The sequence below is a fragment of the Micromonospora xinjiangensis genome (genome assembly GCF_056150165.1).
Map to the genome: position 1 here is coordinate 1 of NZ_JAXCFO010000002.1, position 453,987 is coordinate 453,987.

420 protein-coding genes, 4 tRNA genes, 1 other RNA gene, 5 pseudogenes and 2 riboswitches (1 of these 432 only partly in view) are annotated in these 453,987 nt (G+C 73.6%); of the genes and pseudogenes, 258 read left to right on the plus strand and 172 right to left on the minus strand.

The annotated features are described in order from the left end of the window. The first annotated feature begins 199 nt into the window (after positions 1–199). Entirely contained in the window at positions 200–823 is a 624-nt protein-coding gene (locus SM573_RS06775) for an NADPH-dependent F420 reductase (protein WP_474611481.1), read from the plus strand. A gap of 50 nt (positions 824–873) precedes the next feature. Here the strand turns inward: SM573_RS06775 and SM573_RS06780 are convergent, their stop codons facing one another. Next, on the minus strand, positions 874–2,676 hold the full coding sequence (locus tag SM573_RS06780; RefSeq protein ID WP_474616038.1) for a VanW family protein: 1,803 nt from the start codon (positions 2,674–2,676) through the stop codon (positions 874–876). A 221-nt stretch (positions 2,677–2,897) separates the two neighbouring features. On the opposite strand from SM573_RS06780, the gene nudC reads away from it, so the two are divergent. Both nudC and SM573_RS06790 read left to right on the plus strand, forming a co-directional pair. Continuing rightward, positions 2,898–3,821 carry an NAD(+) diphosphatase gene (nudC, locus tag SM573_RS06785; RefSeq protein WP_474611480.1) on the plus strand — a complete coding sequence of 308 codons (924 nt, stop codon included), beginning with the start codon at positions 2,898–2,900 and terminating at the stop codon, positions 3,819–3,821. 63 nt (positions 3,822–3,884) lie between these two features. Continuing rightward, positions 3,885–4,643 carry an FkbM family methyltransferase gene (locus tag SM573_RS06790; RefSeq protein ID WP_474611479.1) on the plus strand — a complete coding sequence of 253 codons (759 nt, stop codon included), beginning with the start codon at positions 3,885–3,887 and terminating at the stop codon, positions 4,641–4,643. Here the strand turns inward: SM573_RS06790 and SM573_RS06795 are convergent. Continuing rightward, on the minus strand, positions 4,607–5,848 hold the full coding sequence (locus SM573_RS06795) for a lipopolysaccharide biosynthesis protein (protein ID WP_474611478.1): 1,242 nt from the start codon (positions 5,846–5,848) through the stop codon (positions 4,607–4,609). The two genes, SM573_RS06790 and SM573_RS06795, sit on opposite strands and share 37 nt — an antisense overlap. A gap of 245 nt (positions 5,849–6,093) precedes the next feature. Between SM573_RS06795 and SM573_RS06800 the strand changes: the two genes are divergently transcribed. The 3 genes from SM573_RS06800 to SM573_RS06810 are packed head-to-tail and all read left to right on the plus strand — an operon-like array spanning position 6,094 to position 8,747. Continuing rightward, entirely contained in the window at positions 6,094–6,834 is a 741-nt protein-coding gene (locus SM573_RS06800; protein ID WP_474611477.1) for a class I SAM-dependent methyltransferase, read from the plus strand. Beyond that, positions 6,815–8,551, plus strand: a complete 1,737-nt coding sequence (locus SM573_RS06805; RefSeq protein ID WP_474615747.1) for an MmpA family trehalose lipid delivery protein — start codon at positions 6,815–6,817, stop codon at positions 8,549–8,551. Before SM573_RS06800 ends, SM573_RS06805 begins: the two co-directional genes overlap by 20 nt. Before the next feature lie 37 nt (positions 8,552–8,588). Beyond that, complete coding sequence (locus SM573_RS06810; RefSeq protein WP_474615748.1) at positions 8,589–8,747, plus strand: hypothetical protein; 159 nt, start codon at positions 8,589–8,591, stop codon at positions 8,745–8,747. On the opposite strand, the gene SM573_RS06815 is transcribed toward SM573_RS06810, so the two are convergent. Next, positions 8,732–9,958 carry a glycosyltransferase family 4 protein gene (locus SM573_RS06815; RefSeq protein WP_474615749.1) on the minus strand — a complete coding sequence of 409 codons (1,227 nt, stop codon included), beginning with the start codon at positions 9,956–9,958 and terminating at the stop codon, positions 8,732–8,734. The genes SM573_RS06810 and SM573_RS06815 overlap by 16 nt on opposite strands. A 131-nt stretch (positions 9,959–10,089) precedes the next feature. Here SM573_RS06815 and SM573_RS06820 point away from each other — a divergent pair, with 131 nt between their 5' ends. Next, positions 10,090–14,298 carry an alpha-(1->3)-arabinofuranosyltransferase domain-containing protein gene (locus tag SM573_RS06820; protein WP_474615750.1) on the plus strand — a complete coding sequence of 1,403 codons (4,209 nt, stop codon included), beginning with the start codon at positions 10,090–10,092 and terminating at the stop codon, positions 14,296–14,298. Here SM573_RS06820 and SM573_RS06825 read toward each other — a convergent pair. Beyond that, complete coding sequence (locus SM573_RS06825; RefSeq protein WP_474616039.1) at positions 14,190–15,383, minus strand: acyltransferase family protein; 1,194 nt, start codon at positions 15,381–15,383, stop codon at positions 14,190–14,192. The genes SM573_RS06820 and SM573_RS06825 overlap by 109 nt on opposite strands. Positions 15,384–15,522: 139 nt before the next feature. Between SM573_RS06825 and pgfA the strand changes: the two genes are divergently transcribed. After that, positions 15,523–16,617 (plus strand): cell envelope lipid trafficking protein PgfA, encoded by a 1,095-nt coding sequence (gene pgfA / locus SM573_RS06830; RefSeq protein ID WP_474615751.1) that lies wholly within the window; start codon positions 15,523–15,525, stop codon positions 16,615–16,617. Between the two features lie 90 nt (positions 16,618–16,707). Here pgfA and SM573_RS06835 read toward each other — a convergent pair whose 3' ends face one another. After that, positions 16,708–17,451 carry a class I SAM-dependent methyltransferase gene (locus tag SM573_RS06835; protein ID WP_474611471.1) on the minus strand — a complete coding sequence of 248 codons (744 nt, stop codon included), beginning with the start codon at positions 17,449–17,451 and terminating at the stop codon, positions 16,708–16,710. 410 nt (positions 17,452–17,861) lie between these two features. Here SM573_RS06835 and SM573_RS06840 point away from each other — a divergent pair, with 410 nt between their 5' ends. Both SM573_RS06840 and SM573_RS06845 read left to right on the plus strand, forming a co-directional pair. Continuing rightward, positions 17,862–18,476 (plus strand): DUF6230 family protein, encoded by a 615-nt coding sequence (locus tag SM573_RS06840; protein ID WP_474615752.1) that lies wholly within the window; start codon positions 17,862–17,864, stop codon positions 18,474–18,476. Between the two features lie 114 nt (positions 18,477–18,590). Beyond that, positions 18,591–20,123, plus strand: coding sequence for a DUF6114 domain-containing protein (locus SM573_RS06845; protein WP_474615753.1), 1,533 nt, complete (start codon positions 18,591–18,593; stop codon positions 20,121–20,123). 142 nt (positions 20,124–20,265) lie between these two features. Here the strand turns inward: SM573_RS06845 and SM573_RS06850 are convergent, their stop codons facing one another. After that, positions 20,266–21,936 (minus strand): DUF885 domain-containing protein, encoded by a 1,671-nt coding sequence (locus SM573_RS06850; protein ID WP_474611468.1) that lies wholly within the window; start codon positions 21,934–21,936, stop codon positions 20,266–20,268. 160 nt (positions 21,937–22,096) lie between these two features. Here SM573_RS06850 and SM573_RS06855 point away from each other — a divergent pair. Beyond that, positions 22,097–23,212, plus strand: a pseudogene (locus SM573_RS06855) (DMT family transporter); the annotation flags it as partial. On the opposite strand, the gene SM573_RS06860 reads toward SM573_RS06855, so the two are convergent. Together SM573_RS06860 and SM573_RS06865 are read right to left on the minus strand one after the other, a co-directional pair. Then, positions 23,095–24,165: a PHP domain-containing protein gene (locus SM573_RS06860; RefSeq protein WP_474611467.1), complete on the minus strand. Its 1,071-nt coding sequence runs from the start codon at positions 24,163–24,165 to the stop codon at positions 23,095–23,097. The pseudogene SM573_RS06855 and the gene SM573_RS06860 sit on opposite strands and share 118 nt — an antisense overlap. Positions 24,166–24,194: 29 nt before the next feature. Beyond that, entirely contained in the window at positions 24,195–24,944 is a 750-nt protein-coding gene (locus SM573_RS06865) for a M23 family metallopeptidase (RefSeq protein ID WP_474611466.1), read from the minus strand. 82 nt (positions 24,945–25,026) lie between these two features. Here SM573_RS06865 and SM573_RS06870 point away from each other — a divergent pair, with 82 nt between their 5' ends. From SM573_RS06870 to SM573_RS06885, 4 genes are all read left to right on the plus strand, one after another. Beyond that, positions 25,027–25,398 carry a hypothetical protein gene (locus SM573_RS06870; protein WP_474611514.1) on the plus strand — a complete coding sequence of 124 codons (372 nt, stop codon included), beginning with the start codon at positions 25,027–25,029 and terminating at the stop codon, positions 25,396–25,398. 76 nt (positions 25,399–25,474) lie between these two features. Continuing rightward, positions 25,475–25,642: a hypothetical protein gene (locus SM573_RS06875; protein WP_474611465.1), complete on the plus strand. Its 168-nt coding sequence runs from the start codon at positions 25,475–25,477 to the stop codon at positions 25,640–25,642. Positions 25,643–25,764: 122 nt separating this feature from the next. Continuing rightward, positions 25,765–26,289, plus strand: a complete 525-nt coding sequence (locus tag SM573_RS06880) for a tRNA adenosine deaminase-associated protein (RefSeq protein ID WP_474611464.1) — start codon at positions 25,765–25,767, stop codon at positions 26,287–26,289. Positions 26,290–26,473: 184 nt separating this feature from the next. Beyond that, a complete protein-coding gene (locus SM573_RS06885; RefSeq protein WP_474611513.1) occupies positions 26,474–26,932 on the plus strand; it encodes a nucleoside deaminase in 459 nt (152 codons plus the stop codon). 255 nt (positions 26,933–27,187) lie between these two features. Here the strand turns inward: SM573_RS06885 and SM573_RS06890 are convergent, their stop codons facing one another. Next, positions 27,188–28,420, minus strand: a complete 1,233-nt coding sequence (locus SM573_RS06890) for a sensor histidine kinase (protein WP_474611463.1) — start codon at positions 28,418–28,420, stop codon at positions 27,188–27,190. Continuing rightward, complete coding sequence (locus tag SM573_RS06895) at positions 28,417–29,073, minus strand: response regulator transcription factor (RefSeq protein WP_474611462.1); 657 nt, start codon at positions 29,071–29,073, stop codon at positions 28,417–28,419. Before SM573_RS06895 ends, SM573_RS06890 begins: the two co-directional genes overlap by 4 nt. A gap of 128 nt (positions 29,074–29,201) precedes the next feature. Between SM573_RS06895 and SM573_RS06900 the strand changes: the two genes are divergently transcribed. From SM573_RS06900 to SM573_RS06915, 4 genes are read left to right on the plus strand one after another with little or no spacing between them, the layout of a single operon-like run. Continuing rightward, a complete protein-coding gene (locus SM573_RS06900; protein ID WP_474611461.1) occupies positions 29,202–29,726 on the plus strand; it encodes a hypothetical protein in 525 nt (174 codons plus the stop codon). Beyond that, positions 29,723–30,793 carry a peptidoglycan-binding protein gene (locus SM573_RS06905; protein WP_474611460.1) on the plus strand — a complete coding sequence of 357 codons (1,071 nt, stop codon included), beginning with the start codon at positions 29,723–29,725 and terminating at the stop codon, positions 30,791–30,793. The genes SM573_RS06900 and SM573_RS06905 overlap by 4 nt, the downstream gene beginning before the upstream one ends. After that, positions 30,790–31,488: an ABC transporter ATP-binding protein gene (locus tag SM573_RS06910; protein WP_474611459.1), complete on the plus strand. Its 699-nt coding sequence runs from the start codon at positions 30,790–30,792 to the stop codon at positions 31,486–31,488. The genes SM573_RS06905 and SM573_RS06910 overlap by 4 nt, the downstream gene beginning before the upstream one ends. After that, on the plus strand, positions 31,488–32,723 hold the full coding sequence (locus tag SM573_RS06915) for an ABC transporter permease (RefSeq protein ID WP_474611458.1): 1,236 nt from the start codon (positions 31,488–31,490) through the stop codon (positions 32,721–32,723). The genes SM573_RS06910 and SM573_RS06915 overlap by 1 nt, the downstream gene beginning before the upstream one ends. 45 nt (positions 32,724–32,768) lie before the next feature. On the opposite strand, the gene SM573_RS06920 is transcribed toward SM573_RS06915, so the two are convergent. The 3 genes from SM573_RS06920 to deoD form a co-directional block, all read right to left on the minus strand. Beyond that, positions 32,769–33,233, minus strand: coding sequence for an acyl-CoA thioesterase (locus SM573_RS06920; RefSeq protein ID WP_474611457.1), 465 nt, complete (start codon positions 33,231–33,233; stop codon positions 32,769–32,771). Continuing rightward, on the minus strand, positions 33,230–33,868 hold the full coding sequence (locus tag SM573_RS06925) for a TetR/AcrR family transcriptional regulator (protein ID WP_474611456.1): 639 nt from the start codon (positions 33,866–33,868) through the stop codon (positions 33,230–33,232). Before SM573_RS06925 ends, SM573_RS06920 begins: the two co-directional genes overlap by 4 nt. A gap of 136 nt (positions 33,869–34,004) precedes the next feature. After that, positions 34,005–34,712, minus strand: coding sequence for a purine-nucleoside phosphorylase (gene deoD / locus SM573_RS06930; RefSeq protein WP_474611455.1), 708 nt, complete (start codon positions 34,710–34,712; stop codon positions 34,005–34,007). Between the two features lie 75 nt (positions 34,713–34,787). On the opposite strand from deoD, the gene SM573_RS06935 reads away from it, so the two are divergent. Next, a tRNA-Ser gene (locus SM573_RS06935) sits at positions 34,788–34,874 on the plus strand. 86 nt (positions 34,875–34,960) lie between these two features. On the opposite strand, the gene SM573_RS06940 is transcribed toward SM573_RS06935, so the two are convergent. Continuing rightward, entirely contained in the window at positions 34,961–36,169 is a 1,209-nt protein-coding gene (locus SM573_RS06940; RefSeq protein ID WP_474611512.1) for a tyrosine-type recombinase/integrase, read from the minus strand. A gap of 5 nt (positions 36,170–36,174) precedes the next feature. On the opposite strand from SM573_RS06940, the gene SM573_RS06945 reads away from it, so the two are divergent. The 4 genes from SM573_RS06945 (at position 36,175) to SM573_RS06960 (ending at position 39,471) form a co-directional block, all read left to right on the plus strand. Next, positions 36,175–37,026, plus strand: a complete 852-nt coding sequence (locus SM573_RS06945; RefSeq protein ID WP_474611454.1) for a winged helix-turn-helix domain-containing protein — start codon at positions 36,175–36,177, stop codon at positions 37,024–37,026. Beyond that, positions 37,023–37,721 carry an HAD family hydrolase gene (locus tag SM573_RS06950; RefSeq protein ID WP_474611453.1) on the plus strand — a complete coding sequence of 233 codons (699 nt, stop codon included), beginning with the start codon at positions 37,023–37,025 and terminating at the stop codon, positions 37,719–37,721. The genes SM573_RS06945 and SM573_RS06950 overlap by 4 nt, the downstream gene beginning before the upstream one ends. A 334-nt stretch (positions 37,722–38,055) precedes the next feature. Further along, on the plus strand, positions 38,056–38,376 hold the full coding sequence (locus tag SM573_RS06955) for a hypothetical protein (RefSeq protein ID WP_474611452.1): 321 nt from the start codon (positions 38,056–38,058) through the stop codon (positions 38,374–38,376). Positions 38,377–38,379: 3 nt separating this feature from the next. Beyond that, a complete protein-coding gene (locus tag SM573_RS06960) occupies positions 38,380–39,471 on the plus strand; it encodes a serine/threonine-protein kinase (RefSeq protein ID WP_474611451.1) in 1,092 nt (363 codons plus the stop codon). A gap of 518 nt (positions 39,472–39,989) precedes the next feature. Here the strand turns inward: SM573_RS06960 and SM573_RS06965 are convergent. Beyond that, complete coding sequence (locus SM573_RS06965) at positions 39,990–41,543, minus strand: hypothetical protein (RefSeq protein ID WP_474611450.1); 1,554 nt, start codon at positions 41,541–41,543, stop codon at positions 39,990–39,992. 698 nt (positions 41,544–42,241) lie between these two features. On the opposite strand from SM573_RS06965, the gene SM573_RS06970 reads away from it, so the two are divergent. After that, positions 42,242–43,063: a Crp/Fnr family transcriptional regulator gene (locus tag SM573_RS06970; RefSeq protein WP_474615754.1), complete on the plus strand. Its 822-nt coding sequence runs from the start codon at positions 42,242–42,244 to the stop codon at positions 43,061–43,063. A gap of 392 nt (positions 43,064–43,455) precedes the next feature. Next, a complete protein-coding gene (locus SM573_RS06975) occupies positions 43,456–43,713 on the plus strand; it encodes a hypothetical protein (protein ID WP_474615755.1) in 258 nt (85 codons plus the stop codon). A gap of 110 nt (positions 43,714–43,823) precedes the next feature. Here SM573_RS06975 and SM573_RS06980 read toward each other — a convergent pair whose 3' ends face one another. From SM573_RS06980 to SM573_RS06995, 4 genes are all read right to left on the minus strand, one after another. After that, positions 43,824–44,321, minus strand: a complete 498-nt coding sequence (locus tag SM573_RS06980; protein ID WP_474616040.1) for a hypothetical protein — start codon at positions 44,319–44,321, stop codon at positions 43,824–43,826. A 61-nt stretch (positions 44,322–44,382) separates the two neighbouring features. Then, positions 44,383–44,967 (minus strand): hypothetical protein, encoded by a 585-nt coding sequence (locus SM573_RS06985; protein ID WP_474615756.1) that lies wholly within the window; start codon positions 44,965–44,967, stop codon positions 44,383–44,385. 70 nt (positions 44,968–45,037) lie between these two features. After that, positions 45,038–45,229 carry a DUF397 domain-containing protein gene (locus SM573_RS06990; protein ID WP_474615757.1) on the minus strand — a complete coding sequence of 64 codons (192 nt, stop codon included), beginning with the start codon at positions 45,227–45,229 and terminating at the stop codon, positions 45,038–45,040. Next, entirely contained in the window at positions 45,220–45,987 is a 768-nt protein-coding gene (locus SM573_RS06995; RefSeq protein WP_474615758.1) for a helix-turn-helix domain-containing protein, read from the minus strand. The genes SM573_RS06990 and SM573_RS06995 overlap by 10 nt, the downstream gene beginning before the upstream one ends. Positions 45,988–46,101: 114 nt before the next feature. Here SM573_RS06995 and SM573_RS07000 point away from each other — a divergent pair, with 114 nt between their 5' ends. Further along, on the plus strand, positions 46,102–46,428 hold the full coding sequence (locus SM573_RS07000; protein WP_474611444.1) for a hypothetical protein: 327 nt from the start codon (positions 46,102–46,104) through the stop codon (positions 46,426–46,428). After that, positions 46,425–46,721 carry a flavin reductase gene (locus tag SM573_RS07005; RefSeq protein ID WP_474611443.1) on the plus strand — a complete coding sequence of 99 codons (297 nt, stop codon included), beginning with the start codon at positions 46,425–46,427 and terminating at the stop codon, positions 46,719–46,721. Before SM573_RS07000 ends, SM573_RS07005 begins: the two co-directional genes overlap by 4 nt. A gap of 130 nt (positions 46,722–46,851) precedes the next feature. Here SM573_RS07005 and SM573_RS07010 read toward each other — a convergent pair. Further along, a tRNA-Ser gene (locus tag SM573_RS07010) sits at positions 46,852–46,937 on the minus strand. A gap of 79 nt (positions 46,938–47,016) precedes the next feature. Between SM573_RS07010 and ffs the strand changes: the two genes are divergently transcribed. From ffs to SM573_RS07055, 9 genes are all read left to right on the plus strand, one after another. Next, positions 47,017–47,111, plus strand: an RNA gene (ffs, locus tag SM573_RS07015) — signal recognition particle sRNA small type. Positions 47,112–47,364: 253 nt separating this feature from the next. Then, positions 47,365–50,052, plus strand: coding sequence for a DNA polymerase III subunit gamma and tau (locus SM573_RS07020; protein ID WP_474615759.1), 2,688 nt, complete (start codon positions 47,365–47,367; stop codon positions 50,050–50,052). A gap of 242 nt (positions 50,053–50,294) precedes the next feature. Next, positions 50,295–50,603 carry a YbaB/EbfC family nucleoid-associated protein gene (locus SM573_RS07025; RefSeq protein WP_474611510.1) on the plus strand — a complete coding sequence of 103 codons (309 nt, stop codon included), beginning with the start codon at positions 50,295–50,297 and terminating at the stop codon, positions 50,601–50,603. A gap of 7 nt (positions 50,604–50,610) precedes the next feature. After that, entirely contained in the window at positions 50,611–51,204 is a 594-nt protein-coding gene (gene recR, locus SM573_RS07030) for a recombination mediator RecR (protein ID WP_474611441.1), read from the plus strand. A gap of 230 nt (positions 51,205–51,434) precedes the next feature. After that, positions 51,435–53,108, plus strand: coding sequence for an ABC transporter substrate-binding protein (locus SM573_RS07035; RefSeq protein WP_474615760.1), 1,674 nt, complete (start codon positions 51,435–51,437; stop codon positions 53,106–53,108). Positions 53,109–53,205: 97 nt separating this feature from the next. Continuing rightward, complete coding sequence (locus tag SM573_RS07040; RefSeq protein ID WP_474611439.1) at positions 53,206–54,213, plus strand: ABC transporter permease; 1,008 nt, start codon at positions 53,206–53,208, stop codon at positions 54,211–54,213. Further along, entirely contained in the window at positions 54,210–55,223 is a 1,014-nt protein-coding gene (locus SM573_RS07045; RefSeq protein ID WP_474615761.1) for an ABC transporter permease, read from the plus strand. The genes SM573_RS07040 and SM573_RS07045 overlap by 4 nt, the downstream gene beginning before the upstream one ends. A gap of 43 nt (positions 55,224–55,266) precedes the next feature. Further along, on the plus strand, positions 55,267–56,253 hold the full coding sequence (locus SM573_RS07050; protein WP_474611437.1) for an ABC transporter ATP-binding protein: 987 nt from the start codon (positions 55,267–55,269) through the stop codon (positions 56,251–56,253). Beyond that, the gene (locus tag SM573_RS07055) at positions 56,250–57,347 is read left to right on the plus strand and encodes an ABC transporter ATP-binding protein (protein ID WP_474615762.1); all 1,098 of its coding nucleotides are present in this window, start codon (positions 56,250–56,252) and stop codon (positions 57,345–57,347) included. Before SM573_RS07050 ends, SM573_RS07055 begins: the two co-directional genes overlap by 4 nt. 64 nt (positions 57,348–57,411) lie before the next feature. Here the strand turns inward: SM573_RS07055 and SM573_RS07060 are convergent, their stop codons facing one another. Further along, on the minus strand, positions 57,412–57,870 hold the full coding sequence (locus SM573_RS07060) for a hypothetical protein (RefSeq protein WP_474615763.1): 459 nt from the start codon (positions 57,868–57,870) through the stop codon (positions 57,412–57,414). After that, positions 57,852–58,511, minus strand: coding sequence for an HNH endonuclease family protein (locus tag SM573_RS07065; protein ID WP_474611434.1), 660 nt, complete (start codon positions 58,509–58,511; stop codon positions 57,852–57,854). The genes SM573_RS07060 and SM573_RS07065 overlap by 19 nt, the downstream gene beginning before the upstream one ends. Before the next feature lie 135 nt (positions 58,512–58,646). Here SM573_RS07065 and SM573_RS07070 point away from each other — a divergent pair, with 135 nt between their 5' ends. Next, complete coding sequence (locus SM573_RS07070) at positions 58,647–60,059, plus strand: MFS transporter (protein ID WP_474616041.1); 1,413 nt, start codon at positions 58,647–58,649, stop codon at positions 60,057–60,059. Positions 60,060–60,101: 42 nt separating this feature from the next. Here SM573_RS07070 and leuA read toward each other — a convergent pair whose 3' ends face one another. The 3 genes from leuA to SM573_RS07085 all read right to left on the minus strand — a co-directional run bounded on the left by leuA (position 60,102) and on the right by SM573_RS07085 (position 63,744). After that, positions 60,102–61,853, minus strand: coding sequence for a 2-isopropylmalate synthase (leuA, locus tag SM573_RS07075; RefSeq protein ID WP_474611433.1), 1,752 nt, complete (start codon positions 61,851–61,853; stop codon positions 60,102–60,104). A gap of 316 nt (positions 61,854–62,169) precedes the next feature. Next, the gene (locus SM573_RS07080) at positions 62,170–62,832 is read right to left on the minus strand and encodes a nitroreductase family protein (RefSeq protein WP_474615764.1); all 663 of its coding nucleotides are present in this window, start codon (positions 62,830–62,832) and stop codon (positions 62,170–62,172) included. An 84-nt stretch (positions 62,833–62,916) separates the two neighbouring features. Next, positions 62,917–63,744 carry a hypothetical protein gene (locus tag SM573_RS07085; protein ID WP_474615765.1) on the minus strand — a complete coding sequence of 276 codons (828 nt, stop codon included), beginning with the start codon at positions 63,742–63,744 and terminating at the stop codon, positions 62,917–62,919. A 392-nt stretch (positions 63,745–64,136) separates the two neighbouring features. Between SM573_RS07085 and SM573_RS07090 the strand changes: the two genes are divergently transcribed. Further along, positions 64,137–65,402, plus strand: a complete 1,266-nt coding sequence (locus SM573_RS07090; RefSeq protein ID WP_474611430.1) for an aspartate kinase — start codon at positions 64,137–64,139, stop codon at positions 65,400–65,402. 5 nt (positions 65,403–65,407) lie between these two features. Further along, positions 65,408–66,466 carry an aspartate-semialdehyde dehydrogenase gene (locus SM573_RS07095; protein ID WP_474615766.1) on the plus strand — a complete coding sequence of 353 codons (1,059 nt, stop codon included), beginning with the start codon at positions 65,408–65,410 and terminating at the stop codon, positions 66,464–66,466. A 298-nt stretch (positions 66,467–66,764) separates the two neighbouring features. Here SM573_RS07095 and SM573_RS07100 read toward each other — a convergent pair whose 3' ends face one another. After that, entirely contained in the window at positions 66,765–68,189 is a 1,425-nt protein-coding gene (locus SM573_RS07100) for a diguanylate cyclase (protein WP_474615767.1), read from the minus strand. Between the two features lie 215 nt (positions 68,190–68,404). On the opposite strand from SM573_RS07100, the gene SM573_RS07105 reads away from it, so the two are divergent. Next, positions 68,405–69,184 carry a phosphodiesterase gene (locus SM573_RS07105; protein ID WP_474615768.1) on the plus strand — a complete coding sequence of 260 codons (780 nt, stop codon included), beginning with the start codon at positions 68,405–68,407 and terminating at the stop codon, positions 69,182–69,184. A gap of 301 nt (positions 69,185–69,485) precedes the next feature. Then, positions 69,486–71,186 (plus strand): bifunctional metallophosphatase/5'-nucleotidase, encoded by a 1,701-nt coding sequence (locus SM573_RS07110; protein ID WP_474615769.1) that lies wholly within the window; start codon positions 69,486–69,488, stop codon positions 71,184–71,186. 208 nt (positions 71,187–71,394) lie between these two features. On the opposite strand, the gene SM573_RS07115 is transcribed toward SM573_RS07110, so the two are convergent. Beyond that, a complete protein-coding gene (locus SM573_RS07115; protein WP_474611425.1) occupies positions 71,395–72,684 on the minus strand; it encodes an MFS transporter in 1,290 nt (429 codons plus the stop codon). A gap of 129 nt (positions 72,685–72,813) precedes the next feature. Between SM573_RS07115 and SM573_RS07120 the strand changes: the two genes are divergently transcribed. Both SM573_RS07120 and SM573_RS07125 read left to right on the plus strand, forming a co-directional pair. Further along, positions 72,814–73,287 carry a hypothetical protein gene (locus SM573_RS07120; RefSeq protein ID WP_474615770.1) on the plus strand — a complete coding sequence of 158 codons (474 nt, stop codon included), beginning with the start codon at positions 72,814–72,816 and terminating at the stop codon, positions 73,285–73,287. A gap of 76 nt (positions 73,288–73,363) precedes the next feature. Next, a complete protein-coding gene (locus SM573_RS07125) occupies positions 73,364–74,569 on the plus strand; it encodes a low temperature requirement protein A (protein WP_474615771.1) in 1,206 nt (401 codons plus the stop codon). A 48-nt stretch (positions 74,570–74,617) separates the two neighbouring features. On the opposite strand, the gene SM573_RS07130 is transcribed toward SM573_RS07125, so the two are convergent. From SM573_RS07130 to SM573_RS07140, 3 genes are all read right to left on the minus strand, one after another. After that, on the minus strand, positions 74,618–75,040 hold the full coding sequence (locus tag SM573_RS07130; protein WP_474611422.1) for a glutaredoxin family protein: 423 nt from the start codon (positions 75,038–75,040) through the stop codon (positions 74,618–74,620). A gap of 189 nt (positions 75,041–75,229) precedes the next feature. Then, a tRNA-Pro gene (locus SM573_RS07135) sits at positions 75,230–75,306 on the minus strand. A 266-nt stretch (positions 75,307–75,572) separates the two neighbouring features. Further along, positions 75,573–76,466, minus strand: coding sequence for a metallophosphoesterase (locus tag SM573_RS07140; protein ID WP_474615772.1), 894 nt, complete (start codon positions 76,464–76,466; stop codon positions 75,573–75,575). A gap of 25 nt (positions 76,467–76,491) precedes the next feature. Between SM573_RS07140 and SM573_RS07145 the strand changes: the two genes are divergently transcribed. Continuing rightward, the gene (locus SM573_RS07145; RefSeq protein WP_474611420.1) at positions 76,492–76,947 is read left to right on the plus strand and encodes a GatB/YqeY domain-containing protein; all 456 of its coding nucleotides are present in this window, start codon (positions 76,492–76,494) and stop codon (positions 76,945–76,947) included. A gap of 175 nt (positions 76,948–77,122) precedes the next feature. On the opposite strand, the gene SM573_RS07150 is transcribed toward SM573_RS07145, so the two are convergent. Continuing rightward, positions 77,123–79,570, minus strand: a complete 2,448-nt coding sequence (locus tag SM573_RS07150; protein ID WP_474611419.1) for a penicillin-binding protein — start codon at positions 79,568–79,570, stop codon at positions 77,123–77,125. A gap of 405 nt (positions 79,571–79,975) precedes the next feature. Here SM573_RS07150 and SM573_RS07155 point away from each other — a divergent pair, with 405 nt between their 5' ends. Further along, a complete protein-coding gene (locus SM573_RS07155) occupies positions 79,976–80,293 on the plus strand; it encodes a WhiB family transcriptional regulator (RefSeq protein ID WP_474611418.1) in 318 nt (105 codons plus the stop codon). Here the strand turns inward: SM573_RS07155 and bagB are convergent. From bagB to SM573_RS07170, 3 genes are read right to left on the minus strand one after another with little or no spacing between them, the layout of a single operon-like run. Further along, complete coding sequence (bagB, locus tag SM573_RS07160) at positions 80,280–81,431, minus strand: ATPase BagB (RefSeq protein ID WP_474611417.1); 1,152 nt, start codon at positions 81,429–81,431, stop codon at positions 80,280–80,282. The genes SM573_RS07155 and bagB overlap by 14 nt on opposite strands. A 54-nt stretch (positions 81,432–81,485) precedes the next feature. Then, positions 81,486–82,463, minus strand: coding sequence for an ATPase BagA (gene bagA, locus SM573_RS07165; RefSeq protein WP_474611416.1), 978 nt, complete (start codon positions 82,461–82,463; stop codon positions 81,486–81,488). 26 nt (positions 82,464–82,489) lie between these two features. Next, positions 82,490–83,116 carry an Rv0361 family membrane protein gene (locus SM573_RS07170; protein WP_474611508.1) on the minus strand — a complete coding sequence of 209 codons (627 nt, stop codon included), beginning with the start codon at positions 83,114–83,116 and terminating at the stop codon, positions 82,490–82,492. Positions 83,117–83,639: 523 nt separating this feature from the next. Here SM573_RS07170 and SM573_RS07175 point away from each other — a divergent pair. The 7 genes from SM573_RS07175 (at position 83,640) to SM573_RS07205 (ending at position 91,641) form a co-directional block, all read left to right on the plus strand. Next, entirely contained in the window at positions 83,640–84,122 is a 483-nt protein-coding gene (locus SM573_RS07175; protein WP_474611415.1) for a hypothetical protein, read from the plus strand. Between the two features lie 43 nt (positions 84,123–84,165). Continuing rightward, positions 84,166–84,321, plus strand: a complete 156-nt coding sequence (locus tag SM573_RS07180; protein ID WP_174242689.1) for a DUF4177 domain-containing protein — start codon at positions 84,166–84,168, stop codon at positions 84,319–84,321. After that, entirely contained in the window at positions 84,318–84,779 is a 462-nt protein-coding gene (locus tag SM573_RS07185) for a RidA family protein (RefSeq protein WP_474611414.1), read from the plus strand. Before SM573_RS07180 ends, SM573_RS07185 begins: the two co-directional genes overlap by 4 nt. A gap of 127 nt (positions 84,780–84,906) precedes the next feature. Further along, entirely contained in the window at positions 84,907–85,740 is an 834-nt protein-coding gene (locus tag SM573_RS07190; protein ID WP_474611413.1) for an MBL fold metallo-hydrolase, read from the plus strand. After that, entirely contained in the window at positions 85,737–89,327 is a 3,591-nt protein-coding gene (locus SM573_RS07195; RefSeq protein ID WP_474611412.1) for an adenylate/guanylate cyclase domain-containing protein, read from the plus strand. Before SM573_RS07190 ends, SM573_RS07195 begins: the two co-directional genes overlap by 4 nt. Positions 89,328–89,565: 238 nt before the next feature. Then, entirely contained in the window at positions 89,566–90,069 is a 504-nt protein-coding gene (locus tag SM573_RS07200; protein WP_474615773.1) for a hypothetical protein, read from the plus strand. 30 nt (positions 90,070–90,099) lie between these two features. Beyond that, on the plus strand, positions 90,100–91,641 hold the full coding sequence (locus SM573_RS07205; protein ID WP_474615774.1) for a serine/threonine-protein kinase: 1,542 nt from the start codon (positions 90,100–90,102) through the stop codon (positions 91,639–91,641). A 75-nt stretch (positions 91,642–91,716) separates the two neighbouring features. Here SM573_RS07205 and SM573_RS07210 read toward each other — a convergent pair whose 3' ends face one another. After that, positions 91,717–92,049, minus strand: a complete 333-nt coding sequence (locus tag SM573_RS07210; protein ID WP_474611409.1) for a hypothetical protein — start codon at positions 92,047–92,049, stop codon at positions 91,717–91,719. Between the two features lie 206 nt (positions 92,050–92,255). Between SM573_RS07210 and SM573_RS07215 the strand changes: the two genes are divergently transcribed. From SM573_RS07215 to SM573_RS07225, 3 genes are all read left to right on the plus strand, one after another. Continuing rightward, positions 92,256–94,058: an alpha/beta hydrolase gene (locus SM573_RS07215; protein ID WP_474615775.1), complete on the plus strand. Its 1,803-nt coding sequence runs from the start codon at positions 92,256–92,258 to the stop codon at positions 94,056–94,058. Positions 94,059–94,179: 121 nt separating this feature from the next. Next, the gene (locus tag SM573_RS07220; protein ID WP_474611407.1) at positions 94,180–95,118 is read left to right on the plus strand and encodes a transporter substrate-binding domain-containing protein; all 939 of its coding nucleotides are present in this window, start codon (positions 94,180–94,182) and stop codon (positions 95,116–95,118) included. Beyond that, a complete protein-coding gene (locus tag SM573_RS07225; RefSeq protein ID WP_474611406.1) occupies positions 95,115–96,305 on the plus strand; it encodes a hypothetical protein in 1,191 nt (396 codons plus the stop codon). Before SM573_RS07220 ends, SM573_RS07225 begins: the two co-directional genes overlap by 4 nt. A gap of 4 nt (positions 96,306–96,309) precedes the next feature. On the opposite strand, the gene SM573_RS07230 is transcribed toward SM573_RS07225, so the two are convergent. The 9 genes from SM573_RS07230 to SM573_RS07270 form a co-directional block, all read right to left on the minus strand. After that, entirely contained in the window at positions 96,310–97,473 is a 1,164-nt protein-coding gene (locus SM573_RS07230; RefSeq protein ID WP_474615776.1) for an acyl-CoA dehydrogenase family protein, read from the minus strand. Then, positions 97,470–99,479 (minus strand): acetyl/propionyl/methylcrotonyl-CoA carboxylase subunit alpha, encoded by a 2,010-nt coding sequence (locus tag SM573_RS07235; RefSeq protein WP_474615777.1) that lies wholly within the window; start codon positions 99,477–99,479, stop codon positions 97,470–97,472. The genes SM573_RS07230 and SM573_RS07235 overlap by 4 nt, the downstream gene beginning before the upstream one ends. 16 nt (positions 99,480–99,495) lie before the next feature. Beyond that, positions 99,496–101,097 (minus strand): acyl-CoA carboxylase subunit beta, encoded by a 1,602-nt coding sequence (locus tag SM573_RS07240; RefSeq protein ID WP_474611403.1) that lies wholly within the window; start codon positions 101,095–101,097, stop codon positions 99,496–99,498. Beyond that, positions 101,094–102,290: an acyl-CoA dehydrogenase family protein gene (locus SM573_RS07245; protein ID WP_474615778.1), complete on the minus strand. Its 1,197-nt coding sequence runs from the start codon at positions 102,288–102,290 to the stop codon at positions 101,094–101,096. The genes SM573_RS07240 and SM573_RS07245 overlap by 4 nt, the downstream gene beginning before the upstream one ends. Continuing rightward, positions 102,287–103,897 (minus strand): acyclic terpene utilization AtuA family protein, encoded by a 1,611-nt coding sequence (locus SM573_RS07250; RefSeq protein WP_474616042.1) that lies wholly within the window; start codon positions 103,895–103,897, stop codon positions 102,287–102,289. Before SM573_RS07250 ends, SM573_RS07245 begins: the two co-directional genes overlap by 4 nt. Positions 103,898–103,953: 56 nt before the next feature. Beyond that, entirely contained in the window at positions 103,954–104,754 is an 801-nt protein-coding gene (locus SM573_RS07255; protein ID WP_474615779.1) for a TIGR03084 family metal-binding protein, read from the minus strand. A 35-nt stretch (positions 104,755–104,789) separates the two neighbouring features. After that, positions 104,790–105,395, minus strand: a complete 606-nt coding sequence (locus SM573_RS07260; RefSeq protein ID WP_474615780.1) for a TetR/AcrR family transcriptional regulator — start codon at positions 105,393–105,395, stop codon at positions 104,790–104,792. Positions 105,396–106,079: 684 nt separating this feature from the next. Then, positions 106,080–106,823: a metallophosphoesterase family protein gene (locus SM573_RS07265; protein ID WP_474615781.1), complete on the minus strand. Its 744-nt coding sequence runs from the start codon at positions 106,821–106,823 to the stop codon at positions 106,080–106,082. Between the two features lie 173 nt (positions 106,824–106,996). Further along, positions 106,997–107,674: a Crp/Fnr family transcriptional regulator gene (locus SM573_RS07270; RefSeq protein WP_007073398.1), complete on the minus strand. Its 678-nt coding sequence runs from the start codon at positions 107,672–107,674 to the stop codon at positions 106,997–106,999. Positions 107,675–107,892: 218 nt separating this feature from the next. Here SM573_RS07270 and SM573_RS07275 point away from each other — a divergent pair, with 218 nt between their 5' ends. The 6 genes from SM573_RS07275 (at position 107,893) to SM573_RS07300 (ending at position 113,241) form a co-directional block, all read left to right on the plus strand. Then, positions 107,893–108,555 (plus strand): adenosylcobinamide amidohydrolase, encoded by a 663-nt coding sequence (locus SM573_RS07275; RefSeq protein WP_474611398.1) that lies wholly within the window; start codon positions 107,893–107,895, stop codon positions 108,553–108,555. A gap of 56 nt (positions 108,556–108,611) precedes the next feature. Next, on the plus strand, positions 108,612–109,769 hold the full coding sequence (locus SM573_RS07280) for a CapA family protein (RefSeq protein ID WP_474615782.1): 1,158 nt from the start codon (positions 108,612–108,614) through the stop codon (positions 109,767–109,769). 111 nt (positions 109,770–109,880) lie between these two features. After that, positions 109,881–110,669, plus strand: a complete 789-nt coding sequence (gene nth, locus SM573_RS07285) for an endonuclease III (RefSeq protein ID WP_474615783.1) — start codon at positions 109,881–109,883, stop codon at positions 110,667–110,669. After that, positions 110,666–111,310: a TlpA family protein disulfide reductase gene (locus tag SM573_RS07290; protein ID WP_474611395.1), complete on the plus strand. Its 645-nt coding sequence runs from the start codon at positions 110,666–110,668 to the stop codon at positions 111,308–111,310. The genes nth and SM573_RS07290 overlap by 4 nt, the downstream gene beginning before the upstream one ends. Beyond that, a complete protein-coding gene (locus SM573_RS07295) occupies positions 111,307–111,999 on the plus strand; it encodes an NUDIX hydrolase (protein ID WP_474615784.1) in 693 nt (230 codons plus the stop codon). Before SM573_RS07290 ends, SM573_RS07295 begins: the two co-directional genes overlap by 4 nt. Before the next feature lie 63 nt (positions 112,000–112,062). Then, the gene (locus SM573_RS07300) at positions 112,063–113,241 is read left to right on the plus strand and encodes a MarP family serine protease (RefSeq protein WP_474615785.1); all 1,179 of its coding nucleotides are present in this window, start codon (positions 112,063–112,065) and stop codon (positions 113,239–113,241) included. 26 nt (positions 113,242–113,267) lie between these two features. Here SM573_RS07300 and SM573_RS07305 read toward each other — a convergent pair whose 3' ends face one another. From SM573_RS07305 to eccCa, 3 genes are all read right to left on the minus strand, one after another. Beyond that, positions 113,268–114,032 carry a phosphatase PAP2 family protein gene (locus tag SM573_RS07305; protein WP_474611392.1) on the minus strand — a complete coding sequence of 255 codons (765 nt, stop codon included), beginning with the start codon at positions 114,030–114,032 and terminating at the stop codon, positions 113,268–113,270. Between the two features lie 39 nt (positions 114,033–114,071). Next, positions 114,072–115,391 (minus strand): type VII secretion-associated serine protease mycosin, encoded by a 1,320-nt coding sequence (gene mycP, locus SM573_RS07310; protein WP_474611391.1) that lies wholly within the window; start codon positions 115,389–115,391, stop codon positions 114,072–114,074. A gap of 74 nt (positions 115,392–115,465) precedes the next feature. Continuing rightward, positions 115,466–119,455, minus strand: coding sequence for a type VII secretion protein EccCa (gene eccCa, locus SM573_RS07315; RefSeq protein ID WP_474615786.1), 3,990 nt, complete (start codon positions 119,453–119,455; stop codon positions 115,466–115,468). Positions 119,456–119,556: 101 nt separating this feature from the next. Between eccCa and eccD the strand changes: the two genes are divergently transcribed. Continuing rightward, a complete protein-coding gene (gene eccD, locus SM573_RS07320) occupies positions 119,557–120,954 on the plus strand; it encodes a type VII secretion integral membrane protein EccD (protein ID WP_474615787.1) in 1,398 nt (465 codons plus the stop codon). A 34-nt stretch (positions 120,955–120,988) separates the two neighbouring features. Here eccD and SM573_RS07325 read toward each other — a convergent pair whose 3' ends face one another. Next, a complete protein-coding gene (locus tag SM573_RS07325) occupies positions 120,989–121,495 on the minus strand; it encodes an inorganic diphosphatase (protein ID WP_474611388.1) in 507 nt (168 codons plus the stop codon). Between the two features lie 647 nt (positions 121,496–122,142). Here SM573_RS07325 and dacB point away from each other — a divergent pair. The 3 genes from dacB (at position 122,143) to tilS (ending at position 125,718) form a co-directional block, all read left to right on the plus strand. Further along, the gene (gene dacB, locus SM573_RS07330; RefSeq protein ID WP_474611387.1) at positions 122,143–123,555 is read left to right on the plus strand and encodes a D-alanyl-D-alanine carboxypeptidase/D-alanyl-D-alanine endopeptidase; all 1,413 of its coding nucleotides are present in this window, start codon (positions 122,143–122,145) and stop codon (positions 123,553–123,555) included. Positions 123,556–123,653: 98 nt separating this feature from the next. Next, a complete protein-coding gene (locus tag SM573_RS07335) occupies positions 123,654–124,724 on the plus strand; it encodes a zinc-dependent metalloprotease (protein ID WP_474611386.1) in 1,071 nt (356 codons plus the stop codon). A 10-nt stretch (positions 124,725–124,734) separates the two neighbouring features. Further along, a complete protein-coding gene (tilS, locus tag SM573_RS07340) occupies positions 124,735–125,718 on the plus strand; it encodes a tRNA lysidine(34) synthetase TilS (RefSeq protein ID WP_474615788.1) in 984 nt (327 codons plus the stop codon). An 80-nt stretch (positions 125,719–125,798) separates the two neighbouring features. On the opposite strand, the gene SM573_RS07345 is transcribed toward tilS, so the two are convergent. Then, complete coding sequence (locus tag SM573_RS07345; RefSeq protein WP_474615789.1) at positions 125,799–126,761, minus strand: GlxA family transcriptional regulator; 963 nt, start codon at positions 126,759–126,761, stop codon at positions 125,799–125,801. A 138-nt stretch (positions 126,762–126,899) separates the two neighbouring features. Between SM573_RS07345 and SM573_RS07350 the strand changes: the two genes are divergently transcribed. The 4 genes from SM573_RS07350 (at position 126,900) to folE (ending at position 130,889) form a co-directional block, all read left to right on the plus strand. Next, positions 126,900–127,049 (plus strand): hypothetical protein, encoded by a 150-nt coding sequence (locus tag SM573_RS07350; RefSeq protein WP_474616067.1) that lies wholly within the window; start codon positions 126,900–126,902, stop codon positions 127,047–127,049. 102 nt (positions 127,050–127,151) lie between these two features. Then, a complete protein-coding gene (gene hpt / locus SM573_RS07355) occupies positions 127,152–127,727 on the plus strand; it encodes a hypoxanthine phosphoribosyltransferase (protein WP_474611383.1) in 576 nt (191 codons plus the stop codon). A 439-nt stretch (positions 127,728–128,166) separates the two neighbouring features. Then, a complete protein-coding gene (ftsH, locus tag SM573_RS07360) occupies positions 128,167–130,182 on the plus strand; it encodes an ATP-dependent zinc metalloprotease FtsH (RefSeq protein WP_474611382.1) in 2,016 nt (671 codons plus the stop codon). Positions 130,183–130,217: 35 nt separating this feature from the next. Further along, positions 130,218–130,889, plus strand: a complete 672-nt coding sequence (folE, locus tag SM573_RS07365; RefSeq protein WP_474616043.1) for a GTP cyclohydrolase I FolE — start codon at positions 130,218–130,220, stop codon at positions 130,887–130,889. A 15-nt stretch (positions 130,890–130,904) separates the two neighbouring features. Here the strand turns inward: folE and SM573_RS07370 are convergent, their stop codons facing one another. Continuing rightward, on the minus strand, positions 130,905–131,708 hold the full coding sequence (locus SM573_RS07370) for a hypothetical protein (RefSeq protein WP_474615790.1): 804 nt from the start codon (positions 131,706–131,708) through the stop codon (positions 130,905–130,907). Then, positions 131,705–134,317: an FtsK/SpoIIIE domain-containing protein gene (locus tag SM573_RS07375; protein WP_474615791.1), complete on the minus strand. Its 2,613-nt coding sequence runs from the start codon at positions 134,315–134,317 to the stop codon at positions 131,705–131,707. Before SM573_RS07375 ends, SM573_RS07370 begins: the two co-directional genes overlap by 4 nt. A gap of 195 nt (positions 134,318–134,512) precedes the next feature. On the opposite strand from SM573_RS07375, the gene SM573_RS07380 reads away from it, so the two are divergent. After that, the gene (locus SM573_RS07380; RefSeq protein ID WP_474616044.1) at positions 134,513–135,070 is read left to right on the plus strand and encodes a hypothetical protein; all 558 of its coding nucleotides are present in this window, start codon (positions 134,513–134,515) and stop codon (positions 135,068–135,070) included. 1 nt (position 135,071) lies between these two features. Here the strand turns inward: SM573_RS07380 and SM573_RS07385 are convergent, their stop codons facing one another. From SM573_RS07385 to SM573_RS07415, 7 genes are read right to left on the minus strand one after another with little or no spacing between them, the layout of a single operon-like run. Beyond that, positions 135,072–135,671 (minus strand): hypothetical protein, encoded by a 600-nt coding sequence (locus SM573_RS07385; RefSeq protein ID WP_474615792.1) that lies wholly within the window; start codon positions 135,669–135,671, stop codon positions 135,072–135,074. A 12-nt stretch (positions 135,672–135,683) separates the two neighbouring features. After that, the gene (locus SM573_RS07390; RefSeq protein ID WP_474615793.1) at positions 135,684–136,853 is read right to left on the minus strand and encodes a M23 family metallopeptidase; all 1,170 of its coding nucleotides are present in this window, start codon (positions 136,851–136,853) and stop codon (positions 135,684–135,686) included. Further along, on the minus strand, positions 136,850–137,407 hold the full coding sequence (locus tag SM573_RS07395; protein ID WP_474611377.1) for a hypothetical protein: 558 nt from the start codon (positions 137,405–137,407) through the stop codon (positions 136,850–136,852). Before SM573_RS07395 ends, SM573_RS07390 begins: the two co-directional genes overlap by 4 nt. Further along, the gene (locus tag SM573_RS07400; RefSeq protein ID WP_474615794.1) at positions 137,404–139,338 is read right to left on the minus strand and encodes an MFS transporter; all 1,935 of its coding nucleotides are present in this window, start codon (positions 139,336–139,338) and stop codon (positions 137,404–137,406) included. Before SM573_RS07400 ends, SM573_RS07395 begins: the two co-directional genes overlap by 4 nt. A gap of 1 nt (position 139,339) precedes the next feature. Continuing rightward, on the minus strand, positions 139,340–142,732 hold the full coding sequence (locus SM573_RS07405) for an ATP-binding protein (RefSeq protein WP_474615795.1): 3,393 nt from the start codon (positions 142,730–142,732) through the stop codon (positions 139,340–139,342). Between the two features lie 49 nt (positions 142,733–142,781). After that, a complete protein-coding gene (locus SM573_RS07410; RefSeq protein WP_474611374.1) occupies positions 142,782–143,144 on the minus strand; it encodes a hypothetical protein in 363 nt (120 codons plus the stop codon). A 12-nt stretch (positions 143,145–143,156) separates the two neighbouring features. Next, on the minus strand, positions 143,157–143,471 hold the full coding sequence (locus SM573_RS07415) for a hypothetical protein (protein WP_474611373.1): 315 nt from the start codon (positions 143,469–143,471) through the stop codon (positions 143,157–143,159). 355 nt (positions 143,472–143,826) lie between these two features. Between SM573_RS07415 and folP the strand changes: the two genes are divergently transcribed. From folP to SM573_RS07450, 7 genes are all read left to right on the plus strand, one after another. Continuing rightward, positions 143,827–144,732 (plus strand): dihydropteroate synthase, encoded by a 906-nt coding sequence (gene folP, locus SM573_RS07420; protein ID WP_474615796.1) that lies wholly within the window; start codon positions 143,827–143,829, stop codon positions 144,730–144,732. Then, a complete protein-coding gene (folB, locus tag SM573_RS07425) occupies positions 144,729–145,094 on the plus strand; it encodes a dihydroneopterin aldolase (RefSeq protein WP_474611371.1) in 366 nt (121 codons plus the stop codon). The genes folP and folB overlap by 4 nt, the downstream gene beginning before the upstream one ends. Further along, positions 145,091–145,618, plus strand: a complete 528-nt coding sequence (folK, locus tag SM573_RS07430; RefSeq protein WP_474611370.1) for a 2-amino-4-hydroxy-6-hydroxymethyldihydropteridine diphosphokinase — start codon at positions 145,091–145,093, stop codon at positions 145,616–145,618. The genes folB and folK overlap by 4 nt, the downstream gene beginning before the upstream one ends. 19 nt (positions 145,619–145,637) lie before the next feature. Beyond that, positions 145,638–146,177, plus strand: coding sequence for a DUF3180 domain-containing protein (locus SM573_RS07435; RefSeq protein ID WP_474615797.1), 540 nt, complete (start codon positions 145,638–145,640; stop codon positions 146,175–146,177). A gap of 138 nt (positions 146,178–146,315) precedes the next feature. Continuing rightward, positions 146,316–147,524 carry an ABC transporter permease gene (locus SM573_RS07440; RefSeq protein ID WP_474611368.1) on the plus strand — a complete coding sequence of 403 codons (1,209 nt, stop codon included), beginning with the start codon at positions 146,316–146,318 and terminating at the stop codon, positions 147,522–147,524. A 54-nt stretch (positions 147,525–147,578) separates the two neighbouring features. Next, positions 147,579–147,893, plus strand: a complete 315-nt coding sequence (locus tag SM573_RS07445; RefSeq protein ID WP_474611367.1) for a hypothetical protein — start codon at positions 147,579–147,581, stop codon at positions 147,891–147,893. 58 nt (positions 147,894–147,951) lie between these two features. Then, the gene (locus SM573_RS07450) at positions 147,952–148,446 is read left to right on the plus strand and encodes a hypothetical protein (RefSeq protein ID WP_474611366.1); all 495 of its coding nucleotides are present in this window, start codon (positions 147,952–147,954) and stop codon (positions 148,444–148,446) included. 45 nt (positions 148,447–148,491) lie between these two features. Here SM573_RS07450 and SM573_RS07455 read toward each other — a convergent pair whose 3' ends face one another. After that, positions 148,492–149,511, minus strand: a complete 1,020-nt coding sequence (locus tag SM573_RS07455) for an ABC transporter ATP-binding protein (protein ID WP_474611365.1) — start codon at positions 149,509–149,511, stop codon at positions 148,492–148,494. A gap of 2 nt (positions 149,512–149,513) precedes the next feature. On the opposite strand from SM573_RS07455, the gene SM573_RS07460 reads away from it, so the two are divergent. The 4 genes from SM573_RS07460 (at position 149,514) to SM573_RS07475 (ending at position 153,872) form a co-directional block, all read left to right on the plus strand. Then, positions 149,514–150,200 carry an ABC transporter permease gene (locus tag SM573_RS07460; protein WP_474611364.1) on the plus strand — a complete coding sequence of 229 codons (687 nt, stop codon included), beginning with the start codon at positions 149,514–149,516 and terminating at the stop codon, positions 150,198–150,200. After that, entirely contained in the window at positions 150,197–150,919 is a 723-nt protein-coding gene (locus tag SM573_RS07465) for an ABC transporter permease (protein WP_474611363.1), read from the plus strand. Before SM573_RS07460 ends, SM573_RS07465 begins: the two co-directional genes overlap by 4 nt. A 162-nt stretch (positions 150,920–151,081) precedes the next feature. Continuing rightward, the gene (locus SM573_RS07470; RefSeq protein ID WP_474611362.1) at positions 151,082–152,083 is read left to right on the plus strand and encodes a glycine betaine ABC transporter substrate-binding protein; all 1,002 of its coding nucleotides are present in this window, start codon (positions 151,082–151,084) and stop codon (positions 152,081–152,083) included. A 178-nt stretch (positions 152,084–152,261) separates the two neighbouring features. Then, positions 152,262–153,872: a DNA polymerase III subunit gamma/tau domain-containing protein gene (locus SM573_RS07475; protein ID WP_474611361.1), complete on the plus strand. Its 1,611-nt coding sequence runs from the start codon at positions 152,262–152,264 to the stop codon at positions 153,870–153,872. 14 nt (positions 153,873–153,886) lie between these two features. On the opposite strand, the gene SM573_RS07480 is transcribed toward SM573_RS07475, so the two are convergent. After that, positions 153,887–155,074: an NADH-quinone oxidoreductase subunit D gene (locus SM573_RS07480; RefSeq protein ID WP_474615798.1), complete on the minus strand. Its 1,188-nt coding sequence runs from the start codon at positions 155,072–155,074 to the stop codon at positions 153,887–153,889. After that, the gene (locus SM573_RS07485; RefSeq protein WP_474616045.1) at positions 155,071–156,174 is read right to left on the minus strand and encodes an SAM-dependent methyltransferase; all 1,104 of its coding nucleotides are present in this window, start codon (positions 156,172–156,174) and stop codon (positions 155,071–155,073) included. Before SM573_RS07485 ends, SM573_RS07480 begins: the two co-directional genes overlap by 4 nt. A gap of 299 nt (positions 156,175–156,473) precedes the next feature. Between SM573_RS07485 and SM573_RS07490 the strand changes: the two genes are divergently transcribed. From SM573_RS07490 to nadC, 6 genes are all read left to right on the plus strand, one after another. Then, positions 156,474–157,442 carry a Rossmann-like and DUF2520 domain-containing protein gene (locus tag SM573_RS07490; protein ID WP_474615799.1) on the plus strand — a complete coding sequence of 323 codons (969 nt, stop codon included), beginning with the start codon at positions 156,474–156,476 and terminating at the stop codon, positions 157,440–157,442. Positions 157,443–157,503: 61 nt separating this feature from the next. Further along, complete coding sequence (panC, locus tag SM573_RS07495; RefSeq protein WP_474615800.1) at positions 157,504–158,349, plus strand: pantoate--beta-alanine ligase; 846 nt, start codon at positions 157,504–157,506, stop codon at positions 158,347–158,349. A 32-nt stretch (positions 158,350–158,381) separates the two neighbouring features. Continuing rightward, on the plus strand, positions 158,382–158,807 hold the full coding sequence (gene panD, locus SM573_RS07500) for an aspartate 1-decarboxylase (protein WP_474615801.1): 426 nt from the start codon (positions 158,382–158,384) through the stop codon (positions 158,805–158,807). 144 nt (positions 158,808–158,951) lie between these two features. Further along, positions 158,952–159,845 (plus strand): septum formation family protein, encoded by an 894-nt coding sequence (locus SM573_RS07505; protein WP_474611356.1) that lies wholly within the window; start codon positions 158,952–158,954, stop codon positions 159,843–159,845. Between the two features lie 201 nt (positions 159,846–160,046). Next, on the plus strand, positions 160,047–161,735 hold the full coding sequence (locus tag SM573_RS07510; RefSeq protein WP_474615802.1) for an L-aspartate oxidase: 1,689 nt from the start codon (positions 160,047–160,049) through the stop codon (positions 161,733–161,735). Further along, positions 161,732–162,628 carry a carboxylating nicotinate-nucleotide diphosphorylase gene (gene nadC, locus SM573_RS07515; RefSeq protein WP_474615803.1) on the plus strand — a complete coding sequence of 299 codons (897 nt, stop codon included), beginning with the start codon at positions 161,732–161,734 and terminating at the stop codon, positions 162,626–162,628. The genes SM573_RS07510 and nadC overlap by 4 nt, the downstream gene beginning before the upstream one ends. A gap of 17 nt (positions 162,629–162,645) precedes the next feature. On the opposite strand, the gene SM573_RS07520 is transcribed toward nadC, so the two are convergent. Then, positions 162,646–163,737: a hypothetical protein gene (locus SM573_RS07520; RefSeq protein ID WP_474615804.1), complete on the minus strand. Its 1,092-nt coding sequence runs from the start codon at positions 163,735–163,737 to the stop codon at positions 162,646–162,648. Positions 163,738–163,887: 150 nt separating this feature from the next. Here SM573_RS07520 and SM573_RS07525 point away from each other — a divergent pair, with 150 nt between their 5' ends. Continuing rightward, on the plus strand, positions 163,888–164,646 hold the full coding sequence (locus tag SM573_RS07525) for a type III pantothenate kinase (protein WP_474611352.1): 759 nt from the start codon (positions 163,888–163,890) through the stop codon (positions 164,644–164,646). A gap of 21 nt (positions 164,647–164,667) precedes the next feature. Here SM573_RS07525 and SM573_RS07530 read toward each other — a convergent pair whose 3' ends face one another. Further along, positions 164,668–165,408 carry a class I SAM-dependent methyltransferase gene (locus SM573_RS07530; RefSeq protein ID WP_474615805.1) on the minus strand — a complete coding sequence of 247 codons (741 nt, stop codon included), beginning with the start codon at positions 165,406–165,408 and terminating at the stop codon, positions 164,668–164,670. 87 nt (positions 165,409–165,495) lie between these two features. Between SM573_RS07530 and lysS the strand changes: the two genes are divergently transcribed. The 3 genes from lysS to SM573_RS07545 all read left to right on the plus strand — a co-directional run bounded on the left by lysS (position 165,496) and on the right by SM573_RS07545 (position 170,543). Next, the gene (gene lysS / locus SM573_RS07535; protein WP_474611350.1) at positions 165,496–167,004 is read left to right on the plus strand and encodes a lysine--tRNA ligase; all 1,509 of its coding nucleotides are present in this window, start codon (positions 165,496–165,498) and stop codon (positions 167,002–167,004) included. 116 nt (positions 167,005–167,120) lie between these two features. Next, positions 167,121–167,465 (plus strand): histone-like nucleoid-structuring protein Lsr2, encoded by a 345-nt coding sequence (locus SM573_RS07540; protein WP_474611349.1) that lies wholly within the window; start codon positions 167,121–167,123, stop codon positions 167,463–167,465. Positions 167,466–168,005: 540 nt separating this feature from the next. After that, positions 168,006–170,543 carry an ATP-dependent Clp protease ATP-binding subunit gene (locus tag SM573_RS07545; protein WP_474611348.1) on the plus strand — a complete coding sequence of 846 codons (2,538 nt, stop codon included), beginning with the start codon at positions 168,006–168,008 and terminating at the stop codon, positions 170,541–170,543. A gap of 601 nt (positions 170,544–171,144) precedes the next feature. On the opposite strand, the gene SM573_RS07550 is transcribed toward SM573_RS07545, so the two are convergent. Then, positions 171,145–172,056, minus strand: a complete 912-nt coding sequence (locus SM573_RS07550) for an HhH-GPD family protein (protein ID WP_474611347.1) — start codon at positions 172,054–172,056, stop codon at positions 171,145–171,147. A 96-nt stretch (positions 172,057–172,152) separates the two neighbouring features. On the opposite strand from SM573_RS07550, the gene SM573_RS07555 reads away from it, so the two are divergent. The 3 genes from SM573_RS07555 to SM573_RS07565 all read left to right on the plus strand — a co-directional run bounded on the left by SM573_RS07555 (position 172,153) and on the right by SM573_RS07565 (position 174,084). Then, positions 172,153–172,665 (plus strand): glycine cleavage system transcriptional repressor, encoded by a 513-nt coding sequence (locus SM573_RS07555; RefSeq protein WP_474615806.1) that lies wholly within the window; start codon positions 172,153–172,155, stop codon positions 172,663–172,665. Beyond that, a complete protein-coding gene (locus SM573_RS07560) occupies positions 172,662–173,258 on the plus strand; it encodes a peptide deformylase (protein WP_474611345.1) in 597 nt (198 codons plus the stop codon). The genes SM573_RS07555 and SM573_RS07560 overlap by 4 nt, the downstream gene beginning before the upstream one ends. A 106-nt stretch (positions 173,259–173,364) precedes the next feature. Beyond that, entirely contained in the window at positions 173,365–174,084 is a 720-nt protein-coding gene (locus SM573_RS07565; protein WP_474611344.1) for a hypothetical protein, read from the plus strand. Between the two features lie 83 nt (positions 174,085–174,167). Here the strand turns inward: SM573_RS07565 and disA are convergent, their stop codons facing one another. The 4 genes from disA to SM573_RS07585 form a co-directional block, all read right to left on the minus strand. Then, positions 174,168–175,343 (minus strand): DNA integrity scanning diadenylate cyclase DisA, encoded by a 1,176-nt coding sequence (gene disA, locus SM573_RS07570; RefSeq protein WP_076467388.1) that lies wholly within the window; start codon positions 175,341–175,343, stop codon positions 174,168–174,170. 120 nt (positions 175,344–175,463) lie between these two features. After that, positions 175,464–176,921, minus strand: a complete 1,458-nt coding sequence (gene radA / locus SM573_RS07575) for a DNA repair protein RadA (protein ID WP_474615807.1) — start codon at positions 176,919–176,921, stop codon at positions 175,464–175,466. Positions 176,922–177,033: 112 nt separating this feature from the next. Continuing rightward, the gene (locus SM573_RS07580) at positions 177,034–177,786 is read right to left on the minus strand and encodes a hypothetical protein (protein ID WP_474611342.1); all 753 of its coding nucleotides are present in this window, start codon (positions 177,784–177,786) and stop codon (positions 177,034–177,036) included. 139 nt (positions 177,787–177,925) lie between these two features. After that, positions 177,926–178,813: a UbiA family prenyltransferase gene (locus SM573_RS07585; protein WP_474611341.1), complete on the minus strand. Its 888-nt coding sequence runs from the start codon at positions 178,811–178,813 to the stop codon at positions 177,926–177,928. Between SM573_RS07585 and SM573_RS07590 the strand changes: the two genes are divergently transcribed. From SM573_RS07590 to SM573_RS07605, 4 genes are all read left to right on the plus strand, one after another. After that, entirely contained in the window at positions 178,812–179,570 is a 759-nt protein-coding gene (locus SM573_RS07590) for a methyltransferase domain-containing protein (RefSeq protein ID WP_474611340.1), read from the plus strand. The two genes, SM573_RS07585 and SM573_RS07590, sit on opposite strands and share 2 nt — an antisense overlap. A gap of 43 nt (positions 179,571–179,613) precedes the next feature. After that, positions 179,614–180,783, plus strand: a complete 1,170-nt coding sequence (locus SM573_RS07595; protein WP_474611339.1) for an acyl-CoA dehydrogenase family protein — start codon at positions 179,614–179,616, stop codon at positions 180,781–180,783. Positions 180,784–180,848: 65 nt separating this feature from the next. After that, complete coding sequence (locus SM573_RS07600) at positions 180,849–181,907, plus strand: type III polyketide synthase (RefSeq protein WP_474611338.1); 1,059 nt, start codon at positions 180,849–180,851, stop codon at positions 181,905–181,907. A gap of 23 nt (positions 181,908–181,930) precedes the next feature. Then, positions 181,931–182,644 carry a hypothetical protein gene (locus SM573_RS07605; protein ID WP_474611337.1) on the plus strand — a complete coding sequence of 238 codons (714 nt, stop codon included), beginning with the start codon at positions 181,931–181,933 and terminating at the stop codon, positions 182,642–182,644. Positions 182,645–182,671: 27 nt separating this feature from the next. Here the strand turns inward: SM573_RS07605 and SM573_RS07610 are convergent, their stop codons facing one another. After that, the gene (locus tag SM573_RS07610) at positions 182,672–183,373 is read right to left on the minus strand and encodes a hypothetical protein (protein WP_474611336.1); all 702 of its coding nucleotides are present in this window, start codon (positions 183,371–183,373) and stop codon (positions 182,672–182,674) included. A 329-nt stretch (positions 183,374–183,702) separates the two neighbouring features. Between SM573_RS07610 and SM573_RS07615 the strand changes: the two genes are divergently transcribed. From SM573_RS07615 to ispF, 3 genes are read left to right on the plus strand one after another with little or no spacing between them, the layout of a single operon-like run. Beyond that, on the plus strand, positions 183,703–184,188 hold the full coding sequence (locus SM573_RS07615; protein WP_474611335.1) for a CarD family transcriptional regulator: 486 nt from the start codon (positions 183,703–183,705) through the stop codon (positions 184,186–184,188). Between the two features lie 56 nt (positions 184,189–184,244). Then, positions 184,245–184,940, plus strand: coding sequence for a 2-C-methyl-D-erythritol 4-phosphate cytidylyltransferase (gene ispD / locus SM573_RS07620; RefSeq protein ID WP_474615808.1), 696 nt, complete (start codon positions 184,245–184,247; stop codon positions 184,938–184,940). Between the two features lie 15 nt (positions 184,941–184,955). After that, positions 184,956–185,441, plus strand: a complete 486-nt coding sequence (ispF, locus tag SM573_RS07625; protein ID WP_474611333.1) for a 2-C-methyl-D-erythritol 2,4-cyclodiphosphate synthase — start codon at positions 184,956–184,958, stop codon at positions 185,439–185,441. Here the strand turns inward: ispF and SM573_RS07630 are convergent. Beyond that, on the minus strand, positions 185,438–185,962 hold the full coding sequence (locus SM573_RS07630) for a hypothetical protein (RefSeq protein ID WP_474615809.1): 525 nt from the start codon (positions 185,960–185,962) through the stop codon (positions 185,438–185,440). The genes ispF and SM573_RS07630 overlap by 4 nt on opposite strands. A gap of 221 nt (positions 185,963–186,183) precedes the next feature. Here SM573_RS07630 and SM573_RS07635 point away from each other — a divergent pair, with 221 nt between their 5' ends. After that, entirely contained in the window at positions 186,184–187,533 is a 1,350-nt protein-coding gene (locus SM573_RS07635; RefSeq protein WP_474611331.1) for an AfsR/SARP family transcriptional regulator, read from the plus strand. Positions 187,534–187,542: 9 nt separating this feature from the next. Further along, entirely contained in the window at positions 187,543–188,571 is a 1,029-nt protein-coding gene (locus tag SM573_RS07640) for a tetratricopeptide repeat protein (RefSeq protein WP_474611330.1), read from the plus strand. Positions 188,572–188,590: 19 nt separating this feature from the next. Here the strand turns inward: SM573_RS07640 and SM573_RS07645 are convergent, their stop codons facing one another. Continuing rightward, entirely contained in the window at positions 188,591–189,757 is a 1,167-nt protein-coding gene (locus SM573_RS07645) for a cupin domain-containing protein (RefSeq protein WP_474611329.1), read from the minus strand. 94 nt (positions 189,758–189,851) lie between these two features. Here SM573_RS07645 and SM573_RS07650 point away from each other — a divergent pair, with 94 nt between their 5' ends. From SM573_RS07650 to SM573_RS07685, 8 genes are all read left to right on the plus strand, one after another. Further along, complete coding sequence (locus SM573_RS07650) at positions 189,852–190,712, plus strand: hypothetical protein (protein WP_474611328.1); 861 nt, start codon at positions 189,852–189,854, stop codon at positions 190,710–190,712. Then, positions 190,709–191,908, plus strand: coding sequence for a fumarylacetoacetase (gene fahA, locus SM573_RS07655; RefSeq protein ID WP_474615810.1), 1,200 nt, complete (start codon positions 190,709–190,711; stop codon positions 191,906–191,908). The genes SM573_RS07650 and fahA overlap by 4 nt, the downstream gene beginning before the upstream one ends. Before the next feature lie 197 nt (positions 191,909–192,105). Beyond that, on the plus strand, positions 192,106–192,315 hold the full coding sequence (locus tag SM573_RS07660) for a DUF397 domain-containing protein (protein WP_474611326.1): 210 nt from the start codon (positions 192,106–192,108) through the stop codon (positions 192,313–192,315). Positions 192,316–192,497: 182 nt separating this feature from the next. Then, complete coding sequence (locus SM573_RS07665) at positions 192,498–192,977, plus strand: SRPBCC family protein (RefSeq protein WP_474611325.1); 480 nt, start codon at positions 192,498–192,500, stop codon at positions 192,975–192,977. A gap of 100 nt (positions 192,978–193,077) precedes the next feature. Further along, on the plus strand, positions 193,078–194,343 hold the full coding sequence (locus SM573_RS07670) for an outer membrane protein assembly factor BamB family protein (protein WP_474615811.1): 1,266 nt from the start codon (positions 193,078–193,080) through the stop codon (positions 194,341–194,343). Positions 194,344–194,400: 57 nt separating this feature from the next. Continuing rightward, positions 194,401–194,934 carry a hypothetical protein gene (locus SM573_RS07675; RefSeq protein WP_474611323.1) on the plus strand — a complete coding sequence of 178 codons (534 nt, stop codon included), beginning with the start codon at positions 194,401–194,403 and terminating at the stop codon, positions 194,932–194,934. A gap of 59 nt (positions 194,935–194,993) precedes the next feature. Continuing rightward, positions 194,994–195,536, plus strand: a complete 543-nt coding sequence (locus SM573_RS07680) for a hypothetical protein (RefSeq protein ID WP_474611322.1) — start codon at positions 194,994–194,996, stop codon at positions 195,534–195,536. 25 nt (positions 195,537–195,561) lie between these two features. Continuing rightward, positions 195,562–196,632, plus strand: coding sequence for a hypothetical protein (locus tag SM573_RS07685; RefSeq protein ID WP_474615812.1), 1,071 nt, complete (start codon positions 195,562–195,564; stop codon positions 196,630–196,632). Positions 196,633–196,683: 51 nt separating this feature from the next. Here SM573_RS07685 and hisC read toward each other — a convergent pair whose 3' ends face one another. The 3 genes from hisC to hppD all read right to left on the minus strand — a co-directional run bounded on the left by hisC (position 196,684) and on the right by hppD (position 200,166). After that, positions 196,684–197,787 (minus strand): histidinol-phosphate transaminase, encoded by a 1,104-nt coding sequence (gene hisC / locus SM573_RS07690; RefSeq protein ID WP_474611320.1) that lies wholly within the window; start codon positions 197,785–197,787, stop codon positions 196,684–196,686. Beyond that, complete coding sequence (locus tag SM573_RS07695; RefSeq protein WP_474615813.1) at positions 197,784–198,755, minus strand: RDD family protein; 972 nt, start codon at positions 198,753–198,755, stop codon at positions 197,784–197,786. The genes hisC and SM573_RS07695 overlap by 4 nt, the downstream gene beginning before the upstream one ends. A 205-nt stretch (positions 198,756–198,960) precedes the next feature. After that, positions 198,961–200,166 carry a 4-hydroxyphenylpyruvate dioxygenase gene (gene hppD, locus SM573_RS07700; RefSeq protein ID WP_474611318.1) on the minus strand — a complete coding sequence of 402 codons (1,206 nt, stop codon included), beginning with the start codon at positions 200,164–200,166 and terminating at the stop codon, positions 198,961–198,963. A 135-nt stretch (positions 200,167–200,301) separates the two neighbouring features. On the opposite strand from hppD, the gene SM573_RS07705 reads away from it, so the two are divergent. The 5 genes from SM573_RS07705 (at position 200,302) to SM573_RS07725 (ending at position 208,801) form a co-directional block, all read left to right on the plus strand. Further along, entirely contained in the window at positions 200,302–200,790 is a 489-nt protein-coding gene (locus SM573_RS07705; protein WP_474611317.1) for an Lrp/AsnC family transcriptional regulator, read from the plus strand. A 110-nt stretch (positions 200,791–200,900) separates the two neighbouring features. After that, the gene (locus SM573_RS07710; RefSeq protein ID WP_474615814.1) at positions 200,901–202,346 is read left to right on the plus strand and encodes an outer membrane protein assembly factor BamB family protein; all 1,446 of its coding nucleotides are present in this window, start codon (positions 200,901–200,903) and stop codon (positions 202,344–202,346) included. A 91-nt stretch (positions 202,347–202,437) separates the two neighbouring features. Next, positions 202,438–204,105, plus strand: a complete 1,668-nt coding sequence (locus tag SM573_RS07715) for a fumarate hydratase (protein WP_474615815.1) — start codon at positions 202,438–202,440, stop codon at positions 204,103–204,105. Positions 204,106–204,367: 262 nt separating this feature from the next. Further along, positions 204,368–207,346, plus strand: coding sequence for an AfsR/SARP family transcriptional regulator (locus tag SM573_RS07720; protein ID WP_474615816.1), 2,979 nt, complete (start codon positions 204,368–204,370; stop codon positions 207,344–207,346). Between the two features lie 45 nt (positions 207,347–207,391). After that, a complete protein-coding gene (locus SM573_RS07725; RefSeq protein WP_474611313.1) occupies positions 207,392–208,801 on the plus strand; it encodes a class II fumarate hydratase in 1,410 nt (469 codons plus the stop codon). Between the two features lie 123 nt (positions 208,802–208,924). Here the strand turns inward: SM573_RS07725 and SM573_RS07730 are convergent, their stop codons facing one another. After that, positions 208,925–209,470 (minus strand): CGNR zinc finger domain-containing protein, encoded by a 546-nt coding sequence (locus SM573_RS07730; RefSeq protein ID WP_474611312.1) that lies wholly within the window; start codon positions 209,468–209,470, stop codon positions 208,925–208,927. Positions 209,471–209,556: 86 nt separating this feature from the next. Between SM573_RS07730 and SM573_RS07735 the strand changes: the two genes are divergently transcribed. The 3 genes from SM573_RS07735 (at position 209,557) to SM573_RS07745 (ending at position 213,060) form a co-directional block, all read left to right on the plus strand. After that, positions 209,557–210,522 carry an EamA family transporter gene (locus SM573_RS07735; protein WP_474615817.1) on the plus strand — a complete coding sequence of 322 codons (966 nt, stop codon included), beginning with the start codon at positions 209,557–209,559 and terminating at the stop codon, positions 210,520–210,522. Positions 210,523–210,534: 12 nt separating this feature from the next. Then, a complete protein-coding gene (locus SM573_RS07740; protein WP_474615818.1) occupies positions 210,535–211,215 on the plus strand; it encodes an HAD family hydrolase in 681 nt (226 codons plus the stop codon). A 159-nt stretch (positions 211,216–211,374) separates the two neighbouring features. Further along, complete coding sequence (locus SM573_RS07745; RefSeq protein WP_474611308.1) at positions 211,375–213,060, plus strand: S8 family serine peptidase; 1,686 nt, start codon at positions 211,375–211,377, stop codon at positions 213,058–213,060. 116 nt (positions 213,061–213,176) lie between these two features. Here SM573_RS07745 and SM573_RS07750 read toward each other — a convergent pair whose 3' ends face one another. Beyond that, on the minus strand, positions 213,177–213,962 hold the full coding sequence (locus SM573_RS07750; RefSeq protein ID WP_474615819.1) for an IclR family transcriptional regulator: 786 nt from the start codon (positions 213,960–213,962) through the stop codon (positions 213,177–213,179). A 63-nt stretch (positions 213,963–214,025) separates the two neighbouring features. Between SM573_RS07750 and cysS the strand changes: the two genes are divergently transcribed. Together cysS and rlmB are read left to right on the plus strand one after the other, a co-directional pair. Then, the gene (gene cysS / locus SM573_RS07755; protein ID WP_474611307.1) at positions 214,026–215,441 is read left to right on the plus strand and encodes a cysteine--tRNA ligase; all 1,416 of its coding nucleotides are present in this window, start codon (positions 214,026–214,028) and stop codon (positions 215,439–215,441) included. Beyond that, positions 215,441–216,553, plus strand: coding sequence for a 23S rRNA (guanosine(2251)-2'-O)-methyltransferase RlmB (rlmB, locus tag SM573_RS07760; RefSeq protein WP_474611306.1), 1,113 nt, complete (start codon positions 215,441–215,443; stop codon positions 216,551–216,553). Before cysS ends, rlmB begins: the two co-directional genes overlap by 1 nt. 68 nt (positions 216,554–216,621) lie before the next feature. On the opposite strand, the gene SM573_RS07765 is transcribed toward rlmB, so the two are convergent. Beyond that, positions 216,622–217,713, minus strand: a complete 1,092-nt coding sequence (locus tag SM573_RS07765; protein WP_474611305.1) for an ABC transporter ATP-binding protein — start codon at positions 217,711–217,713, stop codon at positions 216,622–216,624. A gap of 352 nt (positions 217,714–218,065) precedes the next feature. On the opposite strand from SM573_RS07765, the gene SM573_RS07770 reads away from it, so the two are divergent. After that, positions 218,066–218,142: transfer RNA gene (locus SM573_RS07770), tRNA-Thr, on the plus strand. A 238-nt stretch (positions 218,143–218,380) separates the two neighbouring features. Here SM573_RS07770 and mgrA read toward each other — a convergent pair. Together mgrA and SM573_RS07780 are read right to left on the minus strand one after the other, a co-directional pair. Beyond that, the gene (gene mgrA / locus SM573_RS07775; protein WP_474611304.1) at positions 218,381–219,409 is read right to left on the minus strand and encodes an L-glyceraldehyde 3-phosphate reductase; all 1,029 of its coding nucleotides are present in this window, start codon (positions 219,407–219,409) and stop codon (positions 218,381–218,383) included. A 109-nt stretch (positions 219,410–219,518) separates the two neighbouring features. Next, on the minus strand, positions 219,519–220,373 hold the full coding sequence (locus SM573_RS07780; RefSeq protein WP_474615820.1) for an aldo/keto reductase: 855 nt from the start codon (positions 220,371–220,373) through the stop codon (positions 219,519–219,521). 118 nt (positions 220,374–220,491) lie between these two features. On the opposite strand from SM573_RS07780, the gene SM573_RS07785 reads away from it, so the two are divergent. From SM573_RS07785 to SM573_RS07800, 4 genes are all read left to right on the plus strand, one after another. Beyond that, positions 220,492–221,373, plus strand: coding sequence for a LysR family transcriptional regulator (locus SM573_RS07785; protein WP_474611302.1), 882 nt, complete (start codon positions 220,492–220,494; stop codon positions 221,371–221,373). 113 nt (positions 221,374–221,486) lie between these two features. Further along, entirely contained in the window at positions 221,487–221,885 is a 399-nt protein-coding gene (locus SM573_RS07790) for a helix-turn-helix domain-containing protein (RefSeq protein WP_474611301.1), read from the plus strand. A gap of 35 nt (positions 221,886–221,920) precedes the next feature. Beyond that, entirely contained in the window at positions 221,921–222,340 is a 420-nt protein-coding gene (locus tag SM573_RS07795) for a VOC family protein (protein WP_474611300.1), read from the plus strand. A 117-nt stretch (positions 222,341–222,457) separates the two neighbouring features. After that, positions 222,458–223,231, plus strand: coding sequence for an enoyl-CoA hydratase/isomerase family protein (locus SM573_RS07800; protein ID WP_474615821.1), 774 nt, complete (start codon positions 222,458–222,460; stop codon positions 223,229–223,231). A gap of 114 nt (positions 223,232–223,345) precedes the next feature. Here the strand turns inward: SM573_RS07800 and SM573_RS07805 are convergent, their stop codons facing one another. From SM573_RS07805 to SM573_RS07815, 3 genes are all read right to left on the minus strand, one after another. Further along, positions 223,346–223,789: an HNH endonuclease gene (locus tag SM573_RS07805; protein WP_474611298.1), complete on the minus strand. Its 444-nt coding sequence runs from the start codon at positions 223,787–223,789 to the stop codon at positions 223,346–223,348. A 283-nt stretch (positions 223,790–224,072) separates the two neighbouring features. Then, the gene (locus SM573_RS07810; RefSeq protein ID WP_474615822.1) at positions 224,073–225,602 is read right to left on the minus strand and encodes a hydroxysqualene dehydroxylase; all 1,530 of its coding nucleotides are present in this window, start codon (positions 225,600–225,602) and stop codon (positions 224,073–224,075) included. A gap of 46 nt (positions 225,603–225,648) precedes the next feature. Continuing rightward, on the minus strand, positions 225,649–226,158 hold the full coding sequence (locus tag SM573_RS07815) for an MSMEG_6728 family protein (RefSeq protein WP_474611296.1): 510 nt from the start codon (positions 226,156–226,158) through the stop codon (positions 225,649–225,651). Between the two features lie 94 nt (positions 226,159–226,252). Between SM573_RS07815 and SM573_RS07820 the strand changes: the two genes are divergently transcribed. Continuing rightward, positions 226,253–228,187, plus strand: coding sequence for a potassium channel family protein (locus SM573_RS07820; protein ID WP_474611295.1), 1,935 nt, complete (start codon positions 226,253–226,255; stop codon positions 228,185–228,187). Between the two features lie 37 nt (positions 228,188–228,224). Here SM573_RS07820 and SM573_RS07825 read toward each other — a convergent pair whose 3' ends face one another. Further along, a complete protein-coding gene (locus SM573_RS07825) occupies positions 228,225–229,460 on the minus strand; it encodes an APC family permease (protein ID WP_474611294.1) in 1,236 nt (411 codons plus the stop codon). Positions 229,461–229,471: 11 nt separating this feature from the next. Continuing rightward, the gene (locus SM573_RS07830; protein ID WP_474611293.1) at positions 229,472–230,245 is read right to left on the minus strand and encodes a phosphatase PAP2 family protein; all 774 of its coding nucleotides are present in this window, start codon (positions 230,243–230,245) and stop codon (positions 229,472–229,474) included. Between the two features lie 68 nt (positions 230,246–230,313). Here SM573_RS07830 and SM573_RS07835 point away from each other — a divergent pair, with 68 nt between their 5' ends. Further along, the gene (locus SM573_RS07835; protein ID WP_474611292.1) at positions 230,314–231,537 is read left to right on the plus strand and encodes a DUF4032 domain-containing protein; all 1,224 of its coding nucleotides are present in this window, start codon (positions 230,314–230,316) and stop codon (positions 231,535–231,537) included. Positions 231,538–231,561: 24 nt separating this feature from the next. Here SM573_RS07835 and nagA read toward each other — a convergent pair whose 3' ends face one another. From nagA to SM573_RS07850, 3 genes are read right to left on the minus strand one after another with little or no spacing between them, the layout of a single operon-like run. Next, a complete protein-coding gene (nagA, locus tag SM573_RS07840; RefSeq protein ID WP_474611291.1) occupies positions 231,562–232,671 on the minus strand; it encodes an N-acetylglucosamine-6-phosphate deacetylase in 1,110 nt (369 codons plus the stop codon). Next, on the minus strand, positions 232,668–233,606 hold the full coding sequence (locus SM573_RS07845; protein WP_474615823.1) for an ROK family protein: 939 nt from the start codon (positions 233,604–233,606) through the stop codon (positions 232,668–232,670). The genes nagA and SM573_RS07845 overlap by 4 nt, the downstream gene beginning before the upstream one ends. Next, on the minus strand, positions 233,603–234,532 hold the full coding sequence (locus SM573_RS07850) for an SIS domain-containing protein (RefSeq protein ID WP_474611289.1): 930 nt from the start codon (positions 234,530–234,532) through the stop codon (positions 233,603–233,605). Before SM573_RS07850 ends, SM573_RS07845 begins: the two co-directional genes overlap by 4 nt. 200 nt (positions 234,533–234,732) lie before the next feature. Here SM573_RS07850 and SM573_RS07855 point away from each other — a divergent pair, with 200 nt between their 5' ends. The 19 genes from SM573_RS07855 to SM573_RS07945 all read left to right on the plus strand — a co-directional run bounded on the left by SM573_RS07855 (position 234,733) and on the right by SM573_RS07945 (position 247,804). Next, a complete protein-coding gene (locus SM573_RS07855; RefSeq protein WP_474615824.1) occupies positions 234,733–235,518 on the plus strand; it encodes a DeoR/GlpR family DNA-binding transcription regulator in 786 nt (261 codons plus the stop codon). A gap of 137 nt (positions 235,519–235,655) precedes the next feature. Beyond that, positions 235,656–236,666, plus strand: coding sequence for an ATP-binding cassette domain-containing protein (locus SM573_RS07860; RefSeq protein ID WP_474611287.1), 1,011 nt, complete (start codon positions 235,656–235,658; stop codon positions 236,664–236,666). Then, a complete protein-coding gene (locus SM573_RS07865; protein ID WP_474611286.1) occupies positions 236,663–237,679 on the plus strand; it encodes an ABC transporter permease subunit in 1,017 nt (338 codons plus the stop codon). The genes SM573_RS07860 and SM573_RS07865 overlap by 4 nt, the downstream gene beginning before the upstream one ends. 236 nt (positions 237,680–237,915) lie before the next feature. Then, positions 237,916–238,374 carry a DUF3263 domain-containing protein gene (locus tag SM573_RS07870; protein ID WP_474611285.1) on the plus strand — a complete coding sequence of 153 codons (459 nt, stop codon included), beginning with the start codon at positions 237,916–237,918 and terminating at the stop codon, positions 238,372–238,374. A 362-nt stretch (positions 238,375–238,736) separates the two neighbouring features. After that, the gene (locus SM573_RS07875; protein WP_474611284.1) at positions 238,737–239,399 is read left to right on the plus strand and encodes a hypothetical protein; all 663 of its coding nucleotides are present in this window, start codon (positions 238,737–238,739) and stop codon (positions 239,397–239,399) included. Between the two features lie 8 nt (positions 239,400–239,407). Then, entirely contained in the window at positions 239,408–239,788 is a 381-nt protein-coding gene (locus SM573_RS07880; protein ID WP_474611283.1) for a phage holin family protein, read from the plus strand. 22 nt (positions 239,789–239,810) lie between these two features. After that, complete coding sequence (locus SM573_RS07885; protein ID WP_474611282.1) at positions 239,811–240,524, plus strand: DUF3618 domain-containing protein; 714 nt, start codon at positions 239,811–239,813, stop codon at positions 240,522–240,524. Then, positions 240,508–241,401 (plus strand): hypothetical protein, encoded by an 894-nt coding sequence (locus tag SM573_RS07890; RefSeq protein WP_474611281.1) that lies wholly within the window; start codon positions 240,508–240,510, stop codon positions 241,399–241,401. Before SM573_RS07885 ends, SM573_RS07890 begins: the two co-directional genes overlap by 17 nt. Positions 241,402–241,504: 103 nt before the next feature. After that, positions 241,505–242,014, plus strand: coding sequence for a GNAT family N-acetyltransferase (locus SM573_RS07895; RefSeq protein WP_474611280.1), 510 nt, complete (start codon positions 241,505–241,507; stop codon positions 242,012–242,014). A 288-nt stretch (positions 242,015–242,302) separates the two neighbouring features. Further along, on the plus strand, positions 242,303–242,725 hold the full coding sequence (locus tag SM573_RS07900) for a hypothetical protein (RefSeq protein WP_474611279.1): 423 nt from the start codon (positions 242,303–242,305) through the stop codon (positions 242,723–242,725). 2 nt (positions 242,726–242,727) lie between these two features. Further along, positions 242,728–243,924, plus strand: coding sequence for an SRPBCC family protein (locus SM573_RS07905; protein WP_474615825.1), 1,197 nt, complete (start codon positions 242,728–242,730; stop codon positions 243,922–243,924). After that, positions 243,921–244,358 carry a gas vesicle protein GvpJ gene (gene gvpJ / locus SM573_RS07910; protein WP_474611277.1) on the plus strand — a complete coding sequence of 146 codons (438 nt, stop codon included), beginning with the start codon at positions 243,921–243,923 and terminating at the stop codon, positions 244,356–244,358. The genes SM573_RS07905 and gvpJ overlap by 4 nt, the downstream gene beginning before the upstream one ends. Then, entirely contained in the window at positions 244,358–245,113 is a 756-nt protein-coding gene (locus SM573_RS07915) for a GvpL/GvpF family gas vesicle protein (RefSeq protein ID WP_474615826.1), read from the plus strand. Before gvpJ ends, SM573_RS07915 begins: the two co-directional genes overlap by 1 nt. A gap of 3 nt (positions 245,114–245,116) precedes the next feature. Then, positions 245,117–245,629, plus strand: coding sequence for a gas vesicle protein GvpG (locus SM573_RS07920; RefSeq protein WP_474615827.1), 513 nt, complete (start codon positions 245,117–245,119; stop codon positions 245,627–245,629). After that, on the plus strand, positions 245,583–245,933 hold the full coding sequence (locus SM573_RS07925) for a gas vesicle protein GvpO (RefSeq protein WP_474611274.1): 351 nt from the start codon (positions 245,583–245,585) through the stop codon (positions 245,931–245,933). The genes SM573_RS07920 and SM573_RS07925 overlap by 47 nt, the downstream gene beginning before the upstream one ends. Position 245,934: 1 nt before the next feature. Continuing rightward, positions 245,935–246,312: a gas vesicle protein gene (locus tag SM573_RS07930; protein ID WP_474611273.1), complete on the plus strand. Its 378-nt coding sequence runs from the start codon at positions 245,935–245,937 to the stop codon at positions 246,310–246,312. Beyond that, on the plus strand, positions 246,296–247,120 hold the full coding sequence (locus SM573_RS07935) for a GvpL/GvpF family gas vesicle protein (RefSeq protein WP_474611272.1): 825 nt from the start codon (positions 246,296–246,298) through the stop codon (positions 247,118–247,120). Before SM573_RS07930 ends, SM573_RS07935 begins: the two co-directional genes overlap by 17 nt. 40 nt (positions 247,121–247,160) lie before the next feature. After that, positions 247,161–247,454: a gas vesicle protein gene (locus SM573_RS07940; RefSeq protein ID WP_474615828.1), complete on the plus strand. Its 294-nt coding sequence runs from the start codon at positions 247,161–247,163 to the stop codon at positions 247,452–247,454. Further along, the gene (locus SM573_RS07945; protein WP_474611271.1) at positions 247,451–247,804 is read left to right on the plus strand and encodes a gas vesicle protein K; all 354 of its coding nucleotides are present in this window, start codon (positions 247,451–247,453) and stop codon (positions 247,802–247,804) included. The genes SM573_RS07940 and SM573_RS07945 overlap by 4 nt, the downstream gene beginning before the upstream one ends. Before the next feature lie 29 nt (positions 247,805–247,833). Here SM573_RS07945 and SM573_RS07950 read toward each other — a convergent pair. Next, positions 247,834–249,393 (minus strand): annotated as a pseudogene (locus SM573_RS07950) (AAA family ATPase); the annotation flags it as partial. 200 nt (positions 249,394–249,593) lie between these two features. After that, a pseudogene (locus SM573_RS07955) lies at positions 249,594–250,185 on the minus strand (AAA family ATPase); the annotation flags it as partial. Between the two features lie 122 nt (positions 250,186–250,307). Here SM573_RS07955 and SM573_RS07960 point away from each other — a divergent pair. Both SM573_RS07960 and SM573_RS07965 read left to right on the plus strand, forming a co-directional pair. After that, positions 250,308–253,175, plus strand: a complete 2,868-nt coding sequence (locus tag SM573_RS07960; protein WP_474615829.1) for an alpha/beta fold hydrolase — start codon at positions 250,308–250,310, stop codon at positions 253,173–253,175. After that, positions 253,175–254,038: an ABC transporter permease gene (locus tag SM573_RS07965; RefSeq protein WP_474611269.1), complete on the plus strand. Its 864-nt coding sequence runs from the start codon at positions 253,175–253,177 to the stop codon at positions 254,036–254,038. The genes SM573_RS07960 and SM573_RS07965 overlap by 1 nt, the downstream gene beginning before the upstream one ends. A 105-nt stretch (positions 254,039–254,143) precedes the next feature. Here SM573_RS07965 and SM573_RS07970 read toward each other — a convergent pair whose 3' ends face one another. Both SM573_RS07970 and SM573_RS07975 read right to left on the minus strand, forming a co-directional pair. Continuing rightward, positions 254,144–254,806: a DUF4232 domain-containing protein gene (locus SM573_RS07970; protein WP_474611268.1), complete on the minus strand. Its 663-nt coding sequence runs from the start codon at positions 254,804–254,806 to the stop codon at positions 254,144–254,146. 648 nt (positions 254,807–255,454) lie between these two features. Beyond that, positions 255,455–255,772, minus strand: a complete 318-nt coding sequence (locus tag SM573_RS07975) for an ArsR/SmtB family transcription factor (protein ID WP_474611267.1) — start codon at positions 255,770–255,772, stop codon at positions 255,455–255,457. A gap of 92 nt (positions 255,773–255,864) precedes the next feature. Between SM573_RS07975 and SM573_RS07980 the strand changes: the two genes are divergently transcribed. The 4 genes from SM573_RS07980 (at position 255,865) to paaN (ending at position 261,390) form a co-directional block, all read left to right on the plus strand. Beyond that, positions 255,865–256,836 (plus strand): DMT family transporter, encoded by a 972-nt coding sequence (locus tag SM573_RS07980; RefSeq protein WP_474615830.1) that lies wholly within the window; start codon positions 255,865–255,867, stop codon positions 256,834–256,836. A gap of 70 nt (positions 256,837–256,906) precedes the next feature. Continuing rightward, a riboswitch (SAM riboswitch) is annotated at positions 256,907–257,041 on the plus strand. An 11-nt stretch (positions 257,042–257,052) separates the two neighbouring features. After that, complete coding sequence (thrC, locus tag SM573_RS07985; RefSeq protein ID WP_474611265.1) at positions 257,053–258,339, plus strand: threonine synthase; 1,287 nt, start codon at positions 257,053–257,055, stop codon at positions 258,337–258,339. A gap of 305 nt (positions 258,340–258,644) precedes the next feature. Further along, on the plus strand, positions 258,645–259,664 hold the full coding sequence (locus tag SM573_RS07990) for a GNAT family N-acetyltransferase (RefSeq protein WP_474615831.1): 1,020 nt from the start codon (positions 258,645–258,647) through the stop codon (positions 259,662–259,664). A 52-nt stretch (positions 259,665–259,716) separates the two neighbouring features. Further along, the gene (gene paaN / locus SM573_RS07995) at positions 259,717–261,390 is read left to right on the plus strand and encodes a phenylacetic acid degradation protein PaaN (RefSeq protein WP_474615832.1); all 1,674 of its coding nucleotides are present in this window, start codon (positions 259,717–259,719) and stop codon (positions 261,388–261,390) included. Between the two features lie 106 nt (positions 261,391–261,496). Here paaN and SM573_RS08000 read toward each other — a convergent pair whose 3' ends face one another. After that, the gene (locus tag SM573_RS08000; RefSeq protein WP_474611262.1) at positions 261,497–262,027 is read right to left on the minus strand and encodes an N-acetyltransferase family protein; all 531 of its coding nucleotides are present in this window, start codon (positions 262,025–262,027) and stop codon (positions 261,497–261,499) included. Positions 262,028–262,250: 223 nt separating this feature from the next. Here SM573_RS08000 and SM573_RS08005 point away from each other — a divergent pair, with 223 nt between their 5' ends. From SM573_RS08005 to groL, 3 genes are all read left to right on the plus strand, one after another. Beyond that, complete coding sequence (locus SM573_RS08005; RefSeq protein ID WP_013288855.1) at positions 262,251–262,454, plus strand: cold-shock protein; 204 nt, start codon at positions 262,251–262,253, stop codon at positions 262,452–262,454. A gap of 214 nt (positions 262,455–262,668) precedes the next feature. Next, a complete protein-coding gene (locus SM573_RS08010) occupies positions 262,669–263,838 on the plus strand; it encodes a hypothetical protein (RefSeq protein ID WP_474615833.1) in 1,170 nt (389 codons plus the stop codon). Between the two features lie 275 nt (positions 263,839–264,113). Then, positions 264,114–265,736, plus strand: coding sequence for a chaperonin GroEL (gene groL, locus SM573_RS08015; protein ID WP_474611260.1), 1,623 nt, complete (start codon positions 264,114–264,116; stop codon positions 265,734–265,736). 61 nt (positions 265,737–265,797) lie between these two features. On the opposite strand, the gene SM573_RS08020 is transcribed toward groL, so the two are convergent. From SM573_RS08020 to SM573_RS08030, 3 genes are all read right to left on the minus strand, one after another. Then, on the minus strand, positions 265,798–266,040 hold the full coding sequence (locus tag SM573_RS08020) for a hypothetical protein (protein WP_474611259.1): 243 nt from the start codon (positions 266,038–266,040) through the stop codon (positions 265,798–265,800). A gap of 87 nt (positions 266,041–266,127) precedes the next feature. Further along, positions 266,128–267,063 (minus strand): GNAT family N-acetyltransferase, encoded by a 936-nt coding sequence (locus SM573_RS08025; RefSeq protein WP_474615834.1) that lies wholly within the window; start codon positions 267,061–267,063, stop codon positions 266,128–266,130. 48 nt (positions 267,064–267,111) lie between these two features. Further along, positions 267,112–269,547, minus strand: a complete 2,436-nt coding sequence (locus SM573_RS08030; RefSeq protein WP_474615835.1) for a S8 family serine peptidase — start codon at positions 269,545–269,547, stop codon at positions 267,112–267,114. Between the two features lie 306 nt (positions 269,548–269,853). On the opposite strand from SM573_RS08030, the gene SM573_RS08035 reads away from it, so the two are divergent. After that, a complete protein-coding gene (locus tag SM573_RS08035) occupies positions 269,854–271,665 on the plus strand; it encodes a glycerol-3-phosphate dehydrogenase/oxidase (RefSeq protein ID WP_474616046.1) in 1,812 nt (603 codons plus the stop codon). A gap of 133 nt (positions 271,666–271,798) precedes the next feature. Then, the gene (locus SM573_RS08040) at positions 271,799–272,329 is read left to right on the plus strand and encodes a hypothetical protein (RefSeq protein WP_474611256.1); all 531 of its coding nucleotides are present in this window, start codon (positions 271,799–271,801) and stop codon (positions 272,327–272,329) included. Positions 272,330–272,336: 7 nt separating this feature from the next. Here SM573_RS08040 and SM573_RS08045 read toward each other — a convergent pair whose 3' ends face one another. Beyond that, positions 272,337–273,737: an FAD-binding oxidoreductase gene (locus tag SM573_RS08045; protein WP_474615836.1), complete on the minus strand. Its 1,401-nt coding sequence runs from the start codon at positions 273,735–273,737 to the stop codon at positions 272,337–272,339. A 69-nt stretch (positions 273,738–273,806) separates the two neighbouring features. On the opposite strand from SM573_RS08045, the gene SM573_RS08050 reads away from it, so the two are divergent. Continuing rightward, on the plus strand, positions 273,807–274,112 hold the full coding sequence (locus SM573_RS08050; protein WP_474611254.1) for a DUF4031 domain-containing protein: 306 nt from the start codon (positions 273,807–273,809) through the stop codon (positions 274,110–274,112). A gap of 90 nt (positions 274,113–274,202) precedes the next feature. Here SM573_RS08050 and SM573_RS08055 read toward each other — a convergent pair whose 3' ends face one another. Then, positions 274,203–274,847 (minus strand): HD domain-containing protein, encoded by a 645-nt coding sequence (locus tag SM573_RS08055; RefSeq protein ID WP_474615837.1) that lies wholly within the window; start codon positions 274,845–274,847, stop codon positions 274,203–274,205. Positions 274,848–275,020: 173 nt separating this feature from the next. On the opposite strand from SM573_RS08055, the gene SM573_RS08060 reads away from it, so the two are divergent. Beyond that, complete coding sequence (locus SM573_RS08060; RefSeq protein WP_474611500.1) at positions 275,021–276,193, plus strand: FUSC family protein; 1,173 nt, start codon at positions 275,021–275,023, stop codon at positions 276,191–276,193. A 43-nt stretch (positions 276,194–276,236) separates the two neighbouring features. Here the strand turns inward: SM573_RS08060 and SM573_RS08065 are convergent, their stop codons facing one another. Next, positions 276,237–277,502: an aminotransferase class V-fold PLP-dependent enzyme gene (locus tag SM573_RS08065; protein WP_474615838.1), complete on the minus strand. Its 1,266-nt coding sequence runs from the start codon at positions 277,500–277,502 to the stop codon at positions 276,237–276,239. 45 nt (positions 277,503–277,547) lie between these two features. Continuing rightward, positions 277,548–277,668: riboswitch (SAM riboswitch) on the minus strand. Between the two features lie 23 nt (positions 277,669–277,691). Between SM573_RS08065 and SM573_RS08070 the strand changes: the two genes are divergently transcribed. Then, on the plus strand, positions 277,692–279,152 hold the full coding sequence (locus SM573_RS08070; protein WP_474615839.1) for a PrsW family intramembrane metalloprotease: 1,461 nt from the start codon (positions 277,692–277,694) through the stop codon (positions 279,150–279,152). Between the two features lie 336 nt (positions 279,153–279,488). Here SM573_RS08070 and SM573_RS08075 read toward each other — a convergent pair whose 3' ends face one another. Beyond that, a complete protein-coding gene (locus tag SM573_RS08075; RefSeq protein ID WP_165947321.1) occupies positions 279,489–279,656 on the minus strand; it encodes a hypothetical protein in 168 nt (55 codons plus the stop codon). A 107-nt stretch (positions 279,657–279,763) separates the two neighbouring features. Then, complete coding sequence (locus SM573_RS08080; RefSeq protein ID WP_474611250.1) at positions 279,764–280,102, minus strand: GroES family chaperonin; 339 nt, start codon at positions 280,100–280,102, stop codon at positions 279,764–279,766. A 268-nt stretch (positions 280,103–280,370) separates the two neighbouring features. Here SM573_RS08080 and SM573_RS08085 point away from each other — a divergent pair, with 268 nt between their 5' ends. Continuing rightward, complete coding sequence (locus tag SM573_RS08085; protein ID WP_474611249.1) at positions 280,371–281,558, plus strand: AI-2E family transporter; 1,188 nt, start codon at positions 280,371–280,373, stop codon at positions 281,556–281,558. A gap of 294 nt (positions 281,559–281,852) precedes the next feature. On the opposite strand, the gene SM573_RS08090 is transcribed toward SM573_RS08085, so the two are convergent. Next, positions 281,853–284,168, minus strand: a complete 2,316-nt coding sequence (locus SM573_RS08090; protein ID WP_474616047.1) for an ATP-dependent DNA helicase — start codon at positions 284,166–284,168, stop codon at positions 281,853–281,855. Between the two features lie 63 nt (positions 284,169–284,231). Here SM573_RS08090 and SM573_RS08095 point away from each other — a divergent pair, with 63 nt between their 5' ends. Then, the gene (locus SM573_RS08095) at positions 284,232–284,738 is read left to right on the plus strand and encodes a DUF402 domain-containing protein (RefSeq protein WP_474611248.1); all 507 of its coding nucleotides are present in this window, start codon (positions 284,232–284,234) and stop codon (positions 284,736–284,738) included. A 25-nt stretch (positions 284,739–284,763) separates the two neighbouring features. On the opposite strand, the gene sigJ is transcribed toward SM573_RS08095, so the two are convergent. Then, positions 284,764–285,723, minus strand: coding sequence for an RNA polymerase sigma factor SigJ (gene sigJ / locus SM573_RS08100; protein ID WP_474615840.1), 960 nt, complete (start codon positions 285,721–285,723; stop codon positions 284,764–284,766). A 147-nt stretch (positions 285,724–285,870) separates the two neighbouring features. On the opposite strand from sigJ, the gene SM573_RS08105 reads away from it, so the two are divergent. The 3 genes from SM573_RS08105 (at position 285,871) to SM573_RS08115 (ending at position 288,605) form a co-directional block, all read left to right on the plus strand. Further along, a complete protein-coding gene (locus tag SM573_RS08105) occupies positions 285,871–286,836 on the plus strand; it encodes a PPK2 family polyphosphate kinase (protein WP_474616048.1) in 966 nt (321 codons plus the stop codon). A gap of 130 nt (positions 286,837–286,966) precedes the next feature. Then, a complete protein-coding gene (locus SM573_RS08110; protein WP_076466922.1) occupies positions 286,967–287,593 on the plus strand; it encodes a DUF47 domain-containing protein in 627 nt (208 codons plus the stop codon). A 4-nt stretch (positions 287,594–287,597) separates the two neighbouring features. Beyond that, on the plus strand, positions 287,598–288,605 hold the full coding sequence (locus SM573_RS08115; protein WP_474611246.1) for an inorganic phosphate transporter: 1,008 nt from the start codon (positions 287,598–287,600) through the stop codon (positions 288,603–288,605). Between the two features lie 61 nt (positions 288,606–288,666). Here the strand turns inward: SM573_RS08115 and SM573_RS08120 are convergent, their stop codons facing one another. Next, a complete protein-coding gene (locus SM573_RS08120) occupies positions 288,667–289,635 on the minus strand; it encodes a Gfo/Idh/MocA family protein (RefSeq protein ID WP_474615841.1) in 969 nt (322 codons plus the stop codon). Positions 289,636–289,705: 70 nt separating this feature from the next. Here SM573_RS08120 and SM573_RS08125 point away from each other — a divergent pair, with 70 nt between their 5' ends. Continuing rightward, positions 289,706–290,539 carry an NUDIX hydrolase gene (locus SM573_RS08125; protein WP_474611244.1) on the plus strand — a complete coding sequence of 278 codons (834 nt, stop codon included), beginning with the start codon at positions 289,706–289,708 and terminating at the stop codon, positions 290,537–290,539. 145 nt (positions 290,540–290,684) lie between these two features. Here SM573_RS08125 and pstB read toward each other — a convergent pair whose 3' ends face one another. The 7 genes from pstB to SM573_RS08160 form a co-directional block, all read right to left on the minus strand. Then, the gene (gene pstB / locus SM573_RS08130) at positions 290,685–291,461 is read right to left on the minus strand and encodes a phosphate ABC transporter ATP-binding protein PstB (protein ID WP_355143073.1); all 777 of its coding nucleotides are present in this window, start codon (positions 291,459–291,461) and stop codon (positions 290,685–290,687) included. A 20-nt stretch (positions 291,462–291,481) separates the two neighbouring features. Beyond that, positions 291,482–292,570: a phosphate ABC transporter permease PstA gene (gene pstA, locus SM573_RS08135; RefSeq protein WP_474611243.1), complete on the minus strand. Its 1,089-nt coding sequence runs from the start codon at positions 292,568–292,570 to the stop codon at positions 291,482–291,484. Further along, positions 292,567–293,658 carry a phosphate ABC transporter permease subunit PstC gene (pstC, locus tag SM573_RS08140; protein WP_474611242.1) on the minus strand — a complete coding sequence of 364 codons (1,092 nt, stop codon included), beginning with the start codon at positions 293,656–293,658 and terminating at the stop codon, positions 292,567–292,569. Before pstC ends, pstA begins: the two co-directional genes overlap by 4 nt. A gap of 38 nt (positions 293,659–293,696) precedes the next feature. After that, entirely contained in the window at positions 293,697–294,803 is a 1,107-nt protein-coding gene (pstS, locus tag SM573_RS08145) for a phosphate ABC transporter substrate-binding protein PstS (protein ID WP_474611241.1), read from the minus strand. 315 nt (positions 294,804–295,118) lie between these two features. Continuing rightward, the gene (mshD, locus tag SM573_RS08150) at positions 295,119–296,045 is read right to left on the minus strand and encodes a mycothiol synthase (RefSeq protein ID WP_474615842.1); all 927 of its coding nucleotides are present in this window, start codon (positions 296,043–296,045) and stop codon (positions 295,119–295,121) included. Positions 296,046–296,129: 84 nt separating this feature from the next. Next, positions 296,130–297,017 (minus strand): polysaccharide deacetylase family protein, encoded by an 888-nt coding sequence (locus tag SM573_RS08155; RefSeq protein WP_474616049.1) that lies wholly within the window; start codon positions 297,015–297,017, stop codon positions 296,130–296,132. Between the two features lie 126 nt (positions 297,018–297,143). After that, complete coding sequence (locus SM573_RS08160) at positions 297,144–297,863, minus strand: winged helix-turn-helix transcriptional regulator (RefSeq protein WP_474611239.1); 720 nt, start codon at positions 297,861–297,863, stop codon at positions 297,144–297,146. 264 nt (positions 297,864–298,127) lie between these two features. Here SM573_RS08160 and SM573_RS08165 point away from each other — a divergent pair, with 264 nt between their 5' ends. The 6 genes from SM573_RS08165 to SM573_RS08190 all read left to right on the plus strand — a co-directional run bounded on the left by SM573_RS08165 (position 298,128) and on the right by SM573_RS08190 (position 302,642). Beyond that, positions 298,128–299,180 carry a hypothetical protein gene (locus SM573_RS08165; protein ID WP_474611238.1) on the plus strand — a complete coding sequence of 351 codons (1,053 nt, stop codon included), beginning with the start codon at positions 298,128–298,130 and terminating at the stop codon, positions 299,178–299,180. Positions 299,181–299,309: 129 nt separating this feature from the next. Continuing rightward, positions 299,310–300,098, plus strand: coding sequence for an LmeA family phospholipid-binding protein (locus SM573_RS08170; RefSeq protein ID WP_474615843.1), 789 nt, complete (start codon positions 299,310–299,312; stop codon positions 300,096–300,098). Between the two features lie 93 nt (positions 300,099–300,191). Further along, positions 300,192–300,269 (plus strand): Ms5788A family Cys-rich leader peptide, encoded by a 78-nt coding sequence (locus SM573_RS08175; RefSeq protein ID WP_311202345.1) that lies wholly within the window; start codon positions 300,192–300,194, stop codon positions 300,267–300,269. A gap of 206 nt (positions 300,270–300,475) precedes the next feature. Beyond that, positions 300,476–301,324 carry a sulfurtransferase gene (locus tag SM573_RS08180; protein WP_474611236.1) on the plus strand — a complete coding sequence of 283 codons (849 nt, stop codon included), beginning with the start codon at positions 300,476–300,478 and terminating at the stop codon, positions 301,322–301,324. A gap of 3 nt (positions 301,325–301,327) precedes the next feature. Further along, positions 301,328–301,651 carry a DUF1416 domain-containing protein gene (locus SM573_RS08185; protein WP_474611235.1) on the plus strand — a complete coding sequence of 108 codons (324 nt, stop codon included), beginning with the start codon at positions 301,328–301,330 and terminating at the stop codon, positions 301,649–301,651. 151 nt (positions 301,652–301,802) lie between these two features. Further along, positions 301,803–302,642, plus strand: a complete 840-nt coding sequence (locus SM573_RS08190; RefSeq protein WP_474611234.1) for a hypothetical protein — start codon at positions 301,803–301,805, stop codon at positions 302,640–302,642. A 14-nt stretch (positions 302,643–302,656) separates the two neighbouring features. Here SM573_RS08190 and SM573_RS08195 read toward each other — a convergent pair whose 3' ends face one another. The 3 genes from SM573_RS08195 to SM573_RS08205 form a co-directional block, all read right to left on the minus strand. Continuing rightward, the gene (locus SM573_RS08195) at positions 302,657–304,699 is read right to left on the minus strand and encodes an amylo-alpha-1,6-glucosidase (protein WP_474611233.1); all 2,043 of its coding nucleotides are present in this window, start codon (positions 304,697–304,699) and stop codon (positions 302,657–302,659) included. Beyond that, on the minus strand, positions 304,696–305,076 hold the full coding sequence (locus SM573_RS08200; protein ID WP_474611232.1) for an SCP2 sterol-binding domain-containing protein: 381 nt from the start codon (positions 305,074–305,076) through the stop codon (positions 304,696–304,698). The genes SM573_RS08195 and SM573_RS08200 overlap by 4 nt, the downstream gene beginning before the upstream one ends. Before the next feature lie 90 nt (positions 305,077–305,166). Further along, on the minus strand, positions 305,167–305,541 hold the full coding sequence (locus SM573_RS08205) for a DsrE family protein (protein ID WP_474611231.1): 375 nt from the start codon (positions 305,539–305,541) through the stop codon (positions 305,167–305,169). A 12-nt stretch (positions 305,542–305,553) separates the two neighbouring features. On the opposite strand from SM573_RS08205, the gene mtfM reads away from it, so the two are divergent. The 6 genes from mtfM to SM573_RS08235 all read left to right on the plus strand — a co-directional run bounded on the left by mtfM (position 305,554) and on the right by SM573_RS08235 (position 309,937). Next, positions 305,554–305,658, plus strand: coding sequence for a small membrane protein MtfM (mtfM, locus tag SM573_RS08210; protein WP_474611230.1), 105 nt, complete (start codon positions 305,554–305,556; stop codon positions 305,656–305,658). Positions 305,659–305,713: 55 nt separating this feature from the next. After that, positions 305,714–306,319: a heme-binding beta-barrel domain-containing protein gene (locus SM573_RS08215; RefSeq protein WP_474611229.1), complete on the plus strand. Its 606-nt coding sequence runs from the start codon at positions 305,714–305,716 to the stop codon at positions 306,317–306,319. A gap of 166 nt (positions 306,320–306,485) precedes the next feature. Then, on the plus strand, positions 306,486–306,890 hold the full coding sequence (locus tag SM573_RS08220; protein ID WP_474611497.1) for a Fur family transcriptional regulator: 405 nt from the start codon (positions 306,486–306,488) through the stop codon (positions 306,888–306,890). Next, a complete protein-coding gene (ygfZ, locus tag SM573_RS08225; protein WP_474611228.1) occupies positions 306,887–307,999 on the plus strand; it encodes a CAF17-like 4Fe-4S cluster assembly/insertion protein YgfZ in 1,113 nt (370 codons plus the stop codon). The genes SM573_RS08220 and ygfZ overlap by 4 nt, the downstream gene beginning before the upstream one ends. 57 nt (positions 308,000–308,056) lie before the next feature. Beyond that, positions 308,057–308,884: a beta-keto acid cleavage family enzyme gene (locus tag SM573_RS08230; protein ID WP_474611227.1), complete on the plus strand. Its 828-nt coding sequence runs from the start codon at positions 308,057–308,059 to the stop codon at positions 308,882–308,884. A 93-nt stretch (positions 308,885–308,977) separates the two neighbouring features. Further along, the gene (locus SM573_RS08235) at positions 308,978–309,937 is read left to right on the plus strand and encodes an asparaginase (protein WP_474611226.1); all 960 of its coding nucleotides are present in this window, start codon (positions 308,978–308,980) and stop codon (positions 309,935–309,937) included. A 99-nt stretch (positions 309,938–310,036) separates the two neighbouring features. On the opposite strand, the gene SM573_RS08240 is transcribed toward SM573_RS08235, so the two are convergent. Beyond that, entirely contained in the window at positions 310,037–310,834 is a 798-nt protein-coding gene (locus SM573_RS08240; RefSeq protein WP_474615844.1) for an alpha/beta fold hydrolase, read from the minus strand. 113 nt (positions 310,835–310,947) lie between these two features. Between SM573_RS08240 and SM573_RS08245 the strand changes: the two genes are divergently transcribed. From SM573_RS08245 to SM573_RS08265, 5 genes are all read left to right on the plus strand, one after another. Then, positions 310,948–311,574, plus strand: coding sequence for a helix-turn-helix domain-containing protein (locus SM573_RS08245; RefSeq protein WP_474615845.1), 627 nt, complete (start codon positions 310,948–310,950; stop codon positions 311,572–311,574). Then, on the plus strand, positions 311,571–312,290 hold the full coding sequence (locus SM573_RS08250) for a hypothetical protein (RefSeq protein WP_474615846.1): 720 nt from the start codon (positions 311,571–311,573) through the stop codon (positions 312,288–312,290). The genes SM573_RS08245 and SM573_RS08250 overlap by 4 nt, the downstream gene beginning before the upstream one ends. Positions 312,291–312,362: 72 nt before the next feature. Beyond that, positions 312,363–312,677 carry a DUF2516 family protein gene (locus SM573_RS08255; RefSeq protein ID WP_474611222.1) on the plus strand — a complete coding sequence of 105 codons (315 nt, stop codon included), beginning with the start codon at positions 312,363–312,365 and terminating at the stop codon, positions 312,675–312,677. Further along, complete coding sequence (locus SM573_RS08260) at positions 312,674–313,561, plus strand: alpha/beta fold hydrolase (protein WP_474611221.1); 888 nt, start codon at positions 312,674–312,676, stop codon at positions 313,559–313,561. Before SM573_RS08255 ends, SM573_RS08260 begins: the two co-directional genes overlap by 4 nt. Positions 313,562–313,572: 11 nt before the next feature. Next, positions 313,573–314,310, plus strand: coding sequence for an alanyl-tRNA editing protein (locus SM573_RS08265; protein ID WP_474615847.1), 738 nt, complete (start codon positions 313,573–313,575; stop codon positions 314,308–314,310). Positions 314,311–314,344: 34 nt separating this feature from the next. Here SM573_RS08265 and SM573_RS08270 read toward each other — a convergent pair whose 3' ends face one another. Genes SM573_RS08270 through SM573_RS08290 form a run of 5 tightly spaced genes read right to left on the minus strand, consistent with a single transcriptional unit; the run spans position 314,345 to position 318,919 of the window. Beyond that, the gene (locus SM573_RS08270; protein WP_474611219.1) at positions 314,345–315,325 is read right to left on the minus strand and encodes a helix-turn-helix transcriptional regulator; all 981 of its coding nucleotides are present in this window, start codon (positions 315,323–315,325) and stop codon (positions 314,345–314,347) included. Between the two features lie 24 nt (positions 315,326–315,349). Then, positions 315,350–315,991, minus strand: a complete 642-nt coding sequence (locus SM573_RS08275) for a response regulator (RefSeq protein ID WP_474615848.1) — start codon at positions 315,989–315,991, stop codon at positions 315,350–315,352. Continuing rightward, a complete protein-coding gene (locus SM573_RS08280; protein WP_474615849.1) occupies positions 315,988–317,253 on the minus strand; it encodes a sensor histidine kinase in 1,266 nt (421 codons plus the stop codon). Before SM573_RS08280 ends, SM573_RS08275 begins: the two co-directional genes overlap by 4 nt. A gap of 11 nt (positions 317,254–317,264) precedes the next feature. Beyond that, on the minus strand, positions 317,265–317,999 hold the full coding sequence (locus tag SM573_RS08285; RefSeq protein WP_474611216.1) for an ABC transporter permease: 735 nt from the start codon (positions 317,997–317,999) through the stop codon (positions 317,265–317,267). Between the two features lie 11 nt (positions 318,000–318,010). Further along, positions 318,011–318,919: an ABC transporter ATP-binding protein gene (locus tag SM573_RS08290; RefSeq protein WP_474615850.1), complete on the minus strand. Its 909-nt coding sequence runs from the start codon at positions 318,917–318,919 to the stop codon at positions 318,011–318,013. A gap of 154 nt (positions 318,920–319,073) precedes the next feature. On the opposite strand from SM573_RS08290, the gene SM573_RS08295 reads away from it, so the two are divergent. Beyond that, positions 319,074–319,865, plus strand: coding sequence for an EI24 domain-containing protein (locus tag SM573_RS08295; protein ID WP_474615851.1), 792 nt, complete (start codon positions 319,074–319,076; stop codon positions 319,863–319,865). Position 319,866: 1 nt separating this feature from the next. Next, positions 319,867–320,382: an O-acetyl-ADP-ribose deacetylase gene (locus SM573_RS08300; protein ID WP_474615852.1), complete on the plus strand. Its 516-nt coding sequence runs from the start codon at positions 319,867–319,869 to the stop codon at positions 320,380–320,382. Positions 320,383–320,389: 7 nt separating this feature from the next. Here SM573_RS08300 and SM573_RS08305 read toward each other — a convergent pair whose 3' ends face one another. The 8 genes from SM573_RS08305 to SM573_RS08340 form a co-directional block, all read right to left on the minus strand. Next, complete coding sequence (locus tag SM573_RS08305) at positions 320,390–321,295, minus strand: GNAT family N-acetyltransferase (protein WP_474615853.1); 906 nt, start codon at positions 321,293–321,295, stop codon at positions 320,390–320,392. Next, positions 321,288–321,689, minus strand: a complete 402-nt coding sequence (locus SM573_RS08310) for a RidA family protein (RefSeq protein WP_474611496.1) — start codon at positions 321,687–321,689, stop codon at positions 321,288–321,290. The genes SM573_RS08305 and SM573_RS08310 overlap by 8 nt, the downstream gene beginning before the upstream one ends. A gap of 100 nt (positions 321,690–321,789) precedes the next feature. Then, positions 321,790–322,797: a LacI family DNA-binding transcriptional regulator gene (locus SM573_RS08315; protein ID WP_474611211.1), complete on the minus strand. Its 1,008-nt coding sequence runs from the start codon at positions 322,795–322,797 to the stop codon at positions 321,790–321,792. 23 nt (positions 322,798–322,820) lie between these two features. Further along, positions 322,821–324,203, minus strand: a complete 1,383-nt coding sequence (locus SM573_RS08320; RefSeq protein ID WP_474615854.1) for a GH1 family beta-glucosidase — start codon at positions 324,201–324,203, stop codon at positions 322,821–322,823. Then, on the minus strand, positions 324,200–325,033 hold the full coding sequence (locus SM573_RS08325) for a carbohydrate ABC transporter permease (protein WP_474611209.1): 834 nt from the start codon (positions 325,031–325,033) through the stop codon (positions 324,200–324,202). Before SM573_RS08325 ends, SM573_RS08320 begins: the two co-directional genes overlap by 4 nt. Then, a complete protein-coding gene (locus SM573_RS08330) occupies positions 325,030–326,034 on the minus strand; it encodes a carbohydrate ABC transporter permease (protein WP_474611208.1) in 1,005 nt (334 codons plus the stop codon). Before SM573_RS08330 ends, SM573_RS08325 begins: the two co-directional genes overlap by 4 nt. 100 nt (positions 326,035–326,134) lie before the next feature. Further along, entirely contained in the window at positions 326,135–327,439 is a 1,305-nt protein-coding gene (locus SM573_RS08335; RefSeq protein ID WP_474615855.1) for an ABC transporter substrate-binding protein, read from the minus strand. Between the two features lie 196 nt (positions 327,440–327,635). Beyond that, positions 327,636–328,397: a maleylpyruvate isomerase family mycothiol-dependent enzyme gene (locus SM573_RS08340; protein ID WP_474611206.1), complete on the minus strand. Its 762-nt coding sequence runs from the start codon at positions 328,395–328,397 to the stop codon at positions 327,636–327,638. Positions 328,398–328,467: 70 nt separating this feature from the next. Between SM573_RS08340 and SM573_RS08345 the strand changes: the two genes are divergently transcribed. Beyond that, positions 328,468–329,559, plus strand: a complete 1,092-nt coding sequence (locus SM573_RS08345; RefSeq protein ID WP_474615856.1) for a UDP-N-acetylmuramate dehydrogenase — start codon at positions 328,468–328,470, stop codon at positions 329,557–329,559. 19 nt (positions 329,560–329,578) lie between these two features. On the opposite strand, the gene SM573_RS08350 is transcribed toward SM573_RS08345, so the two are convergent. Further along, on the minus strand, positions 329,579–330,376 hold the full coding sequence (locus SM573_RS08350; protein ID WP_474611204.1) for a class I SAM-dependent methyltransferase: 798 nt from the start codon (positions 330,374–330,376) through the stop codon (positions 329,579–329,581). A gap of 73 nt (positions 330,377–330,449) precedes the next feature. Next, positions 330,450–331,217, minus strand: a complete 768-nt coding sequence (locus SM573_RS08355; protein WP_474611203.1) for an SDR family NAD(P)-dependent oxidoreductase — start codon at positions 331,215–331,217, stop codon at positions 330,450–330,452. Positions 331,218–331,406: 189 nt separating this feature from the next. Between SM573_RS08355 and mshA the strand changes: the two genes are divergently transcribed. After that, complete coding sequence (mshA, locus tag SM573_RS08360) at positions 331,407–332,771, plus strand: D-inositol-3-phosphate glycosyltransferase (protein WP_474611202.1); 1,365 nt, start codon at positions 331,407–331,409, stop codon at positions 332,769–332,771. Positions 332,772–332,832: 61 nt separating this feature from the next. Beyond that, on the plus strand, positions 332,833–333,345 hold the full coding sequence (locus tag SM573_RS08365) for a type III secretion system chaperone family protein (protein WP_474611201.1): 513 nt from the start codon (positions 332,833–332,835) through the stop codon (positions 333,343–333,345). Between the two features lie 86 nt (positions 333,346–333,431). Here SM573_RS08365 and SM573_RS08370 read toward each other — a convergent pair whose 3' ends face one another. Beyond that, positions 333,432–333,554, minus strand: coding sequence for a hypothetical protein (locus SM573_RS08370; RefSeq protein ID WP_474611200.1), 123 nt, complete (start codon positions 333,552–333,554; stop codon positions 333,432–333,434). A 520-nt stretch (positions 333,555–334,074) separates the two neighbouring features. Between SM573_RS08370 and SM573_RS08375 the strand changes: the two genes are divergently transcribed. Next, complete coding sequence (locus tag SM573_RS08375; RefSeq protein WP_474616050.1) at positions 334,075–334,692, plus strand: hypothetical protein; 618 nt, start codon at positions 334,075–334,077, stop codon at positions 334,690–334,692. A 479-nt stretch (positions 334,693–335,171) separates the two neighbouring features. Here the strand turns inward: SM573_RS08375 and SM573_RS08380 are convergent, their stop codons facing one another. Then, positions 335,172–336,446, minus strand: coding sequence for an MFS transporter (locus SM573_RS08380; RefSeq protein ID WP_474615857.1), 1,275 nt, complete (start codon positions 336,444–336,446; stop codon positions 335,172–335,174). A gap of 84 nt (positions 336,447–336,530) precedes the next feature. Further along, entirely contained in the window at positions 336,531–337,847 is a 1,317-nt protein-coding gene (locus tag SM573_RS08385) for an MDR family MFS transporter (RefSeq protein WP_474611198.1), read from the minus strand. A gap of 151 nt (positions 337,848–337,998) precedes the next feature. On the opposite strand from SM573_RS08385, the gene SM573_RS08390 reads away from it, so the two are divergent. Then, positions 337,999–338,766, plus strand: a complete 768-nt coding sequence (locus SM573_RS08390) for a phosphoglyceromutase (RefSeq protein WP_474611197.1) — start codon at positions 337,999–338,001, stop codon at positions 338,764–338,766. 78 nt (positions 338,767–338,844) lie between these two features. Here SM573_RS08390 and phoU read toward each other — a convergent pair whose 3' ends face one another. Beyond that, complete coding sequence (phoU, locus tag SM573_RS08395) at positions 338,845–339,498, minus strand: phosphate signaling complex protein PhoU (RefSeq protein WP_474611196.1); 654 nt, start codon at positions 339,496–339,498, stop codon at positions 338,845–338,847. Positions 339,499–339,704: 206 nt separating this feature from the next. On the opposite strand from phoU, the gene SM573_RS08400 reads away from it, so the two are divergent. Next, the gene (locus SM573_RS08400) at positions 339,705–340,988 is read left to right on the plus strand and encodes a sensor histidine kinase (protein ID WP_474611195.1); all 1,284 of its coding nucleotides are present in this window, start codon (positions 339,705–339,707) and stop codon (positions 340,986–340,988) included. A gap of 22 nt (positions 340,989–341,010) precedes the next feature. Next, complete coding sequence (locus SM573_RS08405) at positions 341,011–341,694, plus strand: response regulator transcription factor (protein ID WP_474611194.1); 684 nt, start codon at positions 341,011–341,013, stop codon at positions 341,692–341,694. Positions 341,695–341,734: 40 nt separating this feature from the next. Here SM573_RS08405 and SM573_RS08410 read toward each other — a convergent pair whose 3' ends face one another. Continuing rightward, positions 341,735–342,532 carry a DUF3109 family protein gene (locus SM573_RS08410; protein WP_474611494.1) on the minus strand — a complete coding sequence of 266 codons (798 nt, stop codon included), beginning with the start codon at positions 342,530–342,532 and terminating at the stop codon, positions 341,735–341,737. A gap of 78 nt (positions 342,533–342,610) precedes the next feature. Here SM573_RS08410 and SM573_RS08415 point away from each other — a divergent pair, with 78 nt between their 5' ends. After that, positions 342,611–343,555 carry a Ppx/GppA phosphatase family protein gene (locus SM573_RS08415; protein WP_474615858.1) on the plus strand — a complete coding sequence of 315 codons (945 nt, stop codon included), beginning with the start codon at positions 342,611–342,613 and terminating at the stop codon, positions 343,553–343,555. A 110-nt stretch (positions 343,556–343,665) separates the two neighbouring features. Further along, entirely contained in the window at positions 343,666–344,472 is an 807-nt protein-coding gene (locus tag SM573_RS08420) for a sugar phosphate isomerase/epimerase family protein (protein ID WP_474611192.1), read from the plus strand. Between the two features lie 46 nt (positions 344,473–344,518). Here the strand turns inward: SM573_RS08420 and SM573_RS08425 are convergent, their stop codons facing one another. From SM573_RS08425 to SM573_RS08435, 3 genes are read right to left on the minus strand one after another with little or no spacing between them, the layout of a single operon-like run. Continuing rightward, positions 344,519–345,103 carry a CGNR zinc finger domain-containing protein gene (locus SM573_RS08425; protein WP_474611191.1) on the minus strand — a complete coding sequence of 195 codons (585 nt, stop codon included), beginning with the start codon at positions 345,101–345,103 and terminating at the stop codon, positions 344,519–344,521. An 18-nt stretch (positions 345,104–345,121) separates the two neighbouring features. Next, on the minus strand, positions 345,122–346,288 hold the full coding sequence (locus tag SM573_RS08430) for a glutathionylspermidine synthase family protein (RefSeq protein ID WP_474615859.1): 1,167 nt from the start codon (positions 346,286–346,288) through the stop codon (positions 345,122–345,124). A 1-nt stretch (position 346,289) separates the two neighbouring features. Then, positions 346,290–346,559: a hypothetical protein gene (locus tag SM573_RS08435; protein WP_474611189.1), complete on the minus strand. Its 270-nt coding sequence runs from the start codon at positions 346,557–346,559 to the stop codon at positions 346,290–346,292. 97 nt (positions 346,560–346,656) lie between these two features. On the opposite strand from SM573_RS08435, the gene SM573_RS08440 reads away from it, so the two are divergent. From SM573_RS08440 to SM573_RS08480, 9 genes are all read left to right on the plus strand, one after another. Continuing rightward, a complete protein-coding gene (locus SM573_RS08440) occupies positions 346,657–347,577 on the plus strand; it encodes a proline dehydrogenase family protein (RefSeq protein ID WP_474611188.1) in 921 nt (306 codons plus the stop codon). Positions 347,578–347,698: 121 nt separating this feature from the next. Beyond that, entirely contained in the window at positions 347,699–348,496 is a 798-nt protein-coding gene (locus SM573_RS08445; RefSeq protein ID WP_474611187.1) for an alpha/beta fold hydrolase, read from the plus strand. Beyond that, complete coding sequence (locus SM573_RS08450; RefSeq protein WP_474611186.1) at positions 348,489–349,067, plus strand: TetR-like C-terminal domain-containing protein; 579 nt, start codon at positions 348,489–348,491, stop codon at positions 349,065–349,067. Before SM573_RS08445 ends, SM573_RS08450 begins: the two co-directional genes overlap by 8 nt. Continuing rightward, on the plus strand, positions 349,064–349,402 hold the full coding sequence (locus SM573_RS08455; protein ID WP_474615860.1) for a YrdB family protein: 339 nt from the start codon (positions 349,064–349,066) through the stop codon (positions 349,400–349,402). The genes SM573_RS08450 and SM573_RS08455 overlap by 4 nt, the downstream gene beginning before the upstream one ends. 53 nt (positions 349,403–349,455) lie before the next feature. Next, positions 349,456–350,745, plus strand: a complete 1,290-nt coding sequence (locus tag SM573_RS08460; RefSeq protein WP_474615861.1) for a hypothetical protein — start codon at positions 349,456–349,458, stop codon at positions 350,743–350,745. Between the two features lie 456 nt (positions 350,746–351,201). Continuing rightward, complete coding sequence (locus SM573_RS08465; protein WP_007465625.1) at positions 351,202–351,411, plus strand: helix-turn-helix domain-containing protein; 210 nt, start codon at positions 351,202–351,204, stop codon at positions 351,409–351,411. A gap of 336 nt (positions 351,412–351,747) precedes the next feature. After that, positions 351,748–351,849, plus strand: coding sequence for a 30S ribosomal protein bS22 (locus SM573_RS08470; protein ID WP_007465623.1), 102 nt, complete (start codon positions 351,748–351,750; stop codon positions 351,847–351,849). Between the two features lie 120 nt (positions 351,850–351,969). Beyond that, positions 351,970–353,043 (plus strand): NAD-dependent epimerase/dehydratase family protein, encoded by a 1,074-nt coding sequence (locus tag SM573_RS08475; protein ID WP_474611183.1) that lies wholly within the window; start codon positions 351,970–351,972, stop codon positions 353,041–353,043. A gap of 140 nt (positions 353,044–353,183) precedes the next feature. Continuing rightward, entirely contained in the window at positions 353,184–354,041 is an 858-nt protein-coding gene (locus SM573_RS08480) for a lysophospholipid acyltransferase family protein (RefSeq protein WP_474611493.1), read from the plus strand. Positions 354,042–354,079: 38 nt separating this feature from the next. Here the strand turns inward: SM573_RS08480 and SM573_RS08485 are convergent, their stop codons facing one another. The 3 genes from SM573_RS08485 to SM573_RS08495 all read right to left on the minus strand — a co-directional run bounded on the left by SM573_RS08485 (position 354,080) and on the right by SM573_RS08495 (position 357,194). After that, positions 354,080–354,970: an HAD family hydrolase gene (locus SM573_RS08485; protein ID WP_474611182.1), complete on the minus strand. Its 891-nt coding sequence runs from the start codon at positions 354,968–354,970 to the stop codon at positions 354,080–354,082. 79 nt (positions 354,971–355,049) lie between these two features. Then, on the minus strand, positions 355,050–355,934 hold the full coding sequence (locus SM573_RS08490; RefSeq protein WP_474615862.1) for a DUF5667 domain-containing protein: 885 nt from the start codon (positions 355,932–355,934) through the stop codon (positions 355,050–355,052). A 288-nt stretch (positions 355,935–356,222) separates the two neighbouring features. After that, positions 356,223–357,194, minus strand: a complete 972-nt coding sequence (locus SM573_RS08495) for an ECF subfamily RNA polymerase sigma factor, BldN family (protein ID WP_474615863.1) — start codon at positions 357,192–357,194, stop codon at positions 356,223–356,225. Between the two features lie 649 nt (positions 357,195–357,843). On the opposite strand from SM573_RS08495, the gene SM573_RS08500 reads away from it, so the two are divergent. The 3 genes from SM573_RS08500 to SM573_RS08510 are packed head-to-tail and all read left to right on the plus strand — an operon-like array spanning position 357,844 to position 360,482. Continuing rightward, positions 357,844–359,562 carry an AMP-binding protein gene (locus tag SM573_RS08500; RefSeq protein WP_474615864.1) on the plus strand — a complete coding sequence of 573 codons (1,719 nt, stop codon included), beginning with the start codon at positions 357,844–357,846 and terminating at the stop codon, positions 359,560–359,562. After that, positions 359,552–359,806: a glutaredoxin family protein gene (locus SM573_RS08505; protein WP_474611178.1), complete on the plus strand. Its 255-nt coding sequence runs from the start codon at positions 359,552–359,554 to the stop codon at positions 359,804–359,806. The genes SM573_RS08500 and SM573_RS08505 overlap by 11 nt, the downstream gene beginning before the upstream one ends. A 25-nt stretch (positions 359,807–359,831) precedes the next feature. Continuing rightward, positions 359,832–360,482: an HAD family hydrolase gene (locus SM573_RS08510; protein ID WP_474611177.1), complete on the plus strand. Its 651-nt coding sequence runs from the start codon at positions 359,832–359,834 to the stop codon at positions 360,480–360,482. A gap of 15 nt (positions 360,483–360,497) precedes the next feature. On the opposite strand, the gene SM573_RS08515 is transcribed toward SM573_RS08510, so the two are convergent. Beyond that, positions 360,498–361,154 carry a response regulator transcription factor gene (locus tag SM573_RS08515; RefSeq protein ID WP_474611176.1) on the minus strand — a complete coding sequence of 219 codons (657 nt, stop codon included), beginning with the start codon at positions 361,152–361,154 and terminating at the stop codon, positions 360,498–360,500. Between the two features lie 25 nt (positions 361,155–361,179). After that, positions 361,180–362,478 (minus strand): sensor histidine kinase, encoded by a 1,299-nt coding sequence (locus SM573_RS08520; RefSeq protein ID WP_474611175.1) that lies wholly within the window; start codon positions 362,476–362,478, stop codon positions 361,180–361,182. A gap of 445 nt (positions 362,479–362,923) precedes the next feature. Here SM573_RS08520 and SM573_RS08525 point away from each other — a divergent pair, with 445 nt between their 5' ends. From SM573_RS08525 to hemB, 5 genes are read left to right on the plus strand one after another with little or no spacing between them, the layout of a single operon-like run. Beyond that, positions 362,924–363,694: a redox-sensing transcriptional repressor Rex gene (locus SM573_RS08525; protein ID WP_474611174.1), complete on the plus strand. Its 771-nt coding sequence runs from the start codon at positions 362,924–362,926 to the stop codon at positions 363,692–363,694. Next, entirely contained in the window at positions 363,691–365,034 is a 1,344-nt protein-coding gene (locus SM573_RS08530) for a glutamyl-tRNA reductase (RefSeq protein WP_474611173.1), read from the plus strand. The genes SM573_RS08525 and SM573_RS08530 overlap by 4 nt, the downstream gene beginning before the upstream one ends. Continuing rightward, positions 365,031–365,999 carry a hydroxymethylbilane synthase gene (hemC, locus tag SM573_RS08535; protein ID WP_474615865.1) on the plus strand — a complete coding sequence of 323 codons (969 nt, stop codon included), beginning with the start codon at positions 365,031–365,033 and terminating at the stop codon, positions 365,997–365,999. The genes SM573_RS08530 and hemC overlap by 4 nt, the downstream gene beginning before the upstream one ends. Further along, on the plus strand, positions 365,996–367,576 hold the full coding sequence (locus tag SM573_RS08540; RefSeq protein WP_474611171.1) for a bifunctional uroporphyrinogen-III C-methyltransferase/uroporphyrinogen-III synthase: 1,581 nt from the start codon (positions 365,996–365,998) through the stop codon (positions 367,574–367,576). The genes hemC and SM573_RS08540 overlap by 4 nt, the downstream gene beginning before the upstream one ends. Positions 367,577–367,594: 18 nt before the next feature. After that, on the plus strand, positions 367,595–368,578 hold the full coding sequence (hemB, locus tag SM573_RS08545; RefSeq protein ID WP_474611170.1) for a porphobilinogen synthase: 984 nt from the start codon (positions 367,595–367,597) through the stop codon (positions 368,576–368,578). A gap of 178 nt (positions 368,579–368,756) precedes the next feature. Here hemB and SM573_RS08550 read toward each other — a convergent pair whose 3' ends face one another. Both SM573_RS08550 and SM573_RS08555 read right to left on the minus strand, forming a co-directional pair. Further along, positions 368,757–369,776, minus strand: coding sequence for a GNAT family N-acetyltransferase (locus SM573_RS08550; protein WP_474611169.1), 1,020 nt, complete (start codon positions 369,774–369,776; stop codon positions 368,757–368,759). A gap of 70 nt (positions 369,777–369,846) precedes the next feature. Next, positions 369,847–371,439 (minus strand): lytic transglycosylase domain-containing protein, encoded by a 1,593-nt coding sequence (locus SM573_RS08555; protein WP_474615866.1) that lies wholly within the window; start codon positions 371,437–371,439, stop codon positions 369,847–369,849. A 38-nt stretch (positions 371,440–371,477) separates the two neighbouring features. Here SM573_RS08555 and SM573_RS08560 point away from each other — a divergent pair, with 38 nt between their 5' ends. Together SM573_RS08560 and SM573_RS08565 are read left to right on the plus strand one after the other, a co-directional pair. Further along, on the plus strand, positions 371,478–371,693 hold the full coding sequence (locus SM573_RS08560; RefSeq protein ID WP_474611167.1) for an FmdB family zinc ribbon protein: 216 nt from the start codon (positions 371,478–371,480) through the stop codon (positions 371,691–371,693). A 222-nt stretch (positions 371,694–371,915) separates the two neighbouring features. Continuing rightward, entirely contained in the window at positions 371,916–374,762 is a 2,847-nt protein-coding gene (locus SM573_RS08565) for an ATP-binding protein (protein WP_474611166.1), read from the plus strand. A gap of 128 nt (positions 374,763–374,890) precedes the next feature. Here the strand turns inward: SM573_RS08565 and SM573_RS08570 are convergent, their stop codons facing one another. Both SM573_RS08570 and SM573_RS08575 read right to left on the minus strand, forming a co-directional pair. After that, complete coding sequence (locus SM573_RS08570) at positions 374,891–375,433, minus strand: phospholipase (protein ID WP_474611165.1); 543 nt, start codon at positions 375,431–375,433, stop codon at positions 374,891–374,893. Between the two features lie 176 nt (positions 375,434–375,609). Further along, a complete protein-coding gene (locus tag SM573_RS08575) occupies positions 375,610–377,274 on the minus strand; it encodes a glycoside hydrolase family 10-like protein (protein ID WP_474615867.1) in 1,665 nt (554 codons plus the stop codon). Positions 377,275–377,582: 308 nt separating this feature from the next. Between SM573_RS08575 and SM573_RS08580 the strand changes: the two genes are divergently transcribed. Then, positions 377,583–379,070: an amino acid permease gene (locus tag SM573_RS08580; protein ID WP_474615868.1), complete on the plus strand. Its 1,488-nt coding sequence runs from the start codon at positions 377,583–377,585 to the stop codon at positions 379,068–379,070. A gap of 94 nt (positions 379,071–379,164) precedes the next feature. Here SM573_RS08580 and SM573_RS08585 read toward each other — a convergent pair whose 3' ends face one another. From SM573_RS08585 to arfA, 5 genes are read right to left on the minus strand one after another with little or no spacing between them, the layout of a single operon-like run. Further along, a complete protein-coding gene (locus tag SM573_RS08585) occupies positions 379,165–380,187 on the minus strand; it encodes a glycoside hydrolase family 43 protein (protein ID WP_474615869.1) in 1,023 nt (340 codons plus the stop codon). Continuing rightward, positions 380,184–381,035 carry a carbohydrate ABC transporter permease gene (locus SM573_RS08590; protein WP_474615870.1) on the minus strand — a complete coding sequence of 284 codons (852 nt, stop codon included), beginning with the start codon at positions 381,033–381,035 and terminating at the stop codon, positions 380,184–380,186. Before SM573_RS08590 ends, SM573_RS08585 begins: the two co-directional genes overlap by 4 nt. A gap of 10 nt (positions 381,036–381,045) precedes the next feature. Further along, complete coding sequence (locus SM573_RS08595; protein ID WP_474611160.1) at positions 381,046–382,011, minus strand: carbohydrate ABC transporter permease; 966 nt, start codon at positions 382,009–382,011, stop codon at positions 381,046–381,048. 6 nt (positions 382,012–382,017) lie between these two features. Beyond that, the gene (locus SM573_RS08600) at positions 382,018–383,349 is read right to left on the minus strand and encodes an ABC transporter substrate-binding protein (protein WP_474611159.1); all 1,332 of its coding nucleotides are present in this window, start codon (positions 383,347–383,349) and stop codon (positions 382,018–382,020) included. A 40-nt stretch (positions 383,350–383,389) separates the two neighbouring features. Beyond that, on the minus strand, positions 383,390–384,901 hold the full coding sequence (gene arfA, locus SM573_RS08605; protein WP_474611158.1) for an arabinosylfuranosidase ArfA: 1,512 nt from the start codon (positions 384,899–384,901) through the stop codon (positions 383,390–383,392). Between the two features lie 144 nt (positions 384,902–385,045). Between arfA and SM573_RS08610 the strand changes: the two genes are divergently transcribed. Continuing rightward, complete coding sequence (locus SM573_RS08610; RefSeq protein ID WP_474611157.1) at positions 385,046–386,053, plus strand: LacI family DNA-binding transcriptional regulator; 1,008 nt, start codon at positions 385,046–385,048, stop codon at positions 386,051–386,053. A gap of 104 nt (positions 386,054–386,157) precedes the next feature. On the opposite strand, the gene SM573_RS08615 is transcribed toward SM573_RS08610, so the two are convergent. The 3 genes from SM573_RS08615 to SM573_RS08625 all read right to left on the minus strand — a co-directional run bounded on the left by SM573_RS08615 (position 386,158) and on the right by SM573_RS08625 (position 388,960). Further along, entirely contained in the window at positions 386,158–386,883 is a 726-nt protein-coding gene (locus SM573_RS08615; protein WP_474611156.1) for a methyltransferase domain-containing protein, read from the minus strand. 80 nt (positions 386,884–386,963) lie between these two features. Beyond that, positions 386,964–387,284, minus strand: coding sequence for a hypothetical protein (locus tag SM573_RS08620; protein ID WP_474611155.1), 321 nt, complete (start codon positions 387,282–387,284; stop codon positions 386,964–386,966). 38 nt (positions 387,285–387,322) lie between these two features. Further along, positions 387,323–388,960: an ABC-F family ATP-binding cassette domain-containing protein gene (locus SM573_RS08625; RefSeq protein WP_474615871.1), complete on the minus strand. Its 1,638-nt coding sequence runs from the start codon at positions 388,958–388,960 to the stop codon at positions 387,323–387,325. A gap of 61 nt (positions 388,961–389,021) precedes the next feature. On the opposite strand from SM573_RS08625, the gene SM573_RS08630 reads away from it, so the two are divergent. The 3 genes from SM573_RS08630 (at position 389,022) to SM573_RS08640 (ending at position 390,648) form a co-directional block, all read left to right on the plus strand. Further along, a complete protein-coding gene (locus SM573_RS08630; RefSeq protein WP_474615872.1) occupies positions 389,022–389,783 on the plus strand; it encodes an ROK family protein in 762 nt (253 codons plus the stop codon). A gap of 150 nt (positions 389,784–389,933) precedes the next feature. Continuing rightward, complete coding sequence (locus SM573_RS08635) at positions 389,934–390,302, plus strand: tetratricopeptide repeat protein (RefSeq protein ID WP_474615873.1); 369 nt, start codon at positions 389,934–389,936, stop codon at positions 390,300–390,302. Positions 390,303–390,393: 91 nt separating this feature from the next. Further along, positions 390,394–390,648, plus strand: a complete 255-nt coding sequence (locus tag SM573_RS08640) for a Smr/MutS family protein (protein WP_013736060.1) — start codon at positions 390,394–390,396, stop codon at positions 390,646–390,648. A gap of 79 nt (positions 390,649–390,727) precedes the next feature. Here SM573_RS08640 and SM573_RS08645 read toward each other — a convergent pair whose 3' ends face one another. Continuing rightward, complete coding sequence (locus SM573_RS08645) at positions 390,728–390,880, minus strand: hypothetical protein (RefSeq protein WP_474615874.1); 153 nt, start codon at positions 390,878–390,880, stop codon at positions 390,728–390,730. 4 nt (positions 390,881–390,884) lie between these two features. Further along, complete coding sequence (locus SM573_RS08650; RefSeq protein WP_474615875.1) at positions 390,885–393,302, minus strand: M28 family peptidase; 2,418 nt, start codon at positions 393,300–393,302, stop codon at positions 390,885–390,887. Between the two features lie 415 nt (positions 393,303–393,717). Here SM573_RS08650 and SM573_RS08655 point away from each other — a divergent pair, with 415 nt between their 5' ends. The 7 genes from SM573_RS08655 (at position 393,718) to SM573_RS08685 (ending at position 402,396) form a co-directional block, all read left to right on the plus strand. Continuing rightward, positions 393,718–394,917, plus strand: a complete 1,200-nt coding sequence (locus tag SM573_RS08655) for a PP2C family protein-serine/threonine phosphatase (RefSeq protein ID WP_474616051.1) — start codon at positions 393,718–393,720, stop codon at positions 394,915–394,917. Beyond that, positions 394,914–396,638, plus strand: coding sequence for a sensor histidine kinase (locus tag SM573_RS08660; protein WP_474611149.1), 1,725 nt, complete (start codon positions 394,914–394,916; stop codon positions 396,636–396,638). Before SM573_RS08655 ends, SM573_RS08660 begins: the two co-directional genes overlap by 4 nt. After that, positions 396,635–397,087, plus strand: a complete 453-nt coding sequence (locus SM573_RS08665) for a response regulator (RefSeq protein ID WP_474611148.1) — start codon at positions 396,635–396,637, stop codon at positions 397,085–397,087. The genes SM573_RS08660 and SM573_RS08665 overlap by 4 nt, the downstream gene beginning before the upstream one ends. Next, complete coding sequence (locus tag SM573_RS08670) at positions 397,080–397,889, plus strand: inositol monophosphatase family protein (RefSeq protein WP_474615876.1); 810 nt, start codon at positions 397,080–397,082, stop codon at positions 397,887–397,889. The genes SM573_RS08665 and SM573_RS08670 overlap by 8 nt, the downstream gene beginning before the upstream one ends. Positions 397,890–398,093: 204 nt before the next feature. Beyond that, positions 398,094–399,098, plus strand: coding sequence for a coiled-coil domain-containing protein (locus SM573_RS08675; protein ID WP_474616052.1), 1,005 nt, complete (start codon positions 398,094–398,096; stop codon positions 399,096–399,098). Between the two features lie 36 nt (positions 399,099–399,134). Then, complete coding sequence (locus tag SM573_RS08680; RefSeq protein WP_474611146.1) at positions 399,135–400,688, plus strand: fused MFS/spermidine synthase; 1,554 nt, start codon at positions 399,135–399,137, stop codon at positions 400,686–400,688. A gap of 70 nt (positions 400,689–400,758) precedes the next feature. Continuing rightward, positions 400,759–402,396: a protein kinase domain-containing protein gene (locus SM573_RS08685; protein ID WP_474611145.1), complete on the plus strand. Its 1,638-nt coding sequence runs from the start codon at positions 400,759–400,761 to the stop codon at positions 402,394–402,396. A gap of 55 nt (positions 402,397–402,451) precedes the next feature. On the opposite strand, the gene SM573_RS08690 is transcribed toward SM573_RS08685, so the two are convergent. Next, complete coding sequence (locus SM573_RS08690; protein WP_474611144.1) at positions 402,452–403,120, minus strand: potassium channel family protein; 669 nt, start codon at positions 403,118–403,120, stop codon at positions 402,452–402,454. Beyond that, on the minus strand, positions 403,110–404,444 hold the full coding sequence (locus SM573_RS08695; protein ID WP_474615877.1) for a TrkH family potassium uptake protein: 1,335 nt from the start codon (positions 404,442–404,444) through the stop codon (positions 403,110–403,112). The genes SM573_RS08690 and SM573_RS08695 overlap by 11 nt, the downstream gene beginning before the upstream one ends. A 140-nt stretch (positions 404,445–404,584) precedes the next feature. On the opposite strand from SM573_RS08695, the gene SM573_RS08700 reads away from it, so the two are divergent. The 7 genes and pseudogenes from SM573_RS08700 to SM573_RS08730 all read left to right on the plus strand — a co-directional run bounded on the left by SM573_RS08700 (position 404,585) and on the right by SM573_RS08730 (position 411,959). After that, positions 404,585–405,727 (plus strand): glycerophosphodiester phosphodiesterase, encoded by a 1,143-nt coding sequence (locus SM573_RS08700; protein WP_474611142.1) that lies wholly within the window; start codon positions 404,585–404,587, stop codon positions 405,725–405,727. Between the two features lie 667 nt (positions 405,728–406,394). Next, positions 406,395–407,594, plus strand: coding sequence for a substrate-binding domain-containing protein (locus tag SM573_RS08705; RefSeq protein ID WP_474611141.1), 1,200 nt, complete (start codon positions 406,395–406,397; stop codon positions 407,592–407,594). Between the two features lie 3 nt (positions 407,595–407,597). Continuing rightward, on the plus strand, positions 407,598–408,341 hold the full coding sequence (locus SM573_RS08710; RefSeq protein WP_474611140.1) for an ABC transporter ATP-binding protein: 744 nt from the start codon (positions 407,598–407,600) through the stop codon (positions 408,339–408,341). Beyond that, on the plus strand, positions 408,341–409,093 hold the full coding sequence (locus tag SM573_RS08715; protein ID WP_474611139.1) for an ABC transporter ATP-binding protein: 753 nt from the start codon (positions 408,341–408,343) through the stop codon (positions 409,091–409,093). Before SM573_RS08710 ends, SM573_RS08715 begins: the two co-directional genes overlap by 1 nt. Next, positions 409,093–409,983, plus strand: coding sequence for a branched-chain amino acid ABC transporter permease (locus tag SM573_RS08720; protein ID WP_474611138.1), 891 nt, complete (start codon positions 409,093–409,095; stop codon positions 409,981–409,983). Before SM573_RS08715 ends, SM573_RS08720 begins: the two co-directional genes overlap by 1 nt. Beyond that, positions 409,980–411,098 carry a branched-chain amino acid ABC transporter permease gene (locus SM573_RS08725; RefSeq protein WP_474615878.1) on the plus strand — a complete coding sequence of 373 codons (1,119 nt, stop codon included), beginning with the start codon at positions 409,980–409,982 and terminating at the stop codon, positions 411,096–411,098. The genes SM573_RS08720 and SM573_RS08725 overlap by 4 nt, the downstream gene beginning before the upstream one ends. 112 nt (positions 411,099–411,210) lie before the next feature. Then, positions 411,211–411,959 (plus strand): annotated as a pseudogene (locus SM573_RS08730) (SDR family NAD(P)-dependent oxidoreductase). Positions 411,960–412,031: 72 nt separating this feature from the next. On the opposite strand, the gene SM573_RS08735 reads toward SM573_RS08730, so the two are convergent. After that, a complete protein-coding gene (locus tag SM573_RS08735) occupies positions 412,032–412,850 on the minus strand; it encodes a hypothetical protein (RefSeq protein WP_474615879.1) in 819 nt (272 codons plus the stop codon). A 164-nt stretch (positions 412,851–413,014) separates the two neighbouring features. Here SM573_RS08735 and SM573_RS08740 point away from each other — a divergent pair, with 164 nt between their 5' ends. The 4 genes from SM573_RS08740 (at position 413,015) to SM573_RS08755 (ending at position 418,571) form a co-directional block, all read left to right on the plus strand. Then, complete coding sequence (locus SM573_RS08740) at positions 413,015–414,946, plus strand: BTAD domain-containing putative transcriptional regulator (RefSeq protein WP_474615880.1); 1,932 nt, start codon at positions 413,015–413,017, stop codon at positions 414,944–414,946. 57 nt (positions 414,947–415,003) lie between these two features. Continuing rightward, positions 415,004–417,253, plus strand: a complete 2,250-nt coding sequence (locus SM573_RS08745) for a RecQ family ATP-dependent DNA helicase (protein WP_474611133.1) — start codon at positions 415,004–415,006, stop codon at positions 417,251–417,253. 177 nt (positions 417,254–417,430) lie between these two features. Then, positions 417,431–417,658: a heavy-metal-associated domain-containing protein gene (locus tag SM573_RS08750; RefSeq protein ID WP_474611132.1), complete on the plus strand. Its 228-nt coding sequence runs from the start codon at positions 417,431–417,433 to the stop codon at positions 417,656–417,658. Continuing rightward, complete coding sequence (locus tag SM573_RS08755) at positions 417,651–418,571, plus strand: hypothetical protein (protein ID WP_474611131.1); 921 nt, start codon at positions 417,651–417,653, stop codon at positions 418,569–418,571. The genes SM573_RS08750 and SM573_RS08755 overlap by 8 nt, the downstream gene beginning before the upstream one ends. Before the next feature lie 84 nt (positions 418,572–418,655). On the opposite strand, the gene SM573_RS08760 is transcribed toward SM573_RS08755, so the two are convergent. The 3 genes from SM573_RS08760 to SM573_RS08770 form a co-directional block, all read right to left on the minus strand. Beyond that, positions 418,656–419,072, minus strand: a complete 417-nt coding sequence (locus SM573_RS08760) for a helix-turn-helix domain-containing protein (protein ID WP_474611130.1) — start codon at positions 419,070–419,072, stop codon at positions 418,656–418,658. A gap of 188 nt (positions 419,073–419,260) precedes the next feature. After that, complete coding sequence (locus SM573_RS08765) at positions 419,261–420,454, minus strand: class I SAM-dependent methyltransferase (protein WP_474611129.1); 1,194 nt, start codon at positions 420,452–420,454, stop codon at positions 419,261–419,263. Between the two features lie 407 nt (positions 420,455–420,861). Continuing rightward, positions 420,862–422,517, minus strand: a complete 1,656-nt coding sequence (locus SM573_RS08770) for a DEAD/DEAH box helicase (RefSeq protein WP_474611128.1) — start codon at positions 422,515–422,517, stop codon at positions 420,862–420,864. A 359-nt stretch (positions 422,518–422,876) separates the two neighbouring features. Between SM573_RS08770 and SM573_RS08775 the strand changes: the two genes are divergently transcribed. Then, a complete protein-coding gene (locus SM573_RS08775) occupies positions 422,877–423,530 on the plus strand; it encodes a ferritin-like fold-containing protein (protein ID WP_474611127.1) in 654 nt (217 codons plus the stop codon). A 72-nt stretch (positions 423,531–423,602) separates the two neighbouring features. Here SM573_RS08775 and SM573_RS08780 read toward each other — a convergent pair whose 3' ends face one another. Both SM573_RS08780 and SM573_RS08785 read right to left on the minus strand, forming a co-directional pair. Continuing rightward, positions 423,603–423,830, minus strand: coding sequence for a DUF3107 domain-containing protein (locus SM573_RS08780; RefSeq protein WP_474611126.1), 228 nt, complete (start codon positions 423,828–423,830; stop codon positions 423,603–423,605). Between the two features lie 65 nt (positions 423,831–423,895). Beyond that, positions 423,896–424,534 carry a TetR/AcrR family transcriptional regulator gene (locus SM573_RS08785; RefSeq protein WP_474611125.1) on the minus strand — a complete coding sequence of 213 codons (639 nt, stop codon included), beginning with the start codon at positions 424,532–424,534 and terminating at the stop codon, positions 423,896–423,898. A gap of 1,302 nt (positions 424,535–425,836) precedes the next feature. Here SM573_RS08785 and SM573_RS08790 point away from each other — a divergent pair. The 6 genes and pseudogenes from SM573_RS08790 to SM573_RS08815 all read left to right on the plus strand — a co-directional run. Next, positions 425,837–427,852 (plus strand): hypothetical protein, encoded by a 2,016-nt coding sequence (locus SM573_RS08790; protein WP_474611491.1) that lies wholly within the window; start codon positions 425,837–425,839, stop codon positions 427,850–427,852. 69 nt (positions 427,853–427,921) lie between these two features. After that, the gene (locus SM573_RS08795) at positions 427,922–428,896 is read left to right on the plus strand and encodes an alpha/beta fold hydrolase (protein WP_474611124.1); all 975 of its coding nucleotides are present in this window, start codon (positions 427,922–427,924) and stop codon (positions 428,894–428,896) included. A 62-nt stretch (positions 428,897–428,958) separates the two neighbouring features. Then, positions 428,959–429,921: a DUF3152 domain-containing protein gene (locus tag SM573_RS08800; protein ID WP_474615881.1), complete on the plus strand. Its 963-nt coding sequence runs from the start codon at positions 428,959–428,961 to the stop codon at positions 429,919–429,921. 209 nt (positions 429,922–430,130) lie between these two features. Continuing rightward, on the plus strand, positions 430,131–430,880 hold the full coding sequence (locus SM573_RS08805; RefSeq protein WP_474611122.1) for a DUF3152 domain-containing protein: 750 nt from the start codon (positions 430,131–430,133) through the stop codon (positions 430,878–430,880). Positions 430,881–430,993: 113 nt separating this feature from the next. Next, positions 430,994–432,235: an adenylyltransferase/sulfurtransferase MoeZ gene (gene moeZ / locus SM573_RS08810; RefSeq protein ID WP_474611490.1), complete on the plus strand. Its 1,242-nt coding sequence runs from the start codon at positions 430,994–430,996 to the stop codon at positions 432,233–432,235. 8 nt (positions 432,236–432,243) lie between these two features. Beyond that, positions 432,244–433,143: pseudogene (locus SM573_RS08815) on the plus strand (prenyltransferase/squalene oxidase repeat-containing protein); the annotation flags it as partial. A 300-nt stretch (positions 433,144–433,443) separates the two neighbouring features. On the opposite strand, the gene SM573_RS08820 reads toward SM573_RS08815, so the two are convergent. After that, the gene (locus tag SM573_RS08820; protein WP_474615882.1) at positions 433,444–434,688 is read right to left on the minus strand and encodes a glutamate-5-semialdehyde dehydrogenase; all 1,245 of its coding nucleotides are present in this window, start codon (positions 434,686–434,688) and stop codon (positions 433,444–433,446) included. A gap of 49 nt (positions 434,689–434,737) precedes the next feature. Beyond that, positions 434,738–435,847: a glutamate 5-kinase gene (proB, locus tag SM573_RS08825; RefSeq protein WP_474611120.1), complete on the minus strand. Its 1,110-nt coding sequence runs from the start codon at positions 435,845–435,847 to the stop codon at positions 434,738–434,740. A 61-nt stretch (positions 435,848–435,908) separates the two neighbouring features. Here proB and SM573_RS08830 point away from each other — a divergent pair, with 61 nt between their 5' ends. Genes SM573_RS08830 through SM573_RS08840 form a run of 3 tightly spaced genes read left to right on the plus strand, consistent with a single transcriptional unit; the run spans position 435,909 to position 439,168 of the window. Further along, positions 435,909–436,223: an MGMT family protein gene (locus SM573_RS08830; RefSeq protein WP_474611119.1), complete on the plus strand. Its 315-nt coding sequence runs from the start codon at positions 435,909–435,911 to the stop codon at positions 436,221–436,223. Positions 436,224–436,255: 32 nt separating this feature from the next. Further along, the gene (locus tag SM573_RS08835; protein WP_474611118.1) at positions 436,256–437,653 is read left to right on the plus strand and encodes an MFS transporter; all 1,398 of its coding nucleotides are present in this window, start codon (positions 436,256–436,258) and stop codon (positions 437,651–437,653) included. A gap of 27 nt (positions 437,654–437,680) precedes the next feature. Then, positions 437,681–439,168 carry a pyridoxal phosphate-dependent decarboxylase family protein gene (locus SM573_RS08840; protein ID WP_474615883.1) on the plus strand — a complete coding sequence of 496 codons (1,488 nt, stop codon included), beginning with the start codon at positions 437,681–437,683 and terminating at the stop codon, positions 439,166–439,168. A 64-nt stretch (positions 439,169–439,232) separates the two neighbouring features. On the opposite strand, the gene SM573_RS08845 is transcribed toward SM573_RS08840, so the two are convergent. The 4 genes from SM573_RS08845 to SM573_RS08860 all read right to left on the minus strand — a co-directional run bounded on the left by SM573_RS08845 (position 439,233) and on the right by SM573_RS08860 (position 443,166). After that, complete coding sequence (locus tag SM573_RS08845) at positions 439,233–440,174, minus strand: hypothetical protein (RefSeq protein ID WP_474611116.1); 942 nt, start codon at positions 440,172–440,174, stop codon at positions 439,233–439,235. A gap of 117 nt (positions 440,175–440,291) precedes the next feature. Beyond that, positions 440,292–441,230, minus strand: coding sequence for a hypothetical protein (locus SM573_RS08850; protein WP_474615884.1), 939 nt, complete (start codon positions 441,228–441,230; stop codon positions 440,292–440,294). A 162-nt stretch (positions 441,231–441,392) separates the two neighbouring features. Then, positions 441,393–442,607: a hypothetical protein gene (locus SM573_RS08855; RefSeq protein ID WP_474615885.1), complete on the minus strand. Its 1,215-nt coding sequence runs from the start codon at positions 442,605–442,607 to the stop codon at positions 441,393–441,395. After that, a complete protein-coding gene (locus SM573_RS08860) occupies positions 442,600–443,166 on the minus strand; it encodes a SigE family RNA polymerase sigma factor (protein WP_474615886.1) in 567 nt (188 codons plus the stop codon). The genes SM573_RS08855 and SM573_RS08860 overlap by 8 nt, the downstream gene beginning before the upstream one ends. Positions 443,167–443,303: 137 nt before the next feature. On the opposite strand from SM573_RS08860, the gene SM573_RS08865 reads away from it, so the two are divergent. Both SM573_RS08865 and SM573_RS08870 read left to right on the plus strand, forming a co-directional pair. Continuing rightward, entirely contained in the window at positions 443,304–443,882 is a 579-nt protein-coding gene (locus SM573_RS08865) for an NADH-quinone oxidoreductase subunit B (RefSeq protein ID WP_474611112.1), read from the plus strand. Between the two features lie 121 nt (positions 443,883–444,003). Beyond that, entirely contained in the window at positions 444,004–445,320 is a 1,317-nt protein-coding gene (locus tag SM573_RS08870; RefSeq protein WP_474611111.1) for a DUF2252 domain-containing protein, read from the plus strand. 13 nt (positions 445,321–445,333) lie between these two features. On the opposite strand, the gene SM573_RS08875 is transcribed toward SM573_RS08870, so the two are convergent. After that, on the minus strand, positions 445,334–446,380 hold the full coding sequence (locus SM573_RS08875; RefSeq protein WP_474615887.1) for a glucose 1-dehydrogenase: 1,047 nt from the start codon (positions 446,378–446,380) through the stop codon (positions 445,334–445,336). Between the two features lie 233 nt (positions 446,381–446,613). On the opposite strand from SM573_RS08875, the gene SM573_RS08880 reads away from it, so the two are divergent. Next, positions 446,614–447,459, plus strand: coding sequence for an NADH-quinone oxidoreductase subunit C (locus SM573_RS08880; protein WP_474615888.1), 846 nt, complete (start codon positions 446,614–446,616; stop codon positions 447,457–447,459). Then, entirely contained in the window at positions 447,459–448,421 is a 963-nt protein-coding gene (nuoH, locus tag SM573_RS08885; RefSeq protein WP_474615889.1) for an NADH-quinone oxidoreductase subunit NuoH, read from the plus strand. Before SM573_RS08880 ends, nuoH begins: the two co-directional genes overlap by 1 nt. Positions 448,422–448,495: 74 nt before the next feature. Here nuoH and SM573_RS08890 read toward each other — a convergent pair whose 3' ends face one another. Further along, on the minus strand, positions 448,496–449,521 hold the full coding sequence (locus SM573_RS08890) for a glutathione S-transferase family protein (protein ID WP_474616053.1): 1,026 nt from the start codon (positions 449,519–449,521) through the stop codon (positions 448,496–448,498). Between the two features lie 173 nt (positions 449,522–449,694). Between SM573_RS08890 and SM573_RS08895 the strand changes: the two genes are divergently transcribed. The 6 genes from SM573_RS08895 to SM573_RS08920 all read left to right on the plus strand — a co-directional run. Continuing rightward, the gene (locus SM573_RS08895; protein WP_474611108.1) at positions 449,695–450,123 is read left to right on the plus strand and encodes an ester cyclase; all 429 of its coding nucleotides are present in this window, start codon (positions 449,695–449,697) and stop codon (positions 450,121–450,123) included. 135 nt (positions 450,124–450,258) lie between these two features. After that, positions 450,259–450,888, plus strand: coding sequence for a NuoI/complex I 23 kDa subunit family protein (locus SM573_RS08900; RefSeq protein ID WP_474611107.1), 630 nt, complete (start codon positions 450,259–450,261; stop codon positions 450,886–450,888). Beyond that, on the plus strand, positions 450,885–451,448 hold the full coding sequence (locus tag SM573_RS08905; protein ID WP_474611106.1) for an NADH-quinone oxidoreductase subunit J family protein: 564 nt from the start codon (positions 450,885–450,887) through the stop codon (positions 451,446–451,448). Before SM573_RS08900 ends, SM573_RS08905 begins: the two co-directional genes overlap by 4 nt. Continuing rightward, entirely contained in the window at positions 451,445–451,846 is a 402-nt protein-coding gene (gene nuoK / locus SM573_RS08910; protein WP_474611105.1) for an NADH-quinone oxidoreductase subunit NuoK, read from the plus strand. Before SM573_RS08905 ends, nuoK begins: the two co-directional genes overlap by 4 nt. Further along, positions 451,843–453,798 carry an NADH-quinone oxidoreductase subunit 5 family protein gene (locus tag SM573_RS08915; protein ID WP_474611104.1) on the plus strand — a complete coding sequence of 652 codons (1,956 nt, stop codon included), beginning with the start codon at positions 451,843–451,845 and terminating at the stop codon, positions 453,796–453,798. The genes nuoK and SM573_RS08915 overlap by 4 nt, the downstream gene beginning before the upstream one ends. 139 nt (positions 453,799–453,937) lie before the next feature. After that, positions 453,938–453,987: the start of a complex I subunit 4 family protein gene (locus tag SM573_RS08920; protein ID WP_474611103.1), read on the plus strand. It continues 1,456 nt past the right edge of the window; only the first 50 of its 1,506 coding nucleotides appear in the window; the start codon lies at positions 453,938–453,940; the stop codon falls past the right edge of the window.

Below are 453,987 nucleotides of genomic sequence, written 5' to 3' on the forward strand. Positions count from 1 at the left end.
CGCCGATGGTACTGCACTCGTGAGGGTGTGGGAGAGTAGGACACCGCCGGACATCTTCCTTGTCAGGGCCATCCCGGTATCGGGATGGCCCTGACACGTTTCCCGGCCGATTCAGGGACGGCCCACCGTTTCCCCGGTCCCGCGGCCGCGCCCTCGGTAGCGTCGACCTGAACGTCGGCTCGACGACCTGGGGAGCGTCATGCGGATCGGCATCATCGGCTCAGGCCACATCGGCGGCAACCTCACCCGCCGGCTCACCGCGCTGGGACACGACGTCACGGTCGCGAACTCGCGGGGCCCGCAGACACTGCGGGCGCTCGGCGGTGAGACCGGTGCGGAGACCGGCACCGTGCAGGAGGCGGTCCGGAACGCGGACCTCGTCATCGTCGCGGTGCCGCTGATGGCGGTGCCCGACCTGCCCGGCCCGCTCTTCGCCGGGAAGATCGTGGTCGACGCCGACAACTACTACCCCGACCGGGACGGCGACATCCCGGAGCTGATGGACGGTCAGGCGTCCAGCCGGTGGACCGCCGAGCACTTCCCCGGCGCCCGGCTCGTGAAGGCGTTCAACACGATTGCCGCTCAGCACCTGCTCGACAACGGCCGCCCGCCCGGCAGCGCCGACCGGATCGCGCTGCCCGTGGCCGGCGACGACGCCGACGCCAAGCAGGTCGTCATGGACCTGGTCGACGCGCTCGGCTTCGACCCGGTCGACGCCGGCAGCCTCGACGACAGCTGGCGGCAGGAGCCCGGCACCCCCATCTACCTCGCCGACCGGGACGCGGACGGCGTACGGAAGGGGCTCGTCGAGGCGCGACGCTGACCGCGTACCACCGGAGGGAGGCCGCCGGCCACGGAGCCGGCGGCGGCCCGTCAGGGCTCGCGACCGCAGATGTAGCGGGGCTCCGCGTCGTAGCGCCAGGTGAACTTCTCCCGCTTCACCACTTTGCCGCCCTTCGTGATGACGCGGAAAGCGTCCTGGGTAAAGCCGTTGATGCCGTTGGCCGGGATGCAGGACGGGCCCGGCTCCAGGTAGATGACCTTCGGCGTGGTGATGTTGCGGCGTGGGCCGTACTCCGTCTTCACGCTGTCGTAGATCTTGGTGCTCCAGATCGACACGGTGATCGTGCTCGACGTGTACGAGGTGTCGATCAGGACGCCGTACGGGGTGTTGTTGCGGAACTTGAAGTCCAGGTCCGGCCAGAAGATGGTCGACTCGATGACCGGCGGGTAGCGGTCGAACCAGTACGAGTGCGGCTTGTGCTCGACGTCCTCCAGCCCCGCGTAGTAGGTGGCGTTGAAGAGGGTCGTGGTGAACTGCGACGTGCCCCCACCGACACCGGGCACGAGCTTGCCGTCGAGGATGACGGGGGCGTCCCGGTAGCCCTGGGCGTAGCCCCGCTCGCCGGTGTGCCCGTTCAGGGAGAACGTCTCGCCGGGCAGCACCACCGTGCCGTCGACGTCCTTCGCGATGGTCACGATGTTCTGGCTGCGCGGAGAGGACAGGCCGCCGGTGAACCGCGTCGTGAACGAGGACACCTTCTCCTTGATGCCCAGCCCGGCCACCTTCTCGGCGGTCAGCTCCGGCTGCGCCGGGGTGAGCTGGCCGGTGACCTCACGCCCGTCGGCCTTGGGCAGGACGGCGAGCAGGTCCCGGCCGAGCGCCGCGCTGTCCAGCTGCTGCCCGGGACGGCCCGGCTCGACCACCTTCGGCCGGCCACCCGAGATGGCCATCCGGGCGTTCTTCGGCTCCACCTCGACCTTCGCCAGGTCGTCGCCGAGCGCGGCACGCAGCCGCTTCACGTCCACCTGCGGGCTGAGGGTGCCCGCCCGGTCGGCGGTGAACCGCAGACTCTTGGCGATCGCCTTCGGCGGGATGCTCACCGACCCCTTGTCGGTGGTGAGCTTCACGGGCGCGGCGACCGCCGGTCGCGCCAGCTCGCCGACGAGGCGGTCCACCTCCTCCGCCGTGGTGGCCGGGTGCGACTCGACCAGCGGCACCGTCACCGGCTGGCCACTGAGCCACCCGCGGCGGACCACCTCGGCGGCGCGCTGCGGGTCGAGCGCCAGCCCGGGCTTCGGGTGCACCGCCTTCGGCTTGGTGCCGGAGAAGCTGATCGCCGGCATGGTCATCTTCCGGACCTGGTCGCCGGCGACCTTCTCGAGCGCGTCCTGCAGCCGGTCGACGTCGACCGACACGACCGGCTCCACCGACCGGGAGCCGACGAGCCGACTCACCGGGTGCGCCTCCGCCTCCGCCGCGGCCGCCACCGTCGCCGCCACGTCGACCGTCAGGCCGACCTCGGCCGGGACGATCTCGGCCGTGCGCTCCCCCACCCGGATCGACAGCGGCGCGGCCAGCTCGGCGGCCCGGCGGTCCAGCGCGGCCCGCAGCTCCCGCGCGGCCTCCGCGCGACTACGACCGCCCAGTTCGGTGCCGAGCACCGTGGTGCCGCGCGGCACGTCACCGGCGTACGCGTAGGCGCCGGCGCCCGCCACGCCGCCGAGGACCACCGTGGTGAGCCCGGCCGCGACCAGCAGCCGGAGCCGGCGCGGGCGGCCCCGCTCCGCCGCGGGAGGTGTGGGCTCGGGCTCGTCGCCGGGCCAGGTGACCGCGGTGACCTGCACGGTGGGTCGGTCGTCGGCGGGGGGACGGTTCTCGCCGTACAGCGTCACAGCAACCTCGATCGCCACGTGCCACCCGGGGGCCCTCCCCGCGCGGACACCTACGGTAACCAACGCCCGGCCGCGCCGGCAGCCGCCGTGCGGCCGTCCCGACGCGGCGTGTCGCCCGGCGTGTCGCCGGAGGCGCCGCCCGGAGGGCCGAGCCGGCGCGGGGCGGGCGAGGCGGCCGGGCCGCCCGCCACCGGTCGGGACCGACGTGGGACCGTGGCGGCATGCGGACCGGCGAGCGGGTGTTTGCGTACGGCGGCGGATGGCTGGACCGGGCGGGCGCACTGCGCGCCGACGGCGAGCGGCTGGACGCGTTGCGCGCCGACGCGCGGACGCGGGTGCTGCCGCTGTGGCGCGACCGCTGCCTCGTGACCGCCGGGGAGGTGCCGGTCCGGTTGACCGGTGACGCGGCGAGCCGGGTGCTCGCCGCCGCCGACGAGACGGTCTTCCTCGGTCTGGACGCCGGCGCGGCGGTCTTCGCGGTCGACCTCACGCCGCGGGTGGAGGCGGACGCGCTCGCGCTCACCGGCGCCGCTGCCGCCGTCGACGTCCGGAGGCTCGCCGGCCGGCTGCCGGCCCCGGAGGCGGCCACCCAGGCGTACGCGCGCGGGCTGTGCTACTGGCACCGGCAGCAGCGGTGGTGCGGCAGCTGCGGCGCGCCCACCACCGCCCGCGACGGCGGGCACGTGCGCGTCTGCTCGGGCGCGGAGTGCGGGCGGCTGCTCTTCCCCCGCATCGAGCCGGCGATCATCGTGCTGGTCCAGGCGCCCGGCGCACCGGACCGCTGCCTGCTGGCCCGGCACGCGGGCGCGCCGGAGGGGGCGTACTCGACGCTGGCCGGGTTCGTGGAGGTCGGTGAGAGCCTGGAGGACGCCGTACGCCGGGAGATGGCCGAGGAGGTCGGCGTCGAGGTGACCGACCTGGCGTACCAGGGGTCGCAGGCGTGGCCCTTCCCGGCCGGTCTCATGGTCGCGTTCCGCGCCACGGCCGCGTCGGAGGAGGTCGCGGTGGACGGCGTGGAGCTGCTGGAGGCGCGCTGGTTCACCCGGGACGAACTGCGTGCCCGGCTGGCGGAGGGCCGGCCGCTCGGACGGGTGGACTCGATCGACCACCATCTCCTGCACGGCTGGCTCGCGGCGGCGGGCTGAGCGAACCGACCGGTCCTCTCCGGCGCTGGTGCGGGGCGTTCTCCACCGTTAGCCTTTGCGCTCATGCCGTCCTCGACCGGTCCACTCACCGCGGTGAGCTCGCACGTGGCGTCGCTGCTGCCCGACCGGCTCGTCGCGGCGGCCATCCGTGCCGTCTACCCGAGGGTCGAGCCGGAGCTCGCGCGCATCGCGGGCTTCATGCCGCGGGGCGGCACCGCCGTGGACGTCGGCGCCTGGTTCGGACCGTGGACCCGGCGGATGCGCGGGCGGGCCGACCGGGTCGTCGCCGTCGAACCGAACGAGGAACTCGCGCGCTGCGTCGAGCGCGCCTTCCCCGAGGTCCGGGTCGTCCGGGCGGTGGCGTCGGACCACGAGGGCAACGCCGAGCTCTTCCTGCCGGAGAACGGCCCGGCCGTCGGCACCTCGTCGGTGGAGTACGGGGACGGCCGCTCGGTGACCGTCCCCCGGGTGACCATCGACGGCCTCGGCCTCACCGACGTCCGCTTCATCAAACTGGACGTGGAGGGCCACGAGCTGCCGGCGCTACGGGGCGCGGCCGAGACGATCCGCCGTGACGGTCCCGTGCTCCTGGTCGAGGTGGAGGAGCGGATCCAGCCGATCGAGCCGATCATCGACCTGCTGGCCGGCTGGGGCTACCGCGGCTACGTGCTGCCCGACCGGGAGTGGATGCCGCTCGCGGACTTCGACATCCAGGCCCACCAGCGGCAGGCGATCGCGCGGGTGCGGCAGGGCCTCGCCCGGCGGGTCGTGCTGCCGCGACCCCGCTACGTCAACTCGGTGCTGTTCAGGCGGGAAGGCTGACGCTGCCCGGGCGCGGCGTGCACGAGGACCGCCAGGGCGACGGTAGTGCACCCGGCGACGGCGACGGCACTCCACAGGACGCCGGAGAACGTGTGCGGCGCGACGAGGACGGCCACGACGACGAGCCCGAGCGCTCCCGTCCAGAGCGGGACGGACGGCCACCGGGCACCGGCCGCGATCTGGGCGTTGACCAGCAGGAAGGCGAGCGCGTACAGCGCCCCCGTGGCGGCGAACCAGGGGGCGTACCCGCCGAGCGACGCGTAGTCCGGCCCTCCGGCGAGGCGGAAGGCGAGCCCTCCGGCCAGGCTGGACGCGGCGACGAGCACGACGCCGCACGCGGCGACCACCGCCAGCGCCGCGGCCCGTGTGCTGTGGTCGCGGCGGGCCATGCGAGGCAGTGCCAACACGGTCACCACCTGGGGCGCCCACAGCGCGCCCTTGGTGAGCACGGTCCCCACCGAGTACGCCCCCGACTCGACCGGCGGCAGCAGCTGCCGGGCCAGGATGAGGTCGGCGTACGACAGCACCAGCATCGCCAGGGTGGCACCTCCGGCCGCCCTGACCTGCCGGAGCCCGAGGCCCGGCCCGGTTCCGGCCGTCGCGGGGGTCGGCGCCGGCCCCGACCGGGCCGTCAGCCGCAGGACCGGCAGGGCGAGGCAACCGCACACCACGCCGGCCGCCAACGATCCGACCAGGCCGGCGCCGAGGGCGAGGCCGCCGATGACGCCGCCGTACCGCCCGAGGGCCAGCACACCCATGCCGGCCGCGAGCCGCAGGAAGCGTTGGTCTCCCTGCAACTCGCCGAGCCATCCGGCGGGCAGGACGACGGTCAGCGCCGCCGCCACCAGCAGGGCGACCACCTCGACGGACAGGTGCAGGGCCGCGACGAACAGCGGCGCGAGGACGATCAGGAGCCCGGCGGTGACGGCGGTTGTGGCGAGGGTGACCCGCGCGGTCGGCGCGGTCGGATGCCGGGCGCGGTGCACGGCGACGGCGGTCTGCAGCGCGAGGCCGGCCACCCCGGCGATCGTGACGAGCGCCTGCGCCGTCGCCAGCGCGCCCACCTCCTCGGCGGGGAGGTGGCGGGCGCCGAGCATCGGCACCAGGTAGGCGAGCCCGTTGGTCAGGGTCGCCGCGACCATCACGGCGCTACCGGTGACCGCCACGCGGCGGGCGCCCGGGACCTGCGCGGTCGTCCCTGTCATACCGGCCGTCCGACTCCGCTTCTCCCCGCGGCACGACGAGGGGTGGGGCGGCCGGCGGGAGCCCACAGGGTACGAGATGCGGGTGGACGGGTGGGGGCGGCGCCCACCTGCCGGCCCGGTCGACCGGTACGCCCCCGAGGGGCTAACGTCTCCCGACACGGCGCGTCCTCGACGTGGTCCCGCCGTGGCCGAAGCCCGACGCCGTCGCAGACCGCTGCCGTCATGGACGACAGGTAGGAGCCGCCGTGAAGCCTCCCGCTGTCCACCGCGCCGACCTGGCCCGATCGGTGCGCCTGTTCCGCGCGTTCCGCAGGGAGCAGGACGATCCCGACTTCTTCTACGGGATGCTCGCCGAGGACACCGTCGGTCAGCTCCGGGCGTACACCGACCTGGCCGGGGCGACCGTTCTGGACGTCGGTGGGGGCGCGGGCTACTTCGCCGACGCGTTGAGCCGGGCCGGGGCCCGGATCGTCTGCGTGGACTGCGACGCGGGCGAGATGTCGGCACGCGGTGGGGTCATGCCGGCCGGCGGCGTGCTGGGCAGCGCGCTCGAACTGCCCGTCCGCACCGGCGGGGTCGACGTCTGCTTCTCCTCCAACGTGCTGGAGCACGTGCCGCGGCCGTTCACGATGGCGGACGAGATGCTGCGGGTGACGCGTCCCGGCGGCACGGTCTTCCTCTCCTTCACCAACTGGCTGTCGCCGTGGGGCGGGCACGAGACGTCGCCCTGGCACTACCTCGGTGGCGACCGCGCCGCGCGGCGGTACGAGCGGCGGCACGGCCGGCGTCCGAAGAACGTCTTCGGCGAGAGCATGTTCGCGGTCTCGATCGGCGACACGCTGCGCTGGGCGCGGCGGCAGCCGACGGCGGAGGTCATCGACGTCCTGCCGCGCTACCTGCCGCGCTGGGCCCGGGGCGTCGTGCGGGTGCCCGGTGTCCGCGAGGTCCTCACCTGGAACCTGGTCGTTGTCCTCCGCAAGCGCTGAGCGGCGCGGGACGCGCGCGGACGACGCGGAGGAGCCGGCGCGGGCCGGGACCCCGCGTGAGCGACTGCGCCTGCACGTCACCGCCGCGCTGACGGCGTTCGTCGTGCTGGCGCCCCTGGTCCGGCCCGGCTACGTGCTGCGGTACGACATGGTCTTCGTGCCCCGGCAGCCGTTGCGGTGGGACCTCATCGCCTCCGACGACGCGCTGCCGCGCGCGGTGCCCCAGGACGCGGTGGTGTCCCTGCTCAGCCTGGCGGTGCCGGGTTGGCTGCTGCAACGGGTCGCGCTCGTCGCGATCGTCTGGTTCGCCGTCGTGGGGGCCGCTCGCCTGGTGCCGGCCCGGCGGGAGCTGACGCGGCTGGTCGCGGCCGTCGGCTACGCCTGGACGCCGTTCCTCGCCGAGCGGATGCTGCTCGGCCAGTGGGGCCTGCTGCTGGCGTACGCCGCGCTGCCCTGGTTGGTGCGCGCGGTGATCGGGCTGCGGGAGGGGCGTCGCGGGTCGCTGGCCCGGTTGACGCTCGCGGCCGCCGCCTCGGCGATCACGCCGACCGGCGGTCTGCTGGCCCTGGTGGTCGTCCTCGTCCTCGTGGCGACACGGGCACGTGCCGGACGGCGGGCCGCCGGCGGGGCGCTCGGCGCCGTCTCCACGCTCAACCTTCCGTGGCTGGTCGCGGCCCTGGTGACCGACGCCGGTGGCCGCTCCGACCCCGAGGGGGTGGCGGCGTTCGCCGCCCGGAGCGAGAACTGGGGCGGCCCGCTCGTGGCGCTCGCCGGCACGGGCGGGATCTGGAACGCCCACGCCGTGCCCGCGAGTCGCGGCGCGCTGCTGGTGCCCGTCGTCACCGCGGGGCTCGTCGTCCTCGCGGTGATCGGGTTCGGTGTGCTGCGTACCCGCTGGCCGGTCGGTGTGGCGCACCGCCTCGGCCTGCTCGCCGTGGGCTCGTTCCTCTGCGCCGCGGTCGCCGTGCTGCCGGCGGGCGCGCCCGCGCTGCGCTGGTTCGTGGCGGAGGTGCCCGGCGCCGGGCTGCTGCGCGACGGGCAGAAGCTGCTCATCCCGTACGCCCTCTGCCTGGTGCTCTGCGCCGCGCTGGGCGGTGAACGCGTCGCCGCCCGGCTCGCGCGCCCGCGGGACCGGCTCGTCCTGGCCGGGCTGATCCTGCTGCCGGTGGCCGTCCTGCCCGACCTGGCGTACGGCGTCGCCGGCCGGCTGGAGCCGGTGCGGTATCCGCGCGAGTGGGCCGAGGTGGCGAGGACGGTCGAGGCCGACCCGGGGCCGGCCCTCTCGCTGCCGATGAGCATGTACCGGTCGTACGGCTGGAACGGGAACACGGTGGTGATCGACCCGATGGCGCGCCACCTCCCGGTCGAGGTGATCACCGACGACACGCTCATCGTCGGTGACCTGCTCGTGGCCGGCGAGAGTCCCCGTCTCGCCCGCCTGCGGGAGGTGCTCGCCGAGCGGCGCCCGTTGGCCGGCACCGAGCTGCGGTGGGTGGTGGTGCAGCACGACTCGGGCGGGTCGGTGCCATCCGAGTCTCTGGCCGGTCTGGAGGCCGTCCACACCGGACCGGAGCTCACGCTCTACCGCAATCCGCACGCGCCGTCGGCTCGGCCGCCGCGCGGGGACGGGTGGTGGGTGGTGGGCGCTCTGGGTGCCGCGTCGGCCGTGCTCCTCATGGCGATCTGGAGCCTGTCGCGGCGACCTACCGCGTGGTAACGTGCGCGCCACGTACATCGATGGAGGAGGGTGCACGATGCCGAAGCCGCTCACCTTGATGCTGGCGGCGGTGATCGGCGCGGCGCTGGCCGTGCTGGCGCTGGGTGCCGTCACCCAGCAGCTCGTCGTCTCGTCGGGCACCGCCGCGAGCAGCGCCGAGGACAACGCGAATCCCGAGCACTACGGCGACAGGTAGCCCTCGGTCGCCGGCGGATCGACGTGCCGGGGCCGGCGGAATTCCCGCCGCGCCGGCATGCCCTCGGTGACCGCCAGGACAAGGCTCCCGAATCGTTCCCCCGATTCCCGCCAGGTGAAGCCGGCGGCGTGCGCTCGCGCCGCCATTCCCATTTCCTGACGGAACGCGTCGTCCGTGAGCAGGTGGCGTACCCGCGCGACGAAATCGTCGGCGTCGTCGGCGAGCATTCCGGTCTTTCCGTCCACGATCGCCTCGGCCACTCCTCCCGCGTCACGGAACGCCACTGTGGGTGTGCCGACCGCGCCCGCCTCGACAATTGTCAGCCCCCATCCCTCTTTCAGTGAGGGTGTCAGGGCGACCCAGGCCGAGCAGAGCAGACGACGCTTCTCCGCTTCCGTCACGAAGCCGGTGAAATGGACCCGGTCGCCAATGTCCAGGGCGTCCACGAGTTCCCTTAGCCGCGTTTCCCACCAGCCCTGTCCCGCCACGACCAGGTGCAGGGTCGGAAAGTCGGGGGCGAGCCGGGCAACCGTTTCCAGAGCGATCTCCACCCGCTTGTGCGGTACGAGTCGGCACAGCACCAGGAGCGAGGGGTGCGGGGTGCGGGGAGCGCCGCCCGGCGCGATCTCCGGGGTGCCGTTGTGGACGACCGTGACGCGGGCCGGGTCAACGCCGAGCACGGCCAACTCGCTGCGGGTGGCGGCCGAGACCGTGACGTAGCGGCACCTCCGGTAGACGTGTCTGGCCAGGCGCGACTCGATCCACCAGCCGAAACGGGCGCCCCAGGCGCCGAGGACGACGCTCCACTGCTCGCGGTGCACGTGGTGGACGAGGATGATGACCGCGCACCGCGCGTACAGCGGCGAGAGGAACGGCAGCCCGTTGCACACGTCGACGATCAGATCGGGCCGGCCGAGGGCGCGGGAGGCGAGCGGACCCAGCCCGGCCAGCCCGGCGAGATAGAGGAGCGCGGCGCGCAGGTAAACGGTGTGTCGACCGCCGCGCCGCACGATTCGTATCCCCGATGGCGTCGTTTCCTCGCGGGGTGCGCCGGGATGGGCGGCGCACAATAGCGTCGCGCGGTGCCCGAGCGCAATCAACTCTTCGGCGATGCGCTCGACATAAACCTCCGAGCCACCACCCTCCGGATTGCGCGTGTCGCGCCAGTTGAGGAACAGTACGTGCCGTCCAGGGCCGTCGAGGGTCTGCACCACTGCTCCTACTGCCGAGTAGTGTTCGTGATTCGCGCCACCCTAAGGCGCTCGCGTCCGAACCCGCAACGGGTTGACGCACGTCAGTCCGATGTGCCCGGGCGGCCGGCAGCAGACGGGAGAGAGGCGAGATGCGCAAGGCACCGCAGCGGGGGGCGGAGTCGGTCTCGGGCGGAACCGCTTCCGCGGTATGGCGATTGCGCGCGGCATCGGTCTGCGTGGCGCTCACGGCGCTGGCGTTTCTTCAGCAACCCGGACTGATCGTGATGGACACCAAGGTCGATCTCGCGATCAATCCCGTCGGATGGCTCGAACGCTCGCTGCACGTGTGGAATCCGGGCGGGTCGTTCGGCCAGCTCCAGAACCAGACGTACGGCTATCTGTGGCCCATGGGGCCGTTCTTCACGGCCGGTGAGGCGCTGGGGATGCCCGCCTGGGTGGTGCAGCGCCTGTGGTGGGCGCTGCTGATGTGCGTCGCCTGTCTCGGGGTCATCGCGCTCGCGGAGCGGCTGGCCATCGGGACGCCGGCCGCCCGGATCATCGCCGGTGTCGCGTTCGCGCTCTCCCCGCGGATCATCACCGAGCTCGGCCCGATCTCCGTCGAGGCCTGGCCCAGCGCCGTCGCGCCCTGGGTGCTCGTGCCCCTGGTCGGCCTGGCCCACGGTGCCCCGATGCGCCGGGCCGTCGCCCGCTCCGCGCTGGTCGTGGCCTGCGCCGGCGGCGTCAACGCCACAGCCGTGCTCGCGGTGGTGCCGTTGGCGCTGCTCTGGCTGGGGATGCTCCAGCCACTGCGCCGTCGTCTCGTCGCGATCTGCGCCTGGTGCGCGGCGGTGGCCGCCGCGACGGCCTGGTGGCTGGTGCCGCTGCTCGTGCTCGGCAGGTACAGCCCACCGTTCCTCGACTACATCGAGACCGCCGGTGTGACGACCCGGGTCACGGACCTGGTGTCGACCGTGCGCGGGGCGTCCCACTGGCTCGCCTACGGCCGCTCCTGGGAGGCCGGCGCCCGACTGGCCACCGACGGCACCCTGATCGTCGCGACCGTCGTCGTCGCCGGGCTCGGCATCGCCGGCCTCGCCCGACGCGGAATGCCCCATCGCCGGTTCCTCATCGCCGGCCTGCTCGTCGGCGTCGCCCTCGTCGGTCTCGGGCACGTGGCGACCGTCGACGGGCTCTTCGCCGAGGGGCAACGGTCCTTCCTGGACCGGGCGGGCGCACCGCTGCGCAACGTGCACAAGTTCGACGTCGTGCTGCGCCTGCCACTGGTGCTCGGCCTCGCCCACCTGCTCGGGGTGTTGGCCCGCGCGGCCGGCGCCGTCCGCCGCCGCTGGCACCCGACGCGCCGGCGGGCGTTCGCGGTGCGGGTCGTCGCGCTGACCGCCATCGCCGCCGTCGCGAGCCCCGCCCTCGCCGGCCAGCTACCGATCAAGGGGAGCTTCGACAGCGTTCCGGGCTACTGGCGGGCGGCCGGTGCCTGGCTGGACGCCAACCTCGGGCACGACCGGGTGCTGGTGGCGCCGGCGGCCCGCTTTCCGACCTACCAGTGGGGCGCGCCGGCGGACGAGATCACGCAACCGTTGTTGAAGAGTTCCTGGGTGGTGCGCAACTCCGTCCCGCTCGCACCCCCGACGACGATCCGGCTCCTCGACGCCATCGAGACGGCGATGTCCAGCGGTGACGGCTCCGCCGGCCTGGCCGACCTCCTCGCCCGGTCCGGCGTACGGTACGTCCTGCTCCGCTCCGACCTCGACTACGGCGCCTCCCGCGCGGCCCGCCCGGTGCAGGTCCGGCAGGCCCTCGCCCGCTCGCCCGGCCTGCGGCCGGTCGTCGGGTTCGGCCCGATGGTCGGCGGGAGCCGGCCCGGCGCCTACCGGGACCAGGGCCTCGACGTCCCGACGAGGGCGCTGGAGGTGTACGAGGTCCAGCGGGCGGTGCAGCAGGTCGTCGCGTACGACGCGAACGCGGTCTCCACGGTCGTCGGCGGGCCGGAGTCACTGCTCGACGCGGCCGCCGCCGGAAGGCTCGACGGGGCGCCCACGGTCCTCGCCGGTGACCTGCCGGACGGGAGCGCACGGGGCCCGGTGGTGCTGACCGACGGCATGCGGCGCCGGGAGCTGACCTTCGGCCTCCTGCACGACAACGCCTCGGCCACCACCGAGGCGGACCAGCGGGCGCTGCTCGGCGGGGTCGCCCGCGACTACCTGCCCCCGTGGGGGGACGCGTACGCCACGGTGGCGAGCTACGTGGGGATCCGGGACGTCACCGCCTCCAGCTCCTGGGCTCAGACGCACCCGCTCACCGGCTCGCGCCCGGCTCACCTCCCGTACGCCGCCGTCGACGGTGACCCGTCGACCTCCTGGCGCACCGCGCCCAGCGCGGCGGCCCGGCAGTGGCTGGAGGTCGAACTCGACGCGCCCCGGACGATCTCGGAGGTGCGGCTGCGGTTCGACACCGGCGCCGACACGCTGCCCACCAGGGTCACCGTCCGGGCCGGCGTGGAGCGGGTCACCGTCGACTCCTTCGACTCGACGCTGACCGTCCGGCTGCCCGGGGTGCACGCGAGCAAGCGGATCCGGGTCACCATCGAGTCGTCCCTGCCCGTGCGCCTCGGTCAGGGTCGGGTCGGCATCGCCGAGCTGGAGATCCCGGGGGTGCGGGCGAGTCGCACGCTGGTCGTGCCGCGCGCGCCGGCCACCGATCGCCCGGCGACCGTCGTGCTCACCGCGGCGCCCACCGTGAACTCCTGCTTCTTCCTCGACGACGTGCCCCGCTGCGGAGCCGGGGTGGCGCGGGCGTCGGAGGACGGCGCGCGGCTCGACCGCACCGTGACGCTGCCGGTGGCCGGCTCGTACGCGCCGACGGTGTGGGTGCGCCCGAAGGCGGGCCCGCGGCTCAGCGCGCTGCTCGACCAGGAGGTCGCGAAGGCGTGGCCGTTGACACTGGCCCCTCGGGTCGCCGCCTCGTCGAGCGGTCTGCCCGACCCGGTGGCCCGGCCCGGCGCGGTCCTCGACGGCGACCCCGCCACCGCCTGGGTGCCCGCCGCCGAGGACGGGAGCCCGTGGTTGAAACTCAACTGGCTCACCACCCGCACCCTCACCGGGCTGCGGTTCACCACGGCGGAGTCGGTCGTCCGGGCCCGCCCCTGGCGCGTCACCGTCATCGGTGACGGGGGCGTACGCGCGGGCGAGGTCGGCAGGGACGGCGTGCTCCGGTTCGACCGGCCGCTGCGCACCGACGAGGTCACCATCATGTTCCGCGCCTCCGAGTCGATGAGGAGCTACGACCCGTACCGCGGGCGGTACGAGCAGCTGCCCATCGGCATCGGCGAGGTGGCGACGATCCCCGCCAGCCCCCAGGTGCACGTGGATCTCGACGCGCTCGTCACGCTGCCGTGCGGCAGCGGGCCCACGCTGCGGGTCGGCGACGACGAGGTGGCCACGGCGGTGACCGCCAGCCGTCGGGACCTGCTGCAGCTGCGCGAGGTGCGCGCGACGGTCTGCGGCGTACGCGGCTCGGACCGTCTCGAACTGCCCGCGGGCGAGCTGCGGGTCGTCGCCGCCGCGAGCGACGTGACCACGCCGACCCGGGTCGTCCTGGATCCGGCCCGCGTCGCCGGTCCGATCGCGACCCCCAGCCCGGTCCGGGTCGTCGACTGGTCGGCGACCGAGCGGCGGCTGCACGTCACGGCGAATCCGGGCGGCACGGTGCTCGCCGTGCGGGAGAACACCAACCCGGGCTGGGAGGCGACCGTCGCCGGGCAGAGGCTCACGCCCATCGTGGTCGACGGTTGGCAGCAGGGCTGGCTCCTGCCTCCGGGCGTCGGCGGGGACGTGCTGCTCCGGTTCACGCCGGACGGCACCTACCGCGCCGGTTTCGTGGCGGGTGCGCTGCTGCTCGGGGTCGTCGTGCTGGTCGCCGTGCTGCCGTCCCGCCGGCCGCCGCGGGCCGTACCGGCGGGACCGGCGCGGCGTCGGCGCGACTGGTTCCTGCCGGTCGCCGCGGGCGCCGTGGCGCTGCTGACCGTGGGCGGACTGTGGGCGGTGGCGCTGGCCGTCGCGGGTGCGGCGGTGATCGTCGCCGTCCGGGTGGTCACCCCGCGCCTGCACAGCAGCGAGCGGCGTGTCCTGCGGCGGGTCAACCTGTGGGGGGCGTGGCTCCTCCCGGTCCTCTGCTTCGGTGCCGCGGGCTGGGTCTCGCTCGTGGATCCGCTCCGACACACCTCGGCGAGCCCTCAGCTGCTGGCGCTGGCCGCCGCCATCGCCCTCTGGTGCTCGATCCTGCCGGCGCGGCGCCGCGCGACCCCGGAGCCCCAGCGCAGCACGGGGCGTTCGACGACGTAGTAGCTGACCGCGGCGACCGCGATCGCACCGGTCACCGTGAGGGCGTACACGCGGAGAGGGTCGCCGGTGAAGTAGGGGCGGCCCTCCACCCGGTAGATCAGGTCCAGGACGAGCGGGTGCCAGAGGAACATCCCGTATGAGAGGGTGCCGAGCCACCGGACCGGAGCGCTGCCGAGGGCCAGTGAGACGAGCGTCGTGGGGCCGAACACGAGAGGAATCATGATCATCACGGCGACGCCCAAATAGAGGCCCAGTTGCGTGGCGAACTGCCCGGCGGTCGGCGCGGCGAGGCCCCGCGGGCCGGTCACCGGGGTGCTGGCCACGGCGAGCAGCCCGAGCGCGATGCCCCAACACGCCAGCGGCGCCGAGCCCAACTGGTCGAAGACCTGCCACGAGCGAGGTGCCGTGGACGTGCGGAGGGCCACGTGGATGGTGGCCAGGACGATGCCGGCGGCGAACCAGGCCGCGTACGAGGGGAACCACATGATGTGCAGGCCGGTGTCGAGGTGTCCGGTCGCCATCGCGGCGATCCAGCCCGCCGTGACGAGCAGGCCGGCGCCCGCGATCGTCACGGTCCGGGCGGGTCGCCACCGCCGGCCGACCAGCGCCACGGCCGCGAGCGGCAGCACCAGGTAGAAGAGCACCTCCGTGGCGAGGCTCCAGGTCTGGCCGAGGCCACGCCTGATCTGTCCGTGTTCGTAGATCTGGGTCAACGTGAGGTGCCGCAGCCAGTCCCCGGTCGGGGCGACGCCGTGCTCCGGCAGGACCGTGAGGCAGACGATGACGGCCAGCCAGTACGCCGGCAGGATGCGGATCGCCCGCTTCCAGTAGAAGCGCCTGGCGCCCGGCGTGCGTGCCCCGGTGGCCGCCGCCCGTGCCCACGGCCGGAATAGCAGGAAGCCGGAGAGCACGAAGAACAGCGCCACGGCGAAGTCCATCATGGCGACCCAACCGCCCCAGCTTTCGCGGGTCGTAACGCCGGTGATGAATCCGACGTGTTGGGCAATCACCGCAACCGCGCCGATCACCCGCACCCCGTCGAGGGCCGGCAGACGCGGAAGCGCGGGGGCGGAAACGGCAGTCAACATCAGACTTCCTGGGGGTCGCGGAGAGAGGTGACTGGAGAGTAACGTGCCGCCAAGCCAGGGACGCGTATCTCGAGACGTCGAAGTCTCGGGCACATGCTGGCTGGCGCCTTTTCGCCCGTTCATTCGAGGAGGAGCAGTGAAGAGGATTGTCGGCGCCGCGCTCTTTGGCCTAGGCGTCCTGTTGGTCGTGAGCGCCGTGGGGCTGCCGCTCTACGTGGCGCCCGCGGTGAGCCAGTTGCCGTACGACCTCGAGCGGTCGACGTCCGTGGCCGAGTCCCCCACCTCGGAGTTCCTGCAGATCAAGGCGGGTGAGGCCACCGTCGACCGGGGCGCGCTGCGGTCCATCGTGGAGGTGCTGCCGCAGGCGAGGACCACCGAGGAAAAGATGACCGGTGACCTCAAGGGCAAGGCGATGGTCTGGGAGGTCTACCAGACGGTCCAGCGCGTCGACAACAACGAAGAGATCAGCAAGTACAGCACCGAACTCGCCATTGACCGGCGTAGCGGTGCCGCCGCCGACTGGAACGACGCCTGGCTCGACGACGGAACCGGGCAACCGGCGAACTACGCGGGCCAGGTATACAAGTTCCCGTTCGGCACCGAAAAGAAGGACTACCCGGTGTACGACCGCGATTTGCGCAGGGCGGTGCCGGTGCAGTTCAAAGAGGTCACCGAGGTGAAGGGCGTCGAGGTGTACCGCTTCGAGCAGGTCGTTCCCGAGGAGCAGTTGCCGCTCGCGGAGGCGAACCTCAAGGTGCTGCTGGCGAAGTTCGCACCCGGCGCCACGACCGCCCGACTCATGTACACCAACACCCGCAGCTTCTGGGTCGAGCCGGTCACCGGTTCGTACGTGGACGTGCGCGACCAGCCCCGGAAGGTGCTCGTGCCGGACGTGGGCCCCACGACCGTCCTGCTCAACGCCGACTTCCGCTACAACGAGGAGACGGTGGACGCCAGTGCGGACCGTGCGGCGAGCAACGCCCGGTCGATCCAGCTCCTGCGCCTGTGGGGCCCGATCGTCCTCGGTCTGCTCGGCCTGCTCGCGATCGCCGCGGGTGTGCTGCTGGCGATCCGGGGTGCCCGGCGGCCCGCGCCCGTCGATCCGGCCGACGAGGAGCGGGTCGGCAGCCACCGGGCCGACGACGGCGAGTCGTCCGCGGGGGCGGCCGGCTCGGTCGAGGCCACGGTGCCGGATCAGCGGACGTCGACGGAGCGCCCCGCGGCACTCTGAGCCACGCCGACACGTGCCGCACGCGAGGCCGGTGGGACCGGTACGCCGGGCCCACCGGCCTTCGTCGTCCTCGCCACTCGGCGGGGCCGGTCAGCGCTTGGCGGCCAGCACGACGAGGATCGAGGCGAGGGAGGGCCGGCGGCGCATGACGGTGTCCAGCCAGGCCATGGCCCGCGGGACACCGTGGAAGGTCGCGCCCCGCAGGGTGAGCGGCTCGAACCCCTCGCGGCGCAGGAGGTCGAGCAGCGCGGTGCGGTTGAACAGGCGGAGGTGACCGACGGGTCGGTTGTCGGTCTTGAGACGACCGAGCGCGCCGGCGCCGACCTCCGTCGAGCGGGTGGAGGTCTCGTAGAAGATCGGCTGGATGCCGGCCAGGAAGAGCGCCCGGTTGTACCAGGCCTGCAGGTTGGGCGTGGTGAGCACCAGGTGTCCGCCCGGGCGGAGCACGCGGGCGCACTCCTCCAGCATGCGGTCCGGGTCGTAGAGGTGCTCGATCACCTCGCCGGCGTGCACCAGGTCGACCGAGGCGTCCGGCAGCGGGATGCCCTCGCCGAGGTCGCAGCGATGGAACTCGTAGGGCAGCTCGGCCGCCCGGGCCAGCTGGTGCGCCGAGTAGTCGACGCCGATCCAGCGGATGCCCTGGGGCGCCACGGTGGCGGCGAGGTGCGCGAGGAAGCTCCCGTCGCCGCACCCGACGTCGAGGACGGCCGCTCCGGGCTCGGCGCGCCCGGCCAGCGCCGTGCGGACCAGGTCGGTCGCGATGTGCTGGCGCTGCCGTAGCGGAGGTGACTGACTGCCCCAGCCCTCGGGGCCGTAGTGATCGATCAGCGCCACGCCGCAGAGCATAGTGCCGGGACCGGGCCGGATGGGTGCCCGAGAAGGCGTACGTCCCCGGCGGGGCCGGCGTGGTGAGTCACCACCCGATGGACGGCCGCATGGGCGTTACGGGATTGTGACCTGTCAATGCGTGTGACACTCTCCGTGGTGGACGTCGGCCCTAACTGTCGAATTTGTCCTCAACTGGACCTCGAAGATATCCACGGACGTTGACGTCGCGTCACAGCGGGGTGCGGGGGTCGGAGCGCAGAGTTACCGGCTGGTAATTGGGGGCTTGTGAGCTGGGCCGCACCGGGTGCAGGATCGACCTCGGCTCGTTACCAGTCGGTAACAGAGGACGCGCCCCGCGACGGGGCTGCCACGTGGAGGGGCTGACCACCCGCGCGTATCCACCCGAGGAGGAACCCGTGCAGGAACGGTACGAGAAGCCGGGGCGTACCCGGTGGCGGCGGTTCGCCGCGATGATGGTGCCCGCCACGGCGGCCGCCGGCGCGATCCTGTTCGGCATGTCGAGCGGCGCGATCGCGTCCGACATCACCGTGTCCGGGCAGACGTTCAAGATCGGCGCGGAGCGGCTGGAGGGTGACGGCTTCAAGCAGTACGGCGGGATCGTCCGCGAGAAGGGCAAGGACGGCAAGGTCCACCCGGTCGCCATCTCCGAGATCGGCAGCGCCGAGCTGTACAAGCTCTGCCAGTCCGTCCGCGCCGACCTGCCGGGCCTGCCGGTGGTGCTCACCATCAACGCCGGCCACGGCCAGGAGCCGGCCCGCGCCAAGGACCTGTTCATCGCGATGGACGACCTGGAGGGCAACGCCACCTTCCGCAACATCAGGATCGGCCGGGACGCGAGCGACCTGAACCCGACCGCCCAGGCCGGCTCGTTCGGCCAGAACTCCGACCACGTCACCATCACCGGCCTCCGGCAGACGTCGCGCTACACCACGGCCGCCACCTTCAACCTGACCGGTCTCCGGCTCAAGGTGAACGTGGGTGACGACGCGAAGGGCAAGGAGTGCTTCTGAGCTGAGTGATGGCCCGCGGTGGGCATGCCGCGGGCCATCCTCGCCCCGAGAACCCGTTCCCGACCCTCGCCCCGAAGGGTCGTGCCCCGATCCTCGCCCGCCCAGGAGGATTACGTGTCAACCGCCAACCCCTCGCCCGTCCGGCCCGGTGGACCGGCTCAGGCGTGGCGGAGCTTCCGCCGCTGGCGGCAGAGCCGGCCGTTCTGGGGCGGGCTCCTCGTCGCCCTGGCCGGGGTGGAGATGCTCGCCTCGACCCGGCTGACCATCAACGGCCTCAGCTTCTCCAGCGGAGCGACCGGCCTGCACGCCCTGCTGATCCCGGTCATCCTGGCCACGTGCGGGCTGCTGCTGTGGCTCACGCCGGCGCAGCGGCCGTTCTACTCGGTCGTCGCGGCGGTCACCTCGGTCTACTCGCTGATCGGCCTCAACCTCGGCGGCTTCTTCGTCGGTCTGCTGCTCGGCATCGTCGGCAGCGCCCTGGCCTTCGCCTGGACGCCGGCCGCCCGACCCGCCGCCGCCGCGCCCGGCGACGAGGCTCGGCCGGGCGGGACCCCGGCGGTGACCGACCCGCCGCCGCCCTACCCGGGACCGGCGCCCCGCCCCCGCCCCGAGGCGTCCCCCGCCTCGTCGAGCGCAGACGCCACCGGCCGGACCGCGCCGGCCGAGACCGGCCCGGCCGGCGACGGCACGGCACGCGGACCGGGCTCCGGCGGCGGGGCGGTGAACCCCCGCTTCTTCGCCGTGGCGCTGCTGGTGCTCGGTCTCTGCGCCACCGCGCTCGTCGCCGCCCGGCCACGCGCGGTGCAGGCCGCGCCCGCGCAGGCCCCGCGAGCCGCCACCTGCCCGACGAGGTCGACACCGGCGACGCCGTCCCCCTCGGCCAGCCGCAGCGCACCGGCGACGACACCCACGGCGAGCCCGAGCGCGAGCGCCGAGCCCGAGCGGACCTCGGACGGCAACATCATCACCGACATCCTCGAAGGCATCGGCGACCTGCTCACCGGCGGCCGGCGTGGGCGCGACGCGACGCCGTCGCCCACGGCGACGCCCAGCCCGACGTCGAGCGCCACACCGAGCGCCTCGCCCAGGACGTCCGCGCCGACGAGGGCGCCGACGAGCGCGCCGGGCGGCGCGGACGGGTGCGCGGACCCCACCCCGGCGCCGAGCCGGCCCGGCAAGGTCGAGGCCGGCAGGCTCCTGCCGCGGATCGCCCCCGACCCGGACCAGCCGAGGGTGGCGCGTACGCCGTCGAAGCTCACCGGCTCCTCGGTCACCATGACCGGGCTGCGGTTCGAGGGGATCACCGACCTGCCGACCGAGGGCGGCAGCCTCAAGGTGTTGAAGTTCAGCATGCGCAAGGCGGTCACCGACGACTTCCTGCTCCGCGCCGACGGTCCGCAGGGGCGCAACCAGCTGTACGCGACCGACCGGCTGACCGTGCAGGGGGATGTGGCCTTCTACACCACCCGGTTCGTCGGCCGGCTGCTCGGCATCAAGGTCACGTTGACGCCCGACCTGCCCTTCCCGGACGGCATCCCGATCACCTCGCCGATCCCGATCACGTTCACCGACCCGGTGATCGACCTCGCGTTCATCACCACGGACACGCTGACCGCGCGACCCACGCTGCGGCTCTCCCTCGGCTGACACCGAGCGGTAGCGGCGGACCCCCGCCAGCCCGCACACCGAGCACCGCCCGCTGAAGACACGGGAGCCGGCGGCACGTCGTACCGCCGGCTCCCCGGAATCGTCGCCCCGCCGGCCGCCGCCGGACGGCGACCGAGGCCGGTCAGAGCCGGGCGAGCGCCCGGCGCAGCGGGTCCAGCCCGAGAGCGCCCAGGTCGAGCGCCTGGCGGTGGAACTCCTTGAGGTCGAAGTCGGCGCCCTTGCGGGCCTTCGCCTCGTCGCGGGCCTGGAGCCAGATCCGCTCGCCCACCTTGTAGGACGGCGCCTGCCCCGGCCAGCCCAGGTAGCGGTTCAGCTCGAAGCGCAGGTTCTCGTCCGGGATCCGGCAGTGCGCCCGCATGAACTCCCAGCCCAGCTCCGGCGTCCAGCGCTCGCCCGGGTGGAAGCCGAACGGGTTGTCCCGGGGAATCTCCAGCTCCAGGTGCATGCCGATGTCGACGATGACCCGGGCCGCGCGGAACGCCTGCGCGTCGAGCATGCCGAGCTTGTCGCCCGGGTCCTCCAGGTAGCCCAGGTCGTCCATCAGCCGCTCGGAGTAGAGTGCCCAGCCCTCGCCGTGCCCGGAGACCCAGCAGAGCAGCCGCTGCCAGCGGTTGAGCTTGTCGGCCCGCACAGCGGTCTGCGCGACCTGGAGGTGGTGGCCCGGCACGCCCTCGTGGTAGACGGTCGTGACCTCTCGCCAGGTGGAGAACTCGCTGATGCCCTGCGGCACGGCCCACCACATCCGGCCGGGGCGGGAGAAGTCCTCGCTCGGGCCGGTGTAGTAGATGACGCCGTCGCTGGTCGGCGCGATGCAGCACTCGATGCGGCGCACCTGCTCCGGGATGTCGAAGTGGGTGCCGTGCAGCTCGCTGATCGCCTTGTCGGCGAGCGCCTGCATCCAGTCCCGGAACGCCTCCTTGCCCTGGATGGTGCGGGCCGGGTCGGCGTCCAGCGCCGCCACCGCCTCGTCGACGGTGGCGCCCGCGCCGGAGATGCGCGCGGCCACCTGCCGCATCTCGCTCTCCAGGCGGGCCAGCTCCGCGAAGCCCCAGGCGTACGTCTCGTCGAGGTCGACCTTGGCGCCCAGGAAGTACTGCGAGGCCAGCTCGTAGCGCTCCCGGCCGGCGGCCTGCTTCTCCCGGCCGAGCGGGGCGAGCTCGTTGCGGAGGAACTGGCCGAACTCGGCCGTCGCCGCGGTGGCGGCGGCCGCGCCCCGGCGCAGCTCGGCACCGACGCTGCCCTCCGCGCCGAGCCGCTCCACCAGGCCGTGGAAGACGTTGTCGGCGTTCGGGTCGACCCAGATGTCGCACTGCTTGGCCGTCTCGATCAGCTGCACCTTCGAGCTGACGTGCCCGGCGGCCGCCGCCTCGCGCAGCGTCCTCTTGTAGCCGTCGACGGCGGCGGCGAAGGCGTTCAGCCGGGCCGCGATGTTGGCCCGGGCGTCCTCACCCTCCGTCGGCATCAGGTCGAAGACCATCCGGAGGTCGTGCACCGCGCTGGCGATCACGTTGACCTCACTGGTCGTCTCGCCCGCCTCGTAGCGGGCGAGGTCGAGGCCGAGTCGCTCCTGCATGGCCTCCTTGGCGGTGCGCTCCGCCTCGGTCTCCGGCTCGGTCACGTCGAGGTCGGCCAGCGTGCGGCGGGTCAGATCGGCCCGGGCCGCGTACCCCTCCGGCGACAGGTCGTCGAGCTGGTCGTCGTAGCCGGTGATGCCGACGTAGGTGGCCCCGGTCGGGCTCAACGCCGCCCAGTCGGCGACGTAGCGGTTCGCGAGTTCGTCGATTCGTCCCACACGGCGACCCTACGTGACCTGCCCCGGCCCGTGTCGACCGTGTTGCGCGCCGACGCGTCCCGTCGGCCGACACCACCGGTCCCGGTGGTTCCTGTGGCGTCCGACACCGCGTGGCGAAAGGTGCGCGACAATGTCGTACGGCTTCGGCAGAGTGTCAGGGGTGACCGACCACTCCACTCCTGACCGGCCGGCTCTCCGCAGCTGGTTGCCGGGATTCGTCGCCCTGGCCGCGATCTGGGGCGCCAGCTTCCTGTTCATCAAGGTCGGGGTCGAGGAGCTGCACCCCCTCCAGCTCACCCTCTACCGGGTCGTCGCCGGTGCGCTGACCCTGCTCGTCGTGCTCGCCGTGCTCCGCGACCGGCTGCCCCGCGATCCGCGGGTCTGGGGCCACCTCACCGTGGTGGCCGCGTTCGGCGTCGCCATCCCGTTCACCCTCTTCGGCTACGGCGAGCAGCGGGTCGAGTCCATGCTCGCCGGCATCTGGAACGCGACCACGCCGCTGATCGTCCTGCCGCTCGCCGTGCTGGTCTTCCGCACCGAGCGGCTCACCGCGCGCCGTGCCGTCGGGCTCGCGCTCGGCTTCGTGGGCGTGCTGGTGGTGCTCGGTGTCTGGGAGGGCGTCGGCGGGTCCCACTTCCTCGGCCAGCTGATGTGCTTCGGCGCGGCCGCCTGCTACGGCCTCGCGATCCCCTACCAGAAGCGGTTCGTGGCGAGCAGCAGCCACTCCGGCCTCTCGCTCTCCGCCGCGCAGCTGCTGCTCGCCACGGCGCAGTTGGCGATCGTCACGCCGCTGGTGGCCGGGGCGCCGCCGCTGCCGACCGAGCTGTCGCCGCGCGTGGTGGCCAGCGTGCTGACCCTCGGTGCGCTCGGCACCGGCCTCGCCTTCGTCATCAACATGCGCAACATCCGGGTCGCCGGAGCGAGCACCGCCTCCACCGTGACCTACCTGATCCCGGTCTTCGCGGTGCTGATCGGCGCCGTGGTCCTCGACGAGCGGATGAACTGGCACCAGCCTGTCGGCGCGCTCGTCGTGCTGGTCGGCGTCGCGGTCTCGCAGGGCCTGCTCGGCCGCCGTCGTCCGGCGCCCGTCGAGGTCGGGGCGCCCGCGGCGCCCGCCGCCGAGCCGGCCCGCCGCTGACGGACCGCCACCCCGCCGGGTCAGGAGTGCTGCCGGGCCCAGTCGACGAGTTCCTCCGCCGACCAGGTGTTGACCACCCGGTCGGCGGGCACGCCGCAGCGGGCCGCGCGCTCGCAGCCGAACCGCTGCCAGTCCAGCTGCCCGGGCGCGTGCGCGTCCGTGCTGATGGCGAAGCGGCAGCCGGCCTCCAGCGCGAGGCGGATGAGCCGCTTCGGCGGATCCTGCCGCTCGGGCCGTGAGTTGATTTCCACGGCCACGTCGTGCTCGGCGCAGGCGGCGAAGACGGCGTCCGCGTCGAAGTCGCTCTCCTTGCGGGTACGCGCGCGGTGCCCGCGATCACCCGGCCCGGTCACCCCCGCCGGCCGCGAGGAGACCATCCGGCCGGTGCAGTGGCCCAGGATGTCCAGGTGGGGGTTCGCGATGGCGGTGAGCATCCGCCGGGTCATCTTCGAGCGCTCGTCGTTCAGCCCGCTGTGCACCGAGCCGACCACCACGTCGAGCCGGGCCAGCAGCTTCTCGTCCTGGTCGAGCGAGCCGTCGGCGAGGATGTCCACCTCGATGCCGGTGAGGATGCGGAAGCCCTCGGGCAGCGCGGCGTTCACCTTCTCCACGTGGTCGAGCTGGCGCCGCAGCCGGTCGGCCGTCAGCCCCCGCGCCACCGTCAACCGGGGCGAGTGGTCGGTCAGCACCACGTACTCGTGCCCCAACTCGACCGCGGCCAGCGCCATCTCCTCGATGGGCGAGCCGCCGTCCGACCAGTCCGAGTGGGTGTGGCAGTCGCCGCGCAGGGCGGTGCGCAGCGCCGTCGCCTCCGCGTCCAGGTCGCTGCCCTCGGTGGCGAGCAGCCGGCGCAGGTAGACCGGCTCCTCGCCGGCGAGCGACTCGGCCACGCAACGGGCCGTCACGTCGCCCACGCCGGAGAGCTCGGTGAGGGTGCCGGCGGCCGCCCGCTCGCTCACCTCCGCCGCCGGCAGGGCGGCGAGCGTCTTGGCGGCGGACCGGAACGCCCGTACGCGGTAGGTCGCCTCGTTCGCCCGCTCCAGCAGGAACGCGATCCGCCGCAGGTCGGCGATGGGGTCCCGGGCCTTCATCCCACCGAACCTAGTCGCCTGGGCGCCGCTCAGGGAGCCTTGGGGCAGCCGTGCCGCCGCTGCCACGCGCCGACCTCGTCGGCCGGGCCCCGGTTGCCGCCCTTGCGCCAGGAGTCCAGGTACCGCGCCGGCCAGATCACCCCGCGCCGGATCCACCAACCGTCCTGACCGGAGCAACTCGGCGAGATGCCGAAGTGCAGGTGGCAGACGTTGTTGGCGTTGCCCGTGCGACCCACCTCGCCCAGCTTCTGCCCGGCTCGCACCCGGACGCCGGCGTCCACACCGCCGGCCACCACGCTCAGGTGGGAGCCGTAGTAGCGCACGCCGTCGTCGCCGAGCAGCGAGACCGACAGGCCGCCGTTGTTCGGTCCGCGCGGGCCCCGCTCGTCGAACCGGTCCACCCGGCTCACCTCGAGGATCGTGCCGTCCGTCACCGCCACGACGTCCTCGCCGCAGTCGGCGAAGATGTCCGTCGCCGGGTAGCCGGAGTGGGTCTTGTGATAGGCCACCTTGCTGGCGCGAACGGGGAAGACGTGCCGCACGTCGGTGGCGGTCCTCGGCGGCACCGTGGGACCGGGCGACCCCCTGGCACCGGTGGGACCGGTCGGGCCGGCGGACGTCGGCGCCGGCTGGTCCGCCGTGGCCGGGGTGGGTGGCGGCGTCACCGCCACGCCGCCCGGAGGAACCCCCGGCCGGGTGTCCGCGCACCCACCGGCCAGCGCCGTGGCGAGCACCAGCAGGACCGGGTACGCGCGGCGTCTTCTCGTCGGCGACGGCATCCGGTCATCCTGGCAGAGTCGGTACGGTGGGGACGAGTGCTCCGGCGGAGGGGAGGCGACGGTGACGACCGGGCAGCAGCCCTTGCCGTACGACCCGGGTGCCGGGCAGCGCCAGTGGCCGCGTACCCCCTCGGGGCTCTTCCCGTCCGGGCCACCGACCCGGCCCACCTACCGCGAACCGCACCCCGTCACCGGGCTCGGTGTGGCGGCGGGCGCCGGCGCCGCGTTCGCCTGGCTGCTGCTGTTCGGGCTGCTCGGCGCGAGCGTGGCGAGCTACGTCTGGTGGACGGTCGTGGCCGGGCTGGTGGCCTGGCTCGTCGCCCTGGTGCTGATCCGCTACGGCGACCGCGGGGTGGCCACCGGGGTGGCGATCGTCACCGCGGGTGGCTGGAGCATCGCGGCCGCGATCGTCGCGACGCGGTGGGCGACGACGGGGGACTGGCCGCTCTGGTGACTGCGTCGCGTGGCGGGTCGGCTGCGCTCCGAGACCCGGCTTGACGTGGGACGGCGGACTCGGCACGCTCGGCATCATGGCCTGGACCACTCCGCGGCTCGATCCCGAACGCAGCCGCCGCCGCCTGCAACTCCTCGCCGAGTTGGCCGGGGCCCGGGCGGTACGACAGCGGGAGCGGCCGCAACGGCTGCGCACCGAGCGGCTGCGGCAGCTGATCGCCACCCGGCGCCGCATCGCCGGCTGACGTGACGACTTTGTCAGGAATGGCTCGCCCTTCGGGGCGTTGACCGGTCGCCCGCCGATCCGACCGGCTAACGTGCACGCGTAACGGGTCGGCGTGCTGTGCCGAGGGCATTTGGGGGGACCGTGTCGTACTTCGCTGCGGCCGTGGTGCGCGATGACGGCGGCTGGACGGCCGCCGAGGTGAACCTGCGTGGGGTCGCGGACGTCGACGAGGTCGCCGACCGGCTGCGGGACGTCGACCAGGACGCCGACCTGTCGCTGCTCTTCGTCGAGGCCGACGACACCTACCTGGTCATCCTGCGGCTCGACGAGAGCGAGGACCTGCGCATCTTCGGCTCGGACTCGGCGTACGCGGAGGAGTCCCGGCTCGGCGCGCTGCTGGTCGGTGACCTGAAGACGTCGGTCACCGGGTTGGACGACACCGAGGAGCCCCGGCCCAGCGGCGGCGACGAGGAGACCGAGCAGCCCGCCGTCGACCCGGAGGCCGACCCGGTCGGTGACGCTGACCTCCTGGCCGACCTGGGCATCTCGGCGCAGAAGCTGCTCTCCCTCTGCGCCGAGGAGGGCATGCTGCCGGCGGACGTGACCGCGGAGATCTGTCAGGTGCTGGGCTGCGCCGACGAGGTCGAGGAGCTGCGTGAGGTCTGAGCCGGCCGGTGGCGAGCCGCTCCTGCCTCGGGGCGGCGAGCCGGCGGACGCCACGGATCCGGCCTTCGAGACCGTACGCGCCGGGCAGCCGACGCCGGGCCGCGTGGGCCGGGTGGGGCCGGGCGCCGACGAGGGGCTGGCCGACCCGGGCGAGACGGGCCGCCGGCAACGGCACGAGCTGTGGATGCGCCGGGCGCTGGAGGTCGCGGTGACCGGGCCGGCGGGTGCCGGGACGGCCGACGAGGCCGGCGGCACGACGGCTGAGGACGTCCCGGTCGGCGCCGTGGTCTACGGGCCGGACGGGGCCGAGCTGGCGATCGGCCGTAACGAGCGCGAGCTGACCGGCGATCCGACCGCGCACGCCGAGGTGCTGGCCCTGCGCCGCGCGGCCGAGCGGCTGGGCCGGTGGCGGCTCGACGGCTGCACGCTGGTGGTCACCCTGGAGCCGTGCACGATGTGCGCCGGCGCGCTGGCGCTGGCCCGGATCTCGACAGTCGTGTTCGGCGCCTGGGAGCCGAAGACCGGCGCGGTCGGGTCGCTCTGGGACGTGCTCCGCGACCGGCGGGTCACCCACCGTCCGGAGGTCTACTCCGGGGTGCTGGAGAATGAGAGCGCCGCCCTGCTGCGCGCCTTCTTCCGCTGATCCGTGCCGCCGGGCGGTGTCGCCGTCGACAGCTCCGTTCGCCACGGCGTGGTCCGTGCGCGGTCCCTGTGCGGATCCTGTCGAGCTGCCCCATATCCGTCTCGGCCCGGGCAGCTCCACCGCGTGGTGGGGTTCGCGTGCGGAGGGCGGCCGCGGTGGCGGCGGCAGTGCGCAGATCTGGGGCAGCTCGACAGCGTGCGAAACGTGATGGCGTCACTCGCGGCGACGGGGACGCCGGGGCTGCGTGACGAGCCGCTAGCGCGGACTCCGACCCGGCTCGGCCCTCCGGGCGTCGGGGATGCCGACGCGGGGCTGCGCGGGCGACGCCTCGGGCAGCCGTACGGTGACCACCAGCCCGCCGCCGTCGCGGGGGCGGGCCGTCACGGTGCCGCCGTGCGCCCGGGTGACCGCCCGGACGATGGACAGGCCCAGGCCGAACCCGCGGCCCCCACCGACCCGTTCGCCGGAGAGCCGGCGGAACGGTTCGAAGATGGTCTCGACGTCGTACGCGGGCACGACCGGGCCGGTGTTGGTGACGGTCAGCGTGGCGTCGCCGTCGCGTACCGCCGTGGTGACCTGGACCCAGCCGCCGGCCGGGACGTTGTGCCGCAGCGCGTTCTCCACCAGGTTGGTGGTGAGCCGTTCCAGCAGCACCGGGTCGCCGACGACCAGCGCCGGAGCCAGCGCCCGTGTCACGCTCGGCCCGCCGTCGACCCCGACGGCCTGGTCCAGCACGTGGTCGGCCACGTCGGCCAGGTCGACCCGGGACCGGGCGGTCAGCTCGTTCTCCGAGTCGGCGAGGGTGAGCAGCCCGTCGATGAGCCGCTCGTGCCGCTCGTTCACCGCGAGCAGCGACTCGCCCAGCCGGCGTACGTCCTCGGAGGCGCCCCGCCGGCTGACCGCCAGCTCGATCAACGACCGGTTGAGGGCCAGCGGTGTCCGCAGCTCGTGGGAGGCGTTGGCCACGAAACGGCGCTGCCCGTCGAACGACCGGTCCAGCCGCTCCAGCATCTCGTCGAAGGTGTCGGCCAGCTCGCGTACCTCGTCCGCCGGCCCGGACAGCGAGATCCGTTCGTGCAGGCCGCGCCCGGCCACGTCGGCACCGGCGATCCGCCGCGCCGTGCCGGTGATCTGGTGCAGCGGTTGCAGCGCCCGGCCGGCGACCAGCCAGCCGAACGCCACGGCCACCACGGAGACCAGGCCCAGCGCGATCCCGCCCTGGGTGAGCAGCGACTCCAGCGTCTTGGCCCGCGCGTCGTCCTGGGCCTTGTTGACGATGAGGCGCAGCTGCTCCGCCTGGTCACCGGTGAGCCTCCCGTCCGCGCCCTCCTGGACGATCGGCTTCACGTCCCGCAGCGCCACCCCGAACGGCTGGGCCGTGCGCTGGTCGACGAGCACGTACGTCACGGCCAGCAGCACGAGCCCGGCGACGAGGAAGAGCCCGCCGTAGATGAGCGTGAGCCGTGCCCGGAGGGTGATCCGCTTCACGGGATCCGGTACCCCACGCCGGCGACCGTCTCGACCACCTGCGGTTCACCCAGCTTGCGGCGCAGCTTCATGACGGTCACCCGCACCGCGTTGGTGAACGGGTCGATGTGCTCGTCCCAGGCGCGTTCCAGCAGCTCCTCCGCGGAGACGACGGCCCCGTCGGCGCGCATCAGCTCGACCAGCACGGCGAACTCCTTGCGGGACAGCGGCACGTACCGGCCGTCCCGGTGCACCTCGCGGCGGGCCGGGTCGAGCACGATCCCGGCGCGGGCGAGGGTGGGTGGCGCCGCCCGGCGGGTCCGCCGGCTCAGCGCGTGCACCCGCGCCGAGAGCTCGACCAGCGCGAACGGCTTGGTCAGGTAGTCGTCGGCGCCGAGCGCCAGCCCGGCCACCCGCTCCCGTACGGCCGCCGCGGCGGTGAGCATCAGCACCCGGGTCTCCCCGCCGCCGTCCACGATCGCCCGGCACACGTCGTCGCCGTGCACCACCGGTAGATCACGGTCGAGGACGACCACGTCGTAGTCGTTGACGCCGAGCCGTTCCAGCGCGGCGTCGCCGTCGTACGCGACGTCCACCGCGAACGCCTCGCGGCGCAGCCACTCGGCGATGCTCTCCGCGAGGAGGCTCTCGTCCTCCACCACCAGGACCCTCACCCGTCCATGGTGCCCCGGGCCCGGATAACGGCGGCGTAACCGTCGACGGTTACGCCCGGTATACGCCCCTCGTCGTCGAATGACCGGCAGGACCGGCGGCCCTGCCGGGCCAGGAGAGGAAGCGTGTGATGCGACGAGGACTGTTCGCGCTGCCGCTGCTGTTCGCGCTCTCCCTTCCCGCGTGCGGAGGGGCGAGCGAGGAGCCGGCGGTGGCGACGGCCGGTGGCGGCGGGGCGCAGACGGCGTCCGCCAGCCCGGCCGCCCAGCTCAGCGACGACGAACGACAGCTGAAGTTCACCGGGTGCATGCGGGAGCACGGCGTCGAGCTGCCGGACCCGGAGCCGGGCGGGCAGCGGCTGTTCCGGTTCGACGGCGACACCGACCCGGAGAAGGTGCAGGCGGCGATGGAGCAGTGCCGCCAGTACCTGCCGAACGGCGGGGAGAAGCGCAAGCTCGACCCGGAGCAGGTGGAGCGGCTGCGCAAGCTCGCCACCTGCATGCGGGAGAACGGAGTGCCCGACTTCCCCGACCCGTCGGCGGACGGTGGCATCCAGCTGCGGCTCGACGTGGTGAACATCAAGGACCCGAAGGTGAAGGCCGCCATGGAGAAGTGCCGGCAGTACGCGCCGAAGCTCGCGGAGGCCACCCGGTGAGCAGGGTCCGTACGGTCGCGGCGATCGGGGCCGTGGCGGTCGCCGCGGCGGCCGGCGTCGTGGCGGCGGTGGGCTTCGGCGGCACCGACCGGGGCACCGCCGCCGCCGACACCGCCCCGCCGGCCACCGCCACCGTCACCCGCCAGACGTTGACCGACGCCCAGGCCGTGGACGGGGAACTCGGTTACGGCACCCCGCGTACCGCCGCGGCGCGGCTCACCGGGACGATCACCGCGCTGCCGGAGACCGGCGCCGTGGTGAAGCGGGGCGGCCGGCTGTACGCGGTGGACAACGACCCGGTGGTGCTGCTGTACGGGTCGCTGCCGGCGTACCGGGTGCTCGAACCGGGTGTGGAGGGCGCGGACGTCACGCAGTTCGAGCGGAACCTGAAGGCGCTCGGCTACACCGGGTTCACCGCCGACGACGAGTACACCGGCAGCACCGCCGACGCGGTGCGCGAGTGGCAGGAGGATCTCGGCCTGCCCGAGACCGGCCGGGTCGAGCCGGGCCGGCTCGTCTACGCCGACGACGCCGTCCGGGTCGAGAGCCACCAGGCCACGACCGGCGACGCGGCGCAGCCGGGCCAGGCGGTGCTCACGTACACCGGGACGAGCCGGCTGGTCACCGTGGAGCTGGATGTGGACGACCAGCGGCTGGCCAAGGAGGGCGCCGAGGTGAGCGTCGGGCTGCCCGACGGCGGGCCCGTCGCCGGCAAGATCGAGTCGGTGCAGACCGTGATCGAGTCCGGCTCGGGTGGCGCGGCCGGCCAGTCGACCGAGGCGGAGACGAAGATCGAGGTCACCGTCTCCGTGACGGACCCGGCGAAGCTCGCCGCGTACGACCAGGCGAGCGTGGAGGTCACCTTCACCGCCGCCGAGCGTCCCGACGTGCTCACCGTGCCGGTGGCGGCGCTGCTGGCGCTCGCCGAGGGCGGCTACGGCGTGGAGGTGGTCGACGGGGGCCGCAGCCGCGTCGTCGCGGTGACCACGGGCCTCTTCGCCGCCGGGCGGGTCGAGGTGAGCGGCCCGGACATCGCCGAGGGCACGACGGTGGGGATGCCGGCATGACCGGTGCGGCCGTGACGCTGGAGCGGGTGAGCCGGACGTACCCGGGCGGGGTCACCGCGCTGCGCGAGGTCTCCCTGCGGATCGGGTACGGCGAGCTGGTGGCCATCGTCGGCCCGTCCGGGTCGGGCAAGTCGACGATGCTGCACCTCATCGGCACGCTGGACCGTCCGTCGGCCGGGCGGGTGCGGATCGACGGGTACGACGTGGCGACCCTGCCCGACCGGCAGCTCTCCGCGCTGCGGGCCCGCCGGATCGGCTTCGTCTTCCAGCAGTTCCACCTGGCGCCCGGCACTCCGGTGCTGGACAACGTGGCGGACGGGTTGCTCTACGCCGGCGTACCCCGCAGGGAGCGGCGGCGGCGCGCGGAGGCCGCGCTGGACCGGGTCGGCCTGGGCCACCGGCTGTCGCACCGGCCGCACGAACTCTCCGGCGGGGAGCGGCAGCGGGTGGCGGTGGCCCGGGCGGTGGTCGGCGAGCCGGCCGTGCTCCTCGCCGACGAGCCGACCGGAAACCTCGACTCGGTCGCCGGCGCGGGGGTGCTCGCGCTGCTGCGCGACCTGCACGCGACGGGGACCACCGTCGTGGTGATCACCCATGACCGGGAGATCGCCGACGGTCTGCCCCGCCAGGTGCGGATGCGCGACGGCCGCGTGGTGGCCGATCCGGCGGCGCCGCTTCCCGAGGGGGTGCGCTGATGGTGGCGGAGACCCGGCTCCGGCTCGTGCCGACGGACGACCGCCCGCGCCTGGCGCCGGCCCGGCTCGGGCCCGGTGACGTGCTCCGCGTCGGCGGGGTCGGCCTGCGGACCCGGCCGCTGCGCGCGTTCCTGTCCGCGCTGGGCATCGCGATCGGCATCGCGGCGATGGTCGCGGTCGTCGGCATCTCGTCGTCGTCCCGGGCCGAACTGGACCGCACGCTGGACCGGCTCGGCACCAACCTGCTCACCGTCGCGCCGGGGAACACGCTCTTCGGCGACCAGGCGAAGCTGCCGGTGGAGTCGGTGGCGATGATCGGCCGGGTCGGGCCGGTGACGGGGGTCGCCGCCACCGGGCAGGTGCCGGACTCCCCGGTCTACCGCAGCGACCGCATCCCGTCGGGCGAGACGGGCGGCATCGCCACCCGCGCCGCCCAGCTCGGGCTGCTCGACACGGTGGGCGCGACGGTGCGCAGCGGCACCTGGCTCAACGGGGCCACCGAGCGGTACCCGGCCGTGGTGCTCGGCGACGCCGCCGCGCGCCGCCTCGGGCTCGGCGCGGCCGGACCGGACGTGCAGGTGTACCTGGGCGGGCGCTGGTTCACCGTGGTCGGCATCCTGGCCCCGGCTCCGCTCGCCCCCGAGCTGGACAGCTCCGCGCTGGTCGGTTGGCCGGCCGCGGAGGCGTACCTCGGCTTCGACGGCCACCCGACGACCGTCTACACGCGGGCGCGGGAGGCCTCGGTGGAGGCGGTCCGCGCGGTGCTCGGCGCGACGGCCAACCCGGAGGCGCCGAACGAGGTGCAGGTCTCCCGGCCGTCGGACGCGCTGGCCGCCGCGGCCGCCAGCGACGAGGCGTTCACCGGGCTGCTGCTGGGGCTCGGCGCCGTGGCGCTGCTGGTCGGCGGGGTGGGGGTGGCCAACACCATGGTCATCTCGGTGCTGGAGCGGCGGGCCGAGATCGGCCTGCGGCGCTCGTTGGGCGCCACCCGGGGGCAGGTCCGCGTCCAGTTCCTGGCCGAGTCGCTGCTGCTCTCCGCGCTCGGCGGGGCCGGCGGGGTGCTGCTCGGCATCCTGGTGACCACCGGGTACGCGTTCTGGCGGGAGTGGCCGACGGTGGTGCCGGTGTGGGCGATGGCCGGTGGCGTCGGCGCGACCGTCGTGATCGGCGCGTTCGCGGGTCTCTACCCGGCTGTCCGGGCGGCCCGGCTCGCCCCCACCGAGGCGCTCGCCTGACGTCCCGGGTGCGCCTGCCGGCGGCGGGCGCACCCGGGTCGGGCGTCACGCCGGGGTGGCCGCCGGGCGCAGCAGCGTGGCGGCCACCGCGCGGGCCGCGTCGGTCCACGGCGTCGGGCGCAGCGTCGCCGGGTCGAGCCGGACGATCGACCGGGTGCCCTCGGCGTACACGGTGTCGCCGTCGGGCGAGCGGAACCGGAAGCCGTAGCGGGCGCTGGTGGTGCCGAACTGGTCGAGCCAGAAGTGCACGGCCACCGGGCCGGTGCGGCTGATCGGGGTCCGGTAGGTGATGGTGAACTCGCGGACCGCGTGGAACAGGTCGGGCGGAGTGGCGCTGCCCCGGTAGGCGAGCCCCCGGTCGGTCCAGTAGGGCGTCAACGCGCGTTCCAGCAGCACCGCGTAGCGGGCGTTGTGCAGGATGCCCATCGCGTCGAGGTCGTCGAAGTGCACCGTCACGTGCTCGACGTGCCCGTACGCGACGGCGGGCTGGTCGGCGAGGGCGTGGCTCATGGTCGGCCTTCCGTTAGCAGGGTCGGGTCGGGGCAGAGCGCCCGGAGCCGGTCCAGCAGCGCCCGGCGGGCGTGCCGGTAGGTCGCGTCGGGGTCGAGCAACCGGGAGTGCATGGCGGCGCTCATGCCGAGAGCGTCGATCTCGTACGCCAACTGCGCGGCGTCCAGGTCGGCGGGGAGTTCACCGGCGTCGACGGCCTGCCGGACGAGGTCCTCCAGGAACCCGGTCCAGCGGTCGAACACCTCGGCCAGGCGGTCGCGCACCGGCCCGGGGCGGGCGTTGTACTCGAACTGCGTGTTGGCGAAGAAGCACCCGCCGGGGAGCACCCGGGCCGCGTAGAAGTCGATCCGGGCCTCGTGCAGCGCGCGCAGCCGGCGTACGCCCCGGGGGGCGCGCAGCGCCGGGGCGATGACGTGCTCCTGCCACTGCTCCACCGCCCGGTCGATCGCCGCGAGCTGGAGCGCCTCCTTCGACCGCCAGTGCGCGAAGAGCCCGGACTTGCTGACGCCGAGCGCGTCGGCGAGCTGGGCGAGGCTGAGCCCGTGCAGGCCGGCCTCGGTGGCGAGCACCACGGCCCGGTCCAGGGCGGCGGCGCGGGTGCGCTCGCCACGGGCGAGGCGTCCGTCGACGGTCATGCCGGTCACGGTACTAAAAAAGCACGACCGGTCGTATTGTTTTGGACGGTGACCGCCGTCACCCACGCCGGCCGGCGGAAACGACATCGCCCCGCCGTCCCTCACGGGCGGCGGGGCGACGACGGTACGACGAAACTCAGCTGATGATCGTGTCCAGCGCGACCTCCACCATCTGGCTGAAGGTCTGCTCGCGCTCCGCGGCGGTGGTCTTCTCGCCGGTCTTGATGTGGTCGCTCACCGTCAGCACGGTCAACGCCCGCGCCTTGAACCGGGCCGCGATCGTGTAGAGCGCCGCCGACTCCATCTCCACGGCCAGCACGCCGTAGTCGGCGAGGGTGTCGTAGAGGTCCGGCCGGTCGGTGTAGAAGGCGTCGGCCGCCAGGATCGGGCCCACGTGCATCGTGATGCCCTGCCGCTCGGCGACCTCGACGGCCGTGCGCAGCAACCCGAAATCGGCGACCGGGGCGTAGTCGATCAGGCCGTCGAAGCGCATCCGGTTCATGTTCGAGTCGGTGGACGAGCCGATCGCCGCGATCACGTCCCGCAGCTTCAGGTCCTCCCGCAGCGCGCCGCAGGAGCCGACCCGGATCAGCGTCTTCACGCCGTACTCGTTGATCAGCTCGTGCGCGTAGATCGAGGCGGACGGCATGCCCATGCCGGAGCCCTGGACGGAGACGTCGACCCCCTTCCAGCGCCCGGTGAAGCCCAGCATGCCGCGGACCGTCGAGTAGCACTCGGCGCCCTCGAGGTAGGTCTCCGCGATCCACTTGGCCCGCAGCGGGTCGCCCGGCATCAGGACCCGCTCGGCGATCTCTCCCGGCTTCGCGCCGATGTGCGTACTCATGGCAACGATCCTGCCAGGCGCCCTCGGGCCGTACCGGTTCGGCATCGGAACCAGCGGTCCTGTACCCTACTCGGCGGTGGTGTGTCCGAGTGGCCTAAGGAGCACGCCTCGAAAGCGTGTGAGGGTTTACGCCCTCCGCGGGTTCAAATCCCGCCGCCACCGCTCGTGAAACGCAGAAACGCCCGGTCGATCCGCAAGGATCGACCGGGCGTTCCGCTTCTGGTCTCAGTTTCGGTCTCAGTTGGCGATCAGGAGGCCGGTTTCGGCCCGTCTGCGCCGTTGGGCGGATTATCCCAGAGCAGCCCACCGACGCGTTTGGCGATGTCCCGGCGGACCTGTGCGGTCAGGTGCTGGTACCGGGCTGCCATGGCGGAGTTCGACCAGCCCATGATGCCCATCACGGCCCTCTCGGCGACTCCGAGGATCAGCAGCACGGTGGCGGCCGTGTGACGGGCGTCATGCAGCCGCCCGTCCCGCAGGCCAGCGAGCTTGAGCAGCCGCTTCCACTCGTCATAGTCCGTCCGCGGATTGACCGGACCGCCGGTCGGTGTGGCGAACAGCCAGTCACCGCTTTCCCAGAGTTGGGCGGCGATGATTCGTTCACGCTCCTGTTCGTCGCGGTGCTTGCGAAGCAGCGCCACCAACTCATCAGGTAGCCCGATGCTGCGTCGGCCCGCTCGTGACTTGGTTTCGGCGGTGTCGGCCCACACCTGGCGGCGGTCGGGGCAGTGCCCGCCGTGCTTCCGGCCGCACGGTGAGTTGCACCCGTGCTCCCACCTCGGGCGCTGCCGACCGCGTCGCACGGTCAGCGTCCCGGCGTCCAGGTCGACATCCGACCAGCGCAGGCCGAGCGCTTCCCCTTGACGTAGACCAAGCGAAAGCGCGATGGCCCATCGCGCGCTGTTTCGCCGGCCGCGCGTCGCAGCCAACAGACGCTGCACCTCTTCGACCGAGTACGGCTCGATTTCGGTTTCAGGAAGTCGTGGTGCCTTGGCAAGCGCGGCAGGGTTCCGCGTCAGGTGCCCGCGGCGCACGGCCTCGTTGAGCGCGGTCCGTACGGTGCGGTGCGCTTGATGAGCGGTCGCTGGGGCGGCGCCCTTCTCCTGCATCCGCCTGTAGAAGCGCTCTAGATGCTCCGGCTCCAAGCGGTCGAGACGATGCGCGCCGAGGCCCGGAATCAGGTGACGATAGACCGCGACCCGGTAGCCAGCGATGGTGTTCTCACGGACCGCAGGCGCGGCGATGTTCTCAACCCAATGCGTCAGCCATGTTTTTACAGTCCAGCGCTGGCCAGCTTTGCGAACGGCTCCGCTATCCCGTTCCCTCTCAAGGAGACGGACCTTCTTGATGACCGCGGCTTCCGTCTTCCCTCGCACATGCCTGCGGTCAGGTGAGCCGTCATCCCGCACACCGACCGTTACTCGGCCGTGCCAGGAACCATCGGCTCCGAGGTAGATGCTGAATGCTCCTCGGGCAGCTAGACCCGGATGACCCGAAACAGGCGTCGCACCAGATCGCCAACAAGCTGCGAGCGGCCATCCTTACGCGCCGCCTCGTCCCTGGCGACAAGCTTCCGTCGCAACCCGATCTCGCTGCCCGTTATGGCGTAGCGCGAGAGACCGTCAAACGAGCCTTGGACCTGCTCCGGGCAGAGCGGTTGATCGTGACGCGGCAGGGCAGCGGCGCGTTCGTCCGTGCGCAGACTCAGCGGCCTGTCGAGCTGCGTCCGCACATCGAGGCCGCGTTTGAGCGGCCACACGTCACGATCGATTTCGCGGGGTTCTCAGGCGAGACACTGCGAGACGCGCTCGCCGAGGCGTTGGACAAGGTGCGGGTCGGGCGGCTCGCACCGGAGACGATTGCCGTGCGGGTCCTGATCTCTGACATGACCGTGCCGATGGCACTGCCCTCACGAGCAGAGACCCAGGCCGACGATCCCGCTGTGCGTGAGCGTGCCAATCGGATCACCCGTCGGGCGGCGGACGGCATCATCGACCAGGTGACGGAGCTGGGAGACCTGGGCCTCGTCCGGTCGACCACTGTCGAGGTGCGGATGCACCGGGCATCTCCGCTGTTCAAGCTCTACATCCTGAACGGTGAAGAGGTCTTCTATGGCTTCTATCCGGTCGTTGAGCGCACCGTCGCGATCAAGGGCGAACCCATGGCGATCTACGACCTGATGGGCAAGGATGTGCCGCTGTTCCACTACGTAGTGACCGACGATGATGCCTCGCATGGCACGCAGTTTGTGGAGGCCTCGCGCCAGTGGTTCGACTCCGTGTGGTCGACCATCGCCTACCGGTACGACGGATGAGCGCCAAGCTTGGCCGCTTGCTCGGCGAGGTCGGCGCCGTACTGCTCGACTTCGACGGCCCCGTGTGCAGCATCTTCGCCGGCTATCCAGCACCGCAGATTGCCGCCGAGCTGATCGACGTGCTGCGGCGGCACGGTGCCGACGTTCCGCCGGATCTCGCCAGAGAACCCGACCCCCTAGAGGTGCTACGCCGTACCGGCGCAGCCGGAGACTATGGCATCACGCGGGCGGTGGAGGATGCGCTTTGTGTGGCCGAGCGTCGCGCTGTCGAGACTGCGGAGCCCACACCATTCGGCCGGGAGGTCATCGTGGCGGCGCGGCAGGCAGGGATTCCGGTGGCGGTAGTAAGCAACAACTCTGCCGGTGCTGTGACCGCGTACATGGCAGCGCACCGGCTCGAGAAGTACGTGTCGCCGGTGGTAGGTCGCGCTTATGCCGAACCAACCCGAATGAAGCCCAACCCCGATCCGATCCTGCAGGCCGTGCATGCGCTCGGTCAGTCTCCGAGGCGCTGCGTTCTCATAGGCGACTCGCTATCAGACATCGAGGGAGCACATGCTGCGGGAGTGTGTGTGATCGGTTATGCGAACAAGCCTTGCAAGGTCGAAAAATTCACCACTGCACGTGCGAATGCGGTAGCAGGCAGCATGGCTGAGATCGCCCAAGCACTTATCGACTTGGCCGCCTCTGTTTAGATCCATGTGGTCGTGGGCAGGATGGAGTAGTCCTTGGGGTGAAGGTTGAGGGCGGCCTCGCGATGTGAGGATCCGGCTTATGCGGGTTCGCACCCTTTGCGCGTCGACTTTATGACTGACACCCGTGTCTCGGCTTTACCGGCACCTGCTGATCCGACATGCTGTCCTGATGCGTGTCGGGGGTGTCAGTGTGAACTCGGGCGATCTCTACTTCGCGGTTGTGGAGCCCTCATGGTCAGGGCTGATAGCGCAGCAAGTCGCTGTGGGCGCTCCGCGTGTTCGTCCAACCGCCGCCCTACCCGTAAACCAGCGAGCCGCGGATCTCCTCGGAAGGGTGAAGCAGGAACTGCGGGCGGTCGGCGTCAACAAGCTGGGTATCCTCGACGTTCGCCGATTCAACAACTGGCAGTATGCGTCGGCATATTCGCGAATCTCGGCACTTACCGTCCTGCAACTCGCCTGCCATGATCTCGGGATCTCATACCAGGAATTGAAGACCGACCCCGTCGGGCGCGTCGTCGGCTCGGCACCGGACAAGCTTCATTTGTTGGATCCCCAGCGGTTTGGCTTCAGCGAAAGTCCCTTGTATTGGCGCGTAGGCCGATCCGAGGCGTTTGCCGTGGCTGCTGCCGTTCTGGCCGAGGAATCCGAGTAGCAGGTGGAAGGCGAGACCTTGGCTGCCCGAGAGAACGTCCGCAAGCTAGAGCTTGAATTCGAATGTCTCAAAAGTATCCCAGGCGGAATGAGTGAGGTTCATCTCTACTGGGACCCCTATCTCCGTGTGGAGCGAGTTGGAAAAGCATTCGATATCTCGGGACTTGAAGCGGACGACTCCCTTCCCGAGCCGGCTACGTTGCAGTCTATTAATCACCCCAATGTAGTCCGAGTGGTTACCGCGGCGCGGATTAAGGACTATCCACCGCCGATGGAAGTCGTTGAACTCATCACACCCTATTATCCGCGAGGTAGCATCACCGATGCGCTCCTCAGAGGTGACCGCTTCACGCTTACGCAGGCAATAGGGATCGCGAAGGCGTCGCTACTTGGACTCGCGGAGCTTCACGACGTATACAGGATCCTGCATCGAGACGTGAAGGGTGGGAACATCCTCCTGGCCGACGATCATTGTGTCGCGGTTGTTGCCGATCTCGGCCTCGCCGCCAAGCTTGATGAGAATGGCTTGGCCATCACGGCCAACAACCCAACTCCTTACTCTCCACCCGAATTCTTTTCCGGCGCGCTATCCGTCGCTAGTGACATCTACTCGATGGGAGTCGTGCTGCGAGAGCTTGTCGCCGGACACTATCCGTACGAAGACTATTCGCGGGATCTAATTATTGGACGGCTCGAAAAGGGGCTGACTGCTATCCCGTTGAATGACGTGCCCTATCCTCCATATGTTCCCACGGCGCTCAGGCGAATAATCGCGAAGGCATGTGATGGCGATCCCGGTCGGCGTTATAGCTCGGCTAGGGCCATGATTGAGGCGCTCGCGAAGGTTGTGGTCCTCGATTGGGAACAGGTGGCAGAAAGCCGCTGGGAAGCGCCGTACCTTCATCACCCACGCTCGCGAATCAGCGTTGAGTGCAAGAGAAAGCGTGACAAGAGCTACGGGGTAACCGTCCGCAGGCGGAAGCGCGACTGGGCGGGCTGGCGCCGGCTGCGTCCTGAATCCGTCATCCCCGATTTGTCCAGCCCTGCTTTGGTTGGGATCTTCGACAAGGCAACAGCAGCGGCATCGACCCGTTGACCGGCCTTCATTAGGGCCTGTCGCTCGTCGTCGTCAAGACGTGTCCACTCAGCCGAGACGCGCTCCTGCCATTCAGAGGAAACTGAAAGGCGGGCATTGCGGCCTACGCCGCTCGCCTCCAGGACTCCAGCTGCCGCAAGCCTTAGCAGTAGCGAGAAGGTCGTACTCTGCTGAAAGCCGGTGGCCTTGCGACGCAGTTGCTCCAGTTCTGACCTAAGTTGACTGGAGCACTTCGAGGAATCGAAGATCTCTTCGGCAAGCATTGTGGCCGCCCAAGGGTGCCTGGGCAGCCCGCCGGGCATTGCCCAGACGCCTAGGGTTAGAGTGCGTAAGGCTGGCGGGTGGCGACGCTCGCTCGTGCCCATACCACACCGTAACCCCTTCGAGTCAGCTGCGCACGACCTCACAGCTATCGGGTGTGTTACACCTGCTCGGCCTCGCCGCCGGTGTTAGGACGGACGGGAGGCAAAGCTCAAACCTGTGTGCCTGGAAGCCTCGCCGGGCATCCTAGACGCACACTAGACGGTCCTTTCGTACCAAAACGAACGGATTCGGGCACGTGCGGAAGCGGGTGCCTCCAAGCGGGTAAAGGTGTCGCCGCCTTCCCAGTAGAGACAGTCAACGCCGTAGGTGTGAAGGAGTCCGATGTCCCTGCGTGCTGGCGCCGCGGGGAAGAGAGCGGTCAGGCGGTTCACCGGTTGAGCGGTGTGGGCGGCGTAATCCAGGAGCTGACCGAGAGCGTCACGAACGTAGGAGTGACTGGCAGAACGCTTTGCCTCGATAAGGTCACCGTTCTCGACGCAGTACAGGTCGGTCCATCCGACTGCGAGCCGCAGACGCATTAGCCCTGGCAGTGTCGCGCGGTACTTGGCGACCAAGCGGGCTTCGGCCCGTTGAACGATCACCGTCCCAGCGATGCGCTCGTACGTCGTAGCGTCGGTGTGACTCTCCTCGGCGCCGAACAGTTCTTGGGTGCTGCCGAGAGCCCCGATGAGGAGTTCACCCGCTTGCTCGTGGTTCTCGCTGACCTCGGTGGCCGTCAAGCCGAGGCCGGCTATGAGCGCGGCCGCTTGATCTGGGCGTGGTACTCGTGTCTCTTGAAAGACATCGCGCGGGCTGTACCCTGCGAGGACTTGAAGATCGCTGTAGCGCACGTCATGGACGCGGCGGAAGTCGACCAACGAGTACACGTTGCTCCAGCTCCCGGTTTCTTGATCCGGTTGCCATAGCGCATCCGCGAACGCGGCGTTGCGCAACTTGCAACCGATGTAGGCGATGGCCTGGACACGGTTCTGCCCGGTGAAGAGAACCGGATCGCCTGGAGCGAGGCGGTCCATCTTGCCGTCATGGCGTGAGAGGGCACCCCAGAACCGAGCACGTCCGGACGGGTGGGCCGCGAGTAGCTGTTGGGCCTCGTCGCTACTCAACGCTCTTACTGCCGACTGCTCGGTGAAGGCAACCTCCTGCTCCAGCGTGTCCCGGAATCGGGCGCGGGATGCGGGATTGCCGTAACAAGGGGCAATCAGCACCAGCGGTTGCCGGAGGGTCGCCGCGACCAAGCCTTGGTCGGTCGGCGTGACCTGGTGGGGCATGCGAGGCGATGGGATTTGTCTTGGTCCTGACGGGCTTGCCAACTCCCGCTCCAGTGCCGCGGGATCCGTCGCACTATGACCGGGCACCGCCACCCGCAATCGTAGCCGTTTGCTGTTGTTGCCAGCCTTAGTTGCCTCGGGGGCTTGGCCGATACGGCCTTGACCGTTGGTGAGCCGCCGGCGGAGACGGTCAAGGTCCGCCTGTTCCGTAAGGGCTACCGGTCCCTCAAGCACCATCCGGTGCGTCTCCGGCAGGCTTGCCAGCGTCCTAGAGTCGACCACGACCCTCGTCAAGACCGCCTCTCGGTCCCTGAGGCGTTCGAGCAGTAACCGGAGCCCCTCGCGGTAGTCGGCATTGCGGCTTCCCCCATTTGCAGTCCGTCCGCCGGCGCTGTCCAGGATCACGGACAGGCCATGGGAATCCGCCTCGACCTTGTAATGGGCGTTGAGGACGCGTCCTTCACCATCGGTCAGATGCACGGTCTCAGAGTTCCACACGGGTGCGACGTCTGAGTTGCCTTGCAGGGGCGGGCCAGGTAGCCGGTGTCCACGGTGCAGAGCAAGCCGGGCGGATCGCCCTGCGTGCCGCGGTTGATCGCGGCGGCGCCGAATGTGTTGAGATGTCCAGGTTTGTGTGACGACGGCCGTAGTGGGCTACCACCCCCACCACGGCACGTCGTCCACCGGCGCCAACATCTCTTCGCACGAGGCCAGCAGCCCGGTACCTTTTTCTACTCCGTCAGCCCGCAAATAGGCAACACGAACTACCCAGTTTTGGGCGCTCGCTCGTCAGGGATCTTTATAGGGTATGTGAAGGCGCAGCCTCCTGACCTGCACAGATGTGGCTGCCGGTCGCCTACGTGCGGAGCCCCGCGGCTGGCCGACGGCTTTGAAGAACTGTCGTCGCTTCGTAGACTGACGGTCAACCTCGGGCTCCTACCAAGCCATTCAAACGAGGCGATCGCACGAGGCCAGTTAGCCGAAGAAGGTAAGAGTTTGAACGACGTCCTCTCACTCCTGCTGTCTGCGGGCCTTGCTGTGTCCGCAATGCTCCTCACTGCCTATGTCGTGAGTAAGCTGGCAAAGGCTCGAAACGCAGGGCGGGCCATTGCAACAGTGCTACTGGCGGTGGCTGCGTTGCTCGGCGCTCTGCCAGCACTCATCGAATCGGTGCAACGATGATCGATGACCGGTTCGCTGACTCTATGCTAGTGGGCGCCCAAGAGATCTGGCCAAAGAACTCCAGCGGTCGAGAGCGGATTCCCTATCACCCGCCAACGTCGCGTGCATATTTTCTCGACGGCCTCAGCGCGTCTCGCTCAGAGGTCAGCCACTACGCCCTAGAGTGGGGACACTTGTGGCGGCGGGCAACAGCCGATTTCATCCGCTTTTATGGCCCTTCACAGGTGCTCTTTAAGGAGGATGACAATGCGCAGGCGGTGTGGCTCGTCATGTCCGGAGTTGTGCGACTGGTCGGTCGTACCGGGCAACTCCTTGGCGTTCTTCGCCGAGGTGAGGCTTTGACGGATGCTCTGAGTGGCTCAGATTATCCATGCATAGCCATCGCGACAACACCAACCCAGGTTGTCGCCTTTCCGGTTGAGGATTTTCGCCGCTTGCTCCGTCTTAATCCTGCATGGTCGCGGAGAGTTGTTGCGGAGCAGGCGCAGCGAAGCCGGCTGGAGAGGATCGAACAGGGCCGCTTCCAAGGCGGCTCTAAGGAGCGGCTCATACGCACCCTCGTTACACTGCTGCCGGCCGAGCCCATGGAATCACCCTCGCTTTCACTAACTAATCTCGATCTGGCTAAGTTGATTTCTGCATCGAGTTCCAGTGTCGACGCCGTTCTTGCCGGACTGCGGGCGCGCAAGATGATGCGATCAATATATGCCGGCGTTGTCATCACCGACCCTCCCGCACTGATTCTGTCTGATGCCGTTGCCACTCAGATGTATATGGCGAGGAGTCCTGACCAGCAGCCGTATCGTCTAGGAACCTAATCAAGCCAGTGCTCAGGCGCGCACCCTAGGTCCAGGCGAGTTGGGTGGTGGTTGGAGCGGTGCCGCCAGTTGTGAGGAGGGCGGTCTCAGTTGTGGTCTCGTTCGTGTAGATGCAAGGACGTTCTGTGGAGGCCGGTTCATGCACCATCCCTGTTCGCGAGCGCCTGTGATGGCCGGTGAACAGTAGGTCGCAGACCTCGAAAGCGTGTGAGGGTTTACGCCCTCCGCGGGTTCAAATCCCGCCGCCACCGCTCTCTTGGTGCGAAAACGCCCGGCGGTCCGTGAGGACCGACCGGGCGTTTCGTTCATGGCCGGTCGGCCCGCGCGGGTTCGCTCCCCCGGCGGGTCGCACGCCCCCTACCGGGTCTCCGGCTGTGGCAGCATCCCTGGCCGTGCGCCTACCCCGGGTCCTGCTGCTGGTGTACGTCGTGTCGGGCGCCCTCGCCGTGCTGGCCGGCGCGGTCGGCGAGACGCCGATGGCCCTCCGGTCCGGCCTGGTCGCGATGGCGGCGCTCCTCGGCTACGTGTTGGCGGCCGGTCGGGCGGCTCCGCGCGTACGGCTGGCGTCGGCCGCCGGTCTCGGGCTGCTGGCGCTCGCCGGCGTCCTGGAGCTGTGGATCTCTGGGGGCGCCTCGACGACGCTCCGCTGACCGGGGCGCTCGCCGCCGCCTGGCCGGGCGCTGCCGGCCGCCCTCGTCGCGGTGTCGTGCTCGTTCGGGGTCGCGAGGTGCCCGGCAGCAGCCCGGTCGCTGCGGCGGCGTCAGCAGGGGCCGATCCCCTCCTCGAAGAGCTGCCGCGCCCAGTCGGCGTAGCCGGCGATGACCTTCCGCACCTGCTGTCCATCGTGGAGGAACAGGTAGCCCCGGTCGCCGTGGCGGGCGAGCAGCCCGTCGAGGCGGTACGTCCCGGCCGGCGCGTCCAACTCGCTCACGGACGGGTAGCGGGACCAGACCTCGGTCACCGGGGTGCCGGCGGCGATGCCCTCGGGCGTACGCATCGGTTCGCCCGCCCAGAGCAGCACCAGCCGGTCGTCGATGAAGACCGGTGTGGCCATCTCGTGCCCGGCCAGCGTCGGGCCGCAGCCCGCCAGATCCGTCCGGAGTATGCCGCGCCGGGTCAGTTCGTCCTCTGTCTCGCCGAACTCGATGTTGCGCAGGCCGTTCAGGTCGACCACCTCGACGGCGCCGACGGGCACCGTCGCCTGTGGAACGTCCGCGAAGTCGGTCGGGGCGCTGCCGGAGACGACGGCAGCCGTCAGCAAGCCCGCGATAAAGGCAAATTGTCGCAATTTCATGGATTCCCCCCGGCCTCCTAACGGCTCAGGCGGATCCAGGTTGCTGCCAACCGCCGGATTGCTCTTCCCACTCCTCGGCCAGGTCGTCCCAGTAGTCGGGGCTCAGCCGCCGCCGCCCGTGCGCGAGCCAGCCGGTCGTGTCCCGCTCCAGGTGCAACCCCAGCTCGGCGAACGGGTCGATCCACGCACCCGGCTCGACACCCAGCTCGACGAGGGCCGCGTTGATCGGCCACTGCTGCCGGGGCCGGTCGAAGACGCTGTCGACGTGCGGGCCCCAGGTGAGCCGGCCGCCGAACCAGACCGCCGCCGACTGGTACCCGAGGCCGCCGCTGAACTCCGCCTCCAGGTACGCCATCGGCATCCGCCGCGACCAGTCGGCGAACGTCGCCGACAGGGCCGGGGAGAGCACCAGGCGGAAGGGGTGGACCGGGTCGCGCTCCTCGGTCGAGAAGTCCGGCAGCGCGCCGGTCAACTCCTCGACGAGCTGCGGGGTGACCGGCAACAGCGCGAAGTCCTGCCGCAGCTCGCCGAGGACGGCGTGATCCAGGTCGGCGGTGTGCTCGCGGAGCAGATCGGCGTCCGCCACGAGCGCGCTGAGCTGGTAACTCACCCGTCCACCTCGGGATCCACAGCCTGTGGATAGAACATGTGTACGACGGCCGGGCGCGCTGCTTCGCCGGTCAGTGACGCGCGGGGAGGCCCGCGACGAACGCGCGCCAGGCCGCCGCGGGGAAGACCAGCGCCGGCCCGTCGGGGTCCTTCGAGTCCCGCACGCCGACGACGCCGGGCAGATTGTCGGCGACCTCGACGCAGTCGCCGCCGTTGCCGCTGCTCCGGCTGCTCTTGCGCCACCGCGCGCCGTTCAGCTCCATGTCTCCGCCACTTCCCTGATGAGGTCGAGGGACTGCCAGTGGGAGAGCGCCTCGCCGCGCACGTTCTCCCACGCCGTCAGTATTGCCGCGATGTCCTGGCGGTCGCTAACCACTTGACCCTGGAGTTGGTTGTCGAGGTAGCCGGCCAACCGGTGATCGGGGCTGGTGGCCAGCACGAACGGCCCGTTCAGACCGGCATAGGCGCCGACCGAGGACGGCACCACGTGCACCCGGACGTGCGGCTCGGCGCAGGCGGCCACGAGGGCGTATAGCTGCTCGCGCATGGTGGCCCGCCCGCCGACCGGGCGGCGCAGCACACCCTCGTCCACCACGGCGGTGAACTGCGGCGGGTCGTCCCGCCGGAGGATGCCCTGCCGGTTGAGCCGCGCGGTGAGCAGCCGCTCCACGTCACCGCGCGGGATCAGCCCCGCGCCGCTGAGCACCGCCCGGGCGTACGCCTCGGTCTGCAACAGCCCCGGCAGCACAACGGATTGGTAGGACCGCAGTGACACCGCCTCGCGCTCGATCTCCTGCCACGGCCGGAACCAGATTGGGTCACGACGTCTCGACGTGTCCGGCCATATGTCCGCGACGTCCCGGCCCAGTGCCTCGGCCGCCGCCAGCCGATGCCGGGGATGCGGGATGCGTCCCTCGGTCAGCCAGCGGCCGACCGTCTTCGGGTCCACGCCGACGGATTCGGCGAGCGATTCGATCGTGTGCCCGGTGTCGCTCAGCGCCACCCGGAGCGCATCGTTCACGGCCTCTCCCCATCGGACGTATCGAATATCCGGGCACCATATCGCTACGCCCTGTATCTGTCTGACCACCCACGGGAAGGTGGCGTCATCGACCATCCAGAAGGGAGGCACGACGTGCGACAGGAAGATCTCGGGGCGGCGGCGTCGCCGTCGACGGCGCGTACCGGTGGCGAACCGCCCCCGGGTGGTGCGGACGGGCGGCCACTGGACCGCCTGACCGTCGGCATGGCTATCCGGGTGCCCGCGGAGACGTACCGCACCGGTGAGGCACCGCTGACCCTGCTCATCACCGAGGTGGGCGGCGTCGGCACGTACCGGGGCGTCGAGTGGACCGAGGTGCGCGGCCACGAGGTGTACGCGGACGGCACCCTGCGCGTCCGGCGGTGCCACGCCCTCGTCCGGGTCGACCAGGCCCGGCCCGTCGAGCTGCGGCCGCTGTGACCGGGCGGGGGACGGAACCGGCGTCGCCCGGTCGGCCCCCCGGCGCCCGCCGGTGCCGGGAGCACCTGCCGACCCGCCCCACCTGGCGCTGCGCCGCCTGCGGCATCGCCTGGCCCTGCTCGGCGGCGAAGCTGCGCCTGCTCGGCGAGTACCGGCACGACCGCGTCGCGCTGACCGTCTACCTGGCGATGCTCCAGGCCGAGGCCGCCGAGCAGCTCGCCGCCCTCGATCCGGGCGTGCCTCCGGCGGACCTGACCGACCGCTTCGTCGCCTGGGCCCGGCCGCGCGGCTGACCGCCGCCCGGCACCCGGTCGTCCGGGTCGGAAGAGGTGGGCGGGACGCGAGTGACGGCGGAGCCGGTGCGAAACGACTCAGGGCCGGCCCGATCGGACCGACCCTGAGTCGTTCACTGCTCGCGGAGAGCGGAGGATACGAGATTCGAACTCGTGAGGGGGGTTACCCCAACACGCTTTCCAAGCGTGCGCCCTAGGCCTCTAGGCGAATCCTCCGCGGAACAGGATACAGGTCCCCGCCGGATCGCCCACCCCACCACCCCCGGAAGATCGACAGGGGGTCGGGTACGCTTGACACGCCCCCCGTGCGGCGTGCATCTCGTGAACCTCCCCAGGGCCGGAAGGCAGCAAGGATAAGCGGGCTCTGACGGGTGCACGGGGGGCCCTTCTGTCTGGACCCGGGCACCAGATCGCCGCCGTGGCGGTGTACCGGGCGCCGCGACCCCGCCGGACCCCGGCGTGGAGTCGATCGAGCGCCCCGCGTCGCCGCTCGCCGGGCGGACGGGGTCGACCGAGCGCCCCGCGCCGCCCGCGGGCCGCAGCGGGGGTCGACCGAGCGCCTCGCGCGCCCCCCGGCGGCGGGGTGGGTGGTCACCCGGGGCGGACCGGCGCAGAATGGCTCGGTCGAGAGGAGGCGGGACGAGTGGCACTGGCGCTCTACCGCAAGTACCGGCCCCGTACGTTCGCCGAGGTCATCGGGCAGGAACACGTCACCGAGCCGCTGTCGCAGGCGCTGCGCAGCGGGCGGCTCAACCATGCCTACCTCTTCTCCGGCCCCCGCGGCTGCGGCAAGACCTCCAGCGCCCGGATCCTGGCCCGGTCGCTCAACTGTGAGCAGGGCCCCACCCCGGAGCCGTGCGGGCAGTGCGAGTCCTGCCGCTCGCTCGCCACCGACGGCGCCGGCTCGATCGACGTCATCGAGATCGACGCGGCCAGCCACGGCGGTGTCGACGACGCCCGCGAGCTGCGGGAGAAGGCGGTCTTCGCGCCGGCCCGCAGCCGCTTCAAGATCTACGTCATCGACGAGGCGCACATGGTCTCGTCGGCCGGCTTCAACGCCCTGCTGAAGCTGGTCGAGGAGCCGCCGGACTACGTCAAGTTCATCTTCGCCACGACCGAGCCGGAGAAGGTCCTCGGCACGATCAAGTCGCGGACGCACCACTACCCGTTCCGGCTGATCCCGCCGAAGGTGCTCCGGCCGTACCTGGAGCAGCTCTGCGAGGCCGAGGGCGTCGCCGTGGAGCCGGCGGTCTTCCCGCTGGTGGTGCGGGCGGGCGGCGGCAGCGCCCGGGACACGCTCTCCGTGCTCGACCAGCTCATCGCGGGCGCCGGCCCGGAGGGCGTCACCTACGCCCGCGCCGCCGCGCTGCTCGGCGTCACCGACTCCGCGCTGATCGACGAGATGTGCGACGCGCTCGCCGCCGGGGACGGCGCGGCCGCGTACGCCACCGTCGACCGGGTGGCCGAGGCCGGGCACGACCCGCGCCGGTTCGCCTCCGACCTGCTGGAACGGCTGCGCGACCTGATCGTGCTCCAGCAGGTGCCGGACGCCGCCGCGAAGGGGCTCATCGACGGCCCGGCCGACCAGATCGAGCGGATGACCGCGCAGGCACAGCGCCTCGGCCCGGGCACCCTCTCCCGCTGCGCCGACATCGTGCACGACGGGCTGGTGGAGATGCGCGGCACCACGGCGCCGCGCCTGCTGCTGGAGCTGATCTGCGCCCGGATGCTGCTCCCCGGCGCCGACGACAGCACCGGCGGCCTGCTCCAGCGCCTGGAGCGCATGGAGCGCCGGCTCACCCTGGCCGGCGCCGACGCGCCGTCGGCCGCCGCCGGCTCCGCGCCGGTCGCCCCGGCTCCGGCCGTACGCCCGACGCCCACCGCCCCGCCCGCGGCTGGCGCCGCGGCACCGGCCGGGACCGCCACGGCGGCTGCCGCCACCCCGGCCCCGGCGCCCGCGGCGGCACCCGCTCCCGCCGGCGGCGTGACTCCTCCGCAGTCTCCGGCGTCGTCCGGTTCCGCCTCCTCCGACGGCGCGACTCCTCCGCAGTCCCCGACGACGTCCGGCCCCACCGAGCCCGCTCTCTCCGGTGAGGCGGCGCCCGCCCGGCGGGCCGTGCCGCCCTCGGCCGTGATGCCCGACCCTGCGACGCCCGAGCCGCCCCGGCCCGGCGCCGAGGCGCCCGGTGCCCTGGACGCGGTCGCGGTACGCCGCGTCTGGCCGGACGTGGTCGGCAAGGTCAACCGGACCAACAAGCGGATCGCCGCGCTGATGCGCGACGCCGTGGTGCGGGAACTCGACGGCGACACGCTGGTGCTCACCGTGAAGTCCGGTGTGCTGGCCCGGATGATGTCCGACCACGCCGCGGTGCTCACCGACGCGCTCTACGAGGAACTGGGCGGCCGCTGGCAGATCCGCTGCGAGGTGGCGGGCGAGCGGGGCGGCGTCTCGCTCTCCGGGCCGCCCCGGTCCGCCGGCCCCAACCGGCCCGCGGCGGCGCCCGCCGCCTCGGCGTCGACGGGTGCGCGCGGCCCGGCCGGCCGGGCGGGTGGAGCCGAGGGCAGCGGTGCGGGCGCCCCGCCCGCCAACGACGAGGAGGACTGGCCAGAGCCGGCCCGCCCCGGCGGCGCCGCCACCGGCGGGAACGGCGGCGGCGCGGGCTCCGGCGGGAACGGCGGCGGCGGGGGCGACGACTGGCCCGAGCCGGCCCGCCCGGGCGGTGACTCGGCGGGTTCCGGCGCTCCGTACGCCGGCCCCGTCTCCACGTCCGCCGGCCCGGGTGCCGTCCCGACGTCCGGTGTCGCGGCGACAGGGTCCGGTGCCGCCCTCCCGACGTCCGACGCCGGCCCGACATCCGGTGCCGCGCCGACGGCCTCCGGCGGGGCGTCCACTCTGGCGGGCCGGGCCGCACGCCCGGGTGCCCCGGCAGGCGGCCCCGCCGGGCGTCCGGGTGCTTCGGCGGGCGGTTCGGCGACGCCTCGGCAGCCGGCCGGCGCGAGTGGCAATGGCACGGCGGTGAGCAGCGCGATCGCGGCGGCTCGGGCGGCCGCGGCGGGACGCGGTCCGCGTACCGCCCAGCCGGCCCGCCCGACCGCGGACAGCGACTGGGCGGGTGAACCGCCCTACGACCCGGAGTACGACGGGCCGGTCCGGCCCGGCGGCGGGCGACCGGCGGCGACCCCGGTCTACGAGGGGTTCGACCCGGGCGACGAGCCCCTGGACGACGTGATCGACGAGAAGACCGCGCGCGAGTCGAGCGAGGAGCAGGCGGTACGGCTGCTCCGCGAGGCCCTGGGCGCCGAGAAGATCGACGAAGTGGACGCCCGCTAACCCCGCCCCGTCGCCGTCGATCATGCAGTTGTGGTGCCAGAGTACGTCCGGTTATGCGCCCTTGTGCACCGCCACAGCTGCGTGATCGGCGCGGGGTTGCGGCGCGGGGCGGGGTGTGGGGTGGGTTTCGGGGTGGCGGAAGTGCCGGGCGGGGTGAGGTCGGTCGGAGCGGATAGGCTTTGCGGCGGCCGATCGGACGAGTGCGAGAAGGAGCCATCGTGCGCCCAGGTGGACAGCCGAACATGCAGCAGATGCTGAAGCAGGCGCAGAAGATGCAGCAGCAGCTCGCCAAGGCGCAGGCCGAGTTGGCCGAGGCGGAGCTGACCGGCACCGCCGGCGGTGGCCTGGTCACCGCGACCGTCTCCGGCGCCGGGGAGCTCAAGTCCATCAAGATCGACCCGAAGGCGGTCGACCCGGAGGACGTGGAGACCCTGGAGGACCTGGTCGTCGCGGCCGTGCACAACGCCGCGGAGGCCGCGCGGGAGCTGACCGAGCAGAAGATGGGCCCGCTCGCGGGCGGCATGGGCGGCCTCGGCCTGCCCGGTTTCTGAGACCCAGATGTACGAAGGCGCAATCCAGGACCTGATCGACGAGCTGGGCCGGCTGCCGGGCGTCGGCCCGAAGAGCGCCCAGCGGATCGCCTTCCACGTCCTGTCCGCGGACCCGGCCGACGTCAACCGGTTGGCCGGCGCGCTGCGCAAGGTCAAGGAGCTGGTGCGGTTCTGCACCAGCTGCTACAACGTCGCCGAGTCCGAGCAGTGCCGGATCTGCCGCGACCCGCGCCGCACCGACGAGGTGATCTGCGTGGTCGAGGAGCCGAAGGACGTGGTGGCGATCGAGCGGACGGGCGAGTTCCGCGGCCGCTATCACGTGCTCGGCGGGGCGATCAATCCGCTGGAGGGCATCGGGCCCGACAATCTGCGCATCCGCGAGCTGATGAGCCGGCTCGGCGGCGGTGCGGTGCGGGAGCTGATCCTCGCCACCGACCCGAACACCGAGGGCGAGGCGACGGCGACGTACCTGGCGCTGATGGTCAAGCCGATGGGGATCGCGGTGACCCGGCTCGCCAGCGGTCTGCCGGTCGGCGGCGACCTGGAGTACGCCGACGAGATCACCCTGGGTCGCGCCTTCGAGGGGCGCAGGGCCGTCTGACCCGTCGGTCAGTGTGGGGGGCGGAAAGCCCGCCACCGGTTACCAACCCGCCCATCGGCGGATTCCTCTATGTGTCGCCTTCGGTGCGCGGCGAGCCATCCGGTGTCAGAAGGTGTCGGCTTGATAGCGATTGCCTAACAGCAGTTCCTCTTCTCTGTGACCTGACATAGCCTCCCGCTCACGGACCGAGCCACGACTCCGCGTGGTCAGTCGCATGACAGAGGTGAGAGATGCAGGCGAGAAGGCTCAGAACGGCCGTCGCGATCGCGGCCGTCACCGCCTTGGCGGTAGGCGCCGCCGGGTGTGCGGAGAGCGAGCGTGACGGCGACAGCGGCGAGGCCAAGACCGGCGGCACCTTCATCTTCGCGGGTGCCGGTGACCCGAAGAACTTCGACCCGATCTTCAACGACGACGGTGAGTCGTTCCGGCCGATCCGGCAGATGTTCGACACCCTGGTCACCCACAAGCCCGGCACCGCCGACCTGACCGGCGGCCTCGCCGAGAGCTGGGAGCACGACCCCTCCGGCAAGGTGTGGACGTTCAAGCTCCGCCAGGGCGTGAAGTTCCACGACGGCACGCCGATGAACGCGGCCGCGGTCTGCTACAACTTCGACCGCTGGTACAACATGAAGGGTGCCGCGGCCCAGGCGAACATGATCTACTACATGGACACCTTCGGCGGGTTCGCGAAGAACGAGGCCGAGGGCGCCGGCGAGTCGATCTACGACAAGTGCGAGGCGAAGGACGACAACACCGCGGTCCTCTCGCTGAAGAAGTACAAGGGCGCCTTCCCCGGCGCCTTCGCGCTCACCTCGCTCTCGATCGCGAGCCCCGAGGCGCTCAAGAAGTACGACGCCGACACGGTCACGCAGAACGGCGACTCGTTCGCGTACAGCGCGTTCGCCAACGAGCACCCGGTGGGCACCGGTCCGTTCATCTTCGGCGGCTGGGACAAGGCCAAGGGTGAGATCACCCTGAACCGGAACCCCGACTACTGGGGCGACAAGGCCAAGGTCGACAAGCTGATCATCAAGATCATCAAGGACGAGAACACCCGCAAGCAGGAGCTGCGGGCGGGCACCGTCCACGGCATCGACTTCCCGGCCCCGGCCGACCGCAAGGCCCTCGCCGACGAGGGCTTCCAGGTCCTCGACCGCCCGGCCTTCAACATCCTCTACCTGGGCATCAACCAGAAGAACCCGAAGCTGAAGGACCTGCGGGTGCGCCAGGCGATCGCCTACGCGCTGAACCGCCAGCAGCTCGTGCAGACCAAGGGCCCGGGCGGCGCGAAGGTCGCCGACGAGTTCCTGCCGGACACCGTGCTCGGCTACGCCCCGGACGTGCAGAAGTACGAGTACAACCCGGACAAGGCCAAGCAGCTGCTCAAGGACGCCGGCGCCGAGAACCTGACGCTGAACTTCTACTACCCGCCGGACGTCACCCGGCCGTACATGCCGAACCCGCAGGAGATCTTCACGATCCTGGCCAACGACCTCCAGGCCGTGGGCATCAAGGTCAACGGCGTGCCGCGTCCGTGGAACGGTGGCTTCAAGGACGACGTGCAGACGTTCGGCAAGCACGACCTGCACATCCTCGGCTGGACCGGCGACTACAACGACCCGGGCAACTTCGTCGGGACGTTCTTCGGCCGGGGCAAGGCCGAGTTCGGCGACCAGGCGATGACCGAGATGTTCGACGCCATCACCAAGGCCGACGCCACCGTCGACGAGGCGGGCAAGAAGGCGGCGTGGGAGCAGGTCAACCGTGACATCGCCAGCAAGTGGCTGCCGGCGGTGCCGGTGTGGCACGCCCCGCCGGCCATCGTCGTCACGAAGGACGTCGAGGGGCTGCAGGCCAGCCCGCTGACCGACGAGCGGTTCAACACCGTCAGCGTCAAGCAGTGACGCCGATCGGCTGACGCCGTAGGCGGAATCGGCCCGGGTTGGGGATTCTCCCCGCCCGGGCCGATTCCGCGACCATCGAGAGTCTGGTGTGTGAGAGATGTTGCGAGTCATAGTCCGCCGCCTGCTACAGCTGGTGGTGACGCTGATAGCGCTGTCGGCGCTGATCTTCATCTGGTTGCGGAACCTGCCCGGCGGCCCGGTCGACGCGCTGCTCGGTGAGCGGGCGACCCCTGAAACCCGCGCCCTGCTGACCAAGGCGCTCGGCTACGACCAGCCGATCTACGTGCAGTACGGCAAGTTCATGCAGCGGATCCTGACCGGCGACTTCGGCAACTCGATCCGCACCGGCGACCCCGTCATCGAGGTGATCGGCCGGGCCTTTCCGGCCACTGTGGAGCTGGCCCTCGCCGCGATGATCATCGCGGTCGGCCTCGGCGTCCCGCTCGGCTACCTCGCCGCGCGCTGGCGCGGGCGGGCTCTCGACCACGTGACCGTGGTCGGCACGCTGCTCGGCATCTCGATCCCGATCTTCTTCCTGGGCTACCTGCTCAAGGACGTCTTCACCCAGAACATCCACTGGTTCCCGCCGTCCGGTCGGGTCGGCATCGGCCTGGACAACACCAACGTGACCGGCTTCTTCGTCCTCGACGGCCTGCTCACCCGGGAGTTCGACGCCGCCGCGGACGCGCTCTGGCACCTGATCCTGCCGGCGTTCACGCTCGCCACGATCCCGCTGGCGGTCATCGTCCGGATGACCCGGGCCAGCGTGCTCGACGTGCTCAACGAGGACTACGTACGCACCGCCGAGGCCAAGGGCCTGCGGCAGCGCACCGTCCGGAAGCGGCACATCCTGCGCAACGCGCTCCTGCCGGTGGTCACCACCATCGGTCTGCAGACCGGCGCGTTGCTCTCCGGCGCCGTCCTCACCGAGAAGGTCTACAACTGGGGCGGCCTCGGCACCCTGATCACGGACTCGATCACCGGCAGCCGTGACTACCCCGTGCTCCAGGCGCTGATCCTGCTGGCCGCGTTGGTCTTCGTGGTGGTCAACCTGCTGGTCGACCTCTCCTACGCGTTCATCGACCCGAGGGTGCGTGTGCGATGACCGAACCGACCACGCAGGCCGGCCCCCCGGCCCCCCGGCGCGACGACGAGCGTGCGGACCACGGGACCGTCAACCGGCTCGGGGACCGCAAGAAGGCCCGCCTGGAGGAGCTGGCCCAGGCCAGCGCCGGCAAGGGCGGCGTCAGCCTCCTCCGGGACGCGTTCCGCCGGCTGCGGCGCAACCCGGCCGCCATCGTCGGCGGTGCCATCATCGCGCTCTTCGTACTCGTGGCGATCTTCGCACCGCTGATCGCACCGCACGACCCGGTGCAGCGCTTCGACGAGCTGACCAGCCGGCTCGCGGCCGACAACATCCCGGGGCCCACCGACGGGTTCCCGCTCGGCTCCGACGAGCTGGGCCGCGACCTGCTGTCCCGCCTGATCTACGGCAGCCGGCAGACGCTCTTCGTCGGCGTCTTCGCCACCCTCATCGGGCTCGCCATCGGCGTGCTGCTCGGCTCGATCGCCGGGGCCCTCGGCGGCTGGGTGGACAACATCCTCATGCGGGTCACCGACGTGATGCTGGCCCTGCCGGCCCTGCTGCTGGCGATCACCCTGGTCGCCCTGGCCAGCAAGTCGAGCCAGTGGACGGTCATCATGGCGGTGGCCATCGTCAACGTGCCGGTCTTCGCCCGGCTGCTGCGCGGCTCCATGCTCGCCCAGCGGGAGAGCGACCACGTGCTCGCCGCCCGGGCGCTCGGCGTCAAGCAGCGCAGCATCGTCCTGCGCCACATGCTCCCGAACGCCATGACGGCGGTGATCGTGCAGGCCACCCTGACGCTCTCCGTCGCGATCATCGAGGCCGCGTCCCTCTCCTTCCTCGGCCTCGGCGACCCCGACCGGGACCGGGCCGAGTGGGGCGCGATGCTGGGCGACGCCGGCGTGCGCTACTTCGAGGTGCGTCCCGAGCTGGCCTACTACCCGGCGCTGGCGATCATCGTCGTCGCGCTCGGCTTCACCCTGCTCGGTGAGGCGATGCGTGAGGCCCTCGACCCGAAGAACCGGCGGTGACGACGGTGGGACGGACAACCCAGCACGGTGAGGAAGTGACCCGATGAGCCTGCTCGACGTACGGGATCTGAGCGTCGTGTTCCAGCGACGCGGCGAGCGGCCGTTCACGGCGGTCGACAAGGTCAGCTTCACGGTCGAGCCGGGGCAGACCGTCGGCCTGGTCGGCGAGTCGGGCTGCGGCAAGAGCGTGACCAGCCTCGCGATCATGGGACTGCTCCCCAGGCGCGGCAACAAGGTCAGCGGTGAGGTGCTCTTCGAGGGCACCGACCTGCTGAAGCTGCGGCCGGACGACATGCGGGACCGGCGCGGCCGGGACATCGGCATGATCTTCCAGGACCCGCTGTCCTCGCTGAACCCGGTCATCCCGATCGGCGTCCAGGTCGCCGAGGTGCTGGAGCGGCACCAGGGCCGGGACCGCCGGCAGGCGCTGCGGGAGGCGCGAGACCTGCTGGACGCGGTGGGCATCCCCGACCCGGACCGGCGGCTCAAGGAGTACCCGCACCAGATCTCCGGCGGCATGCGGCAGCGGGCGCTGATCGCGATCGCCCTGGCCTGCAAGCCCCGCCTGCTGATCGCCGACGAGCCCACCACGGCGCTGGACGTGACCATCCAGGCGCAGATCCTGACGCTGCTCAAGCAGCTGGTGGACGACACCGGGACCGCGCTCATCATGATCACTCACGACCTGGGCGTGGTGGCCGGCCTCTGCGACACGGTCAACGTGCTCTACGGCGGCAAGGTGGTGGAGCGGGCCCGGCGGCACGAGCTGTTCGCGCAGCCCCGCCACCCGTACACACACGGGCTGCTGAACTCCGTGCCCCGGCTCGACTCGGTCCGCGGCGAGCGGCTGCACGCCATCCGCGGGTCGGTGGCCGACAACATCCCGTGGGCGGAGGGCTGCGCCTTCGCTCCCCGCTGCGACAACGTTGTCGACGCGTGCCTGGAGGGGCCGCCCCCGCTCGAGCCCACCGCCACCGGCGGCGACCTGCGCTGCAACAACCCCGTTTCCGAGGAGGTGGCGGTCCCGTGACCGAACGGACCGGACCACTGGTCGAACTGCGCGACGTCAAGGTCCACTTCCCGATCAAGAGCGGCCTGCTCGTCGACCGCACCGTGGGGTACGTCTACGCGGTGGACGGCGTCTCGCTGTCCATCAACGCCGGTGAGACGTACGGGCTGGTCGGTGAGTCCGGCTGCGGCAAGTCGACGCTGGGTCGCGGCCTGCTGCGGCTGGTCGAGCCGACCGACGGCGAGATCATCTTCGACGGCACGGACGTCCGGGCACTCAAGGGCGAGACGATGCGCCAGGCCCGCCGGCGGATGCAGATGATCTTCCAGGACCCGCTGTCCAGCCTGGACCCCCGCCAGTCGGTGGAGTCGCTGCTGGTCGAAGGGCTCAAGGCGCACGGGCTGGCCAAGGACAAGGCGGAGACCAACCGGCGGCTGCGCGAGACGCTGGAGGCGGTCGGCCTGCCCGCCTCGGCGCTCACCAAGTACCCGCACGAGTTCTCCGGCGGCCAGCGCCAGCGGATCGGCATCGCCCGGGCGCTGGTGCTCAACCCGGACCTGATCGTCGCCGACGAGCCGGTCTCCGCGCTGGACGTGTCGATCCAGGCGCAGGTGCTCAACCTGCTGAAGGACCTCCAGACCGAGCGCGGCCTCACCTACCTGATCATCGCGCACGACCTGGCGGTGGTCCGGCACATCTCGGACACCGTCGGCGTGATGTACCTGGGCGGACTGGTCGAGGAGGCGTCCAGCGAGGAGCTGTACCGCGAGCCGCTGCACCCGTACACCCGGGCGCTGATGTCGGCGGTGCCGGTGCCGGACCCCCAGGTGGAGGACCGGCGTGAGCGAATCCTGCTCGCCGGCGACCTGCCCTCGCCGTCGAACCCGCCGGCCGGCTGCCGGTTCCACACCCGTTGCCCGTGGGCGCAGCCGACCCGCTGCGGCGACGAACGGCCGGCGCTGCGCGAGGTGACCGGCGGCCACCGGGTGGCCTGTCACTACGCGGAGGACATCGCCGCCGGGCGGATCCGGCCGCACGAGGTCGAGCCGGAGCTGGTCCGGCCGGTCGACGGCGACCTCCCCGGCGACCCGGGCGAGCTGATCCCGACGCCCTGACGGCCCGACGGCACCGGGCCGGCCGCGCGGCCGGCCCGGGTCGGGCCACCCGGGGTCTCTCCGCTCAGCCCTCCGGGCGGTTCAGCAGGCCCACGGCGATGCCGTGCACCGCGTCCAGGCCGGCCGGGTCGGCCAGGGCGGCCCGCCCGCCGGTGACGACATACCACTCGTCGGCGTCCTTGTACTGCACCCGCACGGTGACCTGGCCGTCCACCCACTCCGTGCGCAGGGTCAGGTCGCCGGTGACCACGCCGACCTCGTCGGTCATGACACCGCCCGGGCCGGGCACGATGTCGGTGGTCCGGCTCTGCGGCGCGCCCGCCACGTCGGTGGCGCCGCCGGCCCCGGCGGCGCCGCTCTCCGCGTCCGCCCGCATGCCGGCACCGGGCACGGCGGTGGTGGCGGCCGGCGGGCCGTCGGCACTCATCCCGGCGCCCGGCACCGTGCCCGGCGTCTCGGCGTCGCCGTCCGCGCTCATCCCGGCCGTGGCCGGCCCCGGCTCGCTCACGGCTCGCTCCCCCATGTGCAGCCCTCCAGCATGTCGGTCAGGGCGGCCTTCTCGGCGCTGGTCACCGTCAACCGCCAGTGGTGCTTGACCGTCACCCAGTTTTCGGCGTACTGGCACCAGTACGACTGGTTCGCCGGTTTCCACTGGGACGGGTCCTGGTCACCCTTTGCCCGGTTGGAGGAGGCGGAAACCGCGATGAGCTGGGGGCGGGTGGTGTCGTTGGCGAACTCCTCGCGCTTCGAGTCGTCCCACTCGTCGGCGCCGGAGCGCCACGCGTTCGCCAGCGGCACCACGTGGTCGATGTCCACGTCGGAAGGATCCGTGAAGATACGCCCGTCGTAGACGCTCTCCCACCGGCCGCCGACGACGTTGCAGCCGGAGAGCTTGATGTTCTTCCCGTCCCGGCGCAGCACCGTGTCGCGTACGTCGCAGTTGGTGCCCGTGTCCCGCCAGTGCGGGAAGCGCGAACGGCTGTAACCCTTCATCGAGGCGGCCTTGGCCACGGTGAGCTGACCGAGCATCTCCGACGCGTTGCCGCCGGTGCTGCTCGGCGCGGGCTCCGGCTCGTCCACCGCCACGCAGCCGGCCGCGCCGAGCGTCAGCGCCGCGGCGAGCACCGCCGCCGACGCCGCACGCGGTCCTGATCTGGTACGCACAGCCGACACCTCTCCAGCTTGCGGGCTCCTGGCGATCCCGCACAGTACCCAAGCACGGTTTCGGCGTTTCGTGGCGTCTCCCACATGGTGCGGGAAAGATGGGTAGCCGTGACTCAGCCCGCCCCCGCGCTCCGGATGGGCAGCGCCGCGGGTCGCGGCACCCTGCTCGCCGCGGTCCTCGCCTCCGGCATGGTCTTCCTGGACACCACGGTGGTCAACGTCGCGCTGCCCCACCTCGGTACGGACCTGCACGCCTCGGTCGCCGATCTCCAGTGGACCGTGAACGGCTACCTGCTGATGCTCGCCGCCTTCGTGCTGCTCGGCGGGGCGCTCGGCGACCGGTTCGGCCGCCGTCGCGTCTTCCTGCTCGGGGTGGTGTGGTTCACCGCCGCGTCGGTCCTCTGCGGGCTGGCCCAGAGCACCGGCTGGCTGATCGGGGCGCGGTTCCTTCAGGGCGCCGGCGGCGCGCTGCTCACCCCGGGCTCGCTGTCGGTGCTCCAGTCCAGCTTCCACCCGGACGACCGGGGCCGGGCGATCGGCGCCTGGTCGGGGCTCTCCGGGGTGTCCACCGCGCTCGGCCCGTTCGTCGGCGGCTGGCTCATCGACATGCTCTCCTGGCGGTGGATCTTCTTCCTGAACGTGCCGTTCGCCGTCCTGGTGCTGCTCGCCGCGCTCCGCTGGGTGCCGGAGAGCCGGGACGAGGACGCGTCGCGCACCCGGATCGCGGGGCACCGGCACCGCCGGTTCGACGTGGCGGGGGCGCTGCTGGGCGCGCTCGCCCTCGGCGGGGTCACCTACGCGCTGATCGACGCGCCCGGTCGCGGTGTCGGGTCGCCTCCGGTGTGGGGCGGCGTGCTCCTCGGGCTGGTGGCGGGGGTCGCGTTCGTGGTGTTGGAGCGGCGCCGGGGCGAGGCCGCCATGCTGCCGACCGTGCTGTTCGGCAGTCGGCTCTTCTCGTTGCTGAACCTCTTCACCGTGGTGGTCTACGCCGCGCTCGGCGGCTTCACCTTCTTCTTCGCCGTCTATCTCCAGAACGTGCTCGGCTGGTCGGCGTTCCTCACCGGGATCGCGCTGCTGCCGATGACCGTGCTGCTGCTGGTCGGTTCGGCGCGGGCCGGTGCCCTGTCCGCCCGGATCGGGCCGCGGCTGCCGCTGAGCGTGGGACCGGTGGTGGCCGCCGTCGGGCTGCTGCTGCTGCGGCAGGTCAGCCCGGGAGCGTCGTACTGGCGGGACGTGCTGCCGGGGGTGCTGCTCTTCGGTGCCGGCCTCACCCTGGTCGTGGCGCCGCTGACCGCGTGCGTGCTGGCCGCCGTGGCGGACCGGTTCGCCGGGGTGGCCAGCGGTTTCAACAACGCCGCAGCCCGGGCCGGCGGCCTGCTCGCGGTCGCCGCGCTACCGCTGCTCGTGGGCCTCTCCGGCGCCGGGTACGCGCAGCACGGCGAGCTGACCCACGCCTTCCGCGGGGCGCTGGCGTGGTGCGCCGGCCTGCTGCTGGCGGGCGCCGCGATGGCCGCCCTGCTGATCCGCCGCCCGCCGAGCCGGGAGTGACCGGAAGGGCCCCGCGCTCGGCGCGAGGCCCTTCCGGCGACGTCAGCCGCGCGCGCGGTTCACGGCGCTCGTGACCGCCTTCACCGAGGCGGTGACGATGTTCGCGTCCACTCCCACGCCCCACACGGTGCTGCCGTCCACCTCGCACTCCACGTACGCGGCGGCCTGCGCGTCCCCACCGGAGGAGAGCGCGTGCTCGTGGTAGTCGAGCACCCGTACGCCCACGCCCACCGACTGGAGCGCGTTGACGTACGCGTCGATCGGGCCGTTGCCGACCGCGCTGAGCGACCGGTGCTCGCCGTCGACGCCCACCCGGGCCTCGATCTCGACCTTGCCGTCGGCCGTGCCGATCGTGTAGCCGGCCAACGTGACGGCCGGGTCGGGCTGGTGGTCGACCAGGTAGTTGCGGGCGAAGATCTCCCACATGGCGGCCGGCTCGACCTCGCCGCCGTCGTGGTCGGTGACGTGCTGGACCACCCCGGAGAACTCGATCTGGAGCCGGCGCGGAAGGTCGAGCTGGTGCTCGCTCTTCATGATGTACGCGACGCCGCCCTTGCCGGACTGCGAGTTGACCCGGATGACCGCCTCGTAGGTGCGGCCCAGGTCCTTCGGGTCGATCGGCAGGTAGGGCACCGCCCACGCGTGCTCGTCGACCGGCACCCCGGCCGTCGCGGCGTCCGCCGTGAGCGCGTCGAAGCCCTTCTTGATGGCGTCCTGGTGCGAGCCGGAGAAGGCGGTGTAGACGAGGTCGCCCGCGTACGGGTGCCGCTCGTGCACCGGCAACTGGTTGCAGTACTCGACGGTCCGCTTGACCTCGTCGATGTTCGTGAAGTCGATCATCGGGTCGATGCCCTGGGAGAAGAGGTTCAGGCCCAGGGTGACCAGGTCGACGTTGCCGGTGCGCTCGCCGTTGCCGAAGAGGCAGCCCTCGATCCGGTCCGCGCCGGCCAGCAGGCCCAGCTCGGCGGCGGCCACGCCGGTGCCCCGGTCGTTGTGGGGGTGCAGGCTCAGCACCAGGCTGTCCCGGCGCGGCAGGTGCCGGTGCATCCACTCGATCGAGTCCGCGTACACGTTCGGCATCGCCATCTCGACGGTGGCCGGCAGGTTGATGATCAGCTTCCGGTCGGGCGTCGGGTCGATGACCTCGATGACCTTGCTGCACACCTCCAGCGCGTACTCCAGCTCCGTGCCCGTGTACGACTCCGGCGAGTACTCGTAGTGGATGTCCGTGTCCGGGGTGTGGATTTCCGCGTACTTCTGGCAGAGCCGGGCACCGGTGGTCGCGATGTCCGTGATGCCGTCCCGGTCCAGGCCGAAGACCACCCGGCGCTGGAGCGTCGAGGTGGAGTTGTAGAAGTGCACGATCGCGCGCTTCGCGCCGCGCAGCGACTCGAACGTCCGGTCGATCAGGTGCTCACGGCACTGGGTGAGGACCTGGATCGTCACATCGTCCGGGATCAGGTCCTGCTCGATGAGCTGCCGGACGAAGTCGTAGTCGGTCTGGCTCGCCGACGGGAAGCCGACCTCGATCTCCTTGTAGCCCATCTGCACGAGCAGCTGGAACATCCGGCGCTTGCGCTCGGGCGACATCGGGTCGATGAGCGCCTGGTTGCCGTCCCGCAGGTCGACGGCGCACCAGCGGGGCGCGGTCCCGACGTGCCGGGTGGGCCAGGTGCGGTCCGGCAGATCGATGCGGAACTGCTGCTGGTAGGGCTGGTAACGGCGGTACGGCATCCGGCTGGGGCGCTGCCGGGCGATCGGATCGGTCTCGACGTCTGCGGCGGGTTGAGCCATGGCGGAGTGCTCCCGTGGTCACGTGGCGTCAGCAATCGGAGGAAGTCGGCGGGTGCCGCGGGCGCCGGGAGACCGGCGACGGTGCCGGTGGCGCGATTCGGCGGCGGTGCCGAGCCCGGGTGAACGGGCGGAAGTCGGATCTGCTGGGCGGCGCGCTTCAACTCCGCGACGAGGTGCCGGCCGTCAGGCCTCGTCGCGGCGACCAAGGAGAAGGGCCTGCCACATGACAGAGTCACCCTACGTCCTGCCCGACGAATCTGGGAAGGTCGTCCGGAGTTTGAGACGAGAGTCGCAGGTCGGGCAGCGTTTTCGCAGCTCAGAGCAGCAGGAGGTCACTGAGCGGGCGCCGACGGCGCAGGGCCGTTTCGGCGGGCAGCAGATCCGGCGGGAGGCTGCGGGGATCGCCGAGCTGGCCGACGGCCAGCACCACGGCGGGCCGGACGTGCCCGGGCAGGTCGAGGTCCGCGGCCAGGCCGGGGCGGTCCAGGTCGTGCACCTGGCGTACGTGCAGCCCGAGCGCCGTCGCCTGCACGGTGAGGTGGGCGACCGCCTGGCCCAGGTCGTACGCCGCCTGCGGCGCGACCGGCGGGTGGTCAGGTGCCGGTCCCGCCGACGGCTGGCTGCCGGGCCGGCCCGGCGGGGTGCCGCCGTCGCCGGGCATGCCGGCGTCGGGTGACGTGCGGGCGTCGGGTGACCTGTCGCCGTCGGGGGGTGCCGTCGTCACGTGCGCGGCGAGCAGCAGCGCGGCGGCGCGCCGGGCCCACCGCTGGTCCGCCTCCGGGAGGTTGACCAGAATCCGCTTCCAGGTCTCGTCGTCCCGGTGGCCGAGCGCGAATCGCCAGGGCTGGCGGTTGTCCACCGAGGGCGCCCAGCGGGCCGCCTCCAGCAGCGAGGCGGCCTCGTCCGGGCGCAACACCGTGTCCGGGTCGAACGCGCGGGGGCTCCAGCGGAAGGCGAGCAGCGGGGTGAGGTCGGCCATGGGACGAAGCGTCCCGTATGGCCGATTCGCCCGCCCGATCGGGCTGGCGAAATGTGGGCAAGGGCACCCGTAACGGTCTGAAGATCACTGCGTTCCGGCGGTGGCGCTGCCCGACGGCTCAGGCGGCGGTGGGGAGGCCGTGCCGAGCGGCTCACCGTCGACCACGGGCCCGGCCAACTGGACGGTGGCCGGAGCCGGGCCGGGCGGACCGGCGAGCGTGAGCGTGCCGTGCGCCGTCCGGATCGCGGTCGGGGTGCCGTCCTTCTCGTAGCAGTAGATGCCCACGTCGAGCGGGGCGTTCAGCGAGGCCGAGGTGGTGTCGACCGAGTAGCAGGTGCCGGCGACGCCGGACGGCGTCTGCGCCGGGGACACCGACAGCGGCGCACGCCGGTCGGTGAGCACGTCCAGCCAGTCGGTGAAGGGATGCTGCACCCGGGGATCCAGCCGGCGCGGAAGGGTGTCGTCGGGGTCGCCGAGACGTACGCAGCTCGGCGGATCGGGCCGGGCGGCCGACGGCAACGCGCACTGGAAGAGGCCCTCCGCGGTGGCCGTCAGCGAGACGTCGGCCGTCCCGCCGAGCGCGCCACCCGGCACGTCGACCCGCCACGTGCCGTCGTCGGCGCTGGTGACGACGATGCTGCGGTCCGCCTCGCCGTCGCGGCTGAACGTGTAGCGGGCGGTCAGGTGCCGGTCCTGCGCCGCGGCGGCCAGGGCGGCCAGCTCGTCCCGGGCGGCGTCCACCGGGACCGGTTCGGCGTCGACCGGCGGGGGCGACGGCGGCGGATCCGCGGTGCAGGCGGCGACCAGCAGGGGCAGGGCCAGGGTGGCGAGCGCGAGCGGGCCGGTCAGCCGGCGGCGGAGGGCAGTGGTCGGGCCGGTCGTGCGTCGGCTCGGTCGGAAGAGGGCGGACACGGGGTCATTCTCCGGCGCACCGGCCCTCGGCGGTGGCCGCCCCGGCCGGCCCCGTCCGGCGTGTCGCGCCGGCCCGGGTCGGATCGGTCCCGCGGTTCGTGCGCGCCCGGAGTGGGGCCGGTCTGGCGTGTCGTGCGCGCCCCGGGTGGGGCCGGTCTGGCGTGCCGTGCGGGCCTGAGGTGGGGCTGGTCTGGCGTGCCGTGCGGGCCCGGCATCGACCCTGGTGCCGGCGCCGGGTGGCGTGCGGGCGGGTCCGGCGGGGCCGGATGGTGGGATCACCTGACCCGGCGGACGGGCCGGCCCGATACCCTGAGGAGGTCTGACACGCGCCGCCGGCCCCGTGCCGGCGGCGTCGGCACGCTCAGGGTCACACGGGAGGGGAGTGCGCCGTCGTGGCACTCGTGGTGCAGAAGTACGGCGGGTCCTCCGTCGCCAACGCCGAGCGGATCAAGCGGGTCGCCGAGCGGATTGTCGCCGCCCGCAAGGCCGGTGACGACGTCGTGGTGGTGGTCTCCGCGATGGGGGACACCACCGACGAACTGCTCGACCTCGCCAACCAGGTCAGTCCGCTGCCGCCGGGCCGCGAGCTCGACATGCTGCTCACCGCCGGGGAGCGGATCTCCATGGCGCTGCTCGCCATGGCCATCCACAACCTGGGCTACGAGGCCCGCTCCTTCACCGGTTCCCAGGCCGGGGTGATCACCACCTCGGTGCACGGCAGGGCGCGGATCATCGACGTCACCCCCGGGCGCCTCAAGGGCGCCCTCGACGAGGGCGCGGTCGTGATCGTCGCGGGGTTCCAGGGCGTCTCGCAGGACACGAAGGACGTCACCACGCTCGGGCGGGGTGGCTCGGACACGACGGCCGTCGCGCTGGCCGCGGCGCTGCACGCCGACGTCTGCGAGATCTACACCGACGTGGACGGCGTGTTCAGCGCCGACCCTCGGATCGTGCCGAACGCCCGGCACATCAGGCAGATCACCTACGAGGAGATGCTGGAGCTGGCCGCCTGCGGCGCCAAGGTGCTCCACCTGCGCAGCGTGGAGTACGCGCGGCGGGCGGGGTTGCCGATCCACGTCCGTTCGTCATACTCGACCAACACCGGCACGATGGTCACCGGATCGATGGAGGACCTTCCCGTGGAGCAAGCACTGATCACCGGGGTCGCTCACGACCGCAGCGAAGCCAAGATCACGATCGTCGGCGTGCCCGACGAGCCGGGCGCGGCCGCGCGGATCTTCGACACCGTGGCCGGCGCCGAGATCAACATCGACATGATCGTGCAGAACGTCTCCACCGAGGGCACCGGGCGTACAGACATCTCCTTCACCCTGCCCAAGACCGACGGCCCGACCGCGATGGCCGCCCTCAGCAAGATCCAGGAGTCGGTCAAGTTCAAGGGCCTGCTCTACGACGACCACGTGGGCAAGGTCTCGCTCATCGGCGCCGGGATGCGGTCGCACCCCGGCGTGGCGGCCGGCTTCTTCGCCGCTCTCGGCGCCGCCGGCGTCAACATCGAGATGATCTCGACCTCGGAGATCCGGGTCTCCGTGGTCTGCCGGGACACCGACCTCGACGCCGCGGTCCGCGCGATCCACGACGCCTTCGAGCTCGGCGGCGACACCGAGGCCGTCGTCTACGCGGGCACCGGGCGGTAACGCCGATGGGCGGCATGCCCACCCTCGCCGTGGTCGGCGCGACCGGTGCCGTCGGCACCGTCATGTGCGAGCTGCTCACCGGGCGGCGCAACGTCTGGGGCGAGATCCGGCTGCTCGCCTCCGAGCGCTCCGTGGGGCGCCGGATCCGCTGCCGGGGCGAGGAGCTGACCGTCCAGGCGGTCACCCCGGACGCGTTCGACGGGGTCGACGTCGCGATGTTCGACGTACCCGACGAGGTCTCCGCCCGGTGGGCACCCGTCGCCGTCAGCCGCGGCGCCGTCGTCGTGGACAACTCCGGCGCCTTCCGGATGGACCGCGACGTGCCGCTGGTGGTGCCCGAGATCAACCCCGAGCAGGTGCGCAACCGGCCGAAGGGCATCATCGCCAACGCCAACTGCACCACCCTCGCGATGATCGTCGCGGTTGCCCCGCTGCACCGCGAGTACGGCCTCCGCGAGCTGGTGCTCGCCTCCTACCAGGCCGTCTCCGGCGCTGGTCAGGCCGGTGTCGACGCCCTGCACGCCCAGCTCGGCAAGATCGCCGGGGATCGGGTGCTCGGCTCCCGGCCGGGCGACGTACGCCAGGCGGTGGGCGACGAACTCGGCCCGTTCCCCGCCCCGCTGGCCCTGAACGTGGTGCCCTGGGCGGGCTCGGCGGCCGACGGCGGGTGGTCGTCCGAGGAGATGAAGGTCCGCAACGAGTCGCGGAAGATCCTCGGCCTGCCCGACCTGAAGGTCTCCGCCACCTGCGTACGGGTGCCCGTCGTGACCGGCCACTCGGTGGCGGTGCACGCGGTGTTCGCCACGGAGGTGGACGCCGAGGGTGCCCGCGAGGTGCTGCGCAACGCGCCCGGGGTGATCCTGGTCGACGACCCCGCCGCCGGTGAGTTCCCGATGCCCATCGACGCGGTCGGCACCGACCCGTCCTGGGTCGGCCGGATCCGCCGTGCCCTCGACGACCCCCGCGCCCTGGACCTGTTCATCACGGGCGACAACCTCCGCAAGGGCGCCGCCCTGAACACCGCCCAGATAGCCGAACTCCTAGCCACCGAGCTAACCCCCTAACCCCGCACCCCCTCGCTCCGCACCCCCGCGTGCCGCGCCCCCGCGCCCGCGCGCCCCCGCGCCCCCGCGCACACTCACCCGCGCACCCTCGCCCACTGCTGTCGATCATGCAGTTGTGGTTCCTGTTTGCTTGCGGACCGTCCCTTTTGTGAGGTGCCACAACTGCATGATCGCCGGAGAGGGGCCGGGGACGCGGGCGGGCAGGAAGGGGCGGGGGCGGGCGCTGGGAGGGTGGGCGTGGAAGGGCACGGGTGGAGAGGGTGGGCGTGGAAGGGCGGGGTGTGGGGGACGGGCGGGGCTAGGGGGCGGGGGCCAGGCGGACTCCGTCGCGGCCCTGGCGCTTCACCGCGTACAGGGCCTGGTCGGCGCGGCGGAGGGTCACTTCGGAGGACTCGCCGGGGCCGGCGACCGCGACGCCCACGCTGATGGTGCGGCCGGTGTGCCGCGCCGCCTCGGTCAGTCGTTCAGCGATCTTGACGGCCTCCTCCGGGCGGTTCACCTCGATCACCGCCACGAACTCGTCGCCGCCGATCCGGTACAGCTCGTCGCCCTGCCGCAGCGCCCCCTCCAGTGCCCGGGCGAGACCGATCAGCAGCCGGTCGCCGGCCTGGTGGCCGTACGTGTCGTTGACGGTCTTGAAGCCGTCCACGTCGATCGCCAGCAGCGCCGTACGACCCGGCGTGGCGGCTGCGATCCGCTTGCCGAACGGGCCGGTGTGCCGCAGCCCGGTGAGCGGATCGGAGCTGGCCTGCTCGCGCAGCCGGTGCAGCGTACGCAGCCGGTCCAGGCCGTTCCACGCCTGCCCGGCGAGCAGCTCCATGAGGCTGACGGTGGTCGGATCGGGGCGGAGCAGCCGTTCGTCGGCGACGAGCAGCACGCCGCCGCCGTCGGGCGGGCCGAACGGCACCGCCACCAGGGTGCGTACGCCCGCACGGGCCAGGGGCGCGTACTCCTCCGTCGGCGGCTGGCCGACCTCACCCAGGGTGTAGCCGGCGCCGTACCGGTGGACCCGAGCCACGATGCGACCGAGTGCCGCCGGCCCCGCCTCGGTCAGCTCGGCCCGGATCCGGCGCTCCAGCTCACCGGGGGAGCGGGGCGGTGTGCCGAGCCGGGGCCCGTCCCGACCGGTGAGCACCAGCACCGCCGCGGAGAGGGCGGAGACGTCACGGGCCGCGCAGATCGCCGTGGCGAGGAGATCGCTCTCGCCCGGTGCCGTGGAGAGCGCGGCGGCGTGCCGGAGCAGCTTCTCGCTGCGGCTCTCGGCCGGCGGACCGCCGAGCGCCACGATCCGGGCGCCGAGGCGGGTCGCCAGTCGCTCGGCGGTGGCCCGCCAGGGGGCGAGATCGACCGGCGCGCTCCACTGCAGGTCGAGTACGCCGATCGTCCGCCCGGCCGGGTCCATCACGGGTACGCAGACCTCGGCGGTCACGTCCGGTCGCACCGGCAGGTAGTCGGGGTCGGCGCCGACGTCCGGCACGAGAGCGGCCTCGCCGGAGGCGTACACCCGGCCGACGATGCCGGTCTTCGGTGGCACGGTCGCGAAGACCTGCCACGCGCCGGTGGCCGCGACGCAGCGCAGCCGGTCGTGGACCTGGAGCAGCACGGAGATGGTGGCCGGCGTGTGCGCGGCGAGCGCGACGACGGTCCGCTGGCAGGCTTCGAGGGCGGTCGAGGCCGCGGGGAGGGCGGCCGTGACGTCACGGATGATCCGCTGGTGATCCACTCGCTCGTCGTTCCAGGTAGGGGTGGGGCCGGCCGGTGCCGAACCTGCGATCAAGCGTACTCATGGAGTGAGCGGCGCCGTCGCGATCAAGATCGCGCAGCGGTTTCGTACACATGTGCTATCCACGGCCTGTGGATGCGGCGGTGGATTTCGGTGGGGCCACGGGCGGGCGGCGGCGACGATAGCGTGAAGTCCCCGCCTGCGAGGAGGCGTGCATGCTCATCGCCCAGCTCAGCGATCCGCATCTGACCACCGGCCTGCTGGCCGCCGAACCCGCCGTGGGGCTGCACCAGGCGCTCGGCCGGGTGCTCGCGTTGCGGCCCCGCCCCGACTGCGTGGTGATCAGCGGAGACCTGGTGGATCACGGTCGCCCCGACGAGTACCTCGCGCTGCGCGAGGTGATCGGCCGCTTCCCGCTGCCGGTGCACCTCGCCACCGGCAACCACGACGACCGCGAGTCCCTCCTCGACACCTTCGGCGGTACGCCGTGGCTGGGTGGAGGCTTCTCGGCGTACTACCACGTCGACCACGCGGCGGCGACCGTCGTCATCCTCGACTCCCTCGTGCCCGGCAGCAGTGGCGGGCGGCTCGGCGAGGAGCAGCTGAGCTGGCTGGACGGCGTCCTGACCGGGCGGCCCGACGCGCCCGCACTGGTCTTCCTGCACCACCCGCCGCTGGCCGTGGGGCTTCCGGCCGCCGACCCGATCGGGCTCGCGGACGCCGACGGGCTCGCCGAGGTGATCGGCCGGCACCGGCACGTGGTCCGGGTCGGGGCCGGCCACCTGCACCGGCCCGTCACCGCGGCGTTCGCCGGGACCGTCCTCACCACCGCCCCCAGCACGTGGCGACAGGCGTCCCTCACCATGAGCGCCGACGAGCAGACGGGCTGGGTCACCGAGCCGACGGCGTTCCTGCTGCACCTCGTCCAGGACGGCGGTTGCGTCACGCACACCGTGCAGGTCAGCCACGCCGCGGGGCAGACCTGCGGGTACTGAGACGCGCCGGAGGGGCCGGGCCTCGCTGGTACGGCCGGGCTCCGGCGGCCCGGCCACGCCCGTTCGTAACCGGACCGCCACGTCCGGCCGGTCCGGTCGTCGGCTGCCGGTTCATCAACGTATTCGCAGGTGTGATGTGCTGCCCCGGTCGACCGACCGACCCGTTGATGAGAGGCTGTCCCCGACGGGGCAGCCACCCCGACCGCTGCCAACCGGGCACCGATCCATCCGACGGTGCCGGTCGGCGCCCGGCGGACACACGCTCCGGGCGCCGCATCCGCCGAGTCTCATGAGGAGTCCCATGCCCATCCCCGGGATGCGTCGGGCCGCCGTCGGCCTGACCGCGCTCGCGGTGGCCGCGTTCGGCGCGGTCACCAGCACCCCCGACCAGGCGGAGGCGGGCCCGAAGCCCGTCGACGTCACCCTGCTCGCGCTCAACGACTTCCACGGCAACCTCGAACCGCCGAGCGGCTCCAGCGGCATCATCGCGGGGCAGGCCGCGGGCGGCGTCGAGTACCTGGCCACACACCTCGCGGAGCTGCGCGCGGCGGCCAAGAGGAAGAACACCATCACGGTCGCCGCCGGTGACCTCATCGGCGCCTCCCCGCTGCTCTCCGCCGCGTTCCACGACGAGCCGACGATCGAGGCGTTGTCGATGGCCGGGCTCGACTACGCCAGCGTCGGCAACCACGAGTTCGACGAGGGCGCCGCCGAGCTGCTGCGGATTCAGAACGGCGGCTGCCACCCGGTCGACGGCTGCGCCGACGGCACCCCCTACCAGGGCGCAGGCTTCCAGTACCTGTCGGCCAACGCGTTCAAGACCGCGACCGGCCGGCCGCTGCTGCCCCCGTACGCCATCCACAAGGTCCAGGGCGTCAAGGTCGGCTTCATCGGGATGACCCTGGAGGGCACCCCGCAGATCGTCAGCCAGCAGGGCGTCGCCGGCCTGAGCTTCGCCGACGAGGCGGAGACCGCCAACCGGTACGCCCGCGAGCTGCGCCGCAAGGGCGTCGAGACGATCGTCGTCCTGCTGCACGAGGGTGGCACCCAGGCCGCGAGCGGCGGCATCAACGACTGTGTCGGCATGACCGGCCCGATCGTGGACATCGCCGACCGGATGGACCCGTCGATCGACGTCGTGGTCAGCGGGCACACCCACCAGGCGTACAACTGCGAGATCAACGGCAAGCTGGTCACCAGCGCCAGCTCGTTCGGCCGCCTCGTGACCGACATCGACCTGAAGATCGACCGGCGCAGCGGAGACGTGCTCAGCGCGCAGGCCGAGAACGTCGTGGTCACCCGTGACGTCGCCAAGGATCCGGCGCAGACGGCCCTGATCGACCGCTACAACACCGTGCTCGGCCCGGTGGCCGACCGGCAGGTCGGCGAGACCGCCGAGGCGATCACCCGCGGCCAGGAGACCCTCTTCGGTACTACCACGGGCGAGTCGGCCCTCGGCAACCTGATCGCGGACGCGCAGCTCGCCGCCACCGACGACGAGCAGAACGCCGTCGCCGCGTTCATGAACCCGGGCGGTGTCCGGGCCGACCTGGATGCCGGCCCGGTCACCTACGAGGAGGCGTTCACGGTCCAGCCGTTCGCCAACAACCTGGTGACGCTCGACCTCACCGGCGCGCAGCTCTACTGCGTGCTGGAGCAGCAGTTCATCGTCAACCGTGTCCTCTACCCGTCGTCGACCGTGCGGTACGTCGTCGACCCGAACGGCACCACGGGCACGGCCGCCGACCCGTGCGCCGGCACCCGGGTGGTCCGGGGCAGCCTGACCCTGGGCGGCGCGGCGGTCGACCCGGCCGCCACCTACCGGGTGACGGTGAACAACTTCCTCGCCGGCGGCGGTGACGGCTTCAGCACCCTCACCGCGGGCACCAACCTGGTCACCGGGCAGATCGACCTGGACGCCTTCGTGGCGTACCTGACCGCCGAGTCGCCGGTCTCCGCCCCGGCGCTCGACCGGATCCGCACCACGGCCGAGGCCGCCTGACGGCAGCCGCTGACGCTGGCTCGCCCGTAGCTGCGAGACGATCGGGCCCCGGAGCAACCGCTCCGGGGCCCGATCCCTGTCCGGCCGGGTCGGGGGTCGGTCGGAGACGGGAAGATCGCGCTCGACCGGGGAAGTAGTGGCATCGGGAGCGCGACGAGGCCACTACTTCCCCGAACGCGCGCGATCTCCGCGATGCCGACGCGCGCGGTCAGGCGGGCGCGGGAGCGGGGGCGGGCTCGGGGGTGACCGCGGTGGCCCGTACGCGTCCGTCCTGGAGCGGGGTGAGCAGGCGGCGCAGCGAGAGCGCCACCAGCGAGGCGACGAGGCAGCCGCCGACGACGGTCGCCACCCAGATCTTCCCGTCGGCCGCCGCCATCAGCGGACCGGCGGTCACCGGGCCGATCACCCCACTGACCCCGAAGATCATGGAGCTCATCGCGTTGTAGCGGCCCCGCAGCTCGTCGGTGGCGAGCGCGTTGGTCAGGGCCGGCATCATCGGGGAGAGCATCGTCTCGCCGAAGCCGAAGATCGCGGAGCACGCCACCACACCGAGCGCGGCGACGATCGCGTTGGACGGGCCGACCAGGCCGGCGGCGCCGAGGACCAGCCAGGCGGCGGCGAAGACCGCGCCCACGGCGGCGAGCGCGGCGGTGCGGCTGCGACCCTCCAGTCGCCGGATCACCACCAACTGGGCGAGCACGATCATCACGGTGTTGGCGGTGAGCGCCCAGGCCACCACCCGGGGGCTCACCTCGGCGACGCGGACCGCGAACGCGGCGAAGCCCACCTCGATCTGCGCGTAGCCGCAGGTGGTGAGGACCAGGCCGAAGATCACCAGCCGCCGGAACGGGCGGTCGCGCAGCACCGTGAAGTAGCCGCCGCCGGACGGCCGCTCGCCGGTCGTGCCCGTGACGACCCGGCGGCCGACGCCGGGCAGGGACAGCAGGATCAGGGCCGGCATCAGGTAGCTCACCGCGTCCAGCACGTAGATCATCTGGAAGGTCACCGGCCGGTCGACGTCGATGATCGCGCCCGAGGTCAGGCCGCCGATGCCGATGCCGAGGTTGAGCAGCGCGAAGTTGAGCCCGAAGACGCGCTGACGCTCGCCGTCCTCGGTGAGCGAGGCGAGGATCGTGTTCTGCCCGGACCAGATGGCCGAGCTGCCGATGGCGACGAGCGTCATCACCAGGAACGCCGAGCCGGTCGAGTGGACCAGGCCGAGCGAACCGGTGCCCACCGCCTCGATCACCAGGCAGGGGAGCACCACCCGGCGGGCACCGAACCGGTCGATCAGGGTGCCGCCCAGCGGGGACAGCGCGAGGGTGACCGCCCCGTACCAACCGATCACCAGGCCGGCGCGGGTGTCGGTGAGCCCCCGCACGTCGGTCAGGTAGATGAAGAGGAACGGCAGGGTGAGACCGCGCCCGATCGCCGAGAGCAGGGTGCCGACGAGGATCCGGCGGGCTTCCGGCCGGCGGGGGAGGGCGCGACGTAACATGCCGGCATTCTCTTCGGCGGGTGTGACGCTCGGCGACCTGATTAGCGGCCGCCACGCGGGGCCGGACGGCTGACCGTGACGCACGCCACCCCGGCCGGGTGTGTTGGCCCGTTCTGCCATGCTGGCCCGGTGACCACCACCTGGCATCGACTGCCCGCACCCGCCCGGGAGATCGCGACGAGCGCCGTCGAGGCGGTGGGCGCCGCCGGGCGACGGGACGCGCAGGCGTACGACGAATCGGTGGTCCGGCTCGCGGCGGCCGACCGGTCCGGCCTGGTCCTCGGCGCGGTGGTCCGCCTGCTGCTGGAGCAGAGCCACCCGGACGGCCTGGACAGCGACGACGTGCGTCAGGTGCTGGAGCGTTGCGTTCGCGACGCCGCGCAGTGGCGTCCGGACGCCGACCCGCACGTGCTGCTGGTGCTGCTCGCCGGCGCGCTCGGCGTGTACGACCCGGACGGCGACGAGTCGCCACCGGACCCGGCGGCGGTCGCGCGGCACGCCCCGCTGCTCGTCACCGACCTGCTCGCGACCACCGGGCGGCCGCTCGACGGCTACCTGGCCGCCGCGTTCGCCGAGATCGAGCGCGCCGAGCGGCAGGACTGAGCGCGGGCGCACCGGGCCGTCGGAGTGGTTCGCCGAACCGGCCCCGGCGCGCGGAGGCGGCCACGAGGATGACGGGGTGCGCATCTCCCGCAGCCGGTACGAGAGGACCACGGAGACGCATCGGACGACGACGTTCGAGATCTTCTTCGACCTCGTCTTCGTCTTCGCGCTCACCCGGATCGTCGAGTTCATGTCGCACTCGCCGTCGGCCGTCACGATGGCCCGGGGGCTGCTGCTGTTCCTGCTCCTGTGGTTCTCCTGGTCGTCGTACGCCTGGCTGGGCAACGAGGTACGCGCCGACGTCGGGCTGATCCGCATCGGCACCCTGGCCGCCATGGCGGCGATCTTCGTGGCGGCGCTGGCGATCCCGGGTGCGTGGAGCGCGCACAGCCCGGTGCCGGCCCCGCTGGTCCTCGCCGTCTGCTACCTGGCGGTGCGCGCACTGCACATCGCGCTCCACCTCTACGTGTCGCGCAGCCGGCAGCTCACCCGGACGCTCCGGCTCAACGCCGTCACGCTGCTGCTGGGCTGGGTCCCGTTCGTCGTCGGCGCGCTGGCCGGCGGCACCGTCCAGACGGTGCTCTGGGCGGTGGCCTTCCTGGTCGACGCGGGCGGTGGCCGGGTGGCCGCCGCCTACAGTCCGTGGCAGCTGCGCAGCGTCAGCCACTTCACCGAGCGGCACCGCCTCGTGGTGATCATCGCGATCGGCGAGTCCCTGATCTCGATCGGCCTCGGCGCCGGAGCCGCGCTGACCAGCTGGTGGGTGCTGTTGGCGGCCCTGCTCGGCTTCGTGGCCGCGGTCCTCCTGTGGCGGCTCTACTTCGCGGCACTCGCGCCCGTGATCGAGCAGGTCCTGGCGGCGGCTCCGGCCGCCCGTCGCGGGACCATCGCGAGCGACGTCTACACCCTCGCCCACTTCCCGGTGATCGCCGGGATCATGTACGTCGCGCTGGGCATCGAGCAGGTGCTCGGCACGCTCATGCACCACGAGGTCGGCGCTCACGAACGGGAGTTGGGCGGCGCCGCCGTCGTCGCGCTCTACGCCGGGGCGGCGCTGTTCCTCGTCGGCCGGGCGCTGTGCCTGCGCCTCGCGGTGCGTCGGGAGACGGTGGCGCCGCTGCTCGGAGCCGGCGTGCTCCTGCTGCTCGTCGTGCCGGCGCGGCTGCTGCCCGCCCTCGCCGCCCTGGCGCTACTGGTGATCGTGCTGCTGGTGCAGTCCGCGGTGGAGCGACGCCGGACGCGGGCGCTGCGGCGCCGCCTCGCCGGGAACCCGGCGGGCTAGGCCAGCGCGGCCGGTGCGGCCTCCGGGGGACGGTCGTCCCGCGGGCGGCTAGCGTCGCAGGCGGCGCAGGAGCCAGTCCGGGCTCGGGTTCACGACCTGCTCGTCGTTCGCCACCACCGTCGGTACGGTCTCGTCGCCGCCGGTGACGGCGCGGACCGCCGCCGCTCCGGCCGGGTCGGCCCAGATGTTGACCCAGTACGCGCGGCGGGCGGCGGGGCCGAGCCGGAGGCGCAGCCGCAGGCAGTAGGGGCAGCCGGGCCGCCAGTAGACGATCGGGCGCCCGTCGGCGGCGCTACCCTCCTGGGCCCGTGCCGCCGGAACGGATCGGGGGAAGACCAGCGGCGAGAGCAGGAGCGCCAACACCGTGAGCGCCACGAACCAGACGACGCCGGCCCAGGACGGCCGCTCCCTCACGGCGACGAGCACCCCGCACACCAGCAGCAGCACCGACGGACCCCAATTGCGCAGCATGCCGCCGGATGCTAGTCCCGACCCGGCGGTCCCGTACGCCCGACCGGTGCGGCGCACCCCCGCTTCTGCGGGGCGGGCAGGGACCGGGCGACGCACCCGCGACGCGGACGGCGGGGCGCTCGCGTCCCGCTGGGGCCCGGAAACGAATCAAGGCCCCTCTGCGGAGGGGCCTTGACCTGCTGTTACCTCTGGTCGGGGTGGCCGGATTTGAACCGACGACCTCTTCGTCCCGAACGAAGCGCGCTACCAAACTGCGCCACACCCCGAGGCGTGCCGACAAATAGTAGCCCACCCGCCCCGGCGGTCAAACTCGGTACCCCCGGGGGCGCGGGACCGCCGAGAACCGTCGCCGGCCACCCTCTCTGGGCGGGGCCCCGGCGGGGAGGGCACCACTTTTCGGAAGTTGTCGCCTCGAAGCGCTGCGGAGGCCCCTACATCCGGGAAGTTGCGCCGACGCCCGACGCCCGACGCCCGACGCCCGACGCCCGCCGGCCGACGCCCGCCGGCCGGCGGACGGCGGCGGACGCGGTGGTCAGCGGGAGATGAGGGTGAGGACGCTCGCCTCCGGCGGGCAGGCGAACCGTACCGGCGCCGTGGGGTGGGTGCCGAGGCCGGCGGAGACGTGCAGCCAGGAGTCGGAGCCGGGCCACCGGTGCAGCCCGCGCGCCATCGACCGGGGCAGTCCGCAGTTGGTGACGAGCGCCCCGAATCCCGGCACGCAGACCTGACCACCGTGGGTGTGCCCGGCGAGCAGCAGGCTGAAGCCGTCCGCGGCCATCTGGTCGAGCACGCGCGGCTCGGGGGAGTGGGCCAGCGCGATCGACAGGTCGGCCGACGCGGCGACCGGGCCGGCGACGGAGGTGTAGTCGTCCCGCTCCACGTGCGGGTCGTCCACGCCGACCAGGTCGATCACCCGCCCGCCGGCCTTGAGCGTGGTGCGGCTGTTGTTCAGGTCGACCCACCCGGCGCCGGTGAAGACGTCGCGCAGCTCCTCGTACGGCAGCTCGACGCCCTCGACGTACTCCCGGTCGGGCAGGAAGTAGGTGAACGGGTTCTTCCAGACCGGGCCGGTGTAGTCGTTGGAGCCGAAGACGAAGGCGCCCGGCAGGTCGAGCAGCGGCTGGAGGGCGCGCAGCACGCCCGGGACAGCGTCCGGGTGCGCCATGTTGTCCCCGGTCACCACGACCAGGTCGGGGTCGAGTGCCGCCAGCGACGCCACCCAGCGTTGCTTGCGTGCCTGGTCGGGCATCATGTGCAGGTCCGACAGGTGCAGCACGCGCAGCGGCTCCGCGTCGGTCGGCAGCACCGGCACGTCGTACCGGCGAAGGGTGAACAGGTTGCGCTCGATGAGCGACGCGTACGCCAGAGTGGCCGCGCCTACCGTCGCGGTGGTGGCCGCGAGCCGGAATACTGTGCGCTTTCGCATGCGGATCAGGGTAGTTTGACCGTCCATGAGCACGCTGAAGGACCGCCTGACCACCGACATGCGCAACGCCCTGAAGGCGCGTGACGAGCTGACCACGTCCACCCTGCGGATGGCCCTGGCCGCCGTGGGCAACGCGGAGGTCGCCGGCAAGGCCAAGCGCGAGCTCACCGACGACGAGGTGCTCGCGGTGCTGACCAAGGAGGCGAAGAAGCGCCGTGAGGCGGCGACCGCGTTCGCCGACGCCGGCCGCGCCGAGCAGGCCGCCAAGGAGACCGCGGAGGGGGAGGTGCTGGAGCGCTACCTGCCCAGCCAGCTCTCCGACGCCGAGCTCGCGGAGCTGGTCTCGGAGGCGCTCGCCGCGGGTGGCTTCACCGGCAGGGCGCAGATGGGCCCGGCCATGAAGGCGGCCCAGGCCGCGGTGGCCGGCCGGGCCGAGGGGGGCCGGGTGGCCGCGGAGGTACGCCGGCAGCTCGGCCTCTGACCCCGCCGCGACGGCGAGCCACGGCTCGGGTCCGCACCGCTGCGCGAACCCTGCGCGCGACCTCTTTTCCGCCGGCACACGAAACGGGCGGGCACCCCTCCTCGGGGTGCCCGCCCGTCGCGTTCACGCTGGCGGTCCGGGGCCCGGCCGGCGGTGCGGCCGGGCCTCCCGGGGGCTAGCCGCCGGGACGGTTGCCGGGGCGGTTGCCGGGGCGGTCGGGTTGGTTGCCGGTCGTGCCCGGGGTGGGGCCGCCGTCCGGCTGGCCACCGCCACCGCTGCTGACCTGGATGGTCACCACGCCGCCCTTGATGGTCCGGCCGCTGGGGCTGGTGCCGGCGACCGTGCCCGCCGGGCAGCTGGAGGCGACCTTGTCGTCGGAGACGACCACGTCGAAGCCGGCGCCCTTGATGCGGGACCGCGCGGTGTCGACCGACTGGCACTTGACGTCCGGGATGCTGCGCTGGTCACCGTCGGAGATCTTCTTGCCGGGCGGCTCGAAGTTGATCCGGGGCTTGCCCTTCATGGCGTCGCGCAGGGTGTCCCACACCGGCTGGTTGATACCGCCGGCCTCGTTGTGCTTCATCTTGACGTTGGTCTGCGGCCAGTCCGGGTCGGCCATGATGCCGGCGACCGCGTACTGCTTGGTCATCGCGACCAGCGAGGCCGTCTTCTCCGAGTCGGTGGTGCCGGACTTGCCGGCGACGGGCGCGTTGACCTCCTGCTTCACCCGCGGAGCCGTGCGGCTGCTGCCGCACTTGCTGGTGGGGGAGTTGTCGCCGACCGGGCAGCGCGCCGCGTCCACGGCGGCCCGGGCGACCTCGGTGCTGACCCGCTTCTCGCAGCGGGGGTTGGCGATGTCGAGCTTCTTGCCTTCCGGGTCACGGATCTCCTGCACCGGGATCGGCTCGCAGTACTTGCCGTCGGCGGCCAGGGTGGCGTACGCGTTGGCCAGGTCCAGCGGCGTGGTCGCCGAGACACCGAGGGTGAAGGAGCCCCAGTCGTGGGCGTAGTCCTTGTTGTTGGCCCACTCGGCTTCCTTGCTGACCCGGAACTGGATGCCGAGGCGCTTGGCCGCGTCGACGACCTTCTCCGCGCCGACCTGCTGCTGCAGCGGCACGAAGTAGGTGTTGATCGAGGCGCTGAAGGCGCTCCACATGTTCTGCACGCCGCCGGCCTTCTTGCCGGAGTTGGTCGGGCAGTACTTGTTGGTGCCCGGGCAGGCGGCGGGGCTGCCGTACTCGACGATGTACTCCGACTTGAACTGCTGCGGCGCGTTCATCGTGTAGCTGAGGGGGATGCCCTTCTCCAGGGCCGCCACGATCGTGAAGATCTTGAAGGTCGAGCCGGCCTGGTAGCCCACGATGCCGTCACCGCCGGTGAGCAGCGGGATCACCGTGTTCGGGTAGTTGCCGCGCTTGCCCTTCTGGCGCTGCTTCGGCTCGCTGTGCGGCTTGTTGGTCGGGTGGTCCTTGTCGTCGAGCTTGAAGTTCCGGTTGACCGAGAGGGCCCGCACCCGGCCGGTGCCCGGCTCGACCACGGCCACCATCGCGGCTTCCTTGTCGGTGACCTTCTTCGCCTTGCGGACGGCCTTGTCGGCGCCGTTCTGCACCTGCGGCTCGAGGGTCGTGATGATGGTGTAGCCGCCGCTCTTGAGCTGCCGCTCCCGGTCGTACGTGGTGGAGCCGAACGTCTCCTGCTGCAGCCACCAGCGGTAGAAGTAGTCGCAGAAGAAGCCCCACTCCTTCTTCGCGGAGACGCAGCCGTTCGGCGCGCGCTTGCCCTTGACCTCCAGCTTGGTGGCCTTGGCCGCGTCCGCCTCCTGCTGCGTGATCGCGCCGATCTCGACCATGTTCTGGATGACGTAGTTGCGCCGTTCCAGGGCGAGCGGGAAGCCGCTCTTGGTGGTCGGGTCGTTCGTGGTGGGCGCCTTCACCATGCCGGCGAGCAGCGCCGCCTCCGCGACGGTGAGGTCCTTCGGCTTCTTGTTGAAGTAGACCTGGCTGGCGGCGTAGACGCCGTACGCCCCGTTGCCGAAGGAGGCGATGTTGAGGTAGCGCTCCAGGATCTCGTCCTTGGAGAGCTCCTTGTCGATCTGGAGGGCGTAGCGCATCTCGCGCAGCTTGCGGGCGCTGGTGTCCTCGGTCGCGGCGACCACGTCGGCCGGGTGGGTGGCCGAGTACGCGATGGCCAGCCGCACGTACTGCATGGTCAGTGTGGACGCGCCCTGCTGGGAGTTCGCGCCGGACTGGTTGTTGACGAACGCCCGGGCCACACCGTTGAGGTCGACGCCGTTGTGCTTGTAGAAGTCGTGGTCCTCCGCCGCGATGATGGCCTTCTGCATGTGCGGCGAGACGTCGGCGAGCTTGACGTCCTTACGGTTCTCGTCGTACATGGTGGCGAGCGGGGTCTTGCCGTCGCTGGCCATCAGATAGGTGATCTGCGGTGCGCGGGACACCGTCAGCTCACTGGGCAGTGCGCCGAAGGTCTCGGCTCCGGCCTTGGCGGCCAGTCCGGACATCGCCACCGCGGGGAAGGCCGCCGCTGCGACCACCACGCCGGCCAAGAGGCCACATATGAGCAGCGATGCGGCGTTGGTCAGCACATTGTGGTCACGTTTCCGCATCCAGGTCACCTCGACAGGGTACGCGAGTAGGGAACGAGGGGCGCTGGGGCGTTCTTTACCCATTTCCTGCGCGCGCCGACCTCGTTGTGCTAAACGCACGACCCCTGGTGCGTGGTTGCGTGGGACCTGGCGAAGAGTTTCCTCCCTGTGGAAGGGGCTCCGCAGCGTTTTCACGTACTGGGGCGGGGTAAGCGGCGGTCAACTGCCCGGTGAGCCGGGAGTGTCCGGAATGATGGATTTGGCCGACAACGTTGCGTAATCGGGTGACTACAGAGCATGATGGTGGACGGCGACAGCGCCACATGTCGTCCGTGCCGCCTTGGGGAAGGCCGGGCGGGCGATCGGGGGGATTGCCGGCTGACGCGTAACGAGGTCGGTAGGTACTGCAAGGGGGGACGTGTACGCATGGGCATGATTGCTGACTGGCCGTCGCTGGCGGCGTGTCAGAACGGGGACCCGGACGCGCTGTTCGTACAGGGCGCCGAACAGAACGTGGCGAAGCGGATCTGCCGGAGCTGCCCAGTTCGGTACGAGTGCCTGGCTGACGCGCTCGACAACCGGATCGAGTTCGGTGTGTGGGGTGGCATGACCGAACGCGAGCGGCGGGCGCTGCTGCGCCGTCATCCGCAGGTGACGAGCTGGCGCAAGATGTTCGAGGCGGCCATGAAGAAGAGTGCCAAGGAGAAGGCCGGCAAGGACAAGACCCTGGTCACGACCGGCTGATCGCCGCGCCGATCGTCCGCAGCCCGTCGACGTCGTGGACGTCGGCGGGCTGCGCCGTCACCGACACCGTCGGTACCTCGGGGAACGCCTCGGTGAACCGCGCGGCCACCTGCTGCTCGCGCGCCGCCTGACGGGCCAACGCGGCGTGCGCGCGCAGCACGTCGACGGTGGCCTCGTGCCCACCCAGCTCGGCCAGCCGGTCCGCGGCGGCCCGGCTCGTCGCCGCGTCCAGATCCGGGACCGCCGGCCGGTGCACCCGGTTGAGGACCAGGCCGGCCAGCGGCATCCGCTCCTCGCGCAGCCGGCCCGCGAAGTAGGCGGCCTCCCGGACCGCGTCCGACTCCGGCGCCGCGACCAGCAGGAACGCCGTCTCCCGAGCCTGGAGGATGCGGTACGTCTGCTCGGCCCGCTGGCGGAAGCCGCCGAACATCGAGTCGAGCGCGGCGACGAAGCCGGAGAGGTCGGTCAGCAGCTGGGCGCCGAGCACCTTCTGCACGACCTTCGAGAACATCCCGAACGACGCGGTGACCAGGCTGAACATGCTGCGACCGCCGCTGCGCGCCGGGGCGAGCAGCATGCGCAGCATCCGCCCGTCGAGGAACCGGGAGAGCCGGGCCGGCGCGTCGAGGAAGTCCAGCGCCGAGCGGGACGGCGGCGTGTCGACCACGATCAGGTCCCACTCGCCCCGGGCGTGCAGCTGGCCCAGCTTCTCCATCGCCATGTACTCCTGCGTGCCGGCGAAGGTCGAGCTCATCGCCTGGTAGAAGGGGTTGGCGAAGATCTCCGCCGCCTTCGTCGGATCGGTGTGCTGGAGCACCACGTCGTCGAAGGTCCGCTTCATGTCGAGCATCATGGCGTGCAGCTCACCGCCGCTGCCCTCGACGTCGATCCCCTTCACCTGGCGCGGGGTGTTGTCCAGCTCGGTGAGGCCGAGCGACTGGGCCAACCGGCGGGCCGGGTCGATGGTCAGCACCACCGTGCGCCGGCCGTGCCGCTCGGCGGCGCGCAGTGCCAGCGCGGCGGCCGTGGTCGTCTTGCCCACCCCGCCGGCGCCGCAGCACACCACGATCCGGACGCCGGGATCAGCGAGGATCTGGTCGACGTCCAGCTGGGGCGCCACGTCTTCGGAAGGCACCAATCGAGCGTATCGGGCCGGCAGGGTCCGCGCGCCCGTGCCGACCGCAGGTGTGAGTCAATCGGCCCGCAGCAGGGCCGCGGCCAGGGTCTCCAGGCCGGCCCGGTCCACCCCGTCGGGCAGCAGCGGCAACTCGGTCAACGGCAGCCCCAGCTCGATCAGGTCGGTGCGGAGGGAATCCTCCAGCTCGCGGCGGACGACCTGGTCGTTCGCCTCGCCCTGGAGACCGCCGACCGTGTCCCGGTCGGCCGGCAACCCCGCGGCGAGCAGCCCGCGCCGCAGTTCGGCGGGGGTGACCGTACGCCCGGCGGGCAGCGCGGGCCGGGTGCCGTTGACGATGATCCGGCCCACCGGGAAGCCGAAGGAGGTCAGCTCGCCGATCGCGTCCACCGTCTCCTGGACCGGCATCTCCTCGAGCAGCGTGACCACGTGCACCGCGGTCATCGGTGAACGAAGCAGCGCGGAGACGCCCTCGCTCTGCGTCTTGATCGGGCCGACCTTGGCGAGGCGGGCGGTCTCCGCCGTCACGTTCAGGAAACGGCCGATCCGTCCTGTCGGTGGCGCGTCCAGCACCACCGCGTCGTACACCCGCCGCTGGTCGACCGTGCGGGTGGTGGCCTCCTTCACCTTCCCGGTGAGCAGCACGTCGCGCAGCCCCGGGGCGATGGTGGTGGCGAAGTCGATCGCGCCGAACTTGCGCAGCGCCCGGCCCGCCGCCCCGAGCCGGTAGAACATGTCCAGGTACTCGAGCAGCGCCGCCTCGGCGTCCACCGCGAGGGCCCGCACCTCGCCGCCGCCGGGCGCGTCGGTGAGGTGCCGCTCCTCGTACGGGAACGGGTCGGCGCCGAAGAGCTGGGCGATGCCCTGCCGCCCCTCGACCTCCACCAGCAGGGTGCGCCGGCCGCCGCTGGCCAGCGCGAGGGCCAGCGCGGCCGCCACGCTCGTCTTGCCGGTGCCGCCCTTGCCGGTCACCACGTGCAGGCGGGCCGGCCACCCGGTACTGGCCGGGTCGGCCGGCCGTTCAGCTGCTCGCACCCGTCGAGCCTATCCAGCCGAGCCCGTCAGGCGACCTCGCAGACCCACCAACCCGTCTTCTGCACCACGGTGAAGCGCAGCTCCTGGTCGGCGACCTTCTCGTCGGCGGTGGTCATGGTCACCTTGGTCGAGACGGTGGCCCGGTCGCCGGTCTGGTTGTCCACCTTCGGGGTGGTCCACCGGAACCGAGGGTTCTGGTAGGCGGAGGCGTACTTCTCCACCTCCGCCACCTTTGCGGCGATCTTCTCCTCGTCGCGGGCCGAGGCGCAGACGAGGGTCGCCGCCTTCGTGGCGTCCCGCTCCTTGTAGACGGCGGTGAGGAACTGGTCGACCGCCACCGCCGGCTCCTTCGCCCCCTCGCCGGTCTCCACGTTGCGCAGGGTCAGGAACGCGGTGACGCCGCCACCGACGCAGAGCACCAGGACCACCACGAGCGCGAGCGCGGCGATCAGCGCGCCGCGCTTCTTCCTGGGCTGCGCTGCCGCCGGACCCGCCGGACCGGCGGGCGGGTACGGCGGGTGGCCCGGGGCCGAGGTGGCCGGACCGGTGGACGCCGGGGGGTACGGCGGGTGGCCCGGGGCCGAGGGCGCCGGCCCGGTGGGTGCCGGGGGGTACGGCGGCGGACCCGCGGGAGCGGCCGGCTGCCCGGGCAGCGGCGCCGGCCCGGGCGGCACCTGCCCGGTCGGCGGCGGCGGAGCCGGCGTGCCGGGGGCGAAGTGGCCGGCTCCCCCGGGGGCCGCCGGGTGCCCGGGGGCGGCCGGCGCGGGTGGCACCCCGGTGCCGGGCTGGGCCGGCGGCACGTCCGGAGAGCCGGTCGGGTCACCGTTGGGTGGCTGGGTCATCTCTTCCCCCGGGGGTGCGGCGCTCGCCGCCACCCGGCGTCGAGCGTGAAGTCGAGCGGGCGGCCGCAGCGCGTGCCGTCCGACGGGAAGGGTAGCGGTCGATCCCGTCCCTGGTGTCGCCGCTGGCGGGGGCGGGACTGGGAGCGCGACCAGGCGCCGAGGCGTACGCGGCATCTGTCGCATATGTGACTAGGAGTGCGGAGGGCGCGCGCGTCCTGTTGGCGGGACTCCGGTGGCCGACCTACGGTCGTGCCGGCGCGGGGGAACCCGGTCGGGCGCGCGTCCGGACCGGCACAGCAGCGACTTGACCAGGTACGACGCCCGGAGGCAGTGCATGCGCGACGCGGACAACACCCCTCGAGCCCAGTTCCCGGCGAACGATCGGTCGCGCCGCGCCGACTCCGCCGGTGCGGCCGAGGGGCCGGTCGGCGGCCTGCCGCTCAACGAGCGGCCGTACCGGCGGACCCCCGACGCGGTCGAGTCGGTGCGGACGCTGGGCCGCCGCACCGAGCAGCGCCGGGAGGACGAGGAGCCCGGATTCGTCATCCACCTGCCGATCCGGGTGCCGGACCTGGCCGCGGCCACCGCCCTCGCCAGCCGGATCGCGGTCTCCCTGGGCTTCCTGCCGGAGCTGGACGCGGGCGAGACCACCGTCTCCAACGCCGACGACCAGAACAACCGGCACCGGGTCTTCTGCGACCTCCTGCTTCCCGACCGGTCCCGCTGCCCCCAGCGGTACGAGCACAGCGGACCCTGCGGGGAGCTGCCCGCCGCGCCCGAGCAGCGTCCCGCACCCCGGCCTTCCGCCGGCCCGTAGGCTGTCCCTCGAACGATCCGCGTCTTGAGGGAGCCCTGCACCGATGCAGAAGTGGGAGTACGCCACGGTCCCGCTGCTGGTCCACGCGACCAAGCAGATCCTCGACAACTGGGGCGAGGACGGGTGGGAACTCGTCGCCGTGGTGCCCGGTCCGAATCCGGACCAGCTCGTCGCCTACCTGAAGCGGCCGAAGGCATGAGCAACGGTCCGCACGCGAAGCTCGCCGAGCTCGGCCACGCGCTGCCCGAGGTGGTGCCGCCGGTGGCCAGCTACGTGCCGGCGGTGCAGTCCGGAAAGCACGTCTACGTCTCCGGCCAGCTGCCGATGGCGGAGGGGAAACTGCTCGCCACCGGGAAGGTGGGTGCCGGCGTCTCCGCCGATCAGGCCAAGGATCTCGCCCAGCGCTGCGCGCTCAACGCGCTGGCCGCGATCGACTCGCTGGTCGGCCTGGAGAACGTGGTGAAGGTCGTCAAGCTGACCGGCTTCGTCGCGTCCGCCCCCGGCTTCACGGGCCAGCCGGCCGTGATCAACGGGGCCTCCGACCTGTTCGGCGCCGTCTTCGGCGAGGCCGGCCGGCACGCGCGCAGCGCCGTCGGGGTAGCCGAGCTGCCGCTGGACGCCCCCGTCGAGGTCGAGGTCATCGTCGAGGTCAGCTGACCCGACCGGCCCCGCTCGCCCCCCGGGTCCCGCTCGCTCGGCGACGAAAAGTCGTGAACGGGCACAAACCCGGGAGGGTCCCCGCAAGATCGCGGGGTGGGGCGGGCGGGGCCGTACGATCGCAGCCATGACCGGGCACGTGACCGCGCCGGCGGCGGCGCTCGCCGACCAGCTGCCGAGCTGGGTGACGCTGCTGCGCGCCCCGAACCCGGGGCCGATGACCCTCGACGGCACCAACACCTGGCTGTTGCGCGCCCCCGGTGCCGAGCGGGGCGTCGTGGTCGACCCGGGGCCGGCCGACGAGGCGCACCTCGCCGCGATCACGGCACACGGGCCGGTCGGGCATGTGCTCATCACGCACGGCCACCCGGACCACACCGAGGGCGCCCGGCGGTTGGCCGAGCTGCTCGGCGGGGTGCCCGTGCTCGCCGCGGACGCGGCGCACACCGTCGATGGCGCGCCGCTGACCGCCGGTTCCGCGCCGGAGGTCCCCGGGCTGACCCTGCGGGTCGTCCCCACGCCGGGGCACACCGCCGACTCCGTCTGCTTCGTGGCCGCGCACGGGGACGAGCGGGTGGTGCTCACCGGCGACACCATCCTCGGGCGGGGCACCACCGTGGTCGCGCACCCGGACGGGCACCTCGGGGACTACCTGGCCAGCCTCGAACTGCTCTCCACCTACCGCGACCTGCCGGCGCTGCCCGGGCACGGCCCGGCGCTCGCCGACTGCGGCGCGGCGGCCGACTTCTACCTGGCCCACCGGCGGGCCCGGCTCGACCAGGTCCGGGCGGCGGTCGCCGCCGGCGCCGGCACACCCGCCGAGGTGGTCGCGACGGTGTACGCCGACGTGGACCGGTCGCTCTGGTGGGCCGCCGAGTGGTCGGTACGCGCCCAGCTGGAGTACCTCGGGGTCGAGATCCGGGAATCCGGGACGGGGGACCCGGAGTTGGAGCAGCCGTGACCTGCCCCGTGTGTGGAACCGTCGCCGTACCCGGCGCGCGGTTCTGCCACAACTGCGGCGCGGCGTTGCCCGCCGCCGCGACACTGCCGGCCGCCGAGCGGCGCGTGGTGACCGTGCTCTTCGGCGACCTCTCCGACTTCACCTCCTGGTCCGAGGACCTCGACCCGGAACGGGTCGGCGCCGTCACCGACCGGGTGCTCGCCGCGCTCGCGGGCGCGGTCAAGACCTTCGGCGGGCACGTGGACAAGCTGACCGGCGACGGGATCATGGCGGTGTTCGGCGCGCCGGTGGCGCACGAGGACGACGCCGAGCGGGCGGTCCGCGCGGCGCTCTCCATGCAGCGCGCGGTGCGCCGGGTGCTCGACGACGAGCGCGGCGGTGGCGCGCCGCTCGGCCTGCGGGTCGGTCTGAACACCGGCGACGTGATCGCCGGCATCCAGGCCGCGATCGAGTACACGGTCATCGGTGACACCGTGAACACCGCCGCGCGGCTGGCCGACGCCGCCGCCGTCGGCGCGGTCTACGCCGGCGCCCGCACCGCCGCGGCCACCCGGCACGTCGCCTCCTGGCGGGCGCTGCGACCGCTGCGGCTCAAGGGCAAGCGCGAGCCGGTCGAGGCGTACGAGCTGCTCGGGCTCCTGGACGCGCCCGGCACCCGCTCCGGTCTCGGCGACGAGGCGCCGTTCGTGGGCCGGGAGACGGAGATCGGCCGGGTCGCCGGCCGGCTGGCCGAGGTGATCGACCGGAGCGAGCCGCGGGTGCTGCTGATGACCGCCGAGGCGGGGATCGGCAAGTCCCGGTTCGCCGCCGAGGTGGAACGGCTGGCGGCCGGGTACGACGTCGGCGCGGGCCGGTACGCCGCGCACACCGGGGCGCGCGTGCTCTCGGTGCGCTGTGCCGCCTTCGGGGAGCGGCGCCGACTCGCCCCCCTCGCCGACCTGGTCCGGGCCGCGGTGGGCCTGCCCAACGATCCGGCCACGGCGCTGACCCGGCCGGCGGTCGAGGAGCGGCTGCGCCGGCTCGGCCAGCGGGTGGCCCGCGGTGGCGAGCCGGCGCCGATCGCCAGCGACCAGCTCCTCGCCCTGCTCGGCTACGCGGAGCTGCCACCGGGCGCCACCGACCAGAGCGAGTGGAGCGCCGCCCAGCCCCCCGCCGACGCGGAGGCGGTGCCGAACGCGGTCGCCGACCTGCTCAGCGCGCTCGCCGGCGAGGCGCCGCTCGTGGTGATCGTGGACGACCTGCACGACGCCACCGCCGAGACCACCCGCGCGCTGGGCACGACGCTGTCCCGGCTCACCGGCCCGGTGCTGGTGCTGCTGCTCGGTCGTCCCGAGCTGGTGCGTACCGCCGGTGCGATGACCCGGGTGGCCGACGCCGAGGTGCACGTGCTGCCGCCGCTGCGCGGCGCCGACGCCGCCCGGCTGCTGACCAGCTACCTCGGCGGCGGCAGGCTGCCGCAGGCCGACGCCGACCGCCTGCTCGCCACCGCGCAGGGCAACCCGTTCTACCTGGCCGAGTTGGTCACCCTGCTGATGGAGCGGGGCGCGCTCACCCAGGTGGGGGACCGGAGCGGGTCCTCCGGCGCCACCTGGCGGCTGGTGCCCGGATCGTTGGGCAGCCGGCTGCTCTCCCGTGACCTCGCGGCCGTGCTGGCGGCCCGCATCGACGCGCTCCCGCCGGACGCCCGGTCGGTGCTGCGGGACGCCGCGGTCGTCGGGGACACCGTGCCGACGGGCGCCCTGGAGGCGCTGCGCGAACAGCGGGCCGGGCGGGACGGGCGACCTGCCGCAGTGGTCACCGTCGAGTTCGAACGGGCCGTCGACGAACTCCTGCAACGGCGCATGCTGCACCGGACCCGCACCGGATACGCGTTCGCCACCCCGCTGATGCGCGAAGCCGCGTACTCCGGGGTGAGCAAGGCCGAACTGGCCGAGCGGCACGCCGCGCTGGCCCGCTGGGCGGCGCCCGGGGCGGCCGGGGACGACCCCGTCGCCGCGCCGGGCGGCACCTTCACCGACGTCGACCGGGACGAGTTCGTCGCGAGCCACGCCGAACGGGCCGCCGCGCTCGCCGACGCCGTGAACCTGCGTCCGGACGCGCCCGCCCGAGCGGTGGTCCCGCTCGCGGTCGCGGCGCTCGGCCGGGCCGCCCGTCGCGCGCTCGCCGCCGGCGAGCCGGCCCTGGCCGTCGAGCACGCCGAGCGCGCCGCCGACCTGGCCCGGGACGGTGTACCGGCCGCCGACCAGGTGGTGCACGCCCGCGCCCTGCTCCAGATCGGGCGGGTCGCCGACGCGCTCGCCTCGGCGGAGAAGATCGCCGCCAACGCGGGGGACGAGGCCACCCGGGGCAGCGCCCTGCTGCTGGCCGGGCAGGCCCACCAGACCCTCGGCGACCAGGCCCGGGCGGTCGCCGCCTGGCAGGAGGCCCTCCAGGTGGCCACCGCGGGCGACCTGCCCACGCTGCGGGCCTCGGCGATGCGCCGGCTCGGCATGGCCGACTTCGTGTCCGGCCGGCTGAGCCAGGCGAGTAGCCGGCTGGCGGCCGCGTACCAGGTGAGCCTCGCCGCGAAGGACCGGCGCGGGCAGGCCTGGTCGTTGCAGAACCTGGCCTGGGTGACCACCACGCGGGGCGACTTCGCGGGCACCGACGCGGTGCTGGGCCGCGCCGCCCGGCTCTTCGCCGAGCTGAAGGACCCGTACGGGCGGGCCTGGCTGCGCGGCACCACGGCGTTCGCCCGGCTGTTGGCCGGCCGGCTGCGCGAGGCGTGCCGGCTGGCACGGGTGTTCCTGCCCTTCGGGGAGCGGGTCGGCGAGGCGTGGGCGGTCGGCACGCTGCGCGCCGTCGAGGCGTTCGCGACCGCCGAGCTGGGCGAGCTGGCCGAGGCGGACCGGGGTGCCCGGCGCGCGTACCGGGAGTTCGCCGCCGCCTCCGACGAGTGGGGCTGCGGGTTCGCGCTGGTGGTGCGGGGTGTGGTGGCACGCGGGCTGGGCGAGCCGGAGCACGCCGCGGACCTGCTCACCGACGCGCTGTCGTACGCGGACCGCACGGCCCACCCCCTGCTGACCGGGATGGCCGGCACGCTGCGCGGCTTCGTGGCACTGGACATGGGGGACATCGCCGCGGCCGAGCGCGACGCGCGGGCCGTGCTGACCACCGTGGAGCCGCACAACCCGCAGGCGCCCGCGCAGGTCGCGCCCCGGGTGCTGCTGGCCACCGCACGACTGGCCGCCGGCGATTCGGCGACCGCCGTGGGGTTGCTCGCTCCGGTGGCCACCGCCGCCGGTCACACGCCCTCGCTGCTCTTCTCCCGCCGGCAGACGATGGCCCGGTACGCCTCGGCGCTGCTCGCCCACGGGCAGCGGGAGCAGGCGCTGGACTGGGCCCGGCGGGCCGTCGCGGCACCGGCCGAGGACGTCCGCAGCCAGGTGATCGGGGCCAGCGTGCTCGCCGAGGCGCTGGCCGCCTGCGGCCGCCACGCCGACGCGCTCGCCGCCGCCGAGGAGGCGGTCCGCCTGGCGTACGCCACCGAGCAGCGCAGCGAGCGACACGGCGCCGAGGCGCTGCGGGCCCGCCTCGCCGGCGCCTGAGCGCCCGGCACACTGTCGGCGCGGTGCCCTGCCGACGCGTGGGTGTCACCGGCGTCCCGCCGTCGTGTCGGTGCCCTTCCTCCCGGGCGTCGGCGCCTTGCCGCCTCGCTCGGGGAGGACGGTGCGGGCGGGGTGTTCCGCCGGTTTCGGTGATGTGCCCGAAGCGGGTCAGCGGCTAGCGTGTCAGGTCCACGCGGCGGTCCACTGTGGCGGCCGTACCGGCTTGGGGAGGGCCGTCATGAGGCTGCCGCGTTCGGTTGCCGGCTGGACGATCGCGGTGTTCGGCGTGCTGGCGTTGGTCATGGGCGCGGTCGGGCTGCTCTGGCCGGAGGCGATGCTGCGGTCGCTCGGCTTCGAGCTGCCGCAGACCCGGGCGCCCGGTGACCACACCGGCACCTTCCTGATGGCGTCCTCGATGGCCTCGTTCAACATGGGCGTCTACTACCTGCTCGCCACGGCGACCGAATGGCGTGCCTTCTACCGGTTCACCGTGCTGTTCCGGCTTGTCACGTTCACCGTGTTCAGCATCGCCGTGCTGGCGGACATCGCCCCGGGGCGGTTCTTCGGGGTGGCCGCCTGGGAGGGCGTCGGCGCCCTGGCGACCGCCGCCGGGCTCTGGTGGGACGCCCGCCGGGCGGCCGGCGCCGAGGTGGCCGGGGGCGTCGGCGGCGCGGCGGATCCGAGTGGCGGCGGCCGGCCCGACCCGGCCGGCGATGTGCCCGCGGTCGATGCGGCCCGCTGAGCTGTCCGTCGGGTTGGGTATTTTCGAGCTGTGACCGACACCCCGTCCGGCAGCCTGCCGGTACCCATCGTGCCCGGTCTGACTGATTTGCGGGTGTTTGCCCGGGGCGGATACGCCACCGTCTACCGGGCCACCCAGATCTCGGTGGGCCGTGAGGTCGCCGTCAAGGTGGAGAACCGCACCCTCGACAGCGAACGTGACCAGGCCCGGTTCCTGCGCGAGGCGCGGGCGGCCGGCCGGATGTCGTCCCACCCCCACGTGGTCGACCTCTTCGACGTCGGGGTCACCGTCGACCAGCACCCCTACCTGATCATGGAGCTCTGCGACGGGTCGTACGCGGAGCGGATGCGCACCTCCCCGCTGGGCGCGGCCGAGGCGCGCGATCTCGGCATCAAGATCGCCGACGCGCTCGCCCACTCACACGCGGCCGGCGTGCTGCACCGCGACGTGAAGCCGGCGAACATCCTCTTCTCGCACTTCAACCCGGCGGTCCTGGCCGACTTCGGGCTCGCCGTGCTGGCCGAGGTCCGCGACCCGACCGTCACGCTCGAGGTGCTGACCCCGGCCTACGCGCCGCCGGAGATGTTCAACCACAGCCCGCCGTCCCCGGCGGTGGACGTCTACGCGCTCTGCGCGACCCTCTACGCGGTGATGCACGGCCGCCCGCCGCGCTGGCAGTCCGAGCGCAACCCGAGTCTGGTCACCGTGCTGGAGATGTTCAACCAGCCGATCCCCGGGCTGCCCGGGATCCCGGACGAGCTGATCGACGTGCTGCGGGCCGGGATGGCGAACGACCCCGGTGAGCGACCCTCCGCCGCCGAACTGCTCGGGATGCTCGCCGCGCTGCCCATCGAACCGGCCGCCGCGCCGATCAGCGGAGCGCCGGTGCTGGGGATGGGCATCCCGGCCAGTGGTGGTCCCACCACCTCCGGCCCGTACGCCGCCGGCCGCTCGGCGCAGCCGCTGCCCCGGCCGCCGGCCGAGGAGGCCCATCCCACGCTCCCCGCACCCGCCCCCGGCGGGGGCCGGCGCTGGCGCCGCCGCTGGTTCCTCGGAGGCGCCGGGGTGCTCGCCCTGGCCGGTTCGGCGGCCGCCGGAGCCTGGGTGGCCCAGGGGCCCCCGACGCCCGGCCCGTCGTCGTCGGTGAGCCAGGTCGCCGGGGCCGCCCGGGGCAAACTGCCCGGGTGCGCCGACCCGGCCGCGGAGGCGGCGCTGCCCGACGGCGCCCGCTGCGCCCCCGAGCTGGAGTGCTTCGGGCCGGTGCGGGTGCGCGGGACGCGGGCCGAGGCGACCCGGGTGTCCTGCGAGGGCCCACACACCTGGGAGACGTACGCGGAGGGCGTGCTGCCGGTCGCCCTCGTCGGCGCCGACTACCCCGCGGTGAGCGCCGACGCGACGGTGCGGCGGGTGTGCAGCCCGACCACGTTCCGGCTGACCAGCCGGATCGACCCGGCCGACGGCTGGCGCCTGGAGGTGCTGCCCCCGGTGGAGGGCAGCGTCGACCGGACGTTCCGGTGCCTGGCCGGTCGCGGAGTCGACGCGCTGCGGAGCCCGACGCTCGTCGGCCACTGACGCCGACGTTCAGACCTGCCGGCCTCGACGCTCAGGCCCTCTCGCGCCGACGCTCGGACTCGCTGGCGCCGACGCTCAGGATCCGCCGAGCCCGCGGCGCCGCTCGCGGACCGCGCGCAGCGTGTCCCGGCTGTCCAGTGCCTCCAGGGTGTCCGCGTCGATGCCGAGCGGCTGGGGCAGCGGCGGCACGGGCGTGGGCGACATCTCCGCCTCCGCCCGCCCGTCCGGCTGTCGCGCGGCGGTCACCGACACCCCGGCGACGATGGCGAGCAGGACGCAGAGCAGGGCCAGCACCACGCCGAGGAAGTCCTGCCGGCGCCAGACGACGAGCGTCACCAGCAGGGAGAGCGCGGCGACCGCCGCGACGACCGCCACCGTTCGCGCGTCGGACCTGGTCAACCGGTTCACCCGTCCAGCATGTCGGTGGTGTGGCCGCTGTCAACCGCCGGCCCGTCCGGGTGCAGCGTCAGCATCGGCGAAAACATTACATGCGGACGTCGAATGCCGCCTTTGTGGGCGTTTCGTGGGCCGCATCCATCGCCTACGATCCCTAGAGTGACTGGGGCCGAGCGCCGTCTCGGCAGTGTCCCTGTCGTCCACCGGAAGGCGTCCACATGCCACGACGAACCCGGTCCCTGGCCGCAGCAGGAATCATCGGCACCCTCCTGGCCGGGGCGGCGGTCCAACCCGCCGCCGCCGCACCGACCACGACCGGCTGGGGGCGACCCGTCGTCACCGACCGCACCAGCCCCGCCGAGGCGCGCCGGGTCGACCGCGTCCCCACGCCGGAGCTCGACTGGTACGCCTGCTACGACTACGCCGAGTGCGCCACTGTCCGCCTACCGCTCGACTACGACAAGCCCCGCGGCGCCACCACCGAGGTGGCCCTGCTGCGGGTGAAGGCCCGCGACCAGCAGCGCCGGATCGGCAGCCTCTTCGTCAATCCGGGCGGGCCCGGCGGCTCCGGCACCAGCATGGCGCTCGCCGCCCCCTACTTCCTCAGCGACGAGGTGCTCGACCGGTTCGACGTCGTCGGTGTGGACCCGCGCGGCGTGTCGAGCAGCGAGCAGGTGCGCTGCTTCGCCTCGGTGAAGGACCAGACCCGTGCCTACGCGGGGCTGAACGTCGCCTTCCCCTGGACGAAGGCCGAGGAGAAGGCGTACGTGGCCTCGTCGAAGGCCGTCGGTCGGGGCTGCTCGACGACGGGGCGCCCGCTCAGCGGCGCGATGTCGACCGCCGAGGTCGCCCGCGACATGGACGTGCTGCGCCGGGCCGTCGGCGACCGGAAGCTCACCTACCTGGGCTTCAGCTACGGCAGCGCGCTCGGGCAGTACTACGCCAACATGTTCCCCGACCGGTTCCGCGCGCTGGTGATCGACGGCGTGCTCGACCCGCACGCGTGGGTGGGCAAGGGCAAGGCCCGCGACCTGCTCCAGGAGGACCGGCTGCGCAGCGCACAGGGGGCGTACCGGGCCCTGCGGGAGATGCTCGGGCGGTGCGACGACGCGGGGCCGGCGGCCTGCCCGATCGCCGGTGCGGCGGCCGGGACGTTCGAGCTGGTGGCGAAGCGGCTGCGGGCCGCGCCGCTGGTGATCGAGGATCCGGACCTGGGCTCGTTGCGGGTCACCTACGCGGACTTCGTCTCCGCCACCCTCGGCGGGCTCTACGACCCGTACGGCTATCAGCAGGTCGTCGGCCTGACCGCCGAGCTGCTGGTGCTCACCGACCCGGCGGCGGCCGTCCCGGCGCGGGAACGGGCGCGAGCGGCGGTCGTCCGGCTCGCCGGTGAGGCGCGTCAACAGGCCCGCCGGTTCGACTTCCCGTACGACAACAGCCTGGAGACCTTCCTGGGGGTGGACTGCACCGACGGCAACCACCCGAAGGACGCCGCCTCCTGGCCGGCTCGGGCCGCCCGCGCGGACGAGCGTGACCCGTACTTCGGCCGGGCCTGGGCGTGGGCGACCTCGCCGTGCGCACGGAGCACCTGGACCGTGCGGGACGAGGACGCGTACACCGGTCCCTTCGACCGGCGCACGGCCGCGCCGGTGCTCGTGGTGGGCAACTACTGGGACCCGGCTACCAACTACCGGGGCGCGGTGAGCGCGGCCGGGCTGCTGCCGAACAGCCGGCTGCTCAGCAGCGACAACTGGGGGCACACCGCCTACGGCACGTCGGCCTGTGCGACCGGCGCGATCGACGCCTACCTGCTGCGCGGCACGCTGCCGGCGAAGGGCACGGTCTGCACGGGCGACGTCCAGCCCTTCGCCCCCGAGGCGGCGGGCGCGCGGGCGGCCGACCGGGCGGAGGCCGCGAAGCGCACCCTCGCGGACCAGGGCGCACCGCGCCGCGGCGAGCCCAAGCGGCTGCCCCCGGTGGTGGCGCCGCTGCCCGCGGTGGGCGCGCTGACCGTCCGCTGAGGACCCCGGGGTACGGCGGGCGATCGGGCGCCTGCCGTACCCCGGCTCGGCGGCCACCGGAAATGGACGCCTGTCGCTACGCTCGGTGTCCCGCAGGCTGTACGTGTCAGCGAGGTCGCCGATGAACGAACCGTCCACCCGGTCCCGGGTTCGTGCGGTAGCCACCACCCTCGCCGTGGCGATGACCCTCACCCTCGCCGCGGCCGCCGGCTGTGACAGTCGGCAGGAGCCGGAGCTCCCGTCGGTGCAGGAGAAGCTCCGCGAGTCGCACATCTACGGGCAGTCGAAGCTGCGGATCGGCGTGGCGACCAACGAGCCCCTGATGGGCGAGCTGCGCGACGGGGTGCACAGCGGCTTCGACGTGGAGATCGCCCGCTACATCGCCGCCTCCCTCGGCTACGAGGGGGAGCAGCGGCTCGAGTTCGTCCCGGTCTCGACGGAGGACCGCATTCCCGCGCTCCAGGGCGGCACGGTCGACCTGGTCGTCTCCAGCTTCTCCATCACCGAGGAGCGCAAGAAGTTGGTGAGCTTCGCCGGGCCCTACTTCGTCACCACCCAGGAGGTGATGGTGCCGATCCGGCTCAAGGACAAGGTCCGCACCATCGAGGACCTGCGCGATCCGGCCTACAAGGTCTGCACCAGCGGAGGCTCGACCACCGAGGCGGAGCTGGAGAAGCACCAGGTCCGGACGTTCGTGGTGAAGGACGTCGGCGACTGCGTGGCGGGTATCCGCGCCGGCCGCTACGACGCCGTCAGCTCCGACGAGACGATGCTCGCCGGCTTCCGGTCCCAGTACCCCACCGAGTTCGAGATCGTCGACATGCCGTTCGGCACGAGTGAACTGATCGGCGTGGGCGTGCCGATCGGCGATCCGGCCCTGCGCGACCTGGTCGCGTTCTTCCTCGACAAGAGCTACCAGCTGGAGCGGGCGGGGCGGGCCAGCCCGTGGCAGACCGCCTACAACCGGACGCTCGGCCCGTGGCTGCGGGCGGAGAAACGGCAACCGCAGCCGCTGGAGGTGCCGAAGCTTGTCGACTTCGACGACAAGGCACCCCGGTGACCAGCGCGGCGGCGGCCACCACTCCCGGCGGTGCCCCCGGCGCGGACGGATCCGGGCCCCCGTCGGGCGGCGTCCCGCCGACGAGCCTCGGCGCCGAGGCGGGCGGTGGACCGCAGCAGGCCGCGTCAGCTACCGAGCAATCCGACTCGGTGCCCGTCAGCGAGCCGGCGGCCTGGTACGACCGCACCTGGCCGCGCGTCGACCGGCCGGACAAGGCGGAGCGCCAGGCGCGGGCCAGCCAGTCGTTCTGGACCGCGGTGGTCGGTGTGCCGGCCGTCTTCTCGGTGCTGCGGCTCGGCGTCGAGGCCGGCGGGGAGCTCCAGACCACGTTGCTGCTGGTGGCGAACGTCGGCCCGGTCAACCTGCTCGCCGGCTTCCTCACCACCGCGGCCCGACTGCTCTCCACCGCGCTGGTCGCCGTCTTCGCGTTGGGTGCGGTGCTGGGGGCCAGCGTGGACCGGCTGCCGCCGGGCACCCGACGCCGTCCGCTCTTCGCCCGCTGGGCGGAGATCACGCCCACCTGGTTGGTGCTGGCGAGCTTCCTGCTCGCCCTGGTCACCTGGCCGCTGCTCTACCTGCCGCTGCTCGTCCCGGCGTTCGTGGCCGCCTTCCAGCTCACCCCCGAGCAGCTGCACGAGCGGGTCGGTGCGCGGCTGCTGCTGATCGGGGTGCTGCTCGCCGCGTACGCCTGGCTGTTGCTGCCGACCCTGCTCGACGCCGCACGACAGCGCGAGCTGCTGGCACTGGCGCTGTTCGCCGTGCCGCCGCTGCTCGCGTTGGGCATCTCCGGGCCGCTGCCGGGCGCGGTGATCCGCCCCCTCGCCTCGGTGACGGAGGTGGCCGTGCTGGTCATGCTGATCTGGGCCTCCGTGCCGGTGATCAGCACTCCGGTGCTCCCGCTGACCGTCACCACCGTGGGGCCGCAGGACGGGCCGACCGTTGACGTACGGGGGCACGTGGTGACCACCGACGACGCGAACATGGTGATCCTCCAGGAGCGGGGCGGCGTGCGCTACGTGCCGGTCGACCAGGTACGCGCGCAGGTGCTCTGCCCGAGCGAGGAGGAGCTGCCCCGGCACCGGCTGCGGATCCACGACTTCCACGTGGAGGACTCCCTGATGGAAGGCCTGGGCCGGCGCGTACGCCCCGTGCACCGCATCGACGCCGCCTGCCGGGCGGTCGGCTGACCGCTCAGTACGACTTCTCCTGACCGAGGACGTGCTGGGCCACGAAGTTCAGAATCATCTCCCGGCTGACCGGGGCGATCCGCCCGGCCCGGACGGCGCCGAGCAGGGTCGCCACCCCGTACTCCGTGGTCATCCCGGCCCCGCCGTGCACCTGCACCGCCGTGTCCACGGCCAGCGCGGCGGCCTCACCGGCGGCGTACTTCGCCATGTTGGCGGCCATCCCGGCCTCCAGGTCGCGCCCCGCGTCGTAGAGGGTGGCCGCCTTGTAGATCATCAGTCGGGCCAGCTCGACCTGCACCGAGGCGTGGGCCAGCGGGTGCGACACACCCTGGTGCGCGCCGATGCTCCGGCCGCCCCACACCTTCCGGGTCGCGGTGTACTCCGACGCCCGCTCGATCGCGTACCGGCCGCTGCCCGCGCCCATCGCGGCCACCGTGATCCGCTCCGGGTTCAGCCCCGCGAACAGGGCCGGCAGGCCGGCGTCCACCGACTCGCCCACGAGCGCGTCGGCGGGCAGCCGGACGTCGTCGAGGTAGAGCAGGAACTGGTTCTCCGGGGAGACGATCTCCATGTCCAGCTTGGACCACGTCAACCCGGGGGCGTCGGTCGGTACGACGAAGAGCGCCGGCTTCAGCTTGCCGGTCGTGGCGTCCTCCGTCCGGGCGACCACGAGCACGTACCGGGCCTCGTCGACGCCCGAGATGAAGCACTTGCGGCCGGAGAGCAGCCAGTCGTCGCCGTCGCGGCGGGCCACCGTGCCGAGCCGGTGGAAGTTGGAGCCCGCCTCGGGCTCGGTGATGGCGAAGACCACCTGCAGGGAGCCGTCGGCGAAGCCGGGCAGGAACCGCTTGCGCTGCGCCTCGGTGCCGTGCCGGTTGATCACGGTGGCCGCGATGGCGGGGGAGACCACGAGCAGCAGGAGCGGGCAGCCCGCCGCGGCCAGCTCCTCGCAGACGATCGCCAGCTCGGTGATGCCGCCGCCCCCGCCGCCGTACTCGGTGGGGATGTTGACCCCGAGGTAGCCGAGCCGACCCGCCTCCGCCCACAGCTCGGTGGTGTGCTCGCCGGCCTTCGCCTTCGTCACGAAGTACTGGTGCCCGTACCGCCGGCCCAACGCCCGTACGGCATCCCGGAGCTGCTGCTGCTCGTCGGTGAGGTCGAAGTTCATGACGCGTCCTCCAGGGGGTTGACCACGGCCAGGACGGCGCCGGTGTCCACCTGGGCGCCGGCCGGCACCGGCAGCTCGGCGACCACGCCGTCGATCGGGGCGAGCACCGGATGTTCCAGCTTCATCGCCTCCAGGGTGAGCAGCACGTCCCCCGCGGCGACCCGCTGACCGGTCCCGACGTGCAGGCGGCTCACCGTGCCGGGCAGCGGCGCGACCAGCGAACCGGCGGCCAGGTCGGCGGCCGGTTCCGGGAAGCGCGGCAGCTCCGTGAAGGAGACGGCGCCGTCGGGCCCGTCCACGTGCACCGCCGAGCCCACCCGGTGGACCCGGTAGGTCTCCCGGACGCCCGCGACGTCCAGCACCACCCGCTCGGCGGCCACCGACACGAGGGTCACGTCGCCGGCCGCCGTCGCGTCGCCGGCTGACGCGGCCTCGCCGGCCGGTCGTACCGACCAGTGCGCGAGCCCGCCCGCCCGGTCCAGGCGGTAGCGCACCTCGACCTCCCCGTCGGCGCCGGAGAACCGGGTGACCTGCGGGAACGCGGGCACGTTCCGCCACCCCGACGGCAGCCCGCCGAGCACCGGGGCGTCCGCCCGCCGCGCGGCGGCCGAGGCCAGTGCCGCCGCCAGGGCGTACGACGGCGTCCGCCCGGCCGGCACCAGCGGGACGAAGACCTCGGGATGGCGGTCGAGGAAGCCGGTGTCGATCTCGACGGCGCCGAACTCGGGACTGCGCAGCACCCGGACCAGCAGGTCCCGGGTCGTCGGCACCCCGTGCAGCGCGGCCCGGGACAGCGCTCCGGCCAGCGCGCGGGCCGCCTCCGCACGGGTCGGCGCCCAGGCGATCAGCTTGGCGAGCATCGAGTCGTAGTGGACGCTGACCGTCGAGCCGTCCACCACGCCGGAGTCGAGCCGCAGCCCGGCCCGGGCGAGGCCGTCGAACTCGCGGTCCACACCGGGGACGGCGAAGCGGTGCAGGACCCCGGTCGCGGGGCGGAAGCCCTCGGTCGGGTCCTCGGCGCAGAGCCGCACCTCGATCGCGTGGCCCCGCGTCCTCGGCGTCACCGCCTCCTCCGGCAGCGGCTCGCCCTCGGCGACGAGCAGCTGCAGCCGGACCAGGTCCAGCCCCGTGCACAGCTCGGTGACCGGGTGCTCCACCTGGAGCCGGGTGTTCATCTCCAGGAAGTAGATCTCCCCGTCGGGCGCGAGCAGGAACTCGACGGTGCCGGCGCCCACGTAGTCGACGGCCCGGCCGGCCGCGACCGCGGCCTCGTGCAGCCGCTCCCGCACCTCCGGCGGGACCACCGCCGGCGCCTCCTCGACGATCTTCTGGTGCCGCCGCTGGATCGAGCAATCCCGCACCCCGAGCGCGGCCACCGTGCCGTGGCGGTCGCCGAGGATCTGCACCTCGACGTGCCGGCCGCGCTCGACGTACCGCTCGACGAAGACCGTGCCGTCACCGAACGCCGCGGCCGCCTCGCGCCGTGCGGACGCGACCGCCTCGGCGAGCCCCGCCGCGTCGCGGACGACGCGCATGCCCCGGCCACCGCCCCCCACGGCCGCCTTGACCAGCACCGGGAAATCGGTGATCGGGTCGCCGTCGGTCCAGGTGGGCAGCATCGGCACGCCCGCGTCGGCGAGCAGGGCCTTCGCGGCCACCTTGTCGCCCATCGCGGCGATCGCCTTGGCCGACGGCCCGATCCAGGTGAGCCCCGCGTCGACCACCCGCGCCGCGAACTCGGCGTTCTCGGCGAGGAAGCCGTAGCCCGGGTGCACGGCGTCCGCACCCGTGCGGCGGGCCGCGTCCAGGATGCGGTCGATGCGCAGGTACGTCTCGGCGGGACTGTTGCCGGGCAGCCGTACCGCGTGGTCGGCCTCGTCGACGTGCGGCGCGTCGGCGTCCGCGTCGGAGTGCACGGCCACCGTCTCGACGCCCAGCCGGCGGCAGGTGGCGATGACGCGGCGGGCGATCTCGCCCCGGTTGGCGACCAGCAGTCGAGTGATCATGAGTGCGCTCCGCTACCTACATCCGGAAGACGCCGAAGCCGTCGGCGCCCTTCACCGGTGCGTTGTGGATGGCCGACAGGCAGAGGCCGAGGACGGTACGGGTGTCGCGGGGGTCGATGACCCCGTCGTCGTAGAGGCGGCCCGAGAGGAAGAGCGCCCCGGACTGGGACTCGATCTGCTGCTCGACCATCGCCCGCATCGCGGCGTCGGACTCCTCGTCGTACTCGCGGCCCCGGGCGGCGGCGGCCTGCCGGGCCACGATCGAGAGCACCCCGGCCAGCTGGGCCGGGCCCATCACCGCCGACTTCGCGTTCGGCCAGGTGAAGAGGAACCTCGGCTCGTACGCCCGCCCGCACATGCCGTAGTTGCCCGCACCGTAGGAGGCACCGAGGTTCACCGTCACGTGCGGCACCGTCGAGTTCGACACCGCGTTGATCATGAGGGCGCCGTGCTTGATGATGCCGCGCTGCTCGTACTCCGTGCCGACCATGTAGCCGGTGGTGTTCTGTAGGAAGACCAACGGTGTGTCCGTGACGTTGGCGAGCTGGATGAACTGCGCCGCCTTCTGCGCCTCCTCGCTGAACAGCACGCCCCGGGCGTTGGCCAGCACCCCGACCGGATATCCGTGCAGCTCACCCCAGCCGGTGACCAGCGCACCGCCGTAGCCCGGCTTGAACTCGTCGAACTCGCTGCCGTCCAGCACCCGGGCCAGCACCTCGCGCGGGTCGAACGGCACCTTCAGGTCCGCGCTGGCGATGCCGAGCAGCTCCTCCTGGTCGTACCTGGGCGGCCGTGGGGCCGGGTTCCGCGGCGGCGGGCCCTGCTTGCGCCAGTTCAACCGGCGTACGCAGCGGCGGGCCAGCCGGATGCCGTCCCGCTCGTCCTCGGCGAGGAAGTCGGCGAGGCCGGACCGCGTGGCGTGCATCGTCGCCCCGCCGAGGGACTCGTCGTCGGTGACCTCACCGGTCGCCATCTTCACCAGCGGCGGCCCGGCCAGGTAGACCTGGGACCGGTCGCGGATCATGATCACCTGGTCGGACATCCCCGGCACGTACGCCCCGCCGGCGGTGGCGTTGCCGAACACCACGCTGACCGTGGGGATCCGCGCCGCGGAGAGCCGGGTCAGGTCGCGGAACACCCGCCCGCCCGGGATGAAGATCTCCGCCTGGGTGGGCAGGTCGGCACCGGCCGACTCGACCAGGTTGACCATCGGCAGCCGGTTGGCCAGCGCGATCTCGCCGGCCCGCTGCGTCTTCCGCAACGACCACGGGTTCACGGCTCCGCCGCGCACCGTCGGGTCGTTCGCGACGACCAGGCACTCCACGCCCTCCACCACGCCGATGCCGGTCACCACGCTCGCCCCGACCGGGAAGTCCGTGCCGTAGGCCGCGACCGGCGACAGCTCCAGGAACGGGCTGTCCGGGTCGAGGAGCAGCTCGATCCGCTCGCGGGGGAGCAGCTTGCCCCGGGCGTGGTGGCGGGCCACGTACTTCTCGCCGCCTCCGGCCCGCGCCTGGTCCAGCGCCGTGTCCAGCTCGGCCAGCCGCTCCAGCAGGGCCGCGCGGTTCTCCTCGAAGGCCGGCGAGGACGGGTCGATCGCGCTGCTCAGTACGGTCACAGCCCCATGCCCTTCGCGATGATCTCGTTCATGATCTCGGTGGTGCCGCCACCGATGCCGAGGATCCGGGCGTCCCGGTAGTGCCGCTCCACCTCGGCGTCGCGCAGGTACCCGAAGCCGCCGTGCAGCTGGAGTGCCCGGTCCACCACCTCGGCGCACGCCGCGACCGCCACGTTCTTGGCCATCGCGACCTCGGTGACCACCGGCTCTCCGGCGGCCACCCGCGCCGCCACCTCGTGCACGTACGCGCGGGCGGCCTCGGCGCGCGTGTGCATCTCGGCCAGCCGGTGCCGGACGAGTTGCCGGCTGACCAGCGGGCGGCCGAAGGTCGATCGGTCCCGGCACCAGTGCACCGCCAGGTCGACGCAGCGCTGCGCGATGGCGTACGCCTGCGTGGCGAGCGAGAGCCGTTCGGCGGCGAAGTGCTGCATGATCGCAAGGAAGGCGGTGTTCTCCTCGCCGATCCGGTTCGCCACCGGCACCCGCACGTCCACGAAGGACAGCTCGGCGGTGTCCGAGCAGTGCCAACCGAGCTTCTCCAGGCGGCGGCCGACGGTGAAGCCGGGCGTCCCCTTGTCGATCACCAGCAGGCTCAGCGAGCCGGAGCCGGGGAAGTCGGTGCAGACCGCGGTGGTCACGAAGTCCGCCCGGATCCCGCTGGTGATGTACGTCTTCGATCCGTTGACCACGTAGTGGTCCCCCTCGCGGCGGGCCCACGTGCGGATGGCGGCGACGTCGGAGCCGCCGTCCGGCTCGCTGATCGCCAACGCGCCGATCATCGTCCCGGCGAGGGTCGGGCGGACGTAGCGCTCGACCAGCGGGTCGGTGGCGGCGCCCGGGTCGGCGGGGAGGCGACCGCCCAGGGTCCCGCCGCTGCGCGCCCCGGCGGCCGAGACCATGTGCGGCAGCGCTATGCCGTGGGTGAAGAGCGCGGCCACCAGCCCCGACGAGCCACCGGCCCGGATGATCTCCTCGGTCACGATGACCGAGTCGAGCAGGTCCCCACCGCTGCCGCCGACGGACTCGGGGAATCCGATGCCGAGCAGGCCGAGCTTCGCGGCGGTGGCGTGCAGCTCCCGCGGGACCTCGCCGGCCCGCTCCCAGTCGTCCAGGTGCGGCAGCACCTCCCGCGTGACGAACGCCCGCGTCAGCTCCCGCAGCTGGCGCCGCTCCGGTGTCTCCACGATGGTCACCGCGCCACCTCCGCGGGCAGGTCGACGATCCGGGCGCGGAGCAGCTCACCGAGCGCCTTGGCCTGCGGGTCGAACCGGGTCGACCCGGCCACCCCGGGGCCGAGCAGCCCCTCGACGACGAAGTTGACGGCGCGCAGGTTCGGCAGTTCGTACCGCCGTACGGTCAGCGGCGCCGTCTCCGGCAGCAGCTCGGCGAGGCGTGCCACGGTCAGCCAGCCGCGCAGCCAGTCGTAGCCGGCGTCGCTGCGGGCCCAGACGCCCAGGTTGGCGTCGCCGCCCTTGTCGCCGGAGCGGGCGCCGACCAGCTCGCCGAGCGGCCCGCGGCGGGTCGGCCCGCTGCTGCCCGGACCGGGCGGTGACAGGTCGACCGGCTGGTCCGGCACCACCGGCACGGTCCGCGACGGCGGGGCGATCGGCACCCGTTCGCCCGACGGCAGCACGGCGACGTGCGCCACCGCGTCCTGCGGCACGGCGTCCGCCCTGAACTCCCCGTACGGCGTCGCGTCGCCGGGCGGTGTGGTCAGCGTGCAGCCGGGATAGGAGGCGAGGGCCAGCTCCACGGCGGCCGACGAGAAGGCCCGTCCGGCCCGTCCCTTGTCGCCGTCGCGCAGGTGTACGTGCAGCAGCGCGCTCGCCGTCTCGGTGTCGCCCGAGTCGGGGTGGTCGGTGCGGGCCAGCGTGAACTCCAGCCCGGCCGGGCCCACCGCGTCCGCCAACTGGGCGCGGACGAGGGCCGCCTTCGCCGGGATGTCCAGCCCACAGAGGACGAACGTCATCGAGTTGCGGAAGCCACCCAGGTTGTTCACGCCGACCTTCAGGGTGCCGGGCGGCGGGGTTCCCCGCGCGCCGCTGACCCGTACCCGGTCCGGCCCGTCGGGGTGCAGGGCCACCGTGTCCAGCCGGGTCACCACGTCCGGCCCGAGGTACGCCGGCCCACCCACCTCGTACAGCAGTTGCGCCGTGACGGTCTCGACGGTCACCGCGCCGCCGGTCCCCAAATGCTTGGTGATGACGCTCGATCCGTCCGGGTGCACCTCGGCGATCGGGAAGCCGGGGCGGCGGCCGCCGTCGGGCAGTTCGGTGAAGAAGCTGTAGTTGCCGCCGGTGACCTGCGCGCCGCACTCGATGAGGTGCCCGGCCACGGTGGCGCCGGCGAGCGCGTCGAGGTCGTCGCGCGTCCAGCCGTACCGCGCGATCGCCGGCCCCACCACCAGCGAGGCGTCGGTGACCCGGCCGGTGACGACCACGTCCGCCCCGCCGTCGAGGCAGGCGGCGATCCCGAACGCGCCCAGGTACGCGTTCGCGGTGAGCGCGTCCGGCCGGTGCAGCGCGTCGCCCTCGACGTACCCCACCCGGACCGGAAGTCCGAGCCGGTCGGCGAGCGCGTCGATCGCGGTGGCCAGCCCGGCCGGGTTGAGCCCGCCGGCGTTGGCCACCAGCGTGACCCCCCGGTCGAGCGCGGTGCCGAGGCAACCTTCGAGCTGCCGCAGGAAGGTCTTCGCGTAGCCGGTCGCCGGGTCGCGCATCCGGTCCCGGCCGAGGATGAGCATGGTCAGCTCGGCCAGGTAGTCCCCGGTCAGCACGTCCAGCTCACCGCCGTCGAGCATCTCCCGCCAGGCGGTGAAGCGGTCGCCGTAGAAGCCGGAGGCGTTGCCGATGCGGATCACGCCGGCACCTCGCTCGTGCCCGTCCGTGGCGAGCGGCCGGCGCCGGGTGGTCCGGCGAACGCCTGTGCGACGTCCAACCACTCGTCGGCCACCGGTCCGGTGACGGTCAGGGTGAGGTCGGCGCGGTGCCGGCGCTGGGTGACCAGCAGGCAGAAGTCGCGGGCGGGCCCGCTGACCCGGTCGGCGGCGTCCGCCGGACCCCAGCTCCAGGTGTCGCCGTCCGGCGCGGTCAGGTCGACCCGCACGGGCGCCGTCGGGACGGGCCGGCCGTGGGCGGCGAAGCTGTGGCCGAGGGTACGCACACCGAGGTGGGCCACGTGCCGGAGCCGGGCCGTGTCCGGCCGGCGTACGTTGAGCGCGTCGGCCACGTCCTCCCCGTGGGCCCAGGTCTCCATGATCCGCGCGGTGGCCATCGAGGCGGCCGACATCCGGGTGCCGTACCAGGGCAGCTTCTCGCCGGCCGGGAACGCGGCGAGGGCGGCGGAGAGCGACACCCGGCCGGTGCGCCACCGGTCGAGCAGCACGGCCGGCGGGGCGAGGAAATCCTCGGCGCCGTGGTCGACCAGCCGGGCCGGGTCGGGCGCGGAGCTGACCGAGGCGAAGAAGGCGCCGGCGTCGCTCGCGGCGAGCAGCGCCACGTGGTCGGTCCAGGCGAGGTGGGCGATCTGGTGGGCGATGGTCCAGCCCGGTGCCGGGGTGCCCCGGGCCCAGTCGGCGGGAGCCAGCGGGCGTACCAGGGCTTCCAGCGCCTCGGACTCCTCGGCCAGGTCGGCGAGCAGGTCCGTCAGGTCGACCATGGTGCCTCCGGTCTGGTCGTGCCCGCGAGGGCCGGTCAGGGAGTGAGGAGCGTGGTGAGCTGGCGCTTCCAGGTGTTCAGCAGGGCGGTGCGGCGGGCCGAGTCGTCGGTGAGCAGGTTGGCGACGCCGAGGCCGCGGAGCAGGTCCAGGGTGGCCTGGACCGCCTCCCGGACGCCGGGACGCCGCTCGTCGACGCCGAGCAGCGCCACGGTGAGGCGGTGCATCTCCCGGCCGACCCGGGCCTCCAGCGGCACCAGGGCCTTGCGCAACTCCGGGTCGGTGCGGGCGGCGACCCAGAGCTCGAGTGCGGCGCTGAAGAGCGGGCCGGTGAACGCCGCGGCGAGCAGGTCGACCACCCGGTCGAGCCGCTGCGGCCCGGCCGGCAGCCCCTCCGCCTCGGTGCGCAACTCGGCGGCGCGACGCTCGGCAAGGTGGTCGACGGCAGCGGTGACGAGCGCGGCCTTCGTCGGGTAGTGGTGCAGCTGCGCGCCGCGCGACACCCCGGCCCGCGCCGCCACGAGCGTGGTCGTGGTCCCGGCCCACCCGTGCTCGACCAGGCAGTCGACGGTCGCCTCCAAGAGGCGGGCCTGGGTGGCGCGACTGCGTTCCTGTTGAGGGACGCGGGTCGATGCGGCGGACACGGGGACAGCGTGCCGCCCACAAAACAAACAGTCAAGCCTGACTTTTTTCCTGCCCTGGAGGTCGCCCTGGACCCGCAGGTCACCGGGACCGGCCGCTCGACCGGGACCCGCGGGACCCGCGGAGCCCGCGGGACCCGCGGAGCCCGCGGAACCGCGGGGCGCGCGGGGCGCGTCGGGCGTGTCAGGACGCGTCGGGCGCGTCGGCCGCCGCGGCCGCAGACCGCTACCGGCTGGTCTCAACCGGGAACCGCCGGGCGAGTGACAACTCACCCGGCCGGGCTTCCGAGCGGGGATGCGCCACGGCAACCTGTCGAGCTGCCCCATTTCTGGTCCACCTCAGGTCATCCCGCCTGCTCGACCTCTCGTGCCGCCTGCCTGATCCTCTTGCGCCGCCTGCCTGATCCTCTTGCGCCGCCTGCCTGATCCCCTTGGGCCGCCTGCCTGATGGCTTCGTGCCACCTGCCCGGGCACCTTGCGCCGTCCGCCCTGATCCCTTCGTGCCGCCTGCCCGACCTCTCCGCTCCTCGGCGACGGTGGTGGACCTGTTGCGGGGCAGTCAGGGGCGCTCGTGTCGTCCTGCCCCGTTTCTGGGGCAGCTCGACAGCACTGCGACCAGACCCCCGTCCCCGCTCATCCTGAACGTCTGGCCGCCTCCGCCGCCGACGGCGACGAGACCGGAGCCGCTCAGCGTCCGTCGCGTGGGGCGAAGACGGCCAGCGCGTCCGCGTCGCTGTGCCGCGAGCGGAGGTACTCGTCGGCGAACTCGGCGGCCTCCGGGTAGGCCGACTCCGCGGCCACCCGGGCGCAGGCGGCGTCCACGTCGAAATCGGTGCGCCTCAGCTGCACCCCCGGCCCGAGCAGCGCCCAGTACGCGCCGGGACCGCCGTACGGCATGCCGACGCTGCCGGCGTTCACCACCAGGCGCCGGTCGACCAGCCGGGTGAACGGCATGTGGGTGTGCCCGCAGACCACCGTGCGGACCTCCGCCGGGACGTCCGCGAAGACCTCCGCCCAGCGTTGCATCCTCGTGTCGACCAGGACGACCTCCTCGTCGTCCCGAGGGGTGGCGTGGCAGAAGAGCACCGGGCCGAGGCCGTCGATCTCCAGCGTCACCGTGAGGGGCAGCGCCGCCAGCCGGTCCGCCTGGTCGTCGCGGAGCTGGGCGGCGGCCCAGTTCGACACCTCGATCGGGCCGGGGCGACCGGCCCGTGCCTCGACCAGCTCCCGGTCGGCGTTGCCCCGCACCCAGCACGCCCGCTCGCCGAGGTCGGCGAGCAGATCGAGCACCTCGACCGGCTGCGGGCCGGCGGCGATGTCGCCGGTGAGCACGATGAGGTCGGCGGCGGCCACGTCCGGCTCGGCCAGCACGGCCTCCAGTGCGGGCAGTACCCCGTGGATGTCGGACAGGACGGCGACGCGACTCAGCATGGGTCGAGCGTGCCGCTCCCGGTGCGCCGGAAGCCAGGAATTCTGCGCCGGGCAGACAGGCGGCGCCGGGCAGACACGCCCCGATCCGCCGGACCGCGCCGGTCAGGACACGCCGAACGGCCCGGACCGGGATCGGTACGGGCCGTGGTCGACCGACCGGCGACCGGCGCGGGTCAGACGCGGGCGCGGCGGGCCAGACGCTCCGGGTCGAGGATGATGATGCTCTTGCCGTCCAGACGCAGCCACCCGCGCGAGGCGAAGTCCGCCAGCGCCTTGTTGACCGTCTCCCGGGAGGCGCCGACGAGCTGGGCGATCTCCTCCTGGGTCAGGTCGTGGGTCACCCGCAGCACGCCACCGTCGCGGGTGCCGAAGCGGCCGGCCATCTGGAGCAGGTTCTTCGCCACGCGCCCCGGCACGTCCGTGAAGATCAGGTCGGCCAGGGAGTCGTTGGTCCGACGCAGGCGGCGGGCCAGCACCCGCAGCAGCTGCTCGGCGATCTCCGGCCGGTTGTTCAGCCACGGCCGCAGCGCCTGCTTGCGCAGCCGGACGAGGCGGGTGTCGGTCACCGCGGTGGCCGTCGCCGTCCGGGGACCGGGGTCGAAGAGCGACAGCTCGCCGACCATGTCCGACGGGCCCATCACCGCGATCAGGTTCTGCCGGCCGTCCGCCGCCCGGCGCCCGACCTTGATCTTGCCGGACAGCAGGATGTAAAGACTGTCGCCGGGCTCGCCCTCGTTGAAGACGACCTCGCCCTTGCGGACCTCGATCGTCTCCATCTCCTTGGCGAGCGCCTCGGCAGCCTCCGGGTCGACACCCTGGAAGATCCCGCTGCGGGCCAGTACCTCGTCCATCGCGCACCTCCGGTTGCGCGTTGCCGTCCCTCGGCCGGGTCCGCCGTCCGCTGGTCCCTCGCGCGCCGACAAGTCTAGGCGCACGTGAGCGGTAATCAGAGGTGCACCCCTGGAAACTTGATCGTTGGGCGTAACCCGCCCGTGCCACCCGACCAGTAAGATCGCCCGCCACCGGCCCCTGGTGCCATGCGGGGTGACCGGGCCGTAGGGTCACCGACGTGCTGAGTGAGCCGCTGCTGACCACCCGTCGGGAGGACGGGCTCGACGTCCCGATGCTGCTCTGGCGCTCCCCGGCCCCGCTGCGGGCGGTCAGCTCCGCGCCGCTGGGCGGCGGGCTCGGCGTACGCCACTGGATCCTGAACGCCACAGTGCCCATGTCGTACGACCGGGACGACCCCGCCGACCACCTGGCCGCGCTCGCCGACGGCCTCGGGCTCGACGGGCCCGGGGTGGGGCTGCTGACCGGGGTCGACGTCGCCGAGGTGGTCAGCCGCACCGAGGAGGGCGTGCGCGTCTGGGCGACCGTCGGGCTCGGCATGCCGGTCCGGGCCGCCGAACCCGCGCCCGCCGCGCTCGGCGAGCCGGTCGGCACGGTCAACATCGTGGTGTACGTGCCGGCACGACTCGGGGACGCCGCGCTGGTCAACGCGGTGGCCACCGCCACCGAGGCGAAGACGCAGGCGATCACGGACCTGGGCCTGGCGGCCACCGGCACCCCCACGGACGCGGTGACCGTGGCCTGCCCGGTCGACGGGCCCGAGTTCGCCTACGGAGGCCCCCGCTCGGCCTGGGGGGCGCCGCTGGCCCGGGCCGTGCACGCGGCCGTGCTCGCGGGCGGCGCCGGCACCGTCGTGCCCTGGTCACACCGGCTGAACGGCTGAACTTCCGTCCGATCGGCCCTGCTGCCGGGCAAACCGACCCGGTACCGTCGCGGACGATGTACTCTGCCACGCCCACCTCGCCCCGCCGCCGGATCACCCTCGTGCTCGGCGCGCTGCTCGCCGTCCTCGTCGCCGGCTGCGCGGATTCCGGCCCGGCCCCCGTCTGGCAGGCCGGCGCGGGCGGCGGCGCCACCGGGGCACCCGTGACGGACGCCCCGTCGGCCAGTGGCTCCCCGGCGGCCGGCGGCGAGAGCATCTCGCTCTCCGCGACCGGCGACATCATCATGGGCAACGCCCCGAGCCGGCTGCCCGCGAACGGGGGCAAGGGCTTCTTCGACTCGGTGAGCCGGGCCCTCGAGGCCGACCTCGTGATGGGCAACCTCGAGGAGCCGCTGACGGTCGACACCGGCACCGGCAAGTGCGGGGCGAACTCCACCCGCTGCTTCCAGTTCCGCGCCCCGCCCGAGTACGCGGCACACCTGCGCGACGCCGGCTTCGACCTGCTCAACCAGGCCAACAACCACGGCTACGACTACGGGCCGAAGGGGTACGAGAACACCCAGAAGGCCCTGGAGAAGTACGACCTGGCACACACCGGCGCCCCCGACCAGATCACCGTGGTGGAGGTGGAGGGCGTCAAGGTCGCCGTGGCGGGCTTCTCGTCGTACGTCTGGTCCAACAGCCTCGTGGACATCGCGGCGGCGAAGAGGGTGGTCGCGAAGGCGGCCGGCATGGCCGACCTGGTCGTGGTGCAGGTGCACATGGGCGCCGAGGGTGCGGACAAGACCCGGGTGCGGCCGGGCACCGAGATGTTCCTGGGCGAGAACCGGGGCGATCCGGTCAAGTTCTCCAAGGCGATGATCGACGCCGGGGCCGACCTGATCGTGGGCCACGGCCCGCACGTGCTGCGGGGGATGGAGTTCTACAAGGGCCGGCTGATCGCCTACAGCCTGGGGAACTTCGCCGGCGGCGGCAACTCGTTGAGCAACGCGGGGCGGCTCGGCTGGGGCGGGGTGCTCAAGGTGTCGCTGCGCCCCGACGGCAGCTGGGCCGGAGGCTCGTTCACCTCGACGTACATGAACGGCGCAGGCAAGCCGACGATGGACCCGGACGATCGGGGCCTGGGGCTGGTCAAGCAGCTCAGCGGCAGCGACTTCCCGAAGACCGGGGCGCGCTTCGACGCCGACGGGAAGATCAGCCCGCCCGCCGCCTGACCCCGCGCCCGACGGATCGGGATCGACGGGTGGCCGGGCGGTGGCCGGCGGCGCGGACCGGGCGGGGCGTGGCCGCCGGGAGAGTCGGTCCGGCGACGTAGGCTGGCCGGCGTGACCAGTAGCTCCCCCGGCGCCAGCGAGACCGACCTCGGGCGCAAGCGCCGCGCCCGGCGGATCGGCCGGGTGCTGGCCGAGACCCACCCCGACGCGCACTGTGAGCTGGACCACTCCAACGCCCTGGAGCTGGCCGTCGCCACGATCCTCTCGGCGCAGACCACCGACAAGCGGGTCAACGAGGTCACCCCGAAGCTCTTCGCGCGCTACCGGACGCCGGCCGACTACGCGGGCGCCGACCGGGCCGAGCTGGAGGAGCTGCTCCGGCCGACCGGCTTCTTCCGGAACAAGACGGACTCGCTGATGAAGCTCGGGCAGGCCCTCGTCGAGCGGTACGACGGGCGGGTCCCCGGCCGGATGGCCGATCTGGTGACCCTTCCCGGGATCGGGCGCAAGACGGCCAACGTCATTCTCGGCAACGCCTTCGACGTGCCCGGCATCACTGTCGACACCCACTTCCAGCGGCTCGTGCACCGCTGGCGGCTCACCTCGGAGACCGACCCGGTCAAGATCGAGCACGCGGTCGGTGCGCTCTACGAGAAGCGCGACTGGACCATGCTCTCCCACCGGGTGATCTTCCACGGCCGTCGCGTCTGCCACGCCCGCAAGCCCGCCTGCGGCGCCTGCACGCTCGCGAAGCTCTGCCCCTCGTACGGCACCGGGCCGACCGACCCGGCGATGGCGGCCAAGCTGCTCAAGGGGCCCCGCGCCCGGGATCTGGCCGCCGCCGCCGGAGTCGATCCGGAGCTGGTGCCGGCCCAGGCGGTCGCCGCGGAGGTGCCGTGAACCGCCGCATCGTCGCACTGCTCCTGCCGCTGCTGCTCCTCGCCGCCGCGGCGGGCTGCACGACCACGGGCGCCGAGGAGCCCGCGCCGAGCCGGCCGCGGGCCGAACGCCCGTCGCCGTTCGCCGACTGCGCGACGCTCGCCACCCCGCCGTCGGCGGCCGCCGTCCCGGACGGCACCGTCCCGAGCACCGCCGCGCCCGCCCCCGGCGGTTCCGTCGATCCGCTGCCCGAGCTGACCCTCTCCTGCTTCACCGGCGGCGCGCCGGTCGCCCTCCGCGACGTTCGCGGACCCGCAGTGATCAACATTTGGGCCTCCTGGTGCCCGCCCTGCCGCAAGGAGTTGCCCGCCTTCCAGCGCCTCAGCGAGCGGGCGGCGGGCCAGCTGCAGGTGATCGGGGTGAACAGCCGGGACAGCCGCAGCGCGGCGCAGTCGATCGGCGAGGACTTCGGCGTCCGCTTCCCGATGCTGGTCGACCAGGGTGAGGCGCTGCAACGGGCCCTGAACCGCAACGCCTTCCCGTTGACGCTCCTGGTCGACGCGCAGGGCCGGATCCGGCACACGGACTCCTCCGGCGCGCTGGACGACGCCCGCCTCGCCGCGCTCGTCCGCGCGCACCTCGGGGTGGCGGTGCCGGCGTGACCCGCACCCCGCCCGACTGGATGGCGCCGCTGCTGGCCCGGCTCGGTACGGCGCGGGCCGAGGACTTCACCCGACTGGCGACGCCGGAGAGCGGTGGCCGGGAGAGCGCCGTGCTGGTGCTCCTCGGCGAGCAGCCCGGCACCGGCCCGGACGTGCTGATCCTGCAACGGGCGGCCACCCTGCGCACCCACGCCGGTCAGCCGGCCTTCCCCGGCGGCGCGGCCGACCCGGAGGACGCGGACGCCCGGGCCACGGCGCTGCGCGAGGCGAACGAGGAGGTCGCCCTCGACCCCGCCAGCGTCACCGTGCTGGCCGAGCTGCCGAAGCTCTGGATCCCGGTCAGCGACTTCGTGGTCACCCCCGTGCTCGCCTGGTGGCACGCGCCGCACCCGGTGCACCCCTGCGAGCCCGCCGAGGTGGCGCACGTGGCCCGGCTGCCGATCGCCGAGCTGGTGGACCCGGCGAACCGGGTGCGCGTACGCCATCCGAGCGGCTGGATCGGGCCGGCGTTCTCGGTACGCGGGATGCTGGTGTGGGGCTTCACCGCCGGCGTGCTCAGCACCCTGCTGGACATGGGCGGCTGGGCGCGTCCCTGGTCACCGGGGCGGCTGGTCGACCTGCCGCCGACCGGGGCGACCCCGGCCCCCTCCGCCGGCACCGACGAGGTGGACGAGACCCCCGTGCGTTGACCGCATGGTCACCTTCCGCAAGCGGTGGTCATCCGATGAGCCCACGGCCCGTACGCTTGACCCGTGTCCGCCGTGGATCTCGTCCTGCTGCTGCTCATGCTCGTGTTCGCGATCAGCGGATACCGCCAGGGCTTCGTCATCGGCATCCTGTCGTTCACCGGGTTCTTCCTCGGCGCGTTGATCGGCCTCCAGGTCGGCCCGATGCTGGCGCGTCAGTTCGTCGACAGCGGTACCCGGGTGCTGATCTCCCTGTTGGCGGTCTTCGGTCTCGCGGTGGCCGGTCAGGCGCTGGCCGGCTGGCTCGGTTCGAACCTGCGGGCCGCGATCACCGGTCAGACATTCCGCAAGATCGACGACGTGGGCGGGGCCTTCGTGTCGCTCTTCGCGGTGCTGCTGGTCGCCTGGCTCGTCGCGGTGCCGCTCGGCTCGTCCTCGCTGCCCTGGCTGGCCGCGTCGGTGCGCAACAGCGCCCTGCTGACCGTGGTGGACCGGGTCCTGCCCGACCAGGCGCAGCGGCTCTCCACCGCGCTGCGCGACACCGTCGACACGAACGGCTTCCCGGACGTCTTCGGTGACCTCGCGCCGACCCGGGCCCGGCAGGTGTCCCCGCCCGACCCGGCGCTCGCGGGCTCCCAGGTGGTGGTCAACGGGCAGCGGTCGGTGGTCAAGGTGCTCGGCTCCGCGCCGAGCTGCTCGCGCAGGATCGAGGGTTCCGGCTTCGTGTACGCCGACGACCGGGTGATGACCAACGCCCACGTGGTCGCCGGCACCCGCTCGGTGGCGGTGGAGCTGGGCGGTGACCGGTACGACGGCGACGTGGTCGTCTACGACCCGGACCGGGACCTCGCGGTGCTCCACGTGCCGGGCCTGCCCGGGCCGTCCATGCGGTTCGCCGCCGGCAACGCGGGCAGCGGCGCGGACGCGATCGTGCTCGGTTTCCCCCTCGACGGCCCGTACGACGCCCAGTCGGCCCGGATCCGTGACGTGGACCGGATCACGGGGCCGGACATCTACTCCTCGGGGGACGTGACCCGGGAGATCTACACCATCCGGGCGCTGGTGCGCAGCGGCAACTCCGGCGGTCCGCTGGTCTCCGCCAACGGGCTCGTGCTCGGGGTGATCTTCGCGGCGGCGGCCGACGACCCGAACACCGGGTTCGCCGTGACCGCGGCGGAGGCCCGCCCGGTGGCCCTGGCGGGCGCCGAGCGCACCCGCGCCGTCGGCACCGGCGAGTGCACCTGACCCTCTCCCGGGCGATGCGCCGCTGATCAGCCGCCCTGCGGTGCCCGGGGGTTCATGGTCGACGGGGCCCGGGGGTCGGCGTGGCGCCAGATGGTGAAGGCGGCGGCGGTGGCGGCCACGACCGCCGTACCGAGGAGCCAACCCCCGGCCACGTCACTCGTCCAGTGCACGCCCAGGGCCACCCGGCTCACCCCGGTCAGCACCGCGAGCAGCAGGGCCGCCGCCCAGAGCATCGCGCGTCGCGCCGGGCGTCGGGCGTACGGCAGGAAGACCACGAGCAGCACGCCGGCGGCGAGGGTGGCGTTGAGCGCGTGACCGGACGGGAACGCGTACCCGGTGGCCCGGGCCACCGGGTCGAGCAGCTCCGGCCGGTCGCGGCTGACGAGCAGCTTGAGCAGCGGACCGAGCAGCCCACCCACCAGCATGGTCACCGCGACCCACAGGGCGAGCCGCCGGGCGTTTTGGCGGACCAGCCAGATCACGAGAAACAGCGCGGCCACCCGCAGCGGCATGGGCGCGAATACGTCGGTCCAGACGCTCATGAGCCGGACCCAGCCCGGGCTAGCCAGCGCGTGCTCGTGCAACGCGTCGGTCACCGCGGTGTCCAGCCGGTGCAGCGGCGGCCACGTCCCGAGCACCAGCAGGGCGAGCGACGTGAACGGCACCAGCACGAGGAACCCCGCCGCCACCGCCAGGGTCAGGCGCAGGCCGCGCGCTCCCTCGGGATCGAGTCGGCGGCGGTGCCAGGGCGCACCGGCGGGGGCGAGGGTGCGCGGACCGGTCGTACTCATGGCGTCCGTTCTACCCCGCCCGGCTGAGGATCAGCCGTGTCAGCGGCGTGGCCGGCGCAACCGGCGGAGCATCAACGCCGCCCCGGTGAGCAGCGCCACGAAGAGCACGGCACCGGTCCAGAGGCGTTCCGGCGCCGAGTCGTCCTGGGCGCCGGCCGCCCGGGCGGTCCACCGGGTCTGCTGCTGGGGCGCGCTGAACCCGAGCGGATCGCCCACGCCGGTCACCTGGTCGCCCTGGTCCAGACCCGGTGCCGGCCCGAAGCCGACGACGCCGGGCGAGGTGTTGTCGTCGAGGGGGTTGCCGGTCACCGCGGGCACATCGGCGTCGAGCGCGGCCACCGGATCCACCAGCCCGAAACCGAACCGGTCGTCCCGGCCGGTCGGGCCGATGTCGCGGGCCGTGGACACCAGCCGGTTGACCACCTCGCCGGCGGACATCTGCGGGTAGCGCGACCGGACGAGGGCGGCGGTGGCGGCCACCAGCGGCGAGGCGAAGCTGGTGCCCTGCACCCGCCAGTACCCCCCGGGGCGGGCCCCGACGAGCCCGGTGGCCGGTGCGGACAGCACGGTCGCCCGGCCGGTGATCGACCCGGACCAGAGGTTCTCGCTGCTGCGTTCCAGGCCGGCGACCGCGACCACGCCCGGCTCGCGCGCCGGGTACCAGACCGTCGTGGTGGTCGAACTCGCGACGTTGCCGGTGCAGGCGATGACCACCACGTCCCGGGCGAAGGCGTAGTCCAGGGCGGCGGCCAGGGCCGGGCTGTCGCCGCTGCCACCCAGCGACAGGTTGATCACCCGGGCGCCGTGGTCGACCGCCCAGCGCACCCCGCGGGCCACGATGAGCGCGTCGTCGTAGCGGTTCTCGTCGTCGAGGACGCGGACCGGCAGGATCCGCGCGTCCGGTGCGAGGCCGACCACGCCACGCTTGTCGTCGTCGCGACCGGCGATGAGCCCGGCCACCGTGGTGCCGTGGCCTACGGGGTCGGCGTGCGCGTCCCCGCCCGGGTCGACCAGGTCCACACCGGGCAGCACCTGCCCGACCAGGTCGGGATGGCTGGCGTCCACTCCGGAGTCGATGACGGCGACGGTGACCCCGCGCCCGGTCGAGCTGCGCCAGGCGGCCGAGGCGTTCAGCTCGTCGAGCTGCCACTGCTCGTCGCGAACCTGGTCCGGGCGGTCGGCGGCGTCGGTCGGCGCGTACGCCAGCGGCGCGTGGGCGACCGGATGGGCGGCGACGGCCGGCACGGCGGGACCGGCGGTCGCCACCGCGGCCGCCGCGACGCCGAACAGCACCCGGCCGGCGATCCGCCGGACCGCTGCCGGGCAGCCGTGCCGAACCCCAGTCACATCCTCAGCCATTCATCCCATCGGAAACACGACGATCGGAGATTACCGGTTTCCGCCCCGATCCTGGGGCGATCCGTCGACACCGGTCACGGCGCGGGCAGGTGGGCCAGCTGGACGAGGCGTACGCCCTCCCGCCGCGTGACGAGACGACCACGGCCGGGCGGCAGCGGCCCGGGGCGGACCGGGCCGACCAGTGCCCCCTCGTCCGGGCTGCCGGCCATCACGAGACCGGCCGTGGAGAGCTCCCGCAGCCGCTGCACGATCGGCTCGTACTGGGCACGACCGGCGCCACCGGAGCGCCGGGCGAGCACCAGGTGCAGACCGACGTCGCGTGCCTGGGGCAGGTACTCCTCCAGCGCGCGCAGCGGGTTGGCCGGCCCGCTCGCCACCAGGTCGTAGTCGTCGACGAGCACGAACAGCTCCGGCCCGGACCACCAGGAGCGCTCGCGCAGCTGCTGTGGGGTGACGTCGGGGCCGGCGATCCGGCGGGCGAGGTAGCCGGCGGCCGACTCGACCAGGTCGGTCGCGTGCGCGGCCGCGGTGCCGTAGCCGATCAGGTGCGCCGTTTCGATGGCGCCGAGCAGGCTGCGCCGGTAGTCGACCAGGATCACGCGGGCCTGTTCCGGGGTGAAGCGCGTGGTGACGGTGGTGGCGAGCGCCCGCAGGAACGAGGACTTGCCGCACTCGGCATCGCCGAAGACGACGAGATGCGGCTCGGCGGCGAAGTCGAGCACCACCGGCCGCAGGTCGGCCTCGGCGATCCCGACGGGCAGCCGCAGCCCGGTCGTCGCCGTGAGGTCCAGGTCGGCGTACGGGAGCACCGGCGGCAGCAGCCGTACGCGGGGCGCGGGCGCGCCCGTCCACGCGTCGGCGACCTGCTTCACGAGGTCGGCGGTGTCCGCCCCGGCGAGCCGGGGCAGGGCGGTGAGGAAGTGCAGACTCTCCGCCGTGACGCCCCGGCCGGGTGTCTTCTCCGGCACGTTCGCCGCGGCGCGACGGGCCACGAGGGAGTCGTTCGGGTCGCCCAGGCGCAGCTCCAGTCGGGAGCCGAAGAGGTCCCGGATCGCCGGTCGGAAGTCCAGCCAGCGCAGCGCGGTGGTGACCACGTGCACCCCGTACGAGAGCCCCCGGGTCGCCAGGTCGGTGACCAGGGGCTCCAGGTCGTCGTACTCGCCGCGCAGGGTGGTCCAGCCGTCCACCACGAGGAACACGTCACCGAACGGGTCGACGTCCGGTCGGCCGGTCGCGGCCTGCGCCGCCCGCCGCCGCCGGTACGCCGCCATCGACTCGACGCCCAGTTCGGCGAAGCGGCGCTCGCGCTCGGCGAGCAGCGTGGCGACCTCGCCGACCGTGCGCCGTACCGCGGTCGGGTCGGCCCGACCGGTCACCCCGCCGACGTGCGGCAGCCCGCGCAGCGCGGCCAGCCCGCCGCCGCCGAAGTCGAGGCAGTAGATCTGCACCTCGATCGGGGTGTGGGTGAGGGCCAGGGCGCAGATCAGCGTGCGCAGCACCGTCGACTTGCCGCTCTGCGGTGCGCCGACCACCGCCACGTGCCCGGCCGCGCCGTCCAGCGGGAGCCAGAGCAGGTCGCGGCGCTGCTCAAAGGGTTTGTCCACGATCGCCACCGGCACGCCGAGCGCGCCGTGCAGCTCCGGGTTGCCGGTCGTGAGGCCGCGTGCGGGATGCACCGCCACGGGCCCGCACAGGTCGTCCAGCGCGGGCGGCTGGTCGAGCGGGGGCAACCAGACCTGGTGGGCCGGCGGGCCCTGCCCGGCCAGCCGCTCCACGAGCAGGTCCAGCAGGCTCTCCCGGCCGTCCTCGCCGGTCGTGGCCATGGTGGGCGCTGCCGGCTCGGGCGCCGGCACGAAGTGCGTGGTGAAGGTGAGCAGGCGGGGCGGGCCGGTCGTGCCGTCGCCGGCCGCCGGGCCGCCGCGGGGCAGTGGGCCGGAGACGTACGCGGCCTTGAACCGGACCAGCGGCTCCGTGCCGAAGCGCAGGTAACCGTGGCCGGGAGTGCGGGGCAGTTCGTGTGCGTCCGGCACCCCGAGCACGGTCCGGGACTCCAGCGCCGAGAACGTGCGCAACCCGATGCGGTACGACAGGTGCGTGTCCAGTCCGCGCAGCCGCCCCTCCTCCAGCCGCTGCGAGGCGAGCAGCAGGTGCACGCCGAGCGACCGGCCCAGCCGGCCGATCTGCACGAAGAGGTCGATGAAGTCGGGCTTGGCGGAGAGCAGCTCGGAGAACTCGTCGCAGATCAGTAGCAGCGACGGCAGCGGGGCGAGCGGGCTGCCGGCGGCGCGGGCCTGTTCGTAGTCCCGCACGCTGGCGAAGTTGCCGGCCCGGCGCAGCAGCTCCTGCCGGCGTACCAGCTCACCGTTGATCGCGTCGACCATCCGGTCGACCAGGGGCAGCGCGTCCGCCAGGTTGGTGATCACGGCGGCGGTGTGCGGCAGCCGGTCGAACGACGCGAACGTCGCCCCACCCTTGAAGTCGATCAGGACGAGGTTGAGCTGCTCCGAGCTGTGCGTGGCGGCGAGCCCCAGCACGAGGGTGCGGAGCAGTTCGGACTTGCCGGAACCGGTCGCGCCGATGAGCAGGCCGTGCGGGCCCATCCCGTCCTGGGCGGACTCCTTGAGGTCCAGCTCCACGGCGCCGCCGTCGGCGCCCACCCCGATCGGCACCCGCAGCCGTTCCCGGGCCGCGCGTGGTGCCCAACCCTGCTCGACGCCGAAGCTCCGTGGGTCGCCGAGGCCGAGCAGGTCCGGCAGGCCCGGCTCGGCGTACGCCGGGGCGTCCGTGCCGTGGGCCGTGCCGGCGAGGCGCAGCGGGGCCAGCCGCCGGGCGACCGCCTCGGCGTCTTGCGGGTCGAGGCGGTCCGGGGTGCCGACCTCGGCGTGCCCGTCGGCCGAGTACGAGTGCAGCCGCCCGTCCCGCAGGTCGAGCAGGAGGGCGTACCGGTCGAGCAGGCGCGGCGGTGGGGTGTCCAGGTCGAGCACGGTGACGGCGTCGATGCCGCCGTCGCCGGTCAGCTCGGCGGCTCCGGTGAGGTCGCCGCCGTCGAGCACCACCACGACGTGCGGCCCGTCGGTGGCCGGGCCGGCCGGACTGAACCGGGACCGGCTGGCGAGCAGCTCGTCGAGGAGCCGTTCCAGCTCCACGGCGGAGCTGGTCACCAGCCGCACCGGGCCGAGCGCGTCGGTGCGGGTCGGGTGACGGGCGTGCGGCAGCCACTTCACCCACTCCCACGCGGCCCGCCGCTCCGGCCCGGCGCAGACCGCCACCAGCAGTTCCTCGGGAGCGTGGAAGACCGCCAGCTGGGTGAGGACGGCGCGGACCATGGCCCGCGCCGACGCCCCCCGCGCGGGGCCGCCGTCGTCGGCCGGGACCGTGGCGGGCTCGTCCGCGGCGGCACCGCCTCCGTCGTGTACGAAGACGCGGGCGAAGCTGCGCAGCGAGAGCGCCACGGGGAGGTCGGGCACCACGGAGCAGGCGTCCAGGAACCGGCGCAGCGCGCCGGCCGTCATGGGCTCCAACTCCTCCAGCGGCGGGGTGACCGGCGGGACGAGCGGGGTGGCCAGGGTCTGCGGCCCGACGGCGACGCGCACCACCGCGAAGTCGGGGTCGGTCGGCCGGCGCTCCCAGACACGGTGGCTCGCCACGGTGGACCAGAGCCGCCCCGGATCGGGGTGCCGGTAGTGCAGGCCCGCCCGCTGCCGCGCGGCGGTCTGCCGGACGCGGCGGCGCAGTGCGGTCAGGTGCCGCAGGTACTCCCGGCGCGCGGCCATCATCTCCGACTTGCGTGGGGTGCCCGCCGCGCTGCCCCACGTGGTGACCAGCATCGCGAGCGACGAGAGGCCGAACATGCCGCCCACCACGTACGCGTAGGCGCCGCCGCCCCGGCCGAACATCATCGCCATCGCCACCGTGCCGCCGAGCATGGGCAGCAGCATGAGCAGCTGCTGCCAGCGACCGCCGGTCACCGCGGGGATCTCCGGCGGCGCCTCGACGGGCAGCTCACCGGTCGGGATCTCCGGCGCCGGCCGCCGGGGCGGGCGCTTGACGACGACGGTGGACACGGACCCTCCCCAGAACTCTCGGTAACCCGAGGCTGGCTCATCGTAGGTAAAGTCCTGTCGTCCGCGCAGCCACCCACCCGCATCGATATGGAGAGACGCCGATGTCCACCGGCCTGGCACGCGTCACCATCAGCGCCCCGCAGCGGCGGCTGGACGTCGCCCTGCCGGAGCAGGTCCCCCTGGCCGAGCTGTTGCCCGACATGCTGCGCCACGCCGGCGAGGGCCTGGCCGACGACGGCGAGCGGCACGGCGGCTGGGTGCTGCGGCGCACCGACGGCGCGGTGCTGTCGACCGCGCAGGCGCTGCTGCCCCAGGGGGTACGCGACGGCGAGGTGCTCCACCTGGTGCCGGCCCGCGCCCACTGGCCGGAGCTCGACTACGACGACGTGGTGGAGGCGATCGCCGACGGCGCCCGGCGTCGGGGCGGCGGGTGGTCGGCCACCGCCACCCGGACGGCCGCCCTCGCGGGCGCCGCCGTTCCGCTCGCCGTGGGTCTGGTCGCCCTGCTGGCCGGCGGGCCGCAGCAACGGGCCGGCTGGCTCGCCGCGGCGGTCGTGGCGCTGCTGCTCGTCCTCGCCGGCGCCGTCGCCTCCCGGGCGCACGGCGACGGCCCGACCGCCGCGACCCTCGGCGGCTACGCGCTGCCGTACGCGGCCGCCGCCGGAGCGCTGGCGGTCGGTTCGGGGGACCCGGTCGGCCCGCTCGGGCCGCTGCGCTGGGTGGGCGCGCCCGAGGTGCTGGCGGGGGCGGTCGCCCTGCTGCTGGCCTCGGTGCTCGGGCTGCTGGGCGTCGCCACCCGGCTACGGGTCTTCGTCGCCGGCACGGCGGTCGGGCTGGTGGGCGTGCCGACCGCGCTCGGCGGGCTGGCGCTCGGCCCGGCGGGCGCCACGGCGGTGCTGCTCTGCGTCCTGGTCTTCGCCCTCGGGGTGGTGCCGCTGCTGGCGATCCGGCTCGGCAAGCTGCCCCTGCCGCCGATCACCCTCCCGGCGCCGGCCGAGGAGGGGACAGCCGCCCGCGACCTGCCCGACCGGGGTCGGGTGTACGCGGCGGTGGCCCGCACCGAGGAGATCCTCACCGGCATGCTGCTCGGGCACGCCGTGCTGGCCGTCGCCGCCGCGACGGTGCTCGCCGTCGCCGGTGGGACCGCCGGTGCGCTGCTGGTCGCGGTCACCGCGTCCGTGCTGCTGCTGCGCTCCCGGGTCTTCGTGGCGGTGCGGCACCGGGTGCCACCGGTGATCGCCGGCCTGGCCGCGCACGGGGTGCTCGGCGCCGTGCTCGCCCAGCGGGTGGGCAGCGAGGGCCGGCTCGGGCTGGCGGTCGCCGGAGCCGCGCTGGCCCTGCTCGCCGTGACCGCCGGCACCACGTACGCCCGCCGGCCCGTCTCCCCGTACCTCGGTCGGGTGGCGGACCTGGCCGACACGGCGCTGGTGGTGGCGGTGGTGCCGGTCGCCTGCGCGGTGCTGGACCTGTACGAACGGGCCCGGGGACTGCTCGCGTGAGCGGTCCCCGGGCCCGGTCCGGGTCTCGGTGCGGTCAGTGCAGGCCTTCGCCGCGCTCCTCGGCCTCGCGGGCCCGCCGGAACGAGGCGTGGATCTCGGCCTCGGCTTCCGTGCGGCCGACCCAGGTGGCGCCCTCGACCGACTTGCCCGGCTCGAGGTCCTTGTAGACCTCGAAGAAGTGCTGGATCTCCAGCCGGTCGAACTCGCCGAGGTGGTGGATGTCGCGCAGGTGCTCCTGGCGCGGGTCCTCGTAGGGCACGCAGAGGACCTTGTCGTCCCCGCCCTTCTCGTCCGTCATCCGGAACATCCCGATGGTGCGGCACCGGATGAGGCAGCCCGGGAAGGTCGGCTCGGGCACCAGCACGAGCGCGTCCAGCGGGTCGCCGTCCTCACCCAGGGTGCCCTCGATGAAGCCGTAGTCGGCCGGGTACTGGGTGGAGGTGAAGAGGGTGCGGTCCAGCCGGATGCGGCCGGTCTTGTGGTCCACCTCGTACTTGTTGCGGTGACCCTTGGGGATCTCAACCGTGACGTCGAAATCCATGTGCACGCTCCCTCGTTTGCCCACGCTGGCCAACGGAACCACCGGCGCCACCCGGACAGGCGAAAGTCACCCGCCGGCCTCGGACGCCGCATAGTGTTCGGACCGAAGTAGTGTCACCCAAGCCAATTTCCGCAGGGGAGGAGGGGGTCGTGGGGAGGGAAGATTCACACTACCGCCCGGAGTCAGGGTCTGGACGTGGTACCGGGCAATCTGGTGCGGGCGGTGCCACCGGTCGCGTACCGGTCCCCGGCGCGCACCCGCCCCACCCCTCCGCAGCCACGTACGACCCGCGCTGGCACCCAGGTGGGGAAGGCCCGGTCTCCGACGCCGCTCCGCCGGCCTGGCAGCCGCCGGCCGACCCCCGTACCACCCAGCGGGACCGATTCCCGGCGATGGGCCCCGACCGGCCGATGATCCCGCCCACCTTCCCGAGCGGGCCCGCGCCGACCTCCGGAATCCCGACCAGCCCCGCGCCCGCGGGCCCACGCCGCGACCACCAGCCGGCCGCCCGGGGCTACGCCCACGCCGGCGCGCCGCCCGTCGCCGGTTCCGCCGGTCCGGTGCCGCCGGGGACCGCGGGCGGTCCGGTGAGCGCCCCGCCCGCGGCTCCGGCGGCCCCGCCGCGGCGTCGCCGCCGACTTCCCGTCGTGCTCGCCGTGGTGCTGCTGCTCGTGGTGGCCGGCGTGGGTCTGGTGGTCGTACGCCCCGGGCCGGTCGACGGCTGGCTCGGCGCCGCCGCCGACGAGCGGGGGAGCAGCGCGCCGGCGCCCGAGCCCGCACCGTCGGCCGTGCTCGCCGGACCCGACGCGAACGCCCCCGAGCCCACGCCGGACGGGGTGCGCGCCGCCCTCGAACCGCTGGTCGGGGCGGCCGCGCTCGGCGAGCGGGTCAACGTCTCGGTGGCGGACGCGGTCACCGGCCGGTCCCTCTTCGCGAAGGGCGCGGACGACGGCACGGTGCCCGCCTCGGTGACGAAGCTGGTCACCGGCGTCACCGTGCTGGCCGCGCGGGGGCCCGGGTACCGGATCCCCACCCGGGCGGTCGCCGGGGCGAACCCGGGCGAGGTGGTCATCGTCGCCGGCGGCGACCCGACGCTGGCCGTCGACAAGAACGGCTTCTACCCGGGCGCCGCCCGCCTGGACGACCTCGCCGACCAGGTCAAGGCCGCGCTCGGCGGCACGAAGCCGACCAAGGTGATCATCGACGGCTCGCTCTACTCCGGGCCGGTGCTGGAGCCGGGCTGGGACGAGGACATCCCGGTCGGCGGGTACGGGTCGAAGATCACCGCGCTGATGACCGACGGTGCCCGCAGCGACGTCCCGAAGGCGAAGAAGGACCACGACGACGGCAACCACGCCGCCGAGCGGGTGGCGGAGCCCGACCTCACGGCCGGCCGCGCGTTCGCCCGCTTGCTCGGCGTGCCGAGCAGCGCGGTGAGCCGCGGCAAGGCGCCCGCCGGTGACGGCGCCGCGGCCGGCGCCCCCGGCAGCGAGCTGGGCAAGGTCGAGTCCATGCCGCTGGTCCGGCTGGTCGACATCATGATCACCGACAGCGACAACATCGTCGCGGAGGCCCTGGCCCGCCAGGTCGCGCTGGCCCGGGACAAGCCCGCCTCGTTCGTGGGCGCCGCCGAGGCGATGGACGAGGTGGCCGGCGAGCTGGGCCTCGCCGCTGACGAGTTGTCCCTCGCCGACGGCAGCGGGCTGTCGCGCACCAACCGGATCAGCCCGTCCCTGCTCACCGACCTGATCACGCTGGCCGGCAACGGCAGCCGTCCCGAGTTGGCCGCGATCTTCGGCGGCCTGCCGGTCGGCGGCTGGTCCGGAACCCTGGGCGACCGGTACGAGGCGTCGGGCACGAAGACCGGCGCCGGAGTGGTCCGGGCCAAGACCGGGACGCTCACCGGTGTGAACGCGATCGCGGGTCTGGTCACCACGAAGGACGGGCGGCTGCTCACGTTCGCCGTGCTCACCGACCGGGTGCCGGAGGGCGGTACCGACCCCGCGCGGGTGGCGCTGGACCGGATCACCGCCACGCTCGCCGGCTGCGGCTGCCGCTGAGCCGGAACCCGCCCACCGGGGCGTACGCCGCCGGGTGCGGGCGTCGGCGGCCGGTGCGAGCCCGGGTCGGGGTGTTCCGGCGCGGGTACGGTGGGTGCATGGCGCAGTTCGTGGACTGGGATCTGGCCGCCGCCACCGCGGGGGCGCTGGGCAAGTCGGGCCCCCGGGTGTCGTACGCCGAGGCCACCGACGTGGTCGGCGACCTGCGACGGCTGACCGACGAGGCAGCCGGGCACGTGGCCGACTACACCGGTCTGCGAGCCCAGGTGAGCCACCCGCCGGTGCGGGTGGTCGACCGGCGGGACTGGGCCGCCGCGAACATCGCCGGCCTGCGTGAGGTGATCGCCCCGCTGGTCGGCCGGCTCGCGGGCGACAAGCAGCCCGGCGCCCTCACCGAGGCGATCGGCTCGCGACTGACCGGCGTGCAGGCGGGCACCGTCCTCGCCTACCTCTCCGGCCGGGTGCTGGGGCAGTACGAGGTCTTCTCCGGTGATCCCGGGCAGCTGCTGCTCGTGGCGCCGAACATCGTCGAGGTCGAGCGGAAGCTGAACGCCGACCCGCGTGACTTCCGGCTCTGGGTGTGCCTGCACGAGGTGACCCACCGCACCCAGTTCACCGCCGTGCCGTGGATGCGGGCGTACTTCCTCGGCGAGGTGCAGGCGTTCGTGGACGCCTCGTCCGGCGGCAGCGAGCACCTGCTCGACCGGCTGCGGCGCGGCGTGGCGACCCTCGCCGACGCGATCCGCGACCCGGAGAGCCGCACCAGCGTGCTCGACCTCGTCCAGACACCCGCGCAGCGGGCCGTGCTGGACCGGCTCACCGCGCTCATGACCCTGCTGGAGGGGCACGCCGAGTTCGTGATGGATGGGGTTGGCCCGCAGGTCATCCCCAGCGTCGAGCGGATCCGGGCGGCGTTCAACCGGCGCCGCGAGGCGGGCAACCCGCTGGAGAAGGCGATCCGCCGGCTGCTCGGCGTGGACGTCAAGATGCGCCAGTACGCCGAGGGCCGCAAGTTCGTGCACGGCGTGGTCGACCGCGTCGGCATGGAGGGCTTCAACAAGGTCTTCGGCTCGCCGCTGACGCTGCCCCGGCTCGACGAGCTCGGCGACCCGGACGCCTGGGTGGCCCGGGTCCACGGGCCGGCCGGCCCGATCCCCTCGGCCGGCTGACCCCACCACGGTGGCCGTCCTCGCCCCGCCGGTGGCCGCGATCCGCGTGGCCGTCCGCCGTGCGCTGACCCCGCTGTCGGGTGACGGGCCGGTGCTGGTGGCCTGCTCCGGCGGGGCCGACTCGCTCGCCCTCGCCGCCGCCACCGCCTTCGTCGCGCCCCGGCTGGGCCGACCCGCCGGGCTGGTCACCGTCGACCACGGGCTCCAGGCCGGCTCCGCCCAACGGGCCGCCGAGGTGGCGGGCTGGGCCGAGGAGCTGGGACTGGCGCCGGTGGAGGCGGTCCGCGTGGACGTGGCGGGGCGTGCGGGCGGCCCGGAGGCGGCGGCGCGGGAGGCCCGCTACGAGGCGCTGGTGCGCGCCGCCGAGCGGCATCGGGCCGCCGCGCTGCTCACCGGGCACACCCGCGACGACCAGGCCGAGACCGTGCTGCTCGCGCTCGCCCGGGGCGCCGGCCCGCGTGGCCTGGCCGGGATGCCCGCCCGGCGGGACCTGGGCCGGGTGCCGCTGCTGCGCCCCCTGCTCGGGATCAGCCGGGAGCAGACCCGGGCGGCGTGCGCCGCGCTCGATCTCAAGCCCTGGGCGGACCCGCACAACAGCGACCCCGCGTACGCGCGGGCCCGCGTGCGCGCCGACGCGCTGCCCGCACTGGTCCGCGCACTCGGGCCGGGCGTGCTCGACGGGCTGGCCCGCACCGCCCGACTCGTCGCCGAGGACACCGCCGCCCTCGACGACCTCGCCGAGGCCGCGCTGGAGGCGGCCCGGCACCCGGCCGGCGGGCTCGACGTCGGGAGGCTGGCCGCCCTCGCGCCCGCCGTACGCACGCGGGTCCTGCACGCCTGGGCGCGCGAGCTGGGCGCCGCGCCGAGCGCGCTCTCCCACCGGCACGTGGCCGCGCTGGACGCGCTGGTCACCGCCTGGCGCGGCCAGGGCGCGGCACACCTGCCCGGCGGCCTCCGGGTGCTGCGCCGTGCGGACCGCCTCCAGCCCCACTGAGGGCTTGACGCGACGGTGGGCCCACGGCCTGCCCGGCGCGGCCGCGCCACACGGCCTGCGCCGGTCGTGGGAGCCGCTGCTCAGCCGGCGTGGGCGCGGTCGCGGAAGGTGGTGCGGTAGCTGTGCGGGGTGGCCCCCACCCGCCGGGTGAAGTGGTGGCGCAGCGCCGCCGCGTCCCCGAAGCCGGCCCGGTCGGCGACCGCCTCGACGCTGAGCCGGGTCTCCTCCAGCAGTCGCCGGGCCAGCAGCACCCGCTGGTTGGTCATCCAGTCGTGCGGGGTGGTGCCGGTCTCCGCCCGGAACCGGCGGGCGAAGGTACGCGGCGCCATCCCGGCGCGGGCGGCCAGGTCGTCCACCGTGACCGGGCGGTCGAGGTGCCCCATCAGCCACTCCAGCACCGGCTCCAGGGTCGGGGCCTCGGGCGCCTTCGGGATCGGCGCCTCGACGTACTGCGACTGCCCGCCGTCGCGGTGCGGTGGCACCACCATCCGCCGGGCCAACCGGGTGGCGGTGGCCGAGCCGTGCTCCTGCCGGACCAGGTGCAGGCAGGCGTCGATGCCGGCGGCCGTCCCGGCGCTGGTGAGCAGCCGCCCGTCGGCGACGTAGAGCGAGTTGCACTGGACGCGCGCGGACCGGTGCAGTCGCTGGAGTTCGTCCACGTACCGCCAGTGGGTGGTGCAGTCGCGCCCGTCGAGCAGGCCCGCCGCGCCGAGCAGGAAGGCGCCGGAGCAGACGCTCAGCACGTACGCCCCGCGGGCGTCGGCCCGGCGCAGGGCGTCGAGCACCGCCTCGGGCGGTGTGGCGCGTTCACTGTGGGCGGGCACCGCGACCAGGTCGGCGTCCTCCAGCGGCGTGAGGTCGGCGTGCGGGACCAGCTGGAAGCCGGAGGAGGTGCGCACCGGGCCGCCGTCCGGGCTGCACACGTGGAAGCGGTAGCCGGGGAAGCCGTCCGCCGTCCGGTCGGTGCCGAACACCTCGGCGAGCACCCCGAGTTCGAACGTCGCGACGTGATCCAGGGCGAGTACGGCCACCGAGCGCAGCATGTGACGAGGGTAACCCGGCAGGTGGCAGGAAATCGATGGGCAGTGGCATTTCTGCCACTGTCTGTCCCGGGTGCGGCGTCGCAGACTGGGTTCAGTCCGGTGCGCACCGGCGGCGAAACCGACAGCAATCGTGTGAAAGTGAGCGCCGCCATGGAGTTCCTGCTTCTCCTCCTGTTCCTCGTCCTTCTCGCCGTCGCCTCGGCGACCGGGTTGACCACCGACAGCCGCGACTCCGCCGACTGGAAGCCGACCGACGCCGGCCGGCGGTGGCGCGGCCGTACCTGCTGATGCCTCTTCGTGGGGTTCGGCCGGAAAAATCCCGGGCGGGACCGCGCCAAAAGGGGCGGCCCCGCCGACGGCGGCCCGCCGGCGTACGGCAGGCTAGGAGCCATGGCAGACGGCTCCTGGTACGACGCCGACATCGACCACGTGATCATCTCGGAAGCGCAGATCCGCGAGAAGACGGCGGAACTCGCCAAGCAGGTCGCCGCGGACTACGCCCACGTCGAGGACGGGCTCCTGCTGGTGTGCGTGCTCAAGGGCGCGGTGATGTTCATGGCCGACTTCGCCCGGGCGCTCGGCCGGCACGGCCCCCCGGCCGAGCTGGAGTTCATGGCCGTCTCGTCGTACGGCCAGGGCACCACCTCCTCCGGGGTGGTCCGCATCCTCAAGGACCTGGACCGGGACATCGCCGGCCGACACGTGGTGGTGGTCGAGGACATCGTCGACTCCGGCCTCACCCTCTCCTGGCTGCTGCGCTACCTGGAGTCCCGCTCGGCCGCGAGCGTCGAGGTGGTCGCCCTGTTCCGCAAGCCGGACGCGGTCAAGGTGCCGGTCCCGGTCCGGTACGTGGGCTTCGACATCCCGACCGAGTTCGTCGTCGGTTACGGGCTGGACTTCGGGGAGCGCTACCGGGAACTGCCCTACGTCGGGGTGCTCAAGCCGGAGGTCTACGCCCGTTCCTGAGCCGTGCTCGCATCGGCGTTCGTCAAGCCGACGTTCAGCGGACTCTCAGTTGTTCGGACTACCGTGGACGTCGGTGGCGCGGAGGTACCTCCGCGCCCGGCCCCTCGATCGCGTGACCGGGTGTTCGCGGGTGGCCGGGTTCGGACTTCTCGCCACGTCGGTCTCCGCCCGGTCCCGCCGTACGTGACGGCACGGGCTGGCGGGCCCGGTGCGCGAAACGTGCCGTCGATGTCCGACGTGCGTCGAGTGCGGGGCTCGCAAGCTCACTCCGCGCGCACACGGTGTACCGTCGAATGACCGCGGCGCGGCAGTTTGTCGCACCTCGGGGGTCGAGGCCGGCCCGCACGGCGGCTCCGGCCGCCGCCACAGGCGGCGACACCATTCAGACGGTCAGGACGTCGATCAGGAGGATGCGGGCGTCTCGGCGCTCGACAACAGCATGGAACGTACGCGTTTCTTCCGCCGACCGGTGGTCTGGATCATCCTGGTCATCCTCGGCGCCGTTGTGCTCAGTCAGTTGTTCACCTCGGGTCCCAGCTACCACCGGGTGGACACTTCCGTCGCGCTCGATCAACTTCACACTGCCAAGATCGATAAAGCGATCTTCCAGGACAAGGAGCAGACGCTCCAGCTGGAACTCGCCGAGAAGGCCAAGTTCGGTGACACGACCACCGACCGGATCGAGGCCCAGTTCCCCTACGAGGTGGGCGGCCAGGTCTGGAACGAGGTCCTCGACGCCAAGGCGGCCAACCGGATCACCGGCCCCGCCGACACGAAGGTGTCCTCCGACAGCATCTGGGTGAGCCTGCTGGTCAACCTGCTCCCCATCGTGCTGCTCGTGCTTCTGCTGCTGTTCTTCATGTCGCAGATGCAGGGCGGCGGCTCGCGGGTGCTCAACTTCGGCAAGTCCAAGGCCAAGATGATCACCAAGGACACGCCGAAGACCACCTTCGCGGACGTCGCGGGCGCCGACGAGGCGGTGGAGGAGCTCCACGAGATCAAGGACTTCCTCCAGAACCCGGCCAAGTACCAGGCCCTGGGCGCCAAGATCCCGAAGGGCGTGCTGCTCTTCGGCCCGCCCGGTACCGGTAAGACGCTGCTGGCCCGCGCGGTCGCCGGCGAGGCCGGGGTGCCCTTCTACTCCATCTCCGGCTCGGACTTCGTCGAGATGTTCGTGGGTGTCGGCGCCAGCCGCGTCCGCGACCTCTTCGAGCAGGCCAAGGCGAACGCCCCGGCGATCGTCTTCGTCGACGAGATCGACGCCGTCGGCCGGCACCGTGGCGCCGGCATGGGCGGCGGCCACGACGAGCGGGAGCAGACCCTCAACCAGCTGCTGGTCGAGATGGACGGCTTCGACACCAAGGGCGGGGTCATCCTGATCGCCGCCACCAACCGGCCGGACATCCTCGACCCGGCGCTGCTGCGTCCGGGCCGCTTCGACCGGCAGATCCCGGTGGACGCGCCGGACATGGAGGGCCGCAAGGCCATCCTGCGGGTGCACGCCAAGGGCAAGCCGTTCACCCCCGACGTCGACCTCGACTCGGTGGCACGGCGGACCCCGGGCTTCAGCGGCGCCGACCTGGCCAACGTGATCAACGAGGCCGCGCTGCTGACCGCGCGCAAGGACCAGCGGGCGATCTCCAACGACTCCCTGGAGGAGTCGATCGACCGGGTGATCGCCGGTCCGCAGCGCCGGACCCGCGTGATGAGCGACCAGGAGAAGAAGATCACCGCGTACCACGAGGGCGGGCACGCGCTGGTCGCCTGGGCGCTGCCGCACGCGGCGCCGGTGCACAAGGTGACGATCCTGTCCCGCGGTCGCTCGCTGGGCCACACCCTGGTGCTGCCCACCGAGGACAAGTACACCCAGACCCGCGCGGAGATGGTCGACACCCTGGCGTACGCGCTGGGCGGTCGGGCCGCGGAGGAGCTCGTCTTCCACGAGCCGACCACCGGTGCCGGCAACGACATCGAGAAGGCCACCCAGCTGGCCCGGGCGATGATCACCCAGTACGGCATGAGCTCCAAGCTCGGCGCGATCAAGTACGGCACCAGCGGGGACGAGCCGTTCCTCGGCCGCAACATGGGCCACGAACGGGACTACTCCGACGCGGTCGCCGCCGAGATCGACGGCGAGATGCGGGCGCTCATCGAGCTGGCCCACGACGAGGCCTGGGAGATCCTGGTGGAGTACCGGGACGTCCTGGACAACATCGTGCTCGAGCTGATGGAGAAGGAGACTCTCTCCACGGCCGACATGGCCCGGATCTGCGCCCGGGTGGTCAAGCGCCCGCCGATGGCGCCGTACAACGGCTTCGGCAAGCGCCAGCCCTCCACCGAGCCGCCGGTGCTCACCCCGGCGGAGAAGGAGGCGCTGAAGGCGCAGGCCCAGGCCGACGGCGCCCAGGCGGGGGTCGGTGGCGGCTCGTCGAACAACTCGGACGGTACGCACTGAGCACGAACGACCCGGCGGCCAGCCCCGACAGGGGGCTGGCCGCCTCCGGCTCCGCGACCGAGCCCGACGGCGACGACGGGCTGGACTACATCGCCGCCCGACTGATCAACGGCAAGCTCACCGGCGGCCCCGTCGAGGACACCGTCGACCTGGCCCGGATCGAGAAGGCCGTCCGCGAGATCCTCATCGCGGTCGGGGAGGACCCGGACCGCGACGGTCTCCAGCAGACCCCGGCCCGGGTGGCCCGGGCGTACGCCGAGCTCTTCGCCGGCCTGCGGGTCGACCCGGCCCAGGTGCTCAGCACCACCTTCGAGGCGAACCACCATGAGCTGGTGCTCGTCCGGGACATCGACGTGATGAGCCTCTGCGAGCACCACCTGCTGCCCTTCCGGGGCAGCGCGCACATCGGCTACATCCCCGGGCCGGACGGCCGGATCACCGGCCTGTCCAAGCTGGCCCGGCTGGTCGAGGTCTACGCCCGCCGGCCGCAGGTGCAGGAGCGGCTCACCTCGCAGATCGCCGACCTGCTCATGAGCAAGCTCGCGCCGCGTGGCGTGATCGTCGTGCTGGAGTGCGAGCACATGTGCATGGCCATGCGCGGCATCCAGAAGTCGGGCGCCCAGACCATCACCTCGGCGGTCCGCGGCACCCTGCAGAACGACGCGAAGTCGCGGGCCGAGGCGATGGCCCTCATTCTGCCCCGCTGACCCGGCCGGGTGTCGTCAGCCGGCGAGCATGGCGAGCAGCAGGCCGGCGGTCACCAGCACCGCGGGCACCAGGGAGACCAGCGCGCCGAACCGCGATGTCCGGTCCGGTCGACCCGCCGGCGGCCGGAAGAGGCGCCCGACGCCGAACCAGCCGGCCACGAACGCCACCGCCGGCATCGGCAGGCCGCAGATCAGCGCGGCGACGGTCGCCGGTCCGGCGCCGGTCGCCACGTACACCACGATCTGGATCAGGGGAACGAGCAGCGCGAGCGGCCCGTACACCAGCAGGTTGCGGGGGCGGGCGGACCAGCTGGCCGGGCGGAGCGGATGGCGGGCGACCAGCGCCGCGTCGGCGGCGTCCACCCGCTCCCGGGCGGTCCGGAGCCCGGCCAGGACGCTGGCCGGCCCACCGGCCAGCGAGCGGGCCTCCTCGGTCAGCTCCGGCGGCGACGGCACCAGCGAGATCGGCGGTACACCCCGTTCCCGCAGCCGGGCCTGCTGCGCGGCGAGCCGGGTGCGGATCTCGGCCAGCTCCTCCCGTGCCGCCCGCACCGAGCGTGCCTGTTCACCGGCGGCGGCCGCCGCGGCCCGGCGCACGCCGTCGAGCTGGCGCGCGGCCGCCAGGTAGTCGTGCCAGGCGGCCATCACCGACTCGGCCGTCTCCGCCGCCGGCGGCCGGGTCTCGTGCTGCCCGCCGCGCTGCCGACCCGGGCCGGCCGGCCCGGGCCGCTGTTCCGGCGCGACCGACGCCGTCCGGCGTTCGTCGCGGCTCCTTCCGGCCACCCGGTCGTCGCTCCGGGGATCCACGCTCCGGCTCATCGCGGCGGCTCCTCCTCGGCGAACGGGATCAGGACCAGGCCCTGTTCGTCCGGCCCGTCCCAGAGCACCGCCCGGCCCGGTCGCGGCCGCCACTCGACCGGACGGTGGAAGACCGCGGCGAGCTGCGCGCCCGGCACGTCCACCGCGGCGACGGCGGCGAGCTTATCCACGGCGTCCTCCGGCTCCAGCAGGGCGGCGAACGGCGGCACCACCCGCCACCAGCCGAGCAGGTGCCGGCCGGCCGGCGGCCCTTCCCGCAGCAGGGTCCGCATCGGCTCGACCGGAAGCTCCTGTGTGCCCGCCCGGTCCAGGCCGAACGCGACCAGGTAGGTCGGCCCGGTCGCGGGCGTCGGCCCACCCTCGTCGCACCCGGCCGCCCGGTGCGCGCCGGTGTCGACCCGCAACAGGTCCGCGGTCTCGACGATGGTGGCCGGGTGCCGGGTGGCCAGTTCGGCCGCCAACGCCTCGGCCAACGGCTGGAAGTCCGCGTCGGGCGCGGCGACGAGGAACCGGGCGGTGCCCGGGGGATGGTGGGCGGAGGTGCTCCGCGCGGCCGTCACGAGCAGCCGGGGCGCCTGCGGCCCCGGGCCCAGGACGGCGAGGTTTCGTCCCGCCGCCGGGCCGAGCGACACGGCCACCGTCGACCGGGCCACGTCCACCGCCCGTCCGAGCAGCGCCGCCGGGGCGTGCGCCCGACCGGCGATCGCCGCGCGGTAACGGGGGTCGTTGGCCAGCAGCGGCCGGGCGTACCCGGCGAACACCACCGGCGGCGCGGCCCCCTCCGGTCGTGCCCCCCACAGCTCGTGCCGCAACCGCTCCACCGTCTCCGGCTCGTCCCGCGGGTCCGGGTAGCGGATCAGCCGCTCATGCCCGCGTACCGCGCCCCGAGGGCCGCCCAGCCCGCCGGCCGTGTTCACCACGGCGCTGCCGACCGGCAGTCCGGCGGCGGAGTCGTTCGTCGGTTCGAGCACGGCGCCGCCGCCGGGCAGCGCCACCCGGACCGGGAACTGGCCGAGTACCGAATCCCGGTGGCCGGCGTCCGACCGGCCGGCCAGGCCGAGGTCACCGGCGCCCGCCAGCACCAGGTGTACGCCGTACGTCCGGCCGGCCCGGGCCAGCGCGTCGAGGCGGGCCGCCACGTCGGCCGCGAGCCGGTCACGCTCGGCGAGGAGCAGCGGCAGGTTGTCGACCACGCAGACGATGCGGGGCAGGACGGTGTGCTGCCGCAGCTCGGCGAAGCGCTGCCCACCGGCCCGCCGGCCGGTCTCCTCGCGGCGGCGAACCTCCGTCGCCAACTGCTCGAACAGATCCCGCACGTACTCCCGGTCGGCGGTCATCGCGGCCGCCCGGACCTGCGGGATCCACGACCGGTCCCGTTCGGTCTGGAGGAACTCCACGAAGGACTCGCCGTCACCCAGGTCCACCAGGTACAGCGCCAGCTCCTCCGGGCCGTACCGGGCGCACAGGCCCAGCAGCGCGTTCGTGAGGAAGGCCCCGCGGCCGCCGTCGGAGCGACCGCTGACCAGCCAGTGCGGGGTCAGCTCGGTGAACCCGAGGGGCACGGGCCGCCCGCCGGCGTCACCCACCGTGGTCGTGAGCCCGTCGACCGAGTGCGCGGACCAGAGGCCGTCGCCGGTCGAGGGCAGCAGGTCCGCCAGCGCCAGCCGGGAGCCGGCCTCGATCTGCGCCGCGAGACGGCGGCAGACCGTCTCCACCAGCACCGCCGGTGGGTCCGCCTCCACGAAGACGGGCGAGTTCAGCCCACCCGGCGCGTCCGGACCCGGGCTGGTGAACGAGGTGCCGGGCGGGTCGCCGAGCAGCGCGTACGCGTTGCGCAGGGCGATCGTGGTCGCCCGCGGCAACGGCCCCCGGTTCGCGTACGGGCCGGGACCCGCCCACCCCGCGACCACCAGGTGCAGACCGGCCGACGGACCCTGCTCGGCCAGCGCCTCGATGCGGGCCAGGTCGGTCGGACCGGTGAGCTCGGGAAGGGCGGCGACCACCACCAGGAGCGTGCGGTCGTGCCGACGCCGGCCGCTGGCACCCGGCGTCACCCACTGCTCCGCCTCCGTCAGCACCGCCCGCAGGCCGGACACGTCCACGGCCGGCGGCGGAAGCAGGCCCGCGTCGGCCAGCGGGGCGAACGGGGCCAGCGTCGTGCCCGCGGCGTCAACCGCCCGTACCAGCAGCGATCCGGCCGGCGCCGCACCGAGCGCACGGAGCAGCACGGCCCGGAGCAGGCCCGCCACCCGGGCGTCGCGGGCGTCGGTGTCGATACTGAGGTGACCGGTGCCGACCAGCGGCACCAGCGCGGGGAACCGGGCGTCGTCCAGCGGTGCGGCGGTGCCGACCCGGACGAAGGCCGGTGGAGCCTCACCCGGCGGCGCGTCCGCGGTGAGAGTCTCCAGTGGAGCACCCGACCATCCGGGCGCCACCAGCGCGGCAACGGTGCGGAGCCGGTCGGCGAGCTCGTACTGCCGGCGCTGGTCGGCGGGGGCCGGGCGGATCTCGTCGAGGATGCCGGCCGCGGCGGCGGTGGTGGTGGCGGCCCGACGGTGCAGGGCGGCGGCGCGGTTCGTGCGTGTCTTCGGTCCGGCCACCGCGTCCACCCCCTCTGTCCGAGGCTGGCAACCTCCCCGAGCAGAGACGGTATCCCAGGTCGGGCACTCTCCCCGGGAGGTGGGGCGGCCGAGCGCGGGTGTCGTCGGTCATCTCTCACCGGCCGAGAGCGAGCCGTCACGATCCGCCGAAATTGAGGCATTGGGTACGCGGGCTTCGACCGATAGCCTCAGGAGGTGGAATCAGTGCAGCCCCCCGCCGGTTCCCAGGTCTCCCGCGTACCGGCGCAGCGGTCCCCCTCCGAGCAGCTGCCACCCGCCCCGGCCGCGCCGGCGCCGGAGCGTCCGCGCCACCGGCTGCGCACCGTCCTCACGGTGGTCGCTGGGGTACTCGCGTTGCTCTGCCTCGGCGGCGCCGTCGCCGGCTACGTGCTGTACGACCGCGCCACCACCCCTGACCGGAGCGCCCCGGACGTGGTGGTGGACAACTACCTCCGGGCGTTCCTCGTCGACCGGAACGACTTGCGCGCCGACCAGTTCACCTGCCGTGACGGGCATGAGCTAGAGCAGCTCAAAGCCTTGCGCGACGACCTCGTTGCCCGGCAGGAACGGTTTGGGGTTCCCATAACTGTGAGCTGGGGACGCCTCGACGTGCAGCGGCAGGACAATCACGCTCAAGTCCAGGTCACCTTGATCATCTCTGCGATCGTCGAGGGAACTGCTCAGAGTGACCGCCAACCCTGGCAGTTCAGCACAGAGCTGAGCGACGACTGGCGGGTGTGCGCCGCAAGCATGGCGAGCTGACTCACTCGACCCACAGGAGGTGGACCGGCACCTCCAATGTGTTGGGTGTTTGCCCTCGCCAGGCCCATCGGTACCACTCGACCTCGGGGGTGACCCGCACGCAGATGTCCCCGTCCGCGCCCGAGTAGCTCTCGGTCACCGCGCGCAGGTCGCGGTGCTCGGCTTCGTCCACGACGTGGACCACCCGGCGGCCCACCACGGAGTCCGCGTCGATGACCGGCGTGGGCGGCCGGTGCGTCGGGCCGTCGAGGGAGACGAGCCGGAGCCCGGAATCCCGGCGCGCCGCCCCGGCGGCTCGCGCCCCGACCGTCTCGACCCAGACCCGCTCCACGGGGATCAGCGGAGCGAAGACCTCGACCTGCTCGGTCTCGGCCCGGTACCACTCGTGTTCCGGGATGACCGGCACGTAGGTCCGGCTGCCCTGGACCACCCGCTCGTCCGCCCGGAGATCACCACGCCAGCCGAGCCCCGGCAGTCCGACCTGCACCCGTCGCCCTCGCAGGTCGACCCGACCGGTGGCGGGCACCATCTCGACGGGTCGTGGTGGTCGCGGGGCCCAGTCCGGGCGCCCCGCGAACGGATCTGGCAGCGGTTCGTTCATGGGGTGTGCGTCTCACTCCGCCGACTTCAGCGGTGCGCCGCGCGACCGCATGAACGGCACCGGGTCGATGGCGCTCCGGCTGCTGCGGTCGTTGTCCTCGTGCACCTCGAAGTGCAGGTGCGGGCCGGAGGAGTTGCCGCTGCTGCCGACGTCGCCGATGACCTCGCCGGCCGCCACGCGCTGCCCCGGGTAGACCCTCGGTTTGGTCACCATGTGGCAGTAGCGGGTGATGATCCCGCCGGAGTGCAGGATGTCCACGAACCAGCCGCAGCCGCCCTTACCGGGCCAGCCGTCCTCGTTGCAGGTGCGCCGGCCCCCGGCGTCGGGATCGCACCGCGCCACGAGTACCCGGCCGGCCGCCGCGGCGTGGATCGGAGTTCCCTTCTTCGCGCCGATGTCGACGCCGTCGTGGCCCGGCCGCTCGGTGGTCCGGAAGCCGGACCCGACCGCGCCGGCGATCGGGGCGGTCCAACCCGAGGCCGCGATCTCCTTGCCGGAGGCCGCGTCGCAGATCTGGCGGCCCGAGACGAGCGCGGTGCGGGCCGCCCCGCCGGCGAGCGCGTCGACGATCTGGGAGGCCACCGCCTCGTGCTTGGCGTACGCGTCGGGAAAGGCGCTGACCTGCACCTCCTGCGCGGCGACGGTGAGCGGCAACTCCTCCCAGCCCGGGACCTTCAGCAACTTCTCGTAGAACTTCCGGGCCGCGTACTCGGGGGTCATCCGCTGGCGCACCGTGCCCCAGGACGCCCGTTGCTGGAACAGGCCGACCGAGTCGTGGTCGGCTCCCACACCCTCGTTGGGCAGGTCCTGTGACTGCCGGACGGTCCGGTTCGCCAGATTCCGCAGGCGGGACTCCTGCATCGCGGTCGCCACCGCGATGACCCACCCCCGCGGCGGCACCTTCATCTCCTGACCGACTCGGATGATCTTGGCTGCGTTGCGGAGCTGGTTGTCACCGTAGTCGGTGATGCGTGGCATCTCACCGCTCACGTCGACCTCGAAGTCACCGGTGCACTGGACGCTCATCGGGGTCATCTGTTCGGCGGAGTCCCCGCCGAGTTCGGTGAGGAAGAAGGCGGCGGTGCCGCCCGTGCAGCAGAGCAGGGCGAACACCACGCTGAGCGCGCCGGCCAGCGCGCGGACCGGGAGCCGGCGTCGACGGGGCGGGTTCTCGTCGCTCATCCCTGCTCCCAGTCCACCGCGTCGACGAGCCAGTCGCCGTCGGGCGCCACGAGCTCCAGCCGGAGGCGCCCGGTGTCCATCGGCACCAGCACCTCGACGAACGTCTCGGTCCGTGGCCGGAGGGTGAGCTCGTCGGTCACCTGCCGCGCCGGCACCTCGCTCGGCACGCTGTCCGCCAGCTTCTCGGCCAACGCCGGGGTGGAGAACGGACGCATGCCCGCGTGCCACTGCTCCTTGCTCGTCCCGGGCTCGCCCAGCCATGCGGCGACGAACCGCTCGGCGGTCTGCTCGGGAGTGCGGGCGCCGGGGCGGATGCTCGGTGAGACGGCCGCCGGCGGGGAGACCAGGCCGTCGTGGCCCGCGGATGGGTCGACCGTGGTGACGGGCTCACTCGGCCTGTTGCTGAGCCCCAGTGTCGGATCGATAGGCCCAGCGACGAGCCGGGCGGCCCCGATGATGCCGAACACCACCACCGCGAGGGCGATCGCGATCCCGAGCCGGGACCGCAGCACCCGGGTGAACAGGAACTCCAGCGCCCGCCGCACCGCGATCACCGCGCCTCGGAGCGGATCCGGGGCCGGTCCGGCGTCGCGGTCTCCGTCGAGCCGGGGCGGTAGACGACGAAGGACGGGCTCTCCTCCGGCACGTCCGACTCGGTCCAGGTGGCCGGCTGGCGGCGGGGCCGGGGCGCGGCTGGTCTCGCGGGCGGCCGCTCCTCGACAATCGGTGCGCCCTCGGCCCGTTCGCGACCGTCGGGCCGCTCCCGGTCGCCACCCCCGCCCGAGGCGTGGACCGGGTCCTCGTGCCGGGCCTCCGGGCGCAGCCTCGTCGGCTCCGCCATGACGGCCTTCCGACGCCCCATGGTGGGCTCGGTCGTGCCACCGGGCTCGGCCACGTCGAGGCGCGCGGCGGTGCGCATGTCGCGGAAGAAGCGGCGATGCCACGATCCGGCCGAGCTGACCGCCTCACTGCTGTCCTTGCCGCCGAGCTGCGTGATCCGGCGGTAGGGGCGGAGCAGCAGCCAGCCGACCACACCGCAGAGCCAGACCAGCACCACCTGGAGCCAGCCCGGCAGGGTCGGCGTGCTCATGATCAGGTCCACCGCGAAGAGGTACACGGCGGCCCCGGTGCCGAAGATGGCGATGTTGAAGATCGCGGCCACCACGGCGTTCGCCAACCGGCGCAGCCCCGCGCTTGCCGGTCGCATCAGCCCGACCGTCCCGAGGATCGGCGCGGCGACCACCGCCCACCGGAAGATCAGGAAGCCGAGCAGCACCAGGAGCGAGGCGGTCAGGTCGAACATCGCGAAGAGCAGCGCCGCCAGGACCGCGATGAAGCCCGCGCCCACCCGGTCCATGTCCCGGACGCCCTGGAGGTACTCGTAGGCCTCCGGGTCCTCGCGCTCGATCTGCGCCGCGACGGTCATCCACTGCTGCTGCTTGGCCCGGATGGTGGCGTCGCGGGTCTGGGGGTTTGCCCTGAGCTTTTCGGCCTCCTCCCAGGAGAAAGACTTGGCGTCGTAGAGCGCACGGCCGTACTTCTTGGCCGTCTCGCTGTCGGCCGAGCCCAGCGCGCCGCGTAGCCAGTTCCGGTATAGCATCGCCTCGGTTGCCGTGTCGCTGGCTCGGACGGCAGGGGGACGTTTGTCGACGCACGCGTCCGGGTTCGGCAACGCACACTTCTCGGGCGGCGTGTCCCTGGACGCTGGGCCCACGGCGTCATGGACCACGCCGAGAGTCGTGATCAACGTGCTGTCCGCGACATTGGCCGACTTGACGGGCCACGCGGCGAGCGCGGTCACGGCAACCATCACCAACAGCGCCCAGCCGGCGGTGGTCATCGCGTTGCTCATGTCCGACTGGCGCGATCGCCAGAGCAGGTAGAGCCCCACCACGCAGAGCGTGACGATCCCGAAGACGCTGAACACCTTCTGGTAGATCGCCTTGGTGGCCTGCTCCACCAGCGGGTCGGCCCAGCTCCACATCGAGCGCGGGTCCCACGCCCTCTCGCGCAGCGCGTTCGACGCGCCGACGATCGCGGTCGCGACCATGAACTCGCCGTTGGCGACGGTGTTGCTGAACTTGTAATCCGGGTGCAGGACCGACGACGCGCAACCACCATCGACCCGGTACGTCGTGTATCCGTAGCCGGCGTAGCCGTAGTCGCTGTAGTAACCCTTCGGGCCGGGTTGCTTCGAGGATTCGGGTCGAGAGGCGAACCATCCGGCCAGTCCCGAATCGGGCGCGGTCGGCGTCGGTGGCTTCCAGCAGTTGGCCTCCGACTCGGCCACCTGTTGGAGCCTCTTCACGCAGGAGCGGAAGTCGGCCTGCCACTCGGCGGTCGTGCAGAGCTCGGCGGCCGCCGTCGCGGACGTCGGTGCCGCGTACGCGGCGGGTGTCCCGAGCAGCGGCCAGGAGATCGTGGCTCCGGCGAGTACGCCGAGCGCGAGCAGGAACGCCGTGATCCGTGCCCGGGCCCTCGCCATGTCACGCCTCCAGATCCGGCAGGGGGACGCTCGGCAGCACCCCGGCCGCTGCGGCGACCGCCGCGGGCGTGGTGTCGAGGTGGTCCAGCAGACCGTCGACGTACGACACGTCCACCCGGACCTTCTGCACCCGCCCGTCGACGTCGCGCATGACGAACTCGCGGAAGCCGAGCCGTGTCGACGATGTCGCGTCGGCGGTGGAGAGCGAGGCCAGGGTGGCCTCGTAGCCGTCGTTGACCGGCACGCGCAGCAGCCGGAGCGCCTCGGAGGCGATCTCGTTGTCCTCGGCGATCCGGCCGACGAAGACGGTCGAGACGAGGTTCTGCACGTCGAGGCCGAGGATGTCGCGCGGGTTCTGCGAGGCGACCAGCGCCGCGAGGTTCCACTTGCGGGAGTCGCGGGCGAGCCGTACGAGGAAGGACCGGCCCGAGCGCCAGCCCTCCATGAAGTGCGCCTCGTCCAGGCCGACGAGCTTCCGGGACGACATCGACCCGCCGTAGCAGCGCCGGACGGCGAGTCGGTGCGCGGTGTGCAGCATCGGCAGGGCGAGCGCCTCCTCGGCCGACCAGTACTCGCGCTCGATCTTCAGGTCGGGCAGGCGCAGGCCGGCCATCGTGATGACGGTGAGCGCGGCGTCGGGGCCGAGCATCCCCTCGGGAGGCCGGCCGAAGAAGAGCATCGCCAGCGGCATCTCCGCGGTGTCCAGCAGGAGGTTCGCCAGCTCCTTGCCGGCGTCGTCGTCGAGCTGCCCCAGCGTGGTGACCACGTCGTCCAGCGTGGACGTCTCCTCGGCGGGCACCTGGCGTACGGCGTGCCGGAACATGGTGGCGGTGGACGCCTCCCGGGCCACCTGCGGCGGCACCAGCATCATGCAGATGTCCTGGACGAGCATGCGCCGCTCGGCCCGTGCGTTGGAGACCGCGATCTCGAACTCCCGGTCGCCCGCGGCGCCGACACCGAACTCGCTGCGCAGCGGGGTCGGGATCAACGCGTACGGGGCGAGGGTGCCGTGCTCGGAACCGGTCAGGTTGAGCACGCGGGAGTAGGGGGCCAGCTCCGGCATGGCGCAGAGCCGGGCCAGCGGGCCGGACGGATCGAGCAGCGTCACCTGGACGCCGCGCCGGGCGGCGAGGTAGCCCAGCGCGCCGAGCAGCGTCGACTTGCCACCGCCCGGCTCGGCCACGAAGACGGCGAGGCCGGAGCGCTCGCGGACCTCCATGGGGTAGTGCAGGTCCAGGAAGACAGGGCGGCGGCAGGTGCCGGCGGTGCGGCCGATCAGGTCGCCGCGCCGGTCGCCGACGGTGGACGCGGCCTGCGGGAGCGCGGCGGCGAGCAGGGACACCGGCATCCGGCGCACGTAGCCGGTGTTGGCGATGGGCTCGCCGGGGATGAACTCCCGCGCCAGCCAGTCCTGGTTCTTCGGGTGCTGCAGCGAGATGCGCAGCTCCCGGGAGTAGAGCTGGATCAGCCGCCGCGCCCGCTCGAGGCACTCCTCTCGGGTGCGCCCCCCGACCGCGATGCGGTGCCAGCCGTGCGCGCGGGCCGAGTCGACCGGCAGGCCGGTGGTCATCTCGTCGCCGATCACGAGCGCGCGCTTGGCCAGCCGCTCCAGCTCCGGCGGGGCGTCGATGCCGTGCTCCGCATAGTCGAGCTGCTGGGAGCGGATCATGCGGAGGCGGTGCTCGAGGTTCCGGAAGGAGTCGCCGGACCCGAGGATGTCGACGCGGGTGGAGAGCTCCATCGGCCAGGGCAGCCGCTCGTGGAAGTGCAGCCAGGGCTCGTGGCGCTCGGGGATCTCCAGGGGCTCCATCCGGCCCACGGCCAGCACGGCGACGTGCCGCTCCTCGCCGGTCATCCGGTTGACCAGCTTGACTGTCGAGCCGTACGGGGTGCGGTAGCGCTCGATCTGCTCGGTGAGCGCGAGCAGGTCGCCGCGCTCCCACTGGCCGTCGGTGACCGGAGAGAGCGCCCCGGGCGGCGACATGCAGAGCGCCACCGACCGGTAGAGGAGCCACTCCAGTTCCTGGGCGGTCACCCGCCGCCCGCGCATGCCGAACGCGCCCAGCACCTCGTCGAACTGCTCGACCGTCCGGCCCATCCGGCGGCGCTCACCCTCGGCGACCCCGCGGCCGAAGGCCCGCAGCAGCCGCTCGCTGAGCGTGTCGCCGAGGGACCGTCGGGCGAAGGTGACCCCCAGGTACGTCTGCCCCTCGGCGTGGTTGACGGAGAGCAGGTGCCGCTGCGCCGCCACGAGGTGGTCCGCCCAGCTCGCCGTGCCGGGCACGTCGGGCAGCGGTGCGGCGGTGTGGGCGTCGATGGTCCGGGCCCACTCGTCCGCCGGGAACGGCCGGGTGGTGCGGCGCAGGTGCAGCCGGAAGCCGGCGAGGCCCGCGTACTGCTCGGCGATCGCCGAGAGCAGTGCCTCACGCTCGGCGTCCGGCCGGAACGCCCACCGCACCTCCGGAAGCCAGTACCAGGCCGTGACGGTGTTCGGAGTGAAGGTGAGGTGACCGGCGATCTCGGTGATCGCCAGCTCGACGGACGGGTCCCGGTCACCAAACTTGATCTTCGGTGGCTTGACCCGGACCGGCTTGACCGGCTTCTCCCGTCGCTCGGGCGAGCGCTGCCGTGGCGGTGCGACCTCGCGCCCGCTCGACGACCGGGTGGACCGGCCGGCGCGCTCCGGCCGGGTCTGCGGGGACCGCCGGGCCTCCGGCGTCGGCTCGGGATGCGTCGGCTCGGGATGCGGCGGGGCGGGCTCGGGCGGCGTCGGCGCCACCCGCTCCGCCGGGGCCACCCGCTCCGCCAGCGGCTCGGGGTCGGCGACCGGCCGCCGGGCCGGCAGCCGGTCACCGGCCTGTGCCGGCACGCGTGAGCGCGTCGGCGGCTCGGCCTGGTCGCCGGTCGGCGCCTCCCCCGGGCCGTGCGTCGGCGGGACCGCGGGGATCCGCTGCCGGCCGGCGCCGCGCAGCCGGGGCGGGGGTGGGAGGGCGGGGGCCGTGGGTGCCGCCTCGACCGCGGCCGGCTGCTGCGGTATCGCGGCCGGGCTCCGGTCGACGCCGTGGCGCGCGGGCGGGGTCAGCGGCCGGCCCGCGCCCGGACGCGGAGCGCCGAACAGGTCGAGGAAGGGGGAGTCGATGTCGTGGCTCTCCGCGCCCCCCGCCGCGGGCTGGGCCGGGCGCGGCGCCGGCTCCCCCGTCGGGGTCCGTCGCGACACGGGTCGGGGCGCCTGGAAGACCCCCACGCCGCCGTGCCCGGGGGAGGTGGCGAGAGCGGGGTCGAGGGCGGCCTCGTCCCGCTCCTCGGCCTCCGAGTAGTCGAACGAACGCGCACGGTGACCACCCGGCACGGCCGGACGGCCGGCCGGGGAACCCGGCGTGGAAGAGCGACTCATGCGACCGCCTCACCCGCGTCGTGTGACCGCCCCGTCGGCGTACGCCCGGTCATGCCAGTTCCTCCCGGATCCTGATCCCGCTGCCGACCAGGCGTGGGTCGCGCTGCTCGGCGGCGGGCTCCCGGGTGCGTCGCCAGTCGGTCAGCGCGGTGCGGATCACCACTCGCGCCGGCCGGTCCGGATCGACGTACCGGAAGACGAACGACGTGCTCACGATGGCGAGCGCGATCTCCCAGGCGGGGAAGAGCTCGACCTTCAGCGTGAACAGCCAGTGGATGAACATGTAGAGGGGGACGAGCAGCATGAAGAGCCCGTACTGGGCGTATGGCAGGTGGACGGGAAGGGTGTAGCCGGGCGGCCCGAGGTAGACCAGGCGTGCCCGGTAGATGTCGTCGTCGGTGCGCAGCCGCATGAGTGCCCGCGCCTATTCGAAGATCAGGTCGATCAGGTAGTCGCCGACGAAGAAGAGTGTGGCGGCGCCGGCGATGAAGGCCAGCCCGACGATCGCGATGGCGGAGCTGGTCAGCACCTTGGAGATCTCGCCCCGGCTGGCCCGGCCGATGAAGATGACGCCGAGGACGGCCAGCAGGATCGGCGCGACCTTGCTGGCGAAGAAGGTCACGACGGCGTTGGTGTCGATGCCCTTCGGCGCCGGCTCGGCGAGTGGAGTCGACGCCAGGGTCGAGAGCGCGTGGGCGACGCCGGACGACGCCTGCTCCATGAGCTCGATGGCGATCACTGAAACCTCCCCAAAACGCGGCCGGCGGCGCCGCGGCGGTGCAGTGGACAAGCCTGGCGGGAAATGTGCGGATCGGGCGCAGCGAAGTTGACCCTGTGTTCGTTACTCACCACGGAGGGTGGCGAGTTTTGGGCGATTTGCTCCCGCTTCGGCCCTCCCTCCACGCCTCGCCATCTCGATGCTGGGCAATTCCACAGCGTACGGGCCGCCCCGGAAAGCGACAAGCCGCGAAGAGGCTGCCCGATACGACCCGGACGACCGATCGTACACCTGTTCCAATGTGCATGTCAGGGCCGGTTTCCGCGGCCGCCCCCGGGACGCGGAGGGCCGTCGCCACGACCGGTACCGTCTAGTCGTGACCGATCTGGTGCGGGCCTCGGCCCCGGTGGTGATGGGCGTCCTCAACGTCACGCCCGACTCCTTCTCCGACGGCGGACGGTACGCCGACCTCGACGCCGCCGTCGGACACGGCGTCCGACTGCGCGACGACGGGGCGCACCTGGTCGACGTGGGTGGCGAGTCCACCCGACCGGGCGCCGACCGGGTCGACGCCGGGACCGAGACGGCCCGCGTCGTCCCCGTCGTCCGGGAGCTGGCCGCGGCCGGGGTGGCGGTCAGCATCGACACCAGCCGGGCGCGGGTCGCCGAGGCGGCCCTGGCGGCCGGTGCGGTGGTGGTCAACGACGTCTCCGGCGGCCTCGCCGACCCGGACATGGCCCGGGTGGTCCGCGACGCGGGCTGCCCCTGGGTGCTGATGCACTGGCGCGGGCACTCCCGGGGCATGCGCGAGCTGGCCGTCTACGGCGACGTGGTGCGCGACGTCCGCACCGAGCTGGCCCAGCGGGTCGACGAGGCGCTGCACGCCGGGGTGGCCGCCGACCGGATCGTCGTCGACCCGGGTCTCGGCTTCGCCAAGACCGCCGAGCACAACTGGCAGCTCAGCGCCCGCCTGCCCGAGCTGCTCGACCTCGGCTTGCCGCTGCTCTTCGGCGCCAGCCGCAAGTCCTATCTGGGCCGGCTGCTGGCGGCCGCGGACGGGACGCCGCGCCCGACCGGTGAGCGGGAGGCGGCCACGGTGGCCACCAGCGTCCTCGCCGTGGCGTCCGGCGCCTGGGGCGTACGGGTGCACGACGTACGGGCCACCGTGGACGCGCTCGCCGTCTGGCGAGCCACCGGCAGTCCGCGCCTCGCCGCGACCGCACCCGCGGGCGGCCCGGCGTCCACCCGACCCGCCGGAGGAGCCCGGGAGGGTGGCCGGTGAACGACCGCATCACGCTGACCGGCCTGCGGGCGCGCGGCCGGCACGGGGTGTACGACTTCGAACGTGTCCAGGGACAGGACTTCGTCGTCGACGTGGTGCTGGAACTCGACCTCGGCCCGGCGGCCCGCTCCGACGACGTGGCCGACACCGTCCACTACGGCGAGCTGGCCGAGCGGCTGGTGTCGGTGGTGGCCGGCGAGCCGGTCAACCTCATCGAGACGCTCGCCGCCCGGTTGCTCGACATCTGCCTGGCCGATGCGCGCGTCGCCGCCGCGACGGTCACGGTGCACAAGCCGGAGGCGCCCGTGCCGCACACCTTCACCGACGTCGCGGTCACCATGACCCGGAGGCGCGCCGGATGAGCCGCGCCGTCCTCTCCCTCGGCAGCAACCTCGGCGACCGCCTGGCCCACCTGCGCGCCGCGGTCGCCGCGCTGGGCGACGCCGTGCTGCGGGTCTCCGGTGTCTACGAGACTCCACCGTGGGGGGATCCGGACCAGCCCCGGTACCTCAACGCGGTGCTGCTCGCCGAGGACCCGGCGGCCACCCCGTACGACTGGCTGGAGCGGGCGCGGGCGGCGGAGCGCGCGGCCGGACGGACGCGCGACCCACGGCGGCGCTTCGGGCCCCGCACGCTCGACGTGGACGTCATCGCGGTCTGGGCCGACGACGACCAGCCGGTGCTCAGCGACGATCCCGAGCTGACCCTGCCGCATCCCCGCGCCCACCTGCGGGCGTTCGTGCTGCGGCCGTGGGCCGACGTCCAGCCGGACGGTCGGCTACCCGGTCACGGCCCGCTGGCCGGCCTGCTCGACTCCGGTCCGGTGGTCGCCGACGCCCGGGAACTGCGCCCCCGCCCGGATCTGGAGATAGAGTCGACGGCATGACCCAGCGGAGCCGGCCGGCATGACGCAGGCGCAGTCCCCGCCGCCGGGCGGGACGGGGCCGGACCGCTCGCGGATGGGCCCGACCCGGATCTCCACCCTGGTGGTGGCCGGTTTGGCCGCGGCCGCGGCGGCCTGGTTGCTGATCAGCACCTTCTACTACAACGGCATCCCGCGGCTGCCCTGGCTGCCGGTGGTCACGCTGGCCACCCTCGCCGTGCTCGAGGGATACGCCGCGATCAACACGCGGGGCCGCATCGAGCGCCGGCCGGGCCGGGCCCCGGTCAACGCGCTGATGGTCGCCCGGTTCGTGGTGCTCGCCAAGGCGTCGTCGCTGGCCGGCGCGCTCTTCGCCGGCTTCTACGCCGGGCTGACCGGCTGGCTCTTCGTCGAGTCGACCCGCGCGGCCATGGAGGACCGGGCGCCCGCGGCCGCCGGTCTGCTCGCCTCGCTCGCCCTGGTGGCCGCCGCGCTGTGGCTGGAGCGTTCGTGCCGGGTACCGGAGCGTCCGGAGGACGAGCGCGAGCCCGACGACCGGGAGAGCCGACCGGGTCAGCGCTGACGTCGCCGCCGAGCCGCGCAGGCCGGGGGGGTTACGCGGGGCTCGCCGCGCGGGTACGGTGCCTCCGACCGGAGAGCATCGGCCGCCACCGGTCCGCCCGCGCGTCGGACCTGGACGACGGCCGGGGGAGGCGGCTTCATGGGGTACGACGAAACAGGCCGGAACGTGCCCGTCGAGCCCTCGTCCGGGGTGCCCGCCGCCGTCCTGGAGAACGTCTTCGACGACCCGTACCACGGTGAGCCGGGTCGTGACCGCATCGGCGTGCACGTCGCGTGGGAGATCGTGCTGCTGCTCGGCCTGGCCGCCGCGGCCTGGCTGCTCTGGCGGGACGCGCCGGACGTGCTGCGCGGCGACGGGCTGCGCGCCCTGCTGGTCGACGTGGCCGCGCTCGGTCTGCTCACCCTCGCCGCCGGGCTGAGCCTGCGCACCGCCGCGGTCAACCTCGCGATCGGGCCGGTGGCGGTCGCCGCCGCCCTGCACTTCGCCGAGCAGAGCGACCGGGGCGTCGTGGCGGCCGTGGGGCCCGCCGTCGCGGTCGCGGCGGGCGCCGGGCTGCTCCTGGCCCTGGCCGTGGTGGTGCTGCACGTGCCGGCCTGGGCCGCGAGTCTCGCGGGCGCGGCGGGTGTCGTCGTGTACATCGAACAACGTTCGGCCCCGGTGCTGGTGCAGGGCGAGTACGACCCGCGCCGGCACGCGTACTACCTCGCCGGCGGCTTCGCCGCGCTCGCCGTCCTCGGTGGCCTCTTCGGCGCCATCCGGGCGGTCCGCCGGCTGGTCGGCCGGTTCCGGCCGGTGGCCGACCCGGCGCGTCGCCGTGGAGCGGTCGCCGCGGTGGTCTCGGCGGGCGCCCTGATCGGCTCGACCGTGCTCGCCGCGCTGGCCGGCGTCCTGATCGCGGCGAGGGACGTCGCGCCGGTGGCACCGACCGCCGGGCTGGACTGGACGGTGCTCGCCGTCGGCGTCGCGCTGCTCGCCGGGACCAGCGCGTACGGGCGCCGCGGTGGGATCTTCGGCACGGTGTTCGCGGTGGGGCTGGTCTCGGCGCTCCTCGCGTACGCCGAGGCGCGCGACTGGTCCGTGAGCCGGTGGGCGCTCGGCGGGACGGCCCTCGGCGTGGGGCTGGTGGTGACCCGGCTGGTCGAGCGGTTCGGCCGCCCCGGACCGGCCACCGTGGAGCCGGAGCCCGTGGGTGACGCCACCCTCGGCTCCGGCTGGGCGGTGCCCGCGCCACGACCCACCGAGACCTGGCCGCCGGTGCTGCCCACCCCGGCCGCGGACTCCCCGGTGGACCCGTGGCGCTCGTCCCGGTGGGAGACCGAACCCCGCCGGTGGGACGACGAGCGCTGAGCCGGTGCCATGTCCGACGGGCCGGTGGTGATCTCGCCGGTTAGGCTCGGCGGCATGACCGAGACACCTGCCGACCGCGGCGGCCGCCCGTCGTTCGAGGAGCTGGACGCCCTCCCCACGGAGGAGCTGCGGGAGCGGGCCTTCACGCTCGCCCGGGAGCGGCTCGACGTGGGCTTCTTCTGGTCGGTGCTCCGCCACCTGCCGAACGCCGACGAGGCCACCGTGCTCGACGGCGCGCCGAACACCGTGGGACCGACGATCGACGAGGCCGCCGCGCTCCTGCGCGAGCTGACCGGTCACGGATACCAGGACGAGGAGTCCACGCCGCTGCTGCGGGCCGCCTTCATCGATTACCTGATGAAGCACTGACGCGACCGGCACACCGCACGATCCGCCCGCGACCCGCGGGCCGGGAACGGACAGGATCATGGCGCTCACCAACCGGAGCGGCGCACTCAGCCGGTACGGCACGGCCGCCGGCACCGGTGCGCTGGCCGCGCTCGTGCTCGTCGCCGTCTGCGGCAGCCCGGCGTACGTCGGTTGGGCCGGGAACACCGACCCGACCTCGGCCGGCGGCTGGTACCTGCGGCTGCTCGCCTGGCCGGCCTGGCGCGTCGACGCCGGCGACCAGGGCGGGGTCCTCGCCGCCGACCTGCGGGCCATCCTGCTGGTGGTCCTCGCGGCGGGCCTGCTCTACCTGCTGCCCGCCGCGCAGGTGGCCCGGGTGCCCGGCGGGCTCAGCCAGTTCTTCTCCGGCTGGGCGGCGTACGTGCTGGCCGGCGGTATCGCGGGGCTGCTCGCGGTCTTCCTCGGGCCGGAGCCCTCGATGATCGGCGCGTTGCAGGCGGCCGGCGAGGGGGCCAGCTACGGGTTCCTCACCGGTTGGATCATCGGTACGGCCAGCCTGGGCGGTCGGGCCTGACCGTCCGGCGGAGCCGCGCACACCGTCCGGTCCCGCCGGACCAGGTCACTGCGCCCGGCTCGCCAGGTCGAGCAGGAGCCGGCGGTCCAGCGTGCCGACCGGCCGCCCCCCGTCGGTCACCACCACCCGCTCGGTGGCGGAGGTGAGCAGCGCCGCGAGCGCGTCGTACGCCGAGCCGTCCAGTGGCACGGTCGGGGCCTCCGGGGCGCCGTCGGCGGGCACCGGCTCCAGCTCCGCCCGCCGCAGCGGGGTGACCACCAGCCGGCGGATGCCGCGGTCGGCGCCCACGAACTCGCGGACGAACGGGGTGGCGGGCGTGCCGAGGAGCGCGGCCGGGGTGTCGTACTGCTCCAGGTGACCGCCCTGGGAGAGCACGGCGATCCGGTCGCCGAGCCGGACCGCCTCGTCGAGGTCGTGGGTGACGAGCACGATCGTCTTGCGGACCTCGGCCTGCAACCGGAGGAACTCCTCCTGCAACCGGGTGCGGACGATCGGGTCGACGGCGGAGAACGGCTCGTCCATGAGCAGTACCACCGGGTCGGCGGCGAGCGCCCGTGCCACCCCCACCCGCTGGCGTTGCCCGCCGGAGAGCTCGTGCGGATAGCGGCCGCCGAACGTGCCCGGGTCGAGGCCCACCAGCTCCAGCAGCTCGTTCACCCGGTCCCGTACGCGGTTCCGGGGCCAGCCGAGCAGCCGGGGCACGGTCGCCACGTTGGCCAGCACCGTCTGGTGCGGAAAGAGGCCGACGTTCTGGATGACGTACCCGATCCGCCGCCGCAGCCGCACCGGGTCGGCGCGGGTGACGTCCTCGTCGCCGAGCAGGATCCGGCCGTCGGTGGGCTCGATCATCCGGTTGATCATTCGGAGCACCGTCGACTTGCCGCAGCCCGACGGCCCGATGAGCACCGCCAGCTCGCCGGCCTTCACCTCGAGGCTGAGCCCGCGTACGGCCTCCGTCCCGTCGGGGTAGCGCTTACGGACGCCCTCCAGCGTGATCGACGCCGCGCGCTGCTCACCGGCGGTCGCGCGCCCGCCGGCGCCGGAGGTCTCCGGGGTAACGTCCACGTATGTCCTTCCGCCTGAGCTACCGGGCCGACCCGGGTAATCCGTGGTTCTCCTGGCAGTACCTGCGGGACAACTCTGACACGATCCTCACCGCGCTGCGTGAGCACGCCTCCCTGACCGGTCGCGCGGTGCTGATCGCGGCCCTCATCGCCGTGCCGCTCGCGGTGGTGGCGTACTGGTACCGGCCCCTCGCCGGCCCGATCGTCGCCGTCACCGGGGTGTTCTACACCATCCCGTCCCTGGCCCTCTTCGCGTTCGTGGCACCCTACCTGGGCATCGGCGTGGTCACCGTGCTCAGCGTCGTGGTGCTCTACGCCCTGCTCGTGATCGTGCGCAACGCCATCGCCGGGCTCAGCCAGGTGCCCCCCGAGGTGCGGGAGGCGGCCGAGGGCATGGGCTACGGCCGGTGGGGGCGCCTGTTCCGGATCGACCTGCCGCTCGCCCTGCCCGGCATCCTCACCGGGCTGCGGCTGGCCACCGTGTCGACGGTGGCGCTCGTCACCGTGGGTGTCGTGGTGGGCCGGGGCGGGCTGGGCCAGTTGATCTTCGCGGGGTTCCAGAACAACTTCTACAAGGCGCAGATCATGACGGGGACCGTGCTCTGCGTGCTGCTCGCGCTGGTGCTGGACCTGATCCTCGCCGGGGTCGGGCGGCTGCTCACCCCGTGGCTCACCCGGAGGGCGTCGTGAGCGTCATCGAGCAGGCGATCGTCTGGCTCAACGACCCGCTGAACTGGACCAACCCCGGCGGCGTGCTGGACCGGCTCGGCGAGCACCTGGTGCTCTCCGCCGCCGCGGTGGCGCTCGGCTGCCTGGTGGCCTGGCCCATCGGCCTCTGGCTCGGCCACACCGGCCGGGGTGGGGGGCTGGTGGTGCTGGTGGCCAACGTCACCCTCGCCATCCCGACGCTCGCCCTGCTGACCATCCTGCCGCTGACCTTCCTCGGCTTCGGTCGACCCTCGGTGATCGTCGCGCTGGCCGTCTTCGCGGTGCCGCCGCTGCTCGCGAACGCGTACACGGGGGTGCGGCAGGCCGATCCGGAGGCCCGCGACGCCGCGCGCGGCATGGGGCTCTCGGGCTGGCAGGTGCTGCGGCGGGTGGAGCTGCCGCTCGCCGTGCCGTACCTGGCCGCCGGTTTCCGGACGGCGGCCGTGCAGGTGGTGGCGACCGCGGCGCTCGCCTCGTTCGTCAACGGCGGCGGGCTGGGCCAGATCATCCGCGCCGGCTTCGGGCTGGACATCGCCGCCGGTGGTGGTCAGATCCTCGCCGGCGGCCTGCTGGTGGCGGGGCTCGCCGTCCTGGTGGAGGTGGTGCTCGCGGTGGTCGAGAGGGTGGTCACACCGCGTCCGCTGCGGGCCACCCGCCGGAGCGCGAGCCGCCGGGCCGCGGACGCGGTGACCGGCGGCTGACCCGCCCCGGCGTGAGGGTCGTGACGATCCAGTGACGAAGCTCGCCCACGGTTGTCGTACCCGCCTGGAGGATGTTGGGTGGGAAATCGCGGGCGACAGGATCGCCCGTCGGACACGCGGCCGGCCCGGACGGGTCGCGCCGGGACACGGAAGGCGGGCAACATGCGCGCACGTACACGGCTGTTCGTCGGCGCCGCGGCGGCCCTCACCGCCGCCGGGCTGCTCACCGGCTGCGGTGACGCCGGCTCATCGGGCACCGACGCCCCCCAGACGACGGCGAGCGGCGCCGGATGCGCCCCCGTCGCCGGCGACCAGTTGGTGGTCCTGGACGACGACAAGAAGCTCCAGAACAGCGACAACATCATCCCGGCGGTCAACGCGGACGCGGCGAGCCCGCAGCTGATCGCCGCGCTCGACAAGGTCTCCGCCGCGCTGGACACGCCGAAGCTCATCCAGCTCAACAAGGCGGTCGACGTCGACCGCAAGACTCCGAAGGTGGCGGCCGAGGAGTTCGCGTCGGCCAACAACCTGACGGCCGGGATCGCCAAGGGGCCGGGCGGCCAGATCGTGGTCGGCGCCGGCAACTTCAGCGAGAGCGAGACCCTCGGCGAGCTCTACCGGATCGCGCTCACCGCGGCCGGCTACCAGGTCCGGGTGCAGCAGATCGGCAGCCGGGAGCTCTACGAGCCGGCCCTGGAGAAGGGCGAGATCCAGGTGGTGCCGGAGTACGCGGCCACCATGGCGGAGTTCCTCAACACGAAGGCCAACGGCCAGGGCGCCGCACCGGTCTCGTCGCCGGACCTCGACAAGACGGTCACCGCTCTGCGCGCCAACGGCGACAAGGTGGGCATCACCTTCGGCACCCCGTCCGCCGCGCAGGACCAGAACGCCTTCGCGGTGACCAAGGCGTTCGCGGACAAGTACGGCGTCCGTACGCTCTCGGAGCTGGCCGCCAAGTGCTCCGGTCAGGCGACCGTGCTGGCCGGCCCGCCGGAGTGCCCGCAGCGCCCGAAGTGCCAGGCCGGGCTCGTGCAGGTCTACCACTTCAACGCCGGGTCGTTCAGCTCGCTCGACGCGGGCGGGCCGCAGACCAAGAACGCGCTGAAGACCGGCAGCGCCAGCGTCGGCCTGGTCCTGTCCTCCGACGGGGCGCTGGCCGGCTGACCCGGCCGTTCGACCGGGCGTCATGCCTGGTCAACGACGCGTTCGACGCCGGTTCACGAGGGTCGGCCCCGTTCGGGGTCGGCCCTCATGGCGGTGCTGGGCCACGGCGCGCGGGCAGTGCCCGCGGCGGTGCTGGGCCCGTTCCCACGCGGAGCAACTCTCGGTAGGCTGCACAGCCATGCCCGCCCCCGAAGCCCACCGCAGTCGGACCCTGCTGACCGCCCTGTTCTGGTCCGGCGTCGGGCTGGCACCGGTGGCGGCGTTGATCCTGCTGGTCGCGGACGGCAACGGTCCGCTGCGCTTCGCCGCGGTGCTCGCGATCCTGGCCGTGGTGATGATCGGCTTGTCGATCGCGCTGCGCGCCGACGGTGACGGCGGCCAGGCCCGCGCCGAGGAGCTGCTGGACGAGATGGAGCAGCTCCGCCGGGAACTACGGGGCGAGATCGTGGCCGCCGCGCAGCGCGGCAACCAGGCGCTCGACCAGGCGCAGCGGGCGCAGGAGGCGGTGGCCGCCGTGCACCGGCGTCTCGACGCCACCGGCGCCGCCCTGTCGGGGGTCGCGGGCGCCGCGGAGGAGCCGGCCGGGTCGGGCCGCGCCCGGGTGCCGGTCGCCGAGCCGCCCGAGGACGCGCCGTCCGGACGGGCCCGGGTGCGCGACGACGGTGGATCCCGGTGGGGCCGGTCCGAGTGGGAGGACGACGAGGAGCCCGGTCGCCGGTCGGCGGCGGGCCGCTACGGCGGGGACCGCCCCGCCGCCGGGCAGTACGGCGCCGAACGCCCGCCGGCCGGCGCGTACGGCGAACGGGCGGGCTCCGGTGCCGAACGTGCGGGCGGGGCCCAACCCGGGGTCTACGGCGCCGCGCCCCGCCCCGCGGAGCACGAGAGCCGGGCCGAGGCGGGGCCTCGACCGCTGGGGGTGGTCCGGCACACCGAGACGGTGCACGTCACCACCCGGCACACGATCGTGGACGGCGGCCCGGCCGAACCGGTGGGTGGGCGTTACGGCGGTGGATACGCGGGCGGGTGGTCGGCGCCGGCCGACGAGCGGCCCTGGGGTGGCGCCGACGACCGGTGGGCGGAGGCCGGCGGCGCCCCGGAGGAGCGGTCCTGGTCCGGTTACGGCGGCCCGGACGAGCGTTCCCGGCCGGGCGACGAGCGGCCCTGGGCGGGGGCGGGCGGCCCCCGCGACGAGCCGGGCCGGGGCGAGCCGCGGGACGACCGGGGCCGTGCCGGCCGGCGGGACGAGCGGGCCTGGTCCGCGCCGGAGGACCCGCGGGGGTGGCCGGACCCGCAGGGCGAGGCGGACGACCCGGGGTGGGAAGACCCGGCGGCGCCGGTGGGACGGGACCGGCCGGCGCAGCTGGACGACACCGGGCAGTACTGGGCCCAGATGCGCGCGGGCGACCGCTGGGCGGCGGTCCGGGACGATGACCGGGGCCGGGAGGTGCGGATGGGCGAGCGCCGGGCCGAGGTGCACGCCGACGCCACCGGCGCCGAGTACCGGGTCGCCGACCGCTGGGCGTCGGTGCGTCGGGACGAGCCGGGCCGGGAGTACGGTCGCGGCGACGAGCGGCGGCGTGGCGGTTGGGACGCCGAACCGGAGGACCGTCCGGCCCTGCCCGTCGGCGGGGTGCCGGTGCCCGACGAGTGGCGTCCGCCGCGGCAGCGGGGCTACCAGTCGGCGCCCGACGCGGAGCCGGAGCGGGTGGGCCGGCGCGCGCGGGCCGACGACGACCGGTACGGCTACGGGACGCCGGACGACGCTCCCCGCGGCGGGCGCTGGCGCTGAACCCCGCCGGCGGGCTACTTGTCGATGTCGCCGACGACGAAGAACATCGAACCGAGGATCGCGATCAGGTCCGGCACGAGGCAGCCCGGCAGCAGCGTGGCCAGCGCCTGCACGTTGGCGTACGACGCGGTGCGCAGCTTGAGCCGCCACGGCGTCTTCTCGCCGCGGGACACGAGGTAGTAGCCGTTGATGCCCAGCGGGTTCTCGGTCCACGCGTACGTGTGCCCCTCGGGCGCTTTCACGACCTTCGGCAGCCGGGTGTTCACCGGCCCGGTGAGCCGGTCGACCCGCTCCAGGCACTGCTCGGCGAGGTCGAGTGACACGTACACCTGGTCGAGCAGCACCTCGAACCGCGCGTGGCAGTCCCCGGTGGTGCGGGTGACCACCGGCACGTCGAGCTCGTCGTACGCCAGGTAGGGCTCGTCGCGGCGCAGGTCCAGGTCGAGCCCGGAGGCGCGGCCCACCGGCCCGGACGCCCCGAACGCGGCGGCGTCCGCCGCGGACAGCACCCCGACGCCCACCGTGCGGGCCAGGAAGATCTCGTTGCGCCGGATCAGGTTGTCCAGGTCGGGCATCCGCCGGCGGACCTCGCCGATGGCCGCCCGGGCCCGGCCGGTCCAGCCGGACGGCACCTCCTCTTTCAGACCGCCCACCCGGTTGAACATGTAGTGGATCCGGCCGCCGGAGACCTCCTCCATGACGGCCTGGAGGGTCTCCCGCTCGCGGAACGCGTAGAACATCGGGGTGATCGCGCCGATCTCCAGCGGGTACGAGCCCAGGAACATCAGGTGGTTGAGCACCCGGTTCAGCTCGGCGAGGGCCATCCGCAGCCAGGTGGCCCGCTCCGGCACCTCCAGGCCCATCAGCCGCTCGACGGCGAGCACCACGCCCAGCTCGTTCGAGAACGCCGACAACCAGTCGTGCCGGTTGGCGAGCACGATGATCTGCCGGTAGTCGCGTACCTCGAAGAGCTTCTCCGCGCCGCGGTGCATGTAGCCGACGATCGGCTCGGCCGACATCACCCGCTCACCGTCGAGCACGAGCTTCAGCCGCAGCACACCGTGGGTGGACGGGTGCTGCGGCCCGATGTTGAGCACCATGTCGGTGCCGAGCTGCTCCCCGCCGGTGCCCGCCACCAGGCCGGCCCCGGTGCCGACGGTCATCTCGCGCAGGTCCCGGGCGTCGGTGGTCATGCCCGTCATCGTGCCACGGTCGCATCGAGCGTGACGCCGACCGGTTGCCGCAGCCACCAGTGCCCGCCCAGGCCGGTCGGGTCGGTCAGTTCGGCCGCCGTGGACGCCGCGGCGAGCGCCCGCACGTACCCGGCCGGGTCGGTGGCGGCCAGGGCCAGCGGTGGCCGGCCGCCGTCGGCCCCGAGCGCGCGCAGCGCCTCCCGCTGCGACCCCAGGGTGTACGCGCACCGGGCGACCCGCTCACCGGCGGAGGCGACCGAGTCCATGGCGACGTGCGCGGTGACGTCGCACGACCCGTCCGGCACCGGCGGCACCTGCCGTCCGCTCCGGTACCCGGTCAGCGTCCCGTCCGCCGGCCGTTCGGCCCTCAGGTGTCCGTAGTCCACGGCCAGGGCGAGCCCCCGGTCGAGGTGGCCCACCGCGCCGGCCCACGCCTCGTCACGGCTGCGCCCGATCTCGGCCCGCACGCCGACCGTCCGGGGGCTCACCGGGCCCCCGTCCAGATGTCCGTCGGGTACGGGCCACCAGGTGGCGAGCCAGTCGGCGTCCTCCCGGGCGACCGGATCACCCACCGATTCCGTGCCGGTCGCCGGGTCGACCAGCAGGTACCGCCACCCGTCGGCTGTCCGCGCCGCGACGTCCAGCGGCACGTTGTCCAGCCATTCCGTGGCGAGGAGCAGGCCGACGATCCCGGTCGGGATCTCGCCGACCCACTCGACGCCCTCCGGCAGGTCGTCGGGTCGGGGCGCCAGTTCGACGGCCGTGAGCCGGACCCGCGAGGCCAGCGCGGGCACCCCGGCGGTAGTCCGGTCCGCGGCCCTCGATCCGGACGCGGGCGGCAGGCCGGCGGTCGTCGGCTGGGCGGCGAGGAGTGACGCGAGCGTGCGCAGGAGTTCCCCGCGTCCGGCGCCGACGTCGACCACGTCCAGCCGCTCCGGGTGACCGAGGGCGACGTCCACCTGGGCGAGCAGCCGCAGCAGCGCCCCGGCGAACGAGGGGGAGGCGTGGACGCTGGTGCGGAAGTGCCCGGCCGGGCCCGGCCCGGCCACGAAGAACCCGCCCGGGCCGTAGAGCGCCCGGTCCATCGCGTCCCGCCAGCGGATCGGCAGCAGTCCTCGTTCACGGCGCGTCACCGTGCCGACCCTACGGTCCGGGGCGCTGGCGTGGTCGGCGACGCCGCCGTCCGGCCCCCTGACGGCGCGCGAGGGCGCCGGGAAGAAGCAGCTGTCGCCGCCGGCCTCCCCGCACCACGACGCCCAGCGGTGACGAGGACTCCCGTCGATGCCGGCGGGCCTCGCGCGGCGGCCGTCCCGGGTGGTGAAGGTTTTCACATCCGGGTTTCCATCCCATTACCCGGGCGCATACTTGCCATCGACCGGTACCCCTTCTCGAGGACTGGATCGTCGACATGAGCGCACCGTCGCGCCCACGCCCGGCCGCCCCCCGGCGGGCCGCCGTCACCGTGGGCTCCGCCCCGTCGAGGGCCGTTCCCCGCACCCTGACCGTCGGCGTCGTCGGCGCCGGTCGCGTCGGCGCCGTCCTGGGCGCCGCGCTCACCGCCGCCGGGCACCGGGTGGTCGCCGCCACCGGCGCGTCCGGCGCGAGCCGGGCCCGGCTGGCCCTGCTGCTCCCCGACGTCCCGTCCGACTCGGCCACGGCGGTGGCCCGGGCCGCTGGCGACCTGCTGCTGATCGCGGTGCCGGACGACGCGCTCCGCGGAGTGGTCGCCACCCTGGCCGACTCCGGTGCGCTCCGCCCCGGGCAGGTGGTGGCGCACACCTCCGGGGCGCACGGGCTGGCCGTGCTCGACCCGGCCGCCGCGGTCGGCGCTCGCCCGCTCGCCCTGCACCCCGCGATGACCTTCACGGGCACGCCCGACGACCTCGGTCGGCTTCCCGGCATCTCGTACGGAGTGACCGCCCCCACCGACCTGCGGCCGCTGGCCGCCCGACTGGTCGCCGACCTCGGCGGCGTGCCGGAGTGGATCGGGGAGGCGGACCGTCCGCTCTACCACGCGGCGCTGGCGCACGGCGCCAACCACCTGGTGACTCTGGTCAACGAGGCGGCCGACCGGCTGCGTGACGCCGGGGTGGCCCAGCCGGAGAAGGTGCTCGCCCCGCTGCTGCGGGCCGCGCTGGAGAACGCGCTGCGGCTCGGCGACGACGCGCTCACCGGCCCGGTCTCGCGGGGCGACGCGGGCACCGTCGCGCGCCACCTCGCCCGGCTCGCCGCGACGGCCCCCGAGTCGGTCGCCCCCTACCTCGCGATGGCCCGGCGCACCGCGGACCGCGCCATCGCCGCCGGCCGGCTCGCCCCGGCGGACGCCGCGTCGCTGCTCGGTGTGCTCGCCGACAACCAGCGGGAGGTGGCCGCGTGACCGCTGCGGGAATGGGCGCGGGCGCGGGCACGCTGACGAGGATCCGGGAGGTGACCACGGTATGGAGCTGGTGACGACCCGTGCGGAGCTGGCCAAGGCGCGGGCCTCGCTGACCGGGACGGTCGGCGTGGTGATGACCATGGGCGCCCTGCACGACGGCCACGAGACGCTGCTGCGGGCGGCGCGGGAGCGGGCCGACCACGTGCTGGTGACGATCTTCGTGAACCCGTTGCAGTTCGGCCCGAACGAGGACTTCGACCGCTATCCGCGCACGCTCGACGCCGACCTGGAGGTCTGCCGGCGGGCCGGCGCGGACGTGGTGTTCGCGCCCAGCCGGGAGGAGATGTACCCGGGTGGCGAGCCGCGGGTCCGCGTCAACCCCGGGCAGCTCGGCGAGGAGCTGGAGGGGCAGAGCCGCCCCGGCTTCTTCCACGGGGTGCTCACCGTCGTGCTGAAGCTGTTCCAGCTCACCCGCGCCGACCTGGCCTTCTTCGGCGAGAAGGACTACCAGCAGCTGACCCTGGTCCGCCGGATGGCCCGGGACCTGGACGTGCCGGTGGAGGTGGTCGGCGTGCCGACCGTGCGGGAGCCGGACGGGCTGGCGCTCTCCAGCCGCAACCGGTACCTCTCCGAGTCCGAGCGCGCCGCGGCGCTGAGCCTCTCGGCCGCGCTGCGCGCCGGCGCCGACGCCGCCGCGCAGGGCCGGGACGCCGGCGCCGTGCTGACCGCCGCGCACCAGGCGTTCGGCGCCGGTGCGCCCGGCGCGCAGCTCGACTACCTGGTGCTGACCGATCCGGACCTCGAACCGGGGCCGGTCAGCGGGCCCGCCCGGCTCCTCGTCGCCGCCTGGGTCGGCAACACCCGCCTGATCGACAACATGGCGATCCACCTCGCGCCCCGCTCCTGAGACCCCCGCAGCTTCACCCCGAAAGGCACCCGATGCTCCGGACCATGCTCAAGTCGAAGATCCACCGTGCCACGGTGACCCAGGCCGACCTGCACTACGTCGGCTCGGTCACGGTGGACGAGGATCTGCTCGACGCCGCCGACCTGCTCCCCGGCGAGCAGGTGGCGATCGTCGACATCACCAACGGGGCCCGGCTGGAGACGTACGTGATCCCGGGCGAGCGGGGCAGTGGCGTGATCGGCATCAACGGCGCCGCGGCCCACCTCGTCCACCCCGGTGACCTGGTCATCCTCATCTCGTACGGGCAGATGGACGACGCCGAGGCGCGCACCTACCACCCCCGGATCGTGCACGTGGACGCCGACAACGCGATCGTCGACCTGACCGCGGACCCGGCCACGGCGGCGCCCGGCACCGCCGGCGACCCGGTCCCCAACCCCCTGGCCGCGCGAGTCTGACCCCTCCCCGCGATCGTGCGCTCTCGGCCTCGGGCGCACGATCGCCGGGGGACGGGCGTGTGGTGCGGTCTGTCACCGGCTCGTCATTCCTGGTTACCCTTGTCACACCTGCCGGGAGGCGGGCGGTGGCTGGGGGAGGCCGCGATGCGCCGTTCGATGACCGTCCTGCTCGCGCTCGCCACCACGGCGGCCCTGCTCGCCGGCTGCGGAGCCGGTGACGGCGACGGTGACCTCACCGACGACTGGCCGGCGCTGCCGGCCGCCGCGTCGTTCACCCCGGCCGCCGGGGTGTGCCAGGAGGCCGACTTCGCCGACGTGGTGACCCTCGAGGCCTATCAGCCGATCGACTGCGCCGCGCCGCACCGGGTGGAGACCGTGCACGTCGGCGCGTTCCCCGTGGCGTCGCCCGCCCCGCCGGCCGGCGGCGCCGCCGAGCTGCGCGGCGCGTTCGCCGAGTGCGACGCCAAGGCCACCGGCTACGTGGGCGACGACTGGCGGGCCGGCCGGCTGCGGCTCTCCGTGGCGCTGCCCTCGCCCGTGGGCTGGACGGCCGGCTCCCGCTGGTACCGCTGCGACCTCTCCGAGGTGACCACCGTCGAGGCGTCCGCCACCGTTGTCGCCCGTACGGGCAGTCTCCGCGACGCGCTGAAGGGCCCGTCCGCCCTGCGGCTGGGCTGCCAGCAGACCCGCGGCGGCCGGAGCGGTGGGGTGGAGGCGCTCGTGCCGGTGGACTGCGCGACCCGGCACGACGCCGAGTTCGTCGGGGTGTGGCGGGCACCGGAGGGCGCGTACCCGACCCAGCAGACCGACTGGCTGCCCCTCTACGCCGGTTGCCGCTCGGTGCTCGGCCGCTACGTCGGTGTGCCGGACGACGACGACCTGCGCTTCCGCAGCGGGGTGGTGGCCCGTCCGCCGGGTGCGGGGCGCTGGCGCGCCGGTGACCGGGGGGTGCGCTGCTACCTCTGGCTCAGCCACCGGACGGTGACCGGCTCGCTCAAGGGGGCCGGCCCCGCCGGGCTGCCCGTCCGCACCAGGTGACCGGGGCAGCGGGGTCTCCACGCCGGGAGCGCACGTGACGCCGCGGCTCCTCGTACGTCCGCCCGTTCCTCGGGCCGACGCCCTCGCCGCCACCCCGCGCGTCCGGTCCCGGCGGCGCGAGCAGGGCCGGACGAGGTAGCCGAAACCACTCGTCCCGCCCCCGCCGCCCCCTACGAGCACCGTTCGCGGTTGACTGTGCTCATGGAGCTTCCGACCGTCGACCTGCCGGCCCTGCCGAGCCTGCTGGCCGCTCCCGCGCCCGGCTGGGTGGAGACCACCGACGTGCTCGTGGTCGGCTCGGGCGTGGCCGGACTCACCGCGGCCCTGCACCTGCGTGAGGCGGGCCTGCACGTCACCGTCGTCACCAAGGTGAACATCGACGACGGCTCGACCCGTTGGGCGCAGGGCGGTATCGCCGCCGTGCTCGATCCGGCGGACACCCCGGCGTCGCACGCCTCGGACACCGAGATCGCCGGGGTGGGGCTCTGCGACCCGGCGGCGGTCCGCGTCCTGGTCGAGGAGGGGCCGACCCGGCTGCGCGAGCTGATGCGGATCGGCGCCGAGTTCGACCGGAACCCGGACGGCTCGCTGATGCTGACCCGGGAGGGCGGGCACCGGGCGAACCGGATCGTGCACGCGGGCGGCGACGCCACCGGCGCCGAGGTGCAGCGGGCGCTGCACGACGCCGTACGCCGTGATCCGTGGATCCGCCTGGTCGAGCACGCCCTCGTGCTGGACCTGCTGCGGGCCCCCGGGGACGGCCCGGGTGGGCTCGGCCGGGCCTGCGGCATCACGCTGCACGTCCTCGGCGAGGGGAGCGAGGACGGGGTCGGCGCGATCCTGGCCCGGGCCGTGGTGCTGGCCACCGGCGGCATGGGGCAGGTCTTCGCGGCGACCACCAACCCGGCCGTCTCCACGGGCGACGGGGTGGCGCTGGCGATGCGGGCCGGGGCGGCCGTGACCGACGTGGAGTTCGTCCAGTTCCACCCCACCGCGCTGATCGTGCCGGAGCAGCCGGGGGCACCGGCCCGCGCCCAGCAGCCGCTGGTCTCCGAGGCGCTGCGCGGCGAGGGCGCGCACCTGGTGGACGGTGACGGCAAGCGGTTCATGGTCGGGCAGCACGAACTCGCCGAACTCGCCCCGCGGGACGTGGTGGCGAAGGGCATCCACCGGGTGCTGCTCGCCACCGGCGCGGACCACGTGTACCTCGACGCCCGGCACCTGGGCGGCGACTTCCTGGCCCGCCGCTTCCCGACGATCGTGGCGTCCTGCCTGGCCATCGGGGTCGACCCGGCCACCGACCTGATTCCGGTCGCGCCGGCCGCCCACTACGCGTCCGGCGGCGTCCGCACCGACCTGCGCGGCCATACGTCCATTCCGGGTCTGTACGCCTGCGGCGAGGTGGCCTGCACCGGGGTGCACGGCGCGAACCGGCTGGCCAGCAACTCGCTGCTGGAGGGGCTGGTGTTCTCCCGCCGGATCGCCGAGGACATCGCCGCCGGCCTGCCCGAGCAGGCGCGGCCGGCGGAGACCGGCGCCTGGGTCGGCGGCGCCGGTTGGGTCGTGCCGGCGGAGGGCACGCCCGCGCTGCAACGGGCCATGACCCGAGGCGCGGGGGTGCTCCGCTCGGCGGAGACGCTCGCCGCGACGGCCGGCGTGCTCACCGACCTGGGCGGCGGGCGCGGCCGGCCGCGGACGGCCGACTGGGAGGCGACGAACCTGATCACGGTGGCGGCGACGCTGGTGGCCGCCGCGTACGCCCGCCAGGAGACCCGTGGGTGTCACTGGCGGGAGGACTTCCCGACGGCCGACGACGGGTGGCTGGGTCACCTGGTGGAGGCGGTCGGCGCGCAGGGCCGGTTGACGCAGCGGTGGGAGGGGACGCGATGAGGGAGTCGACGGAGCAGGTGCTGCGGGCGGGTGGTCTGGACCCGGACGACGTACGCCGGGTGATCACCAACGCCCTGACCGAGGACCTGGGGCCGGAGTTCCTCGACGTGACCAGCGTGGCGACGATCCCGGCCGAGCAGACCGACACGGCCGACCTGGTGGCCCGCGCCGACGGGGTCGTCGCCGGCCTCGCGGTGGCCGCCGCCGTCTTCGAGACGGTCGGGGAGGTGACCGGCGCCGGCCGTACGGTCGAGGTGTCCCTCGTGGCCCACGACGGTGACCGGGTGGCGCGCGGCGACGTGCTGGCGACGGTGACCGGGCCGACCCGGCTGCTGCTCACCGCCGAGCGGACGGCCCTCAACCTGCTCAGCCGGATGTCCGGTGTGGCGACCCACACCCGGGCCTGGGCCGACGCCCTGACCGGCACCAAGGCGACGGTGCTGGACACCCGGAAGACGACCCCGGGCCTGCGGGCCCTGGAGAAGTACGCGGTCCGGGCGGGCGGCGGCACCAACAAGCGGCTCGGGCTCTACGACGTCGCCATGATCAAGGACAACCACAAGTTCGCGGCGGGCGGGATCACGGCCGCCTACCGCCGGGTCCGGGAGGCGTTCCCGGACGTGCCGGTGCAGGTCGAGGTGGACACCCTGGCCGAGGCGGTGGAGGCGGTCGAGGCGGGGGCGGACTTCCTGCTGCTGGACAACATGACCCCCGCGCAGCTCCGCGAGGTGGTCGCGGCGGTGGGTGACCGAGCCGAGCTGGAGGCCACGGGCGGGCTGACCCTGCCGGTGGCGGCCGAGTACGGGGCGACCGGGGTCAACTACCTCTCGGTGGGGGCGCTGACCCACTCCTCGCCGATCCTCGACATCGCGCTGGACCTGCGTACCGCCTGACGGTGCGGGCCCGGTGGTCACACCGTGGTGAGCGAGGTGCTCCGCAGGTTGAAGATCACCCGGTTCTCGGTGTCCTGCCGGCCGTCGATGCCGTACTTCGCCCGGAACAGTTCGAGCACCCGGTTGTAGACCTCCGGGGCCAGCTCGTCCGCCTCGCCGATCGCGAAGACCTCGCCGGCGGTCTCGGGCCGGTCCAGCACCACGGTGAGACCGCCGAGCCCGTGCCGGGCCACGTTGCGCACCAGGTCGGCGCCGGCGATGTACCAGTCGCCGTCGGAGCGGACGTAGAGCGCCTGGCAGGTCTCCAGGTCCCGGCCACCCTGGCGCAGGCAGAGCCGGAGGCTGAGACACGCCTCCAGGTCCCGCAGCGGCGCCGTCTCCCACAGCTCGTCGAAGCGGTCGTCGACGAACTCGCCCAGCGGAGTGGAGACGAACGCCTCGATCTGTTGGGTGTCGAAGGTGCTGCCCCGCACCGGGAAGAACGAGATGAAGGCCTTGCTGTCCCACCGGTACATCTGCACGGAGGGCGCGGCGGCGTAGACCCGGACCTTTAGCCGGGTGCGGGCGGACTCGGGCAGCTGCTCGTGCAGCCGGGCCAGGTGCCACAGGTTGTTGAGGATCGCCACCGAGGCGTCCCGCCGGCGCAGCTCCTCGCCGCGCAGCCGGACGGCGGGGGAGTCGGGGTCGAGCAGCAGCACCTTGACCGTCGCGCCGTTGGTCAGCGCGGAGCGCAGGGCGGCGACGAAGCGTCGGGCGTACGGGCCCTCCAGCATGCTGGTCCAGGTCTCCAGGATCGCCACCAGCTCCCGCGAGCGGGCCACCCGCTCGATCAACGCGTCCCGGTCGAGCCGCGGGTGCTCGATGATGCTCGCCGTCTGGAGTTCGCGGAAGAGCGGGTTGAGCACGACGTACGTCAGCAGGGTCATGATCAGGGCGGCGCCGATGTTGAGGTAGAGCTCGCCGGAGAAGCTGTCGGGCGTGCGCCGCGACTCCTGCCACGACTGCACCGTCATCCAGATCGCGCCGCCGGCGAGGACGGCGAGCACGAGCACGTGCCGGCGGCGTCGGCGCAGGGTGTTGCGCCCGCGCGCCCACCACATCCCCGACATGTGCGCTCCCCGTCCGGTGCCGGCGCGGCGGTCGCCACGACCGCCGCCGCGAGGCCGCGTATCGACCAATTCTCATGCCGCTATGCGACCAGGATACGGGCGCTCGGCCGGTCGGCACCGGCCCCGACCGTCGTTGTCTAGGCTGCGTGCGTGCTGCTCTGCATCGACATCGGAAACACCAACACCGTGCTGGCGACCTTCGACGGCGACAAGCTGGTGCATTCCTGGCGGATCAAGACCGACGCGCGGTCGACCGCGGACGAGTTGGGGCTGAAGTTCCGCGGCCTGCTCGCCGGCGACGCCGTCGAGATCACCGGAGTGGCCGCCTGTTCCACCGTGCCGGCGGCGCTGCGCTCGCTGCGCACCATGCTCGCCCGCTACTACGCCGACCTGCCCAGCGTGATCGTCGAGCCGGGGGTGCGTACCGGCGTCCAGCTGGCGATCGACAACCCGAAGGAGGTGGGCGCCGACCGGGTGGTGAACACCCTGGCCGCGTTCACCCTCTACGGCGGTCCGTCGATCGTGGTCGACTTCGGCACCACCACCAACTTCGACGTCATCAGCGGCCGGGGTGAGTTCCTCGGCGGCGCCTTCGCGCCCGGTATCGAGATCTCCTTCGACGCGCTCGCGGCCCGCGCGGCCCAGCTGCGCAAGGTCGAGGCCACCCGGCCGCGCTCGGTGATCGGCAAGAACACCGTCGAGTGCCTCCAGTCCGGCCTCTACTTCGGCTTCGCCGGGCAGGTGGACCGGATCGTCGAGCGGATGATCGAGGAGCTGGGCGAGGTGAAGGCGGTGATCGCCACCGGCGGCCTCGCCTCACTGGTGATCAACGAGTGCCGGACGATCACCCACCACGAGCCGATGATCACCCTGATCGGCCTGCGGATGGTGTACGAGCGCAACGTCTGAGCCCGGCCGCCGCCGTCGGGCTCAGCGCCGTCGGGCGCGGAGCACGATCGTCCGGTACGGCAGTGACACGGTCTCCCGGCCGGCCAGGTCGGGGTGGGTGGCGAGCAGGTGGCGCAGGGCCAGCTCGACGCGCCGCTGGTCCTCCGGCGACGCGGTGAGCCAGTACGAGCGGGTCCGCACCAGCCCGACCACCTCTTCCGGGGTGAGCGTGGTGTGCTGGGTGAACTCGCCGACCTCGACGGCCTCGAACGCCGCGCCGAAGTCCACGTACCTCTCCACCACGTTCCCGGCGTTGTCGCCCATGTGCGCGATCCGGCCCAGCTCGGCCACCCACCCGACCCGTTCGTCCCGGGTGTTCCAGATGGGTGCGAACGTCCCACCGGGGCGGAGCACCCGGGCGACCTCGGCGTGCGCGCGGTCCCGGTCGAACCAGTGGTACGCCTGCCCGACGAGCACCGCGTCCGCCGCGCCGTCCGGCAGCGGCATCGCCTCGGCGCTGCCCTCGCGGGCCCCGACGCCGGGCGTGGCCGCGGCGAGCTGCGCCCGCATGCCCGGATCCGGCTCCACGGGCACCACCTCGTGCCCGAGCGCCAGCACGCCCCGGGTGAGGATGCCGGTGCCGGCGCCCAGGTCGACGACCCGGGCCGGCGCGTCCTGGCCCGCGAGCGCCCAGCGCAGCGCCTCTTCGGGATAGGTCGGGCGGAACCGGTCGTACTCGGCTGCGGCGGCGCCGAACGAGAGGGCCTGGGTGTGATCAACCATGGTGCGGAGGTTATCCGGTAACGCCCCCCTGGGCGCTTGAGTACGCTCGGGCGTGACCCCCCGTATCTCGTGACGAGGAAGCATGCCGTGACCGAGCAGAACGCCCTGCCAGTGGACCCCGCCGACGACCTTCCGGAGCAGATGAAGGTCCGCCGGGAGAAGCGGGACCGGATGCTCGCCGAGGGCGTGGAGCCCTATCCGGTCGGGTACCCCCGGACGGCCACCCTCGCCGAGGTGCGCGCCCGCTACGGCGACCTGCCGACCGACACGGCCACCGGCGACCGGGTGTCGGTCACCGGCCGGGTGATCTTCGTACGGAACACGGGGAAGCTCTGCTTCGCCACCCTGCGGGACGGGGACGGCACCGAACTGCAGGCGATGCTCTCCCTGGACCGGGTCGGGCCGGAGCGGCTGGAGGACTGGAAGCGCCTGATCGACCTCGGCGACCACGTCGGTGTGACCGGTGAGGTGATCACCAGCCGGCGGGGTGAGCTCTCCGTGCTGGTCGAGGAGTGGGCCGTCACCGCCAAGTCGCTGCGTCCGCTGCCGGTGGCACACAAGCCCCTCTCCGAGGAGGCCCGCGTCCGGCAGCGCTACGTCGACCTGATCGTCCGCCCGCAGGCACGGCAGATGGTCCGTACCCGGGCGGCCGCCGTACGCAGCCTGCGCGATTCCCTGCACGAGCGGGGCTTCATCGAGGTCGAGACGCCGATGCTCCAACTGCTGCACGGCGGCGCGGCGGCCCGCCCATTCGTGACCCACAGCAATGCGTTGAACACCGATCTGTATCTGCGAATCGCGCCGGAACTGTTTCTGAAGCGCGCCGTGGTCGGCGGTGTCGACCGGGTCTTCGAGATCAACCGCAACTTCCGGAATGAGGGCGTCGACTCTTCGCACTCACCCGAGTTCGCGATGCTGGAGACCTACCAGGCGTACGGCGACTACAACACCATGGCGGAGCTGACCCGAAATCTCGTGCAGCAGGCGGCGATCGCCGTCGGCGGCTCGACCGTGGTCACCCACGCCGATGGTCGGGAGTTCGACCTGGGTGGCGAGTGGCGGTCGGTGACCCTGTTCGGGGTGCTTTCCGAGGCACTCGGCGAGGAAGTGACCGTCCGCACCGAGCATGCCCGTCTCGTCGAGTACGCCGACAAGGTGGGATTGGCCGTCGACCCGAAGTGGGGCCCGGGCAAGCTGGCCGAGGAGCTGTTCGAGGAGCTGGTCGTCCCGGGCCTGCAGGAGCCGACGTTCGTCCGCGACTACCCGGTGGAGACCAGCCCGCTCACCCGCGCCCACCGCGCCGAGCCGGGGCTGGCCGAGAAGTGGGACCTCTACGTGCTCGGCTTCGAGCTGGGCACCGCGTACTCGGAGCTGGTCGACCCGGTCGTGCAGCGGGAGCGTCTGGTGGCCCAGGCGCAGCTCGCGGCCCGCGGCGACGACGAGGCGATGCGCCTCGACGAGGACTTTCTTCGTGCGATGGAGTATGGAATGCCGCCGGCCGGCGGTATGGGAATGGGAATCGACCGGCTCTTGATGGCGCTGACCGGGCTCGGAATTCGGGAAACCATCCTGTTCCCGTTGGTGCGCCCGGAGTAGTCGACCACCGCCGCCGGGTCGTCATACCGCATCCTATTGACGCGATGTGCGCCGTACGGGTTATTGTGCTCTGAGTTAGCAGGAGCAGAGCACCCTGCTCGAAAGGAATGTGGGACGTGGCCAAGCAGATCATTCACAAGCTGGTCGATGACCTGGACGGCGGGGACGCGGACGAGACGGTCAAGTTCGCGCTGGACGGCGTTCAGTACGAGATCGACCTGTCGAGTGCCAACGCCGAGAAATTGCGTGACGTATTCGCGCCGTACGTGGCGGCGGGCACCAAGGTTGGTCGGGGCGGCGTGGTGGTCGGTGGCCGGGCGGCGCGGGGCCGGGGCGGCGCGACGGCCGACCGGGAGCAGAACCGGGCGATCCGCGAGTGGGCCAAGAAGGCCGGCAAGGACATCTCCGACCGGGGCCGTATTCCCCAGGAGATCGTGGACGAGTACCACGCCCGGCGCTGACCGAGGCGATCAGTGGCGACCCGACGCCGGACCGGAGCTTCCTCCGGGCCGGCGTCGCCGCTTTTTCGGGGTACGGGCGGTCCCGGAAGTAGCCGGGAGCGCCCGGGCGGCCGGACGCGCCCGGAGGGCGCGGGCCCCTCGAACGGCCCGGACGTCCGTGATCCGGCGCCGGGCGCGGGAAGAAACACCCGGCGGGCGGCGTTGTCCACAACCGGTGGAGATTCCGTCCACAGCCTGTGGATGACTCCGGGCGGCCCGTCAAGGGGCCGCGCCGACGCGGATCCGGCCGGCGGAGCGCCTTCCGGCCGGCGGGGAGAATTTCGCTCTGCGCGTAGCGCTGGAGCTACCGGAACACCTCCTGAGCGCGCACGGTTGTGCAAAACGACGCGTACGCGGCTCCTGCCGGAGACACACGACCTGAGCTGAGTCGGTCCGCGGCGATAGAGTAATGAGGCACGGACGCCCGTCCCGGACGTCCAGGCACCGGCCCCGCCAAGATCTTGACCATCAAGGCGCACGGCACGTGAGGAGCACGAGGGCATGTTCGAGCGGTTCACCGACCGAGCGCGACGGGTTGTCGTCCTGGCCCAGGAAGAGGCCCGGATGCTCAACCACAACTACATCGGTACGGAGCACATCCTGCTGGGCCTGATCCACGAGGGCGAGGGCGTCGCCGCCAAGGCTCTGGAGAGCCTCGGCATCTCGCTGGAGGGCGTCCGGCAGCAGGTCGAGGAGATCATCGGCCAGGGCCAGCAGGCGCCGAGCGGGCACATCCCGTTCACGCCGCGGGCCAAGAAGGTGCTGGAGCTGTCGCTGCGTGAGGCGCTGCAGCTCGGCCACAACTACATCGGCACGGAGCACATCCTGCTCGGTCTGATCCGCGAGGGTGAGGGTGTCGCCGCCCAGGTGCTGGTCAAGCTCGGTGCGGACCTCAACCGGGTCCGCCAGCAGGTGATCCAGCTGCTCTCCGGCTACCAGGGCAAGGAGCCGGCCGCGGCGGGTGCCGCGTCGGGTGAGGCCGCGCCGTCCACCAGCCTCGTGCTGGACCAGTTCGGCCGTAACCTGACCCAGGCCGCCCGCGAGGGCAAGCTCGACCCGGTCATCGGGCGCGAGAAGGAAATCGAGCGGGTCATGCAGGTGCTCTCCCGCCGCACCAAGAACAACCCGGTCCTGATCGGTGAGCCCGGCGTCGGCAAGACCGCCGTGGTGGAGGGGCTGTCCCAGAAGATCATCAAGGGCGAGGTGCCCGAGACGCTGAAGGACAAGCAGCTCTACACGCTCGACCTCGGCGCCCTGGTCGCCGGTTCCCGCTACCGCGGTGACTTCGAGGAGCGCCTCAAGAAGGTGCTCAAGGAGATCCGCACGCGCGGCGACATCATCCTCTTCATCGACGAGATCCACACCCTGGTGGGTGCGGGTGCCGCCGAGGGCGCGATCGACGCGGCGAGCATCCTCAAGCCGATGCTGGCCCGTGGTGAGCTGCAGACCATCGGCGCCACCACCCTCGACGAGTACCGCAAGCACCTGGAGAAGGACGCCGCTCTCGAGCGCCGCTTCCAGCCGATCCAGGTGGGTGAGCCGTCGCTGGCCCACACCATCGAGATCCTCAAGGGCCTGCGCGACCGCTACGAGGCACACCACCGGGTGAGCATCACCGACGCCGCCCTGGTGGCCGCCGCCACCCTGGCCGACCGCTACATCTCCGACCGCTTCCTGCCGGACAAGGCGATCGACCTGATCGACGAGGCCGGCGCCCGGATGCGGATCCGCCGGATGACCGCGCCGCCAGACCTGCGCGACTTCGACGAGCGGATCGCCCAGGTCCGCCGCGACAAGGAGTCCGCGATCGACGCGCAGGACTTCGAGCGGGCCGCCCAGCTGCGCGACAAGGAGAAGCAGCTCCTCGGCCAGAAGGCGCAGCGGGAGAAGGAGTGGAAGGCCGGTGACCTGGACGTCGTCAGCGAGGTCGACGACGAGCAGATCGCCGAGGTGCTCGGCAACTGGACCGGCATCCCGGTCTACAAGCTGACCGAGGAGGAGACCTCGCGCCTGCTGCGCATGGAGGACGAGCTGCACAAGCGCGTCATCGGCCAGGAGGACGCGGTCAAGGCGGTGTCCAAGGCGATCCGGCGTACCCGCGCCGGCCTGAAGGACCCGAAGCGCCCGTCGGGCTCGTTCATCTTCGCCGGTCCGTCCGGCGTCGGTAAGACCGAGCTGTCCAAGGCGCTCGCCGAGTTCCTGTTCGGCAGCGAGGACGCCCTCATCCAGCTGGACATGTCCGAGTTCCACGACCGCTACACGGTCTCCCGGCTGGTGGGTGCCCCTCCCGGCTACGTCGGCTACGACGAGGGCGGGCAGCTGACCGAGAAGGTGCGGCGTCGGCCGTTCTCGGTGGTCCTCTTCGACGAGATCGAGAAGGCCCACCCGGACGTGTTCAACACGCTGCTCCAGATCCTGGAGGACGGTCGGCTCACCGACGGTCAGGGTCGGATCGTGGACTTCAAGAACACGGTCATCATCCTGACCACCAACCTGGGCACGCGCGACGTGGCCAAGGCGGTGTCGCTCGGCTTCCAGGCGTCGGAGGACTCCGAGTCCAACTACGACCGGATGAAGCAGAAGGTCAACGACGAGCTCAAGCAGCACTTCCGTCCTGAGTTCCTCAACCGGATCGACGACACGATCGTCTTCCACCAGCTGCGTCAGCAGGAGATCCTGTCGATCGTCGACATCATGGTCGCCCGCATCGAGACCCAGCTGAAGAACAAGGACATGGGCCTGGAGCTGACCGACAACGCCAAGAAGTACCTGGCGACCAAGGGCTTCGACCCGGTGCTCGGTGCGCGTCCGCTGCGTCGCACGATCCAGCGCGACATCGAGGACAACCTGTCCGAGCGGATCCTCTTCAACGAGCTGACCCCGGGTCAGATCGTGGTGGTGGACTGCGAGGGCGATCCGAACAACATCGACAAGTCCAAGCTCGTCTTCCGGGGCGCGGACAAGCCGGTCACCGTGCCGGACGCCGTCCCGGCCGACCTCGGCGGCACCGCCGCCGCGGGCGCGGACGACGCGGCGTAACGGACAGAGGCACGAAGGGCGGGGCCCCGGTGGCGCGAGCCACCGGGGCCCCGCCTTTTGCCGTCCCGGGCATCCCTCGCCGGGGTGTGCCCATGGGCGAGGGCGGCGTTCAACGGACCGCCCCTCCGGCACCACGCCGCCCTGCGTGTTCGGGTTGCCCGTGCCGCCCTGCACGCTCGGCCCCCCGCGCCGCCCCTTAGCGAGGCGTCCGCGGCACCAGGGCGCGTCCGGGCGCTCCGCGCCGTCAGGTGCGCGCCCGGGGCTTCCTCGCCACTCCGGCGCGCGGGCGGTCGTCCCGCCGGCCGGCCGCGGCCGGCACAACGCGGGCGGAGGCCACCATTTCCTGGAAGTAGTCCCCTCAGCGACGCAGGAGACGACAACTTCCCAGAAGTAGTGCGCGCGGCCGTTCCCCGAAGTAGTGCGCGCGGCCGGGGAGGTTCCCCTCCCCATCCGGCCGGAAGGCCGTGTGTCGAGGGCTGGGAGGGACAACGTCCTGGGAGTTGGGCCCTCAGGTGGTGCGGGAGGCCACGACTTCCGGGAAGTTGGGCCCTCAGCGGCTCCGCCCGGTGTGGGGCCGGGGGTTGGGGCCGGGGGGGTGTCGTCAGTGCGGGAGGGCGGGAGCGGGCAGCGACGGGCCGTCACCGACGAGGCGGTACGAGTCGGCGCCGACGGGCTCCACGAGGCCGTCCTGGACGAGGCCGGCGAGCGCTCGTGCGCGCTGGGCTTCGTCGGTCCACACCTGGTCGAGCCGCTGCCGGGGCACCGGGCCGGTCGCCTCGCGCAGGACGCCGAGGAGCAGGCCGCGTACCTGGCGGTCGGTGCCCGCGTACCGCTGCGGTCGCCGGGTGGGGCCGGTCGGTGCTTCCTGCCCGGACGCCCGCCAGGCGCAGATCGCCGCCACGGGGCAGCGGTCGCAGCGCGGGGAGCGGGCGGTGCAGATGACCGCTCCCAGTTCCATGAAGGCGGCGCTGGCCAGCGCCGCGGCGGCCGGTTCGTCGGGTAGCAGCGCCTCGGTGGCGACGAGGTCCGTCGGGCGGGTGGCCGGCCCGGCGTCGGGCTCGCCGACGACGGCTCGGCACACCACGCGGCGCACGTTGGTGTCGACGACCGGATGCCGCTGCCCGTACGCGAACGCGGCGACCGCCCGGGCCGTGTACGTCCCCACCCCCGGCAGCGCCAACAGCTGGTCCAACCGGTCCGGCACCTCCCCGCCGTGCCGCTCGACGATCGCCACGGCGCACTCCCGCAGCCGCAACGCCCTTCGCGGATAGCCGAGCCGGCCCCACATCCGGATCGCCTCGGCCGGGCTGTCGGCGGCCAGCGCGGCGGGGACGGGCCAGCGGGCCAGCCACGCCTCGTACGCGGGCAGCACCCGCACGACCGGCGTCTGCTGGAGCATCACCTCGCTGACCAGGATGGCCCACGCGCCCGCGTCCGGTTTGCGCCACGGCAGGTCGCGGGCGTTCTCGGAGTACCAGCGGCTGACCAGGGTGGCGAACGTCGGCTCAGTCATCGTGCCGCCGATGATGTCACGGGTGGTGTTCCCGCAGCGTGGGCGGTCCGGGCGGGGCGGCTCGGGAGCCGCCGACGGATCGGGCAGAATGCCCGGATGAACGAGCTCGCCATCACCGTCATCGGCCGGGACCGGCCGGGCATCGTCGCCGACGTGGCCGAGGCGCTCGCCCGGTTGGGTGCGAACCTCACCGACAGCACGATGACCCGCTTACGGGGGCACTTCGCGATGACCCTGATCTGTGTGGGCCCGTCCGCCGCCGAGGTCGAGGCGGCGTTGGCGCCCGTCGCCGCGGGCGGGCAACTGCTGGCGACCGTGCGAGCGGTGACGCCGGACGGCGGCGCGACGTCGGGTGGTGAGCCTTACGTGATGGCCGTGCACGGTGCCGACCGGCTGGGCATCGTCGCCGCGATGACCCGGGTCATCGCGGACGCCGGGGGTAACGTGACGGATCTCAGCACGCGGCTGGCCGGCACGCTCTACGTGGTGGTCGCGGAGGTCGACCTGCCACCGGGGAGCGCCGGCGAGCTGGCCGGTCGACTGGACCGGGCCGCCGCCGAGCTGGGCGTCGAGGTCACCCTGCGGCCGGCGGATTCGGATCTGCTGTGAGCGGCGCGCAGGGCGAACCGGACGCGGTCCGGGAGGCCGAGGAGTACGCGGGTCTCGGCGGCTGGTCACCGGAGGCGTTGGGGGTGCCGGGCGAGGTGCGGCCGGTGGTCGCGGCGCCGCACGCGGTCCTCAGCCGGGCCGGCGGCGCCGTCGACCCGACCTCGGCGGAGACCGTACGGCTCGCCGCGGACCTGATCGCCACCATGCGCGTCTCGCCCGGCTGCGTCGGCCTGGCGGCGCCGCAGGTGGGTGTCGGCGCCCAGGTCTTCGCGGTGGACGTGACGGGGCACCCGAAGGCGGTCACGGTGCACGGCACCTTCGCGCTGTGCAACGCCCGCGTGGTGGAGGCGACGCGGTGGAAGGCGGGGCGTGAGGGCTGCATGTCGGTGCCGGACCTGACGGGGGACGTGAAGCGGGCCAGCCGGCTCGTGGTCGAGGGTGAGCTGCCGGGCACCGGCGCGAAGGTCCGGCTGGTCACCGACGGCTTCGAGGCGCGCGCTCTCCAGCACGAGATCGACCACTGTGCCGGCCTGCTCTTCCTCGACCGGGTGGCCGGGGCCCACGCCATCTATCAGCGCAAGGTGTATCTCTGACCGCACCCGACCGGTCGACAGTGGACGGTGCGGTGCGGCCGCCGGTGAAGCTTCCGGCGCGTCGCGCCGCGCGACCGGGCCCGTGCGCCGCTACGGTGGGGGCATCATGCGTCTGACGGTCGGCCCCCTGCCACCCGCCGTTTACTGGCGGCGTCGCGCCGTCGTACTCGGAGCGGGGCTTCTCTTCCTGGTTGTCCTGCTCTACTCGTGCACCGGGTCGGGTAACGGCGACGAAAAACCTCGGGCGAATTCCAGCCCGACGTCGTCGGTGAGCCCGAGCCCGACACAGTCGTTGCTCACCCCACAGACCGGCTCGCCGCCGCCCGAGGCGTCGGAGGCGCCGGGCGGTGGGGAGGAGGAGCCCGACGAAGCTCCCGCCTCGCAGAGCCAGGCCCCACCGGTGGCACCCGTCGGCGGCGTGGCCGGTGACGGAAGCTGCACCGACGCCGAGATCAGCGTCATCGCGGTGGCCCTGCCCGCCACGGTGCGCAGCGGCAGCCCGGTCGATCTCCAGCTGAAGATCAAGAACAAGTCCGACCGGACGTGCAGCCGCGACGTCGGCGCCGACCTCCAGGAGCTGTTCATCAAGTCCGGCGCGGAGAAGATCTGGTCCTCCGACACCTGCGGCACCGCCAAGGGCTCGAACATGCAGTCGTTCCGCCCTAACGACGAGCAGCAGTTCCAGGTGACCTGGAACGGTCAGGACGCCAGCCGGTGCGCCAACGGGGTGGCGAGCGGTCCGGCCGTGCCGCCCGGCACCTACCAGGTGTTCGCCCGGGTCCACACGAAGCTCAGCGAGCCGACGAAGCTGACCATCACCGGCTGACCCGACCGGCCGTTCCCCGCCGACGGCGAGGCGGATGCGACGGCCGACCTGGCCTGGCCGCCCGGGGAGGGTGGGGCGACCGCTCAGACGTACCGTTCGAGGATCGACGCCTCGGCGAGCCGGGAGAGGCCTTCCCGCACGCCGCGCGCCCGGGCGTCGCCGACACCCTCGACCGCCTGCAGATCCTCCACAGTCGCGCCGAGCAGCCGCTGGAGGCTGCCGAAGTGCAGCACCAGCCGGTCCACGACCGCGGCCGGCAGCCGCGGCACCTTGGCCAGCAGCCGGAAGCCCCGTGGGCTGACAGCGGCGTCCAGCGCGTCGGAGGCGGCCGGGTAGCCGATCGCCTTGGCGACCGAGACCAGGTCGATGAGCTCGGTGGCGCCGAGCAGGTCCAGCTCGACCAGCGCCTCGTCGAGGGTGCGCGACTTGCGACCGGCGGGGAGGTAGTCCCGGATGACCAGGGTGCGGTCGGCGTCGACGCCCGCCATCAGCTCGTCGAGCTGGAGTGCCAGCAGCCGGCCGTCGGTGCCCAGCTCGACCACGTAGCCGGCGATCTCGTCGGCGATCCGGCGGACCATCTCCAGCCGCTGCACCACGGCCACCGCGTCCCGTACGGTGACCAGGTCCTCGATCTCCAGCGCGGAGAGGGTGCCGGAGACCTCGTCGAGCCGGAGCTTGTAGCGCTCGAGGGTGGCCAGCGCCTGGTTGGCCCGGGAGAGGATGGCCGCCGAGTCGTCCAGCACGTGCCGCTGGCCGTTGACGTAGAGGCTGATGATCCGCATGGACTGGCTGACGGAGATGACCGGGTAGCCGGTCTGCCGCGCCACCCGCTCCGCCGTGCGGTGCCGGGTGCCGGACTCCTCCGTCGGGATGGACGGGTCGGGCATCAGGTGCACCGCCGCTCGGACGATGCGGGTGCCGTCGCTGGAGAGCACCACCGCCCCGTCCATCTTGCACAGCTCGCGGATGCGGGTGGCGGAGAACTCGACGTCGAGCGGGAACCCGCCGGTGCAGAGCCCTTCGACGACCTTGTCGTAGCCGAGAACGATCAGGGCGCCCGTACGGCCCCGCAGGATGCGTTCGAGCCCGTCGCGCAGGGCGGTGCCGGGCGCCATCAGTGCCAGGTTGGCGCGCAACGGGTCGCCCGCGGCACCGCCGGTCACGTTCACGCTGATCGGACGGGCCGGCGAGCCCACGGCGCCGGTGCGGGCGTGGGGCGTCGCGCCGGCAGGCTTGGTGGTATCGCGGTCGATCGGCACGGGCACAGTCTACGGACTGCCGTGCGGTGGGTGCTCTCGTGGTTACTGTGATGTGTCACGATGCCGTGCCCGGCCCGTGGCTCCGTGTCCGGTATCGCCCGCGCACGCCACCACCGTCGGTCACTCCGCCGACGCGCGCGCCGCACACTGGAGAGCCGACCGGACATCGGTGACCTCCATCACCCGCATCTGCTCCGCGACCACACCTGTCGATTCGGGCCCGCAACCGGGCGGCACGAGCGCGACCCGGAAACCGAGCCGCGCGGCCTCCGCGAGCCGGCGCGGCACCGCCCCGACCCGCCGCACCTCGCCGGTCAGGCCGACCTCGCCGATCGCCACCAGGTGCGGTGCGATGGCCAGGTTGAGCCCGCCGGAGGCGACCGCGAGAGCGACCGCCAGGTCGGCCGCCGGCTCGACCACGCGGATGCCGCCCACGGTGGCCGCGAACACCTCCCGATCGTGCAGGGTGAGCCGTTCGGCGCGCCGTTGCAGCACGGCCAACACCATCGCGAGGCGGGCCGAGTCGAGCCCGGAGATTGTGCGGCGGGGCGAGCCGGCCACCGTCGCGCCGATCAGCGCCTGCACCTCGGTGACGAGCGCCCGCCGCCCCTCCATCGCCACCGTGACGCAGGTGCCCGGCACCGGCTCCGAGTAGCGGGTCAGGAAGAGACCGGAGGGGTCGGCGAGGCTGCTGATGCCCCCCTCGTGCATCTCGAAGCAGCCGACCTCGTCGGCCGCGCCGAACCGGTTCTTGACGCCGCGCACCATCCGCAGCGAGGAGTGCTTGTCGCCCTCGAAGTGGAGCACCACGTCGACCAGGTGCTCCAGCACCCGGGGGCCGGCCACCTGGCCGTCCTTGGTGACGTGCCCGACCAGCACGGTGGCGATGCCGCGCTCCTTGGCGACGGAGACCAGGGCGGCGGTGACCGCGCGCACCTGGGTGACGCCGCCCGGCACCCCCTCGGTGCCCGGCATCGAGATCGTCTGCACCGAGTCGAGGACCAGCAGCCCGGGCTTGACCGCGTCGAGGTGGCCGAGCACCGCGCTCAGGTCGCTCTCGGCGGCCAGGTAGAGCTGGTCGTGGAGGGTGCCCATCCGCTCGGCCCGCAGCCGCACCTGGCTGACCGACTCCTCGCCGCTGACCACCAGCGAGGGGCTGCCGGCCCCCGCGGCCCACTGCTGGGCCACGTCGAGCAGCAGGGTGGACTTGCCCACCCCCGGCTCGCCGGCCAGCAGCACGACCGCGCCGGGCACCAGACCGCCGCCGAGCACCCGGTCGAGTTCGCTGACCCCGGTGGGACGCGCCCGGGCGGGCGCCGCGCTGATCGTGGCGATCGGGCGGGCCGGCTCCGCCGGCATCCGCGAGCTGACCACGCGGCCGGAGACCGTCGGCCCGGTGACCGTGCTCTCGACCACGGAACCCCACTCGCCGCACTCGGGGCAGCGCCCCACCCACTTCGGCGGCTGGTGGCCGCAGGCGTCGCACTCGTAGGCGGGGCGAGGGTCCCGGCCGGTGGCACGACCGCGCGTGCCGGTCGCCGCGCCGCCCCGGGCGGAGGTGGATCGGGAGGTCGTCACACCAGGACGCTAGCCCGGCCGTACGACCGAATGCCGTCGCCCCGCCCGTTGATGACGAAACACCCCGGCGTGGTCCTCACCACGCCGGGGTGTTCCGGAAGGTCGTTCGGGGTCAGCCGGCGTGCCCGGCGCCGCCCTCTTCGCCGTAGCCGCCCTCGCGCTCCACGATCGGCGACGGCGGGGCCGGCGGGGTGAACGGCACCGCGACGGGGGCCGGACCGGTGACGACCGTGCCGTTGCCGAAGTCGAACCGGACGATCACGTTCTGGCCGGAGAGCAGTGCCTCGTTGAGGCCCACCAGCTCGAGCAGGCGGCCGGACTCCTTGTTCAGCTGGACGTAGCTGAGCGGGGCGATCTCGATCCGCGCGGGCTCGCCGGCCGGAGTGGCCGACGGCGTCGGGCTGGCCGAGCCGGACGGCGTGGCGCTCGCGGAGCCCGACGGCGTGGCGGAGGCCGAGCCGCTGGGCGAGGTCGAGCCGGACGGGGTCGCCGACGGCGACTCGGAGGGGGACTCCGACGGGCTCGGGCTGGCCGAGCCGCCACCGCCGGTGATCCGCACCTCGCGGGCGTTCTCGCTGGTGACGGTGACCGTGACCGGCTCCTTGGAGTCGTTGTAGATCACCGCGTTGAGCAGGGCGTTCTCGCCGGCCCGGTAACCCTCGACGCCCGGGAACTCGATCAGCAGGCCACGCACCGCGAGCTGGCCGTTCTCGTTCTCGATGTTGACGCCCTGGACCGACGGCACCTTGTTGGCGGTCTCCGAGATCTGGCCGGCGCCGCACCCGGACAGCAGCAGGCTCGTGGCCGCGGCCACCCCGGACAGCAGCAGGGCTGCCCGCCGGGAACCCCTGATCGAGCGCGTCACGTCGGTCCTCCTCGTCACGATCACACCCGGTACTCACGCCGGGCACGGTGGCCATGCCCGCGCAGACCGGGCTCCAGGGTAATTGGGGCTGATCGAGGGCCGCACTCCGACCCGGGGATGCCACCTGCCGGGGGGACCGTCAGACCACCCGACCGCTCGTGACCAGCAGCACCACGTCGATCAGCGCCACCAGCATCACCGCCCGGAAGGCGGCCACCGGGCGCCGCCCGGCGCGTGCGGCGCCGCGCCCGCCGTACCAGCTGAGCGGCGGCACCACCACGGCGGCGACCACCGCGGCGAGCCCGACCCCGGACGGCGGCCCGGGCGGGCCGAGGACCAGGGCGCCGGTCGCGGCGAGCAGCAGGACGGCGGCGGCCACCCGGCTGCCGGCGGCGCCGAGCCGGTGCGGCAGCCCGCGCACGCCGGTGCGGGCGTCGTCGGCCAGGTCCGGCAGGACGTTGGCGAAGTGCGCGCCGGCGCCGAGGCAGGCCGCGGCCGCGATCAGCCAGGCCGGCGGTGCCGGCGCCCCGGGCAGCGCCAGCACCACGAAGGCGGGCAACGTGCCGAAGGAGACCGCGTAGGGCAGCACCGACGCCGGGCTGGACTTGAGCGGCCAGTCGTAGAACAGGGCCGAGACCAGGCCGAGGGTCACCCAGAACGCGGCGGCGGGAGTGGTGGTGAGCGCCAACACCGGAGTGGCGAGCGCCGCCGCCGCGGCGGCCAGGGCCACCGTGCGCCGCCGGGCCGCGCCACCCGGGATGGGCTTGTCGGTACGCCCCACCGTGGCGTCCCGGTCCGCGTCGATCGCGTCGTTGGCCCAGCCCACGGCGAGCTGACTGGCCAGGATGGTGAGTACGACGGCGACCACGCCGCCGGGCCGGTGTCCCACGCCGACGGCCAGCAGGCCGGCCACCGTGGTCACCGCCGCGGCCGGTTCCGGATGGCTCGCTCTGAGCAGCCCTAACACCGAAGTCGACATAAGGGAAGTCTGGTTGTTACCCGGTAGTCGTGTCACGCTCGTTGCCATGCGTGACGTGGCTTCGGCGCCCCACTCCCCTCGGGTGCTGCCACGCAACGATCCCCGCCAGTACGACGACCTCGCCGGCGAGTGGTGGCGGCCGGACGGCGTCTTCGCGATGCTGCACTGGCTGGCCGAGGCGCGCGCCGCACTGGTTCCGCCGGCCGCCCGCCCCGGCGCGGTGCTCGTCGACCTCGGCTGTGGAGCCGGGCTGCTCGCGCCGCACCTCGTCGGCAAGGGCTACGCCCACATCGGCGTCGACCTGACCCGATCGGCGCTGGCGCAGGCCGCGGCGCACGGGGTCACGGCCGTCCGCGGGGACGTCACCGCCGTGCCGCTCGCCGACGGCTGCGCGGACGTGGTGGCCGCCGGCGAGATCCTCGAGCACGTGCCGGACTGGCGGCGGGCGGTGGCCGAGGCGTGCCGCCTGCTCCGGCCGGGTGGCCTGCTCGTGCTGGACACGCTGAACGACACCGCGCTGAGCCGGCTCGTCGCGGTCCACATCGGAGAACGACTGCCGACCGTGCCCCGGGGCATCCACGATCCACGCCTGTTCGTGGACTCGCGGGCGCTGGTCGCCGAGTGCGCCCGGCACGGCGTCACGCTGCGGGTGCGCGGCGTACGGCCGGCGGTGCCCGGCCTGCTGGGCTGGCTGCTGCGGCAGGTGCGCGGCGCGGGCGACGCGCCGGGCACGCGTGCGCCGCGGATCGTGCCGACGCGCTCGACCGCGGTGCTGTACCAGGGCTGGGGGGTCCGGAAAGGATAGTTCGGGCCCGGCGTGGGGTAAGGACGCCGAGGAGGGGGCGAGGATGACGGTGCACGCGTTGGAGACGGCCCGGAGGTTGGCGCCGCGATTCGCCGCCCGTGCGGCCGAGCACGATCGGGACGGATCCTTTCCGGCCGAGGACTTCGAGGACCTGCGCGAGGCCGGCCTCTTCGGCCTCATGGTCCCCCGCGAGCTGGGTGGGCTCGGCGCGACGTTCGCGGAGTACGCCGCGGTGGCCACGGAGCTGGCCCGGGGCAACGGCGCGACAGCACTGGTGTTCAACATGCACGCCTCGGTCACCGGCGCCCTCGGCGCGGTCACCGAGGAGCTGGCCGAGGCGCTCGGCGTGCCGGACGAGGCGCTCGCGGCCCGGGACCGGCTGCTGACCGCGGCCGCCCAGGGCTCCTGGTACGCGGTGGCGATGAGCGAGCGCGGCGCGGGCGCCCGGCTCTCCCAGCTGAGCACCGTCTACGAGCCGGTCGACGGTGGCTGGCATCTCAAGGGCAGCAAGACGTTCTGCTCGGGGGCGGGGCACGCGGACGGTTACCTGGTCGCCGCGCGCAGCGCCGCCGACCCGTCGGTGGTGTCCCAGTTCCTCGTCCCGGCGGGCCCGGACGGGCTCTCCGTCGAGCCCACCTGGGACTCGCTCGGCATGCGCGCCACCGCCTCGCACGACCTGCACCTGGAGATGACCGTGCCGTCCGACCGCCTGCTCGGCGGGGTGGAGGGGCTGGCGCTGGTGGTCGCCCAGCTCATGCCGCACTGGCTGGTGGCCAGTTACGCGGCGGTCTACGTCGGTGTGGCGCGGGCGGCGATCGAGGCCGCCGCCGAGCACCTGAACGCCCGCAACCTCTCCGGGCTGCCGGCGGTCCGCGCCCGCCTCGGTCGCGCCGACGCGGCGGTGGCGGCGGCGGAGCTGGTGGTCGCCGAGGCGGCGCGTCGGGTGGACGAGGCCCCGGGCGACGCGGAGACCAACCGCTGGGTGTGGCGGGCCAAGCTGCTCGCCGGCACGACCGCCGCCGACGTGGCCGCGTCGATGCTGGAGGCCGCCGGCACCTCGGCCACCCGGCGCGGCCACCCGCTGGAGCGGCTCTACCGGGACGCCCGCTGCGGCTCGCTGCACCCGGCCACCTCGGACGTCTGCGCGGACTGGCTGGGCATCGCCGCGTTGGGGGGTGACCCGGACCGCGACGGCTCGTCGCCTCGTTGGTGAGCGTGGGGCCGTCCGGGACCGTCCCGGAGGGGGACGGTCCGGGGGAGGGCGGCGGCGGAGAAGAGGTGGGGATCGTGTCGGTACCAGTGATCGCGGGCCTCGGAACGGCGCAGCCGCCGTCGGCCCGGCAGGACGAGTTGTGGGAGGGCTTCTTCTCCCGGCACTTCACCGGGGCCACCCGGTCGCTGGCGGAGCGGATCTTCGCCAACTCCGGGGTGACGACGCGGCAGGCGGCGGTCAACCCCCTGTTGGAGGACGTCTCCGACTGGCCGACCGAGCGCCGGATGCGGCGCTACCTGGTCGAGGCCCTGCCGCTGGGCAAGGAGGCGGTCGGCCGGGCGCTGACCGCCGCCGGCCTGGACGCCGGTGACATCGGCATGTTCATCGTCTGCTCGTGCACGGGGTACGCCACCCCGGGGCTCGACATCCTGCTCGCCCGTGACCTCGGCATGGCCCCCGGGACGCAGCGGATGTTCGTCGGTCACATGGGCTGCTACGCGGCGCTGCCGGGGCTCGGCGCGGCGAGCGATTTCGTGACCGCGCGGGGCCGGCCGGCGTTGCTGCTCTGCGCCGAGCTGACCAGCCTGCACATCCAACCCTCCACGGCCCGGGTGGACACCCAGCAGATCGTGTCGCACGCGCTCTTCTCGGACGCGGCGGTCGCGGCCGTGGTGGTGCCCGGCGGGCCGGGGTACGCGCTGCGTGAGGTCACCTCGGTGACGGACACGTCCACCGCCGATCACATGACCTGGGACGTGACCGACGCGGGCTTCCGGATGGGGCTCTCGCCGAAGGTGCCCCAGGTGCTCTCCACGCACGTCCGTGGCCTGGTCGACGACCTGCTGGCCCGCCACGGCAGCACGGTCGACGAGCTGGACGGCTGGGCGGTGCATCCGGGCGGCCCCCGCATCCTCAACGTGGTGGAGCGCGAACTGGGGCTGCCGCCGCAGGCGCTGGCGCCCTCCCGGGCCACCCTCAACGAGCACGGCAACTGCTCCTCGCCGACGGTCCTGCTGATCCTGGACCGGCTCCGCCGTGCCGCCACCCCGCCGGACCGGATCATGATGCTGGCGTTCGGTCCCGGCCTCACCCTGTACGCCGTACTGCTCGATCGACAGGCCTGAGCGCGGGGGCTTACCCTCGAACGGTGGACGTCGAGGCGGCAGACCGGCTGCGCGGCGGGATGCTCGCCGGCATGGCCGTGCTCGCCCTGGCCCTCGGCGGCTGGTGGTGGCAGGCCAACGCGCCGCAGGCCGCCCGGGCGGAGGCCCTGCCTCCCCGGCTGACCGGGCCGCTGCCGGGCGGCCTGGCCGCACCCCCGCCCGCCGGCCCGCCGTTCGTGCCGTCGGGTCCCGGCAGGCCGGTGGAGTTGCTCGTCGACCCGGCCACCGGCGTCGCCGTCCGCGTCGACCCGGCCACCGGCGCCGCCCTCGGCGAAGAGCGGCGGGCGGACGTCGTCCGTGTCGACCCGGAGACCGGGGCGACCCATCCGCGCGGCTCGGCCGGGTACGGCGGTGGCCCCCGGACGACGGGCGCGGGGTCGTTCGTCCTCCCGTGGGACCGGGACGCCCTCTGGCGGGAGTACGCCACGCTCACCCCGCGCCGGAGCCTGGGCCGGGAGTACGGCGACGAGGAGACCGAGCGCGCCGCCTACCTGCTCCAGTACGGCTGCTCTGGCCCGGGCGAGCTGCGGGCCGAGGTCGTGACGGGCGGTCGTGTGATCAACCGGGCCCCGCCGGTCTGCGACGGCCGCCTGCGCACCCTGACGGTGCTCGGCACGGGCGGCCCTCTGCGGATGCTGCTCTCCGTGACCGGCGACGGCTGGGTCCGGACCGGGGCGCAGCTCGTGCCGCTGCACTGACCACGGGTCCCCTGCTGGGCGTCGCAATCAGGCGGCGAGCTGTGCGAGGTCGGCGCGGTACGTCTCGACCGGGCCGAGGTCGGGCAGCACCCGGACCACCACGCCGGCCCGGTCGACGAGCACCGCCGCGGCGGCGTCCGGGTGGGCCGGCAGGTGCAGGAAGGAGCGCAGGCCGCCGGCGGGGTCGGCGAGGGCCCGGACGCCGGTCGTGCCCGGCGGGCCGGCGGTCGGGGCGACCTTGCCGCCGGAGACGGTCACCACGTTCACCGGCGGTGGTGCGGCCGTGGCGGCCTCTGCCACCAGCTCGGGGCAGGGGCAGGCGTCAACGAGGATGATCATCGCGGGGCGCAGGCCGCGCAGCGGCACGGGGGACTGGCCGGCGTCGACCAGGTCGAGGGCGGGCAGGGGTCGGCCGGTCGGCACGGCGGGCGGCGCCTCCGGGGCCGGGGTGGAGTGCTCGTCGGTGCGGGCCGACCGGGGCCAGGTGACGACGGCCAGGCCGGCGATGGTGGTGAGGACCGCCACGAGCAGCACCAGCAGCGGCAGCCGGAGCGCGGAGAGTCGCCGCCGGGCCATGATCCGGGCGGATTCGCGCAGCTCACGGCGGACCTGGGCGGCTTCCTGGGCGAGCGCCGACGGATCGTCGGGAACGACCACCCGACCCCACTCCGGTGGCAGGCCGGGCAGCCCTTCGGAGCGCCCGTTCCCGTCCGCGTCCGGCATGCTCATCGGACCCCCTGATACGCATCCCGCAGAGCCGACGACGGCTCACCTCCAGCCTCCCGCAAGGCGGGCGGCTCGCGCTACACCTGGGCGCGGTAGCTGCCGGCGGGATACCATGGGAGTTGCGCGTAGCCCGTGATCTCGGCGTTCCGTTCACCCGTCCCGGGTTGTCATCCGGCGGTAACGGAGCGTGTTCAAACCATCGGTTTGACTGCCTGTCAAGTCGAAGAAATACCTCTCACAGGGCCCCTGAGCTGCGCCAACGGTCAGGACAGCGGTGAGACATCGGTGCCTGAGCGTGTTACCCTAGACACAGCGAAAGGGGTTTCGAACCTATGGTTTTCAGTGTCGGCGAGACCGTTGTTTACCCCCACCACGGGGCCGCACTCATCGAGGCAATCGAGACTCGGGTCATCAAGGGCGAGCCTAAGCAGTACCTCGTCCTGAGGGTCGCGCAGGGTGACCTGACGGTCCGGGTACCAGCCGAGAACGCCGAGATCGTGGGTGTGCGCGAGGTGGTAGGCGAAGAGGGCCTGGGCAAGGTCTTCGACGTTCTCCGGGCTCCGCACACCGAGGAGCCGACCAACTGGTCGCGGCGTTACAAGGCCAACCTGGAGAAGCTGGCCTCCGGCAACCCGCTGAAGGTGGCCGAGGTCGTGCGCGACCTGTGGCGCCGTGAGCGGGAGCGGGGTCTCTCCGCTGGCGAGAAGCGCATGCTCGCCAAGGCTCGTGACATTCTCGTCGGCGAGGTCGCGCTGGCCGAGAAGAGCACCAAGGACGAGGCGGAGACGCTGCTCGACAAGGTGCTGGCCGAGGCCTAGTCCGCACATCGTCCACGTACCCAGTTCATAGCGAAGAAACCACCGAGGACCGCGACGTGACCGCGCAGCTCAATCCGCGCGGTGACGTCGCGGTCCTCGTGCCTGCGGCGGGTGCGGGCGTCCGACTCGGCCCCGGTCGACCCAAGGCGCTGCGCCTGCTCGCGGGGGAACCCCTGCTGGTGCACGCGGTGCGCCGGCTCGCCGCCGCCCCTTCCGTGCACACCATCGTGGTGGCGGCGCCCGCCGCGGAGCTCGACGGGGTTCGCGAGCTGCTCGCTCCGGTGGCCCACGTGACCGTGGTGCCCGGCGGCGCGGAGCGGCAGGCCTCGGTGGCCGCCGCGCTCGCGGCGGTGCCCCCGGGGCCCGAGATCGTCCTGGTGCACGACGCCGCCCGCGCGCTGACCCCGCCGGAGTTGGTGGAGGCCGTGGCCGAGGCGGTCCGTTCGGGCCGCCCGGCCGTCATCCCGGTGCTCCCCGTCGTCGACACGATCAAGGAGGTCGGTGCCGAGGAGGTCGTGCTCGGCACGGTCGACCGCTCCGCACTGCGCGCCGTGCAGACCCCGCAGGGGTTCCGCCGGTCGGTGCTCACCGCCGCGCACGCCGCGGCCGGCGACGCGCTCACCGACGACGCCGGCCTCGTGGAGAAGCAGGGCGTCCCGGTCTCCTGCGTGCCCGGCTCCGAGTACGCTCTCAAGATCACCCGGCCGTTCGACCTGGCGCTGGCCGAGCACCTGCTGGCGCACGCGGGCTGACGCTACCCTCTGGTCATGATCGTTCCCCGGGTCGCCATCGGCACCGACGTGCACGCGTTCTCCGCCGGCCGACCGTGCTGGGTGGCCGGCCTGCACTGGCCCGACCAGGACGGCCTCGCCGGGCACTCCGACGCCGACGTGGCCGCGCACGCGGCCTGCAACGCCCTGCTCTCCGCGGCCGGCCTCGGTGACCTCGGGGCGAACTTCGGCGTCGACCAGCCGGAGTGGGCCGGCGCGTCCGGGGTGGCCCTGCTCACCGAGAGCGCCCGGCGGGTGCGCGCCGAGGGCTTCGCCATCGGCAACGTCTCCGTGCAGGTCGTCGGCAACCGGCCCAAGATCGGGCCGCGCCGGAGGGAGGCCGAGCGGGTGCTCTCCGCGGCCGTCGGCGCGCCGGTGACCGTCTCCGCCGCCACCACGGACGGGCTCGGCTTCACCGGGCGTGGGGAGGGGCTCGCCGGCATCGCGGTCGCCCTGGTCTACGACGCTCCGGCCGCCGGCTAGTCCACGTCGGTGCAGACGTTGTGCGTCGTACCGTGCAACATGGTGATGGTCTTGTCGAACGTCGGACTGAACCGGACGACGAACTGACCGTCGACGATCCACAGCCCCCGGGGCAGCGACCCGGCGTCCTCGCGGAAGCCGAGCAGCACCGGACCGGTGACGTACCAGGTCATCGAGCCGTCGGTGGCGTACTCGACCAGCGAGGTGCCGCTGGCGTCCGCCGTGCTGGTCGCCCCGGTCTCGAGGTTCGTCACCCGGTTGATCAGCGCCCCGGTGTACAGCTCCCGACGGGGCGAACCGTCCGGATACTCCGCCAGCACCAGCTTGCGTACCTCGTCGACGATCGGTTCGACCCGCGCGGCGAAGTCGCAGCGCGTGCCGGCGGCCACCTCGAACGGGGGCTGCGGCGCCGGCACCCACCCGCCGTGTCCGCCCGCACCGTCCGTGGCGGCCGCGGGGGTGGGCATGGTCGCCACGAGCACGCCCGCCAGGGCACTTCCGACCTTCAGTCGCCAACGCATGAGCACTCCATCTCCTCGACGATCCGAGATCCGCGCCGTTTCCGGCCGGATCAGGATCGCCGTCGTCGCTCACCACGTCCTGACCGTGCGCCAGCAGCAGCGCGCCCCGGGCCGGGCCGGTCGGCTCCTTCCGGTGCCGCACCTCACCGTCCGGTCACCACGTCGCCGTGACCGTGCGGCCGACCCGAGCCGGCGAACTCTCCCGTGGTCAGACTGTCGGCATGGACTTCCGACTGCTCGGGACCTTCGAAGCGTGGCACGACGGCCGGCCCGTCGAGATCGACAGTCGCCGACAGGAGCGGTGCATCCTCGCCGTCCTCCTGCTCGACGCGGGTCGCCTGGTCAGCACCGACCGGCTCATCGACCTGCTGTGGAATGGACGCCCGCCCGGCTCCGCCCGGAGCGTCGTGCACACCTACATCGGCCGGCTGCGCTCCACACTGGCCCCGTATGGGGTCCGGATCACCACCCGGGGTGACGGATACCTGGTGGAGCCCGACGACCACGATGTCGACGTGCGGGAGTTCAGCCGCCTCACGGGGGAGGCGGGCACGACCACGGATCCCGCGGAGCGGGTCCGGCTGCTCGACCGTGCGCTCTCCCTGTGGCGCGGGCCGCTGCTCGCCGACACGGCCGACGACCAGCTGCGGGAACGGCTGCACGGGCCGATCGAGGAACTGCGGCTCATCGGTCTCGAACTGCGGGCGCAGGCCCAGCTGGCGCTGGGGCGGTACGCCCTTGTGATCAGCGAACTCACCCCGCTGGTGGACCGGTACCCGACCCGGGAACAGCTCGTCGCCATCCTGATGACGGCCCTGTACCGGGCCGGCCGGCAGGCGGACGCGCTGCTGCTGTACCGGACGACCCGGCAGCTGCTCGTCGCCGAGCTCGGCATCGAGCCGGGGCCGAAGCTGCGCGAGGTGCACCGGGGGATCCTCCGGAATGATCATGGACTGGACCGGCCCGGCCGGCCGGTGTACGAGGTGCGCCTCCACGGCGAGGAGCTCCCATGGAACGTGGGCGGCCATCCTGCGCTGGATTTCTGCAACACCTTCGCCGGCTGGGGTCACCAGCCGCCGCTGCCCGGCTCCGAGTGGCTGCGCGGTTACCGCACCCTGGCGGTGTGGACCGGGTACGTCGGGCTGACCGACGACGCGGCGGTGCGCCGATTGGTCGACCTCGCCCTGGGCGACCCCAGGGAGGCCGAGGCCACCCTCGACACCGTCCGCGAACTGCGTACCCGGCTCTACGCCTGCCTGACTGACCCGGACGACCGGCAGGCGTTCGACGCGGTCGCCCGGTTCGCGCAGGATGCCGCGAAGGTGCACGTGCTGCGCCGGGAGCCGGACGGGCGGGGACGGTGGTGGCCGGACCTCGCGGCCGGCCTGCGGCTGCCGTTGCACGCCGTGGCGTGGAGCGCGGCCGAGCTGCTGGTCGACCCGCGTCGGCTGACCATCCGGGTCTGCCGCGACGAGCGGTGCGGCTGGCTCTTCCTCGACGAGAGCGGCCTGCGTCGGTGGTGCAGCCTCGCGACGTGTGGTCGATCGGCCGTCGCGTGTGGAACCGGCTAGGCTCGCCGCGTGTCCAGCGACGCCGCCTCCGACCGGTCCGCCGCCGACGGCTACCTCCAGCGGGCTCTGCTCCTGGCCGAGCTCGGGCGCTACGACGAGGCTGTCGCGGAGGCGGCGCAGAGCGTCGCGCTGGAGCCCGCCAATCCCGTCGCGTTGACCCTGCTCGCGCGCCTCCACCTGGCCGCCGGCCGCCCGGAGGAGGCGCTCACCCTCGCCGACGCGGCGGTGGCCGCCGCACCGGGCACCGTGCCGCCGCTCGCGGCACGCGGGATGGCGCTCGGCGACCTGGAACGCTGGGCCGAGTCGGCGCGGGCCGCCGACGAGATCCTGGCCCTCGGGCCGAACGACGCGGACGCGCAGCGCAGCGCTGCCGCGATCCTGGCGAGCGCCCGCAACGGCCAGACGGCGCTCAACGCGGCCTGGCGCGCGGTCGAGCTGGCTCCGGAGGCACCGCAGTCGCACCTGGTGCTCGGCCTGGTGGCGGCCAACATGCGGTTGTTCGACCTCGCGGAGCGGGCCTACCGGGAGGCGCTGCGCCTCGACCCGCAGCTCGCCGGGGCGCGGCACGACATCGGCGTGCTGCGGCTGGAGCAGCGGCGCTGGAGCGAGGCGCTGGAGCACCTGGCCGAGGCGGCGACGATGAGCCCGGGGCGGGTGGACTCCCGTCGTACGATCTCGGTCGGCCTGCGGCAGCTGGTGCTCTACGCGGCGGGCTGGTCGATGGTCACGGCGGTGCTGCTCGCCTGCCTCTCGTCCGGCAGCGATGGCCTGTCCCGCGTCGCCGCGATGTTCGCCGCGCTGGGTGGGGCCGCGGTGGTGTGGCGTTTCGCCGCGAAGCTGCCCGGGTTGACGCGCACCATCCTGCCCGGCCTGCTGCGCTCCGACCGGTCGCTGGCGCTGGCGGTGTACGCGGCGGCCGCCTCGCCGGTGCTGATCCTCCTCTACGCGCTGGTCGGCACCCCGTGGCCGCTGGTGCTCGCGATCGCCGTGGCCGCGGTCGCCGAGGTCGTCGCGGTCACCCGCACCACCACCACCTGACCCGCTACGCCCCGGGCGATCAGCCCCGGCGAGCCCAGGTCCAGGCGTACCCGTCGTCCTCGCACGCCTGGCCCGCGTCGCAGAGGTCGAGTGGCCGGAAGGTGTCGACCATGACGGCGAGCTCGTCGAAGTAGTCGACGCCGATCGAGCGTTCGGCGGCGCCGGGCTGCGGGCCGTGCGTGAAGCCGGACGGGTGCAGCGAGATCGAGCCCTGCTCGATGCCGGAGCCGCGCCGGGCCTCGTAGTTGCCGCCCGTGTAGAAGAGCATCTCGTCGGAGTCGACGTTGTGGTGGTTGTACGGCACCGGGATGGCGTCCGGGTGGTAGTCCACCTTGCGCGGCACGAACGAGCAGATCACGAAGTTCGGGCCCTGGAACGTCTGGTGGACGGGCGGCGGCTGGTGGATGCGGCCGGTGATCGGCTCGAAGTCGTGGATGGAGAAGGCCCAGGGGTACATGTGCCCGTCCCAGCCGACCACGTCGAACGGGTGGTGGGCGTAGACGTGCCGCGTCCATCCGCGTCGGTGGCGGACCAGGACCTCCACGTTCTCGCCGTCGACCAGCAGCGGTGCGTCGGGGCCGCGCACGTCGCGCTCGCAGTACGGCGAGTGCTCCAGGAACTGGCCGCGCACCGAGAGGTAGCGCTTCGGCGGGCCGATGTGGCCGGCCGCCTCGATGGTGAGCAACCGGACCGGCTCGTCGCCGGTGGGCACGAGCCGGTGCACCGTCGAGGTGGGGATGATGACGTAGTCGCCGGCGACCGCGTCCAGCACACCGAACGTCGACTCGACGCGCAGGCTGCCGGCCTCCACGTAGAGGCAGTGGTCGCCGGTGGCGTCGCGGAACAGCGGGGAGGGCTGGTCGGCCAGCACGTACGCGATCCGTACGTCGTCGTTGGCGAGCAGGTACTGCCGGCCGAGCACCGGGTCGGCCCCGGCGCCGTCGAGCTTGTGCGTGCGCAGGTGCCGCGGCTTGAGCGGCAGGTTCGGCACCCGGGTGAACGCGGGCGGGGTGAACTCCTCGGCCGCCACGATCGCCGTCGGGGCGTGCCGGTGGTAGAGCAGGGACGAGTCGGAGGAGAAGCCCTCCTGGCCCATCAGCTCCTCGGCGTAGAGGCTGCCGTCGGGCTGACGGAACTGGGTGTGGCGCTTGCGCGGCACCTCGCCGACGCTGCGGTAGTACGGCATCTCGCCTCCCGATGGGTTCCGTTCACCGGCCGGTCGCGTCCGATAATCGGACGCTGTTGTCCGCTCCTCGTAGCGTCCCGTAGATTCTTGTTCCGTGTCAACGCAGGTGCCCGCGCTCCTCGACGGCCTGGTCGACGACGCCGCCGTCTTCCCGCCCGGCAACGCCGCGCTCCCGGACGCCGTCGCCGCGCACCGGCGGCACCGCACCGCCTGGTACGCGGACCTGGTCGGCCCGCTGCTGGTGCCCGCCTCGACCGTCGTCGACGGAAAGCTGAACTCCCTCGTCGACCGGGGGTTCGTGGTCGGGCTCATCGGTGACACCGGCGTCGCCGGTCTGCCGGCAGCCCTGTCCCGGCTGGCCGAGGGGCACATCGCCGTCCGGCAGGTCGAGGTGGCCGTGGCCCGGCGCGGCGAGGACCCCCTACCCGGCCTCGCCGCGCTGCTGGCGCTCGCCGAGTCCTGGACCGGTGTCGAGGTCTACGCCGAGATCCCGCTGACGTTCGGCCTGATGGGTGCGCTGGACGCGATCGCCGCGGCCCGTGCCGACGGGCAGCCGATCGCCGCGAAGTTCCGCACCGGCGGGCTGGCCGCCGAACTGTTCCCCACCCCGGCGGAGCTGGCCGCGGTGATCTGCGCCTGCCGGGACCGGGGCCTGCCGTTCAAGCTGACCGCCGGGCTGCACCACGCCGTGCGCCACCTCGACCCGGAGACCGGGTTCACCCACCACGGCTTCGTCAACGTGCTCGCCGCCGCGTTCGCCGCCGCGGAGGGCGGGGACGTGCAGCCGGTCGCCGAGCTGCTGACCGCCACCGACCCGCGCCCGCTCCTGCAACGGGTCGAGGGCCGGCTGTCGGGGGACCGCCCGCTGTGGGTCGGCTTCGGCTCGTGCAGCATCGTGGAACCACTGACCGACCTGGCCCGGCTCGGGCTGCTGAACGGGGGCGACGAGGCATGACCTGGGTGACGGGCGCGGACGGCTCGGCGTACGGGGTGGACAACCTGCCGTACGGGGTGTTCTCGCGCGAGGGGCACGAGCCGCGGATCGGCGTACGCATCGGGGAGTTCGTGCTCGACCTGGCCGGCGCCGAGGCGGCCGGCCTGGTGCTGGCCGCCGGGGCGCTCGGCCGCCCCACCCTCAACGACTTCATGGCGCTCGGCCGTCCCCAGTGGACGGCGGTGCGGCAGCGGGTGACCGAGCTGCTCACCGACCCGGCGCACCGGGCCGGGGTGGAGCCGCTCCTCGTGCCGCTGGCCGAGGTCCGGCTGCTGCTGCCGTTCGGGGTGGCCGACTACGTCGACTTCTACTCCTCCGAGCACCACGCGGCCAACGTCGGGCAGATTTTCCGGCCGGGCCAGCCGCCGCTGCTGCCGAACTGGAAGCACCTGCCGATCGGCTACCACGGCCGCGCCGGCACGGTGGTCGTCTCCGGCACCCCGGTGGTCCGCCCCTGCGGGCAGCGGCCCGGGCCGGAGGGGCCGACGTACGGCCCCTCGGCGCGACTGGACATCGAGGCCGAGGTCGGCTTCGTGGTCGGCGTACCGAGCCCGCTGGGCGCCCGGGTCCCCGTCGACCACTTCGCCGACCACGTCTTCGGCGTGGTGCTGGTCAACGACTGGTCTGCACGGGACATCCAGGCGTGGGAGTACCAGCCGCTCGGCCCGTTCCTCGGGAAGTCCTTCGCCACCTCGGTCTCGGCCTGGGTGACCCCGCTGGACGCCCTCGGCGACGCGTTCCGGCCCGCTCCGGAGCAGGAGCCCCCGGTCGCCGGCTACCTGCGCGACGTCCCGCACCTCGGCCTCGACCTGCGCCTGTCCGTGGAGTGGAACGGCGAGCGGGTCAGCGAGCCGCCGTTCGCCACCATGTACTGGACGCCGGCCCAGCAGCTGGCACACCTGACCGTCAACGGCGCGTCGCTGCGCACCGGCGACCTGTACGCCTCCGGCACGGTCTCCGGCCCGGAGCGCGCGCAGGTCGGCTCGTTCCTGGAGCTGACCTGGGGCGGGGCCGAGCCGGTGAAGCTCGGCGAGGCCGGCCTGCGCACCTTCCTGGAGGACGGGGACACGGTCACGATCACCGCGACCGCCCCCGGCCCGGACGGCACCACCATCGCCCTCGGCGAGGTCACCGGCACCATCCTCCCCGCCCGCTGAGCAGCGTGGATGCGCCGCGAGGGGCGCTCGTGCCCGCGTTCCGATCGTGATCAGCCGGTCGCACCGGCTGTGCGACCGGCTACCCGACCTCCCGCGTTGATCGCTCCGGATTCCGACGCCCCGTCGCGCCGGACGGGCCCGCGACCGGTCCCGGCCGGTCGGGACGGGGCGTCCCAACGCACAGGGAGGTAGTCACGATGCACGATCTGACGGGCGCCGTCTGGCGAACCAGCAGCCGCTCCAACGACCAGGGGCTCTGCGTCGAGGTGGCCGACAACCTGGTCGACGTCCTCGGGGTCGTCGCGATCCGCGACTCCAAGGACCAGGCCGGCCCCACACTCGCGGTCAGCCCGCCGGGATGGACGGCCTTCGTCGACGCGATCCGGGCGGGTCGGTTCGACCGCTGACCCCGCCCGGCCCGGGGAGCGAGGCCGTCCGCCCGATCGCGGGCGTTCCCCGGACGAGCCCGTCGAGCGGGCCACGGTCAGCCCGGCCACACGCGTACCGATCGGGGTCTCCGGTGGAAATTCCGCCCGGAGACCCCCACTTCACGTTCACGCGGCGTACCGTCGAGGCCACGGGAGGTGGCATGTCGACGGTGACGGTGACCGGGCGGATCGAGGCACCAGCCGCCGACGTCTGGCGGCACCTGACCGACCTGTCCGGCCGCGCCGGACGCCACCTCGCCGGTCCGGTCGAGCTGCTCACACCCGGCCCCTTCGGGCCCGGCACGCTCTGGCGTGAGCCCCGTTCCCAGCCGGACGGCAGTCTCCTGGTCGAGGAGTTCTGCGTGCTGGAGGCCGCGGCCCCTCGCCGCCTCGTGCTCAGCTCACCGGGCGTCGGTGTCGATTACCGCATCACCTGGACGCTGCGCGGTGCGCCGCGCCGCCAGCAACACCGCACCCTGGTCAGGGTCACCCAGGAGGCCCTGCCGGCCGCACCCTGGGGCCGCGTGGTCGCGCTGCTCCTCGGCACGCTCGCCGCCCGGGCGGTCGAGCACGCGCTCCGGCGCGACCTCGCCGAGCTCACCGCCGCCGCGGAGCGGCACGAGGCCGCCCGGGCCGCCTGAGCCCGCCACTTCTCCAGCGGTGTGGGCCGGGGTGACCCGCCCCGCCACCTGTCCAGGATGTGCCAAGCCGCGCTGGGTAGGGTGCCGGGCGGAGGTGCGCATGGGGTTCCCGAACGGCCGGCGACGGGCCGTGCTGGCGGTCGCGGTGCTGCTCGCGGTCGCCGCGGTCGCGGCAACGGTCTACCGGGTGCTCGCCCCCGCCGAGGTCAGCACGGTCGCCCGGGCCGCTTACCCGGAGGCCGCCGAGCCCCCGGTCGGCGTCATCGGGCGCCTCCCCGTCGCCCCGTTGATCGTGGACGGTCGCCTCCGCGTCTACGCCGGCCACCGCCAGGTCTACGCGGACCGTCCGGTCGACGGGCGGCACCGAAGCACTCCCTTCTGGTCGTACCGCCGTTGGCCCGCCGAGTTGGTCGGCGTGGTGGCGAGCGGGACCACGGTGGTCAGCCGCTGGTCGGACGGGCGGCTGGTGGCGCTCGACGCCCGCGACGGCCGGGTGACCTGGCGCGTGGAGGGGCCGGTCCCGGAGCGGGAGCCGGACCCCCGGCGCACCGGGGCGCCGATCGTGTGGGACCCGCCCGGCCTCTACCTCGGCCGGACCGCCGAGGGCCGGGAGGTCCTGGTCGTCACCGGGGACGCCGAGGCACGGGGCGTCGACCTGGCGGGCGGACGGGAACTCTGGCGGACCACGCTGGGGGCGGGCTGCCGCGGCGACGTCGGCACCACCCAGGCCGGGCAGTTCGTGAGCGTGGACGGCTGTGGCGGGTCCGCCACGGTCGAGTTCCGGGACGCGGCGACGGGCGCGGTGTCCGGCCGTTGGCGTCCGCCGGGCGCGGGCGACGACCTCGTGGTGACTCCGGTCGGCTGCCGCGTCGGGCGTTCCGGCTGCCCGGCCCTGCGTACGGCGGCTTCCGGGGACGCGGCGGGTCGGGGATGGCTGCTCGGGGACGCGACCGGGACCGGGGCGCCGGTGTCCGCACCCGCGCTCGACCGGCTCGACACCCAGCTCCTGGACGATCTGGCGGTCGGCGTTGCTGACCGGGTGCTGGTGGCCCGGTCGGCGCGGACCGGCGCCGAGCTGTGGCGCCGGCCCGACCTGGGCGACGGCCGGGTGCTCGCCGTCCAGCCGGGTCGGGTGCACGTGCTGACCGACGCCAACGACCTGGTCACGCTCGATCCGGCGACGGGCGCCGAACGGTCCCGGTTCCCGCTGACGGTGGGCCAGGACGGGGTCGGCTACGCGCCGGGTGCGGTGTACGCGTCCGGCCGCTACGTGGCCGTCGAGCGCCTCCGGGAGCCGGTCGATCCGGACGCGGACGACCAGCGGTACTACGCCACCTCCGAGCCGCTGGTGCTCGCCGCGACCTGAGCCGGAACACACTCGCGGTGCTCGACAAATCGGACATAAGTTATTTATAGTCACAGCGTGCGACTCCTGGCAGCCCTGTTGGGCGTGATCATCATCCTGATAAGCCCCGCACCGGCCGACGCCGCGCCGGCCCTCCGGACGTTCCATCTGGTGCGTACGCCCGGGGTCGACATCACCGTCCCGGCCTCGGTGAGCCTCGGCGCCGGCACCGTGGGCGGCACCCTGACCGGCCAGCTCGGGCGGGTCGAGGTGACGGACTTCCGGGGCCCGGTGAACCCGAACACCTGGATCGCCACGGTGTCGGCCACCGTGTTCGTCACCGGTGCCGGCGGCGCTCAGCGGACCATCGCCCCGGAGCGGATCTCCTACTGGTCCGGGCCCGCCGTGCGCAGCACGGGTGGCGGAACGCTCGTGCCGGGCCAGCCCACCGCGGCGCAGGCCGTCACGCTGGCCGTGACCCGCCAGGCGTTCCGGAAGACGGACGGCAACGGCAACAACGCGGTGGCGTGGGTGCCGAGTCTGCGGGTGGCGATCCCGAGCGGCGTGGTGGCCGGCACCTACCGGGGCACGATCACCCACTCCGTCGCCTGACGGGTGATTTGCCCGAATCATGTCTGTTGAAGGCAATATGGGCCATTAGCGTCTCGGCCATGAAGAAGCCACTTCTTGCCCTGACCGCCGCCGCGGCCGCCGTGGTGGCGCTGGGGACTCCGGCCGCCGCCGCCCCGACCGGCGACACCATCGTCACCTTCACCGTCGCCACCGCCGACCTGAACATCAGCGTCCCCGCGGGGGTGAACCTCGGCTCCGTCTTCGCCGGTGCCTCCATCACCGGGGAGCTGGGCACCGTGACCGTCACCGACCAGCGGGCCGCCCTGAGCGCCACCTGGGTGGCCACCGTGTCGTCCGGTTCGTTCACGACCGGTGCCGCCACGGCGCCGGAGACGATCACGCCGAACCTCGTGGAGTACTGGTCCGGGGCCGCGACGGCCACCACCGGAACCGGCACGTTCGTGCCCGGTCAGCCCACGGAGACCGACCGGGTCACGCTCAGCCTCCCGCGTACCGCCTTCTCCAAGACCTCGGGCAGCGGAAACAACTCCGCCAGCTGGGCCCCGGACATCCGGATCAACGTCCCGGAGACGGCGGTCGGCGGCACCTACTCGGGGGTGATCACCCATTCGGTGGCATGACCGCGTCCGCGCTCTCGCCCTGGTCGTGACCGTACTGGCCACGACCGGGGCGCCCGCGTCGGCGGCACCACCCGCGCCGGCGCCCCGGTCGCCCGCGCTCGCCGAGCCGGTGATGCCCGAGGCCGACGTGCCGGCGGAGGAGCGAGGCGACGACGAGCCGCAGCCCTCGCCGACGGCGAGCCCGGACCGGCCCGACGTGTCCGTCGGGATCCGGCTGCTCGACGCACCGGTGGAGCGGCGCGACGACACCCGCGCGCACAGGTACATCGTCGACCACCTGAAGCCCGGCACCACCATCAAGCGACGGGTCATGGTCGAAAACGACTCCGAGATCCACCGGACGCTCTCGCTCTACGCGGCCGCCGCCGACGTCACCGCCGACGGCTTCGCGTTCGCCCCGGACCGCACCGAGAACGAGCTGAGCAGCTGGATCACCGTGGAGCCCGGCGAGGAGGCGCTGGCGCCGGGCGAGGAGACCGAGGCGCTCGTGACCATCCGGGTGCCCCGCGAGGCCGAGGCGGGCGAGCGGTACGCGGTCGTCTGGGCCGAGGTGCCGGGCACGGACGGGAAGAACGTGCAGAACATCGGCCGGGCCGGCATCCGCGTCTATCTCTCCGTCGGGCCGGGCGGGGAGCCGCCGTCGGGTTTCGAGGTCGGACCGCTGACCGGCGGGCGGGAGAAGGACGGCACGCCGTACGTGAGCGCGGAGGTGCGCAACACCGGCAAGCGCGCGCTCGACCTGGCCGGCGAGCTCTGGCTCGGTGACGGACCGGGCGGCCTCTCCGCCGGACCGGTGCGCGCGGAGGCGCACACGCTCCCGCTGGGCGGCAGCACCACCGTCCGGGTGCTGCTCGACCGGCGACTGCCCGACGGGCCATGGTCGGCGAAGCTCGCCCTGGCCAGTGGCTGGACCAAGCGCACCGCCACGGGCACGGTCACCTTCGGGCCGGCGTCGGCGGTGGCGGCCAGCAGCGAGGATCGCTCCGGCGGGGTGATCACCGGTGGACTGGTCACCTCGCTGCTGGTGCTGGCGCTGTTCGGCGCCTACGCCTACCGGCGGCGCAGTCGGGCCCCGCGACCCGCGCCGGTCGCCTGATCTCCGGTCCGGTCCGCTCGAACGGGGAAGGCGGACCGGACCGGGCCGGCGTCAGCGCAGGGCCGCCTCGGCGGCGGCCAGGAAGGCGTCGTTCTCGGCCGGGGTGCCGATGGTGACCCGCACCCCGTCGCCGGGGAACGGCCGGACGATCACGCCCCGCGACTCGCACGCCTTGCCGAACTCCACCGCCCGGTCGCCCAGCGGCAGCCAGACGAAGTTCGCCTGGCTGGTGGGGACGTCGGGGACGAACTTGCGCAGCGCCTCGGTGACCCGGTCACGCTCGGCGACGACCAGCGCGCACCGGCGCTCCACCTCGTCCGCCTGCGCGAGAGCGGCGAGCGCCGCGGCCTGCGCCACCATGCTCGTCGAGAAGGGCGTGACCACCTTGCGGACCGCCGCCGCCACCTCGGGCTGGGCGACCAGGAAACCGATCCGCAACCCCGCCAGCCCCCAGGCCTTGGAGAGGGTGCGCAGCACCGCCACGTTCGGCCGGTCCAGGTAGGTCAGACCGTCCGGCACCTGCGGGTCGGTGACGAACTCCCGGTACGCCTCGTCGATCACCACGAGCACGTCGTCCGGCATGGCGTCCAGGAAGCGGTCCAGCTCCTCCTTGCCGATGGCGGTGCCGGTCGGGTTGTTCGGGTTGCAGACCAGGACGAGGCGGGTCCGCTCCGTCACGGCCGCCGCCATGGCCGCGAGGTCGTGCCCGTGGCCCGCGTCGTTGGGCACCCGCACGCTGGTCGCGCCGCTGGTCGCCGCGATGATCGGGTACGCCTCGAACGACCGCCACGAGTAGACCACCTCGTCGCCCGGGAGGCTGGTGGCGCGCACCAGGTGCTCGGCCAGCGCCACGGACCCGCAGCCGGTGGCGATCCGGTCGGCGGCCACTCCGTACCGCTCGGCCAGCGCGTCGCGCAGCGCGACCACGCCCATGTCCGGGTAGCGGTGCACCCCGGCGGCGGCCTCGGCGACCGCCTCCACCACGCCCGGCAGCGGGCCGTACGGGACCTCGTTGCTGGCCAGCTTGATCGCCTCGGGCAGCCCGAGCTCGCGGGCCAGGTCAGCGGGGCTGCGCCCCGGCACGTAGTTCGGCAGCGCGTCGAGGTCGGCGCGGGTCAGCCGCACCGCCGGCTGGGGTCGTCCGGTGTCGGTCATGGGGTGTCTCCCGGGGGGTTGGGGCGGTCGCCCGCTGGGGCGGTGGGGGTCCGGTGGGGGAGCTGGACGACGACGGTCCGGGCCCGCTTGTCGTGCAGCGCCTGCCGTAACGGGTGGTCGAAGAGGGGGGAGAGCGCGTCGAGGAGCTGGAACAGCAGGCCCAGACCGAAGCAGCACCACAGCAGCGTGGGCACGCCACCGTAGGTGTTCCACCGGACCAGCGACCGGCCGAAGCCGAGCGGCTCGTCGGCGGCGAGAGGCACGATCTTGATCCCCATCAGCCGCTTGCCGACGGTCTGGCCGGACGACGCGGTGGCGGGCACCTCGTACGCGAGCCAGAGCCCGAGCGTGATCAGCACGATCGCCATCTGGAGGCCACCGGCCTGCTCACCGACCTGCGGCAGCCCCTCGCGGGACGCGTTGCCCTCGGCCGCCCGCCGCAGGACCTCCCGCAGGTAGGGGCCCCATTCCTGGAGGAACCGCCAGACGAACCAGCCGTTCACCAGCACGTTGAGCACCAGGACGATGGCGAAGTCGATGAGCCGGGCCGCCAGGCGGCGGCCGTAACCGGCCAACGGCAGGCCGTGCGGCCGGGGCTCGGGCATCCGGGGCGGCCACCCCTGACCGGTCCAGCCGGGCGGCGGGCCGTACCCGGGCGGCGGGCCGTACCCGGGCGGGGCGTATCCGGGCGGGACGCCCGGTGCGCCGTACCCCGGCGGTGGGCCCGGTTGGCCCTGACCCGGAGGAACGGGCCAGCCCGGAGCGGGACCGGCGGCGGGCGGCGCGGAGCCCGGCGTCGGACCGGCCGGGACCGGCTCCGGTGCGGCCGGCGGCGGCTCGACGGGGGGCGGACCCTCGGGTGGGGTGGCGTCGACGGGAATGGGCGCGCCGATCCAGCCCTCGCCGTCCCAGTACCGCCGGGTCTCGGGATCGGCGGGATCGACGTACCAGCCGGGTTGCACGCTCACGCAGCCACCTTAACGACGCCCGTACCGACCGACCGGCGGTGGAGGCCCGACCGCCCGGGTGTGCCCCGGACCGGCCGGGAGCCGTCCGGCGGGCCGGACCGGTGCGACCACGACGCGAGCGGGGACGCGTGGCCGCCGCCCGCGGGTGGGGGCCCGGCGGGCGGCGGCCACGCGTTCGGAGGAGCCTCGGTCACGCCGACAAGTGTTACAGGTTGCCGCGCTTCTCCTGCTCGCGCTCGATCGCCTCGAACAGGGCCTTGAAGTTGCCCTTGCCGAAGCCGAGCGAGCCGTGCCGCTCGATGAGCTCGAAGAAGACGGTCGGGCGGTCCTGCACCGGCTTGGTGAAGATCTGGAGCAGGTAGCCGTCCTCGTCACGGTCGACGAGGATCTTGCGGGCCTTGAGCTCCTCGATCGGCACCCGCACCTCACCGATGCGGGCGCGCAGCTCCGGGTCGTCGTAGTACGAGTCGGGGGTGTCCAGGAAGTCCACGCCGGCCGCCCGCATCGCGTCGACGCTGGCCAGGATGTCGTTCGTCGCCACGGCGATGTGCTGCGCGCCCGGGCCCTGGTAGAACTCCAGGTACTCGTCGATCTGGGACTTCTTGCGGGCGATCGCCGGCTCGTTGAGCGGGAACTTCACCTTGCGGGTGCCGTTGGCGACGACCTTGCTCATGAGCGCCGAGTAGTCGGTGGCGATGTCGTCGCCGACGAACTCCGCCATGTTGGTGAAGCCCATGACGCGCTTGTAGAACTCCACCCACTCGTCCATCTTGCCGAGCTCGACGTTGCCGACCACGTGGTCGACCGCCTGGAAGAAGCGCTTCGGCTGGATGCCGGCGTCGATCATCGGCTGCCGGTCCACGATCGGTCCGCGGGCGACGAAGCCGGGCAGGAACGGGCCGCTGTAGCGGGAGCGGTCGATGAGGCTGTGCCGCGTGTCGCCGTACGCGGCGATGCTCGCCATCCGGACGGTGCCGTGTTCGTCGGTGACGTCGTGCGGCTCGACGAGGCCGGTCGCGCCCTGGGCGGTGGCGTGGGCGTACGCGGCGTCGACGTCCGGCACCTCCAGCGCGATGTCGCTGATGCCGTCGCTGTGCTTGGCGACGTGCTCGGCGCCCTCGGCGTCCGGCCGGACGGCGCCGGTCAGCACGAACCGGGCCGAGCCGCTGGTCAGCACGTACTGGGCGTGGTCCCGGTAGCCCTGCTCCGGGCCGCGGTACGCGACGCAGGTCATGCCGAACGCGGTGGAGTAGTAGTGGGCCGCCTGCTTCGCGTTGCCGACCAGGAAGTGCACGTGGTCGAGCCCCTTGACCGGGAAGGGGTCGCGGGTGATGTCGTGGTCGACGGCACCGACGAGCCGGTCGACGTCAACCTCGTCCGTCGAGTTGGGTCGGTCGATCGCCTGGGTCATGGTGGCCTCCCTTGCGTACCGCCGGCCTGGTGGGCCGCCGTGTGGTCTTGCGGCGAGGATCCCGGTCCGGGGCCTCACTGGGCAACTGTCAGCATTGACGCTGGTCAGGTTGCACATTCGGTACGGTCTTACCCCATGAACGGTGTGCAGGATGTACAGCTGGACGAGCTCGACGCGAGGTTGATCGAACTCCTCGCGGAGGAGCCCCGGATCGGGGTGCTGGAGTGCTCTCGTCGACTCGGCGTGGCCCGGGGGACCGTTCAGGCGCGGCTCGACAAGCTGATCGACCGGGGAGTCGTCACCGGGTTCGGGCCGGAGATCTCACCGGCGGCCATCGGCTTCGGGGTGACCAGCTTCGTGACCCTGGAGATCAGCCAGCGACACGGGCACGACCCGGTCACCGCCCACCTCGCCGCCATCCCCGAGGTGCTGGAGGCGCACACGATCACCGGCTCCAGCGACCTGCTCTGCCGCATCGTCGCCCGCTCGAACACCGACCTCCAGCGGGTGATCGACCAGATCGTCTCGTCGGAGGGCATCACCCGGGCGTCGACGATCATCGCCCTGGCCGAGCAGATCCCCTTCCGGACCCTGCCGCTGGTCCGTTCCGCGGTGCGCCGGTAGCCACCCCGCCACCTCCCCCGGCGGCCGCTAACACCTTTGCGGCCAGAAAGCGCGGCGACACGGCGGTACGGGCGTACGGGAGTTCCGTGATCGTGACTACCGTGTCCGGTGTGGCGAAGGGGAGGGTCGGCGGCGTACGCGGCGTGTTGCTGCTCGCCCTCATCGCGGTCGTCGCCCTCGCCGCGACCGGGGTGTGGAACCCGTTCCCGACGGTGTGGGACTGGGTCGACCGGAGCGAGCCGATCGCCGAGCCCGACGTGGTCTGGCAGCAGCGGATCGGCGGCACCCCGAAGACCGTGACCATCGCCGGCGACACCGTGGTGGTCGAGCAGCGCACCCGGGTCGAGGCGCGGGCGCTGGCGACCGGCGCGCAGCTCTGGGAACGCAAGGCCGACTGGGCGGCGGTCGCCGGTGGCGAGCGGGACGCCGTCGTCGCCGTGGGCAAGCTCCTGGTCAAGGGGTACGAGGTGCTCGACCCGACCACGGGGGCGACCCGGCGGCGAGACGACGACGCGGTGGCCGTCTGGACGTACCGCAACCTGCTGCTCGACGCGCGCTGCGACCAGCCGACCGACTGCACCCTGAGCGCCTGGGACCCGCGCGGCACCAAACCACTGTGGACGGCCTTCCTGCCCGGCGTGGGCAGCGGGCTCTTCGCCGACAATCCCGGGCTGCGGGGCACGAGGCGGCTGAGCGCACCCCGGCTCGACGAGTCGGTGGCCGGCCCCGAGGCGGTCCCGCCGTTGCTGGGCTTCCCCGTCGACGGCCGGGTGCACGTGGTGGACACCGCGACCGGCTCTGTCCTGCAGAACGTCGAGCCGGGCCGCGAGGAGCGCCTCTCGGTGGTCGGCGGACGACTGCTGCGGATCAGTGCCCGCTCCCAGGACGACAACTGCTACTTCGCCATCTCCGGCGTCGACCCGGCGACCGGGCAGGAGGCCTGGCGGCGGACCGGCATCAACCTGCGTACCGCGGACAAGGCCGGCTGCGTGCAGCGGGAGGACCCGCAGGGCGCACGGAACGTGCTGATCGGTGTGGCGCCGGACGCCCGGGAGGCGGTGCTCGACGGGTACGACGGCCGGCTGCTCTGGGTCGGCGAGGACCGCGAGAAGCTGCTCGCCGTGGACGACCGGTACGCGCTGGTCCGCGCGGCCGACCAGCGGTCGATCCTGGCGCGCGGGCTGGGCGCCGGGCGCACGGTCTGGACCCGCCCGGCCGGTGGCAAGGCGGGCGCGACGCTCACCCCGTACGCCGCGGTGATCGCCGACGAGAAGCCGTCCCGGCTGACCGCCCTCGACCCGCGCACCGGCCGGGAACTGGCCGTGCTGCGTACGTCGGCGAACGCGCTCGCCGTCGGCCCGGCCGGGATGGTGATCGGTGAGGGGCGGGAGATCGCGTACGTCCGCTTCGGCGGCACGGCGGTGGGCGACCCCACCGCACCGGGCGGCAACGGCTCCCCGGGCCCGGGCGGCACCGCCCCGGCTCCCGGTGTGGACGGCACCTGCGGGCCGAAACGCGAGTCGTGCCCCGACCCGGGCGCCGGCAAGGACGGCTGAATCCGCGCGCCGCCGCCCCGATGAGAGCGGCGTCCCAGCGGGCACCCGGCGGGTGGGAATGATCGACCGGTCTGCCCTAGGCTTCTCGCTCATGAGCAGTGCCGCCGCCTTCTCGTACGCCCCCCTGCTGCCGACCGGCCCCGACCAGACGGAATACCGCCTGATCACCGACGAGGGCGTCGACGTCGTGCACGGCCCGGGTGGTCGCCGGTTCCTCACCGTGGAGCCGGCCGCGCTCACCGCGCTGACCGCCGAGGCGATGCACGACATCGCACACTTCCTGCGCCCCGCCCACCTGGCCCAGCTGCGGTCGATCATCGACGATCCGGCCGCCTCGCCGAACGACCGGTTCGTCGCGCTCGACCTGCTGCGTAACGCCAACATCGCGGCCGGCGGTGTCCTGCCGATGTGCCAGGACACGGGCACCGCGATCGTGATGGGCAAGCGCGGCCGGCACGTGCTGACCGACGGCGCCGACGCCGAGGCCATCTCGCGCGGCGTCTGGCAGGCGTACACCCGGCTGAACCTGCGCTACTCCCAGCTGGCGCCACTGACCATGTGGGAGGAGCGCAACACCGGCAGCAACCTGCCCGCGCAGGTGGAGATCTACGCCGAGGACCCGGACGGTCACCCCGACGCCTACAAGTTCCTGTTCATGGCCAAGGGCGGGGGCTCGGCGAACAAGTCGTTTCTCTACCAGGAGACGAAGGCGCTGCTGAACCCGACGCGGATGATGCAGTTCCTGGAGGAGAAGCTGCGGCTCATCGGCACGTCGGCGTGCCCGCCCTACCACCTGGCCATCGTCATCGGCGGCACTTCCGCGGAGTACGCGCTGAAGACCGCCAAGTACGCGAGCGCCAAGTACCTCGACGGGCTCCCCACCGCCGGTTCGATGACCGGCCACGGCTTCCGGGATCTGGAGCTGGAGGCCGAGGTGCTGGAGCTGACCCGCAACTTCGGCATCGGCGCGCAGTTCGGCGGCCGCTACTTCTGCCACGACGTACGGGTCGTCCGGCTGCCGCGCCACGGCGCCTCCTGCCCGGTGGCGATCGCCGTCTCCTGCTCGGCCGACCGGCAGGCGATCGCGAAGATCACCCCGTCGGGCGTGTGGCTGGAACGACTCGAGACCGACCCGGCCCGCTACCTGCCGGACGTCACCGAGGCGCAGCTGGACAGCGCCGAGGTCGTCCGCGTCGACCTGAACCGCCCGATGGACGAGATCCGCGCCGAGCTCGCCAAGTACCCGGTGAAGACCCGGCTGTCGCTCTCCGGCCCGCTCGTGGTGGCCCGGGACATCGCGCACGCGAAGATCGCCGAGCGGCTCGACGCCGGTGAGCCCATGCCGCAGTACCTGCGCGACCACGCCGTCTACTACGCCGGCCCGGCCAAGACCCCCGAGGGCTACGCCTCCGGCTCGTTCGGCCCGACCACGGCCGGCCGGATGGACGCGTACGTGGAGAAGTTCCAGGCCGCCGGCGGCTCGTTCGTGATGCTGGCCAAGGGGAACCGGTCCGCTCAGGTGACCCGCGCCTGCCAGCAGTACGGCGGCTTCTACCTCGGCTCGATCGGCGGCCCGGCCGCCCGGCTGGCCCAGGACTGCATCAAGCACGTCGAGGTGCTCGAATACCCGGAGCTGGGCATGGAGGCGGTCTGGAAGATCGAGGTGGAGGACTTCCCCGCCTTCACCGTGGTGGACGACAAGGGCAACGACTTCTTCTCCGAGGTCACCAAGCCGGTGCTGACCATCGGCCGCCGCTGACGGCGATCGGGGCACGCGCCGGTTTCTCGGCGGATTCCCGGCACCGTCGGTGCGGAGACTGAGTGCCGGGCCGACGTCGGTGCGCCCGCCCCCGCCGGGGGCCGGACGGGCGCACCGCCCCCGTCGGATGCCGTGACGGCACCCCGCATCAAGGTTCGGCCCGACCACTGCCGATCCGCTCTCACATCGCTATCACCGGCCCGCGACGTGCCGTCAGGACCGGGCTACGCTGCGACCGTTACGGGTGTGGACGGGAGCGTGAATGCGGTTCGGGATCCTGGGTCCCCTGCGGGTCGGCGATGGCGAGGCCACCGTCACCGCGGGACGCGACCGGGTCGTGCTCGCTATGCTGCTGCTGCGGACCAACCGGATCGTGTCGGTGGAGGAGCTCGTCGACGCGATCTGGGAGGAGAAGCCGCCCGCCACCGCCCGCGCCCAGGTGCAGACCTGCGTCTCCCGCCTCCGGCGGCGCCTCAACCAGCTCGCCGTCCCGCCCGAGGTCATCTTCAATGACCCGGTCGGTTACGGCATCCGCACCGAGCCCGGTGACGTGGACGCGGAGATTTTCACGCGGGGTGTCGAGAGTGCCCGGGCGGCGCTCGCCGCGGGCCAGCTCACCGAAGCGGGCCACCGGTTCCGGACGGCGCTCGCGCTCTGGCGCGGGCCGACGCTCAGTGGGATCACGAGCCGGAGCGTCCGGCGACGCGCCCAGGCCATCGACGAGCAGGGGCTCGCGGCGCTGGAGGAGTGCGTGGACGTCGAGCTGCGGCTCGGCCGGGCGACGGAGATCCTCGACGTGCTGGTGGAGACCGTGGCCCGCTTCCCGTTGCGCGAGCGACTGCGCGGTCAGTTGATGCTCGCCCTCTCCGCGGTCGGCCGGCAGGCGGACGCCCTCGCCGTCTACCGCGAGGGGAGGCGGCTCTACGCCGAGGAGCTGGGCATCGAGCCGGGCGCCGCGCTCCAGGAACTCCACCAGCGGGTGCTCGCCGGTGACCTGGCGTTGGCCGGTCCGCAGCGCGACCGGCCCGCGCCGGTGCGCTGCCTCCCCCGGGCCATCAGCGACTTCACCGGGCGGCAGGAGACCCTCGCGCGGCTCACCAAGGAGATCGCCCAGGGCGACGGCCGCGTGCACCTGATCGACGGGATGGCGGGCAGCGGCAAGACCGCCCTGGCCATCCACCTGGCCGCCGCGTTGGGGGACCGCTATCCCGACGCCCAGCTCTTCATCGACCTGCACGGGCACAGCGAGCGGCAGCCCGTGTCGTCGGCGGCCGCCCTCGCCGCGCTGCTGCGGCAGCTCGGGGTGCCCGGCGAGCGCATACCCGCCGACGTGGACGAGCGGGCCGCCCTCTGGCGCAGCGAGCTGGCCGACCGGCGGGCCGTGGTGGTGCTCGACAACGCGGCGAGCGCCGCGCAGGTGGCGCCGCTGCTGCCCAACGGGCGGAGCAACCTCACGCTGATCACCAGCCGGCGTCACCTCGTCGGTCTCGACGAGGGCCGGCCGTCGTCACTGCCTGTCCTGGACCCGGACGAGGCGATCGAGCTGCTCGGCAGGGTCGCGGGCGCCGAGCGGGTCGCCGCCGAACCGGAGGCCGCCGCCGACGTGGTCCGCCGGTGCGGGTACCTGCCCCTGGCCATCCGGCTCGCCGGCGCGAGGCTCGCGCACCGCCCGCGTTGGCGCATCGCCGACCTCGCGGCACGACTCGCCGACGGGCGGGACGTCCTCACCGAGCTGGTGGCCGGCGACCGCTCCGTCGTCCAGGCCTTCACCCTGTCGTACGCGCAGGTGACGCCGGCCGCTCAGCGGCTGTTCCGGCTGCTCGGCCTGCATCCGGGTGCGCGGTTCGACGCCCGCGCGGCGGCCGCGCTGGCCGACGTGTCACTCACCGAGGCGGAGGACCTGCTCGACGAGCTGGTCGACGCGCATCTCGCGGAGGAGGTCGATCCGGGCCGGCTCCGCTTCCACGACCTGGTGCGCGACTACGCCCGGCAGCTGATGGCGGCCCCGGCGCTCGCCGACGAGCGGACCGCGGCGGTGGAGCGCCTGCTCAACGTGTACCTGCACCTGGTCGCGGCGGCGTCCCGCCAGGTCAACCACTCGGCCAGCCCGGCGCTCCTGACCCGCATCCCGGCGCTGCGGCCCGATCTGGAGGCGGCGGCGCCCCCCAGCCTCGACTGGCTGGACGAGAACCGGGCGAACCTCATCGCGATGATCCGGCTCGCCGAGCGGACGGGGCGGGACGCGTACTGCTGGCAGCTCGCCCACGCCGGGTGGAGCTACTGGTTCGCGTACGGCCACCACGACGAGTTGATCGAGACGCACACGATCGGGCTCCGGGCCGCGGAACGTCTCGGCGACGACGCGGCCGTCGCCACCATGCACAACTACCTCGCCTCCGGCTACTACCGGCTGGGCCGGTACGGCGACGCGCTGGACTCGATGGAGATCGCCCTCAGCCTGCGGAAGCGGCTGGGCGACCGGGTGGGGCAGGCCGGCACCCACAAGAACATCGCGGCCGTGCACGGCATTCGCGGCGACATTTCGGCGGCGCTGCGGCACCTGGCCGAGGCGCTGCACATCCTGCGTCGTGAGGGCCACGACGCCGGTGTCGTGGCGTTGTTCACCAACCAGGCGGCGACCCTCCTGGCCGGCGGGCGACCGGCGGAGGCGCTGGCGGTGTCCCGCACGCACCTGGTGCTGGCGCGGACGGTGGGCACCCTGTACGACACTGCCAACGCGATGGGGCACGTCGCGATGGCCCGGGCGCGGCTGGGGCACGGCGAGCCCGCACTGCGTCGGCTCCGGGTCGCGCTGGCGATCAAGCGCCGGTTCGAGAACCGGTACGGCGTGGCCGAACTGCTCAACGAGATCGGCATCCTGGAACGGGTCGGCGGCCACCCGGAGGCGGCGATGGACCGCCACCGGGAGGCGCTGGTGCTGATGACCGAGGCGGGCGACCGTAACGGGCAGTGCGCCTCGCGGAACCTCCTGGCGCGGGCGCTGCTGGAGCAGGGCGACGTGACCAGCGCACTGGACCTGCACCGGCGGGTGCTCGCCGACGCCGCACGGCTGGACGCCCGGTACGAGCAGGCCCGGGCGCTGGACGGTATCGCCCGGTGTCTGCGCGGTTCCGATCCGGCCGCCGCCCGCACCCACTGGATCCGGGCCCTGGCGCTCTTCCGCGAGCTGGAGACGCCCGAGCGGCACGAGGTGGAGCGCCTCCTCGCCGAGGTGTGCTGAATCGCTCGGCGCGATCATCTGCACGTCGCCGCACGGCGCGGCAGGATGGTACGCGTGACGACTCCAGAGGCGACGGGTTATCGGATCGAACGCGACTCGATGGGCGAGGTGGAGGTGCCCGCCGAGGCGCTGTGGCGGGCGCAGACGCAACGCGCGGTGCAGAACTTCCCGATCTCCGGTCGGGGGATCGAACCGGCGCAGATCAAGGCACTGGCGCAGATCAAGGGGGCGGCCGCGCAGGTCAACGGCGAGCTGGGGGTGATCGACGCGGACGTGGCGTCGGCGATCACCGCGGCGGCGGCGCACGTGGCCGACGGCGGCTACGACGACCAGTTCCCCATCGACGTGTTCCAGACCGGCTCCGGCACGTCGTCCAACATGAACGCCAACGAGGTGATCGCCACGCTGGCCAGCCGCGAGCTGGGCCGTGACGTGCACCCGAACGACCATGTGAACGCGTCCCAGTCGAGCAACGACGTCTTCCCGTCCTCCATCCACCTGGCCGCCACCCAGTTCGTGGTGGAGGACCTGATCCCCTCGCTGACGCAGCTGGCCGAGGCGCTGGAGGCGAAGTCGGCCGAGTTCGAGACGGTGGTGAAGGCGGGGCGTACGCACCTGATGGACGCCACCCCGGTGACGCTGGGGCAGGAGTTCGGCGGGTACGCCGCCCAGGTCCGCTACGGCATCGAGCGGCTGGAGGCCGTGCTGCCCCGGCTGGCCGAGCTGCCGCTGGGCGGGACCGCCGTGGGCACCGGCATCAACACCCCGCTCGGCTTCGCGGCCGCCGTGATCGCGAAGCTGCGCGAGTCGACCGGGCTGCCGCTGACCGAGGCGCGCAACCACTTCGAGGCGCAGGGCGCCCGGGACGCGCTGGTCGAGGCGTCGGGCCAGCTCCGCACCATCGCCGTGGGGCTCTACAAGATCGCCAACGACATCCGCTGGATGGGCTCCGGGCCGCGGGCCGGCCTGCGCGAGCTGCGCATCCCCGACCTCCAGCCCGGCTCGTCGATCATGCCGGGCAAGGTGAACCCGGTCGTCGCGGAGGCGATGCGGCAGGTCTGCGCGCAGGTGATCGGCAACGACGCGGCCGTGGCCTTCGCCGGCACCCAGGGCGATTTCGAGCTGAACGTCATGCTGCCCGTGATGGGCCGCAACCTGCTGGAGTCCATCAAGCTGCTGGCCGCGTCGAGCCGGCTCTTCGCCGACCGCCTGGTGGTCGGGCTGGTCGCGGACGCCGAGGTCTGCCTGGCGTACGCCGAGGGCTCGCCGTCGATCGTCACCCCGCTCAACCGCTACCTCGGGTACGACGAGGCCGCCTCGATCGCCAAGGAGGCGCTCGCCAAGCAGATCCCCATCCGCGAGGTGGTCATCTCCCGCGGGCACGTGGACTCTGGCAAGCTCACCGAGACGCAGCTGGAGGAGGCCCTGGACCTACTCCGAATGACCCACCCCTGACCCCTCCCGCCCTGTTGAGCAAGAGGTTCGCGTCATCGTGGATCGAAGTTGACGCGCATCTCTTGATCACCGCCGAGAGCGTCGGGGAGGGGATGTCGGCCTGTCGGCAGCGCCGGCCCCTGATCAGCCCTGGGCGGCGGCCTTGCGCGCCCGGTACGCGGTGACGGCGGCCCGGTTGCCGCAGCCGGCCTCGCAGAACCGCCGGGACCGGTTGCGGGAGAGGTCCACCAGCACGTTGTCGCAGTCGGGGTGGGCGCAGGTGCGCAGCCGGCCCAGCTCGCCGCTGCGGACCAGGTCGGCGACCGCCATGGCGGCCTCCACGGCCATCCGGGTGGCGAGCGGTGCGTCCCGGGGCACGGCGTGGAAGTGGTACGGCTCGTCGTCGTGCGTGATGAGCTGCGGGAGCGCGTCGTGTTCCCGCAGCAGCCCGTTGACGATGGCGACGATCTCGTGGACGTCTGCGTCCCAGAGGCGCCGCAACCGGGGGCGCAGCTCGCGGACGGAGGCCAGCTCCGCCTCGGTGTGCTCGTGCCGCCCGGTGTAGGCGTGCGCGACGTAGAACTCGTCGAGGGCGGCGATGTCGGGCAGCCCCTCGCCGTCGCTGCCGCCCGTGTTGACGAGCGCGGCGGCGGCGATCAGCGAGCATTCGGTGTCATGAGCAAAAAGCAACTTGACTCCTGTCGAGGTGGCCGCCTAGCGTCATTGGCATAGCCATAGTTTGCCCATTACTGCCGTGATCTGCCAAGGAGCGACCGATGCAGAGATCGTCCAGCGCCGGGATCGGCCTCGGCCTCGCCCTGCTCTCCGCGGTCACGTTCGCCACCTCGGGCACCTTCGCGCGGTCTTTGATCGAGTCGGGCTGGTCGGCGCCGTCCGCCGTGATCGCACGGGTCGGGATCGCCGCGCTGGTGCTCGCGGCGCCGGCGGTGCTCGCGCTGCGCGGTCGGTGGCACGTGCTGCGACGCAACCTCGGCGTGGTGGGCGTGTTCGGCCTGCTCGGGGTAGCCCTCGCCCAGGTCTGCTTCTTCAACGCGGTGCGTTACCTCCCGGTCGGCGTGGCTCTCCTGCTGGAATATCTCGGGATCATCCTGGTGGTGGGCTGGACGTGGTTGGTGCATGGGCAGCGCCCGCGCCGGCTGACCGTGGCGGGGGCCGTGACGGCGCTCGCGGGGCTGGTCTTCGTGCTCGACCTCACCGGCGCCGCCCGGCTCGACCCCCTCGGCGTGCTCTGGGGGCTCGGCGCGGCCGTCGGGCTGGCCGGCTACTTCGTGCTCGCCGGCCGGGTCGACGCCGAGCTGCCCTCGGTGGTCCTGGCCAGCGGCGGCATGGGAATCGGGGCCGCCGCGCTCGCCGGGCTCGGCCTCGTCGGGGCGCTGCCCCTGCACGCCGTCTACGGCGAGGTCACCTTCGCCGGGCAGCACACCAGCTGGCTCGTGCCGATCGCCGGTCTCTCCCTGGTCGCGGCGGTGGTCGCCTACCTGGCCGGGATCGCCGGCGCGCGCGTCCTCGGCCCCCGGCTGTCGTCGTTCGTGGGGCTGACCGAGGTGATGTTCGCCGTCCTGATCGCCTGGCTCGTCCTCGGTGAGCTGCCGAGGGTGGTGCAACTGTTCGGCGGCGTGCTGATCGTGGCGGGCGTGGCGCTCGTCCGCCTCGACGAGCTGCGCGGCGCCCGTTCGCCCGTTGACGCCGTCCCGGAGCCGGCCCTGGCCGGCGAGCGGTAGGTGCCGGCCGCCGTGCTGACCACCGTCGTGTTCGACGCCGACGAGACCCTGATCGACCTGCGCCCGGCGGTGACCGGCGGGCTGGTGGCCGTACTCGAGGAGATGCGGCGGCTGAGCCCGGCGGCGGACGCGGTCTCGCTGGCGGACCTGGAGTCGGACTGGCGTGCGGCCTTCGGTGCGTTGAGCGCCGCCCCCGTCACGGAGATCCGGCGTGCCGCGCTGGCCCGGTCGCTGGCCCGCGCCGGGCTCGACGCGCACCTGGACGACCTCGCGGCGCTCTTCTTCACGCGGCGATTCGCGCTGACCCGGCCCTTCCCGGACGTGCGCCCCGCCCTGGCCGCGCTGCGTGAGCGCTGGACCCTGGGCTTCGCCACCAACGGCAACAGCCGGGCCGAACGCTGCGGGCTCGCGGGCGAGTTCGCCTTCGAGCTGTACGCGCACGAGAACGGCCTACCGAAGAAGCCGGCGCCCGCGTTCTACGCGGCGGTGGTCGAGTCGGCCGGCGTCCGGGCGTCCCAGGTGGTGCACGTGGGTGACTCCCTCGCCCACGACGTCGTGGCCGCGCAACGAGCTGGGCTGCGCGCCGTCTGGCTCAACCGCCTCGGTCTGCCTCGCCCGCCCGGCGTCGCGCCGGACGCCGAGGTGTCCACTGTGTCCCACCTGCCCGCCGTCGTGGCGAGCCTCTGCGGGTGACCGGGACATTGCGCGGCGATCACGGCCGTAACCCGGAAGATATCTCGATCCATCGCGGTGATGGTCGCCACTTTTTTCATGTGGGAATCCTGGCTGGCGGAATTCTTGTGCGTGCGATGTGATGGCTGGCACGTTTCTGCAACGGAAGGATTCGATGTGGTGAGCAAACGCTTCACCGCCGGTGCCGTCGCCACCGCGGCGGCCCTGGCACTCACGGTGACCGGGCTGGAGGTGCCCGCCGGCGCCGCCCCGACCAGCTCCCGGACCTTCACCGTGGTCGCCGAGGACGGCGTCGCCGCCGACGCGGCCGTCGCCGCCATCCGGGCGGCCGGTGGCACGGTGGTCTCCCGGACCGACGAGGTCGGAATGTTCCAGGTGACCAGCGACCGGGCCGACTTCGCCGCGAAGGCGACCGCCTCGGCCGCCCTGATCGGCGCCGCCGAGCAGCAGGCCATCGGCCGCAAGCCGAAGCTCGACCGGGTCGAGCAGGAGAACCTGCTGGCCGCGGCGGCGAAGAAGCCCTCCGGCAAACCGCGTGGCACCAAGCTCGACCCGCTGGACGACCGGCTCTGGGGCCTCGACATGATCCGCGCCGACCAGGCCCGCAAGGTCGAGCCGGGTGACCGCCGGGTCACCGTCGGCGTGCTCGACACCGGTGTGGACGCCAGCAACCCCGACATCGCCCCGAACTTCGACTGGTCGCTGTCGCGCAACTTCGCGCCGGACCTCGTGGACGTCGACGGGCCGTGCGAGGTGGCCAGCTGCCTCGACCCGGTCGGCACCGACGACGGCGGGCACGGCACCCACGTCGCGGGCACCATCGGCGCGGCGGCCAACGGCTTCGGCCTCTCCGGCGTCGCCCCGAACGTGTCCCTCGTCGAGCTGAAGGGCGGCCAGGACTCCGGATACTTCTTCCTCGACCCGGTCGTCAACGCCCTGCTCTACGCCGGCAAGGCCGGTCTCGACGTGGTGAACATGTCGTTCTACGTCGACCCGTGGCTGTACAACTGCACCGCCAACCCGGCCGACTCCCCGGAGGACCAGGCCGAGCAGCGGGCCATCATCAAGGCGATGAAGCGCGCGCTGACCTTCGCCCACAACCGGGGCGTCACCCTGATCGCCGCCCTCGGCAACGAGAACGACGACCTGGGCAGCCCGCGCGTGGACACCACCAGCCCCGACTACGGCGCGCCCGCGTACCCACGGCCGATCGACAACGAGAGCTGCTGGAACCTGCCCACCGAGGGGCCGAACGTGATCGCCGTGTCCTCGGTCGGCCCGTCCGGCAAGAAGGCCGACTACTCGAACTACGGCACCGAGCAGATCTCGATCGCCGCGCCGGGCGGCTGGTACCGCGACGGCTTCGGCACCGACACCTTCCGCACCGACGCCAACATGATCCTCTCCACGTACCCGAAGAAGGTGCTCCAGGAGGAGGGCTCGGTCGACGCCGACGGGAACATCGTCCCCGGCTTCGAGGAGGCGGTCTTCAAGCAGTGCGAGCGCAACGGTGAGTGCGGGTATTACACGTACCTCCAGGGCACCTCGATGGCGTCGCCGCACGCCGCCGGCGTGGCCGCGCTGATCGTCAGCCGGTACGGCAAGGCCGAGCGCCGCGGCGGATTCGGCATGTCGCCCGACCTCGTCGAACAGCACCTCTACCGGACCGCCGCCGAGCACGCGTGCCCCGAGCCGCGGCTCCAGCAGTACCGCAACGAGGGCCGCGACGAGACCTTCGACGCGTACTGCGCCGGCGGGCTCAACTTCAACGGCTTCTACGGCTACGGGATCGTGGACGCGTACGCGGCCGTGAAGACCCCGCTCAAGCCGAACGCCCGCCCGTAAGGCACCCGTCCCGGGCCCGGCCGCTTCCCGGCCGGGCCCGGTCGCCTGCCCGGCCCCGGCTCTGGCCGCGCGCCCACCGGCCCGCTCGGTGCGGGTGGTCCGCCGTTGCGTGCCGGTCAGCGGAGGGCGGTGGCGATCGCCGCGGCGGCGGCGCGGACCTGGGCGCCGACGGCCGCCACGTCGAGCGGAGCCAGGGCGACCACACCCACGCTCGCCTCCAGGCCGGGCACACCGAGCACCGGGGCCGCCACCCCGTACGCCCCGGCCTGCAACTCTCCGCTGCTGCTCACCGGCTCGGCGGAGCCGCCCCGGCCGGCCAGGATGGCCCGTCCGGCGGCCCCGCGGTCCAGCGGGTGCCGCGCCCCCGTCCGGTACGCCACGTGGAACGACGTCCAGCTCGGCTCGACCACCGCGAGGGCCACGCCCTCGCCGCCCTCGACGACGGTCAGGTGCGCGGTGGCACCCGCCTGCTCGGCGAGCCGGCGCAGCGCGGGCAGCGCGCCCTCGGCCAGCAGCGGCTGCGCCCGGCGGGCCAGGTGCAGCAGCCCGACGCCGAGGCGCAGCCGGCCGTCGTCGTCCCGGCGGAGCATCCCGTGCCCGGTCAGCGGGCCGGCCAACCGGTAGACGGCGGCCCGGCCGATGCCGAGCCGGTTGGCGGCCTCGGTGACGGTGAGCCCGCCGGGCGCCTCGGCCACCAGGTGCAGCAGGCGCAGCCCGCGGTCGAGGGTCTGCGCCGACTCGCCGGCGCGCGCGCCCGCGCCGGCCTCGGCCCGGTCGGTGCCGGGCCGTCGTGCGGGGTCGGGGGGCACACCGGTCCGGTCCGAGCCGGCCGGAGAGGGCGGACCTGTGGCGTCCGCGGCCCGGGTCGCCGGGCCGCCGCCGGGCAGTGCCGCCGTGTCCATGACAGGGAGCGTACGACGTGCCACCCAGCGACCCGGAAAAGCGCGGACGGCTACCCTTGTACGGTGACGCTACGCCTGTATGACACCGCCACCAGATCGGTCCGGGACTTCGTCCCGCGGGAAGCCGGCAAGGTGGGGGTCTACCTGTGTGGTCTCACCCTCCAGGCCCCGCCGCACATCGGCCACCTTCGCTCCGGTGTCAACTACGACATCCTGCGCCGCTGGCTGATGGCCGAGGGCTACCAGGTCACCTTCATCCGCAACCTGACGGACATCGACGACAAGATCCTGGTCAAGGCCCGGGAGCAGGGCCGCCCGTTCTGGTCGATCGCGTACGCCAACGAGCGGATCCTCGCCGACGCGTACCGCCAGCTCAACGTGCTGCCCCCGACCTACGAGCCACGGGCCACCGGTCACATCCCCGAGATGCACGAGCTGATCGGCAAGCTGATCGCCGAGGGGTACGCCTACCCGGCCACCGACGGCTCCGGTGACGTCTACTTCGACGTCCTGTCCTGGCCGGCGTACGGCTCGCTGTCCAACCAGTCGCCGGACGACATGCAGTCCGCCGGCGACGCCCCCGACCGGGGCAAGCGCGACCCGCGCGACTTCGCTCTCTGGAAGGGCGCCAAGCCCGACGAGCCGGCGGACGCGTACTGGCCGTCCCCGTGGGGGCTGGGCCGTCCGGGCTGGCACATCGAGTGCTCGGCGATGTGCTGGCGCTACCTGGGCGCCGAGTTCGACATCCACGGTGGCGGGCTCGACCTGACCTTCCCGCACCACGAGAACGAGTTGGCGCAGTCCCGCGCCGCCGGACTGCCGTTCGCCCGTTACTGGGTGCACCACGGCCTGCTCAGCATCGGCGGCGCGAAGATGGGCAAGTCGCTCGGCAACACGCTCGACCTGGCGTACGTCGGTTCGCTCGGGGTCCGCCCGGTGGAGTTGCGCTACTACTACGCGGCCGCCCACTACCGCTCCCGCATCGACTACTCGGAGGACGCGCTCCGCGAGGCCGCCACCGCCTACCGGCGGATCGAGGGATTCGTGCAGCGGGCCGTCGAGCGGGTCGGCGCGGGCCGGCTCGGTGAGCTGCCGGCCGGGTTCGTCGACGCGATGGAGGACGACCTCAACACCTCCGCCGCGCTGGCCGTCCTGCACGAGGTGGTCCGCGAGGGCAACACCGCCCTGACGGCCGGCGACGATGTGACCGTCCGCACGACGCTGGCCGCGACCCGCGCGATGCTGGATATCCTCGGCGTCGACCCCCTCGACGTGGCGTGGACCGGCGGCGGCCGGGTGGACGACCTGCGCGGCGTGGTGGATTCCCTCATCGCCCTGGCCCTGGAGCAGCGCGCCCAGGCCCGCGCCCGCAAGGACTGGGCCGCCGCGGACGCCGTACGCGACCAGCTCAACCGGGCCGGCGTGGTGGTCGAGGACACCCCCCAGGGCCCCCGTTGGACTATTGGAGAGCAGGACTGATGGCCGGCAACTCTCAGCGTCGTGGTCGGCGGGTGACGCCGAAGGCGGGCGCCCCCAAGGGCTCCGGCGGCAAGAACCGGGACTCCCTCGCCGGCCGGGGGCGCACCCTGCCGGCCGACGAGCGACCCTGGCACAAGGCGTACTCGGGCACCGAGAAGCTACCGAAGCGCACCGCCTGGAAGCAGGAGAAGGAGCGCCGGGCCGCCGCCGAGGAGGGTCGCGCGCCCAAGATCGGTCAGCCGGGCACGAAGGACACCACCTGGGGCAAGGGCAAGGGCGCGGCCAAGCCGGCGGCGGGCGGCGGCAAGCCGGCCGGACGGGGTGGCCCGCGGGTCGCACCGGGGCGCAAGTTCACCCCGCCCCGCGAGGCGCCCGAGCTGCTGGTCGGCCGTAACCCGGTGGTCGAGTCGCTACGGGCCGGCGTGCCGGCGACCGCGCTCTACACGGCCCAGGGCATCGACATCGACGACCGGGTCAACGAGATCGTCCGGACCGCGGCCGACCGGGGCATCGCGATCCTGGAGGTCAGCCGGGCCGAGCTGGACCGGATGACCGGCGGGGTGCTGCACCAGGGCGTGGGCCTCCAGGTGCCGCCGTTCGCGTACCAGCCCTTCGAGGACATGATCGCCGCCGCGGTGGAGCAGCCCGCCCCGCTGCTGGTCGCGTTGGACGGGGTCACCGACCCGCGCAACCTCGGCGCGGTGCTCCGCTCCGCCGCCGCCTTCGGCGCGCAGGGCGTCTTCGTACCCGAGCGGCGGGCCGCCGGGATCACCGCGACCGCCTGGCGGACCAGCGCCGGCGCGGCGGCGCGTGTCCCGGTCGCGCAGGTCACCAACCTGACCAGGTCGCTCAAGGCGTGTCAGAGCGCCGGCTTCGTGGTGGTGGGCCTCGACGCCGACGGCCAGACCGACCTGTACGACCTGGAGGCCGCGGTCGGGCCGCTGGTCGTGGTGGTGGGCTCGGAGGGACGCGGCCTGTCCCGGCTCGTGGGGGAGACCTGCGACCTGACCGTACGCATCCCGATGGTCTCCGACGTGGAGTCGCTGAACGCGAGCGTCGCCGCCGCCGTCACCCTCGCCGAGGTGGCCCGGCGACGCGCGGTCGCCGACTGAGTCCCGTCCCCGTACACGCAGAAGGGGCGGTCCGCCGGATGGCGGGCCGCCCCTTCTCGCGTCGTACGTCAGATCCGCTTGCCGGTGGTGGCGTGGAAGACGTGGGTGCGGTCCGCGCGCGGCTTGACGAACACGGTGTCACCCATGTTCGGCATGTTGCGGCGGTCGGTCCGGACGACGAAGCGCTCGGACGCGCCACCCAGCGCGGCGTGGCCGTAGACGTTGGCGTCGGAGCCCAGGTCCTCGACCAGCTCGACCACGATCGGCAGGCCGCCCTCGGTCGGGCTGACCAGGTCGCAGTCCTCCGGGCGGAAGCCGACGGTCACCTTGCCGTCCCCGCCCTCGGCCTTGGCGGCCTCGGCCTGCTCGCGGGTCAGCGGCACGTGCATCTCGGCGAACTCGGCGCCCTTCTCGGTCAGCGACACCGTCTTGATGTTCATGGCCGGGGAGCCCATGAAGCCGGCGACGAAGACGTTGGCCGGGGTGTCGTAGAGCGCCCGCGGGGTGTCCACCTGCTGGAGCTCACCGTCGAGCAGCACCGCGACCCGGTGACCCATGGTCATGGCCTCGACCTGGTCGTGGGTGACGTAGACGGTGGTGACGCCGAGCTTGGCCTGCAGCGACGCGATCTGGGTACGGGTCTGCACCCGAAGCTTCGCGTCGAGGTTCGACAGCGGCTCGTCCATCAGGAAGACCTGCGGCTCGCGGACGATCGCGCGGCCCATGGCGACCCGCTGGCGCTGACCACCGGAGAGCGCCTTCGGCTTGCGGCTGAGGTACTCCTCCAGCTGGAGCAGGCCCGCCGCCTCCTTGACCCGCCGGTCGATCTCCGACTTCGGGGTCTTGCGGAGCTTCAGCGCGAACGCCATGTTCTCGTACACCGTCATGTGCGGGTAGAGGGCGTAGTTCTGGAAGACCATCGCGATGTCGCGGGACTTCGGGGGAAGGTGGGTGACGTCACGCTGGTCGATGTAGATCGAGCCCTCGTCGACGTCCTCGAGGCCGGCGAGCATCCGGAGGCTGGTGGACTTGCCGCAACCGGAGGGGCCGACCAGGACGAGGAACTCGCCGTCGCCGATCTCGAGGTCGAGCTTGTTGACGGCGGGACGCTCGGTGCCCGGGTAGATCCGGGATGCCTGAGCGTAGGTGACCGTGGCCATGGTGTTGCGCTTCCTTTCACCGGCAGGAACGTGCCGGACGATCCGAGTGAAGGAGCGACCGACGCGTGCCGCGCCGGCCAACGGGCGGCCGACCCGGTCGCCGGGGCGGCCGGATATGACGTCCGTGTCACTGCACCGTAAACGGCTTTGCCGGCGCTGCCAAGGTCGGAGCGAGCTACGGCACCGGGGCCGGTACGCATTCCGGTCAAGCGGGCACGGGCGGACATCAATCGCCGCCCCTGACTGCCTCCGCCGACCGTGCCGGGGTCGGGTTGTTGACGTTTCCCGTGCTCGGGAGGCCTGCCGAGCGGGAAATCCGGACGTCACTCGCTATGCTGGCGACGACACCAGCGCCCCTGTAGCTCAGCTGGCCAGAGCACTCGCCTTGTAAGCGAGATGTCGCCGGTTCGATCCCGGCCGGGGGCTCCAGAACCATCAGGCGCATCCCGTCGGGCGTCGCAGCGGGCGAGCGGAAGCCAATTCCCGCTCGCGGTACCGCGCCCGCACCGGTCGCGTCACCCACCCTGCCCCGCCCTGGTTCCCGGCCCACGGTCGGTGTGCCCGTCGCGACGGCGGCGACCGACGGGCCGGGCGCCGATCGAGGTCCGATGTGAAGCGGCCCCGACGGCGGAACCCCCGCCGCCGGGGCCGTTGCTTCCTCGCCCGATCAGGCCGAACTGGACCGGGCCCAGAGGTTGATGCCCGACTCGGTGGCGTACCGGTCGATCTCGGCCAGCTCCTCGGCGGTGAACGTGGCGTTCTCCAGCGCCGCCACGTTCGCCTCCAACTGGGCGACGCTGCTCGCGCCGAGCACGGTCGAGGTCATCCGCGGGTCGCGCAGCGTCCAGGCGATCGCCAGCTGGGCGAGGCTCTGGCCGCGTCGCGCCGCGATGGTGTTCAGCGCCCGGATCTTGCCCAGGTTCTCCTCGGTGAGCCACTCGGGGAAGAGGGACGTCTGCGCGCTGGCCCGCGAGTCCGCCGGCACCCCGTCGAGGTAGCGGTCGGTGAGCATGCCCTGCGCCAGCGGGGAGAAGCCGATGCAGCCGACCCCCTCGCGCTCCAGGACGTCGAGCAGCTCGTCCTCGATCCAGCGGTTCAACATCGAGTACGACGGCTGGTGGATGAGCAGCGGCGTACCGAGGTCGCGGAGGATCGCGGCGGCCTCCGCGGTGCGGGCCGGGGAGTACGAGGAGATGCCGACATAGAGGGCCTTGCCGGCGCGCACCGCCGCGTCCAGGGCACCCATCGTCTCCTCGAGCGGGGTGTCCGGGTCGAAGCGGTGCGAGTAGAAGATGTCGACGTAGTCGAGCCCCATCCGCTTCAGCGACTGGTCCAGCGACGCGGTCAGGTACTTGCGGGAGCCCCACTCGCCGTACGGGCCGGGCCACATGTCGTAGCCGGCCTTCGTGGAGATGACCAGCTCGTCCCGGTACGGCCGAAAGTCGGTGGCCAGGACGCGGCCGAAGTTCTCCTCCGCCGACCCGTAGGGCGGGCCGTAGTTGTTGGCGAGGTCGAAGTGGGTGATGCCCAGGTCGAAGGCGCGGCGCAGGATGGCGCGCTGGGTCTCCAGCGGCCGGTTGTCGCCGAAGTTGTGCCACAGGCCCAGCGACACGGCGGGCAGCTTCAGGCCACTGCGGCCGGACCGGCGGTACTCCATGGCGCCGTACCGCTCGGGCTCGGCGAGGTAGTCGTTCACGGGACTCCTGTGGTGGTGGGCGGGCAGTGGCGGCGGTGGGCCGCCACCGCCCGCTCGCGCTGGTCGGGATCGGGCCGCCACCGCCGGCTCGCGGTGGTCGGCAGTCGGGTCAGTCGAGGGCGGCCAGCTCCTCGGCGGTGAGGGTGAGCTCGGGAGCCTGCGCGGAGTCGCGGATCGTCTCCGGCCGGCTCGCGCCGGGGATCGGGATGACCACCGGGGACTTGGCGAGCTGCCAGGCGAGGCAGACCCGCTGCGGGCTCACCCCGTGGCGCTCGGCGATCTCGGCGAAGGCGGCGGCGTGGCCGCCCAGCTGGTCGGCGCGGCCGATGCCGCCGAGCGGCGACCAGGGCAGGAACGCGATGCCCAGCTCGTCGCAGAGCTCCAGCTCCGGCTCGGAGGAGCGGAAGGCGGGCGAGAACTGGTTCTGCACCGAGACCAGCCGGCCCCCGAGGATCTCCCGGGCCTCGCGGATCTGGTCGGGGTTGGCGTTCGAGATGCCGGCCATCCGGATCTTGCCCTCGTCGAGCAGGTCGCGGACCGCGCCGATCGACTCGGCGTACGGGAGCCTCGGGTCCGGGCGGTGGTGCTGGTAGAGGCCGATGGCCTCCACGCCGAGGCGCTTCAGCGACGCCTCGCACGCCCGCTTCAGGTACTCCGGCGAGCCGTTGATCGTCCAGCTGCCGTCGCCGGGTCGCAGGTGTCCGCCCTTCGTGGCGACCAGCACGTCGGTCGTGTCACCGCCGTAGCTGGCCAGCGCCCTGGCGATCAGCGACTCGTTGTGGCCGACCTCGTCGGCGTGCAGGTGGTACGCGTCGGCCGTGTCGATCAGGGTGATGCCGGCGTCCAGCGCGGCGTGGATCGTCCGGACGGACCGCTCCTCGTCGGGGCGGCCCTCGATCGACATCGGCATGCCACCGAGACCGATCGCGCTGACCTGAACATCGCCGATGCGGCGGCTCTGCATGGCGCAAACCTCCTCGTCACGGGTGCCGCGCTCGCGGCGCCCGGTCAAGCCTTCAACGCGACGGCCCCGCCGTCCAACAGCAGAAAGCGCTCAGATTCAGCACCTAGACTGCTCAGTCATGGAGTTGCGGCACCTGGAGTACTTCGTGGCGGTCGCCGAGGAGCGCCACTTCACCCGGGCGGCGGAGCGGATGCGGGTGGCGCAGTCCGGATTATCCGCCTCGATCCGGGCGCTGGAGCGGGATCTGGATGCCGAACTCTTCGTCCGCAGCACCCGCCGGGTCGAGCTGACGGACGCCGGCCGGGCGCTGCTCGCCGAGGCGCACCGCACCCTGGCCAGCGCCGCCGCGGCCCGCAACGCCGTCGCCGCCGTCCGGGGGCTGCTGCGTGGCAGCCTCACCGTCGGCACCGAGCAGTGCCTCGGCGTGATCGACCTGCCTCCGCTGCTCGCGTCCTTCCGCCGGGCCCATCCCGGCGTGGAGATCCGGCTGCGCTACGCCGGCTCCGGGCACATCGCCGAGCAGATCCGCCTCGGGCGGCTCAACGTGGGCTTCGTGGCGCTGCCCGGCCCGGCGCCGGACGGCGTACACCTGGTGCCGTTGGCCACCGAGAAGATGGTCCTGCTCTGCCACCCCGCGCACCCGCTGGCCGATCACGACAGCGTGGAGTTGCCGGCGCTCGTCGACGAGGACTTCGTGGACTTCAGCGCCGACTGGGGCGCCCGGCGGGTCAACGACCAGACGTTCGCCCGCGCCCGCGCCGAGCGGCGGATCTCGGTGGAGGTCAACGACGTGCACACGCTGCTCGACTTCGTGCACCAGGGGTTGGGTGTCGCGCTGGTGCCGGCCCCGGTGACCCGCAAGCCACACGCCAAGGGGTTGCACGTGGCGGCGCTGGACGACGCCCCGACCTGGCAGGTCTCGGTGGCCGTGGCGGCGTCCACGCCACCGGGCCCGGCCACCACCGAACTCCTGCGGATGGCCGGCGCCCCGCACGCCTGACCGGAGGTCGCGTACGGCGGGGTCGGTCACGGGGGTGCCGCATCGCCTCCTCGATGCAGGCCCGCCTCGGTGCGGGCGGCTAGCCTGGCCGTGACGGCGGGTGGAGGGGGCCGATGAGCAGGGCGGTCGAGGAGTCCAACCGGGCGATGCTGCGCGCCCGGGACGCGATGGACCGGGCGTACGCCGAGCCGCTCGACATCCCGGCGCTGGCCCGCGTCGCGCACGTCTCGCAGGCGCACTTCATCCGCACGTTCCGTGCCACCTTCGGCGAGACACCGCACCGCTACCTGCAACGCCGGCGGGTCGAGCGGGCCATGTACCTGCTGGTGCGGACCGACCAGGACGTCACCGACATCTGCCTCGCGGTCGGGTTCGGCAGTCTCGGCACCTTCAGCCGGACGTTCCGCCAGATCGTCGGGGAGTCGCCGAGCGAGTACCGCAGACGGAAGGTGCCCGTCGACGTGCCGACCTGCTTCACCAAGGCCTGGACCAGACCGAGCAGCTTTGGATAAGCACCAGGTCAGGGCCCCGCCGTAGCGTCATGGACATGACGATGAACGCACTGACCCGCTCCCAGATCTACGTCCTCGACCAGGACGAGGCACTCGACTTCTACGTCGGCAAGCTCGGCCTCGAGGTGCACACCGACGTCGACCTCGGCTTCATGCGCTGGCTCACGGTCAACGTCCCCGGCGACCCGAACCGGGAGATCCTCCTGGAGAAGCCCGGCCCGCCGGCACTGGACCCGGCGACCGCCGAGCAGGTCCGGGAACTGCTGACGAAGGGGGCCATGGGCGGCTGGCTCTCCATCACCACCGACGACGCGCAGAAGACGTACGAGACGCTCGTCGCCAGGGGCGTCGAGATCACCGACGAGCCGAGCGAGAAGTCGTACGGGATCGACTTCGGCATCCGCGACCCGTTCGGCAACAAGATCCGCATCGGCCAGATGTTTCCGCAGGGCTGAGGGGAGCACGGACGCGGGACGGGCGGCCTGAGGCTGCCCTCCGGCGCGTCGAGCGGCCACCTCGCCGGCCGGTCGCCCGACCCGCGCCGTTAGGGTCAGCGGACCGGGCGAGGGAGGGTGACGGTGGCGGACGCGGAACTCGTCGTCGAGGTGGCCGGGCCGGTGGCGACGGTGGTGATCCGCAATCCGGCCCGTCGCAACGCCATGACCCCGGCGATGTGGCGACAGCTTCCGCCGCTGCTCGACCAGGTGGAGGCCGACCCCACGGTCCGCGCGCTGGTGCTCACCGGCGCGGACGGGACCTTCTGCGCCGGTGCCGACCTGGGCGACCTGGACGAACTGGTGGCGGCCGGTGACGCGAGCATCGCGGTGGTCGCCGAGGAGCGGCTGGCGCGCGTCGCCAAGCCGACCATCGCGGCGGTACGCGGTGCCTGCGTCGGCGGAGGCTGCCAGCTCGCCGCCGCCTGCGACCTGCGGATCGCCTCCGCCGACGCCCGGTTCGGCGTGCCACCGGCCCGGCTCGGCCTGGTCTACCCGGCGCCCACCACCCGGCGGCTGGCCCGGCTCGTCGGCCCGTCCGCCGCGAAACACCTGCTCTTCACCGCCGAGCTGATCGACGCCGAACGCGCGCTGCGGATCGGCCTGGTCGACGAGGTGCTTCCCGGCGACCGGCTCACCGCCCGGGTGCACGAGATCACCGACCTGATCGCCCAGCGTTCGCCGACCAGCGTCGCGGCCGCCAAGGAGATCATCGACGAGCGTGCCGACCCGGACCGGGTCGCCCACTGGCACCACACCGCGCTGGAGAGCGGCGAGGCGCGGGAGGGCATCACCGCCGTCCGGGAGCGCCGGGCGCCCGGCTTCGCCTGGCGGCCACCGACTCCCGGTTGACGGACCGGGCACCGGGAAGCGGTGCGCGCCGGCCCGCACGCGGGCGAGGGGCCGGCGGGTGCCGCGCCGGAGGCGTACCCCGACGCGGCCCCCCGTTCCCGCCGGCCGGTCCCGTCACCGCCCGGCGAGCGAGGCCCAGCTCGGGGCCACCGGCTCCCGGCGCAGCGGCATGCCCGCCTCCTCCGGGGTCCGGTCACCCTTGCGCTGGTTGCACGCGTAGCAGGCGGCGGTGGTGTTCCGCCAGGTGTTCCGGCCGCCGCGCGAGCGGGGCAGGATGTGGTCGATGGTGCTGGCCGGCCCGCCGCAGTACCCGCAGCAGCGGCCGTCGCGGCGTAACACCCCCGCCCGTGACCACGTCGGGCCGGCGTTGAACCGCCAGCGGGTCACCAGGTACCGCACGAGCCGGACCACCCGGGGGACCGGGAAGACCCCGATCAGCCCGTCGGGCTCCGCCTCGTGGATCTCGGCGACGCGGCGGCAGAGCATCCGGATGGCGTGCTGGACGGTGACCCGGTGCAGCGGGCCGAGGTCGGCGTTGACGACGAGGACGGCGTTCACCGGGATCTCCCTCCACAGTGGCGACGGGCGTGGTGGACCCGGCAGTGAAAGAGCCGCCCGGTCCGGTGGTGGGGACGGGCGGCTCGACGCGGTGCGGGGTGCGTCAGTCGGGCCGGTCGTCCCCGGTGTGTTCGGCTCGGCGACCGCCGCCGGGCAGCCACGACGGCACGGTGGTGACGTGCGACATCGACATGGACGGCTCCCGGATCGGTGGTTGACCTTGCGCGATCACGGTAGGCCCGCGCCGGTGGGCGCCGCCAACGGATTTCGATCGAGGGCCGGCCTACCGTCGTGCCGCGAGCAGGCCGCCTGGCCGGACCGAACGGACGGGCTCGGTCGCTCCGCCCTCGGCGCGGAGGATGTGGTTGGCGGCGAGGATCCCGGTCGCCGCGGCCCGCTCCATCAGCGCGCTGGGGAACCCCGTGGCGATCCCGTCGCCGGCCAGGTAGAGCCCGTCGGCGTCGGTGCGTACGCCGGGCCGCCAGGCGTGGCCGCCCGGCGGGAAGGCCGGCGCCCGCGCCTCGACCCGGGCGCGCAGCGCACGGACCCGCAGCTCGGCCACCTCCGGCCAGAGGGCCGCCAGCTCGGCGCGCATCCGCTCGGCCAGCTCCGCGCCGGGCACGCCCGGCTCGCAGGCGTACGCGTGCAGCTCGACGACGCTGCCGCCCGTGCGCGCGGCCCAGCGGCGGGGTTCCCGCTCCAGCCGGTGGTAGAGCGTCACCGAGTCGAGCGTGGACTGTCGGGACACCCCGCTGAACACGGCCCGGTCGGGGTGCACGTCACCGTCGAACCAGTACCGCGCCACGGCGTACGGCGGACCGGGCCTGCCGAACGCGGGCATGCCGGCGACGAGCCGCGGCGCGTGGCCGGCCAGCCCCGGTGCGGCGTCGACCAGCGTGGCGAGGGCCGGCGGGTCGACCGCCAGCACCACGTGCCGGGCGTCGTGGGCCGTGCCGTCGCCGGTGACGACCCGCCAGCGCGCGCCGACGCGGTGCAGCGCGGTGACCGGCACCCCCGTGACGACCCGCCCGCCGTGCCGCTCGACGTGCCGCGTCAGGGGCGCCCAGATCGCCGTCCCGTAGTCCTCGTCCGGGGCGTCGAAGGCCAGCCCCTCGCCGTTGCCGAGCAGGTAGAAGTGGAACTGGGCGACCATCTCGGCCGCCGACATCTCCGCCTCGTGGTTGAAGAACGAGTGCGAGAAGACCTCGAAGAGCATCGCGCGGGCCCGGTCGGGCAGCCGCAGCGAGTCGAGCAGCTCGTCCGCGGTCGTCGCGTCCAGGGCGGCGTACGTGCGCTCCGGGTGGTAGGTGAGCAGCGGCAGCGCGGCGTCCCGGTCCATCCGACGCAGGTCGGCGAGGCGCAGGCTGGGGCTGCGCGTCAGCAGCGCGAGCAGGTTCAGCGGCGGCGCGGCGGGCAGGTTGCCGAACTCCTCCGTGGGCCACCGCGCGGAGAGGATCGGATAGCCCGGCACCCGCCGGAGGAAACCCAGCTCCGGGTCGACGCGGCGCAGGATCGCCCGCCAGTTGTAGTACTGCCGGAAGAACGCGTGGAACCCGTGCTCCACCTGCTGGACGCCGTCGGCGAGCCGCTCCGGCCACGCGCCGAGCCGGCCGCCGAGGGTCGGCGCCGCCTCCAGCACCGTCACCCGCACCCCGCGCTCGGCGAGCACCACGGCCGCGGACATGCCGGCGATCCCGCCGCCCACCACCACCGCCTCGACCGGGTGGGGCACCCGGTCGGCGCCACCGCCGCCGGGGTCGACGAGGTGCGGTCGCACGCCGAGGAGCCGCCCGACCAGACGCGACAGCGCCATCCGCGATCTCCCCGTCCGGGCCGGTCGGGAACGGCCCTCGTCGATGTTACCCGTCGGCGGAGGGCTGGGCCGGCACCTCGATCCGGCAGCGGCGTTCACGGTCCGAGGGCGGCCAGACGTACTCGAGGTCGGGCGGCACGTCCCCGAAGATCGGGCGGTAGTGCTCCGGGTCCTTGCGCACCAGCGAGGACCGGTGGCTCAGGTGCAGGTCCTCCCGGCCCAGCCAGGGCGGCAGCTCACCGGCGGCGGCCAGCTCCTCCTGGCTGCGGACCGTCCCGATGCCGCAGGCCTCGGCGAGGTCACGGGTCATGGTGGCGGCGCAGGTGTCGGCGCGTCCCGGCTCGCTCCAGACCGCGCACATGTCCAGCCCGTACCGGGTCAGTGCCTCCTCGTACCCGGCCCACATCCTCACCGCGGGGTGGTTGCGCCAGCCGTACGTCGGCCAGGTCAGCCCGCGCAACACCTGGATCGTCTCCACCCGCTGCTTGCCCAGACGCCGCTGGTCCAGCGTCCGGGCACTCGCCAGGAAGTCCGGGTACGGGAGGAACGTCTGCACGGCGCTGCTCTACCCGCCGGCCGGGGCGTCAATCCTGGCCGGGCGCGAACCGGACGGCCTCGCCCAGAGCGGTCGTGCTGACTACGATCCGGGCATGGGGGAGCCGTGGCGGGACCGGGCGCGGCGGGCGGTCGAATGGAACTGGCGGCTGCGCTCCGCCGGTGATCCCCGCCCGCACTACGTCATCTGCGGACGCGACGCGCTGGCCTACTACGTGGCCAAGGCGCTGCTCGACAGCGAGCTGCCCGGTGGCGGCGCGCGGGTCACCGTGGTGGTGCCGGAGCGGCACCGGGTCAACGGACCGGACGTGGCGACGCTGCGGGGCGTCCGCGTGGTCCGCTCCGACCGGCTGGACGTCGCCACCTTCGAGACCGCCGGCCTCGCCGGCGCGGCCGGGGTGGCGCTGCTGCACCAGGACGACGTCGGCAACCTGCACGCCGCGCTCTGCGCGCAGGCGGTCGACGACCGGGTCCGTCAGGTGCTGCGGATGTTCAACGGCACCCTCGCCGACGGCGTCCGGACCCTGCTCAAGGCCCGCGTCGAGGTGCTCTCCGACGCCGAGATGGCCGCGCCGGCGTTCGTCGCGGCCGCGCTCGGCGAGGTGGACCCGACGCACTTCCAGCACCGGGACCGCACGCTCCGGGTGGCCCGCCGGGCCGACGTACGGGAGCAGGACGTGGTCTGCGCCCTGGCCGATCTCCGGGACCCGCAGCGGGTGGTGCTGCTGCCGGCCGACCAGTCCGCCGCCGATCTGGTGCTCGCCGAGGCGACCGGGCAGCCGCCCGGCACCGAGGTGGCGGCCCGTAGGCTGGTCCGGGCCAGACGCCGGCGCCGCCCGGTGGCGGTGTTCATGCGGGCCGTACGCGGCTTCGCCACCCGCAAGATCGGCATCGCGACGATGTTCGTGCTGGCGGTGATCGCGGTGCTCGGCGCGCTCATCGCCCAGGCCGAGGACGTCTCGCCCGCCGAGGCGCTCTACCTGACGTTGGTCACCACGCTCAGCGGCGCCGACCCGGACACCACCAAGTCTCCCGACGCCCAGGTCATGCAGGTGGTGCTGAACCTCGCCGGTCTGGCCCTGATCCCGCTCATCACGGCCGTCGTCGTGGACGGGATCGTCAACGCCCGGCTGGCCCTGCACACCGGCCGGCTCCAGCCGCACCGCTCCGGCCACGTGGTCGTGGTCGGCCTCGGCAACGTCGGTACCCGGGTGATGGCGCAGCTGCGCGAGTACGACATCGAGGTCGTGGCCATCGACAAGGACCCGGAGCCGCGCGGTGCGGCCCTGGCCCGGCAACTGGAGGTGCCGCTGATCGTCGGCGACGCCGCGCAGCCGGAGACGCTGGAGGCCGCCTCGGTGGCCGACTGCCAGGCGTTGGTGGTCGTGTCCACCGACGACGTGGCCAACCTGGAGGCGGCGCTCGCGGCCCGGGACGTCCGCGCGGACCTGCGGGTGGTGCTGCGGCTGTTCGAGAACGACTTCGCGGAGCGGGTGGAGGAGACGTTCAACCTCGGTGTGTCCCGATCGGTCTCCTACCTGGCCGCGCCGGCCTTCACCGGTGCGCTGACCGAACGAGCGGTGATCGCCACGATTCCCGTCGAGCGGCACGCGCTGCCCGTGGCCGAGGTGCCGGTGGCCGCCGGCTCGGAGCTCGACGGCCGACCGCTGGGCGCCGTCTCCCGGGACGGGCAGGTGCGCGTGATCGCGCGTACGCCGGCCGGCGGCGGGCGGACGATCTGGTGGCGGGACCTCGACCCCCGGCAGGTGATCTTCGCGGGCGACCGGTTGACAGTGGTGGCCCGCCGCGCCGGCCTGGACTGGCTCACCCGGCAGTGCGCCCCGCCCGTCCCGCCGGCCCGCGACGGCGTACCCGCCTCGCGGACGGGCGAGCCGCCCCACAGCACGCCGTCGCCGTCCGGCACCCACCGGCCGTCGGGGGCGCTGGCCGCCGCCGCCCCGCCGGGGCCCGTCGTGCCGGAGCCGCCGGCCGGCGACGACCAGGGGGTCGAGCCGGTCCCTCCCGCGTGAGCCGCGCCTCGGGCGAGGCGGTGCGGCGAGCCGACGATCAGCGGGAGGGGCGCAGGGCGTACCAGGCGGCGCCGACGGCGAGCACGCCGAAACCGGCGAGGACGCTGCTCAGCGGCAGGTTGACCGCGAGCAGCAGGCAGCCGACCAGCCCCAGCACGGCGAGCGCGCGCACCGGCAGCTTCCGGTCCGGGTCCCGGCCGAGCGTCCACGCGGCCGCGTTGGTGACCGCGTAGTAGACGAGCACGGTGCAGCTGGAGAACCCGATCGCCTGGCGGACGTCCCCGAGCAGCACCACCACGATCACCACGGCGGCGACCGCCAGCTCGGCACGGTGCGGCACCCGGTACCGGGGGTGCACGGCGGCGAGCGCGCCCGGCATGTCCCGTCGGCGGCCCATCGCGAGCAGGGTGCGTCCCACCCCGGCGAGCAGCGAGAGCAGCACGCCGGTCACCGCGACCGTGGCGCCCGCCCGGACGACCCAGGCCAGCCCGGGAAGCCCGGCGGCGGTCACCACGTCGGCCAGCGGCGCGGCGGAGTCGGCGAGCCGGTCGGCGCCGAGCACGCCGAGGGCGACCACGGCGAGGACCAGGTAGATCGCCAGCACCACGCCCAGCGCCAGCGGCACGGCCCGGGGGATGGTCCGCACCGGATCGCGGACCTCCTCGCCGAGGGTGGCGATCCGCGCGTACCCGGCGAAGGCGAAGAAGAGCAGCCCGGCGGCGGTGAGCACGCCCCGGCCGGAGCCGCCCGCGTCGGCGAGCCGGCCCAGCTCGACCGGCCCGCCCACCACCCCGCTGGCCGCGACCAGCGCGAGCACCGCGAGCACCAGCGCGACCAGCACCTTCGTCGCGGCCGCCGTCTTGCCGATGCCGCGCAGGTTCACGGCGGTCACCGCGAGCACCGCGACGACCGCGACCGGTCGGGCCTGCCCCGGCCAGAGGTACGCCCCGATGGTCAGCGCCATCGCCGCACAGCTCGCCGTCTTGCCGACCACGAAACCCCAGCCGGCAACGAAGCCGGCGAACGGGCCGAGCCGTTCGCGGCCGTAGACGTACGTGCCGCCGGACTCGGGGTAGCGGGCGGCCAGCCGGGCCGAGCTGGTGGCGTTGCAGTAGGCGATGAAGCCGGCGAGCACCAGGGCGGGCAGCAGCCCGGCCCCGCCGGCCGCCGCGGCGGCCGGCGCGAACACCACGAAGACGCCCGCGCCGAGCATCGATCCCAGCCCGATGAGCACCGCATCGGGTACACCGAGCCGACGTTCCAGTTGGTCCACGGCGGGTCAGGCTACGAGTCTCGGGTGAACAACCGGGTGCGGCCGGATGCGGGCAGCCGGGCCGGCAGCGGTACGTCGTCCCACGGCACCCGGTGCAGCAGCCGGTCCAGCAGCAACCCGAGCAGCAGCCCGGCCACCGAGTCGGTGAGCCAGTGCCAGCCCAGGTACGTGGTGGTGCAGAGCACGATCGCCGGTGGCAGCACCCGCACGGCGAGGACGAGCCGCGGGGGTGTCCGCCGTCCGTACGACCGCAGCAGCGGGGCGAGCAGCAGCGCCAGTACGCCGTACCAGACGATCGCGTTGGCCACGTGCCCGGACGGGTAGGACTGGGCGAAGCGCACCGGCAGGTCCTGCTGGAAGAGGGGCAGGGTCTGCTCGGGCGGCAGGAAGGGCTCCTTGATGCTGGCGCTGGGCGCCGGCCGGGCGGTCCACACCTTGAGCGGCCCGATGGTCAGGTAGGTGAGGACGAAGGCGACGACCGGCGGCAGGAGGGGCCGGAGCGAACGCGCCCGGACGGCGAGCAGCACCCCGAGCCCCGCGGCGATCAGGGTCAGCGGTGTGCCCTGGCCGAGCAGGTTCAGCACCCGCGCCACCCAGTACGCGGCCGTCGGCCGGTGCGCCTGCGCCCAGTCCGCCACCGCGCGGTCGATGTCGAACAGTTGATGGGCGGTGAGCGCCAGGGTGATCCCGACCAGTGCGGCGAGCAGCAGCACGTCGTACCACCAGCCGGCCGGCCGCACGGGCCGCAGCCGCACCGTCCCGCCTACCACCGGGGTGTTGCGCATCCGCACACGCTACCGGGCGGCGCTGTGGGCCCAGCCACGATGGGAAGCGTTGCGCGGCCGTACCCGTCATGCTTGTCCCCGTGCGGATCACGTCTGCTCTCGTGGACCCGGCGCTGCTCGACCTGCCCTGGTCGACCCCGCTGGAGGAGTGGCCTGCCCAACACCTGGTGGCGCTGCCCCAGGGCATCTCCCGGCATATCGTCCGTTTTGTCCGGCTCGGCGACTACGTGTACGCGGTCAAGGAGACCGGGGAACGGGTCGCCGAGCGCGAGTACGACCTGCTCCGGGCGCTGGAGCGGATCGACTTCCCGGCGGTGGAGGCGGTGGCGATCGTCGCCGACCGGCAGACCGACGACGGCCGGCCGCTGGACCCGGTGCTGATCACCCGGCACCTCCAGTTCTCGCTGCCCTACCGCGCGCTCTTCTCGCACACGTTGCGGCCGGAGACCATGGGCCGGTTGCTCGACGCGCTCGCCGCGCTGCTCGTCCGGATGCACCTCACCGGCTTCTTCTGGGGCGACTGCTCCCTGTCGAACACGCTGTTCCGGCGCGACGCCGGGGCCTTCGCGGCGTACCTGGTCGACGCGGAGACCGGGGCGCTGCACCGGTCGCTCTCCAACGGCCAGCGCGGTGAGGATCTGGAGATCGCAAGGGTGAACATCTTCGGTGAGGCGCTGGACCTCCAGGCCGCCGGGCTGCTGCACGAGTCGATCGACCCGGAGGTCGTCAGCGAGGAGGTCGTGCAGCGCTACGAGCGCCTGTGGCACGAGATCACCTACGAGCAGCAGATCGAGCGGGACGCCCGGCACGACATCGACACCCGTATCCGCCGCCTCAACGAGCTCGGCTTCGACGTGGCCGAGATCGCCGTGTCCACCATCGAGGACGGGCGCTACCTGGTCCGCCCGAAGGTGGTCGACGCCGGGTACCACTCGCGGCGGCTGCTGCGGCTGACCGGCCTCGACGCCGAGGAGAACCAGGCCCGCAAGCTCCTCAACGACCTGGACGCCTACCGGGCCGAGAGCGACCTGACCGACGAGCAGCAGGCCGCGCACCGTTGGCTGACCGAGGTGTTCGAGCCGGTGGTCCGGGCGGTGCCGGCGCACCTGCGCCGCAAGCTGGAGCCGCAGGAAGTGTTCACCCAGATCATCGAGCACAAGTGGCTGCTCTCCGAGCGCGCCGGCCGGGACGTCGGAATGGCGCCCGCCGTGCAGTCGTACCTGTCGGACGTGCTGGTGCACCGCCCCGACGAGCAGGCCGTCCTCGGCGTGGAGATCCCCACCACGGCCTGACCCCCGCCCGCCCGCCGGGCGGGTTCAGTCCTGCCAGGTGCCGGCTCGGAGAACCCGGACGACGGTGAGATCGTCGTCGAGCACCACGAGGTCGGCGCGCAGGCCCACCTGGAGGGCGCCGACCTGGTCGCCGAGGCCGATGGCGCGGGCGGGCGTGGTGGCGGCCATCCGGGTGGCGTCCGCCATGGGGATGCCCGCGCCCACCGCGTGCCGCAGCGCGGCGTCCATGGTCAGCGTGCTGCCGGCGATGGCGCCGTCGCGGGCGAGCCGGGCCACCCCGCCGCTGACGGTGACCCCCTGGCCGCCCAGCTCGTAGTCTCCGTCGGGCATGCCGGCGGCGGCCATCGCGTCGGTGATCAGGGCGGACCGCTCGGGGCCGGCCACCGAGCCGGCGAAGGTGAGCATGCCGTCGTGCAGGTGCACGCCGTCGGCGACCAGCTCGCAGACCACGTTCGGGGCGTCCAGCAGGGCCGTCACCGGGCCCGGTTCGCGGTGGTGCACCGGCCGCATCCCGTTGAACAGGTGGGTGCCGACGCTCGCGCCGGCCGCGATGGCCGCGCGGGTCTCGTCGTAGGTGGCGTCGGTGTGCCCGACCGCGGCGACCACCCGGTGCGCGGTGAGCAGCTTCACGGCCTCCAGGGCGCCGTCCCGCTCCGGCGCGAGGGTCACCATCCGGATCGTGCCCCCGCCCAGCTCAATCAGCTCGGCCAGCTCGTCCGTGGACGGGTCGCGAAGGTACTCCGGGTTCTGCGCCCCGCAGCGGGCGGCCGAGAGGTACGGGCCCTCGAAGTGGATGCCGCCGAGCACCCCCTCCCGCACCAGCGGGCGGAACGCCGTGGTGGCCGAGCGCATCAGCTCGATCGGGGAGCTGACCAGGCTGGCCAGCAGCGTCGTGGTGCCGTGCCGCAGGTGGAAGTCGGCGGCCTGGCGCGCCTGCTCGGCGTCGCCCGTGGTGAAGGTGTGGCCCCCGCCGCCGTGGGTGTGCATGTCCACGAAGCCCGGCAGGATCCAGTGCCCGTCGCGGACCGACGGGTACTCGGCCACGGCGGTGATGCGCTCGCCGTCCCACTCGACGCAGCCCTGCCGGATGACGCCGGTCGGGGTCACCACCTTGCCGCTGACCCGCTGAGTCATCGCTTCTCCATGGTTTCCGGGACGCCCAGGGCGTCGAGGGCGAGGAGGGCGGCGCCGAGGCAGCCCGCCTCGTCGCCCAGGGCCGCCGCGACCAGGCGCGGCTCCCGGTGGAAGGTCATCCGCTCGTGCAGCGCGGCGCGCAGCGGGTCGAGCAGCCGCGCGCCGGCCTGCGCCAGGCCACCGCCGAGCACGATCGTGGCGACGTCGAAGAGCGCCTGCCCGCTGGCGAGCCCGTCGGCCAGCGCCTCGATGGTCTCCTGCCAGACCCGCACCGCCACCGGTTCGCCGGCGGCGGCCCGCTCGGCCACCTCCGCCGCCGTGGCGGGCGTGCCGGCCAGCTCCGCGTACCGGCGGCCGACGGCGGAGGCCGAGGCGACCGCCTCCAGGCAGCCGGGCCGGCCGCAGCCGCAGACCGGGCCGCCCGGCCGCACCAGGATGTGCCCGATCTCGCCGGCCGCCCCGTGCGCGCCGACGCTCGCCGAGCCGTCGACCACGTGCGCGGCGGCGATGCCGGTGCCGATCGCGACGAACAGGACGTGCCCGGCGCCCCGGCCCGCGCCGAGCCGGGCCTCGGCGAGCCCACCGACGCGCACGTCGTGGCCGAGCGCCGTGGGTAGGCCGAGCCGCGCCACCGCGAGATCCCGCAGCGGGACGTCCCGGAAGCCGACGTTCGCCGACCAGACCGCCACACCGCGCGCCTCGTCGACGACGCCGGGCACGGCGATGCCGATCGCGACCGGGGTACGGCCTTCGGCGCGCGCCTTGCCCGCCAGCCCTTCGGCGACGTCCAGGATGGTGTCGACCACGGCCGCCGGGCCGCGCGCCGCGTCCGTCGGGTGCCGTTCGGTGTGCACGGTGCTGCCGTCCGCGCCGACCAGGGCGCACTTCATGCCGGTACCGCCGACGTCGAGCGCGACGACTACCTGGTCGCTCACGCGAGCACCACGGAGCGGGTCAGGTGCCGGGGGGCGTCCGGGTCGAGGCCACGGCTGGTGGCGAGGGCGACCGCGAACCGCTGGGCCAGGATCAGGTCGGCCATCGGGTCCACCGGGTTCCGGCCCGCCGCCCAGCTGCCGAGCACCGTACGGCAGCCGTGGGTACGGCTGTGCACGAAGGCCGCGCCCGTCGCGGCGACGTCCTCGGGCAGCCCGTCGGGGAGCGCGCCGAACGCCCAGACGAGCCGGCCCGGGGCGGCGATGGAGATGGGGCCGTGCCGGTAGTCCATGGCCGGGTACGCCTCGGCCCAGAACGTCGCCGCCTCCCGGCACTTCAGCGCGGCCTCGTGGGCCAGGCCGACCGTCCACCCGCGACCGAGGAAGGTGACCTGCTCGATCCGCGCCGGGTCGATCGGCAGCGGGGCCCGGACGGCGACCTCGGCGTCGGCCGACAGCGCGTCGAGGTTCTCGCCCAGGTGCGCGCGGAGCAGGGCCAGGGCGGTGGTCGCGAAGCGCGTCTGCACCACCGAGCGCTCGTCGGCGAACGGCATGGCGACCGCGGCGTCGGCCAGCTCGACGGCGGGGGTGCCGGGGTCACCGACGATGACTGTCGTCGGCACCCGACCGCGCAGGGCGGCGATCAGGTCGACGACCTCGGTGGTGGTGCCCGAGCGGGTGACGGCCACCAGCCGGTCGTAGCGGCGGCCGGTCGGGAACTCGGAGGCCTGGAAGGCGTCGGTCTCGCCCTGACCGGCCTGTTCCCGCAGCGCCGCGTACGCCATGGCCATGAACCAGGACGTACCACAACCGACGACGGCGACCCGCTCGCCCGGCCGCGGCAGGTCCCCACGTACGTCGGCGGCGAGCTTCGCCGCCCTCCGCCAGCAGTCGGGCTGGCTCGCGATCTCCGCGTCGACGTACGCCATTTGAGAACTCCTCGCAGAGGCGACCGTGCGCAATACGGCTCGATATGGCCGTCTTTCGCGCGTCATTCTGCGCGAAACCGGGTCGTTGTGGCAACCGGAGGGCGGATCGAGCAGGCCAATGTTTTGCGCCCTCGTAGTTTCGCGCACTACTGTGCACGCAATCAATCACCGATCGTGCAGTCACTGGGAGGGCCCCCGAGGTGGACCGGTACGCCAGATGGAACGCCCTGCTCGAGATGCTGACCGACAACGGACGGGTCAGCGTCGAGGAGGCGGCCGAGCGGCTGGACGTCTCCCAGGCGACCATCCGGCGTGACTTCGACCAGCTCGCCCAGCAGCAGATGATCACCCGCACGCGGGGTGGGGCGGTGGCCAACGGTGTCTCGTACGACCTGCCGCTGCGCTACAAGACCGCGAAGCACTCCGCCGAGAAGCAGCGCATCGGCACGGCCGCCGCGGCCCTGGTGTCGCCGGGCACGGTGGTCGGCCTCAACGGCGGTACCACCAGCACCGAGGTGGCGCGGGCGCTCGCCGTCCGGCCGGATCTGAACACCAGCGCCGAGGGTGCGCAGCTGACCGTGGTGACCAACGCGCTGAACATCGCCAACGAGCTGCTGGTCCGCTCGCGGATGAAGGTCGTGGTCGCCGGGGGCGTGGTGCGGCCGAAGTCGTTCGAGCTGGTGGGCCCGTTGGGCGGGGCGCTGCTGCGGGAGGTCACCCTCGACGTCGCCCTGCTCGGGGTGGACGCCATCGACCCGCAGCTCGGCGCGGCCGCACACCACGAGGGTGAGGCCGCGATGAACAGCCTCATGGTGGCCCGGGCGAAGCGGGTCGTGATCATCGCGGACTCGTCCAAGCTGGGTGGTCACGCCTTCGCGAGGATCTGTTCGGTGGACCGGGTGGAGACCCTGGTGACCGACTCCGGCGCCAACCCCGAGGTGGTCGCGGCGTTCCGCACCGCGGGCGTTCACGTCGTCTGCGCCTGAGCCGCACCTGCGGTCCCCGCCGCCCGGCGGGGGCGCCCGGACAACCCGTCGGCGCGTCGGTGCATACCGCGTATCGCACGCCCGTGCATACCGCGTATGGTGTCCGCTGTCACGCCCATCATCGGGGGAGGTGCAGCTTGCCAGCTGTCCTGGAGATCGAGGGTCTCCGCAAGACATACAAGAGTCGCCGACGCGGCACCCGCAACGCGTTGGACGGCTTCGACATGCGGGTCGAGGCGGGGCAGGTGCACGGCTTCCTCGGGCCCAACGGCTCGGGCAAGACCACCACGCTGCGTACGCTGCTGGGCCTCATCCGGCCCAACGGCGGCCGGATGAGCATCCTCGGCCACGAGGTGCCGGAGGCGTTGCCCGTGGTCGCCGGCCAGGTCGGCGCCATCGTCGAGAGCCCGCAGTTCTTCCCGCACTTCACCGCCCGCGACACGCTGTCCCTACTGGCCTCCGCCGGTGACGTGCGCGCCGAGCGGGTCGACGAGGTGCTCGAACTCGTCGGGCTGCGCGACCGGGCCGGCGAGCGGGTCAAGACGTACTCGCTCGGCATGAAGCAGCGGCTCGCGGTCGCCTCGGCCCTGCTCAAGAACCCGAAGCTGCTGATCCTGGACGAGCCGGCCAACGGCCTCGACCCGGGCGGCATCCGGGAGATGCGCACCCTGATGCGCAACCTCTCCGAGTCCGGGATGACGGTGGTGCTCTCCAGCCACATCCTCGGCGAGATCCAGCTCATCTGCGACTCGGTGACGATCATCTCGCTGGGCCGCCGGGTCGCTTTCGGCCCGGTCGACGAGGTGCTCGCCCAGCACTCCTCCGGGGCGGTGCGCGTACGCCTGGAGGCCGTCAGCGACCTGCCGGCGGCCGCCGACGCGCTCACCCGCGCGGGTGTCCGGGTCACCGGGCACCCGGACCACCTGATGCTCGCCGGGGTCGACAAGCCGGCGACGGTGACCCGGCTCCTCGCCGAGCAGGGTCTCTACGTCAGCGAGCTGGCGCCGGTCACCGTCGACCTGGAGAGCGTCTTCCTCGAACTGACCGCCACCGCGCCGGTGCCCGGCCAGCACCGGCAGGTCGACCAGTCCATGAAGGTCGGTGGCCCGGGGCAGACCGGCGCCACCGGAGGGGGGTGGGGGGCGTGAGCCTCTACCGTACGGAGCTGCGCCGGCTGGCCAAGCGGCGCTTCACCCGCTACATGTCGCTGCTCGGTCTGCTGGTGCTGGTCGCGGTGCTGGTCGGGACGTTCCTCTCGAACGAGAAGATCGACGCCGACGCGATGGCCCGCGCCGAGCGCCAGGCCGACCAGCAGTACCAGGAGCAGGTGCGCTGGAGCGAGCAGGAGCGGACCGCCTGCGAGGCCACGAAGGCGGCCGGCAAGCCGAACGACGGCCGCTACCCGGACGACTGCTCGATGATCAGCGCGCCGCCGCGCGAGGCCATCGAGGCGCAGTGGTTCCTCCCGTCGACGTTCGACTTCCGCGAGCAGTTCGGTGAGACCCTGGTCCCGTTCGCGGCGATCCTGGCCCTGGTCGGGTTCGTGGTCGGCGCGTCCTTCGTCGGGGCGGAGTGGAGCTCCGGCGGGATGATGAACCTCCTGCTGTGGCGGCCGAAGCGGTTGACCGTGCTGCTCACGAAGCTCGCGGCCCTGCTCACCGGGCTGCTCGCGGTGACCCTGCCCGCCGCGGTGCTGTGGTTCGCGGGGTTCTGGCTGGTGGCGAAGTTCCGGGGCAGCACCGAGAAGGTGACCTCGGGGGTGTGGCAGTCGTTCGCCCTGACCGGGGTACGCGCCGTGGTGCTGGTGCTGGCCGTCACCGCGATCGGCTTCGCCCTGGCCTCGCTGGGGCGGCACACCGCGATGGCTCTCGGCGGGGTCGTGGCCGTGATGATGGTCGGCCAGTTCGGGCTCGGCATCCTGTTGAGCATGGCCGGCGTGCGGTTCGTGGAGGCCTGGCTGCTGCCGACGTACGCGCTCGCCTGGTTGCAGAAGAAGGTGACCCTGCAGGACTGGCAGTCGTGCAACGCCACCCCCTTCGGCGGGTGCGAGCCGGACACGTTCGACGTGACCTGGCAGCAGTCCTCCGTGCTGCTGGCGGCCGGCGTCGCGGTGGTCCTCGGCGCGGCGCTCTGGGCGATGCGCCGGCGCGACATCTCCTGAGGCCGGCGACGCGATGACGAGCGGGGCCGCCCGCCGGGACACCGGCGCGCGGCCCTACCGCCTGTCCGGACGGGCGCGGGCGGCCTCGGTCGACCCCGCGCCGGCCCTGCGCGGGAAGCGGATCGGGCGGGCCTCGACCCGCCGTGACGTCGGATGCGACCCGCGTCGGCCCTGGTTAGGCTGAGGATCCCCCCGGTCGGCGGTCGCCGTGCCGGCCCGCCCGCCCGAGGAGCGCCATGCAGCCTGCCGACGCCGCCCCGGCCGCCGCCGAGCCGCCCACCGACTCCTCCGCCGAGCCCGCGAAGCGCGCACCCGCGCAGCCCGGCCGACCCGGCTCCGCGCCCGTCCCACCGCCCCGCTCCGCGCCCGCCGTCGAGGTCGTGCCGGACGACGACGCGGTCGCGGCGACCACACCCGACGACGCAACGGGGTCGGCGCAGCCCGGGGCGACGGGCCCGGGCGACGCCGGCCTCACCGAACGGGAGCGGGCGATCCTCGCGTTCGAGCAGCAGTGGTGGCGGCACGCCGGGGCCAAGGAACAGGCCATCCGGGACGCGTTCGGTCTCTCCGCCACCCGCTACTACCAGCTGCTCAACGGGCTGCTGGACAACCCGGCCGCGCTCGCCGCCGAGCCGGTGCTCGTCGGCCGCCTGCGCCGCCTGCGCTCCTCCCGTGCCCGAAACCGGCGCCGCTGACCGCCCGGGGCCACCGACCGGCGCGACATCGGTGCCACCGCTGCGCGTCCCCGGCCCGCTGACCCGCCCCGGGACGGTGCCGGGATGCGCCTCGTGGCCGTTTGCGGCTCCGTCCGCCCGGTGTCGCCGTCCCTGGCGGGTCCGCCACGTCCCGCACCCCTGGTCGGGCCCGTCCGGGCCGTCCCGCTCGTCCGGTCGCGACCATCGATCGCCCGGCCCGACGAGGTGACTGACCTGGTCAGGCCGGTTTCCGCTCGCCGCCGTCACCGACCGCCGGCGAACGAATGCCCCTGGGACACGACGGGTAGGCGGGTGTCGTCCCGGGTCCCACCGTGGCTCGGGGCGGACGAAGGGAGTGTGTGATGACGGCGATCAACAAGAGCAGACCGCCGGACAGCACCACGGAGCAGGCGCGTCAGCAGGCGTCCCGGATGGGTCACCAGACGGCGCAGGCCGGCGGCCAGGTCGGCCACGCGATGGCCGAGCAGGGTCGCGAGGTGGCCGCGGAGGCGCGGCACCAGGCGCGGCACCTGACCGGCGAAGCCTCGTCGCAGCTGCGTGACCAGGCGCATTCGCAGAAGCACCGGGCCGCCGAGGGGTTGCGCGGCATCGGCCGCGACCTCACCTCGATGGCCGACTCCGGTGACTCCGGTATGGCCGGTCAGGCCGTCCGTCGCGTGGCGGACGTCGCGCAGCGGGCCGCCGGATGGCTCGACGAGCGCGAGCCCGCGGACGTGCTCCACGAGGTGCGCGGCTACGCCCGGCGTCATCCGGGCGCGTTCCTCACCGGCGCGGCCGTGGCCGGACTCGTGTTCGGTCGGCTCGCCCGGAACATGATGTCCGGTAACGGGCACGGTCCGGACGGTCAGATGGGCCAGACCGGGCAGATGGGTCAGCCGTACGAGCGGACGGTCGACGCGCCGTACGCCACCGGCGGACCGTACGCCGGCATGGAGCGGATGCGGGACGCGTCGCCGGACACCCAGCGGCGGGATCCCGGCATTCCCGGCGGGGTGGCACCGTGAGCGCCCCGGTGAGGGATCGCACCCAGTCGGTCGGCGAGCTGCTGGGTGAGGTGACCCGCGACATGTCCACCCTGGTACGCCAGGAGATGGAGCTCGCCAAGGCGGAACTCCGCGAGGAGGCGAGCCAGGCCGGCAAGGCAGCTGGTGTGCTCGCCGGGGCGGCGCTGGCCGGCTTCCTGACCGTACTCTTCGTCTCGTACGCGGCGTGGTGGGGTCTGTCCAATGTGATGGACCAGGGCTGGGCCGCGCTCATCGTGGCGGGCGTCTGGGCGATCGTCACCGCCGTCCTGCTCGCCATGGGTCGGACGAAGATACGGCAGATCGGTGCGTTGCTGCCCCGGACGCAACAGACCGCACGGCAGGTGCCGGACGCGCTGCGCGGCCGGTGACCGAGCCCGGAGGGAGCAGATCATGTCTACCGATCCGGACCGGATTCGGCAGCAGATCGAGTACACCCGGAGAGACCTGAGCAACAACGTCGACGCGCTGGCCGACAAGGTCAGCCCGCGACGGATCGCCAGTGACCGCGTCGGGGAGGCCCGCGGCGCGTTCACCCGGGTCAAGGAGAAGGTGATGGGCACCCAGATGGACGGACACGGCGTCAGGCAGCAGATGTCCTCCGCCGCCGGCTCGGTGCAGCAGATGGGCAGCCAGGCCGGTCAGCGGATGTCGCAGGCCGCCGGCTCGGTGCAGCACAAGGGCAGCCAGGCCGGTCAGCGGATGTCACAGGCCGCCGACTCCGTACGGGACGAGGCCCGCTCGGTCGGGTACCAGTCCCGGGAGCAGATGCAGGGCAATCCCATGGCCGCCGGTCTGATCGCGTTCGGCGCCGGGCTGCTGGCCTCCGCACTCATCCCGCCGAGCCGCTCCGAGCGGCAGCTGGCGGGCCAGGCCAAGGGCATGGTGAGCCAGCAGGTGAGCCAGCACTCCGGCCAGGTGCGCGAGATGGTCAGCCAGGCCGGCCACGAGCTGGCCGGCAACATGCGGCAGCCGGCGCAGCAGGCCGCCAGGTCGGTCGGGTCCACGGCCGTCCACGGCGCCTCCACCGTGGCCGACGAGAGCCGGTCCGCCGCCCAGCACATGCGGGGTCAGGCTCAGGAGGCCGCCGGTGAGTTCCGGCGTTGAGCCGATGCGGGCGGTGGGGCGGGCTCCGCTGATGCGGGTCCGCTCCGCCTCCGCACCCGCCCCCGGGCGGGACGTGAACGAGGACCTCGTGTTCCGTTTCGGCCCGCTCGTGGGCGTGCTCGACGGCGCGACCGTGCCCGAGGGCTTCGACACGGGCTGCGTGCACGGGCCGGAGTGGTACGTCCGCCACCTCGCCGCCCGTATCGGCCTGGCCGAGGCGGTGCGCCCGACCGCGAGCCTCATGAGCAACCTCGCCGCCGCCATCCTCGCGGTCCGGGCCGACCACGGGGGCCAGTGCGACCTGGACCATCCCGGCACGCCGTCCAGCACGGTGTGCCTGCTGCGCGAGGGCGGGGACGAGGTCGACTACCTCGTGCTCTGCGACAGCCCGCTCGTGCTCGACGCCGGCGGCCGGGTCAGCGTCGTCACCGACGACCGCCTCGACACCGCCATGGCCGAACTGCGGCGCACCGTCGCCATGGTGCCGGCGGGCGCGGCAACGGACCGCGCCACCCGCTTCCGCCAGGCCGTCGGGTTGCAGCGGGAGCGCATGAACCGCACGCACGGCTACTGGGTGGCGGCCGCCGACCCGGACGCGGCGTACCACTCGGTGACCGGGACGGTGCCCCTGAACGGGCCGGGAGCGTTGCGGCGGGCCGTACTGCTCAGCGACGGCGCGTCCAGCGCCGTGGAGCAGTTCGACCTGTTCGACTGGTCGGGGCTGCTCGACCTGGTGACGACCGACGGGCCCGACGCGCTGATCGCTCGGGTGCGGGCCGCGGAGGAGGGCCTGGCCGACCGGCGGCGACGGCACAAGCGTACGGACGACGCCTCGGTGGTGCTCTGCGAGTTCGGCCCACCCGACAGCGGAGCGTGAGGCAGGCGGTGGCGCCGTCCGACCGGCCGGTACCTGTCGACGGACCGCCAGTAGCGGCCGGAAGGGGTGGACTTCTCCCGGTAGTGCCGGCAGACTCCGCCACGTGACGGGTGCGGTCCGGTTGGAGCCGGTGGACGAGCGGAACCTCGAGCCGTTGCTCTCCGTAGCGGCCGCGGAGGCGGAGCCGGGCGAGGTGATGCCCCCGGTGGAGGCGCCGGCCGGCTGGTCGCACGCGCGCCGCGAGGCGTTCCGGGAGTTCCACCGCGCCAGCTTCGGCGGTCTCGCCGGCCCGACCCGCACCCAGATGTACGCGATCCTGGCGGGCGGCGAGGTGGTCGGCATGGTCCGGATGACCCGCCGCGACGAGCCGGGCACCGTGGAGACCGGCATGTGGCTGGGGCGCTCGGCGCGCGGTCAGGGCGTCGGCGGCGCCGCCCTGCGGGAGTTGCTGAACGAGGCGGCGGCGGCCGGGATGCACGCCGTTGTCGCCGAGACCACCCGGGACAACACAGGGGCGCTCCAGGTGCTCGAAAAATGTGGCGCGAAATTGCGCGAGAGTGGCGACAAGGTGCACGCCGAAATCTGCCTGGATTCCACACCCCCAGCTCTCTGACGCCGATTGATTCGGCCTCCCCACTCTTTTTACCTATCGCTCCCGCCCTGCTCATCTGTGCTTCCTTGTCCGTTTCGGGGCTGCCGCGCACCGCTTTTCCGAATTGCTGAGCGGGTAGCGGTGACGAATTTGCGGATGCGGTTTCGCGGTTCGGCCGTCGGGTACTGCCCGCCGGGTCCGCCACAACGGGACGCCTGGTGAGAGGTCCCGCCCGAGTCGTTCAGCGGGCCCTTCTTCGGCCCCGACCGCAGCAGGGCGTCCGGACCGCGGGGGAGCGAAGGAGATGTGATGAACAGCGGAGCACGAATCGGGCTCGCGGTGGGCCTCGGCTATCTGTTGGGGCGCCGCCGCAAGCTGCGTACGGTCCTGGCCCTGGCCGCGGCCGTCGCCGCCGGAAGGGCGAGCCGTGAGCCGGGCGGGTTGTTGCAGAAGGGTGCGGACCTGATGCAGGCCTCTCCCCACCTCGCCAACCTCGGCCGGCTGGGCGGACCGCTCGCCGTGGCCGGCAAGGCGGCCGCCACCGTGGCCGCCGGCAACAGCATCGACGCGCTGGGCGGGAAGCTCCGTAGCTCCGCCGACGCGCTGCGCCGGCGGACCGCGGCGGCGACCGAGCAGCTGTCCGGCGGCGACGGTGACGGTGGGGCGGGTGGCGCGGAGGAACCGTCACCCGAGTCGTACGCGGCCGAGCCCGCCGGCGGGCGGGGGCGGTGACCGTGGCGCCCCACACGAGCCCGCACGACCTGACGGAACGGCTACGGGGCCAGCTCCTCGACGAGGTGCGGAACTTGGCGGACGCGCTCGGCGAGCGGGCCGCCTCGGTGGTGACCGAGAAGCTCACCGCCGCGACGAGCCGGCTCGGCGAGTACGCCAAGCAGGGCGGCGGCCCGGGACTGATCGCGGCGGCCACCGGCGCGCAGCGGATGGCCGCCGGCGACTCCCCCATGAAGGCGATGCTGCACGCCGGGATGGCCGGCGGTAAGGAGAAGGTGATGTCGGCGCTCGGCCTGGGCCGTGAGCGTGCGGGCGGCGGTGGCCGGAAGCTCAAGGTGACGAACATCGTCGAGACGATCGAGGTCGGCGTGCCGGTGCGCGTCGCGTACGACCAGTGGACCCAGTTCGGCGACTTCCCGAGCTTCATGAAGAAGGTCGAGAGCGTCGACACCGAGTCCGACGAGAAGCTGACCTGGAAGGCGCAGGTCTTCTGGTCGCACCGGACGTGGGAGTCGACGATCGTCCGGCAGATCCCCGACAGGCTCATCCACTGGCGGTCGAAGGGCGAGAAGGGCTCGGTCGACGGCACGGTCAGCTTCCACGAGATCACGCCCGACCTGACCCGGATCCTGGTCGTCCTCGAGTACCACCCGCAGGGCCTCTTCGAGCACACCGGCAACCTGTGGCGGGCCCAGGGCCGGCGGGTGCGGCTGGAGCTGAAGCACTTCGTCCGCCACGTCATGACCCACACCGTCCTCGACCCGGAGTCGGTGCAGGGCTGGCGCGGTGAGATCCGGGACTCCCAGGTGGTCAGGGACCACGAGACCGCCGTGCGCGAGGAGCGGGCGGGGCAGCCGGAGGAGCAGCAGCCCGAGGAGCGGCCCGCCGACGAGCTGGTCGCCGAGGGCGAGGAGGAGCCGCGCCGGGCCCGTCCGGCCGCCCGCGCGCGCCGTCGGCCGGCGCGGCGACGCCCGGCCGACGAGGAGTACGACGAGTACGAGGACGAGTACGACTACGAGGACGAGGAGCCGGAGGAGCCCGAGGCGCCCCGCCCGGTGCGTCGGCGCGCCCCGGAGCGTGCCCGCCGGGCGCGCCCCCGGGAGGAGCCGGAGCCCGACGAGGAGCCGCGCCCCCGCCGCACACCGCAGGCCCCGCGCCGTCCCGTGGTCCGCCGTCGTCGGGAGGTGTCTGACGAATGACTGTGGCAACCATGGACGGCCAGTCGGGCGGCGCGCTGGAGCGGAGCGGATCGTCCTCCGGCCTCGCCGACGTCGTGGAGACCGTCCTCGACAAGGGCGTGGTGATCGACGCCCAGGTGTCGGTGGCGGTCGTCGGCATCCAGCTGCTGGAGATCAACGCTCGGGTCGTGGTGGCGAGCGTCGAGACCTACCTGCGGTTCGCGCAGGCCGTGGACCGGCTCGACATCACCCCGCGCAACCAGAAGGGGCTGCCCGACCTGGTCGAGGGGGCCACCGGCGCGGTGCGTACCGGAAAGGCGGCGTCGAGTCTGGGCAAGACCGTCGGCGCGATCGGCGGTGCGGTCCGCGACGCCGTCGGTGAGCTCGGCCCGGACCGGGAGCGCGACCGTGAACGGCCCCGGCCCCGGCGGCGCGATCGCGACGAGGAGCGCTGATGGCGGAGGAGACGGGCTTGTTCATCTACGGGATCGTGCCGTCCGACGTGGAGCCGACCGCCGACGCCGCGGGCGTCGGTGACCCGCCGGGCGAGGTGACCGTGGTGCGGCACGGTCCGGTGGCCGCCCTGGTCAGCGAGGTGCCGTTGGAGACGGCGCTGGGCCGGCCGGCGGACCTCACGGCCTACCAGACGCTGCTGGACGGGACGGCGGCGGTGGCGCCGGTGCTGCCGGTCCGTTTCGGCACCGTGGTCACCGGGCCGGACGCGGTCACCGACCTGCTCGACGCGCACGGCGACCGGTTCGCCGAGGCCCTGGACGAGCTGGAGGGGCAGGTGCAGTACGTCGTGCACGGCCGCTACGAGGAGTCGGAGCTGGTCCGCGCCGTGCTGGACGACAACCCGGCGGCCGCCGACCTCGCCGACCAGGTGCGTGGGCAGCCGGAGGAGGCGACCCGGCAGCAGCGGATCCGCCTCGGCGAGATCATCAGCCAGGCCGTGGAGCTGCGGCGCGAGGCCGAGAACCGCGCCCTGCTCGACGACCTCGGCCGGCTGGTCGTGTCGAGCGCGGCGCGACGACCGAGCCACGAGTTGGACGCGGTGAACCTCGCGTTCCTGGTCGACGTCGACCGGGAGGACGAGTTCGTGGACGCTGTCGAGGAGTTCGCCGAGCAGCGGCGCGGCCTCCTCCGGATGCGCCTGCTCGGGCCGCTGGCGCCGTACGACTTCGTCAGCGCGCACCAGCTGGTGGGCTGAGTCGTGGACATCCTCTGGACGCTGCTGACCCTGCCGTACGCCCCGGTGCGCGGGCTGACGGCGGTGGTCAAGGTGATCGCCCGGGAGGCGGAGTCGCAGCAGCGCAACCCGGCCAACATCCGGCGGGAGCTGGAGGAGCTGGACGCGGCGGCCGCCGCGGGCGAGCTGTCCCCGCAGGAACGCGACCGCCGCCAGCAGCAGGTCCTGGCACGGCTGACCGGCGGGAGCACCGCGCCTCCCGCCGGCGGCCAGGCCCCGCGCGCGACGGACCGGCGGCAGCCCGAGGCGTCACGGGCCGAGCCCGCGACGGCCCGGCGGAACGGCCCCGGCCGGCGCGGCGCACCCGTCGTGCGTCGCAGCGGGGCGCGCCCGCCGGGCGACGAGCCGCGCGGCGCTGACCGCCGCCCGGCCGCCGAGCGGGCCTCGCGGGTGGAGACGGAACGACGACGCCGCGAGGGAGGTGTACGTGATGGAGCAACGGATCCGCGGCGACGGCGGCCGGGCCCGGCGGCGTGAGCCCGAGCCCGAGGACGAGTGGGAGGGCGACGAGGAGTACGTCGAGCCGCTGTCCGCCGCCGAGGCGGCCCGGGAGGGGCTGCGGCAGATCATCGAGCTGACCGGTCGGGAGCCGGTCGGGACCACGTCGTTGAAGGCGGTGCGGGACGGCTGGCTGGTCGGCGTGGAGGTCGTCGAGGACCGGCGGATTCCCGCCTCGACCGACCTGCTCGGCCTGTACGAGGTGGAACTCGACATCGACGGCGCCCTGCTGGGCTACCGGCGGGTGCGGCGTTACCAGCGGGGGAAGGGCGAGGTGGGCTGAGATGACCAGTCAACCGTCGGTGGTCCAGAACTCCGGCCAGGTCCTGCCCGCCGGGCACGAGCCGGCCAACCTCGGCGACATCCTGGAGCGGGTGCTTGACCGGGGCATCGTGATCGCCGGTGACATCCGGGTGAGCCTGCTCGACATCGAGCTGCTGACGCTGAAGCTCCGGCTGGTCATCGCCTCCGTCGACACGGCGCGGCAGATCGGCATCGACTGGTGGGAGCACGACCCCTGGCTGAGTTCCCGGGCGAGACCCCCGGTCGAGGCGGGCCCCCGCGACCCGGAGGAGGTGGAGGCCGAACGCCGGCCGCGGGTCGCGGCCCGGGCACGGCGGCGGGACGTCGGGCAGGAGGAGTGGGATGAGTTCGACGGTTGACGCGTCCACCGGCGTCGGGGGAGACGGCCGGTGGCTGCACGGCGTGGTCCGGGAGACGGACGCGGGGCTGTTCACCACGCTGGCCGGGATGACCGGGGAACCGGTCCGGCCGGTCCGTGCGGCCGGCCTGGTCGCCGTGGTGAGCAGCGTGCCGCTGGCCGAGTACGGCGAGGAGGCGTTGCGCCGCAACCTGGAGGACCTGGCGTGGCTGGAACGGGCGGCCCGCGCACATCACCGGGTGGTCGAGGCGCTCGCCCGGGCCGGTGCCGTGGTACCCGCGCGACTGGCCACCGTGCACCACGACGACGACCGGGTGGCCGCCTCACTGGCGGAGCGGCGCGGCGACCTGGTGGCCCTGCTCGACCGGCTGACCGGCCGCGCCGAGTGGGGCGTGAAGGGGTACGTCGTGCCGGGCGCCGTGCCCCGCGCCGAGGAGACGGCCGGCCCGGGCACCGGCGGGGCCGGTGCGGCGTACCTGCGGCGGCGCCGGGCCGAGCTGCACGCCCGGGAGGACGGGCAGCGGGCTGCCGCTCTCGCCGCCGCCGCGGTGCACGAGGCGCTCGCCGGGCAGGCGGTGGCCTCGCGCCGGCACGCCCCGCAGGACCGGCGGCTCTCCGGCGCGCCCACCGCCATGGCCCTCAACGGCGCCTACCTCGTGGACGTCGAGGCGCTGGCCGCTTTCGTGCGGCTGGTGGAGACGCTCGGCGCCCGGCATCCGGAGCTGCGGTTGGAGCTGACCGGGCCGTGGCCGGCGTACTCCTTCGTGGCGGAGCGGACGGCGGAACCGGCCCGGGAGCCGGCGTGCTGAGGGCCGGTCACCCGGGGCGGACCTGCCGGCGGTGGCGATGGTGACCACCTCGCTCGCCCCGAACAGCGCCGACGATCCGCTCGCCTACCGGCCCGTCGCCCTCGTCGACCTGCTCGACCGGGTGCTGGCGACCGGTGTGGTCGTCACCGGGGACATCACCATCGCCATCGCCGACGTGGACCTGGTGCGGATCTCGCTGCGCGCCCTCATCGCCTCGGTCGGCGCGCTCGCCCCGCCCGACCCGGGAGCCCTGCCCGACCCGGGAGCCCTGCCCGAGCCGGGAGCCCTGGCGGAGCCGGGAGCCTTGCCGTCCTTCGACGGAGGGGGCGGATGAGCGAGCGGGACGAGGCCGCGGAGCTGGCCGCCGCCCTGGACGCGCCGCAGTGGCAGTCACCGCGGGTGACGCCGCTGGAGCGGCGGCTCGCCGTGGACCGCGACTCCGTCGAGCGGGGACTGGCCAGCCTGGTGCTCACCGTGATCGAGCTGCTGCGGCAGCTCATGGAGCGGCAGGCGCTGCGCCGGGTGGAGCTGGGCGACCTCAGCGACGAGCAGGTCGAGCGGATCGGCGTGACGCTGATGGCGCTGGAGGAGCAGATGGCGGGGCTGCGGGAGTACTTCGGCCTGGCCCCGGAGGACCTCAACCTCGACCTGGGGCCGCTCGGCCCGCTCCTGCCCACCGACTGACCGGCTCCGGTCGAGCGGACGTCGGCGGCTCAGCCGCGCTCGGCCGCGTACGCGGCGAGCCAGGCGACCTGGGCGGGGTCCAGTGACGGGCGGACCCGTCGTCGGGCTGCGGCGACGTGCGTCGCGGTGACGACCGATGCCTCCAGCGACTCCCGCATCGCGGCCAGCGCCGCCTCCCGGACCAGCGCCGCGCAGTCCGCCGCCGAGAACCCGTCCAACTCCTCGGCGAGCCCGCCGAGGTCCACGTCCGGGGCCAGCGGCACGTTACGGGCGGCGGCCCGCAGGATCTCCGCGCGGGCCGGCCCGTCGGGCGGCGGAACGTAGACCAGCCGCTCCATCCGGCCCGGCCGCAGCAGCGCGGGGTCCACCAGGTCGGGCCGGTTGGTGGCACCGACCACCACCACGTTGCGCAGCGCCTCCACCCCGTCGAGCTCGGTGAGGAGGGCCGCGACCACGCGGTCCGTCGTACCGCCGTCGCTGGCCTGGCCACGGACCGGGGCCAGCGCGTCCACCTCGTCGAGGAAGACCAGCGTGGGCGCGGCCTCACGGGCTCGGCGGAACAGCTCACGGACGGCCCGCTCGCTCTCACCGACCCACTTGGACAGCAACTCGGCGCCCTTCACCGACAGGACGTTGGCCCGGCCCGAGCCGGCCAGCGCGGTCACCAGGTAGGTCTTGCCGCAGCCGGGCGGGCCGTAGAGCAGCACACCGCGGGGTGGCTGCACCCCGAGCCGGGCGAAGGTGTCCGGGTAGGTCAGCGGCCACAGCACCGACTCGGTGAGGGTCTGCTTCACCTCGACCAGGTCGCCCACGTCGTCGAGGGTCACCGTGGCCAGTTCGAGGGTCGACGCGGCCATCGTGGTCGGCCGGACCACCTCCAGCGCCCCGACGAAGTCCGCCATCGCCACCGTCGGGGTCTGTACGGACTTCTGCCGCAACGCCGCCCGCACGCCGGCCTCACGGACCAGCGCGGCCAGGTCGGCCGCCACGAATCCCGGTGTCCGGCCGGCGATCTCGTCGAGCCGGACGTCCTCGGCGAGGGGCACCTGCCGGGTGAACACGGTGAGCTGGTCCCGGCGCAGCACCGCGTCCGGCAGCGGGACGCCGATCCGCAGGGAGAGCAGGTCCGGGGCGCGCAGCGCCGGGTCGACCGCCTCCGGCCGGCCGGTGGTGCAGACCACCGCCGCCCCGGCCCGGAGCGTCTCGGCGAGCACCTGGCGGAACACGGTGCCCACCGGCCCGGGCTCGTCGGCCGGCGCGAGCGCCTCGACGTCGGTGACCAGCAGCACGCCCGGCCCGTCCGCGCGGACGGCGGCTCCGGCGGCGCGGAGCCGCTCCGCGGCGGCCTGGTTGGTCAGCGCCGCCACCTCCGGCGCCCAGAGCGCGCAGACCGGCGCGCCGACCCGGGCGGCGACCGCGCGGACCAGGGCGGACTTGCCCGAGCCGGCGGGTCCGCTGACCAGCACGCCCAGCGAGACGGTGGTGCCCAGGCGGCCCAGCACCTCCCGGTGGTGGAAGCCGAGGTCGAGCAGTTCGGTCAGCTCCTCGGCCTGGGCCCGCAGCCCGGGCAGTTCGTCGACGGCGGGGGCGTCCTCGGGCACCGCCGCCCGGAGCTCCCCGGCCTGCCCGCCGGTGCCGCCCGCGCCGTTGGTGGACCGCCCGCCGGTCGGCCGCGCGCCGCCCGCGAATCCGCCCCGCCCGGTGCCGATCCCCGGGGCGACCGTGCGGCCGTCGCCCGGCGCGCCGGTCCATCCGGGGCCCCCGGCCGTTTCGGTTCCCTCGGCCCGACCGGTGGAGCCGTGGGTGGCCGGGCCGTGCTCCCAGCCGACGAGGGTGTCCATGGTGACCAGCGCGCCGTCGGCCGGTTCCACCGTGACCACGGTGAGCAGGGTGCTCGTCCAGGCGTAGCCGACGGTGTTGGCCAGGCTGCGCCGAGCCGCCACGACCAGGCTGCGGACCGAGGCGTCGGGCAGCACGTCCTGGGGCAGCAGCGACACGTCGTCGCCCGCCGTCACCACCTTGCCGAGCAGTGCCAACCGGAGCATCTCCGGGCTCACGGCGGCCACGATCTCCGCCGGCCCGGCCAGGGTGACGCGGGTCGCGGCGGCCAGCGGGAGAGGGCTCACCGTCACCCGGCCGCCGTCGCGGACTCCCAGGTTGCCGAGGGTCAGGTCGTCGGCGTGGAGCAGGGCGGTGCTCGCGCCCGGCTCGGCCGCCGCGACGATCCCCGCCGTCGCCCGCCTCCCCACGAGGCGGACCGGGTCACCCGGCTGGAGGCCCAGCGCGGCCAGCACCTCCGGGTGCAGTCGTACGACGCCGCGCCGGGCGTCCAGCGCCGCCGGTCGCAGGCTCGCGATCAGCGTCAGGTCGGGTTGCGCCACCGCCCGACCCTAGCCCGCCGTGGCGAGCGGTGCCGGCGACCGCCGCGGCCGTGACCGGGAGCGGCGACGGTGTACGGCGGATCTCAGCCAATGCTCAGGAACCGGCCCGTACCGTGTGCCGCATGACATCGCCGTTGTCGATCCGTCGGATCCGGCGTGCCCTCCCCACCGGCCGACGGGCGGTCGTCGCGGCGGTGGTCGTCGTGCTGCTGGCCACCGTGGTCGTCTGGGCGGTCCGGCCGCGCGACCCCGGGGTGCGCGCCGAGGTCGCCGTGCTGACCGTCCGCTCCGGGCCGGACGGGCAGCAGCCCGTGGATCTGGACACCACCCTCTACCTGCCGGAGACGGCGTCGGCCGGGCACAAGGTGCCCGCCGTGCTGCTCGCGCACGGATTCGGCGGCACCAAGGAGTCGGTACGCGCCGACGCCGAGGAGTTCGCCGGGCGCGGGTACGCCGTGCTGACGTGGACGGCCCGCGGCTTCGGTCGCAGCGGCGGCGAGATCCACCTGGACCACCCCGACTACGAGGTGCGGGACGCGCAGCGGCTGCTGGACTGGCTGGCCGACCGCCCGGAGGTTCGCACCGACGCGGCCGGTGACCCGAGGGTCGGTGTCGTCGGCGGCTCGTACGGCGGGGGGCTGGCCCTGCTCCTCGCCGGCCAGGACCGGCGGGTGGACGCCATCGTCCCGATGATCACCTGGAACGACCTGGCGCGGAGCTTCCTGCCGGAGAGCACGGGTGGGCCGGTCACGGCGGGCGTGTTCAAGAAGGGGTGGGCCGGCCTCTTCTTCGGCGGCGGCGGAAGCGTCGGATCGGGGCCCGCCGGGCTCTCCGGCACCACTGCCGCGCAGCCGCAGGGAGCACCGGCGTCGGCCGGGCCGCCCAGCCCCGGTCCGGGGGCGGGTCCGGGCACCGGCCCGGGCGGTGCGCCGGGTGCGGCGGCCGACCCCTCCTGCGGCCGGTTCGCCGCCGACGTCTGCGCCGCGTACCTGCGGATCGCGACCACCGGTCGGGCCGACCAGGCGGCCGTCGACCTGCTGCGCCGGTCCAGCCCGGCGGGCGTGCTGGACCGGATCACCGCGCCGACCCTGCTCGTGCAGGGCGAGGCCGACAGCCTCTTCCCGCTCAGCGAGGCGGACGCGAACGCCCGGGGCATCGCGGCCAACGGGACGCCGGTACGGGTCGCCTGGTTCACCGGTGGGCACGACGGCGGCGAGGGGCCACAGACCGACTCGGACCGGGTGCGATTCCTGACGGCGCAGTGGCTCGACCACTACGTGAAGGGCGAGGGCGAGGCGCCGAGCGACGACTTCACCTGGTCCCGGATCGCCGGGTTCGACGCGCTGGACCGGGGGCTGGTCGCCACCGGTTACCGCACCGCCGACTATCCGGGCACGGGCGGCGAGCGCCGCACCGCGGTCCCGGTCAGCGGGCCGGAGCAGCGGATCGCCAACCCGCCGAACGGCAACCCGGCCGCGATCTCGTCGGTGCCGTTCGCCGGTGGGCTCTCCGCCCTGCTCGACGGCGTCGCCGGGGATGTGCCGGGCCAGCACGCCCGCTTCGAGTCGGCCCCGCTGGCCGAGGCCGTGGACACCGTCGGCGCGCCGACGGTGTCGGTGCGCGCCGCGTCGCCCACGGGCGAGGCGGTGCTCTTCGTGAAGCTCTACGACGTGGACCCGAACGGCTCCGCCACCCTGCCGAACGGCCTCATCGCCCCGGTGCGGCTCACCGGGCTGCCGCAGCGGATCGCCGACGCGCGCCCGGTCACCGTCACCCTCCCGGCGATCGTGCGCCGGTTCGAGGCCGGCCACCGGCTCCGCGTGGTGGTGGCCACCTCGGACCAGGCGTACGCCACGCCCGCCGAACCGACCGTCTACACGGTCGCCGCGGGCGATGCGCCGCTCACCCTGCCCGAGGTGCCGGGCGAACCGATCCCGACGGCGGCGACCGTCTGGCGGTGGGTCCTGGTCGGGCTGCTGGCCGGCATCGCGGTCGGGCTCGTGGTGGTCGTCGCCGTGGTCCGCCGCCGGCACCGCCGGCACGACAGCTCGGTGCATCCGGGGTACGCGGACGTCCCGCTCGCCGTGCGCCAGCTCCGCAAGGAGTACGCGGACGGCTTCGTGGCGGTCTCGAACGTGGACTTCGAGGTGCACCCCGGTCAGGTGGTCGGGCTGCTCGGGCCGAACGGCGCCGGCAAGACCACGACGTTGCGGGTGCTGATGGGGCTCACGCAGCCCACCGCCGGGGAGATCTACGTGTTCGGGCACCGGCTGGTGCCCGGCTCGCCGGTGCTCTCCCGCATCGGCGCGCTCGTCGAGGGGCCGGGCTTCCTGCCGCACCTCTCCGGCCTGGAGAACCTGCGGGCGTACTGGCGGGCGACCGGCCGGCCGGAGGCCGACGCCCACTTCGACGAGGCGCTGGAGATCGCCGGGCTGGGTGCCTCCGTGCATCGGAAGATCAAGACGTACAGCCACGGTATGAAGCAGCGCCTGGCCATCGCGCAGGCCATGCTCGGTCTGCCGGAGCTGTTGGTGCTCGACGAGCCGACCGACGGGCTCGACCCGCCGCAGATCGCCGAGATGCGCCGGGTACTCCAGCGCTACGCCACCGACGGGCGGGCGGTGCTGGTCTCCAGCCACCTGCTCGCCGAGGTGGAGCAGACCTGCACGCACGCCGTGGTGGTCAACAAGGGACGGATCGTGGCGTCCGGGCCGGTGGAGGAGATCGTCGGCGAGTCGCCGAGCGTGCTGTTCGAGGTGAGCGACCCGGCCGCGGCGCGGGCGGTGCTGGACGGCCTGCACGGGGTCCGGGTGCTGCCGGAGTCCGACGGCCAGCTCGTGGTGGACACCAACGGCACGGCGCGCAGCGAGGTCGTGGCCGAGCTGGTCCGGGCCGGCATCGGAGTGGACCGGGTGGTGCCCCGACGCCGCCTGGAGGACGCGTTCCTCGCCCTGGTGGGCGAGAACTCGCGGGGAAGTGGGGACCGCTGATGAGCACGTCCACGGTGGGCGCCGCCCCGGGCTACCGGCCCTCGGCCACGCTGCCCTTGGCCGCCGAGTTCCGCCGGCAGGCGGCGCGCCGGCGTACGCAGCTGGCGCTCGGCTTCATGGTGCTGCTGCCGTTGATCATCCTGATCGCGTTCCAGTTCGACTCGGGGGACGACGACAACGGGCGCGGCGAGTTCGCGAGCCTGATCTCGTTCGCCACGACCGGAGGGCTGAACTTCGCCCTCTTCACGATCTTCGTCTCGGCGTCGTTCCTGCTGGTCGTCGTGGTGGCGCTCTTCTTCGGCGACACGGTCGCCAGCGAGGCGAGCTGGGGCAGCCTGCGCTACCTGCTGGCCGTGCCGGTGCCCCGGGCCCGCCTGCTCACGGTGAAGCTGCTCGTCGCGTCCGCCTACTCGGCGGCGGCGCTGCTGCTGCTCGCCGGCACCGCCCTGCTCGCCGGCACGCTCCGGTACGGCTGGGCGCCCCTGCGCAGCACGGTCGCCGCGGAACTCTCGCCGGGTGAGGGGCTGCTCCGCCTGCTGGCCGTGCTCGGCTACCTCGCGGTCGTCCTGCTGGTGGTGGCCGGCCTGGCGTTCCTGCTCTCGGTGAGCACGGACGCGGCGCTCGGCGCGGTCGGCGGCGCGGTGCTGCTCTGGATCCTCTCCAGCATCCTGGACCAGATCACGGCGCTCGGGGCGCTGCGCGCCTTCCTGCCCACCCATTTCAGCACCGCGTGGCTGGGCCTGCTCTCCACGCCGGTGCAGACCGACGACGTGGTCCGCGGCACCATCTCCGCGATCGGCTACGCGACGCTGTTCTGGGCGCTGGCGTACTGGCGCTTCACCCGCAAGGACGTGACCTCGTAGGCGGCCGTCCGGGTGTCTCCGCGGTCGGCTCCCCTTGAGAGCGGGCTGTCCGGGGTGGCGGCGGACGGGCGTTCGCTCGGCCGGGGTGGCGCGGTTGGCTCTCCGTCAGAGCCGGCTGTCCGGGGTGACCGCGATCGACGGCGCTCCGCTCGGCTGGGACGGCGCCGGCGGCTGGGCCGGGGTGACCGTTTCCGCCTTCTTCCAGGCGCTGACGCCGATCCGGCCGGTGTTGCCGAGGTCGATCGGCCCATCCGGGTCGACGGCCTGGGCGGGCCGGCCGGCGGCCGGTGCGACGTCCAGGTAGGCGCCGTTGGCCGGTGACCCGGTCGCGTCGGTGAACGTGTTGCGCCACAGGACGGTGGCAGTCGCGCGCTCGCCGGGCTGGAGCGTGACCGGCCGGGGCGGCGCGTCGAAGCCCGAGGTGATGTCCTTCGCTCCGTGCACGACGGTGAGCGGGATCGGCTGGTGCTGCTCGTCCTGCACGGCGAGCACCGGGTAGCCGTTCAGCTCGTAGGTGACGGTGCCGCAGTTGATCAGCTCGACACCGAGCGCCCGCAACCCCATGGCGGCGTCGGACCCGGTCGACCGGATGAGCACTCCCGAGTCCGGGCAGGTCGCGGGGCCGGCCGGGGTGGCCGTGGGTGTGCCCGACGGCGCGGGGGCCGGTGCGGGCGCCGCCGCGTCGGGCGTGCAGGCGGCGAGGGGGAGGGCCGCGACGAGCGGCAGGCCGGCGAGGAGAAGTCGGAGGCGTACGGGTCGCGGTGTCACCGCCGCATCCTCCCACCGCACCGGAACCGTCCCCGCTCCCGTCCGCCGTCCCCGCTCCCCCGGCCGTCCTGCTCCCGTCCGCGGTACCCGCTCCAGTGCAGAACTCGCGTGAGACCTAACCAAGATCCACGCAACTTCAGGGATGTTGTCGCCTCGGGGGGTCGCGAAGCCACTGTTTCCATGATGTTGCGTGCATTTCGGGGGCGCAGCGCCGCGCGGGGCCGAGGTCAGCACTCGGCTCGAGCCTCCCGGGACCTCCGGCCCGGCTCCTGCCCCGGCGGGCGCCGTGCCGGTGCTCGTCCCAGACCTGGGGCAGCTCGACAGCCTGCGGGCTCCTGGCCCTGCGGGCTCGGTGCCGGTCCTTGCCCCAGATCTGGGGCGGCTCGACAGCCTGCGGGCTCCTGGCCCTGCGGGCTCGGTGCCGGTCCTTGCCCCAGATCTGGGGCAGCTCGACAGCGTGCGAACACCCCTGCACCTTCCGCCCGCTCCGGGCACCTCCCCGGGCCATGGCAGGTCCGACACGCGCCGGAGGTCCGGGTGCGGGAACGGGCCGGGAGCGTGGGCGCCGGGCTCGCTTCGCGCTGGGCCTGCCGGCGGGGGTCCGTCACCTGACGGCCCTGTGAGCTCCGCTGCGCGGGATCGAGAGGTTCAGGCGCGCTCGGCCGGGGCGGCGCCGCGGGTGAGCACGGCGTCGAGCAGGCCGGGGTAGAGGCGGTCCAGCTCGTCCCGGCGCAGCCGGACGTAGCGGCTGGTGCCCGCGACGCGGGTGCGGGTCAGGCCCGCCTCGCGCAGCACCTTCAGGTGGTGGCTGCGCGTGGCCTTGGAGACGCCGATCTCGAGGGTGCCGCAGGCCTGCTCGCCGCCCTCGGCCAGCGCCCGCACGATCTGCATCCGCACGTCGTCGGCCAGGGCGCCCAGCACCGTGGTGACGGGCACCTCGCGCAGCTCGGGTTCGTGCAGCTCCATGTGACCAGTGTAACCCTTGTTCGACAATCGTCGAACATCCTCCTAGGGTCGGGACTGTTGTTCGATGGTTACCGAACATTGGAGATCGTCGCATGCGTTCCCGTGCCGCCGCTTTCCCGCTGCTCGCGGTGCTGAGCTGGGGAGTCATGTTCCCGGTCCTGGCCAGCGCGCTGACCCGGGTCGACCCGCTCAACCTGACCACCGCCCGGTACCTGCTGGCCGTCGTGATCCTGGTCGCCCTGCTGCTGCTCCGCGAGGGGGCCGCCGGCCTGCGCCTGGCCGGCCGGGGCGTCGAGGTCGCGGTGCTCGGTGTGGTCGGCTTCGCCGGATTCAACCTGCTCACCAACCTGGCCCTCGCACACGCCACGCCGCAGCAGACAGCCCTGTTCGTGGCCACCACCCCGCTGGTCACCCAGCTGGTCCGGTGGGCGCGCGACGGCGTACGCCCGCGGCCGGCCCTGCTGTCCCTCTCCCTGGTGGCGCTCCTCGGCGTCGGCCTGGTGATCACCCGTGGCAGCCTCGCGGGGCTCGGCAAGTTCGGCGTCGGCGGGCTCATGATGGTCGGCGCGGTGCTCGGCTGGGCGATCTACACGCACGGGGCATCCCGGTTCACCGGATGGTCGCCCCTGCGCTTCAGCACCCTGACCGCGCTCGCCGGAACGGTGGTCATGCTGGCCGTCAGCATCGGCACCGACCTCGCCGGGGTGCAGCACCTGCCGGCCGCCGCCGACCTCGTGGCCGTCGCGCCGCAGCTGGCGTACGCCGTGGTCGTCGGCGCGGTGATCGCGGTGCTGGCGTGGAACACCGGCGTGAAGCGGCTCGGCTCGGCGAACGCCGCGCTGTTCATGAACCTCGTCCCGGTGACCACGTTCGCGGTGCAGATCGCCCGCGGCTACCGGCCGGGCGCGTACGAGCTGGCCGGCGCCGCGCTGACCATCGCCGCCCTCGTGGCCGCGAACCTGGTGAGCCGCGGGCGGGCGTTCGTGCGCGGGTCGGAGCCGCAGCCGCTCGCCGTCGCCGACCCGATCGCGGTCGTGGACCCGGTGGCGGTGGTGTCCCGCTGACGGCTCACACCGTGGGAACCCGGGAGAGACGGTCCCCGCCGGGCGCTTAGACTCGACGGCACAACTGAAGACCTCATCCAGAGGGGCTGAGGGATACGGCCCGATGACGCCCCGGCAACCACTCCGCGCGCTCACCGTCGAGCGACGGCGGGGCAGGTGCCAATTCCGTCCCCGCCGCGCCGTGCGATGCGGGGAAAGATGAGAGGACTCCTCGACATGACGTCGACGATCGCCCCGTCCGGCATCGACACCACGGCCAGCCCCGCCCGCGCCCTCGTCTGTCGCGCCTGTCAGGCCCGCTACCCGCTCGCCGCCCAGCACGCCTGCTACGAGTGCTTCGGGCCGCTGGAGGTCGACTACGACACCGCCGCGCTGGCCCGGGTGACCCGCGAGCAGATCGAGGCCGGGCCGCGCAACCTCTGGCGGTACGCCGCTCTCCTCCCCGCCGGCCAGGACCCGGCCACCCGCGTCACCCTGGACCCGGGTCTCACCCCGCTCGTCGCCGCCCCGCACCTCGCCGCCGAGCTGGGCATCACCGCCCCGCTCTGGGTGAAGGACGACAGCGCCAACCCGACCCACTCGTTCAAGGACCGGGTCGTCTCGGTGGCGCTCACCGCCGCCCGGGCACTCGGTTTCACCCGGTACGCCTGCGCCTCGACCGGCAACCTCGCCAACTCCGTCGCCGCGCACGCCGCCCGGGCGGGGGTGCCGTCGGTGGTCTTCATCCCCAGCGACCTCGAGCAGGGCAAGGTGGTTACCACGGCTGTCTACGGCGGTGACCTGGTCGCCATCGACGGCTCGTACGACGACGTGAACCGGCTCTGCGGCGAACTGGTGGAGACCGACGAGTTCGAGGATACGGCGTTCGTCAACGTGAACGTCCGCCCGTACTACGCCGAGGGCTCGAAGACGCTCGGCTACGAGGTCGCCGAGCAGCTCGGCTGGCGGATCCCCGCCCAGGTGGTGATCCCGATGGCGTCGGGTGAGCTGCTCACCAAGATTGACAAGGCGTTCAGCGAGCTGGTCGAGATCGGTCTGGTCGAGGCGCCGGCCGGCGGCTGGAAGGTCTTCGGCGCGCAGTCGGCCGGCTGCAACCCGATCGCCACCGCGCTGCACGACGGCACCGACGAGATCGTCCCGGTGAAGCCGACCGGCATCGCGAAGTCACTGAACATCGGCGACCCGGCGGCGGGCCTCTACGCGCTGGAGGCTGTCCGGCGCACCGGCGGCTGGATGGAGTACGTCGACGACGACGAGATCCGCGCCGGCATCCGCCTGCTGGCCAGGACCACCGGCGTCTTCGCGGAGACCGCCGGCGGCGTGACCGTGGCGGTGCTGCGGAAGCTGGTCGAGTCCGGAAAGCTCGACCCGACCGCCGAGACGGTCGTCTTCAACACGGGCGAGGGGCTGAAGACCATCGACGCCGTCGCGGGACAGGTCGGCCCCACCCACCGCATCCGCCCGTCGCTGCGTGCCGCCCGGGACGCCGGCCTCCTCGGCTGACCCCGCCCCGGCCCGTCGAGCCCGAGGGCCCCGAGGGGAGGCGCGGATCGCCCGGACGGGGGATCAGGCCGATCCGCCGGGTAACCGGCGTTTCGCTCTGGGTGCGAGAAACCCGCCCCTAAGGACTTGACGGCAGGAATGGGACGGCGGAAGATGCTCCGTGCGGGAGGGCGTATCGCCGAAGACTTTGTTCTTGCGACCCAGCGCCGGAGGCGTTGTGCGATCGACCCTCCCGACCAACGTCCGGACGGGCCAGCGAAGAAATTCGCTGGCCCGTCCGCCTTTCGGCGGGCACTCTCGGCGGCATGACCGTCACGATCGCGCCGTTCGACGCCGCTGACCCGGCCGCGATCGAGGCGGCCTACCGCATCGGGGCCGCGGCCATCGAGGCCGACGTGCCCGACTACCCGCCGTTCTGCCGCCGTCGCTTCGAGGCGATGCTGCACCACCCGATGCCCGGCACGGTCACGCTCTGGGCGCTGGCCCGGCGCGACGGCGTGCCCGCCGGCTATGTGGCGCTCGACCTGCCGCAGCTCGACAACACCGACAACGCCACCGTCGACCTCGTCGTCCACCCCGCGCACCGGCGCCGGGGCGTCGGCCGGGCGCTGCACGAGCACTGCCTGCGGCTGCTGCGCGAGCAAAACCGCAAGCGGGTCGTGGGGATGGCGGTGTCGGCGCTGCCGGGAGGTGCGGCGCGGCCGGTGAGCGGCGGCGCGTTCGCCGCCGCGGCGGGGGCGCAGCCCGCGCTCGCCGAGGTCCGTCGCCGGCTCGACCCCACGCGGGTCGACCAGGGGGCGTTGGACGCGCTGCTCGCGGGCGCCCGCGCTCACGCGGACGGCTACCGCACGGTCCGCTGGCACGGGTTCGTCCCCGAGGAGTACGTCGCGGACATCGCCTACCTGGACGGCCGGCTGGTGACCGACGCGCCAATGGGCGACCTGGAGTGGGAGGCGGAGAAGGTCGACGCCGACCGCATCCGGGGCACCGAGCGGGCGCTGGCCGCGCGGGGCCGGCGGCAGTACCACGCGGCGGTCCGGCACGAGGCGTCCGGACGGTTGGTCGCGTGGACGCTGCTCGACGTGGGCCCCTCGGCCGACTGGCACGCGTTCCAGCAGATCACCATCGTCGACCCGGAGCACCGTGGCCACCGGCTGGGCCTGCTCATCAAGATCGAGAATCTGCGGCACCTGCTCGCCCACGAACCGGCGGTCCGCGCGATCGACACCTTCAACGCCGCCTCGAACGGGCACATGATCGCGATCAACGAGCGGCTCGGCTTCCGACCGGTGGACGGCTGGACGGACTGGCAGCTCACGATCTGAGTTGTGACACGGCCCTACTGATTTTGGTACCTGCTGTTGCATGATTGCGGGCATGACGGAGACCCCGCACCCCCTCTACGACCGGCACGTCGACACCCTCACCCGTGCGCTGACCGCCATCTCGGAGCGCGGGTACTGGTCCGCCTACCCGGAGTCACCCAGCCCGCGGGTGTACGGCGAGACGGCCGCCCCGGACGGCAAGGCCGCCTTCGAGGCGTACCTGAACGGTGACTTCCCGCTGGACCAGCCGGGCGCCGCCGACCGGGTCGCCACCGAGACGAGCCCGTTCGGCGTCGAGCTGGGTGTGCGCTACCCGCACGCCGGGGCCGACGAGCTGGTCGCCGCCGCCGGCGCGGCGCTGCCCGCCTGGCGCGACGCCGGCCCGCAGGCCCGGGTCGGGGTCGCTCTGGAGATCCTCGACCGGCTGCACAAGCACATCTTCGAGCTGGCCAACGCGGTGCAGTTCACCAGCGGCCAGGCGTTCGTGATGGCCTTCCAGGCCGGTGGCGCCCACGCGCTCGACCGCGCGTTGGAGTCGGTCGCCTACGCGTACGCCGAGATGACCCGCCACCCCGGCACGGCCGGCTGGGAGAAGGCCGCCGGCAAGGGCGACCCGCTGCGGATGTCCAAGACCTTCCACGTGGTGCCGCGCGGCGTGGCCCTCGTGATCGGCTGCAACACGTTCCCGACCTGGAACTCCTACCCCGGTCTCTTCGCCTCGCTGGTCACCGGCAACCCGGTGATCGTCAAGCCGCACCCGCGCGCGGTGCTGCCCCTGGCCATCACCGTCAGGTACGCCCGGGAGGTGCTGGCCGAGGCCGGCTTCGACCCGAACCTGGTGCTGCTCGCCGCCGAGGCCCCCGGCGAGAAGCTCGCCTCCACGCTGGCCCTGCACCCCGCCGTCAAGATCGTCGACTTCACCGGCTCGACGGAGTACGGCGACTGGCTGGAGGCGAACGCCCGGCAGGCGGTTGTCTACACCGAGAAGGCCGGCCTGAACACCGTGGTCGTCGACTCGACCGACGACTTCGCCGGCCTCTGCCGCAACCTGGGCTTCACGCTCACCCTCTACAGCGGCCAGATGTGCACCACCTCGCAGAACATCCTGATCCCGCGCGACGGCATCGAGACCGACCAGGGGCACAAGAGCTTCGACGAGGTGGCCGGCGGGATCGCCGCCGCCATCGGCAAGCTCACCGCCGACCCGGCACGCGGCGTCGAGTTCACCGGGGCGATCGTCAACGACGGTGTACTGGAGCGGCTCGACGAGGTCACCAAGGTCGGTGAGCCGGTGCTGGAGTCGCGCACGGTCGCGCACCCGTCCTTCCCCGCCGCTGTGGTCCGTACGCCGACCGTCGTCAAGGTCGCGGCGGACGACACCGCGACCTACGGGCGGGAGTGGTTCGGGCCGATCTCGTTCGTCATCCCTACCGACTCCACCGCGCACAGCCTGGAGATCATGCGCGAGACGGTGGGGGAGAAGGGCGCGTTGACCGCCAGCGTGTACTCGACCGACGAGGCGGTGCTCGACGCGGCCGAGGCCGCGGCCATCGAGGTCGGGGTGCACCTGTCGTGCAACCTGACCGGCGGGGTGTTCGTTAACCAGTCGGCGGCCTTCTCCGACTTCCACGGCAGCGGCGCCAACGCGGCCGCCAACGCGGCGCTCACCGACGGCGCGTACGTCGCCAACCGGTTCCGCATCGTGCAGTCCCGCCGGCACGTCTGACGGCGCGGTCGAGGGCTCCCCGGGCACCGTCGCGGTGGCCGGGGGCCCTCCTCTGCCGCGGGCCCGCCGTCGGCCCGTCGGCGACCGACCGCGCCGGAACCGGCGCTCAGGCGGCCCGACGCATCTGGAGCTCGGTCAGCGTGGGGACGGTCGGGTGCGGCACCCGGACCCCGGTGTCGACGAAGCCCAGTCGCCGGTACGCCCGGTAGGCCCGGTCGTTGCCGACCACGACCTCCATCATCAGCTCCGGCCGCCCGCACGCCCGGGACCACTCGGCGACGGCGTCGACCAGCTCGGCGAGCAGGCCACTGCCCCGCCAGACCGGGGTCACGTAGACGGCGTAGATCACGGTCAGTCCCGGTTCGGTGGGCACCACGATGCCGCCGGCGTGGCCCACCAGCCGCCCGCCCGGGTCGGCCACGAACTGGGCGGTCTGCGAGCCGGCGGAGGTCTGTGCGATTCGCGCGGCGTACTCGGCGTGGGGGCGCGCCGCCGCGTCCGCGATGGTCTCCAGGAAGGCCAGCGGCGCGTCGGCGAGCATCTCCAGCCGCAGCGCCCGCATCCGTGCCGCGTCCTCCGGACGGACCCGGTGGATCTCCGGCCACCGGCCGCCGGGCCCGACCCGCACGCTCGTCATGCCCGCATGCCTACCACAGCGACGGTGGGCGATGACCTCCACCGTTCATCGGCCTGATTTGCCCCTTTTTGTGATCGTGCGCCGCCGTCACGCCTCGTGTAGCGTGCGATTTCGGTCACCCTTTCGGCGGGCGTCGCAGATCGCGGAAAAGGTGGTTTCCGAGCGCCCGGCCCTGCCCGGGCGCTCGGGGTAGGTAATGCCGCGCAGAGTGAGGAAGTGCACCGTGGCACAGGGCACCGTGAAGTGGTTCAACGCCGAGAAGGGCTACGGCTTCATCGCCGTCGACGGCGGTCAGGACGTCTTCGTCCACTTCTCCGCGATCGAGATGGACGGCTACAAGGCGCTGGACGACGGCCAGCGGGTCGAGTTCGAGATCGCCCAGGGCCAGAAGGGCCCCCAGGCGGAGCGGGTGCGCGTCATCGCCTGAGCGGTCCCGCCCTCGCAGGTTCCGGGCGCCGCCCGGGCCGGGGGTGAGTCTCGGTGGTCGCCGTCGGTGATCAAGAGATTCGCGTCAGAGGAACGACCCCGAACGACGCACGCCTCTTGATCACCCCCCGCGGGAGCGGCGCGCCGGCCGGGGCTGCGCGCGGACGGCTCAACCGGGAGGATCATGAGCCGTTCCAGCGTCGCTAGGAGGGTTCATGTCCGACGTGCCACCCCCGGCCGCCCCGCCGCCGGGCCAACCCGGCCAACCCCACCCGTCCGGGTCGGGCAACGCCGGCTCGCAGCCCCCTGCCGGGGATCCGGCCGCCTCGTCCGGCTGGGCCGCGCCCGGCGGGCAACCCGGGTGGGACCCGGCCGCGCAGGCCAGCTGGGGGCCGTCCGGCACCCCGCCTCCCGCCAGCTGGGGGCCGCCCCCGTCCCAGGCCCCGGGGTACCCGCCCGGTGGCGCCTATCCGCCCGGTGGTCCCTATCCGGGGCAGCCGTGGCATCCGGGGTACGCGGCCGCCTGGTACCCGCCCGGCATCGACCCGAACGACCCGCTGGTCACCCCGCCCGGCGCCGGCCTCGCCGGGTGGTACGAGCGGTGCGTCGGTGTGGTCCGGCGCGGCTGGCGGATCCTGCTGCCCCTTCTCCTGATCACCCAGGTGCTGCCGGCCGTGGTGCTGTCCGTGATCAGTCTCGGGGTGGACCCGACCGCCCGGTGGGAGGCCTCCGCCGCCCAGGATCCCGCCGCCCTGCCGGAGACCTTCGTCAGCGACTTCGTCACGCTCTTCTCGGTGACCCTCGTCGGTAGCGTGCTGATCGGGCTGGTGCAGTGCCTGGGTTGGGCGGCCGGCACGTGGGTGATCGCCCGCCAGGCCGTCGGTGAACCGGTCACCCTGGGCGCATCCCTGCGATACGGGCTTCGCCGGGCCCTCGGGCTCTGGGGCTGGACCCTCCTCGTCGGCCTGATCGTCGGCCTGGGCGTCTGCTTCTGCGTCCTCCCCGGCATCTACCTCGCGTTGGCGCTGAGCCTGGCCGGGCCGGTCTACCTGTTCGAGCGGCAGAACCCGATCGGGCGGGCGTTCGGGATGTTCCACAAGCGGCTCGGCATGGTGCTCGGACGGGTGGCGCTCGTGGTCGGCGTGCTCGTCCTCGGCAGCCTGGTCGTCGGGCTCCTGGAGGGCGCCGCCACGGCCCCGCTGGGCACCGATCCGCTGGGCGCTCCGGGTACGGCGGCCGGTGTGGTGGCGGTGCTCACGGTCACCGGGCTGCTGTCACTCCCCGTCCAGTTCGTGCCACTCGTGGGGCTGCTGGTGACGTACGCCGAGCAGCGCGCGCACGAAGGGCCGGTGAACAGCGCCGGGCTCGTCGCCGAACTCCGCTGAGAGGCCCATCGTGCTTGCACTCGGCAGGTGAGAGTGCTAAACAAGTCATTGGCACTCGCACCCCGTGAGTGCCAATGGTCGGGGCGGTGGGGCCGCGGCCGCACCGGCGGGACAAGCCGCCGGTGGGGCACGTGGCCGGTCGTCGCGGGCTATCCGGCCCGGCCGAGGAGACGTCGTCGTCGCCATGAGGGCGACGTCCCAAGGTGCGTACACCAGGCGGCCCATCCGGGACACACACTCGGGTGGCCCGTGAGTGTCCAGGAGGACAACGCCGTATGGCCAAGATGATCGCGTTCGACGAAGAGGCGCGCCGCGGCCTCGAGCGGGGCATGAACCAACTCGCCGACGCCGTGAAGGTGACGCTCGGCCCCAAGGGCCGCAACGTCGTGCTCGAGAAGAAGTGGGGTGCCCCCACCATCACCAACGATGGTGTGAGCATCGCCAAGGAGATCGAGCTCGAGGACCCGTACGAGAAGATCGGCGCCGAGCTGGTCAAGGAGGTCGCGAAGAAGACCGACGACGTTGCCGGTGACGGCACGACGACGGCGACCGTCCTGGCTCAGGCCCTGGTCCGTGAGGGCCTGCGCAACGTGGCCGCCGGTGCCAACCCGATGGCCCTGAAGCGGGGCATCGAGGCCGCCGTGGCCAGCGTCTCGGAGGAGCTGCTGAAGCTCGCCAAGGACGTGGAGACCAAGGAGCAGATCGCCTCCACCGCCTCCATCTCGGCCGCTGACACCAGCGTCGGCGAGATCATCGCCGAGGCGATGGACAAGGTCGGCAAGGAAGGCGTCATCACCGTCGAGGAGAGCAACACCTTCGGCCTGGAGCTTGAGCTCACCGAGGGCATGCGCTTCGACAAGGGCTTCATCTCCGCGTACTTCATGACCGACCCGGAGCGTATGGAGGCCGTCTTCGACGACCCCTACATCCTGATCGCCAACAGCAAGATCTCGTCGGTCAAGGACCTGCTCCCGATCCTCGAGAAGGTCATGCAGTCGGGCAAGCCGCTGCTGATCATCGCCGAGGACCTGGAGGGCGAGGCCCTGGCCACCCTCGTGGTCAACAAGGTCCGCGGCACCTTCAAGTCGGTCGCCGTCAAGGCGCCGGGCTTCGGTGACCGCCGCAAGGCCATGCTGACCGACATCGCCATCCTCACCGGTGGCCAGGTCATCAGCGAGGAGGTCGGCCTCAAGCTCGACGCCGTCGGCCTCGACATGCTGGGCCGCGCCCGCAAGGTCGTGGTGACCAAGGACGAGACCACCATCGTCGACGGTGCCGGCGACGCCGAGCAGATCCAGGGCCGGGTCAACCAGATCCGTGCCGAGATCGACAAGAGCGACTCCGACTACGACCGGGAGAAGCTGCAGGAGCGCCTGGCCAAGCTGGCCGGCGGTGTTGCGGTGATCAAGGTCGGCGCGGCCACCGAGGTCGAGCTGAAGGAGCGCAAGCACCGCATCGAGGACGCCGTCCGCAACGCCAAGGCCGCCGTCGAGGAGGGCGTCGTCCCGGGTGGTGGCGTCGCGCTGGTGCAGGCCGGCAAGACCGCCTTCGACAAGCTGGACCTGACCGGCGACGAGGCGACCGGCGCGCAGATCGTCAAGATCGCGCTGGACGCCCCGCTGCGGCAGATCGCCGTCAACGCCGGCCTCGAGGGTGGCGTGGTAGTCGAGCACGTCCGCAACCTCGAGCCGGGCCACGGCCTCAACGCCGCGACCGGCGAGTACGTGGACCTGCTGGCCGCGGGCATCATCGACCCGGCCAAGGTGACGCGTTCGGCGCTGCAGAACGCGTCGTCGATCGCCGCGCTGTTCCTCACCACCGAGGCCGTCGTGGCGGACAAGCCGGAGAAGACCCCGGCCGCCCCGGCTGGCCCGGGTGGCGGGGACATGGACTTCTGAGTCCTGACGTTCCGATCGGAAACGGGGCGGGCCGCTGACGCGGTCCGCCCCGTTTCCGTCGTCAGGTCGGCAGCGGGCGCTGGTTGCGTCGCTTGTGCACCCGGTCGTACGGGGCGTGCAGCTGGATCGGCGCGTCCACCATCTCCAGCGGTTCCTCAACGGGCGGCTCGCCGGCCGTCATCTCCGCGAGCTGCTCGGCGTCACCGAAGTCCAGCCGGTCGATCGGGAGCTGACCGGGGAGATCGCCGACCGGCGTCCAGGGGACGGGCGGGACCTCGCTGGTCTCTTCGTCGTCCGTGGTCATGGCTGCCTCCTCTACCGAAACGGTAGGGGGCGTCGATGCCCGATGGGGGCGAATGGCGTTATCAGGGTCTATGTACTATTCGCCCGTTTACTGCGGGCTTACCGTACGCCGGTAGAGGAAGAAGACCCGTTCGATCCGCGCTCCCGCGCTGCGGGAGTAGAACGGGACGGGCCCGACCCAGCCGATCTGCGCCGAGTCGTGCCCCGCCGCCCGCTGGTCCCGCAGGCAGCGACGCAGCAGCACACCACCGATCCCCGAGCCCTCGGCCGCCGGGGCGGTGCCCATCGGCCCGAACCAGCTCGGTCGGGAAGAGCCGTACGCGGCGAAGCCCAGCACCTCGCCGCCGCGCTCGGCGAGGTGGCAGCCCGCGTCGGGGCGGCCGAGGGAGCCGGCCAGCTCGGCGTCCCAACTGCCGCCGAAGGTGCCGCGGGCGAACGCGGCCAGCGCCGACAGGTCGCCCGGCTCCGCCCGGCGCACCGTCACGCCCTGCTCCGCCAGCCGGTGTTCGCCGGCCTCCGTCGAGCGCAGGGCCGGCGAGTCGTCGTACGACAGGTCCGCCGTCATGTTCCACGCGGTGCGGTCCTGCTGGAAGCCCAGCGCGAGCGCGGCGCAGACCGCGGGGGTGTACCGCACGTCGATGCCGGGCCAGCCGTAGTGCGGCGGGTTGCCGGCGAGCAGCACCTCGGCGGCGCCCAGGCCGGCGAGCCGCCGCTGCACCGCGCTCAGGAGCGCCCGGCCGGCCCCCCGGCGGCGGTGCTCCGGCGCCACGGCGACCAGGTCGACGTGCCCGAGCCGTTCGTCCGCCGTCGACATCGAGCCGATCAGGGCACCGACCAGGTTCGCCCCTCGGTACGCGCCGAGGGCGACCACCGGGCGGTCCGCGGTCGCCCGGGTCCAGAGCGTGGCCACGAGAGCGTCCGACTCGGCCGCGTCCTCCGGCAGGTCCAGCGACCGTTCGCAGAGCCGTACGACGTCCGGCGCCAGCGCGGGGGTCAGGTCGACGACGGTGATCTCTGCGTCCATGGTGGCCGACCCTAGATCATCGGGTACGGGTCGGCGCAAGAGCGCGGGTCAGCGGGCGGCGCGCACGGCCGCGTACGCGTCGACCAGACCCGCCCCGGTGATGTTGGCGTCGCCGCCGCAGGAGTCCGCCGCGTCGCGGGAGCGGAACGTCGGCTCGGCCGGGGTGGCGGTCTCCCGCAGCAGTTGCCGGGTGCGGACCACGTCGCCGACGAGCCCCGGGTTCGCCGACCACATGAGCGCGACCACGCCGGCGACCTGCGGGGTCGCCATCGACGTGCCGTCCAGGGTCGCGTAGCCGCCGCCGGGCATCGCGGAGCGTACGCCCACCCCGGGTGCCACCACGTCGGGCTTGACGGCGCCCGGGACCGGCCCGCGCGAGGAGACCGGCCCGCGCGAGGAGAACTGCGCGACCCGGTCCTGCCGGTCGACCGCGCCCACCGTCAGCACGTCCGGGTACTGGGCGGGCGGATCGTCGATCGACGCGCACCACGGGCCGGTGTTGCCGGCCGCGGCCACCACGAAGATGCCGGCCGCGTCGAGCGCGGTGGTGGCCGGCCGCAGCACACCCGGGTCGCAGCCCTCGATCCCGGGGCAGCCCCAGGAGTTCGTGAGGATGTCCGGTGCCCGCTCGGGCCGCCCGTCGGTGAACGGGTCGCCGCCGGCCGGGAACGGGGCCAGCATGAACTGCAGGCAGTCCAGGTAGTGCGCGGGGCTGCCCAGGTTGCGGTCCAGGTTCACGCACCCCACCCACTGGGCGCCGGGCGCCACCCCGATCCCTCCGCGCCCGACCGCGCTGCCGAGGGTGTGCGTGCCGTGGCCACCCGTGTCGGTCGGGGAGCGGGTGCCGTCCCAGGGGTCGTACCAGGAGTCGTCCCCGCCCCGGAACCCGTCGGCGAGCGCCGGGTGCCGCCCGTCCACCCCCGAGTCGGAGCTGCCGATCACCACGCCGGTGCCGGTCACCCCGAGCCGCGACCAGACCCGATCGGCACCGATGCGCCGGATGTTCCATTCCGGACCGGTCGGGGCCGGATCGGTGCCCCGGGTGATCCCGGCGGGTGCCGGAAGCGGTCGCAGTCGCTGGCTCACCAGCACCCGGTCGACCTCCGGTCGGCCGGCGAGCCACTGGCGCACGGCCGGACCGCCGTCCACCTCGATCGCGTTCACCAGGTAGTACGGGGTGGGGTGCAGGCCCAGCCGGTTCAGGTCCCGCCGCAGGGCCGCCTGGGTGCGGTCGGCCGTGGCGACCAGCCGGCCGTACACCTCACGGGTCCGGGCGTCCCGCCCGGCGCGCCCCGGCGGGGCGGCCGGGAGGTTCGTGAGATCGGCCTGCTCACGCAGCACCACGAACAGCCGTTCGCCGTGCAGCCCGGGCTGTCCCGGGCCGAGGTCGACCCCGACGAGCGCGACCAGCAGCACCGCGGCGGTGACGGTCGCCGTCCGCCGGCTCGGTGCGGGGCCGCGCGGGCGGGCGAGCAGCACCGCGTACGCGGCGGCGAACAGCAGCGCGACGGCGAGCCCGGCGGCCGCGGCGACCGCCACCCAGAACGGCACGTCCCGGGTGCCCGCCAGCAGCAGGGTGATCTCCTCCGGGTCGGCGAAGGCCAGCGGGCCGAACGCGGCGAGCCCGACCAGCCACCGCGTGGGAGCGGCCGAGGGCGCCGCCTCCGCGGCCTGCCGGCGCCGGGCGCAGGCGTGCAGGGCGGCGAGCGCGAACCCGGTCGGGGGAAGGGTGAACAGGGCCGGCAGCTGGGCTCCCGACTGGCCGGTGCCGGCGGCGAGCAGCAGCAGCGCCACACCGGCCACCAGACCGCCGACGAGCACCAACCGGACCGGTCGGGGTGGGTCACCGACGGTGAAGGGCGACCAGAAGCGGGCGTCGAGCAGCGCCCCGGCCACCGCGCCGAGCGCGGCGGCGGCCAGCGCGGCGAGCACCGTCTCCAGGAGCCCGCCGAGCGCGCCCAGCCAGGCCCAGGGCAGCAGCAGCGCCAGCCCGGCGGCGATCGCGAGAAGGGTGTCCGGGCCGAACCGCCCCCGGGCCCGCCCGTCGGTGGCGTGCCTCCGGGCGATCCGGCGCAGGACCAGCGCGGCCGCGGCCGCCGCCGGGGCGAGTGCCGCGAGGTACGCCTCGTGGTGCACCGGCGGGACGGCCCGCGGCAGCCCGAGCGCGCCGAGCGTCAGCGCCGCGGCCAGCCAGACGCGGCCGACCGTCCGGATCGCGGCCGAGCGGGGGACCAGGGCGAGCAGCAGGGCCGGCGTGCCGGCCAGCACCACGGTGAGCAGGGTCGCGGCCGGCCAGAGCCAGACCACCCGGTCCCGCCCGAATCCGAGCAGCACCTGGTCGACGAGCCAGCCGCCGACCTGCGTCGGCACGGTCACCGCGACGATCCAGCAGCCGGCCAGCACGGCCGCGATCACGGGCCAGGGCCCGGGCGGGGGAGCGTTCGACGCGCGGGGGTCGGCCCACGGCGGGGGTGCGGCCTGCATTGAGAAACAGTACGACGACCCGCCGCGCGCCGGTCACCGCCGGCCGGCCACGGCGGTGCGCGGGACCCGGGCGAGCAGCAGGCCGCGCGCGCCGACTGGTCACTGGTGCGTATCGCGGTGCAGAGCAAAGGAGGGGGGAGGGGCCTCCCTCCGCTCCGGCGGACGCTCACGCGTCGTCACTGCCGGTCGTTCGAACGCCTCGCGCGGGCTGTGGGGAGTCCCACGCGTCCGCCGGACGTGCGGGAACTTGCCGGTGTGCCGCCGGATGGTCACGACGGTTACGGTGGACTGGTGCGCGACCCCAACGTGTCCCGATCCGTCGCCGGCCGGCTGTCGCCCGATCGCCGCGCCAGCGACCTGCGCAAACTCCGCTCGGAGCGGTTCGACGTTCTGGTGATCGGGGGCGGGGTGACCGGGGCGGGAGCCGCCCTGGACGCGGCGTCGCGGGGGCTGAAGGTGGCCCTCGTCGAGGCGCGCGACTTCGCCGCCGGCACCTCGAGCCGCTCCAGCAAGCTGATCCACGGCGGGCTGCGCTACCTGGAGCAGCTGGAGTTCCACCTGGTCCACGAGGCGCTCACCGAGCGCGGGCTCCTCGCGACGCGCCTCGCGCCGCATCTCGTCCGGCCGGTCCCGTTCCTCGTGCCGCTGCCGGACGGCGGGGGCCTGCGCGACCTGCCCGGCCGACTCTTCCGCCGCTCGTACTACGGCACCGGCGTGGCCGCCTACGACGTCTTCGCGGGCATCTTCGGCAGCGGGCGGGGGATGCCCCTGCACCGGCACCTGACCCGCGAGGGCGCCCGACGGATCTTCCCGAGCCTGCGGGCCGACGCCCTGGCCGGCGCGATCCGCTACTACGACGGGCAGGTCGACGACGCCCGCCTGGTGGTGACGCTGGCCCGCACCGCGGCCAGCCTCGGAGCCACCGTGGTGAGCAGCGCCCAGGCCGTCGGGCTGATCCGGCAGGCGCGCGAGGTCACCGGCGCCCGCGTCCGCGACATGGAGGCCCCGGCCGGTTCGCCGGACGCCGAGTTCGACGTGCAGGCCCGCATGGTCATCGCCGCCACCGGCGTGTGGAGCGACGACATGTCACGGATGCTCAACGACGTCGGACTGCGCCCCGGGATGCGGGTCCGGGCGTCGAAGGGCGTGCACCTGGTGGTGCCCCGTTCGGCGATCACCGGTGAGGCCGGCCTGATCCTGCGCACCGCCACCAGCGTGCTGTTCGTCATCCCGTGGGGCGGCCACTGGATCATCGGCACCACCGACACCGACTGGCAGCTCGACCGATCGCACCCGGCCGCCTCCGCGAGCGACATCGAATATCTGCTGGAGCAGGTCAACAAGGTGCTGGACCGGCCGCTCACGACCGCGGACATCGAGGGCGTGTACGCCGGGCTGCGCCCCCTGCTGGCGGGCGAGGCGGACTCCACCTCGAAGCTCTCGCGCGAGCACGCGGTCGTCGAGCCGATGCTCGGCCTGCTGCTGGTGGCCGGCGGCAAGTACACGACCTACCGCGTGATGGCCTCCGACGTGGTGGACCGGGCCGCGCGGCGGCTCGGCGGGGTGCGCCAGTCGCGCACCGCCGACCTGCCGCTGCTCGGCGCGGACGGCTACCCGGCGATGTGGCGCGACCGGGCCGACGTGGCCCGGCGGCACGGCGTGCCGGTCGGCGTGGTCGAGCACCTGCTGGAGCGGTACGGCACGCTCACGCTGGACATCCTCGCGCTGGTCGACGCCGATCCGCTGCTCGGTTCGCCGCTGGCCGGGGCGCCGGAGTACCTGGCCGCCGAGGTCACCTACGCGGCCCGCGCCGAGGGGGCGCTGCACCTGGAGGACGTGCTCACCCGGCGTACCCGAATCTCGATCGAGACCAGCCACCGGGGCGTGGATTCGGCGGAGCACGCCGCGGAGCTGATGGGCGCGGTGCTCGGCTGGGACGCGGCGCGGCGGGCCCGCGAGGTGGAGCACTACCGGGCGCGGGTCGAGGCGGAGCGGCAGTCCCAGCTGATGCGCGACGACGTCGCGGCCGACGCGGCGCGTCTCGGCGCCCCTGATGTGCGGGGCTACGCCGCCGATCGCGGCGGCGACGGCGACCCCGCCCAGTTGCCCTCCAGCTGAGCGAACTGCCGGCCCCGCCCCGGCGGTCACGGGCCGAAGTGGACGCGGTCCGGGAGCCCGGCCTCCGGGCCGCCCTAAGCTACTGAGGTGTAGGGCTACCAGCGGCATCCCGCGGTGCGGTAGCTTCCGGCGAGTGCTACCCCGTACCCCCTCGCGTCTGCTCCTCCCCCTCCTCGGCGCGGCGCTGGCCGCAGCGCTGACCGGCTGCTCCCTCGTCCACGCGTCGAGCGACGAGACACCCGTCCCACGGGCCGCCACGGCCGGCGGGTCGCCGACGCCGGACGCGCCGACCACCATCGGCGAGGGCCAGGTCACCCTCCTGCAGAAGCTCGGGGCGACGGGACCGCTGCGCACACTGCGGGTGGAGCGGGACGGCACCTGGAAGTGCCTCGACTGCGCGGGCGACGGGGTCAACTCCAGCGGCGCGCTCGCCCCCGAACAGGTGAGTCGGTTGCAGCAGCTCCTCACCGACCCCGGGTTGGCCGCGGAGACGGACGAGGCGCGCCGCTACCGGTCCACCTGCATCGACGCGTTGACCTCGAGCCTGCTCACCTCCGTCGGCCCGATCACCTCGGAGGACTGCCCGGGCACGGAGCGCCCCAGGATCGCGGGGGAGATCCTGCTGCTGCTCACCCAGGCCACCCCGGCCGAGCTGATCGGCTGACCGCCGCTCAGAGCACCTTGCCCGGGTTCAGCAGGCCGGTCGGGTCCAGCGCAGCCTTGACCGCCTGGTGCACGCGTACGCCCACCGGGCCGATCTCCTGGGCCAGCCAGTCCCGCTTGAGCAGCCCCACCCCGTGCTCCCCGGTGCAGGTGCCGCCGAGTCCCAGGCCGAGCCGCATGATCTCGTCGAACGCGCGGCGGCCCCGCTCGAGGCTCGCCGGATCGGCCCGGTCGACCACGATGTTGGGGTGCATGTTGCCGTCCCCGGCGTGACCCACCACGCCGATCGGCACCTCGCACTCCGCCGCGATCCGGGACACCCCGTCGAGCAGCGCCGCGAGCGCGCCGCGGGGCACGGCCACGTCGTCGATGACCAGGCCACCGTTGCCGCCCGGGTACGCGTCCGCCGCGAACTTCTCCATGGCCGGGTGGGCCAGCCGGCGGGCCTGGAGCAGCGCTGCCGCCTCGACGGCGTCGGTGGCGGCGTAGACCTCGTCGGCCCCGGCGGCCTCGCAGACCTCGGCCAGGGCGGCCAGGTCGTCCGCGGCCCGGCTGCCGGTGTCGGCGGCGGCCAGCAACAGCGCCTGCGCGTCGGTGCGCAGGCCCATCGGCTGGTACGCCTCGATGGCCCGCAGGTGGGTCTGGTCGAGCAGCTCCAGCAGGCTCGGGCTGAGCCCCCGTGCGGCGATCTCGGCCACCGCCGTGCCGGCCGCCGCCGTGGAGGGGAAGACCGCCACCAGGGTGAGGGACTCCGCCGGGGCGGGCCGCAGGGCGACGGTCACCTCGGTGATCACGCCGAGGGTGCCCTCCGAGCCGACGAAGAGCCGGGTGAGGTCGTAGCCGGCAACGCCCTTCGCGGTACGCCGCCCGGTGCGCAGCACCTCGCCAGAGGCGAGCACCACCTCCAGGCCGAGCACGTACTCGGTGGTCACGCCGTACTTCACGCAGCACATGCCGCCGGCGTTGGTGGCGACGTTGCCGCCGATGGTGGAGGACTCCCAGGAGCCGGGGTCCGGCGGGTACCAGAGCCCCTGCTTCGCGACGGCCGCCGCGAGGGTGGCGTTCACGACGCCCGGCTGCACCACCGCGATCCGGCTCACCGGGTCGATCTCGCGGATCTCGTTCATCGCGACCGTGCTGAGCACCACGGCGCTGTCCACCGCGTTCGCGGCGCCGGCGAGCCCGGTGCGTGCCCCCTGCGGCACCACCGGTACCCCGTGCCGTGCCGCGGCGCGGACCACGGCGACGACCTCGTCGGTGCTGCGCGGACGGGTGACGACCAGGGGGCTGCCCGCCACGCAGAGGTCGGCTTCGTCGCGTTCGTGCATCCGGAGCAGGTCCGGATCGGTGAGCACGGCGCTCTCGCCGAGCGCGGCGCGCAGGTCGTCGATGAGGGGGGATCCGGCCATGCTGGAGAGGCTAGGTGCCCAGGGCCCGATCATCAACATGATCCACAGCGTCGGACTAGGTTGGTCAGCATGCTCTACCTGGACCGACCCGGCTGGCCGTCCCGGGGCCGCCTCTGGTCCCACCTCATCAGTGACGTCTCCTACGCCGAGCTGCACGCGTTCGCCGAGGCGCTCGGCGCTCCCCGGCGCGGCTTCGACCGCGACCACTACGACCTGCCGGCCGAGCGGTTCGCGATGGCGGTCTGGCTCGGGGCCCGCGTCGTGCCCAGCCGCGAGCTGGTCCGGCTGCTCCGCGAGGCCGGGCTGCGCCGGCCGAAGCACCTGGTGCGGGACCGGCGTGGCGTGACCCCTGGCCGGCTCCACCCCGTCACCTGAACGCCGGCCAACGCGCGGCCGGCGCCCCGCCTTCGCGTCACCGGGCGTCGGTCGGGTCGCGGCGACTCCGCCCGGCGTCCCGCCTTCGCGTCACCGGGCGTCGGTCAGGGCGGTCAGCTCCCGGTGCAGGTTCGCCCGCGCCGGCCGCTCCCAGGCGTCGGCCAGCGGCGGTGACCGGAACAGCGCGGGCAGGGCGAGCAGCCCGCCGAGCACCCGCGTCCGGCCGGCGCGGAAGTCCCGGTCCGGCACGTGGGCGTACTCCCGGCGGATCGCGGCCGCGTACCGGTCGTACGCCTCCGGGGTGGCCGCCAGCACGGCGAGGTCGGCGTCGCAGAGCAGGCCGCCGTCGGTGTCGCCGGCGGCCACCGCGTGCCCGGCGGTGAGCAGCACGAGCCGGCGGACCTCGGCCACCGCGTCCGGCGGCAGTCCGAGGCCGGTGAGCAGCCGACCGGCCAGCTCGGCGCTGTCCCGCTCGTTGGCGTCGCCCGCAGCCCGGGGGTCGTAGACCGCGTCGTGGCACCACGCGGCGAGCCGGACCAGGTCCGGGCGGACGGCCAGGTCGGCGTGCCGGTCGACCACGTCCAGCACGGCTCGGAGATGGTCGACCGTGTGGTAGTGCCGGTGCGGTTCCCGCCACCGGCGCAGGAGGTCCTCCCCGGCCGCGCCCAGCTCCGCGAGGTCCGTCGCGCCGGCGCCCCGGGCCGCCGCCCGCCACCGGTCCAGTAGATCGGCCACCCGACGAGTCTGCCGCATCAGGGGGAAGGAGCGGGAGGGAGGATTCACCCGACGTGTCCGGGGTAGTCGCGGGCATGACGGCGGCTCGGGGGCGTAGGCGGTGGCTGCGCTTGCACCCTCGTGAGCTGCGCAAGGAGCTCGCCGACGTCGACAGCGCCCGCATCGCCGACGCGATGGACCAGGTGCGCGATATCAGCAAGGCCACCCTGCACGACCGGTTGCACCGGGTGCGGATGGCCGCCGGTCTGGCCCTCCAGGCCGGGGTCGCGGCGGCGTTGGCGTACCTGGTGTCGCACCGGCTGCTCAACAATCCGCAGCCGGTCTTCGCGCCGATCTCGGCGGTGGGCACCCTGGCCGCCTCGGTCGGCCAGCGGTTCCGCCGGACGGTGGAGCTGATCGTCGGCGTCGCCATCGGGGTGGCGATCGGCGACGGCCTGATCTACGTGCTCGGCACCGGGGCCTGGCAGCTCGGCCTGGTGGTCACGGTGGCCATCCTGCTGACGATCTTCGCGGGCGCGAGTGTGGCCATCGTGATCCAGGCCGCGGCCACCGCCGTGCTGATCGTGACGCTGAGCCCGTCCGAGCAGAACCTGGAGGTGCCCCGGTTCGTCGACGCCTTCCTCGGCGGGGGCATCGCGCTGCTGGTGACCGCGATCCTGCTGCCGCTCAACCCCCTGCGGGTGCTCAACCGTGCCGCCCGGCCGGCCCTCGACCTGCTCGCCACGCAGCTCGACGTCACCGCGGAGGGGCTGCGCAACCGGGACCGCGCCAGCGTGCAGCGGGCCCTGGACCGACTACGGAACAACAAGGAGGAGCTGGCCACCTTCGTGGAGGCGATCGAGGGGGCGAAGGAGACCGCCACTCTCTCACCCGCCCGCTGGCACCGACGCAACGAGCTGACGCACTACGCGGAGGCGGCCGACCCGATCGACCGGGCGATGCGCAACAGCGGCACCCTCATCCGCCGCGCGGTCACCCTCATCGAGGACGAGGAACCCGTCCCCGATCCGATGCCGGACGCCGTCCACCACCTCGCCGAGGCGGTCCGCCTGCTCCGTCACGAGTTCTCCGTGGGCGACGAGCCGGAGCAGGCCCGGGAGCGGGCACTGCGCGCCGTCAGCGAGGCGGGACGGGCGTACACGGAGGGGGTCGGCTTCTCCGGCAGCGTGGTCGTCGCCCAGGTCCGCACCACCGCGAGCGACCTGCTGGTGGCCTCCGGCATCGACCAGGAGGAGGCGAACCGGCTGATCCGCAAGTCGTTCGGGGAGCAGGAGGCACCCCGGGGCGCCGGCCCCGAACCGGAGGACAGCAGGCCGAAGCCGCCCACCGCGCCCCCGGTCGGCTGACGAGGACGCCCCGCCGGTGGCGGAAGGCCAGCGCCGCCTCTTCTCAGGCGAGCGCCGCGAGGGCCGCGAGCAGCCGGTCGACGTGCTCGTCGGTGCTGCCCAGCCCGATACTCGCCCGCAGCGCGGTCGGCGGCAGGTCCCGGCGACCGGTGCGCGCGGCGGCCTCGGCCAGGAGCCGTTGCGCCAGTGGGTGCGCGCAGAACAGCCCGTCCCGGACCCCGATGGAGTGCTCCCGGGCCAGCTCGGCGGCCACCTCGGCGGAGTCCCGTCCCGCCACGGCGAACGAGACGATGCCCACCCGAGGGGCGTCCGGGCCGAACGTCCGCAGCTCCGCGACGTGCGGCAGGGCCGCGATGCCGTCGCGCAGCCGGGTCAGCAGCCGCTGCTCCCGCTCGTGCAGCGCGGCCCGGTCCGCCTCCTGCAGCGCGGCGCAGACCGCGGCGAGCGCCACCGCGCCGAGCAGGTTCGGCGTGCCGCCCTCGTGCCGTGCCGGCCCCACCGCCCAGGTGACGTCGTGCGTGCCCGCGCCGACCCGCGCGGTGGCCCCGCCCCCGGCCAGGTACGGCGGCGCGGCGTCCAGCCAGTCGGCGCGCCCGATCAGCACACCGGCCCCGAACGGGGCGTAGAGCTTGTGACCGGACACGGCGAGGTAGTCGACGTCGAGTGCGAGCAGGTCGACCGGGGCGTGCGGGGCCAGCTGCGCGGCGTCCAGCGCGATCCGGGCGCGGTGCCGGTGCGCCACCCGGGCCAGCTCGGCCACCGGCCAGCGCTCCCCGGTCACGTTGCTCGCCCCGGTGACGGCCACCAGCACCGGCAACCCGGGGTTCGCCGCCCGCCTCAGCTCGGCGAGGGCGGCGTCCAGGGCGCGGACCGCCTCGCCCGGCTCGGCGGGCACCGGCAGCCGGACCGAGCCGCGCGGCCAGGGCAGCAGGTTCGCGTGGTGCTCGCCCGCGTAGGTGACCACGGTGGTGCCGGCGGGCAGCGCCCGGGCCAGCAGGTTCAGCGCGTCCGTGGTGTTACGGGTGAAGATCACGTGGTCGTCGGGGCGAGCGCCGAAGAAGTCGCCCACCGTCTGCCGGGCCCGCTCGTAGGCCAGCGTGCAGCGGCGGGACAGCGCCCCGGCGCCGCGGTGCACGCTCGCGTACCACGGCAGCAGCGCGGCCACCGCGTCGGCCGCGGCCCGCGCGCACGGCGCGGTGGCCGCGTAGTCGAGGTTGATCTCACCCGGTACGCCGAGCACGTCGAGCGGCCCGGCGGCGGCCGGAGCGGACGGCAGGGTGGCGGGCGGGGTGACGAGGGTGACGGGCATGCCGGAACCTCCCGGGCCAGGGACCCCGGGGCGACGTCGGGACGGGGTCCGCGCTTGCCCGGCACGCGGATCGGGCCGGGCCCGGTCATCACCCGGGGCACCCCACCGCGAACTCGACGAGGGTTGCCGGCCAGCAAGCCGGGGCTTCGCGCTGGCACTCGTGACCTTGCGGCAGCATAGCGGCTGCCGATGCGCGGCAACCAGCCGCCCGCCGGTGGCTACGCTGACCGCATGGCCGACACCCCGCCCGGCACCGCGCCGCCGACCGTGCCGTCCGCTCCGCCCGCCCCGGGCGCGGCACCCCGGATGCCGTCGCGCCGGCGGCGCTGGCGGCGAGTGCTGGCGTTCGCCGGGGTCGTGCTCTTCATCGCCGCCTGCGCCGTCTTCATGGTCTTCACGATCGGCGAGAACATCGGCCTCCAGGCCCTCCTGATCGGCGTGGTGGCCGCCACTCTGCCGGTGCCGGTGCTGGTCGCCTGCTTCCTCTGGCTCGACCGGTACGAGCCCGAGCCGCTGAAGTACCTGCTCTTCTGCTTCACCTGGGGCGCCTTCGTCTCCACCGCCGCCTCGCTCACCGTGAACGACTTCGCCGCCGGCCTGTTCGCCGACGCGGGGCTGCCGGCGGCGCTCACCGGCGTGCTGGTCGCGCCGTTCATCGAGGAGCTCACCAAGGCGCTCGGGCCGATCCTGCTGCTGGTCTTCCGACGGCGGGAGTGGTCGGGCATCACCGACGGCCTCGTCTACTGCGGGCTCTCCGCGGTCGGGTTCGCCATGGTGGAGAACATCCTCTACCTCGGCGGCTACGGCTTCGCCTCCGGCGCCGAGCGCTTCGGGCCGGCGACCGGGGCGCAGCAGGTGATCGCGATCTTCATCGTGCGGATCCTGCTGTTCGGGTTCGCCCACCCGCTCTTCACCTCGATGACCGGTGTCGGGCTGGGCATCGCGGCCCGCACCGCCGACCGCCGGGTGCGTGTGCTCGCCCCCGTGGCGGGCCTGCTGCTGGCCATGATGCTGCACGGCACCTGGAACCTGCTGCCGACGCTCAGCCAGGCCACCGGCCAGCCGCTCATCATGCTGTACGGCTTCCTCGGGCTCATGGTGCCGATCTTCTTCGGCATGGTCGGGCTCGCCGTCTGGCTCCGCGCCTGGGAGGGGCGGCTCACCGAGCGGCGGCTGCCGGACTACGTCCGGGCCGGCTGGCTGAGCCCACCGGAGGTGGCCGCGTTGAGCAGCCTCGGGCGTCGGCACGCCGCCCGTGCCTGGGCCCGTCGCGTCGCCGGGGACGCCGGCGTCAAGGCGATGCGCGGCTACCAGTTCTCCGCGACCCGGCTGGCGCTGCTGCGCGACGGCGCGCTGCGCGGCCTGGACCGCAAGGCGGCGGACCGGGAGCGGACGGCCCGGGAGGAGCAGGAGCTGCTCCAGGCCATCAGCGCGTACCGGTCGTTCTTCGTGGGCCGGGACCCGCAGGCCCCGGCGGGCGTGTGGGACGGCAACCGTTACCACCTGCGCTTCCCGGACGGTTCCGAGCGCCCCGTCGACGCACCGGACGAGCCGGTGGTGCCGATCCCGGTGGTGCTCGCCGGGCCACCGCCAATCCACACCCCACCCGGTTGGTACGCCCCGCAACCGGGCTGGCCCACGCGCGGCTGACCGGCCCCGGTCGGCCGGTGCGGCAGGCGCGCCGCAGCCGGGTGGGCCGCGCGTGGCTGACCGGGCGGCGCCGGGGTGCGAACCGGCGCCGCCCGGTGGGTGTGCGAACGCCCGCGCTCGGGACCGCGAGTCACCCGGGTCGGGCGTCGTCCCGCGGCCGGCACGGCGCGGTTCTCCGGCACCGGTCGCGCCGGGTCCCGGCTCGGCGTGGCACGCGCGGCGACACGCTGGTGGCGTGCCGACCGTACGCGGTGCGGCTCCGGAGGGCGGCGCGGCGACCACCGGCCCGTGCCGCTGCGGCGGACCCGCGGTCGCGATCCTGGCGCGCCGGGCCGGTCAGGTCATCAGGCTGGTGAGGAAGTCACCGAGCCCCTGGAACATCGCCACCAGGCCCGCACCGATCGCCTTGAAGATGTTCGCCGCACCGTCCGGCCGGAACGCCATGAAGTAGATCAGGAACGCGATGAAGCCCCAGAACAGCAGCTTCCTGATCCATTCGGGCATCGTCCCTCCCCAGGGCCGGTGGTGCGGCTGGCTTCCCGGCGAGGAGCGGTGCAAACGGCGTCCGCCGCGTCGGGCGAGGAAGGGCCGCGCGGCCCGGCGTGGGAGAGCTAGAGGTAGAGCCCCGTCGCGTCGTTCTCGACACGCTCGGCGGCGACGGCGTGCACGTCCCGCTCACGCAGCAGGACGTAACCCTTCCCGTGCAGTTCGACCTCGGAGCGGTCGTCGGGGTCGAAGAGGACCCGGTCACCGGAGACGATGGAGCGAACGTTCGGACCCACCCCGACGGCGGTGGCCCAGGCCAGGCGCTTGCCCACCGCCGCGGTCGCCGGGATCACGATGCCGGCGCTGGAGCGGCGCTCGCCCTCGCTCCCCTCCATCCGGACCAGCACGCGGTCGTGCAGCAGTCGGATCGGCAGGCCGGAGTCGAGATGGTTGTCGGCGGTCACGCCGCAGACGCTACCGTGCCGCCCTTCCCTCCCGACCGGTGGTTGCCAGGAACGTGTTCCGGGCAATGTGGCGGAACTGGCCTATGGTGGCCTGGGTCGGCGTAAGCTGTCCGACCTGTCGCCGTGGGCGGACGGGTCGTCTTGCCAGGAGGTGCGCTTGAGCCGCTTCGAGCGGGTACGCGAGGGACTCCGCCGCGCGTACGAGTCGAGACGGGCATCCGTACGATCCCCGCGCCACGCGGCCGACGACGCGCCTGAGGAGGCGGGGGTGGCCTCGCCGACGTCACCGGGCCCGGTGGCGCCCGCGACGGCGACCGTGGTCGGCGGGGAGCCCTCGGCGGCACCGCAGGCGAGCACCACCAGCCGGGACGACGCCGAGGTGCCGCACGCGATGCGCATCGCCGCCGCCTGGTCGTGGCGCCTCATCGTGATCGGCCTGGTGGCCTGGGCCCTGCTGAGGATCGTCAGCACCATCCGCATCGTGATCATCCCGCTCGCCATCGCGCTGCTGCTGTCGGCCCTTCTGGCACCCGCCGTGGGCTGGCTGCTGCGCGCCCGCTTCCCCCGGTCGCTGGCGACCGGAGTGGTGCTGGTCGGCGGTCTGGCGGCGGTGGTCGGCACGCTGACCCTGGTCGTCAACGAGTTCATCCAGGGCGTTCCGGAGCTGAGTGAGAAGTCCTCGCAGGGCGTCCGGCAGATCCAGGACTGGCTCAAGACCGGCCCGCTGCACGTCTCCGACAGCCAGTTGGACCGCTACATCGAAGAGGCGCAGCACTGGCTCAGCTCCAACACCGGCCGGTTCACCGACGCGGCCACCACGATCTCGGGCACGCTCGCCGAGGTGCTCACCGGCACGCTGCTGGTGCTCTTCGCCACGTTCTTCTTCCTTCGGGACGGCAACAAGATCTGGCGCTTCCTGGTCCGGCTGTTGCCGGTGGCCGCCCGCTGGCGGGTGGACGACGCCGGCCGGGCCGCCTGGGGGACCCTGGTCGCGTACGTCCGGGCCACCGTGCTGGTCGCGTTCATCGACGCGGTCGGCATCGGCATCTTCCTGGTGATCTTCGACGTCCCGTTCGCCTTCCCGCTCGCCGCGCTGGTCTTCCTGGGTGCGTTCATCCCGATCGTCGGGGCGGCGCTCTCCGGCGGCGTCGCCGTGCTGGTCGCCCTCGTCGACAGCGGGCCGATCACCGCGCTGATCATCCTTGGTGCGGTGATCGGTGTGCAGCAGGTCGAAGGCCACGTGCTCCAGCCGCTGATCATGGGCCGCGCGGTGGCCATCCACCCGCTCGCGGTGATCATCGGTATCGCCGCCGGTGTGGTGCTCGCCGGGATCACCGGCGCACTGGTCGCCGTGCCGCTGATCGCGGTGCTGAACACGGCGGTCCGCCGGCTCGCCGCGCGCACGGTGCCGGACACCCCGCCGGACGCCGTGGTGGTCGCCTCCCAGGCCCCCTGAGCAGCTCCGCCCGCAACTCCCGCCCGCGCCCCGTGCGCGCGGATCGCTCATGCCGATGCCCACGCCCGCCAACATCCGTGCCCGCCGAGGACCCCGCGCTGAACCCCGCACGTCAGGTCCGTGCGCCGGAGCTGCCTTCGTGCCGAGGTCCCGCGCCCCAAGATCCGCGCAACATCCTGGATGTTGTTGCCTCGGCCGGGTTGGGAGGCAACTACATCCCGAACATTGCGCGGTTCTCGGAAGGGAAACCCGAGCGCGCCGCTGCGCTCACCTTCGGCGGGCAGCTGTGGTCGATCAGGAGGCGGCGAGGCGTTGTAGCGCGCCGTGGACGACGTCCCGGCGGGTGGTGTACCAGAACGGCGGCAGTGAGCGGCGCAGGAACGGGCCGTAGCCGCGGGCGGTCTCCAGCCGGGAGTCGAGGACCGCGACGACACCCTTGTCACCGGTCGCCCGGATCAGCCGTCCGACGCCCTGCGCGAGGCGGATCGCGGCGATCGGCACGCTGACCGCGGCGAAGCCGGAGCCGCCGCTCGCGTCCACCGCCGCCGCGCGGGCCGCCGCGAGCGGCTCGTCCGGGCGGGGGAACGGGAGCCGGTCGATCACCACGAGTTGGCAGGAGTCACCGGGCACGTCCACGCCCTGCCAGAGGGACATGACGCCGAACAGGCAGCTGGAGCGTTCCTCGCGGAACCGGCGTACGAGCAGGGGTAGCGCCTCCTCGCCCTGCAGCAGCACCGGCAGGTCGGTGCGGGCGCGGACCAGCTCCGCCGCCTGCTGGGCGGCCCGCCGGGAGGAGAAGAGGCCGAGGGTACGCCCACCGAGCGCGCCGACGAGCGCCAACAGCTCCTCGCCGGCCGCGTCGGGCAGCCCGGAGACGCTGGGCCGGGGCAGGTGCGCCGCGACGTAGAGGATGCCCTGCCGGGCGTAGTCGAACGGTGAGCCGACGTCCAGCGAGCGCCAGCCCGGGCCACTGGTGACCGCACCGCTCGCCGCACGCTCCCCTCCCGGGTCGTCCCCACGGGCACCCGCCGAGCCGCCCGGACGGGCGCCGGCCCGTCCGTCGGCCGCGCCGCGCGCGCCACCAGCGGTCGAGCCGGCGTCGCCCCGCCCGGAGTCGCCGTTACCGGCGGTGGAGGGGCGGCCGTTCCGGGCCGTGGAGGCGGCGAGCGCGGCGGCCGCCGGGGACGGCGGAGACGGTGGGGGGGCCTCCAGCCCCAGGGCGCGCGCCACGGTGTCGAACCGCCCGCCGAGGGTCAGGGTGGCCGAGGTGGCCACCACGGTGCGCTCCTCGTAGAGGTGGGTGGCGAGGGTGCCGGCCACGGACAGGGGGGCCACGACCAGGGCGCGGCGGCTGCCGTTGTCCGGCTTCTCCACCCACGCGACGTCGTGCTCGTCCTCCTCCAGCAGCCGCTGTGCGGTGGTGGAGAGCTCGTCCAGGGCGGCCCTGGCCTGCTGCTTGCGCACCGGGTCGGGGTCGTCGGACTTGACCTCGCCGATCGCGTCGAGGGCGGCGCGGGTGGCCGCGTCGAGCAGGGTGCACGCCTCGCGCAGCGGCGCCGGCAGCCCGGCGGTGATCCGACCGGCCGGTGCCTCGGCCAGCCCCACGGCGAGGGCGTCACCGGCGGCGGTGAGCGCCTCGGCGGTCTCGGGCCGCAGCAGCGGGCGGGCTCTGCGGGTGGACCGGTCGATCAGCTCGGGGACCAGCTCGGCCTGGGCGGCGGACGACACCCGGTCGGCGAGCTCGTGCGCCTCGTCGACGATGAGCAGCTTGTGCGGCGGCACGATCTGGCGCCCGGCCAGCATGTCGACGGCGAGCAGGCTGTGGTTGGTCACCACGATGTCGGCCTCGCGGGCCCGCGCCCGGGACGCCTCGGCGAAGCACTCCGCGCCGAACGGGCAGCGGGTCGCGCCGACACACTCGCGCGCCGGCATGGAGACCAGCCGCCAGGCCTGGTCGTCGACGCCCGGATCCAGCTCGTCCCGGTCGCCGGTCTCGGTCTCCGCGGCCCAGTCCCGCAGCCGTTGGACCTGCTTGCCCAGCCGGCCGGCCTCGCCGAGCCACCTGCCCGCGGCGGGGCTCGCCGAGGGCGTGTCGAAGAGGGTGTCCTCCGGCTCGTCCTCGGTCGAGTTGTCGAGCCGGGCCAGGCACAGGTAGTGGTGCCGGCCCTTGAGCACCGCGAAGGTGGGCCGGCGGCCGAGCAGCGGCTCGACGGCGTCGGCGAGCCGGGGGAGATCGTGGTCGACGAGCTGGGACTGGAGAGCCAGGGTCGCGGTGGAGACCACGACCGGCCCGTCGACGGTGAGCGCCGGGGCGAGGTACGCGAGGGACTTGCCGGTGCCCGTGCCGGCCTGGACCAGCAGGTGCTCACGGGCGGCCACGCTCTCCTCGATGGCCGCCGCCATCTGCTGCTGCCCGGGGCGGGCGGCGCCACCCGGAACGGCGCCGACGGCGGCGGCGAGCAGGTCCGCGCCGCTCGGCCGGGCGCCCCGGCGCTTCCCCGTACGCGGAGGTGGGGCGCTGGGACCGGTGGCGGTGCGCGGCGGGGTCACCGTGCGACCGTACCCGCCGCCGCCGACACCGGCCGCGCCCCTCCGCCGCGTGGCGGGCAGGCGAGTTCCGCCCCGTTACGTCGACGCTACGACGAGTGGGCGGTATCGGTTAGGGTGCGACTCATGCCCAGCGACGTGGTCCGCGTGATCTACCGGAAGTACGACGGCAGCGCGCACCGCGACTATCCGGCCCGTCGCCTCACCGAGGACGACCTCGGCGTCTGGCTCGGGGTGCCCGCCGGCACGAAGTCGATCTACCACGGGCGTCCGTCGGTGGAGCAGATCCCGTTCGTGCTGCTCGTGCCGCACCACGCCTGGTGGACGGGGATGTTCAACCCGCCGCCGCGCACCAGCGAGGTCTACTGCGACATCGCCAGCCCGGCCCGGTGGGAGTCCGACGACACGGTCCACCTCTACGACCTCGACCTCGACGTGGTCCGGCGACGCGCCACCGGCGCCGTGGAGCTGCGCGACGAGGACGAGTTCGCCGAGCACCGGGTGCGCTTCGGCTACCCCGACGAGGTCGTGCGCGAGGCGGAGGCCGCGGCCCGCTGGCTCTTCGCGGCGCTCGGCGACGGCACCGAGCCCTTCGCCACCTCGTACCGCAAGTGGCTCGCCCTGGTCGTCTGACCCGGCACCACCGCCGCCCGGCGGTTCACCAGTGGGGCGGCCAGTGCGCGTCCGGGCCGATCGACGGCAGGCCGACGAGCTTCTCCGGGTTCATCTGGTTGAAGATGCCGGTGATCCGACCCTCGTGCACCGCGAAGGCGGTCACCGCCCGCAGCGGGCGCCCGTCGGTGTGCACCGCCTCGATCTGGATCCCGAGCACGCCGTCGACCAGCACCGGCCGGCCCCGCACCCGGCTCCGGTAGCGGCCGAACCGGCCGAAGAGGCCCAGGGCGAAGCGGCCCACGGCGTCCGCACCGACCACCGGCCGGCGGGCGCTCGGAAAGTGCCCGCCGCTGTCGCCGACGAAGACCACGTCCGGGGCGAGCACCGCGAGGAGGCGGTCCAGCTCGCCGGACTCGGCGGCGGCGACGAACGCCTCCAGCACGCGGCGCTGGGCGGCCGGGTCGGCGGTGTGCTGCGGTACGCCGGGGGCGGTGACCGCCCGGCGGGCCCGGGAGGCGAGCTGCCGGGCGGCGACCTCGGTGGTGCCGAGCACCTCGGCGACCCGGGCGAACGGCACGGCGAAGACGTCGTGCAGGACGAACGCGACCCGCTGCTCCGGGGCGAGCCGTTCCAGGACCACCAGCAGCGCGGTGCCGAGCTGGTCGGTGCGGACGGCGCGTTCGGCCGGGTCGGGGGCGAAGCCGTCGCCGCGGGTTTCCACCGGCGCCACCACCGGTTCCGGCAGCCACTCACCGACGTACGCCTCCCGGCGCACCCGCGAGGACCGGAGCACGTCCAGGCAGATCCGGGCGCAGGTGGTGGTCAGCCAGGCGCGCAGCTCGCGGATCTCGGCCCGGGCCGCCGGGTCGGCGAGCGCGTTCGCGTACCGCAACCAGGTCTCCTGGACGGCGTCCTCGGCCTCGCCGCGGCTGCCCAGCATCCGCTGGGCCACGGTCAGCAGCCGCCCGCGTTCGGCCTCGAACTCCGTCGCCAGGTCCCGCACCGTGGTCTCCTTCCGTCGGACGCACGTCCTCCCGCCCACTGGACGTCTCGGCGGCCCGGGATGTGACAGGTCGACGGCGGGGAACCGGCTCGACGGGCGGATCCGGCGCCGCTGGGCGATGATCCGGGGGTGGACGCACCTCGGGAGATGGAGATCGTTCCGCCGGTCGGCGGGTCGGTGCGGGCGCTGCTGCGGGTGACGGCCCCCGTCGACCTCGGCGCGGTCGATCCGCGGTCCACGCCCGGCCTGCCGGGCGCGGCGACGACCGGTGTGCACCGCAAGGCCTGGGCCCGCGCGCAGCTGCGGCTCGTCGGCGCCGAGTTGGGCCGGCAGCAGGAGATGTTGTACGCCACCGCGAAGGCGGCCGGGTCCGGGCCGGCTGACGCCGGTGCCCCGGGCACCCGGACCGGGAGCGGGCCGGGCCCGCGGGTGCTGCTCGTGCTCCAGGCGATGGACGCCGGTGGCAAGGACGGCACGATCAAGCGGGTCGCCGGGGCGATGAATCCGCTCGGCCTGCACATCCGCTCCTTCGGCCCGCCGACTCTCGAGGAGCTGCGGCACGACTTCCTCTGGCGGATCCGGCGGGAGCTGCCGCCGCCCGGCTACGTGGGGATCTTCAACCGGTCGCACTACGAGGACGTGCTGGTGGCCCGGGTGGCGGCACTGGTGCCGGAGGTCACCTGGCGGGCCCGGTACGACGAGATCAACGCCTTCGAGCGGGAGCTGGCCGGGGCCGGCGTGACGCTGGTGAAGGTGATGCTGCACATCTCGTACGCCGAGCAGGGGGAGCGGCTCCTCGAACGGCTGGACGACCCGCGCAAGCACTGGAAGTACAACCCGGCGGACGTGGACGCGCGGGCGCAGTGGCGCGACTACCAGGCCGCGTACGCCGAGGCGCTGAGCCGGTGCGACTCGGACGCCGCGCCCTGGTTCGTGGTGCCGGCGGACCGGAAGTGGTACCGGGACTGGGCGGTGGCCCATCTGCTGCGTGAGACGTTCGACACTCTCGACCTGGGGTATCCGCGAGCCGGTTTCGACCTCGCACGGGAGCGGGAGCGGCTCCGGAGTGGTGGAGCGGAGGCGGGAGGGACGGCCGAGGTGAACGACAGGTGAACGAGCGATGAATGCGGCCTGGCCAGGGGTGGGCCGGGAATTTCCCGCCGCCGCCGTTCCCTAGCATTCCCAGGGCAGGCGCCCCCGGGGGCGTCCGCCACCCTTCCACCGACACGACGAGGTCCGTGCTGTGAAGTTTTCCTTCCGCCCCACCGAGGGTGCCTTCTACGAGCTCTTCACCAGGGCCGCGCAGAACCTGGTCCGGGGCACCGAGCTGCTCAACGAGCTGGCCCTGCCCGGGGTCGAGGTGCAGTCGGTCAGCGAGCGGCTGACCGAGGTGGAGCACGACAGCGACCAGATCACCCACGAGCTGTACAAGAAGATCAACTCCACCTTCATCACGCCGTTCGACCGGGAGGACATCTACCGGCTCGGGTCGCTGCTCGACGACGTGATGGACCACCTGGAGGCGGTGGGGAACCTCCTCTACCTCTACGGCCTGACCAAGCTGCCGTCGCTGCCCCGGGAGATGCACGAGCTGGTCAACGTGCTCGACCAGCAGGCGAAGCTGACCGCCGAGGCGATGCCGCGGCTGAAGTCGATGAAGGATCTCGAGGACTACTGGATCGAGTGCAACCGGCTGGAGAACGACGGTGACCAGGCCTACCGGATGCTGCTGGTCCGCCTCTTCTCCGGCGAGTACGACGCGTTGACCGTGCTGAAGATGAAGGAGGTCGCCGACGAGCTGGAGGCCGCCTGCGACGCCTTCGAGCACGTGGCCAACACCGTCGAGACGATCGCGGTCAAGGAGTCCTGATCCTGTGACACCCGAACTCATCGCCGTGTTGGCGGTGATCGCGGTGGCGTTGGCGTTCGACTACACCAACGGCTTCCACGACGCCGCCAACGCGATCGCGACAAGCGTCTCCACACGCGCGCTGACACCCCGGGTCGCCCTCCTGCTGGCCGCGGTCGGCAACTTCGTCGGCGCCCACTTCGGCGCCGGCGTCGCGAAGACCGTCGGCGACGGCCTGGTCACGCTGCCCACCGGGGTGGCGAGCCTGGGGGTGGTCTTCGCCGGGGTGCTCGGCGCCATCGCCTGGAACCTGATCACCTGGTACTTCGGCCTGCCCTCGTCGTCCTCGCACGCCCTCTTCGGCGGCCTGGTGGGGGCCACGCTGCTCGCCGCCGGCGGCGTGGTGCAGTGGATGAACATCGTCGAGAAGGTCATCCTCCCGATGGTGCTCTCGCCGATCGTCGGCCTCACCCTGGGCTACCTGGTGATGCTCGCGATCCTGTGGCTGTTCCGGAAGGGCCAGCCGGGCAAGCTGAACCGGGGCTTCCGCTGGGCGCAGACCGCGTCGGCGGCGGCCATGTCCGTCGGCCACGGCATGCAGGACGCCGCCAAGACCATGGGCATCGTGGTCCTCGCCCTCTACACGGGCGGCTTCCAGGAGAGCAAGACCCACATCCCGGGCTGGGTCTTCTGGACCTCGGCGACGATGCTGGCGCTCGGCACCTACGCCGGTGGCTGGCGGATCATCCGCACCCTCGGGCGCAAGATCATCGACCTGGGCCCGCCGGAGGGCTTCGCCGCCGAGACGGTGGCCAGCGCGGTGCTCTACTTCAACGCCCTCGTGCTGAAGGCGCCCATCTCCACCACCCACACGATCACCTCGGCGATCATGGGCGTGGGCGCCACGAAGCGGCTCTCCGCGGTCCGCTGGAACGTGGCCGGCAACATCGTGATCGCGTGGATCATCACCTTCCCGGCCGCGGCGCTCATCGCCTGCGTCACGTACCTGGTGGTGCGCCCGCTCTTCGGCTGAGCCCGGACGGCGTACGACAGGGGCCCCGCCACCGCGGACCGCGGTGGCGGGGCCCCTTCGCTCACGCGTAGTCGACGCCGATCTGGTCGCGGATCGTGTCGAGCAGGGTCATCACCTCGAGGGTGGTGGAGTGCGGCACCAGCGGGCTCTCGAGGAGCCCCTCCGCCAGGCAGCGCTGCACCTCGATCGCCTCGTACTGGTAGCCCCCGCCGGTCAGGTCGGCGGGAACGACCTCCGGCTCGGTGCCCGCCCGGTGCAGCGTCAGCGACTCGGGCCGGAAGAACAGCGAGGGCAGGTCGATGCGCCCCTTCGTGCCGGTGACCGAGGCGACCACCGGCGTGGCGCCCACGATGCCGCAGCTCAGCGTCGCGACCGCGCCCGAGTCGTACCCGAGGACGATGCCGGTGTTCTCGTCGACGCCCTCCGGGCTGATCTTCGCCCAGGACCGGATGTGCTGCGGCACGCCGAGCAGCAGGTGGGCCAGGCTCAACGGGTAGACGCCGAGGTCGAGCAGCGCGCCGCCGCCCAGCACCCGGGCGCGCATCCGGTGCTCCGGCGGGAACGGCCCGGCCACCCCGAAGTCCGCCTGGACGCTGGTCACCGTGCCGATCGCGCCGTCCGCGATCAGCTCCACCATGCGGCGGATCAGCGGGTTGGTCCGCATCCACATGGCCTCCATGAGGAAGACCCCGGCGGAACGGGCGGCCTCGATCAGCTCCGTGCTGGTCGCCAGGTCGAGCGTGAAGGGCTTCTCCAGCAGCACCGCCTTCCCGGCGGAGAGGCACGTCATGGCGGCCTCGTGGTGCGCGGCGTGCGGCGTGGCCACGTACACCACGTCGACGTCCGGGTCCGCGGCCAGCTCCGCCCAGGAGCCGTACGCGCGCGGCACGCCGTGCCGCTCGGCGAAGAGCTTCGCGCTCTCGGCGGTACGGGAACCGACAGCGACCAGCTCGGCGTCCGGCACCAGCCGGAGGTCTTCGGCGAAACGCCCGGCGATGTGGCCGGTGGCCAGGATGCCCCAACGAGTCATGCCGGCAACGCTAGTCCAGGTCAGCGGCCGGTCGATCATCGGTTCCGGTGGCCGGGACTAGGCTCACGGCATGACGATCGACCGCGACGGCTTCCCCGCGCCGCCGGCCCTCGTGGAGCACGCCCGGCGGTTCCGCGCCGAGGGCGGGGTGCCCGCGGTGCCCCGGGTGGCGGCTACCGTGCTGCTGCTCCGCCCGGCCGGGAGCGACTTCGAGGTCTACCTGATCCGCCGGGTCGCCGCGATGACGTTCGGCGGGATGTACGCGTTCCCGGGTGGCGGCGTGGACCGGTCGGACTCCCAGGCCCACGTCGAGTGGGCCGGCCCCACCCCGGCCGACTGGGGCCAGCGGCTCGGTCTCGCCCCGGACGACGCCCAGGCGGTCGTCTGTGCCGCCGCCCGGGAGGTGTTCGAGGAGGCCGGGGTGTTGCTCGCCGGCGCGGACGCGGCGAGCGTGGTCGGCGACGTGAGCGGGGACGACTGGGAGGCGGCGCGGGTCGCGTTGGAGCGGCGGGAGATCGGCTTCGCTCAGCTGCTCGGCGAGCGGGGGCTCACCCTCCGCTCCGACCTGCTGCTGCCGTGGAGCCGGTGGATCACCCCGGAGTTCGAGCCGCGCCGCTTCGACACGTACTTCTTCGTGGCCCTGCTGCCCGAGGGGCAGCGACCCCGGAACGTCTCCGGGGAGGCCGACCGCACCCTCTGGGCGCGTCCGGCGGAGGCCCGGTCCCGGGCGGAGGCGGGCGAGCTGACGATGCTCCCCCCGACCCTGGTGACGCTGGGGCAGGTGGCGGCCGCGCAGGATCTGGCCGGCGTGGTGCGCGCCGCCGCCACCCGCGACGCGGCCACCCCGGTGACCCCCCGCCTGGACCTCCCACCCACCGGCACCCCCCGCTTCCTCCTCACCTGACCCCCGAGCCGCGTTGCAGTTGTGGCGGTGGACGAGCCGGGTGAACCGGGTGAGGTTGTGGCACCACAACTGCAAGATCGGGGTGGTACGCCGAGGGGCGCCGGTCGTTGCGACCGACGCCCCTCGCGGACCGGGAACCAGCGGCTCAGCCGAAGCGGCCGGTGATGTAGTCCTCGGTCTTCTTCTGGCTCGGGTTGCTGAAGATCTTCTGGGTGTTGTCGTACTCGATGAGGCGGCCGGGGTCGCCGGTCTTCTCGATCGAGAAGAACGCCGTCCGGTCCGAGACCCGGGCGGCCTGCTGCATGTTGTGCGTGACGATGATGATGGTGAACTTGTCCTTCAGCTGGAACATCAGGTCCTCGATGGCCAGCGTGGAGATCGGGTCGAGCGCCGAGCAGGGCTCGTCCATCAGCACCACCTGCGGCTCGACCGCGATCGTCCGGGCGATGCAGAGCCGCTGCTGCTGGCCGCCGGAGAGGCCGGCGCCCGGCTTGCCGAGCCGGTCCTTGACCTCGTCCCAGAGGTTCGCCGAGCGCAGCGCCTTCTCCGCGGCCTCGTCCAGGATCGACTTCTTCCGTACGCCGTTGAGGCGCAGCCCGGCCACCACGTTCTCGTAGATGCTCATGGTCGGGAACGGGTTGGGGCGCTGGAAGACCATGCCGATCATGCGCCGGACGGCCGTGACGTCCACGTCGCGGTCGTAGATGTCCTGGTCGTCGATGGTGAGGCTGCCCTCGACCCGCGCGCCCGGGAGCACCTCGTGCATCCGGTTGATCGAACGGAGGAAGGTGGACTTGCCGCAGCCGGACGGGCCGATGAGGGCGGTGACGGTCTTCGGCTCGACGGTGAGGTTGATGTTCTCGATCGCCTTGAAGGCGCCGTAGTAGGCGGTGACGTTCGAGGCTTCGATGCGCTTGGCCATGGTGGTGGTACCTCCGGGGTTCATCGGCCGAGGCGGTTACGACGGGCCAGCAGCTTCGCCGCGATCGTCAGGATCAGGACGAGGGCCACCAGGGTGAGTGCCGCGGTCCACGCCCGGGCGGGGGCGTACCGCGAGGCGTCGCCGGCCTGCTGGTAGACGAAGAGGGCCAGGGACGACTGGTTGTTCTCGAACGCGTTGAAGTTGATCGCCGCGCCGCCGCCGGCCACGAGCAGCACCGGCGCCGTCTCGCCGGCCGCGCGGGCGATGGCGAGCATGACGCCGGTGACGATGCCCGGCAGCGCCGTCGGCAGCACGATCCGCAGGATGGTCTTCCACTTCGGCACGCCCAGGGCGTACGCCCCCTCGCGCAGTGGCGCGGGGACGAGGCGGAGCATCTCCTCGGTGGAGCGCACCACGGTGGGGAGCATCAGCACGCTCAGGGCGAGCGCGGCGGCGAAACCGGAGAAGCTCGGCCGGCCGTCGTTGAACCACGGCGACACGATCAGCACCCAGAAGGCCAGCACGAACAGGCCCGCGACGATCGACGGGATGCCCGTCATGACGTCCACGAAGAAGCGGATCGCGAAGGCGAACCGGCCCCGCCCGTACTCCACGATGTAGATCGCGCAGAGGATGCCGAGCGGGACGGTGATCAGGGTGGCGATGCCGACCTGCTCCAGCGTGCCGACGATCGCGTGGTACGCGCCGCCGTTCGCGTCCCGGGCCCCGATGTTGTTCATCGAGGTGAGGAAGAAGTCGCCGTCGAGCCGGTCGACGCCGTTGCTGACCAGCGTCCAGACCACCGACGCGAGCGGCAGCACGGCGAGTACGAACGCGGAGTGGATCAGCGCGCTCCAGGTGCGGTTGCGCGCCGAACGCCGGCCCTCGACCGCGTTGGCAGCGGCGAAGAGGCCGGCCAGGTAGAGCAGCGCCCCGACGACCACGACGAGCACCGCGCCGCCGATGCCGGTGCCGTACACGATCGCGGCGGCGACCAGCAGGGCGGCCAGCGCGATGGCCGGCGCGGCGTACCGCGGGAGTCGCTTCGCCCGCAGCGTGCCCGGCTGGGCGGGCGGGCGGGGGCGGTGGGTGGTGACGGTGGTGGTCATGCGGCCGACTCCGTGAACTCCCGGCGGCGGTAGATGATCGCCCGCGCGGTGATGTTGACGATCAGCGTGATCGCGAAGAGCACCAGGCCGGAGGCGATCAGCGCGCCCCGTCCGGTCTCGTTGGCCTCGCCGAACGCGTTGGCGATGTTCGCGGCGATGGTGTTGCCGCCGTTCTGGATCAGGTTGAACGAGATGCCGAACGTGATGCCGAGGGTCATCGCGAGGGCGATGGTCTCGCCGAGCGCGCGGCCCAGGCCGAGCATCACCGCGGCGATGATGCCGGGCCGGCCGTACGGCAGCACGGCCGTGCGGATCATCTCCCAGCGGGTGGCGCCCAGGGCGAGGGCCGCCTCCTCGTTGGCGGTGGGGGTCTGCAGGAACACCTCGCGGGAGAGCGAGGTGATGATCGGCAGCACCATGATCGCGAGGACGAGGGCGCCGAGCATGATCGACTTACCGAAGGGCCCGTCGCCGCCGAAGATCGGGAGCCAGCCGAAGTACTTGTTCAGCCAGACCGAGAAGTCGCGGACCGGGTTGATGAAGACGTCCCGACCCCAGAGTCCGAAGACCACGCTCGGCACCGCGGCGAGCAGGTCGATGAGGAAGCCGAGTGTGACGCCGATCCGGCGCGGCGCGTAGTGCGAGAGGTAGAGGGCGATGCCCAGCGCCACCGGCACCGCGATCAGCAGGGCCAGCGCGGAGCTGAGCACGGTGCCGAAGGCGAGCGTGCCGATGCCGAACTTCGGCTCGGTCTCGTTGGGCGACCAGCCCTCGTAGGTCCAGAAGTTCTCCGTGTCGGCACGCAGCGCCGGCACCGCCTTGGCGACCAGGAAGATCGCGATCGCCGCGATGATGACGAGCACGGCGGCGCCGGCGGCCATGGAGAGGCCGCGGAACGCCCGCTCGGCGCCGAACGTGCGGGCTCGGGGCAGGGCGCCGCCGCCGCCCAGCCCGGTGCCGCCCGGGGTGCGGGTGCTGACTGGTGCCTCGGCCAGACGCGCCGAGGCACCGGCGGGCCGCTCGTGACTCTCGGTCACGCGGGTCCCGCCGGTGCCGGCGTCGGCCGAGCGGTGGGGGGTTTCACCCATCTGCTCGCTCGATTCGGTTGCGGAGGTGGTGTGTCAGGTCAGGAGATGTTCTTGACCGCGGCCTCGACCTTGGTCCGGACGCTCTCCGGCAGCGGGGCGTAGCCCAGCTCGGTCAGAGAGGCCTGGCCCTCGGTGCTGGCGGCGTAGCTGAGCAGGCCCTTGACCAGCGGCAGCTTGTCGGCGGCGAGACCCTTGCTGCAGACGATCTCGTAGGTCGCCAGGACGATCGGGTACGCCCCGGCCTCCTTGGTGTTGTAGTCGATCGACAGCTTGAGGTCGTCGCCCTGGCCCTCGATCTTGGCGCCGGCGATGGTCTTGCCGGCGTTCTCGGCGGTCAGCTCGGCGAACTCGCCGTTGCCGTTACCGATCTTGGCCATCTTGAGGCCGGCGTTCTCGGCGAACGACCACTCCATGTAGCCGATGGAGCCGTCGGCCTGCTTGACCGAGCTGGCCACGCCGTCCGAACCCTTGGAGCCGGTGCCGCCCGGGGCCTTCCAGGCCTTCGCCTTGCCGAAGGTCCAGTCGGTCTCGGCGGTCTTGCTCAGGTAGTTGGTGAAGTTGTCGGTGGTGCCGGACTCGTCCGAGCGGTGCACCGTCTGGATGGTGGTCGACGGCAGGGTCGCGCTCGGGTTGTCGGCCTTGATGGCCGGGTCGTCCCACTTGGTCACCGTGCCGGCGAAGATCTTCGCCAGGGTGGCCGGCTTGAGCTGGAGGTTGTCCACGCCGCTGACGTTGTAGGCGACGGCCACCGGGCCGATCACCATCGGCAGGTGGATGGCCTTGCCGCCGACGCACTTGGCGTCGGCCTGCGGCTGCTCCTCCGGCTTGAGGGCCGAGTCGGAGCCGGCGAAGTCGGCGGTGCCGGCGATGAAGGCCTGGATGCCCGCACCGGAGCCGCTCGGCTCGTAGTTGATGGTCGAGCCGGAGCACTTCTGCTGGTACGCCTTGATCCACTCGGCCATGGCGTTCTTCTGGGCGGACGAGCCCTGGGCGTTCACCGTTCCGGTAGCGCAGTCGACCGCGGCAGCCGAGCCGGAGGCGCTGGCGTCGGTCGCCGGCTCGTTGTTGTCCGAGCCGCATGCGCTGAGAGCGAACGTCGCGGTAAGTGCGAGCGAGGCAATCGCGCCGAGCCGCTGGAGCTTCACCTGAGGGGTTTCCCTTCACGTCTGACTTGGCGCCCCGATCCGGGGCCCGGGGAGGACCGGCGGTGACCGGCTGATTCCACAAGCTAGGAGGGCCAGGTAGCCGGCTTGCCGGTCGCAAGTGAACGGAGGGTGAACTCGTTCGGCAGACGAAGTGACCTGCCGCTGAGGGTGAGTTGTCCGTTAAGTGAACTCGCGGACGCGTGTCGGAACTATGGTTATATTTCCGGTCCGCTGTTACCGCGCCGAGTCACCCCGGTGACCCCACCGTGACCACCGGGCGTAACGGCGCTCACGCGCCGAGCGAAGGCGGGCGACTCAGCCCAACTGGTAGTTGACGTGCGCCGACCACCGCAGGAAACCGAGCCGCTCGTAGAGGGCGACCGCGGCGGAGTTCGACTCGTCGACGTAGAGCATCACGCGGTCCAGGCCGCGCTGGTCACGCAGGTACGCGAGCCCGGCGTTGGTGAGCGCCCGGCCCAGCCCGCCGCGGTGCGCGGACGGGTCGACCCCCAGCACGTACACCTCGCCGATCCGCGCGGAGCCGGGCCGCTCGTGCACCTTGGTCCAGTGGAAGCCGAGCAGCCGTCCGGTCGACTCCTCGACCGCGAGCAGGAATCCGGCCGGGTCGAACCACGGCTCGGCCAGTCGTACGCGCAGGTCGTCCGGGGTCCACCGGCCCTGCTCGGGGTGATCGGCGAAGGCGCGGGCGTTGACCGTCAGCCAGGCGGCGTCGTCCGCGTCGGGCCGGAAGGCGCGCAGCGCCACGCCGGCGGGCAGTCGCGGCTCGGCCAGCGGGGCGGTCAGCGACCGGCGCAGCTGCCACAGCACCCGGGCGCGGGCGAAGCTGAGGTCGACCGCGAGCGCGGCGGCGGACGGGTGGTCGCCGTGTGCCCAGGCGCGCAGCGGGCCGGGCGCGGCCTCCAGGACGCCCCGGGCGAGCGCGCGCCCGACGCCCTGCCTGCGGTGCGCCGGGTGCACCACCAGTTCCACTCCGACGCCGCCGGCCGGATCGGTGGTGTCGAGGTGGGCGTACCCGGTCAGCGTCCCGCCGGCGGCCCGGGCGGTCAGGTGCACGGCCGGTGCGTCCGGCTCGCGCAGCCGCAGCAGGGTGTGCTCGTCGAAGGGGTCGGCGCCGTCGGCGTCGCCCGCCGAACGGGCGAGGGCCAGCACGTCGTCGATCTCCACGGGGGAGAGTCGGTCGGCACGGGTCACCCGGTCGCTGGTGGGCTCGACGCTGCTCATCCGTTCACCGTAGCCCGCCGGTCCGGGGTCGTCGCCGGCCTCCCCGCGCTGGCCCGCGCCGACGTCGTCCGGTGCGGGCGGGGGTCACGTCGGCTCGACCGGCAGGGCCTCCAACTGGAACCGGGTGGTCAGCTCGGGAAGGATCTGCCAGAGGGCCTCGACGGTGCCCTGCCGGTTGCCGCCCGCGTCGTGCAGGAGCACCACCGAGCCCGGTTCGATCTGGGAGACGATCGTCGAGGCGATCCGCTGGGCCCCCGGCGCCTGCCAGTCCGACGGGTCCACCGTCCAGTGCAGCGGCGTCATGCCCAGGGCGTGTGCGGCCGAGACGACGGAGTAGGTCCACGCGCCGCCGGGCTGGCGGTACCAGACGATCGGGGCGTCCGGCACGGCGTCGTGGATCGCCTGGTTGGTCCGGACGAGGTCGGCGCGGATCTGGTCCGGCGAGCGTTTGCCGAGCGTGACGTCGTGGTTCCACGAGTGGTTGCAGAGGGTGTGGCCGTCGGCCACGATCGCCTGCACCAGGTCGGGGTGGCTCTGGGCCATCTCCCCCACGACGCAGAAGGTGGCGCGGACGCCGAACTCCCGGAGCACGGAGAGGACCTGCGGTGTGTAGCGCGGGTCCGGCCCGTCGTCGAAGGTGAGCGCCACGTGGTCGTTGCCGGTGGTGACGTGCGCGCCGAAGAGGTTGTCGTCGCCGGCGTCCCGCGACGAGCCGTCCTGCCCGGTCTCGGGCGGACGGTTGCCCTCGTCGGGGCCCTCCGTCGCTTCGGGGTCGACCGAGGGCTGGTCGGCGTAGTGGGTGTCGCTCAGGTCGCCGGCGAACCCGGTCGCGTTCCGTTCCGGCCGGTCGGGGATCAGGCTCCGGCCCAGCGCGTACGCCGAGCCGAGCAGCGCGACAAGCACGAGGACGACGATCGCGGCCGCGCGCCCCGTGGAGCCGGGTCGCAGCAGCGCGCGTACCCGGCCGGACAGCCGGGCAGCATCCCCCGTGGTCATGACACGCACCGTCGCCCCTTTCCCTGGCAAACCCGGCAGTCAGAATAGATCCGACGAGTTGCACAAAAGGGGCGTATTGGAAAAGCTCCGGCGATCGTGCGATCAGACGGGCAGCGGCGCGTGCTCCGCCTCGGGCAGCGGACGCGACGGCGGTACGACGAACTTGTAGCCCACCTGACGCACGGTGCCGATCATCGACTCGTACTCCGAGCCGAGCTTCGCCCGCAGTCGCCGGACGTGCACGTCCACCGTCCGGGTGCCGCCGAAGTAGTCGTACCCCCAGACCTCGCGCAGGAGCTGGTCGCGGGTGAACACCCGGCCGGGGTGCTGGGCCAGGAACTTCAGCAGCTCGAACTCCTTGTAGGTGAGGTCGAGCGGTCGGCCCTTGAGCTTCGCGGCGTACGTGTCGGGATCGATGGTCAGCTCACCGGCCCGGATCGAGCCGCCGGCGCCGGCCACCGCGCTGCTGAGCCGGCCGACCGCCAGTCGCAGCCGGGCCTCGACCTCGGCGGGGCCGGCCGAGGCGAGGATGACGTCGTCGACGCCCCAGTCGGCGTTCAGTGCGATGAGCCCGGCCTCGGTCACCACCGCGACCAGTGGTACGCCGAGCCCGGTGGCGTGCAGCATCCGGCAGGTCGCGCGGGCCTCGGTCAGCTCGGAGCGGGCGTCGACCAGGACCGCGTCCGGGCTGGGGCCCGCCACCAGGGTGCGTACGTCGCGGGGCGCGGTGCGGACCGAGTGCGGCAGCAGGTCGAGCGCCGGCAGCACGGCGGAAGGCTCACCCGCGCGGGCGCTCACCAGCAGCAGGATCTCCACGATCACCTCCGTCCCGGCGGCCTGGTGGCCGCGCGACCAGCGACCCCCGGTAGCGGGAGATGCGCTGAGAACTTGGCGTGGGTCCCGGCGTCGCTGACGGGCGGGGTAACGGCACGAGCGTAACCGATGGATCCGGCCGCGCTCCCAGGCCGTTTCCTGTTTGTTCGCTTTGCCCCCGATCGCGGCGCAGGTTTTAACGTTGCCGAAACCGTGACCGCCCCGAGGCGGGCGGGCCCTCCACCATCGCGGCCGGTCTGGCACGATCGGGGCGTGTTTCCCTCCACCTCGCCCGAGACCGGTCGTGATCCCTGGTCCGACGGGCAGCGACCCGGGCCGCCCTACGGTCCGCCGCCGGGGCCACGCAGCGCGCCGGGCGACGACGACGGCGAACGTCGCGAGCGCGGCGGTCCGCGGCGGATCCGGCGCGGCGGTGAGCCGGCGCGGCGACCGGCGGACGACGCCGCGACGGTCGAGCCGGACGAGGAGCCGGTGCCGCCGGTGGAGGTGCGCCGGTCGCTCTCGTTCGCCGTCGCCGGGTTCTCCGCGCTGCTGGGAGTCGGGCTGGTGCTCGGGGCGCAGACCTCCGGGCCGGGGCACCGACTGCCGTTCGCGATCGTCATTCTCGGCGTCCAGCTGCTCTTCGTGCTGGCCTGGACGATGGCCATGCGGCCGCCCGCGGTGCTGCTGGTCGCACTGGTCAGCCTCGGCGTGGCGGTGGCGGCCGACGCGGCCGCCGTGCAGACGGACATCGCCGGCCTCGCGCCGCTGGGTTACGTCGCGGCGGGCGGCTTCGTCGCCGCGGTGCTGGGTCAGCTGGTGCGCCGGGTCGACCGGGTACGGGTGACCGACTCCCTCGGCACCACGCTGCTCATCGTGGTGGGCGTCGTCGCCTTCGGCACGTTGATCGTGCTGAGTCGGATCCCGGCCGGCACGCAGGCGATCACCGTCTGCCTGACCGCGAGCGCCGTCGCCCTCACCGTCGCCCGGGTGACCGACGCCGTGGCGGCCTGGCCCCGGCTGGCCCCGCAGGTGCCCCGTGGCGCGGCCGGCGTGGTCGTCGGCGCGATGGTCGGCACGCTGGTCAGCGCGCTGCTCGGCAGCTACCTCGTCGCGCCGTTCACCCCGACCCGGGCCGCCATCATCGGTCTGGTCGCCGCGGTCGCCGCGGTGCTCGCCGACCTCGCCGTGGGGTACGCCGAGGCGGGCCGGCTGATGGCGGGGGAGCCGCCGACGATGTGGGTCGCCCGGCACATGCAGGGCCCGCTCGGCGGCTTCGCGCTGGCCGCGCCCGCCGCGTACGCCATGTGCATGCTGTTCCTCTGAACGTACGGTTGAGCGCGGCGGAGGTCGGGTACCAACCCGGCGCCGCGGCGCGGCGCCGGCGGTGACGACGAGCCGGCGCGGCGACGGGACAGGACGAGCCGCGAGGCGGCACAGGGGACAGGAGGCGGCGTGGCCCAGGCCCAACCGGCGTACGTGGAACGCCCCCGGCGGCGCGGGCGCAAGGCGCTCGTCGTGCTCGTCGTGCTGCTCCTGCTGCTGGCCGGGATCCTCGCGATCGCCGACCGGGTGGCCGTGGGCGTGGCCGAGCGGGCCATCGCGGACCAGGTCCGCCAGGAGGTGGCCAAGCAGAACGCCCAGTCCGCGCCCCCCGAGGTCGAGGTCGGCGGCTTCCCGTTCCTGACCCAGGTGCTCGACGGCCGTTACGAACGCATCTCCATCGTGCTGCGCGAGGTGCGCGGCTCGGTGCAGGGGGACGCGATCAGCCTGCCGACGCTCGACGTCGACGCCCGCGACGTCAGCGCCTCCCTCGACACCATCCGCACCGGTCAGGGCGAGGTGGTCGCGCGGACCGTGAACGGCACCGCGACCATCAGCTACGACAGCCTGGCCGCCCTGCTGGACCGTCCCGGCCTGAAGCTCAGCGAGCAGGGCGGCAAGCTCGCCGTCACCGCTCCGCTGGACGTCCTCGGCCAGCAGCTCACCGTCACCGGCACCGCCGAGGTGAGGGTGGGCGAGCAGGGGCAGGTCAGCCTCCGCTTCAACGACCTGGACGCCGAGGGGCTGCCCGACGCGCCACTGGCCCGCACGCTGCTGAACAACTTCGCCCAGGGCATCTCGGTCGATGTGCCGCTGCCCGAGCTGCCGTTCCAGCTCACCGTCCGCGAGGTCCGGCCCATGCCGGAAGGGCTGACGGTCACCGCGGACGCCGCCAACGTGCCGATCAACTCCGCCGGCTGAGGCCACCCGCTCGCGGCCGCGCGCCCGGTGGGCGGTCCCGGATGCTGGTCGCACCGGTGGCGTGGCGGCCCGTGGCTGGTAGGCTGCCTGCTCATGGGGACGCTCCTCACCAAACGGCGCGCGGTCGACCTGTGCCGCGTGGCCACCTGCCTGTGTCGCCCCGTCATCTGACGGCGGGGCTGTCCTCGGCCGCCTGACGCGGCCATCCGCACGCAGGGTCTGCGTACCCTCGAGTGCTCCCACCCATCCGCCCGGCAGCGGCGCCGTCGCACGAACCCGTGATCCGTTCTCACCCATGGGTCCCGCGCGTGGTGCGACACCCACAAATCAATCTCCGCGCGCTGGCTCACCGTCCATCCTCAACAGGGAGTGATCTGATGAGTCGCGACACCGCACTCGTTTCGGCCGACTGGGCCGAGAAGAACCTCGACACCCCGGGCGTCGTCTTCGTCGAGGTCGACGAGGACACGTCGGCGTACGACACCGGCCACATCGCCGGGGCGATCAAGCTGGACTGGAAGACCGATCTGCAGGACCCGGTGCGCCGGGACTTCGTGAACAAGAGCCAGTTCGAGGCGCTCCTCTCCGAGCGCGGCATCGGCAACGACGACACCGTGATCCTCTACGGTGGCAACAACAACTGGTTCGCCGCGTACGCCTACTGGTACTTCAAGCTCTACGGCCACCGGGACGTCAAGCTGCTCGACGGCGGCCGCAAGAAGTGGGAGCTGGACGCCCGTCCGCTGGTCAAGGACGCGGTGACCCGCCCGGCCACCCGCTACGTGGCGCAGGAGCCGGACACCTCGATCCGCGCCTTCCGCGACGAAGTGGTCGACGCCATCGGCACGAAGAACCTGGTCGACGTGCGCTCGCCCGACGAGTACGCGGGCCGCCTGCTCGCCCCCGCGCACCTGCCGCAGGAGCAGGCGCAGCGGGGCGGCCACATCCCGACGGCGATCAGCGTGCCGTGGTCGAAGGCGGCCAACGAGGACGGCACCTTCAAGTCCGACGACGAGCTGCGCAAGATCTACGCCGACGCGGGGCTGGACGACAGCAAGGAGACCATCGCGTACTGCCGGATCGGCGAGCGCTCCTCGCACACCTGGTTCGTGCTCCAGGAGCTGCTCGGGCACCGCAACGTGAAGAACTACGACGGTTCCTGGACCGAGTACGGCTCGCTGGTCGGCGTCCCGGTGGCGCTGGGCGACGAGCCCGGGGAGGCGTGAGCCGTGACCGCACCCACCGCCGCGGGCTGCGCCGCGCCCGACCAGGCCGCGCCGCTGCCGGCCAGCCTGGACCTCGACAAGGAGACCGTCATCACCGGCACCGTCCGCTCCGCCGAGGGCGAGGCCGTGCCGGGCGCGTACGTCCGTCTGCTCGACTCGAGTGGTGAGTTCACCGCCGAGGTCGTGACGTCGGCGGCCGGGCAGTTCCGGTTCTTCGCCGCACCGGGCAGCTGGACGCTGCGCGCGCTCTCCCGGCACGGCAACGGCGACACCGCCGTGACCGCCGGCCGGGGCATCAACGAGGTCTCCGTCACGGTCGCCTCCTGACCCACGCTCTGATCGTCCGCGGCCGGCCACCCGCTCGGGTGGCCGGCCGCGGCGCGTCGGGGAGGACGTCCCGCCGGGGTTCGCCGTCCCGCCGGCGTGGGCGCGGACGACCGCCACCGGGTGGCCGGACGCCGCGTGACACCATGGCCGGGTGAGCGGTGCTGTCCAGACGGGGTACGTCCCGCCGACCGGTCCCGACGCGCCGGCGCGGACCCGGCGGCGCTGGCTCCTGGCGGCGGCCGTCGGGTGGGGGCTGCTGCTCGTCGTGCTGGTGTGGATCTCGGTCCGCGCCGACCCGCCCACCGTTCGCGAACAGCGCACCCTCGCCGAGGCCGGCCGGCTGGTGGACCGGGCCGCGGGAGAGCTCGTCGCGGCCGCCGGTCCCGCGGTGCTGGAGCTGACCCCGCCGGAGGTCGAGCGAGGGTGCCGGGTCACCCCGTTCGTGGAGGGGGCGACCCTCACCCGGGCCGTCGAGGTGGCCGCCGCCTCCGGTGCCGAGCGGGAGCTGTTGGAGGGCATCGCCGACCGGCTGCCGGCGGACTGGCGGGCCGGGGTGCGGATGACTCCCGACGGGCTCCGGTTGCGCGCCGACGCGGGCGAGTTCGTCGCGGTGCGGGGGCGCCCGGCGGGGGAGCGGCGCTTCCGGTTGACCGTCGACACGGGTTGCCGGCCGGTGGGCGACGGCTACGAGCCGGCCACCGCGACGGCCGGCGCCGAGGTGACCGCGCTCGGGGACGCGCTGCGCGCGCTCGGCCTTCCGGCCGCGCCGGCCCCCGAACTGGTCACCGCGCCCTGCCCCGGCGGTGGCGTCGCCCGTACCGCACGTGCCGCCGGCGATCCCGGCCCGGCGGCAGCCCTCGCGCCGCTGGCCACCGGCGGCCCGGTCCTGGCGACCCGCGAGGCGTACGCCTACCGCACCGGCCCGGTCACCGTCCTGGCCGACACCGCGGGGGACCTGCCCCACGTCGCCGCCACCACCGGCTGCCCCTGACGGCTAGGCCCTGGTCAGCGACCGGCGTTGGTGCGGCTGCGGCCGAGCGCGTCCACCTGGCCCCAGCGGCCGGGGATGTCCAACAGTTCGACGCGGCCCATGCCCGGCGGCACGGCCGGATCGATGATCAGATGCTCGCCCTGCGGTTGCAGACCGAGCATGACCCGCAGCAGCAGGAGCGGGGTGCCCGTCGACCAGGCCTGCGGGCTGCACGCCGTCGGGTAGCGCACGGGGTACTCGGTGAGGCGGCGGTCGTAGCCGGCGAACGCCTCGGGCAGCCGGCCGTCGAAGAAGCGGGAGGCGGCGAGCATGGCGTCGCAGATCCGGCCGGCCTCCTCGCGGTAGCCGTACCGCCAGAGGCCCCACGCGATGATCGAGTTGTCGAACGGCCAGACCGTGCCCACGTGGTAACCGATCGGGTTGTACCGGCCCTGGTCCTTCGCGAGCGTCCGGACGCCCCAGCCGGAGAACATCTGCGGCCCGAGCAGGTGCTGGACGATGCGGCCGGCCCGCCCTTCGTCCACGATGCCGCTCCAGAGCAGGTGGCCCATGTTGGAGGCGAGGGCGTCCACCTGCCGGCCGTCCGCGTCGAGGGCGAGCGCGTAGTACTCCCGCTCGGGGATCCAGAAGTCGCGGTTGAACCGCTGCTTCAGCTCCGCGGCCTCGCGTTCGAGGCGGTCGGCGTACGCCGGGTCGTTCCAGAACGTGCGGGCCAGCCGGGCGCCCCGGATCTTCGCGTCGTAGGCGTAACCCTGGAGCTCGCAGGTGGCGCGGGGAAACCCGGGGAGGCGCCCGTCGGCGTAGGAGATGGCGTCCCACGAGTCCTTCCAGCACTGGTTCTGGAGCCCGGTCTCCGGGTTGCGGGTCTGGTACCAGATGTAGCCGGTGCCGAGCAGGTCGCCGTAGGTGTCGATCCAGTCCAGCGCCGCCCGCGCCTGCGATTCGAGCAGCAGCACCGGCTGGCTGTCGCCGGTCCACCGCTCGTACTCGTCGAGCAGGATGACGAAGAGGGGGGTGGAGTCGGCCGAGCCGTAGTACGGCGAGTGCGGTTGCTCCTCGAAGCCGGCCGTCTCGCCGTACCGCAGCTCGTGCAGGATCTTCCCCGGCTCCTCGTCCCGGAAGTCGTCCACCCGGTGCCCCTGCAGACCCCCGAGGATCTGGAGGGTCGGCGGGATCAGCTCGGGCAGGAACGGCAGCACCTGGAGCGAGGTGAAGATGCTGTCCCGGCCGAAGAGGGTCATGAACCACGGCAGCCCGGCGGCGAGCAGCCGGACGCCGAGGGCGATCGACTCGTAGCGCAGCGCGCCGAGGTCGTTGAGGCTGCACCGGTACGCGGTGGCCAACGGCTCGCAGTCGCAGCCGAGCTTCGGCGCCCGTTCGATCAGCTCGTTCTGCTCGGCCGCGATGGTGGCCGCGTCCCGGCTGCCGCCGTACGGCAGGGTGGCCCGGATGTCCTCGCCGCGCGCGCCGTACACGACGGTCGCCACGCGCAGCCGGGTCGTCCACTGGCCGTGCCGGCCGATCCGCAGGCGGAAGGTCATGCCGGCCACGTCGATCTCGGCCGGCTCGCTGGTCACGATCACCACCTCGCGGTGGAAGGCCTCCCGCCGGTAGGTCAGGCGCAGCTCGTTGCCGCTGACCGTGGCGGTCGTCCGGCCCTTCTTCTGCCGAGCGCCCTTGATCTCGAAGAGATCGGCGAAGTCCGCGCCGATGTCGAGCCGCAGCGTGAACTCGACCGCCTCGCCCGAGTGGTTCAGCACGGTCAGCGCCTCGTCGAAGCTGCCGCCGATCGTCCGGCTGCGGATCACCGACACCTTGGCGTCGAGGTAGTGCGTCGGCTCGCCGGGGGCGAGGAAGAAGCGGGTGCGGTAGGACTCCGACTCGTCGATGGAGAGCGCGTGCAGCCGCTCCCCGTTCAGGGTGAGCAGCCAGGTGGAGAGGTAGCGCGTGTCGAAGCTGAAGAGGCCGGTGGGGAAGTCGAAGGAGGGCTCGACGTCACCGCGTCGGTCGGTCACCAGGAACGTGTTGCCGTCCAGGATGCTGACCAGGTCCTTCACGCCAGCCGTCCGGTGTTCTCCCGGGCCACCCGGCGCGGGTCGCGGGTCCCGGGCGGGTCGGGAAAGAACCGCCGGAACGCGAGGAAGAGCACGACGTTGCCGCTGAACGTGCTCTCGTTGCGCAGCACCGCGGCGACGCCCTGCGCCTCCCCCTTCACCATCCGCTCGAAGAGGTCCTCGCTGCTGTACCAGATCGCGTCGGCCGGCCCGCGGTCGCGGCTCACCTCCACCGCTCCGGGGCGCATCCGGACGAGCCAGTGCTCCGTCACGCTTGCCCGGGTGAGGTCGATCTGGAGGGTTCCGCTGACCAGTCCGCGCAGGATCTCGGGGGCACGCGCCGGCAGCGATTCGAAGAACCGCTCGATCGCCTCGCTCACATCAGAATCGTAGGCAGCCACCCGACATATGGGGTCGGTATCGGCAGTCCACGCAGTTCGGGCGCTTCGCGGTCGGCGGCCCGGCCGCTGTCAGTAGACGAGCGCCTGCGCGCCCTCGGCCATCGTCTCCTCGACGAAGACGGCGGCGCCGGCGATCCGTACGCCCGGCAGCACGTCGTCCGGGCCGATGTCCCGCCGGGCCGCGCACTGGGTGCACGCGGTGACCGTCCCGGTGGTCAACAACACGTGCAGCAGCTCGGCCAGCGGGGCGGAGTGCGGCAGCTCGAACTCCTCGGCCCGCCCGGGCAGGGCGAACCAGGTGGACTCGCCGGTCAGCCAGAGCGAGACCTGCACCCCGGCGGCGGCGGCCGTCGCGGCGACCGTGAACGCCTGGGCGCACCGCTCGGGGGCGTCCGCCCCGGCGGTGGCCTTGACGACGAGAGTGCGCGGCATGGAGCCCAGCATAGGATGGCCGCGATGGTTACCGAGATCGGGTTCGTCAGCCTGCTTGTCGCCGGCCTGGGCGCGCTCGCCGGTGGCCTGATCTACCTGGCCGTACGCATGTCGAGAGGTAACTGGTGAGCGCGAGGAGTGTGCCGGGTTTGCGAGCCCCGCAGTCGCGAGCGAAGGAGATCCGGTGAGCGCGAACCCGTCGGACGACAACCCGCTGGAGCCGCCGCCGTGGCTGAACGCGCCGCCGGTCGACCCCTACCCGTACGAGGAGAGTCACGACCTGCGCGTCGGCCCGAAGCTGCACCCGGCCCTGGACGGCTTCCTGCCGTACATCGGGCAGTGGCGCGGCCGGGGGCGGGGCGGTTACCCCACGATCGAGGACTTCGACTTCGCCCAGGAGATCCGGATCAGCCACGACGGGCGGCCGTTCCTGTTCTACGAGTCCCGGGCCTGGATCCTCGACGAGGAGAGCCGGCCGGTGCGCCCGGCGGGCCGCGAGGTCGGCTGGTGGCGGCCGGTGTTCGACGGTGAGCGGGCCACGGACGAGCTGGAGGCCCTCATGACGACCCCGACGGGGGTGATGGAGCTCTACCTCGGGCGGCGCACCGGCACCCAGGTCGAGCTGGTCACCGACGCCGTGGTGCGGACGTCCACGGCCAAGGAGGTGACGGCCGGCCACCGGCTCTTCGGCATCGTCGAGGGCGCGCTGCTCTACGCCCAGGAGATGGCCGCCGTCGGTCAGGGGCTCAACCCGCACCTCTCCGCCCGGCTCATCCGCGTCGGCGGCTGATCTCCTCGCCCTTCGTCGCGAACGGGGTCGACGGGTCCGCCCGGGAGGGCGGCACCCGTCGATCCCATGATCACCGCGTCCCGGGCCGCCCCGGCGAGCGACGTGAGCCGGGACGGGCGTGACGGCGAACTATGATCGGACGGTGTCCGAATCCTCCCTGGCGGAAATGCTCCGCTCCCGTGGGCTGCGGCTGACGGCGCAGCGGCAGCTGATCCTGCAGGCGGTGCTGGACCTCGGCCACGCCACGCCCGAGCAGGTGCACACCGCGGTCCGTGAGGTGGCCGCCGGTGTGAACATCACCACCATCTACCGCACGCTGGAGTTGCTGGAGCGGCTCGGCCTGGTGACCCACACCCACCTCTCGCACGGCTCGCCGACCTACCACGCCGCGGGCGAGCACCAGCACGTGCACCTCGTCTGCCGGGACTGCGGCGCGATCGACGAGGTCGACCCCGATCTGATCCGGCCGCTCGCCGACCAGCTGGCCGCCCAGCGGGGGTTCCGGGTCGACATCGGGCACGTGTCATTCTTCGGCGTCTGCGGCAGCTGCGAGAACGGGGACCAGGAATGATCGACATCGCGGGTGCGGTGGCCGTCGAGAGCATCGACGAGGCCAGCCGGGACCAGCCGGAGCCGGAGCACGCGGCGGCCGGGGTGCGCGGCGTCGCCGCCCACTACGGCGACCCCATGCGGGAGCAGCGCACCCTCGACACCGCGGTCGGCCTGGTGGACCGGTCGCACCGGGGTGTGGTGGCGGTGCCGGGCGAGGATCGCGCCGGCTGGCTGCACACCCTCACCTCGCAGCACCTCGCCGACCTGACCGCGGGCGAGGGTACGGAGCTGCTGGTGCTCTCCCCGCACGGGCACGTCGAGCAGCACGCCATGGTCGCCGAGGACGGCGTCACCACCTGGCTGGACACCGAGCCGGGAGCGACCAGCGGGCTGCTGGCGTACCTGGAGAAGATGCGTTTCTTCAGCAAGGTCGAGCCGCGTGACGCCACCGCCGACCACGCGCTGCTGTCCCTGGTCGGGCCGGAGGCCACCGGGGCGCTCGAGACCCTCGGCGTGACCGGGCTGGCCGCACCCGACCAGGTCGCGGTGCCCGGTCCGAAGTTCCGGCACGGCGAGATGCCGTCGCGGCCCACCGTGCGGTACGCGGTGAAGCCGCTGCCCATCGGTGGCTGGGCCCGGCGGGTGCCGCTCGGAGTGGACCTGCTGGTGCCCCGCGAGGCGATGGGCCAGGTGGTGGAGGAGTTGCACGGCGCGGGGGTGCCGGTCGCCGGGCTCTGGGCGTACGAGGCGATCCGGGTGGCCGCCCGCCGGCCCCGCGTCGGAGTGGACACCGACCACCGGACCATCCCCGCCGAGGTGAACCTGATCGGCTCCGCCGTGCACCTCGACAAGGGCTGCTACCGGGGGCAGGAGACGGTCGCCCGGGTGCACAACCTCGGCCGCCCGCCGCGTCGCCTCGTCCTGCTGCACCTGGACGGGGTGACCACCGACCAGCCGCCGACCGCCGGTGCTCCGGTGACCCTCGACGGCCGCACGGTCGGCTTCGTCGGCACCGCCGTGCACCACCACGAGCTGGGTCAGATCGCCCTCGCCGTGATCAAGCGGAACGTCCCCGAGGACGCCCGTCTCATGATCGACACCGTCGCCGCCGCCATCGACCCCGAGTAGCGGAGGGCCCGGTCGGCGCCGATCGACCCCGGCCGGGGCGGCGTCTAGGATCCGGGCATGACGACAGGGACGTTGATCACGGTTGCCCCCACCGGCGCGGAGTCGGCCAAGGCGGAGGTCCCGGCGCTGCCGGTGACCCTCGACGAGCTGCTGCTCACCGCGAAGGAGTGCGAGGCGCTCGGCGCCGCCGTGATCCACGTCCACATCCGCGACGACGAGGCGAAGCCCACCCTCGACCCGGGCCGGCTGCGGGCGACCGTGGCCGCCCTGCGGGAGAGCACCGACCTGATCGTCCAGCTCTCCTCGGGCGGTGCCGTCACCGACCCGGAGGCCGACCGGCTCGCGGTGCTCGACGCCGCGCCCGACATGGCCTCCTGCACCATGGGCACCGTCAACTTCGGCGACGACGTCTTCCTCAACCGCTGGGAGTTCATCGTCGAGCTGCACACCCGCATGCAGGAGCGGGGGATCGTGCCGGAGTACGAGATCTTCGACCTCGGCCATCTGACGGCGCTCCAGCGCCTGCTCGGCAAGTACGGCCTGCCGCACGGCGGGCACGTGCACGTCGACTTCGTGATGGGCGTACCGGGCGGCATGCCGGGCACCACCGAGACCCTGGTGGCGGCCCGGCAGATGCTGCGCGACCTGCCGGAGGGGACGACCTTCTCCGCCACCGGCATCGGTCGCGCCACCCTGCCCGTCCTGCTGGCCTCCCTGTCGACCGGCGGGCACCTGCGGGTCGGGATGGAGGACACGGTGACGTACGCCAAGGGACGGCCGGTGGAGTCCAACATGCAGTTGGTCGCCCGCGCGGTCGGCTTCGCGCAGCTCGCGCAGCGCCCGCCGCTCACCACCGCGGAGGCCCGCGCGCTGCTCGGCCTGTAAGGCCGGTCCCGGTCGCCACTCCTGTCACAGATTCCCGGAGGACCTGGTCACCCGACGGACGGTCACCCCTGGTCCGTCGGTACCGTCCACACCGTGGGAAAGACGTACGAGGGCGGCGCGCCGCTCGCCGAGGTGGTCCGGTCGGAGTTCGTCGAGGGTGTGCACCGCGGCTCGGTCGTGGTGCTGGACGCGTCGGGGGCGACGGTCGCCGCCACCGGTGACGTCACCTCCGCGATATTCCCCCGCTCGTCCAACAAGCCGATGCAGGCGATCGGGATGCTCCGTGCCGGCCTGCCGCTGACCGACCCGGCCGACCTGGCGATCGTCTCGGCAAGTCACGCCGGTGAGGACTTTCACCTGGCCCGGGTCGGCGCGCTGCTGATCCGGGCCGGACTGGACGAGTCGGCGCTGCACTGCCCGCCGGACCTGCCCGTCGGCGAGGCGGCGCGGGAGGCGGTGCTGCGCGCCGGAGGTGGGCCGACCCGGGTGCAGATGAACTGCTCCGGCAAGCACAGCGGCATGCTGCTGACCTGCCTCGCGGCGGGGTGGCCGGTGGACGGCTACTGGCGACCGGAGCACCCGTTGCAGCAGCGCCTGCGTGCGGCGGTCGAGGAGTTCGCCGGGGAGGAGGTGTCGGCCGTCGGTGTCGACGGCTGCGGCGCCCCGGTGCTGGCGATCTCGCTCACCGGGCTGGCCGGCGCGTTCCTGCGGCTGGTCTCGGCACAGGAGGGCTCGCACCCGCGGTCGGTGGCCGACGCGATGCGCGCGCACCCGGAGATCGTCGGTGGTACCCAGGCCGACGACACCCGGCTGATGCGCGGGATTCCGGGCCTGCTCGCGAAGGTCGGCGCGGAGGGCGTGATCGCCGCGGCGCTGCCGGGTGTCGGCGCGGTGGCCCTGAAGATCGACGACGGCGCCGCCCGCGCCCGGATGCCGGTGCTGGTCTCCGCGTTGCGCCGCCTGAACGTCGACGCTCCGGTGCTCACCGAGTACGCCGAGGTGCCGCTCTTCGGCGGGGGCGTCCCGGTCGGCGCGGTCCGGCCGCTCTGGTAACCGCAGCCACCGGATTACCAATGCGCGCCGAGGCCACCACTTCCCGGAAGTGGTGGCCCCGGCCCGTCCCGGCCCGTCGACAGGCGGGTGTCCCCCGGCTCAGGCCAGGAAGTCGAGCAGCGCCTTGTTGACGGGCTCCGGGCGCTCCAGCGGCGCGAGGTGGGCGGCGCCCGGCACGTCCGGCATCCGTACGCCCCGGGGTGCCTCGGCCGCGAGCCGGTCGGCGAGGCGGCGGAGGTCGGCGACGTCCTCGGTGCCGGTCCCCGCGAGCACGGGTACGGCCAGCTCGTGGAGGCGGTCGACCGCCGGCGGGTCGAGTTCGCCGACCTCGACGGCGCTGAGCGCCAGCTCCGCGGCGAGCGCCCGCTGGTCCATCGCCTCGGCGAAGCGGATCAGGTCGGGGTCGACGTCCTCCGGACGGCGGCCCGGGCCCACCACCCAGAACCGCACCTCGGCGGCAGCGGTGGCGGTGAAGTCCTCCGGGTCCGGTTCTCCGGCCAGCTCCTCCCAGAGCTGCTCGGTCTCCTCGGACCACTCGTGACCCGAGACGGGCGCGCCGAAGAGGGCCAGCGCCGACACGCGCTCGGGGTGGGCCAGCGCGGTGTCCACCGCGACCCGGCCGCCGAACGAGCAGCCGACCAGCGTCGCCCGGGGCAGGCCGAGCGCGTCCAGCAGCCCCACGACGTCGTCGTGGTGGGCGAACGGCGCCGGCGGCAGCTCGGACTCGCCGTAGCCGCGCAGGTCCAGGGCGATCACCCGGTGCCGGGCCGCGAGCGCGCCGATCTGGGCCCGCCACATGCGTCGATCCGCGATGCCGGCGTGCAGCAGCACCACAGGGCTGCCCTCGCCGACGTCGTCGTACGCCAGCACGGCGCCGTTCACTTCGATCTTGGTCATCGGTGGAAGGTACGCAGGGGGCGACCACGTACGCAAGGGCGTGGATGAGACGTCGCTAACTCTGGCTAGCATTCCGCTTGCAGCAGCTAGCAGAGCGGGCTACCGTCGGACGCATGGCCACTGGTAAGGAGCTTCCCGACATCGGCGGGTTCATTCGTGACCTGCGGCGCAACGCGAAGATCTCGCTGCGCCAGCTCGCCGAGCAGGCAGGGGTCAGCAACCCCTACCTCAGCCAGATCGAGCGGGGCCTGCGCAAGCCCAGCGCCGAGGTGCTCCAGCAGATCGCCAGCGCGCTGCGCGTCTCCACTCCGGCCATGTACCTGCGGGCCGGGCTGCTCGACGACAAGGAGGGCCAGGGCGTGCTCGCCGCCATCGCCGTGGACCCCGACCTGACCATGGCCCAGAAGCAGTCCCTGAGCCAGATCTACGAGACCTTCCGCCGGGAGAACACCCGGCTCGCCGAGGCGACCGCCGCGGCGAACGCGAACCAGGAGGCGCCGGCCGCGGGCGCGTCCGCCGCGCCCACGGAGCCCACCACTCCCACCGAGTCGGCCGCGCTGGTCAACCCCGCGGCCACCGGACCGACCACACCGGAGGGCACCCCGACCGAGGCCGTCCTCGAGTCGGTCGCCGTCACCGAGGCCGGTGCGGCGCCCGCCCCGCCGAGCACCCCCGAGAACAAGGCCGCCGGCAGCGCGGCCCCGAAGGCCGCGGAGTCGGCCGAGGAGGAGAAGGCATGACCCAGCCGAAGACCAACCGCATTCCGGCCCCGATCTACGCCGCCGCCGGCGCCGGCGAGCTGGCCCTCCAGCAGCTGCGCAAGCTGCCCGCCGTGGTCAGCGACCTCGGCAGCAAGGTCGTCACCGACCTGGGCACGAAGGCCGTGGTGACCGGCGTCGAGCTGCGCGAGAAGGCCAACGAGACGCTGCGCACCGCCACCGCCCTGCGGGAGAAGGCCGCCGCGGGCGACCTCGACCTCAACCGGCTGCGCGAGGTGACCGACCTGGACAGGCTGCGCGAGGTCGCCGACCTCAACAAGCTGCGTGAGGTCGCCGACCTGGACAAGCTGCGCGCGGCGGCCACCCGCAACGCCGCCGTCGTGGTGGCCGGCGCCCAGGTCGCCCAGGAGCGGGCGCTGGCCGCGTACGGTGCGCTGGTCGCCCGGGGCGAGCGGGTCGTCGGCACCGGCGTCCTGGAGGCCGCCGAGACCGTGAACGCCGACATCGAGGCGACCGAGGCCGACACCGCCCCGGCTGCCGCCGTCGCGAACCCGGCCGAGGCGACCGCCCCGGCCGAGGTGCCGAGCCCGACCGAGGTGGCGAAGGCCGTCGAGGCCAGGCCGGCCGCCGTCCGGAAGCCGCGGGCCACGAAGGCCACGAAGGCGGTCAAGGCGGGCGACACCCCGTCGGCGAAGCTGCCCCGGGCCACCAAGCGGACCCGCCCGGCCGCCGAGTAAGACCTTCGCACCGGCGACCCCGGAGGCGTCCTTGTCGGACGTATCCGGGGTCGCCGACATAAGCTTGCCGTCATGGCCTACGCCGCGCCGATCTTCGCCTTCGAAGTCCGCTACGTGATCGAGCTGATCCTGCTCGTCTTCGCGCTGATCATCGAGGGGGTCGCCCTGGTGCACGCCATCACCCAGCGGTCCGACGCCTTCAACGCCATCGGCACCCTGCCCAAGGGCGGCTGGATCGCGATCCTCGCCGTCTGCCTCGTGCTGACCCTGATCGGGTTCGGCCCGATCAGCCTCTTCGGACTGATCGGCATCGCGGCCGCACTCATCTACCTGCTCGACGTACGGGTCGGCCTGCGCGACCTGAGCGACGGCAGAGGGTTCTGGTGAGGAGCTTCCGCTGGCCGCCCCCGCCGGACGGCGGGCCCCGCACCTGGGGCCCGGGTCCCGGTGGCCCGCGCACCGGCCGTCCCGCGCTGCCCGAGCCGGAGACCGAGCTGGTCGCCACGCCGCACGGTGTGCGCCTCGAACGGCTTATCACCGGCGCCGGTGACCCGGTCACCCTCTTCGCGCACGGGCTCGGCAACGGCATCGCCACCACCCGGCCGTTCGGCAGCGGTGTCACCGGCCGGAGGGTCTTCTTCCAGTTCCGGGGCCACGGCCGGTCGGACGCGCCGCCCGGCCCGTGGAGCTACGCCGACCTCGCGCGGGACGTCCGCGCCATGGCCGACCTGAGCGGAGCGACCCGCGCGTTCGGCGCCAGCCTCGGCGCCGGCGCCCTGTGCCGGCTGCTCGCGGAGAGCCCCGAACGCTTCGAACGGCTGGTCTTCTTCCTGCCCGCGGTGCTCGACCGGCCGCGCGCCGAGGCCGCCCGGCAGCGGCTCACCCTGCTGCTGGAGGCCGTGGAGAGCGGCGACGCGTCGGCGGTCGCGGAGGTGGTGGGGCACGAGCTGCCGCCCGCCGTACGCAACACGCCGGCCGGCTGGGCGTACCTGCGCCAGCGCCTCGACCAGCTCCTCCGCGACGGGCTCGCCCCCGGCCTGGCCGACCTCCCCGAGCAGGTCGCGCTGCCGGACGTCACCGCCCTGGCCGCGGTCACCGCACCCGCGCTGGTCATCGGGTGCGCCGGCGACGACCTGCACCCGGTCGAGGTGGCCGAGCAGCTCGCGGTCGCGCTTCCCGCGGCCACCCTGCACGTGTACGACCGGCCGGGCGTGCTCTGGACGGAACGCGCCGACCTGCGCAGCCGGATCTCGACGTTCCTGAACGAGTAACCTGCCCTGACATGGGTGTCACACATCACGGCCGGACGCACCGGCTGGACCTCGCCGACCCGACGCTGCGGGAGTGGGAGTGCACGGTGCTGCACGCCGACCCCGAGCAGGGCATCGTCCTCGACCGATCGGCCTTCTACCCGGGCGGCGGTGGGCAGCCACCGGACCACGGCGTCCTGCTCTGGCAGGGCGTACAGACCCGGATCGTCGGCACGCGCAAGGGCGACGACCTCTGGCTGATCCCGGCCGAGGGCGACCCGCTGCCCCCGGCCGGCACCACCGTGACCGGCGCCGTGGAGGACGACCGGCGCACCCGGTTGATGCGTACCCACTCCGGTCTGCACGTGCTCTGCGGCGTGGTCTTCCGCGACTTCGGCGCGCTGGTCACCGGCGGCAACATGGAGCCCGGCGAAGCCCGGATGGACTTCAACCTCCCCGAGGTGCCGACCGACTTCAAGACCCGGATCGAGGAGCTGGTCAACGCCGAGGTGGCGGCGGATCGCGCGGTCGCGGTCCGGGTGCTGCCGCGGGCGGAGGCGCTGGCGTTGCCGGACATCATCCGCACCCAGTCCAACCTCATCCCGCCGGACGAGCAGGAGGTGCGGATCGTCGACATCGTGGGGCTGGACGTCCAGGCCGACGGCGGCACCCACGTCGCCTCCACCGCCCACATCGGCAAGGTGCAGGTCGTGAAGGTGGAGAGCAAGGGGCGGGCCAACCGCCGCGTCCGCATCCGCCTGGTCGACTGAGGACGGCTCCCGGCCGCGGTGCTCGCCGGCCCGCTCAGGCGGGTGGGCCGGCGTAGAGCAGGCTCATCCGGGCGACGGCGTCCGCCATCTGCGCGCGCAGCTCCGGTGGGTCGAGCACCTCCACCTCGGGGCCGAGCGTGAGCAACTGGGCGTACGCCACGTCCACTTCCTCGACGGGCAGCCGCAGCACCACCCGCCCGTGCGCGTCGGGGCCTTCGGCGGCCGCGACGGCCTCGTCGTACACGAAGGGCGCGTCGACGAGGTGGCGGAGCCGGCGCAGGCCGGCGGAGCTCAACCGCAACGTCACCTCGGCGCGGAGCATGCTCCGCAGGAACGCCTCGGCCTGCTCCCGCCAGTAACCGGACAGGTCGAAGCTCTCGTCCCGGTCGAAGGTCTCCTCCGCGACCTGGACGTCGCCGACCCGGTCCACCCGGTACGTCCGGTAGCCGTCGCCGACCCGGCCGACGAGGTACCAGGTCCCGCTCTTGAGGACCAGCCCGTACGGGGCCACGTCCCGGGTGACCTCCCGGTCGCCGCGCCGGTAGCGGATCCGCACCATCCGGTCGCGCCAGACCCCCTCGGCGAGCTCGGCGAGCCACGGCGGCGGCCCGGCGTCCCGGAACCAGCCCGGCACGTCCAGGTGGAACCGCTGCCCGGTCCGGGCGGGCGCGTCGCGCAGGCTCGGCGGCAGCGCGGCGAGCACCTTCAGCTCGGCGGACGCGACCGCGTCGGCGAGCCCCATGTCGCCGGCCGGCCCGGGCAGCCCGGCGAGGAAGAGTGCCTCCGCCTCGTCCCGGCTCAGCCCGGTCAGCCGGGTGCGGTAGCCGCCGAGCAGGCGGTACCCGCCGGTGCGGCCCCGGTCGGCGTAGACCGGCACCCCGGCGGCGGAGAGTGCCAGCACGTCCCGGTAGACGGTCCGCTCGGAGACCTCCAGCTCTCGGGCCAGTTCGGCCGCGGTCATGGTCTCGCGCGACTGGAGGAGCAGCACCAACGAGATCAACCGGGACGCCCGCACGGGTCCATCCTGCCCCGACCCCGGTCACCGACCACCGGGGGTGAGCAGACCCCGGTCGTACGCGGCGGCCACGGCCGCGGCCCGGTCGTTGACCCCGAGCTTCGCGTAGACGTGCAGCAGGTGGGTCTTGACGGTCGCCTCGCTGATGAACAGTCGGGCCGCCGTCTCCCGGTTGGACGAACCGCGGGCCACCAGGGTGAGCACCTCCAGCTCGCGCTGGCTCAGCGGCTCCTCGACGGGCGCCCGCAACCGTCCCATGAGCCGCCCGGCCACACTGGGGGAGAGCACCGACTCGCCCCGCGCGGCGGCCCGCACCGCCCGGACCAGCTCCTCCCGCGGCGCGTCCTTGAGCAGGTAACCGGTGGCGCCCGCCTCGACGGCCGGCAGCACGTCCGCGTCCGTGTCGTACGTGGTGAGCACCAGCACCTTCGCGCTGCTGCCGGCGCGGGCCAGCCGGCCGATGGCGGTCACCCCGTCCATGCCGGGCATCCGCAGGTCCATCAGCACCACGTCCGGTCGCAGGTGGGCCGCCAGGGCGAGCGCCTCCGCGCCGTCGCCGGCCTCGCCGACCACCTCGAAGCCCGGATCGCCGGTGAACATGCCCCGCAACCCGTCCCGCACCACCGGGTGGTCGTCGACGATGAGCAGCCGTACGGGCGGGGTCAACCGGCACCTCCGGGAAGCGCGGGTACGGACGCCGAGACGGCGGTGCCGCCGCCCGGCTCACTCTCGACGGCCAGGTCGCCACCGACCCGGGCGACGCGCTGCCGCATGGCGGTCAGCCCGTAGCCGCCCTCCGCGCCGCGCGTCGGTCGGTCGGCGACGTCGAAGCCCACTCCGTCGTCGCGTACGTCGAGCGTGACCACGTCACCCATGTACGACAGGGTCAGCCCGACCCGGGACGCCTTGGCGTGCCGGCCCACGTTGGCCAGCGCCTCCTGGGCGGCCCGGAGCAGGGTCACCTCGACCTCCGGGTGCAGCGGTCGGGCGTCTCCGGTCACGCGCACCTCCACGCGCACCTCGGTGATCGTCGACCACCGCCCGGTCAGCTCGGCGAGCGCGTCGGGCAGCCGGGCGGACTCCAGCGCCTCGGGGCGGACGGCCCGCACCGACCGGCGCGCCTCGGTGAGGCTCTCGCGGGCCAGGGCGATCGCGGTGTCCACGTGCCGCTGCCAGTCGGCCCGCCGGTCGCGGGCCTGCCCGGCCGCCTCCAACTGGGTGATGATGCCGGTGAGGCCCTGCGCGAGGGTGTCGTGGATCTCCCGGGCCATCCGCTGCCGCTCGTCGATCACCCCGGCCTCCCGCGCCTGGGTGAGCAGTTGGGCGTGCAGACCCTCGTTCTCCCGCATCGTCTCGGCCAGCCGGCGGTTCGCCTCGGCCAGCTCCTCGACCAGCCGCTTGCGGTTGGCGTGCTGCCGCTCGGCGATGGTGCTGAACCAGATCATCCCACCGGCGGCGCCCAGGTTGAACAGCACCAGCACGCCCCAGAGCAGCCAGTGCGACCGGGAGACCGGCAGGCCGCCGCCCTGCGCGGTGGCCGCCAGGACGGCCGACACGGCCACCCCGGCGAACCGCCAGTTGCCGGGCAGCAGCAGCGAGTGCAGGAAGCCGGCCCAGCTGAAGAAGCCGTACCAGGGGCTGATCAGCACCAGCACGGCGCTGAGCACGAGCAGCCCGACGTAGTAGACGACCATCAGCGTGCGCCGGGTCACCCAACCCGGGTGGAGGTTGACGAACCAGGCGATCCAGCACGCCGCGGCAGCGGCGACGAGCAGGTGCGGGGCCAGGGGGAGACCCAGCGGAGCCGGCGCCGCCGTGGTCAGCAGCGCCCCGACGCCCAGCCCCACGTACGGGAGCACCCGGTGCAGGTGCGCCTCCCGGGTCTCCCAGGCCGACAGCCGGTCGACCTGTTCGGCGGTGCTGGCCATCGGACCCCCGCTCATTCCCAGCGGAACAGCTTCGCCGCCGCCGTACCCGCGAGCAGGGCGACTGCCGCCATTATCGCCAGGTGCAGCGGTTGCGGGGCATCGGTGGTCCAGGCGTCGAGCAGCGCCTGCACGCCGGGCGGCGTGTAGTCGCCGATCCGCACCAGGAACTCCGGCAGCAGGAACCGGGGCACGTACACCCCGCCGAAGAACATGACCACCAGGAACAGCGGCACGGCCAGTGCCTGCGCGGCCTTGGCCGTACGGGCCACCGCCGCCACCAGCAGCCCCAGCGCCAGCAGGGCCGCGGTGCCGAGGACGAGGGCCAGCGCGAAGCCCAGCGGGTGTCGGGGCAGTGGCACGTCGAACGCCAGCCACCCGACCGCGACGAGCAGCACGGCACTGACGAGGATGGTGGCGAGTGCGATGACCAGCTGGGCGGCCAGCAGCGCGGCCGGGTTGGCCGGGGTGGTGGCCAGCCGGCGCAGCACCCCGCGCTCCCGGTAGGTGGCCAGCACCGTGGGCAGGATGTTCACCCCCGTCATGGCGAGTGTGATCACCAGTAGCGAGGGGGCGAAGTACTGGATGAACGACAGGTCACCGAACTGCGCCTCCGGTTGGCGTCCGGCCGGGATCAGCCCGAACACCGCCAGCAGCGCGAGTGGCAGCACGACGGTGACGAGTGGCGCGGCGAAATCACGCAGGTAGAGTCTCGTCTCAATCTTGAGGATCTGCCCGAAGGCGCGCATGTCCTGCTCCCTCACTCGGCGGGCCGGTGCCCGGTCAGCTCGACGAAGGCGTCGTCGAGGGTGGACTGCTCCAGCCGCAGCTCGGCGGCGATGATCTGATTGCGGGCGAGCACCGAGGTGACCGCGTGCAGCACGTCACCGGTGCCGGTCACCACCACCTGGCCACCGCTGCGGTGCACGGCGGTGACCTCGGGCAGGTCGGTGAAGAGCCGGTCGTCCACCGGGGCGGACGGCCGGAACCGGATCCGCTGCTCGGGTGCCACGGCAGACACCAGGCCGGCCGGGCTGTCGAGCGCGACGACCCGTCCCCGGTCGATCACGGCGACCCGGTCGCAGAGCCGTTCCGCCTCCTCCATGAAGTGGGTGACCAGCACGATCGTCACCCCGCTGTCCCGCACCTGCTCGATGAGCGCCCAGGTGTCCCGCCGGGCCTGCGGGTCCAGCCCCGTGGTCAACTCGTCGAGGATGGCGATCCTCGGGTTGCCGACCAGCGCGAGCGCGATGGAGAGCCGCTGCTTCTGGCCGCCGGAGAGCTTCTTGTACGCGGTGTTCCGCTTGTCACCCAGCCCCAGCTTCTCCATGATGGCCACCGGATCGGCCGGATCGCGGTAGAACGAGGCGTACAGCTCCAGCGCCTCGGCCACGCGCAACCGGTCGGGCAGCTGGCTCTCCTGGAGTTGCACGCCGACCCGCTGGCGCAGCCGGGCTCCGTCCCGGCGGGGGTCGAGCCCGAGGACCGACACCCCGCCCCCGTCCGGGATCCGGAGCCCGGCGACGCACTCCACGGTGGTGGTCTTGCCCGCGCCGTTCGGCCCGAGGATCCCGAAGATCTCGCCGGCCTCCACCGCGAACGACACGTCGTCGACGGCCACCAGATCGCCGTACCGCTTGTGCAGGTTGGTCACCTCGATGACCGGCATCACGCCACCCTTCGCCGTGGAGTTGGTACCCGTCCAGCGTGGCGGCGGCGCCTCGGCGACGGATCGACCGCGTGGCGATCACGTCGGCGGACCCCGGTTGACCTCCCCGATCCGTCAACCGGTTGATGTGCGGGCAGCCGTTAGGCTTCGCCTCGTGGACGTGACCGGCATCGCCCGCCCCGTGACCGGGGCCGCCAGCCGTTTCCTCTCCGGCGCGGGGCTGCTGCTGCGGGGCATCGGGCTCTACGTCCGCAGCCCGAAGCTGATGCTGCTCGGCGTCGTGCCGGCCCTGATCTCCGGCGCGCTCTACCTCGCGGCGTTCGCCGTCCTGGTGTGGTTCGTCGACGACCTGGCGTCACTGGTCACCCCGTTCGCCGACGACTGGTCGACGGCCTGGCGCAACCTGCTCCGGGTGGTCGCCGGGCTCGCGATCCTGGGGCTCGGCGGTCTGCTCGGCGTGGTCACGTTCACCGCGGTCACCCTGGTCATCGGCGACCCGTTCTACGAGGCGATCTCCGAGCGGGTCGAGGAGCGGCTCGGCGGCGCCGCGGGCACCGTGGACGTGCCGTTCTGGGCGTCGCTGCGCCGCAGCCTCGCCGACTCCGTACGCCTGGTGGCGCTCTCCGCGCTGGTCGGCATCCCGCTCTTCCTCGCCGGCTTCATCCCGCTGGTCGGCCAGACCGTGGTGCCGGTCGTCGGGGCTGCGGTGGGTGGCTGGTTCCTCGCCGTCGAGCTGGTCGGCGCGCCCTTCTACCGGCGCGGGATGCGCCTGCCGGAGCGGCGGGCGCTGCTGAAGGCGGACCGGCCCACCGCGCTCGGCTTCGGCGTGGCGGTGTTCCTCTGCTTCCTCATCCCGCTGGGCGCGGTGCTCGTCATGCCGGCCGCCGTGGCCGGCGCCACCCTGCTGGCCCGCCGCGCGCTCGGCCAGCCCATCGAGGAGCACTGACATGGAGATCGTCCTGGTCGAGGGGGACATCACCGCCCAGCGGGTGGACGCGATCGTCAACGCCGCAAACTCGTCCCTGCTCGGCGGCGGTGGGGTGGACGGCGCCATCCACCGCCGGGGCGGACCGGAGATCCTGGCGGAGTGCCGCGCCCTGCGCGCCTCCCGCTACGCCGACGGCCTGCCCACCGGCCAGGCCGTCGCGACGACCGCCGGCCGGCTACCGACCCGCTGGGTGATCCACACCGTCGGGCCGGTCTGGTCGGCGAGCGACGACCGCTCCCCGCTGCTGCGCGACTGCTACGCCAACAGCCTCCGGGTGGCCGACGAGCTGGGCGCCGCGACGGTCGCCTTCCCGCTGATCTCGGCCGGCGTCTACGGCTGGCCGCTGGCGGACGCCGTACGGCAGGCGCTGACCGTGCTGCGCGCGGCCGGGCCGGCACGGATCACCGAGGCGCGGCTGGTGCTGTTCGGAGCCGACACGTACGCGGCCGCCGAGCGGGTCACCCGGGCGGGCTGACGCCGGCTCAGTCCAGGTCGCGCAGGCACGACCACTGGGCGGCCACCGGCCGGTAGCCGAGCCGGGTGTTGACGGCGAGCATCGGCGCGTTCGCCTCGTCGTTCGAGGTGTACGCCATCCGCACGCCGTTCTCGGCCGCCCGGCGCAGCGCGACCGTCTTGACCAGCCGGGCGAGCCCCCGCCCCCGGTGCTCGGGGAGCGTGGCCGTCATGTCCGACCACATGCGGTCGCCGTCGCGCTTGACGATGCTGAACGCCACCACCTCGCCGTCCACCTCCGCCGCCGTGCTGGCGGCCCGGTCCAGGCCCAGGTTCTCCCAGACGTCGTGACGCCAGACCTCGTAGCTGACCGCGTCGGAGGGCACGTCACCCGGCTCGTCGGCCGCCGCGGTGATCTCCGCCCGGTACATGCGCCGCGGATCCAGTTCGGTCAGCGGCAGCAGCCGTACGCCGGGCGGCGTCACCGGTGCCGGCGGGGCCGGACGCAGGTCGAGTGCCGAGTAGCGCACCTCGCGGCTGGGCGTGAAACCGTGCCGGCGGGCGAACGGCAGGGACTCCTCCAGCGCCCAGGTGCGGACGCGGCGCGCGCCGAGCGGGCGGAGGTGGCCGAGCGCCGCCTCCAGCAGGGCCGTGCCGGTGCCTCGGCCACGGTGCCCGGGATGCGTGTGCAGCAGCGAGACCTCGCCGAAGTCGGGCTCGGACGTCCGCACGTTCCGGTACGCCGACACCCAACCCACCAGATGGTCGCCGGCCTCGGCCACGAACGCCGTCCACTCCTCGCCGGGCGGTGGCTCGGCGATCATCGTCCGGGTGGACTCCACCCCGCGCACGAGGTACGGGTAGACGAGTGCGCGCAGCGCGACCACGGCCGGGGCGTCGTCGGGCCGGGCGGTGCGGATCCGTACCTCAGGCACCGGCGCGCACCGCCGCGACCGCCTCGACCTCGACGAGCTGGTCCGAGTAGCCGAGCACGGCCACCCCGAGCAGGGTGCTCGGCGGCTCGTGGTCGCCGAACGCGTCCCGGACCACCTCCCAGACCGCGACCAGATCCGCCTGCTCCGTGGAGGCGACGTAGACGGTCGTCTTGACCACGTCGGCGAGGCCGGCGCCGGCCGCCGCGAGCGCCACCTTCAGATTGGCCATCACCTGGCGTGCCTGCGCGGTGTGGTCGCCCGGCGCGACGGTCCGCCCCTCGTCGTCGAGCGGGCAGGCGCCGGCCGTGAAGACCAGCCGGGTCTCGGGTTCGACGGTGGCGGCGTAGGCGTACTCGGCCACGTCGGAGAGCGCGGGCACGGGGATGAGGCGCAGGGCTGCGGTCACGCGCGGGACGGTACCGCCGTTCCGACGTCGCCTCGACCGAATATCGCAGGCGCTCGCCCCGGGACGGCGGACGCGGCGGGGGGCGGCGCTACGCCGATTCGCGCAGGATCAGCTCGGTGGGGAGCACCAGCGCGGGTTCGATGGTCTCCCCGGCCGCGAGCCGCAGCAGCTGCCGCGTCATCTGCCGGCCGATCTCCTGAATGGGCTGCCGGACGGTGGTGAGCGGCGGCTCGGTGTACGCGGCCGTCTCCGTGTCGTCGAAGCCGATCACCGCGACGTCGTCGGGCACCCGGCGGCCGGCCTCCCGCAGCGTACGCAGCGCGGCCTGTGCCATCAGGTCGGAGGCGGCGAAGACCGCGTCCAGGTCGGGGTGCTCGGCCAGCAGGTGGCGCATGGCGGCGGCGCCGGACTCCCGCGTGAAGTCCCCGGTCGCGACCTGCACGGGCAGCCCGGCGGCCGCGACCGTCTCCCGGTAGCCGGCCAGCCGCTCGATGCCCGCCACCATGTCCTGGGGCCCGGCGATCGTGGCGATCCGCCGCCGCCCGCTGTCGATGAGGTGCTGGACCGCCCGGCTCACGCCGCCGACGTGGTCGACGTCAACGTACGGCAGCGCGGCGTCGTCGAGGGGCCGGCCGCTGCACACGACCGGGATGCCGAGCCCCGCGAGCCGGGCGGGCAGCGGGTCGTCGGCGTGTAGCGACGCGAAGAGCACCCCGTCGACGTGCTGGCCGGTGGTGTAGCGGGCGACCCGCTCGTGGCCGGCCGGCGAGCCGGCCAGCATGAGCACCAGCTGCTTGTCGGCCGCCTCCAGCTCCTGGCTGACCCCCCGGATGATGCCGGGGAAGAACTGGTCGTCGGAGAAGACCCGGGTGGCGGCCTCGGGCATCACCAGCGCGATCGAGTCGGTCCGCTGGGTGACCAGGCTGCGGGCGGCGAGATTGGGCACGTACCCCAGCTCGGCCACCGCCCGGTGGACCGCCTCCCGGATCGGTTCGGCGACCGTGGTGGAGCCGTTCACCACCCGCGAGACGGTGGCCCGGGAGACCCCGGCGCGCCGGGCCACCGCTTCGAGCGTCGGCCGCCCTGCCGTCGTCATCGCCGCCATCCCCCCCGCTCGACTCACAGCCCGTTCCGGGAGATCACCTCCTGGTACCACCGGGCGCTGGACTTCGGTGTGCGGCGCTGGGTCAGGTAGTCGACGTGCACGATCCCGAACCGCTTGCGGTAGCCCTCCGCCCACTCGAAGTTGTCCAGGAACGACCATACGAGATAGCCGCGCAGATCCACCCCCCGGGAGATCGCCTCGTGCGCGGCGCGCAGGTGCCCCTCCAGGTACGCGATCCGATCCGTGTCGAGGACCTGCACCGGTCCCTCCGGCGACTCCGCTCCGGGCTTGTCGGGGTAGGCCGCGCCGTTCTCGGTGATCAGCAGCGGTACGCCCGGATAGTCCGTGGCGATCCGCTCCAGCAGCCGGGTCAGCCCGGCCGGCTCGACCATCCAGCCCATGTCCGTGAGCGGACCGACCGGCGGCAGGAACTCCACCGCGCCGTCGGTGCCCGGGTAGGCGCCCCCACCTCCGGCGCCGTCCGGTCGGCCGGAGACGTACGTCGGCTGGTAGTAGTTGACGCCGAGCAGGTCGATCGGGGCGGCGATGAGCTTCTCGTCGCCGTCGCGCAGGAACGTGGGCTCGACGATCCGGCCGAGGTGCTCCAGCACGTCCTCCGGGTAGCCGCCGGCCAGCAGCGGGTCCAGGAAGATCCGGTTGTGCAGGCCGTCGACCAGGCGCACAGCCGCCGCGTCGGCGGCGCTGGCCTCGTCCGCCGGGCGTACGTCCGCGGGGTTGAGGGTGATCCCGACCGTCCGCGCGCCGGCCGCCCGTAGCGCTCGGGTCGCCAGGCCGTGCCCCAGCAGCAGGTGGTGCACGGCGGTGAAGGCGGCGCCCGCGTCCTGCTCGCCCGGTGCGTGCACGCCGCTGCCGTAGCCGAGGTAGGCCGAACACCACGGCTCGTTCAGGGTGGTCCAGACGTCGACCCGGTCGCCGAGGCGGGCGTACGCCGCGGCGGCGTAGGTGGCGAAGTGCTCGGCCGTGTCCCGGTTGGTCCAGCCGCCCCGGTCGCCGAGGGTCTGTGGCAGGTCCCAGTGGTAGAGCGTGACGATCGGGTCGATCCCCCCGGCCAGCAGCGCGTCGACGAGCCGGTCGTAGAAGTCGAGCCCGCGGGGGTTGACCGGGCCGGTGCCGTCCGGCTGCACCCGGGGCCAGGCGATCGAGAAGCGGTACGCCCGCAGCCCCAGCTCCGCCATGAGCGCCACGTCCTCGGCGTACCGGTGGTAGTGGTCGCAGGCGACGTCCCCGGTGTGACCCTGGTGCACCTTCCCCGGCGTGCGGCTGAAGGTGTCCCAGATGGACGGGCCGCGCCCGTCCTCGCGGGCCGCGCCCTCGATCTGGTACGCCGCGGTGGCCGCGCCCCAGAGGAAGTTCTCGGGAAATCGGAGTTCCGTCACGCCTTGACCGCACCTTCCATGATCCCGCCGATGATCTGGCGGCCGAACAGGACGAAGACCAGCAGCAGGGGCACCGTCGCCAGGGCCGTGCCGGTGAACACCTGTGACATGTCCTGGTAGTACCCGTCCGAGAGCGCCCGCAGGGACAGCTGCACGGTCGGGTTCTCCGGGTCGTTCAGCACAGCGTACGGCCAGAGGAAGTCGTTCCACGTGGTCATGAAGGTGAGCAGGCCGAGCACGGCGGCGGCCGGGCGCAGCGCCGGAACCACGACGTTCCACCAGATCCGCGCGGTGCCGCACCCGTCGACCCGGGCCGCCTCGATCAGCTCGTCGCTGACCGCCTGGCCGGCGTACTGCCGCATCATGAACACCCCGAACCCGGTCACCAGCGCGGGGACGATCACCGCCGGCAGCCGGTCGTTCCAGTTGAGCTTCGTCATCAGCAGGTAGAGCGGGATGACGCCGAGCTGCGTCGGCACCATCATCGTCGCGATGATGACCAGCAGCAGCGCGTTGCGGCCCCGGAAGCGGAGCTTCGCGAAGGCGAACCCGGCCAGGCTGGAGAAGAAGACCACCGAGACGGTGACGGTGGTCGCCACGATCGTGGAGTTGATGAGACCGGTCAGGAAGTACGCGTCCGTGTTGTCGAAGAGCCGGGCGATGTTGGCGCCCAGGTTGCCGCCGGGTGTCATCGGCGGTGGTAGCTGGCCCATCGCGTCGCTGGACCGGCTGGCCACCACGAACATCCAGTAGATCGGGAAGATCGACATGACGGTGGCGAGCACCAGTGCCAGGTAGGTGAGCGGGCTGGCCCGCCAGAGCCGGGTCATCGCCGCTCTCCCTTCGCCGCCCGGCCGCCCGGGGTCTGCCCGCCGAGCCGCCGGATGATCAGCACGTTGACCGCCGCGACGAGGGCGATCAGCGCGAAGAGCAGCCAGGCGACCGCCGAGCCGTACCCGAAGTTGTAGTGCGGCGCGAAGGCGTTCTCGAACATGTACATGGTCACCGTCTGCGACTCGCGCAGCGGTCCGCCCCGGATGGGGTTGGTGCCGGAGTGGAAGAGCCGGGGCTCGGTGAAGAGTTGGAGCCCGCCGATCGTCGAGATGATGACGCAGAAGATGATCGTCGGCTTCAGCAGCGGCACGGTGATCGACCAGAACTGCCGAGCCCGGTTGGCGCCGTCGATCGCCGCCGACTCGTAGAGGTCGCGGGGGATGGCCTGCATCGCGGCGAGGAAGATCAGCGCGTTGTAGCCGGTCCACCGCCAGTCCACCATCGTGGAGATGGCCACCCAGGAGGCGATCCGGTTCGCCTTCCAGTCGACCCCGTCGAGGCCGACCAGGTCGAGCAGCCAGTTGACCATGCCGAAGTCGCGGCCGAAGAGCACGCCGAACACGATGGCCACCGCCGCCGTCGAGGTGACGTTCGGGACCAGTACGGCCATCCGCCAGCCCGTCCGGAACCGCAGTCCGCGGTTGAGCAGGTTCGCCAGCCAGAGCGCGGCGAGCAGCTGCGGAACGGTGGAGATGACGAAGATGCCGAGGGTGTTGACGACCGCGTGCCAGAAGTCGCCGTCGGCGAGGAGGCGGGTGTAGTTCTCCGCCCCGACGAACGGGTGGTCGCTGCCGAGCAGGTCCCAGTCGTGCAGCGACACCCAGAACGTGTAGCCGAGCGGGTAGGCCCCGAAGACGCCGAAGAGCACGAAGAACGGGGCGATGTAGAGGTACGGCGAGAAGCGGGTGTCGAGCCGGCTGAGCCGTACGCCCGGTGACCGGCGTCGGGTGCCGGGGGTGGGTGCGACCGGCGGGCGGGCGTCGAGCTGGACCGTCATGCCCGGGAACTCCTTTCCGCCGTGCGGGCGGGATCCGTCGGACCGCGCGCCGGTCGGACACCGGCGCGGGCTGCGGAACCCGCCCGCACGCTGGCTCGGGCTACTTGTCGGCGGCCTTCTTCGCGTTGCTCACCGCGTCGTTCCAGCCCTGGTCGGGGCTGCGCTGGCCCAGCTCCACGGTGCGGACCGCGTTCTCGACCTCCGTCCGGACGGCCTGGTTCTTCGGCCCCATGTAGACCGGCTTCAGGCTCTTCGCGCCGGCGGCGAAGATCTTTCCTACCGGGGCGTCCGAGAAGTACGCGTTCGTGGCGTTGGCGACGGCCGGATCGTCGAGCGCCTGCGGCGACGAGGGGAGGGGTCCCTTGGCCTTGAAGGCGCCGATCTGTCCCTGCGCGCTGGTCAGGAACTTCGCCAGCTTGACCGCCTCGGCCTGGTGCTTGCTCTGCTTGGGCACCGCGAGGTAGGAGCCGCCCCAGTTGCCGCCGTCGCCGGGCACCTGCGCGATGTCCCACTTGCCCTTGGCGCCCGCCCCGGCGTTGCCCTCGATGACGCCCGTCATCCAGGCGGGGCAGGCGATGGTGGCGAACTTCGACTGCTTGAAGGCGGAGACCCACTCCTCGGACCAGGCCTGGTACCTGCCGGAGAGGCCGGAGTCGATGATGTCCATCGTGGTGTCCCAGGCCTGCCGGACCGCCGGGTTGCTGTCGACGACGAGTTTGTCGCTGGTGTCGTAGTAGCTGTAGCCCTGCGCGTTGCCCGCGGTCTGCAACAGGATGGTGTTGAAGGTGTTGGTGGCCGCGTCGAGGAAGGCGGCCCCGGTCTTCTTGGCGGTGAACTGCTCACCGACCCGGATGTAGTCCTGCCAGGTGGGCCAGAGCCTCGACACCGCGTCCCGCTCGGTGGGCAGTCCGGCCTTGGCGAAGAGGTCCGTGCGGTAGCACATCGCCATGCCGCCGACGTCGGTGCCGAGTCCGATGAGGTGCTTGCCGTCGGCGGTGAGCCCGGCGTTCCACTTCCACTCCAGGAAGTTGCTCTTGAGGTCGGCGGCGCCGTGGTCGAGCAGGTTGACGAAGTTGCCGGGGTTGGCCTTGTACTCGACCAGGAGGCCCTCCTCGATGGCCACGACGTCGCCGGCGCCCTTGCCGGCCGCGAGCCACTGGGTCAGCTTCGGCGAGTACTCGTCGAGGTTGCCCCCGGTGCCCCGCTCGACGATCTTCACGCCGGGGTTGGCGGCCATGTACTCCTGGTAGAGCTGCTCGTAGCCGAACTGGCCGAACACGTCCACGGTCAGCGTGATCTGGCCGTCCTCGGCGGCGTCGTCGCCACCGCCGCAGGCGGCGGTGGCGAGAAGCGCGGCGGCGGCCACGAGGGCCACCGCCAGGCGGCGGCGCGGATTGGCACCCATCGGTATCGGACCCCTCTCAGGTCGGGTGGGTGGTGGTCGGTACGGGTCTGAGAGAGCGCTCTCAGACAGGGTGGTGTGCGCTGCGCCACATGTCAAGAGAGCGCTCTCTCGCGAAATCGTCACGGCCGCCGCGTCGACCGGCACGAAAAAGTGGCCGCCCCGAGGGGACGGCCACTGGCTCTGCGCCGGGTGGGCGTCAGCTCACCCGCAGCCCCTCCAGGAGCGTGCGGTCACCGGTGACGTCCAGCGTGTCGAAGCTGACCCGCCCCCACAGGGCGAGCAGCAGGTCGCTCGCGGTGCCGCTGACGTGGACCCGGGCGTGGTGGTCGTCATGGTCGAGGATCGTGTCGGTGTCGAGCAGCGCCACCCCCTCGCCGCGCAGCCGCAGGTACCACTGCTGCGCCGCGTCGACCGCGGCGAGCTGCACCACGCCGTGCCACTGCCCGGGGGCGCGGCGTCGCCCCGCCGGGAGCCAGGTGTCCAGCACCTCGCTCACCCCGTCCGCCGCGAGTTTCGCCTCGATCGGCTCACCGGCCGCGATGGCGAGCTGGGCGTCCCACCGGTGCACCGCCGTCTCGTGCGCCGCCCGGCGCGGCCAGAAACCGGCCCGCTTCGGCTGCGGGGCCCAGTTCCACGCCGGGGCCTCCGGGTCGAGCCCCTCGAAGACGGAGACCAACTGGTCGTGCCCCCGCTGCCAGTACTGCAACGGCGTCTCGCCCGGCGCCGGCTGTCCCGGCTCGGGGCGCTCGGCCGGCGCGGTCGTCTGGCCGGAGCCGGCGAACGAGGCGACCCAGTGGTAGAAGCCGCCAAGGTGAAGGGTCAGGTCGGCGACGGTCCACCCGGGGCAGGAGAGCACCGGCGTCTCGGGCGGTGCCTCGGCCACCGCCGAGGCGAACGCCGGGGCCTCCACCCGGAGCCCACCGATCCAGAAGTCCTTCGTGCCATGCAGCCTGCTCATCGCCATCCTCCCGGGGGTGACCGGGCCACCAGTGGGTGCCGCGGCTACCCCTCAGCCTAGGGTGAAGGGTGTGTCAGACGTCTACGCCCAGCCGACAACCGGAGTCGACGCGACGGACATGAACGCCCTGGCCGGCTTCACCACCCTGCGCATGGGTGGGCCGGCCGGTCGGATCGTGCCGGGCACCAGCGCCGAGGAAATCGTACGAGCGGTACGCGACGCGGGCACCCGGGACGAGCCCGTCCTGATCCTCGCGGGTGGAAGCAACGTGGTGATCGGGGACGGCGGCTTCCCCGGCACGGTCGTGCTGGTCCGCTCGCGAGGGCTGCGCCCGGTCGCCGAGGACGCCGAGACGGTGACCGTACGCGTCGAGGCCGGCGAGCCCTGGGACGACCTGGTCGCGGCCACCGTGGCCAACGGCTGGTCCGGTCTCGAGTGCCTCTCCGGTGTCCCCGGCTCCACCGGCGCCACCCCGATCCAGAACGTCGGGGCGTACGGCCAGGAGGTCGCCGAGACGATCACCGAGGTCGAGGTGTACGACCGCGTCACCGGCGCCACCGACCGGCTCGTCGCCGCCGACTGCGGGTTCGCCTACCGGAGCAGCATCTTCAAGTACAGCGAGCGGTGGGTCGTGCTCTCCGTCGACTTCCGGCTCGCGCGCTCGCCGCTCTCCGGCCCGGTGCGCTACGCGGAACTGGCCCGCGCGCTCGGCGTCGAGGTCGGGGACCGGGTGCCGCTGGCCGACGCCCGGGCGGCGGTGCTGCGGCTACGGGCCGGCAAGGGCATGGTGCTCGACGCGGCCGACCCGGACACCCGCTCGGTCGGTTCCTTCTTCACCAACCCCGTGCTGGACCGGGCGGCGTACGACCTGCTCCGTGAGCGCGCCGCGGACCTGGGCGAGCCGCCCTCCTGGCCGTGCCCGGGCGACACGGTCAAGGTGAGCGCCGCCTGGCTCATCGACAAGGCCGGCTTCGGCAAGGGTCACCCGGGCCCGGGCGGGGTCGCCATCTCCAGCAAGCACACCCTGGCGCTGACCAACCGCAGCGGACGGGCCGGCACAGCCGACCTGGTCGCCCTCGCACGCGAGATCCGCGACGGCGTGCACGCCCGCTTCGGCGTGACCCTCCACCCCGAGCCCGTCCTGATCAACTGCGCCATCTGACCCGGCGCATCGCGGGGGACTAGGCGGGGGCCACGCTCGACCAGGGGACCGTCAGCTCGCCGAGGCGCCAGCGGGCGGGCCGGTCGAGCACGGGCCAGCCCGCGTCCTTGAGCGCGTGGACGGCGTGCAGCCAGCGTTGCCGAGGGCCGAACGGGGCGTACCCGGCCGCCGCCCGCCAGGCGTCGTCGAGCGCCCGGATCAGCTCGTGCACCCGCTCGCCGGGCACGTTGCGGTGGATGAGCGCCTTGGGCAGCCGTTCCGCCAGGTCGGCCGGGCTCTCCAGCGTGGCGAGGCGGGCGGCGAGCGTCAGGGAGCGCGGCCCGTCGGCGTCGACCAGCAACCAGCCGCCGAGCCGGCCCAGCTCGTCACAGGTGCCCTCGACGAGCACCCCGCCGGGGGCGAGGGCACCGGTCATCGTGCGCCACGCGTCGGCGACGTCGCTCTCGTCGTACTGACGGAGCACGTTGAGCGCCCGCACCAGCACCGGACGCAGACCGGCCAGCTCGAACCCGCCCCGCGCGAAGGTGAGCCACGGTGGGTCGGCGGCCGGCGCCGCGGCGGCCACCCGGGCCGGATCGATCTCCAGACCGACCAGCCGTACGTCGGGCCGCACCCCGGAGGCCAGCCGGGCGCGCAGCTCCACCGCCGTGACCGGGGTCGCGCCGTAGCCGAGGTCGACGACCAGCGGGTCGGCCGCGTCGCGGAGCAGGTGCCCGCACGTCGCCACGATCCAGTTGTCGACCCGACGAAGCCGGTTGGGGTTCGTCGTGCCCCGGGTGATCACGCCGTACGGCCGGCGCCGCGCCGGGCCCGTCATCCCCGTGACCGCCGGGACACCGTCGTCGTCCGAGACCGCGGGGCTCCTCGCAAACCCGGCTCACTCCCCGCGTCTACTGCCCGACCCGGTGCACCTTGTGCTGCGCCGCCTGGGCCAGCGGCCGGACCACCAGCCGGTCCACGTTCACGTGGTGCGGGCGGGTGGCGCACCAGGCGATGCAGTCCGCCACGTCCTCGGCCACCAGCGGCTCGGGCACCCCGGCGTAGACGGCCGCCGCGCGGTCCGCGTCGCCGTCGAACCGTACGAGGCTGAACTCGTCGGTCTTCACCATGCCCGGATCGATCTCGATCACCCGGATCGGCCGGCCGCACAACTCCAACCGGAGGGTGCCGGCGATCGCGGTCTGCGCGTGCTTGGCCGCCGTGTAGCCGCCGCCGCCCTCGTACACCGTGAACCCGGCGGTGGAGGAGACGATGACGACGGTCCCGGCCCCGGACGCCTCCAGAGCCGGCAGCAGGGCCTGGGTGACGCGGAGCGTGCCGAGCACGTTGACGTCGTACATCCACTGCCAGTCACCGACGGACCCGGACTCGACCGGGTCCAGCCCCCGGGCGCCGCCGGCGTTGTTCACCAGCAGGGTGACCGGCCCGGGGGCCGCGGCCGCCGCCTCGGCCAGCGCCGCCACCGACTCGTCCGACGTCACGTCGCACGCCACCGTGGTGGCCCGGCCGCCCGCGGCCTCGATCTCGGTGACCAGCTCGGCCAGCCGATCGGTACGCCGGGCCGCGGCGAGCACGTGGAACCCCTCGGCGGCGAGCCGGCGGGCGGTGGCCGCGCCGATCCCGCTGGACGCTCCGGTGACGACGGCGACAGAGGTCATCCGGTCATTGTCCCTCCCGACGCCGTCGCCACTCAGCCCGGGCGTGTCCCCGCTCACCATGAGGTCCGTCACGCCCGTCGCCGTCGCCGCGCATTTCCATGGCGCGATCGGGAAGATGAGATCCGGCGTACAGGTTGACCGAAGCGCCGGGCGTGCGAGACGGCATCAACCGTGACCAGGGGAGCGGACGTGGCGGAACTGCACACCGGCGTCGGTCGTCAGCGAGGAGCGCGACCGTGGCCGCGGCCTCGGCGCATCGCCACCCTCTCGGTGCACACCTCGCCCCTGCACCAGCCGGGCACCGGCGACGCGGGCGGCATGAACGTCTACATCCTGGAGGTCGCCCGCCGGCTGGCCGAGGCGAACGTCGAGGTGGAGATCTTCACCCGGGCCACGTCCGGTGATCTGCCTCCCGTGGTCGAGATGGCGCCGGGTGTGCAGGTCCGGCACATCACCGCCGGCCCGCTCGAGGGGCTCACGAAGGAGGAGCTGCCCGGGCAGCTGTGCGCGTTCACGGCCGGGGTGCTCCGCGCCGAGGCGGCCCGTCCACCCGGGCACTACGACCTGATCCACTCCCACTACTGGCTCTCCGGCCAGGTCGGCTGGCTGGCCAAGGAGCGCTGGGGGGTCCCCCTGGTGCACACCGCCCACACCCTGGCCAAGGTCAAGAACGCGCAGCTCGCGGCGGGGGACCGGCCGGAGCCCAAGGCGCGGGTGATCGGTGAGGAGCAGGTGGTCGCGGAGGCCGACCGGCTGGTGGCCAACACCCGGGTCGAGGCTCGCGACCTCATCGAGCGGTACGAGGCCGCCCCGGACCGGGTGGCCGTCGTCCAGCCCGGGGTGGACCTGGAGCGGTTCCGGCCGGCGCCCGGCGACCCGGACCTGGCCACCGCCGCCGCCCGTCGGCGGCTCGGCCTGCCCGCCCGGGGCTACGTGGTCGCGTTCGTCGGCCGGATCCAGCCGCTGAAGGCGCCCGACGTGCTGGTGCGCGCCGCCGCCGCGCTCCGCGAGCACGACCCCGCGCTGGCGGAGCAGCTGACCGTGGTGATCTGTGGCGGCCCGAGCGGTAGTGGCCTGGACCGTCCGACCGCGCTGATCGAACTGGCCGCCTCGCTCGGCGTCAGCGACCGGATCCGTTTCCTGCCACCGCAGACCGGGGACGACCTGCCCGCCCTGTACCGGGCCGCCGACCTGGTCGCGGTGCCGTCGCACAACGAGTCGTTCGGGCTGGTCGCCCTGGAGGCCCAGGCCTGCGGTACGCCGGTGCTGGCCGCCGCCGTCGGCGGTCTCGTCACCGCGGTACGGGACCAGGTGAGCGGAGTGCTCATCGACGGGCACGACCCGGTCGACTGGGCCCGTACGCTCGCCCGGCTCCTGCCCGACCCGGTGCGGCGTCGCACCATGGGGCGGGCCGCCGAGCGGCACGCGCGGGGGTTCTCCTGGAACCGGACGGTTACCAACCTGCTCGGTGTCTACGGCGAGGCGATGGACCTGCACCGGGAGCGGCTCACCGCCCAGCTCGCCGGTGACGCCGCCTTCTCCTGCTCCTGGTGAGGCCCCGCTCCCCGGGGGCGGTGCCCGGTGGGGGCGCCGGAGCGGCCGTAGAGTGGGTCCGGTGAGCGGGAAGAGCGATCTTGCGGCCCTGATCGAGTCCGTCTGCGACGAGCGGGAACTGGCCTGGGAGACGACCGGCCCCCACTCGTACGCGGTGACCCTGCCCGGCACCCACAAGCTCAAGACCATCTGCAACCTCATCGTGGGCGAGCACGCGCTGCGGATCGAGGCGTTCGTGATGCGCCAGCCGGACGAGCGGCGGGAGGAGCTGTGGGCCTGGCTGCTCCAGCGCAACGCCCGCATGTACGGGGTCTCCTTCTCCATCGACGCGGTCGGCGACGTCTACCTGACCGGCCGGGTCAACCCGGCGGGGGTGGACGCCGAGGAGCTGGACCGTCTCCTCGGTGCCGTGCTGACGTACGCCGACGAGTCGTTCGACACGATGCTGGAGATCGGCTTCGGCAGCTCGATCCGGCGGGAATGGGAGTGGCGGGTCAAGCGCGGCGAATCCACCGCGAATCTCGCCGCGTTCGCCCACCTCTTCGAACCGTCCAGAGGTTCGGAGTCCTCCTGAGGGGTATGCCGCACCGCGCGGTGCGGCACGTTGGGACACACCGCGCGCCGAGGACGGACTGTCGAGGAGCGTGAGCGTCTCATGGCTCAGCGGACCAGCTCAGGTCGCGGCGGGACTGCGACGAGGACCAGGGAGCGGGCGGGGAACCAGACCCCGAACACCCCGCCGATCTCGGAGACGGAGATCTCCCGGATGCGGATGGACGACATCCGCGGCCAGCTCCGCAAGCGTGGCGTCCGGGGCATCTCCGCGATGCGCAAGCCGGACCTGGTGAAGGAACTGGTGCGGACGTTGCGCGCCGAGCGCCGCGGTGGAGGCGCCGCGCGCAAGGCCACCGGCCCGGCCGGTCGGGCCGCCGGCACCCGCGCCGCCGGCCGGCCGTCGGCCACGAAGAAGGCGGCCGCCGGACGCGCGGGCAAGGCCGCTCCGGGCCGCGCCAAGGCGGTACCGGCGAACAAGAGCGCGCCGGCCAAGAAGGCGGCCGTGAAGAAGGCCGCGGCGAAGAAGACCGCCGCCAAGAAGACGACGGCCGCGAAGAAGACCGCGCCCGCGCGCAAGACGGCGACGGCGAAGACCGCGCCCGCGCGCAAGACGGCCACGGCGAAGGCGGCGCCGGCTCGGAAGACGGCCACGGCGAAGGCGGCGCCGGCGCGCAAGACGGCGGCGGCGAAGAAGACCGCGCCGGGGCGGAAGACGGCGACGGCGAAGGCGGCGCCGGCTCGGAAGACGGTGGCGGCGAAGAAGACCGGGCCGGCGCGCACGACGGCGACGGCGAAGGCCGCGCCCGCGCGGAAGACGACGGCGGCGAAGAAGACCGGGCCGGCGCGCACGACGGCGACGGCGAAGGCCGCGCCCGCGCGGAAGACGACGGTCGCGAAGAAGGCGGCGACGGCACGGAAGACGGCGGCGGCGCCCGCCCGGACGGCCACCGCGGCGCCGACGAGCACGGGCGCCGGCGGTGGCGCGGCGGCCGGCGGCATCCGGACGGGTCGCGGTACGAGCCGGTCGGCGAACTCCTCGCAGGTGATCTCGTCCGTGGCGGATCGGCCGGAGCGCCCGGGCCGCAGCCTGGTCACCAGCGACCACGAGGTGATCATGCGCTGGGCGCGGGATCGCGGGGCGAAACCGGCGACCATCGCGGGCACGGAGCGGGAAGGCCGCGCCGGTGTGCTCACGTTCAACATTCCGGGCTACCGGGAGAGCAGCCGGATCCGGGAGATCACCTGGGACGAGTGGTTCCACACGTTCGACCTGCGTCGGCTCAACCTGATCTATCAGGAGCAGATGCGCGACGGGCGGCAGAGCAACTTCTTCCGGACGGAATCACCCGATCGTGAGGACGGTTGACGCGTTTGTGGGAATGCGTGCCGGGTAAGCGCTGTTGGCCAGAGCGTGGCCCGGACCAGCGACAACCCACGCGTTGTGACCGGCGAGACAGTAGATCTGGGTTGAAACCGTAATCCGGGCGAATTAACTTTATTGCGCCGCGCCACGCTTGGAAACGTTCGGGGGAGCGGCGGATCGATCAGATCCGCGCACCAGGCGAGGCGCGAGGGGACGGGTGGTTCAACCGTTGGGGGACGGTGCCCACCTGTTTGGACCGGCGGCGCGAGCGGGCGACGCTTACGGGGGTGAGTGTTGCCCGCCGCCGCCGGCCCCACCACATGCCCACCACTGCCTCTGCGGTGGTGGGCATTGTGCGTGTTCTACCGCAAGGCCGTGCTTGGTCCTGGATCGGGTGGCCTCCGCGTGCCCGGACACCACCCGATCCCGGAACCATCACGATCTTGGCGACGCGTGAGGCGAGCTGGAGCTGGTGCCGAACGCTAGGCGGCAGGAATCCGTTCCACGGTCGGTGTCGGGCCGGTCGCCCGGCTCTTCAGCAGCGCCGCGACGCGCCGCTCCCGGGGTGGGCCGGCGAGCAGGTGGCCGGCGGCCGCGAGCAGGCCGAGCCCGCCCACGATGAGCCAGTGGGCGTTGCCGAGATACTGGAGGCTCACGCCGCCGAGGGTGGGGGCGACGAACGAGGCGGCCGGGAAGGTCAGGTAGAAGACCGACTGGTAGCGGCCGCGCAGCTCGGGCGGCGCCAGGTCGGCGTTGATCTGCGCGTTCGGCGGGGCGGCGAGCATCGAGCCGATCGTCCAGACCACCGAGGCGAGCAGGTAGACCGCCAGCTGGTCGGCGACGGCCAGCGCCCCGAACCCGACCGCCATGAGCCCCGTGGAGGCCGCGAGCACGACGTCCTTGCGGCGCCGGTCGATGAGCCGCGGCACGAAGAGCTGGCCCAGCACGATCAGCGCGCCGCCGAGCGCCACCACGAGGCCGTACGCGGAGGGACCGAGCCCGTCCGTACGCATCGCCAGCGGCATGATCGTCGAGGTCTGCATGGTCAGCACGGCCAGCACGAACGTCAGCCCGACGAAGGTCAGGAAGATCCGGTCGGTGAGCGCGGTGAGCAGCCCCGGCCGGCGGGTGCCACGTGGCGCGGCGTCCGCCCCCGGAGACGCGACGCGGCGCAGCGTCTCGGGCACCTTCCAGGCGATGACCAGCGCGGTGGCCAGCGTCGCGCCGGCGTCGACCAGGAACAACGCCAGGAAGCTCGCCTCGGCCAGCACGCCGGCGAGCAGCGACGCGACAGCCATGCCGAGGTTGAACGCCCAGAACTGGAGGTTGAACGCGCGCGAGCGCCGCTCCTCCGGCACCATGTCGACGATCGCCGCCACGAACGCCGGGCTGGGCATCGAGTGCACCACGCCGACGAGCGCGGCGAGCACGGCGATGAGCACGAGATGGCGACTGAGGGCCAGAGCGACCATCAGGCCGGCGGTGACCAGGTGTGCCGTGAGCAGCGTGGCCCGCCGGCCCCAGCGGTCGGCCAGCACGCCGCCGAGCAGCACGCCGACCGCCCCGCCTGCCCCGTACGCCCCGACCACCGTGCCCGCGACCGCCGCGCTCGCCCCCCGTGCCTCGGTGAGGTAGAGCGACAGGAAGAGCATGGCGAACGCGCCGGCCCGGTTGATCAGGATGCCGGCCCAGAGGTACCAGAAGGTGGCGGGGAGGCCGCCCGCGGTCTCGTGCCACCAGCGCCGCAGGCCGCGCACTCGCCCTCCAGACTGTTCGGTTTCCTAACCGTTTCCCGTGACGACGGTATCGGACACCCGGCGGCGGGCGTCGGCCGAGTCCGCTCAGCTCGCCCGGACGGGCTCGGCCGGGGCGGTCGCGGCGGCCTCGGCGGCCTGCGGGGCCGGCGGCTCGATCGTGGTGACCGGCGTGACCTGCCGGCCCGCACCGCGCAGCGCGGCGGCCCGCCGCTCCCGCGCCGGACCGGAGACGAGGTGGGCCACGGCCATCACGGCGCCGACCACGGCGCAGCCCGCCCAGAGCGCCGTGTTGCCGGCGTGCTCCCGGACGAGTCCGCCGAGGATCGGCGCGGCCGCCCCCGCGAGCTGCCACGAGAGGGAGAAGACCCCCTGGTAGCGGCCACGCAGCTCGGCGGGGGAGAGCTCGGCGATGAGCGTCGCGTTGGAGGGGGAGTTGAGCATCTCGCCGAGCGTCCAGATCAGCACGGTCAGCCCGTAGAACCACGCGGCGTCGGCGAACGCGGTCAGCCCGAAGCCCACGCCCGTCACGAGGGCGGCCAGCGCGAGCACGTGCGACCGGCTCCGGCCCCGGATCAGTCGCGGCACGAAGAGCTGGCCCACGACGATCAGCACGCCGTTCAGCGCGATCACCGAGCCGTAGGTGGCGGGGCTCAGCCCGGAATCGCCCATGGCGATCGGCAGCATCGAGATGTGCTGGAGGAACAGCAGCGCGGCGAAGAGGTTGAGCACCACGAAGCCGAGGAAGATGCGGTCGCCGAGGATCGTGCGCAGGGCGCCCGTCGGGGCGGCCGCGCCCTTGCTGACCGGCGCGGTGCGCCGGGTCTCGCCGACCCGGGTAAAGATGATCACCGCGGTGACCAGCGTGGTGATCGCGTCGACCACGAAGAGCAGCAGGTAGCCGGCCTGGGCGGCGAAACCGGCGAGCACGGCGGCGCAGGCGAAGCCGAGGTTGATCGCCCAGTAGTTCAGCGAGAAGGCGCGCAGCCGGTCCTTCTCCGGCACCACGTCGATCATCATGGCGCCGAACGCCGGGCGGGCCGCCTCGGCGAAGGCCCCGAGCAGCAGCGCGCCGACCGCCACGGCCCAGAGCGGCCGGGCCAGGCCGAGCGCCAGCATCATCGTGGCCGCGCCGAGGTGCGCGGTGAACAGGGTGGGCCGCCGTCCCCACCGGTCGGCCAGCGTGCCGCCGACCGTGGTGCCGACCGCGCCGCCGACCCCCCAGAGGCCGATGACCAGGCCGGCCTGGGAGGCGGAGAAGCCGCGTTCCTGGGTGAGGTAGATGGCGAGGAAGACCAGGACGAACGAGCCGAGCCGGTTGATCAGCGTCCCGGTCCACAGGTACCAGAACCGGGTCGGCAACCCGCCCGCCGTGTCCCGCAGCCAGCCTCGTACCGTCCGCATCCGCGCGCCCCCGCCGTGGTAATGACCGATCTATCGCAAGCGCCTTACAACCTAGTGGCGCGGCGAAGCCCCGGTCACCCGCTTTTCCACGTGGTGGTCGTCACGACGGGTCCCGGCATGTCCGGCCACGCGGTACGGCAGGATGATCCGCATGACTGCGAGCGAGGGGCCTACCGTCGGGACGCTGGTCCTGCTGCGGCACGGCGAGAGTGACTGGAACGCCAAGAACCTCTTCACCGGCTGGGTCGACGTCGACCTGACCACCAAGGGTGAGGCCGAGGCGCGGCGCGGTGGTGAACTGCTCCGCGAACACAACCTGCTGCCGGACGTGGTGCACACGAGCGTGCTGCGCCGGGCGATCCGCACCGCCGAGCTGGCGCTGAGCGCGGCCGACCGGCACTGGATCGCGGTGCGCCGGTCGTGGCGGCTCAACGAGCGGCACTACGGCGCTCTGCAGGGCAAGAACAAGAAGCAGACCCTCGACGAGTACGGCGAGGAGCAGTTCATGCTCTGGCGGCGCTCGTACGACACCCCACCACCGCCCATCGCGGACGACGACGAGTGGTCGCAGGTCGGCGACCCGCGGTACGCGCTGCTGCCGACCGAGCTGATGCCGCGTACGGAGTGCCTGAAGGACGTCGTCGAGCGGATGCTGCCGTACTGGTACGACTCGATCGTGCCGGACATCCTGGCCGGTCGCACGGTGCTGGTGGCGGCGCACGGCAACTCGCTGCGTGCCCTCGTGAAGCACCTCGACCAGATCTCCGACGAGGCGATCGCCAAGCTCAACATCCCGACCGGGATCCCGCTGCGGTACGACCTGAGCCCCGAACTGCGTCCGCAGGTCCTCGGCGGGACGTACCTCGACCCGGAGGCCGCCAAGGAGGCCGCCGCGGCGGTCGCCAACCAGGGGCGCTGAGCCGCTCCGCCCCGAGACGAGGGAGGCCCCGCGCCGACGCCGGACGCGTCGGTGCGGGGCCTCTCGTGCGGTCGGGGCTCAGTTCGGCGTGGGCGTGGTCTCACCGGTGATCAGGTAGACCACGTGTTCGCCGGCGTTCACCGCGTGGTCGGCGAAGCGCTCGTAGAAGCGGCCCAGGAGGGTGGCGTCGATCGCGGTCTCCACCCCGTACGGCCAGTTCTCCCCGAGCAGCACGCCGAAGAGGCTCTTGTGCAGCTCGTCCATGGCGTCGTCGTCCCGGTCGAGCTCGGCGGCGATGTCGGCGTCGGGCTTGGCCAGCACCGAGGCGATCTTCTCCGCCATGCGGTCGGCGATCGACGCCATCTCGGTGAAGATCTCGCGCAGCTCCGCCGGGACGGCCGGCGAGGGGTGCCGGCGCAGCGCCGTCTTCGCCACGTGGTCGGCGAGGTCGCCCATGCGCTCCAGGTCGGCGGCGACGTGCAGGGCGGTGATCATGGCACGCAGGTCGGAGGCGACCGGCGCCTGCCGGGCCAGCAGGTCGCAGACCCGCTCCTCCACGTGCCGGTAGAGGTCGTCGATCTCGGCGTCCCGCTCGATGACCGTCTCGGCCGCCTGCCGGTCGGCGGTGAGCAGGGCCCGGGTAGCCTGCCGCATGGCGGACCGGATCCCCTCGGCCATGTCCACCAGCAGCTGGCTCACGAGGTGCAGGTCGGCCCGGAACTCGTCGCGCATTGTCACGTCCTGTTGGGGGGTCGTGGCCGGCCGCGGCCGGCGCAGGGGGCTGAGCGGTGTGTCCCGACCACGGTAGGGGGCACGGGCGGACCCGACATGAACCCCGGTGAACGACACCGGACGGTTACGTGAATTTTGCGGGAAGCGAGCCTGATTCATCCCGTTCTGGGCGTTCGCCAGGTTAACAATGACCCTACGATCGCCGGGTGGAGTGGGTGGTGGCGGTCGCCGTGGCCGTGGCGCTGGTGGCCGGAGTGGTCGCCGGGATCCTCCTGCCCCGGATCCGGGCGGCGCTCGTCCGCCGGGACAGGTCGACGGGGAGCGGCAGCTCCCTGGTGAACAGGGGGAGGCCCGCGATAGCCGAGGATCCGCACGCCGGGCTCGGCCGCCGTACCATCGACTCGCTCCGAGCCGGGGTCGTCGTGCTGGACCCGGACGACGTACCCGTACTGGTCAACCCCGCCGCGCGGGCGATGGGCCTGTTGCGCACCGGGACCACCCCGGGCTCGATAGCGGCGCACCCGCTGATCCGTACGCTCGCCGGCCAGGTGCGGCGCACGGGCATCCGGCGCGAGATCGAGCTGGACCTGCCGCGGGGCCGCGACAACGCGGGAGACAACCCGCTCGGCGTGCACCTGCGGGCCATGGGGGTCGGTGGCGGCTACATCGCCGTGGAGGCGGCCGACGTGACCGAGTCGCACCGGCTGGCCCGGGTGCGCCGGGACTTCGTGGCCAACGTCAGTCACGAGCTGAAGACGCCGATCGGCGCGCTGCAACTGCTGGCCGAGGCGCTGCTGGACGCCACCGAGCCGGCCACCGACGCGGCGCCGGACCTGTCCGAGGACATGGTCGCCGCCCGCCGGTTCGCCGAGCGCATCCAGCACGAGTCCACCCGGCTCGGCCGGTTGGTGCAGGAACTGCTCGAACTGACCCGCCTGCAGGGGGCCGAGCCGCAGCCGGCGCCCGAGCCCGTGTCGGTGGACTGGGTGGTCGCCGAGGTGGTCGACCGCACCCGCACCACCGCCTCGGCCCGGGACATCGAGGTGCTGGTCGAGGGGGAGCGGGGTAGGACGGCGTACGGCAGCGACACCCAGCTCGCCACCGCGGTGGCGAACCTGGTCGAGAACGCCGTGAACTACTCGGCCGACGGCACGACGGTACGCATCACCGTCGGCGGCGACGAGGAGCACGTCGAGATCGCGGTGGCCGACCAGGGCATCGGCATCGCGCCCACCGACGTGGACCGGATCTTCGAGCGGTTCTACCGGGCCGACCAGGCGCGCTCGCGCGCGACCGGCGGCACGGGACTGGGGCTGGCCATCGTCAAACACATCGCGAGCAACCATGGCGGACGGGTCGACGTGTCGAGCACTCTTGGTGGTGGGTCGACGTTCACCCTCCGGCTGCCCGCCCGTCCTCCGGAAGACCTCCTGACGACACTGCCAGGGGCTGGGATCGAGTCCGGTTCGGCCGAGCTTCGGCAGGTCTGACAGCAATGGAAAGGAAAACCCGTTGAGCCGCGTTCTGGTGGTCGAGGACGAGGAGTCGTTCTCCGACGCCCTGTCGTACATGCTCCGCAAGGAGGGCTTCGAGGTCTCCGTCGCCGCCACGGGCCCCACGGCCCTGACGGAGTTCGACCGGACGGGCGCCGACATCGTGCTGCTGGACCTGATGCTGCCCGAAATGTCGGGAACTGAGGTGTGCCGGCAGCTCCGGCAGCGCTCGCACGTCCCGATCATCATGGTCACCGCACGGGACAGCGAGATCGACAAGGTGGTCGGCCTCGAGATCGGCGCCGACGACTACGTGACCAAGCCGTACTCGCCGCGCGAGCTGGTGGCCCGCATCCGGGCCGTGCTGCGCCGGCAGACGCCGGAGGCGGTCGAGTCGGGCGCCCCGACGCTGGCGGCCGGACCGGTGCGGATGGACATCGAGCGGCACGTGGTGACCGTCGACGGCGCTCCGGTGCAGCTACCGCTGAAGGAGTTCGAGCTGCTGGAGCTGCTGCTCCGCAACGCCGGGCGGGTGCTCACCCGGGGCCAGCTCATCGACCGGGTCTGGGGCGCGGACTACGTCGGCGACACCAAGACCCTGGACGTGCACGTCAAGCGCCTCCGCTCCAAGATCGAGCCGGAGCCGTCCGCGCCGCGGTACATCGTCACCGTGCGCGGTCTCGGCTACAAGTTCGAGCCCTGATCGGCCCCGGCCGGCCGTGCCCCGACCGGGGCCGGCCCGGTCAGGACGGGTCGGCGGGGTGCGGGGCGACCAGGCCGTGGCGGGAGCGCGCCGCGCAGAGTTCGGCCAGCTTCGCGTAGGCGGGGGCGCCGATGAGCGCGGTCAGCTCCGGGCCGTACGAGACGTACATCGGGTCGGTGCCGACGTGCGCGTCGGTCGAGGAGGTGCACCACCAGTCGAGGTCGTGCCCGCCCGCGCCCCAGCCGCGCCGGTCGAACTCGGACAGGGTGGACACCAGCACCTTGGTGTTGTCCGGCCGCTTGACCCACTCCTGGTCCCGGCGGATCGGCAGCTGCCAGCACACGTCCGGCTTGTACTCCAGCGGGTGCACCCCGTCGCGGAGCGCCTGCGCGTGCAGGGCGCAGCCGCCCCCGCCCGGGAAGTCGACGTCGTTGAGGAAGACGCAGGGGCCCTCCGCGTCCCGCGTGGCCGTGCGGCGGGCCGGGTTCTTGCCGTCGATCGTGTCGTTCTCGGTCCAGGCCTTGAAACCCCGGCGGTAGTGCTGCCAGGTCTCCGGAGTGAGTCGCTTGACGGCGGCGCGGACCCGCTTCTCGTCGTCGGAGTCGGTGAAGAACGCCCCGTGCGAGCAGCAGCCGTCGCCGGCCCGGCCGGCGACGATGCCGTGACACCCCTGGCCGAAGATGCAGGTCCAGCGGGAGAGCAACCAGGTCAGGTCGGCCCGGATCAGGTGGCTCTCGTCGGCCGGGTCGGCGAACTCGATCCATTCCCGGGGGAAGTCCAGCGGCACCTCGCGGCTGCGCGGGTCGCCCGGGTCGTCCACCAGTACGCGGAGCTCCATCGTCACCCGGCCCAGCGTACGCGCGGAGAAGCGTGCCGGCCGGTGAGCCCTGGAAACGTGTTGCCCTAGGGTCGAGGCATGCGACTGGGGGTCCTCGACGTCGGTTCCAACACCGTGCACCTGCTGGTGGTGGACGCGCACCACGGCGCCCACCCGTGGCCGGCGCACTCCGAGAAGGTGGTGCTGCGGCTGGCCGAGCAGATCGGCCCCGACGGTGCGCTGACCCCGACCGGCGCGGACGCCCTGGTCCGCGCGGTGAGCATGGCCAAGGCGGCCGCCGCCGGGCTGAACACCGACGACCTGATCGCGTTCGCCACCTCGGCCGTCCGGGACGCCACGAACGCGGCCGAGGTGCTGGCCCGGGTCCGCGACGAGACCGGCGTACGGCTGGAGGTGCTCTCCGGCGCGGACGAGGCGCGGATGACGTTCCTCGCCGTCCGGCGGTGGTTCGGCTGGTCGGCGGGGCGGCTGCTGGTGCTGGACATCGGCGGCGGCTCGCTGGAGATCGCCGCCGGGATCGACGAGGACCCGTCCGCCGCCGTCTCGCTCCCGCTGGGGGCCGGCCGGCTGACCCGCGAGCGGCTCCGGGTGACGCCCGAGGACGACGTGCCGCCCCCGCCCCGGGCGGTGGAGGAGCTGCGGGAGCACGTCGACGCCCTGCTCGACCCGGTGATCAAGGACATCGTCGACGTGGGCTGGGAGCGGCCCGTGGGCACCTCGAAGACGTTCCGCACCCTGGCTCGGCTGGCCGGGGCGGCGCCCTCGGGCGCCGGGCTCTGGGCCAAGCGGGTCCTCACCCGCACCGGCCTGCGTCAGGTGATCGGCTTCATCCGGCACATCCCGCCGGCACAGCTCGCCGAGCTGGAGGGGGTCAGCGTGGGCCGGGCGCACCAGCTGCTCGCCGGCGCGGTGGTGGCCGAGGCGGTGATGCGTACGTTGGACGTCGACAAGCTGAGCATCTGCCCGTGGGCGCTGCGGGAGGGTGTCATCCTGCGCCGCCTCGACCAACTCGGTCCGGGCTGAACCACCGCGCTGGCCGTGGCTCGGGCGGGCGCTCCGCGCGGCCAGTTCCCGCCGCTTTGCGGTCGCTCGTCACGATGTGCCGCCGGCCGGACGGGGCTACGCTGGCGGATGTGACGTCCCGAGTCCCGGTGCTCCTCTCCAGCTCCTCGGTCTTCCCGGAGCGGACCGCGGCGGCCTTCCAGGTGGCCGCGGCCCTCGGCTACGACGGGATCGAGGTCATGGTCTGGACGGACGCCGTCAGCCAGGACACCGGTGCGCTGAGCGGCCTCGCCCAGCACTACGGGGTTCCGGTGCTCTCCGTCCACGCGCCCTGCCTGCTGGTCACCCAGCGGGTGTGGAGCCCCGACCCGTGGGAGCGGCTGCGCCGCTCGGCGGAGATGGCCGAGGCGCTGGGAGCGCCGACCGTGGTCGTGCACCCCCCGTTCAGCTGGCAGCGCGACTATGCCCGGACCTTCCGCGAGGGGCTCGACACCATCGCCGCCCGCTACCCGGGGCTGCGGTTCGCCGTGGAGAACATGTACCCGGTGCGGATGGCCGGCCGGCAGTTCGTCCCGTACGTCCCGGGCTGGGACCCGACCGAGACCGGCTACCCCGCCTACACGCTCGACCTGTCGCACTGCGCCGCGTCGCACACCGACTCGATGGAGATGGCCGACCGGATGGGCGGCGCGCTGGCGCACGTGCACCTGGGCGACGGCACGGGCGAGGGGCGCGACGAGCACCTCGTCCCGGGCCGGGGCACCCAGCCGTGCGCGGAGCTGCTGCGGTCGCTGGCCGGTCGGGGCTTCACCGGCTCGGTGGCGGTGGAGGTGTCGACGCGGGGCGCGCGCAGCCGCGCCGTCCGCGAGGCCGACCTGCGGGCCGCGCTGGACTTCGCTCGCCAGCACCTGAGCACCCCGTCCCCGGTCGACGCCTGACCGCCGAGGCGGGTCGTCGCCGCCGGGAGCGGCGACGACGGCGACCTCAGCTGACCGGGGTGAGCGACGCGGCGGTCGCCGGCTGGGCGGCCACGCTGGCCTGCTCGCCGATGGCCGCGCGCTTGCGGGCCCGGTGGGCGGCCACGTGGGAGCGGGTGGCGCAGCGCTCCGAGCAGAACCGCCGGCAGCAGTTCGACGAGGTGTCCAGGTAGACGTTGCCGCAACGCTCGTCGGCGCAGACGCCGAACCGGGCGCTGCCGTACTCGCACAGCCAGACCGAGAGGCCCCAGACCGCGCCGGCCAGGTATTCGGCGCTCACCGAGGCGCCCCGGCTGGTCACGTGCATGTGCCAGTCGCTGGAGTCGTGGCCCGAGATGCGCGGCTGCACCGGGTAGGCCTCCAGCAGCGCGTTGAGTTCGGCCACCGCGTCGGCGTCCCGGCCGGAGGTGCCGTACTCGAAGACGTCGCGCAGGCGCTTCTGCGCCCGCCGGAAGATCGCCAGGTCCCGCTCCGCGACCTCCTCCCGCATCCACGCGCTGGTGTCGGGGAAGAGGGCCCGCAGGTCGTCGAGGTCGTCCAGGCGGGCGTTGACGAGGTCAACGCCGGTCCGGGCGTACGCGTCGAAGTTCACGCCCCAACGGTAGACGACTCAGCCGGGACGCGGCGCGTCGATGTAGTGCGGCAGGAAACGCGCGTAGCCGTCGGTGATCAGACTCGCGCTCTCGCGTACGCCGGCGCCGGCCGATTCTCCGTCGACGACCCAGCTGCCCAGCACCATCCGGTTGCCCGCGAACTCGGGCAGCGGGCGGAACTCCTGGTAGCACCAGCCCTCGTCGCCGTAGATGCCCGGGTTGGTGATCTCCTCGGCGGGGGTGACGATCCGCACCGAGCCGCCCTCCCGGCCGAGCAGCGGCTTCGCCACGTACTCCGGCATGCCGCGCGGCGAGTCGAGGTACGCGGGCAACAGGTACTCGTGCCCCGGATAGAGCTCCCACAGGACGGCGAGCAGCGCCTTGTTGGAGAGCAGCAGCTTCCAGGCCGGCTCGATCCAGGTCGTGGGGGTGCCCGGCTCCAGCGCCAGCCGCCCGTACGGCTCGGCCAGCATCCACTCCCAGGGGTAGAGCTTGAAGCAGGTGGTGACGGGCTCGTCGGCCGCGTCGACGAAGCGCCGGCCGTCCCAGCCGATCTGCTGGATGGGCAGCAGCTCGACGGTCAGCCCGGCCTGGCGGGCGGTCTCGGCCAGGTAGCCGGCCGTCATGTGGTCCTCGCCCGACTCCTCCTCGCTGGACCAGACCACGTGCACCCGGCGGTCGTGCAGGCCCGCGCCGATCTTCGCCCAGGCGGCGACGAGCCGCTCGTGCAGGCTGTTCCACTGGTCCAGCTCGGGTCGGGTGTGCTCCAGCCAGTACCACTGGACGATCGCGGCCTCGACCAGGGCGGTGGGGGTGTCGGCGTTGTACTCCAGCAGCTTCGGCGGCCAGGTGCCGTCGTACCAGAGGTCGAAGCGGCCGTAGAGGCTGGGCGGCGCCTCCCGCAGGGACCGGGCCACCGCCTCGGCGGCCCAGGCGGGGATGCCGAACTCGGCGTACCGGCCGCGCGCCACGACGTGCTCGGCGGCGGCCACCGACATCCGGTGCAGCTCCTCGGTCGCCTCCTCCAGCCGCAGCACCTCGTCGAGGTCGAAGGCGTACGCCGCGCTCTCGTCCCAGTACGACATCACCCCGCCGTCGGGCAGCTCGGTGTCGACGTACACCAGCCCCTGCTCCCGGATGGTGGCGTCCCAGCCCGGACGCGGGGTGGTTGCCTGCCGCCGCACCTCAGCCGCCGCAGGAGGCGAGATGGGTGCCGAAGCCGCCGCGCTCGGGCACGGCCGCGAGGGTCGGCTCGGGCGCGGTGCGCGCCGCGACCGGCTGCGCGAGGCGCATGCCCATCGCCACGGTCGTGTCGCCGCCACCCGTAGGGCCGAGCGCGCAGTCGTCATCGTCGTCGGAGGTCATGTTGCAGCCGGAGAGGGCGAGGGCCAGCGCGGTGAGCGCGCCGAGCTGCACGGAGGCCGACCGGAGCCGGCGGTGGGGGTGTCGTTCCACGGCATCGTTGTAGCCGATCCGCGCCACGTCCGCCGCCCCTCCCGGCCCCCGGGCCGCCTCTCCGCACGGGCGCCTGGCCGGGCGTTACGCTCGGCTCATGCTCCGTTCCGTCATCCTCGCCGCCTCCCGGTCATCCCAGGTCGAGCGGCTCGTCGCGACGGCCCCGTTCACCCGGGACGTCGTCCGCCGGTTCGTGGCCGGCGCCACGACCGACGACGCGTTGCGCGCCACCCGCGCGCTCGTCAACGACGGTCTCGCGGTCACTCTCGACAACCTCGGCGAGGACACCGTCACCCCCGATCAGGCCAACGCCACGCGGGACGAGTACCTGCGGCTGCTGCGGCTGCTCGGCGACGCGGGGCTGACCCCGCCGGCCGAGGTCAGCGTGAAGCTCTCCGCGCTCGGCCAGATGTTCGACGAGCAGCTCGCGTACGACAACGCGCGCGCGATCTGCGCCGCCGCCGACGCGGTGGGCACCACGGTCACCCTGGACATGGAGGACCACACCACCACCGACTCGACGCTGGAGATCCTGGCCAAGCTGCGCAAGGACTATCCGTCGACCGGCGCGGTGCTCCAGGCGTACCTGCGGCGCACCGAGTCGGACTGCCGCGAGCTGGCCACGGCCGGTTCCCGGGTGCGGCTCTGCAAGGGTGCCTACAAGGAGCCGGAGTCGGTGGCCTACCAGTCCACCCAGGAGGTGGACAAGTCCTACGTGCGGTGCATGAACATCCTGATGTCCGGCGACGGTTACCCGATGCTCGCCACCCATGACCCGAGGCTGATCGCCATCGGTGAGGACCGGGCCCGCTGGTTCGACCGTGGGCCGGAGCGGTTCGAGTTCCAGATGCTCTACGGCATCCGTCCGGAGGAGCAGAGCCGGCTGGTTGGCGAGGGCTACACGGTGCGCACGTACGTCCCGTACGGCGACCAGTGGTACGGCTACCTCATGCGCCGCCTCGCCGAGCGCCCCGCCAACCTCGCGTTCTTCGCGCGGGCGTTGGTCTCGAAGAAGTAACCAACCCCTCATCGGTCCCGCGGGGCCGGCGGCGACCTCCGTCCCGCCGGCCCCTTCTCGTCTCGGAGCCGTCCCGGGCCGCGGCTTGACGACTTAGGCTAATGGCATTAGCTTTAAGGTTATGAGCGTTAGCTACGTCGAGCGTCCCGGCGGTCGGGTCGCCTACGAGGTGCACGGGGCGGGGCCGCTGGTCGTCCTGAGCCACGGCATGGGGGAGAACCGCGGCTCCTACCGGCACCTGGTCCCGCTGCTGGTGGCGGCCGGCTACCGGGTGGCCGCGGTCGACGTGCGGGGCCACGGCGCGTCCAGCGTCGGCTGGCCGACGTACGCCCCGGCCGAGGTGGGTGCCGACCTGCTGGCCGTTGTCCGTGACCTCGGCGGCGAGCCCGCCGTGCTGGTCGGCAGCTCGTCCAGCGCCGCCGCCGTGGTCTTCGCGGCCGCCGACGCCCCCGGGCAGGTCAACGGGATCGTGCTGATCGGTGCGTTCGTCGCCGTGCCGAAGCCCAACCCGGCCATGCGCCTCGCCCAGGCGGCGGTGCTGCGCAGCCCGCGGCTGTTCGGGAGGTTCCACCGGACGCTCTTCCCGGTCACCCGTCCCGCCGACGACGACGCCTACCGGCGGGCGATGGTCGCCAACCTGCGGGAGCCCGGCCGGATGGCGGCCGTACGCGGCGTCGTGGCACCGGTCGAGCCGCACTGGACGACCCGCGCGCGGGAGGTCCGGCAGCCGGTCCTGGTGCTGATGGGTGCCCGCGACCCGGACTTCCGCGACCCCGGCGCCGAGGCGCGGGCCGCGCGGCGGCTCTTCGCCACCGCCGAGGCGCGGATGATCGACGATTCCGGCCACTATCCGCACGCCGACCAGCCGGCGCGCACCGCCGAGCAGTTGACCGCGTTCCTGGCGGTGTGCGGTGCCTAGGGCCGGGCTCAACCAGCAGGCCGTCGTACGCGAGGCGGCCCGGCTGGCCGACGAGGTCGGCTGGCAGCGGCTGACGCTCGCCGCGCTCGCCGGCCGGCTCGGCGTCGCGCTGCCCAGCCTCTACAAGCACGTGCGCGGCGCGGACGCGCTGAGCCGCAAGCTGTCCGCGTTCGCCACCGCCGAGCTGGCCGCCGAGCTGACGACCGCCGCCGCCGGGCGCGCCGGCGCGGACGCGCTGCGAGCCGTCGCCGCCGCCTACCGGGCCTACGCGCACCGGCACCCGGGCCGCTACCCGGCGACCCAGCTCGTGCCGGACCCGACCGACCCGGAGCACGTCGACGCGGGGGAGCGGGCCGTCGGCGCGGTCCTCGCGGTGCTGCACGGCTACGGCATCACCGGCGACGACGCGGTCGACGCCGCCCGGGTGCTCCGCAGCGCCCTGCACGGGTTCGTCTCGCTGGAGGCGGCCGGCGGCTTCGGCCTGCCGCACGACGTCGACCGCTCGTACGACCGGCTGATCGGCACGCTCGACGCGGCCCTGAAATCCTGGCCCGAGGGGCGCACGGCGTGACGCGCGCGCTCGGGCTCCTCCTGCTGTTCCTGCTGGAGCTGGCGGTGCTGGTGGTGGGCGCCCGGTGGGGTTGGGCGTTGCACGCGGGCCTTCCGCTCCGGCTGCTCGCCGCCGTCGGCGTGCCGCTGCTGCTCGCGGTGCTCTGGGGTGTCTTCGGGTCGCCGAAGGCGCGGGTGGCGTTGTCGGCGCCGGCCAAGCACACCTTCCAGGCCGCGTGGTTCGTGGCGGGCGGCGTGCTGCTCGCGTGGCTCGGCCGGCCGCTGCTCGGGATCGCGCTGGTGGTCGTGTGGGCGGTGACCGTCACCCTGCTGCGCCGCGCCGGCCGCCCGGCCTGACCGGGCGGAGGCGCCCTCGCCGAACAGGGTCGGATGGTCGTACCCTTCGGCGGGTGACTGACGGTCTGGACGAGCCCGTACCGCGTCGGATCCGGCCCGTGTGGACGGTCCTCACAGCGGTCGTGCTGCTGCTGCTCGGCTGCGGGCTGCCGGCGGTGCTGCTGGCCGGCGTGGTCGACGAACGCCGCGGGCGGGCGGTGCTGCAGCGGGCACAGCCGAGCCCCGACGATCCCGCGGCGCGGGCCGCGCGTGACCTCGCCGACCGGATCGGCGCCACGCTGGACCGGCAGTCCGCCGCCCTGCTCGCCGGCGACCAGGCCGGGTTCCTCGCCGGCGCCGAGCCGGCCGCGCACGCGGACCTGCGCCGCCGGTTCACCGCGCTGCGGGCCCTCCAGGTGACCGTCTGGCGGGCCGAGGTGACCGGCCTGCCCACCAGCGTCCCGGACCGCCCCGGCGAGTGGCGGCTACTGGTCCGCTACGAGTACTGCTTCGTCGTGCCCGGCTGCCGGCCGAGCCCCGTCCTGGCCGGCACGCGATGGCGCGACGACGGCCAGCAGCCCCGGCTGGTCGCCGTCGAGGAGTCCAAGTCCGCCGAGACCGGCACCCGGCCCTGGGAGGTCAGCGAGCTGGTCGTGGCGACCGGTGCGCGCACAGTCGTGGCCACCACGCCGGCCCTGCGGGGGCGGCTGCCCGGCCTGCTGGCCCAGGCCGAGGCCGCGGCGAAGGTGGCCGACCGGTACGCGCTCGGTGGCTCGACGCCGGACCGGTACCGGATCTACTACGCCGGGCGCGCCGAGTGGGAGCGCTGGTACGGCGGCGACCGGCCGAAGTGGACCGGCGGGTACGCGGTCACCGTCGGTGGCGGGCACCACGAGGTGGTGCTGAACGCGGAGGGAGTGACGACCAACGGGCTCGGGGAACTGCTCCGGCACGAGTTGACCCACGCCGCGTCGCTGCCGGACCAGGGGTATCCGGGCAAGAGCACCTGGTGGGTGGTGGAGGGGCTGGCCGAGTACGCGGGCGCCGAGGGGCAGGCGGTCGACCGGTACCAGGGCATGGCGGACGTGCGCGCGATGATCAAGGGCGGCTGGAACGGCCGGCTCGACGAGCTCGCGCCCGCCGACGACGCGCCCGCCGAGCGGGTCGCGGGCAGCTACGGCGTCGGCTACCTCGCGGTCCGGCACCTCGTCGACCGCTTCGGGGAGCAGCGCCTGCTCGACTTCGTCGCCGCCGTGCTGCACGAACGCGTGCCGGTCGAGCGGGCCGCCGAGGACGTCTTCGGCGAGCCCTGGTCAGACCTGCACGCCCAGTGCGTCGCGTACATCCGCGGTCTGGTCACCTGAGGCGCGGTGACGCCGGTCTCCGCGTTCATGATCCACCGCCCGTCGGCGCGTCCGGCGCACCTGAGACACTGGTCCCGCTCCCAGCGCGGAGCCCCGGTGACCGCGTTCCGGAAGCGGCCCGGGGCACGCGCCCGGTGGCTCCGGTGGCGCCGCCGGGGCCACCGGGCGCCACCGTGGGTCCCGCCGCCTCGCGCACGAGCACCCGCGCCGGCGTAGGGCGTGGCCGCCGCGGGTGCCGGGGTGAGGTCCCGGCAATGGGACACCCGGCGCAGGTGGGCGGAAACCGGCAGGTCAGGACGGGTGAAACCCGCGTCCGAATCATGATCAGTTGTACGAAGGGATCGCGCCGGTCACAACGGCCCCGCTACCGTACTGGTAACACGCGCGTCGCCGGTCCGGGCGGGAGCATCCCGTGGGGCGGGCGTGCGCTGGGCATGGGATGGGGTCGGGTGAGCCATGGCGGGGTCGCAGTCCGACGGTCGACTGTCGGAGGTCAAGTTCCTGACCGTCGCCGAGGTGGCGACGGTCATGCGGGTGTCGAAGATGACGGTCTACCGCCTGGTGCACAGCGGTGAGCTCACCGCGGTGCGGGTCGGCCGGTCGTTCCGGGTGCCGGAACACGCGGTGCACGAATATCTCCGGGGCGCCTTTCAGGAGACCGCCTGAGCCACCCGGCCAGCCGGGGCCGGAAAGCCGGCCCGGTGACGCCGAGCGCGGGGAGTGAGCGCCGAGCCCGGGAGCGGGACGGGCCCGCTGAGCGTGCCGAGCGGACGGGCGAGCCCCGCCCACGGCGACCGCTCGGACGGGTCCGGCGGGCGCATCGACGGGGTCGCGTTGGTCCTGCTGAGGCTCTCCCGCTACCCTGGACCCCGACCGTGACCGCACCCCGGTGCGCCCTGACGCCCGAGCTGGTCCGGTCCGTTGTCCGCAAGCGGTCGCCGACGCCACCCGCGTGGTGGTGGCAGCCGGTCCGCCCCGCACGTTGCATTGAAAGGCTGTCGTATGGGCTCGGTGGTCAAGAAGCGCCGCAAGCGCATGGCTAAGAAGAAGCACCGCAAGCTGCTGCGCAAGACCCGCGTCCAGCGTCGCCGTCTCGGCAAGTGACCGCGGCCGGGCCCATGGCCCGGCAGCGGCGTCACTTGCCATCTGTCGACCCTCGGAGGCTCAGGTGATCAGGCCGTGGACGTCCCGGCTCGATCACGCCTGCCGTGGGAGGTGCGGAAGATGACCCCCGGTGGCACCCCTGGTGCTCCGGGGGTCGTCGTCGTGACCGGGGTCGGTCGTTACCTCGGCGCTCACGTGGCCGCCCGGCTCGCCGCCGACCCCCGGATCGAGCGGGTGATCGGCATCGACCCGCCCGAGTCCGGTGGCGACTTCACCGACCTGCTCGACGGCGTGGAGCGGCTCCGGGTCGACGTCGGCTCTCTCGGCGGCCTCCTCGGTGACCTCGACGTGGACGCCGTGGTGCACCTCGCCCTGGTCACCGCCCCCGATCCGCAGCACGGCGGCCGGGCGGCGATGAAGGAGCAGAACGTCATCGGCACGATGCAGCTGCTCGCCGCCTGCCAGCGGGCGCCGCGGCTGCGCAAGCTCGTGGTCCGCTCCTCGACGGCGGCGTACGGCGCGTCGTTCCGGGACCCGGCGGTGTTCACCGAGGAGACCGAGCCCCGCGAGGTGCCGCGCGGCGGTTTCGGCCGCGACATCCTCGACATCGAGGGGTACGTCCGCGGCTTCCGCCGCCGGCGGCCGGATGTCACCGCGACCGTGCTGCGCTTCGCGCCGTTCATCGGCTCGACGGCCGACACCACGCTGACCCGCTACTTCTCCCAGCCGGTGGTGCCCACCGTCTTCGGCCGCGACCCCCGGCTCCAGTTCCTGCACTTCGACGACGCGCTCGAGGTGCTGCACCGGTCCGTCGTCGAGGACCATCCCGGCACCTACAACGTGGCCGGGCCGGGCGTCCTCTCCCTCTCCCAGGCGATCCGGCGGGCCGGCCGGGTGACCGTGCCCGTGCTGGAGCCCGGCCTGTCCGGGGCCGCCGCGCTCGCGCGCACCCTCCGTCTCGGCCGCTACGGGCTCGACCAGGTCGACCTCTTCGTGCACGGGCGGGTGGTCGACACCACCCGGCTGGAGCGGGAGTACGGCTTCACCCCGCGCTCGACCGCCGCCGCGTTCGACGACTTCATCCGCGCCCACCACGGTGGCGCGGTGGTGACCCGCGAGCAGCTCGCCGCCGCCGAGCAGCTCGTACTCGACGGGATCCGCCAGGTGCGCGCCGCCGTCCGGGAGCGGTCGTGAGCGGGCCGGAGCAGGAGCGCGGCGGGGCCGAGGCGGGGCGCCGGTTCGGCGTACCGCTGGACACGCCCGGCCCGGACGCGGAGCCGGCGCGGCGCAACGGCCACCGCCCCACCGAGCCGGCCGGGCCGGCCGACCCGGCGGTGGCCGACGTGCCGGGAGACCCCTGGGATCGCAAGGTGGCGGGCGCACTGGCGTTCCTGCGCCGGCGGCTCTCCGGCGACTACGAGGTCGACGAGTTCGGCTTCGACCCGGAGCTGACCGAGAAGGTCTTCCACCCGCTGGTGCGGGTGCTCTACCGCGACTGGTTCCGCACCGAGGTGACCGGCCTGGAGCACGTCCCGGCCGACGGCGCCGGCCTGGTGGTGGGCAACCACTCGGGCACCGTGGCGCTGGACGCGCTGGTCCTCGCCACCGCCCTGCACGACCGGCACCCCGCACACCGCTTCCTCCGCCTGCTCGGCGCCGACCTGGTGTTCCGCATGCCCATCGTCTCGGAGCTCGCCCGCAAGTCGGGTGGCACGGTGGCCTGCAACCCGGACGCCGAGCGGCTGCTCGGCGCGGGCGAGCTGGTCGGCGTCTTCCCCGAGGGGTTCAAGGGCGTCGGCAAGCTCTACGCCGACCGCTACAAGTTGCAGCGCTTCGGCCGGGGCGGGTTCGTCTCCGCCGCGCTGCGCACCGGCACGCCCATCGTGCCGGTCGCGATCGTCGGCGGCGAGGAGATCTATCCGATGCTCGCCGACATCAAGCCGCTGGCCCGGCTGCTGAAGCTGCCGTACTTCCCGGTCACCCCGACCTTCCCCTGGCTCGGGCCGCTCGGGATGATCCCGCTGCCGAGCAAGTGGCTGATCGAGTTCTGCCCGCCGATCCCGACGGCTCACCTGACCGACTCGGCGGACGATCCGCTCGTCGTCTTCAACCTCGCCGACCAGGTGCGGGAGACCATCCAGCAGACCCTGCACAAGCTGCTGGAGCGGCGTCCGGACCCGTTCGGCCCGTGACCCGGGCGTAGCGAACGGCGCTCGGCCGCGTGGACCGGTCAGCCGGCCCGACGGCGGCGGTGCAGGGCCAGGCCCGCGCTGACCGCGCCGGCGAGCAGACCCGCCGCCGCCGTGGACGGTACGGCGATCTTGACCGCCCGTCGTCCGGTGCGGAAGTCGCACACGTCCCAGCCGTGCTCCCGGGCCTGGCGCAGCAGGGCGCCGTCCGGGTTCACCGCGACGGGGTGGCCGACGGTCGAGAGCAGCGGCAGGTCGTTGCTGGAGTCGCTGTAGGCGGAGCAGCGGTCCAGGTCGAGCCCTTCCACGGCGGCGAGCTGCCGCACCGCCTCCGCCTTCGCCGGCCCGTGCATGAGGTCCCCGACCAGCCGGCCGGTGTACGCGCCGTCGACGATCTCCGCGACCGTGCCGATCGCCCCGGTCAGGCCGAGCCGGGACGCGATCACCCGGCCGATCTCCACAGGGGCGGCACTGACCAGCCACACCCGCTCCCCGGCGTCGAGGTGACGCTGCGCGAGACGACGGGTGCCCGCCCAGATGCGAGGAGCCATCAGCTCGTCGAAGATCTCCTCGGCGAGCCGCTCCACGTCGTCCACCCGCCAGCCCTCGATGAAGGCGAGCGCCGCCTCCTTGGCCTGGGACATGTCGCCGGCGTGCTCCCGCGCGAGCATCCGGAACCGGAGCTGCTGCCAGGCGAAACGGGCCAGGTCGGTGGTCGTGAAGTAGTTGCGGGCGGCGAGCCCACGGGCGAACCAGTAGATCGACGCGCCCTGCATCATCGTGTTGTCCACGTCGAAGAAGGCCGCCGCGGTCGGGTCCGGCGCGGAGGGCGGTGGGGTCGCCTCGGCCTCCGCCCAGCCCGCGGTGTGGCCATGGACGTCGGTGCTGACCGTCACCTTCCGGCTGCGGGCCACGCGGACTCCCTCCCTCAACCGGTACGTGCGCCTCCAGCGAGGGTAGCCGGACCGGGAGGGCGGGCGGGCATCCCGGCGGTAACCGGGCCGGCGCCGCTCAGCGTTCGGCGGGGCAGGCGGCGGGGGCCGGGCCGAGGACGTCGCTGGCCACCGGCGCGGGAAGGTTGCACCCGATCGCCGCGCGGAGCGCGTCCGAGCGTTCCCGGACGCCGTCGAGCAGGGCCAGCGACTGGCGGGTGCGTTCGCGGTCGAGCCGGGACGCGCCGTCGAGCAGGTCGCTCACGGCCCGCCGCTGGGCGGCGACGAACGTGTTGACCGCGTCCAGGCTCGCCGGGTCGGACCGCTGCACGGCCGCGGTGGCCAGCAGGCGTACGCCCTGGCGGGTGTCGGCGTCCATGTCGTCGAGGACGGCGCTGAAGCCGGCGTGGTCGCCCCGCAGCTCGGCCGCCTCGCCGAGGCGGGTGCGGGCGAAGTCGAGGAACAGCTGGCCCCGGCTGATGTCCGAGCTGGCCAGGGCGAGCTGGGCGCGTTCGGTGGACCGCTTCATCCCGTACAGCGCGTCACCCGGCACCGCGTTCTCGCTGGCGGCCGAGATGCCGGAGACGGCGATCGCGCCGGCCGCGACGCCGACGAGGATCGCGCCCCGGGCCCGGGCGCGGCGGGCGGTGACCGCCGGCAGCAGGGAGTTGCGCAGCCCCTTGGTCTCGGTGCGCTGGCCGGCCGGTCCGGTGGCCGCGGCGGCCTGGTTGCCCAGCCCCTCACGCTCGGCCGTGGCCAGCAGCATGGCGCGCAGGCCGGTGCGGAACTCCGCGTCGACCTCGACCGACGGGCGCTCCGCGGTGAGCCGTTGCCCGACCGCCACGAGCGGTGCCAGCTCCTGGTCGACGTGGGCCCGGACGTGATGCCTCCGGGCGCCGTTGGCCTCGTCGAGAAGCTGGGCGAAGCGCTCGGCGCGCCGGCGGGAGAAGAGGATGTTGTCCACCGCGGGCACCTCCTCTCGCTGGTCACGGCCGGTCGGCCGCCGTATGGGCGACGACCGGCGGCAGCGTGACACCGCGAGGTGAGGTCGGGGGCAGGTGCGGCCCACCGACCTCGGGGGCCCGGGGGGATACCGGGGCAACCACCGGTCGCACCCGGAGAAACGGAGCGCGCCGGGCACGGGTTACGGGGCCGCCGGGTCGGAAATCACATAAAGTGATCAGTGTCACCATGTGAAACCGGCTCTGACCTGCGCCTTCGGGACGAGCGCAGGCCGGTCCCGCCGACGGGACTACGGTTGGAAGCCGTCGGGGAGGAGTCGGGCCAGGGCCCGGACCGCGCGGTACTGCAACGCCTTGATCGCGCCCTCGTTCTTGCCCATCGCCCGGGCCGTCTCGGCGACCGAGAAGCCCTGGAGGAACCGCAGCACGATGCACTCCTGCTGCTCCGGGTTGAGCTGCTTGACCGCGCTGAGCAGGGCCACGTTCGTGATGTGCTCGACCACCGCGGCCTCGGGGCTCCCCTCCGGACCGCGATCCTCGCGGTCGGCGTCGAGCACGTCGCCGGTGGTGACCTCGAGCCGGTAGCGGCCGGACTTGAAGTGGTCGGCGACGAGGTTGCGGGCGATGGTGACGAGCCAGGCGCCGAGGTCGCGACCCTGCCAGGTGAAGCTGCCGATCCGCTTGAGCGCGCGCAGGAACGTGTCGGAGGTGAGGTCCTCGGCCAGCTGCCGGTTGCCGACCCGGAAGTAGACGAAGCGGAAGACCGTGTCGACGTACCGGTCGTAGATCAGGCCGAAGGCCTCGGCCTCACCGGCCTGGGCGCGCTCGACCAGCGCCCAGACCTCGGTGGCCGGGTCGGACGGGTCGGGGCGGCTCGGGTAGCCCGTGCCGGTGCCGGCAGGTGCGGACGACGTCACGGCGGGCAGCACGGCTGTCTCGCCGGCCGACGGGTCGGCCGCCGCGGGGGGATCGGCCACTACGGGGGAGTCGTCGACCCGGCGGCTCTGGGCCGGCATGGTGGGTCGGGGCGGCGTCACGACCAGGCCGGCCGGTTTGGCGTTACCCCCGGGCACCGCAGGCCGCGCGGGCGGCTCGTTGTGGTGCCGGTTGCGGAGCCGCTTGGCGGCGCTGTCGCCCCGGGTCGCGAGGGCGCTGCTGTCGTCGTGCGCGCCCGGACCGGCGGCGGAGCGTTCGTTGACCGCGCTGCTGGCGGCGGGGCCGGTCAACCCGACCGGCCGTTCCCGGTAGCCGAAGGTCGTCATCGCGCCGCCCCCGTCCCGCCGGCCGTCGGCCGGGCCGGTCGAACCGCCCGGCCGCGCCCGGCGAGTGCGCCACGGGCGGGCAGAGCGGGTCGGGGGTGTGCCGACGGGCGGCAGTTCCCCTTGAGGTGCTGGTCCAATGCGCTGACGGGCACGGGGGCCTCCTCGGGCTGAGGGGTGTCGACTCACGGCAAATGGGGTGAGCCGACCCGAGTGATGATAGGGCCAACGTCACCCGCGCGTGGCAAGTCCGTTACACAGGGCCGAAGTATTTCCCGCCGTGTCGCACAGATGGCGGACCGGTTGTCCGTCGTGTGCGGTTGACTTTGGGCAGTTCCGATGGTCCGGAGTGGAAGCCCTGCTCAGAGCGGATACGACCGCCGGCGTTCCGGGCGTGTCGGTCGGCTCCCCGACAGTTCCGGCGTCGCCCTCTCCGGGCGTGTCGTGCCGTCCCGTCCACGGGACGCCGCCGGCTCACCCGCGTCACACCATCGTGTCCCGTTGACGGGACCGGGCCCGCGTCGCACCGGACGGCCGGCCACGGTGTCCGGTCGACGCACCCGCCGCGCCGGTGGACCGACGGCGGCCCACGGCCCGCCCGGTGCGTTCGGGGCATGGTCGCGGGGCGACCGCTGTGCCAGACTCAGCCACCGTGCAGGACGCAGCGAGCAGCTCCGCCCCGACCCTCGCCGACCGGGTGCGCCGGGCGGCCGTAGCCCACGGCGACCGACCCGCGCTCCGCTGGCGGGACCGGACGATCGACTGGTCCGAACTGGACGAGACGGTGACCCTCGTGGCCCGTACGCTCGCCGCCGCCGCGCCCGCGCCGGACGAGAGCGGCCGGCCGGCCCGGGTCGCCATCGCCCTGCCCAACTCGCCCGACTTCGTGACCAGCTTCCTCGCCACCCTGCGGGCCGGCCTGGTCGCGGTGCCGGTCAACCCCGGTCTCACCACGCCGGAGCTGCGCCACGTGCTGGCCGACTCCGGTGCCGCGGTGCTCGTCGCCACCGATCGGATCCGCGACCTGGTGGCGCCGCTCGCCGCGGAGCTGCCCGCGCTCACCGCCGTGCACACCGGCCCGCCGGTCGCCGGGCCCGACGACGACGGGCCGACGCTCGACCTGCCCGCCCCGGGCGCCGACGACCTCGCGGTGCTGCTCTACACCTCCGGCACCGAGGGGCGGCCCAAGGGGGCCATGCTCACCCACGGTGCCCTGGTGGCCAACCTGGAGCAGGTGAGCCGCATCGACCCGCCGGTCGTCGGCCCGGACGACACGGTGCTGCTGGCCCTGCCGCTGTTCCACGCCTACGGGCTCAACTCCGGGCTCGGCGCGGTGCTCCACCATGGCGCGACCGGGGTCCTGGTGGACGAACCCGGGCCCGACGCGGCGCTCGCCGAGATCGCCCGGCACCGGGTCACCGTGGTGGTCGGCGTACCGTCGATGGTGCTGGCGTGGTCGACCGCGGAGGCCGGCGCGCTCGCCGCGGCGACGGCGTCGGTCCGGCTGGTGGTCTGCGGCGCGGCGCCACTGGAGCCGGCCGTGGCCGCCCGCTTCACGGCCGCCACCCGATGCCCCGTCCACGTCGGCTACGGACTCACCGAGACCGCGCCGGTGCTCACCTCCACCCTGGTCGGCGGCGTGCCGAAGGCCGGCTCGATCGGCCGGCCGCTGCCCGGTGTGGAGGTGCGCCTCGTCGCCGCCGACGGCACGGAGCTGTGGCGCGACGGGGTGGCCGCACCGGACGACGAGGCCGACGGACCGGACCTGTCCGACACCGCCCCGGGCACCGACCCCGGCCAGATCGTCGTCCGTGGCGCCAACCTCTTCGCCGGCTACTGGCCGGACGGCCGCGGCGGCCCGGACGCCGAGGGCTGGTGGGCCACCGGGGACGTGGCCTACGCCGACGAGGACGGTGACCTCTTCCTGGTGGACCGGCTCGGCGAGCTGATCCTGGTCAACGGCTTCAACGTCTACCCGCACGAGGTGGAGCTGGCGCTCGACGCGCACCCGGGGGTGGCGGAGTCGGCGGTACTGGGTGTGCCGCACCCGCGGACCGGCGAGACTGTCCGGGCGTACGTGGTGCGGGCGGGCGGGGACGACCCGGTCACCGCCGAGGAGCTGCTGGCCCACTGCGCGCGGAACCTGGCCCGGTTCAAGTGCCCGACGGGCATCGAGTTCGTCGAGGCCCTGCCGCACTCGGTGATCGGTAAGGTCCGTAAGACCCAGCTCCGGTCGGCGGCCGCGGTCACCGCCCCGGCCGCGGTGGCGTCTCTGACGACGCCGCACCCGGTGCCGTCCCCGGCGGCGCCGGTCGACGAAGACCCGTCGGTCCCGACCGACCCGCGCACGGAGGTGCCCGATGTCCAGTGACGCCCGGCTCACCCTGATCACCCGGCCCGGCTGCCACCTCTGCGACGAGGCCCGGGCCGCGCTGGAACGGGTGGTCGCGGTCACCGGCGACCGGTGGGTCGAGTGGGACGTCACCGGCAACCTGGAGCTGGAGCGCGACTACGGCGACCGGCTGCCGGTGGTGCTGCTCGACGGCAAGGAGCACGGCTACTGGCGGGTGGAGGAGGAGCGGCTGCTCCAGGACCTGACCACCCCGCAGCTGTGACCGTCGCCGGGTAACCTACGGCGACATGACCCCTGCGCGCCCCCATCTGGTCTGGGACTGGAACGGCACCCTGCTCAACGACCTCAGCCTGGTGGTCGCCGCCACCAACGCGGCCTTCGCCAGCGTGGGCGGGCCCAGCGTGACGGCCGACGAGCACCGGGTGCGGTTCCGCCGGCCGGTCGCCGAGTACTACGCGGAGGTGCTGGGCCAGGCCGTCGACGACGAGGCGTTCGGCCGGCTGGACCGGATCTTCCACGAGGCGTACCGCAGCGGGCTGACCACCGCCGAGCTGGCCGCCGACGCGCGCGCCGCGATGGCGGCGTGGCCGGGGAGCCAGTCGTTGCTGTCGATGTGGTTCCACGACGAGCTGGTGCCGGCCGTGCGGGGCTTCGGGCTGACCGGGCACTTCCTGCGCGTCGACGGGCTGCGCGGCACCGTCGGCGGTGACCGCAAGGCCGAGTCCCTCCAGAAGCACCTCGCCGAGCTGGGCGTGGACGGGGGCTCGGTGGTGCTGATCGGCGACTCGATCGACGACGCGGACGCGGCCGCCGCGGTGGGCGGCCGGGCGGTGCTCTACACCGGCGGCTTCACCGACCCGGCCCGGCTGCGGGCCTCCGGCCACCCGGTGGCCGACACCCTCGCCGAAGCGGTCGCACTGGCCCGCACCCTGTCCTGACGGGCCGCGCGCGGGTCAGTTGCGCAGGTAGGCCAGCACGGCGAGCACCCGGCGGTGCTGCTCGATGTCGGGCGGCAGGTCGAGCTTGGTGAAGATGTTGCGGACGTGCTTCTCCACCGCGCCGTCGCTGACCACCATGGTGCGGGCGATGGCCGTGTTGGAGCGCCCCTCGGCCATCAGGCCGAGCACCTCGCGCTCCCGCGGGGTCAGCTCCCGCAGCGGGTCGTCGCGGCGTCGGCGGGCGAAGAGCTGGCCCACGACCTCCGGGTCGAGCACCGTGCCGCCGCCCGCCACCCGGTTCAGCGCGTCCAGGAACTCGTCGATCGCCGCCACCCGGTCCTTGAGCAGGTAGCCGATCCCGCCGCCGCCGGCGCCGCCGGTGGTGGCCAGCAGGTCGTCGGCGTACGACACCTCGACGTACTGGGACAGGACCAGGACCGGACTCCGCGGCACCAGCCGGCGGGCCTGCACCGCCGCCCGCAGCCCCTCGTCGGTGTGCGACGGCGGCATCCGGACGTCGACGATCGACACGTCCGGCCGGTGGGTCACCACCGCCTCGACGAGTGCGTCACCGTCCCCGACGACCGCCACCACCTCGTGCCCGTGTTCGGTGAGCAGCCGCACCAGCCCTTCGCGGAGAAGGACGGCGTCGTCGGCGATAACGATGCGCATGGTGCTGTTGTCTACCACGCCGGGCTCACAGCGGGAGGTCGGCGCGGACCTCGGTGGGGCCGCCGGGCGGGCTGACCACGGTGAGGTCGCCGCCCGCGGCGCGGACCCGGTCGGCGATCCCCGCCAGACCGTGCCCCTTCGCCACGTGCGCGCCGCCCTGGCCGTCGTCGCCCACGCTCACCGTGAGCCGCTGCCCGGACCGGAGCACGCTCACCTGGCACTCGGTGGCCCGGCTGTGCTTCGCCACGTTCGTCAGCGCCTCGGCGACCACGAAGTACGCGGTGCTCTCCACCGACGGGTCGAGCCGGCCGGCCGGCGTGCCGAGGTCGGGTTCGACCCGCAGCTCGATCGGGATCAGCCCGCGCCCGGCGAGCGCGGCCAGCGCGCTGGGCAGGCCCCGGTCGACGAGGATCGGCGGGGCGATCCCGCGGGAGAGGGCGCGCAGCTCGGCCAGCGTGTCCCGGGTCTGGGCCACGGCCTCGTCGAGGGTCCGCCCCGCCGCCTCCGGGTCGGAGGCGAGCTGCTGCCGGGCCCGGCTGAGGTCCATCGCCAGGCGGACGAGCCGCTGCTGGGGGCCGTCGTGGATGTCCCGCTCCAGCCGGCGCAGCGCGGCGGCCTCGGCGGACGCGGCGGCCCGCTTCTGCTCCTCCAGCACGGTGATCCGGTCCCGCATCTCCGCCACCCCGGTCAACATCGCCCGGCCGAAGCGGGCCTGGAGCACCGCGCAGGCCCGGACCACGATCGGCAGGGTGATCAGGAAGAAGATCCCGGCGGCGGTGTAGAGGCCGACCCGGGCGAGGGTGGAGTCGCCCAGGCCGAGCAGCTGGGCGAGGTCGCCGTCGTCCTCGCCGCGCGGCAGCGCCCAGTCGTACGTCCAGTAGAGGAGCCCGCCGATCGCGCCCGCCCACCAGGTGACGGTCACCACGAAGGTGCCCACCGCCACGAAGAGCTTGACGATGCCGTGCGCCAGGTCGAGCCAGGACTGCGCGTCGCTGATCGGCACGAAGATCCGGCGCCAGGCGCTGGCGCCCGGCTCGGCCGACCGGTAGCGCGGGCGTACCCGGGGCTGGTGCAGGACGCGGGGCAGGCGGAGCCGCTCGATGTCGGCGAAGCTGCGGGCGGCGTAGAGGGTGCCGCTGAGGATCGGCAGGCCGATCACGGTCACCACCAGGCCGACGCCGAGCGCCGTGCCCACGAGCAGGACGACGAAGCTGGCCAGCGCCAACGGGAAGGCGAGCAGCACGTAACCGGAGTCGAGGAGGAGCTGGCGGTAGATCGTCGGGGCCAGTCTGGGCTGGTCGGCGGTGGCGGGAACGGCGGTCATGTCCCAAAGGCTAGGCAGCGGCGGGGTCGCCGACCCATCCCGCAGCCCGCCCAGTGCACCGTAGGGCTGGCCCTACCTCCGCTCGCCGGTGATCGTGCGGTTCCGGGCCGCCCGTCGCTCCCGACCGTGACGCCGGGCACCCGCGGGGCCGGAGCGCGCGGATCGACGGGCGCCGTACCGGCGCGAGATTGGTCAGAGAAGTCGGGATTGAGCAATAATCGCCGGGCGGCTCCGGCGGAGGCCGCCGGATCGATCTTGCGGAATGGAGGGCCAGGTGGAGCCGCGTCGCGAGCTGACAAGATCGCGATTTGTGCACCCCTTCACAAGCGCCTACTCTGTAGTTCCGACGCGCCCTGCTAGCACAGCCGGCACCCTCGGTGGCCAGCGGGAGTCCCGAAGCGGCCGACCGCCGGAGTTGGCCGAGGATCGCACCGCACGGAGTCTCATGAGTCAGCACCGTCACCCTGGCGCGCCCGGTAGCGCCGGTGCCGTACCGGCGCTCCCGGACCTGCCCGAGGCGACCGTCGCGCGGCTCCCGGAGTATCTCCGCGCCCTGCACAACCTCGCCGACACCGGCCACGAGACGGTCTCCAGCGAGGGGCTGGCCACCGCGGCCGGCGTCAACTCCGCGAAGCTCCGCAAGGACCTCTCGCACCTCGGTTCGTACGGCACCCGCGGGGTGGGCTACGACGTGGCGCTGCTGATCGAGCAGATCGAGTCGGTGCTCGGGCTCACCCAGCGACGGGCGGTCGCCCTTGTCGGCGTGGGTAATCTCGGTCACGCCCTGGCCGGCTACGACGGGTTCGCGAGCCGGGGCTTCCGCATCGCCGCCCTCCTCGACGCCGACCCGGCCCGCGTCGGCGAGGAGATCAACGGCCTGGTCGTACGGCATGTCGACGAGCTGCCCCAGGTCGCCGCCGAGGAGTCCATAGCGATAGGCGTGATCGCGACCCCGGCCGGCGCGGCGCAGCACGTGGCCGACCAACTGGTCGCGGTCGGCGTGACCAGCATCCTCAACTTCGCGCCCTGCGTACTCTCGGTCCCGGAGGGGGTCGACGTACGCAAGGTCGACCTCGCCATCGAACTGCAGATCCTGTCCTTCCACGAGCACCGCAAGGCGTCGCTGACCGCGCTGCCCGCCACCGGCGGGTCCGCCCTCACCGCTCTGCCGGGTGGTCTCGCGGCCACCGACTCGCAGGAGGCGATCGGCACGTGAAACTCCTGGTCGTCGGCGCGTCCTACCGCACCGCACCGGTCGCCACGCTGGAGCGGCTGGCGGTGCCGCCCGCCGAGTTCACCAGCATCCTCGACCGGCTGATCGCGCAGCCGTACGTCAGCGAGGCGGTGCTGGTCTCCACCTGTAACCGGGTGGAGGTCTACGCCGCGGTGTCCGGTTTCCACGGCGGTCTCGGTGACATCTGCGCCGTCCTGGCCGACCAGGCCGGCTGCTCGCCGACGGCGCTCGCCAACCACCTCTACGTGCACTACGACTCCGCCGCCGTCAACCACGTCTTCCGGGTCGCCGCCGGGCTGGACTCGATGGTGGTCGGCGAGGCGCAGATCCTGGGCCAGCTCCGGGATGCCTACCACTGGGCCACCGACGCCGACTCGGCCGGCCGCCTCCTGCACGAGCTGATGCAGCAGGCGCTGCGGGTGGGCAAGCGGGCCCACGCGGAGACCGGCATCGACCGTGCCGGTCAGAGCGTGGTCACCGCGGCGCTGGAACTGGCCGCCGCTCACGTCGACGGTGACCTCACCGGCCGGCCCGCCCTGGTGGTCGGGGCCGGTGCGATGGGCTCGCTGGGCGTGGCGACGCTCTCCCGGCTGGGCGCCGCGCCGCTCACCGTGACCAACCGGGGAGCCGAGCGGGCCGCCCGGCTGGCCGAGTCGTACGGCGCGAGCGCCGTCCCGATGGCCGAGCTGACCGCCACACTCTCCACAGTGGACATCGTAGTGGCCGCCACGGCGGCCATCGAACCGGTCCTCACCCGCTCTGTGGTCGCCGAGGCGCTGGCCGGGCGTGACCCCCGGCGGGGGCCGCTGGTCCTGCTCGATCTGGCCGTGCCCCGCGACGTGGAGCCCGGGGTGGCCGAGCTGCCCGGCGTCGAGGTGATCGACATCGAACGGATGGCGAGCCTGCTCGCCGAGGGGCCGGCCGCCAGCGACGCGGCCGCCGTGGAGCAGATCGTCGCCACCGAGGTCGAGAGCTTCCTCATCTGGCTGCGCGGTGCGGACGTGGCCCCCACCGTGGCCGCCCTGCGCGGCCGCGCCGACGACGTGGTCAGCGCCGAGCTGCGCCGGCTCGCCCAGCGCCGGCCCGACCTGACCGACGACCAGCGCGCCGAGGTGGCGCGTACGGTGCACCGGGTCGTGCAGCGGCTGCTGCACCAGCCGACGGTGCGGGTCCGCCAGCTCGCCGCCGAGCCCGGCGGCGACCAGTACGCGGCCCTGCTCCGCGAGCTGTTCGATCTCGAGGTGCCCCAGACCTCCCCGGTCGACACCGTCCCCGACGTCGTGGAGACCGACCCCACCCCGTCCACCGGAGGTGAGCGATGACCGCACCACTGCGCCTCGGCACCCGGGGCAGCGCTCTGGCGATGGCCCAGTCCGGGCACGTCGCCGACGCCCTGACCGCGGCCACCGGGCGCCCGGTCGAGCTGGTCGAGGTGGTCACCGCCGGTGACCGCTCGCAGGCGCCGGTGCACCGGCTCGGTGTCGGCGTCTTCGTGTCCGCGCTGCGTGACGCGCTGACCGCGCGCACCATCGACTTCGCGGTGCACTCGTACAAGGACCTGCCCACCGCGGCCGCCCCCGGGCTGCACATCGCCGCCGTGCCGCCCCGGCAGGATCCGCGCGACGCGCTGGTCGCCCGGGACGGTCGCACGCTCGCCGAGCTGCCGCCGGGCGCCACCGTCGGCACCGGGTCGCTGCGTCGGATCGCCCAGCTGCACGCGCTCGGCCTGCAGTTGGACGTCACCCCGATCCGCGGCAACATCGACACCCGCCTGGGGCGGGTGCTGGGCCCGGCGGCGGACCTCGACGCGATCGTCCTGGCCCGGGCCGGCCTGGCCCGCATCGGGCGGACCGACGAGATCACCGAGACGCTCGACCCGATGCTGATGCTGCCCGCGCCCGCCCAGGGCGCGCTCGCGGTGGAGTGCCGGGCCGACGACCCGGACCTGATAGAGCTGCTCGCCGTGCTGGACCACGCACCGTCCCGCGCCGCGGTCATCGCGGAGCGGGCGCTGCTGGCCACCCTCGAGGCCGGGTGCAGCGCGCCCGTCGCCGCCTACGCCGAGATCGCCGAGGGCGACACCGGTGAGGAGATCTATCTGCGCGGGGCGGTGATCAGCCCGGACGGCACCCGTGACCTCCGGCTGTCCCGCACCGGAACGCCCGCCGAAGCGGCGGAGATCGGCAAGGCACTCGCCGCCGAACTCCTCGACGTCGGCGCCGACACGATCCTCGGCCACGAAGGACACACCGGTCCGGGGACCCAGCAAATTGGGAGCACAGAATGACCCGCACCCGTAAGCCCGTAGGCCGCATCGCGTTCGTCGGGGCCGGTCCCGGCGACCCGGGCCTGCTGACCCGCCGGGCGCACGACGCCCTGGTCGACGCCGACCAGGTGGTGTACGACCGGGGAGTACCCGAGTCGCTGCTCGCCGCCGTGCGCGCCGAGGCCCGTGAGGACGCCGAGTTCACCCCGGCCGAGGGCGCCCCGGGCGACGTGGCCAAGGTGCTGATCTCGGCGGCCCGCGCCGGGCAGAACGCGGTGCACCTGGTCGCCGGTGACCCGTTCGGCCACGACTCGGTGGTCAAGGAGGTGCAGGCGGTCGCCCGCACGGCCGCCCACTTCGAGGTCGTGCCGGGCGTGGGCCAGGCCGAGGGGGTCGCCACCTACGCGGGTGTGCCGCTGCCGGGCGTACGCACCGCGGCCGACATCGAGGACGTCGGCACGCTGGACTTCGAGGCGCTCGCCGCCGCGGTCACCCGGGGCTCGCTCGCCCTCGCGGTGGACGCGGGCGACCTCGCCGCCGTCCGGGACGGTCTGCTCTCGGCCGGCGTGGACGGGGCCACCCCGGTCGGGGTCACCGGCGACGGCACCGGCGAGACGCAGTACACCACCACCTCGACGGTGGACAGCTTCGTCGCCGCCGCGCTCGGCTTCACCGGCCGGGTGGTGCTCACCGTGGGCGAGGGCGTCGGCCAGCGTGACAAGCTCAGCTGGTGGGAGAACCGGCCGCTGTACGGCTGGAAGGTGCTCGTGCCGCGCACCAAGGAGCAGGCCGGCGTGATGAGCGCCCGGCTGCGCGCGTACGGGGCGATCCCGTGCGAGGTGCCGACCATCGCGGTGGAGCCGCCGCGCACCCCGGCGCAGATGGAGCGGGCCGTGAAGGGCCTGGTCGACGGCCGGTACGCCTGGGTGATCTTCACCTCGGTGAACGCGGTCCGCGCGGTCTGGGAGAAGTTCGCCGAGCACGGCCTCGACGCCCGGCACTTCGGCGGCGTGAAGATCGCCTGCATCGGCGAGGCGACCGCCGACGCGGTCCGCGCGTTCGGCATCCAGCCGGAGCTGATTCCGTCCGGGGAGCAGTCGTCCGAGGGGTTGCTGGCCGAGTTCTCCCCGCACGACGAGGTCCTCGACCCGGTGGGCCGGGTGCTGCTGCCGCGTGCCGACATCGCCACCGAGACGCTCGCCGCCGGGCTCACCGAGCGCGGCTGGGAGGTCGACGACGTGACCGCGTACCGGACCGTCCGGGCGGCCCCGCCGCCGGCCGAGATCCGCGACGCGATCAAGTCGGGCGGCTTCGACGCGGTGCTCTTCACCTCGTCCTCCACGGTCCGGAACCTGGTCGGCATCGCGGGGAAGCCGCACGCGCGTACCGTTGTTGCTGTCATCGGCCCGAAGACGGCGGAGACCGCGACGGAGTTCGGCCTGCGGGTCGACGTCCAGCCTCAGCACGCCTCGGTGCCCGATCTGGTGGAGGCGCTCGCCGCCTACGCCGTCGAGCTGCGGGAGAAGCTCGCCGCCATGCCGGCCAAGCAGCGCCGGGGCTCGAAGGTGCAGGGTCCGACCGCCCTGAGGTTCCGGTAGTCGTCAGGAGGCAGTTCCGTGCCGTACCCCGAGATCCGGCCCCGCCGGCTGCGCCGCACCCCGGCGCTGCGGCGGCTGGTGTCCGAGACCCGTGTCGACCCGGCCGAGCTGGTCGTGCCGATGTTCGTGAAGGAGGGGCTCACCGAGCCCCGGGCCATCGCCTCGCTCCCGGGGGTGCTCCAGCACTCCCGGGACTCGCTGCGGAAGGCCGCCGTGGAGGCGGTGCAGGCCGGGGTCGGCGGCATCATGCTCTTCGGCGTGCCGGCGGAGCGTGACCCGTCCGGCTCGGGCGGGATCGACCCGGACGGCATCCTGAACGTCGCGATCCGGGATGTGGTGGCCGAGGTCGGGGACGCCACGGTGGTGATGAGCGACCTCTGCCTGGACGAGTTCACGTCGCACGGGCACTGCGGGCTGCTCACGCCGGACGGCGAGGTGGACAACGACGCGACGCTGGCGGCGTACGCCGAGATGGCCGTGGCCCAGGCCGACGCCGGGGTCGGGATGGTCGGGCCGTCCGGGATGATGGACGGCCAGGTCGGGGCGGTCCGGCGGGCGCTCGACGCCGCGGGCCACCAGAACGTCGCCGTGCTGGCGTACGCCGTCAAGTACGCCTCGGCCTTCTTCGGCCCGTTCCGGGACGCGGTGGAGTCGGCGCTGGAGGGGGACCGGCGGACCTACCAGCAGGACCCGGCCAACCTGCGTGAGTCGCTGCGCGAGGTGGCCCTCGACGTCGCCGAGGGCGCCGACATGGTGATGGTGAAGCCGGCTCTGCCGTACCTGGACGTGGTGGCCGCGGTGCGCGACGCCGTCCACGTTCCGGTCGCCGCCTACCAGGTCTCCGGTGAATACGCGATGGTCGAGGCGGCCGCCGCCAACGGCTGGATCGACCGGGAGCAGGTGATGATGGAGACGCTGACCTCGATCCGCCGCGCCGGCGCCCAGGTCATCCTCACCTACTGGGCGGTCGAGGCGGCCCGACTGCTCCGCGAGCGTTACTGACCGAGGCTTCGCCGCGCCCCGGTCGCGCCGCATCGACGGCCCGGACCGGGCGCTCAGGTGCGGGTGGCCACGTACCGCAACGTGCCTCCACCCCCTATCAACCCCCGGCACGGCTGACGGCGCCCCCCTCGACGTCGAGGCCGCTGTGGTGGGCCGGCCCGGAGCGTTCCGGCCGGGCTCAGCGCGCCGAGTCGAGGCGGTGGACCAACTCGCCCACGTCCACGCTGTATTCGCACCAGTCACGGTCGGGCTGGTAGCCCAGCTCGGCGTTGACCTTCAGCATCGCCTCGTTGGCCTGGGCGTTCCAGGTCTGGACCTCGGCCAGCTCGGGCTCGGCCGAGCGCAGCTCCATCAGCATCCGTGCCTTGATCGCCCGGTCGATGCCGTAGCCGCGGTGGTCCTGCACCACGATCGTGTCGTACTGGTCGGCCCGGGTCGGGTGCTGCGCCGGCACCACCACCTCGGTCAGGCCGGCCACCTCGCCGGTCTGCTCGTGCAGGGCCAGCACGATGTACGGCTTCATGCCGCGCCGGTGCAGGCAGTCCAGGCTGTCCCGCAGCCGCTCCGCGTCGTAGGAACTCGGCCGCAGCTCGCCGTCCTCGACGTCACGGACCTCGGCCTTGGCGCGGGCGTACGCCTCGAGCAGCTCGTCGGGCGGCCCGCCCGGGTGGAACTCCAGGTGGTATCCGGCGCCCACGCCTCCGGCCATCTCCGACAGGTCGGCCCAGTCCACGCTGGAGAGGTTGAGCACGCTGCGGGTCTCGACGTACTCGCGGATGAAGCCGAGCGACTCGTAGAAGGCCACGGCGGGAGTGTCACCGACCACCTCGACGCCGATCGAGGAGAAACCCTCCTGGTAGACCCGGTGGGCGGCGACCCGGACCAGCTCCCGGCCGAGGCCCGTGCGGCGGACGTCGGGGTGCACCAGCACCTCCAGCACGCCGATGTCGCCGAGGAGCAGCACGTGCACCTGGCCGACGATCGGCCCGGGGGCGCCGTTCGTCGCCGGCTCCGCCTGCGCCACCCAGGAGATCCGTCGCTGGCCCGGCATCACCTCGGTGAGGTATTCCCGCAGGGAACTCTCCCGCCATGGCGGATCCTGCGGCAGATCGGCCGCGAGGACAGCGTTGAGCGTGTCCAGCAGCGACGCGATCTCGGCGGCCGATGCGGTCCGGGCGTCCCACTCGCGCACCTTCACCCGTCTAGCTTGCCGCTAACCTCAGCCCGGGGGAAGTGTCCAGTTCTCCAAATGTATGCAGACGATCACTTCACGTACGGCTCGCCTGCCCGTAGCGGTTGGCCGTGTCGAAGACGTCCTGGGCGTAGCGACGCACGTCGTTGTACGACAGGATCGCGTTCCACCAGTCGGCCGGGATGCTCAGGTTGCGCCCGTTGCGGCACAGGTAGTTGCCCGCGGCGAGGGCGGCGTCGTCGATGTCGTGGGGGTCGATGGAGCCGTTGTTGTCCGCGTCCACGCCGACCTCCTTCCACGTGGTCGGGATGAACTGCATCGGCCCGATCGCGCGGTCGTAGGTGCTGTCGCGGTCGAACTGCCCCCGGTCGGTGTCGGTGATCCGCATCCGGCCGCCCTGTCCGTCCAGCGGCAGGCCGATGATCTCCGGCGTGGCCCGGCCGTCCGGCCCGAGGGTCGCGCCGTTGGCCCTCCCGTGTGAGGACTCGACGAAGCCGATCGCGGCCAGGGTCGTCCAGCTGAGCGCGCAGCTGCGATGGGTCTGGGCGAGCACCAGCTCGGCGTAGCCGTACGCCTGCATGGCGACCGGCGAGATCCCGACCTTCGCGCCGACCTGCTGGGCCCAGCCGGCGAGCGCGTCGGCGGGCCGGCCGCCGGTCGGGGCGCCGGGCCCGGTCGGCAGCACGCCGGTGGGAGGCGCGGTGGTGGGCCCGCTCGGCGGGCCCGACGGCAGGCCGCCCGGGAAGCCGGACGGCGGCACCGTCGGCGAGAGCCCGGGAGCGGGAGCGGTGGGCGCGGCACTGCCGTCGACGGCGACCGTGCGCGGTGCGCGGATGGCCGCCGGAACGACGACCGCGCCGGCGGCCGCCGTCGCCGCGACCAGCACGAGCAGGAACATCCCGGGGAGCGTGAGGCGGCCGCTGGGGCGCCGGGACCAGGCCCGGGTCGCGTGAGCGGCGGCGACGGCGGCCCGGCGCGGACCGACGCGGACGGCGTGCGCGAACGGCACCCGGTGCCGGCGGGAGCGGCGCGTGGAGGTGGTCGCCTCCACAGTGGCGGCACCGAGGGCCGGCGGAGCGGGCGCCCCGCCCGGTGCCGGTGCAGCCCCCTCGGTGGCGTCCGCCTTCGTGCCGTCCGCCTTCGTGCTGTCCACCTTCGTGGTCCCGGCCCCCGCGGCCTCGGCCTTCGGGTCGGCGGCACCCGTGGTCGGGGCCGGTGCGTCGGCGTCGGCCTTCGCCGGGGCTCCGGTGGCCGTGGGGGTGTCCGTCTTCGCGGCGTCCGTCTCGGGCCCGGTAGCGCCGGACGCGCCGGTCGCGGCCTCCGGGGTGGTCACGGCCGCTGGGTCGCCTTCGGACTTCGCGCGGGTGTCGGCGGCCTCCGTGGCGGTGGTCGTCGTGGCGGTGGTCTCCGCCGAGGCGTCGCCGTTCGCCTCGGTGCGGGTGCCGGTGCCGGTGTCGGTGCCGCCGGGTGAGGCGGCGGCCTCGGGTGAGGCGGGTGCGGCGGGGGCCTCGGGTCTCAGCCAGGGGCGACGGGGGCGGGGAACCTGCCCGGGCGCCGGATCGGGGGCCGCGCCGGACTCGGCGAGCGCCCCGTCGAGCGGCGCGGCCGGGCGCAGGGGCCGAAGGGTCGATCTGTCCTCGCCGTCCACCACCCGTCGAGTATCACCCATGTCCCGCGGCACGTCAGGCCCGGACGTACCCTGATGCCATGCCCCGGTACGAGTTCCGCTGCCGCGCCTGCGGCGAAACCTTCGAGGTCAACCGTCCGATGGTCCAGGCCGGTGAGCCGGCCGCCTGCCCGCAGGGCCACGTCGACACGGTGAAGCTTCTCTCCACCGTCGCGGTCACCGGCCGCGGTGGCGGTTCCGCCGCCGGGGCCCCGGCGTCCGCCGGTGGTTGCTGCGGCGGCGCGTGCGGCTGCTGACGCAGCGGGTTCGGCTCGGCGCGCGACGAGCCGGTCAGGTGGACGATGGTGCCCGCGCGGTCCGGTGAGGATCGGCCGGCGACCGACCGAGCGGGGGCCCGACCTTGCCCCGGGCGAGGCCGAGTGGCACTTTGAGTCCGAGCCCGGCCGGCCGTTCTCACGATGCGTGACCGCTCGGCTTCGGGCAGCATGAACCCGACGTCACGGGCGGAGGTTCGACGCATGGCGGCACGGATCCAGCTCCCGACTGGGTGGGTGACCTTCGTGTTCACCGACATCGAGGGCTCGACCCGGCTGGCCCAGCTGCTCGGTCCGGACTACCGCCCGGTCCTGCGCGAGCACCGCCGACTGCTGCGCCGCACGTTGGCCGGCACCGGCGGCGCGGAGCTGCTGACCGAGGGCGACTCGTTCTTCCTGGCCTTCGCCGACGCGGCCGCCGCGCTGACCGCCTGCCTGACCGCCCAGCGGGCGCTGACCAGCCACGAGTGGCCCACCCCGGAGGCCGCGCCACGGGTGCGGATGGGCCTGCACACCGGCTACGCCGAACCGCGCGACGGCGAGTACGCGAGCCCCGAGGTGCACCGGGCGGCCCGGATCGCCGCCGCCGCGCACGGCGGGCAGGTGCTCTGCTCGGAGTCCACGGCTCGCCGCGCCGATCCGCTGCCCACGGGTGCTTCCCTGCTCGACCTCGGGCTGCACCGGCTGCGTGGCTTCGACGACCGGGAACGCCTGTTCCAGCTCGTCGCTCCCGGCCTGGAGCGGCAGTTCCCCCGGCCGCGTACCGCCGACGCGGTGGCGCACAACCTGCCCACCCAGGTCACCTCGTTCATCGGCCGCGAGCGGGAACGCGCCGAGCTGCGCCGGCTGGTGGAGGAGCACCGGCTGGTCACGGTGCTCGGCGCGGGCGGCGCGGGCAAGACCCGGCTGGCCGTCGAGCTGGCCTCCGGTGTGGTCGAGGCCCACCCGGACGGGGTGTGGTTCGTCGACATCGCCGCGGTCACCGACCCGGGGCTCGTGGCGTTCGAGATCGCCGCCGTGCTCGGGCTGCGCCCGGAGCCGGGCCGTCCCATGGTGGACACCCTGGTGGAGTACGCCGCCGCCCGTCGCATGCTGGTGCTGCTGGACACCTGCGACGCCCAGCCGGCCGCCTGCGCGGAGGTGATCTCCCGGCTGCTCGCCGGTGGTCGGGGGGTGCGGGTGCTGGCCACGAGCCGTGAGTCGTTCGGGGTGCCCGGCGAGGTGGTGTGGCGTATCCCGCCGCTCTCGGTGGAGCCCTCGGACGACGGCGCGGAGAGCGACGCGGTGGCCCTGCTGCTGGACCGGACGGCGGCGGCGCGCGGCGGCCGGGCGCCGGACCCGGCCGAGTCGGCCGACCTTCGCCGCGTCGTGCAGCGGCTGGACGGTCTGCCGCTCGCCATCGAGCTGGCCGCGGCGCGGCTGCGGGTGCTCTCCGTGGGGCAGCTCGCCGAGCGGCTGGACGACGTGCTCGGCACCCTGGACGCCGGGCGGGAGGACCCGGAGCCACCGCCCGTGGACCGCGGTTGGATGGGAAACCAGCAGGACACCGTGGACCTGGTGGCGGCCGCCGCCGGGGCGTCGCCGCCGACGCCGGCGACCCGGGCCGTGCAGCGCTCGGCCACCGAGCGGCACCTCACCATGCAGGCCACCGTCACCTGGTCGTACCGGACCCTCGGGCCGCGCGCCGCCCGGCTGCTGCGGTGGCTGGCCGTCTTCGCCGGCCCGGTCGACCTGGCGACGGTGGAGTGGCTCCTCGGCGACGACCCGCTGGACCCGCTCTCCGTGCTCGTGGACAAGTCGATGGTGCTGGCCGAGCCGCACGCCTCGGGGAGCACCTACCGGATGCTCGACCCCATCCGCGCGTACGCGGCGCGGCGGCTCGCCGAGGCCGGTGAGGAGGAGGCCGCCCGGGACCGGCACGTGGCCTGGTCGGCGCACGCCCTGGAGCAGGCGCACCTCGGCCCGGACGGTCGCCCGGTCACGCTCTCCCTGTACGCGCTGGACCCGCTCGCCGGTGAGCTGCGCGCCGCGCTGCGCTGGTGCGCCACCGGCGGCAGCGCCGCGGCGGGCCTGCGGCTCGCGGGTGGCCTGGACCAGTGGTGGCGCGAGCGTGGGCTCGCCCGGGAGGGGCGGCTCTGGCTCTTCCGGCTCTACGGGCGGATCGCCGAGACCGGTGAACGGATCCCGGAGGCGGAGCTGGCGGCGGCGTACCACATGCACTCGTTGCACGCGGGGGCGGACGGCGAGTTCGCCGAGGAGCTGCGGTACTCGCAGCGGGCCGAGGCGGCCGCCCGGCAGGCGGGCGACGCCGGCCTGCTCGCCCGGGTGTTGGCCGGCCGCGCCGCGCCGCTCGTCGACATGGGACAGTTCGTCGAGGCCGAGCGGGTGTGCCGGGAGGTCATCGACTGGGCGCAGAGTCAGGACGTGCTCGGTGACGCGCTGCTCGCCGTCTACAGCCTGGCCGAGCTGCTCTGGCGGCGCGGTGCGTTGGACGAGGCGGCGGAGCTGCTCGGGGCGGCCCGTCCGGTCGAGGCGGCCCGTCCCCTGGAGCGGGGGCGGCGCTCGGTGGACATGCTGCTGGGCATGGTCGCGCTGGCCCGCGGCGACCTGGTCGCGGCCCACGAGCACCTGCTGGTCGCGCTGCGTTCGCGGATGAGCCACGGCTTCCACGGCCGGGCCTGCGACACGTTGAACGCGATCGCGGTGCGCTGCGCGGCCGGGGGAGATCTCCCGCTCGCGGCCCGGCTCTTCGGCGCCGCCCAGGCGACGGGGGCCGACCTGCGCTGCGCGTCCGGCATCTACGGGGCGTACTGGGCCGAGCGGCAGGCGGAGCTGCGCGAGCGGCTGGGCGACGCGGCGTTCGACGACGCGTACGGCGAGGGAGCGGAGCTGGGCCTGGAGGAGGCCGCCGCGCTGGCGCTGGACGTCGAGCACCCCGACCTGGCCGCCGACTCGACCCGCTTCCGGACGGCGGTGCCCCGGCCCGCGCCTCGCCAGGCCGGCGCGGCGGAGCCGGACCGTCGGCCGGCGGGCCGCACCGAGCGGGCCTGACGGGCGGGACGGCGGCCCCGACGGGCGGGGCGGCCGCGGCGAGCGGGCCTGACGGCGCGGGGCGTGGTGGACGAAGGGGGTGGGTCCGCGCCCCCCGGTCCTGGCGGTGACGCGGGCCCGGTGTCGGGTCAGGCGCGCAGGCCGGCCCGTCGCTCGGCGTCGGCCTTCATCTTCGCGGCGCGTTCGATGTCGGCCGGGTTCACGGCCGCCACGGAACCGAAGATGCTCACCGCCTGGTAGTAGGTCCAGGCCAGGCTGAGGCAGGCGGGCCGGACGACCGCGTTGTACGTGGCGCAGACCCGCTTCAGGTCCTCGTAGAAGGCGCTGTCCAGCCGGGACTTGTTGCTCGGGAACTGGCCCATCGCCTTGTAGTTGCGGTAGCCGAAGTCGTGCCGGTAGCAGGACAGCTCGAACGTGAACCCGAGCGGGTTGTCGGGGCTCGACGAGCAGTAGTCGGTGGACCAGTCGAAGGCGTACTCGGACCACGCGGCCTTGTTCAGCCGCGCGGAGTTCCATGCGTTGTAGCTGCTGGCGCTGGTCTGCGTCCAGCTGGACATGACCGAGAGCTTCTGCGCCGGGGTGACGGCGGCGCTGGCGGGGGAGGCGGCTCCCAGCGCGACGAGCAGCGCGAACGCGCCCGAGGCGAGGAGGGTGGCGAGACGTCTGGTCACTGGTACCTCCGCAGGGGGTGTGCGGGTGTTTGTTACCGGCGGGTTACCGGATGCAGATCAGTCTCGATCAATGGATGGACGCGGATCTTGCGCCGAGGCCCACTATTGATGACATTCGTCGAAACAGACGAATGCCCCGGGCGCGCGGGGCGCCCGGGGCATTCGCTGGGTGCGGATCAGCGCAGCACGAAGGCCGGCGGGCTGGCCGGGCTCTCGTTGGCCAGCCGGTCGAGCGCGGTCACGTAGTACGTGTACCGCTTGCCGGGCTCGGCGGTGGTGTCCACCCAGGACTGCGTGCCGCCGCTGGTGGCCCGGACGGTGTCGACGAGGTGCGCCGCGTCGGCGAGGTCGCACGTGCCGGCGAGCCGGACGCCGTCCAGCCGGTAGATCGCGTACGAGGTGGCGGTGCCGAGGGGGCCCACCCCGTCGGCGGGCTGCCGCCAGTTCAGCCGTACGCCGTCGTCCTGCCGGACCGACCGGGTGACCACCGGCATCAGCAGCGGCTTGGACGGCAGGTGCGACATGGTCGGGACCAGCGCCGGGCGGGAGTAGTGCTCGGCGGCGTAGATGTCGGTGGCGCCGAGCCGGTTCGCCCGCACCTGCACCGCGGAGAAGTGCACGTTGCCCTGGACCTCCGGGTGGGACCGGTTGAGGGTCAGGTGGTCCGACAGCTCCCGCGGGTTCATCCAGAACGTCCCGTACGCCGGGTCACCGCTCTTGTAGTCGGCCTGCCCGATGTAGAGCTGCACGCGGGTGCCCCGCACGGTCTCGGCCCACCACGGCACCAGCCGCGCGTAGTCCGCCGCCGGGTACTGCCCGATGTACCAGTAGAGCTGCGGGACGATGTAGTCGATCCACTCCTCCTTGACCCACTTGCGGGTGTCGGCGGAGATGATGTCGTACGACTGGCTGCCCGTGGTGTCCGAACCGAGCGGGTCGGCGGACTTGTTCCGCCAGATACCGAACGGGCTCACGCCGAACTTGACCCACGGCTTGACCGCCTTGATCTTGGCGTTCATCTCCTGAACGAGCAGGTTGATGTTGTCCCGCCGCCAGTCGGCCCGGTCGGTGAAGCCCCGGTTGTACGCCGCGAACGTGGCGTCGTCCGGCACCTGGTGGGTGCCGCTCGGGTACGGGTAGAAGTAGTCGTCGAAGTGCACGCCGTCGATGTCGTACCGCTTGACGGCGTCCATCATGGCGGTCTGGACGAACTCGCGGACCTCGGGGATGCCGGGGTTGTAGTAGAGCCGGCTGCCGGCCACCCCGGCCGGCGGGTACGCGAAGGTCCAGTCCGGGTGCTGGCGGGCCGGGTGGCCGGGGGCGAGCTTGTCGATGTCGGCCCCGGCGCCGCCGGGCGCGGGCATGGAGACCCGGAACGGGTTGAACCAGGCGTGGAACTCGAGGTTGCGCTTGTGCGACTCCGCGACGAGGAAGGCCAGCGGGTCCCAGCCCGGGTCCTGGCCCCGGACGCCGGTCAGGTACTCCGACCAGGGCTCGTACGGCGACGGCCAGAACGCGTCGGCGGTGGGCCGCACCTGGACGACGACGGCGTTGTGGTGGAGCCGCTCGGCCAGGTCGAGCCACTCCAGGTACTCGGCCTTCTGGCGGGCGACCTGGTCGGGGGCGGTCTTCGAGGCGGTGCTGGGCCAGTCGATGTTGGTGACGGACGCGATCCACATGGCCCGGAACTGCCGCTTGGGGGTGGCCGGGTCCGTGGTGCAGCTCGCGGTGCCGGTGGTGCTGCTCGTCGCGTCGGGCGCGGCGGTCGCGGGCGTGGCGGCGACGAGTGCGCCGAGCAGCGCCGCCGCCAGCCCGGCCGCGCCGAGCCGAGTTGCCTTCATGGGTGTGTCCCTTCGTTGGGGCTCCCGTGCGGGTTTCTCGCGGTGCCTCGGCAACATTCGCCGTCGGCTATGTGCCGCTGGAAGGAAATTTTCATACCCCGCGCCGCTGCGCAAGAGTCTGCGCAGGATATGTCCGTCCGACCGATGCCCGACGCCTCGTCACGTTCCTCCCCCGGGCGGGGACGGCAGCCATCGGCGATGCCCCGAATGGCGCAGAGCGTGGTGATTGGCGGTGATGCGCCGTGGGTAGCAGAGCCGGTCACCGGCCGCCGTGGTGGCGGCCCGCGTGGCGAGAGGGGTGAACGCCCGTGTCCGTGCTGCGTACGAAGCCGATCAAGGACGTGCTCGCACAGAGCGAGGCGGACGGGGACGACGGCCGGCCCGGCCTGAAGAGACGGCTGGGAGCGGTTGATCTGACCGGTTTCGGCATCGGAATCGTGATCGGCACCGGCATCTTCACGCTGACCGGGATCGAGGCACGGGACAGCGCCGGGCCCGGTGTGGTGATCTCCTTCGCGATCGCCGGGGTGGTCGCCCTGCTCGCCGCGCTCTGCTACGCCGAGCTGGCCTCCAGCGTCCCGACGGCCGGCAGCGCCTACACCTACGCGTACGCCACGATGGGCGAGATCGTGGCTTGGATCATCGGCTGGGACCTGCTGCTGGAGTTCGCCCTCGGCGCGGCGGTGGTGGCCCGGGGCTGGTCCGGCTACCTGGCCGAACTCCTCCACCTGCCGACGACCTGGTTCGGCGAGGAGGGGAGCGTGGTCAACATCGGGGCGATCGTGATCGTGCTGGTCCTCGGCGCGATCGGCATCGTCGGCATCCGCGAGTCCGCCCGGGTCACCAACCTGCTCGTGGTGGTGAAGGTGGCGATCTGCGTGTTCGTGGTGGTCCTCGGGCTCTTCTTCGTGAAGGCGGCCAACCTCACCCCGTTCATCCCGCCGGCCGAGCCCGCCTCCGGCGGCGAGGACGGCATCCGCCAGCCGCTCACCCAGGCCATCTTCGGCCTGGAGCCCTCGGTCTTCGGGTTCGTGGGCGTGCTCAGCGCCGCCGCCGTGGTGTTCTTCGCGTACACCGGCTTCGAGGCGGTGGCCAACCTCGGCGAGGAGACGCGCAAGCCCCGGCGGGACCTGCCGCTCGGGCTGCTCGGCACGCTGCTGATCTCCACGGTGCTCTACATCGGCGTCTCGCTCGTGGTCGTCGGCATGGTGCCGTACACCGAGATCGACCGGGGTGCGCCCATCGCGGCCGCCTTCTCCTCGGTCGGCGCCGGCTGGGCCGCGACGCTCGTCTCCATCGCCGCGATCGCGGGCCTGACCAGCGTGATCCTGGTCGACCTGGTGGCCATGGGGCGGATCGGCTTCGCCATGTCCCGGGACGGGCTGATCCCGCCGTCGATCGCCGCCGTGCACCCGCGCTGGGGCACCCCGTACCGGATCTCGGCGATCATGACGGTCGGGGTCGCGCTGCTGGCCGGCCTGCTGCCGCTCTCCGCCCTGGCCGACCTGGTGAGCATCGGCGCGCTCTGCGCGTTCGTCCTGGTCTCGGTGGCGGTGCCGATCCTGCGCCGTACCCGGCCGGAGCTGGAGCGGCCGTTCCGGGTGCCGTTCTCCCCGGTGTTGCCGATCGTTTCGGCGCTGGCCTGCTTCTACCTGATGCTCAACCTCTCGGTCGAGACCTGGCTGCGGTTCCTGGCCTGGATGCTGCTCGGCGCGCTCATTTACTTCGGCTACGGCCACCGGCGCAACCGGCTCGCCACCGGTGCGGCGCTCCCGCAACCGCGCCAGCCCGGCTGAGCCGGCGGCCGGCGCGTGGTGCCGGCCCCTCGGGTCGGCGCGCGGACCACGAGGAAGGGCCCCGGTCGGTCGACCGGGGCCCTTCCGTGCGGCTTCAGGGGCGTGGCTGCGGGGTCGCCGTCGGCCCCTTCACGACGGGCTTGCCGTCGGACCAGACCACCTCGTCGAGCCAGGTCTGTCGACCCGGGTCGACGCTGCCCTCCTGCCCGGGCGGCCAGGCGTGGTAGAGCAGCCAGGTGCGGCCGTCCTTCACCACCATCGAGGCGTGCCCCGGCCCGGACGCCACCTCGTTCGTCTTCAGGACCGGGTTCTCCGGGGCCTTCACGCAGGGGCCGCTCGGCGACTCACAGATCGCGTACCCCTCGGCGTACTCGGCCCGGTCGTACGCGTTCGCCGCGAAGAAGAGGTACAGCTTCCCGTCCTGCCGGTGCAGGAACGGCCCCTCGATGAGGGTGCCCTCCCACGGCTCGGTCTGCTTGAGCAGCTTCGTCGGCTCGCCGACCAGGCTCGACCCGTCCGGCGAGAGCCGCTGCGACCAGATCCAGGTGTCCACGCCGATCGCGTTGCCGTCGTTCTTCCACAGCAGCCAGAGGCTGCCGTCGGTGTCCCGGAACGGGCTCGCGTCGATCGCCCCGCCGATCTCGGCCTGGCAGATCAGCGGCCCGTCGGAGTCGTCCCGGTACGGGCCCTGCGGCGCGCTCGCCACCGCCCGGCCGACGCACTGCCGGCCCGACTCGCGGCCGGCGACGGTGTAGTAGAGCACGAACCGGTCCGGGGCGAGCTGGATCGCCTCCGGCGCCCAGGTCTTCCCGGGGTCGGCCCACTCCGGCAGCTCCGGCAGGGCGTCGCCGGCCGGGGTCCAGTCGACCAGGTCCGGCGAGGTGTGCACCGGGACGTTGCGGCCGCCGGCGTTGGTGTGGAACAGGTACCAGGTGTCGCCGACCCGGATGGCCTGCGGGTCGGGGGCGTCGGTCTTGATGACCGGGTTGGTGAACATGCGCGGGTCGCTCCCCGTACTCGTGGGTGTGGGTGCGTCGTCGTGGCCGCAGCCGGCGACGAGCAGTGCGGCGGCGATCGTCGCCGCCGCACCGGCCCGTCGGAGCCCGCCGGCCGTCATCCCTTCAGGCCGCTGCGGGAGACACCCTGGATGATGTGCCGCTGGGCGAGCACGAACAGGATCAGCACCGGCACGCTGGCCAGCACCGCACCCGCCATGATCACCGGGTAGTCGGTCACGTAGGAGCCCTGGAGCAGGCCCAGGCCGGGCGGCAGGGTCAGCTTCTCCGGGCTGAACAGCACGAAGATCGGCCACAGGAAGTCGTTCCAGTTGGTGAGGAACGACAGCACGGCCAGCGTCGCCAGCGCGGGCTTCGAGAGCGGCAGCACCACCCGGAAGAAGATCTGCCACTGGTTCGCCCCGTCCAGCACCGCGGCCTCCTCCAGCTCCGCGGGCAGGGAGAGGAAGAACTGCCGCAGGAAGAAGACACCGAACGCGCTCGCCGCGCCCGGCACCACCACCACGGCGAGGGTGTCGATCCAGTTCAGCGTGTCGACGATCAGGAAGTTCGGGATGATCAACGACGTCGGTGGGATGAAGAGCGTCCCGACGATCAGGGCGAAGCTCACCCCGCGGCCGCGGAACCGCATCCGGGCCAGGGCGTACGCCGCCATCGAGGCGGTCGTCAGCACCAGCAGCGAGTGCAGGACGGCCGCCAGCATGCTGTTGAGGAACCAGCGCAGCACCGGGTTGGCGGAGTTGTTGAGGATCTGCTCGTAGCCGTACCCGGAGGCCGGGTCGGGTAGCCAGGTCGGCGGGATCCGCTGGGCGCCGTCGTAGGTCTTCAGCGAGGTGATGACCATCCAGACGAGCGGGACGAGGAAGACCAGGGCCAGCGCCACGAGGATGGCGTAGAGCCCGACCCGGCGCAGCGTGTGCGAGGGGGCGGTGGACGTGGGCGTCGTCATGGCGGTCCCCTCAGTCTTCCCGGTAGCGGAAGAGGCGGAAGTTGGCGAGGCTCACCACGGCCAGCATCAGTGCGAAGACGATGCTCATCGCGGCGGCCCGGCCGGCGTCGTTGTTCCGCAGCCCCTGCTCGACGATGTACCAGACCACGGTGCGGGTCTCCGTGCCCGGCGCGCCCTGGGTGATCAGGAACGACTGACCGAACACGTTCGCCGAGGCGAGGATCGTGGTGGTCATGACGAAGAGCATCACCGGGCGCAGGCCGGGGAGCGTGACGTGCCGGAACCTCTCCCAGGCGGTCGCGCCGTCCACCCTCGCCGCCTCGTACAGCTCCGGGGAGATGTCCTGCAGACCGGCCAGGTAGATCACGGCGTTGAAGCCGGAGGTCCACCAGACGGTCACCCCGACCAGCGAGATCCAGGCCCACGGCACGTCGGTGACCCACGGCGTGTCCGCCGGCAGGCCCACCACGGCGAGCAGGCGGTTGACGAGACCGAGGTTGGCGTCGAGCAGGAACCGCCAGAGCAGGCCGATCACCGCGACGCCGAGCACGTACGGCGCGAAGTAGACCGCCCGGAAGAACGTCCGGCCCGGGAACGAGCGGTTCAGCAGCAGCGCCAGCCCCAGCGGGACCACCACCAGCAGCGGCACGGACAGGACCGTGAAGATCGCGGTGGCGCGGATGCTCTGCCACCAGTCCCCGTAGACCGCCGAGTCGCTGGAGAACAGCTCCTTGTAGTTGTCCAGCCCGACGAACGGCCGGTTCGGCAGCTGGAAGTCCCACTGGTGCACGCTCAGCCAGAGGCCGAGCAGGATGGGCAGCAGGCCGAACACCCCGAACAGGACCAGGTAGGGGGCGAGGAACAGATACGGCGTCGCCCGACCGGTCCGGTTCGCCGAGGTGCGTCGGCGGGCGGCACTGGCCGCCGGGGGCGGCGCGTCACCGCGCGCCGCCCCGACCTCGATCACGTCCGCCACGGAGAATCAGCTCCCGTACTTCTTGCGGTTGTCCTCGAGCTGCTTGTTGGCCTTGGCCACACCGTCGTCCAGCGCCTGCTTGGGCGACTTCTTGCCCAGAACGGCCTCGTTGAACGAGTTGTAGAAGGTCGTGAGGACCTCGCCCAGGCCCGGGGTGGCCGGCGGGAACGCCGCGTAGTCCAGCTCGGGGGCGAGGGCGCCCACCTCGGTCAGCGCCTTGAAGTCGGCGCCGTCGCGGACGCTCTTGCGGGCCGGCACCTGGCCGCCCTTGGCCCAGTCGAGCGAGTGCTCGCTGAGCCAGTTGATGAACACCTTCGACGCGGACACCTTGTTGGCGTTGTTGGCCCGCTGCTTCACGATCGTGAAGTTGTGCGAGTTGGCCCACACGGCCGGCTTGCTACCGATCTGCGGCAGCGGCGCCACGCCCCACTGGACGTCCGGGCTCTTCTTCAGGTCGTTGATCTGCCAGATCCCGTTGAACGTGAAGGCGTTCTTGCCGCTCTTCAGCGCCAGGTACTCGGCGTCCTGGCCGACGTTCGCGGGGGAGTGCCCCTGCTTGATCATGTCGACCATCCAGGTGCACGCCTCGACCGCCGGGTCGGCGTTGAAGGTGGCCTTGTTGACCTCGGCGTCGAAGAGGCTGCCGCCGAACTGGTAGACCAGCGAGTAGAACGACATGCCGCCGGTGAACTGGAACGGGCTGATCCAGAAGCCCTGCACGCCGGACTTCTTCAGCTCGGTGAGGGCGGCGGTGAAGTCGTCGCGGGTGGTCGGCGGCTTGTTGGGGTCGAGACCCGCCTTCTCCATGACCGACTTGTTGTAGTAGAAGCCCAGCGGGTGCATGTCGAGCGGGATGCCGTACCGCTTGTTGTTGTAGATGCCGCCCTTCCAGACCGTCGGGGCGAAGTCGCCCTCGGTCAGCCCCAGGGCGCTGGCCACGTCGTCCAGCTCGGTGATGACGCCCCGGGCGGCGAAGGTGGCCAGCTGGTCCATGTGCATGACCGCGATGTCCGGGCCGTTGCCGCTGGAGGCGGCGCTGGGGAGCTTGTTGTAGTAGTCCTCCCACTGGTACGTGGCCACCGACACCGCGATGTTCTGGTGCTCGGAGTTGAACTGGTTCACCAGCGTCTTGAAGATCTCACCGTCGCCGCCGGTGAACCCGTTCCAGAGCTTGAGGTCCACCTTCGGGCCGGTGTAGTCCTTGCCACCGTTGCCGGACGCCGCCGGACCGGACGAGTCGTCGCCGCCGCCACAGCCGGCCAGCGTCAGCGTGGCCGCGGCACCCAGCCCGAGGCCGAGGCCGAGGAGCCGCCGCCGGCTCATTTCGTTGTGGTTCATGCCGTATCTCTCCTTGGGGGACGGGATGAAGTGTGCCTGGTCAGAGCCGGTTTCCGAAGCGCAGCACGTTCCAGGAGACAGCCGGAAGGCGCACCGAGCACCGACCGCCGTCGAGGGTGGGGGTGTTCAGTTCCCGGGGCGTCACCTTGTCCGGTTCGGCCTCGGTGTTCGTCGCCTCCGGGTCGTCCCCGGCGGCGAGGCTCGTGTGTGAAGCGACGGACAGTCCGGACATACCGCGCAGGTCGAGCTGCAGGTCCAGGTCCGTCTCGCCGCGGTTGACCGCGAAGACCGTCAGCTCGCCGGTCTCCTCGTCGTGCACGGCCACGGTGTCCAGCACGGGGACGTCCCCGAACTTCTTCGTCTCGTACGTGGGCGAGACCGGCTCCGTGCGCAGGACCGTGCCGCGGGCGTACCGGGCGGTCAGCGCGAACGGGTGGAAGATGCTCTGCCGCCACGCCGGCCCGCCGTTGCGGGTGCGGATGGGGGCGATCACGTTCGCCAGCTGCGCCTGGCAGGCCACGCCGACCCGGTCCGCGTGCCGGAGCAGGGTGATCAGCAGGTCGCCGACCACCACGGCGTCGACGGCCGTGAAGTCGTCCTCGATCAGCGCCGGCGCCTCGACCCAGCCCCGTCGGTCGAGGTCGGCCTGGAGGCGCGACTCGTACCAGACGTTCCACTCGTCGAAGGAGATCTTGAGCTTCCGCTTGTGCCGCTGCTTGGCGGCGACGTGGTCGGCGGTGGCCACCACCTCGGAGATGAAGTTGTCCATGTCGACGGCGGAGGCCAGGATGCTCGCGCGGTCACCGTCGGACGGGTCGTAGTAGGTGTGCGCGGAGATGTAGTCGACGTGCTCGTAGGTGTGCTCGAGCACGGTCGCCTCCCAGGAGGCGAAGGTGGGCATCCGCCGGTTCGAGCTGCCGCAGGCGACCAGGCTGATGGTCGGGTCGATCATCTTCATGGCGCGGGCGGCCTCGGCGGCCAGCCGGCCGTACTCGTCCGCGGTCTTGTGCCCGACCTGCCAGGGGCCGTCGAGCTCGTTGCCGAGGCACCAGAGCCGTACGCCGAAGGGGTCCTCGGCGCCGTTCTTGCGCCGCAGGTCCGACAGGTGCGTGCCGCCCGGGTGGTTCGTGTACTCCAGGAGGTCGAGCGCCTCCTGCACGCCGCGGGTGCCGAGGTTCACCGCCATCATCGGCTCGACGCCGGCCTCGTCGGCCCAGCTCATGAACTCGTGCAGGCCGAAGGCGTTGGTCTCGATGGTCTTCCAGGCCAGGTCGAGCCGGCGCGGACGGTCGCCGACCGGGCCGACGCCGTCCTCCCAGCGGTAGCCGGAGACGAAGTTGCCGCCCGGGTAGCGGACCACCGAGACGCCCAGTTCCCGGGTCAGCTCCAGCACGTCGCGGCGCAGCCCACGGTCGTCGGCCTCGGGATGGCCAGGCTCGTAGATCCCGCCGTAGACGCACCGACCCATGTGCTCGACGAAGGAGCCGAAGAGTCGTCGGTCGGCCGGCCCGATCGCGAATGCGGGGTCGATCGTGAGCTTCGCGGTCCGCACGAATGTCACCTTTCGTCATTTCCGGTGCCGGGTGACCGTAGTCACCGCCCACCCGGTGTCCCTGGTTTCTACAACGTTGTAGTCAACGTTGTAAAGAGCTGGTGAAGAGGTAAAGTGCCGGGGGTTACTCGGGGAGGTGGTGGAGTGCGGCATAGGCTCAAGGACGTCGCCGAACGAGCCGGGGTGTCGGTGAAGACCGTCTCCAACGTCGTGAACGGCTACGCACACGTCCGGCCGGACACCCGCGCCCGTGTCGAGAAGGCGATCGCCGAGCTCAACTACCGACCCAACCTCTCGGCGCGCAACCTGCGCAAGGGCCGGACGGGGATCATCGCCCTGGCCGTGCCCGAGCTGGACATCCCCTACTTCGCCGAGCTGGCCCGGCACGTGGTCACCGCCGCCGCCGACCTGGGTTGGACGGTGCTGATCGACCAGACCGGCGGTCGCCGGGAGCAGGAGCGCGTCGTCGCCTCCGGGATCACCGAACACCTCATCGACGGGTTGATCTTCAGCCCGCTGGCCCTCACCACCGAAGACCTCGTCAACCTCGACGGCACGCCGATGGTGCTGCTCGGCGAGCGGGTCGACCCCGGTCCCGCCGACCACGTCATGATCGACAACGTGGCCGCGGCCCGGGAGATCACCACGCACCTCATCGGGCTCGGCCGCCGCCGCGTCGCGGCCATCGGCTCCCAGCGCACCCCCGAGGGGGCCAGCGCCCGGTTCAGGCTCGACGGTTACCGGAGCGCGCTGGAGGAGGCCGGCCTCGGCTACGACGAGAGCCTCGTCGCGCCCGCGCCGGTCTGGCACCGCGCGGACGGCGCGGCCGCCATGCGCAACCTGCTCTCGTCGGGCGTACGCCCCGACGCCGTCTTCTGCTTCAACGACACCCTGGCGCTCGGCGCTTTGCGCGCCCTGCACGAGGCGGGCCTGCGGGTGCCCGAGGACGTGGCGGTCGCCGGGTTCGACGGCATCGAGGACGGCCGGTTTTCGGTGCCGACGCTGACCACGATCGCCCCGGACAAGGAGCGGATCGCCCAGCTCGCGGTCGAGTTGCTCGCCGACCGCATCGACGGTGACCGTGCCGCCCCGGCCCGCGAACTCTCCGCCCCCTACCGCCTGGAACCCCGCGAGAGCACCCAGGGCCGCTGACCCGCCGCCCGGTCGCCCCGGGCTGTCCCGCGCGCTGATCCAGCAACCGCCGTACGGGTGACGCGAACCTCCCGAGCGACGGGAGCAGGCGGGAGCGGGACGGGTCAGTCGAAGAAGCGGGCCAGGTGGGAGTCGGTGGGTGGGCTGGCGTCGGACGGGACCGGGGTGAGGTCGGCGAAGATCGAGGCGCCGTCGCAGCCGGCGTGCAGCGGGTACCACCGCGGGGTGCCCGGCGGGCGCTGGAGACAGATTCCCTTGAACGTCTGCACGTCGAGCAGCCGGACGTGGGTCGGGTCGGCGACCGCGTTCACGTGCCCCCACCAGGGGCTCATCACGTGCAGCACACCGCCCGGCCGGAGCACCCGGTGGCACTCGTCGAGCAGCGGCAGGAAGTCGACGAGGTGCTCCAGGATGTGCACCGCGAAGAACACGTCCACCGAGTCGTCGGCCAGCGGCAGCGAGCCGGACAGGTCGGCGACGGCGTCCACCCCGGGCGCGGGGTAGATGTCCAGGCCCAGGTTGCCCTGCCACTGCTTGGTCGGCCCGCAGCCGAGGTCGACCACCACCGGATCGCGCCCGGCGACGCGCACCTTGCACCAGATGCCGAGCACGCCGGCCAGTCGCCCGATCCGGTCGCGAACGAGCCGGAGTTCGGAGGCGTCGGCGACCTCACCGGTCACGTGGGCGACCCCCCGGTCGAAGCGCACCTCGACGGCGAGGCCGCGCAGCCGGTCGTCGTGCGCCTTCTGGTCCGTCCACGCCTCGGCGAGGAAGCCGTCGATCGCCCGCAGCCGATCGGCCGACGGTGGGGTCTGTGCCAGCGCGACCATGTTCACCTCCGGCCGCCCGTTACCCGCATCCCCGTCCGATATGCCTGCCACCTGGGCGCCGAGCGAGGAAGCCCGGCCGGTCAGCCGTTGATCGTACGGCGCGGCCGACCGCCGCCCATCCGCATCCGCTGGCGCGGCGGGGGAGCGGCCGGCTTCGGCCGCTTGAGGTGGTAGCGGTGCAGCTCGTTGTTGCCGGGCAGCGACGGGTCCTCGCTCATCGCGACCAGCTCCCAGCCCTGGTCACCGGCCCGGTTCAGGTGGGCCAGCGCGGTGTCCCCGTACGGGGTGACGTCGACCATCGAGCCGTCCGGGCCGTACCAGACGAAGACGACCTCCCAGCCGAGGTCGTTCGTCGCGGCCTGACGCCGCCGGACGAGCAGCGCGTACTCCCACTTGAGCATGCGGTCATTCTCACCCGTCGCCGCGCCGTCGGCACGGATCAATCCTCGGCGATCCGTCCCGCGTCCACCCGCAGCCGACGGTTGGTCGCCACGGCGTCCAGCATCCGCCGGTCGTGCGTCACCAGCAGGAGCGTCCCGGGGTAGCTGGCCAGGGCCGACTCCAACTGCTCGATGGCGGGCAGGTCCAGGTGGTTCGTGGGCTCGTCGAGCACCAGCAGGTTGACCCCGCGCCCCTGCAACAGCGCCAGCGCCGCCCGGGTCCGCTCGCCCGGCGAGAGGGTCGCGGCGGGCCGCAGCACGTGGCCCGCGCGCAGGCCGAACTTGGCCAGCAGGGTCCGCGCGTCCGCCGGCGACAGGTCCGGTACGGCCGCGCGGAACGCGTCGATCAGCGGCGCGTCGCCGAGGAAGAGCCCCCGGGCCTGGTCCACCTCGCCGACGACCACACCCGGGCCGAGAGCGGCGTGCCCCGTGTCGAGCGGCAGCCGGCCGAGCAGGGCGGCCAGCAGGGTGGACTTGCCGGATCCGTTCGACCCGGTCACCGCCACCCGGTCGGCCCAGTCGATCTGGAGGTTCACCGGCCCGAGGGTGAAGTCGCCGCGGCGGACGACGGCGTCGCGGAGCGCGGCCACGACGGCGCCGGCTCGGGGCGCGGCGGCGATCTCCATCCGCAGCTCCCACTCCTTGCGCGGCTCCTCCACCACCTCCAGGCGTTCGATCAGCCGCTCGGTCTGCCGGGCCTTCGCCGCCTGCTTCTCGGTGGCCTCGGCGCGGAACTTCCGGCCGATCTTGTCGTTGTCGGTGGCCTTGCGCCGGGCGTTGCGCACGCCCTTCTCCATCCAGGCCCGCTGCGCCCGGGCCCGGGCCTCCAGCGCGGACCGGGTCTCGGCGTACTCCTCGTAGTCGGCGCGGGCGTGCCGGCGCGCCACGTCGCGTTCCTCCAGGTAGGCCGCGTACCCGCCGCCGTAGTGGTTGACCTGCTGCTGCGGCAGGTCGAGTTCGAGCACCCGGTTGACCGTGCGGGTCAGGAACTCCCGGTCGTGGCTGACCAGGACCGTGCCGGCGCGCAGCCCCGTGACGAACTCCTCCAGCCGCTCCAGCCCGGCCAGGTCCAGGTCGTTGGTGGGCTCGTCGAGCAGGAAGACGTCGTACCGGCTGAGCAGCAGCGAGGCCAGCCCGGCGCGGGCCGCCTGGCCGCCGGAGAGGCCGGTCATCTCCTGCTCCAGGTCGACCGCCAGGCCCAGCTCCGCGGCCACCTGCTCGGCCCGCTCGTCCAGGTCCGCGCCGCCCAGGGCGAGCCAGCGCTCCAGCGCCTCGGCGTACGCGTCGTCCGCGCCGGCCCGGCCGGCGGTGAGCGCCTCGGTGGCGGCGTCCAGGGCGACCTGCGCGGCGGTCACCCCGGTGCGGCGGGCCAGGAAGGCGCGCACGGTCTCGCCCGGGCGCCGCTCCGGCTCCTGCGGCAGGTGCCCGACGCTCGCCGTGGGCGGGTTGAGCGTGACGCTGCCGGCCTCGACCGGCAGCAGCCCGGCGAGGGTACGCAGCAGCGTCGACTTGCCGGCCCCGTTCGGCCCGACCAGCCCGATCACGTCGCCGGGCGCGACCACCAGGTCCAGCCCGGTGAAGAGCGGACGGTCACCGTGGCCGGCGGAGAGGTCCTTGACGATCAGCGTGGCGCTCATGAGGAGGCGAGCCTATCCACCGGGCGCACACGACCCGCGTGGAAGGTGCAGACTCGGCGGCGTGGTGACCACACTGGCGATCGACTGCGGCGGCGGCGGCATCAAGGCCTCCGTCCTCGACGCGGCGGGCACGATGCGGACGCGTCCGCTGCGGGTGCCCACGCCGTACCCGCTGCCGACCTCGCTCTTCGTGAAGACCCTGCTCGACCTCGGCGCCCGGTTGCCCGCCGCGGACCGGGTGACGGTCGGGCTGCCCGGCATGCTCCGGCACGGCGTGGTGGTGGCCACGCCGCACTACGTGACCCGGGCCGGGCCGCGGACGAAGGTCGACCCGGGCCTGCTGGCCGAGTGGTCGGGCTGGGACGTGCGGTCCGCGCTCGCCGAGGCGTTCGGGCTGCCCGTGCTGGCCCTCAACGACGCCGAGGTGCACGGCGCCGGGGTGGTGGCCGGCACCGGGCTGGAGCTGGTGCTCACCCTCGGCACCGGGCTGGGCTGCGCCCTCTTCGACGGCGGCGTGCTCGCCCCGCACCTGGAGCTGTCCCACGCTCCGGTGCGGTGGGGGATGACCTACGACACGTACGTCGGTGAACCGGAACGACGGCGGCTCGGCGACGCGTTCTGGTCGCGGAGGGTCCGGGGCGTGGTCGAGGGCCTCCGCCCGGTCTTCCGCTGGGACCGGCTCTACCTGGGCGGCGGGAACTCGCGGCTGATCCGTCCGGAGCAGCTGGCCCGGATGGGCGACGACGTGGTGGTGGTCCCGAACACGGCCGGGATCGTCGGCGGCGTCCGCGCCTGGGACCTCGCCGCCGCACGCCCGGCCTGAGCGGGAGGTGACCAGGGGCGCGGACAGCGGGCCACGGGGCGGCCAGCGGGCCGGCCCCGGAGGCGGAGGTGACCACGGGAACAGTGGCCGCCCGTGCGGCGTTGTGCCACCGTCGGCCCAGTGACGGCGCGACACGAGGGGGTGGAATCGATGGATCTGCTGGCTGATTTCCGGCTCGCGACGCTGTACTTCGAGGCGGGGGACCCGACCGGCGCGGCCCGGCTGCTCGAGCCGATCGTCGAGGCCGAGCCGAGCAACGCCTCGGTGCGGCAGCTGCTGGCCCGGGCGTACTTCCAGTCCGCCCAGCTCAACCGGGCCGAGGCGCAGCTGCGTGAGCTGGTCGACCGGGACCCGAGCGACCACTACGCGCACCACGTGCTGGGCCGGACGCTGGAGCGGATGAACCGCCCCGCCGACGCGCTGCGGCACCTGCGCATCGCCGCCGCGATGCACAGCAGCAACGACGACTACCGCACCGCCCTGCAGCGGGTGGAGACCCGCGTCGGCGGCGGTCGCTGAACCCGGACGACAGCAGACGCCGAAGGGCAGCCCTCGTGGCTGCCCTTCGGCGTATCCGGGGCGCGCCCGTGGGCGCGCCTACGATGAACTGGTGAAGCTCAAGCTCGATCTCCACGACATCTTCAACAAGGGCCACGACATCGACCGCGCGCTCCGGGGGATCATGGACGAGGCGGTGGCGAAGAAGGCCACCCTCGTGGAGATCATTCCGGGCAAGGGGTCCGGGCAGCTCAAGAAGCGGGTGCTGCGCTTCCTCGACCAGAAGGACGTCAAGCAGCTCTACCACCGGGTGGAGAAGGACTCCAAGAACTTCGGTCGCCTCTTCGTGCACTTCCGCTGGAAGTAGGCACGAACAGGGCCCGCACCGGGCGTCAGGGCCGGCGGCGGTGGACGTACACCCGCATCGGCCGCGGTAGCCCCCGTCCTCAGCCGCGGCTCGTCGCCTGCGTGTTCAGCCGCGGCTCGTCGCCCGCGTGGAACGCCGCCAGCAGGACCCCGCCGGGATAGGACCGACGGGTGTCGGCGAGCCAGCCGCCCGCACCCGGGCCGGGAACGTGGTCCGCAGATAGGTCGCCCATCGGCTCAGACCGGGTAGGTGCGGGCCACGGCGAGCATCTCCGAGCTGTGCGACCCCACGATGCCGACGTCCGCCGGCCGGGGCCGGAAGCCGGGCAGGCCGTCGAGGCCGTCGCTGGCGTCCATCGCCCGCAGGGCGACCCGCTGGCTCTTTGGCGCGACCGTGAGCGTCACCTCGATGCCCTCCGCCGGTGGGGCGTGGAAGATCACCCCGAAGCCCCACCGGCCGTCCCGCGTCTCGACGGGCACCGGCCGACCGGCCACCTCGGCGCGGAGCACGGTCGCCGTGGTGGTGTCGACGTGCAGGCTGGCCAGGCGCACGGGCCGCTGCGGGGTGAGCCGCAGGCGCAGGGTGCGCTCCCCGCCGGCCGTGCTGTCGGCGAGGACGTCCAGCTTCGGCGCGGGCAGGTCGGCGGGCTCCGCCGGGCCGCCGCGCAGCTCGTGGTCGCCGAGCGCGGGGAAGTCCTCGACGGAGGTCGGACCGTCGACGTACCGGTCGGTCCAGGCCTGCGGGTCGGTCTCGTCGGTGAGCCAGCGCGCCGAGCCGGCGCCCGCGTCCAGCGCGTACATCAGGTGGGTGGGCGCGGGGTGCGCGGCGTCGAAGCGGTCGACGCGGAGCCCCACCCCGGCGAGCACCACCGCCGCGACGGCGGCGGCCAGCGCGGGCAGCGCGGCCCGCCGCCGGGCCCGCAGCGCGACCAGTCCGCGCTGGCCGCCGGCCTGCGGGTGGAGCAGGTCCACGACCGGCAGTACGGCCAGCCCGAGCAACGCCGCCACCAGCGCGGCGACACCGCCCATCGCCATGCCGAGCGCGGGGAAGAGCAGCACCACGGTCGGCAGCAGGATCAGCACGCCGACCGCCCCGGCCACGGTCACCGCGACCACCGGCCACGGGCCGTCGATCCGGGTGGACAGCGCGACCAGCCCGCCGAGCGCGCCGGCCAGGGCCGGCAGGCTGGTGAGGTACGCCCCGCCGGGCACCGCCACGGCGAGCAGCACCCCGAGCAGGGCGAGCCAGCCCAGCCCGCCGACGGCCAGCGCGGCGGGGCCGACCCATCGGCGGGTGAGCGCGTACCAGGCGAGGACGACCGCGGCGGCGAGCGCGAGCACGGCGAGCCGGTACCAGGTCGGCCGGTACGGGTCGAGCAGTTCGGCGTAGCCGGGCCGGACCGCGGTGATCACGGCCCAGAGCGCCTGCGCGGCGAGCGGGGCGACCACGATCGGCACCAGCGCCAGCCCGAAGCCCGCGGCCAACCGGCCGCCGCTGGTGCGGCCGCGCCGCCGGGACAGCCACGCGAGCACGCCGACGGCGGCCAGCGCGAGCAGCGCGAGGGGGAGCGTGAGCCAGCCCGGGTAGTGGACCAGCCCGCCGGGCACCGGGAAGTAGGTGGCGTCCCCACCCGCCCGCAGGTCGGTCAGGTCGATCCGGCCGAACTCCCGGGCCATCCCGAGCGCGTTGTCGCCGTGGTGCTGGAGACTCGCCCGGTCGAGCGCCGCCGGGGTGTCCAAGGGGGTGTGGTAGATCGCTCCGCCGTCGATGTAGGCGGAGTTGAGCCCGACGAACTTCTCGGCGAGGAACGCGGTGAAGTCGGTGTCGTTCGGCAGGGCCCGGTAGATCTCCACGGCGAACGAGGTGCCGACCGGGTGGGGCGCGGCCCGGCCGAAGACGTCCACCAGCTTCGCGTTCCGCCGGGACGTCTCGAACATGATCACCGGCCCGGTGGAGCCCCGGGCCTCCAGGTTGAGCACCACCCCGCCGTCGGCGGCCAGCGGGTGGCTGGACGCGAAGGCGGACGCCCCGCAGAGGCAGGCCTCCTCGGCGTCGGTGAGCACGAAGACGATGTCGTTGCGGGGGCGCGGGCCGGTGGCCAGGGCGCGGGCCACCTCCAGGATGGCGGAGGTGCCGGCCGCGTCGTCGTTGCCGCCGGGGCCGGTCTGCACCGAGTCGTAGTGGGCGACCAGGAACACCCGGCCGGTGGAGTCGGTGCCGGGCAGCCGGGCCACCACGTTGCGGACCCGGGCCAGGGTGGCACCGCCGGCCGCCCCGCTGAGCTGCCCCGCCTCCGGCGCCACGGTGTCCTGCACCTGTGTCTCCAGGCCCAGGCCGCGCAGCACCGTCTCGACGTGCGCCCGGACGTCGTCGTTGGCCGGGCTGCCGGCGGGGTGCGGGCGGGCCGCGATCACCCGGACGTGCTCGTACGCCCGGCCGGCGCTGAACTCGTCGGCCGGCGCGTCGGCCGGCCGCGGCGCCGGCGGACGCAGGTCGACGAGCCCGGCGGCGCCGACGGCGACCAGCGCGACGAGCGCCGCCGCGGCGGCGACCCCGCGCCGCCGGGGACGGGCCAGTGCCCGGTCGGCGCCGGGCACGCTCGGGCTCGGGTGGGCGGGTACGCGGTCCGCGGCCGGGGTGGTGGGTGCGCCCACGGGAACTCCTCGGGGGTGGGGCCTGGGTGCGACGGGTGGCACCATCCTGCCCCGCGTCGGCCCGGAGCGGGACGCCCGGGCATGCGGCCGCGCCGGCCGGGTGGAGGAGACGCGACCGGCGGGACGGATGATGGGCGGGAGCGGTGAGTGCCGAGGAAGGCCGGCTCCGGGACGGTGCCGGTGGGTGGGCGGGTGGGAGTCCGGGACGCGGACGCACGGCAATCCCTTTTGCCCCTTAGCGGGTAGTGATTCGGCCCATGCCCGACCGCACCGGGTCCGTCGTGTTGTGTGCGACCGTTGTCTAATACAGGATCAGCAGGGCACTCGGAAGGAGCCCGACATCACCAGCGAACTCCCGCGTCTCGCCGCGGTGACCCGGCCGTACCGGGGGGCCGGCTTGGCCAGCCCCTCCGTCGTGCCACGGGCGCCCGGTGACCTCGGGTACCACCCCCACGTGCCGCCGGGCGAGCGGCTGCGGGTGCTGCTGGTCGAGGACGACGAGGGCGACGCCTTCCTCGTCGGCGAGCTGCTGGCCGAGACCAACTCGATGATCGACCTCCTGGTGGCGACCAGCCTCAGCGAGGCCCGCCAGCGGGTGACCGGTGTCGACTGCGTCCTGCTGGACCTCGGTCTTCCCGACGCGCAGGGGCTGGACGGCCTGCGTCAGGTGCTCGAGATGGCCAGCGGCGCCGCGGTCTGCGTCCTGACCGGGCGCACGGACGAGCACCTGGGCATCGTGGCGGTCGCCGAGGGCGCCCAGGACTACCTGGTCAAGGGGCAGGTCGACGGTGTCCTGCTGACCCGGGCGCTGCGCTACGCGGTCGAGCGCAAGCGCGCCGACGAGAACGCCCGCCGGCTGCGCGAGGTCGAGCTGCGCCAGGCCGAGTCGGCGCGCCTCGAACGGGGTCTGCTGCCGCAGCCCCTGATGTCGACCGACCAGGTCGCGGTGCACACGTTCTACCGGCCGGGCCGGCACGCCGCGCTGATCGGCGGCGACTTCTACGACGTGGTGCAGACCCGACCCGACCGGCTCGACCTGATCGTCGGTGACGTCTGCGGGCACGGCGTCGACGAGGCGGCGCTCGGCGTCGAGCTGCGGGTCGCCTGGCGCGCCCTCGTGCTCGCCGGCGTGCCCGACGACGAGGTGCTGCCCGCGCTGGAGCAGGTGCTGATGAGCGAGCGCCGGCTCCAGGAGATCTTCGCGACCGTGGCGACGGCCCGGCTCGACCTGGACGCCAACCGGGCCACCGTGCGGTTGGCCGGGCACCCGCCGCCGTTGCTGCTCGCCCATGGGAAGGTGACGCCGGTGCCCGCACCCGGCGGTCTGCTGCTCGGCGTCCGGCCGCGCCGGCCGGTCGCCTACGACCTGGAGTTCGACACCGAGGACTGGTCCCTGTTGATGTACACCGACGGCCTGATCGAGGGGCGCGTGGGCGACAGCGACGATCGGCTCGACGTGCCCGGCCTCAGCGCGCTGCTGGACGAGCCGGCCAGCCGCGAGGTCCCCCTGCCCGAGTTGCCGCCGTGGCTCGTCGGCCGCGCGGAGCAGATCAACGGCGGCCCGCTCGCCGACGACGTGGCGATGCTGCTGGTCTCGGCCGGTGATGGCCGGTGAGGCTCGACGTGCGCGGTTGGAGCCTGCGCCAGCGGGTCGTCGCGTTGCTCGCGGTGGTCGGGGTGCTCCTGGTGGGGCTGGCCGCGGCCGAGGCCGTCCTCGCCGAGCGGAACCGTAACCAGGTCGACGCGCTGCTGAACGAGACCGGCCCGCTGCGGGTGCAGGGGCAGGAGCTGCTCAACGCGCTCCTGGACCAGGAGACGGCGATCCGTGGTTACGCGGTCAGCGGCGACCAGGCCGACCTGGCCCCGTACGACACGGGCCTGAAGAAGGAGCGGGACACCGTCGCCGCCATGCGGAGGTTGCTGGGCGACTACCCGCAGATCCGTGAGGAGCTGAGCCGGGCCGAGTCCCGGGCCGAGCAGTGGCGGCAGGCGGTGGCCATCCCGGTCATCACGACCACTCAGCAGGAGGGCACCCAGGCGGGTCAGGCCCTCATCACCGAGGCGGCCCGCCAGCAGTTCGACGATGTCCGGGCGGCGGTGGACGACCTCCAGGCCGAGATCCTGGACGCCCGCGAGGCCAACGCGCGGGAGGTGAGCAGGTCCGGCAACCTGCTGGTCGTCCTGCTGATCGTCGCCACCCTGGTGGTGGTGCTCACCGGCGCCCTGCTGCTGCTCACGCTGGAGCGGACGGTGGTGCGACCGCTCACCGACCTCGCCCACCACGTGCGGGAGGTCGCCGAGGGTGACTTCCAGCACGCGATCCCCGGCTCGGGCCCGCCCGAGTTCGTGCAGCTCGCCGACGACGTGGATGCCATGCGGCGCCGGATCGCGGCGGACCTGGCCGAGGTGCGGGAGGCCCGGGAGCGGATCGAGTGGGTCAACAGCCAGCTCCAGAAGCAGGCCGAGGAGCTGACCCGCTCCAACCGCGACCTGGAGCAGTTCGCGTACGTCGCCTCGCACGACCTCCAGGAGCCCCTGCGCAAGGTGGCGAGCTTCTGCCAGCTGCTCCAGCGCCGCTACGCGGGCCAGCTGGACGAGCGGGCCGACCAGTACATCGCGTTCGCGGTGGACGGGGCGCAGCGGATGCAGCGCCTGATCAACGACCTGCTCGCGTTCTCCCGGATCGGCCGGCTCACCTCCGGTTTCACCGAGGTCGACCTCAACAAGGTCATGGGCGACGTCGCCGGTCAGACCGAGGCGGCCCGGCAGTACGCGGACGCCGAGCTGACCTGGTCGGAGCTGCCGGTGATCCGCGGCGAGGAGCCGCTCCTGACCAACCTGCTGGCCAACCTGGTGAGCAACTCGGTCAAGTTCCGGCGGCCGGACGTGCCGTCGAAGATCCACGTGTCCGCCCGCCTGGTCGGCGACGAGTGGGAGATCACCTGCCGCGACAACGGCATCGGCATCGAGCCGGAGTTCGCCGACAAGATCTTCGTCATCTTCCAGCGGCTGCACTCGAAGGACGCCTACCCGGGCACCGGTATCGGCTTGGCCATCGTGAAGAAGATCGTGGAGTACCACGGTGGCCGGGTCTGGGTGGACACCGACGTCCCCGAGGGGACGGCGATCCGGTTCACGCTGCCCGCGCTGCCCGAGGACGTGGCGGCCGCGACCGGGGACGCGGGCGAGACGGCGGCGCGGGAGGCCGACACGGTGGCGGATGAGCCGGCCGGCGACGAGCCGCGCGGGCTGCCGGAGCAGCCGGACGGTGACCAGGATTCGGAGCGAGCGCCGGAAGGCGGCAGGACGGGTGGCATGAGGGAGACAGTGGGATGACCGCGCCGGCGGACGGCAAGAGCCCGATCGAGGTCCTGCTCGTGGAGGACGACCCGGGTGACGTGCTGATGACCCAGGAGGCGTTCGAGGAGCACAAGCTGCGCAACCGGCTGACCGTCGTCTCCGACGGCGCCGAGGCCCTGGCCTACCTGCGCCGCGAGGGCCAGTACGCCGAGGCGGTGACCCCGGACCTGATCCTGCTCGACCTCAACCTGCCCCGCCGGGACGGCCGCGAGGTGCTCGCGGAGATAAAGAGGGACGAGGAGCTCTGCCGCATCCCGGTGGTGGTGCTCACCACCTCGCAGGCCGACGAGGACATCCTGCGCAGCTACCAGCTGCACGCCAACGCCTACGTGACCAAGCCGGTGGACTTCGAGCGGTTCATCTCCGTGGTCCGCCAGATCGACGAGTTCTTCGTCAGCGTGGTCAAGCTGCCGCCGCGTGGCTGACACACTGCTCGACGACGTCGGTGGGCTGCTGCGGGAGGCGGCCGACCAGATCGTGGTCCCCCTGTTCCGCAAGCTCGACGACGCGGACGTCGCCGAGAAGGCGCCCGGCGACATCGTGACCGTCGCCGACCGCCGGGCCGAGGAGTTCATCTCGGCGGGGCTGCGCCGGCTGCGCCCCGACTCGGTCGTGGTCGGCGAGGAGGCCGTGGCCGAGGATCCGCAGCTGCTGCGCCACCTGCGCGGCGACGGGGACGTCTGGCTCGTCGACCCGGTCGACGGCACCGCCAACTTCGCCGCCGGCCGCCGGCCGTTCGCGCTCATGGTGGCGTTGCTGACCGACGGCCGACCGGCCGCCGCGTGGGTGCTGGACCCGCTGGACGACACGCTCGCCGTGTGCCGGGCCGGCGAGGGGACGTACGTCGACGGGCGGTTCGTGCGGACAGCCGGGGAGGCGCCGCCGATCGAGGCGCTGCGCGGGGTCGCGATGACCCGGTTCCTGCCGCCGGCCGCGCGGGACCGGGTGCGCGGCGGCGGGCACCGGATCGGTGAGCTGCTGCCGGGGCAGCACTGCGCCGGCCGGGAGTACCTGGACATCCTCGTCGGCCGGCAGCAGTTCGCCCTCTTCTGGCGCACCCTGCCGTGGGACCACGCCCCGGGGTCGCTGCTGGTCCGTGCCGCGGGCGGCGTCGCCCGCCGCTTCGACGGCACCGACTACCACCCGGCCGACGAGGGGCACGGCCTGCTCGTGGCGGCGAACGAAGAGATCTGGGCGGAGGTCCGGGGCACGCTCCTCGGCGACTGATCCACGCGTACGGCGACCGCGCCGACACGCCGCGTCGACGATCCGCGCCCCCGGCCTTCGCGGGACTGGACCGGGCCGGTGGGTCCGGTATCGTGACCGGCGGTCACCGCCAGCCGGCCACCGGGCCGGGGCCGGCGGGGCTGCCGCCGCGCAGGACACCGGGGGGCCGGCGGTCGACGGAAGGACGCTGTCGTGCTCAGGACCATGCCCAGCCGGCGTCGCGCCCGCGGCCGGCTCGTCGCCCTGCTCGCCGCCGTCGCGCTGCTGCTCGGTGTCGGCCCGGTGCCGGCGTACGCCGAGCCGAACGAGGGCGGCACCAAGAAGCTGCGCGACGCGCTCACGGCCACCGCCCGGGCGCACATCGAGGCCAAGCAGAAGCTGGACAACTCCAAGCGGCGGCAGAAGCAACTGGCCACGCAGCTGGGTGCGCTCCAGGTGCGGGTCAACGACCTCACGGCCCAGGTCGGCGAGGTGGCGGCCCGCTCCTACCGGGTGGGCCGGCTCACCCCCACCTCGATGCTGCTCAACAGCGCCTCGCCCGATGCCTTCCTGGAGCGGGCGGCCAACCTCGACCTGATGGCGCAGCGTGACGGCAAACGCCTGCGTGAGCTGACCGAGGCGCGCGAGCAGGCGACGCAGGCCAAGCTGGCCATCGACGCCGAGGTGCGGGAGCAGCAGAAGCAGGAAGCCGTGATGGCCAAGAAGAAGAAGGAGGCGGAGGCGGCGCTGGCCGAGGTCAGCTCGGGCAGCAGCGGCGGGTTCAGCGGTGCCCGGTCCACCTCGGCGAAGCCGGCCCCGCGCAACTCGGACGGCTCGTGGCCGTCGGAGTCCTGCTCGGTGAACGACCCGACCACGTCCGGCTGCATCACCCCGCGCACCCTCAACGCCCTCCAGCAGACCAAGGCGGCCGGCTACACGCGTTACGTCTCCTGCTACCGCAGCGGCGGCGACGGTGAGCATCCCAAGGGCCGCGCCTGCGACTTCTCCGCCGCGGCGGGCGGCTTCAAGGACGAGAACGCGACCGGGGGCGACAAGTCGTACGGCGACAGCCTGGCCGCCTGGCACGTGCGCAACGCCGAGCGGCTGGGCGTCCTCTACGTCATCTGGTACCGGCAGATCTGGCATCCGGGCACCGGCTGGCGCGCCTACAGCGGCAGCGGCAGCCCGGCCGCGAGCCACACAAATCATGTTCATCTCTCGATGTACTGACGCGGGGGAGCGGCGCGGCTGCGTACCATCGCGACGATGAGCTCCCCACCGTCCGAGGTCGCGGCCCCGCCCGCACCCGCCCTCCCCGTCCCCGGCCGGGCCCTGCCCAACGGGCTCGCCGCGTTCCTCGTGTTCTTCTCCAGCGGCGCCGTCCTGGTGCTGGAGACGGTCGCGCTGCGACTGGTCGGCCCGTACGTCGGGGTGACCCTCCAGGTCACCAGCTCGGTGATCGGCATCGCGCTGGCCGCGATCGCGTACGGCGCGTGGGCCGGCGGCCGGCTGGCCGACCGGCGTGACCCGCGTCCGTTCCTGGCGCCCGCCCTGGTGCTCGCCGGCATCGCCACCGCGGTGACCCTGCCCGTCGTCCGGTGGGCCGGCGAGGTGCTGCGCGGCGACGCGGCCAGCGGCATCCTGCTCCTCGTCGCGCTGGCCGTCTTCGTCCCGGCGCTGCTGCTCTCGGCGGTCACGCCGCTGGTGGTCAAGCTCCAGCTCGCCGACCTGCGCCGCACCGGCCAGGTGGTCGGCCGCCTCTCCAGCATCGGCACGCTCGGCGGCATCACCGCCACGCTGCTCACCGGCTTCGTGCTGGTCGCCGCGCTGCCCAGCACGGTGATCCTGCTCGCGCTGGCGGTGGCGCTCGGGGTGGCCGGCCTCGCCGTCGGCTGGTACCTGCACCGGCGGGGGGCGACCGAGCTGCCCGGCCCGGCCCGCACCCGGGCCGTGCTGGCCGTGCTGGGGCTGGTCGGTGCCGGCCTGAGCACCGTCACCCCCAACCCGTGCGACATCGAGACGGCGTACCACTGCGCGAAGGTGGAGATCGACCCGTCCCGGTCGAGCGGGCGGACACTGCTGCTCAACTCGGCGCAGCACTCCTACGTGGACCTCGCCGACCCGCGCCACCTGGAGTACGCGTACACGAAGTGGATCGGCGCGGTCGCCGACGTGGCCGCGCCGGCCGGGCAGCGGTTGGACGCGCTGCACCTCGGTGGCGGCGGCTTCACCGTCCCGCGCTACCTGACGGCCACCCGTCCGGGGAGCGACAACCTGGTCTTCGAGATCGACGGCGGGCTCATCGAACTCGGCGAGCGTGAACTCGGCGTGCGGCAGGGGCCCGACCTGCGGGCCGTGGCCGGTGACGCGCGGCTGCTGGTGGCCGCCGAGGCGACGGAGAGCCGCGACCTGGTGGTCGGTGACGCGTTCGGGCACCTGGTCGTGCCGTGGCATCTGGCGACCCGGGAGATGGCCGCCGAGATCCGACGGGTCACCCGGCCGAACGGGATCTACGTGCAGAACGTCATCGACTACCCGCCGCTGCGCTTCATCCGCAGCGAACTGACGACGGTGGCCGCGGAGTTCCGGCACGTGGCGCTGATCGCGCCGCCGGAGGCGATCATCGGGGAGCAGGGCTCGAACTTCCTCATCGTCGCCTCCGACGCGCCGCTGCCGCTCGACGCGATCCGCGACCGGCTGGTCGACGTGGACGTGCACGCGAGCCTGATCTCCGACGCGGAGCTGAGCGAGTTCGTGGGGGAGGCGCTGGTGCTGACCGACGACTACGCGCCGGTGGACCAGCTCCTGGCGACCGCCTGAACGGGTGACTTCGTGACCGATTTCGACCTGTCAGGTGTAGGCGGGGCGGCTCCGGGCAACAACCCCGACCATGGGTGGAGGGGATCGGTTCGGCGCGCGGTCGCTCGGTGAGCGGTACCGGCTGATCGAGCAGCTCGGTGCGGGTGGCATGTCCGTGGTGTGGCGCGGCTACGACGAGGTGCTCGGGCGTCAGGTCGCCGTGAAGGTGCTCGCGTCCCGACTGGCCAGCGACCGGGCCTTCCGGCACCGGATCCGCATCGAGGCGCAGGCCGCCGCCCGGCTCTGCCACCCCCACATCACCAACGTGTACGACTACGGCGAGGCCCAGCACCGCGGCGTCACGGTGCCGTACGTGGTGATGGAGCTGATCGACGGCGGGTCGCTCAGCGCTCGGCTGGCCCGTGCGGGGCGTCTGCCCTGGCGGGAGGCGCTCACCATCGCCGCCGAGATCACCTCGGCGCTGGCCACCGCGCACGCCCGTGGGGTCGTGCACCGGGACGTCACGCCGGGCAATGTGATGCTGACCCCGACCGGGGTGAAGGTCGTCGACTTCGGCATCTCCGCGCTGGTCGGGGAGAGCGAGAAGGGCGCGGACGGCACGCTGCTCGGCACCCCCGCGTACCTCGCCCCCGAGCGGCTGGACAACGGCCAGGTCTCGCCCGCCACCGACGTGTACGCGGTGGGTCTGCTGCTCTACCGGATGCTGACCGGACGGCTGCCCTGGCAGGCCAGCACCACCACCGAGATGCTGCGGGCGCACATGTACAACGAGCCGGAGCCGATGCCACCGGTCCCGGGCCTCCCCGACGGGGTGGCGGACCTCGTGCACCGCTGCCTCGCGAAGCGCCCCGAGGAGCGCCCGTCCACGGACGAGCTGGCCCGGACGCTGGCCGACGCGGCCGGTGTGCTCACCGCGGTGCCCGTCTCGCCGGCCGCCGGCCCGTTCGGCCCGGCGACCATGGCGAACGCCGGCACCACGATCCTGCCCTGGTCGGCGGCCACGGACGCGCTGCCGTCGTCCCGCACGAGGCACCGCCGGGCGGTCGCCCGACGCCGGCGCGTGGAGGCGGGAGTCGCCGCGGCGGGTCTGGTGGCGGTCACGGCGACCCTCTGGGGGGTGACCGGGCGCAGCCCGGCGAACGGCGGGGTGGAGCAGCCGACCGAGGCGCGGATGGGGCTGGAGAAGCCGCCCGCCTGCCAGGTCGCGTACGCGCTGAACAGCGACTCCGGCAAGGACTTCGCCGCCGAGCTGACCCTGACCAACACGGGGGAACGGGAGCTGCGCGACTGGGCCATGAGCTTCACCTTCCCCGGGCAGCAGACGGTGACCCGGGCGACCCCCGCGTCGGCCAGCCAGCAGGGGCGGACGGTGGTGGTCCGGCCGCCGGCCGGTCGGGCGGCGCTGGCGCCGGGGGCCGCCGAGAAGGTCAGCCTGACCGGTCGCTACACCGGCGGTAATCCGCTGCCGGTCACGTTCACCGTCGCGGGGGAGACGTGCGGGGTGCGGGTGTCCGGTGTGGCCGGCAAGGCGCCGACACCGGCCACGGTCACGGCGCCGACGACGAAGACGCCGACGAAGGCGGCCACCGCGTCGCGGCCCGGCGGCAGCTCCGGTGGGGCCGCCAGCTCCGGTGGAGGCGCCAAGGCGAAGCCGGACAAGCCCGGCAAGGGGAAGGGGCCGGGTGGTGGCCCGGGAAAAGGAAGGTAGGTAAGGGCCACGTTGCAGGTGGCGGCCACGGGAAGCGGTGATCCGGCGTACGGGCTCAGCCCAGGTCGGCGAAGCTCTGCACCCGTTCGATGCTGCCCTCCACCACCAGCACGCCCTCCGGGCGCAGCACGGTGGAGTCCGAGGCGTACCGGAACGGCTCGCCCGGCAGCTTGGCGCCGAGTATCCGCACTCCGTAGCGGTTGATCGGCCGGATCTCGGCGAGCGACCGGCCGGCGAGGGAGCCCGGCACGCGCACCTTCGCGATGGCGAAGTCGTCGCCGAACTCGATGAAGTCGAGCATCCGGGTGACGATCAGATGTGCGACCCGCTCACCGGTCTCCGCCTCGGGGAAGATCACGTGGTGCGCGCCGACCGCCGCGAGGATCTTCTCGTGCTTCCGGGAGGTGGCCCGGGCCCAGACCTGCGACACGCCCAGCTCCACCATCGCCAGCACGCTGAGCACGCTCGCCTCGACGGACGCGCCGATCGCGACGACGACGCGCCCGAACTCTGTTATGCCGACCTGGCGCAGCGCGTCCTCGTCACTGGCATCGGCCTGCACCACCCGGTCCAGCTCGTCCGACCAGCGTTGGACGACGTCGGCGTTGCGGTCGATGGCCAGGACCTCGTGGCCGAGCCGGCTCAGCGACGCCGCCAACTGGCCGCCGAACCGTCCCAGCCCGACGACCGCGACGCCGCCCGGATCGCTCTGCCTAGCCGACAATGGGTTGCTCCTCCGGGTAGCGGTAGAGGCGCCGCCGGGTGTTGAGGGCGATCGCCGATCCGAGGGTGAGCGGGCCGACCCGGCCGATGTACATCAGGGCGATGAGGGCGAGCTGGCCGCTCTCGGGCAACGTGGGCGCGAGCCCCACGGAGAGCCCGGTGGTGGTGAACGCCGAGGTCACCTCGAACAGCGTCTGGAGCGCCCGCGTGCCCTCGGTCATCAGGATCAGCGTCACCGTGCCGGTGACCACCAGCACGACGCTGATGAGCGTCAGCGTGACCGCCTGTCGCTGGCTGGCGTTCGCCACCCGCCGCCGGCCGATCGTGACGTCCGGCTCGCCCCGCAGCTCGGCCCGGATGATGAACGCGAGCAGGAAGAACGTCGCCACCTTGATGCCGCCGGCCGTGCTGGCGCTGCCGCCGCCGATGAACATCAAGGTGATCATCAACGGGTAGCTCTCCTCGTCCAGCGCGTCGGTGGGAATGACGTTGAAGCCACCCGTACGGATGAACGCGTTCTGGGTGAACGCGGCGAGCAGCTTCTCGGGCCACCCGAAGGCGCCCATCGTGTGCGGGTTGCCCCACTCGGCGAGGAGCAGGCCGAGGAAGCCGACGAGGAGCAGCACCCCGCTGCCCCAGACGGTCAGCTTGGTGGCCACGGCCCAGCGGGACGGCTGTCGCCACTCCCGCACCGCCTCGAAGAGCGCCGGGAAGCCGAGACCGCCGATGATCGCGCCGAGGGCGAGGGGCAGGGTGATCCACCCGTCGCCGACGAAGCCGGCCAGGTTGTCCGGGTAGAGGGCGAACCCGCCGTTGTTGAAGCCCTGCACGGCGTGGAAGACGCCGTGCCACAGTGCTCGGCCCGGCGGGTAGTCGTAGGCGGTCGCGAAGCGGACGGTGAGGATCGTCGTGATCACCGCTTCGCAGACCAGCGCGGTGGCGGCGACACGCAGCAGCAGCCGGCGTACGTCGCCGAAGCCGAACTCCTGGGTCTCCGCCTGCACCAGCAGCCGGTTGCGCAGTCCGAGCTGCCGCGCCACCAGCAGGATGACCAGGGTGGCTCCGGTGACGATCCCGATCCCGCCGATCTGGGTCAGCACGGTGATCATCACGAGGCCGAAGGTGTTCCAGTAGCCCGGCGTGTCGACGACCGCCATGCCGGTCACGGAGACCGCGGAGGTCGCGGTGAACAACGCGGTCACGAACGGGGTGATCCGGTGCTGGTCGGTGGCCCACGGCAGCATCAGCAGGCCGGTACCGAGCAGGATCGGCGCCAGGAAGCCGAACGGCACCAGCCGCACGGGGTGACGGAAGAACCGGCGCACCAGACAATCTTCCTTTTCCGGCCGTGCCGGTGCGGCCGAACCCATAATCCGGAGATTCACCTGACGGCCAGTCGGCGACCAACTGCCGGTCAATCGAAGGCGTTCTCCTGAGGCGGTTCCCCCGACGACAGGAGACCGCGTTGCGACGCACCCTTTCCGCCCTCGGCGTGGCCGGCGCGCTGCTCGCCGCAGCCGTCGCCGTCCCGACCGTGGCCGCCTCGGCCGAACCGGCCGCCGACCGGGCGTCGTCCGGCGCGACCGACCGGGCGTCGTCCCGCGCCGGCGACCGGCCGCTCGTGATCGGGCACCGGGGCGCCAGCGGCTACCGGCCGGAGCACACCCTGGAGGCGTACCGCCTGGCGATCCGGATGGGCGCAGACTTCGTGGAGCCGGACCTGGTCTCCACCAGGGACGGCGTGCTCGTCGCCCGGCACGAGAACGAGATCTCGGGCACCACCGACGTGGCGGCCCACGCGGAGTTCGCCGACCGGAGGACGACGAAGACCATCGACGGGGTGGCGGTCACCGGCTGGTTCACCGAGGACTTCACCCTGGCGGAGCTGAAGACGCTGCGCGCCAAGGAGCGGCTGCCGCAGGTGCGGGTCACCAACACCGCGTTCGACGGGAGGTTCGAGGTGCCGACCCTCCAGGAGGTCATCGACCTCGCCCGTACCGAGGGACGGGCGCGGGGCCGCACCATCGGCATCTACCCGGAGACCAAGCACCCGAGCTACTTCGCCTCCATCGGTCTGCCGCTCGAGGAGCCGCTGGTCAAGGTCCTCCGGCAGAACGACCTCACCCGGAAGAACTCCCCGGTCATCGTCCAGTCCTTCGAGACGGCCAACCTGCGCAAGCTCGACCGGATGATCGACGTCCGGCTCGCCCAACTGCTCGACGCCACCGGCCGCCCGTACGACTTCACCGTCGCCGGCGACACCCGCACCTACCAGGACCTGGCGACCGCCGCGGGCCTGAAGTGGATCGCCCGGTACGCCGACGGCATCGGGGCGCACAAGAACCTCATCGTGCCGCGGGACGCGGCCGGCAAGCTGCTCGCCCCGACCACCGTGGTGCGCGACGCGCACCGCGAAGGGCTGGTCGTGCACGCCTGGACGTTCCGCGTGGAGAACCAGTTCCTGCCGGTGGACTTCCGGATCGGCACCGACCCGAACGCTCGCGGCGACATCACCAGCGAGTACGAGCTCTTCTTCCGCCTCGGTCTGGACGGTGTCTTCACCGACCAGCCCGACACCGCCGTCGCCGCCCGCGCCGGCCTCGCCTGACACCCCTCCCACCCCGCGCCGGCCATCACCCGGGCCGGCGCGAGCCGCTGGCCCGTCACCCCCGAACCGGGGTGACGGGCCAGCGCCCTTCCCCCAGCCCCCCACCCCCATCCCCGGGGCCGTGGTCGTGGGCGACTCCAGGGAGGTAGTGGCATCCGGGGTTCGGGAGGCCACTGCAACCGGGATGTTGTCGAGTGCTTCACGAAGGCCACCCGACGTCCCGTCGCGGCTCGCCGCGATTGGTGCCTCGGACCGCCTGCCCCAGATCTGGGGCAGGTCGACAGCGACGGGAACACTGGAGCGCCTCGTCCTATGCCTGTGGGCCGCGCCTGTCGGTCGCGCCTGTGGGCCGCGCCTGTTGGGGCTGCCGGCGACCCGGCCCCAGAGGCCCACGGCCCGCCCCGGGTGCTGATGTGTGTCGATCACGTAAAGCGTCCGGCGGGCGGCGCGGCGGTCGATGGCCGGGGCCGACACATGGGGACCCGGCGACCCGGTGACCGCAGCCATCGCGGGGTGGCGGCGGGGCGGGTATGGGCGGGCGGTTGTAAGGGCCGGCCATCCCACCCCTGTTACTTGTGTGTTTCGACCACATAGCCCGTGGGTGACGTCACTTCTAGCGTGAGCCGACAACGAGTTTCCTCCCTCCGAGTCCTCACGTGGAGTCGCAATGACGGTCCGGACGACGCGGCGGGTGTTCCTCTCCGCCGCCACGATGATGGCCGCGGCCCTGGCCGCCACGGCCTGTGGCAGCCCGCAGGACACCGCCTCCGGCGGCGGCGACAGCGCCGCACCGGTCAAGGTTGGCCTGGTGTACTCCCAGTCGGGTGCCCTGGCCAGCTACGGGAAGCAGTACATCGAGGGGTTCAAGGCCGGTCTGGACTACGCCACCAAGGGCACCAACAAGGTCGGCGACCGGACGATCGAGATCACCGAGGTCGACGACGCGGGTGACCCGGCCAAGGCGGTCTCCGCGGCCAAGGACCTGATCGGCAAGGGCACGAAGATCATTGCCGGCTCCACCGCCTCCGGCGTGGCGCTCCAGGTCGCCCCGATCGCGGCCCAGAACAAGGTGCTCTTCATCTCCGGCCCCGCCGCGACGGACGCGGTGACCGGCGCGAACAAGTACACCTTCCGCTCCGGCCGGCAGTCCTACCAGGACGTGGTGACCGCCAAGTCGTTCATCGGCGACCCCGCGGGCAAGAAGGTCGTGGTCTTCGCCCAGGACGGGGCGTTCGGTGACGCCAACGAGGCGGCCGTGAAGGCCGTCATCGGCGGCGCCGGCGCGACGGTCAGCGGCGTCCGCGCGCCGGCCAGCGCGACCGAGTTCACCCCGTTCGCCAGCCAGATCAAGGCCGCCAAGCCGGACCTGCTCTTCGTCGCCTGGGCCGGCACCACCGCCCCGGCCATGTGGCAGACCCTCGACCAGCAGGGCGTCCTGTCGTCCACCACGGTCGTCACCGGCCTGGACATCCGCGCCTCGTGGCCCACCTTCGGCGCGGCCGGCAACAAGATCTCGTTCCTGTCCCACTACTTCGACGGGGCCAGCGACACCGAGGCCGCCAAGGCGCTGAAGGCCAAGGTCGGCACCGTCGACCTGTTCCACCCGGACGGCTTCGCCGCCGCCCAGATGGTCGTACGGGCCGCGCAGGAGGGCGGCGACGACGTCGACAAGATGATCACGGCGCTGGAGGGGTGGAGCTTCGACGGGGTCAAGGGCAAGATGACCATCCGTGCCGAGGACCACGCCCTGCTCCAGCCCATGTACCAGGCCAAGCTGACCGGCAGCGGCGGCGCGTTCACGGCCACCGCGCAGAAGAGCCTCACCGGTGACGAGAGCGCGCCGCCGGCCGTGGCGATGAAGGGCTGACGGATGCTCGCCACCCGCGGTCTGACCTGGCGGATCGGTGAGGTCGCCATCGTCGACGCCGTTTACCTCGACCTCGCGCCCGGGGAGTTCCTCGGCGTGATCGGGCCGAACGGCGCCGGCAAGACCTCACTGTTCAACCTGATCACCGGCCTGCGCCGCGTCACGGAGGGTCGGGTTCTCCTCGACGGGGAGGACATCACCGCCCTTCCGCCGCACCGCCGGGCCCGGCTCGGGCTCGGCCGTACCTTCCAGGCGTCGTCGGTCTTCGGCTCGCTCAGCGTGCGGGAGAACGTCCGGCTCGCCGTACAGGCGCACCGCGGGGGCTCGATGAAGTTGTGGCGGCGGGCGGCGGCCGACCGGGAGGTGGCCGCCGCCGCCGACGCGGCGCTCGACCGGGTCGGCCTCTCCCACCGGGGTACGGCGCTGGCCGGCACCCTCGCCCACGGGGAGAAGCGCAAGCTGGAGATCGCCCTGCTGCTCGCCGGGGAGCCCCGGGTGATGCTGCTCGACGAGCCGATGGCCGGGGTGAGCGCCGAGGACGTGCCGGAGCTGGTCTCGGTGATCCGTTCGCTGACCGGGGACAGCGGCCGCTCGGTGCTCATGGTGGAGCACCACATGGACGTGATCCTCGAACTGGCGGACCGGATCGCCGTGATGCACCACGGGGCGCTGCTCGCCTGCGACACCCCGGAGACGGTGATGGCGAACCCGACCGTCCAGGAGGCCTACCTGGGGGAGTCACTCTGATGGAACCCGTTCTGAGCGTGGAGGACCTGTCGGTCCGGATCGCCGGGCTGCACATCCTCCAGGGGGTCTCGTTCACTGTCGCCCCCACCGGTGTGACGGTGCTGCTCGGGCGCAACGGCGTCGGCAAGACCACCACCCTGCGCGCGATCGTCGGGCTGACCCCGCGCAACGGCGAGGTGCGCGGCACGCTCCGGATGGGCGCGCAGAGCCTGCTCGCCCGCCCCACCTACCGGCTGGTCCGCGGTGGGCTCGGCTACGTGCCGGAGGACCGGTGCGTCTTCGCCGGCCTCACCGTGGCGGAGAACCTGCGGCTCGCGGAACGGCGGGGCTCGACCCCGGCGTACGACAAGGTCTTCGCGCTCTTCCCCGAGCTGGAGCGACGGGCGCGGCAACGCGCCGGGTCGCTCTCCGGCGGGCAGCAGCAGATGCTCGCGATCGGTCGGGTGCTGCTCAACGACAACCGGCTGCTGCTGGTCGACGAGCCGACCAAGGGGTTGGCGCCGAAGGTGGTGACCGAGGTGACCGAGGTGCTGGAACGGGTGGCCGAGTCCGTGCCGGTGCTGCTGGTCGAGCAGAACCTCGCCGTGGTCCGGCGCCTCGCGAAGGACGCGGTGGTGCTCGCCGCCGGCCAGGTGGCCTGGACCGGTGACGCGCGGGAGCTGCTGCTGGAGACGGCGCTCACCAAGTCGCTGCTGGGCGTGGGCACCGGCGAGCCGCACCGGGCCACGACGGCCGGGAAGGACGCGAACTGATGGGCACCGTGATCCTGCTGACGCTGACCGGGCTCGGCCTGGCGGCGCTGTACTTCCTCGTCGCGTCCGGGCTCTCCCTGGTCTTCGGCCTGGCCGACGTGCTCAACTTCGCGCACGGGCTCTTCCTCGGCGTCGGCGCGTACGCCACCTGGTGGGCGGCCGGGAACCTGCCGGGCGCCGGGTCGGACGGGTTCGGCTTCGTGCTCGCGGTCGCGTTCGGTGTCGCCGCCGGCACGCTGGTGGCCGTGCTCGTCGAGCTGGTGCTGATCCGCCCGCTCTACTCCCGCACCATCGAGCAGGTGCTGGTCACCGTCGGCCTCTCGCTGGCCGGGGTGGCGCTGCTCCAGGCCACCTGGGGCGCCGACGCCCGGCCGTTCCCCCGTCCGGAGTGGACGCGGGGCGTGACCGGGGTCCTCGGCGCGCAGGTGCCCAACGGTGGCCTGCTGCTGATCATCGCGGCGGTGCTGGTGCTCGGCGCCCTGCTCGCCTTCCTCCAGTGGACCCGTTACGGCCTGGTGATCCGGGCCGGGGTGGAGAACCGGGAGATGGTCACCGCGCTGGGCATCGACGTGCGCAAGGCGTTCACCCTGGTCTTCGCGATCGGTGGGGCCGCCGCGGCGCTCGCCGGGGCGTTGGGTGGCGTCTACTTCGGCACCGTCTCGCCCGGGCAGGGCAGCTCGCTGCTGATCTTCGCGTTCATCGTGGTGGTGATCGGCGGGATGGGCTCGGTGCTCGGCTCCGCGTACGCGGCGGTCGCGGTCGGACTGCTGCAACAGTTCGTCAACTACTACGGCACCTCCGGCCTGGGCGACATCTGCGTGGTCGGTCTCCTCGCCGTGGTGCTGCTGCTCCGCCCGCAGGGAATCGCCGGAAAGGTGGCAACGGCATGACCGAGGTGAAGAGCCCCGAGGTACCCGCGCCGCCCGCGGCGGTGCCCGCCGAGCTCACTTCGCAGCCCGGCCGGTGGCAGGGGGTGCGCCCGTACCTCCCCCTGGTCGCGCTGGTGGTCGCGGCGATCCTGCCGTACTCGACGGTGCGGCTGCCCGGGATCTTCGAGGGGCCGCTGAACTCGCCCGGCACCCTGCAACTGCTCGCCATCTGTCTGATCTTCGGCGGGCTGGCGGCCGGGTACGACCTGCTCTTCGGCCGCACGGGGATGCTCTCCTTCGGCCACGCCCTCTACTTCGCGGCCGGGGTCTACGGCACCGACATCCTGGTCACCAAGGCCGGGTTGCCGCTCTGGCAGGCGGCGCTGCTCACCGTCACCGGCGGGACGATCCTCGCCGCGCTGCTCGGTGCGGTGGCGCTGCGTACGGTCGGCATCGCGTTCGCCATGGTGACGCTCGCGTTCGCACAGGTCGGGGCGATCCTGGTGGCCCGCGACTTCGGCGGGCTCACCGGCGGCGAGGAGGGGTTGCCGCTGGACGTGTCCGGGCTCCCCGACGCGCTGGTCGGCGTGACGAACACGGTGAACCTCTACTGGCTGGCGCTGGCGTACCTGGCCGTGGTCGTCCTCGTGGTGCACCGGGTGAGCGGCTCACCGACCGGGCGGGTGCTGGCCGGGCTGCGTGACGACGAGCGCCGGATCGGCGTGCTCGGTCTCGACCCGTACCGCTACAAGCTCGTGGCGTTCACGCTCGCGGGCGGGCTCGCGGCGGCCGGGGGAGTCGTCTACTGCCTGATCGTGGGTGGCGCCTCGCCGCACATCACCTCCTCCGAGCTGACCCTGTCGCTGCTGGTCATGGTGGTGCTCGGCGGGCCCGGCACCCGCTGGGGGCCGGTGCTCGGCGGCGTCCTCTACATGTACCTGGACCACCGGCTCACCGCCTTCGGCGCCTCGGAGGCCGTGGACGCGCTGCCCGCGGTGCTCAGCCGGCCGCTCTCCCAGCCGCTCTTCGTGCTCGGCACGATCTTCATCCTGGCCGTGTACTTCTTCCCGGGTGGCCTGGCCAGCCTGACCAGCCGCCTGGCGCTGCTCCGCCGCGCCCTCCGCCCCCGCCCCTGACCTGGGCCGGGGTCCGGGCCCGGGGTGTTGACCATGGGGTTATCGGCGCGACACCCGACCCTCGCGCCGATAACCTCATGATCGCATTCGACGGAGCACGGGGAGGCGCGCGGTGGGCGAGCGGTTGGCTGTGGTCAGCGGGGGTGGCACCGGGATCGGGGCGGCGATCGCCCGGACGTTCGCCACCGACGGCTACGACGTGGTGATCGTCGGCCGGCGGGCGGACGTGCTCGACGAGACGGCCCGGTCGGTGAACGCGGAGTGCGGGCGGGCGGGCGCGGTCCGCGCGGTGACCGCCGACCTGACCGTTCCCGACCAGGTCGAGCGGGTGGTCGACGCCGTCGCGGGCCGCCCGGTCGACGCGGTGGTCAACAACGCCGGCGGCTACCTGGCCTCCGGCGCCGACACGCTGGAGGGTGTGGCGGCGTACTGGCGGGCCAACCTGGACGCGAACGTGCTGACCGCCGTGCTGCTCACCGAGGCGCTGCTGCCGTCGCTGCGCCGGCCGGGGGGCCGGGTGATCCTGCTCAGCTCGATCGCCGCCCAGCGGGGCGGCGCCGGGCCGTACTCCGCGGCGAAGGCGGCGCTGCACGGCTGGGCGTACGACCTCGCCGCCCAGCTCGGCCCGGATCAGGTCACCGTCAACGTGGTGAGCCCCGGCTACGTCACCGACACCGAGTTCTTCGGTGACCGGATGACGCCGGAGGGGCACGCCCGACGGGTCGCCGCCACCCTCGTGGGGCGGGCCGGCGAGCCGGCCGAGATCGCCGAGGCGGTCCGCTACCTCGCGGGTCCGGCGGCCGGTTACGTCACCGGCCAGGTGCTCTCGGCGTCAACGGTGGCTCCGTCCTCGGCCGCTGACCGGACACCCTGACGACGCGGCGGCGGCGCAGCCCCCCGTGTGGCCGCGCCGCCGCCGCGCCCGCGTGACGGTCAGCCGTTGAGCAGCTCGTACGCGGTCGGCGGCGCCTCCTGGGCGGCGCTGCCCGCGGGGGCGGTGACCTTCGGCGCCGTGCCGTAGTCGCGGTACTGCACCAGGTACTCGTACGCCTTCTGCCCACCCGCGGCCGGCACCTGGAGGGTGAGCGAGGAGAGGTTGCCGTCCGGCCCGACCTCCGCCGTGAACGGCACCGCCGCGGCCGCGCCGCCCAGCGCGGTCATCGCCTCCGCGTCGAGCACCTTCGCCGCCTCACCGGAGGTGAGGTCGATCGTGCCCGCGTACCGGCCGTCGCCCTGCTCCTCGACCTTCGTGGCCGCCTCGACCAACGGGCCGGCGTTGCCCACGTCCGCGCCGTCGTAGACCGGCGTGCTCTCCGCGTCGGTGATCCGGCTCCGGTCCAGCCGGAGCCACCGGTCCGGCAGCTTCGGGAAGCCGGTGAGGCCCTTCGTGCCGGTGAACTTCACCTTCATCCAGGTCTGGTCGGCGACGATCCGGAACGAGATCGTGGTGGTGAAGCCCAGGTCGGCGTCCTTGACCACGGTGACGAGTTCCGCGCCCTTCGCGGCCGGGTCGACCAGGCCGGAGATGCTGCTGGACGAGTCCCGCCCGGAGAAGCGGAACGCTCCTTCCGTGCCGTCCGGAACGGCGGCGAGCAGCGCCTCCTTCGGGGCGGGTGCGGCGCTCGGCTGCTGCGCCCCGCCCGCCGGCGTCGTGTCACTGCCGCAGGCGGCGACCAGCGCGGTCGCGGACAGCGCCGCAGTGGTGGAGACGACCCGACGGAGCATTCCGGCGGTACGGGTGTGCTGTGTCATCGCGGTTCTCTTTCTCGCAGTTCCGGCGGTTGCCGTTGACGATGCTGGGGGCCGTCGCTGCGGAATCGCTGCCGCTATGCTGCCGTCGGACCGCCGCTGCTGCGGTCCGACTGTCGTGCGGCTGCCGCCGCCGGGGGCGGGGGTAGTCGGGAGCGGGAATTCGCATGTCGGGAACGGTGCGCTTCGAGGTCCTCGGGCCCCAGCGAGCCTGGCACGGCGACCGGGAGATCGACATCGGCCCCGGCAAGCAGCGCGCCGTGCTGGCGGTTCTCCTGCTTGCCGCCGGCCGGCCCGTGCCCACCGGGCAGATCGTCGAGGCGGTCTGGCCGGAGGATCCACCCGCGAACGGGCCGAACGTCGTGCAGAAGTACGTCGCGGGGCTGCGCCGGGTGCTGGAGCCGGACCGTTCCCCGCGTACGCCCGGGCAGGTGCTGACCCTGACCGACGCGGGCTATCTGCTGCGCGTGTCACCGGAGGCGATCGACGCGGTGGCGTTCGAGCGTGCGGTACGCCGGGCGCAACGGTTGCCCGCCGAGGGCCGCGCCGCCGAGGCGCTCGCCGAGCTGCGGTCGGCCTTGGAGTCCTGGCACGGCGAGCCGTTCGCGGGGCTGCCCGGTCCGCTCTTCGATTCGGCGCGACACCGACTGGTGGAGCTGCGGGCCGTCGCGCTGGAGACGCGCGCGGAGCTCGAACTGGAGCTCGGTCGGCACCAGGAGCTGGTCGGTGAGCTGGTGGAGATCGCCGCCGAGTTCCCCCTGCGGGAACGGCTGCGGCACCAGCTCATGCTGGCGCTGCACCGCAGCGGCCGGCAGGCGGAGGCGCTCGCCGTCTACCGGGAACACGCCGAGCTGCTCCGCGAGGAGTTCGGCATCGAGCCCGGTGACGGGCTCCAGAATCTGCACCGGCGCATCCTGCGCTCCGATCCGGCCCTCATGCCCGCCGCCGCGCCGACGGCCCCTGCGCCGTCGATCGCGCCCGCCGCCGCGTCGACGGTCCCTGTGCCGTCCACCGCGCCCGCCGCCGCGCCGACGGTCCCTGTGCCGTCCACCGCGCCCGCCGCCGCGCCGACGGCCCCTGCGCCGTCGATCGCGCCCGCCGCCGCGCCGGTCGAGCGGGCCGCCCCGACCACCCCTCCACGGTCCGCGCCCGTCCCGCCTCCTCCGGTCCACCCGACCGTGCCGCCGGCACCGACGGCGCCCCACGTCGTGCCGCCCCGGGCCCCGGCCGACCTGCCGGCGCCCCCGCCAGCCGTGCCGGTGTCCGCGCCGCCGCCACCGGTCGGCACGCCGGCCGCCGGCGCCGCGTCCTTCCCGACGTACCTCCCGCCGTCGCCCGCCTCGTACGCCGCCCCGGTGCCGCCCGGGAGCGGGACGCGGCGCGGGTCGACGCCGCGCTGGGCGAGCGCCACCGCGACCGTCGCCGGCACCCTGCTGGTCCTGCTCTCCTTCGGCTGCCTCACCTGGCTGGTGGTCCTGGGGTACGCCGTGTGGCGGCGCAGCTGGCGTCTCGCGCTCGCTGGCGCCGGCTACCTCGTGATGGTCGCCGTCGAGCTGTACCTGCTCGACTTCGAGAACCCCGAGGCCGAGCCACCGATGGCGACGGCCACCGCCTTCCTCGGGCTGGCCGCGATCACCCTCCTGGTCGGGGCGGCGCACGTGATCGTGCTCAACCGTGGGGTCTGGGCGACGCTCACCGGCCGGGCCGGCGCGAAGGGCCGGGCCGAGGAGGAGCGCCGGATCCGGCGCGAGCACTCCCGGTACCTGCTCTACCACTACCCGGCGGCGCGGGGCGAGCTGCGGATCGGGCGACCGGACCTGCCCCGCTCCTTCGACGACGGTGGGCTGATCGACGTCAACTCCGTTCCGGAGCAGGTACTCGCGGGGCTGCCCGGCCTGACTGCCGACCAGTGTCGCCACCTGGCCGTGGACCGCTGGCTGCGGGGCCCGTACGCCTCGATCGAGGAGCTCGCCGGGCGCTGCATGCTGCCGCCCCACCTCACCGAGCCCCTGCGCGACCTGCTCGTCTTCCTGCCGCCGGTCTCGGCGGCCGCCCCGCCCCCGGGCCCCGCGTCGCCGGACGCCCCACGCCATCCGTGACCGGCACCTCCGGCGGCGACCCGTGGAAGCGTCGGCCCGCGCTGGTAGAAATGCCGGATGAGCCAGGAGCGGGTGGCGGTACGGGAGCGGGCCGAGGCGGTGCTGCGGCGGCTGGCCGGCGAGCACGCCCGGCTCCGTGAGGACCAGTGGCGGGCCATCGAGGCGCTGGTGGTCGACCGGCGCCGGGTGCTCTGCGTGCAACGCACCGGCTGGGGCAAGTCGGCGGTCTACTTCGTCGCCACGGCCCTGCTGCGCGACCGCGACCGGACGGCCGACGCCGGCACGGGTGGGTCTGCGGCCAGCGCCGGGACCGCCGACGCCGGCACCTCCGTCGGCCCCACGGTGATCGTGTCGCCGCTGCTGGCGCTCATGCGCAACCAGGTGGAGTCGGCGGCGCGGGCCGGCATCCGGGCGCGGACCATCAACTCGGCCAACCTCGACGAGTGGGACGAGATCACCGCCGAGATCCACGCGGGCGCGGTGGACGTGCTGCTCATCAGCCCGGAGCGGCTCAACAACCCGGACTTCCGCGACGGTGTCCTGCCGAAGCTGGCCGCCACCACCGGCCTGCTGGTGGTGGACGAGGCGCACTGCGTCTCGGACTGGGGGCACGACTTCCGTCCCGACTACCGACGGCTGCGCACCTTCCTCGGCAACCTGCCGGCCGGCACGCCCGTGCTCGCCACGACCGCGACCGCCAACGCGCGCGTGACCGCCGACGTCGCCGAGCAGCTCGGCACCGATCTGACGGCACCCGCCTCCGCGCCGGGCACGGGAGCGGTCGCGGGCACGGCCGGGCAGCGGCCCGATGTCCTGGTGCTGCGCGGCACGCTCGACCGGGAGTCACTGCGCCTGGGCGTCCTCGACCTGCCCAGCCCCGCGCACCGGCTCGCCTGGCTCGCCGACCACCTCGACCGGCTCCCCGGTTCCGGCATCGTCTACACGCTGACGGTGGCGGCGGCGGGGGAGACGGCCGAGTTCCTCCGCTCCCGCGGTTACCCGGTCGCCGCCTACACGGGCCAGGCCGACGACGCCGACCGGCGGGCCGCCGAGCAGGACCTGCTGGACAACAAGATCAAGGCCCTGGTGGCGACCAGCGCGCTCGGCATGGGCTTCGACAAGCCCGACCTCGGGTTCGTGGTGCACCTCGGCGCGCCGCCCTCACCCATCGCGTACTACCAGCAGGTCGGCCGCGCGGGCCGGGCCGTGGAGCACGCCGAGGTGCTGCTGCTGCCCGGCGCCGAGGACGCGGCCATCTGGCGCTACTTCGCCTCCCTCGCCTTTCCCCCGGAGGACCAGGTGCGGGCCGTCCTGTCCGCGCTGCACACCGACCGTCCGCTCTCCACGCAGGCCCTGGAACCCCTCGTCGACCTGCGTCGGGCGCGCCTGGAGATGATGCTCAAGGTGCTCGACGTGGACGGCGCGGTCCGCCGGGTGCGCGGTGGCTGGCTCGCCACCGGTGAGTCGTGGACCTACGACGAGGCCCGGTTGCGCCGCGTCGCCGCCGCGCGCACCGCCGAGCAGCAGGCCATGCGGGAGTACGCGACCACGCCCGGCTGCCGGATGCGCTACCTGCGGGAGCGCCTGGACGACGCCGGGGCGACGGACTGCGGCCGGTGCGACCGTTGCTCCGGGGCGCTGTTCACCGCGGACGTGTCGGCCGCCGCGCTGAGCGCCGCGCAGACCTTCCTCGGCCGTCCCGGTGTCGAGGTCCCGCCCAAGAAGCTCTGGCCCACCGGGATGGACGCCGTCGGCGTACCGCTGAAGGGCCGCATCGCCCCGGCGGAGCAGGCGTTGCCGGGCCGGGCGGTGGGCCGCCTCTCCGACCTGGGCTGGGGCGGCCGGCTGCGGGAGCTGGTCGGGCCGGAGGCGGCCGACGTCCCGGTGCCGGACGACGTGGTCGCCGCCGTGGTCGAGGTGTTGAAGGCGTGGGCGCACGGCGACGACCCGTGGCCGCGCCGGCCGGCCGCCGTGGTGGCGGCGGGCTCGCGGAGTCGGCCGCGCCTCGTCGGTACGCTCGCCGAGCGGATCGCCGGGGTCGGCCGGCTGCCGCTGCTCGGCCAACTGCCCCCGGCCGAGCCGGCCGGCGGCGGCGCCCGGGGCAACAGCGCCCAGCGGGTACGCGCCCTGCACGACGCCTTCACCGTTCCGGCCGACCTGGCCGGGGCGCTCGCCGGCCTGGACGGCCCCGTGCTGCTCGTCGACGACCTCGTCGACTCGGGCTGGACCATGACGCTGCTCGCCCGTGCCCTGCGCCGCGCCGGCGCCCCCGACGTGCTGCCGCTCGCCCTCGCGGTCGCCGGCTGAGCAGCCGGCCGGCGGCGGCCAGGCGCCGACGGGCGGGCGTCCGGGGCGTCACCCGCGGGACGCCGGTCCGTCGGCGCGGAGCGGGGAAAAGTTCCCGCGGCAGGGGAAGGTGCGACGGCTGCCACGCCGTCGCGGCACGCGCCGGCCGGGGTCCGGCGCAGCGGTACCGTGGGCGCCATGGATGAGCAGGCCGTCACCCGCACGTACGCCATCACCGGCATGACCTGCGAGCACTGTGTCCGGGCGGTCACCGAGGAGCTCTCCGCGCTGCCCGGCGTCCACGCGGTGCGGGTCGACCTACCCGGCGGCACCGCCACGGTGACCAGCGCGGCGGCGCTGCCCGAGGAGGCGGTCCGGGCGGCCGTCGATGAGGCCGGCTACGAGTTGGGCGCCGTCGGTGCCTGACCGGGTCTCCGCCGCGCCCGATCGCGGCACCCTCCGACTCGCGCTGGCAGTCGGTGGACTGGTGCTCGCCGTGCTGCTCGGCTTCGGTCTGGGCCGGCTCAACTCCGGCGGCGCCGCCACGGCCGTCGGCTTGGAGACCGCCGACCACACCCACCCGCCCGGCACCGCGCCGCACGAGCACGGCGCCGGCGCGGACCAGCCCGGCGGCACGGAGGCCGCCGGGCTGGCCGTCAGCGCGGCCGGCTACACCCTCGCGCCGCTGGCCACCGGGTTCACCCCCGGCCGGGAGGGGCAGTTCCGGTTCCAGATCCGCGACGCGCAGCGTCGGGTCGTGACCCGGTTCGCGATCGTGCACGACAAGCCGATGCACCTCATCGTCGTCCACCGCGATCTCAGCGGCTTCCAGCACCTGCACCCGACCATGGCGCCGGACGGCACGTGGTCGGTGCCGCTCACCCTGGCCGGGGCCGGCGCCTGGCGCGCGTACGCCGACTTCACCGCCGTCGCCGACGACGGCGGCCAGACGGCCGTGACCCTCGGCGTGGACCTGACCGTCCCCGGCGACTACGCGCCGCGCCCGCTGCCCGACCCCGCGACCTCGGCCTCGGTCGACGGGTTCACCGTCGACTACCAGGGCACGCCGCAGGTGGGCGCGACCGTCCCGCTGACGTTCCGGATCGCCGCGGACGGCGTCACCGCGCCGGTCGAGCGCTACCTCGGGGCGTACGGCCATCTGGTCGCGCTCCGGGAGGGGGACCTGGGCTACCTGCACGTGCACCCCGAGCCGCAGCTGGTCGACGGCGCGGTGCGGTTCTGGCTGACCACCCCGAGCCCCGGCCGGTACCGGCTCTACCTGGACTTCCAGGTGGCGGGCGAGGTGCGTACCGCGGAGTTCACGGTCACGGTGGCGTGACGCCCTTCCGTCGGGCCCGCTCACGGCCTCCCGCGTCGCCACCGGCCGCCTCCGGCCGCTGACGCGCGCCCGGGCCAGCGGCGCTCAGCCGGCCCGGCGGATCGGCCGGCGGGCCAGGTAGCGCAGCAGGTCGCGGATGTGGTGCTTCTCCTCGGCCGGCACCGTCGGATCGGCGAGCCGGTCCAGGATCACCCGGACGTCCGCCTCGACCGGGCCCTCGTCGGTGCGCCGTCGCGCGGTCGGGCCGGCGTCGGGCAGGCCGAGGGCGCGGAAGGCCGCGGCCACCGGCAGGTCGAGCGCGGCGCAGAAGCCCCGGACCTTCGCCAGTTCGGGGTAGTCCTGCCAGTCGCCGGCAAGCCAGCGGAAGACGGTGGAACGACCGACGCCGGTGTGGGCGGCCAACTCGGTGACCGTCCAGCCACGCTCCTCACGAGCGTCGTCGATGGCGCGTCGCACGAACCGTGCGAACGCCATCTGCGGCGAAACCTCTGCGGAACGCATCCCTGCGGGTCTTCCCTCTCAGGCGAGAACACCGGGACGATGTCGCACCCGAGCGTAGTACCGGACGCGTCGAAAACAATTGACTGACCGCACAAAAGGTCCTGTGAACGGGACTTTTTCTGGCCGGCACCCGGACGAAGTGGACGAGACCGGGGTGATGATTGCCGTCGATCAACTGTCGGTGGCTCTCACTCCTCGGCGGTCGCACCTGACGTGACCGGGAGCGTGGACGACGTGGACTCGGCGCTCAGGAGCGCCTCCAGGCGCGGGGTCAGCTGCCACTGGTCGACCAGGTCCCGGTAGTCCCGGCGCTGCTCGGCCGTCGGTCCGGCGGCGGTACGGCGGGCCCGGATGAGCAGGTTCCGCGGAGTGTGCCGCGAGTCGACGAACTCCACCACCTCGGCCCGGTAACCGTGCAGGCGGAGCAGCCCGGCCCGCAGCGCGTCGGTGAGCACGTCCGCGAACCGCTCGCGCAGGATGCCCTGGCGGGTCAGCAGCTCGTACGGTGCCGGGGCGGGCCGGGACCGCAGCTGCGCGGCGATGTCGTGATGGCAGCAGGGGGCGGCCAGTACCCACCGTGCGTCCCACCGGACCGCCCGGGCCAGCGCCTCGTCGGTGGCGGTGTCGCAGGCGTGCAGCGCCAGCACCAGCTCGGGCGCCGGCTCTACCACCGCGTCGGCGATGGTGCCGGCCACGAAACGGACGCGGTCGCCCCAGCCCAGCCGCTCGGCCAGCGCGGTGTTGCGGAGCCGCTGGTCCTCCCGGACGTCGACCCCGACCAGCTCCACATCGATTCCTCGCCCCGACAGGTAGCGGTACGCGGCGAAGGTCAGGTACGCGTTGCCGCAGCCCAGGTCGACGACCCGCAGTGGCCCGGTCAGCTCGTCCGGCAGCGTCGCGGCGAGCGCCCGGAGGAACGCGTCCACCTGGCGGCGCTTCGCCGCCGAGCCGCCGATCTCGGTGAAGATCGGGTCGCCGGGGTCCAGCAGGTACTCCTTCGCCCGGTCGTGCCCGTCCGGCGTCGCCGCCGGCCGGCTCGCCGCCGCCCGGTGCACCTGGGCCTCGCCGGACTTCGTCACCCGCAGCTGGAGGGTCGTCTCGGCCGTCTCCACGTGCCAGTTGCCGAACGGCTCCGCGAGCAGCGCGTCGACCGCCTCGGCCGCGTCGTGGCCGGGCGCGACGTTCCTGGTGTACGGGCGGGCGCCGTCGGACGTGGCGATCTGCAACCGGGGCCCCGCCTTGAGGGTCACCGGGCGCAGTTCCGCCCGGACCACCGACGGGCGCTGCCCGCGTCGACGGCCGGCGGCGACCGCCCGGGTCAGCGCGGGGTCGAGCAGCAGCGCCCTGACCTCGCGCAACGCGACGTCCAACGGTTCAGCCATCTCCCCATCCTCCCTCGCGGACCCGCGACCCCACCCACTCACCCCCGGCCGCGCGACCTCTCCCACTCACGCTCGGCCGCGCGGCGTGCCTCTGTCGCGAGCTCGTCTTGCGGGCACCCCTGACCGCGACATCGTGCTCTCCCCGCGCGCGGTGGCCGATCTCGACGCCCCCGGCGACGAGATCGTGGCGGATCGTGGACATAGTGGCCTCAGCACGCCGGGATGCCACTGGATCCGCGAAGTAGCACGATCTTGGCGCGGGGCGCGGGGCGCGGGGCGCGGGGCGCGGGGCGCGGGGCGCGGGGCGCGGGGCGCGGGGCGCGGGGCGCGGGGCGCGGGGTGGGCGGAGACGGGAGGTCCCCCGGACCCGGGTGCGGGGCGGGGGACCTCGATGCGTTTCGGGTGGGTCAGTCGGCGGTCGCGGCGGTCGCCTCGGCCGGGGCGGGGCTGCCGCCACCGCCGCTACGACGGCGACGCCGGCGCCGCGGCTTCGGTGCCGACCCGCCGTCGCCGTCGCTGCTCGCCACCGTCGGCTCGGCGGTGCCGCCCTCGACGGCTCCCGTGCTCGCCTCACCCGCGACGACCTCACCGGCCCGGCGGCGACGCCGGCGGCGCGGAGTGCGTGCGCCCTCCTCGGTCGTGCCCTCGGGCGCGGCAGCTTCCGGCGCGGCGGCCGACTCGCCGCGACCACGGCGGCGACCACCGCCGCCGCCACCGTTGCGGCCCCGGGACTCGCCGCGCCGGCGCGTGCCGCCCAGGTCCTCCTCGACCTCCGCCGAGAGCCCGGCCCGGGTGCGCTCAGCGGTCGGCAGGGTGCCGCTCACCTCGGGCGAGATGTGCAGGTCGGTGTAGAGGTGCGGCGACGTGTGGTACGTCTCCGGCGGCTCCGGCATCTCCAGGCCCAGCGTCTTGTCGATGATCCGCCAGCGGGGCATGTCGTCCCAGTCGACGAACGTCACCGCGACGCCGCTCGCCCCCGCCCGGCCGGTGCGGCCGATCCGGTGGGTGTACGTGTCCTGGTCCTCGGGGCAGTCGTAGTTGATGACGTGCGTGACGCCGCTGACGTCGATGCCCCGGGCCGCGACGTCGGTGGCGACCAGCGTGTCGATCTTGCCGGCCCGGAACGCCCGGAGCGCCCGCTCGCGCGCGCCCTGCCCGAGGTCGCCGTGCACGGCGGCCACCGCGAAGCCACGGAAGTCCAGGTCCTCGGCGACCCGGTCCGCGGCCCGCTTGGTCCGCGTGAAGATCATCGTGAGGCCGCGCCCCTCCGCCTGGAGGATCCGCGCCACGATCTCGATCTTGTTGAGCGAGTGGGTGCGGTAGGCCAGCTGCTCGGTCTGCGGCGACGGCCCGGTCTCGGCGGTGTGCCCGGCGTGGATCGTCACGGGGTGGCGCAGGAAGCGCCGGGAGAGCGTCACGATCGGGTCCGGCATGGTCGCCGAGAAGAGCATCGTCTGCCGGTCCTCCGGGAGCATCGACAGGATTTTCTCGACGTCGTCGAGGAAGCCCAGGTCGAGCATCCGGTCGGCCTCGTCGAGCACCAGCGCGTGCACGCGGTCGAGCCGCAGGTGCTTCTGCTTGGCCAGGTCGAGCAGGCGGCCCGGCGTGCCGACGAGGATCTCGACGCCCTTGCGCAGGGCCTCGATCTGCGGTTCGTAGGCCACGCCGCCGTAGATCGGCAGGACCCGGACGCCCCGGGTGCTGCCCGCGGTGGCGAGGTCCTTGGCGACCTGGAGGCCCAGCTCGCGGGTGGGGACGACGACCAGCGCCTGCGGCAGGCCGTCGCCGCCCTCGCCGGGGGCGAAGACCCGCTCGAGCAGCGGCACGCCGAAGCCCAGCGTCTTGCCGGTGCCGGTGGGCGCCTGGCCGATCAGGTCGGTGCCGCGCATGGCGATCGGCAGCGCGTACTCCTGAATGGCGAACGCGCGGGTGATGCCGGCCGCGGCCAGCGCGTCGACGGTCTCCTGACGCGCGCCCAGCTCGGCAAAGGTCGGTGCCTCCGGTCGTACCGGAGCGGTGGGGGCCAGATCGCCCTCCATGCTGCCTTGCGTCAATTCACTCATCTGGATCTGGGGGTGCCCTCTCGTGGGTGCGCCCCGTCATCTCCGCAGGGCGCGTTCGGTATGGCGCGGGCCACACGGTCGGGGGCGATTCGCCGAGCCGGACCGGGCCGCACGCGCGCCGGGGGCCTGACGTCGATCAGATCGGCACCCACGGCAACTGTTCCATACTACCTGAACCGGCAGGATGCCGTCCTGATTCCGGGTCGGGCCCATCCACCGGGTGGATGATCTGTGCCCCGGGTCACAATGTTGCCGAGCCGCACGCGGCGCATCTCACCCGGAAACCCCGCCGCCGCGCGCCGCGCGGCCGCCCCCGACGAGGGGCCACGCGCCGCCGCTTCGGACGGTAGCCTGCGCTCGTGTCCGCCCCGACCACCCCCGGTCCCGCCGTCGCCGACCTGCTCGGGCTGGTCGCCCTCGGTGAGCTGCTCGCCTTCGAACGGATGGCCGCCGACGCCCGGCTCGCCCCCGACCTGCGGCGACGTGCCGCGCTCGGCGAGATGGCCGCCGCGGAGATCGCCAACTACCGGCGGCTCGCCGACCGGCTCACCGCGCTCGGGGTGCCACCGGACCGGGCGATGGCCCCGTACGTCGAGGCGGTGCAGGCCTACCACGACTCGACCGAGCCACGGGACTGGGAGGAGGCGGTGACGAAGGCGTACGTCGGGGACGCGATCACCGACGACTTCATCCGGGAGATCGCCACGGTGCTGGACGAGCCGGACCGCCGGCTCGTCCTCGACGTGCTGCACGAGTCCCGGTACGCGGAGTTCGCCGCCGCCGAGATCCGGGCCGCGATCGAGGCCGACCCCCGGGTGGCGCACCGGCTCTCGATGTGGGCCCGGCGGCTGGTCGGCGAGGCGCTCTCGCAGGCCAACCAGGTCGCCGCCGCCGAGCGCGGGGGTCTCGTCGCGCTGCTCGCGCAGGGGGATCGGGTGGACGTGCAGGCGCTGTTCCGGCGGCTGACCGCCGCGCACACGGCGCGGATGGCGGCTGCCGGCCTGAACAACTGAGCCCCGGGTCGGACGCCCGGGGCCGCGGGAGGGCGTCCGCGGCGGACGGCTCCGCCGCGGACGCCGTGTGTGTCAGCGAACGGTGAACCCGACCGCCCGGGGTGCCGCCTCGGCGATCTCGACGTAGGCGACCTTGTCGACCGGCACGATCACGCGCCGGCCCTTCTCGTCGGTCAGGGACAGCGTGCCGCCGTTCTTGGCGATGGCGTCGGTCACGATCTGCTCGATCTCGGCCGGCGACTGCCCGCTCTCCAGAACCAGCTCGCGCGGCGCGTACTGCACGCCGATCTTGACCTCCACGGTGCCTCCTCAACTGGGGCGAAAGAGCCGCCGTGGGGAAGGCTATCCGATCACGGGCGTGACGGTCAGGCTGACTCACCTTGCAGCGGGAAGCTGGCGATGCCCCGCCAGGAGAGGGCGGCCACCAACGCCTCGGCCTCCGCCTTCGGCACCTGGCGTCCACTGGCCAACCAGAACTGCGCGGCGGTCTCGGCCGCGCCGACCAGGCCCGACGCGAGCAGCTCGGCGTGGGAACGGCTCACGCCGGTGTCGGAGATGATCGTGTCGGTGATCGCCGCGATGCAGCCCTGCTCGACCCGTTCCACGCGTTGCCGCACCTGGGGGTCGTTGCGCAGGTCCGACTCGAAGACCAGGCGGAACGCCTCGCTCTCGTGGTCCACGAAGTCGAAGTAGGCGCGCACCGAGGCGCTCACCCGCTCCTTGTTGTCGCTGGTGCCCCGCATCGCCTCCTGCACCTTCGCCACGATCGCGTCGCAGTGCGTGTCGAGCAGCGCGAGGTAGAGCTCCATCTTGCCGGGGAAGTGCTGGTAGAGCACCGGCTTGGAGACCCCGGCCCGCTCGGCGATGTCGTCCATCGCCGCGGCGTGGTAGCCCTGCGCGACGAACACCTCCTGCGCGGCCGCGAGCAGCTGCTTGCGGCGCGCCGAACGGGGCAGGCGCGTGGGCCGGCCGGCGGTCTGCGCGCCGTTCCCCACAGCGGTCATGGGAACCTCCGAGTTCTTCGTACGAGCCGGCACTATTACCCCGAACCGGTCGGGCCCGATGGCCCGTCGCGGAATTGGCCCGCCGCTGTAACTTATCGCCACTGTCACCACACGGTAGCCTCAGCGGGGGCGACCAAGGAGCGCGCGGTGAGTGAAGCAGGGCAACCCGGTGCCGCCACCCCGGGAGAGCACGGTGACGGGACGGGTCAGCACGACGATCCGGCCCGCTCCGCCGGCGGGTGGTCACCCCAGCCGGCCGGTTGGCCCCGTCTCGGCGACCCCGCCCCGTCCCCTGACTCCCCGGAACGGGGGCGCTGGCAGCCCGACCCGTCCTCCGGGTGGGGTGCCTCCTCCTCTCGCCACGGGGACCTGCCGGCGCCGGTGCCCGGCCTGACCGGCGACGCCCAGTCCCCGCCGCGGGTCAACGGCCACCACGCCAACGGCGTGAACCACGCCGCGGACGAGCCATCGGCGGGTCTGCCGGGCCCGGTGAGCGCCCCGCCCGTCCACGCCGCCGACGATCGCCGCGCGCCCGCCGCCGAACGGCTGGTGGTGCCCGCCCAGCGGCCGGCACCGCCGATCGAGCAGGCCCACGGGGTCGCCGACCCGGAGAGCGGCCCCGCCCGCCACGCGTCCGAGGAGCCGCCGGCCCGGCCACGCTGGGCCGATGCCGGCCCGCCGACCTCGGCGCCGCCCGCCGTCCAGATCCCGCCGGTCGGCACGTCCGCGTCCGGGTTCGAGGTGCCACCCGGGCTCCACGCCCCCGGCGTCGAGCGTGCCGGTGGCGAGGAGTCGCCGTCGGCGGAGTCACGCGGTTGGGACGACGCCCACCCGCCGGCCGGAGAGCCCCGCCCCGCCCCGTCCTGGGCTCCCGCCGAGCCCGCCGCTCCCGCCGAGCCACCGGCCGGCGAACCCGACTGGTCCGGGCCGAGCTGGAACCGGCCCAGCTGGGGTGCCGCCTGGGCGCCGACCTGGTCCCGGCAGGGCGAGGAAGCGACCGACCGCCCGTCCCCCGAGGGTGAGCAGCCCGCCGGACGCCGGACGGGCGAGCGCGACGAGCCGGCCCCGCGTTGGGGACGGGAGACCGACGAGCCGGCGGGGCGCCGGAGCCGCGAGGCGGACGAGTCCGCCGGGCACCGGGAGGCGGCCGAACCGCCCGCGCGCTGGTCGCGCGAGGCCGACGAGCCCGCCCACCACGGCCGGGAGGCCGACGAGGCGGCCGGGCGCCCCGGTGACGAGCCGGCGAGGCGCCGGTCGCGTGAGGAGAGCACCCCGCCCTGGGCCGCCCAGCCGTACGAGCCGGTGCGCGCCGAGCGGCCCCGCCCCTACGAGTTCACCCGCGCCGAGGCGGAGCGCGACTACCCGCCCGAAACCGACCGCGCGCGGCCCGGCGACCGTCCCGCCTGGGCGAAGGACAGCCCGTCGCCGGCACCCGCGGCGTCCTCGGACCCGACTCCGCCCCCGGTGCCGGGCGACCGCCCCGCCTGGGCCGCCGAGCGGCCGACCCTCCAGCCATCGGCGCCCCCGGAGCGGCCGCCCTGGGCCCCGACGAGCGGTCAACCGGCGCCGCCCACGAGCCCTCATCCACCGGCTCCCACCAGCGGTCCACCCGTGACTGCGACCAACGTCCCGCCCGCCGCGCCGAGCGGTGCCCCACCGGGGGCGTCGGGCGATCCGCGGGATCAGTTCGGCGGGGCCGTGGGCGGTCAGCCCGATCCCGCGCGGGGCGAGAGGGCCGCTGCGGGCGGACAGTCCGGTGGCGCTCCGCGCGGTGGCGCGGACCGACCGGCCTGGGCCGGCGGGTCGGGGACCGCTCGGTTCACCCCGCCGAACCGACCGAGTTGGGCGGGGGGCCGCCCGACGAGCACCACCGCGGCCGCGAGCGCTGCCGACGGGCCGGGGGAGCCACCACGCCGCGCCGCCGAGTCGTACCGCTTCCCCGCGACCGACCGGGAGGGGGCGGAGGGCGCCGTCCCCGACGCCCCGCCGCCCACGACGCGCGGCTCCCGGCGCGACTCCCTCCCCACGTCGGGCGCGACCGGCGGATCACCGGCCCCGACGGGTCCCGCACGGGCGTCCGCCACGAGCGGCACCGGCGACCACGACCCCACCCTCTCCGCGCCCGCCCCGGCGAGCGCGCCGCCCTACGCGGCCCGCCGATCCGCTCCCGACCCGGCACCCACGGCCGACCCCGCCGTCGGCCGGCGGCCGGACCCGACGTCGGCGGTGCTGCCGCAGCGCGTCCCCGCCGAGCCGGACGTGCCCGTCGTGCCGGAGCCGCCAGCCGTGGAGCCACCCGCCGAAACCCCGGAACTCGCCCGCATCGCCACCCACCTGCGCCGGGACGACGAGCCCGCGCCGCCGCAGGAGCGGCCCGAGGGCTTCGACGTCAACGCCATCCTCGGTGCGGTGCGCGAGGTCGCGGGCGTCCGCGACGCGTCGCTACGGCGTACCCCCGCGGGCGCGCACAGCCTGCGGCTCGACCTGGCCGACGGCGCCGACCCGGCCGAGGTGAGCCGCCAGGTCGCGCGTCTGCTCCAGGAACGGATGGGTCTCGCCGCCGCCCCGCAGAACGTGCCCGGCCTGCCGCCCACGCCCCCGGCGCCGCTGCGTCGTCGTGGTGCCGCGCGGCCCGGCGAGACCCGCGAGACGCGGGTCGCCGACGCCGAGGGGCGGAGCGAGGGGCGCGCCACGCCGGCCCCGGAGGCGGTCGTGCGGCCGTCGCGTGCCGAGCCGGAGCCACCGCGTCGGCGTCGCCAGCCCGGGCCGCAGCGCGGTCGGGCCACGGTGGACGAAGCAGCGTCGCCGGGTGCGGCGACCGGCAGCCCGGCGACGCTCGGCGCGTCGTACTCCGGTGCCCAGCTGACCACGACGGAGAGCGCGCCGTCGCGTCCGCTGGACACGGGCGGCGTCCCCGGCCCCCGGGTGGTGATCGACCACGTCCAGGTGAGCACGTTCGGTCTCGACGCGACGGTCGAGGTACGCCTCTTCGCCGCCGACGAGGTCGCCACCGGCTACGCCACGGGACCGGCCGTCGACGGGTACGTCCTGCGGCTCTGCGCGGTGGCCGCCGCGGCGGCCGTGGACGACCTGCTGCGCCGACCGGACCACGCCGAGCGGGGGCGCTGCTTCGTCGAGCACGCCGCGGTGGTGCCGTTCGGCAACTGCGAGGTCGCCACCGTGGTGGTGCTGCTGGTCTGCGACGGCTGGGTCGAGCAGTTGGCCGGCTCGGCGCTGGTCGCGGGCGACCCGAGGCAGGCGGTCGTCCGGGCCACCCTGGCCGCGGTCAACCGCCGGCTCGAGGCGCTGCTCGCCTGAGCTTTCGCGACCGCGCGGCGATCGCCTCGACGCGCTGCCGACCGGGCCGTCCGGGGGCACACTGAAGCGATGAAGCGCGCCACCCTCTGCCCGGAGCACGAGCTCCCGGAGCACGGGGTTCCGCCGCCGTGGCCGGGCCGGGAGGTCCGGCTCGACGGTGTGGTGACCTACGTCCGGGAGACCCCGGCCACCGCCGGAGACGCGGAACCGGCCCTCTACGTCCACGGTCTCGGCGGCTCGTCGCAGAACTGGACGGATCTCGCCGGCCTGCTCTCGAAGCGGTTGGACGGCCAGGCGATCGACCTGCCGGGCTTCGGTCGCAGTGAGCCCGGCCGCCGCTACACGGTGCCGGCGTTCGCCGACCGCGTGACCCGGTGGATCGAGCACTCGGGGAGAGGCCCCGTGCACCTCTTCGGCAACTCGCTCGGCGGCGCGATCTCCGTCCAGGTCGCCGCGCTCCGCCCCGACCTGGTACGGACCCTGACCCTGATCTCCCCGGCGCTGCCCTTCCTCGACTTCCGGCGCTCGTTGCAGGGCCGGATGCTCCCGCTGCTCGCCATCCCGCGGGCGGAGCGGGTGGCCGCCCGGCGGCTGGCCCAGCTCGCACCCGAGACGATGGCCCAGCAGGTGATGGAGGCGTGCGTGGCGGACCTCGATCGCATCTGCGACCAGCGCCGCCGGGAGGCGCTGGAGGAGATCCGGGTGCGGTACGAGGCCGAGCACTACGCCGCCGCGTACGTGCGGACGTTCCGCGGCCTGGTCTCCAGCTTCCTGCGGTCGTACCTGCCGGGCTCGGGGTCGCTGTGGCGACTGGCCCGCACCGTGCGGGCGCCCACCCTGGTGGTGGGCGGGCTTCAGGACCGGCTGGTGGACGTGCGGGTCGCCCCGCAGGCGGCCCGGGTGATCCCGGACAGCCGGCTGCTCATGCTGAACGGCGTGGGTCACGTGGCGCAGCTCGAAGTGCCCCGGGTGGTCGCCCGGGCGGTGCTGGACCTGCTCACCGAAACGGGGGAGGGCGTCCGCCGTCACGATCTGGCAGGCTGAGCCGGATGCCCAGCTCAGCGCCACACCGCGCCGGTGAACCGATCGACGGGGCTGCTCGGCGTGTGGCCGGCGCTCCGGTCCCCGGGCCGCGCCCGCCCGCGCCGGGGTCCGCCCACGACCCGCACGGGCTGCCGCACCACACCGTCGGCGAGACGGGAGGGGAGCGCCCACGGGTCGGCCGCCCGGCTGTCGGGCAGCGGCGCCGGCCCGGCCGCCGCCTCCAGGCGATCGCCCAGTCGGTGACGGTGGTGCTGGCGATCGGCGCGGCCGTCACCGTGGTGGCGCGGCACCAGGGCGTCGAGGCTCAGCCCGTGCCGGCCGACGCGGTGGTGCCGCCGATGACCGATGCGGCGCTGCCGCTGCCGGCCTCGTCTCCGGCCGGCGTCCCGGCGTCGCCGTCCGTCTCGCCGTCCCCCGTGTTGCGGCTGCCCGGTCCTGTGCCGTCCGCCGGTACCGGACGTTTCGGCTACGACGACCGCACCGGGCCCGTGCTGGGCGCGGCCGGCACGGTGCAGCGCTACCGGGTCGCCGTCGAGTCCGGTAGTGAGGAGGACGCGGGCGAGTTCGCCGAGGCCGTGCGGGTCGCGCTCGCCGGCCCGGGCAGCTGGGTGGACAGCCGCCGGCTGCGGCTGCGGCAGGTCCCCGGCACCTCCGCCGCCGACTTCACGGTCTACCTGGCGACCGCGCGGACGGCGGGACGGATGTGCGCCCAGGGCGGTGTGGACATCCGGATCGACGGACGCCCGTACACCTCCTGCCGGGCGCCGGGGAAGGTGATCATCAACCTCGACCGGTGGCGGCTCTCCGTTCCGCACTTCGTGCGCGCGAAGGTGCCGCTGTCGGTCTACCGGACGTACGTGGTGAACCACGAGGTCGGACACCAGTTGGGGCACCGTCACGAGCGCTGCCCCGGCGAGGGCGAGCGGGCGCCGGTGATGATGCAGCAGACCCTCTTCCTGAACGGTTGCGTGGCCAACCCCTGGCCGTACGTCGGCGGTCGCCGGTACTCCGGGCCGCCGCTCTGACCACAGCCGACCTGGCGCTTTAGCCATGACTTGGCCTATTCGCGTTATTTGCCTGATTAATAGCGATAACCATTCATAGTGGCATTAGCGCCAAAGGGGCAGAATGCAGCTATTGATCTGGCACGCTGTGAATCATGACGCCATCGTCCCCTTCTGCTCCGCCTGCTCCGGAATCGCCCGGCCCTCCCGGTCGGCCCTCCCTGGCGCGGATGTACCGGCGTCGCCGCCGTAGCACGCTGCTCGGGCTGGTGCTGCTCCTCGCGGTCGCCGTCGCGATGACGGTCGTGCGTACGGGCGAGCCGTCGACGCCCTCGACCATCCAGGGCCGGGTCCCCGACGGTGGCGGGGTCGGGGCGCACGCCGTGCCGCCGCCGACCACCCCGAACGCCGTGCCGTCCTACGGCGCGGGCCGGTTCGCCGTCGCGTCGGGCGGCACCCCGGTGCGGGGCGAGGACGGTCCGCTCCACCGCTACCGGGTCGTCGTGGAGCAGGGCACCGGCCAGGACGCGGACGCGTTCGCGGCCAGCGTCGACGAGACGCTCGGCGACCCGCGGAGCTGGATCGGCTCGGGCGAGCTACGGGTCCAGCGGGTGGCCGAGGCGGTGGAGGCCGACTTCACCATCTACCTCGCCACCCCGGTCACCTCCGAGCGGATGTGCGCCGAGGGCGGGCTGAGCACCGAGGGCTACACCTCCTGCCGGCTGCCGGGGCAGGTCATCATCAACCTGGCCCGGTGGATGGAGGCGGTGCCCGACTACGGGGCCGAGCTCGCCGTCTACCGGACGTACGTGATCAACCACGAGGTGGGGCACGAGTTCGGGGAGGGGCACGAGGCCTGCCCGGGGCCGGGCCAGCCCGCGCCGGTCATGCAGCAGCAGACGTACGGTCTGGAGGGCTGCCTGGCCAACGCCTGGCCCTACCTCGACGGCCGCCGGTACGCCGGCGAGATCATCCCCTGAGACCGGTGCGGCCGCGGCGGGCGCGGGCATCGCCGGAGGTGGCGTGAGACACATCGGTGGCCGGCTTTATTCCCGGTCCCGGATGGCGGGCGGCGTGTCCTCCCTCATGGCCGATCGCCCGCGTGCCGAGTGACAATGGCCCGGTCTGCACCGCCGATCCCGGGGAGTCCACCGTGTCGTTGCCCCCGCTCGTCGAGCCCGCCGCCGAGCTGACCGTTGACGAGATCCGTCGCTACTCGCGCCACCTGATCATCCCGGACGTCGGGGTCGAGGGGCAGAAGCGGCTGAAGAACGCCCGGGTGCTCTGCGTGGGCGCCGGCGGTCTCGGCTCGCCGGCCCTGATGTACCTCGCCGCCGCCGGTGTCGGCACGCTCGGCATCATCGACTTCGACACCGTCGACGAGTCGAACCTCCAGCGCCAGATCATCCACGGCGTCTCCGACGTCGGCCGCTCCAAGGCCGAGTCCGCCGCCGCGAGCATCCGCGAGATCAACCCCCTGGTCAACATCGAGATCCACAACACGGCACTCGACCGGGACAACGTCCGCGAGATCTTCAGCCAGTACGACCTGATCGTCGACGGCACCGACAACTTCGCCACCCGCTACATGGTCAACGACGCGGCGGTGCTGCTCGGCAAGCCGTACGTCTGGGGCTCGATCTACCGCTTCGACGGCCAGGCGTCGGTCTTCTGGGCCGAGCACGGCCCCTGCTACCGCTGCCTCTACCCGGAGCCCCCGCCGCCCGGCATGGTGCCCTCCTGCGCCGAGGGGGGCGTGCTCGGCGTGCTCTGCGCGTCGATCGGCTCCATCCAGGTCACCGAGGCGATCAAGCTGATCACCGGCATCGGTGAGCCACTGGTCGGTGGCCTCACGGTCTACGACGCCCTGGAGATGTCGTACCGCAAGATCAAGGTCCGTAAGGACCCGAACTGCGCCCTCTGCGGGGAGAACCCGACCGTCACCGACCTGCTGGAGGACTACGAGGACTTCTGCGGCGCGGTCTCGGTGGAGGCCCAGGAGGCGGTGGTCGACTCGACCATCACCGCCGTGGAGCTGAAGGAGTGGCAGGACGCGGGTAAGGACATCTTCCTGGTCGACGTCCGGGAGCCGGCGGAGTACGAGATCGTCCGCATCCCCGGCGCCACGCTGATTCCCAAGGGCGAGATCCTCTCCGGCGAGGCGCTCTCCCGGCTGCCGCAGGACAAGCAGATCGTGCTGCACTGCAAGTCCGGCGTCCGCTCGGCGGAGGCGCTCGCCGCGCTGAAGGCCGCCGGGTTCCGCGACGCGGTCCACGTCCAGGGCGGCGTGCTCTCCTGGATCAAGCAGATCGACCCGTCGCTGCCCGCGTACTGACCGACCGGGTGGGGTCGGGGCGGGCTGGAGCCGCCCCGACCTCGGCCGATTCTCCGAGGCGGGATCGCCTTTGCGCAGGTAGCGTGTCCGGCGTGGTCGATTTGGACGCCGCGATCGGCTTCGTCGTGGCTCACGGGGACGCGGTGGAGCGTGCCCGCCTGTCCCGGCTGCGCACGGGCGCGGCGGTGCCGGCCGAGCTGTTGGAGCGGGCCGAGACCGGCCAGGGGCCCGACGGCGGTTGGCCAGCCACCCTGGACGGCGGGATCGGCTCCGTCGACGCCACCTGCTTCCGCCTCGCCGAGCTCGACGACCTCGGTGCCCTCGGTCGGCCGGCCGCCCGCCACGCGCTGGACTGGCTGGCCGCCCGGCAGCTTTCCGACGGCGGCTGGGAGGAGGACCCGGCGCTGGCCGAGCTGGCCCCGGAGTGGGCCCGGCCGGGCGATCCGGAGGCCCGCTTCTACCTCACGGCCAACGCCGGCTTCTGGCTGACCGTCGCCGGGCTCGACGCCCGGGCGGCGGGCCCGCTCGACCACCGGGTCGGCGGGGCGTACGCGGGCGTGGTGCAGGCGGCGGCGCAGTCGATCGCCGGCCAGCTCGCCCGGGACGGCAGTTGGCCCTCGTTCCTGCCGGCCGGCTGGCTGGGCGCCGCGGTGCTGCACCGCCAGGGCATGTACGACGAGTCGGCGCGCATCCAGGCGGTGCTGGCCGAGCGGATCCCCACGATGTCCCCGGCGGACGCGGCGTGGCTCTCCGCGACGCTGCGGCGGGTCGAGGTCGGCGAGGAGCAGTGGCTGCTCGTCTCCGCCCGCCAGCGGCTCGCCGAGACCCAACGCAGTGACGGCGGCTGGGACAGCGACGACGGTCACCAGTTCGACGTGCACACCACCCTGCGGGCCATCCGGGCCTGCCTGACGCCGACCACGCAGGCCACGCCGCCCGCCTCCGCCGCGCAGGCCATCCCGGTCGCGCCGCCCGCCGCGCCGGTCGCAGCGCCGCCCACGCCGCCCGCCGCGCCGGTCGTGCCGCCCGCGCCCGCGCCGGTCACGGCGCCGGTCGTCCCGCCCGCGCCGGTCGAGCCGGCGTCGGCGGGCTGACCGCACCCCCGGATCCCCGCGATCGGGCGCCTCGCGCCCCACCCGACCGTCACGGCGGCGACGAGCGTGGCGGCACGATCGTGGGCGGGCAGCCGGGTACCTCGTGCGCCGCGGTCAGGCGCGCAGGTGGCCGTCGCCGGTCACCACGTACTTCGTGGAGGTCAGCTCGGGCAACCCCATCGGGCCGCGGGCGTGCAGCTTCTGGGTGGAGATGCCGATCTCGGCGCCGAAGCCGAACTCGCCGCCGTCGGTGAACCGGGTGGAGGCGTTCACCATGACGGCGGCCGCGTCCACCCGGGCCACGAACTCGCGGGCGGCCGTGGCCGAGTCGGTGAGGATCGCCTCGGTGTGCCCGGTGCCGTACCGCCGGATGTGCGCGACCGCGGCGTCGAGGGAGTCGACCACCGCGACCGAGATGTCGGCGGAGAGGTACTCGGTGGCGAAGTCCTCCTCGGTCGCCGGCACCACGGCGGCGGAGTGGGCGGCGACGCGCTCGTCGCCGTGTACCGTCACCCCGGCCTCGGCGAACGCGGTCAGCATGGGGGGCAGGAAGGCGTCGGCGACCGCCGCGTGCACCAGCAGTGACTCGGCGGTGTTGCAGGTGGAGAGCCGCTGCGTCTTGGCGTTCAAGGTGACCGCCACGGCCTTCGACACGTCGGCGGCCGCGTCGACGTAGACGTGGCAGTTGCCCACCCCGGTCTCGATCACGGGCACGGTCGACTCCTCGACCACGGTACGGATCAGCGACGCGCCGCCGCGCGGGATGAGCACGTCGACCAGGCCGCGGGCGCGCATCAGCTCCTTGACCGAGTCGCGTGAGGCGGCGTCGAGCAGCTGCACGGCGTCGGCCGGGAGCCCGGCGCCGGCGACCGCGTCCCGCAGCACGGCGACCAGCGCGGCGTTGGAGTGCGCGGCGGAGGAGGAGCCGCGCAGCAGCGCCGCGTTGCCGGACTTCAGGCAGATGCCGGCGGCGTCGACCGTCACGTTCGGACGGGCCTCGTAGATGATCCCCACCACCCCGAACGGCACCCGGACCTGCCGCAGCTCCAGCCCGTTGGGCAGGGTCGAGCCGCGGACGACCTCCCCGACGGGATCGGGCAGCGCGGCCATCTGCCGCAGCGCGTCGGCGATGCCGGCCACCCGGCCCTCGTCGAGCGCCAGCCGGTCCAGCACGGCCGCGCTCAGCCCGGCCTCCCGGCCGGCCGCCAGGTCCGCCGCGTTCGCGGTCAGGATCTCGGGGGTACGCGCCACCAGCGCGTCGGCCATCGCGTGCAGCGCCGCGTCCTTGGCGGTACGCGTCGCGACGGCCAGCGCCTCCGCCGCGCCGCGGGCCCGTCGCGCCTGCTCGGTCACGCTCATCCGTCACTCCTCAGCTCCGGTCGGAACGGCGGTGTCGCCCGCCGACCCGCTACAGCAGTACCAGGTCGTCGCGGTGGACGACCTCCCGTTCGTACGCCGGGCCGAGGGCCGCGGCCAGTTCCGAGGTGGAGCGGCCGAGCAGCCCGGGCAGCTCCACCGCGTCGTAGTTGACCAGCCCGCGGGCCACGGGCGCACCCGCCGCGTCCACGAGGTCCACGGGGTCGCCGGCGGTGAACGCCCCGTCGACCGCCGTGATGCCGGCGGGCAGCAGCGACTTGCGTCGCCCGACCACGGCGGCGACCGCCCCGTCGTCGAGGTGCAGCCGGCCGCGGGGCGAGGTGGCGTGGGCGAGCCAGAAGAGCCGCGCGGCCGGGCGTTGCCGCTGCGGGTGGAAGAACGTGCCGACGGCCTCGCCGGACAGCGCCGGGGCGGCCAGGGGAGCGGCCGTGAGGACCACGGGGATGCCGAACCCGGTGGCGATGCGGGCGGCCTCGACCTTCGTCACCATGCCCCCGGTGCCGACCCCGGCGCGACCCGCGCCGCCGATCGTGACGCCCGCCAGGTCGGCCTCGCCCCGTACCTCGGTGATGCGGGTGGAGCCGGGGCGGGCCGGGTCACCGGTCCAGAGGGCGTCGACGTCGGAGAGGAGCACCAGCAGGTCGGCCTGGACCAGCGCGGCGACCAGGGCGGCCAGCCGGTCGTTGTCGCCGAACCGGATCTCCTCGGTGGCCACGGTGTCGTTCTCGTTGACGATCGGCACCGCCCGCAGGTCGAGCAGCTTGCGCAGCGTGCGGTAGGCGTTGCGGTAGTGCGCCCGCCGGGTGACGTCGTCGACGGTGAGCAGCACCTGCCCCACGGTCAGCCGGTGCCGGGCGAAGCTGGCCTCGTACCGGCCGATGAGCAGGCCCTGGCCGACGCTGGCGGCGGCCTGCTGGGTGGCCAGGTCGCGCGGACGCCGGGACAGCCCCAGCGGGGCGAGCCCGGCCGCGATCGCGCCGGAGGAGACGAGCACCACCTCGCGGCCCTCCGCGGCGAGCGCCGCGAGGGTGTCGACCAGCGCGTCGACCCGCTCGCCGGCCAGCCCACCGGTGGCCGTGGTCAACGAGGAGGAACCGATCTTGACGACCACCCGTCGGGCCGCTGTCACCGCGTCGCGCACCGGACCATTCTGCGCGGTCGCGGTGACGCCACCTCGTGGCGTTCCCATATCGTGGCCGACTGTGACACCTGACGAGTACGTCGAGGCGGTGCTGGATCTCGTCGAACGGATCCCGCCGGGGCGGGTGATGTCCTACGGCGCGGTGGCCGACGCGCTCGCGGAGCGCTCGGGTCGGCACTCGGCCCGCCTGGTGGGCACCATCATGGCGCGCCACGGCGGCGCGGTGCCCTGGCACCGGGTGGTCAACTCGGCGGGGCGGCTGCCGCCGGGGCACGAGCGGGAGGCCCGGGCCCGGCTGCGGGCGGAGGGCACGCCCCTGCGCGGGCCCGGGGTGGACATGGCGGCGGCCAGTTGGTCGCCGGAAGAGGGGATGTGAGCCGCGCCATAACGTGAGTAACATTCGGCGCCATGGACGCGCCGCCGGCTGGGCCGGTTCCGGTCCCGGGCGGGTTACCGCGTCGGGTGCACGCGGGCTACGCGCTCGGCTCCCTCGCCACCGGCGCCTTCGGGACCGTGCCGGGGTTGCTGCTGCTGCCCTACCTCACCGACACCCTCGGCGTCGCCGCCGGGCTGGCCGCCGTGCTGGTGCTCGTGCCGAAGGCGTGGGACGTGCTGGTCAACCCCGTCGCCGGGCGCGTCTCCGACCGCACCCGGTCCCGCTGGGGGCCCCGCCGGCCGTACCTGCTGCTCGCCGGGATCGCGCTCGCCCTGCTCTTCGCCGCCATCTTCGCCGCGCCGTTCGGGGCCGGCGGCGCGGCCGGGGCGTACGTGGCCGTGGCCTTCCTCGCCACCGCCACCGCGTTCGCCTTCTTCCAGGTGCCCTACGTGGCGATGCCGGCCGAACTCACCGAGGACTACGCCGAGCGGACCCGGCTCATGACCTGGCGGGTCGCCGTGCTGGCCCTGGCCATCCTGGTCTCCGGCGCGGTGGCCCCGATCGTGGTGACCGCGGGCGGCGAGGGCCTCCCCGGCCACCGCTGGATGGCGCTCTTCGTCGCGGGGCTGATCGCGTTGGGCGCGGTGGGCGCCTTCGTCGGCACCCGCGGCGCGCCGACGGGCCGGGTACGCGAGAGCGAGCCCACCCTCCGCGCCCAGCTCGCGGTCGCCGGGCGCAACCGGCCGTTCCGGGCGCTGCTGCTCTGCTTCGTGGTGCAGTCCGCCGGGGTGGCCACCATCCTCGCCGGCGTCAACTACTTCGCCGACCAGATCCTGCGGGACCCGGAGACCGGGGCGACCCTGCTCTTCGCCTGCTTCGTCGGGCCGGCGCTGCTGGTGATGCCGCTCTGGACCCGGATCGGCGCGCGGGTCGGCAAGCTCGCCGCCCTGGTCGCCGCCTCCCTGCTGCTCACGCTGGGCATGGCGCTGCTGGTGGCGGCGCCGGTGCTGCCCGCCGCCGCCGTCTACGCGGTGGTCGCGCTGGTCGGGGCCGGGTACGCGGGGCAGCAGGTGTTCGCGCTCGCCATGCTGCCCGACTGCATCAGCTGGGACGAGGGGCGCACCGGCCGGCGGCAGGCGGGCGTCTTCACCGGCGTCTGGACGGCGGGGGAGACCCTCGGGCTGGCACTCGGGCCGGGCATCTACGGCCTCGTGCTCCAGTTGGCTGGCTACGTCTCCTCCGACACGGGCACGGCGGCGGCCCAGTCCGACACCGCCCGGCTCGGCATCCTGCTCGGCTTCACCGTGATTCCGGCCGTCCTGGTGGCCGTCCCCCTACTCCTCCTCCGCCGCTACGCGCTGCCACCCACCCCCGCCACGCCCGATCCCACCGGCGATCACGCAGTCGTAGTCGGGGACGAAGGCCGCTGACCCGCACGGAAAGGGCACCACAACTCCATGATCGACGAGAAGACCGACGGGGCCGCGCTCCCGGCCCGGGGGTTGCCCGCCGAACGGGTCCTCCAGGAGATCCGCGCCCTGCGCGCGGCCGACCGGCCCACCCACGGCGGGCAGCTCTTCGCGTACGTCTACGACCCGGCGGTGCCCGGGCTCGACGAGCTGACCACGGCGGCGTACGCGGCGAGCGCCCACGTCAACGGGCTGGACCCGACCGCCTTCCCGTCGCTGCTCGCGATGGAGAACAGCCTGGTGGGGGCGGCGGCCCGGCTGCTCGGCGGCGGGCCGGGCGGTGCCGCGCCGGACGCGGTCGGCAGCGTCACCAGCGGCGGCACCGAGTCCCTGATCCTGGCGGTGAAGACCGCCCGGGACGCCCACCCGGAGGTCACCGCGCCGCGGCTGGTGGTGCCGGCGAGCGGCCACGCGGCCTTCGCGAAGGCGGCGCACTACCTCGGGGTGGTGCTCGACGTGGTGCCGGTCTCGCCGCGCACCCTACGACCCGACCCGGCCGCGATGGCCGCCGCCATCGGACCGGACACCGTGCTGGTGGCGGCCTCCGCGCCGTCGTACGCGCACGGGGTGATCGACCCCGTCGCCGAGATCGCGGCGGCGGCCGCGGCGGCCGGGGTGCGCTGCCACGTGGACGCCTGCTTCGGCGGCTGGACCCTGCCGTACCTGCGTCGGCTCGGCGCGCCGGTGCCGCCGTTCGACTTCTCCGTCCCCGGGGTCACCTCGGTCTCCGTGGACCTGCACAAGTACGCGTACGCCCCGAAGGGCGTCTCCGTGCTGCTGCACCGCGACCCGGCGTTGCGTGCCCCGCAGTACTTCGCGTACGCCGACTGGCCCGGCTACACGATGATCAATCCCACCATCGCCTCGACCCGCTCGGGCGGCCCGATCGCCGCCGCGTACGCCACCCTGCGGCACCTCGGCGACGACGGCTACCTGCGGCTCGCGGCGGCCACCCGGGAGGCCGTGGCCGGGCTGGCCGACGCCGTGCGTGGGGTGACCGGCCTGCGGTTGCTGGCCGAGCCGGAGTCCACGGTGGTCTGCTTCACCAGCGAGGACCCCGGGCTGGACCTGTTCGTCCTGGTCGACGAGCTGACCGCCCGGGGCTGGCACACCCAGCCGCAGCTGTCGTACGCCGACCTGCCGGCCAGCGTGCACCTGACCGTCACCGCGGCCGTGGCGTCCCGGGTGGCCGGGTTCGGCCCGGACCTCGCGGACGCGGTGGCGGCCGCCCGGGCGGCGGGCCCGGTCGCGCTGCCCCCGGAGCTGCTCGCCCTCGCCGGGACGCTCACCCCGGACGCGCTCACCCCGGACCTCGTCGGTGGGCTCGCCGCGGCGCTGGGTCTGGCCGGCGGGGACGGCGCCGGGGCGCCGGAGCGGATGGCGGCGGTGAACCGGCTGCTCGACGCCGCGCCGCCGGCGCTGCGGGAGCGGCTGCTGATCGAGTTCGTGAGCCTGCTGCAACGCCCGACCTGGTGAGTCCCGCACGACGGAGGGCCCGGAACCGACGGGTTCCGGGCCCTCCGGGCGTCGTGGGCGTGGCTCAGTTCGGGTCGGCCGCCGTCACCGTGAACGAGGCGGTGTTGTCGGTCGGGTCCACGTCCTGCACGTCCTCGCAGTAGCAGTAGCTCGACGTCACCGTGTAGGAGCCGGTGCCGAGCACGCCCGACGGGGTGTCGGCGGGGGCGCTGAGGATGACGTCGAAGGTCCGCTCCTCTCCGGGCATGAACTGCCCGCCCGGCACGCTGAAGCCGTAGTCCCAGCTCGGCGCGTCCTGCGGCTCGATGTGGTTGACGACCACGCCGGCCGGCAGGTCGGCCATGACGTTGAGCCCGTACGACGGGGCGTCGTTGCCGTAGCGGACGGTCAGCGGCATCCGGCCCTGGAGGCTGCCGTCGGCGAGCCGGTCGAGGACGACCGGGCCGGCGGTGGCGCTGACGTCGCTCCGGGTCGCCTGCACGTACGGGCGCGGATCCTTGAGGCTCCCGGTCGTGGACCGGAAGAGGGTGGTGAACGACGCGCTGTCCGAGGGCCCCGCGCTGCCGCCCACGGCGACCTCGCCGCCCGCGACGGTCATCGCGTAGTCCCGTGGCGTGGTCCAGACGTGGAAGCCCAGGGTGTAGGTCCGGCTGGCGCCCGGCTCCAGCGTCTGGCCGTCGCACGCGTGTCGGATCCGGTTCTCGGTCAGACCCATGATGAGGCAGGCACCCTCGGGAGTGAGACCCGTGAACGAGGCGCCCGCCGGCTCGACGACGTTGACCGTCACGTACTCCGCCGTGGGGCCGTTGTTGGTGACGGTCATGCGCAGCGAGCCCTGGTACCCCTTGTCGGTGGGGTCCAGCACCAGCCGCTTCGCGGTGACGGAGAGCGGTCCGGTGGCGTCGGCCGGTGCGGCGGTGGCCGGCGCACCGGCGGCGAGCACCGCCAGCGTGGTGCCGAGGAGCCCGGCGGCGAGCCGGCGCCCGGTGGACATGGTGATGGGCATGAGTGGTGCCTCCCCCGTGGACATTGACGCACTCGGATGAGCGCCCGAGCACCATAGCGAGGCCCGTTTCGTCCGCGCTGACCGTGCGGACGAAACGGGCCGATCAGTGCGGATGGTTCAGCTCGCGTCGACCGCGGTCACCGCGAACGAGGTGGTGTTGTCGGTCGGGTCCACGTCCTCCACCGGCGTCCCCGAGCCGTAGAAGTAGCCTGCTGCGACCGTGTACGACCCGCTGCCGAGCACGCCCGACGGGGTGTCGGCCGGGGCGGCGAGGATCACGTCGAAGGTGCGCTCCTCGCCCGGCATGAACCGCCCGCCCGGCACGGTGAACCAGTTCGGGAAGCTCGGCATGTCCTGCGGCTCGATGTGGTGCACCGTGACCCCCTCGGGCAGCGCGGCGGTGACGTCCACGTGGAACGAGGGCGCGTCGTTGCCGTACCGGACCCTGACCGGCATCCGGCCGAGGAGGCTCCCGTCGGCCTGGCGGGTCAGCACCACGTCGTCGCCCCGGATGGCCAGGTCCGTCCGGGTGGCCTGGACGTAGGCGCGGGGGTGGCGGAGGCTGCCGTCGGTGGACTCGAACAGGGTGGTGAACCGGGCGGTGTCCGAGGGCGCCTCGGCGCCCTGCGGCTGTACCGCGATCCGTCCGCCCCGGGCCACCATCGGGTAGTCACGAGCGGTGGTCCAGACGCGGAAGCCGAGCTGGAAGGTCACCGAGGACCGGGCCGCGATCCGGCCGCCGTAGCAGCTGGAGACGAGCCGATTCTCCACCAGCTCCTGGTAGAGGCACGCGTCGCCGGGCTGGATCGACGTGAACGACGCCCCGGCCGGCTCGGTGACGATCAGGCTGACGGAGGTGTCCGTCCGGGCCGGGTTGGTCACCGTCGCGGTCAACGTGCCGACGTAGCCGCCGTCGGTCGGTTCCAGGACCAGCCGCTGCGCGGTGATGTCGGGCCCCGTGGTCCCGCCGGCGGCGGTTGCCGGCGTGGCCAGGGCGAGCACTGTCGCGACCGTGCCGAGCAGGCCGGTGGCGATTCGTGCGGTGCGTGTGGTCATGTCTTGTCCTCCCGTGATCCCCGTGATCGGGCGACGGTCGTCCGTTCGCCTCGCCTGGTGAACACGCCCCGACCGGATGGCCGGTTGCGAGATGTTTTGTCAGGAAAGCGACGCGGCGATCCGGAGCATCCGGATCGCCGCGCCGACGGGGTGGACGTACTCCTAGTCCACCCGGTGGAGGCGGACGAAGTTGTCCTGGTACGTCAGGTCGTCCCAGTAGCGGTCCTGCGAGTCGAAGTGGACCACCCGCAGTGTCGGCTGCGCGTAGTCGCTGTTATTCGGGTCGATCATGAATCGGAAGGTGTACGACCGACGTTCGCCCGCGGGCAGCGCGTCCAGCAGGCAGGTGTCGGAGCCGCCCTCGTCGGCCATCCGGCACCGGTCGAGATCCGCCCCGGCGGGCTCGCCGACGGTGATCATTTCGGTGAGACCCACCCGGGGCACGTCCACCGGGCCCTTGTTGACGACCGTGACGGTCACGGTGCCGGCGCGCCGGCCCTTCGCGTCCGCCGGCGCGAGGACCAGGTCGCCGGCCGTGATGGCGAGGTCGGTGAGCCGGGGGTCCTTGCCGAACTTCGTCGGCCCGGCCGACTGGTCGAAGCGGTCGCCGTTCCACGCGTACGTCCGCCACTGCCGCTGCGGCGCCCACGACGGCCTGCTGCAGCAGGGCTGCTCGTCGGCCACGCGCACCCGGATGTCGCCGTCCTCGCGGACGTCGAACTCGGTGATGTCGTCCATTCCCTCGCGGGTACCGACCACGCGTCCCATCGTCACGATCCGGCCGTCGTCGTCGCGGTCGAAGGCGACCACCTGCTTCGCGGTGGCCTCACCCCCCGTCCGGCAGGCGAGCAGCGCCACCGTCTCCGTCGCGCCGTCGCCGTCCACGTCACCGTGTACCGGGTCGCCGATGACGACCGGCACCGCGTCCGCCTGCGGCGAAACCCGCAGCCGCACGTCCTCGGTCACGCAGGTCTCCGGCATGTACATGTAGTCGGGCCAGGCCGGCAGGTCGAGGCGCGCGTTGAGGAGCTGGGAGCGGCTGATCCGGCCGTCCGGGGCCGCCGCGGTGGGGCTGACCGTGCTCGGGGTCGACGAGGGCGTCGGGGTGGGCGTCCCTGTCGGCGTCGGCGGCGTCGGCTGCACGCTCTCGGCCGGCCCGGGTGTGGGGCGGGACCGGTCGGTCAGTGCCGCGTTCGCGGCGACCGGGACGGCCACCGCCAGCACCGCCACCGCCGCCGTGGCCACCAGCGCCCGCCGGCGGCGACGCCGTACGGTCCTGCGCACCTCCGTCGGGCCGGCCGGCCGCACCGAGGGGGCGTACGCGTCGCGGAACGCCGCGAACTCCCCGCTGACCAGCATGTCCTCGATCTCAGGCATTGTCGTTCACCCCGTTCGTGCCGGCGAGCTGCGCTGCCAGCGCCGCCCGGCCCCGGTGCAGCCAGGACTTGACCGTGCCCTCCGGCACTCCCTCCTGCTCCGCGATCTGGTTGACGGAGAGGTCCGCGAGGTAGTGCAGCACCACCGCGCGGCGATGGGTGGCCGGCAGCTGTGCCAGCGCGGCGGTCAGCGCCACCCGGTCCGGCCCCGGCCCGGGCACGTGCTCCTCGCGCTGCCGCCGCAGCCAGGACTGGGCGGTCCGCAGCCGCCGCCAGCGGCTGGTGGCGAGGTTCCAGGCGACCCGACGCACCCACGCCAGCGGGTCGTCGTAGCGCGACACCCGGGACCACCGGGCGAACGCCCGGCAGAAGGCCTCCTGCACCAGGTCCTGCGCCTGCGGCAGGTCTCCGCAGTACGCGGCCAACTGGAGCGTCAGCGACCGGAAGTGCGCGTGGTAGAGCCCGTCGAAGTCGATCGCCTCGGGCCGCTCCCGGGGTTGCGGCCGGTCCGCCGCCCCGGGCGGCGGGTCACCGAGCCCTGTTTCCCTCGTCACCGTCATCTGGTCCTCCCCGTGCAGGCCGCGACCGCGCGGCCGACCACCGTTACACGCCTCGATGCCGGAACCGGTTGCGCGGGTTGCCGCCACCGGCGCTGTGGTTGACTGTCAGATCGGGGACACGGGGAAGGAGGTCGGAGATGCAGCTGCCGGGAGTGCTCGGCGAGCCGATCCGGTTCGTGCTCAACTGGGGCCGCCGCTACTCGCTCTGGGTCTTCAACTTCGGCCTGGCCTGCTGCGCCATCGAGTTCATCGCCACGAGCATGAGCCGGCACGACTTCATGCGGCTCGGGGTGATCCCGTTCGCGCACGGCCCGCGCCAGGCCGACCTCATGGTGGTCTCCGGCACGGTGACCGACAAGATGGCGCCCGCCATCAAGCGGCTCTACGACCAGATGCCCGAGCCGAAGTACGTCATCTCGTTCGGAGCCTGCTCCAACTGCGGCGGCCCGTACTGGGACTCGTACTCGGTGACCAAGGGCGTCGACCAGCTCATTCCCGTGGACGTCTACGTGCCCGGCTGCCCGCCCCGACCGGAGGCGCTGCTGCACGGCATCCTCCGCCTGCAGGAGAAGATCGCCGCCGAGCAGTCCGGCGTCGGCGGGGTGCCCCGGCCCGACCCGCTCGCCGCCCCGGTCGACGCGCCGCCGAGCGACGGCGCCGTCCCGCGTTCGGTCGCCTCACTCAGCGCCCCGCCGGTCCGCCCGCCCGCCCCCTGACACCCGCCTCGGGGGACGGCACGCGCACCCCGTTACGACGGGTCGAGCGGCCGGACCGGTACGTCCGGGTCGCCCGCTCGTCCGAGCCCGCCGGTGGCGGGCGAGGACTAGCGTGCGCGGCATGAGCAACTCCGGGCAGCAGCGCTCCGCCCACATCATCGACGTCCTGATCGCGGAGTTCGGGGAGTCCATGGCCCTCGACCCCGCCGCCTTCCGCCGCAAGTTCCGCAAGATGGCGGCCTCGCCGTTCGCCTTCTACCGGGGCAGCGCCTCCCTCTTCTACGCCGACCAGCGCGGCGACTTCGCCGACGACCGGTTCCTCGACGGGCGGACCAGCCGGGTGTGGATCCACGGTGACCTGCACGCGGAGAACTTCGGCACCTACATGAACGCCTCCGGCCAGCTGGTGTTCAACGTGAACGACTTCGACGAGGCGTACGTCGGGCCGTTCACCTGGGACCTGCGGCGCTTCGCGGCGAGCGTCGCGCTGCTCGGCTACGCCAAGGCGCTCTCCGACCGGGCGATCAGCGAGCTGGTCACCGGTTTCGCGCGCGCGTACCTGACCGAGCTGCGGGCGATCGCCGCCGGCGGCGACGACGCCATCGGCTCGATCACCCTCGACAACGCCGACGGCGTGCTTCGGCAGGTGCTCCAGCAGGCGCGGCTCTACACCCGGGTCGACCTGCTCGCTACCCAGACCACGATCGACAACTACGAGCGGCGGTTCTCCCTCGGCGAGGGGGTGTACGAGATCGACGACGAGACCCGGGAGCGGGTGACCGCCGCGTTCGGGGCGTACCTCGGCACGCTGCCGCCGTCCTCGGCCCGCCTGCGTCCGGTCGAGGCGCGGATCAAGGACGTGGTGCTGCGCAAGGGCGTGGGCATCGGCTCGGCGGGGCTGCCGTCGTACAACCTGCTGTTGGAGGGGCACACCCAGGCGCTGGAGAACGACGTCGTGATCTACATGAAGCAGGCCCAGGTGCCGGCGGTGGCCCGGTACATCCCCGACGAGAGCGTCCGCGGCTACTTCCGGCACCAGGGGCACCGGACGGCCGAGTCGCAGCGGGCGTTGCAGGCGCACGCCGACCCGTGGCTGGGCTTCACCGAGCTGGACGGGGTGGGCCAGCTGGTCGCCGAGGTCTCCCCGTACGCCGCCGACCTCGACTGGGCCGACGTCAACGAGCCGGAGGAGCTGGCCGGGGTGCTGACCGACCTGGGCCGGGCGGTGGCGCGCATGCACTCGGTGGCCGACGACGAGTCGAGCCACGACCTGGTCGACTACTCCACCGAGGAGGCCATCGTCGCGGCCGTCGACCCGGACGAGTCGGGCTTCGTGGACCACCTGGTGGAGTTCGCCCACGCGTACGGGCTGCGCGCCCGGGAGGACCACCAGCTCTTCGTGGACCTGTTCCGCAACGGCCGGCTGCCCGGCATCTGAGCCTGCCCGCCGGTCAGACCGCGAACTCCAGCACGACCTTGATGTCGTCCGGCCCCGAGGTGTACGCGTCCGCGTACGACGACACCGGTACCCGCCGCGTGATCAGGGAGGTGAGCCACAGCGGGTCGGCCCGCCGCAGCGCTTCGGCGGCGTTGTCCCAGTGCCGGCGGTTGGCGTTCACCGAGCCGAAGACCACGTTGTTCTCCAGCACGAGGGCCCGGTTGAGCGCGCCGGCGTCGAAGTCGATGGTCCGGCCGCCGCTGGACACCCCGGCGAGGCAGACGATGCCGTTCGGCGCCGCCTTGCACATCACGTCGAGCACCACCTTGGGCGCCCCGGTGCACTCGACCACGACGTCCGGCTCGAAGTCCAGTTCGTCGACGCGGACCGAGTGGTACGTCGCGCCCAGCGCGCGGACCAGGTCCGGCTTGGGGCCGCTGGTGGCCAGGTCGAGCACGTGCACCGAGAGCCCGCGCTGGGTGGCGAGCAGTGCGGCGAGCAGCCCGATCGGGCCGGCACCGGTGACCAGTACGCTTCGCGGCTGCCACTCGGCCCGGTGCCCGATCCGCTCGATGTGGTCCCACGCCTTCGCCACGATGCTGGTGGGTTCCAGCAGCATCCCGACCTGGCCCAACGCCGGGTCCAGCCGGACGGCGTACGAGGGCTGGATGCGCCAGCGTTCGCGGGCGAAGCCGGGCAGCGCCTTGATGCCGTGCTCGGTGTAGCGGCCGTTGCGGCACATGTCCCACTCGCCGACGGCGCAGTTGGGGCAGGGGACCGGGTCGGCGTGCCGGACGATGCCGGCCACGAGCTCCCCGGGCCGCAGGGTGCCGGTCGGGTCCTCCAGCACCCGCCCCAGCGACTCGTGCCCGAGCACCAGGCGCTGCTCGCCGGGGGGCGCCTCGCCGTACTGCCCGGCGATGATCTCGTGGTCGGTGCCGCAGACGCCGACGGCCAGGGCCTCGACGAGGATCGCGCCCTCCTCGGGCGCCGGCTCCGGCTGGTCCTCCACCAGCTCCAACGAGTTGGCGACTCCGGGTGTCACAGTCACAGCGCGCACGTTCCTCATCTTCGCCCGCCCGTCCGCCGTCCGCCCCGCAAAGCGGCAGATGCCCCGGACGACCAGGAGATCCACCCCGGCCGCGCGGGTGCCGGCCCCGGGCCCGTTCGGGCGGCGACCCGGCTTCGCCGGCCCCCGACCCCCGGCCCGGCACCGGCCGGGTCCGCCCCACGGGGCCGGTCGGCGCGAGCGGGCCGGCGCGGGCCGCCGGTGCCGGCCCTAGGATCAGCGGCATGACTCCGGAAGAGGTCGGCCGACGGATGGCCGGGCTGCTCGCGCCGGTCGAGACCACGACGTCGGTCTCGGGCGGCCAGCGGCACGCCCGGGCCACCGTGGACGTGCCGGCGGCGAGCTGGCGCGACGCGGTCCGGGCCGCCCGCGACGACGCGGAGCTGGCGTGTGACTTCTTCGACTGGCTCTCAGCGGTCGACGAGCTGGCCGAGGGGTTCGACGTGGTGGCCCACCTGTGGTCGACCCGGCATCGGCACGGCCTGCTGCTGCGCACCCGGGTGCCCCGGGAGGCGCCCACGGTGGCCTCGGTGGTCGACGTCTATCCGGGGGCCGGGTGGCACGAGCGGGAGACCCACGAGATGTTCGGCATCGACTTCGCCGGGCACGGCGGGCTGCGTCCGCTGCTGCTGCCCCCGGAGTTCGAGGGTCATCCGCTGCGCAAGGAGTTCGTGCTGGCCTCCCGGGTGGCGAAGCCGTGGCCGGGCGCCAAGGAGCCAGGTGAGTCCGAGGCCGGCGGGGGGCGGCGGCCGATCCGCCCGCCGGGCGTGCCGGCTCCGGGGGAGTGGGGCACCACGCCCACCCCGGCCGGTGCGGGTGGCGTGGGCGAGGGGCCGCGCGGTGGTGTCCCCGCCCGCCCGGCCCGGGAACGGCCGGCCCGTCCGACGCGCACCGCCTCGGCCGCCGGCGGCGACGGCCCGCCGCCGGCTCCCTCAGACGCCGGTCCCCTCCCGGGCGCGCCCGGCGGTCGCGGAGCCGGGGCCGCCCGCTCCGGCCCGCCCGCCGACCGCCCCGCGCGGCGGGGTCCGGCGGCGACCGAGCGTGCGGACGACGACGGAGGTGCGCCCTGATGCCGCTCTGGCTGGAGCTGCTGATCCGGGTCGGCGGGGTGCTTGTCGCCTTCCTCACCCTGCCGCTGCTGGTCGGGCAGGCCGAGCACAAGGTGATGGCGCACATGCAGGGCCGGCTCGGGCCGATGTACGCGGGCGCCTTCCACGGCTGGGCGCAGCTGGTCGCCGACGGGATCAAGTTCGTGCAGAAGGAGGACGTGACCCCGCGCGAGGCGGACCGGCCGGTCTTCCGGCTGGCTCCGGTGGTCGCGCTGGTGCCCTACCTGCTCGTCCTCCTGGTGATCCCGCTCGGGCCGGGCGACCTGGTGGGGCAGCCGCTCGACGTGGGGCTCTTCTTCGTCCTCGCGGTGGTGGGTGTCGGCGTGCTGGCCGTGCTCATGTCGGCCTGGGCGTCGGCCAACAAGTACAGCCTGCTCGGCGGGCTGCGCGGGGCCGCCCAGCTGCTCGGGTACGAGCTGCCGCTGGTGCTGGCCGCCGCGTCGGTGGCGATGGCGGCCGGCACGCTGAGCCTCTCCGGCATCGTCGAGGCGTGGCAGCCGTGGTGGCTGCTCTGGCAGGCGCCTGCGATGATCGTGTTCTTCGTCGCCGGGCTCGCCGAGATCCGCCGGCCGCCGTTCGACATGCCGGTCGCCGACTCCGAGCTGGTCTTCGGCTACATGACCGAGTACACGGGCCTGCGCTTCGCGTTCTTCCTGCTGGCCGAGTACGTCGGCATCGTGGTGATCGCCGCCCTCACCACGGTGCTGTTCCTCGGCGGCTGGCACGGGCCGTTCGCCGACGCGCAGCTCGGCTGGCTCTGGACGCTGCTCAAGGTCTTCGCCGTCGCCTTCGTGATCATCTGGCTGCGGGTGAGCTATCCGCGCCTGCGCGAGGACCAGCTCCAGCGCCTCTGCTGGCTGGTGCTGGTCCCCGCGTCCCTGGCCCAGCTGGTCCTGACGGCAGCGGTCCGCGTGGCGCTGTAGCTTCCCCCCGGTCGTGGTGCGGCACCGCCCCGCGCGGGCGGCCCCGCACCACGATCCGCGACGTCGCCCCGCGCTCAGCGCAGCGGGGTGTGAGCCGGGTCGACGCGCTCGGCGGGCGGCGGTGGCGGGGGTGGGGTGCCGTCGCCGAACGGGCGGCCGCCGAGCGCCTCCCGACCGTGCGGGGTGAGCCAGTTGGCCAGGTCGGGCCCGAGGGGCACGATGCCCGTCGGGTTGATGTCCCGGTGCACCTCGTAGTAGTGCCGCTTGATGTGGTCGAAGTCGATCGTGTCCCCGAAGCCGGGGGTCTGGAACAGGTCCCGGGCGTACGCCCAGAGCACCGGCATCTCGGTCAGCTTCTGCCGATTGCACTTGAAGTGCCCGTGGTAGACCGGGTCGAAGCGCACCAGCGTTGTGAACAGCCGCACGTCCGCCTCGGTGATGGTGTCGCCGACCAGGTAGCGGCGCTCCGACAGGCGGTCGCTGAGCCAGTCCAGCCGATCGAAGAGCCGCACGTACGCCTTCTCGTACGCCTCCTGGCTGCCGGCGAACCCGCACCGGTAGACGCCGTTGTTGACGTCCCGGAACACCAGGTCGTTGACCTGGTCGATCTCGTCGCGCAGCGGCTCGGGGTAGAGGTCAGGCGCGCCCTCGCGGTGGTACGCCCGCCACTGCGTGGACAGGTCGAGGCTCATCTGGGCGTAGTCGTTGGTGACCACCTGGCCGGTGGGCACGTCCACGATGGCCGGCACCGTGATGCCCCGCTCGTAGCCCGGGAACCGCTTGAAGTAGGCCTCGGCCAGTCGCTCGATGCCGAGCACCGGGTCCCGGCCGTCCGGGTCCAGGTCGAACGTCCAGCTCCGCTTGTCGTGTGTGGGGCCGGCCACGGCCATCGAGATGGCGTCCTCCAGGCCGAGCAGCCGGCGCACGATGATCAGGCGGTTCGCCCAGGGGCAGGCGCGGCTGACCGCGAGCCGGTAGCGGCCGGGCTCCACCGGATAGCCGTTGCGCCCGTCCTCGGTGATCCGGGTCGCGATGTAGCGCTGGTCGCGGGTGAACTCACCGCCCGGTTCGACGTACTTGCCGCCGGTGCGCAGCAGCACCTCCTCGTCGGTTTCGGTCCTGTCACCCTCGCTGGTCGTACCCACGCCGGCCCTCCGATCTCGTCACGTGGTCCCATTCTCGCCGCTGCGGGGGCGGCCGGCGCCCGGAGGACGCGACCGAGGTGAGCCGGCACTCACCCGCCGGGCGACGCCGCCGGCGCTACGCTGCCCCGATGACCGACACGGAGCGGGCGGCGCGGCGGTTCATCGCGGACGTGTGGAACGCCGAGCGGGAGGAGTCGGCGTACGAGCTGGTCGCCCCGGAGTGCCCGGGGCTGGGCGGCACGGGACCGGAGGCGACGCTGGCCTGGCACCGGGACCGGCGGCACGCCTTCCCCGACCTCCGCTACAAGATCGTGGCCGTGGTCGCCGCCGGGGACCGGGTGGCCGTCCACTGGCGGGCCGCCGGCACCCAGGCCGGCCAGTTCGGCCCGGTGCCGCCGACCGGGCAGGTGGTCAGCTACTCCGGCGCGACGTTCCTGCGCTTCGACGCCGGCGGCCGGATCGCCGACGTGTGGAGCGTCAACGAGCTCTTCCAGCTCCTCCAGCAACTCGGTGTCGAGATGATCCCGCCGCCCGGGGTCGGCGGCACCGGGGCGTGACGCGGGTCGGCGGGACGCCGGTCACCGCTCGGGCGGCAGGGTGTCGTGGCTGCCCGGCTCCGCCCGGCGCGGCCCCGTTCGGTGCCGCCGCCGACCGACGGGGGGTGGTCGCGCGCGCCGGGAGCACAGGGCAGGATGGTCCGCATGAGTGACCGCAGCGAGCGCAGCGCGCCGGCCGGGGACGCCGGTGACCGTGGCCTGCCGGGCGCGGGCCTGGTGAAGGGGCTCGCGGTCACGCTGAAGACGATGACCCGGCGGTCGACGACGCAGCAGTACCCGGACGTGGCCCCCGAGCTGCCGCCCCGGTCCCGTGGCGTGATCGCGCTGCTGGAGGAGAACTGCACCGTCTGCATGCTCTGCGCCCGCGAGTGTCCGGACTGGTGCATCTACATCGACTCCCACAAGGAGGAGGTGGCGGTGCCCGGCGCCGCCCGTCCCCGCCAGCGCAACGTGCTCGACCGGTTCGACATCGACTTCTCGCTCTGCATGTACTGCGGCATCTGCGTCGAGGTCTGCCCGTTCGACGCCCTCTACTGGTCGCCCGAGTTCGAGTACGCCGAGTACGACATCAAGGACCTGCTGCACGACAAGGACCACCTCGGGCAGTGGATGGGCACCGTCCCGCCGCCGCCCGCGCACGACCCGAACGGCGAGCCGGCCAAGGAGGAGACGAGCGCCGCCCGCAAGGCCGCGGCCCCCGCCGCCCGGCCGACCACCCCGGCCGTACGCCCCGCGCCGGGCCCGTCCGGCGAGGCCGCCACATGACCGGTGCGGACGTGCTGCTGCTCGCGCTCGGCGCGGTGGCGGTCGGCTCGGGTGTGCTGGTGGTGACCACGAAGCACCTCGTCCGCGCCGGTCTCTACCTCGTGGTGTGCCTGGGCGCGCTGGCCGGCGACTACCTGGTGCTCACCGCCGAGCTGGTGGCCTGGGTGCAGGTGCTCATCTACGTCGGCGCGGTGGTGGTGCTGCTGCTGTTCGCCGTGATGCTCACCCGCGCGCCGATCGGCGCCTCCGACGACCTGGACCGGCCCGGCTGGCCGGCCGCGCTGATCGGCGGCGGGGTCGGCCTGGGCCTGGCCGCGCTGCTCGCCGACGCGTACCGGTGGACGACCGTGGAGCTGCCCGCGGCGGGCACGGCCGAGCGGATCGGTGGGGAGATCTTCCGCAGCTGGGTCCTCCCGTTCGAGGTGCTCTCGGTGCTGCTGCTCTCCGCGCTGGTCGGGGCGGTGGTGCTCTCCCGGCCGGACATCGGGCGGCCGGGGCCGGGGCAACCGGGCGCCGGCCCGCCGGAGCGGGCGCGGCGGGGCACGGAGGCGACCCGGTGAGGCCCGTCATCCCGTACGTCACCGCGGCGCTGCTGTTCGGGCTCGGGGCGTACGGCGTGCTGCGCCGCCGCAACGCGGTGCTCGTGCTGATGGCCGTCGAGCTGATGCTCAACGCCGTCAACCTGATCCTGGTCACCGCCGACACCACGGTGCGGGCGGCGCTGCCGCACGGCGGCCAGGTCTTCGCGCTCTTCGTCATCGTGCTGGCCGCAGCCGAGGTCGGGGTCGGGCTGGCCATCGTGCTCCAGCTCTACCGGCTGCGGGCCAGTGTGGCCGTGGACGACGTGCCGCTGACCGAGCCGCCGTCGCCGGCCACCGTCGGTGCCCCGGTGGGCCCGGCCGGTGCGTCCGGTCCGGCGGGCGGCGCGGGCGCGGCCGGCCCGGGGGAGGCGCGGTGAGCACCACGAGCCTGCTCGGTGTGCTGCTGCCGGCCGTGCCGCTGGCGACGGGCCTGCTCGGGCTGCTGCTGCCGCCGTCCCCGCGCGGTCGGGCCGCCGGTGCCGAGCAGCCGGCCCGGCGGGCCGCGATCGCCCTCGGCGTGACCGGTGCGGCCGTTGCGCTGGCGCTCGCGGTCGCGCTGCTGGCCACGCTGGACGCGCCGGTCGAGGCGTCGACCACGTGGGTCGACCTCGGCGGTCTGCGGGTCACCCTCGGCGTCCGGCTGGACGGGGCCGCCGCGCTGGTCGCGGTGGCGGTCGGCGCGGTCGCGCTGGCCGTGCAGGTCTACTCGATCGGCTACCTCAAGCGCGGCCCGCACGACGACGTCGACGTGGACCACCGTTACCCGCCGTACGCCGCGCAGATCAGCCTCTTCACCGCCGCCATGCTGCTCGTGGTGGTGTCCGGCGACCTGCTCCTGCTGCTCGTGGGCTGGGAGGTGATGGGCATCTGCTCGTACCTGCTCATCGCCCACGACCGCCGGCTGCCCGAGGCTCCCGCCGCCGCGGTGAAGGCCTTCCTCGTCACCCGGGTGGGTGACGTCGGTTTCCTGCTCGGCATCGCGCTGCTCGGCATCTCGGCGGGCAGCTTCCGGATCGCCGACGTGCTGGCGCACGAGCACTCCTCGGGCACCCTCACCGCCGCCTGCCTGTTGCTGCTGGCGGGCGTGGCCGGCAAGAGCGCCCAGTTCCCGCTGCACACCTGGCTGCCCGACGCGATGGCCGGCCCGACGCCGATCAGCGCGCTCATCCACGCCGCCACCATGGTCGCGGCCGGCGTGTACGCGGTCGCCCGGCTCTATCCGCTGTTCGAGGCCGCGCCGGTCGCGCTGACCGTCCTCGGTGTCCTCGGCACCGTCACCCTGCTGCTCGGCGCGCTCGCGGCCACCGCGCAGGACGACATCAAGCGCGTGCTCGCCTGGTCGACGGTCTCGCAGATCGGTTACATGACCGGTGCGCTCGCCGTCGGCGCCCCGGGCGCCGCGCTGTTCCACCTGCTCACCCACGCCGCGTTCAAGGCGCTGCTCTTCCTCGCCGCCGGCGCGGTGATCCACGCCGTGGGCACCACGCTGATGTCGCGGATGGGTGGGCTGCGGGGAAGCATGCCGGTCACCTTCTGGTGCACGGTGGTCGGGCTCGGCGCGCTGGCGGGGCTGCCGCCGCTCGCCGGTTTCTGGAGCAAGGACGGCGTCCTCGCGGCGGCGCAGTCGGCCGCGCTGGACGGCGACGGCCCCACCCCGGCCTGGGTGGGCTGGCTGGTCTGGCTCGCCGGGCTGGTCGGCGTCGCCCTCACCGCCTGGTACGCCACCCGGCTCCTGCTGCGCGCCTTCCTCGGCGCGGGCCGGTCCCCGCTCGCCCACCCGCACGACCCGCCCGGCACCCTGCGGTGGCCGGTGCTGCTGCTCGCGGTGCCGGCGGCGCTGCTCGGGTTCGCCGGCTTCGCCGGCCCGTTCGCCGACCGGCTCCAGCCGTCGCCGCCGGCCACGCCGGAGCAGCCCTCGAATCTTCTGCCGGCCGAGCCGCTGGTCCACCTCGCGCCGTCCGTGCTGTTGCCGCTCGCGCTCGTCGTGCTCGGGGCCGGCCTCGCCTGGGCGCGCTGGCGGCGCGACCCGGCCGCCGACCCGGCGGCCGCGCTGGGTCCGCTGCGGCCGGTGTTCGCCCGTGCGTTCCGGCTCGACGACGTCCAGCACGCCCTGGTCGTACGCCCCGTCCGGGCGCTCGCCCGTGGGGTGCGCGCGGGCGACGAGCGGGTCGTCGACGGCGCTGTCGAGGGGAGCGGGCGGGCCGCGTCCGGTCTCGGTGCGGGGCTGGCCGCGCTGCACCGCGCGGCGCTGCCCCGGGCGGCGGCCGGGGTGCTGGCGGGCGCGCTGCTGATCGGGCTCGCGGCCGCGTTGATCGGAGGGGTGCCGTGAGCGCGCGCCTCCCGCGGCCGGGCGACCGGGCGGGCGCCGTGCGCGCGGGCCTTCCGGGGTCGGCCGACCGGGTCGCCGCCGTGATGGCGAGGAGTGGGCGGGGCGTGCGAGCGCCGCGGTGGCGAGCCGAGGTGGCGCCGTGAGTGTCGGTGAGTTCCTGCTCGTCGCGGTCCTGGTGGTGCCGGCGCT

Coding starts and splice junctions, on each gene's coding strand:
- SM573_RS06860 (WP_474611467.1), bottom strand. CDS start 24,165: ATGAAGGCCCGGGACCCCATCGCCGACCTGCGGCGGATCGCGTTCCTG.
- SM573_RS08770 (WP_474611128.1), bottom strand. CDS start 422,517: ATGAGTGAATTGACGCAAGGCAGCATGGAGGGCGATCTGGCCCCCACC.
- SM573_RS07270 (WP_007073398.1), bottom strand. CDS start 107,674: ATGGACGAGGTACTGGCCCGCAGCGGGATCTTCCAGGGTGTCGACCCG.
- SM573_RS08795 (WP_474611124.1), top strand. CDS start 427,922: ATGAAGCGCGCCACCCTCTGCCCGGAGCACGAGCTCCCGGAGCACGGG.
- SM573_RS07530 (WP_474615805.1), bottom strand. CDS start 165,408: ATGGTTGATCACACCCAGGCCCTCTCGTTCGGCGCCGCCGCAGCCGAG.
- SM573_RS07715 (WP_474615815.1), top strand. CDS start 202,438: ATGAGCAGTGCCGCCGCCTTCTCGTACGCCCCCCTGCTGCCGACCGGC.
- SM573_RS06900 (WP_474611461.1), top strand. CDS start 29,202: ATGCGACGAGGACTGTTCGCGCTGCCGCTGCTGTTCGCGCTCTCCCTT.
- SM573_RS08350 (WP_474611204.1), bottom strand. CDS start 330,376: ATGACGGGCCCGGCGCGGCGCCGGCCGTACGGCGTGATCACCCGGGGC.
- SM573_RS07635 (WP_474611331.1), top strand. CDS start 186,184: ATGGACTTCCGACTGCTCGGGACCTTCGAAGCGTGGCACGACGGCCGG.
- SM573_RS06970 (WP_474615754.1), top strand. CDS start 42,242: ATGATCGATGACCGGTTCGCTGACTCTATGCTAGTGGGCGCCCAAGAG.
- SM573_RS07810 (WP_474615822.1), bottom strand. CDS start 225,602: ATGGCGCTGTCGCGTCTGGTCGGGCGGCTCCTCGGCGTGCGACCGCAC.
- SM573_RS08765 (WP_474611129.1), bottom strand. CDS start 420,454: ATGGCTGAACCGTTGGACGTCGCGTTGCGCGAGGTCAGGGCGCTGCTG.
- SM573_RS07305 (WP_474611392.1), bottom strand. CDS start 114,032: ATGAGTACGACCGGTCCGCGCACCCTCGCCCCCGCCGGTGCGCCCTGG.
- SM573_RS07555 (WP_474615806.1), top strand. CDS start 172,153: ATGAACGAGCTCGCCATCACCGTCATCGGCCGGGACCGGCCGGGCATC.
- SM573_RS08495 (WP_474615863.1), bottom strand. CDS start 357,194: ATGACGACCTTCGGCTACCGGGAACGGCCGGTCGGGTTGACCGGCCCC.
- SM573_RS08590 (WP_474615870.1), bottom strand. CDS start 381,035: ATGACGACGCCCACGTCCACCGCCCCCTCGCACACGCTGCGCCGGGTC.
- SM573_RS07105 (WP_474615768.1), top strand. CDS start 68,405: ATGCTCATCGCCCAGCTCAGCGATCCGCATCTGACCACCGGCCTGCTG.
- gvpJ (WP_474611277.1), top strand. CDS start 243,921: ATGACTGTGGCAACCATGGACGGCCAGTCGGGCGGCGCGCTGGAGCGG.
- SM573_RS07725 (WP_474611313.1), top strand. CDS start 207,392: ATGGTACGCGTGACGACTCCAGAGGCGACGGGTTATCGGATCGAACGC.
- SM573_RS07025 (WP_474611510.1), top strand. CDS start 50,295: ATGCAGCAGATGCTGAAGCAGGCGCAGAAGATGCAGCAGCAGCTCGCC.
- SM573_RS08635 (WP_474615873.1), top strand. CDS start 389,934: ATGGATCTGCTGGCTGATTTCCGGCTCGCGACGCTGTACTTCGAGGCG.
- hppD (WP_474611318.1), bottom strand. CDS start 200,166: ATGACCCAGGCGATCGACCGACCCAACTCGACGGACGAGGTTGACGTC.
- SM573_RS07070 (WP_474616041.1), top strand. CDS start 58,647: ATGGGCAGCGCCGCGGGTCGCGGCACCCTGCTCGCCGCGGTCCTCGCC.
- SM573_RS08125 (WP_474611244.1), top strand. CDS start 289,706: ATGACGATCGACCGCGACGGCTTCCCCGCGCCGCCGGCCCTCGTGGAG.
- SM573_RS08445 (WP_474611187.1), top strand. CDS start 347,699: ATGAGCGTTAGCTACGTCGAGCGTCCCGGCGGTCGGGTCGCCTACGAG.
- SM573_RS07550 (WP_474611347.1), bottom strand. CDS start 172,056: ATGACTGAGCCGACGTTCGCCACCCTGGTCAGCCGCTGGTACTCCGAG.
- SM573_RS07190 (WP_474611413.1), top strand. CDS start 84,907: ATGACCGGGCACGTGACCGCGCCGGCGGCGGCGCTCGCCGACCAGCTG.
- SM573_RS07445 (WP_474611367.1), top strand. CDS start 147,579: ATGACCGAGACACCTGCCGACCGCGGCGGCCGCCCGTCGTTCGAGGAG.
- folK (WP_474611370.1), top strand. CDS start 145,091: ATGAGCCGCGCCGTCCTCTCCCTCGGCAGCAACCTCGGCGACCGCCTG.
- SM573_RS08805 (WP_474611122.1), top strand. CDS start 430,131: ATGTACCGGCGTCGCCGCCGTAGCACGCTGCTCGGGCTGGTGCTGCTC.
- SM573_RS08315 (WP_474611211.1), bottom strand. CDS start 322,797: ATGACGACGGCAGGGCGGCCGACGCTCGAAGCGGTGGCCCGGCGCGCC.
- SM573_RS07875 (WP_474611284.1), top strand. CDS start 238,737: ATGACGGCGATCAACAAGAGCAGACCGCCGGACAGCACCACGGAGCAG.
- SM573_RS07505 (WP_474611356.1), top strand. CDS start 158,952: ATGCGCCGTTCGATGACCGTCCTGCTCGCGCTCGCCACCACGGCGGCC.
- SM573_RS07150 (WP_474611419.1), bottom strand. CDS start 79,570: ATGCGGAAACGTGACCACAATGTGCTGACCAACGCCGCATCGCTGCTC.
- SM573_RS08020 (WP_474611259.1), bottom strand. CDS start 266,040: ATGACCACGGACGACGAAGAGACCAGCGAGGTCCCGCCCGTCCCCTGG.
- SM573_RS08740 (WP_474615880.1), top strand. CDS start 413,015: ATGTCGGGAACGGTGCGCTTCGAGGTCCTCGGGCCCCAGCGAGCCTGG.
- SM573_RS06795 (WP_474611478.1), bottom strand. CDS start 5,848: ATGACAGGGACGACCGCGCAGGTCCCGGGCGCCCGCCGCGTGGCGGTC.
- SM573_RS07470 (WP_474611362.1), top strand. CDS start 151,082: ATGCGCGCACGTACACGGCTGTTCGTCGGCGCCGCGGCGGCCCTCACC.
- SM573_RS08475 (WP_474611183.1), top strand. CDS start 351,970: ATGACCCCCGGTGGCACCCCTGGTGCTCCGGGGGTCGTCGTCGTGACC.
- SM573_RS08030 (WP_474615835.1), bottom strand. CDS start 269,547: ATGCAGGCCGCACCCCCGCCGTGGGCCGACCCCCGCGCGTCGAACGCT.
- SM573_RS06915 (WP_474611458.1), top strand. CDS start 31,488: ATGGTGGCGGAGACCCGGCTCCGGCTCGTGCCGACGGACGACCGCCCG.
- SM573_RS08290 (WP_474615850.1), bottom strand. CDS start 318,919: ATGCCGGTCATCGAGGTGACCAACCTGCACAAGCGGTACGGCGATCTG.
- SM573_RS07680 (WP_474611322.1), top strand. CDS start 194,994: ATGAAGAAGCCACTTCTTGCCCTGACCGCCGCCGCGGCCGCCGTGGTG.
- nudC (WP_474611480.1), top strand. CDS start 2,898: ATGCGGACCGGCGAGCGGGTGTTTGCGTACGGCGGCGGATGGCTGGAC.
- SM573_RS07450 (WP_474611366.1), top strand. CDS start 147,952: ATGGCGCTCACCAACCGGAGCGGCGCACTCAGCCGGTACGGCACGGCC.
- SM573_RS07345 (WP_474615789.1), bottom strand. CDS start 126,761: ATGCTGCGCTCGGTGGCCGTACTCGCCCTGGATCACGTCGCGACGTTC.
- SM573_RS07335 (WP_474611386.1), top strand. CDS start 123,654: ATGGCGCAGTTCGTGGACTGGGATCTGGCCGCCGCCACCGCGGGGGCG.
- SM573_RS08065 (WP_474615838.1), bottom strand. CDS start 277,502: ATGCCCGTCACCCTCGTCACCCCGCCCGCCACCCTGCCGTCCGCTCCG.
- SM573_RS07980 (WP_474615830.1), top strand. CDS start 255,865: ATGCGTTCCCGTGCCGCCGCTTTCCCGCTGCTCGCGGTGCTGAGCTGG.
- SM573_RS08895 (WP_474611108.1), top strand. CDS start 449,695: ATGACCGACACGGAGCGGGCGGCGCGGCGGTTCATCGCGGACGTGTGG.
- SM573_RS08820 (WP_474615882.1), bottom strand. CDS start 434,688: ATGAGCGTGACCGAGCAGGCGCGACGGGCCCGCGGCGCGGCGGAGGCG.
- mshD (WP_474615842.1), bottom strand. CDS start 296,045: ATGAGCAGCGTCGAGCCCACCAGCGACCGGGTGACCCGTGCCGACCGA.
- rlmB (WP_474611306.1), top strand. CDS start 215,441: ATGGCCGGCAACTCTCAGCGTCGTGGTCGGCGGGTGACGCCGAAGGCG.
- SM573_RS08865 (WP_474611112.1), top strand. CDS start 443,304: ATGCAGCTGCCGGGAGTGCTCGGCGAGCCGATCCGGTTCGTGCTCAAC.
- SM573_RS07645 (WP_474611329.1), bottom strand. CDS start 189,757: ATGCCGTACTACCGCAGCGTCGGCGAGGTGCCGCGCAAGCGCCACACC.
- SM573_RS08105 (WP_474616048.1), top strand. CDS start 285,871: ATGGAGATCGTTCCGCCGGTCGGCGGGTCGGTGCGGGCGCTGCTGCGG.
- SM573_RS08520 (WP_474611175.1), bottom strand. CDS start 362,478: ATGACCGCCGTTCCCGCCACCGCCGACCAGCCCAGACTGGCCCCGACG.
- SM573_RS07830 (WP_474611293.1), bottom strand. CDS start 230,245: ATGCGCAACACCCCGGTGGTAGGCGGGACGGTGCGGCTGCGGCCCGTG.
- SM573_RS08180 (WP_474611236.1), top strand. CDS start 300,476: ATGAGTCGCGACACCGCACTCGTTTCGGCCGACTGGGCCGAGAAGAAC.
- SM573_RS08585 (WP_474615869.1), bottom strand. CDS start 380,187: ATGACGGCCGGCGGGCTCCGACGGGCCGGTGCGGCGGCGACGATCGCC.
- recR (WP_474611441.1), top strand. CDS start 50,611: ATGTACGAAGGCGCAATCCAGGACCTGATCGACGAGCTGGGCCGGCTG.
- SM573_RS08050 (WP_474611254.1), top strand. CDS start 273,807: ATGCTCTACCTGGACCGACCCGGCTGGCCGTCCCGGGGCCGCCTCTGG.
- SM573_RS08025 (WP_474615834.1), bottom strand. CDS start 267,063: ATGGACGCAGAGATCACCGTCGTCGACCTGACCCCCGCGCTGGCGCCG.
- SM573_RS08095 (WP_474611248.1), top strand. CDS start 284,232: ATGCCCAGCGACGTGGTCCGCGTGATCTACCGGAAGTACGACGGCAGC.
- SM573_RS07130 (WP_474611422.1), bottom strand. CDS start 75,040: ATGCTGCGCAATTGGGGTCCGTCGGTGCTGCTGCTGGTGTGCGGGGTG.
- SM573_RS07110 (WP_474615769.1), top strand. CDS start 69,486: ATGCCCATCCCCGGGATGCGTCGGGCCGCCGTCGGCCTGACCGCGCTC.
- SM573_RS07660 (WP_474611326.1), top strand. CDS start 192,106: ATGCACGATCTGACGGGCGCCGTCTGGCGAACCAGCAGCCGCTCCAAC.
- nadC (WP_474615803.1), top strand. CDS start 161,732: ATGAGGGAGTCGACGGAGCAGGTGCTGCGGGCGGGTGGTCTGGACCCG.
- SM573_RS07520 (WP_474615804.1), bottom strand. CDS start 163,737: ATGTCGGGGATGTGGTGGGCGCGCGGGCGCAACACCCTGCGCCGACGC.
- SM573_RS07705 (WP_474611317.1), top strand. CDS start 200,302: ATGAACGGTGTGCAGGATGTACAGCTGGACGAGCTCGACGCGAGGTTG.
- SM573_RS07735 (WP_474615817.1), top strand. CDS start 209,557: ATGCAGAGATCGTCCAGCGCCGGGATCGGCCTCGGCCTCGCCCTGCTC.
- SM573_RS07035 (WP_474615760.1), top strand. CDS start 51,435: ATGCAGGCGAGAAGGCTCAGAACGGCCGTCGCGATCGCGGCCGTCACC.
- SM573_RS07060 (WP_474615763.1), bottom strand. CDS start 57,870: ATGGGGGAGCGAGCCGTGAGCGAGCCGGGGCCGGCCACGGCCGGGATG.
- SM573_RS06925 (WP_474611456.1), bottom strand. CDS start 33,868: ATGACCGTCGACGGACGCCTCGCCCGTGGCGAGCGCACCCGCGCCGCC.
- SM573_RS08620 (WP_474611155.1), bottom strand. CDS start 387,284: ATGCTCAAGTGGGAGTACGCGCTGCTCGTCCGGCGGCGTCAGGCCGCG.
- SM573_RS08720 (WP_474611138.1), top strand. CDS start 409,093: ATGGGCACCGTGATCCTGCTGACGCTGACCGGGCTCGGCCTGGCGGCG.
- thrC (WP_474611265.1), top strand. CDS start 257,053: ATGACGTCGACGATCGCCCCGTCCGGCATCGACACCACGGCCAGCCCC.
- hisC (WP_474611320.1), bottom strand. CDS start 197,787: ATGACCGACACCGGACGACCCCAGCCGGCGGTGCGGCTGACCCGCGCC.
- SM573_RS08205 (WP_474611231.1), bottom strand. CDS start 305,541: ATGCTGGGCTCCATGCCGCGCACTCTCGTCGTCAAGGCCACCGCCGGG.
- SM573_RS07115 (WP_474611425.1), bottom strand. CDS start 72,684: ATGTTACGTCGCGCCCTCCCCCGCCGGCCGGAAGCCCGCCGGATCCTC.
- eccD (WP_474615787.1), top strand. CDS start 119,557: ATGTCCACCGGCCTGGCACGCGTCACCATCAGCGCCCCGCAGCGGCGG.
- ygfZ (WP_474611228.1), top strand. CDS start 306,887: ATGATCGACATCGCGGGTGCGGTGGCCGTCGAGAGCATCGACGAGGCC.
- SM573_RS07050 (WP_474611437.1), top strand. CDS start 55,267: ATGAGCCTGCTCGACGTACGGGATCTGAGCGTCGTGTTCCAGCGACGC.
- SM573_RS07385 (WP_474615792.1), bottom strand. CDS start 135,671: ATGAACGAACCGCTGCCAGATCCGTTCGCGGGGCGCCCGGACTGGGCC.
- SM573_RS07235 (WP_474615777.1), bottom strand. CDS start 99,479: ATGATCACTCGACTGCTGGTCGCCAACCGGGGCGAGATCGCCCGCCGC.
- SM573_RS08600 (WP_474611159.1), bottom strand. CDS start 383,349: ATGAACCACAACGAAATGAGCCGGCGGCGGCTCCTCGGCCTCGGCCTC.
- mtfM (WP_474611230.1), top strand. CDS start 305,554: ATGGTTACCGAGATCGGGTTCGTCAGCCTGCTTGTCGCCGGCCTGGGC.
- SM573_RS08300 (WP_474615852.1), top strand. CDS start 319,867: ATGGAGATCGTCCTGGTCGAGGGGGACATCACCGCCCAGCGGGTGGAC.
- SM573_RS06950 (WP_474611453.1), top strand. CDS start 37,023: ATGAGCGCCAAGCTTGGCCGCTTGCTCGGCGAGGTCGGCGCCGTACTG.
- SM573_RS07765 (WP_474611305.1), bottom strand. CDS start 217,713: ATGGCCACGGTCACCTACGCTCAGGCATCCCGGATCTACCCGGGCACC.
- SM573_RS08325 (WP_474611209.1), bottom strand. CDS start 325,033: ATGACCCGGCTCTGGCGGGCCAGCCCGCTCACCTACCTGGCACTGGTG.
- SM573_RS08860 (WP_474615886.1), bottom strand. CDS start 443,166: ATGACGGTGACGAGGGAAACAGGGCTCGGTGACCCGCCGCCCGGGGCG.
- SM573_RS08750 (WP_474611132.1), top strand. CDS start 417,431: ATGGATGAGCAGGCCGTCACCCGCACGTACGCCATCACCGGCATGACC.
- SM573_RS08745 (WP_474611133.1), top strand. CDS start 415,004: ATGAGCCAGGAGCGGGTGGCGGTACGGGAGCGGGCCGAGGCGGTGCTG.
- SM573_RS08220 (WP_474611497.1), top strand. CDS start 306,486: ATGCTCCGCTCCCGTGGGCTGCGGCTGACGGCGCAGCGGCAGCTGATC.
- SM573_RS08280 (WP_474615849.1), bottom strand. CDS start 317,253: ATGGCCAGCACCGCCGAACAGGTCGACCGGCTGTCGGCCTGGGAGACC.
- SM573_RS07045 (WP_474615761.1), top strand. CDS start 54,210: ATGACCGAACCGACCACGCAGGCCGGCCCCCCGGCCCCCCGGCGCGAC.
- SM573_RS08440 (WP_474611188.1), top strand. CDS start 346,657: ATGCTCCGTTCCGTCATCCTCGCCGCCTCCCGGTCATCCCAGGTCGAG.
- paaN (WP_474615832.1), top strand. CDS start 259,717: ATGACGGAGACCCCGCACCCCCTCTACGACCGGCACGTCGACACCCTC.
- SM573_RS08725 (WP_474615878.1), top strand. CDS start 409,980: ATGACCGAGGTGAAGAGCCCCGAGGTACCCGCGCCGCCCGCGGCGGTG.
- SM573_RS07965 (WP_474611269.1), top strand. CDS start 253,175: ATGAGCACGTCCACGGTGGGCGCCGCCCCGGGCTACCGGCCCTCGGCC.
- SM573_RS08045 (WP_474615836.1), bottom strand. CDS start 273,737: ATGGCCGGATCCCCCCTCATCGACGACCTGCGCGCCGCGCTCGGCGAG.
- leuA (WP_474611433.1), bottom strand. CDS start 61,853: ATGGCTCAACCCGCCGCAGACGTCGAGACCGATCCGATCGCCCGGCAG.
- SM573_RS08120 (WP_474615841.1), bottom strand. CDS start 289,635: ATGACTCGTTGGGGCATCCTGGCCACCGGCCACATCGCCGGGCGTTTC.
- SM573_RS07435 (WP_474615797.1), top strand. CDS start 145,638: ATGACGCAGGCGCAGTCCCCGCCGCCGGGCGGGACGGGGCCGGACCGC.
- SM573_RS06875 (WP_474611465.1), top strand. CDS start 25,475: ATGGCCTGGACCACTCCGCGGCTCGATCCCGAACGCAGCCGCCGCCGC.
- SM573_RS07265 (WP_474615781.1), bottom strand. CDS start 106,823: ATGCTGAGTCGCGTCGCCGTCCTGTCCGACATCCACGGGGTACTGCCC.
- SM573_RS07915 (WP_474615826.1), top strand. CDS start 244,358: ATGGCGGAGGAGACGGGCTTGTTCATCTACGGGATCGTGCCGTCCGAC.
- SM573_RS08665 (WP_474611148.1), top strand. CDS start 396,635: ATGACCGCGCCGGCGGACGGCAAGAGCCCGATCGAGGTCCTGCTCGTG.
- SM573_RS07175 (WP_474611415.1), top strand. CDS start 83,640: ATGCGCGACGCGGACAACACCCCTCGAGCCCAGTTCCCGGCGAACGAT.
- SM573_RS07930 (WP_474611273.1), top strand. CDS start 245,935: ATGACCAGTCAACCGTCGGTGGTCCAGAACTCCGGCCAGGTCCTGCCC.
- SM573_RS08175 (WP_311202345.1), top strand. CDS start 300,192: ATGGGGACGCTCCTCACCAAACGGCGCGCGGTCGACCTGTGCCGCGTG.
- SM573_RS07790 (WP_474611301.1), top strand. CDS start 221,487: ATGAGCAGGGCGGTCGAGGAGTCCAACCGGGCGATGCTGCGCGCCCGG.
- SM573_RS07215 (WP_474615775.1), top strand. CDS start 92,256: ATGCCACGACGAACCCGGTCCCTGGCCGCAGCAGGAATCATCGGCACC.
- SM573_RS08905 (WP_474611106.1), top strand. CDS start 450,885: ATGACCGGTGCGGACGTGCTGCTGCTCGCGCTCGGCGCGGTGGCGGTC.
- SM573_RS08060 (WP_474611500.1), top strand. CDS start 275,021: ATGGACCAGGTGCGCGATATCAGCAAGGCCACCCTGCACGACCGGTTG.
- SM573_RS08505 (WP_474611178.1), top strand. CDS start 359,552: ATGTCCAGTGACGCCCGGCTCACCCTGATCACCCGGCCCGGCTGCCAC.
- SM573_RS08010 (WP_474615833.1), top strand. CDS start 262,669: ATGTCCGACGTGCCACCCCCGGCCGCCCCGCCGCCGGGCCAACCCGGC.
- SM573_RS07720 (WP_474615816.1), top strand. CDS start 204,368: ATGCGGTTCGGGATCCTGGGTCCCCTGCGGGTCGGCGATGGCGAGGCC.
- SM573_RS07370 (WP_474615790.1), bottom strand. CDS start 131,708: ATGAGCCGGAGCGTGGATCCCCGGAGCGACGACCGGGTGGCCGGAAGG.
- SM573_RS07490 (WP_474615799.1), top strand. CDS start 156,474: ATGAGCGCACCGTCGCGCCCACGCCCGGCCGCCCCCCGGCGGGCCGCC.
- SM573_RS07670 (WP_474615811.1), top strand. CDS start 193,078: ATGGGGTTCCCGAACGGCCGGCGACGGGCCGTGCTGGCGGTCGCGGTG.
- SM573_RS07870 (WP_474611285.1), top strand. CDS start 237,916: ATGCAGCCTGCCGACGCCGCCCCGGCCGCCGCCGAGCCGCCCACCGAC.
- SM573_RS06990 (WP_474615757.1), bottom strand. CDS start 45,229: ATGGAGCTGAACGGCGCGCGGTGGCGCAAGAGCAGCCGGAGCAGCGGC.
- SM573_RS08615 (WP_474611156.1), bottom strand. CDS start 386,883: ATGGTCGCGCTGGCACAGACCCCACCGTCGGCCGATCGGCTGCGGGCG.
- nuoH (WP_474615889.1), top strand. CDS start 447,459: ATGCCGCTCTGGCTGGAGCTGCTGATCCGGGTCGGCGGGGTGCTTGTC.
- SM573_RS08525 (WP_474611174.1), top strand. CDS start 362,924: ATGAGTCAGCACCGTCACCCTGGCGCGCCCGGTAGCGCCGGTGCCGTA.
- SM573_RS06775 (WP_474611481.1), top strand. CDS start 200: ATGCGGATCGGCATCATCGGCTCAGGCCACATCGGCGGCAACCTCACC.
- panC (WP_474615800.1), top strand. CDS start 157,504: ATGGAGCTGGTGACGACCCGTGCGGAGCTGGCCAAGGCGCGGGCCTCG.
- SM573_RS07585 (WP_474611341.1), bottom strand. CDS start 178,813: ATGGCAACGAGCGTGACACGACTACCGGGTAACAACCAGACTTCCCTT.
- SM573_RS07780 (WP_474615820.1), bottom strand. CDS start 220,373: ATGCAGAGCCGCCGCATCGGCGATGTTCAGGTCAGCGCGATCGGTCTC.
- SM573_RS07935 (WP_474611272.1), top strand. CDS start 246,296: ATGAGTTCGACGGTTGACGCGTCCACCGGCGTCGGGGGAGACGGCCGG.
- SM573_RS08685 (WP_474611145.1), top strand. CDS start 400,759: ATGGGTGGAGGGGATCGGTTCGGCGCGCGGTCGCTCGGTGAGCGGTAC.
- SM573_RS07155 (WP_474611418.1), top strand. CDS start 79,976: ATGGGCATGATTGCTGACTGGCCGTCGCTGGCGGCGTGTCAGAACGGG.
- SM573_RS07080 (WP_474615764.1), bottom strand. CDS start 62,832: ATGGCCGACCTCACCCCGCTGCTCGCCTTCCGCTGGAGCCCCCGCGCG.
- SM573_RS08680 (WP_474611146.1), top strand. CDS start 399,135: ATGAGCTCCCCACCGTCCGAGGTCGCGGCCCCGCCCGCACCCGCCCTC.
- SM573_RS08835 (WP_474611118.1), top strand. CDS start 436,256: ATGGACGCGCCGCCGGCTGGGCCGGTTCCGGTCCCGGGCGGGTTACCG.
- SM573_RS08070 (WP_474615839.1), top strand. CDS start 277,692: ATGCGCGGCAACCAGCCGCCCGCCGGTGGCTACGCTGACCGCATGGCC.
- hpt (WP_474611383.1), top strand. CDS start 127,152: ATGGCAGACGGCTCCTGGTACGACGCCGACATCGACCACGTGATCATC.
- SM573_RS08900 (WP_474611107.1), top strand. CDS start 450,259: ATGGTCCGCATGAGTGACCGCAGCGAGCGCAGCGCGCCGGCCGGGGAC.
- SM573_RS06885 (WP_474611513.1), top strand. CDS start 26,474: ATGCGCCGGGCGCTGGAGGTCGCGGTGACCGGGCCGGCGGGTGCCGGG.
- SM573_RS07510 (WP_474615802.1), top strand. CDS start 160,047: ATGGAGCTTCCGACCGTCGACCTGCCGGCCCTGCCGAGCCTGCTGGCC.
- SM573_RS08465 (WP_007465625.1), top strand. CDS start 351,202: ATGGCGGGGTCGCAGTCCGACGGTCGACTGTCGGAGGTCAAGTTCCTG.
- SM573_RS07850 (WP_474611289.1), bottom strand. CDS start 234,532: ATGGCGTACGTCGACGCGGAGATCGCGAGCCAGCCCGACTGCTGGCGG.
- SM573_RS07900 (WP_474611279.1), top strand. CDS start 242,303: ATGAACAGCGGAGCACGAATCGGGCTCGCGGTGGGCCTCGGCTATCTG.
- SM573_RS07925 (WP_474611274.1), top strand. CDS start 245,583: ATGGAGCAACGGATCCGCGGCGACGGCGGCCGGGCCCGGCGGCGTGAG.
- SM573_RS08340 (WP_474611206.1), bottom strand. CDS start 328,397: ATGAGCAGGCTGCATGGCACGAAGGACTTCTGGATCGGTGGGCTCCGG.
- SM573_RS07665 (WP_474611325.1), top strand. CDS start 192,498: ATGTCGACGGTGACGGTGACCGGGCGGATCGAGGCACCAGCCGCCGAC.
- SM573_RS08370 (WP_474611200.1), bottom strand. CDS start 333,554: ATGTCGTCCATCCGCATCCGGGAGATCTCCGTCTCCGAGATCGGCGGG.
- SM573_RS08510 (WP_474611177.1), top strand. CDS start 359,832: ATGACCCCTGCGCGCCCCCATCTGGTCTGGGACTGGAACGGCACCCTG.
- SM573_RS08255 (WP_474611222.1), top strand. CDS start 312,363: ATGGCCTACGCCGCGCCGATCTTCGCCTTCGAAGTCCGCTACGTGATC.
- SM573_RS07410 (WP_474611374.1), bottom strand. CDS start 143,144: ATGCGGCTGCGCACCGACGACGACATCTACCGGGCACGCCTGGTCTAC.
- SM573_RS06820 (WP_474615750.1), top strand. CDS start 10,090: ATGCGCAAGGCACCGCAGCGGGGGGCGGAGTCGGTCTCGGGCGGAACC.
- SM573_RS06910 (WP_474611459.1), top strand. CDS start 30,790: ATGACCGGTGCGGCCGTGACGCTGGAGCGGGTGAGCCGGACGTACCCG.
- pstC (WP_474611242.1), bottom strand. CDS start 293,658: ATGGGTGAAACCCCCCACCGCTCGGCCGACGCCGGCACCGGCGGGACC.
- SM573_RS07040 (WP_474611439.1), top strand. CDS start 53,206: ATGTTGCGAGTCATAGTCCGCCGCCTGCTACAGCTGGTGGTGACGCTG.
- SM573_RS08555 (WP_474615866.1), bottom strand. CDS start 371,439: ATGGGTGATACTCGACGGGTGGTGGACGGCGAGGACAGATCGACCCTT.
- SM573_RS08240 (WP_474615844.1), bottom strand. CDS start 310,834: ATGACCAAGATCGAAGTGAACGGCGCCGTGCTGGCGTACGACGACGTC.
- SM573_RS08540 (WP_474611171.1), top strand. CDS start 365,996: ATGACCCGCACCCGTAAGCCCGTAGGCCGCATCGCGTTCGTCGGGGCC.
- SM573_RS07220 (WP_474611407.1), top strand. CDS start 94,180: ATGAACGAACCGTCCACCCGGTCCCGGGTTCGTGCGGTAGCCACCACC.
- SM573_RS07630 (WP_474615809.1), bottom strand. CDS start 185,962: ATGCGTTGGCGACTGAAGGTCGGAAGTGCCCTGGCGGGCGTGCTCGTG.
- SM573_RS08230 (WP_474611227.1), top strand. CDS start 308,057: ATGACGACAGGGACGTTGATCACGGTTGCCCCCACCGGCGCGGAGTCG.
- SM573_RS08355 (WP_474611203.1), bottom strand. CDS start 331,217: ATGACCTCTGTCGCCGTCGTCACCGGAGCGTCCAGCGGGATCGGCGCG.
- SM573_RS07750 (WP_474615819.1), bottom strand. CDS start 213,962: ATGGACACGGCGGCACTGCCCGGCGGCGGCCCGGCGACCCGGGCCGCG.
- SM573_RS07475 (WP_474611361.1), top strand. CDS start 152,262: ATGCCCGCCCCCGAAGCCCACCGCAGTCGGACCCTGCTGACCGCCCTG.
- SM573_RS06790 (WP_474611479.1), top strand. CDS start 3,885: ATGCCGTCCTCGACCGGTCCACTCACCGCGGTGAGCTCGCACGTGGCG.
- SM573_RS07440 (WP_474611368.1), top strand. CDS start 146,316: ATGGGGTACGACGAAACAGGCCGGAACGTGCCCGTCGAGCCCTCGTCC.
- nagA (WP_474611291.1), bottom strand. CDS start 232,671: ATGACTCAGCGGGTCAGCGGCAAGGTGGTGACCCCGACCGGCGTCATC.
- SM573_RS07615 (WP_474611335.1), top strand. CDS start 183,703: ATGGTTTTCAGTGTCGGCGAGACCGTTGTTTACCCCCACCACGGGGCC.
- SM573_RS07565 (WP_474611344.1), top strand. CDS start 173,365: ATGCGTCTGACGGTCGGCCCCCTGCCACCCGCCGTTTACTGGCGGCGT.
- SM573_RS08760 (WP_474611130.1), bottom strand. CDS start 419,072: ATGCGTTCCGCAGAGGTTTCGCCGCAGATGGCGTTCGCACGGTTCGTG.
- SM573_RS08845 (WP_474611116.1), bottom strand. CDS start 440,174: ATGCCCATCACCATGTCCACCGGGCGCCGGCTCGCCGCCGGGCTCCTC.
- SM573_RS08735 (WP_474615879.1), bottom strand. CDS start 412,850: ATGACACAGCACACCCGTACCGCCGGAATGCTCCGTCGGGTCGTCTCC.
- SM573_RS08625 (WP_474615871.1), bottom strand. CDS start 388,960: ATGAGCGCCACGCTGATCGTCAAGGACCTCTCCGCCGGCCACGGTGAC.
- SM573_RS07960 (WP_474615829.1), top strand. CDS start 250,308: ATGACATCGCCGTTGTCGATCCGTCGGATCCGGCGTGCCCTCCCCACC.
- SM573_RS07480 (WP_474615798.1), bottom strand. CDS start 155,074: ATGACGGGCATGACCACCGACGCCCGGGACCTGCGCGAGATGACCGTC.
- SM573_RS08565 (WP_474611166.1), top strand. CDS start 371,916: ATGGCGGCACGGATCCAGCTCCCGACTGGGTGGGTGACCTTCGTGTTC.
- SM573_RS07145 (WP_474611420.1), top strand. CDS start 76,492: ATGAGCACGCTGAAGGACCGCCTGACCACCGACATGCGCAACGCCCTG.
- SM573_RS08265 (WP_474615847.1), top strand. CDS start 313,573: ATGGGTGTCACACATCACGGCCGGACGCACCGGCTGGACCTCGCCGAC.
- panD (WP_474615801.1), top strand. CDS start 158,382: ATGCTCCGGACCATGCTCAAGTCGAAGATCCACCGTGCCACGGTGACC.
- SM573_RS07945 (WP_474611271.1), top strand. CDS start 247,451: ATGAGCGAGCGGGACGAGGCCGCGGAGCTGGCCGCCGCCCTGGACGCG.
- SM573_RS07990 (WP_474615831.1), top strand. CDS start 258,645: ATGACCGTCACGATCGCGCCGTTCGACGCCGCTGACCCGGCCGCGATC.
- SM573_RS06945 (WP_474611454.1), top strand. CDS start 36,175: ATGCTCCTCGGGCAGCTAGACCCGGATGACCCGAAACAGGCGTCGCAC.
- SM573_RS07785 (WP_474611302.1), top strand. CDS start 220,492: ATGGAGTTGCGGCACCTGGAGTACTTCGTGGCGGTCGCCGAGGAGCGC.
- pstA (WP_474611243.1), bottom strand. CDS start 292,570: ATGACCACCACCGTCACCACCCACCGCCCCCGCCCGCCCGCCCAGCCG.
- SM573_RS08840 (WP_474615883.1), top strand. CDS start 437,681: ATGATCGACGAGAAGACCGACGGGGCCGCGCTCCCGGCCCGGGGGTTG.
- ftsH (WP_474611382.1), top strand. CDS start 128,167: ATGGAACGTACGCGTTTCTTCCGCCGACCGGTGGTCTGGATCATCCTG.
- SM573_RS07140 (WP_474615772.1), bottom strand. CDS start 76,466: ATGCGAAAGCGCACAGTATTCCGGCTCGCGGCCACCACCGCGACGGTA.
- SM573_RS08285 (WP_474611216.1), bottom strand. CDS start 317,999: ATGCGCGCCTTCGGGCAGATCCTCAAGATTGAGACGAGACTCTACCTG.
- SM573_RS06920 (WP_474611457.1), bottom strand. CDS start 33,233: ATGAGCCACGCCCTCGCCGACCAGCCCGCCGTCGCGTACGGGCACGTC.
- SM573_RS08415 (WP_474615858.1), top strand. CDS start 342,611: ATGCGACTGGGGGTCCTCGACGTCGGTTCCAACACCGTGCACCTGCTG.
- SM573_RS08410 (WP_474611494.1), bottom strand. CDS start 342,532: ATGGAGCTCCGCGTACTGGTGGACGACCCGGGCGACCCGCGCAGCCGC.
- SM573_RS07610 (WP_474611336.1), bottom strand. CDS start 183,373: ATGAGCATGCCGGACGCGGACGGGAACGGGCGCTCCGAAGGGCTGCCC.
- SM573_RS07975 (WP_474611267.1), bottom strand. CDS start 255,772: ATGGAGCTGCACGAACCCGAGCTGCGCGAGGTGCCCGTCACCACGGTG.
- phoU (WP_474611196.1), bottom strand. CDS start 339,498: ATGCGCGACGAGTTCCGGGCCGACCTGCACCTCGTGAGCCAGCTGCTG.
- SM573_RS08515 (WP_474611176.1), bottom strand. CDS start 361,154: ATGCGCATCGTTATCGCCGACGACGCCGTCCTTCTCCGCGAAGGGCTG.
- SM573_RS08470 (WP_007465623.1), top strand. CDS start 351,748: ATGGGCTCGGTGGTCAAGAAGCGCCGCAAGCGCATGGCTAAGAAGAAG.
- SM573_RS07835 (WP_474611292.1), top strand. CDS start 230,314: ATGCTTGTCCCCGTGCGGATCACGTCTGCTCTCGTGGACCCGGCGCTG.
- SM573_RS07595 (WP_474611339.1), top strand. CDS start 179,614: ATGACGGTGCACGCGTTGGAGACGGCCCGGAGGTTGGCGCCGCGATTC.
- SM573_RS08880 (WP_474615888.1), top strand. CDS start 446,614: ATGACTCCGGAAGAGGTCGGCCGACGGATGGCCGGGCTGCTCGCGCCG.
- SM573_RS07230 (WP_474615776.1), bottom strand. CDS start 97,473: ATGAACTTCGACCTCACCGACGAGCAGCAGCAGCTCCGGGATGCCGTA.
- mycP (WP_474611391.1), bottom strand. CDS start 115,391: ATGGCTGAGGATGTGACTGGGGTTCGGCACGGCTGCCCGGCAGCGGTC.
- SM573_RS08330 (WP_474611208.1), bottom strand. CDS start 326,034: ATGACGGTCCAGCTCGACGCCCGCCCGCCGGTCGCACCCACCCCCGGC.
- SM573_RS07460 (WP_474611364.1), top strand. CDS start 149,514: ATGTCCTTCCGCCTGAGCTACCGGGCCGACCCGGGTAATCCGTGGTTC.
- SM573_RS08000 (WP_474611262.1), bottom strand. CDS start 262,027: ATGACGAGCGTGCGGGTCGGGCCCGGCGGCCGGTGGCCGGAGATCCAC.
- SM573_RS08645 (WP_474615874.1), bottom strand. CDS start 390,880: ATGGGCGACCTATCTGCGGACCACGTTCCCGGCCCGGGTGCGGGCGGC.
- SM573_RS07590 (WP_474611340.1), top strand. CDS start 178,812: ATGCGTGACGTGGCTTCGGCGCCCCACTCCCCTCGGGTGCTGCCACGC.
- SM573_RS07400 (WP_474615794.1), bottom strand. CDS start 139,338: ATGGCGAGGGCCCGGGCACGGATCACGGCGTTCCTGCTCGCGCTCGGC.
- SM573_RS07280 (WP_474615782.1), top strand. CDS start 108,612: ATGTACTCTGCCACGCCCACCTCGCCCCGCCGCCGGATCACCCTCGTG.
- SM573_RS07885 (WP_474611282.1), top strand. CDS start 239,811: ATGTCTACCGATCCGGACCGGATTCGGCAGCAGATCGAGTACACCCGG.
- SM573_RS07255 (WP_474615779.1), bottom strand. CDS start 104,754: ATGGTCGACCTGACGGACCTGCTCGCCGACCTGGCCGAGGAGTCCGAG.
- SM573_RS07390 (WP_474615793.1), bottom strand. CDS start 136,853: ATGAGCGACGAGAACCCGCCCCGTCGACGCCGGCTCCCGGTCCGCGCG.
- SM573_RS07325 (WP_474611388.1), bottom strand. CDS start 121,495: ATGGATTTCGACGTCACGGTTGAGATCCCCAAGGGTCACCGCAACAAG.
- pstB (WP_355143073.1), bottom strand. CDS start 291,461: ATGGCCAAGCGCATCGAAGCCTCGAACGTCACCGCCTACTACGGCGCC.
- SM573_RS07250 (WP_474616042.1), bottom strand. CDS start 103,897: ATGCTCGACGGCGGTGAGCTGGACGTGCTGACCGGGGACTACCTGGCC.
- SM573_RS07180 (WP_174242689.1), top strand. CDS start 84,166: ATGCAGAAGTGGGAGTACGCCACGGTCCCGCTGCTGGTCCACGCGACC.
- SM573_RS08870 (WP_474611111.1), top strand. CDS start 444,004: ATGAGCAACTCCGGGCAGCAGCGCTCCGCCCACATCATCGACGTCCTG.
- SM573_RS08705 (WP_474611141.1), top strand. CDS start 406,395: ATGACGGTCCGGACGACGCGGCGGGTGTTCCTCTCCGCCGCCACGATG.
- SM573_RS07545 (WP_474611348.1), top strand. CDS start 168,006: ATGTTCGAGCGGTTCACCGACCGAGCGCGACGGGTTGTCGTCCTGGCC.
- SM573_RS08335 (WP_474615855.1), bottom strand. CDS start 327,439: ATGGGTGCCAATCCGCGCCGCCGCCTGGCGGTGGCCCTCGTGGCCGCC.
- SM573_RS08850 (WP_474615884.1), bottom strand. CDS start 441,230: ATGACCACACGCACCGCACGAATCGCCACCGGCCTGCTCGGCACGGTC.
- SM573_RS08560 (WP_474611167.1), top strand. CDS start 371,478: ATGCCCCGGTACGAGTTCCGCTGCCGCGCCTGCGGCGAAACCTTCGAG.
- SM573_RS08715 (WP_474611139.1), top strand. CDS start 408,341: ATGGAACCCGTTCTGAGCGTGGAGGACCTGTCGGTCCGGATCGCCGGG.
- SM573_RS08250 (WP_474615846.1), top strand. CDS start 311,571: ATGACCCAGCCGAAGACCAACCGCATTCCGGCCCCGATCTACGCCGCC.
- SM573_RS08785 (WP_474611125.1), bottom strand. CDS start 424,534: ATGACCGCTGTGGGGAACGGCGCGCAGACCGCCGGCCGGCCCACGCGC.
- SM573_RS07820 (WP_474611295.1), top strand. CDS start 226,253: ATGGGGGAGCCGTGGCGGGACCGGGCGCGGCGGGCGGTCGAATGGAAC.
- SM573_RS08855 (WP_474615885.1), bottom strand. CDS start 442,607: ATGCCTGAGATCGAGGACATGCTGGTCAGCGGGGAGTTCGCGGCGTTC.
- SM573_RS06810 (WP_474615748.1), top strand. CDS start 8,589: ATGCCGAAGCCGCTCACCTTGATGCTGGCGGCGGTGATCGGCGCGGCG.
- SM573_RS07795 (WP_474611300.1), top strand. CDS start 221,921: ATGACGATGAACGCACTGACCCGCTCCCAGATCTACGTCCTCGACCAG.
- SM573_RS08710 (WP_474611140.1), top strand. CDS start 407,598: ATGCTCGCCACCCGCGGTCTGACCTGGCGGATCGGTGAGGTCGCCATC.
- SM573_RS08385 (WP_474611198.1), bottom strand. CDS start 337,847: ATGCGGACGGTACGAGGCTGGCTGCGGGACACGGCGGGCGGGTTGCCG.
- groL (WP_474611260.1), top strand. CDS start 264,114: ATGGCCAAGATGATCGCGTTCGACGAAGAGGCGCGCCGCGGCCTCGAG.
- SM573_RS08390 (WP_474611197.1), top strand. CDS start 337,999: ATGACTGCGAGCGAGGGGCCTACCGTCGGGACGCTGGTCCTGCTGCGG.
- SM573_RS07185 (WP_474611414.1), top strand. CDS start 84,318: ATGAGCAACGGTCCGCACGCGAAGCTCGCCGAGCTCGGCCACGCGCTG.
- deoD (WP_474611455.1), bottom strand. CDS start 34,712: ATGAGTACGCACATCGGCGCGAAGCCGGGAGAGATCGCCGAGCGGGTC.
- SM573_RS08245 (WP_474615845.1), top strand. CDS start 310,948: ATGGCCACTGGTAAGGAGCTTCCCGACATCGGCGGGTTCATTCGTGAC.
- SM573_RS06865 (WP_474611466.1), bottom strand. CDS start 24,944: ATGCCGTCGCCGACGAGAAGACGCCGCGCGTACCCGGTCCTGCTGGTG.
- SM573_RS07200 (WP_474615773.1), top strand. CDS start 89,566: ATGAGGCTGCCGCGTTCGGTTGCCGGCTGGACGATCGCGGTGTTCGGC.
- SM573_RS08075 (WP_165947321.1), bottom strand. CDS start 279,656: ATGCCCGAATGGATCAGGAAGCTGCTGTTCTGGGGCTTCATCGCGTTC.
- SM573_RS08575 (WP_474615867.1), bottom strand. CDS start 377,274: ATGAAGGCAACTCGGCTCGGCGCGGCCGGGCTGGCGGCGGCGCTGCTC.
- SM573_RS07095 (WP_474615766.1), top strand. CDS start 65,408: ATGGGCGGCATGCCCACCCTCGCCGTGGTCGGCGCGACCGGTGCCGTC.
- SM573_RS08675 (WP_474616052.1), top strand. CDS start 398,094: ATGCCCAGCCGGCGTCGCGCCCGCGGCCGGCTCGTCGCCCTGCTCGCC.
- ispF (WP_474611333.1), top strand. CDS start 184,956: ATGATCGTTCCCCGGGTCGCCATCGGCACCGACGTGCACGCGTTCTCC.
- SM573_RS07405 (WP_474615795.1), bottom strand. CDS start 142,732: ATGAGTCGCTCTTCCACGCCGGGTTCCCCGGCCGGCCGTCCGGCCGTG.
- hemC (WP_474615865.1), top strand. CDS start 365,031: ATGACCGCACCACTGCGCCTCGGCACCCGGGGCAGCGCTCTGGCGATG.
- fahA (WP_474615810.1), top strand. CDS start 190,709: ATGACCTGGGTGACGGGCGCGGACGGCTCGGCGTACGGGGTGGACAAC.